At 37.1% G+C, this 461,373-nt stretch carries 448 protein-coding genes, 4 tRNA genes, 3 rRNA genes, 1 other RNA gene, 14 pseudogenes and 2 riboswitches (2 of these 472 only partly in view); of the genes and pseudogenes, 82 read left to right on the top strand and 388 right to left on the bottom strand.

The genetic code is table 11. The annotated features are described in order from the left end of the window. From murB to STRPS_RS08425, 8 genes are all read right to left on the bottom strand, one after another. Positions 1-272 carry the start of a UDP-N-acetylmuramate dehydrogenase gene (gene murB, locus STRPS_RS08460; RefSeq protein ID WP_007891275.1) on the bottom strand. The gene continues 619 nt to the left of window position 1, outside the view, so only the first 272 of its 891 coding nucleotides appear in the window; its start codon is at positions 270-272; its stop codon lies beyond the left edge, outside the window. A 105-nt stretch (positions 273-377) separates the two neighbouring features. After that, entirely contained in the window at positions 378-869 is a 492-nt protein-coding gene (gene folK, locus STRPS_RS08455) for a 2-amino-4-hydroxy-6-hydroxymethyldihydropteridine diphosphokinase (RefSeq protein ID WP_007891466.1), read from the bottom strand. Next, positions 866-1,225: a dihydroneopterin aldolase gene (gene folB / locus STRPS_RS08450; RefSeq protein WP_007891480.1), complete on the bottom strand. Its 360-nt coding sequence runs from the start codon at positions 1,223-1,225 to the stop codon at positions 866-868. The genes folK and folB overlap by 4 nt, the downstream gene beginning before the upstream one ends. Before the next feature lie 8 nt (positions 1,226-1,233). Next, on the bottom strand, positions 1,234-2,034 hold the full coding sequence (folP, locus tag STRPS_RS08445; RefSeq protein WP_007891290.1) for a dihydropteroate synthase: 801 nt from the start codon (positions 2,032-2,034) through the stop codon (positions 1,234-1,236). A gap of 13 nt (positions 2,035-2,047) precedes the next feature. Then, positions 2,048-2,611: a GTP cyclohydrolase I FolE gene (gene folE, locus STRPS_RS08440; protein WP_007891423.1), complete on the bottom strand. Its 564-nt coding sequence runs from the start codon at positions 2,609-2,611 to the stop codon at positions 2,048-2,050. 27 nt (positions 2,612-2,638) lie between these two features. Further along, positions 2,639-3,889, bottom strand: a complete 1,251-nt coding sequence (locus STRPS_RS08435) for a bifunctional folylpolyglutamate synthase/dihydrofolate synthase (protein ID WP_037598945.1) — start codon at positions 3,887-3,889, stop codon at positions 2,639-2,641. A gap of 84 nt (positions 3,890-3,973) precedes the next feature. Further along, on the bottom strand, positions 3,974-4,837 hold the full coding sequence (gene thrB, locus STRPS_RS08430) for a homoserine kinase (RefSeq protein ID WP_007891362.1): 864 nt from the start codon (positions 4,835-4,837) through the stop codon (positions 3,974-3,976). After that, on the bottom strand, positions 4,827-6,125 hold the full coding sequence (locus STRPS_RS08425; RefSeq protein ID WP_007891518.1) for a homoserine dehydrogenase: 1,299 nt from the start codon (positions 6,123-6,125) through the stop codon (positions 4,827-4,829). Before STRPS_RS08425 ends, thrB begins: the two co-directional genes overlap by 11 nt. Before the next feature lie 185 nt (positions 6,126-6,310). Between STRPS_RS08425 and STRPS_RS08420 the strand changes: the two genes are divergently transcribed. After that, the gene (locus tag STRPS_RS08420) at positions 6,311-7,231 is read left to right on the top strand and encodes a polysaccharide deacetylase family protein (protein ID WP_007891338.1); all 921 of its coding nucleotides are present in this window, start codon (positions 6,311-6,313) and stop codon (positions 7,229-7,231) included. Positions 7,232-7,413: 182 nt separating this feature from the next. On the opposite strand, the gene STRPS_RS08415 is transcribed toward STRPS_RS08420, so the two are convergent. From STRPS_RS08415 to STRPS_RS08335, 17 genes are all read right to left on the bottom strand, one after another. Further along, positions 7,414-7,995, bottom strand: a complete 582-nt coding sequence (locus tag STRPS_RS08415) for a TetR/AcrR family transcriptional regulator (protein WP_007891153.1) — start codon at positions 7,993-7,995, stop codon at positions 7,414-7,416. A gap of 219 nt (positions 7,996-8,214) precedes the next feature. Continuing rightward, positions 8,215-9,933, bottom strand: coding sequence for an ABC transporter ATP-binding protein (locus STRPS_RS08410; protein WP_007891311.1), 1,719 nt, complete (start codon positions 9,931-9,933; stop codon positions 8,215-8,217). Between the two features lies 1 nt (position 9,934). Beyond that, a complete protein-coding gene (locus STRPS_RS08405) occupies positions 9,935-11,674 on the bottom strand; it encodes an ABC transporter ATP-binding protein (protein ID WP_007891409.1) in 1,740 nt (579 codons plus the stop codon). 1 nt (position 11,675) lies between these two features. Further along, a complete protein-coding gene (locus tag STRPS_RS08400) occupies positions 11,676-12,263 on the bottom strand; it encodes an MptD family putative ECF transporter S component (protein ID WP_081448476.1) in 588 nt (195 codons plus the stop codon). After that, positions 12,241-13,668 carry an ABC transporter ATP-binding protein gene (locus tag STRPS_RS08395; RefSeq protein WP_007891244.1) on the bottom strand — a complete coding sequence of 476 codons (1,428 nt, stop codon included), beginning with the start codon at positions 13,666-13,668 and terminating at the stop codon, positions 12,241-12,243. The genes STRPS_RS08400 and STRPS_RS08395 overlap by 23 nt, the downstream gene beginning before the upstream one ends. Beyond that, positions 13,665-14,372, bottom strand: coding sequence for an energy-coupling factor transporter transmembrane component T family protein (locus STRPS_RS08390; RefSeq protein ID WP_007891348.1), 708 nt, complete (start codon positions 14,370-14,372; stop codon positions 13,665-13,667). The genes STRPS_RS08395 and STRPS_RS08390 overlap by 4 nt, the downstream gene beginning before the upstream one ends. A 179-nt stretch (positions 14,373-14,551) precedes the next feature. Beyond that, positions 14,552-15,778, bottom strand: coding sequence for an MFS transporter (locus STRPS_RS08385; RefSeq protein ID WP_007891336.1), 1,227 nt, complete (start codon positions 15,776-15,778; stop codon positions 14,552-14,554). A gap of 160 nt (positions 15,779-15,938) precedes the next feature. Continuing rightward, positions 15,939-17,096 (bottom strand): nucleotide sugar dehydrogenase, encoded by a 1,158-nt coding sequence (locus tag STRPS_RS08380; RefSeq protein ID WP_007891202.1) that lies wholly within the window; start codon positions 17,094-17,096, stop codon positions 15,939-15,941. A 49-nt stretch (positions 17,097-17,145) separates the two neighbouring features. After that, positions 17,146-17,409: a hypothetical protein gene (locus STRPS_RS10815; protein WP_007896462.1), complete on the bottom strand. Its 264-nt coding sequence runs from the start codon at positions 17,407-17,409 to the stop codon at positions 17,146-17,148. Between the two features lie 42 nt (positions 17,410-17,451). Beyond that, positions 17,452-20,130 carry a non-ribosomal peptide synthetase gene (locus STRPS_RS08370; protein WP_007896181.1) on the bottom strand — a complete coding sequence of 893 codons (2,679 nt, stop codon included), beginning with the start codon at positions 20,128-20,130 and terminating at the stop codon, positions 17,452-17,454. Positions 20,131-20,338: 208 nt separating this feature from the next. Beyond that, a complete protein-coding gene (locus STRPS_RS08365; protein ID WP_007891168.1) occupies positions 20,339-21,430 on the bottom strand; it encodes a glycosyltransferase family 2 protein in 1,092 nt (363 codons plus the stop codon). Positions 21,431-21,473: 43 nt separating this feature from the next. Next, positions 21,474-22,427 (bottom strand): ATP-binding protein, encoded by a 954-nt coding sequence (locus STRPS_RS08360; RefSeq protein ID WP_007891324.1) that lies wholly within the window; start codon positions 22,425-22,427, stop codon positions 21,474-21,476. Next, a complete protein-coding gene (locus STRPS_RS08355; protein ID WP_007891484.1) occupies positions 22,417-23,616 on the bottom strand; it encodes a methionine adenosyltransferase in 1,200 nt (399 codons plus the stop codon). Before STRPS_RS08355 ends, STRPS_RS08360 begins: the two co-directional genes overlap by 11 nt. Positions 23,617-23,625: 9 nt before the next feature. Continuing rightward, positions 23,626-24,612, bottom strand: coding sequence for a Gfo/Idh/MocA family oxidoreductase (locus STRPS_RS08350; RefSeq protein ID WP_007891354.1), 987 nt, complete (start codon positions 24,610-24,612; stop codon positions 23,626-23,628). Beyond that, positions 24,605-25,339, bottom strand: a complete 735-nt coding sequence (locus STRPS_RS08345; protein WP_007891452.1) for a coenzyme F420-0:L-glutamate ligase — start codon at positions 25,337-25,339, stop codon at positions 24,605-24,607. The genes STRPS_RS08350 and STRPS_RS08345 overlap by 8 nt, the downstream gene beginning before the upstream one ends. Continuing rightward, the gene (locus STRPS_RS08340; RefSeq protein ID WP_007891468.1) at positions 25,336-26,178 is read right to left on the bottom strand and encodes a sugar phosphate isomerase/epimerase family protein; all 843 of its coding nucleotides are present in this window, start codon (positions 26,176-26,178) and stop codon (positions 25,336-25,338) included. Before STRPS_RS08340 ends, STRPS_RS08345 begins: the two co-directional genes overlap by 4 nt. After that, positions 26,175-27,041 (bottom strand): shikimate dehydrogenase, encoded by an 867-nt coding sequence (locus STRPS_RS08335; protein ID WP_007891228.1) that lies wholly within the window; start codon positions 27,039-27,041, stop codon positions 26,175-26,177. Before STRPS_RS08335 ends, STRPS_RS08340 begins: the two co-directional genes overlap by 4 nt. A 281-nt stretch (positions 27,042-27,322) precedes the next feature. Here STRPS_RS08335 and STRPS_RS08330 point away from each other — a divergent pair. Beyond that, positions 27,323-28,176, top strand: a pseudogene (locus STRPS_RS08330) (helix-turn-helix domain-containing protein). Positions 28,177-29,039: 863 nt separating this feature from the next. Here STRPS_RS08330 and STRPS_RS08325 read toward each other — a convergent pair. The 6 genes from STRPS_RS08325 to STRPS_RS08300 form a co-directional block, all read right to left on the bottom strand. Beyond that, positions 29,040-30,239: a tyrosine-type recombinase/integrase gene (locus tag STRPS_RS08325; protein WP_000201988.1), complete on the bottom strand. Its 1,200-nt coding sequence runs from the start codon at positions 30,237-30,239 to the stop codon at positions 29,040-29,042. 22 nt (positions 30,240-30,261) lie between these two features. Beyond that, complete coding sequence (locus STRPS_RS08320; RefSeq protein ID WP_001258319.1) at positions 30,262-30,489, bottom strand: DUF3173 domain-containing protein; 228 nt, start codon at positions 30,487-30,489, stop codon at positions 30,262-30,264. 278 nt (positions 30,490-30,767) lie between these two features. Beyond that, positions 30,768-30,992: a helix-turn-helix domain-containing protein gene (locus STRPS_RS08315; protein WP_000286254.1), complete on the bottom strand. Its 225-nt coding sequence runs from the start codon at positions 30,990-30,992 to the stop codon at positions 30,768-30,770. A gap of 180 nt (positions 30,993-31,172) precedes the next feature. Beyond that, complete coding sequence (locus STRPS_RS08310; protein WP_007896224.1) at positions 31,173-33,038, bottom strand: SAG1250 family conjugative relaxase; 1,866 nt, start codon at positions 33,036-33,038, stop codon at positions 31,173-31,175. Then, complete coding sequence (locus STRPS_RS08305) at positions 33,025-33,390, bottom strand: MobC family plasmid mobilization relaxosome protein (RefSeq protein WP_007891272.1); 366 nt, start codon at positions 33,388-33,390, stop codon at positions 33,025-33,027. The genes STRPS_RS08310 and STRPS_RS08305 overlap by 14 nt, the downstream gene beginning before the upstream one ends. A 6-nt stretch (positions 33,391-33,396) precedes the next feature. Next, entirely contained in the window at positions 33,397-33,759 is a 363-nt protein-coding gene (locus STRPS_RS08300; RefSeq protein ID WP_000527641.1) for an SAG1252 family conjugative relaxosome accessory protein, read from the bottom strand. Between the two features lie 717 nt (positions 33,760-34,476). On the opposite strand from STRPS_RS08300, the pseudogene STRPS_RS08295 reads away from it, so the two are divergent. Then, a pseudogene (locus STRPS_RS08295) lies at positions 34,477-34,914 on the top strand (IS3 family transposase); the annotation flags it as partial. A gap of 274 nt (positions 34,915-35,188) precedes the next feature. Here STRPS_RS08295 and STRPS_RS08290 read toward each other — a convergent pair. Then, positions 35,189-37,318: a heavy metal translocating P-type ATPase gene (locus STRPS_RS08290; protein ID WP_000086363.1), complete on the bottom strand. Its 2,130-nt coding sequence runs from the start codon at positions 37,316-37,318 to the stop codon at positions 35,189-35,191. Continuing rightward, positions 37,311-37,655 carry an ArsR/SmtB family transcription factor gene (locus STRPS_RS08285; protein WP_037598943.1) on the bottom strand — a complete coding sequence of 115 codons (345 nt, stop codon included), beginning with the start codon at positions 37,653-37,655 and terminating at the stop codon, positions 37,311-37,313. The genes STRPS_RS08290 and STRPS_RS08285 overlap by 8 nt, the downstream gene beginning before the upstream one ends. A gap of 225 nt (positions 37,656-37,880) precedes the next feature. On the opposite strand from STRPS_RS08285, the gene STRPS_RS08280 reads away from it, so the two are divergent. Beyond that, a complete protein-coding gene (locus STRPS_RS08280; protein ID WP_001072464.1) occupies positions 37,881-38,180 on the top strand; it encodes a DUF5960 family protein in 300 nt (99 codons plus the stop codon). A gap of 53 nt (positions 38,181-38,233) precedes the next feature. Here STRPS_RS08280 and STRPS_RS08275 read toward each other — a convergent pair whose 3' ends face one another. Further along, positions 38,234-39,022, bottom strand: coding sequence for a hypothetical protein (locus STRPS_RS08275; protein ID WP_000540327.1), 789 nt, complete (start codon positions 39,020-39,022; stop codon positions 38,234-38,236). An 8-nt stretch (positions 39,023-39,030) separates the two neighbouring features. On the opposite strand from STRPS_RS08275, the gene STRPS_RS08270 reads away from it, so the two are divergent. Then, complete coding sequence (locus STRPS_RS08270) at positions 39,031-39,627, top strand: TIGR01906 family membrane protein (protein WP_000934381.1); 597 nt, start codon at positions 39,031-39,033, stop codon at positions 39,625-39,627. A gap of 173 nt (positions 39,628-39,800) precedes the next feature. Here STRPS_RS08270 and STRPS_RS08265 read toward each other — a convergent pair whose 3' ends face one another. From STRPS_RS08265 to STRPS_RS08210, 12 genes and pseudogenes are all read right to left on the bottom strand, one after another. After that, positions 39,801-41,888 (bottom strand): heavy metal translocating P-type ATPase, encoded by a 2,088-nt coding sequence (locus STRPS_RS08265; RefSeq protein WP_001245437.1) that lies wholly within the window; start codon positions 41,886-41,888, stop codon positions 39,801-39,803. A gap of 138 nt (positions 41,889-42,026) precedes the next feature. After that, positions 42,027-42,233, bottom strand: a complete 207-nt coding sequence (gene tcrZ / locus STRPS_RS08260) for a copper chaperone TcrZ (RefSeq protein WP_000711500.1) — start codon at positions 42,231-42,233, stop codon at positions 42,027-42,029. A 79-nt stretch (positions 42,234-42,312) separates the two neighbouring features. Beyond that, positions 42,313-42,821: pseudogene (locus STRPS_RS08255) on the bottom strand (HAD-IC family P-type ATPase); the annotation flags it as partial. Between the two features lie 22 nt (positions 42,822-42,843). Continuing rightward, the gene (locus STRPS_RS08250) at positions 42,844-43,290 is read right to left on the bottom strand and encodes a CopY/TcrY family copper transport repressor (protein ID WP_000103845.1); all 447 of its coding nucleotides are present in this window, start codon (positions 43,288-43,290) and stop codon (positions 42,844-42,846) included. 424 nt (positions 43,291-43,714) lie between these two features. Further along, complete coding sequence (cadX, locus tag STRPS_RS08245; RefSeq protein ID WP_000711078.1) at positions 43,715-44,053, bottom strand: Cd(II)/Zn(II)-sensing metalloregulatory transcriptional regulator CadX; 339 nt, start codon at positions 44,051-44,053, stop codon at positions 43,715-43,717. A 12-nt stretch (positions 44,054-44,065) separates the two neighbouring features. Then, positions 44,066-44,680: a CadD family cadmium resistance transporter gene (locus tag STRPS_RS08240; RefSeq protein WP_000615743.1), complete on the bottom strand. Its 615-nt coding sequence runs from the start codon at positions 44,678-44,680 to the stop codon at positions 44,066-44,068. 73 nt (positions 44,681-44,753) lie between these two features. Beyond that, a complete protein-coding gene (locus tag STRPS_RS08235) occupies positions 44,754-46,316 on the bottom strand; it encodes a recombinase family protein (RefSeq protein WP_000756015.1) in 1,563 nt (520 codons plus the stop codon). Next, positions 46,316-47,149, bottom strand: coding sequence for a recombinase family protein (locus STRPS_RS08230; protein WP_000956790.1), 834 nt, complete (start codon positions 47,147-47,149; stop codon positions 46,316-46,318). The genes STRPS_RS08235 and STRPS_RS08230 overlap by 1 nt, the downstream gene beginning before the upstream one ends. 193 nt (positions 47,150-47,342) lie before the next feature. Beyond that, complete coding sequence (locus STRPS_RS10700; protein WP_000382663.1) at positions 47,343-47,504, bottom strand: SHOCT domain-containing protein; 162 nt, start codon at positions 47,502-47,504, stop codon at positions 47,343-47,345. Between the two features lie 108 nt (positions 47,505-47,612). Further along, a complete protein-coding gene (locus STRPS_RS08220) occupies positions 47,613-49,082 on the bottom strand; it encodes a LysM peptidoglycan-binding domain-containing protein (protein ID WP_000515884.1) in 1,470 nt (489 codons plus the stop codon). A 6-nt stretch (positions 49,083-49,088) separates the two neighbouring features. Then, the gene (locus STRPS_RS08215) at positions 49,089-49,484 is read right to left on the bottom strand and encodes a phage holin family protein (RefSeq protein WP_000661395.1); all 396 of its coding nucleotides are present in this window, start codon (positions 49,482-49,484) and stop codon (positions 49,089-49,091) included. Next, positions 49,462-49,668, bottom strand: coding sequence for a hypothetical protein (locus STRPS_RS08210; RefSeq protein ID WP_000922387.1), 207 nt, complete (start codon positions 49,666-49,668; stop codon positions 49,462-49,464). The genes STRPS_RS08215 and STRPS_RS08210 overlap by 23 nt, the downstream gene beginning before the upstream one ends. 636 nt (positions 49,669-50,304) lie before the next feature. On the opposite strand from STRPS_RS08210, the gene STRPS_RS08205 reads away from it, so the two are divergent. Together STRPS_RS08205 and STRPS_RS08200 are read left to right on the top strand one after the other, a co-directional pair. After that, on the top strand, positions 50,305-50,664 hold the full coding sequence (locus tag STRPS_RS08205; RefSeq protein ID WP_001058366.1) for an ArsR/SmtB family transcription factor: 360 nt from the start codon (positions 50,305-50,307) through the stop codon (positions 50,662-50,664). After that, positions 50,661-52,778, top strand: a complete 2,118-nt coding sequence (locus STRPS_RS08200; protein WP_001291323.1) for a heavy metal translocating P-type ATPase — start codon at positions 50,661-50,663, stop codon at positions 52,776-52,778. The genes STRPS_RS08205 and STRPS_RS08200 overlap by 4 nt, the downstream gene beginning before the upstream one ends. Before the next feature lie 584 nt (positions 52,779-53,362). Here STRPS_RS08200 and STRPS_RS10470 read toward each other — a convergent pair. After that, positions 53,363-53,473, bottom strand: a pseudogene (locus STRPS_RS10470) (helix-turn-helix domain-containing protein); the annotation flags it as partial. Between the two features lie 7 nt (positions 53,474-53,480). On the opposite strand from STRPS_RS10470, the gene STRPS_RS08190 reads away from it, so the two are divergent. Next, positions 53,481-53,711, top strand: coding sequence for a CHAP domain-containing protein (locus tag STRPS_RS08190; protein WP_001875682.1), 231 nt, complete (start codon positions 53,481-53,483; stop codon positions 53,709-53,711). A gap of 112 nt (positions 53,712-53,823) precedes the next feature. Here STRPS_RS08190 and STRPS_RS08185 read toward each other — a convergent pair whose 3' ends face one another. From STRPS_RS08185 to STRPS_RS08175, 3 genes and pseudogenes are all read right to left on the bottom strand, one after another. Further along, positions 53,824-54,594 carry an ABC transporter permease gene (locus STRPS_RS08185; protein ID WP_000490874.1) on the bottom strand — a complete coding sequence of 257 codons (771 nt, stop codon included), beginning with the start codon at positions 54,592-54,594 and terminating at the stop codon, positions 53,824-53,826. Continuing rightward, complete coding sequence (locus tag STRPS_RS08180) at positions 54,587-55,522, bottom strand: ABC transporter ATP-binding protein (protein WP_000119359.1); 936 nt, start codon at positions 55,520-55,522, stop codon at positions 54,587-54,589. The genes STRPS_RS08185 and STRPS_RS08180 overlap by 8 nt, the downstream gene beginning before the upstream one ends. Before the next feature lie 289 nt (positions 55,523-55,811). After that, positions 55,812-56,420: pseudogene (locus STRPS_RS08175) on the bottom strand (rhodanese-like domain-containing protein); the annotation flags it as partial. A 48-nt stretch (positions 56,421-56,468) separates the two neighbouring features. On the opposite strand from STRPS_RS08175, the gene STRPS_RS10460 reads away from it, so the two are divergent. After that, a protein-coding gene (locus STRPS_RS10460; protein WP_100068849.1) for an IS3 family transposase occupies positions 56,469-57,817 on the top strand; the annotation gives its coding sequence in 2 pieces (ribosomal slippage) (positions 56,469-56,910 and positions 56,910-57,817; 1,350 coding nt in all). Positions 57,818-57,851: 34 nt separating this feature from the next. Here the strand turns inward: STRPS_RS10460 and STRPS_RS08160 are convergent. Next, positions 57,852-58,604 carry a glycerophosphodiester phosphodiesterase gene (locus STRPS_RS08160; RefSeq protein WP_007892746.1) on the bottom strand — a complete coding sequence of 251 codons (753 nt, stop codon included), beginning with the start codon at positions 58,602-58,604 and terminating at the stop codon, positions 57,852-57,854. Between the two features lie 110 nt (positions 58,605-58,714). Between STRPS_RS08160 and STRPS_RS08155 the strand changes: the two genes are divergently transcribed. Further along, positions 58,715-59,104, top strand: coding sequence for a hypothetical protein (locus tag STRPS_RS08155; protein ID WP_007892720.1), 390 nt, complete (start codon positions 58,715-58,717; stop codon positions 59,102-59,104). 46 nt (positions 59,105-59,150) lie between these two features. Here STRPS_RS08155 and STRPS_RS08150 read toward each other — a convergent pair whose 3' ends face one another. Both STRPS_RS08150 and STRPS_RS08145 read right to left on the bottom strand, forming a co-directional pair. Next, a complete protein-coding gene (locus STRPS_RS08150) occupies positions 59,151-61,838 on the bottom strand; it encodes a cation-translocating P-type ATPase (RefSeq protein WP_007892767.1) in 2,688 nt (895 codons plus the stop codon). Positions 61,839-62,165: 327 nt separating this feature from the next. After that, complete coding sequence (locus STRPS_RS08145; RefSeq protein WP_007892741.1) at positions 62,166-62,552, bottom strand: YwiB family protein; 387 nt, start codon at positions 62,550-62,552, stop codon at positions 62,166-62,168. 79 nt (positions 62,553-62,631) lie between these two features. Here STRPS_RS08145 and STRPS_RS08140 point away from each other — a divergent pair, with 79 nt between their 5' ends. The 4 genes from STRPS_RS08140 to STRPS_RS08125 all read left to right on the top strand — a co-directional run bounded on the left by STRPS_RS08140 (position 62,632) and on the right by STRPS_RS08125 (position 67,368). Then, on the top strand, positions 62,632-63,933 hold the full coding sequence (locus tag STRPS_RS08140; protein WP_007892774.1) for an HD domain-containing protein: 1,302 nt from the start codon (positions 62,632-62,634) through the stop codon (positions 63,931-63,933). A gap of 170 nt (positions 63,934-64,103) precedes the next feature. Continuing rightward, positions 64,104-64,913: a sugar-phosphatase gene (gene yidA / locus STRPS_RS08135; protein WP_007892757.1), complete on the top strand. Its 810-nt coding sequence runs from the start codon at positions 64,104-64,106 to the stop codon at positions 64,911-64,913. Next, complete coding sequence (locus STRPS_RS08130; RefSeq protein WP_007892742.1) at positions 64,913-66,136, top strand: aminoacyltransferase; 1,224 nt, start codon at positions 64,913-64,915, stop codon at positions 66,134-66,136. The genes yidA and STRPS_RS08130 overlap by 1 nt, the downstream gene beginning before the upstream one ends. After that, positions 66,136-67,368 carry an aminoacyltransferase gene (locus STRPS_RS08125; RefSeq protein ID WP_007892750.1) on the top strand — a complete coding sequence of 411 codons (1,233 nt, stop codon included), beginning with the start codon at positions 66,136-66,138 and terminating at the stop codon, positions 67,366-67,368. Before STRPS_RS08130 ends, STRPS_RS08125 begins: the two co-directional genes overlap by 1 nt. A 91-nt stretch (positions 67,369-67,459) precedes the next feature. Here the strand turns inward: STRPS_RS08125 and tpiA are convergent, their stop codons facing one another. From tpiA to ppc, 4 genes are all read right to left on the bottom strand, one after another. Further along, positions 67,460-68,218, bottom strand: a complete 759-nt coding sequence (gene tpiA, locus STRPS_RS08120) for a triose-phosphate isomerase (protein WP_007892714.1) — start codon at positions 68,216-68,218, stop codon at positions 67,460-67,462. Between the two features lie 216 nt (positions 68,219-68,434). After that, on the bottom strand, positions 68,435-69,631 hold the full coding sequence (tuf, locus tag STRPS_RS08115; RefSeq protein ID WP_003083585.1) for an elongation factor Tu: 1,197 nt from the start codon (positions 69,629-69,631) through the stop codon (positions 68,435-68,437). A gap of 246 nt (positions 69,632-69,877) precedes the next feature. Beyond that, complete coding sequence (gene ftsW / locus STRPS_RS08110) at positions 69,878-71,152, bottom strand: cell division peptidoglycan polymerase FtsW (RefSeq protein WP_037598932.1); 1,275 nt, start codon at positions 71,150-71,152, stop codon at positions 69,878-69,880. Between the two features lie 186 nt (positions 71,153-71,338). After that, positions 71,339-74,044 (bottom strand): phosphoenolpyruvate carboxylase, encoded by a 2,706-nt coding sequence (ppc, locus tag STRPS_RS08105; RefSeq protein ID WP_007892716.1) that lies wholly within the window; start codon positions 74,042-74,044, stop codon positions 71,339-71,341. 191 nt (positions 74,045-74,235) lie between these two features. Here ppc and pepF point away from each other — a divergent pair, with 191 nt between their 5' ends. Then, complete coding sequence (pepF, locus tag STRPS_RS08100) at positions 74,236-76,032, top strand: oligoendopeptidase F (RefSeq protein WP_007896297.1); 1,797 nt, start codon at positions 74,236-74,238, stop codon at positions 76,030-76,032. 259 nt (positions 76,033-76,291) lie between these two features. Here the strand turns inward: pepF and STRPS_RS08095 are convergent, their stop codons facing one another. After that, positions 76,292-76,543, bottom strand: coding sequence for a hypothetical protein (locus tag STRPS_RS08095; protein ID WP_007892939.1), 252 nt, complete (start codon positions 76,541-76,543; stop codon positions 76,292-76,294). Continuing rightward, positions 76,527-77,030 carry an ECF transporter S component gene (locus tag STRPS_RS08090; RefSeq protein ID WP_007892911.1) on the bottom strand — a complete coding sequence of 168 codons (504 nt, stop codon included), beginning with the start codon at positions 77,028-77,030 and terminating at the stop codon, positions 76,527-76,529. Before STRPS_RS08090 ends, STRPS_RS08095 begins: the two co-directional genes overlap by 17 nt. Before the next feature lie 224 nt (positions 77,031-77,254). Between STRPS_RS08090 and STRPS_RS08085 the strand changes: the two genes are divergently transcribed. From STRPS_RS08085 to STRPS_RS08065, 5 genes are all read left to right on the top strand, one after another. Next, positions 77,255-78,100 carry a glycoside hydrolase family 25 protein gene (locus STRPS_RS08085; protein ID WP_007892922.1) on the top strand — a complete coding sequence of 282 codons (846 nt, stop codon included), beginning with the start codon at positions 77,255-77,257 and terminating at the stop codon, positions 78,098-78,100. A gap of 337 nt (positions 78,101-78,437) precedes the next feature. Further along, a riboswitch (TPP riboswitch) is annotated at positions 78,438-78,534 on the top strand. 45 nt (positions 78,535-78,579) lie between these two features. After that, positions 78,580-79,143: an energy-coupled thiamine transporter ThiT gene (thiT, locus tag STRPS_RS08080; protein WP_007892852.1), complete on the top strand. Its 564-nt coding sequence runs from the start codon at positions 78,580-78,582 to the stop codon at positions 79,141-79,143. A gap of 84 nt (positions 79,144-79,227) precedes the next feature. Next, positions 79,228-79,707, top strand: coding sequence for an aminoacyl-tRNA deacylase (locus STRPS_RS08075; protein ID WP_007892864.1), 480 nt, complete (start codon positions 79,228-79,230; stop codon positions 79,705-79,707). Continuing rightward, complete coding sequence (locus tag STRPS_RS08070; RefSeq protein ID WP_007892903.1) at positions 79,704-80,069, top strand: YccF domain-containing protein; 366 nt, start codon at positions 79,704-79,706, stop codon at positions 80,067-80,069. The genes STRPS_RS08075 and STRPS_RS08070 overlap by 4 nt, the downstream gene beginning before the upstream one ends. Positions 80,070-80,082: 13 nt before the next feature. Further along, a complete protein-coding gene (locus STRPS_RS08065; protein ID WP_007892887.1) occupies positions 80,083-80,700 on the top strand; it encodes a histidine phosphatase family protein in 618 nt (205 codons plus the stop codon). Between the two features lie 55 nt (positions 80,701-80,755). Here the strand turns inward: STRPS_RS08065 and STRPS_RS08060 are convergent, their stop codons facing one another. Continuing rightward, a complete protein-coding gene (locus STRPS_RS08060) occupies positions 80,756-81,658 on the bottom strand; it encodes an HAD family hydrolase (protein WP_007892814.1) in 903 nt (300 codons plus the stop codon). A gap of 174 nt (positions 81,659-81,832) precedes the next feature. Here STRPS_RS08060 and lysS point away from each other — a divergent pair, with 174 nt between their 5' ends. Then, on the top strand, positions 81,833-83,323 hold the full coding sequence (gene lysS, locus STRPS_RS08055) for a lysine--tRNA ligase (protein WP_007896365.1): 1,491 nt from the start codon (positions 81,833-81,835) through the stop codon (positions 83,321-83,323). 79 nt (positions 83,324-83,402) lie between these two features. Next, positions 83,403-86,456 carry a BTAD domain-containing putative transcriptional regulator gene (locus tag STRPS_RS08050; protein ID WP_007892877.1) on the top strand — a complete coding sequence of 1,018 codons (3,054 nt, stop codon included), beginning with the start codon at positions 83,403-83,405 and terminating at the stop codon, positions 86,454-86,456. Between the two features lie 26 nt (positions 86,457-86,482). On the opposite strand, the gene hutG is transcribed toward STRPS_RS08050, so the two are convergent. The 8 genes from hutG to STRPS_RS08010 all read right to left on the bottom strand — a co-directional run bounded on the left by hutG (position 86,483) and on the right by STRPS_RS08010 (position 96,965). Beyond that, positions 86,483-87,487 carry a formimidoylglutamase gene (hutG, locus tag STRPS_RS08045; protein ID WP_007892928.1) on the bottom strand — a complete coding sequence of 335 codons (1,005 nt, stop codon included), beginning with the start codon at positions 87,485-87,487 and terminating at the stop codon, positions 86,483-86,485. Between the two features lie 207 nt (positions 87,488-87,694). Then, positions 87,695-89,236: a histidine ammonia-lyase gene (gene hutH, locus STRPS_RS08040; protein ID WP_007892826.1), complete on the bottom strand. Its 1,542-nt coding sequence runs from the start codon at positions 89,234-89,236 to the stop codon at positions 87,695-87,697. A gap of 377 nt (positions 89,237-89,613) precedes the next feature. After that, complete coding sequence (locus STRPS_RS08035) at positions 89,614-90,933, bottom strand: APC family permease (RefSeq protein ID WP_007892838.1); 1,320 nt, start codon at positions 90,931-90,933, stop codon at positions 89,614-89,616. Between the two features lie 14 nt (positions 90,934-90,947). Continuing rightward, positions 90,948-91,571, bottom strand: coding sequence for a HutD family protein (locus STRPS_RS08030; RefSeq protein ID WP_007892880.1), 624 nt, complete (start codon positions 91,569-91,571; stop codon positions 90,948-90,950). An 11-nt stretch (positions 91,572-91,582) separates the two neighbouring features. Next, positions 91,583-93,256 carry a formate--tetrahydrofolate ligase gene (locus tag STRPS_RS08025; RefSeq protein WP_007892897.1) on the bottom strand — a complete coding sequence of 558 codons (1,674 nt, stop codon included), beginning with the start codon at positions 93,254-93,256 and terminating at the stop codon, positions 91,583-91,585. A 13-nt stretch (positions 93,257-93,269) separates the two neighbouring features. After that, a complete protein-coding gene (locus tag STRPS_RS08020) occupies positions 93,270-93,896 on the bottom strand; it encodes a cyclodeaminase/cyclohydrolase family protein (protein ID WP_007892920.1) in 627 nt (208 codons plus the stop codon). Between the two features lie 14 nt (positions 93,897-93,910). Further along, positions 93,911-94,810 (bottom strand): glutamate formimidoyltransferase, encoded by a 900-nt coding sequence (ftcD, locus tag STRPS_RS08015; protein ID WP_007892882.1) that lies wholly within the window; start codon positions 94,808-94,810, stop codon positions 93,911-93,913. Between the two features lie 121 nt (positions 94,811-94,931). Then, a complete protein-coding gene (locus tag STRPS_RS08010; RefSeq protein WP_007892932.1) occupies positions 94,932-96,965 on the bottom strand; it encodes a urocanate hydratase in 2,034 nt (677 codons plus the stop codon). A gap of 195 nt (positions 96,966-97,160) precedes the next feature. On the opposite strand from STRPS_RS08010, the gene hutI reads away from it, so the two are divergent. After that, positions 97,161-98,426, top strand: coding sequence for an imidazolonepropionase (gene hutI, locus STRPS_RS08005; protein WP_007892914.1), 1,266 nt, complete (start codon positions 97,161-97,163; stop codon positions 98,424-98,426). 112 nt (positions 98,427-98,538) lie between these two features. Here the strand turns inward: hutI and STRPS_RS08000 are convergent, their stop codons facing one another. Further along, entirely contained in the window at positions 98,539-99,570 is a 1,032-nt protein-coding gene (locus STRPS_RS08000) for an ammonium transporter family protein (RefSeq protein ID WP_007892842.1), read from the bottom strand. A gap of 98 nt (positions 99,571-99,668) precedes the next feature. Here STRPS_RS08000 and STRPS_RS07995 point away from each other — a divergent pair, with 98 nt between their 5' ends. Further along, complete coding sequence (locus STRPS_RS07995; protein WP_007892840.1) at positions 99,669-100,796, top strand: NAD(P)/FAD-dependent oxidoreductase; 1,128 nt, start codon at positions 99,669-99,671, stop codon at positions 100,794-100,796. Between the two features lie 61 nt (positions 100,797-100,857). Beyond that, positions 100,858-100,992, top strand: coding sequence for a hypothetical protein (locus tag STRPS_RS10890; RefSeq protein ID WP_007892832.1), 135 nt, complete (start codon positions 100,858-100,860; stop codon positions 100,990-100,992). A gap of 490 nt (positions 100,993-101,482) precedes the next feature. Here the strand turns inward: STRPS_RS10890 and STRPS_RS07985 are convergent, their stop codons facing one another. Further along, on the bottom strand, positions 101,483-101,698 hold the full coding sequence (locus STRPS_RS07985; protein WP_007892833.1) for a YdbC family protein: 216 nt from the start codon (positions 101,696-101,698) through the stop codon (positions 101,483-101,485). Between the two features lie 115 nt (positions 101,699-101,813). On the opposite strand from STRPS_RS07985, the gene STRPS_RS07980 reads away from it, so the two are divergent. After that, positions 101,814-102,125 (top strand): hypothetical protein, encoded by a 312-nt coding sequence (locus STRPS_RS07980; protein ID WP_007892810.1) that lies wholly within the window; start codon positions 101,814-101,816, stop codon positions 102,123-102,125. Between the two features lie 60 nt (positions 102,126-102,185). Here the strand turns inward: STRPS_RS07980 and STRPS_RS07975 are convergent, their stop codons facing one another. Beyond that, positions 102,186-103,472, bottom strand: coding sequence for a peptidase U32 family protein (locus STRPS_RS07975; RefSeq protein WP_172605002.1), 1,287 nt, complete (start codon positions 103,470-103,472; stop codon positions 102,186-102,188). A gap of 107 nt (positions 103,473-103,579) precedes the next feature. After that, positions 103,580-104,506 (bottom strand): peptidase U32 family protein, encoded by a 927-nt coding sequence (locus STRPS_RS07970; protein WP_007892937.1) that lies wholly within the window; start codon positions 104,504-104,506, stop codon positions 103,580-103,582. A 154-nt stretch (positions 104,507-104,660) separates the two neighbouring features. Here STRPS_RS07970 and STRPS_RS07965 point away from each other — a divergent pair, with 154 nt between their 5' ends. Further along, on the top strand, positions 104,661-104,945 hold the full coding sequence (locus tag STRPS_RS07965; protein WP_007892934.1) for a DUF3270 domain-containing protein: 285 nt from the start codon (positions 104,661-104,663) through the stop codon (positions 104,943-104,945). A 214-nt stretch (positions 104,946-105,159) separates the two neighbouring features. Here STRPS_RS07965 and STRPS_RS07960 read toward each other — a convergent pair whose 3' ends face one another. The 17 genes from STRPS_RS07960 to STRPS_RS10885 all read right to left on the bottom strand — a co-directional run bounded on the left by STRPS_RS07960 (position 105,160) and on the right by STRPS_RS10885 (position 118,971). Next, the gene (locus tag STRPS_RS07960) at positions 105,160-105,717 is read right to left on the bottom strand and encodes a YtxH domain-containing protein (RefSeq protein WP_007892941.1); all 558 of its coding nucleotides are present in this window, start codon (positions 105,715-105,717) and stop codon (positions 105,160-105,162) included. Then, the gene (locus STRPS_RS07955; RefSeq protein ID WP_007892823.1) at positions 105,714-106,118 is read right to left on the bottom strand and encodes a DUF948 domain-containing protein; all 405 of its coding nucleotides are present in this window, start codon (positions 106,116-106,118) and stop codon (positions 105,714-105,716) included. The genes STRPS_RS07960 and STRPS_RS07955 overlap by 4 nt, the downstream gene beginning before the upstream one ends. 19 nt (positions 106,119-106,137) lie before the next feature. Further along, positions 106,138-106,917 (bottom strand): prolipoprotein diacylglyceryl transferase, encoded by a 780-nt coding sequence (gene lgt, locus STRPS_RS07950; protein ID WP_007892802.1) that lies wholly within the window; start codon positions 106,915-106,917, stop codon positions 106,138-106,140. Between the two features lies 1 nt (position 106,918). Beyond that, positions 106,919-107,848, bottom strand: a complete 930-nt coding sequence (hprK, locus tag STRPS_RS07945; protein WP_007892908.1) for an HPr(Ser) kinase/phosphatase — start codon at positions 107,846-107,848, stop codon at positions 106,919-106,921. Between the two features lie 194 nt (positions 107,849-108,042). Continuing rightward, positions 108,043-108,318 carry a PspC domain-containing protein gene (locus tag STRPS_RS07940; protein WP_007892892.1) on the bottom strand — a complete coding sequence of 92 codons (276 nt, stop codon included), beginning with the start codon at positions 108,316-108,318 and terminating at the stop codon, positions 108,043-108,045. A 59-nt stretch (positions 108,319-108,377) separates the two neighbouring features. Then, the gene (locus STRPS_RS07935; protein ID WP_037598928.1) at positions 108,378-108,821 is read right to left on the bottom strand and encodes a SprT family protein; all 444 of its coding nucleotides are present in this window, start codon (positions 108,819-108,821) and stop codon (positions 108,378-108,380) included. After that, positions 108,808-110,940 (bottom strand): Tex family protein, encoded by a 2,133-nt coding sequence (locus STRPS_RS07930; RefSeq protein WP_037599018.1) that lies wholly within the window; start codon positions 110,938-110,940, stop codon positions 108,808-108,810. Before STRPS_RS07930 ends, STRPS_RS07935 begins: the two co-directional genes overlap by 14 nt. Positions 110,941-111,107: 167 nt before the next feature. After that, the gene (locus tag STRPS_RS07925; protein WP_007892924.1) at positions 111,108-111,446 is read right to left on the bottom strand and encodes a hypothetical protein; all 339 of its coding nucleotides are present in this window, start codon (positions 111,444-111,446) and stop codon (positions 111,108-111,110) included. Between the two features lie 533 nt (positions 111,447-111,979). Continuing rightward, complete coding sequence (gene phoU, locus STRPS_RS07920; protein WP_007892905.1) at positions 111,980-112,633, bottom strand: phosphate signaling complex protein PhoU; 654 nt, start codon at positions 112,631-112,633, stop codon at positions 111,980-111,982. A 14-nt stretch (positions 112,634-112,647) separates the two neighbouring features. Next, positions 112,648-113,400 carry a phosphate ABC transporter ATP-binding protein PstB gene (pstB, locus tag STRPS_RS07915; RefSeq protein WP_007892819.1) on the bottom strand — a complete coding sequence of 251 codons (753 nt, stop codon included), beginning with the start codon at positions 113,398-113,400 and terminating at the stop codon, positions 112,648-112,650. A gap of 2 nt (positions 113,401-113,402) precedes the next feature. After that, the gene (pstA, locus tag STRPS_RS07910; protein WP_007892930.1) at positions 113,403-114,218 is read right to left on the bottom strand and encodes a phosphate ABC transporter permease PstA; all 816 of its coding nucleotides are present in this window, start codon (positions 114,216-114,218) and stop codon (positions 113,403-113,405) included. Then, positions 114,211-115,074, bottom strand: a complete 864-nt coding sequence (gene pstC / locus STRPS_RS07905; protein ID WP_007892831.1) for a phosphate ABC transporter permease subunit PstC — start codon at positions 115,072-115,074, stop codon at positions 114,211-114,213. Before pstC ends, pstA begins: the two co-directional genes overlap by 8 nt. 63 nt (positions 115,075-115,137) lie before the next feature. Continuing rightward, positions 115,138-116,016 (bottom strand): substrate-binding domain-containing protein, encoded by an 879-nt coding sequence (locus STRPS_RS07900; protein WP_007892825.1) that lies wholly within the window; start codon positions 116,014-116,016, stop codon positions 115,138-115,140. A 159-nt stretch (positions 116,017-116,175) separates the two neighbouring features. Then, positions 116,176-117,510, bottom strand: coding sequence for a two-component system histidine kinase PnpS (gene pnpS / locus STRPS_RS07895; RefSeq protein WP_007892890.1), 1,335 nt, complete (start codon positions 117,508-117,510; stop codon positions 116,176-116,178). Next, complete coding sequence (locus STRPS_RS07890) at positions 117,494-118,222, bottom strand: response regulator transcription factor (protein WP_007892901.1); 729 nt, start codon at positions 118,220-118,222, stop codon at positions 117,494-117,496. The genes pnpS and STRPS_RS07890 overlap by 17 nt, the downstream gene beginning before the upstream one ends. A 79-nt stretch (positions 118,223-118,301) precedes the next feature. Further along, on the bottom strand, positions 118,302-118,784 hold the full coding sequence (locus tag STRPS_RS07885) for a cupin domain-containing protein (protein WP_007892817.1): 483 nt from the start codon (positions 118,782-118,784) through the stop codon (positions 118,302-118,304). Between the two features lie 58 nt (positions 118,785-118,842). Next, positions 118,843-118,971 carry a VOC family protein gene (locus STRPS_RS10885; protein WP_007892875.1) on the bottom strand — a complete coding sequence of 43 codons (129 nt, stop codon included), beginning with the start codon at positions 118,969-118,971 and terminating at the stop codon, positions 118,843-118,845. Between the two features lie 241 nt (positions 118,972-119,212). Between STRPS_RS10885 and STRPS_RS10695 the strand changes: the two genes are divergently transcribed. From STRPS_RS10695 to STRPS_RS07865, 4 genes are all read left to right on the top strand, one after another. Continuing rightward, positions 119,213-119,374 (top strand): SPJ_0845 family protein, encoded by a 162-nt coding sequence (locus STRPS_RS10695; protein ID WP_007892926.1) that lies wholly within the window; start codon positions 119,213-119,215, stop codon positions 119,372-119,374. A gap of 48 nt (positions 119,375-119,422) precedes the next feature. Continuing rightward, positions 119,423-120,331 (top strand): permease, encoded by a 909-nt coding sequence (locus STRPS_RS07875; RefSeq protein WP_007892830.1) that lies wholly within the window; start codon positions 119,423-119,425, stop codon positions 120,329-120,331. Further along, positions 120,328-121,143 carry a TIGR03943 family putative permease subunit gene (locus STRPS_RS07870; protein ID WP_007892848.1) on the top strand — a complete coding sequence of 272 codons (816 nt, stop codon included), beginning with the start codon at positions 120,328-120,330 and terminating at the stop codon, positions 121,141-121,143. The genes STRPS_RS07875 and STRPS_RS07870 overlap by 4 nt, the downstream gene beginning before the upstream one ends. Before the next feature lie 112 nt (positions 121,144-121,255). Beyond that, on the top strand, positions 121,256-122,620 hold the full coding sequence (locus tag STRPS_RS07865) for an MFS transporter (RefSeq protein ID WP_007892899.1): 1,365 nt from the start codon (positions 121,256-121,258) through the stop codon (positions 122,618-122,620). Positions 122,621-122,701: 81 nt separating this feature from the next. Here the strand turns inward: STRPS_RS07865 and STRPS_RS07860 are convergent, their stop codons facing one another. The 11 genes from STRPS_RS07860 to yycF all read right to left on the bottom strand — a co-directional run bounded on the left by STRPS_RS07860 (position 122,702) and on the right by yycF (position 136,388). Further along, positions 122,702-123,310: an SDR family oxidoreductase gene (locus STRPS_RS07860; RefSeq protein ID WP_007893540.1), complete on the bottom strand. Its 609-nt coding sequence runs from the start codon at positions 123,308-123,310 to the stop codon at positions 122,702-122,704. 403 nt (positions 123,311-123,713) lie between these two features. Further along, the gene (locus tag STRPS_RS07855; RefSeq protein ID WP_007893499.1) at positions 123,714-124,967 is read right to left on the bottom strand and encodes a hypothetical protein; all 1,254 of its coding nucleotides are present in this window, start codon (positions 124,965-124,967) and stop codon (positions 123,714-123,716) included. Between the two features lie 536 nt (positions 124,968-125,503). Further along, the gene (locus tag STRPS_RS07850) at positions 125,504-126,004 is read right to left on the bottom strand and encodes a YkgJ family cysteine cluster protein (protein WP_007893515.1); all 501 of its coding nucleotides are present in this window, start codon (positions 126,002-126,004) and stop codon (positions 125,504-125,506) included. 25 nt (positions 126,005-126,029) lie between these two features. After that, a complete protein-coding gene (gene ftsY, locus STRPS_RS07845; RefSeq protein WP_007893524.1) occupies positions 126,030-127,514 on the bottom strand; it encodes a signal recognition particle-docking protein FtsY in 1,485 nt (494 codons plus the stop codon). Continuing rightward, a complete protein-coding gene (locus tag STRPS_RS07840) occupies positions 127,514-128,338 on the bottom strand; it encodes a Cof-type HAD-IIB family hydrolase (RefSeq protein WP_007893521.1) in 825 nt (274 codons plus the stop codon). Before STRPS_RS07840 ends, ftsY begins: the two co-directional genes overlap by 1 nt. After that, positions 128,328-129,140, bottom strand: a complete 813-nt coding sequence (locus STRPS_RS07835; protein ID WP_007893536.1) for a Cof-type HAD-IIB family hydrolase — start codon at positions 129,138-129,140, stop codon at positions 128,328-128,330. Before STRPS_RS07835 ends, STRPS_RS07840 begins: the two co-directional genes overlap by 11 nt. A 29-nt stretch (positions 129,141-129,169) precedes the next feature. After that, positions 129,170-132,715, bottom strand: a complete 3,546-nt coding sequence (gene smc, locus STRPS_RS07830) for a chromosome segregation protein SMC (protein WP_007893528.1) — start codon at positions 132,713-132,715, stop codon at positions 129,170-129,172. Beyond that, a complete protein-coding gene (rnc, locus tag STRPS_RS07825; protein WP_007893497.1) occupies positions 132,716-133,408 on the bottom strand; it encodes a ribonuclease III in 693 nt (230 codons plus the stop codon). 105 nt (positions 133,409-133,513) lie between these two features. Next, entirely contained in the window at positions 133,514-134,326 is an 813-nt protein-coding gene (locus STRPS_RS07820; protein WP_007893495.1) for an MBL fold metallo-hydrolase, read from the bottom strand. Further along, entirely contained in the window at positions 134,327-135,685 is a 1,359-nt protein-coding gene (gene vicK, locus STRPS_RS07815) for a cell wall metabolism sensor histidine kinase VicK (protein ID WP_007893475.1), read from the bottom strand. It abuts the gene before it with no gap. Continuing rightward, positions 135,678-136,388 carry a response regulator YycF gene (gene yycF / locus STRPS_RS07810; RefSeq protein WP_007893534.1) on the bottom strand — a complete coding sequence of 237 codons (711 nt, stop codon included), beginning with the start codon at positions 136,386-136,388 and terminating at the stop codon, positions 135,678-135,680. Before yycF ends, vicK begins: the two co-directional genes overlap by 8 nt. 258 nt (positions 136,389-136,646) lie before the next feature. Here yycF and STRPS_RS07805 point away from each other — a divergent pair, with 258 nt between their 5' ends. The 4 genes from STRPS_RS07805 to STRPS_RS07790 are packed head-to-tail and all read left to right on the top strand — an operon-like array spanning position 136,647 to position 139,642. Continuing rightward, on the top strand, positions 136,647-137,426 hold the full coding sequence (locus STRPS_RS07805; protein ID WP_007893520.1) for an amino acid ABC transporter ATP-binding protein: 780 nt from the start codon (positions 136,647-136,649) through the stop codon (positions 137,424-137,426). A 12-nt stretch (positions 137,427-137,438) separates the two neighbouring features. Beyond that, positions 137,439-138,257, top strand: a complete 819-nt coding sequence (locus STRPS_RS07800; RefSeq protein WP_007893479.1) for a transporter substrate-binding domain-containing protein — start codon at positions 137,439-137,441, stop codon at positions 138,255-138,257. A 17-nt stretch (positions 138,258-138,274) separates the two neighbouring features. After that, positions 138,275-138,979 (top strand): amino acid ABC transporter permease, encoded by a 705-nt coding sequence (locus STRPS_RS07795; RefSeq protein ID WP_007893466.1) that lies wholly within the window; start codon positions 138,275-138,277, stop codon positions 138,977-138,979. A 15-nt stretch (positions 138,980-138,994) separates the two neighbouring features. Next, the gene (locus STRPS_RS07790) at positions 138,995-139,642 is read left to right on the top strand and encodes an amino acid ABC transporter permease (protein ID WP_007893505.1); all 648 of its coding nucleotides are present in this window, start codon (positions 138,995-138,997) and stop codon (positions 139,640-139,642) included. A gap of 319 nt (positions 139,643-139,961) precedes the next feature. On the opposite strand, the gene STRPS_RS07785 is transcribed toward STRPS_RS07790, so the two are convergent. From STRPS_RS07785 to dhaK, 5 genes are all read right to left on the bottom strand, one after another. Further along, positions 139,962-140,981: a DUF3114 domain-containing protein gene (locus STRPS_RS07785; RefSeq protein WP_007893509.1), complete on the bottom strand. Its 1,020-nt coding sequence runs from the start codon at positions 140,979-140,981 to the stop codon at positions 139,962-139,964. A gap of 119 nt (positions 140,982-141,100) precedes the next feature. Next, positions 141,101-141,811, bottom strand: coding sequence for an MIP/aquaporin family protein (locus tag STRPS_RS07780; protein WP_007893511.1), 711 nt, complete (start codon positions 141,809-141,811; stop codon positions 141,101-141,103). 10 nt (positions 141,812-141,821) lie between these two features. After that, positions 141,822-142,196 carry a dihydroxyacetone kinase phosphoryl donor subunit DhaM gene (gene dhaM, locus STRPS_RS07775; protein WP_007893503.1) on the bottom strand — a complete coding sequence of 125 codons (375 nt, stop codon included), beginning with the start codon at positions 142,194-142,196 and terminating at the stop codon, positions 141,822-141,824. Beyond that, positions 142,196-142,771: a dihydroxyacetone kinase subunit DhaL gene (gene dhaL / locus STRPS_RS07770; protein WP_007893491.1), complete on the bottom strand. Its 576-nt coding sequence runs from the start codon at positions 142,769-142,771 to the stop codon at positions 142,196-142,198. Before dhaL ends, dhaM begins: the two co-directional genes overlap by 1 nt. 11 nt (positions 142,772-142,782) lie before the next feature. Next, positions 142,783-143,772: a dihydroxyacetone kinase subunit DhaK gene (dhaK, locus tag STRPS_RS07765; protein WP_007893477.1), complete on the bottom strand. Its 990-nt coding sequence runs from the start codon at positions 143,770-143,772 to the stop codon at positions 142,783-142,785. Positions 143,773-143,932: 160 nt separating this feature from the next. Between dhaK and dhaS the strand changes: the two genes are divergently transcribed. Both dhaS and dhaQ read left to right on the top strand, forming a co-directional pair. Next, positions 143,933-144,472, top strand: coding sequence for a dihydroxyacetone kinase transcriptional activator DhaS (gene dhaS / locus STRPS_RS07760; RefSeq protein ID WP_007893519.1), 540 nt, complete (start codon positions 143,933-143,935; stop codon positions 144,470-144,472). 8 nt (positions 144,473-144,480) lie between these two features. Beyond that, on the top strand, positions 144,481-145,470 hold the full coding sequence (dhaQ, locus tag STRPS_RS07755; RefSeq protein ID WP_007893474.1) for a DhaKLM operon coactivator DhaQ: 990 nt from the start codon (positions 144,481-144,483) through the stop codon (positions 145,468-145,470). A gap of 211 nt (positions 145,471-145,681) precedes the next feature. Here the strand turns inward: dhaQ and STRPS_RS07750 are convergent, their stop codons facing one another. The 8 genes from STRPS_RS07750 to ccpA form a co-directional block, all read right to left on the bottom strand. Continuing rightward, positions 145,682-146,467: an ABC transporter permease gene (locus STRPS_RS07750; RefSeq protein WP_007893531.1), complete on the bottom strand. Its 786-nt coding sequence runs from the start codon at positions 146,465-146,467 to the stop codon at positions 145,682-145,684. Position 146,468: 1 nt separating this feature from the next. Then, positions 146,469-147,287 carry an ABC transporter permease gene (locus STRPS_RS07745; protein WP_007893526.1) on the bottom strand — a complete coding sequence of 273 codons (819 nt, stop codon included), beginning with the start codon at positions 147,285-147,287 and terminating at the stop codon, positions 146,469-146,471. Position 147,288: 1 nt separating this feature from the next. After that, positions 147,289-148,281 (bottom strand): ABC transporter ATP-binding protein, encoded by a 993-nt coding sequence (locus tag STRPS_RS07740; protein WP_007893532.1) that lies wholly within the window; start codon positions 148,279-148,281, stop codon positions 147,289-147,291. A 170-nt stretch (positions 148,282-148,451) separates the two neighbouring features. Beyond that, on the bottom strand, positions 148,452-150,398 hold the full coding sequence (gene thrS, locus STRPS_RS07735; RefSeq protein WP_007893530.1) for a threonine--tRNA ligase: 1,947 nt from the start codon (positions 150,396-150,398) through the stop codon (positions 148,452-148,454). 432 nt (positions 150,399-150,830) lie between these two features. Further along, complete coding sequence (locus STRPS_RS07730; RefSeq protein WP_007893529.1) at positions 150,831-152,165, bottom strand: glycosyltransferase family 4 protein; 1,335 nt, start codon at positions 152,163-152,165, stop codon at positions 150,831-150,833. 1 nt (position 152,166) lies between these two features. After that, positions 152,167-153,165, bottom strand: coding sequence for a glycosyltransferase family 4 protein (locus STRPS_RS07725; RefSeq protein ID WP_007893543.1), 999 nt, complete (start codon positions 153,163-153,165; stop codon positions 152,167-152,169). Between the two features lie 75 nt (positions 153,166-153,240). Then, positions 153,241-154,704 carry an alpha-amylase gene (locus tag STRPS_RS07720; RefSeq protein WP_007893470.1) on the bottom strand — a complete coding sequence of 488 codons (1,464 nt, stop codon included), beginning with the start codon at positions 154,702-154,704 and terminating at the stop codon, positions 153,241-153,243. Between the two features lie 45 nt (positions 154,705-154,749). Continuing rightward, the gene (gene ccpA / locus STRPS_RS07715; RefSeq protein WP_007893523.1) at positions 154,750-155,751 is read right to left on the bottom strand and encodes a catabolite control protein A; all 1,002 of its coding nucleotides are present in this window, start codon (positions 155,749-155,751) and stop codon (positions 154,750-154,752) included. 174 nt (positions 155,752-155,925) lie between these two features. Here ccpA and STRPS_RS07710 point away from each other — a divergent pair, with 174 nt between their 5' ends. Further along, on the top strand, positions 155,926-157,011 hold the full coding sequence (locus tag STRPS_RS07710) for an aminopeptidase P family protein (RefSeq protein ID WP_007893493.1): 1,086 nt from the start codon (positions 155,926-155,928) through the stop codon (positions 157,009-157,011). A gap of 56 nt (positions 157,012-157,067) precedes the next feature. On the opposite strand, the gene STRPS_RS07705 is transcribed toward STRPS_RS07710, so the two are convergent. The 7 genes from STRPS_RS07705 to STRPS_RS07675 all read right to left on the bottom strand — a co-directional run bounded on the left by STRPS_RS07705 (position 157,068) and on the right by STRPS_RS07675 (position 164,472). Continuing rightward, a complete protein-coding gene (locus STRPS_RS07705; protein WP_007893518.1) occupies positions 157,068-158,156 on the bottom strand; it encodes a DUF871 domain-containing protein in 1,089 nt (362 codons plus the stop codon). Positions 158,157-158,218: 62 nt separating this feature from the next. Further along, positions 158,219-159,556 (bottom strand): PTS cellobiose transporter subunit IIC, encoded by a 1,338-nt coding sequence (gene celB, locus STRPS_RS07700; RefSeq protein WP_007893472.1) that lies wholly within the window; start codon positions 159,554-159,556, stop codon positions 158,219-158,221. 26 nt (positions 159,557-159,582) lie between these two features. After that, positions 159,583-160,101, bottom strand: a complete 519-nt coding sequence (locus STRPS_RS07695) for a hypothetical protein (protein ID WP_007893522.1) — start codon at positions 160,099-160,101, stop codon at positions 159,583-159,585. 29 nt (positions 160,102-160,130) lie between these two features. Further along, entirely contained in the window at positions 160,131-160,445 is a 315-nt protein-coding gene (locus STRPS_RS07690; protein WP_007893468.1) for a PTS cellobiose transporter subunit IIA, read from the bottom strand. Between the two features lie 9 nt (positions 160,446-160,454). Further along, on the bottom strand, positions 160,455-162,422 hold the full coding sequence (locus STRPS_RS07685) for a BglG family transcription antiterminator (protein WP_007893517.1): 1,968 nt from the start codon (positions 162,420-162,422) through the stop codon (positions 160,455-160,457). A 61-nt stretch (positions 162,423-162,483) separates the two neighbouring features. Continuing rightward, positions 162,484-162,801, bottom strand: a complete 318-nt coding sequence (locus STRPS_RS07680; RefSeq protein WP_172605001.1) for a PTS cellobiose transporter subunit IIB — start codon at positions 162,799-162,801, stop codon at positions 162,484-162,486. A gap of 237 nt (positions 162,802-163,038) precedes the next feature. After that, the gene (locus STRPS_RS07675) at positions 163,039-164,472 is read right to left on the bottom strand and encodes a 6-phospho-beta-glucosidase (protein WP_007893513.1); all 1,434 of its coding nucleotides are present in this window, start codon (positions 164,470-164,472) and stop codon (positions 163,039-163,041) included. Positions 164,473-164,637: 165 nt separating this feature from the next. On the opposite strand from STRPS_RS07675, the gene STRPS_RS07670 reads away from it, so the two are divergent. Together STRPS_RS07670 and gloA are read left to right on the top strand one after the other, a co-directional pair. Continuing rightward, positions 164,638-165,303: an NAD(P)H-dependent oxidoreductase gene (locus STRPS_RS07670; RefSeq protein WP_007893507.1), complete on the top strand. Its 666-nt coding sequence runs from the start codon at positions 164,638-164,640 to the stop codon at positions 165,301-165,303. Between the two features lie 13 nt (positions 165,304-165,316). After that, positions 165,317-165,697, top strand: coding sequence for a lactoylglutathione lyase (gene gloA, locus STRPS_RS07665; RefSeq protein ID WP_007893538.1), 381 nt, complete (start codon positions 165,317-165,319; stop codon positions 165,695-165,697). 63 nt (positions 165,698-165,760) lie between these two features. On the opposite strand, the gene smpB is transcribed toward gloA, so the two are convergent. The 19 genes and pseudogenes from smpB to STRPS_RS07575 all read right to left on the bottom strand — a co-directional run bounded on the left by smpB (position 165,761) and on the right by STRPS_RS07575 (position 180,519). Further along, positions 165,761-166,228: an SsrA-binding protein SmpB gene (smpB, locus tag STRPS_RS07660; RefSeq protein WP_007895772.1), complete on the bottom strand. Its 468-nt coding sequence runs from the start codon at positions 166,226-166,228 to the stop codon at positions 165,761-165,763. Between the two features lie 2 nt (positions 166,229-166,230). Then, positions 166,231-168,582, bottom strand: a complete 2,352-nt coding sequence (rnr, locus tag STRPS_RS07655) for a ribonuclease R (protein WP_007895715.1) — start codon at positions 168,580-168,582, stop codon at positions 166,231-166,233. Between the two features lie 87 nt (positions 168,583-168,669). Next, positions 168,670-168,906: a preprotein translocase subunit SecG gene (gene secG, locus STRPS_RS07650; RefSeq protein WP_007895702.1), complete on the bottom strand. Its 237-nt coding sequence runs from the start codon at positions 168,904-168,906 to the stop codon at positions 168,670-168,672. A 45-nt stretch (positions 168,907-168,951) separates the two neighbouring features. Continuing rightward, positions 168,952-169,098, bottom strand: a complete 147-nt coding sequence (gene rpmG, locus STRPS_RS10455; RefSeq protein ID WP_077323081.1) for a 50S ribosomal protein L33 — start codon at positions 169,096-169,098, stop codon at positions 168,952-168,954. Continuing rightward, entirely contained in the window at positions 169,095-170,264 is a 1,170-nt protein-coding gene (locus STRPS_RS07645; RefSeq protein ID WP_303660000.1) for a multidrug efflux MFS transporter, read from the bottom strand. The genes rpmG and STRPS_RS07645 overlap by 4 nt, the downstream gene beginning before the upstream one ends. Before the next feature lie 131 nt (positions 170,265-170,395). Next, entirely contained in the window at positions 170,396-171,895 is a 1,500-nt protein-coding gene (locus tag STRPS_RS07640; protein WP_037599016.1) for a helicase HerA-like domain-containing protein, read from the bottom strand. Between the two features lie 304 nt (positions 171,896-172,199). Next, entirely contained in the window at positions 172,200-172,805 is a 606-nt protein-coding gene (gene coaE, locus STRPS_RS07635; RefSeq protein WP_007895875.1) for a dephospho-CoA kinase, read from the bottom strand. Continuing rightward, positions 172,802-173,623: a DNA-formamidopyrimidine glycosylase gene (mutM, locus tag STRPS_RS07630; protein ID WP_007895825.1), complete on the bottom strand. Its 822-nt coding sequence runs from the start codon at positions 173,621-173,623 to the stop codon at positions 172,802-172,804. Before mutM ends, coaE begins: the two co-directional genes overlap by 4 nt. Positions 173,624-173,832: 209 nt before the next feature. Further along, positions 173,833-174,132 (bottom strand): bacteriocin immunity protein, encoded by a 300-nt coding sequence (locus STRPS_RS07625; protein WP_007895724.1) that lies wholly within the window; start codon positions 174,130-174,132, stop codon positions 173,833-173,835. A gap of 494 nt (positions 174,133-174,626) precedes the next feature. Beyond that, positions 174,627-174,986, bottom strand: a complete 360-nt coding sequence (locus tag STRPS_RS07615; RefSeq protein WP_007895882.1) for a bacteriocin immunity protein — start codon at positions 174,984-174,986, stop codon at positions 174,627-174,629. Beyond that, entirely contained in the window at positions 174,931-175,089 is a 159-nt protein-coding gene (locus tag STRPS_RS10810) for a garvicin Q family class II bacteriocin (RefSeq protein WP_232010997.1), read from the bottom strand. The genes STRPS_RS07615 and STRPS_RS10810 overlap by 56 nt, the downstream gene beginning before the upstream one ends. After that, positions 175,026-175,175, bottom strand: coding sequence for a hypothetical protein (locus STRPS_RS10805; RefSeq protein WP_007895852.1), 150 nt, complete (start codon positions 175,173-175,175; stop codon positions 175,026-175,028). The genes STRPS_RS10810 and STRPS_RS10805 overlap by 64 nt, the downstream gene beginning before the upstream one ends. A gap of 134 nt (positions 175,176-175,309) precedes the next feature. Continuing rightward, on the bottom strand, positions 175,310-175,576 hold the full coding sequence (locus STRPS_RS07610) for a response regulator (RefSeq protein WP_007895773.1): 267 nt from the start codon (positions 175,574-175,576) through the stop codon (positions 175,310-175,312). 421 nt (positions 175,577-175,997) lie between these two features. Further along, complete coding sequence (locus STRPS_RS07605) at positions 175,998-176,627, bottom strand: ABC transporter ATP-binding protein (RefSeq protein WP_007895693.1); 630 nt, start codon at positions 176,625-176,627, stop codon at positions 175,998-176,000. Between the two features lie 602 nt (positions 176,628-177,229). After that, positions 177,230-178,021 (bottom strand): hypothetical protein, encoded by a 792-nt coding sequence (locus STRPS_RS07595; protein ID WP_007895895.1) that lies wholly within the window; start codon positions 178,019-178,021, stop codon positions 177,230-177,232. 54 nt (positions 178,022-178,075) lie between these two features. Next, positions 178,076-178,465 (bottom strand): hypothetical protein, encoded by a 390-nt coding sequence (locus STRPS_RS07590; RefSeq protein ID WP_007895781.1) that lies wholly within the window; start codon positions 178,463-178,465, stop codon positions 178,076-178,078. A 208-nt stretch (positions 178,466-178,673) separates the two neighbouring features. Then, positions 178,674-178,832, bottom strand: a pseudogene (locus STRPS_RS07585) (NUDIX domain-containing protein); the annotation flags it as partial. A 160-nt stretch (positions 178,833-178,992) separates the two neighbouring features. Beyond that, a pseudogene (locus STRPS_RS07580) lies at positions 178,993-179,836 on the bottom strand (IS982 family transposase). Positions 179,837-179,970: 134 nt separating this feature from the next. After that, positions 179,971-180,519 (bottom strand): TetR/AcrR family transcriptional regulator, encoded by a 549-nt coding sequence (locus tag STRPS_RS07575; RefSeq protein WP_007895849.1) that lies wholly within the window; start codon positions 180,517-180,519, stop codon positions 179,971-179,973. Positions 180,520-180,627: 108 nt separating this feature from the next. Here STRPS_RS07575 and STRPS_RS07570 point away from each other — a divergent pair, with 108 nt between their 5' ends. Both STRPS_RS07570 and STRPS_RS07565 read left to right on the top strand, forming a co-directional pair. Continuing rightward, positions 180,628-181,062, top strand: a complete 435-nt coding sequence (locus STRPS_RS07570) for a hypothetical protein (RefSeq protein WP_007895799.1) — start codon at positions 180,628-180,630, stop codon at positions 181,060-181,062. 207 nt (positions 181,063-181,269) lie between these two features. Beyond that, positions 181,270-181,923, top strand: a complete 654-nt coding sequence (locus tag STRPS_RS07565) for an HXXEE domain-containing protein (RefSeq protein WP_007895740.1) — start codon at positions 181,270-181,272, stop codon at positions 181,921-181,923. A 130-nt stretch (positions 181,924-182,053) separates the two neighbouring features. Here STRPS_RS07565 and STRPS_RS10920 read toward each other — a convergent pair. After that, a pseudogene (locus tag STRPS_RS10920) lies at positions 182,054-182,281 on the bottom strand (hypothetical protein); the annotation flags it as partial. A gap of 125 nt (positions 182,282-182,406) precedes the next feature. Here STRPS_RS10920 and STRPS_RS07560 point away from each other — a divergent pair. Beyond that, a pseudogene (locus tag STRPS_RS07560) lies at positions 182,407-183,177 on the top strand (IS982 family transposase). 35 nt (positions 183,178-183,212) lie between these two features. Here STRPS_RS07560 and era read toward each other — a convergent pair. The 5 genes from era to STRPS_RS07535 all read right to left on the bottom strand — a co-directional run bounded on the left by era (position 183,213) and on the right by STRPS_RS07535 (position 186,799). Further along, entirely contained in the window at positions 183,213-184,112 is a 900-nt protein-coding gene (gene era, locus STRPS_RS07555; RefSeq protein WP_007895827.1) for a GTPase Era, read from the bottom strand. Between the two features lie 21 nt (positions 184,113-184,133). Further along, positions 184,134-184,535 (bottom strand): diacylglycerol kinase family protein, encoded by a 402-nt coding sequence (locus STRPS_RS07550; RefSeq protein WP_007895844.1) that lies wholly within the window; start codon positions 184,533-184,535, stop codon positions 184,134-184,136. Beyond that, entirely contained in the window at positions 184,516-185,013 is a 498-nt protein-coding gene (gene ybeY, locus STRPS_RS07545) for an rRNA maturation RNase YbeY (protein WP_007895872.1), read from the bottom strand. Before ybeY ends, STRPS_RS07550 begins: the two co-directional genes overlap by 20 nt. A gap of 90 nt (positions 185,014-185,103) precedes the next feature. After that, on the bottom strand, positions 185,104-185,676 hold the full coding sequence (locus STRPS_RS07540; protein ID WP_037599014.1) for a uracil-DNA glycosylase family protein: 573 nt from the start codon (positions 185,674-185,676) through the stop codon (positions 185,104-185,106). 43 nt (positions 185,677-185,719) lie between these two features. Continuing rightward, entirely contained in the window at positions 185,720-186,799 is a 1,080-nt protein-coding gene (locus tag STRPS_RS07535) for a PhoH family protein (RefSeq protein WP_007895797.1), read from the bottom strand. 406 nt (positions 186,800-187,205) lie between these two features. On the opposite strand from STRPS_RS07535, the gene STRPS_RS07530 reads away from it, so the two are divergent. Beyond that, positions 187,206-188,540: an MFS transporter gene (locus STRPS_RS07530; protein ID WP_007895801.1), complete on the top strand. Its 1,335-nt coding sequence runs from the start codon at positions 187,206-187,208 to the stop codon at positions 188,538-188,540. 131 nt (positions 188,541-188,671) lie between these two features. On the opposite strand, the gene STRPS_RS07525 is transcribed toward STRPS_RS07530, so the two are convergent. From STRPS_RS07525 to STRPS_RS07485, 10 genes and pseudogenes are all read right to left on the bottom strand, one after another. Further along, entirely contained in the window at positions 188,672-190,444 is a 1,773-nt protein-coding gene (locus tag STRPS_RS07525) for an oleate hydratase (RefSeq protein WP_007895778.1), read from the bottom strand. A 166-nt stretch (positions 190,445-190,610) separates the two neighbouring features. Then, on the bottom strand, positions 190,611-190,826 hold the full coding sequence (locus STRPS_RS07520; RefSeq protein ID WP_007895706.1) for a YozE family protein: 216 nt from the start codon (positions 190,824-190,826) through the stop codon (positions 190,611-190,613). Beyond that, complete coding sequence (msrA, locus tag STRPS_RS07515) at positions 190,826-191,332, bottom strand: peptide-methionine (S)-S-oxide reductase MsrA (RefSeq protein ID WP_007895699.1); 507 nt, start codon at positions 191,330-191,332, stop codon at positions 190,826-190,828. Before msrA ends, STRPS_RS07520 begins: the two co-directional genes overlap by 1 nt. A gap of 80 nt (positions 191,333-191,412) precedes the next feature. Then, the gene (locus STRPS_RS07510; protein WP_007895730.1) at positions 191,413-192,267 is read right to left on the bottom strand and encodes a CvfB family protein; all 855 of its coding nucleotides are present in this window, start codon (positions 192,265-192,267) and stop codon (positions 191,413-191,415) included. A gap of 109 nt (positions 192,268-192,376) precedes the next feature. Further along, a complete protein-coding gene (frr, locus tag STRPS_RS07505; RefSeq protein ID WP_007895770.1) occupies positions 192,377-192,934 on the bottom strand; it encodes a ribosome recycling factor in 558 nt (185 codons plus the stop codon). A gap of 25 nt (positions 192,935-192,959) precedes the next feature. Then, complete coding sequence (gene pyrH / locus STRPS_RS07500) at positions 192,960-193,688, bottom strand: UMP kinase (protein ID WP_007895800.1); 729 nt, start codon at positions 193,686-193,688, stop codon at positions 192,960-192,962. Between the two features lie 476 nt (positions 193,689-194,164). After that, positions 194,165-194,854 (bottom strand): 50S ribosomal protein L1, encoded by a 690-nt coding sequence (rplA, locus tag STRPS_RS07495; protein ID WP_003082715.1) that lies wholly within the window; start codon positions 194,852-194,854, stop codon positions 194,165-194,167. A gap of 105 nt (positions 194,855-194,959) precedes the next feature. Beyond that, positions 194,960-195,385 carry a 50S ribosomal protein L11 gene (gene rplK / locus STRPS_RS07490; RefSeq protein ID WP_003085047.1) on the bottom strand — a complete coding sequence of 142 codons (426 nt, stop codon included), beginning with the start codon at positions 195,383-195,385 and terminating at the stop codon, positions 194,960-194,962. Positions 195,386-195,936: 551 nt separating this feature from the next. Then, a pseudogene (locus STRPS_RS10615) lies at positions 195,937-196,014 on the bottom strand (IS200/IS605 family transposase); the annotation flags it as partial. 190 nt (positions 196,015-196,204) lie between these two features. Continuing rightward, complete coding sequence (locus tag STRPS_RS07485; RefSeq protein WP_007895847.1) at positions 196,205-197,293, bottom strand: baeRF6 domain-containing protein; 1,089 nt, start codon at positions 197,291-197,293, stop codon at positions 196,205-196,207. A gap of 168 nt (positions 197,294-197,461) precedes the next feature. On the opposite strand from STRPS_RS07485, the gene STRPS_RS07480 reads away from it, so the two are divergent. Then, complete coding sequence (locus tag STRPS_RS07480) at positions 197,462-197,812, top strand: DUF3397 domain-containing protein (RefSeq protein WP_007895766.1); 351 nt, start codon at positions 197,462-197,464, stop codon at positions 197,810-197,812. A 27-nt stretch (positions 197,813-197,839) separates the two neighbouring features. Here the strand turns inward: STRPS_RS07480 and STRPS_RS10960 are convergent. Both STRPS_RS10960 and STRPS_RS10955 read right to left on the bottom strand, forming a co-directional pair. After that, a pseudogene (locus STRPS_RS10960) lies at positions 197,840-199,351 on the bottom strand (DNA translocase FtsK); the annotation flags it as partial. 251 nt (positions 199,352-199,602) lie between these two features. After that, positions 199,603-200,245: pseudogene (locus STRPS_RS10955) on the bottom strand (cell division protein FtsK); the annotation flags it as partial. A gap of 95 nt (positions 200,246-200,340) precedes the next feature. Here STRPS_RS10955 and STRPS_RS07470 point away from each other — a divergent pair. After that, entirely contained in the window at positions 200,341-201,153 is an 813-nt protein-coding gene (locus STRPS_RS07470; RefSeq protein WP_007895698.1) for a peptidylprolyl isomerase, read from the top strand. Positions 201,154-201,207: 54 nt separating this feature from the next. Here STRPS_RS07470 and STRPS_RS07465 read toward each other — a convergent pair whose 3' ends face one another. From STRPS_RS07465 to STRPS_RS07455, 3 genes are read right to left on the bottom strand one after another with little or no spacing between them, the layout of a single operon-like run. Next, the gene (locus tag STRPS_RS07465; protein ID WP_007895710.1) at positions 201,208-202,047 is read right to left on the bottom strand and encodes a metal ABC transporter permease; all 840 of its coding nucleotides are present in this window, start codon (positions 202,045-202,047) and stop codon (positions 201,208-201,210) included. Continuing rightward, positions 202,048-202,770, bottom strand: coding sequence for a metal ABC transporter ATP-binding protein (locus tag STRPS_RS07460; protein ID WP_007895695.1), 723 nt, complete (start codon positions 202,768-202,770; stop codon positions 202,048-202,050). 57 nt (positions 202,771-202,827) lie between these two features. Continuing rightward, positions 202,828-203,760 (bottom strand): metal ABC transporter substrate-binding protein, encoded by a 933-nt coding sequence (locus STRPS_RS07455; protein WP_007895721.1) that lies wholly within the window; start codon positions 203,758-203,760, stop codon positions 202,828-202,830. 144 nt (positions 203,761-203,904) lie between these two features. Here STRPS_RS07455 and STRPS_RS07450 point away from each other — a divergent pair, with 144 nt between their 5' ends. Continuing rightward, positions 203,905-204,552, top strand: coding sequence for a metal-dependent transcriptional regulator (locus tag STRPS_RS07450; protein ID WP_007895696.1), 648 nt, complete (start codon positions 203,905-203,907; stop codon positions 204,550-204,552). Between the two features lie 94 nt (positions 204,553-204,646). Here the strand turns inward: STRPS_RS07450 and STRPS_RS07445 are convergent, their stop codons facing one another. From STRPS_RS07445 to STRPS_RS07410, 8 genes are all read right to left on the bottom strand, one after another. Continuing rightward, positions 204,647-205,336: a 5'-methylthioadenosine/adenosylhomocysteine nucleosidase gene (locus STRPS_RS07445; RefSeq protein ID WP_007895729.1), complete on the bottom strand. Its 690-nt coding sequence runs from the start codon at positions 205,334-205,336 to the stop codon at positions 204,647-204,649. A 12-nt stretch (positions 205,337-205,348) separates the two neighbouring features. Then, positions 205,349-205,606 (bottom strand): cell wall synthase accessory phosphoprotein MacP, encoded by a 258-nt coding sequence (gene macP, locus STRPS_RS07440; protein ID WP_007895880.1) that lies wholly within the window; start codon positions 205,604-205,606, stop codon positions 205,349-205,351. A gap of 2 nt (positions 205,607-205,608) precedes the next feature. Then, entirely contained in the window at positions 205,609-206,160 is a 552-nt protein-coding gene (locus STRPS_RS07435) for an NUDIX domain-containing protein (protein WP_007895868.1), read from the bottom strand. Between the two features lie 23 nt (positions 206,161-206,183). Continuing rightward, the gene (gene glmU / locus STRPS_RS07430; protein ID WP_007895843.1) at positions 206,184-207,563 is read right to left on the bottom strand and encodes a bifunctional UDP-N-acetylglucosamine diphosphorylase/glucosamine-1-phosphate N-acetyltransferase GlmU; all 1,380 of its coding nucleotides are present in this window, start codon (positions 207,561-207,563) and stop codon (positions 206,184-206,186) included. Between the two features lie 97 nt (positions 207,564-207,660). Then, positions 207,661-208,626 carry a Gfo/Idh/MocA family protein gene (locus STRPS_RS07425; RefSeq protein WP_007895854.1) on the bottom strand — a complete coding sequence of 322 codons (966 nt, stop codon included), beginning with the start codon at positions 208,624-208,626 and terminating at the stop codon, positions 207,661-207,663. A 13-nt stretch (positions 208,627-208,639) separates the two neighbouring features. Continuing rightward, on the bottom strand, positions 208,640-209,209 hold the full coding sequence (locus STRPS_RS07420) for a GNAT family N-acetyltransferase (protein ID WP_007895793.1): 570 nt from the start codon (positions 209,207-209,209) through the stop codon (positions 208,640-208,642). Then, entirely contained in the window at positions 209,184-209,882 is a 699-nt protein-coding gene (locus STRPS_RS07415) for a 3-oxoacyl-ACP reductase (protein ID WP_007895717.1), read from the bottom strand. The genes STRPS_RS07420 and STRPS_RS07415 overlap by 26 nt, the downstream gene beginning before the upstream one ends. Beyond that, positions 209,875-210,111, bottom strand: a complete 237-nt coding sequence (locus STRPS_RS07410; protein WP_007895871.1) for a DUF2829 domain-containing protein — start codon at positions 210,109-210,111, stop codon at positions 209,875-209,877. Before STRPS_RS07410 ends, STRPS_RS07415 begins: the two co-directional genes overlap by 8 nt. 528 nt (positions 210,112-210,639) lie before the next feature. Here STRPS_RS07410 and STRPS_RS07405 point away from each other — a divergent pair. Beyond that, positions 210,640-211,410 carry a hypothetical protein gene (locus STRPS_RS07405; protein ID WP_007895802.1) on the top strand — a complete coding sequence of 257 codons (771 nt, stop codon included), beginning with the start codon at positions 210,640-210,642 and terminating at the stop codon, positions 211,408-211,410. 364 nt (positions 211,411-211,774) lie between these two features. Here STRPS_RS07405 and STRPS_RS07400 read toward each other — a convergent pair whose 3' ends face one another. The 9 genes from STRPS_RS07400 to STRPS_RS07360 form a co-directional block, all read right to left on the bottom strand. Beyond that, complete coding sequence (locus tag STRPS_RS07400) at positions 211,775-212,689, bottom strand: magnesium transporter CorA family protein (protein WP_007895694.1); 915 nt, start codon at positions 212,687-212,689, stop codon at positions 211,775-211,777. An 86-nt stretch (positions 212,690-212,775) separates the two neighbouring features. Next, positions 212,776-214,119 (bottom strand): branched-chain amino acid transport system II carrier protein, encoded by a 1,344-nt coding sequence (gene brnQ, locus STRPS_RS07395; RefSeq protein ID WP_007895869.1) that lies wholly within the window; start codon positions 214,117-214,119, stop codon positions 212,776-212,778. 220 nt (positions 214,120-214,339) lie between these two features. Beyond that, the gene (locus STRPS_RS07390) at positions 214,340-215,989 is read right to left on the bottom strand and encodes a phosphatidylglycerol lysyltransferase domain-containing protein (RefSeq protein ID WP_007895785.1); all 1,650 of its coding nucleotides are present in this window, start codon (positions 215,987-215,989) and stop codon (positions 214,340-214,342) included. Between the two features lie 113 nt (positions 215,990-216,102). Beyond that, positions 216,103-218,109, bottom strand: a complete 2,007-nt coding sequence (metG, locus tag STRPS_RS07385; protein WP_007895769.1) for a methionine--tRNA ligase — start codon at positions 218,107-218,109, stop codon at positions 216,103-216,105. A 125-nt stretch (positions 218,110-218,234) separates the two neighbouring features. After that, the gene (locus STRPS_RS07380; RefSeq protein ID WP_176602256.1) at positions 218,235-218,954 is read right to left on the bottom strand and encodes a YoaK family protein; all 720 of its coding nucleotides are present in this window, start codon (positions 218,952-218,954) and stop codon (positions 218,235-218,237) included. Positions 218,955-219,189: 235 nt separating this feature from the next. Continuing rightward, entirely contained in the window at positions 219,190-220,836 is a 1,647-nt protein-coding gene (locus STRPS_RS07375) for a hypothetical protein (protein WP_007895713.1), read from the bottom strand. 124 nt (positions 220,837-220,960) lie between these two features. Then, positions 220,961-225,916 (bottom strand): S8 family serine peptidase, encoded by a 4,956-nt coding sequence (locus STRPS_RS07370; RefSeq protein ID WP_007895796.1) that lies wholly within the window; start codon positions 225,914-225,916, stop codon positions 220,961-220,963. A 180-nt stretch (positions 225,917-226,096) separates the two neighbouring features. After that, the gene (gene lctO / locus STRPS_RS07365) at positions 226,097-227,266 is read right to left on the bottom strand and encodes an L-lactate oxidase (protein ID WP_007895885.1); all 1,170 of its coding nucleotides are present in this window, start codon (positions 227,264-227,266) and stop codon (positions 226,097-226,099) included. Between the two features lie 127 nt (positions 227,267-227,393). Continuing rightward, positions 227,394-228,914, bottom strand: a complete 1,521-nt coding sequence (locus STRPS_RS07360) for an L-lactate permease (protein ID WP_007895878.1) — start codon at positions 228,912-228,914, stop codon at positions 227,394-227,396. 518 nt (positions 228,915-229,432) lie between these two features. Between STRPS_RS07360 and STRPS_RS07355 the strand changes: the two genes are divergently transcribed. From STRPS_RS07355 to STRPS_RS07340, 4 genes are all read left to right on the top strand, one after another. Continuing rightward, positions 229,433-230,260 carry an exodeoxyribonuclease III gene (locus STRPS_RS07355; RefSeq protein ID WP_007895783.1) on the top strand — a complete coding sequence of 276 codons (828 nt, stop codon included), beginning with the start codon at positions 229,433-229,435 and terminating at the stop codon, positions 230,258-230,260. 1 nt (position 230,261) lies between these two features. Beyond that, positions 230,262-230,924, top strand: coding sequence for a DNA alkylation repair protein (locus STRPS_RS07350; protein WP_007895708.1), 663 nt, complete (start codon positions 230,262-230,264; stop codon positions 230,922-230,924). Positions 230,925-231,238: 314 nt separating this feature from the next. Then, complete coding sequence (locus tag STRPS_RS07345) at positions 231,239-231,622, top strand: glyoxalase/bleomycin resistance/extradiol dioxygenase family protein (RefSeq protein ID WP_007895860.1); 384 nt, start codon at positions 231,239-231,241, stop codon at positions 231,620-231,622. Between the two features lie 9 nt (positions 231,623-231,631). Then, positions 231,632-232,048, top strand: a complete 417-nt coding sequence (locus STRPS_RS07340) for a VOC family protein (protein WP_007895884.1) — start codon at positions 231,632-231,634, stop codon at positions 232,046-232,048. A gap of 78 nt (positions 232,049-232,126) precedes the next feature. Here the strand turns inward: STRPS_RS07340 and STRPS_RS07335 are convergent, their stop codons facing one another. The 5 genes from STRPS_RS07335 to serC all read right to left on the bottom strand — a co-directional run bounded on the left by STRPS_RS07335 (position 232,127) and on the right by serC (position 235,935). Beyond that, positions 232,127-232,480, bottom strand: coding sequence for an arsenate reductase family protein (locus tag STRPS_RS07335; RefSeq protein ID WP_007895892.1), 354 nt, complete (start codon positions 232,478-232,480; stop codon positions 232,127-232,129). A 12-nt stretch (positions 232,481-232,492) separates the two neighbouring features. Further along, complete coding sequence (locus STRPS_RS07330) at positions 232,493-232,972, bottom strand: methylated-DNA--[protein]-cysteine S-methyltransferase (RefSeq protein ID WP_037599010.1); 480 nt, start codon at positions 232,970-232,972, stop codon at positions 232,493-232,495. Between the two features lie 61 nt (positions 232,973-233,033). Further along, on the bottom strand, positions 233,034-234,212 hold the full coding sequence (locus STRPS_RS07325) for a phosphoglycerate dehydrogenase (protein WP_007895787.1): 1,179 nt from the start codon (positions 234,210-234,212) through the stop codon (positions 233,034-233,036). A 53-nt stretch (positions 234,213-234,265) separates the two neighbouring features. Next, positions 234,266-234,817: a GNAT family N-acetyltransferase gene (locus STRPS_RS07320; protein WP_007895774.1), complete on the bottom strand. Its 552-nt coding sequence runs from the start codon at positions 234,815-234,817 to the stop codon at positions 234,266-234,268. 23 nt (positions 234,818-234,840) lie between these two features. After that, positions 234,841-235,935, bottom strand: a complete 1,095-nt coding sequence (gene serC / locus STRPS_RS07315) for a 3-phosphoserine/phosphohydroxythreonine transaminase (RefSeq protein ID WP_007895737.1) — start codon at positions 235,933-235,935, stop codon at positions 234,841-234,843. Between the two features lie 124 nt (positions 235,936-236,059). On the opposite strand from serC, the gene STRPS_RS07310 reads away from it, so the two are divergent. Beyond that, entirely contained in the window at positions 236,060-236,692 is a 633-nt protein-coding gene (locus STRPS_RS07310) for a copper homeostasis protein CutC (RefSeq protein WP_007895764.1), read from the top strand. Positions 236,693-236,810: 118 nt separating this feature from the next. Here STRPS_RS07310 and STRPS_RS07305 read toward each other — a convergent pair whose 3' ends face one another. The 17 genes from STRPS_RS07305 to STRPS_RS07225 all read right to left on the bottom strand — a co-directional run bounded on the left by STRPS_RS07305 (position 236,811) and on the right by STRPS_RS07225 (position 250,627). Further along, the gene (locus STRPS_RS07305) at positions 236,811-237,206 is read right to left on the bottom strand and encodes a DUF5684 domain-containing protein (protein ID WP_007895870.1); all 396 of its coding nucleotides are present in this window, start codon (positions 237,204-237,206) and stop codon (positions 236,811-236,813) included. Positions 237,207-237,361: 155 nt separating this feature from the next. Next, positions 237,362-238,231 carry a 16S rRNA (cytidine(1402)-2'-O)-methyltransferase gene (gene rsmI / locus STRPS_RS07300; protein WP_007895727.1) on the bottom strand — a complete coding sequence of 290 codons (870 nt, stop codon included), beginning with the start codon at positions 238,229-238,231 and terminating at the stop codon, positions 237,362-237,364. A gap of 1 nt (position 238,232) precedes the next feature. Continuing rightward, entirely contained in the window at positions 238,233-238,508 is a 276-nt protein-coding gene (gene yabA / locus STRPS_RS07295) for a DNA replication initiation control protein YabA (RefSeq protein WP_050784979.1), read from the bottom strand. A gap of 43 nt (positions 238,509-238,551) precedes the next feature. After that, complete coding sequence (ricT, locus tag STRPS_RS07290) at positions 238,552-239,352, bottom strand: regulatory iron-sulfur-containing complex subunit RicT (RefSeq protein WP_007895887.1); 801 nt, start codon at positions 239,350-239,352, stop codon at positions 238,552-238,554. Beyond that, positions 239,349-240,224, bottom strand: coding sequence for a DNA polymerase III subunit delta' (locus STRPS_RS07285; RefSeq protein WP_007895794.1), 876 nt, complete (start codon positions 240,222-240,224; stop codon positions 239,349-239,351). The genes ricT and STRPS_RS07285 overlap by 4 nt, the downstream gene beginning before the upstream one ends. A gap of 20 nt (positions 240,225-240,244) precedes the next feature. Continuing rightward, positions 240,245-240,874: a dTMP kinase gene (gene tmk, locus STRPS_RS07280; protein ID WP_007895692.1), complete on the bottom strand. Its 630-nt coding sequence runs from the start codon at positions 240,872-240,874 to the stop codon at positions 240,245-240,247. 81 nt (positions 240,875-240,955) lie between these two features. Further along, the gene (locus tag STRPS_RS07275) at positions 240,956-241,618 is read right to left on the bottom strand and encodes a CBS domain-containing protein (RefSeq protein WP_007895845.1); all 663 of its coding nucleotides are present in this window, start codon (positions 241,616-241,618) and stop codon (positions 240,956-240,958) included. 59 nt (positions 241,619-241,677) lie between these two features. Next, positions 241,678-242,388 carry an ABC transporter ATP-binding protein gene (locus STRPS_RS07270; protein ID WP_007895789.1) on the bottom strand — a complete coding sequence of 237 codons (711 nt, stop codon included), beginning with the start codon at positions 242,386-242,388 and terminating at the stop codon, positions 241,678-241,680. After that, positions 242,388-243,152, bottom strand: a complete 765-nt coding sequence (locus STRPS_RS07265; protein WP_007895704.1) for an ABC transporter ATP-binding protein — start codon at positions 243,150-243,152, stop codon at positions 242,388-242,390. The genes STRPS_RS07270 and STRPS_RS07265 overlap by 1 nt, the downstream gene beginning before the upstream one ends. After that, the gene (locus tag STRPS_RS07260; RefSeq protein ID WP_007895798.1) at positions 243,153-244,106 is read right to left on the bottom strand and encodes a branched-chain amino acid ABC transporter permease; all 954 of its coding nucleotides are present in this window, start codon (positions 244,104-244,106) and stop codon (positions 243,153-243,155) included. It lies immediately after the preceding gene. Between the two features lie 2 nt (positions 244,107-244,108). Beyond that, positions 244,109-244,978 carry a branched-chain amino acid ABC transporter permease gene (locus STRPS_RS07255; protein WP_007895701.1) on the bottom strand — a complete coding sequence of 290 codons (870 nt, stop codon included), beginning with the start codon at positions 244,976-244,978 and terminating at the stop codon, positions 244,109-244,111. 43 nt (positions 244,979-245,021) lie between these two features. Continuing rightward, positions 245,022-246,194: an ABC transporter substrate-binding protein gene (locus STRPS_RS07250; protein WP_007895732.1), complete on the bottom strand. Its 1,173-nt coding sequence runs from the start codon at positions 246,192-246,194 to the stop codon at positions 245,022-245,024. Positions 246,195-246,348: 154 nt separating this feature from the next. Next, positions 246,349-246,597: a DUF2129 domain-containing protein gene (locus STRPS_RS07245; RefSeq protein ID WP_007895846.1), complete on the bottom strand. Its 249-nt coding sequence runs from the start codon at positions 246,595-246,597 to the stop codon at positions 246,349-246,351. Next, positions 246,567-247,043, bottom strand: a complete 477-nt coding sequence (locus tag STRPS_RS07240) for a YlbF family regulator (RefSeq protein ID WP_007895841.1) — start codon at positions 247,041-247,043, stop codon at positions 246,567-246,569. Before STRPS_RS07240 ends, STRPS_RS07245 begins: the two co-directional genes overlap by 31 nt. 289 nt (positions 247,044-247,332) lie before the next feature. Further along, a complete protein-coding gene (clpP, locus tag STRPS_RS07235) occupies positions 247,333-247,923 on the bottom strand; it encodes an ATP-dependent Clp protease proteolytic subunit ClpP (protein ID WP_003083781.1) in 591 nt (196 codons plus the stop codon). Positions 247,924-248,133: 210 nt separating this feature from the next. Beyond that, a complete protein-coding gene (upp, locus tag STRPS_RS07230; protein WP_007895697.1) occupies positions 248,134-248,763 on the bottom strand; it encodes a uracil phosphoribosyltransferase in 630 nt (209 codons plus the stop codon). Between the two features lie 229 nt (positions 248,764-248,992). Next, entirely contained in the window at positions 248,993-250,627 is a 1,635-nt protein-coding gene (locus tag STRPS_RS07225) for a putative polysaccharide biosynthesis protein (protein WP_007895894.1), read from the bottom strand. An 86-nt stretch (positions 250,628-250,713) separates the two neighbouring features. Here STRPS_RS07225 and STRPS_RS07220 point away from each other — a divergent pair, with 86 nt between their 5' ends. The 5 genes from STRPS_RS07220 (at position 250,714) to STRPS_RS07200 (ending at position 256,373) form a co-directional block, all read left to right on the top strand. After that, a complete protein-coding gene (locus tag STRPS_RS07220) occupies positions 250,714-252,171 on the top strand; it encodes a UDP-N-acetylmuramoyl-L-alanyl-D-glutamate--L-lysine ligase (protein ID WP_007896270.1) in 1,458 nt (485 codons plus the stop codon). Between the two features lie 432 nt (positions 252,172-252,603). Beyond that, positions 252,604-253,386, top strand: coding sequence for an ABC transporter ATP-binding protein (locus STRPS_RS07215; protein WP_007894890.1), 783 nt, complete (start codon positions 252,604-252,606; stop codon positions 253,384-253,386). Between the two features lie 25 nt (positions 253,387-253,411). Continuing rightward, entirely contained in the window at positions 253,412-254,341 is a 930-nt protein-coding gene (locus tag STRPS_RS07210; RefSeq protein WP_007894916.1) for an iron-hydroxamate ABC transporter substrate-binding protein, read from the top strand. A 14-nt stretch (positions 254,342-254,355) separates the two neighbouring features. Continuing rightward, on the top strand, positions 254,356-255,375 hold the full coding sequence (locus STRPS_RS07205) for a FecCD family ABC transporter permease (protein WP_007894862.1): 1,020 nt from the start codon (positions 254,356-254,358) through the stop codon (positions 255,373-255,375). Next, a complete protein-coding gene (locus STRPS_RS07200) occupies positions 255,372-256,373 on the top strand; it encodes a FecCD family ABC transporter permease (protein WP_007894854.1) in 1,002 nt (333 codons plus the stop codon). The genes STRPS_RS07205 and STRPS_RS07200 overlap by 4 nt, the downstream gene beginning before the upstream one ends. Before the next feature lie 208 nt (positions 256,374-256,581). Here STRPS_RS07200 and STRPS_RS07195 read toward each other — a convergent pair whose 3' ends face one another. The 16 genes from STRPS_RS07195 to STRPS_RS07120 form a co-directional block, all read right to left on the bottom strand. Beyond that, entirely contained in the window at positions 256,582-257,244 is a 663-nt protein-coding gene (locus tag STRPS_RS07195) for a DUF1803 domain-containing protein (protein ID WP_007894905.1), read from the bottom strand. 50 nt (positions 257,245-257,294) lie between these two features. Next, entirely contained in the window at positions 257,295-257,759 is a 465-nt protein-coding gene (locus STRPS_RS07190; RefSeq protein WP_007894915.1) for a hypothetical protein, read from the bottom strand. Continuing rightward, a complete protein-coding gene (locus tag STRPS_RS07185) occupies positions 257,759-258,694 on the bottom strand; it encodes a manganese-dependent inorganic pyrophosphatase (protein WP_007894868.1) in 936 nt (311 codons plus the stop codon). Before STRPS_RS07185 ends, STRPS_RS07190 begins: the two co-directional genes overlap by 1 nt. Before the next feature lie 116 nt (positions 258,695-258,810). Continuing rightward, on the bottom strand, positions 258,811-259,602 hold the full coding sequence (pflA, locus tag STRPS_RS07180) for a pyruvate formate-lyase-activating protein (RefSeq protein ID WP_007894947.1): 792 nt from the start codon (positions 259,600-259,602) through the stop codon (positions 258,811-258,813). A 76-nt stretch (positions 259,603-259,678) separates the two neighbouring features. Then, positions 259,679-261,013, bottom strand: a complete 1,335-nt coding sequence (locus STRPS_RS07175) for a hemolysin family protein (protein ID WP_007894954.1) — start codon at positions 261,011-261,013, stop codon at positions 259,679-259,681. A 154-nt stretch (positions 261,014-261,167) separates the two neighbouring features. Further along, positions 261,168-261,719, bottom strand: coding sequence for a tRNA (mnm(5)s(2)U34)-methyltransferase (locus STRPS_RS07170; protein ID WP_007894869.1), 552 nt, complete (start codon positions 261,717-261,719; stop codon positions 261,168-261,170). A 9-nt stretch (positions 261,720-261,728) separates the two neighbouring features. Continuing rightward, a complete protein-coding gene (locus tag STRPS_RS07165; RefSeq protein ID WP_007894861.1) occupies positions 261,729-262,514 on the bottom strand; it encodes an ABC transporter permease subunit in 786 nt (261 codons plus the stop codon). Continuing rightward, positions 262,511-263,347, bottom strand: coding sequence for an ABC transporter ATP-binding protein (locus tag STRPS_RS07160; protein ID WP_007894930.1), 837 nt, complete (start codon positions 263,345-263,347; stop codon positions 262,511-262,513). Before STRPS_RS07160 ends, STRPS_RS07165 begins: the two co-directional genes overlap by 4 nt. A gap of 22 nt (positions 263,348-263,369) precedes the next feature. Then, a complete protein-coding gene (locus STRPS_RS07155; protein ID WP_007894903.1) occupies positions 263,370-264,290 on the bottom strand; it encodes a TIGR01212 family radical SAM protein in 921 nt (306 codons plus the stop codon). Between the two features lie 57 nt (positions 264,291-264,347). Next, entirely contained in the window at positions 264,348-264,998 is a 651-nt protein-coding gene (locus STRPS_RS07150; RefSeq protein WP_007894887.1) for a phosphatase PAP2 family protein, read from the bottom strand. Continuing rightward, complete coding sequence (locus tag STRPS_RS07145; protein ID WP_007894892.1) at positions 264,988-265,566, bottom strand: ECF transporter S component; 579 nt, start codon at positions 265,564-265,566, stop codon at positions 264,988-264,990. Before STRPS_RS07145 ends, STRPS_RS07150 begins: the two co-directional genes overlap by 11 nt. 79 nt (positions 265,567-265,645) lie before the next feature. Then, a riboswitch (FMN riboswitch) is annotated at positions 265,646-265,770 on the bottom strand. Between the two features lie 57 nt (positions 265,771-265,827). Further along, positions 265,828-266,877: an aldose epimerase family protein gene (locus tag STRPS_RS07140; RefSeq protein WP_007894922.1), complete on the bottom strand. Its 1,050-nt coding sequence runs from the start codon at positions 266,875-266,877 to the stop codon at positions 265,828-265,830. Positions 266,878-266,953: 76 nt separating this feature from the next. Beyond that, a complete protein-coding gene (locus tag STRPS_RS07135) occupies positions 266,954-269,155 on the bottom strand; it encodes an alpha-galactosidase (protein WP_007894886.1) in 2,202 nt (733 codons plus the stop codon). Positions 269,156-269,164: 9 nt separating this feature from the next. Then, positions 269,165-269,995: a carbohydrate ABC transporter permease gene (locus STRPS_RS07130; protein WP_007894907.1), complete on the bottom strand. Its 831-nt coding sequence runs from the start codon at positions 269,993-269,995 to the stop codon at positions 269,165-269,167. Positions 269,996-270,007: 12 nt separating this feature from the next. Next, entirely contained in the window at positions 270,008-270,898 is an 891-nt protein-coding gene (locus STRPS_RS07125) for a carbohydrate ABC transporter permease (RefSeq protein ID WP_007894948.1), read from the bottom strand. A 63-nt stretch (positions 270,899-270,961) separates the two neighbouring features. After that, positions 270,962-272,230, bottom strand: coding sequence for a sugar ABC transporter substrate-binding protein (locus tag STRPS_RS07120; RefSeq protein ID WP_176602253.1), 1,269 nt, complete (start codon positions 272,228-272,230; stop codon positions 270,962-270,964). A 197-nt stretch (positions 272,231-272,427) separates the two neighbouring features. On the opposite strand from STRPS_RS07120, the gene STRPS_RS07115 reads away from it, so the two are divergent. Further along, positions 272,428-273,261 (top strand): AraC family transcriptional regulator, encoded by an 834-nt coding sequence (locus STRPS_RS07115; RefSeq protein WP_007894906.1) that lies wholly within the window; start codon positions 272,428-272,430, stop codon positions 273,259-273,261. A 626-nt stretch (positions 273,262-273,887) separates the two neighbouring features. Here STRPS_RS07115 and STRPS_RS07110 read toward each other — a convergent pair. The 14 genes from STRPS_RS07110 to STRPS_RS07045 all read right to left on the bottom strand — a co-directional run bounded on the left by STRPS_RS07110 (position 273,888) and on the right by STRPS_RS07045 (position 283,012). Next, on the bottom strand, positions 273,888-274,433 hold the full coding sequence (locus STRPS_RS07110) for a tRNA (cytidine(34)-2'-O)-methyltransferase (protein ID WP_037599006.1): 546 nt from the start codon (positions 274,431-274,433) through the stop codon (positions 273,888-273,890). Positions 274,434-274,617: 184 nt separating this feature from the next. Further along, entirely contained in the window at positions 274,618-274,860 is a 243-nt protein-coding gene (gene yidD, locus STRPS_RS07105; protein ID WP_007896438.1) for a membrane protein insertion efficiency factor YidD, read from the bottom strand. Then, on the bottom strand, positions 274,857-275,579 hold the full coding sequence (locus STRPS_RS07100; RefSeq protein ID WP_007894956.1) for a pseudouridine synthase: 723 nt from the start codon (positions 275,577-275,579) through the stop codon (positions 274,857-274,859). The genes yidD and STRPS_RS07100 overlap by 4 nt, the downstream gene beginning before the upstream one ends. A gap of 38 nt (positions 275,580-275,617) precedes the next feature. Next, positions 275,618-276,169 (bottom strand): SMC-Scp complex subunit ScpB, encoded by a 552-nt coding sequence (gene scpB / locus STRPS_RS07095; RefSeq protein WP_007894932.1) that lies wholly within the window; start codon positions 276,167-276,169, stop codon positions 275,618-275,620. Beyond that, positions 276,166-276,873, bottom strand: a complete 708-nt coding sequence (locus STRPS_RS07090; RefSeq protein WP_007894855.1) for a segregation/condensation protein A — start codon at positions 276,871-276,873, stop codon at positions 276,166-276,168. The genes scpB and STRPS_RS07090 overlap by 4 nt, the downstream gene beginning before the upstream one ends. After that, entirely contained in the window at positions 276,873-277,619 is a 747-nt protein-coding gene (gene xerD / locus STRPS_RS07085; protein ID WP_007894960.1) for a site-specific tyrosine recombinase XerD, read from the bottom strand. The genes STRPS_RS07090 and xerD overlap by 1 nt, the downstream gene beginning before the upstream one ends. Next, complete coding sequence (gene cbpB, locus STRPS_RS07080; protein ID WP_007894888.1) at positions 277,612-278,079, bottom strand: cyclic-di-AMP-binding protein CbpB; 468 nt, start codon at positions 278,077-278,079, stop codon at positions 277,612-277,614. Before cbpB ends, xerD begins: the two co-directional genes overlap by 8 nt. Then, positions 278,076-278,597, bottom strand: a complete 522-nt coding sequence (locus STRPS_RS07075) for a metallophosphoesterase (protein ID WP_007894863.1) — start codon at positions 278,595-278,597, stop codon at positions 278,076-278,078. Before STRPS_RS07075 ends, cbpB begins: the two co-directional genes overlap by 4 nt. Then, complete coding sequence (locus STRPS_RS07070; protein WP_007894959.1) at positions 278,582-279,562, bottom strand: nucleoside-triphosphate diphosphatase; 981 nt, start codon at positions 279,560-279,562, stop codon at positions 278,582-278,584. Before STRPS_RS07070 ends, STRPS_RS07075 begins: the two co-directional genes overlap by 16 nt. Next, positions 279,559-280,353: a glutamate racemase gene (gene racE / locus STRPS_RS07065; RefSeq protein ID WP_007894951.1), complete on the bottom strand. Its 795-nt coding sequence runs from the start codon at positions 280,351-280,353 to the stop codon at positions 279,559-279,561. The genes STRPS_RS07070 and racE overlap by 4 nt, the downstream gene beginning before the upstream one ends. Before the next feature lie 170 nt (positions 280,354-280,523). Then, positions 280,524-280,763, bottom strand: coding sequence for a YneF family protein (locus tag STRPS_RS07060; RefSeq protein ID WP_007894859.1), 240 nt, complete (start codon positions 280,761-280,763; stop codon positions 280,524-280,526). A 264-nt stretch (positions 280,764-281,027) separates the two neighbouring features. Further along, positions 281,028-281,717 carry a Bax inhibitor-1/YccA family protein gene (locus STRPS_RS07055; protein WP_007894962.1) on the bottom strand — a complete coding sequence of 230 codons (690 nt, stop codon included), beginning with the start codon at positions 281,715-281,717 and terminating at the stop codon, positions 281,028-281,030. 19 nt (positions 281,718-281,736) lie between these two features. Continuing rightward, positions 281,737-282,237: an HD domain-containing protein gene (locus STRPS_RS07050; protein WP_007894867.1), complete on the bottom strand. Its 501-nt coding sequence runs from the start codon at positions 282,235-282,237 to the stop codon at positions 281,737-281,739. A gap of 37 nt (positions 282,238-282,274) precedes the next feature. Further along, positions 282,275-283,012, bottom strand: a complete 738-nt coding sequence (locus tag STRPS_RS07045; protein ID WP_037598926.1) for a TrmH family RNA methyltransferase — start codon at positions 283,010-283,012, stop codon at positions 282,275-282,277. Between the two features lie 87 nt (positions 283,013-283,099). Here STRPS_RS07045 and STRPS_RS07040 point away from each other — a divergent pair, with 87 nt between their 5' ends. Continuing rightward, positions 283,100-283,378 carry an acylphosphatase gene (locus tag STRPS_RS07040; protein WP_007894895.1) on the top strand — a complete coding sequence of 93 codons (279 nt, stop codon included), beginning with the start codon at positions 283,100-283,102 and terminating at the stop codon, positions 283,376-283,378. A gap of 81 nt (positions 283,379-283,459) precedes the next feature. Further along, the gene (yidC, locus tag STRPS_RS07035) at positions 283,460-284,389 is read left to right on the top strand and encodes a membrane protein insertase YidC (protein ID WP_007894912.1); all 930 of its coding nucleotides are present in this window, start codon (positions 283,460-283,462) and stop codon (positions 284,387-284,389) included. Positions 284,390-284,516: 127 nt separating this feature from the next. Here the strand turns inward: yidC and greA are convergent, their stop codons facing one another. From greA to STRPS_RS06960, 15 genes are all read right to left on the bottom strand, one after another. Further along, a complete protein-coding gene (gene greA / locus STRPS_RS07030) occupies positions 284,517-284,999 on the bottom strand; it encodes a transcription elongation factor GreA (RefSeq protein WP_007894866.1) in 483 nt (160 codons plus the stop codon). Between the two features lie 70 nt (positions 285,000-285,069). Beyond that, positions 285,070-286,776: an endolytic transglycosylase MltG gene (mltG, locus tag STRPS_RS07025; protein WP_007894885.1), complete on the bottom strand. Its 1,707-nt coding sequence runs from the start codon at positions 286,774-286,776 to the stop codon at positions 285,070-285,072. Positions 286,777-286,885: 109 nt separating this feature from the next. Then, on the bottom strand, positions 286,886-287,368 hold the full coding sequence (locus STRPS_RS07020; RefSeq protein ID WP_176602252.1) for a GNAT family N-acetyltransferase: 483 nt from the start codon (positions 287,366-287,368) through the stop codon (positions 286,886-286,888). Positions 287,369-287,410: 42 nt separating this feature from the next. Then, complete coding sequence (gene murC / locus STRPS_RS07015; RefSeq protein WP_007894884.1) at positions 287,411-288,745, bottom strand: UDP-N-acetylmuramate--L-alanine ligase; 1,335 nt, start codon at positions 288,743-288,745, stop codon at positions 287,411-287,413. A gap of 40 nt (positions 288,746-288,785) precedes the next feature. Continuing rightward, positions 288,786-289,400 (bottom strand): hypothetical protein, encoded by a 615-nt coding sequence (locus tag STRPS_RS07010; protein ID WP_007894949.1) that lies wholly within the window; start codon positions 289,398-289,400, stop codon positions 288,786-288,788. A gap of 242 nt (positions 289,401-289,642) precedes the next feature. Next, positions 289,643-292,738, bottom strand: a complete 3,096-nt coding sequence (locus STRPS_RS07005; RefSeq protein ID WP_007894913.1) for a DEAD/DEAH box helicase — start codon at positions 292,736-292,738, stop codon at positions 289,643-289,645. 218 nt (positions 292,739-292,956) lie between these two features. Then, positions 292,957-294,267, bottom strand: coding sequence for a ribosome biogenesis GTPase Der (der, locus tag STRPS_RS07000; RefSeq protein ID WP_007894908.1), 1,311 nt, complete (start codon positions 294,265-294,267; stop codon positions 292,957-292,959). 64 nt (positions 294,268-294,331) lie between these two features. Further along, on the bottom strand, positions 294,332-295,234 hold the full coding sequence (gene dnaI, locus STRPS_RS06995; RefSeq protein WP_007894955.1) for a primosomal protein DnaI: 903 nt from the start codon (positions 295,232-295,234) through the stop codon (positions 294,332-294,334). Then, the gene (locus STRPS_RS06990) at positions 295,235-296,422 is read right to left on the bottom strand and encodes a DnaD domain protein (RefSeq protein ID WP_007896447.1); all 1,188 of its coding nucleotides are present in this window, start codon (positions 296,420-296,422) and stop codon (positions 295,235-295,237) included. Continuing rightward, positions 296,409-296,903, bottom strand: a complete 495-nt coding sequence (nrdR, locus tag STRPS_RS06985) for a transcriptional regulator NrdR (protein ID WP_007894853.1) — start codon at positions 296,901-296,903, stop codon at positions 296,409-296,411. The genes STRPS_RS06990 and nrdR overlap by 14 nt, the downstream gene beginning before the upstream one ends. Before the next feature lie 195 nt (positions 296,904-297,098). Next, positions 297,099-298,580: a HAMP domain-containing sensor histidine kinase gene (locus STRPS_RS06980; protein WP_007894935.1), complete on the bottom strand. Its 1,482-nt coding sequence runs from the start codon at positions 298,578-298,580 to the stop codon at positions 297,099-297,101. 9 nt (positions 298,581-298,589) lie between these two features. Then, complete coding sequence (gene covR / locus STRPS_RS06975; RefSeq protein ID WP_003082738.1) at positions 298,590-299,276, bottom strand: two-component system response regulator CovR/CsrR; 687 nt, start codon at positions 299,274-299,276, stop codon at positions 298,590-298,592. 218 nt (positions 299,277-299,494) lie between these two features. Continuing rightward, positions 299,495-300,028 (bottom strand): YceD family protein, encoded by a 534-nt coding sequence (locus STRPS_RS06970; protein WP_007894876.1) that lies wholly within the window; start codon positions 300,026-300,028, stop codon positions 299,495-299,497. A 195-nt stretch (positions 300,029-300,223) separates the two neighbouring features. Then, positions 300,224-301,120 (bottom strand): zinc metalloprotease HtpX, encoded by an 897-nt coding sequence (htpX, locus tag STRPS_RS06965; protein ID WP_007894957.1) that lies wholly within the window; start codon positions 301,118-301,120, stop codon positions 300,224-300,226. Between the two features lie 33 nt (positions 301,121-301,153). Further along, positions 301,154-301,708 (bottom strand): LemA family protein, encoded by a 555-nt coding sequence (locus tag STRPS_RS06960; protein WP_007894897.1) that lies wholly within the window; start codon positions 301,706-301,708, stop codon positions 301,154-301,156. Positions 301,709-301,856: 148 nt separating this feature from the next. On the opposite strand from STRPS_RS06960, the gene rsmG reads away from it, so the two are divergent. The 3 genes from rsmG to ktrA all read left to right on the top strand — a co-directional run bounded on the left by rsmG (position 301,857) and on the right by ktrA (position 304,717). Further along, positions 301,857-302,570, top strand: a complete 714-nt coding sequence (gene rsmG / locus STRPS_RS06955; RefSeq protein ID WP_007894900.1) for a 16S rRNA (guanine(527)-N(7))-methyltransferase RsmG — start codon at positions 301,857-301,859, stop codon at positions 302,568-302,570. Between the two features lie 84 nt (positions 302,571-302,654). Then, the gene (gene ktrB, locus STRPS_RS06950) at positions 302,655-304,031 is read left to right on the top strand and encodes a potassium uptake transporter channel subunit KtrB (RefSeq protein ID WP_007894878.1); all 1,377 of its coding nucleotides are present in this window, start codon (positions 302,655-302,657) and stop codon (positions 304,029-304,031) included. A 14-nt stretch (positions 304,032-304,045) separates the two neighbouring features. After that, complete coding sequence (gene ktrA / locus STRPS_RS06945) at positions 304,046-304,717, top strand: potassium uptake transporter gating subunit KtrA (protein ID WP_007894882.1); 672 nt, start codon at positions 304,046-304,048, stop codon at positions 304,715-304,717. A gap of 180 nt (positions 304,718-304,897) precedes the next feature. On the opposite strand, the gene STRPS_RS06940 is transcribed toward ktrA, so the two are convergent. The 28 genes and pseudogenes from STRPS_RS06940 to STRPS_RS06815 all read right to left on the bottom strand — a co-directional run bounded on the left by STRPS_RS06940 (position 304,898) and on the right by STRPS_RS06815 (position 327,627). Beyond that, positions 304,898-305,590 (bottom strand): methionine ABC transporter permease, encoded by a 693-nt coding sequence (locus tag STRPS_RS06940; RefSeq protein WP_007894870.1) that lies wholly within the window; start codon positions 305,588-305,590, stop codon positions 304,898-304,900. Continuing rightward, positions 305,591-306,655 (bottom strand): methionine ABC transporter ATP-binding protein, encoded by a 1,065-nt coding sequence (locus STRPS_RS06935; protein ID WP_007894860.1) that lies wholly within the window; start codon positions 306,653-306,655, stop codon positions 305,591-305,593. Further along, on the bottom strand, positions 306,648-308,021 hold the full coding sequence (locus STRPS_RS06930) for a M20/M25/M40 family metallo-hydrolase (protein ID WP_007894901.1): 1,374 nt from the start codon (positions 308,019-308,021) through the stop codon (positions 306,648-306,650). The genes STRPS_RS06935 and STRPS_RS06930 overlap by 8 nt, the downstream gene beginning before the upstream one ends. A gap of 100 nt (positions 308,022-308,121) precedes the next feature. Beyond that, positions 308,122-308,967: a MetQ/NlpA family ABC transporter substrate-binding protein gene (locus STRPS_RS06925; RefSeq protein WP_007894914.1), complete on the bottom strand. Its 846-nt coding sequence runs from the start codon at positions 308,965-308,967 to the stop codon at positions 308,122-308,124. A 249-nt stretch (positions 308,968-309,216) separates the two neighbouring features. Then, the gene (locus STRPS_RS06920; protein ID WP_007894909.1) at positions 309,217-310,044 is read right to left on the bottom strand and encodes an amino acid ABC transporter substrate-binding protein; all 828 of its coding nucleotides are present in this window, start codon (positions 310,042-310,044) and stop codon (positions 309,217-309,219) included. Positions 310,045-310,177: 133 nt separating this feature from the next. After that, the gene (locus tag STRPS_RS06915) at positions 310,178-310,894 is read right to left on the bottom strand and encodes a YebC/PmpR family DNA-binding transcriptional regulator (RefSeq protein WP_007894864.1); all 717 of its coding nucleotides are present in this window, start codon (positions 310,892-310,894) and stop codon (positions 310,178-310,180) included. Between the two features lie 180 nt (positions 310,895-311,074). Then, complete coding sequence (locus tag STRPS_RS06910; RefSeq protein ID WP_126476001.1) at positions 311,075-311,341, bottom strand: hypothetical protein; 267 nt, start codon at positions 311,339-311,341, stop codon at positions 311,075-311,077. Beyond that, positions 311,313-311,387 carry a MerR family transcriptional regulator gene (locus STRPS_RS10950; RefSeq protein WP_408646535.1) on the bottom strand — a complete coding sequence of 25 codons (75 nt, stop codon included), beginning with the start codon at positions 311,385-311,387 and terminating at the stop codon, positions 311,313-311,315. The genes STRPS_RS06910 and STRPS_RS10950 overlap by 29 nt, the downstream gene beginning before the upstream one ends. 158 nt (positions 311,388-311,545) lie before the next feature. Further along, positions 311,546-312,643 carry a nucleotidyltransferase gene (locus STRPS_RS06905; RefSeq protein ID WP_007894946.1) on the bottom strand — a complete coding sequence of 366 codons (1,098 nt, stop codon included), beginning with the start codon at positions 312,641-312,643 and terminating at the stop codon, positions 311,546-311,548. 13 nt (positions 312,644-312,656) lie between these two features. Continuing rightward, positions 312,657-313,283, bottom strand: a complete 627-nt coding sequence (locus STRPS_RS06900; protein WP_007894910.1) for a DJ-1/PfpI family protein — start codon at positions 313,281-313,283, stop codon at positions 312,657-312,659. Positions 313,284-313,304: 21 nt separating this feature from the next. Beyond that, positions 313,305-314,045 carry a class I SAM-dependent DNA methyltransferase gene (locus STRPS_RS06895; RefSeq protein WP_007894880.1) on the bottom strand — a complete coding sequence of 247 codons (741 nt, stop codon included), beginning with the start codon at positions 314,043-314,045 and terminating at the stop codon, positions 313,305-313,307. Between the two features lie 58 nt (positions 314,046-314,103). After that, on the bottom strand, positions 314,104-314,457 hold the full coding sequence (rsfS, locus tag STRPS_RS06890; protein ID WP_007894851.1) for a ribosome silencing factor: 354 nt from the start codon (positions 314,455-314,457) through the stop codon (positions 314,104-314,106). Positions 314,458-314,568: 111 nt separating this feature from the next. Continuing rightward, positions 314,569-314,730: pseudogene (locus STRPS_RS10945) on the bottom strand (hypothetical protein); the annotation flags it as partial. 258 nt (positions 314,731-314,988) lie between these two features. Next, on the bottom strand, positions 314,989-315,582 hold the full coding sequence (gene yqeK / locus STRPS_RS06885) for a bis(5'-nucleosyl)-tetraphosphatase (symmetrical) YqeK (RefSeq protein ID WP_007894937.1): 594 nt from the start codon (positions 315,580-315,582) through the stop codon (positions 314,989-314,991). Next, on the bottom strand, positions 315,579-316,211 hold the full coding sequence (locus STRPS_RS06880; protein ID WP_007894856.1) for a nicotinate-nucleotide adenylyltransferase: 633 nt from the start codon (positions 316,209-316,211) through the stop codon (positions 315,579-315,581). Before STRPS_RS06880 ends, yqeK begins: the two co-directional genes overlap by 4 nt. 67 nt (positions 316,212-316,278) lie before the next feature. Further along, on the bottom strand, positions 316,279-316,587 hold the full coding sequence (gene yhbY, locus STRPS_RS06875) for a ribosome assembly RNA-binding protein YhbY (protein WP_007894857.1): 309 nt from the start codon (positions 316,585-316,587) through the stop codon (positions 316,279-316,281). A 59-nt stretch (positions 316,588-316,646) separates the two neighbouring features. Further along, a complete protein-coding gene (gene yqeH, locus STRPS_RS06870; RefSeq protein WP_007894924.1) occupies positions 316,647-317,762 on the bottom strand; it encodes a ribosome biogenesis GTPase YqeH in 1,116 nt (371 codons plus the stop codon). Beyond that, a complete protein-coding gene (locus STRPS_RS06865; RefSeq protein WP_007894902.1) occupies positions 317,762-318,289 on the bottom strand; it encodes a YqeG family HAD IIIA-type phosphatase in 528 nt (175 codons plus the stop codon). Before STRPS_RS06865 ends, yqeH begins: the two co-directional genes overlap by 1 nt. A 104-nt stretch (positions 318,290-318,393) precedes the next feature. Continuing rightward, positions 318,394-318,936 carry a sigma-70 RNA polymerase sigma factor region 4 domain-containing protein gene (locus tag STRPS_RS06860; protein ID WP_007894963.1) on the bottom strand — a complete coding sequence of 181 codons (543 nt, stop codon included), beginning with the start codon at positions 318,934-318,936 and terminating at the stop codon, positions 318,394-318,396. Positions 318,937-319,243: 307 nt separating this feature from the next. Continuing rightward, positions 319,244-319,317: transfer RNA gene (locus tag STRPS_RS06855), tRNA-Arg, on the bottom strand. Between the two features lie 81 nt (positions 319,318-319,398). Further along, positions 319,399-319,472 (bottom strand) — tRNA-Asn (locus STRPS_RS06850). 5 nt (positions 319,473-319,477) lie between these two features. Then, positions 319,478-319,593 (bottom strand): 5S ribosomal RNA (gene rrf / locus STRPS_RS06845). Positions 319,594-319,783: 190 nt separating this feature from the next. Beyond that, positions 319,784-322,689 (bottom strand): 23S ribosomal RNA (locus tag STRPS_RS06840). 300 nt (positions 322,690-322,989) lie between these two features. After that, positions 322,990-323,062 (bottom strand) — tRNA-Ala (locus tag STRPS_RS06835). A 109-nt stretch (positions 323,063-323,171) separates the two neighbouring features. After that, a 16S ribosomal RNA gene (locus STRPS_RS06830) occupies positions 323,172-324,720 on the bottom strand. Together the 16S, 23S and 5S rRNA genes with 3 tRNA genes alongside form the textbook arrangement of a ribosomal RNA operon. Positions 324,721-325,032: 312 nt before the next feature. Continuing rightward, positions 325,033-325,581 carry a ribosome hibernation-promoting factor, HPF/YfiA family gene (gene hpf, locus STRPS_RS06825; RefSeq protein ID WP_007891529.1) on the bottom strand — a complete coding sequence of 183 codons (549 nt, stop codon included), beginning with the start codon at positions 325,579-325,581 and terminating at the stop codon, positions 325,033-325,035. 74 nt (positions 325,582-325,655) lie between these two features. Next, positions 325,656-326,336 (bottom strand): ComF family protein, encoded by a 681-nt coding sequence (locus STRPS_RS06820; RefSeq protein WP_007891533.1) that lies wholly within the window; start codon positions 326,334-326,336, stop codon positions 325,656-325,658. Then, complete coding sequence (locus STRPS_RS06815) at positions 326,326-327,627, bottom strand: DEAD/DEAH box helicase (RefSeq protein WP_007891532.1); 1,302 nt, start codon at positions 327,625-327,627, stop codon at positions 326,326-326,328. Before STRPS_RS06815 ends, STRPS_RS06820 begins: the two co-directional genes overlap by 11 nt. A 55-nt stretch (positions 327,628-327,682) precedes the next feature. Here STRPS_RS06815 and STRPS_RS06810 point away from each other — a divergent pair, with 55 nt between their 5' ends. Beyond that, positions 327,683-328,312: a YigZ family protein gene (locus STRPS_RS06810; protein WP_007891527.1), complete on the top strand. Its 630-nt coding sequence runs from the start codon at positions 327,683-327,685 to the stop codon at positions 328,310-328,312. A 112-nt stretch (positions 328,313-328,424) separates the two neighbouring features. Next, positions 328,425-329,390: a cysteine synthase A gene (cysK, locus tag STRPS_RS06805; protein WP_007891534.1), complete on the top strand. Its 966-nt coding sequence runs from the start codon at positions 328,425-328,427 to the stop codon at positions 329,388-329,390. A gap of 65 nt (positions 329,391-329,455) precedes the next feature. On the opposite strand, the gene tnpA (STRPS_RS06800) is transcribed toward cysK, so the two are convergent. From tnpA (STRPS_RS06800) to STRPS_RS06735, 14 genes are all read right to left on the bottom strand, one after another. After that, the gene (tnpA, locus tag STRPS_RS06800; protein WP_007896184.1) at positions 329,456-329,911 is read right to left on the bottom strand and encodes an IS200/IS605 family transposase; all 456 of its coding nucleotides are present in this window, start codon (positions 329,909-329,911) and stop codon (positions 329,456-329,458) included. 187 nt (positions 329,912-330,098) lie between these two features. After that, entirely contained in the window at positions 330,099-330,452 is a 354-nt protein-coding gene (locus STRPS_RS06795) for a S1 RNA-binding domain-containing protein (RefSeq protein WP_007892969.1), read from the bottom strand. Next, positions 330,452-331,852, bottom strand: coding sequence for a bifunctional Cof-type HAD-IIB family hydrolase/peptidylprolyl isomerase (locus tag STRPS_RS06790; RefSeq protein WP_007892964.1), 1,401 nt, complete (start codon positions 331,850-331,852; stop codon positions 330,452-330,454). The genes STRPS_RS06795 and STRPS_RS06790 overlap by 1 nt, the downstream gene beginning before the upstream one ends. A 33-nt stretch (positions 331,853-331,885) precedes the next feature. Continuing rightward, complete coding sequence (locus STRPS_RS06785; RefSeq protein ID WP_007892962.1) at positions 331,886-332,527, bottom strand: response regulator transcription factor; 642 nt, start codon at positions 332,525-332,527, stop codon at positions 331,886-331,888. Then, positions 332,520-333,524, bottom strand: coding sequence for an envelope stress sensor histidine kinase LiaS (locus tag STRPS_RS06780; RefSeq protein WP_007896177.1), 1,005 nt, complete (start codon positions 333,522-333,524; stop codon positions 332,520-332,522). Before STRPS_RS06780 ends, STRPS_RS06785 begins: the two co-directional genes overlap by 8 nt. Continuing rightward, the gene (gene liaF / locus STRPS_RS06775; protein WP_007892966.1) at positions 333,521-334,216 is read right to left on the bottom strand and encodes a cell wall-active antibiotics response protein LiaF; all 696 of its coding nucleotides are present in this window, start codon (positions 334,214-334,216) and stop codon (positions 333,521-333,523) included. The genes STRPS_RS06780 and liaF overlap by 4 nt, the downstream gene beginning before the upstream one ends. A 113-nt stretch (positions 334,217-334,329) precedes the next feature. Beyond that, positions 334,330-336,258 carry a Stk1 family PASTA domain-containing Ser/Thr kinase gene (pknB, locus tag STRPS_RS06770; protein WP_007892968.1) on the bottom strand — a complete coding sequence of 643 codons (1,929 nt, stop codon included), beginning with the start codon at positions 336,256-336,258 and terminating at the stop codon, positions 334,330-334,332. Beyond that, the gene (locus STRPS_RS06765) at positions 336,255-336,995 is read right to left on the bottom strand and encodes a Stp1/IreP family PP2C-type Ser/Thr phosphatase (RefSeq protein WP_007892963.1); all 741 of its coding nucleotides are present in this window, start codon (positions 336,993-336,995) and stop codon (positions 336,255-336,257) included. The genes pknB and STRPS_RS06765 overlap by 4 nt, the downstream gene beginning before the upstream one ends. Before the next feature lie 38 nt (positions 336,996-337,033). After that, positions 337,034-338,356, bottom strand: coding sequence for a 16S rRNA (cytosine(967)-C(5))-methyltransferase RsmB (gene rsmB / locus STRPS_RS06760; protein WP_007892980.1), 1,323 nt, complete (start codon positions 338,354-338,356; stop codon positions 337,034-337,036). Beyond that, positions 338,349-339,281, bottom strand: a complete 933-nt coding sequence (gene fmt / locus STRPS_RS06755; RefSeq protein WP_007892970.1) for a methionyl-tRNA formyltransferase — start codon at positions 339,279-339,281, stop codon at positions 338,349-338,351. The genes rsmB and fmt overlap by 8 nt, the downstream gene beginning before the upstream one ends. A 65-nt stretch (positions 339,282-339,346) precedes the next feature. Continuing rightward, complete coding sequence (locus STRPS_RS06750) at positions 339,347-341,731, bottom strand: primosomal protein N' (RefSeq protein ID WP_007892965.1); 2,385 nt, start codon at positions 341,729-341,731, stop codon at positions 339,347-339,349. A 63-nt stretch (positions 341,732-341,794) separates the two neighbouring features. After that, positions 341,795-342,112, bottom strand: coding sequence for a DNA-directed RNA polymerase subunit omega (rpoZ, locus tag STRPS_RS06745; RefSeq protein WP_007892975.1), 318 nt, complete (start codon positions 342,110-342,112; stop codon positions 341,795-341,797). Between the two features lie 23 nt (positions 342,113-342,135). Further along, a complete protein-coding gene (gene gmk, locus STRPS_RS06740) occupies positions 342,136-342,762 on the bottom strand; it encodes a guanylate kinase (RefSeq protein ID WP_007892971.1) in 627 nt (208 codons plus the stop codon). A 116-nt stretch (positions 342,763-342,878) separates the two neighbouring features. Next, positions 342,879-344,486 carry a ribonuclease Y gene (locus tag STRPS_RS06735; RefSeq protein ID WP_007892954.1) on the bottom strand — a complete coding sequence of 536 codons (1,608 nt, stop codon included), beginning with the start codon at positions 344,484-344,486 and terminating at the stop codon, positions 342,879-342,881. Positions 344,487-344,641: 155 nt separating this feature from the next. Here STRPS_RS06735 and STRPS_RS06730 point away from each other — a divergent pair, with 155 nt between their 5' ends. Then, positions 344,642-345,124 carry an S-ribosylhomocysteine lyase gene (locus tag STRPS_RS06730; protein ID WP_007892967.1) on the top strand — a complete coding sequence of 161 codons (483 nt, stop codon included), beginning with the start codon at positions 344,642-344,644 and terminating at the stop codon, positions 345,122-345,124. Positions 345,125-345,608: 484 nt separating this feature from the next. Here STRPS_RS06730 and STRPS_RS06725 read toward each other — a convergent pair whose 3' ends face one another. From STRPS_RS06725 to STRPS_RS06705, 5 genes are all read right to left on the bottom strand, one after another. Next, positions 345,609-347,108, bottom strand: coding sequence for a cell division site-positioning protein MapZ family protein (locus STRPS_RS06725; protein ID WP_007894535.1), 1,500 nt, complete (start codon positions 347,106-347,108; stop codon positions 345,609-345,611). A gap of 5 nt (positions 347,109-347,113) precedes the next feature. Then, on the bottom strand, positions 347,114-348,274 hold the full coding sequence (locus STRPS_RS06720; protein WP_007896537.1) for a THUMP domain-containing class I SAM-dependent RNA methyltransferase: 1,161 nt from the start codon (positions 348,272-348,274) through the stop codon (positions 347,114-347,116). 62 nt (positions 348,275-348,336) lie between these two features. Continuing rightward, positions 348,337-348,700: RNase P RNA component class B (rnpB, locus tag STRPS_RS10430), an RNA gene on the bottom strand. A gap of 14 nt (positions 348,701-348,714) precedes the next feature. Next, positions 348,715-349,038: a cell division regulator GpsB gene (gene gpsB, locus STRPS_RS06710; protein ID WP_007894532.1), complete on the bottom strand. Its 324-nt coding sequence runs from the start codon at positions 349,036-349,038 to the stop codon at positions 348,715-348,717. Positions 349,039-349,150: 112 nt separating this feature from the next. Beyond that, on the bottom strand, positions 349,151-349,675 hold the full coding sequence (locus tag STRPS_RS06705) for an SLOG family protein (RefSeq protein WP_007894550.1): 525 nt from the start codon (positions 349,673-349,675) through the stop codon (positions 349,151-349,153). A 77-nt stretch (positions 349,676-349,752) separates the two neighbouring features. Here STRPS_RS06705 and recU point away from each other — a divergent pair, with 77 nt between their 5' ends. Together recU and pbp1a are read left to right on the top strand one after the other, a co-directional pair. Further along, a complete protein-coding gene (gene recU / locus STRPS_RS06700; RefSeq protein WP_007894458.1) occupies positions 349,753-350,355 on the top strand; it encodes a Holliday junction resolvase RecU in 603 nt (200 codons plus the stop codon). Beyond that, positions 350,348-352,573, top strand: coding sequence for a penicillin-binding protein PBP1A (pbp1a, locus tag STRPS_RS06695; RefSeq protein ID WP_007894485.1), 2,226 nt, complete (start codon positions 350,348-350,350; stop codon positions 352,571-352,573). Before recU ends, pbp1a begins: the two co-directional genes overlap by 8 nt. 643 nt (positions 352,574-353,216) lie before the next feature. On the opposite strand, the gene pepC is transcribed toward pbp1a, so the two are convergent. The 34 genes from pepC to nagA all read right to left on the bottom strand — a co-directional run bounded on the left by pepC (position 353,217) and on the right by nagA (position 392,231). Further along, the gene (gene pepC / locus STRPS_RS06690; protein ID WP_037599002.1) at positions 353,217-354,551 is read right to left on the bottom strand and encodes an aminopeptidase C; all 1,335 of its coding nucleotides are present in this window, start codon (positions 354,549-354,551) and stop codon (positions 353,217-353,219) included. 131 nt (positions 354,552-354,682) lie between these two features. Further along, positions 354,683-355,507: an ammonia-dependent NAD(+) synthetase gene (gene nadE, locus STRPS_RS06685; protein WP_007894530.1), complete on the bottom strand. Its 825-nt coding sequence runs from the start codon at positions 355,505-355,507 to the stop codon at positions 354,683-354,685. After that, complete coding sequence (locus STRPS_RS06680; RefSeq protein ID WP_007894496.1) at positions 355,491-356,963, bottom strand: nicotinate phosphoribosyltransferase; 1,473 nt, start codon at positions 356,961-356,963, stop codon at positions 355,491-355,493. The genes nadE and STRPS_RS06680 overlap by 17 nt, the downstream gene beginning before the upstream one ends. A 139-nt stretch (positions 356,964-357,102) precedes the next feature. Then, positions 357,103-358,485, bottom strand: coding sequence for an amino acid permease (locus STRPS_RS06675; protein WP_007894483.1), 1,383 nt, complete (start codon positions 358,483-358,485; stop codon positions 357,103-357,105). A gap of 128 nt (positions 358,486-358,613) precedes the next feature. Next, positions 358,614-359,528 carry a thioredoxin-disulfide reductase gene (gene trxB, locus STRPS_RS06670; protein WP_007894481.1) on the bottom strand — a complete coding sequence of 305 codons (915 nt, stop codon included), beginning with the start codon at positions 359,526-359,528 and terminating at the stop codon, positions 358,614-358,616. Between the two features lie 61 nt (positions 359,529-359,589). Further along, complete coding sequence (locus STRPS_RS06665) at positions 359,590-359,814, bottom strand: DUF4059 family protein (RefSeq protein WP_007894493.1); 225 nt, start codon at positions 359,812-359,814, stop codon at positions 359,590-359,592. A 100-nt stretch (positions 359,815-359,914) separates the two neighbouring features. Beyond that, on the bottom strand, positions 359,915-360,658 hold the full coding sequence (locus tag STRPS_RS06660; protein ID WP_007894553.1) for an amino acid ABC transporter ATP-binding protein: 744 nt from the start codon (positions 360,656-360,658) through the stop codon (positions 359,915-359,917). Further along, positions 360,658-361,461: an amino acid ABC transporter permease gene (locus tag STRPS_RS06655; protein WP_408646534.1), complete on the bottom strand. Its 804-nt coding sequence runs from the start codon at positions 361,459-361,461 to the stop codon at positions 360,658-360,660. The genes STRPS_RS06660 and STRPS_RS06655 overlap by 1 nt, the downstream gene beginning before the upstream one ends. Before the next feature lie 132 nt (positions 361,462-361,593). After that, entirely contained in the window at positions 361,594-362,424 is an 831-nt protein-coding gene (locus STRPS_RS06650) for a transporter substrate-binding domain-containing protein (protein ID WP_007894519.1), read from the bottom strand. Positions 362,425-362,555: 131 nt separating this feature from the next. Then, positions 362,556-363,899: a DEAD/DEAH box helicase gene (locus STRPS_RS06645; protein ID WP_007894505.1), complete on the bottom strand. Its 1,344-nt coding sequence runs from the start codon at positions 363,897-363,899 to the stop codon at positions 362,556-362,558. Between the two features lie 81 nt (positions 363,900-363,980). Continuing rightward, complete coding sequence (mraY, locus tag STRPS_RS06640; protein WP_007894565.1) at positions 363,981-364,988, bottom strand: phospho-N-acetylmuramoyl-pentapeptide-transferase; 1,008 nt, start codon at positions 364,986-364,988, stop codon at positions 363,981-363,983. 1 nt (position 364,989) lies between these two features. Beyond that, complete coding sequence (gene pbp2x / locus STRPS_RS06635) at positions 364,990-367,242, bottom strand: penicillin-binding protein PBP2X (RefSeq protein WP_007894533.1); 2,253 nt, start codon at positions 367,240-367,242, stop codon at positions 364,990-364,992. 3 nt (positions 367,243-367,245) lie between these two features. Beyond that, positions 367,246-367,569 carry a cell division protein FtsL gene (ftsL, locus tag STRPS_RS06630; RefSeq protein WP_007894432.1) on the bottom strand — a complete coding sequence of 108 codons (324 nt, stop codon included), beginning with the start codon at positions 367,567-367,569 and terminating at the stop codon, positions 367,246-367,248. Between the two features lie 4 nt (positions 367,570-367,573). Further along, positions 367,574-368,524 carry a 16S rRNA (cytosine(1402)-N(4))-methyltransferase RsmH gene (rsmH, locus tag STRPS_RS06625; protein WP_007894489.1) on the bottom strand — a complete coding sequence of 317 codons (951 nt, stop codon included), beginning with the start codon at positions 368,522-368,524 and terminating at the stop codon, positions 367,574-367,576. Between the two features lie 81 nt (positions 368,525-368,605). After that, a complete protein-coding gene (locus tag STRPS_RS06620) occupies positions 368,606-369,856 on the bottom strand; it encodes a glutamate-5-semialdehyde dehydrogenase (RefSeq protein WP_007894557.1) in 1,251 nt (416 codons plus the stop codon). After that, complete coding sequence (gene proB / locus STRPS_RS06615) at positions 369,843-370,670, bottom strand: glutamate 5-kinase (RefSeq protein WP_007894562.1); 828 nt, start codon at positions 370,668-370,670, stop codon at positions 369,843-369,845. The genes STRPS_RS06620 and proB overlap by 14 nt, the downstream gene beginning before the upstream one ends. A gap of 59 nt (positions 370,671-370,729) precedes the next feature. After that, positions 370,730-372,370 carry a hypothetical protein gene (locus STRPS_RS06610; RefSeq protein ID WP_007894474.1) on the bottom strand — a complete coding sequence of 547 codons (1,641 nt, stop codon included), beginning with the start codon at positions 372,368-372,370 and terminating at the stop codon, positions 370,730-370,732. Next, the gene (locus STRPS_RS06605) at positions 372,371-373,108 is read right to left on the bottom strand and encodes an ABC transporter ATP-binding protein (protein ID WP_007894434.1); all 738 of its coding nucleotides are present in this window, start codon (positions 373,106-373,108) and stop codon (positions 372,371-372,373) included. It abuts the gene before it with no gap. A gap of 24 nt (positions 373,109-373,132) precedes the next feature. Further along, positions 373,133-373,384 (bottom strand): bacteriocin immunity protein, encoded by a 252-nt coding sequence (locus tag STRPS_RS06600; RefSeq protein ID WP_007894446.1) that lies wholly within the window; start codon positions 373,382-373,384, stop codon positions 373,133-373,135. A 161-nt stretch (positions 373,385-373,545) separates the two neighbouring features. Further along, positions 373,546-375,531 carry a transketolase gene (gene tkt / locus STRPS_RS06595; protein WP_007894529.1) on the bottom strand — a complete coding sequence of 662 codons (1,986 nt, stop codon included), beginning with the start codon at positions 375,529-375,531 and terminating at the stop codon, positions 373,546-373,548. Between the two features lie 158 nt (positions 375,532-375,689). Beyond that, positions 375,690-376,334, bottom strand: a complete 645-nt coding sequence (fsa, locus tag STRPS_RS06590) for a fructose-6-phosphate aldolase (protein WP_007894542.1) — start codon at positions 376,332-376,334, stop codon at positions 375,690-375,692. A 96-nt stretch (positions 376,335-376,430) separates the two neighbouring features. After that, complete coding sequence (locus STRPS_RS06585; RefSeq protein ID WP_007894469.1) at positions 376,431-377,930, bottom strand: helix-turn-helix domain-containing protein; 1,500 nt, start codon at positions 377,928-377,930, stop codon at positions 376,431-376,433. Continuing rightward, positions 377,927-379,261: an NAD(P)/FAD-dependent oxidoreductase gene (locus STRPS_RS06580; RefSeq protein WP_007894534.1), complete on the bottom strand. Its 1,335-nt coding sequence runs from the start codon at positions 379,259-379,261 to the stop codon at positions 377,927-377,929. Before STRPS_RS06580 ends, STRPS_RS06585 begins: the two co-directional genes overlap by 4 nt. A gap of 79 nt (positions 379,262-379,340) precedes the next feature. Further along, entirely contained in the window at positions 379,341-380,042 is a 702-nt protein-coding gene (locus tag STRPS_RS06575) for an MIP/aquaporin family protein (protein ID WP_007894478.1), read from the bottom strand. Further along, positions 380,042-381,883 (bottom strand): type 1 glycerol-3-phosphate oxidase, encoded by a 1,842-nt coding sequence (gene glpO, locus STRPS_RS06570; RefSeq protein ID WP_007894567.1) that lies wholly within the window; start codon positions 381,881-381,883, stop codon positions 380,042-380,044. The genes STRPS_RS06575 and glpO overlap by 1 nt, the downstream gene beginning before the upstream one ends. Before the next feature lie 14 nt (positions 381,884-381,897). Next, a complete protein-coding gene (glpK, locus tag STRPS_RS06565) occupies positions 381,898-383,409 on the bottom strand; it encodes a glycerol kinase GlpK (RefSeq protein WP_007894491.1) in 1,512 nt (503 codons plus the stop codon). Between the two features lie 331 nt (positions 383,410-383,740). Further along, positions 383,741-383,998, bottom strand: a complete 258-nt coding sequence (locus STRPS_RS06560; RefSeq protein ID WP_007894527.1) for a DUF896 family protein — start codon at positions 383,996-383,998, stop codon at positions 383,741-383,743. A 35-nt stretch (positions 383,999-384,033) separates the two neighbouring features. Then, entirely contained in the window at positions 384,034-386,073 is a 2,040-nt protein-coding gene (gene glyS / locus STRPS_RS06555; RefSeq protein ID WP_007894460.1) for a glycine--tRNA ligase subunit beta, read from the bottom strand. After that, positions 386,073-386,990 carry a glycine--tRNA ligase subunit alpha gene (gene glyQ / locus STRPS_RS06550; RefSeq protein WP_007894462.1) on the bottom strand — a complete coding sequence of 306 codons (918 nt, stop codon included), beginning with the start codon at positions 386,988-386,990 and terminating at the stop codon, positions 386,073-386,075. The genes glyS and glyQ overlap by 1 nt, the downstream gene beginning before the upstream one ends. A gap of 433 nt (positions 386,991-387,423) precedes the next feature. Beyond that, positions 387,424-387,951, bottom strand: a complete 528-nt coding sequence (locus tag STRPS_RS06545) for an isoprenylcysteine carboxyl methyltransferase family protein (RefSeq protein WP_007894547.1) — start codon at positions 387,949-387,951, stop codon at positions 387,424-387,426. 108 nt (positions 387,952-388,059) lie between these two features. After that, entirely contained in the window at positions 388,060-388,899 is an 840-nt protein-coding gene (locus STRPS_RS06540) for an aldo/keto reductase (protein WP_007894560.1), read from the bottom strand. Between the two features lie 35 nt (positions 388,900-388,934). Next, positions 388,935-389,756: an alpha/beta hydrolase gene (locus tag STRPS_RS06535; RefSeq protein ID WP_007894472.1), complete on the bottom strand. Its 822-nt coding sequence runs from the start codon at positions 389,754-389,756 to the stop codon at positions 388,935-388,937. Then, positions 389,749-390,951 (bottom strand): PTS sugar transporter subunit IIC, encoded by a 1,203-nt coding sequence (locus STRPS_RS06530; protein WP_232010995.1) that lies wholly within the window; start codon positions 390,949-390,951, stop codon positions 389,749-389,751. Before STRPS_RS06530 ends, STRPS_RS06535 begins: the two co-directional genes overlap by 8 nt. 131 nt (positions 390,952-391,082) lie before the next feature. Continuing rightward, positions 391,083-392,231, bottom strand: a complete 1,149-nt coding sequence (nagA, locus tag STRPS_RS06525; protein WP_007894525.1) for an N-acetylglucosamine-6-phosphate deacetylase — start codon at positions 392,229-392,231, stop codon at positions 391,083-391,085. 164 nt (positions 392,232-392,395) lie between these two features. On the opposite strand from nagA, the gene STRPS_RS06520 reads away from it, so the two are divergent. Next, positions 392,396-393,076, top strand: coding sequence for a hypothetical protein (locus tag STRPS_RS06520; RefSeq protein WP_007894531.1), 681 nt, complete (start codon positions 392,396-392,398; stop codon positions 393,074-393,076). A 48-nt stretch (positions 393,077-393,124) separates the two neighbouring features. Here the strand turns inward: STRPS_RS06520 and STRPS_RS06515 are convergent, their stop codons facing one another. Further along, positions 393,125-393,973 carry a DegV family protein gene (locus STRPS_RS06515; protein WP_007894545.1) on the bottom strand — a complete coding sequence of 283 codons (849 nt, stop codon included), beginning with the start codon at positions 393,971-393,973 and terminating at the stop codon, positions 393,125-393,127. Positions 393,974-394,107: 134 nt separating this feature from the next. Here STRPS_RS06515 and STRPS_RS06510 point away from each other — a divergent pair, with 134 nt between their 5' ends. Further along, positions 394,108-394,668 (top strand): TetR/AcrR family transcriptional regulator, encoded by a 561-nt coding sequence (locus STRPS_RS06510; protein WP_007894488.1) that lies wholly within the window; start codon positions 394,108-394,110, stop codon positions 394,666-394,668. A 76-nt stretch (positions 394,669-394,744) separates the two neighbouring features. On the opposite strand, the gene STRPS_RS06505 is transcribed toward STRPS_RS06510, so the two are convergent. From STRPS_RS06505 to STRPS_RS06470, 8 genes are all read right to left on the bottom strand, one after another. Then, positions 394,745-395,560, bottom strand: a complete 816-nt coding sequence (locus STRPS_RS06505) for a Cof-type HAD-IIB family hydrolase (protein WP_007894465.1) — start codon at positions 395,558-395,560, stop codon at positions 394,745-394,747. Between the two features lie 131 nt (positions 395,561-395,691). Then, the gene (gene lacD, locus STRPS_RS06500; RefSeq protein WP_007896441.1) at positions 395,692-396,669 is read right to left on the bottom strand and encodes a tagatose-bisphosphate aldolase; all 978 of its coding nucleotides are present in this window, start codon (positions 396,667-396,669) and stop codon (positions 395,692-395,694) included. A 1-nt stretch (position 396,670) separates the two neighbouring features. Next, positions 396,671-397,606 (bottom strand): tagatose-6-phosphate kinase, encoded by a 936-nt coding sequence (gene lacC / locus STRPS_RS06495; protein WP_007892135.1) that lies wholly within the window; start codon positions 397,604-397,606, stop codon positions 396,671-396,673. A gap of 8 nt (positions 397,607-397,614) precedes the next feature. Further along, a complete protein-coding gene (gene lacB, locus STRPS_RS06490) occupies positions 397,615-398,130 on the bottom strand; it encodes a galactose-6-phosphate isomerase subunit LacB (RefSeq protein ID WP_007892102.1) in 516 nt (171 codons plus the stop codon). Between the two features lie 16 nt (positions 398,131-398,146). After that, positions 398,147-398,572 carry a galactose-6-phosphate isomerase subunit LacA gene (lacA, locus tag STRPS_RS06485; protein WP_007892077.1) on the bottom strand — a complete coding sequence of 142 codons (426 nt, stop codon included), beginning with the start codon at positions 398,570-398,572 and terminating at the stop codon, positions 398,147-398,149. A gap of 118 nt (positions 398,573-398,690) precedes the next feature. Continuing rightward, positions 398,691-400,139: a PTS transporter subunit IIC gene (locus tag STRPS_RS06480; RefSeq protein ID WP_007892177.1), complete on the bottom strand. Its 1,449-nt coding sequence runs from the start codon at positions 400,137-400,139 to the stop codon at positions 398,691-398,693. A gap of 16 nt (positions 400,140-400,155) precedes the next feature. Further along, positions 400,156-400,461: a PTS sugar transporter subunit IIB gene (locus STRPS_RS06475; protein ID WP_007892131.1), complete on the bottom strand. Its 306-nt coding sequence runs from the start codon at positions 400,459-400,461 to the stop codon at positions 400,156-400,158. Further along, positions 400,454-400,927, bottom strand: a complete 474-nt coding sequence (locus STRPS_RS06470; RefSeq protein ID WP_007892129.1) for a PTS sugar transporter subunit IIA — start codon at positions 400,925-400,927, stop codon at positions 400,454-400,456. The genes STRPS_RS06475 and STRPS_RS06470 overlap by 8 nt, the downstream gene beginning before the upstream one ends. A gap of 219 nt (positions 400,928-401,146) precedes the next feature. Between STRPS_RS06470 and STRPS_RS06465 the strand changes: the two genes are divergently transcribed. Next, the gene (locus STRPS_RS06465) at positions 401,147-401,908 is read left to right on the top strand and encodes a DeoR/GlpR family DNA-binding transcription regulator (protein ID WP_007892136.1); all 762 of its coding nucleotides are present in this window, start codon (positions 401,147-401,149) and stop codon (positions 401,906-401,908) included. Positions 401,909-401,956: 48 nt separating this feature from the next. On the opposite strand, the gene STRPS_RS06460 is transcribed toward STRPS_RS06465, so the two are convergent. The 14 genes from STRPS_RS06460 to STRPS_RS06395 form a co-directional block, all read right to left on the bottom strand. Further along, positions 401,957-402,157: a heavy-metal-associated domain-containing protein gene (locus STRPS_RS06460; protein ID WP_007892174.1), complete on the bottom strand. Its 201-nt coding sequence runs from the start codon at positions 402,155-402,157 to the stop codon at positions 401,957-401,959. A gap of 18 nt (positions 402,158-402,175) precedes the next feature. Continuing rightward, positions 402,176-404,410, bottom strand: coding sequence for a heavy metal translocating P-type ATPase (locus STRPS_RS06455; protein WP_007892171.1), 2,235 nt, complete (start codon positions 404,408-404,410; stop codon positions 402,176-402,178). Beyond that, the gene (locus STRPS_RS06450) at positions 404,411-404,845 is read right to left on the bottom strand and encodes a CopY/TcrY family copper transport repressor (RefSeq protein WP_007892105.1); all 435 of its coding nucleotides are present in this window, start codon (positions 404,843-404,845) and stop codon (positions 404,411-404,413) included. A 196-nt stretch (positions 404,846-405,041) separates the two neighbouring features. Next, the gene (gene rbfA / locus STRPS_RS06445) at positions 405,042-405,398 is read right to left on the bottom strand and encodes a 30S ribosome-binding factor RbfA (RefSeq protein WP_007892087.1); all 357 of its coding nucleotides are present in this window, start codon (positions 405,396-405,398) and stop codon (positions 405,042-405,044) included. A gap of 86 nt (positions 405,399-405,484) precedes the next feature. Further along, positions 405,485-408,352, bottom strand: a complete 2,868-nt coding sequence (gene infB, locus STRPS_RS06440) for a translation initiation factor IF-2 (protein WP_007892120.1) — start codon at positions 408,350-408,352, stop codon at positions 405,485-405,487. Positions 408,353-408,371: 19 nt separating this feature from the next. Further along, positions 408,372-408,674, bottom strand: coding sequence for a YlxQ-related RNA-binding protein (locus tag STRPS_RS06435; RefSeq protein ID WP_007892116.1), 303 nt, complete (start codon positions 408,672-408,674; stop codon positions 408,372-408,374). Beyond that, on the bottom strand, positions 408,667-408,963 hold the full coding sequence (rnpM, locus tag STRPS_RS06430) for an RNase P modulator RnpM (RefSeq protein ID WP_007896233.1): 297 nt from the start codon (positions 408,961-408,963) through the stop codon (positions 408,667-408,669). The genes STRPS_RS06435 and rnpM overlap by 8 nt, the downstream gene beginning before the upstream one ends. Before the next feature lie 15 nt (positions 408,964-408,978). Next, positions 408,979-410,133, bottom strand: a complete 1,155-nt coding sequence (gene nusA / locus STRPS_RS06425) for a transcription termination factor NusA (protein WP_007892224.1) — start codon at positions 410,131-410,133, stop codon at positions 408,979-408,981. 61 nt (positions 410,134-410,194) lie between these two features. Next, positions 410,195-410,692, bottom strand: a complete 498-nt coding sequence (gene rimP, locus STRPS_RS06420; protein ID WP_050784973.1) for a ribosome maturation factor RimP — start codon at positions 410,690-410,692, stop codon at positions 410,195-410,197. 154 nt (positions 410,693-410,846) lie between these two features. After that, a tRNA-Ser gene (locus STRPS_RS06415) sits at positions 410,847-410,933 on the bottom strand. A 33-nt stretch (positions 410,934-410,966) separates the two neighbouring features. Then, positions 410,967-411,602 (bottom strand): tRNA (guanosine(46)-N7)-methyltransferase TrmB, encoded by a 636-nt coding sequence (gene trmB / locus STRPS_RS06410; protein ID WP_007892080.1) that lies wholly within the window; start codon positions 411,600-411,602, stop codon positions 410,967-410,969. Beyond that, a complete protein-coding gene (ccrZ, locus tag STRPS_RS06405; RefSeq protein ID WP_003084957.1) occupies positions 411,602-412,393 on the bottom strand; it encodes a cell cycle regulator CcrZ in 792 nt (263 codons plus the stop codon). The genes trmB and ccrZ overlap by 1 nt, the downstream gene beginning before the upstream one ends. A 60-nt stretch (positions 412,394-412,453) precedes the next feature. Further along, positions 412,454-413,488, bottom strand: coding sequence for an ABC transporter permease (locus STRPS_RS06400; RefSeq protein ID WP_007892152.1), 1,035 nt, complete (start codon positions 413,486-413,488; stop codon positions 412,454-412,456). 2 nt (positions 413,489-413,490) lie between these two features. Then, a complete protein-coding gene (locus STRPS_RS06395) occupies positions 413,491-414,216 on the bottom strand; it encodes an ABC transporter ATP-binding protein (protein ID WP_007892113.1) in 726 nt (241 codons plus the stop codon). Between the two features lie 438 nt (positions 414,217-414,654). Here STRPS_RS06395 and STRPS_RS06390 point away from each other — a divergent pair, with 438 nt between their 5' ends. Together STRPS_RS06390 and STRPS_RS06385 are read left to right on the top strand one after the other, a co-directional pair. Continuing rightward, the gene (locus STRPS_RS06390) at positions 414,655-415,074 is read left to right on the top strand and encodes an HIT family protein (RefSeq protein ID WP_007892132.1); all 420 of its coding nucleotides are present in this window, start codon (positions 414,655-414,657) and stop codon (positions 415,072-415,074) included. Continuing rightward, positions 415,071-415,355, top strand: coding sequence for a hypothetical protein (locus tag STRPS_RS06385; protein ID WP_007892161.1), 285 nt, complete (start codon positions 415,071-415,073; stop codon positions 415,353-415,355). Before STRPS_RS06390 ends, STRPS_RS06385 begins: the two co-directional genes overlap by 4 nt. A gap of 206 nt (positions 415,356-415,561) precedes the next feature. On the opposite strand, the pseudogene tnpA (STRPS_RS06380) reads toward STRPS_RS06385, so the two are convergent. The 5 genes and pseudogenes from tnpA (STRPS_RS06380) to STRPS_RS06360 all read right to left on the bottom strand — a co-directional run bounded on the left by tnpA (STRPS_RS06380) (position 415,562) and on the right by STRPS_RS06360 (position 420,097). Then, positions 415,562-416,010, bottom strand: a pseudogene (gene tnpA / locus STRPS_RS06380) (IS200/IS605 family transposase). A 250-nt stretch (positions 416,011-416,260) separates the two neighbouring features. Further along, positions 416,261-417,574 carry a glycopolymer--peptidoglycan transferase LytR gene (gene lytR, locus STRPS_RS06375; RefSeq protein WP_007892137.1) on the bottom strand — a complete coding sequence of 438 codons (1,314 nt, stop codon included), beginning with the start codon at positions 417,572-417,574 and terminating at the stop codon, positions 416,261-416,263. Positions 417,575-417,581: 7 nt separating this feature from the next. Next, entirely contained in the window at positions 417,582-418,106 is a 525-nt protein-coding gene (locus tag STRPS_RS06370; protein WP_007892158.1) for a GNAT family N-acetyltransferase, read from the bottom strand. Next, positions 418,099-418,542, bottom strand: coding sequence for a tRNA (adenosine(37)-N6)-threonylcarbamoyltransferase complex ATPase subunit type 1 TsaE (gene tsaE / locus STRPS_RS06365; RefSeq protein WP_007892138.1), 444 nt, complete (start codon positions 418,540-418,542; stop codon positions 418,099-418,101). Before tsaE ends, STRPS_RS06370 begins: the two co-directional genes overlap by 8 nt. 94 nt (positions 418,543-418,636) lie before the next feature. Then, positions 418,637-420,097, bottom strand: coding sequence for an NCS2 family permease (locus STRPS_RS06360; RefSeq protein WP_007892128.1), 1,461 nt, complete (start codon positions 420,095-420,097; stop codon positions 418,637-418,639). Between the two features lie 246 nt (positions 420,098-420,343). Between STRPS_RS06360 and STRPS_RS06355 the strand changes: the two genes are divergently transcribed. The 5 genes from STRPS_RS06355 (at position 420,344) to STRPS_RS06335 (ending at position 424,835) form a co-directional block, all read left to right on the top strand. After that, positions 420,344-421,156, top strand: a complete 813-nt coding sequence (locus STRPS_RS06355; RefSeq protein ID WP_007892106.1) for a Cof-type HAD-IIB family hydrolase — start codon at positions 420,344-420,346, stop codon at positions 421,154-421,156. 369 nt (positions 421,157-421,525) lie between these two features. Continuing rightward, complete coding sequence (locus STRPS_RS06350; RefSeq protein ID WP_007892154.1) at positions 421,526-422,515, top strand: mannose/fructose/sorbose PTS transporter subunit IIA; 990 nt, start codon at positions 421,526-421,528, stop codon at positions 422,513-422,515. A gap of 123 nt (positions 422,516-422,638) precedes the next feature. Further along, positions 422,639-423,451, top strand: a complete 813-nt coding sequence (locus tag STRPS_RS06345; RefSeq protein WP_007892103.1) for a PTS mannose/fructose/sorbose transporter subunit IIC — start codon at positions 422,639-422,641, stop codon at positions 423,449-423,451. Between the two features lie 13 nt (positions 423,452-423,464). After that, positions 423,465-424,376, top strand: a complete 912-nt coding sequence (locus tag STRPS_RS06340; RefSeq protein WP_007892140.1) for a PTS system mannose/fructose/sorbose family transporter subunit IID — start codon at positions 423,465-423,467, stop codon at positions 424,374-424,376. Positions 424,377-424,469: 93 nt separating this feature from the next. Beyond that, complete coding sequence (locus STRPS_RS06335) at positions 424,470-424,835, top strand: DUF956 family protein (RefSeq protein WP_007892156.1); 366 nt, start codon at positions 424,470-424,472, stop codon at positions 424,833-424,835. 22 nt (positions 424,836-424,857) lie between these two features. Here STRPS_RS06335 and STRPS_RS06330 read toward each other — a convergent pair whose 3' ends face one another. After that, a complete protein-coding gene (locus tag STRPS_RS06330) occupies positions 424,858-425,931 on the bottom strand; it encodes an acyltransferase (protein ID WP_007892130.1) in 1,074 nt (357 codons plus the stop codon). Positions 425,932-426,223: 292 nt separating this feature from the next. On the opposite strand from STRPS_RS06330, the gene serS reads away from it, so the two are divergent. After that, positions 426,224-427,501, top strand: coding sequence for a serine--tRNA ligase (gene serS, locus STRPS_RS06325; RefSeq protein WP_007892109.1), 1,278 nt, complete (start codon positions 426,224-426,226; stop codon positions 427,499-427,501). Positions 427,502-427,763: 262 nt separating this feature from the next. Here the strand turns inward: serS and STRPS_RS06320 are convergent, their stop codons facing one another. The 31 genes from STRPS_RS06320 to STRPS_RS06170 form a co-directional block, all read right to left on the bottom strand. After that, entirely contained in the window at positions 427,764-428,534 is a 771-nt protein-coding gene (locus STRPS_RS06320; RefSeq protein ID WP_007892108.1) for an acetyl-CoA carboxylase carboxyl transferase subunit alpha, read from the bottom strand. Continuing rightward, positions 428,531-429,397, bottom strand: coding sequence for an acetyl-CoA carboxylase, carboxyltransferase subunit beta (gene accD / locus STRPS_RS06315; RefSeq protein ID WP_007892118.1), 867 nt, complete (start codon positions 429,395-429,397; stop codon positions 428,531-428,533). Before accD ends, STRPS_RS06320 begins: the two co-directional genes overlap by 4 nt. A gap of 2 nt (positions 429,398-429,399) precedes the next feature. Continuing rightward, positions 429,400-430,773, bottom strand: coding sequence for an acetyl-CoA carboxylase biotin carboxylase subunit (locus STRPS_RS06310; protein WP_007892124.1), 1,374 nt, complete (start codon positions 430,771-430,773; stop codon positions 429,400-429,402). Between the two features lie 27 nt (positions 430,774-430,800). Continuing rightward, on the bottom strand, positions 430,801-431,223 hold the full coding sequence (gene fabZ / locus STRPS_RS06305) for a 3-hydroxyacyl-ACP dehydratase FabZ (protein ID WP_007892126.1): 423 nt from the start codon (positions 431,221-431,223) through the stop codon (positions 430,801-430,803). Beyond that, positions 431,220-431,678, bottom strand: coding sequence for an acetyl-CoA carboxylase biotin carboxyl carrier protein (locus tag STRPS_RS06300; protein ID WP_408646533.1), 459 nt, complete (start codon positions 431,676-431,678; stop codon positions 431,220-431,222). The genes fabZ and STRPS_RS06300 overlap by 4 nt, the downstream gene beginning before the upstream one ends. 28 nt (positions 431,679-431,706) lie before the next feature. Then, positions 431,707-432,939, bottom strand: a complete 1,233-nt coding sequence (gene fabF, locus STRPS_RS06295; RefSeq protein ID WP_007892162.1) for a beta-ketoacyl-ACP synthase II — start codon at positions 432,937-432,939, stop codon at positions 431,707-431,709. 16 nt (positions 432,940-432,955) lie between these two features. Beyond that, positions 432,956-433,690, bottom strand: a complete 735-nt coding sequence (gene fabG / locus STRPS_RS06290) for a 3-oxoacyl-[acyl-carrier-protein] reductase (RefSeq protein WP_007892127.1) — start codon at positions 433,688-433,690, stop codon at positions 432,956-432,958. Next, entirely contained in the window at positions 433,681-434,622 is a 942-nt protein-coding gene (gene fabD / locus STRPS_RS06285) for an ACP S-malonyltransferase (protein WP_007892227.1), read from the bottom strand. The genes fabG and fabD overlap by 10 nt, the downstream gene beginning before the upstream one ends. A gap of 28 nt (positions 434,623-434,650) precedes the next feature. Continuing rightward, positions 434,651-435,619: an enoyl-[acyl-carrier-protein] reductase FabK gene (gene fabK / locus STRPS_RS06280; RefSeq protein WP_007896152.1), complete on the bottom strand. Its 969-nt coding sequence runs from the start codon at positions 435,617-435,619 to the stop codon at positions 434,651-434,653. Between the two features lie 140 nt (positions 435,620-435,759). Then, the gene (locus STRPS_RS06275) at positions 435,760-435,984 is read right to left on the bottom strand and encodes an acyl carrier protein (RefSeq protein ID WP_003083638.1); all 225 of its coding nucleotides are present in this window, start codon (positions 435,982-435,984) and stop codon (positions 435,760-435,762) included. A gap of 60 nt (positions 435,985-436,044) precedes the next feature. Then, positions 436,045-437,019: a beta-ketoacyl-ACP synthase III gene (locus tag STRPS_RS06270; protein ID WP_007892165.1), complete on the bottom strand. Its 975-nt coding sequence runs from the start codon at positions 437,017-437,019 to the stop codon at positions 436,045-436,047. Further along, positions 437,019-437,453 carry a fatty acid biosynthesis transcriptional regulator FabT gene (fabT, locus tag STRPS_RS06265; protein WP_007892094.1) on the bottom strand — a complete coding sequence of 145 codons (435 nt, stop codon included), beginning with the start codon at positions 437,451-437,453 and terminating at the stop codon, positions 437,019-437,021. Before fabT ends, STRPS_RS06270 begins: the two co-directional genes overlap by 1 nt. 73 nt (positions 437,454-437,526) lie before the next feature. Then, positions 437,527-438,318: an enoyl-CoA hydratase gene (locus tag STRPS_RS06260; protein WP_007892100.1), complete on the bottom strand. Its 792-nt coding sequence runs from the start codon at positions 438,316-438,318 to the stop codon at positions 437,527-437,529. Between the two features lie 163 nt (positions 438,319-438,481). After that, entirely contained in the window at positions 438,482-439,621 is a 1,140-nt protein-coding gene (gene dnaJ / locus STRPS_RS06255) for a molecular chaperone DnaJ (RefSeq protein WP_007892090.1), read from the bottom strand. A gap of 417 nt (positions 439,622-440,038) precedes the next feature. Next, positions 440,039-441,865, bottom strand: a complete 1,827-nt coding sequence (dnaK, locus tag STRPS_RS06250; protein ID WP_007892229.1) for a molecular chaperone DnaK — start codon at positions 441,863-441,865, stop codon at positions 440,039-440,041. A gap of 84 nt (positions 441,866-441,949) precedes the next feature. Next, positions 441,950-442,489 (bottom strand): nucleotide exchange factor GrpE, encoded by a 540-nt coding sequence (grpE, locus tag STRPS_RS06245; RefSeq protein ID WP_007892164.1) that lies wholly within the window; start codon positions 442,487-442,489, stop codon positions 441,950-441,952. 42 nt (positions 442,490-442,531) lie between these two features. Next, the gene (hrcA, locus tag STRPS_RS06240; protein WP_007892096.1) at positions 442,532-443,566 is read right to left on the bottom strand and encodes a heat-inducible transcriptional repressor HrcA; all 1,035 of its coding nucleotides are present in this window, start codon (positions 443,564-443,566) and stop codon (positions 442,532-442,534) included. A 131-nt stretch (positions 443,567-443,697) separates the two neighbouring features. Further along, positions 443,698-444,285 carry a glucosaminidase domain-containing protein gene (locus tag STRPS_RS06235; protein WP_007892173.1) on the bottom strand — a complete coding sequence of 196 codons (588 nt, stop codon included), beginning with the start codon at positions 444,283-444,285 and terminating at the stop codon, positions 443,698-443,700. Then, positions 444,282-445,037, bottom strand: a complete 756-nt coding sequence (locus tag STRPS_RS06230) for a M15 family metallopeptidase (RefSeq protein ID WP_007892185.1) — start codon at positions 445,035-445,037, stop codon at positions 444,282-444,284. The genes STRPS_RS06235 and STRPS_RS06230 overlap by 4 nt, the downstream gene beginning before the upstream one ends. Continuing rightward, positions 445,027-445,734 (bottom strand): histidine phosphatase family protein, encoded by a 708-nt coding sequence (locus STRPS_RS06225; RefSeq protein WP_007892112.1) that lies wholly within the window; start codon positions 445,732-445,734, stop codon positions 445,027-445,029. The genes STRPS_RS06230 and STRPS_RS06225 overlap by 11 nt, the downstream gene beginning before the upstream one ends. 129 nt (positions 445,735-445,863) lie before the next feature. Beyond that, the gene (locus tag STRPS_RS06220; protein ID WP_007892114.1) at positions 445,864-446,013 is read right to left on the bottom strand and encodes a CsbD family protein; all 150 of its coding nucleotides are present in this window, start codon (positions 446,011-446,013) and stop codon (positions 445,864-445,866) included. Between the two features lie 90 nt (positions 446,014-446,103). Then, positions 446,104-447,441 (bottom strand): PFL family protein, encoded by a 1,338-nt coding sequence (locus STRPS_RS06215; RefSeq protein WP_007892085.1) that lies wholly within the window; start codon positions 447,439-447,441, stop codon positions 446,104-446,106. 14 nt (positions 447,442-447,455) lie between these two features. Continuing rightward, the gene (locus STRPS_RS06210) at positions 447,456-447,722 is read right to left on the bottom strand and encodes an ACT domain-containing protein (RefSeq protein WP_007892117.1); all 267 of its coding nucleotides are present in this window, start codon (positions 447,720-447,722) and stop codon (positions 447,456-447,458) included. Positions 447,723-448,075: 353 nt separating this feature from the next. Further along, on the bottom strand, positions 448,076-448,312 hold the full coding sequence (locus STRPS_RS06205) for a GlsB/YeaQ/YmgE family stress response membrane protein (RefSeq protein WP_003085174.1): 237 nt from the start codon (positions 448,310-448,312) through the stop codon (positions 448,076-448,078). Between the two features lie 64 nt (positions 448,313-448,376). Then, entirely contained in the window at positions 448,377-449,312 is a 936-nt protein-coding gene (locus tag STRPS_RS06200; RefSeq protein WP_007892123.1) for a DMT family transporter, read from the bottom strand. A 171-nt stretch (positions 449,313-449,483) separates the two neighbouring features. Further along, positions 449,484-450,923: an Asp-tRNA(Asn)/Glu-tRNA(Gln) amidotransferase subunit GatB gene (gene gatB, locus STRPS_RS06195; protein ID WP_007892144.1), complete on the bottom strand. Its 1,440-nt coding sequence runs from the start codon at positions 450,921-450,923 to the stop codon at positions 449,484-449,486. Continuing rightward, positions 450,923-452,389: an Asp-tRNA(Asn)/Glu-tRNA(Gln) amidotransferase subunit GatA gene (gatA, locus tag STRPS_RS06190; RefSeq protein ID WP_007892111.1), complete on the bottom strand. Its 1,467-nt coding sequence runs from the start codon at positions 452,387-452,389 to the stop codon at positions 450,923-450,925. Before gatA ends, gatB begins: the two co-directional genes overlap by 1 nt. Then, positions 452,389-452,691, bottom strand: a complete 303-nt coding sequence (gene gatC / locus STRPS_RS06185) for an Asp-tRNA(Asn)/Glu-tRNA(Gln) amidotransferase subunit GatC (protein ID WP_007892147.1) — start codon at positions 452,689-452,691, stop codon at positions 452,389-452,391. The genes gatA and gatC overlap by 1 nt, the downstream gene beginning before the upstream one ends. A gap of 195 nt (positions 452,692-452,886) precedes the next feature. After that, positions 452,887-455,532, bottom strand: a complete 2,646-nt coding sequence (gene ppdK / locus STRPS_RS06180; protein WP_007892082.1) for a pyruvate, phosphate dikinase — start codon at positions 455,530-455,532, stop codon at positions 452,887-452,889. A 22-nt stretch (positions 455,533-455,554) separates the two neighbouring features. Continuing rightward, entirely contained in the window at positions 455,555-456,361 is an 807-nt protein-coding gene (locus STRPS_RS06175) for a pyruvate, water dikinase regulatory protein (protein ID WP_007892076.1), read from the bottom strand. Between the two features lie 12 nt (positions 456,362-456,373). Next, positions 456,374-457,003, bottom strand: a complete 630-nt coding sequence (locus STRPS_RS06170) for a helix-turn-helix transcriptional regulator (RefSeq protein WP_007892104.1) — start codon at positions 457,001-457,003, stop codon at positions 456,374-456,376. Positions 457,004-457,183: 180 nt separating this feature from the next. On the opposite strand from STRPS_RS06170, the gene STRPS_RS06165 reads away from it, so the two are divergent. Both STRPS_RS06165 and STRPS_RS06160 read left to right on the top strand, forming a co-directional pair. Then, a complete protein-coding gene (locus tag STRPS_RS06165) occupies positions 457,184-458,146 on the top strand; it encodes a 3-hydroxyacyl-CoA dehydrogenase (RefSeq protein ID WP_007892160.1) in 963 nt (320 codons plus the stop codon). Positions 458,147-458,864: 718 nt separating this feature from the next. After that, positions 458,865-459,125, top strand: a complete 261-nt coding sequence (locus STRPS_RS06160; RefSeq protein ID WP_007892095.1) for a metal-sensitive transcriptional regulator — start codon at positions 458,865-458,867, stop codon at positions 459,123-459,125. Positions 459,126-459,159: 34 nt separating this feature from the next. Here STRPS_RS06160 and STRPS_RS06155 read toward each other — a convergent pair whose 3' ends face one another. The 3 genes from STRPS_RS06155 to STRPS_RS06145 form a co-directional block, all read right to left on the bottom strand. Further along, the gene (locus STRPS_RS06155) at positions 459,160-459,708 is read right to left on the bottom strand and encodes a cysteine hydrolase family protein (protein WP_007892122.1); all 549 of its coding nucleotides are present in this window, start codon (positions 459,706-459,708) and stop codon (positions 459,160-459,162) included. A 4-nt stretch (positions 459,709-459,712) separates the two neighbouring features. Continuing rightward, positions 459,713-460,495, bottom strand: coding sequence for a GTP-sensing pleiotropic transcriptional regulator CodY (gene codY, locus STRPS_RS06150; protein ID WP_007892088.1), 783 nt, complete (start codon positions 460,493-460,495; stop codon positions 459,713-459,715). 192 nt (positions 460,496-460,687) lie between these two features. Next, on the bottom strand, positions 460,688-461,373 hold the 3' portion of the coding sequence (locus STRPS_RS06145; RefSeq protein ID WP_007892125.1) for a pyridoxal phosphate-dependent aminotransferase. It continues 529 nt past the right edge of the window; the window shows 686 of its 1,215 coding nt (coding positions 530-1,215); its start codon lies off the right edge, out of view; it ends in the stop codon at positions 460,688-460,690.

The following is a 461,373-nucleotide window of genomic DNA, read 5'->3' as shown; positions in this document are numbered from 1 at the left end:
TCAATGGTATAACCGTCAACCGTTATTAAATTAAGTTTATCAAACATAATAACAAAGCCACGGATACCACCATCCCGGACGATTAGATTACTTGCATTGCCAAGAACCAACCATGGAATTTTATGTTGATTAGCATACTTAACTACCCGGGTTAACTCAATACGATTACGAGGAAACACTAGGTAATCAGCAGGTCCACCAACTTTGGTATAAGTGTATTTTTGTAAAGGTTCATTAATCCGGATATCAATTCCGGCAAGTTCTTCAATCATTATTATCTACTTTCCGAATCATTTCGTGTTACATTAAAAAATCGGCACAGAGCCGATTCCATTATATCAAAATTTGTTAAAAATAACGATAATTAATAAAAGATATTATGAGACTTTGACCACATTTTTGATATCATCCTGTGGTAATTCAGAAAGATAGCCTGATAAAGAACGATTTTCTCCCTGAAGTTTTAAATCAGGATTAATTTCCAAAAGTGGAATAAGCACAAAGGCTCGTTGTGTCATAAAGGGATGAGGAATAGTTAGGTCTTGAGTCTTACATATTACCTGTCCAAAAAGCAGAATATCAATATCTATAGTGCGTGGTCCCCATTTTTCATGTCGAACCCTACCAAGATTCTTTTCAATGATGTGAATGTGATTTAAAAAAGTGATCGGTTCTAATTCAGTCTCAAAACAAGCTGCTAAGTTTAAAAAATTATCTTGGTCCGTTTTCCCCCAAGCTACTGTTTCATAAATAGCAGAGACTTTATCTAAGTGTGTATGCGGTAACTGCTCTAATTGATGAATAGCTTCCTTGAGATAGGACTTGCGGTCTCCCATATTACTACCTAAACTAAGATATATTTTTGTCATCTTCTTCTCTCCAAAATAATACCAACTGAATCATAATGTCCTGCAATAGGTGGATTCTCTTTTCTGATAGAAATAGTAATCCCTTCAATCGTCGGAAATTCTTGAAACAGTTCCTCACAAATTGCGCCACCGAGTCTTTCAATTAAGGCAAAACGTTGACTTTCAACAATGGCTTTAACTCTTTCAAAAACATGTCCATAGTGAACCGTTTCTTCTAAATTGTCAGTTTTTGATGCTGATACCAGATCAACAGCCAGTTCCAAATCAATGACAAAAACCTGCCCTAAAACCTGTTCTTCAGCCAATGCTCCGTGATAACCGTAAAAACGGCAACCATTTAATCTTATTTTATCCATATATTTCCTCACATTAACTTCTCTAGTACCGTGATAATATCCTTGTTTTCAATAATATTATGGACGCGAACAATTTGGCATCCCTTAGTGATAGCATAGGCTGATAAAGCAGCCGTTCCCTTATCACGCTCTAATGCTTTGGTATTTCCTCCCAGTAAAGCGTCTACAACCCGTTTACGTGAAATACCAAATAAAACCGGATAACCCAGCTGACAAACCTTATCTAAGCCTTTTAACAAGTCTATATTTTGTTCAACATTTTTTGCAAAACCAAAACCCGGATCAATCCAGATATTATTTTTGGGAACGCCAGCTTGCAATGCATGATCTGCACGCTCTGTTAGAAAGGCGCAAACATCCGAGACAACATCCTCGTAGACTTCCTCTTTTTGGTTATGCATCAAAATAATAGGAACCTGCCATTTAGCAGCTAATGCAAACATTTTTCCATCATAAAGTCCTGCCCAAACATCATTTAAAATATCAGCACCAGCCTCTAAGGCGGCCTCAGCTGTTTGAGTTTTGTAAGTATCAATACTTACTAAAATATTGAAATTTTCTTTAATAGCTTTAATAATTGGAACAACACGCGCAATCTCTTCTTGGGCAGGCACAAAATCATAGCCTGGCCTAGTAGATTCCCCACCAACATCAATAATGGTCGCCCCCTGATTAATCATCAGTTCCACTTGTGCTAAAGCCTCTTCAATACTTGTATAGGAACCACCATCAGAAAAAGAATCCGGTGTTACATTTAGAATCCCCATAATAGTAGCATTCCCAGCAATTGAAAATTTACCAATTTTCATAACCTAGCTCCTCCTACTTATCTTTAATTAATTCTAAAATATACCTTTGGCTTTCGCGGTCTTCTATAAATGAGCCTCTGGCCATTTTGGTCACCGTCTTACTGCCAGGTTTCTTAATCCCCCGCATCGTCATACACATATGCTCTGCTTCAACTAGTACAAAAACCCCCTTTGGCTGTAGAGCTTCTTCTAAAGCAATTGCAATCTGACTAGTCAAACGTTCTTGTAATTGAGGTTTTTTACTAGCCACCTCGACAGCACGAGCTAATTTACTCAAACCAGTGACACGGCCACCACTAGGGATATAAGCAACATGAGCCTTGCCATAAAAAGGGACCAAATGATGTTCACACATGGAATAAAAAGGAATGTCTTTTACCAATACAAGATCATCATAAGTTTCTTCAGCAAAAACAGTTGTAAATTCATTTTTAGGATCCATCTCCAGTCCCGCAAACATCTCCCGATACATTTTTACAACACGTTTCGGAGTATCTCTTAAGCCTTCACGCTTAGGATCCTCTCCCAGTGCTTCTAATAACTGATAAATGGCTTCTTCTGCTTTTTTGCTATTCATTGCAAAAATCCTCTCTGTCTTCGCCTCTTATGTTTTTTTGAAAAATTGTCTAACTTCTGAAATAAAATATAAGGAACCTGTTATGACATAAAAGTCCTTACTGTCTTTAACCTGCATTTTAGCCAACCAGTCCTTAAAGCTTTTATTTCGCGAAAATTGCAAGGGATAATCATCAAGTTCAAATGCCTTCGGATAATTAAAAGTTGTGACTTCCAAATCCCCTACCTCTTGAAGAAGTTCCAACATCTGCTCAATTGGTTTAGTATTGATAGCAGCAACTAAAATATGAATGTGACGGTCCTTGTAATTTGTTTTTAAGACATCGACCAAGGCCTGAATACTTTCCTTATTATGGGCACCGTCAATCATCACATTAGGGAGCATCAATTCTGTCCGCCCTAACCAGTAGTTCTTCTCTAAGCCCTTACGAATAGCGTCATCGCTAGTGAGAGGAAATTTGTCTTTGAGCAATTGACACGCCTGTATGGCATGCGCAGCATTAGCCACCTGATGCTGCCCCGGCATGGCAAGTGTAATATCTGAAATGTTGCCCTGCTTCGATAAAAATTGGTAACCATTAGCCAGCTTTTGCATGCTATAATCTACTCCGTACTGATAGACTTGGCTACCGCTTGTTTGGCTCTTTTCGAGGAAAACCTGCTTAGCTTCTGCATTATCAATAGCAAAGAGAACCTTTTCTCCACCTTTTATGACACCAGCTTTTTGTTCTGCAATTTGTCCGTAAGTCTCACCCAAAATATCTTGATGATCTAGACCAATAGAGGGACAAATGACTGCAAAAGCTTTAAAGACATTTGTCGAATCATATCGTCCACCAAGGCCTGCTTCAATGATAGCAATATCAACAGGATGCAGTTTACCAAAATAGTAGAACATGATAATTGTGATAATTTCAAATTCCGTAATCGGACCTAAATCTGTTTCAAGAGGAATTCTTTCTGTCAATGGTTTAATCAAGTCACAGCATATGACTAAATCTGTTTTACTAATCATGTGACCATTAACACTGATACGTTCTCGGAAATCCATAATAAAAGGTGAGGTAAAGGTACCCACGTCATAACCAGAAGCAGTCAAAATACGCTGTAAATTATTAACCGTTGAACCTTTACCATTTGTTCCCACAATGTGAATCCCGAAAAGATTATTTTGAGGATTTCCTAATTTTTCCAAGACCCAGAAAATACGCTTCAAACCAGGTCTAATTCCAAATTTTGTTTGTCCGTGTATCCATTCTAGTGCTTCTTCATATAACATAACTTCCTCGCTTAATAAGAGAACTCCCCCCACTTTAATCTATCACCTAGATAGGATGTTAGTTCACTTTTCCCTAAATTTCTCCTACTTAAAAACTTGCAAGCCCTTTTTATCAATCTCTAAGGAAACTAACTCCCCATTTAAAGGCAAGTCCCCAAGATGCTCAAGCAGGGAGCCTACTTTCTCTTTGGGACATAATGTCATAACTGTAGGACCGGCTCCAGAAAGATAGGTTGCATATGCTCCTTCTGCCTTTGCTCTTGCTTTGATAGAATGAAACTCCTTGACTAACTTTTGGCGGTATACCTCATGGAAATGATCATTTTCAATAGCCCGTCCAGCTTTGACCATATCCCCTTTTAAAAGAGCAGCAATAGCCAAATTGGCTACAGATGAAGCAGAGACAGCTTGCTTATAGGACAATTGATTAGGCAGCACATTTCGAGAGTCAGATGTTTTTAATTCATAATGAGGGATAAAAGCTACTAAACCAACTGCTGGAAAAGGAGCTTGAATGTAGTCTAACTGGTTATCAAGTTGTGAAGCAATGACAAATTGTCCAAAAAGGGCTGGTGCAACATTATCTGGATGGCCCTCAAATTGGTTAGCTAATTCAAACTTACGATCCATACTCAATTGCAAATCTGCTAACTGATTCGCTAATTCTATACCTGCTATAATGACTGCCGAAGATGACCCTAGCCCACGTGCCAAAGGAATATCTGAACGCATGATAAGGTGACGAGGTTGGACATTCGGGGCAACTCGAAGAACCGTCTGGACTAATAAATTACGGTCATCATTAGGTAGGCCGTCAAGCGTATGTTCAATAAACCACTCTGTGGCTTCTTCTAGTACTTCTACTTCTAAATATTTAGAAACTGCAATCCCTATAGAATCAAAACCAGGTCCTATATTAGCTGAAGTTGCTGGTACCTTAATTATCATGGTCATCCCCCAATACTTTAAAGACATTCAACAAGTGCCAATCTGATTCTTGGCTAATCTGCTGTTTGATAGCTTCTAGTTGCAGTTGATTCATCAACCGTGTCATGATTACAAGGCGAGCGCGATTATCATCAAGCTCTTGTTCTAAAACTTGTTGGCAAGAGACACCCTGATCACTAAAAACAGAAACAAGACGGAGCAGCTGGCCATTTTGCTTTGGTGTATTGATGATCATGTAGTAACGGCTAATCTGATCAGTTTTTTCCGCTAACTGGACAGGGCGTTGAAAAGCGTTGAAAGGTTTACCAACAGTTCCTTCTTTTAGTCGTTGGGCAATACGAATAATATCTGCCATAACTGAAGTTGCAGTTGGTTTTTGACCAGCACCTGGTCCGTAAAACATTGACTGACCAATTCCAATAGACTCAACAAATACAGCATTCATAACATCATTTACATTAGCTAAGGGATGGGTTTCAGGTATGAAAGTTGGTGAAACATCAGCCCAAACACCGCTAGTTTTTTCTTCCAACCTTCCTACTAACTTAATGACGTAACCTAGTTGTTGAGCGACAGCCACATCTTCAGCTGTAATTGTTGAAATCCCTTGATGGCTAACATCTTTAAAATCCAAAAACATGCCAAAAGCAAACTGACTTAGGATAGCCACTTTATAGGCAGCATCTACACCTTCCACATCATTTGTTGGGTCACTTTCTGCATAACCTAAGGCTTGGGCTTTAGCTAAAGCTTCTTTGTAGGACCATCCATCTTCAACCATTTTGGTCATCATAAAGTTTGAAGTACCATTCAAAACACCCAGCACACCTTGTATTTTATCTGACGTGAAAGAATTAGCTAAAGTTCTTAAGATTGGAATACCCCCAGCAACTGCTGCTTCGTAATAAAAGGCAAGAGCCTTCCTTTCTGCCAGATCCCTCATTTCTTTTCCATGTAGAGCAATCAAATCCTTATTAGCAGTTACCACATGCTTACCAGCTTGCAAAGCTTTTAAAATATACGTTTTAGCAGGCTCAATCCGTCCAATAAGTTCAACAACAATCGAAATTTCACTATCTGACAAAATCTCATCAATAGAAGTGACAAATTGGTATTCATAACCCATTGCATTTAGGCGCGCTTTCTCAGCATCATTTCTAATTAAGATCTTAGAGATTTGGACTTGTTCACCAGCAGCACTTTTTATCTTATCACCATTTTCTTCTAACAGAAATGGTAAGCCACTGGCAACAGTGCCAAAGCCCAATAAAGCAATTTTTAAAGACATTATAAACCTCCTCGTTCTTGTCACTTTTTGAAATGATGTGATTATTAATATTTGGAATATTATACCAAATTCTAGGCTATTTTAATAGATTATGGAAGAAAGTTCTCACAAAAATATTTTGATAGTATTAAATTATTTTTTTAAAATGATATAATGACTATATCTAGATACAGGAGCAAATACTTATGAGACGAAAGAAATCTACAACAAAAAAACTAATAAGTCGTTTACTGGCCTTACTCATCATTGCCACACTAAGTTTATTTGGCCTAACCTATCGCCAAGAGATTAAGAACTTTGCCAAAGGTTTCCTACCAGTCGCAGTTCAAAAAAACAAGGCCAAAACGAGTCAGTCACAAAATACTAGCAAAGAGAAAAAAGCGACAGTTGATAAAGAAAAAACAACTTGGACTAAACAAACAGAGCAAGTTAAGATACCTATCCTCATGTATCATGCCATACATGTTATGGGACCTGAGGAGACTGCAAATGCTAACTTAATTATTGACCCTCACCTTTTTGAGGAACAAATTAAAGCTTTAAAAGAAGCAGGCTACTACTTCCTTAGCCCGCAAGAGGCTTACCGTGCCCTCAGTCAAAATGAATTACCAGCTTCAAAAGTCGTCTGGCTCACTTTTGACGATAGTATGGAAGATTTCTATACAACTGCCTTTCCCATCTTAAAAAAATATCAGGCTAAAGCTACCAATAACGTTATCACTGGTTTTACTGAAAACCAACGACCTGAGAATCTAACACTTGGGCAGATGAGAGAAATGAAACAATTTGGAATGTCATTCCAAGATCACACGGTAAATCATCCTGATCTCTCGTTGTCAGATCCACAGACACAAGAGCATGAAATGAAGGATTCAAAAAGTTTTCTTGACCAAAATTTAAGTCAAGAAACCATAGCAATTGCCTATCCTTCTGGTCGTTATAGTGAGATCACTCTTGATATTGCTAAAAAACTCCATTATAAATTAGGGGTAACCACTAATGAAGGGTTAGCTAGCGCCGCAAATGGTTTACTCTCACTAAACAGAGTACGAATGATGCCTAACACAACTCCCCAAGCCTTATTAACTTATATCAAGACAGACTAAGAATATGTCATTAAAGAAGTGTCCTTGAACCCCCATTTAAAAAATCTCCTCCAATTCTGTTTTGGAGGAGATTTTTAAGACAACAGTCATTTTTTTCTTTTGAGACGCTTAGTCATTTTTTTCGAAATCTTATCTCCTAAATACCCTGACAAGTAACAGGGATGCCCTAATTTTTTAACACCTTATTTATCAAAAAGTAACCGAAATAACCGTTCTAAAAGTACCCGATTAGCCCTAAAATTCTCCCTTGCACCAAGTACATTTGAGGCGAGTATCATTCCATTGATGACGTCAGTCAACATATCGTAAGACTCTTTTTTCTTCAAGACAGTTGGAACAATAGGCATTATCCTTTTCAAATCAACTAAAGATTGTTCTTTCAGAGACTCGAAGAGACTGTCAAGTTCTGGATTTCGTCTTTTCTCAATTAAAAATTCCACATAAAGTGGCATCAACTCATTATCATCTAAGACTTTATCTACTAGCTGCTTGACTATAAAATCAGTTTCACATCCAGCTTGACACTCATCAAAATGTTCTTGAATAATCTTATTTCTGTAGGCTAAACCTTCCAGCATGAGGTCTTTAAAAATGTCTAGTGTATTTTTATAATAATGATAAACTCCACCTTTTGACATAGTTGTACCAGCAATAACATCTTCCATGGTTGTATTTGAAAAACCTTTTGCAATAATTTGTTTTGAAGCAGATGCCATAATTTCCCGTTTTCGTTCTGCCTTACTTAATCGTTTACTTGTGACCATAGCAACCTTCCTTCTGAATGATTTTGTTATCACTGCTATCTATTGTATGTTAATTTGGCCCTATTAACAAGTCTTGAAAGGCGCTAAACATTGTTATTACTAAAATCAGCTAGCTTTTATTTGAGGACGAAAAAACAAAAGTTAGCTATTAGTTATTAGCTCCATCTTTCTAGGCTAACCATAAGATCGGCATCATTATCACCCACAGTTATCCTTTTCTTAATACGTATAGTTCTCTGCCAATTTAGATTTTTTGACCATCTCTTTATAGAGCTGGGAAGTTTGGATTAAGACATCATGCTTTCCGCAATTGTCAACGTGACCTTGATCCACAACAATAATCTGATCTGCTTTTTCAATTGATTTTAGACGATGGGAGACGGTAATAACTGTCTTATTTTTTATCAACTGATTGATGCTTTTTTGGATTTCCATCTCATTTTCCACGTCAATAGAAGCTGACATTTCATCTAAAAGAATAATGGGAGCATTTTTTAGAAAAGCTCTAGCAATTGAAATCCGTTGACGTTCACCACCTGATAACTTCGATCCATTTTCGCCAACAAGTGTCTGGTAACCATTGGGCAATTTCTCAACTATCTTATCTATATTGGCTAATTTAGCTACTGCTAGCACTTCATCGTCTGTTGCTGATTTTCTTCCTACTCTAATATTTTCTAAAATTGAAGTATTAAAGAGTTCAACCTCCTGAAAAACAATAGCAATATTAGCATACAAAGCACCAAGACTTATTTCCTTAATATCCCTACCACCAATGGTAATGCTTCCACCGTCATAATCATATAACCTTGCTATTAATTTCAAGATAGTTGACTTTCCACTCCCCGACGGTCCAACTAAAGCTGTAACTTGACCTTGCTTAGCCTGAAATGACATTCCTTTAATAATCTTATCTTTACCGTAGCCAAATACAATATCATTAAACTGAATATCAAAACAATCAAGCTTGGTCTCTTGCCCCCTTAGCACTGGCTCTGCATATAAATCGCGTATGCGTGAAAAACTATCTCTAAAATAAAGAAAGAGCAAGATGAACTCATTGATACCCGCATACTGACTTGACAGAGTCGTTGCAGCCATAAGATAAGCAAAATAGGATAAGAGTGATAAATGATCTGCTTTGAATTGGCTAACTCCAATAATTGCCGTTAAAACAGGTGCACAAAAAGGTAGAATGCCTATTAAAGAACTGACACAAGCCATAGTAAATTCAGCTTTTATATGAAGTCTCTCGGTATCATTTAGTTTTTCTAAAACATCAGCTTCAATCTTATCTTGTAATGAATAGCTTTTAATTTCTTGTTGTAACTCAAATGCCTCTTGAAATGCGCTTGCATTATCTAATAAGCGTTGATAGTATTTCGAAATCAGAGCCGTCTGCAAATCTTTGGAAAGGAACATAGCAGCTACTGTTAGCCAAATAGGTAAAGTAACACATAGTCCCAAGGTTGGATTTCCTGCTATCAACACTATCGTCATGAGAATAAAAAATCCCAAAAATCCAAGTCCCTGTCCTAAGGAATGAGAAATAACCATCTCAATATTATTAACATCCATCATGACTGTTTGGGACAGCTCGGCTAAATGATGAGTTGAAAAATAAGAGAGTGGTAATTCTTTTAATTTATTAGCAATATTAATTCTTAAATCAATACTTTCTTCGTAGGTGGCATCATATGTTTGGCTATATTCTTTTTCCAAAATCACATACATAACAAGCACAATAAGCACCAAAACTCCTACATAAAAAGTGATTGATTTCAATGTTTTGTTAAGAGCATCTTGTAAAAAAAGAAGTACCAATATTGGAGGAAACATAAAACTCATAAATTTAAACAATGATAAAAAGGCCGCTTTAAAAACATTATCAGCACCTTTTTTTGTCAATGAAAAATAGTCTTGTATTTTTTCTTTCACTTTATAACCTCCAATCATTAGCTTGAGCATACAAATCTTGAAATTGCTTATATTTACCACCTTGTTTAATTAAAGTCTCATGACTTCCGCGTTCAATTAATCTTCCATCTTCAATCACTAAGATTTCATCAACATTTCTAATGCTGGTCAAACGATGAGCAATCATTATAACAGTTTTATTAGCCATTAAGCTTGAAAAAGCTTTTTGAATGGCATATTCATTTTCAGGGTCACTGGCTGCACTCGCTTCATCTAAAATAATAATTGGAGCATCTTTTAAAATAGCTCTTGCAATAGCAATTCTCTGTACTTCACCACCAGATAAATGAACACCCTTAGCACCAATAATTGTCTGCTCTCTTGCTTCAAACTTGTCTAAAATGCTCTCACACATCGCCAGTTTCAAAGCTTTCATCACCTCTTCATCACTACTATCAGGATTTCCTAATTTAACATTTTCAAAAATACTTGTTTTGAAAAGCTTTGCCTGTTGAAATACAAAAGCAATATTTTTTTCAATAACCCGGCTTTTATAGTCTTTAATATCGTGGCCACCTATTTTTAATTGACCCGAGGTAATGGGATAAAATCCAGAAATTAATTTTGCAATTGTTGATTTTCCTGAACCCGAAGAACCAACGAGGGCATATTTATGATTAGCCTTAAGTTTCAAACTAAAATTTTTTAAAATAGGCCTGCCAGTCTCATACTCAAAGCTTACTTCTGAAAATTCAATGTCATTAGTTTCTAAATCCGTCACGTTTCCATAATCGAGCTTATTAGAGTCCATTTCAGTAAATAAAGTTTCTAACTTATCAATAGCATCTTTGGCGACAGAATAATCTTTGCTAAAAAACATCATTTTTATAAAAGCATTATATAGTAAACCTGAAAATGTCATGAAGAAAACAACTAAACTTAAGACCTGGCCCATGGTTTTTGACATTTGGAGCTGAGCAAATGCTATTATGATAATCAGAGCTCCAAAACTCATCATTCCACATTGAAATAAAACATACGGGATTTTAAACATTTGGCATTGTTTATTAATCATAAGGGAATAATTAATAATAGACTTATGTAATTTTTCAAACGATTCAACCATCATATCAAAAATTTTTATAACTTGGATACCACGTACATACTCAACTGTTTCTGAATTAATGTCCTCTAAAGCTCCCATATATTCTTTCATCATGTCAGCATCACTATACATAGATTTGAGACATATTAAGGAGAAACCGATGGCAACAACTACTAGGAGACCAACATAACTGTTAGCCCTAAAAGAAAGGACTACAAGACAGATAGGAAATAAAATAGCATTGATTGAGTCAGGTAAAATGTGTGCAATGATAGTGTGCGTATTAGAAGCATTATCATCAATAATTTTACGAGTTCTCCCTGATGAGTTTAAATCAAAAAAAGAAAAAGAGGCATCTAACAAGTGTTTAAGCCCTACTTTCCTCATATTGCTCTCTAATCTAAAAGCGAAAATATGGCTACATAATAATGATGCTAAGTAAGTCAATAAATATAATATGGTTGCTCCAAATGTTAATAGAGCAAATTTTTGAATGTGCTGCTTATCTGCATTTCCTGTCATCTCTTTTAGGATTTCCCAAAAATAATAATAAGGAATAAAAGAAAGGATAGTTGCTATAGCTGAAAACAGTAGAGAAAAAATCAAATACATTTTCTTCTCATTTGCATAATAAAATAGACGTTTCAAGGTGGCCATACTAATTCTCCTTAAAATGTTTTCTCAAAATGAAATGGCCAAAATAGACGCCCGCAACAGCCAGCAAAAAGACAAGCACTGTTGATATAAGCCCCCATATCCCAGTCGTAAACTTAGTGAGTTCCTCCATCTCTTTTACTGATTGCCCTCTTTGAATCCACTCTTCCTTATACTTTTCTACAAAAAACAATGATGGGATAATTGCTCCCCAAGCTTGCCCGACATGCATCAATCCCGAAGTAATTGCCAGTTTGATAAGACTTGTATTTTTAGAACTTGATGCTAGCAGATCCGCTAGAATAGCCATTGCAACTGAACTTATTAACCATGGAAGATAGCCACCACCTAACAAGGTAAAAATAGCCATAAGTAAGAATGTCATCAGCGTGAACTGCCACATTTTACCAACTTTTTTGGACATGAAATACAACACTGTTCCTGAGAACAAAGCACATATACCTGGACTAATAGCATGACCGAAAGGGCCCAAAGGTGTACTAATGAGCATTGTTGCAAAGTAAATAAGCATATAAAGTGCTGTTAATAAAGCGATTAATAAAAAATCTTTAATCTTCAATTGTTTTGTCATAAAATTGCTCCATTTCATTATAAATTGTATTTAGTCTTCTAATATGTTGAGCTTCTAGGTAAAAATCGTCTGCTATTTGATGTTTAGCAATGTAGATAATACGATCAGCAATCCCTCTGATGAATTCATAATCATGTGAAATGATGATGATGGTTTTTTCTTTTTTTAATAACTGCAACATAGCAATAATCTTTTCCATTGATGCCTTATCAAGCCCACTTGTAGGTTCATCTAAAATAATGACATCGGTTGAACTCACAAAAGCTATCGCAAGCTGTAAACGTTGCTTTTCTCCTCCACTCAATGAATGTGGATGTTTATCCTTTAAATCGTATAAATCCACTAATTGCAACGCCTTTTTATTTTTTTCATTATCGTGACAAGTTATTTCTAATTCTTTCAGACATGAGGAACTAAAGAGTTGAAATTCTGCCTCTTGCATTATATATAAAGGTTGACTCTCCACCTCAACACTTCCTTTACAAGGCTTAAGCAAGCGAGCAATGAGTTTAGCCAAGCTCGTTTTTCCCGCACCATTATTTCCAATAATCACCGCAACCTCATACCGATAAAAACTAAGAGTAACATCTTTTAATATTTGCTTGTAGGAGACTTGATTTATTTTGACGGTTTCAATCATTGTTTGGCTAATCTCACGAGGTGGGTAGACATGACTAAACAAATCAAAATCACGTTTCCCATAATAAGTCTGATAAAAATCTTCCTCAGAAAGGTAGGTTTTTAATGTCCTATCTTCAAGTAACAATACCCTGTCCATCATTCCTTGTAGGTAAAAACATCGATGGTCTGCAATAATAATGAGCTTCTTTTCTTTTTTTAATGCTCCTATTTGCTCTCGCAATCTCATAACGTTACCATAGTCTAAATTAGCAGAGGGTTCATCAAAAATAAGAATGTTAGGATTGATCATCAAAGCTGTTAACAGTGCCAAAAACTGTCGTTCACCAGAAGAAAGAGTCATGACATGACGGTCTAGAAGATCTTCAATCTTAAACTTGTTATTAATTGCTTTCAAACGTCTAACCATATCTTGATGAGACACACCGCAATTTTCCATCTCAAAAACCAATTCTGATGTCGTATTAGTCGTGAAAAACTGGCTTCTGAGGTTCTGAAAAACATTTCCTAGAAGTAAGTTGCGCTCATGAACTTTTAAATGATTTTGCCCATCAATCCATAAATCTCCAATTAATTGCCCTTCAATAACTTCTGGAATAATACCATTAATAATGTTGAGTAAGGTTGATTTACCTGAGCCACTCCTACCTGTTAGAAAAACAATTTGACCTAAATCTAGGTTAACATTGATATTATTCAAGGTACTCCTTTGATTGCCTTCATAGGTGAAGCCCAAATCTTGTACTAGCATAACTTCTTTAGTCATAAAACACCACCTACAATCATTCCATAGCCTAAACAAACTATTATAAAAATGAGAACATCATAGATTGACCATCTTGAAAGAAAATAACTTGTCCTCTTACAAGGTACTGTCAGTCCTTTAGTCAAACTAGCACTGGTTAAGTCATTGCTCAGAGTTAAACAGCGAAACAGTTGAGGAACCAACAAATATTCAAAAGTCCTCACTGGATGTTTGAAAGATAAGTCAACTCCTCTCACTTGCATAGCTTCCTTAATGAGTCGAAATTCTTTTCTAAAAAGCGAAATATACCTCAATGTTACCATTAGGCCTATCAAAAATAGTTTAGACAAGTGCAAGCCTTGAAGAGCTGATAATAATTCAGAAGAATTATACTCTGTACAAAGAAGCCATGCTAACAGAAAACAAGGTATAAATAATAAAGACATTCTAAAAAATGAAGCCAGGATTCCAATGTTAAAATAGATAGATGACAGCATATAAGAGCTATAGAATAATACTAGGAAACCAGTTGCTTTTAAAAGTTTTAAGTAATAACCCGCTAAAAAGATAACCAGTAAACTAACTAATTGTGAAAATATGATCCCTTTGTGGGATGGATACAAACTATTCACAAGCGGCAATAAAGCGTTAATCACAATAATCGTCAAAGCATTAATTTTTTTGGCTGGTATTTGAAACTTACTGTTCGAATCTATTAATAGCACTCTTGTTATCTCCTTTACCGATGGTATCGTCTATAACTTATCTTATTCTTTTTTAAAACAGAAGTCAAGTTGCTTAACAATAAAATTAAGACAACTTAACTAAATTGTTCCAATAAAGATGTCAAAAAGCCCCTAATTTCTATTTATGTTACTAAATAAAAACTCGGGGCTTTACACTTTTATAATTTATCAGTAAAAGACTGGTTATATTTTTTGAACAAACCACTAAATACTAGCGATAACAATGTAACAGATAGTCCAATTATAAAAAAATTATAGGTATTTTTAGGATTCAATATCATTGAAAAAATTCCTGTACCAATTGGCATAAAAAGAATTGCTACCGTAAAGATAATTCCAAATACCCTTCCCAAAAACTCATTATCAACCTCTCTTTGTACAATTGAGAAAAACTGAATATTAAAAATAGAAAGAAATAAACTAAATAGTGCTGGGGACAAAGCTAAAACAATTGTATTGTGACATATAAAATAGAGTGGAGGGGCTAACATTAACATTAATCCTGATAAAGCTAAAACCATCATCAGTCGCTGACTTGACAGTTGTCTATTCACCAAACCACTTAATAAAGCCCCAACAAAGCCACCAACCGCTTCTGCTGTCAGAAAGGTCCCATAAAGTCCAGATGACATATTTTCAAATATCTGACTACTGTAGGGTAACAAGAGATTATAAGCTGCTAGAAAGAAATTGACAAATGCTGATAGACCAATAACGATAAAAATTGTTTTATGGCTATAAATATACTTAAATCCTGTTTTTAAATCATCAAAGATTTCTCTTACTGTCATCTTCTCTTTGGATATCACTTCTTCGTTAATAGGGACAATAAAGTGGACCAACAAGGCAGCAAGTAGAAAAGATAGCCCATCCAGCACTAGTGCTCCGTGTATTCCAAGTCTATTATATAAGAAAATCGCTACCATTGGAATCGTTACTTTGATAACATTACTGCTTGTTTCCAAAAATGAATTCAATTGAGAAATAGTTTCCTGTCTTACAATTTCTTTAGTAAATGCTTTATATGATGGCCCAGAAAAAGCGCTCATCAAGGCCAATATAACATTGGTTCCTACAATTGCATAGACTAACCATAATGCTTGAGATATGAAGGAGAGAGCTAGACAAGCAAATCCGCAGAAGATATTGGTCCCCATAATAATTTTTTTTCGTTTAAAGTTGTCAGCGATTACACCACCAAATAAATTAAATAAAACGCCAATAATACTTTCTAAGGACTGGTAAATTGCAACTAAGGATAGAGAAGTTGGATTAAGACCAGCAAGAAATGTATGATTAGCAAAATTAAACATGATATTGCCTACTTGAGATATGCCTTTACTACTTATTAAATAACGAAAATTGATCTTCTCATCTGTTTTCATTGTATATTCCTTATCTTATATTTAGTGCAGTTAGCTACTGCCAAAGCTCCAGTGATTCACTTAGATTTAGCCACTGTGGGTAGACTCACTTCTCTTTAATCCAATTTCTCTTTAGTAAGGCTATTGAAATCCACTAGCCATTTGACATATCATCCTTTCATCAGTCTTTGTGAAAAGCATCGCGAGTATAGACTTTTTTTCTATATTTTTTTACCTGATCGTCCATTCTGTTAGCTACAATAAGATCTGAGCTAGTCGTAAATTTAGTAAAATCATTGATGACTGGACATCCCAAAATTGTCTGTTCTCTGATTAAAGGCTCAAATATGATAACCTCTCTTCCATTATTTTTTAATATGTCAATGATATTGATTATTGCAGAATCTCTATAATTATCTGAATCTGTTTTAGAATTAATTCTATAAATCCCAATAGTTGTCACATTTCTACTTAAAATCATTTTTGCTATGTGCACTTTTCGTGATAAATTTGAATTATTTATATTTGTCATCAGTGGGGCTGAAATATTTTTAAAATGAGATTCTAGTTGCTTAGAATCTTTGGGAAGGCAATATCCTCCAAATCCAAAGGAAGGATTATTGTGTGCGTTTCCTATCCTTGAATCGTAGCACAGCCCTTCAATAATTTTTTTAGAATTTAAATGATGTAATTCAGCAAATGTATCTAATTCATTAAAAAATGCAATTTTTTGAGCTAAGTAGGCATTCGAAAAAAGTTTTATGGCTTCTGCTTCAGAAGACCTTGTCAATAAGTAGGGTGGTTTTTTAGTAACTGCTACTTTTCTTAATAAATTTAAAAATAATTCAGAATGTTTAGATTCATTGCTAACAATAATTCTAGATGGATATAAATTATCGTGAACAGTGAGACCTTCACGAAGAAACTCCGGAGAGAAGATAATAGAGTGGTAAAAATATTTCTTTCTTAAATATTCCGTAAAGCCAATAGGAACAGTTGACTTAATAATAATTGTTGCTTCCCTATTAAAGGTTAAAATATCTTTAATAACTGCATCGATCGCAGAAGTATTTAAAGCATGATCTTCTAAATTAGTTGGTAATGCTAATATAATAAAAGTAGCTCCCTTATAAGCTAATTCTTTAGACGTAGTAGCCCTTATATTTTTGGCTCTCCGTAATAATTCTTTAATTGCAGCCTCTTCTAAAAAAGACTGTCTCTTATTGATCAACTCAATCTTCTTACTATCACTATCGAATAAGGTCACATCATTTTCTTTTGACAGTAATAATCCTAAGGATAAACCAACATATCCAACACCTACAACTGTAATCTTCATACTATCCCCTATCATTTAATTTTTAGACTAGACTTACTTTTTAAGATGTTCACAACTCCATATTTTTGTTAGATAAAATATAAATATCATTTTTATATCTAAAAGAAGTGATGTAAATTTTAGAATTCTTACTCAAGAAATCAGGAATTTCTGAAAAATTTTCTAAATAAAAGTTCTTCTTTTCTGTATCTAAGACGCCAATAAAATTTAAAGATATCAAGGAAATATTAGCAAGATCCTGCTTTAATTTAGAGCGCCATTCTGATATTTTGGGATAATATTCATTAAAAATAAATCCTGGTCTATAATACATGACACTATCATCAGCAAGGCTTAAAAATTCTATATTTCTTTTTTATAGTTCATTAAAATGATCACCTTCTTTGTAAATCAGGTATCTTGAGCTATGACAATCTCCTATCGAATGTTGAAGATTTAAGTTTTTTATCTCTCTATTATTAAAAATAGTAGAGAGAATTAAGGTACTATTTCCAGATTCTTTACTAAGCTTTTGTAAAACTAAGTATGATATATACAAAATACTGTAAGTATTCGAATAATCCGGAGCAGGTATTATAGATAAGGAACAATTACTATTTGGGAGGAGGGCTTTACTCTTCTTAATTTTTTTTGCTTCTTTTAAGAGTAAGTGATGATATGGATTATTTTCTAAAGAAAGCCTGTTATTAACTTCTTTTATTTTCTTACAATAATAACGGTAATTTTCTCCGTTATCGATTTTGCCGTCCTGGCTATTAATAAAATGTCCAATTTGTTTTTTTATCACATTAATGCTTGCCAAATCTGATATGGAGTGATCCATTTGAATAATAACCTTTCCATACCCCCCTTGCGAAATAATGATTGGCATCGCTAATTGCCCACCCTCATTTCGGGATTTAGGAATAAGCCTTTCTCCAACCTCCGCTAATAGTTTTTCTAAATACATTAATTCAGATGAATTCGAAACTTTTAAAATTGGAATTGAAAGGTTCGGCTTAATAATCTCAAAATTCAATATTTCTTCTTTGAAAGCCAGTCTAGAATGTAATAAATCATTCGAACAAATTAGCTGCTGTACAACCTGCTTAATTTTTTCCACAGAACAATTTTTATATTCAAAGGTTGATGTCACTATGCTCTTAAAGCCATCATAATAGTAAATCCTCTGAGAGTGAATTGTCTCAAAATTTGAAAGTACCTCGTTATCAACCATTAAGTAATCTGTGTATAAAATGTCTAAGTCTTTCTGTAAACCATTAGAAACACTTTTACTCTCCTCAACACAATTAATTCTTTTGATTCCTTGTACTTGCTTTTTTCTTACCTTTTCCAGTTCCTGTATTAAAGAATAAATACTTTTACCATAAACATCATCTATTGATAGTGAAACACCATAACTATCTTCAAACTCTATAATAAAGGTAAATAAGGTAAGTGAATCTCCACCATTTTCAAAAAAATCTTGTGAAAGGTCGATAGCTTTTATACTAAGTTTCAATTTATCTGCAATCAGATTTAAAATACGTTTACCATCAGTTCCTAACTGATTATAGTCTCTTATACCTACTGTATTATGTTTTTTCTTCTTGTTAAAGAGTTCTATTAAATCAGTCTTGCTTATTTTTCGACTACTAGTCAAAGGAAATTCCTCTACTTTAATAAATAAATTCGGTATCATATATGTCGGCATATTTTCTAGACAGTACGTTTTTAGACTATTAGATTGTATAGCACCTTTATAAAATGCAACAATTTGCTTTTCTATCTGTAATACTGTGACTTTAGAAAGGTTACTATTCTGCTCAATACTTCTTTCTATTTCCTCTAACTCTATCCGAATTCCATTTTTTTGAATTTGGTTATCTTTCCTTCCCACATAGTAAAACCGTCCCCTCTTACGAAACACAATATCACCAGTTGCATAGTACCGTTTACCATTAATTGTAGTGAAGGCCTCTTTCGTAAGTTCTGGTAGCGTATAACCTTTTGCTACTCCTTCTCCCCCAATATAAAGTTCTCCATAATTTTTCTTTTGATCATCTTTAATGATACAATCTGCCCCATCTAAAGGAACTCCAATGGAGATATCCTCATCTTCATTGCCAGAAAGTTCATATGCTGTAGCATATACTGTCGCTTCTGTCGGGCCATATGCATTAATTAAATTAAAATTTAACCCATTATTTTTCCAAATATGATAAATCAAGGGATTAAATTTTTCTCCAGCAATAACAACGTAATCAAGGGCTGCGTTTAACTTTTCTAAGTCAATGGCATTCAGTTTCTCTATAAAGACTAGGAATGCTGCCGGTGAAAAGGCCATATGACTTATGCCGTTTTGAATAATAATATCACTTAGCCTTTTATAGTTAGATCGAACTTTTAAATCTAGACAGTATACACTACCGCCACCAATAACCCAACCTAACATTTCTGTCATAGAAACATCAAAGGTATATGGAGTTGAAAATAAAAAACTAGAATTTTCTGTAACGGGGGTAAGTCTTCCTATATTCTTGAGGATATAATCTAAATTTGCGATTGAAACGACGACACCTTTTGGGGCTCCAGTAGTTCCTGAAGTATGCAAAATATAAGCATCTCGCGATTTCAAATAGATAAACGGATTAGATTCTATTTCTTTATCTAACTGTTTTAGCGAGAACTCTGTGATATCTAAATAGTCAATACCAGATAAACATGGAATTTCTCTATCTGACACATATACCACTGCTTTAGTAGATGAAAAAATTTGCTTTAGTTTATCTTCCTTAGTTTCGTAATCAATAGGTACGTAACAATTATTTGATTTAATAATCGCAATCAATATCAAAATTTGATTAATATCATGAGGTAATGCAACTACTACACGCTGGTTCTCTCCAACCTTTTCTACTAATTTATGAGCAATGGTATTAGTTAATTTTTCAACGTCATAGTAAGTAAGCACTCTATCTTGATCTTTTATCGCAATTTTATTAGGGCTTGTTTTACTTATTTTTTCTAATGTCTTCATGAATAGTTTTAGCATCAACATATTCCTTTCAAACTAATTATCTCCAAGATAATATTTTTATATATGCTTATTACCTTAAACAACTTGATAGTTATTCTTTACTAATATCAAGTTGAATAAGGTCATATTTTCTTCTATTCCTCAACAGAAATAGCACTTCCTAATTACTAATGTCTCCAATGATAACAGTCCATTAGTAATTGTTAAAATACTATAATCACATCTAATGTGAGTTATAAAGATCAAAGCATTTTTCTTTATTGCAATAGCATTTTTTTATATTTTGCGTCATCTCATTTAAGTCAGAAGACGCACTCCTAAAGTTATTAAATTTCAGATAATTATAGACCCTCAATAAATAGTAAGGTAATAAGTTTTTTGTAAGCTCTTTACTACTAAACTTAGGTAATTTTTTTAGTGACTCGGCTAATTTATTATGCCACACAGTAGCTTCAATCCCTTGAGGATACTTATCCTCTACTACATCTAGTAAGTGTAAAGCTCTGATTTTTAACTTTTCTATTTCGTCAATGGAAGGCTTATCATTCGAAGCGACAAACCTCTTAGTGTGACTTTCAAATACTAATTGATACTTGTCTCTGTTAATATAGGAAAAATTATCTGTCAGAGTTTCAAAAAAACTTTGTGAAACCTCTAAAAATATTTTTTCTATTTTTTCAAAACTTCTCTTATGGATTTTAGCTTCTAAATCAATTTCCTTGGTTTTGTAAGATTTCAGCAGTGCAGTTAATGTTAAAAAAATATCAATGCCATAGCCTTTGGAATACCTATGCCAGTTACAATTATGAATTAATTCTTGAACCAATTTTTTCGAAAACCCAAGATCACCAGAAATACACTGATAAGGTACGTCTTTTTCAAACAATTTTACCAATATAGGGTAAATAAAATGATTTGTCGCATTTCCTTCAAAAAATTTTCTAGCATAATTAGGAACTATCAGATCATTACCCTCTCTAATGGATAGATACATCTTTTGTAACCAGGTTTTATCTAAGGAAATGACATCACCATCTATTAAAACTACCCCTTCAAAATGTGAAAAATGATCTAAGCAATAGTCAAAAATATTCCTCACATTATAACCTTTTCCCCGATGAACTGAAGTAAGAGAAATTTTTGAATGGAATGTCTGGGTATTTAAAAAGATTTTTGACGTCTGATCATCACTGTTACTGTCAGAATTAATAATAACAATATTCTGACCTAGTTCCACTGAATATTTATCAATCTTTTCCACTAATTTACCTATATTATCAGCCTCATTTAAAGTTGGAATACCTACAATAATCATATTGAAATAGTTCCTTTCCATATCCACTCAATTACACTTATTATTAATTCATATCTTCCAAAATCTCTTCCACTATTTTTTCAGATGTGTTAGCAACAATTTTATATATATTGTATGTGTTCAAAATTGTTTTTACTATTTTTTCACGAACTAAGTTATTTTTCTTATAGTGAATTAAAGGCATTGCAGAAAAATACTCTCCCTCATCAGATTGAAAACAAGAAACTTGACCCGAGACATGCCTTCCTAATAGTTCGTTTAGGATAAGACTTGCTAAATTATCCTTCCATATTTGTTGAAATCTACCTGCTTGTTTGTGATCCGTTTTTATGTAATAAATTTTAGAAACTTTAACAGGAAAGTGATATTCTAGCACTCCTAGGCTTTTGGCAGACATCGACATTTTATCATCCCAACTCGCCTTATCTGATGGTGGAAAAACACTGAAATAGCCTCCAAATAATTGATATAGTAAGGCATCTGATAAAATAGCTGTTCTTCTAATGTTAACCTTAGTAGTTCCTGCATAGGTAATTAGGCCTCTATTAGATAAACCAAATATGATTTGATCATTGCCGATAAGACGGTAACCATGTTCAATGCAAAGTCTTAAGGCAACCGTTGTTTTCCCAGCTCCTTTTTCGCCAAATAATATAATTGACCTTTTTGTATCGGGATGATATAAGGCAGCAGCATGAACTAACAAAGAATGATTGGCTTCAATTAGAAGACATTCTGCTAAATATTCACCTATATAATAGAGGGAAATCCCTTTTTGAAAGTTCTTTATTTGTCCAAAAACAAAGATATTCCCCTTGCCATCATATTTCACAGATTGATGCTTGCTCTCTATTAATGTCAACTTGCCATGGACTTTTATCTCTATACCTTGAGCTTTAATACAATTATCCTGTTCTTTAATATTTTCAAAGATACTATCTGGCACTTCAAATGTCATTTCAACTAAGCCAAAGTACAAAATTGTCTTATTCTTCATATACAGTTGTCCTAGGTAAAAAGTGTTGGGTTTTTAAAATTATTTTTGTATTTTCTGCTCCTACAGATAAGTATTTGTTAGTAATTTCTAATACTTTATCATAGTCAACTTCATTTTGTGTTTGAATAAATAAGTGAGTTGGATTATACAAATTTGAACCAGTATTGGCTTGCATAATAACTTGACAGGGTGTTTTGAATGTTTCATAAATTTCTTTAGCAATTGTATCAGCTAGGTATCCCCACACCTTACCTACAAAATAAGTACAATTTTTACCTGCAGGGGCTTCCATAGTATTCGGCCTGAAACTTGATATAATGCCATGAGTTTTATTACCTCGACCAACTGCCCCTTCTTCACCAAAATCAATACAAGATCCTGAACTAGTCATATAATAATGATATGATAGGGTATAGAAAATATTTTTATACTTAGCTTCAATATATTTTTTTATATTTTTGACATGCTCTTTAGCATATGTTTGACATTCGACATCATCCATGAAATATTTACTGATTAATGGTAAGTTAATCTTAATAGAATATTTTGTAGCTTTCCTCACCACCATTACCTTAATATCTCCTCCCATCTGAGGAAATCTTGGCTTAGGTAATTGTTGAGGATTTAGTTTATAAAAATAACCTTCAATCATCAATGCTAATTCTTCAGAAATAGTTAAAGGCCAATAACTAATCATGGTAGCTGTATCGTTCGCTTTAGGTTCATCACTATACTCTGGTAAGTCTGACATAGAAGCTGGAGAGAACCAATTACGTTTTGTAGTGAAATTTGAGGTCAAAGACTCAAATTCTACATAGTTGTCGACATCTAAGTTTGGCAAAATTCTATTTAAATAGTTTGTTGCAGCGCGTTTTTGAATTTTAAATAGAGGAATAGGACTTCCAAAGCATTCTTTACTTGCTCTACCTAGAAAAATCACTTTAATGGGTTCAATAAAGTCACTTCCACCTAGAGCTTGAATAGAGTGTCCCCCTCGAATAATAATCTTGTCAAAATTATGATGTGGAATAACACCGAACTTATCTAAACAATAAAGAGAGTAATCAATTTCAATTTGTTCAGCTATTCCATCTGCTAAGGTATCAGGGTGACCTAATCCTTTACGCTCAACCACTTCGTATGATAAATGACTTGGGTCATGAAAGCCGTTTGTAATTTTTAAATCCATAGTTACACCTCATAAATAAATTTTGTTACATTCTGAATATAATGCCATTAATAATTTTGTCATCTCAATTGCATTATTGATATAGCAACCTTCAGGAATAGAATTTCCTTCTAACAAACTTATATACGTGTCCATCATATCATCGTGAATTTGAAAAGTATTTGTTCCAGTCACTAACTCACTCTTGTATCTTTCGAGTTGAGGATGTGGGTCAAATATTATTGTTTTGTCATCAATTGTAACTCTTCTTACTGTTCTTGCATCACCCCTTTCAATCTTTCCATCTCTTACTGCGAAACTTCCCAAATTACTGATAACTCCAATCACTGATTGATTAACAGATGATAAAATCTCTATGGAATAATCGTGTCTGTCTGGATCTTTTATATAAAGATTATTCACAAAAATACCTTTTTTGAACTTCTCTAATGAAATCCCCAAATAAGAAATTACAGCAATAATATGAGGAATTTCTATCCCATAGCCCAATAGCCCATTATCTAAAAATCTCCCATTCTCATTATCTTTAAGTCTATCTTTAGAAAAATTGATTGTTATTTTTCTGGCTTGATCGAAAGAGAAAGACTCCAGCTGTAACAATTTTTTTAAAATTTTGGAATAGAAATATTGTTCACTGACAAAAATGTTTTTGCATAAATGTGGTTGTTTTTTTAGTAATGCAACGATTTCTTCTAAATCTTCTAATCTATTACAAAGTGGCTTCTCAATGCTAATATAAGAATAGAGATACTTTTTTATTACAGTTTTTAATGCCCTAAGATGATTGTTTGTCGGAGTACAGATTTCAATCGTAAAATAATGTCGTGATAAGTCATCTAATACATCACTGTTGTTATTAAGAAGTTTCATGTTGGAAAATTTCAAATCTTTGACGTAAACATTGTATCCACGTGATAGCCACTTATTGGCCTTAATTTTCCCAATTTTACCAAATCCAATGATTAAAATATTTTTACAGTTATGATTACTAGCCATTTAATGCTTCCTTAATACTAGTGTTTTCAGACCATTCATAATCTAAGCCCCTGATAATAACCGCAGGGATGCCAGTACCTCTTTGCCCCATCAATAAACCAGCACTACTTGCTAGCATGTCACATAAAGTCTCTTCTTGAAGCTTACATTTCCCTGTAGCTATGTCTATCACTTTTGTTTTTCTTAACGGTTCAATCCCAAAAATTCCAATAGCTATCTGATTTGCACCTCTTTTATCTTCTCTGCCATCACTATCAGAAATGATAACTGCTACTTGCTTCTTAAATTTTAAGCTGAGATATTCCGAAATTTTTTTTGCTGATTTATCTGAATCTTTAGGTAGCATTACCACCTCATTATCTGATACTTTGTCTATTCCACCACTTGTCAGTTTTAAGCCATTTGCCAATCTACAGCCTATATAGTTATCTCTTATATCTAGTAAGGAGGGATCTCTGTTTGCCAATTCCAAAATTAATTCAATAACCCTAGGATCTTTTCGAGGAATTCTTTTGTTAATCTGTTTTGCTAAATGACTAGGTGTCACTTGATCAAGAGATAAGACACTATTTTCCGCAATTGACACTATTTTAGAAGCAATACAAATAATATCTCTATCTTCTATAGAAAGGTTTGCAGAAATTAGACTTTCCGCAATAACCTCTGCCACTCTATCCCCTACTTTAATTTCTGGGATATTTGCTATTTCAATTAAACTTAAAGTCATTTTTTATCTCCATTGATATATTTAGTTAAAGTCAAAAAAGAATTTTTTACAGAATCCTTTTTTTTAGAGGGTTCCCTTTCGTGGGTTTCAAGGCTAAAAATTAAATGTGTAAAGTTTTGACCAATCTTTTTAATAACTTTTTTAAAGTTAATAATGCCTTTTCCTAACTCTACATATCTTACCTTCTTATCATCAGGAAGGTAATTCTTACAATGAATATAGTAAATATATTCCTTAAATTGACAAAGGGCTTCTTCAACATTTTGATCAAGTCTATAATAATTAGCTATGTCAAACCAAATTTTGAGGTTCTTAACTGACTTGTCATCTATAAAACTTGCTATTTTTTGTAAATCCTCAGCCCTACTAACTGATGTTCCCAACTCGTTTTCAATTAAAAAAATGAGTGTTTCTTCTTTTAATAGATTTAAAAAAAGTTCATTTTTTAAAAACTCTTCTGTTGAACAACCTATCCCTCCAAAAATTCTGACATATTTAATCTCAAACAATTGCGCTATAAAAACTATTTTTCTAAGGTATAGCCATTGTTGGTCTATTGTGATAGTGGAAGATACACCATACAAATCTATGATATCTTCAGTATTATGAGTGCCTATCTGCCATTTAAATAGGGGACTTGCAATAGAAATTGGAGTAATATTATATCTCCTTAATGTCTCTTTTAAATGAATAAGCTCATCATCATTAAGTTGTATAAGATTCTTACCATTGATTACTCTTAGCTCACAACTGGTCACTGATAAGTCATTTAAAAATGTTAACGAATCTTCAAGATTATCCGAAATTTCATCCAGATTTATTGTAATTTTAAAAGTCATCTAGTCTTTAGTTTCCCTCCAATATACCTATGTAATCTCACTAACTCGTCTTTACTTAAGTTGTGCTCTTCATTCCTCTTATTAGTCCAAAGGGAATATGCAGCAATGCCTTGAAAGATCATAACCCATAGACCATCAATTGTTTTAGCACCTTTATGCTTAAAATACCTATACAATTTAGTATGTAATGGGTTAAAGACGACATCTAGAAAAGATTTATCACGAAAATTTATAGAATCTAACATTTCTAAACCAATTGGCAGTTGATCATCATTAGTGATCATTCCAACAGGCGTCGTATTTATGATTAAATCTATTTCAGTAAGTTGACTAGGCATCTCTTGATATGACACATAATGTAAATAGGGATAATCTTCCATTAAACATAGTGTATTTTCACTGAGTGGCTCTCTGTACACTATTACTGGCAAAACATTTAGTTGTTGTAGGGCGAAAATAGCAGCTCTACAAGTACCACCTGTCCCTAAAATGCAACATTTTTCCAATTTATTAATACCAAAGAAAACTAGGGTCTCATAGATTCCCTTCCAATCAGTATTTGTCCCCGTGGCACAACTTCCCCTTTTATAAATATTATTAACAGAGCCAATAACTTTGATTGATTTATCTAAATGGTTTACGTACTGCAGTACCTCTCTCTTATAGGGTAAGGTAATATTGACTCCGATACACTGGGGATCTTTTATCAGACTATTCATTTTATCTGCTAACGATGCTGACTCAACTAGAATTTTTTGATGTTTATAATCTTTCAAGCCTCCTATATTAGCATTAAGATATTCAAATAAATAGTCTGATATAGAGTGCTCAACGGGATTTCCAATTAAGGCAGAATATGTCATCCTGTCTTCCTCCTTTTTGAATTTTTAATAATATTAAATAACTCTCATAATGTACAAGCTACTATTATTTTTGACACGTCTTTCACTACCTTAAAAATTTGCTGAAGGTCTAAAGTTTTCAACCTCCAGCAATAATTATAATGTCTACGATCACTAGTAGAATTGGGGCGGATTTTAATACTTCTTTCATCTCACTTCTCCTTTTATGTTTTTTTAGTTGTGTATTTATTGTATACTAAATAAAAAGTATCAAAAATTTCGTTGGGAAAGTGGGAAAAATTATGTTATCTAAACTTGGTAAAACACTTAGAAAAGTCCGTAAAGGCAAACAAGTAAGTTTATCTTCTGTAGCAGATGAACATCTCTCTAAATCACAAATTTCGCGATTCGAACGAGGGGAGTCAGAAATATCTTGTATCCGACTTATCAATATTTTAGATAAATTGCATATTTCTTTAGATGAGTTTCTTATTCTTCGCGATAATGATTACCCTAAAACAGCCTCTTTGCTAACTTAGTGCAATATATTCGTAAGCAATATTCATCTCAAAATAAAGATAAGATTACAGCCTTACTTTCCAATACTTCACCTTATGAATTGAATCCGCTTGAAAGAACAATGATAAAATCAATTCTACATACATTGGATAACCGTGTTATGCCATCAGACGAAGAAATGCTTCAGTTAACGGATTACCTTTTTAAAATTGAAAAATGGGGTTATTACGAAATTATTCTATTAGCTAACTGTGTCAGAACGATTCATTATAATACTTGTTTTTTACTTACTAAAGAAATGTTGAAAAATTATATCTACTCCTCAATGAATAAAACAAACAAGAGACTCGTTACACAATTAGCAATAAATTGCTTAATCGTTAGTGTTGATAAAAGTGAATTTGATAATTGTACCTTTCTCATTAATGAAATAGAGAAACTGTTAGATAAAGAATTAAATTACTACGAACAAACCGTTTTTGTTTATGCCAGGGGATATTGGGAATTTAAGAATAATCATTTATCCAAAGGGATAGAAAAAATGGAAAAAGCCATGCAAATCTTTGAAATTCTCGGAGAATCCCAAATGAAATCACAGTATCTCGAACACTACAAAAAACATGTTAAGGCAAAGTAGATCTTCTCCTAACACCGTCTATAAGTCTATACATTTTTAGAATAGCTTCATCCATTACGGAAGCTATCTCTATCTCATTTAACTGACTTTTTCACAATGGCATATTCCGCTTTGGCAAATAGCATCTTTCCTCTTATAACCACCTAATACTTAATTGAGGTAATGATCAAATTTCTGCTAAATATTAAAGACCTTTCAGAAATTGCCTCAAGAAAAACTTAACTCTATCGGATGCCGTTTTAAAAAATCTATTCTTCTCTTGTAAAAACAGGGCAACCATTGATGTAACTTCAACGGTTGCCCTAATAGCATTATCTCTTCCATGGTCGCAACAACTTCTTTAATGCTACTTTTGGACGACACCATAAACAGCCTGCTCAAAGCAGACTATAACCTTCAAATCGCAACAGAGAACATTATTATAAAGTCTTCATCCTCCCCAATCCCCCGATACCACGACACTCTTTCCATTTCTTGCCACCTATCCTAAGGATAGGAAATATTGTTTTCATTATACTAACTATCGGAAAACCTAGACAGGATTTGAGGAGATTAACATCAGACCAAGATTACTATGGAGTTAATAATGATGCTCAGTAATTATTAATGGAACAGAAAAATCAATCAAAACAAAAAAAGCATAGAGTTATCATACGATGACTCTATGCTTTTTATAATCTAAAAAACTTTTATCCCAGCTTTATTTGTGGGAAAATCCAATTGAATTCTCCCTTTTTTAATCGCTTTAACATAATCGTAAAGACTTTAAAACTAGGCTTTCGCAATCAAATTGCGTCACTCTATTATTTAAGAGTAACAATTGCACAACCTGTTAAATGTGCAATATCAAGGGGTTTGAGTTCTTAATTTGAAGTTTGGCAGGAATTTTGGCATAAAATTGAATCCAATCCTGCACTTTTGATATTTTGTGTGATTTCTTCAGAAACTGTTTTATCTAAAGCATTAAACCAGTGACTGTAAGTATTCAAAGTTGTTGATTTATCGGCATGTCCCATACGTCTGGCTACATATAAAATATCTTTTTTCAAGACATTGATTAGATAGGATGCATGGCTATGTCTGAGACCTTTTCCTGTAATTACTGGAACTCCTACCTGTTGAGCTTTCCGTTTGATGATGCGACAAATGGTTGATTTGCAAAAAGGATCTCCAAATCTTGAAATGATAAAATCTGTATCTTGATTTGCAAACTGATTTTTTCGCCAAACTTGAAGTACTTCAATAGTAATATCATCCAATTCAATAAGTCGTTCACCTGCTGGAGTCTTTGTTTGGTCTTTACGATACCAATTACCATTTTCATCTTTCTCTAAGGTTGTATGTACCTTTAGAAATTTTTTATCAAAATCAATATCCTCCCAACATAAAGATAAACCTTCGCTCACTCGTACACCTGTCATATAATATAACCAGATGGCAGTAAATCGTTGCAATTCTTCATAATCATGTAAGTCAAATGATTTGATAAATGTCTGAAACTCCGCATAGGTCCAAAATGGAGTTTCTGGATGTTTACCTCTAGGATTATCTAATGCTTTACAAGGCATATTTGAAATATAGCCAAGTCTTTCTGCATAACCCATACAAGCTTTAAACCTTGACCATAAATTTTTCGCATAGTTTTCAGAATAATTCTCTATGATATGCAATCTAAAAGCTTCGCAATCTCTAGGAGTTATTGCTTTTAATGGCTTTAAACCAAAATATTGAATAAAAAGTTTATGATGAGGAAGAGCCGTCTTATATGTCACAGACTGAACCTTTTGCTTATATGCTCTTAAATAAATTTTGTTCATATAGTTTTCAAAAGTCATATTGTAATTTTCTAAACTGACTTTGTTGGCAAATTCATATTTTATACGAACTAATTCGTCATATGCTTCTTTCATTGTTTCAAAGGTTTTACCATATTGATTTTTTCTAGCTTTCTTTTGTACCCTTTTGCCAGTTACTGGGTCGATTCCAAGATCAATCTGATAAAATATCTTTCCCTTATTATCACAATAAACACCTTTGTATTTTTTACTACTTTTTGTTGCCATTTGGATTCTCACTTTCTAAATGTTATTTAGATAGTGGAATCCCTATTAATTGTTCCACAATTTCTGCTGGTGCGATACCTAGTCTTCGATTGTCAAAGGGCGATTTACTTAATTGTACCGCATTATGGTCAACTTTGCGAGCTTCTTCAAACTTTTTTACAGCAATTTTTTTAGCTTCACGAATAATGTCTCTAGAGGTATGTTCAGGAAATCCTAAGTTCATTAAATCTTTATATGTAGCAGTTCTCATACACTTTCCTCCTTCAAATCACTAAGTTATTTTACACGCTAGATGGGATTTGAATGGTTAGTTCAATCATGGGAATTTCACCCGCTGTCCTTTTTCGATGGCAGCCTGAACGGTCAGAAGTATCATTATCATTATTTGTGTTATGGCAGATAGGTCACCATCCTATTTTTGAATAAATGATTTTCGCTCATTTCCTGGCGCATTACATTCTATTGCTCAACAAATAAATAAAGTCCCACCTAGAATTATTCAATTGTCAATGAACAAATCAGGAGGGACTATTTTAAATTATTCTTTATTCGGTGGGGAAAGTCAGTTTGCCCCAACAAATAATCTGTACTAACGTTATATAGATTTGAAAGTTTTATTATTACATCTGCCGATAAAATACGTTCTCCTCTCTCAATTTTTGAATAAGCAGAGTGGGTAAACGAAAGCTTTTCGGCAACGTATTTTTGAGTGAAATCATTGTCTTCTCTCAAATCCCTTAAACGTCGGTACATCAATCTTTCTCCTAAGGAAAAGTATAGAGGATAACTAGGAGAAATTTGATATATTGTCCTAATTGGACAATAGAAATAAAACTCCCAAACCGTTTATTTCTTTACAAATTAGACGGTTTGAGAGTAGCTTTATTATACATTATACAAAAATAAACAAGAATATGTTGGAAATTTGAACATTTATTCAATATGAATGGAAAAATCGTCTGTCTTGTATTTATCCATATTTAAAACTCTTACATATTCATCCAACTTTCTAACCGCATTTTCGTATTCTTCGATTTTATTGTCTAGCTGATTCTGTATCATTTCAATCTCAGATTCAATCTGTCCAATTGTTACATTCTGCGATAAATTCATCTTGGAACATTCATACTTAGCTAATTGCTTGGTATCTTGATTATCACTTTGTAGGTTAACAACTACTTCTGCCATCTTGTTTAAGGTGGTGTTTTTGTCTTGAAGATTTGTCAATTCAATATCTAGCTGTGCGATGTCTCCAACCAATTCATCTTTTAATTCTAGAAAGGATTTATTTTGAATGTTTAATGTCATCAATAAATTGATTTCTTCAATTTTTTGTTGAAGACTGACCAGACTTATTCGTCTCTTATAAGGTAAAGACTTATTGTCAAACGTTAGTTGGCGAATCAAGTCCCTTCCTTTCATAAATCGATTCATTTCTGAGTCCTCTTTATGATAAATGAAATAAGAAGATGTTTCTCGAATAAACACCTGATACTGCTTCTTATTTTCTTGTTCTAAGATATTAAGTTGATGATTTGGAATGAAGATTAGTCCTTCTTGTCCAATACCCATCCAAACTTTAACAAATAGACCATCTAGCACAATTTTTTCAATTTGCTCCTCCGTGATCTCAACTTCAAACTCATGTACAGCATCTCTCTTAGTTTTATACGTTTCATAAGCTTCGGTTATTTCTTCTACAGTCAATATTTCTGAAAGCTGTTGTGTCTCAAACTTTTCAAATTCTATTTTTACTTCATTATTATGAAGCACTTCAAACACATCATGTTCCTTGAAATAACTATCAAAATACGTAGTATCATAAAGATTTTTCTTTCTTAATGACTTATTTGGTATGGAAATGCAGCTTTTTCCATCAGAAAGAACAAAATCTATCGTTTTTTTCTTGCTCTTCAATTCTAATCCCAGTAACCGAGCTTTCTCAACTAAATCATCAAATGAGTTGGATCTTAGCAATAAAAATTCTAAAATCAGTTCAATATTTTTCTTGGCAAAGTAACGTTGAAAATATTCTTTTGAATAGGGTTCTCTCTTATTCAGCTTATCTCCTTGGATGACTTGCTTCATATTTCTATCTGTCATAAAAAATCGGCTATGTTTCCTTGAGAAATCTATTTTGACATTTAGTTGCTCAGCTTTTTGCATAAAATCATTGAAATCAATTGAATGTTCCATGAGAAAAAATAACCGCTGCTTCAATTCGTATTTGTGATTAGAACGTCGATAGACCTCATAATCTCTATGAGAATAACGTTTAGGTGGAATGATTTTAGCACCCGCTACTTTAGAAATTCTATCCGAAATCATTTGTAAATTTCTTTCAAGAGCGTAGTCCCACTTCAACTTTTTTTGAGATTGGCTATTGATTGAGTTGATAATAATGTGATTATGACAATGGTCCTGATCAACATGAGTGGCAACAATGAATTTATATTGACCACCTATCAACTCTTTTATCGTTTCATAGCCAATACGATTGATTTCCTCTGGGCTTAATTTATCTTCAGGTGAGAAAGACTGAATAATATGATGAGCATGTATTTTCTGTTGCTTTTTCTCTTGTCTATCAAACCGTGAGTCGTAGAGTTGGTCATTTGAAAGAAAATTATTTTGATACATCTTCACCAGTTCCACATAGTCAGGAAAATCAAGATAATTACTCATCCCAAAATCTGAAATCAATGATAAATTCCTGGTTTTCTTAGGATCAAGAATATACTTAATCAATTGACGGCGGTATTTTTTCCCATGAACAGCATAATGCTTAGTGATGACCATAAAATTCTCTCAATCGCTGACACTTTATGTCAAAATCTTGTTGTAACTGTGTTTCTAACTCTGCTATACCGAGCTGCAATTCTTTGACTTGTTGAAGACTAAGTAGGTGGCTTTGATTTACCGAACGTGCAATCTGGTTTATATTATTTCCAATCCTACGAATTTCAAAAATCAGGTCTTGAAAACCTCTTGTATCGATTGTGATAAAATTCATACGAGGATTGAGTAAGGTTTTTCTGGCATAATGCGAAAAGTTTGGACACTGACTCTGAGCAAGATTTTTATTGAGGATAATTAATTCTTGATCACTCAAATACACCTTTTTCACATTGGTTCGATAACGATTTTCCATAATAACTTACCCCATGTACTTGTCTTTGAATGAATAGCTTAATGGAATAGTTACCTCAATTTCCTTCATCAAGTCTTTGATACAAGTCAGGATGATTTCAAGATGTTCCATAGTAACTGATTGAGACAACTTTGCCAGAACAAGTATTTCATGTACATCCCGGTAAATCTGTTCTACTTTTTGGTGCTGTAAATATTTTATCCATTCTTCAAGCTGCTGAGATGGTTGGTGGTCTATTTTCAATAATTTACCTCTAGCAAAAGGGGAAAATTGTTCATATCCCTCCTGTTCCATAAAATTTTGTATCTGTTGATACTCTTCTATTGAGAAATTGACTTCCTTACGTATCTCTCTAACTAGATTTCCCATCCTGTATCCTCCTCATTCTTTAATATCGGTATATCCCCGCCCTCGTATTAGACACGGCACTGCATAATATCTTCCTTTCAGGTCTTTGCGAGCTCAGATATTGTGTCCACAATATCCCAAAAATCATATCGCCAGCTGACCAAAACCTTCCAGTTTTGACAGCCAACGATAAGATAACTTGGTGGCTCCGCCCCCAAACCCCCAGTGAAAAATCAAGGATTGATTTTCTTAGGAATGGTATTAGGATAACAGGGATGATTTGGAAAAGGTATCACAAAATTGATATAATACTTTTATAGGAATATTTTCAAAGAGGTGCATTATGTCCAAATCATCTAAACAAATTGAAGAAGATGCTGTCGATTATTTAAAAATGGCGTTAAAAAAATCAAAACATATTAACAGAGAAATTTCTGAGGGAGATAAATAACCAATCTGGGATGGTCACATATACTTTTACAAAAATATAGAAAGACGAAATATTGATTTTTTGGAGCGAATTCCTGTTCAGTTTAAAGGTTGTGATGATTATTATAACGAAAATGTTGGATACCCTCTAAGCAGGATTAATTTGGAGCATTATCTAACTGAAGGTGGTGTGCTCTACTTTGTAGTGTACTCGAAAGACGTTAGTCCTACTGTCACTTATGCTTCACTAACACCAAAAGTCATTAAGAACGTATTGCCAGCTAGTGACAAGAAAAAAAGAATTAAGAAAAAAGAAGATATCTTTCTCCTGTTCTGGATGGCTATAATAGCGAAATTATTGATTTTACCTTATCCCGCTCTCCAAACCTCATACAAGTCAAGACCATGCTTGAGAAGGTCTTCCCTGAGGAAACTTACCCAAATACCATTCTCCATAGTGACCAAGGTTGGCAATACCAACATGAAGTCTATCACCGCTTTCTTGCAAGTAAAGGCATACATCCTTCCATGTCTCGCAAAGGGACCAGCACGGATAATGGTATGATGGAATCCTTCTTTGGTGTCTTGAAGAAAGAGATGTTTTATGGCTTTGAGAAGACTTTCAAGTCTCTGGATCAACTGGAGCAAGCTATCACCGAGTATATTTTTTACTACAACAATAAATGCATTAAAGAAAAACTAAAAGGACTTAGTCCTGTTCAGTATAGAATTAAATCCTTTCAATAATATTTTTTGTCTAACTTTTTGGGGTCAGTACAATGACTCATAAATATTTTTTTGCAAGTTCAAATACTCCATGAGATTAATAACTTTATTATTTTAGCCAACTTTACTAATCGTATAAACATTCTCCAAATTTCTCAACATCAATTGAGAAATTTGGCTTTTTCCGTTGCTCAGTTAAAGCGTCCTTTAGTTGTATATTTCCTGTTAATATCCCTTTTGAAGCATAACATTGTTTTCAATGATCGCATCCGATTGTTGACACCCATTTTAGAACCTATTCTTTGATTTTCAATAAGCGTAAACTGTTTAATGTTACAAGTAAAGTTGCTCCCATATCAGCAAATATCGCTATCCAAAGTGTTAACCAACCGGGCATGACCAAAAGTAATGCCACTAATTTAATCGCCAAAGAGAAGGTAATGTTTTGCTTGATGATTGCTAAAGCCTTACGGCTTAATTTTATTGTATATGGCAATTTACTCAAATCATCAGACATTAAGGCGATGTCAGCCGTTTCTAAAGCTGTATCAGTTCCAGCACCACCCATTGCTACACCAACGGTAGATGCCGCAAGGGCTGGAGCATCATTCACGCCATCTCCGACCATCCCCACACTTTGATGTTTTTCTCGAAGTTCTTTAATAAAATTAAGCTTATCTTCTGGAAGTAAGTCAGCTTTAATATCCGAAACACCAACTTGTTTTCCGATGGCTGTTGCCGTTCTTTGGTTATCGCCTGTTAGCATCACTGTTTCGATTCCCATATTGTTCAACTTGCCGATAACTTCTTTAGACGATTCCCTCATTTCATCGGCTACGGCAATAAACGAAAGAATTTCTTTTTCTGTTCCTAACACCATCACCGTTTTACCTTGAGTTTGCATATCGGCAATTTTTTCTTTTTTATCGCTTGAAATGCTTCCGTGTAATTCCTCAAAAAGATTTTGACTTCCCACATAATACATTTCATTATTTATTTTGGCTTTAACGCCTTTACCTGTAATGGATTGAAAATCCTCTACTGTTACTTCATTGAATTTTAATCCATTTTCTTCTGCTTTTCGCATAATCGCTGAAGCAAGAGGGTGCTGCGATCCTTTTTCAATGGCTGATGTTATGGTTATTAATTCATTTTCATTTCTACCATATGTCACAATGTCTGTTACAGCTGGAATCCCTTTGGTTAATGTTCCTGTTTTATCAAATGCTATCGCTTTTAAGTGTCCTGCTGCTTCTAAATGGATACCACCTTTAATTAATACACCATTTTTCGCTGCATTTCCTATTGCTGTAACCACAGCAACTGGAGTTGAGACTACTAAGGCACAAGGACAACCAACCACTAATACAGCTAATCCTTGATAAATCCATTGGCTCCAGTCTCCGCCAAATAATGGTGGAACTACTGCAATTAAAAGAGCTAGTATGACAATAGCTGGTGTATAGTATTTTGCAAATTTATCGACAAACGCTTGAGAGGGGGCCCGTTCTGCTTGGGCTTCTTCTACCAAGTGAATGATTTTTGAAAGAGTAGTATCTTCAACTCGTTTTGTTACTTTAACCTCAAGTAACCCTTCTTCATTCAAGGTTCCTGCAAATACTTCATCATTTGTGATTTTCGTTACTGGAACACTTTCACCTGTAATCGCAGCCTGATTTAATGTCGATGTACCTTTAACCACTATTCCATCCATTGCTAACTTTTGACCGGGCTTAACTATCATGATGTCTCCAACTTGAATCTCATCAACATGAATCATCATTTCTTCATTGCCTCGTCGAATTAACGCTTCTTTTGGGGCAATATCCATTAAAGATTCAATAGATTGACGTGCTTTATCCATTGAATAACGCTCTAATGCTTCACTAATCGCAAATAGGATAACAACGGTTGCCCCTTCACCCCATTCACCAATAATTGCAGCTCCTATAATGGCAATAGTCATAAGCGTATTCATATCGAAATTTAATCTTCTTAAATTTTTGAGACCTTTAATAAATAACGAATATCCACCGATTAAAATGGACGCTGCATAACCAATTGTCGGTAGAACATGCTCTTCACCATACTGCTCTCCTAAGAACCAGCTAACTACAAGTAAAAGAGCTGATATATATACCTTAATGTTTTCTTTCTGCTTCCAAAAAGGTTCTCCTCCTACCCTTTGTTCTTTTTCATCTCGAATTTTTAAATTTTCAAATGCTCCTGCTTTTTCTAATTCTTCAATGGTTGTCGTCCCTTTAACATAAACTTTAGATGCTCCGAAATTTACTTTCGCATCCTGAACACCGGGAAGTTCTTTAACATTATTTTCAAAAATGGCTGCACAGTTAGTACAAGTAAATCCTTGAACACGATAGGCTTTCATTTCTTTTTCAGACTGTTTTGCTTTCCCTCTAGACATTGATCTTCACCTCTTTCTTATGTGCCAATGCAATCATCATAATTTGTCTGATATACTCATCATCTAAGGAATAAAATGCAAGTTTTCCCTCTTTTCGAAACTTAACAATCCCTTGCTTATGGAGCGTTCGCAGGTGATGAGAGGTATTTGCAACCGTAACACCTATAATATTTGCAATATCACACACACACAGTTCGTCATCTTGACACAATGCATAGGTAATTTTTGCTCTATTTTTATCTGCAATAGCTTTTAACATTTGGGCAACACTAGAAATATCTACTGTCTGTAAATTACCTTGTATTCGATTGACCTTTTCTTCGTCATAACAATAAATTTCACAAGTATTTTTTTAATCATATTCTCACCTCAATATCATTCAAGTATTTGTTTGAATATAGTATAACCCTTTTCATTAATTAATTCAAGTGTTTTTTTGAATGAATAAAAAAATTCATAAAAAAAGACTTGGAGTACCCAATTCTAATAACAAAATAACCAAACTGCATAAGACTTTAAGTACATAACATTATTAGTATTGAACTTGTTGAGGAGGTGCTTTATGAATCAGCTTGAGTTTCAGCGTAATCACCTGCAAATGGACTATTACAGCGAGAGCTACCAAGATTTTGAACGTGACTTCTACCGCTACTCCAACATGAATATTCCATTGATCTTCCTGACCGATGATATCCTCAAAACAATGGCGACTTCACGTAAGAATTACTTTGTCCTGAATAAGGAAAAGTCCAAAGATAACCGCGATCACTTCTTCATATTTGAAGTAAGAACCTTAGAAGAGAATCCACTAATCTATCATTATACATATAAGAAAACAACTACATACTTAACACAAAAATAGGAACTGTTCAATTGACTGTTCCTATTTTTAATCTTCATAAAATCTAAGCTATTCTATTTTGAAAAATTTACCATCTTCGAATATTTTTCCAAAGGACCAGATGGTTTAAAACTAGGTCCCTGCCGACCAATTATTAATTTTCCTTCCCAGATTTCCTCAGGGATATTACTATCTGTTAGCTTAAACAAACTTTTTGAGTTTCCAAGTCGTTTAAAATATGCTCCAGAATAAATTGGCTCCTGATTACTGTCATTTGTGATAAAAGGGTCTTTATTCGAAATGTAAAAATCAAACTCGTTACGATCTCTCCCAAAATAAAAGATTGGTATCTCAAGCATATTATCAATTTTTCTATTATGAATATACTCACATAGATTTAAGTAGCCACTTTCTACAGTTTTAATCAAACCGAGATCTAGTTTATCTTGCTCCGATATTCTATACCCTCCTAGTACTAGATAAAAAATTAACAATGCATGGTTTCTAGTTTCTTCAATTGTTGTCCAATCATTTAAATTATGCTTATGAAAATAGCCATTTCTTAATCCTACAAAAGTTGACAATGACTCAACAATATAATAATACGTTTCGTCATCAATACCATCAGCAAGTAAATCCATATTACGTGGATAGAATTTCTGACTGTTAAAATCTCCAAAAAAACTTGTAATAGATTTAAGATTTATATTTTTAACTTTTGAACTATCATTAAGGAGTTTGTCAGAGAGTGTATCTAACGGTTTAGCTCCTGCAAATATTTTACGGTTTACAGAATCCTTTTCTATGGTATGTAAAGAGATATAGGAAAATAGAAATTGTTCAATAGATTTAAAATACCCCATGGCTATTGATGTTAAATCAATATTTTCTGCATTTTGAAGAGAGTAAAATAGTTACTCCCTTATATGCTTTCGACATTGATTATCTGAATATTCCTAAATATGTCGGTCTATCAAAGGAGCAGATTCTGGAAAACTACCGCATCCTCCTGACCTATTTGAATATCCCATGGTTTCTCGCATTGGATATGCCGGATTTCCCTAGTTCGGCTAGTGGGCTTTTCCACTTTTTCGAGGTCAAGAAGCTTTTTATGCTGGACTACCTGATCTTGATCTTTTCTGGAATGGGCACGCTATGGTTTGTACGACATCTAAATAGGAGACGAGAATCTTGGCGGCTCCTACCCTACTTCCGCCAGGGAACCCTTATTCCCCTTGCTATCCTTTTGGCTCTCCTGGTTAGCTTCGACACGCTGTTTGTGCTTTTCCATAAAGTTTTCTTTAACAATGACGCCTGGCTCTTCAATGCCACTACTGATCCTATTATCTTAGCTTTACCTGCCGAGTTCTTTATGCACAGTTTCCTCTTGGCCTTTGGATTAATCGAAGTCTTCCTAATCCTGGGGTACTTCACTACTAAATATCGAATCTCTGCCCCAAGCCGTTGATTAAAAAGGTTATGGTTCATAAGAAAAACAGGGCTCTCCATCGAAAGCATGGGAGCCCTGTTTTTATCGAAAATTTATCGATCTATGATTTTCCTTATACAGCATACTGGCTGGTCTGACCCGATTCTGGAAGGGGGTCAAACCAGCCAGTGTTTTTTCGTTCCTGCTTCGTTTTATTTCGGCTCTAATTTCAATGTCATAGCATTGATGGCAACAATAACGGTCGATAAGGACATGAGGACGGCGCCGAAGGCCGGACCCAAGGTAATGCCGATAGGAGCAAGGAGGCCAGCAGCAATTGGAATCGCGATAAAATTGTAGCCTGCTCCCCATACCAAGTTTTGTTTCATTTTACGTGTCGTCTTGTTTGCTAACTCGATAAAGGATTCAATATCCCCTGGATCAGACTGAGTAAGGATAATATCCGCAGAATCCAAAGCTACTTGCGTTCCAGCTCCGATTGCAATACCTACGTCTGCCAAGGCAAGGGAAGGTGCGTCATTGACCCCGTCTCCTACCATGATAACCGTCTTGTTTTGGTTTTTCATGGACTCGACCAGCTTGTACTTATCTTCCGGAGATTGATTGGCTTGGTATTGAATACCTAGAACTTCTGCAACTCCTTGTGCAGCTTCCTCGTTATCACCAGTAGCCATGAGTGGTTCAATTCCGTATTTTTTCAGCACCTCGATCAAGTTTCTGCTGGTTTCTTTCAGTTCATCTCCCAATGCGACAGCGCCGATTGCTTCATTATTTTCTACAAGGATACTTAAAGTAGCGCCTTTCGGAATATCCATACGCAATGCTTTTCCGTATGCCTTTTGGCTGATTAATTGATAGTGGTGGCCGTTCGCCTCCCCTTCTATTCCTGCTCCCGAAACGATTTCAATGGAGTCAAAGGAAACTGACTTAATGCCTTTCGCTTCAGCGTGGTTCACAATCGATTGGGCAATCGGGTGACTGGAGCCCGCCTCTATACCCGCCAACAAGCCTGTAATTTCTTCTTCAGAATATTTATCACTCAAAACAGTGACGTCCAAGACTTTAAATTCACCAGTTGTTAAAGTACCTGTTTTATCCAATACCATAACATCCGCTTTAGTAGTTAATTCCAAAGCTTCTCTATTTTTAACCAGTAATCCTCGGCTTGCACCCAAACTAGTACTACGTGATACTACCAAGGGAATAGCAAGACCCAAAGCATGTGGGCAGGCAATAACTAACGCAGTCACAGTAAAGATAACGGCTGTAGGTAAATCTGCAATGATCATCCAGGCTACTAGAGCGATTAAAGCTACTACAACGGCAATGTAGAACAACCAGCTAGCTACTTTGTGAGCCACATTCTCTGCTCGAGATGGTTGGCTTTGTGCTTGGCTGATTAATGTCTGAACCTGAGAAATGAAGGACTTATCGCCCGTCTGCTTTATTTCCACATAGAGGACTCCGCCACCATTGGTTGATCCACCGATGACCTCATCTCCGGGTTTTTTTTCAATTGGTTTCGATTCCCCAGTCACAAGCGCTTCGTTTACACGGGATTCTCCGCGGATAATGATACCATCAGCTGGAACATTTTCTCCTGCTTGAACACGGATAACATCTCCAATCTGAAGTTCAGACACAGGACGAGTCTCAATCGAATCGTCTTCTAAAACAACATGAGCATCTTTCGGCACCAACTCAGCCAATGCTTTTTGCGCGTCCCCTGCTTCACCCAATGCCTTCATTTCAATCCAGTGTCCTAATAACATGATTAAAATTAACGTTGTAAACTCAAAGAAGAAGTCCATGACATGTTCTCCGGTCACATATCGAGCGGCCACTGCGTAAAGACTATAGGCATAAGAAACCGTTATTCCCAAAGTAATCAAGGACATCATGCCTGGAGCTTTTGAATTAAACTCATCTTTCGCACCCATGTAGAATGGTTTTCCGCCATAAATGTATAGAATTGTTGCCAATACAGCTGCTACAACGTCTGCATAAGGAAAGATAATTTGGAAAGGCAACTGAATATCCATCATAGGCGTAATGAGTAAGATTGCAATTCCTAATGGGAGTGACTTCAAGAAAATCTCCTTAAAGCTACCGTGATGGTGGTGGGCATGCCCTCCCATTGCGCCATGATCCATTTCACTGTGATCCATATTGCTGTGATCCATCTGACTATGTTCCATTTCATTATGGTCGTGTTTTGAGTGATCCATGTCGCCGTGATTATGATGACTATGTGACGAATGTTTTTTGTTATTTCTCATTTTTAATTCCTCCTTATTATATTAGAGACTGATTTTAAAGTTTTAGAACTTTCTCATCTAACACTGCATATAATTCTCACGAAAAGGGTTCTATACTTTATCTCTAGCTACTATCTATGAATAAATGTTATTCGTACTTTATGCACTTAATACTGAATAGTTAGTTTCTGCTAAAGCAGCATTGAGCGTTTCGGTATCAATCTCTGTTTGACTTTCAAGTACTGCTTTTTTAGTCGCTAAATCAACCTCTACAGATTCAACCCCTTCAATAGCTGAAAATCTTTCTTGTACCGTGTTCGCACAACCTGCACATTTTACGCCATCTAATAAGATTTCTTTTTTCATTATTTTATTCCCCTTTTTTTATCTTCTCCTATTATATAGAATAGGTAGAAGTTTAAATCCCAGATAAGCTACGTGTTTTCTAAACAACTGCTGGTTTGAATCGTCTTAACCGTAAAGCATTGAGCAAGACCGATACGGAGCTGAAACTCACGGCGACTGCCCCGCCAACATTGGACTCATCAATGGTCCGCCAAAAATATACAAAAGACCCATCGCAACTGGAATACCTACAAGGTTGTAAGCAAAAGCCCAGAACAAGTTTTGTTTAATGTTTCGTAGCGTTGCATGACTTAAATCAATCATAGTCAATACAGCGGTTAAATCATTACGCATAAGGACAATATCAGCCGATTCAATCGCCACGTCTGTACCTGATCCAACTGCAATTCCGACATCTGCTTGAGCTAATGCGGGTGCATCGTTAATGCCGTCTCCAACCATCGCTACCTTCTTGCCTGCCTCTTGTAGTTTTTTGACTTCCTCTGCTTTATCTTCAAGTAATACTTCACTTAATACACTGTCTATACCCACTTGCTTAGCAATCGCTTTGGCTGTTCGTTTGTTATCTCCAGTAATCATGATTACTTCAACACCGCGTCTTCTAAGTTCTTTAACAGCCTTCATGGCAATCGCATTGCCCTTCTGTACACTGACAATCCACTTCTTCTACTGCGAAAGATTTTTTTATCTCTAATATTTTCTCTAGTCGATCTATATCATCGAAGCTTAAAACATGATCTTCAATGATGCTTCCTATTACATTTCCGACTTTCTTATTGCAAATACGGTTAAAAATATCTTCTGCATAATCCCTTACGGCTTCTGTCTCTTCAATATTGGCAGTGTAAATAAACTTTCTACCTTCATGCTCTGTATTTAGTACGCCTTTTCCAACTAATCGACCTAAGATCGTTTTGATAGTGGATTGTGTCCAGTCCATTTTTTCTTGCATTACGGAAATGACTTTTTTACTAGTTACTCGATCATTTGCCCAAACTACACGCATGACTTCCCATTCAGCATCTGTGATAGAAGTATTAAGTTCTATTGTGCTCATTTTCCTTTCCTCCTTGTTGTTTACGTATGTAAACGAAATATGTCAAGTCTTTTTATTAAATTCTCACTTTTTGGGGTCAGTCCCTTAAAACTGAAAGTTTTAAAATGAAATTAGCCATCTACCTATACTGTGAGATGAAGGCTACGACTCATTCTGATAACTCATCGATTTCATTTGATGACAGGTTTGGAGCTGTTAGGCAAATTTGCCAAGGCTAATCATAGCCTTGCTTTAGCCCAAAAAAGACATCCAAGAGATTTCTCTTGAATGTCTGTAAACGCTGATATAATCGTAGGTCGCTTTGCTTTAAATTATACTTTTTTCTTAAACATTTGATACGAGTAGGTATTTCTTGTGAGTAATTTTCATCAAAAATTTCATATATAATCTCCCTATAATCATGGAAAAGTAGTAAAAATAGTTGTTATCCTAGTTGATTAAAAAAATCTCTGATTTCCTCATCTTTTATAAAATAATATATAATTTTCCCCTCTCTTCTAGTGTCCAAGATGTTTTGATTGGCTAGTTTACGAAGATGGTGGGAGGCAGATGCCATACTGAGATTTAATAAACAGGCTATATCGCAGACACAGAGTTCTTCGACGGCAAGGAGATAAAAGATGATATTTATCTGTTTATTATCGGTAAATTTTGATAAAATGCGAAGTGATTTTTGGACTTTTTCCTTTTCAAGGTAGTTCGTTGCGGTTGTAACATTTTGTTGATTTATAACATCCACTTGACAGATACTATCTTTTTTCATAATTTTTTTCTCCTAGCCTAACACAGCCCATAGCATGTCAAAGCTGTTGTTTTCAATCAGGATATACATCCCCAATCCTAAATAGACAACGGCAATAAACCATCTGCTATATTTTTCCAAAGTTTCTCCAACAGAAGGGACTTGTGACAATTTTTGGGCAGAAAAAACCAAGAGATAAATCATGACTAGAAAGGTCAGTAAAGCCACTATCAAATTCGATAAATTTAAGGTAGTAAAATATGGGACAAAGACACCAATATTGTCAGCACCACAACTTGCAAAAGTAATCATAGCGACTAGAAAAATCAGGTTTTTATTATCTTTGCTCAAACCTTCTTTGGCAATAGCTTCTCCATCAGAATCTCCTAAAAGCAAAACTTTGAGGCCTAGGAAAATTGGAATCAAACCGAGCAAACCTAAAATCTCTTTACTAGGAATATAATCTAAGACAAATGCAAAAAGCAAACTTAGCAATATTAGGCTAACAGAGCCTAGAAATTGTCCTAAATAGATGTTAATGATGTCTTTTCTGCTTTTTCTTTTGGCAAAAAATAACATTAGGATAATAAGTAAGTCTACGGCTGTCCCAGAATACAGGATTATTGAAGTAACAACATTTTGAATCATAAAACACCTCATTAAAATATATTTTTGAATGAATTTTAACATTAAACTTTGTAGATGTCAAAGAGGTCATAGCCTAAATTGCTACAACCGCTCCATTTTTAAATTTAAATTTGGCTCCCTTATCCTCGTTAATCATGACACTCTCAACTAGTGATTCCCATAATAATTCATCAAAATCGGTTAATACTTTCCCCAGCTTTTCTAAAGTTCCGATAAAGTCTTGCAATTCCTTATTCCTTTTAGATTTTTGCATCCTCTGGAGTTCTAGTGATTCAATATCCTGTACTATACCTTCATACTTTGAAGTCAGTTGATTATACTTTTTGAGGTACTTGTCTTGGTCTTGCCTTATAATGGCATTTTCCGAAACTAGATTTGCAACTAACTGACTGACAACTTCTGCTTCAGTTTCAAGGACCTTTATCTGTTCGTCAATTACCTCAAGGTTTCCAATGGATAGTAATACATATAGATTGTCAATAACTTCAATCCTATTATCTAATACTTGATTTACCGCTGAGATGAACCACTGTATCACCTCCTCCTCAGTAACGTGAGGGGTAGAACATTTACTAATGCCTTTGTATTTTTCGTTACATTGATAAATCACCCTTCTGTATTTGGAGGTTGAATGCCATACCTTGCTACCAAAGAAATGACCACAATCTCCGCATACAAGTTTTGAACTAAAGATTGTTGTGCTCGACTTTCTACCTTTATTTTCGAGCACTTGTTGAACTGCATCAAAGGTCTCTCTATCTACTATTGCTTCATGGTTATTCTCCACATAATACTGAGGCAACTCACCTCTGTTGATGTTCTTCTTTTTGGTCAGAAAATCAGTTGTATATGTTTTCTGTAGCAAGGCATCCCCTTTATACTTCTCATTTCTAAGCATTCGCTTGATTGTGGTTGCGTTCCAATGAGATTTGCCGCTAGGAGAAGGTATAACTTGTTCAGTCAAATCCTTTGCGATATGATATGGTGATTTTCCAATAAGAGCTTGCTGAAAGATATACCTAACAGTTTTGGCTTCATCCTGATCAACTACAATTGCCCCATCTTCACCAGCCTTAAAGCCTAAAACATTGGTATAAGGAAAATGAACCTTCCCTTCTGCGAATTGTTTCCTTAAGCCCCAAGTCACGTTCTCTGAGATACTCCGACTTTCTTCTTGTGCCAAACTAGACATGATGGTTATGAGTAGCTCACCTTTTGAATCTAATGTCCAAATGTTTTCTTTCTCAAAGTAGATTTCTACACCTACCTCTTTCAACTGCCTAACCGTAGTCAGTGAGTCTACAGTATTCCTCGCAAATCGACTAACTGATTTTGTAATAATCAAATCGATTTTGCCATCAAGTGCATCTTCCACCATTGATTTGAAACCAGTTCTTAGTTTTGTATTTGTCCCACTGATACCTTCATCAGAGTACATTTTAACAAATTCCCAATCATCCCTCCCATTAATGTATTCAGAGTAGTATCGCATCTGTGATTCATAGCTTGTTGCTTGGACTTCATGGTCAGTTGATACCCTGGCATAGCCTGCAACTCTACGCTTTTTCAAAGAGAATTCATCTGAACTTGACCTAATAATACTTGGTGTTGCCTCAATAGTAATTACTTTCTTCACTAATATCGCCCCTCTCTAATTTCTATAGGATATTTCCTTCCTTTTACTGGTATAACCCAGATGATACGTTGACCAAAATCATAATCGATGTGTTTAATATTATTTTCAACCCACTCTTTATCAGGGATAATGTCTAACTTGCTTTTAAAAGATGCCAAAAGTCGCTTTTCTCCTAACGTCCTACATGAACATGATGATGCTCCGAATCGATTTCGTGTTCGACAATAATATCGTACAGTTTTATTAACTTGTTTTGAATCCACTTTAACAATCATCAAACATCCGCATTCTGAACATGAAATTTTGTCACGAAAGATACCTTTATTTAAGTGGCTTTCTTGACTCATTAACTGATATCTTCGCTCCTTCTCATGAAGTACTAAATCAAAATATTCTTTTGTAACAATTGGCTCGTGTGCATTTTCAATGATGTACTTATTGCGTTGCCCTTTATTCCTTTTCGGATTCCTAGAGAATGCCTCACGATAGGTCTTCTGTAGGACAAGGCGACCAAAGTATGCTTCTTGCTTGAAGAATTCTCTGATACTTGCTACGGTAAATGGATTACTAAGCCTTGTTAAGACTTGTTCCTGATTGAGTTTATCAACTATCTGCTGTACCGAATCTCCATCCAGATACCATTTAAAGACTTTTCTTATAACTTTTGCCTCATTAGGTTCAATCTGATATTGTTCTCCATCCCAACGGTATCCATACATATCCTGTGGAGTGTGCGGAATCCCTTTTTCAAACTTCTTTTGGATTCGCCATCTTATATTTTCACTCAGGTTTTGAGACTCCTCTTGAGCTACTGAGGCAAGGAGGGTTAACATCAATTCTCCTTCTGAGCTAAGACTATGTTGACAGAGAATGATGAAGACGACTATCGGAAACCCTTTCATAGGCCGCAACCTTAAATCTTGGCTTGCAGGGTGATTTTATGGGTTGTATTCTTCTAACTGTTCTCAAATTAATACACTCCTTTCGCTACTATATATCACTCTAATAGAAAAAAATATCCAGTTATTAGGTCGATAATTGACTTATAAACGGTTGATATTTTTCAAGCATCAACTGCCTAAATAGTTCAAATTCCTCAATAGTGATTGCTCCATTATTTAGAAGTACCTTTGCTTGTATCATTGTTAGTTGGTAGGTCATCTCATTATTAATTTTTTTAACGTCCATATTATCCTCCTACTTTACTAGGTAGGTTTGGGAGAGATTTTTCCGCACTTTTTGAAAAAAAAGGCAAAAAAAATAAAGCCTGATGTTCCCACCAGGCTTAAGACTTAATTATGATATTCTAAACCAACCAACAACTTTACCAAGTTTGACAGTTCCAGTCGCATCATAGAGTGAGCCATCTCCCATCCAGACACGTTTCACTCGGCGAGTAATACCGCCACCACCAATTTCCAGTTGGTCATTGATACCATTCTTGTTGTGGTCAGAGTAGCCATCGACATTTTGTTCCACCCCATCAATGCTTGTACCATCTGAATCGGTAATACAAATGCCAATATGACCATAAGGATGACCGTCCGTCTTAATAACATAGAAATCACCAGCTTTTGGATTTACTCCCCATGCATCTTTGATGACTGTAAAGCCATTGGATTTTGCTTTGGTTAAGCAATCAATGGCATTGGTGTAAGCCATGTCCTTGTCGGTCAACTCCTGTACAATCTTATCCACCAGACTGACGCATTGTCCTCCATAAGGGTTGGATGGAACAGCCACCTTTTGACCGACCTTGGACAATGCTGACGCAACCACTCGACTTGCAACACTGGTTGGAATAGCGGTTGTTGTCCTTGAAGCCGCATTGACCTTTAGAGTTTGTCCAACTTTTAAAATATCCGTCTTCTTCAAGCCATTTACCGCAAGAAGAGCATCAGCTGTTAAACCAAACTTCCGAGCGATTCCATAATAGGTATCGCCTTTCTGTGCTTGATAGGTCTGCTCACTATGGCCTTTGGTTGTTCCTTCTACATCCTGCTCAAGCACCCAAGACTTGATTCCATCAAGTAGATATGCTCTCTTACTGTTGGAATGGTGCACATTCTTCACTTGGAGGATTTTGTAGGTGCGCCCCTTGACCCAGTTGGCGATTTTCTGACCAGTCTGATAATGAGTCGCATGAGACAACACCCTAAGACTATCACCAACAAGATAGATTGGTTTTGAAGGAGTTCCTGAACTCCCAACGGTTGAACTGGGTGTCGAGGGAACTGTGGTCTTGACTTCAACTCCTGTTATAGCTGATATAAGAACTCTCGCAATATCCTCTTTCTTGTTCTCAAAAATCGCCATATCTTGTTCATTATCAATGAAGGCAATTTCCACCAAACGATAGGTGTATCCACGACTTGCTGCTTGGTTGGCATTATAGAGCCAATCTACCTTCTTAATGCCACGATTTTGGAAAAAACGTGAAAGAAGAGATAGGATTGCCATATCTTCCTTATCCGCTTCTAAGGAAGACTGAATCAAGACTTCTGTCCCTTTGGCACTACCATTAAAGGCATTGAAGTGCAATTCAGTAATTGAGTCGTATCCCTTTCCAATACTGGTAATACTCCGATAATCATAAACATTTTGTACGGTAATAAAATCAATCTGTTGTCCACCGTACTTAGACATTAAGTTGGCTAATTCTCGAACCTTTCCTGCTTCTGTGATACCTAGTTTGGCATTCACTGCTCCAGGATCATAGCCTGTTCGCCCTTGTCCATGACCACAAATGACTAGATGTTTTCCCATATCTTCTCACCTCTCATTGATTTGTTTTAAGATTGCTTGTAGTTTCTCAGATATTGGTAAACCAATTCGAACGGTATTTTCTAGAATACTTAACCCCTCATTACTGAGATAAAAGAAAATGACCATTGTTCGAATCGTTCCACCCTGCTTGATGATTGCAGTATCAATTAAATGACCTAGTGAAACTAAAAATAAAATGGCTATCTTTTTAAAGATGCCACGAAAACCGATACTACTTGACAATTGTTTCTCTACAACTGCCGCAAAAATTCCTGTTAGATAGTCAATAATAATGAAGACAAGTAGGGCATATAGGATACCATCCAACTCTCCAAATAGACTACCAATCAAGCCTCCAATCATGGAAAATAAAATCTTATTAAGAGTTAACAGTTCCTTCATCGGTCACCTCACTTTCTACTGAACCTTCCTGCACAATGGTAGGGTCTGACCAATCCGGTTGACCATTCTCATCAAACCGCATCAGATAAAAACATTCATAGGTATCTACTACTTCAAACTGTTCCATTACGATTTTAAATTTTAATATTGATAAACGTCCTGCGTGATTGATATATTTTAACACCCGTTTCCTCCTATTTATTTACGCTCTAGTCATTCAATATTTCATACTAATAGTCTGCCATATTTTTAAAATCAAAAAAATCACGGTTAAAAAACCGTGACCTTCTCTGAGATAATCGCAAAATTCTAGGTTTGCGTGTTTAGCGCACCCTTCGATTGCGCTAAACACGCTGGCATACTGCCCGAAAACACAAAACTCAATCGTTTTGATTTTCTCCTGGTCTCGCCACTTCGTGCCGGCGTCTGCGAACCGCGCAGACAAATGCTCGCCGAAACTCGCAAGTCAAAAAGTGATTCTTCGAACCATTTTTGACAGCCCCCTTCTATACTTATCTACTTATCGTCTTTTTTGTTTCGCAGAATAGATAATTTCAAATATCATTCCTTGGTTCTGTTGCAATTGTATGTGGAGTCGGAACTTACTACTATATCATGAGAAATGAAGATTAAAGTTGAAACAAAAAAACAGATTGTTTTAAAATGTAAATCTGTTTTTTTTGTTTGGTCTGATTTTATCACACCAATTATGTGATCAGAAAATGACCATTTTATGAACATTCAAACATTCACTTGAATATAGATGAATGTTCTGATATAATATATTCAAAAAAATATTTGAATGTAAAGGAATGATCGTATGAATAATGAAATTTGTGAAATAACTTGTATTCATGAAGACAAAGTTAATCGTGCTAAATCTAAACTAGCAAACTTTGATACTCCGTCAGTAAGTGGTTTCTTTAAAATATTGTCAGATGAAAATCGACTTAAAATTGTACATGCTTTAGTTCATGAAGATGAGCTATGTGTTTGTGATATTGCTAATATCATTGATGCTTCGGTCGCAACAACTTCACACTATCTGAACTCCTTAAAAAAATTGGGAGTAGTTGATAGTCACAAGGATGGTAAGTTAGTCTATTATTTTATTAAAAATATCAAAATCTTAAATCTTATGGAGCTTGGCGTAAATTTTAAAGAAGAGGTGCTAGCATGAGTGAGAAAATGACCGAAAAAACCTATCGAATAGAAGGATTAAGCTGTACAAATTGTGCAGGTAAATTTGAAAAAAATGTAAAGCAGTTGCCAGGAGTTACGAGTGCAACAGTAAACTTTGGTGCAAGTAAGATTTCAGTAGAAGGCCAAACAACAATTGAAGAACTCGAAGAAGCGGGAGCCTTCGAAAATCTTATCATTCGTGATGATCAAGAAAATGATGAACAAGTTAGATCAAAAGAGTCTTTTATTAAACGGAATATCGCTTTAATCATCTCTCTTGGTTTTATACTTGTTGCTGTGATTTCCCAACTATCATTGGGCGAAGATCATTTATTAACGAAAGCTCTTTATATATTGGCAATAATAATTGGTGGATTTGATTTATTTAAAGAAGGGTTCTCTGATTTGATCAAATTGGACTTCTCCATGGAATCTTTAATGACTATTGCAATTATTGGGGCCGCATTTATTGGAGAATGGGCCGAAGGTTCTATTGTAGTAATACTATTTGCTATTAGCGAAGCTTTGGAACGATTTTCAATGGATAAAGCAAGACAGTCGATTCGTTCTCTTATGGATATAGCTCCCAAAGAAGCTCTTATCAGGAGAAACAATGTAGAGCAATTAGTCAGTGTCGATAAAATCGATATCGACGATATTATGATCATTAAACCCGGACAAAAAATAGCCATGGATGGGCTTGTTATCAACGGTCATTCTTCAGTAAATCAAGCAGCAATAACAGGAGAATCGGTTCCTGTTGAAAAACAGTTAGATGATGAAGTGTTTGCAGGAACACTAAATGAAGAAGGTGTTCTTGAAGTCAAAGTAACAAAAAAAGTAACGGATACAACGATTGCCAAAATCATTCACTTAGTTGAAGAAGCGCAAGGAGAACGAGCTCCTGCACAAGCCTTTGTAGATAAATTTGCAAAATACTATACGCCATTCATAATTATTATGGCCCTTTTGATAGTGGTTGTTCCTCCGCTATTCTTTGGTGGTGACTGGAATAAATGGCTTTACCAAGGGTTATCCATTTTAGTTGTCGGATGTCCTTGTTCATTAGTGATCTCAACACCTGTTTCAATTGTTTCGGCTATTGGTAATGCAGCAAAAAATGGTGTTTTAGTAAAAGGCGGAGTCTATCTGGAAGAAATTGGTCATTTGAGAGCAATTGCTTTCGATAAGACTGGAACCTTAACAAAAGGAAAGCCTGTCGTAACGGATTTCATTGCAACCAGTTCTGAAACTGATATAAATTATCTATCGATTATTTCATCGTTGGAATCTCTTTCTCAACACCCATTAGCTTCTGCTATTTTAAACGAAGCGGATAAAACTAATGTGGATTACAAGTCAATACAAATCGAGGATTTCCAATCTATCACAGGTAAAGGACTTACAGGTATACATCAAAACATACGTTACTATATTGGAAGCCCTAAACTGTTTTCTGCATCAGTAATCGAAGAAACAGCGGTCAAAGTACAATACAGACAATTTCAAGAACAAGGGAAAACCGCCATGTATTTCGGTACTGACGAACAAATTTTAGGAGTAATTGCTGTCGCGGATGAAGTAAGAGATTCAAGTGCTGCCGTTATTTCTGAACTCCACAAGTTGTCAATTGAACACACTATTATGCTTACTGGTGATAATACTAAAACCGCTGAATCTATTGGTAAGCAATTAGGTGTGACTGAAATAAAAGGAGATCTAATGCCTCAAGAAAAATTAGATTCGATTAAAGCGTTGCGGACAACTTATAATAAAGTAGCAATGGTGGGCGACGGCATTAATGATGCACCAGCATTAGCTGCATCGACGGTTGGTATTGCAATGGGCGGTGCAGGAACAGATACGGCTCTCGAAACTGCTGATGTTGCTCTAATGGGCGACGATTTACAAAAATTACCATTCATTGTTAGACTTAGCCGTCAAACTCTAAAAGTAATTAAGCAAAATATCACCTTCTCATTAGGTATAAAACTATTAGCTCTACTACTAGTCATACCAGGTTGGCTAACACTATGGATTGCTATTGTAGCAGATATGGGAGCAACGCTTTTAGTAACATTAAACGGATTACGATTGATGAAAGTTAAATAACACAACAAATAAAAGAAGGCATGTTTATAAGCGTGCCTTCTTTTTATGATACATTTTTAGTTTTTTTGAACGCTAGTTATGAAGCAAACTATGCGTCATTTAAATATTAAAATGACAGTCTAACCTTATTAAGTAGGTGTTCCCATTAATACTTTGATTTCCTTAGATAATAAAAAGCTCCAGAGAAATAAAATAAGATCTTCAAATTATAAATTTCATCTCTTTAAAAATTATTATTTTGAATTTTTAAAGAGAGCTTTTATGAGCACCACCATTATAAAAGCTAAAAACAAAGCTACTACACCAACGACAATAAAAGAAGTATAATCAGCATAGCTACCATCACTAAACATTTGAAGAGTAAAAATGCTGCAATAAAGCTAATTAAAAATTGAAGCCATATCTGGTGGATATATTTTTGGAGGAGAAAAATATATCCATACATGCCTATTAAAAGTAAAGTAAAATCTATATTTTGAAGTATAGGATCTCCTTGGATGATATTTATAATTAGAGTGGTAAATGTGACTACTAAAACAATAAATATCATCCTAAAAACAGGTTTACGTGATTCAAAAAAGAAATCATACAATTAGTTGGTCGATTTCTTTTTTTATTCGGTAAATTGTTTGCCTAGTCACATTGTAGTCTGTTGCAATCTTTGAGATAGCGACCCTATTCTCAAGATCCTGAACGGTTCTGTTGCAAAGTTTTAAAGCTAAAAATCAGTGGTTGGGAAAAGGTAATTTGCCTAAAAGTGGTAATATCATCTTTTTTGACTGGGATGGTGATTCTGTTAGCGACCATGTAGGAATTGTTGAGAAAGTAGAAAATAACATTGTTTACACAATTGAAGGTAATTCAGGAGACAAAATTGCTAAACTAAGTTATGAAAAAAACAGTCCTTATATCATGGGATATGGGACACCATAATCAAATTCTTTGATACATTAAAGTACAATCTTCATGAAATAAAATAAAAAAGCTCTTATCTCCACAAATATGTTAGAGGTAAGAGCTAATTCTAATAACTGTCTTTTAATTATTAACTTCTTAATCCCTTTCCTTTATCTACTAAATAATAACAAATTGCATAAAGAACGATGATAAAAAGGATTAATATTGTAATTGAAACCATAATTGGTACATCTGTCGTTCCAAGAAATCCATAACGAAATCCTGAAATCATATAAACAATTGGATTAATTTTCGATACTGACTGCCAGAATGGCGGCAACATTGAAATGGCGTAAAATACACCACCTAAATAAGTTAATGGCTGTAAAACAAATGTTGGTACAATTGAAACATCATCATAAGATTGTGCAAAAACACCATTAATTAAGCCTGCTAATGAAAATAAAATTGCAGTCATCAATAATGTAATCACCACAATAAACCATGAATAAACATGAAGTGGAACAAAAAATAGAGAAATGACTGTAACCAATGTCCCAACTAAGATACTCCTACCCAGTCCACCAATAACAAATCCCCAAATAATAACATGTGTGGGTACAGGTGCAACTAATAGCTCTTCAATATTCTTTTGGAATTTTTGAGAAAAGAAAGATGAAGAAACATTTGCGTAAGAACTTGTGATTGCAGACATCATAATTAAACCTGGTACAATAAATTCCATATAGGAGAAGCCGCCCATATCACCAATACGACCACCAATCATTTTTCCAAAAATAACAAAATATAATGAGGTCGTAATAACAGGAGGCACTAAAGTTTGTACCCATATCCGTAGGTAACGGTTGGTTTCCTTAACTGCTAAGCTTTTAAGTGCTGTAAAGTAGAAACTAAACATTTTTCTCCTCCTTTTGATGTTTGTCTTCGGTAATTTTTAAGAACAACTCTTCCAATCTATTTGATTTATTGCGCATAGAAAGAACCTTGATATTTTGCTGATTGAGCTGCTCAAAAATATTATTAACTCCCTGATTTCGTTCAACTTCTATAGCAAGTGTTAGATCATCTTCAAAAAAGTGCTTATAACCTTTTATCACAGGCTTTTTGTCGTAGCTATCTAAATCAAAAATGAAAGTCTCATATTGTAGTTTTGATAGAAGTGCTTTCATACTTGTATTCTCAATTAGCTCACCTGATTGAATAATTCCAATGTTACGACAAAGCATCTCTGCTTCTTCTAAATAATGAGTTGTAAGAATGATTGTTGTGCCACTTTCATTTAACTCTTTTAAAAATGCCCACATTTCTCTTCTAAGCTCAATGTCCACTCCAGCAGTTGGTTCATCAAGAATTAGCAGACGTGGCTCGTGCATTAATGCTCGAGCTATCATAAGTCTTCGTTTCATCCCTCCAGATAACATACGGGCACGAACATTTCTTTTATCCCATAAATTGGACTGCTTCAAATACTTTTCACTACGTTTCAGTGCCTCTTTTCTTGAGACACCATAATATCCTGCTTGATTTACTACAATTTGTTGTACCGTTTCAAACGGATTAAAATTAAATTCCTGCGGCACAAGACCAATCTGTTGCTTTGCTCGCTCTAAATCATTATCAATATCATAATCAAAAACCTTCACTTGACCAGCAGTCTTATTAACAAGTGAGGTAATAATTCCAATTGTTGTTGATTTTCCAGCACCGTTTGGACCTAGCAGTGCGTAAAAATCTCCTTCTTCTACAGTTAAATCAATACCACGCAGCGCCTCAACACCGGTCGCATATACTTTTTTTAAGCCTTTTAAAACTAGTGCATAGCTCATTTACTCATTACCTCCTTACTTATATTTCTTTTGTCAAAAAACAAATGCAGTCAAGGTGCAACTGCATTTGCGACAAACTATTTTTTGTCTTCTTTAGCTTTAGATTCTCTTTTTTTAGCTAAAACATATAGAACCACAACAATTATAACAAAATTTACAAATATACAAATATACCAACATTTATTTGATAGTTTAATAGTTTGGCAGCGAGGAAAGCTCCCAAGATACCAGCAAGTCTTGCCAACGCTCTTTTTTCTTCTGTCATCTATTTAATCCCTTCATCATTAAATCAGTTAGAGGCGAGCATTTGGGCAATTATCTGGTAATTTTTATTTCCTCCAGATAAATTATAGACTTCTTTAAATCCTTCGTTTAACAGGATATTTTGAGCAGCATTTCCAGTTACGCCCTTATTACAATACGTGATTGTTGTTACATTTTTATCTAGCTCCGCCACTCTATCACGTATTTCTGCTAATGGAATATGGATAGCCCCTTTAACACAAGAAATTTCATATTGTTTTTTGGAACGAGTATCAATAATTTGCAGTTGTTCTCCACTTGCTTGTCGCTCAATCAATTCAGTTGGGGTCATTAAAGGTGTTCCATTGCTTATTGCATTATCTAACGCCATTCCAGTATAAAGAACGGGGTCTTTCGTTGTCGCAAATGGTGGTGCATAAGCAAGGTCTAAATGGAACAAATCTTCTGCTACTGCACCAAATGAAATTGCAGTGGCAATTACGTCAATTCGTTTATCTACACCTTGCTCTCCAATAATCTGAGCTCCAAGAATTCTCCCGCTACTTTTATCTGCTAAAGCTTTGATTGTCAGCTCTTTTCCACCTAAGTAGTCCGCATGATCTGGCTTAATATTATAAAGAATAGCTGTCTGAACTGCACCCCAAAAGTTAGACAACAAATCTAACTTTTGGGGTGTTTTTCTATGAAATTAAGTTATGAAGATAAAATTGAAATCTATCGCTTACGACAATCTGGTTGGACATGGCCTAAAATCAGTCAAACATTTAATATGAGTAAGTATAACCTTCAATACATGGTCCGCCTTATTGATATACACGGATTGGAAAGTGTTTGTAAAAGGAAAAGTAGGTATTATTCTCCTGAACTAAAGCAGGAAATCATAAACGAAGTTCTGATGAAAGGTAGGTCTCAGCTAGAGGTTTCTCTAGATTATGGATTACCAAATAAGGGAATGCTTCCTAATTGGATAGCGCAATACAAGAAAAACGGGTATACTATTCTTGAGAAATCAAGAGGGAGACCTGTAAAGATGGGACGCAAACCAAAGAAAAAACTTGAAGAAATGACTGAATTAGAGCGTCTTCAATATGAAAATGAGTACCTTAGAGCGGAGAAGGCCGTACTAAAAAAGTTGAGAGAACTCCGCTTGAGGGACGAAGCAAGGCTCAAAGAGCAACAGAAATCATTCAAGGACTAATCAATGTATTTGATTTAAGAATCCTACTTAATATTTTGAAGCTGTCTCGATCAACCTACTATTATCAGGTTAAACGTCTAACTCAGGGAGATAAAAACAAAGAATTAAAAGAAGCTATTCAAGATATTTATTCTGAGAACAAAGGGAGATATGGTTACCGTAGAATTCACCTCGAACTTAAAAATCGAGGCTATAAAGTTAACCATAAGAAAGTTCAACGTCTGATGACAGAACTTGGGTTGAAAGCTAGAATCCGTGCGAAACGTCGCTATAACTCTTATAAAGGTGAGGTGGGCAAGAAAGCTGATAATCTCATTAAGCGTCAATTTAAAGCTGCCCAACCACTTAAGAAGTGTTATACCGATGTCACAGAGTTTTCAATTCCTGCTAGTGATCAAAAATTGTATCTATCACCAGTTCTTGATGGCTTTAACAGTGAGATTATTGCATATCATTTATCTACCTCGCCAAACTTACAACAACTTAAAACGATGCTTTCCGAGGCTTTTCCTGAACAAACTTATCAGGGCACTATTTTACATAGTGACCAAGGATGGCAATATCAACACACTTACTACCATCATTTTCTTGAGGAGCATGGAATGAGACCGTCCATGTCGCGTAAAGGAAATAGCTTAGATAACGGCATGATGGAATCTTTTTTTGGAACATTGAAGACAGAAATGTTTTATGGGTTTGAGAAGGAATTTACTTCCCTCGAAACATTAAAAACAGCTATTTCAGAATATATCAACTACTACAACACTAAACGAATCAAACTTACATTAAAAGGACTAAGTCCTGTGCAATACAGAACTCAATCCTTAACTTAAAATATAATGTCCAACTTTTGGGGGTCACTTCAAACTAGCCTTCTTTTGCTTTTTCATTTATTATTCGGTCACGAACCGCAACAGCCAATTCTGGTTTATCTGTCATAAAGCCAGCAAGGTTAGAGCGAAAAGCATCTTCCATTTCTTTTTCCTTGTTCAAGGTCCAGGGTCTAACCCTTTTACGAAAATAGCCAAGTATCCTTTTGCTATTCATTACCCAAAATTTCTTAAGATGAAAGGCATTAATAAAAGTCTTTCTGCTACCAAACCAGATCTGAAACGGATTATTTCTTACTAAAATTGCTAACTCAATTGGAGGATCAGCAAGTTTCATCAGTTTGAGACTTCTAATATTAAAACTAGAATAAAGGTATTTAAAAGGCCACTCTCGGGCTCGCATCACCTTTGCGATATCCCATTCAATACCGGAATAATGATAGGTATTTGTCTTCATTTCAATATTTAAACTTCCTCGAAAGTTTTCTGCTACAAGGACCTCTAGAACTTCCTCTAAGGTTGGAACCTTTTCTCTAAAATAGAGGGGATTAAACCAAGAACCGGCATCTAGTTCTTTAATGTCTTTTAGAGATAAGTCCCGAATATAACCATAACCATTTGTGGTACGATCAACTGATTCATCATGAATGACAACTAAGTGACCATCTTTCGTCCGATGGACATCTAATTCTATGCCATCAGCTCCAACTCTTATAGCCTCTTTAAAAGCAGCAATAGTGTTTTCTGGACGATTTATGTTACTTCCACGATGGGCAAAAATAGTGGTCATAGTCTCTCCTAATCCTATCTTTCTCTTAGTTTACCATATCTTACCTTATAAATGACACTAATCCATTTTAGAAATGGTATACTATTTTAGTAAGTTTTTTGGAGGTAAACATGTCTATTACAATTAAAAGAATAAGTAGCAAGAAAAGTTTTTTGAAACATACTATTGCTATTCGCCTGAATAAAACATATGTTGCTGAAATTGCCAATAATGAAAGCATTGCGTTAGAAATACCCGCAGAAAACAGCTTATTAAGCTACAACATTTTTGATTATCCAAGAATCCGAGTTTCAAATGAAGAACTAATCCTTCTTAAACAGAATAAACTTACTGTAACTCTTCGGATTTTTTACTTGTGTTTTTATCTTTTATATCTCCTGCTCTTTCAAAAAATCCTACCTCTTACTTCTCCTATTAGTAACATTATCAACTTAGGTCTTATTCCAATTATTTTTCTTCCAACCTATCGTTTTGAAAAACAAACTAGAAGAAATAGCTAAGGTAATCTAAAAAACGATTCTGAAATTAGAATCGTTTTTTATTGACTTAAATAGCTTTATCATCCATCCCCATTGCACGCTGGATAGCTTTAACCAGTTCAACAAGAACAACCATAAGGAGACTACCAATGACAACAACCAACCACTGGCTAGCACTTAAGTGAGCAACGTGGAAAAATTTGTTAAATCCTGGCACTACTACTGTTACCATTAACATAACAAATGCTAGTGGAATTGAGTAGTTGAAGAGTTTGTTTTTGAATAGTCCTACTTTAAATATGGACTGGTAAACTGATTTAACATTATAAGCATGTACTAACTGAATTAAACCTAAAGTAACATAGGCCATGGTCAAGGCATCAGCATGAATTTCTTTATAAGTTGAATGTTCTGGGAACATTAAAGCAAAAGCATAAACACCTAGAACAAGCACTGTCTGGAAGGCCCCTTGGTAAAGAATAGCTTCTTTTACACCGCCATCAAAGAAACTTGATTTACGACCACGAGGTTTGTGTTTCATGACACCAGGTTCAGCAGGTTCTACACCTAAAGCAATAGCTGGAAGGGTATCCGTTACCAGGTTAATCCATAACAAATGAACCGGTTGTAAAACATCCCAACCAAACAAAGTAGCAAGGAAAATAGTCAGCACTTCAGCCATATTAGCAGAAAGTAGGTACTGGATTGTTTTTTGAATATTGGAGAAGACCTTACGTCCTTCTTCAACTGCTACAATAATCGTTGCAAAGTTATCATCGGCAAGAACCATGTCCGAAGCACCCTTAGATACTTCCGTACCTGTAATCCCCATACCGATACCAATGTCAGCAGTCTTAAGTGACGGCGCATCATTAACACCATCACCAGTCATGGCAACAACTTTTCCTTCATTTTGCCAAGCTTTGACAATACGAACCTTGTGTTCTGGTGATACACGTGCATAAACTGAGTATTGTTTGAAAACTTTTTGGAATTCTTCATCAGAAAGTTCGTTCAATTCTGCACCCGTGAAGACATGGTCTTCTGTATCATTTTCGTCAATAATTCCTAGACGTTTAGCAATAGCTTCCGCAGTGTCCTGGTGGTCACCAGTAATCATGATTGGGCGAATACCAGCTTCTTTAGCCACTTTAACGGCTTGCGCTGCTTCAGGACGCTCAGGGTCAATCATCCCAACTAAACCTGAGAAAATTAATTCGGACTCCACTGATTCTGTATTCAAAGTTGGAATGGTATCTACATGCTTATATGCCATCATCAAGACACGTAAAGCTTGTTTGGCTAAGGACTTATTCATGTCTAAAATGGCAGTTTTATCAGCTTCAGTGATTGGCCGAACACTACCATTGTCTTCAATTTGTGTCACACGTTTTAAAAGTTGATCAGGAGCACCTTTAACAGCTACAAAGTAAGGAGCATCCGCCACCCCTTTATGAATGGTAGCCATCAATTTTCGATCAGAATCAAAGGGTAACTCTGCTACACGGGGTTCTGAAGCAAGTACATCTCGAACATCAAAACCATGATCAAGACCATACTGAACCAAGGCTGTTTCAGTTGGATCACCAATTAGTTTACCAGATTGATCAATTTTTGTATCATTGGCAAAATTCATAATGCGCAAAGTACTATTATTAAAGTCAATATCAGAACCAGCAGTTTGCAGTAAACCATTTGTATAAAGCTTTTCAACTGTCATTTGGTTCATGGTCAGAGTACCAGTTTTATCAGAAGCAATAATTTCAGTCGAACCTAAAGTTTCGACAGCAGGTAACTTACGAATAATAGCATTACGCTTAGCTAAGACTTGTGTTCCTAAGGACAAGACAACTGTTACAATAGCTGGTAATCCTTCTGGAATTGCAGCAACAGCTAAGGCCACAGAAGTCATGAGCCCTTCCAATGGATGTTGTCCACGGACGAAGACACCTACTGCAAAAGTAATGGCAGCAATCACCAAAATAGCATACGTTAAAATTTTAGAAAGATTATCTAAATTTTGTTTTAATGGCGTGTCAGTTTCGTCAGCATTTGCTAACATACCAGCAATATGTCCTACTTCAGTGTACATTCCGGTATTAGTGACCACGCCTAGACCACGTCCATAAGTAACATTTGAATTTTGGTATCCCATATTGACACGGTCACCAATACCTGCATCTTCAGCAACTTGAGCTGTGATATCTTTTTCAACAGGCACTGATTCTCCAGTTAAGGCGGCCTCTTCTATCTTAAGAGAGTTAGCTTCCAACAAGCGCATATCCGCTGGGACAACATCACCCGCCTCAAGTAAGGCAATATCACCAGGCACTAATTCTTTTGAATCAACCTCAATGACATGACCGTCACGCCTAATACGTGCAAGTGGACTAGACATTGACTTTAAAGCTTCAATAGCGGCCTCTGCCTGCCCTTCTTGGTAGACACCAAATGCCGCATTAAGAACAACAACTGCTAAAATAATGATAGCGTCCGTTAATCCTTTTGAACCTTCTGTAATAACAGACAGCATGGCAGCCACGATTAAAATAATAATCATTAAATCCTTAAATTGATCAAGGAATTTCATAAAGAGACTTCGTTTCTCACCTTCATCAAGCTCATTACGACCAAATTGGTCTAAACGGCTTTTAGCCTCCTCGGATGAAAGCCCTTCTCTACTTGAATGCAATTGCTCAAGGATTGTCTCCTCGGACTGTGTATAATACACGTCTTTTCTTTGTTCTTTAGACAAGTATTTATCCTCCTCGGTCTTTTTTGTATAGAAAAAGACCTGTTTAATTTAGTTAAACAAGTCTCGCTGTTTCAGATTGCACCGGAAATCGAAATTCCGTAGTGACGATGCAATCACGGTTAAAAACCGTCGGCTACTCCCTTGATATAATAACCATTATAGTAAAAAAACATTAAAAAAACAAGATTTTTATACAAAAACCCTCAAAATATAATGGTTGATCTCATCTCTCTTAAATCTCTCTTTCAACCAGACGATGCCCTATCTGCAACTCCATAATAAGCTTGAAAAGACGGCAAACTAGGAGGTCGCTTTTCCTTTACATCATTAGTACCAGAGGATTTCTAGCTGATAATCTGCGAAAACAGCCAAGCTTTCTGCTTGAACTAATTGGTAGGAGATGGTTAGCTTTTGCTTCTTAAGATCAAACTGATAGTCAGCAGTATCAGTCATTAATTGCTGAACCCCAAGAGGTGTTGGAATATTAAAAGCATGTGTGGCCCCTTTTTCGAAAGTCATAGTGACGTGAGGGTTAGAAAACCGGTTAATCATCAAAGAACGATCGTTACACTTGATGACCACTTTCTCATCCTCAGCATTTTGATAGACAAAGTAAAGGTGCTTGCCTTTGTCATGTAATTGACAGTTTTGAACTTCCTTAATTTTTTCTACTTGATCGTCAATCAAAATAGTATTTCTAATCTCTATCTTCATAGCAATTCCATTCTATTAATTTACCGTGTCTATTCTACCAATTTCTCCCCATTTTAGCAATTTTTGCTATAATAGAAGCATGAATGAAAAAGTATTTCGTGATCCAGTCCACAACTATATCCACATTAGCGAAGATCTTATTTATGACTTAGTCAATTCTAAAGAATTTCAAAGACTAAGACGCATTAAACAAGTTCCGACGACCGCCTTTACCTTTCATGGGGCAGAGCATAGTCGCTTTTCACACTGCCTTGGAGTCTATGAGATTGCTAGACGTGTCACTGAAATTTTTGAAGAACGGTATTCCGATATATGGAATAAAGAAGAATCACTCTTAACGATGACAGCAGGCCTCTTACATGATATTGGTCATGGTGCCTATTCACATACTTTTGAAAAACTATTTGAAACAGACCATGAAGCCATCACCCAAGAAATCATCACCAGTCCCGAAACGGAAATCAATAGCATTCTCAGACGAGTTTCACCAGATTTTCCTGATCAGGTAGCCAGTGTTATTAACCATACTTATCCCAATAAACAGGTCGTTCAGCTCATTTCCAGCCAAATTGATTGCGATCGGATGGACTACCTTTTACGTGATTCTTATTTTTCAGCAGCAAATTATGGGCAGTTTGATCTCATGCGCATCCTACGCGTTATCCGTCCAGTTGAAAATGGTATTGTTTTTGAAAAGAATGGTATGCACGCAGTGGAAGATTATATCGTCAGTCGATTCCAAATGTATATGCAAGTTTATTTCCACCCAGCCAGTCGAGGAGTTGAGCTAACGTTACAAAATCTACTCAAAAGAGCCAAACGTATTTATCAAAAAGATCCAGCTTATATTATTAAAACAGCCCCAGGATTAATTCCTTTTTTGCAAAACAAGTTTACCTTAGCAGATTATTTAAAACTTGATGATGGTGTTTTAAATACTTACTTTCAAGAATGGATGACGAGCCAAGATGCCATTTTAGCAGATTTGGCTTGCCGCTTTATTAACCGTAAAATTCTAAAATCAGTGACCTTTGATCAAGCTTCTGAAAATAAATTGAATCACCTTCGTCAACTTGTCGAAGCTGTTGGTTTTAATCCTGAGTATTATACTGGTGTACATGTTAATTTTGACTTGCCCTATGATATTTACCGCCCCGAGATGAAAAATCCAAGAACGCAGATTGAAATGATCCATAAAGATGGCCGTAGATCTGAACTTTCACTCTTGTCACCTATTGTTAAGACGCTGACAGGTACAACTTATGGCGATCGTCGCTTTTACTTTCCAAAGGAAATGCTAGAAGCAGATGACCTCTTTGCCAAGGCTAAAGAAGAATTTATTTCCTACATTACTGACGAACATTTCCAATTTCCAAATTAGAGCAGCTACTGCTCTTTTTTAATTATTAGTATTTCTAATATATTAAGCGTTTTCCTTGTCATATCAAGCTATTATTCCGTTTCATTCCATGACAAATACTGTCTTTTTTAGTATGATAGAAGATAGATATTTTTAGTCTGAAAAGAATGATTAGAATCAAGGAGATTTCCATGTCTATCAAATTAGTTGCTGTCGATATTGATGGCACGCTTCTTACGGATGACCGTAAAATTACTAGTCAAGTATTCGAAGCCGTCCAAGATGCTAAGGCTCAAGGCGTTCAAGTCGTTATTGCCACCGGCCGTCCTATTGCTGGTGTTACTCACCTCCTCAATGAACTTAACTTAAATCATCAAGGGAACTATGTGATCACCTTCAATGGCGGTTTGGTCCAAGATGCTGAAACAGGACAGGAAATTGTCAAATCAACAATGTCCTATGAAGATTACCTCGAAATTGAATTTCTCAGTCGTAAAATTGGTCTTCACATGCATGCTATTACGAAAGAGGGAATCTATACTGCAAATAGAGATATTGGAAAATACACTGTTCATGAAGCAAGACTTGTTAACATGCCAATATTTTACAGAACACCCGAAGAAATGGCATCAAAAGAGATTGTCAAAATGATGATGATTGATGAACCTGATATTTTAGATGAGGCTATCAAAAACATCCCACCATCTTTCTATGATAACTATAATATTGTTAAATCAACCCCTTTTTACTTAGAATTTATGCTAAAATCTGTTTCAAAGGGCAATGCCATTATTCATTTAGCTGAGAAAATGGGACTTAATCAAAGCCAGACTATGGCCATCGGGGATGCAGAAAATGACCGGGCCATGCTGGAAGTAGTCGGTAACCCTGTTGTTATGGAAAATGGTAGTCCCGAATTAAAAATGATTGCCAAATATATCACCAAATCAAATAACGAAAGTGGCGTAGCCTATGCGCTACGTGAATGGGTTTTAAAATAATGTATTCTTATAAAGTTGATATTTCTGCAAAAGAACTTGATGCTTTTGTGCTGTCTCATCCTAAATGCAATATTTTACAAAGTTCCCAATGGGCAAGTGTCAAAGATAGCTGGAAACAAGAATTAATGGGTTTCTATGAAGACAATCAACTTGTGGCCACTGCTACTCTGCTTATTAGGGATCTCCCGCTAAATTATACGCTCATTTATATACCACGTGGTCCTATTATGGATTTTACCAATTTTGAACTGGTTGATTTTGTCATTCGTTCACTTAAAGAATATGGTAAACGTCAAAAAGCCTTCTTTATCAAATGGGATCCTAGTCTTTTTTTAAAAGAGTTTCCTGTATCAAAAGATATAACTGAGGTAGAGCCTAACGATTTAACTCTCTCAGCCATTAGCTTTTTAAAAAGTAGGGGACTGGAATGGAGTGGTTACACCCAAGATATAGGAGAAACCATTCAACCAAGATTCCAAGCTAATCTTTATGCTAAGGATTTTGAACTCTCACAATTACCAAAAAAGACGAAACAAGCTATTAGAACAGCGCAAAATAAAGGCGTTACCGTTACTATCGGTGGTCAAGAACTGCTTGAAGATTTTGCTAAGCTAATGAAAAAAACGGAGGCCCGCAAAGGCATTCATCTCCGTGGCCTTGATTATTACCAAAAACTAATGGAAACCTACTCAGGTAATTCCTACATTACACTGTCCAAAATTGATCTTAACCAGAGGCAATCACTCTTAGAAGACCAGCTAAAAAAATTACAAGTAGAACAAACAAAATTTACTGATAAAACTAAAGAGGGTAAAATTAAAGAAAATAAGGATGCTATGAACCGGATAAAAGCTGAATTAAACTTTATTGAAGAAGAAAAAACAAAAGGAAATAATCTTATCCCACTTGCTGGAACATTGACTCTCATCTTTGGTGAAACGTCAGAAAATCTTTACGCGGGAATGGATGACGATTATAAGTTTTACCAAGCTCCTCTTCTTACTTGGTTTGAAACAGCAAAGGAAGCCTTTAAACGTGGTTGTCAATGGCAAAATATGGGTGGTGTCGAAAATCAACTGGACGGAGGGCTCTATGCTTTCAAAGCTAAACTAAACCCACAAATCGAAGAGTTTGCTGGGGAATTTGATCTTCCAGTTAGTCCGCTTTACCGACCAGCAATGTTAGCTTATAAACTACGTAAAAAATTAAGGAGCAAACACTAATGCCTTTAGTCACACTTACAGAAGCAGCCTTTGAAGCCTTTGCTTCGACAGTAAAAGAACGTTACTTTGAACAGTCTACCAACATGAATACTTTACTTAAAAAGCGGGGCTATACAACTGAATTAAAAGGATTTGAAGATAAGCAAGGTAAATTACAAGTTGCAGCTCTTATTTTTAGCACACCAGTAGCTGGTGGGATTCATATGGAAATTCATTATGGACCACTATTTTTAGATGAATCCTATTTAGTACCCTTCTTAAAGGAACTTAAAAAGGATGCAAAAGCCAACAAAGTAATAGAATTTGTTGTTAAACCTTATGCACACTATCAAGTTTTTGATGATCACGGTAGTCCTCAAACTACTGTCGATCAAGATCATATTGATCTATTAACTCATATTGGTTTTGAGCATACAAAACCTAAAGTTGGCTATACCAGTCATGATTGGCACTATGTGAAGGACCTGACTGGTATCACTGAAAAAACCTTGATTAATTCCTTTAGTAAAAAAGGAAAACCATTAGTCAAAAAAGCTAAAACTTTTGGAATCAAAGTCAAAGCCTTAACAAAAGATGAACTACCTTTATTTAAGGCTGTCACTTCTTCAACATCCGATCGCCGTGAATATGACGACAAGCCCTTAGAATACTATGAATATTTCTACGACAGTTTCAAAGATAAGGCGCAATTTCTTGTCGCTACTTTAAATTTCAAGGATTATTATGCTAATTTGGAAAAAGACCAAGCTACATTAAGGGCTAAACTAGATAAATTAGAAAATGACCTGATTAAGAATCCCAAATCTGAGAAAAAACAGAATCAACACAGAGAGTTTTCAAGTCAATTCCAAACTTTCGAAGTCCGAAAAGCCGAAGCTCAAGAATTAATTACTAAATACGGCGATCAAGATGTTATCTTGGCTGGAGCCTTATTTGTCTTTACACAACAAGAAGTAACTTATTTCTTTAGTGGTTCCTATTCCGAGTTCAACAAGTTTTATGCCCCAACAATTCTTCAAGAGTATGTTATGCTAGAAGCTATAAAACGTGGTATTAAACGCTATAACCTATTAGGAATTTCTGGATATTTTGATGGTTCTGATGGTGTACTAGGATTCAAACAAAACTTCAAAGGACATGTAGAATGTACCGTTGGAACTTTTACCTATTACCCAAACCCCGTAAAACATAAGCTAATCAAAAGCATTAAAAAACTTTTAAAACGATACTAAAAGACAGTTTAGCCTGTCTTTTTTTAGTTGTTTTGTCTCATTTTAATATGAAAAAACCTTCAACAAAACGTGTTGAAGGTCTTAATTCAAACTATTTTACAAAATCAAGTAAAGCTAAGAAGCTCTCAGCTTCGAGTGATGCTCCACCAACCAAGGCACCGTCAACGTCTGGGCATGCCATGTATGAAGCAACATTTTCAGGTTTTACAGAACCACCATATTGGACACGAACTTTGTCTGCAACAGTTTGACCAAAATCAGCAGCAACAACATCACGAACTGCTTTACACATGTTTTGAGCATCATCTTGAGTGGCAGATTTACCAGTTCCGATAGCCCAGATTGGTTCATAAGCGATGACAAGTGATGATACTTGCTCTTTTGTAAGTCCAGCAAGGGCTGCCGATACTTGTGCACCTACAAAATCGACTGCTTTACCAGCTTCATAAGTTTCTAAACTTTCACCACAACAGATAATTGGTGTCAAACCATTAGCAAAAATAGCCTTAGCCTTTTTGTTAATGTCTTCATCAGTTTCATGGAAATAGTCACGGCGTTCTGAGTGTCCAATAACAACGTAGTCAGTTCCCATCTCAGCTAATACTTTCGGGCTATTTTCACCAGTAAAAGCACCATTATCTTCAAAATAAGCATTTTGAGCTGCAATTTTAAGATCTGAACCTTTTGCTGCTTCAAGAACAGTATAAAGGTCAAGAGCTGGAGCTGCAATTCCTGCTTCAACAAGATCAGCTGAAGGTAATTTTGATGCTACTGCTTCAATAAAAGCTTTAGCTTCTTCAGGATTTTTATTCATTTTCCAGTTTCCGGCAATAAACGGTTTACGTGACATTTCACATACCTCTTCTTTTTTTATTTACATTTATTATTTTAACACAATTTAAGAGCTAATAAAAGAATATGGTGAGTTTTTAGGAATTTTTTCACAAGGAAAATGTTTCTTTCAAACTTATTTCCTGAAAATGCAAGATAAAAAAGAGCCCTTCATAGGACTCTTTACAATCTGAGTTGTCTGACTCTAATTGTTATTCTGGGAACTTAATTAAAATTAAGCTTCAATTTCTGAAACGATACCTGAACCAACAGTACGTCCACCTTCACGGATAGAGAAAGTAGTACCTTGTTCTACGGCGATTGGGTGGATCAACTCAACGTCGATAGTCACGTTATCACCAGGCATAACCATTTCTGTACCTGCTGGAAGTTCGATTGAACCTGTTACGTCAGTTGTACGGAAGTAGAATTGTGGACGGTAGTTGTTGAAGAATGGTGTATGACGTCCACCTTCTTCTTTAGAAAGGATGTATACTTCACCTTTAAATTTAGTGTGTGGGTTGATTGAACCTGGTTTAGCAATAACTTGTCCACGTTCGATTTCGTCACGTTGAACACCACGAAGAAGGATACCTACGTTATCTCCTGCAAGACCTTCGTCAAGTTGTTTACGGAACATTTCAACACCAGTAACAACTGCTTTTTTAGTATCTTCTTTGATACCAACGATTTCGATTTCGTCGTTGACACGAACAGTACCACGGTCGATACGTCCAGAAGCTACTGTACCACGTCCAGTGATAGAGAATACATCTTCGACTGGAAGAAGTAATGGTTTGTCAGTGTCACGTTCTGGTTCTGGGATATACTCATCAACAGTTTTCATTAATTCCATGATAATGTCTTCATGAGCTGAATCACCTTCAAGAGCTTTAAGAGCTGAACCTTGGATAACTGGAAGGTCATCACCTGGGAAATCGTATTCTGAAAGAAGATCACGAATTTCCATTTCAACTAATTCAAGTAATTCTTCATCATCAACAAGGTCAACTTTGTTCATGAAAACGATAAGGTGTTTAACACCAACTTGACGTGAAAGAAGGATGTGCTCACGAGTTTGTGGCATTGGTCCATCAGTAGAGGCAACAACAAGGATAGCTCCGTCCATTTGGGCAGCACCAGTGATCATGTTTTTAACATAGTCCGCGTGTCCTGGGGCATCGATGTGGGCATAGTGACGTGATTCAGTTTCATACTCAACGTGTGCAGTGTTGATTGTGATTCCGCGTTCGCGCTCTTCAGGAGCAGCATCGATAGAAGCATAATCTTTAGGTTGGTTAACTGAACTTGGTAAACGACGTGCAAGAACAGTTGTAATTGCGGCTGTTAATGTAGTTTTACCATGGTCAACGTGTCCGATTGTACCAATGTTAACGTGGGGTTTACTACGATCGTATTTTTCTTTTGCCATTTTGGGAAAAGCCTCCAATAAAATATATTTTATAGATAGACAGTAGGCATTACAGTCTAACTTTACCTTACTATTGTAGCAAATTATAAGGAAAAAGCAAGTATTTTATGCTTTTTGCCTTTTCTTTCTTTGTTAAGGGAGCTTAAAAAAATAAGCTTTCCTCTATCCTCCTTACTTTCTAATTTCACATAGTCTTCAGTGAAAAAAAGACTAGCAAACAGCTAATCTTTAAAGTCTCGTTTATCTTTATTTAAAATGACGAATGTCAATGACTTTACCGTTTTCATCATGGACTGTTTTTCTATAAGAAAGTTCTGCTTCTTTGAGGATTTCTTCTTTCTTTTCATTGGCATCAATGTTTAAGACAAAACCGATAGCCACCGACAAAACCAGCAAGCTGTTTCCCCCTTGAGAAAGGAAGGGAAAAGTTACCCCAGTCGATGGGATAATTCCAGAAATACCGCCTATATTGACAAATACCTGCGTCAAAATCATGCCTCCAACCCCCAGAGCCATCATCGCATTAAATGGTTTCTTAGCTTTTATACCGACATTTAAAATGCGTAAAATTAAAAAGAAAACTAAGGCCAATATTAGACCCGCACCAATCAAGCCTAGTTCTTCAATGACAACTGAAAAAACAAAGTCTGTCTGCGCTTCCGGTAAATACCCGCGCTTTTCAATGGAATTTCCCAAGCCAACGCCGAACCATCCTCCATTACTCATGGCATAGTAAGAATGAGCCAACTGATGGCCTGAGTCAGTCAAATCTTTAAATGGGTTAAAGTAAGCACTAAACCGTTTAGCAACATAGCCAAAAATAGGTATTTTAGACACTCGTTCAACTCCAATTACTTTGATGCTACCAAGGAATGTTACTGATAATACTGTAATGAGTGTTAAAATCCCAGAAAACCAACGGTAAGCGATACCGCTAATAGTAAACATCAGGATTCCAGTTAAAACAATAATAGCTGCATTTCCTAAGTCGGGCTGTGCAGCAACCAAAAGCACTAAAAAGAGTGAGTAAACACGCCAGTCTTTTAAATCACTGGACTGTCTAGGCCACCACCGTCGCTTAGTCAAAGCCTGATAGTCATATCTTGCTATTTCCTCTTGTTTCTTGGAAAAGGTATGTGCAAGATACCAGACAATAATAATTTTTAAATATTCTGCAGGCTGGAAACTAATTGGTCCAAGTATAATCCATCCATGTGCTCCGTTTACTTCTTGAGTAAAAAAACGCGCTATTAAGAGTAAGAAGGCCTCAAACAACATCACTAATATCATAAGGCTATGATTATTTAGAAAATTTAGCTTTAATTTGTAAATAAACGTAATGGCGATTAAACTGATTACCCAAAAGATTCCTTGGCTCAGGACGGTCTTAAATGGATTAGCATGATATTGGATTAAGGTTGCACTTGTCGTTGAGTAGACTACTATCAAACCAATGACCGACAGGATGAGATAAGGCAAGAGTATAGAATAATTAAGTAAATGCCTCTTATCAATTTTCATAATTTCCCCTATTCTCAGATAATCTTTAAGCATTATACCATCTTTCTTAAGCAAAAAAAAGAAAAAAGGAAAAGCTACAACTTCTCCTCCTAAACTAGAATATGGTTGCTTTTGCTCTCTTTAGAAAATAATTTGGTTCTGATTACAGAGAAATCTAGACAGTAACTTTTGAAACTCTGGCTTCTGTCAGCCGGAATTACGTAAACCTGTTGCAATACCATTAATCGTAATATGAATAAGCTTCTCATAATCTTCATCAAGCTGGTTGTGACGAAGGCGTTTAATCAGCTCAATTTGGATATAATTTAATACATTGAAACATGGCAAGCGAAATTCTAAACTCTTCTTTAATGATTCGTTATCTTCTAACAGGTCATCATGCTGCTCAATAGCTAAAATCATATTTTTCGTGAGTTGCCATTCATCTAAAATACTATAAAAGACTGCTCTGACTTCATCATTTTGAGCTAATTGAGCATACTGGAAGGCAATGTTCATATTTGATTTTGACAAAACCATGTCTACATTTGACAAGAGAGAATGAAAGAATGGCCATTTTTTATACATGTATTGTAATTTTGCCATGTTTCCTTCTTCTTGATCAATGAACTGTTTAAAAGCTGAACCAACCCCATACCAGCCTGGTAACATGACTCTGTTTTGTGACCAAGAAAATACCCATGGAATGGCTCTCAACCCCCTAATATCAGTTATGGTTTTGCGAGCTGCCGGACGTGACCCTATATTAAGGCTTGAAATTTCTTTTATGGGACTGGCTTCAAAGAAATAGTCATAAAAATGTGGATTTCCAAAAACAAGGTCTCGGTAAACGTTATTGCTATAAGCTACAATATTTTCCATGTTATCTCTAAAGCCATCAATCTCATTTGGATCGGTCAACATTCGTGTTACCATCCGATTAATTGAGGCAGAAATTAACATCTCAAGGTTATAATAAGCAACGTCTTTGTTGCCATATTTATTCTCAATAATTTCGCCTTGCTCAGTTAATCGAATCCGGTCTTTAATTGTCCCAAAAGGCTGAGAAGTAATCGCATCGTAAGAAGGACCTCCACCTCGACCAACCGTTCCACCGCGGCCATGGAAAAAGGTGATTTTAATTCCATTTTTTTGACCAATACTAGTTAAGTCATTTTGAGCTTTGTATAGCGTCCAACCAGATGATAAATAGCCACCATCTTTATTACTGTCTGAATAACCAAGCATAATTTCTTGATAATTAGCGTTTGATGCTACCCATTTTTTAACGATATCATAGCTTAAATAAGCCGTCATGATTTGTTTAGAATGGTCTAAATCCTCAATCGTCTCAAAAAGGGGAACAATCTGAACACGGGCCCAATCTTTAGCAACTAACCCAACCTCTTTTAACATGATTGCCAGTTCAAACATATCAGAGACACTCTCAGTATGTGAAATGATATGTTGTTTAATAACATCTTCCCCAAGTTTATCCTTTAGGTAGCGCGCCACCTTATAAATAGCTAATTCTTTCTCCAGCAGCTCAGATTTTTCAACAGTCGTTGACGATAAAATTCTCGGATCCTCAGCAAGCTCTTTATATAAAATGCGACACTTGTCTTCTTCACTTAAAGCGCTGTAATCTTCAACGATATTAGCAGCCCTTAGTAGTTCTGCCACGCAAGTTTCATGCACGCTGGAATCCTGTCTCATATCAATACTTGCAAGAAAGAATCCAAAAATGTCAACTGCTTGAATCAGTTCTGTCAGGTCACCTGCTGCTAAAGAACCATCTCCATTATCCACCAAAGAAGTCCTAATTATTTCTAAATCACTTTTAAACTCTTGAGCATTAGAATAAGAAGGAGTTTGGGAGGGACTATCAGATTTTTGGCTTATTTGAACAAGTGTCTCCTGTAGGCGTGATTGGATATAATGAAAAGCCTTCCGGTAAGGTTCGTTTTCACGATAAATGGACCTATCATGCGAAAGTTGGGCAAGCTCTTCTACTTCCTTGCTAGTCGTAATTAGTGTTGATGACATTGAGAAGTTACGGTAGAGAATAGCTAACTTTTCTAGGTAATAATCGAGGATAACTTGGCTTTGGAGCATAGCAGATGTTTCTAATGTTTCTGAGGTGACGAAGGGATTTCCATCACGATCTCCACCGATCCACATTCCCATGGTGATTGGCTGAGCTTTGTCCAAGACTATTCCTTTTTCTTTGGCTAATTCTTTATAGCCTCGCGTTAATTTCGTAATTGCAGGAATTAAAGAACTCTTGTAATATTGCAAAACATTGGTAATTTCATTTTTAACTTTAAGCTTTTTCTCACGAATAATATCTGTCTGCATAATAATGTTAATATAGAGACGCAGCTCTTCCAGCCACTTTTCTTGATTAACAATACCCTTTTTAACATCACGATATTTACGGAGCAAGTCATGAATATGATTTGTCAATTCTAAAACTGTTTTCCGTTGGACTTGTGTTGGGTGAGCTGTTAAAACAGGTACTACATTGACCTTCTCCAAAATGGCTTTTGCATCGTCTTTTAAAGCAACCTCTGAAATAGTGTTTGATAGCTTACCTAGATAGTCTTTACTTGTGTTATTTTGATAATTGATTTCATAAGCTAAGTCAACATCTTCAGAAATATTGATAAGTAAAGGTAAGATTGAAAAATAACGAGCAATTATTACCATCTCATCATTAGACAACTCTTTGATCATTTTTTCTAGTTTAATTGAATCTTTTTGCTCAGATAAAGCTAGTATGGTTTCAATTTTTTCATAGACCTGATCACCAGCCATTGATCGTGTAACTTCTTCAAGTAGCATTTGTAAAATAGCAACTTCTTCTGTAATCATTTTGTGATGGTTACTACTCTCCAACTTTTTCACAGACAAATCATTCACTCCTTTAAACTTTACTTAAATCAATAATACCACTTTTTAACTAAATTGTAAGACCTTTTGAAAATAAGCCTTGTTTTTACAAAACTTTTCTCTGAGCAGTCATCTAAGTTTTTTTCTTCTTTTTACACTCGTTTAAGTTCTTTTTTGCTATACTGGACTTATTACGACTAAAGGAGAATACCATGGAACTCAAAAAACGCTCTAGTTTTCCTGAAAAGGAACTTTGGGATTTAACAGCACTTTACAAGGACCGACAAGATTTTTTATTAGCCATTGAAAAAGCACTTGAAGATGTAAAGACTTTTAAAAAAAACTATGAAGGACACTTACAGACAAAAGAGGATTTTGAACAGGCCCTTTATGAACTTGAGCACATTTACATCCAAGTAAGTCACATTGGAACCTATTCCTTTATGCCCCAAACAACAGATTTCTCAAATGAAGAGTTTGCTGCTATCGCGCAAGCTGGTGAAGACTTTGTCACAAAGGCTAGCGTTGCATTAAGTTTCTTTGATTCTAGCTTGGCTCAAGCTGATTCTACTATTCTAGACGCCTTGGAAGAGATTGACTATTTCAGAGCAGTGATTCGTCAAGCTAAATTGCAAAAAGCACATCTCTTAAGCCCAGAAGTCGAAAAAGCTCTGACAAACCTACGCGAAGTCTTAAATGCCCCTTATGATATTTATACAAAAATGCGTGCTGGCGATTTTGAAATGGAAGACTTTGAAGTTAATGGCAAAAATTACAAGAATAGCTTTGTTTCATATGAAAACTTTTATCAAAATCATGAAAATCAGGAAATACGTGAAAAAGCTTTCCGTTCCTTCTCAGCTGGGCTTCGTAAGCATCAAAACACAGCTGCAGCAGCCTATCTCGCCAAAGTCAAATCAGAAAAATTAATGGCCGATATGCGCGGTTATGATACTGTCTTCGACTATCTTCTGGCCGAACAAGAGGTCGACCGCTCTATGTTTGATCGACAAATCGACCTTATAATGACTGAATTTGGTCCCGTCGCCCAAAAATACCTTAAACATGTCGCACAAGTTAACGGTCTTGAAAAAATGACCTTCGCCGACTGGAAGTTAGATATTGACAATAACTTAAATCCAGAAGTGTCCATTGACGACGCTTATGACCTGGTCATGAAATCCATTCAACCACTTGGTGAAGAATATAGCCAAGAAATTGCTCGTTATCAAAAAGAACGCTGGGTTGATTTCGCAGCAAATGAGAATAAAGATTCTGGAGGGTATGCTGCCGATCCTTATAAGGTTCACCCATACATCTTGATGAGTTGGACAGGTCGTATGTCCGATGTTTATACTCTTATTCATGAAATTGGTCACTCAGGACAATTTATTTTCTCAGACAACCACCAATCATACTTTAATACCCATATGTCAACTTATTATGTTGAGGCTCCTTCAACCTTTAATGAGCTCCTCCTCTCTGATTATTTGGAAAATCAATTGCCAGATGTTCGCCAAAAACGTTTTGCCCTAGCTCATCGCCTTACTGATACCTACTTCCATAATTTCATCACACACTTGTTAGAAGCTGCCTTCCAGCGAAAGGTCTACCAGCTCATCGAAGATGGTGGCACATTTGGTGCAGAAAAATTAAACGAGCTCATGAAAGCTGTGCTAAAAGAATTTTGGGGAGATGCTATTGAAATTGATAATGACGCAGCCTTAACCTGGATGCGCCAGTCTCACTACTATATGGGATTATATAGTTACACTTATTCAGCTGGCTTAGTTATCTCGACAGCAGGCTATCTCAACTTGAAACATTCTGAGACAGGTGCCAAGGAATGGCTCGAATTCCTCAAATCCGGAGGAAGTAGAACACCTCAAGAAACTGCAATGCTCATTAATGCAGACATTTCAACTGAAAAGCCATTAAAGGATACTATTCAATTCCTTAGCACAACAGTTGATCAAATTATTGCTTACTCAGATCAAATAAGCAGCTAAGATATCACTGGCTACTGCTGCTAGTCCTACCTCATTGCTAACTATAAAAAGATATTAATTTTTGAGATTCCCTGCCATTAATTTTTCCAATTGATAAATGAAACCCAAAAAGCGAACAAAACTCATTTTCTGATACTCAGAATACTGTTTTGTTCGCTTTTTATATTTGAGCTTAGACTTTTGTCCCAGCCTCTTTTAGGTTCTAGCTTGTTGGTTTTATTTGACTTTATCCAAATAAAAATAAATGTTATCTCCCTTTTTAACCTTCAAGATATTCGCAGCCTTTGTCGCCATCTTTTTCTTTGACCTTATAGTTAGCCTTTAGAACATCCATGACTGTGTCTCCCTCTTGAAAGGCGACCTTTTCATCAACTTCATTAGTATCTTCTTTAACAGTAAGATGGACATAGGCCTCTTTTTTAGCTTGTGATATGTTTTGACCTTGGCGACCACATGCCACAAAAAGAAGACCACTTAGGCAGATTAGGATAAGTTTAGACCATTTTTTCATTGAATAACCTCCGAAATAGCATTAATAGAATAGGGTAAAAAATGAAGGTGGATAAGGCATGTAAGAGATTAAACGTCAGCCCTGACAAAACATAAGTCCACCAAGGCATACTATAAAGATAAGCAAAACAAGAATCAATTACAAACCCGTACAGTAAAGCAAGGAAAGCTGCTGAGAAGGATTGCATCAGCACTCGGTAGGACTTAATTTTTCGACTAAGAGGATAAAGAAGAAAGCGCCAAGTAGCCATGATAAGGGTATAGGTCGTTATTTGCCAAAATACCCAAGGACCAAAACCTAATAAAATCGACGTTAATAAAATACTGATAAACATGACTAAAAAGGCTTCATAGTAGCTAAGGCTAATTGTTGCAATAAAAAATAGAGCAGTAACCGGCTGAATATTTGGCAAATGACTGAAAGCCATTCGTAAAACAAATGCTAAAGCCGATAAGATTGCAATTCGAGCAATTTTTTTGGATGACATAAACTTACTTTCTTTTGTTTTACTCTATTATGACAGAATTAGAAAAACTTTTCTAGTTTTTAACCTGACAAAAAGTCTAAATCAAGATAATTCCCCTAGTTGACCAAAAAGAAATCAGGGAAAATCTTTAACGTTTTTCCTGATTCTGCTTAAAATGTATGATAATATAAGAATATAGTGAGGATATTTTGATTTTTTCAACCTTTTAAGGTACAATATCAATAATGAGAAGAAGAATAAAACCTATTGTAGTGCTTGTTTTCTTTCTTTTGTTTGCATTATTATTAATAATTGGTAAGACACATTCAGACCAAGTAAAGGAAAAAGAGCTTCAGCTCGCCAAATCAAGTGTCCCAGTTGTTTCCAGTAAAGAAAAGACAAAAAGCTCCAGCACTGCTGACACCGAAGAATTTATCTTAAATCCCATTGTCGATGTCTCAGGTTGGCAGCTTCCTAGTGAAATTGATTACGATACCTTAAGTAAAAATATTTCTGGAGCAATAGTGCGTGTTTTTGGTGGATCACAAATCACTTCAAAAAATAATGCTGCCTACACCACTGGAATTGACAAATCTTTCAAAACACATATTAGAGAATTCCAAAAAAGAAAAGTACCTGTTGCCGTGTATAGCTATGCCTTGGGCTCTAGTACTAAGGAAATGCGTGCCGAAGCACAAGCTTTTTACAAAAACGCCTCTCCCTTTAATCCAACCTATTATTGGATTGATGTGGAAGAAGCAACCATGAAAGATATGAATAAAGGCGTTAAAGCTTTTCGAGAAGAACTGAAACGATTAGGAGCTGAAAACGTTGGTCTTTATATTGGAACTTATTTCATGGCTGAACAAAACATTTCCACGGAAGGTTTTGATGCTGTTTGGATTCCAACATATGGTAGCGATTCAGGCTACTATGAGGCCGCTCCTAACACAAAATTAAACTATGATTTACATCAATATACTTCACAAGGCTACCTATCTGGTTTTTCTAAACCATTGGATTTAAACCAGATTGCGGTTAACAAGGACACCAAAAAAACATATGAAAAACTTTTCGGAAAAGTTAAATAAGGCAGAGGCTGGGACAAAAGTCTAAGCTCAAATATAAAAAGCGAACAAGACAGTATTCTGAGTATCAGAAAATGAGTTTTGTTCGCTTTTTGGGTTTCATTTATCAATTGGAAAAATTAATGGCAGGGAATCTCAAAAATTAATATCTTTTTGTCCCAGCCTCTTTTTCTTTGCCAAGAATAAAAGGCTCAGAAAAGCTACTATTCAAAGCTACCATTTTTCTTTTGTCACTTAATTATAAAGGTTATGCTAGACTCTAAAACAGAAGAGTTCTCTTAAGTTAGCCAAGCTTGACAAGGATTTATCAAAAAGATTATAATAGTCTCAAATATTAAAAAATGTCACAGAGGAGTGCTTTGGCTGAGATCGCATGTGCGAAATCCTAACAACCTGATCTTGTTAATACAAGCGTAGGGATTGTGAACTTGAATTCTATCTCATGATTTCAGGCTCTTTTTGTGAAGAAAAGGAGTTTTTTTATGTCTCAAAATCTGAATATTAAGTATTTGGTTGAAGCTGCTATATTTGCTGCACTAGCTATGGTACTTTCATTTATTCCTGATTTCTTTAGTTGGTTTAGTCCTTCATTTGGAGCCATTCCACTAATTCTTTTTGCACTACGTCGTGGTTTGAAATATGGACTTCTATCTGGGCTTATTTGGGGATTACTCCATTTTGTTCTGGGAAAAGTCTATTATCTGAGCATGTCACAAGTTTTTATTGAGTATCTTTTAGCCTTCGCTTCAATGGGCTTAGCAGGACTCTTTTCAGGTCGTTTGCATCAAGCTCTTACAGATCAACATACCACAAAGGCAACCAACATTGCCCTCTTCGGTGCTTTTATTGCTACTGCGACACGTTACCTTTGGCACTTTTTGGCCGGAATCCTTTTCTGGGGATCATATGCACCAAAAGGGGTCTCTCCAGTCTGGTATTCATTTACTGTAAACGGCACCGCAGGGGCTTTCACTTTGATTCTTGTAGCAATAGCCATCCTTATCTTAATCCGAACGCAAAGGCAATTTTTTGCACCCCAGGACTAATGAAAAGGTAGCCTTACCGAACTTTTCAAAAAATGGTATAATATATTATTATACCGTTTTTATTTTGCTCTAAAGGAAGGATCTATGGCAAAGAAGAAAAAACTTAAAAAAACACTAGTTGAGCAAATACTAGATAAAGCCCATATTGAGTACGATAGTTTAAGCTTAAATGCTTTTAAGGAAGAATTGCCAGAAGGTATTGAAAAAGCAGATATTTATAAAACATTAGCGCTTATCGGCGATAAAACTGGCCCGCTAATTGGGATAATCCCAATTACTGAACACTTATCAGAAAAGAAATTAGCCCAAATTTCAGGTAATAAAAAGGTCAGCATGATTCCCCAAAAGAAGCTACAGCAAACAACGGGTTACATACATGGGGCTAACAATCCTATCGGTATTCATCAAAAACATCAGTTTCCCATCTTTATCGACTTCATCGCTAAAGAAAAAGGCAACTTGATTGTCTCAGCCGGAGAAATCGGCCGTTCCATTCGTATTAATAGTCAAGAGCTTGCTGATTTTGTCAAAGCTCAATTTGCAGATATAAAGGAGGAATTATGAAATTTTTAGGAAATATTATTTGGTTCATTTGTTCGGGTTTTTGGGCTTGGCTCAGTTGGTCCATTGTAGGACTCCTTCTTTGTATCACTGTCCTTGGTTTACCCCTTGGATTACAGTGCTTTAAGATTGCAAATTTTGGTCTTTTCCCCTTTGGGAAAGAGATTATCATTGACCAGTCTGCAACTAGCATCGTATTTAATATTATTTGGATAATCTTAGTTGGTTGGTCACTGGCAGTCTTGCATCTGACTTCTGCCTTCTTACTTTGTATCTCCATTATTGGTATTCCTTTTGCTATTCAGTCTCTCAAATTAGCTAGAATTAGCCTTTTCCCCTTCGGAGCTAAAATCGTACATATTTAGGAGATAAGGCCTTATGAAATTTTATTTTGTTAGACATGGCAAAACTGAGTGGAACTTGGAAGGCCGCTTCCAAGGTGGATCTGGCGATTCACCTCTCTTAGAAGAATCTTATCAAGAAATCAAAGCATTAGGGCATTACCTTCAAGCTGTGCCTTTTGACGCTATTTACTCTAGTGATTTAAGAAGGACCCAAAAAACAGCTCAATTGCTGGCTGAAGCGGCTAATCTTAATTTAACCATTCATTACAATGAAGCCCTTAGAGAATGGCATTTGGGAAAATTAGAAGGGGCCAAAATAGCTACTATGAGTGCTATCTACCCCAGTCAGATGGCAGCTTTTAGACACAACTTAGCAAAATTTAATAATCGTCAATTTGAGGCTGAATCTATTCATCAGACCACAAATCGTGTTAAAGAATTCATTACGGATTTTAAAGATAAAGGTTACCAAAACGTCTTGATTGTTGGCCATGGCGCTAATTTAACAGCTTCTATCAGGTCTCTGCTTGGCTATGAACCTGCACTTTTAAGGGCTTTGGGAGGTCTGGATAATCTAAGCTTAACAGTCCTAGAAACAGATGATTTTGAAACTTTTAATTGCTTAACCTGGAATGATAAGTCCTACTTATAAGTTACTAAATGAGGAATAATAAAAGGAGTTGCTATGAGAGCAGCTCCTTTTGATCTTATTTAGAATATTTCATTCGTAATACTTTTTCTTGATTTTTAGTCAATCTCAGAAGTGTAACCACTCTATCAATACTGATATTACTTTCTAAAAGCCGTTCTGCAGCCATCATCAAACCATTATTTAAGCCCATTTCAAGAATAGGATTTTTCTTATCATTCATATCAAAGATAACTTTGTTATCTGGTAAATCAAAGAGAACTTTGACAGCACCAAAAAGTTGTTCAAAATTGTCAATTGCTACATCGTAAACCGGCTTAATGCCAGGCTTCAAACGTCTTCCTCGATGATTAAACCACATGGAGTGCCATCCGCCATTAAAAGCCCCCATGACATCATTATCATAAGAATCACCAACATACAGTGTCGTTTGAGGATTCATGCCAAATTGCTCTGCCGCGAGATTAAAAATTTCTTTTTCTGGCTTTTGAAAACCTGTTGCTTGGCTAACAATAACACATTTTGGGTCAACATAGTCATAAAGTCCCAACTTTTTAACTTTTTTCAATTGATGTTCTGTAGGTCCATTGGTGATAATCCCCATGGGCACACCTTTAGACTTGAGAAAATCCAAAGTCATCCGCATTTCATCCAGCATCGTAATGTTTTCAAGTTCATGTTCATAAACTTCTTGAAAATAAGCTCCTTCTGCTTGCTCAATCTCTGAATAACCAAATTCTAGCAGGGTTTCACGACAACGCCAGAATCTAAAATATGCAGTTGTCCATTCACCTGCCATAACACGCGGAAAACCAATATCAGAGTAATGGCGAAAACGGATGTATGCTTGATTTATGGCAGACATATCAAAGTCTGGAAAACATTTTTCCATAGCTTTTCTATAGGGTGCTTGTTGGTCATAGATTGTATCATCAACGTCAAAAACAATAGCTGTAATCATAGATCTCTTTTCTTTCTGGGTGATATCTGTCACATTATACTATTTTCTACAAGGGTTTTCAATGATAGAATCAAATTCCATCAACCTTTCTAATACACGATTTATAGGGAAATTGGGCTGTATTATCAAGTCTTTTTATGTTACAATATAGTGGAAAACTTATTGGAGGAACTCATGTCAAATCAACATACTGAAGAATTAAATGACCAGGAGATTGTCCGTCGTGAAAAAATGATGGCACTGGCTGAAAAAGGCATTGATCCGTTTGGAAAACGTTTCGAACGTACTGCTAATTCTGGTCAATTAAAAGCAAAATATGCAGAAAAAACAAAAGAAGACTTACATGACCTTAACGAGAAAGCGGTTATTGCTGGGCGTTTAATGACTAAACGTGGTAAAGGTAAAGTCGGCTTTGCACATATCCAAGATCGGGAAGGACAGATTCAAATCTATGTTCGTAAAGATGCTGTCGGTGATGAAAATTATGATATCTTCAAAAAGGCCGATTTAGGTGATTTTCTTGGTGTTGAAGGTGAGATTATGCGTACTGATATGGGAGAACTATCCATTAAAGCAACGCATCTCACCCATTTATCAAAATCACTGCGTCCTCTTCCCGAGAAATTCCACGGCTTAACTGATATTGAAACTATTTACCGTAAGCGTCATTTGGATTTAATTTCAAATCGTGAGAGTTTTAACCGCTTTGTTACTCGTTCAAGAATCATCTCTGAAATCCGTCGTTACTTAGATAGCAAAGACTTCTTAGAAGTTGAAACGCCTGTTCTACATAATGAAGCTGGCGGAGCTGCGGCGCGACCATTTATCACACATCATAATGCTCAAAATATTGATATGGTGCTTCGTATTGCCACAGAGTTGCACTTAAAGCGTCTCATTGTCGGCGGTATGGAACGTGTTTATGAAATTGGCCGTATCTTCCGTAATGAAGGTATGGACGCTACCCACAACCCCGAATTTACTTCAATTGAAGTTTATGAAGCTTATGCTGATTTCCAAGATATCATGAACCTTACTGAAGGAATTATCCAACACGCTGCAAAAGCAGTTACTGGTGAGGGGCCTATTGATTATCAAGGGCAATTGATTCACATTAATGAACCTTTTAAACGACTTCATATGGTTGATGCTATTAAAGAGGTTACTGGTATTGATTTCTGGAAAGAAATGTCCTTTGAAGAAGCTCGCGCCTTAGCCCAAGAGAAACATGTGCCTCTTGAAGCACACTTCACCACCGTTGGCCATATTATCAATGCCTTCTTCGAAGAATTTGTTGAAGAAACATTGATTCAACCAACATTTGTTTATGGTCACCCTGTTGAAGTTTCACCATTAGCTAAAAAGAATGCGGAGGATGCACGTTTTACTGACCGCTTTGAATTATTTATCATGACCAAGGAATATGCTAACGCCTTTACCGAATTAAACGATCCTATTGACCAATTATCACGTTTTGAAGCGCAGGCAAAAGCTAAAGAATTGGGCGACGATGAAGCAACTGGCATTGACTACGATTATGTTGAGGCCTTAGAATATGGAATGCCTCCAACAGGTGGACTTGGGATCGGTATTGATAGGCTGTGTATGCTTCTTACTAATACCACTTCAATCCGCGATGTCCTCCTTTTCCCAACTATGAAATAAGCAGTATTTATCAAGTGTAAGCTTGATAAATACTTTTTTTTGGTTTATAGTGGAACTATGAACATGGAGGCGCTTTCAAATGAAAACTTTACGCTTTACCTTATTGGGAAATCCTTCTATCCACCTAGACAACCATGAAATCTTCTTTGCATTTGCTAAAATTAATGCCTTACTCTATTATCTGGTCATCAATGAAACTGCTAATCGTGACGAAATAGCAGGTATTTTATGGGAAGATAAGGATAATAAGACAGCCAAAAAAAATCTTCGTAATACTATTTATCAAGTCAATAAAATGTTAGGCGATAATTATATTATTAGTCCCAACAGGACACTTTTAATCTTTAATCCTGATTTGAAGGTAACAAGTGATGTCAGTGATTTTTTACAAAATCCATTAAACAATTTAGAACTTTATAAAGGTGATTTTTTACAGAATTTCTACTTGAAAGCCAATGAAACTTTTGATTTGTGGCTAACAAAAATGAGGACTAATTTAGAGCAAATTTACATTAAATCGTGCTATCAGCAGATTGACGCATTAATGACACAAGATAAGATAGAAGAAATTGAAGAGAGACTTCAAGGACTCATTACCATTGATGAATTTGAAGAGAAAAATTATCAATTATTGATGAAAGTCTATCAGAAGCATCATCGCTATGGAAAAGTTATCGAAACCTATTATAAATTAGCTAACCTTCTTGATAGTGAGCTTGGCATTACGCCAAATGATGCAACCCAAGCTATTTACGAAGAGGTCATTGCTAAAGATCGCAATCAACAGAAAATCAAAAATTTTCTTAAAACGACTAACGATTTTATTGGACGACTTGACGTGATTAAAGAGTTAGAAACTTTTTTTAACTTAGTTTATAAAGAAAAAAAGTCGCACACTCTGATTTTAATAGGGGGAACTGGCATTGGCAAGCGGACGGTAACACGACAAGTGCTATCAAACCAAATCACTCATTATCAAATTGTTACTTCTGAATGCTTCCAAGGTGAAGCTAGACAGTCCTTACAGATCTTAAAAGATATCTTTGAGAGTTTGAAGGACCTTATCTTACAATATCAGTTAATGTCACTTAGTCAGTGGAAAAGGGCCTATGAAACCTTTTTTCCAAATTATTTTCTCAAAGAGCCACATTTAAGTACTCCTGTTTTTCCAGCGGACCTTTTTACAAGCTTTATGGTTGACATATTAAAGAAAATATCTCGTCAAAAAGCGACTGTTCTTCTTATTGAAGACATCCATTGGATTACGCCCGATGCTCTTACACTATTACAAACACTTGTAAATCATCTTGAAGATGACCCTATTGCCTTTATTTTTACCAAAAATCTCAACTCAAATCCCCACCTGGACCAATTTTTTAATCACTTAATCAATCGGAAAAAACTTGATCTTATCAAAATTAAGGAACTTTCTGAAAAAGAAAGTTTAACCTATCTAGAACAAAAATTAGCAGACCTAAATCCTCCTTATAAGGACTACCAGCGTATCTATCAATGGAGTGAAGGAAACCCTTTCTTTTTATCTGAATATGTTAACCAATATCTAAAAGGTCAAAAGTTTTCTATTTTAACACCTGCTATAGAAGCAAAACTTTCCTTAAAATTAAAACAAGTCAACAGCCATGAAGAAGAATTACTCTGTTACCTTTCTTGTTTCCGACAGGCTGCTAGTCTTTTAACACTCTCAGAAGTTATGAATCTCCCCTTAGCATTGACTATTTCCCTTATTGAAACGCTTTGTGACAAGCAAGTGATTAAAGAAATCATTACCGGCGATGAAGTTAGCCTAATTTTTAGACAAAAGCTAATGGCTCATTACTGTTATCAGCAAATGTCAGTGGCTAAAAGACGACTCTTGCACGCTCAAATTGCAAAACAACTTGAAAACACGATGAAAAAAACACGATTTAGTGCTGAACAGTACCAAGAAATCGCCTTCCATTTTCAGGAAGCTAAAGAACCATTGCAAGCTTTACAGCATCAATTGAATCAGTTAGAGGCCATTCTCCAATTTCAGCATGAACTCTTCCCAATCTATTCACAAAACCCACTGGAAGCGGACTGTATTGATGGAAAGCGACACCTTCTTATTCAAACACAGTTTAATACAATTCAGCAAGCCATCCAAGAATTAAGTCCCAAATTTGAGCCGGTTAAATCATTTCAGGAATCACTGATACGATTCTTGTATATAGAGGGGTGTTATCTTATTCGTATTGGGCAATACCAAAAAGGAATTGCTAATATACAAAAAGTGATTTCAGCTGCTACAGAATGGCATCACATAGACTATCTCTTAGAAAGTTATCGGCAAATTATCCACTACTGTATTCAAGTAGAGAATATTTCAGAAATGAAATACTATACCGAACTTGCTTTAGATGCTGCTGTCAACGCTAATAATTATGAAGCAATAGCTATCCAATTGCGACTCAGCGGGCTATACTTTTTAATGATAGGCAAGATTCAAAAGGCAAGCCAGTACTTTGACCAATCAATTAGTTTCTTTAGTTTAACAAGTGCCTTACAGTCCAAATATGCTATTCAAATAGCTGCAGCTTATGACTATTTGGCTGAAATTGAGCAAATCAAAGGAAACCTCGTAAAAGCTATTGCATTTCAAAATAAAGCTATTCAACTCAGTCAGAACAAACGAAGTCGAACATCAATCATTTCATTTTATATAGGTTTAGGGATTTCCTACTATCAATTGGGAGAAATTGATAAATCTGAATCTATTTTAACAGATGCTAAAAAAGACTTACAATCACTCAGATTCCCATGGAAGGAAGTTCAATTGGAAGTTTACTTAGCCCTTATCAATTGTGAAAAAGGCAACTATAAACCACTGATTGATCTCATTAATAAAAAAGAAGAATTAATGGCACGCTACTCTAATCCTAGAGATAAGGGAATGATTTATTATGTCATGGCCTTGACTAAAGTAAAAATCAACTCAGGCACACTGAACTGTCAAGAACTCACTAATCTCCTAAAGGGAGAAGTCACCTATTACTTAGAACTTTCTAAACATCATTTAAATCCTTGCCGTGATCGCCAGAATATTAAAGAGTTAGAAAGTTTAGAAAAAACGATAAGTCACAAAAACATCTAGACTCTGAAATTCTAGATGTTTTTTAGTTACTTCAAGGCCATCAAGGCATTTTGCGCTAAAATTTGTGTAATATAGAAGATAAAGGTTGCTGCTAAATGTGCCGTATGATTATCAATATCATGTGGTGGGGAGACTTCAACAATGTCAAAACCAATCACTTTACCACTTGCTGCAATATGCTGTAAGAGAATTAAGGCCAACTTAGGATCCATTCCTAATGATTGAATGGCACTAACCCCTGGAGCATGTGCTGAGGAGAAACAATCCATATCAATTGTCAGATATAAGTATTCTTGGTCTGCTAAAAAGGAATCAATCTGGAGACAAACCTCTTCATAGCCCATTTGATAAATATCTTGACCTGTTAGAAATGATATTCCTTTTGACTTAGCCACAAAATCAAATAGAAAAAGATTATTACTATGCTCTTGTATTCCTAATACCAAATAGGGAAAGATCTGGTTAAGAGTTAAGGCATAGTCAAACATTTGTCGAAAGCCCGTACCTGAGTTAGGCCCAGTCTGATCGTAGGGTCTCAAATCAAAATGTGCATCAATATTAATGACAGCAAGTTGCTCTTTGGGGGCAATTGACGATTGCAGGCCAAGATAGTGACCATAGGCCGTTCCGTGACCACCGCCTAAAACAATGGGGAATATATTGAGTGCTTTCATACGCTTAATAGCTTTTGCTAAACTTTCCTGCATTTGTTCTAATGAACGATTGGGAGCATCAATATCCCCAACATCATAGAGTTGAACATTCTGTCCAAAATGCCAAGGTAATTTAGCCAGTTGTTGCCTAATAGCGTTTGGTCCTTCAACTGCTCCTACACGGCCATGATTAATATAAACCCCTTTATCACTTTTAAAACCAATGATGCCAAAATGCACTCCCTCAAAAGGCTTCAATGAACAATCATTTAAATCTAAAAATTGAATTAACATTCCCCACTTAGCATTATAAAGATTATCATCATCTATACTTCTATGATAATAGCTATGAATCAATGGAAAATAATCAGTTAGCATAACTACTCCTCTCTTGTGCTTATTTTAATGAAATAGAAGCTAAACGTCCTTCTTTTCATTTACTCTTATCTATTAAGTCTATTAAGCCTGCTTTAAGCAAATAGTTATCCAAATCTAAAAAAGTAAGAGTTTAAAAAACTAAACGTGATTAAACTCTTAACTTTATTGACAGGGATAGTGTTCTAACCTATCATAGTCCCTATCCTCTTAGTATTGAATTGATAGTTCCACTTCTGCTTCAATGGCTTCTAAGAATTTTTTATCTTCAATAATTGCGCTTGCTTTATTTAATTCATCGTAAATTTCAATCTCTTTATCGTGTTCAATAAAGTTGACTTCTTTACGGAAAAGATCATAAGCAAGCTGAGTGCCTTTGCCAAGCTCATGATTTTCAGCTTTGAGATCAAGGGCTTGACAAGCTGCCATGATTTCAGTAGCCACGATACGACGTGAATTTTTAAGGATTTCGCCAGCTTTACGAGCCGCAGTTGTTCCCATGCTGACAAAGTCTTCTTGATTTTCACAAGATGGGATAGAATCCACACTAGCTGGGTGCGCTAAGACCTTGTTCTCAGAAGCAAGGGAGGCACAGGCATACTGAGTAATCATAAAGCCTGAGTTGAGACCAGGATGTTTCACAAGGAAGGACGGTAATTTACTAAGTTGGTTGTTAACCAAACGTTCCACACGCCGTTCAGAAACATTTCCTATTTCAGAAATAGCAATACCTAAGAAATCAAATGGTTGTGCCATTGGTTCTCCGTGGAAGTTCCCTCCTGAAATAACGTGGCCATCTTTACAAATAATTGGATTGTCGGTAACAGAATTAATTTCAATATCTACCTTTGATTTGACATAGGCAATACTGTCTTTGCTGGCACCATGAATTTGTGGAATACAGCGTAGTGTGTAAGGGTCTTGCACACGTGATTGGGTGGCCACCGTTGTATTTTGACTACCTTCTAGGAGATTTCGGATATTGCGAGCTGTTGCCAACTGGCCGCTTTGTGGGCGGATGGTGTGTAAGTTTTCTTCAAATGGACTAGTGATGCCCCTATGCACTTCAAGAGAAAGAGCACCAGCTAGGTCTGACAACTTCAATAATTGAATGGCATCATAGGTTGCAAGGGCACCAATACCAGTCAGAACGGTTGTCCCGTTGATAAGGGCCAATCCTTCTTTGGCAGCTAAAGAAATCTTATCGATACCAGCTTTATCAAGGGCTGCTTGACCAGAAAGGAGTTCCCCTTTATAGTAAGCTTTACCCAGACCAAGCATTGGCAGTACCATATGGGCAAGTGGTGCCAAATCTCCTGAAGCACCTAGAGAACCTTTTTCAGGGATATAAGGGTGAACCCCTTTGTTTAGCAACTCCACTAATTTTTCAATGGTCGATAAGCGAATACCCGAATACCCTTTGACGAGTGAATTGATACGGATAAGCATGATAGCTCGAACGGCGTCTTCTGGTAGCGGGTCCCCAAACCCACTAGCATGGGTCCGAATCAAATTTTCTTGGAGTTGGATTGTATCTTCTGGTGAGATGCTAACATTACAGAGAGACCCAAAACCAGTTGTGATGCCATAAACCACTCGTTTTTCACTGACAATGTCATCAACAATTTTACGAGAGGCATTTACGGCTTCAACAGCACTATCATCAATGCGACAGGCTACTCTTTGGCGAGCAATCGCAACCACGTCTTCTAGGGTAAGGCTTTCGCCATCTAAATTAATCACTCTTGTCATCGTTTTTTCTCCTATTAATACAATAAAATGGCTATTAAAATGAATGATTCATCAGTTAAAAATATTTGTGAATTTAAGGAAGGCATTCTATTAGAGCTGCAGATTCCTTTAGGAGCTTCGTTGGCAGCAATTGCACAACTTACCAGATTATAACTGCTTTTATAATCCTCTTTTATCAAGTGAGATCTAAGATCCCGCAAATATTCTGTATATGGGCTGTTACAATAAGTAGCTGCGCTTGCTTTTCTAGAACTTACTATAGTTATATCAAATACAGCAATAACTAATATAATGGTTTTGTAATGGTGTTTATTCCATCATTAGTTTTCCTTATTCAAACTTCCCTATAATCTTTCTTTTATTGCCAAGTTTTACTATCAAGCAAATTTTTTATTTAGTACTTTCATAATAAAATAAACAGTAGTAGAAATGATCACCCCAATAAGACCATATACAAAATACATTGGGTTCTCTCCCCATATCATTAATAGACTGATGATAACGGCAATTATTGGAATAAGAGGACCAAAAGGAACTCGAAAAGCTACTTGGGTATTTGGTTCAAGTTTCCGCATTTTAATTACTGCTAAAGCTGTTGGAATGTATTGGAAAAATCTAAAAATAACACTTAATTCCGCTAATTTTTCAAATGATCCAGTGAGCAGGAGTACAATGGCAATTGCACTTGAAATCAAGATGGCAACGAGTGGCGCGCCATTTTTATTTTGTTTAGCAATAACAGCTGGTAAGAGCCCTTCATCAGCAATCGCAGCACCATAACGTGGCACCATGATGGATTCTCCCATGTTAAGACCTGTAATAGAAATCAAGGCACCGATTGAGACCATCCAAGCACCAGCAGGACCAATCATTTTAACAAAGGCATCTTGAACAGGTGCGTTGGTCATCATGATTTGAGAACCAAGCATGGCAATGGTTCCACCAATAATAAGCATGTATAAAACAGAGACCACACTGATTGATCCTAGGATTGCCCGAGGTACATTTTTTTCAGGGTCGCGCATTTCCCCAGCAACAATTGAGAGGGTTTCAAAACCAATAAACCCATAGAAGATATAAACAGCAGTATTGGAGATGGCCCCTAAGAGATTAGTACCTGGTTCCAATTGAACAAAGGGGGTAAAGTTAGGAAGTCCATTTTTGATGAAGAAAAGAGCACAGGCAGAGAAAGCAACGATTGGAATTAATTTAGCAATGGTTGCTGTGATGGTGAAAATTTTAGACGTTTTCAAGCCAGCGATATTCATCAAGGATAATAAGATAATCAACCCAACACTAAGGGGAATGTGCCAACCTTCAAAGGCAGGAAAAGTAATAATAAACATTCTAGAAAAGCCAGCTGCCATAGCAGCCCAAGCAAAAATAGTAACAGCCCAGCCTAGAAAACCAACGTTAAAACCAATAAAGTCACCAAAAGCTCGCTTGGAATATTGGAAAGCTCCGCCATTTTTCCCAAAATAGCCAGCGACTTCCGCAAAACAAACCGCCAGCATGATGGTCAAAATGGCTGTCCCAAACATAACGGCGATTGATGCAGGACCAAGGCCCTTATAAATAGCCCTAGGCAAGAGGAAAATACCAGAGCCGATAACAGCATTAATACCATACAAGGTTGCACCGCTTAAACTAAATTTAGCCTCTTCTCTTTCTTCTTTCGTCATTTTATTTGAATCCATAATAATGCTCCTCCTTAAGAGCCTTTAATCATGTAACCCGAATCCTTTTTACAAGATAAACCTGCCCAAATGGCTATAACTTTTGGACACGGTTTTAAAGGTAATAATTCTAGCTTGCTAGGAGTTGATAGAGAGCTATTTTGAATAACTAGCAGGTGATTAGCCTTCAGCAAATAGGCTCCTTGCCCATCAACGGTACAAGTCATATCACATAAAGTATAAACCATTTGAATAGACATACTACTACAAATAGACCTATTTGTTTTATGAACAGCCTCCATCTGTCCCAAATAGTTATCATTATAAATTAAATTAACATCTGTGCATTGTCCAATACTCTTGATCCGGTCGCTTCCTTCAAAAGAAAATGTTTCAAATGGATCAAGCTCCTTTAATTCATGAGTAGCTAAATTAAGGAGAGTCATTGACCTATCAACCGTCATAATAAGCCTGTGGTAGCCCCTTAAGTCAGAAAAGATGCTTTCTGATAGCGACACAGTTGCCGAGGACAAGCGAAAATCAAAATTTCTTTCTAGATATAGGCTAGTTTTGGGGGAAATATATAATTCTTTTGTTTTTCCCCCAGACCAATGAGAGGTAGAATAAGATTCCGGTTTTATAATACTGATAGCTGTCATATTCTCTATTTTTAAAATAAACCAGTGATATTACCGTGATGATCAATATCAATCTTCTCACTAGCCGGTTCTTTTGGTAGACCAGGCATGGTCATCACAGCTCCGGTTAAGGCTACAATAAAACCTGCACCTGCTGACACTTTAAGGTTTGAAATTGTGATTGTAAAATCTTTAGGTGCACCAAGCTGTTTAGCATTATCCGAGAAGGAATACTGCGTTTTAGCCATACAAATAGGATAAGACCCAAAGCCTAGACGTTCTAATTCTGCCAGTTCACGTTTGGCTGCTGGGCTCAAGGTAATGCCTTTACCACCGTAAACCTTAGTAACAATTTTAGTTAGTTTGGTTTCGATACTATCGTCTGCATCGTAAACAAAACGGAACTGATTGTCTTGATCTGCCAATGCCACTACTTTTTCAGCCAGTTCTTTACCGCCAGCACCGCCATTTGCCCAAACATCAGAAATCACAACCTCAACGCCTCGTTTGTTGCAGGCATCATAGACAGCTTGTAATTCTGCATCAGTATCAAGTGGAAACTTATTAATAGCAACAAGAACAGGTAGCCCATAAACTTCTTGGATATTTTCTAAATGCTTGTCTAAGTTTGGTAACCCTTTAAGAACCGCTTCAACATTTTCAGTCCCTAAGTCTGCTTTTTGAACACCACCCTGCATCTTCAATGCCCTAATTGTTGCTACAAGTACAACAGCTGAAGGTCGGATACCTGATAGACGGCATTTAATATCAATAAATTTTTCGGCACCAAGATCAGCACCAAAGCCCGCTTCAGTTACCGTGTAATCAGCATACTTCATAGCTAGCTTAGTGGCAAGGACACTATTGCAGCCATGGGCAATGTTGGCAAAAGGTCCACCATGTATTAGGGCTGGCGTATGCTCTAAGGTCTGTACAATATTGGGATGAATGGCCTCTTTTAGTAAGGCAGCCATAGCCCCAGCTGCTTTTAAATGCCCTGCTGTAACCGGTTCTCCCTTATAGTTATAACCGATAATAATTTTTTCAAGCCGCGCCTTCAAATCTGAGATAGATTCAGATAAGCAAAGAATAGCCATAATTTCAGAGGCAACAGTAATATCATAACCATCTTCACGAGGAACACCATTAACCCTTCCTTGTAAGCCATCAACAATATGTCGTAACTGTCGATCATTCATATCAACAACACGCTTCCAGGTAATACGACGAGAGTCAATCTCTAAACTATTCCCATGGTGAATATGATTGTCAATTAAAGCTGCTAACAAATTATTTGCAGCACCAATAGCATGGAAGTCTCCCGTGAAATGTAAATTAATGTCTTCCATTGGTACAACTTGGGCGTGACCACCTCCAGCTGCGCCACCTTTAATCCCAAACACTGGGCCTAATGAGGGTTCACGCAAAGCAATAACTGCTTTTTTGCCAATCTGAGAAAGAGCATCAACAAGACCAACGGAAGTTGTTGTCTTGCCTTCACCAGCTGGCGTTGGTGAAATAGCTGTTACCAAAATCAGTTTCCCATCTTTCTTATCCTTTAAAGTTTGCAATTGATGCGCATTAACTTTTGCCTTGTACTTACCATAAAGGGTAATATCATTTTCATCAATCCCTAAACTTTTAGCAACGTCAACAATGGGTTTCATTTCAACTGAACTAGTAATGTCTATATCTGAAAGAACCATAGTATCTCCTTTACTATAATGATTTCAACACATCTGAATAAATAGCATCTGCCAATTGACAACCTCTTTCCAAAAGTTCTTGACCATTATGACGGTATTCTCTAACAAATACCTCATCTTTAATCCCTGCTATATTAATCAAAACGTTTAACCAAGCTCCTTGTAAAGCAGCTTTTAAAGCTAATGCTGCAACACCCAAATCACTAGCAGCATTCCTATTAGAATTTCCGACTGCTTTTTTAGTGATTTCAAGCGCTTCAAAAATTTCTTGCATCATTGCAAAGGGAGATTTTGTGGCCTCTTTTAAAGCCTTTTGCATAGCATCACGTCTCTTAAGTTTGTCATCATCTGTTTCTTTAGGTAAAGCAAAAACAGCAGAAACGAGGTTAAAGGCTTCAGTATCTTTATCAACAGCATCTAACAAGCTTTTTTGTAGGCGGCTTGCTTCTTGATGAAGTTCTTTCATAAGATCTTGATGCTTCTCATATTTTTTCTTGCCAATGGTTAACTTACATACCATCTTTGTCAGAGAAATTCCATTAACTGCTGATAAAGCCGCGGCAGAACCTCCTCCAGGGGCAGGTTTATCCGACCCTAAGACTTGAGCAAACTCAGTCAATGTTAAATCAACTAATTTCATTGTTCATATCCTTTCTAACCCAATAAATGATTTTCTAAAACTTGTTTGCTATAATCAAAATCTTCTACTTGGAGATAGTACTCTGCAACGTCGATGAGTGCTTTAGCAGGAGCAAGGCCTATAATCTCTGAACCAATAATATTGACCCCATATCGTCTTGCTTCAAATTTAATCGTCTCAAATGTCCTATAGAGTGAACATTTCTCAAAGTTGACCATATTCATAGAAACTTGAGCAATATGGCGCTCTTCTAACATAACTCCAATAGCTTTACAGTATTTATAGCCTCCTCCAGAACCACGGATAATTTTAGCAATTTTGCTCGCAATCTCAAGGTTATCTGTGTCTAAGTTAACATTAAAAGCAACAAGAGGCATCCGCGCTCCTACGGCTGTTACTCCTGCAGTCGGATGGATCTTTCTATCTCCAAAATCAGGAGCCCAATTCTCTTCTAAAAGTTTCTCTGGCATGCCTTCAAATTGCCCTTTACGAACCTTTGCTAAATTTGTTCTTTCTGGACAGGTAGCTGATGCCTCATACAAAAAGATAGGGATTTGTAACTCCTTATTAATTCTTTCAGCAACTTTTTTTGAAATGTCTACACATTCTTCTGTGCTAATATCCTTAATAGGAACAAAGGGTAAAACATCGGTTGCTCCCATTCGCGGATGTTCCCCGTGATGTTTTGTCATATCAATATGTTCACTAGCATATTTTACAAGACGAAAGGCAACTTCTTGAATGACAACTTCATCGCCAACTAATGTAAAAACACTGCGATTATGACTAGCATCAGAAGAATAGTCTAATAAGGTAACGCCAGGGACGCTCTTTGCTGTTGCAACAAGGCCATCAATAGTGGCTTGATTTTGACCTTCTGAAAAATTAGGGATACATTCAACAATTTTTGACATTTTCTTCTCCTTTAGATTTATAATTGACAACACAAGATATGTTTCCGCTTACATTTTAATATAACAAGGAAAAGCGAGGAATAAACTGAACCGTTACTGTCGTTAACTCCCCGCAAAGACATCAGCCTTTAAACAATTGAGATACTGACTCTTTGACTAATTCGTCATCCGCTAAGTAAGGAATAGTAATGTGGTCTGTTCCTTCATTTAGTTTGTTATATTCAATAGATGTTTCGATGGCATGTTCATTTCGTGCCCAACTACGTCTTGCGACACCACCCATGGTATCCCAAGCAATAGCTGATTTAATAATAGCATCAATTCTTTCACTACCATCAAGCACTAATCCAAAACCACCATTAATAGCTTTGCCAATACCAGTTCCACCTCCATTATGCAGTGCTACCAAACTCATCCCTCTAGCAGCATTTCCAGCATAGCATTGAACTGCCATATCGGCACAAATATTGGAACCATCTTTAATGTTTGATGTTTCACGAAAAGGTGAATCTGTTCCTGACACATCGTGGTGATCGCGACCAATCATGACAGGGCCAATTTTTCCATCGCGAATTAGCTGATTAAACTTGAGAGCAATATTGACACGACCCATACAGTCTTGATATAAAATCCGAGCTTGAGTTCCCACAACCAATTGATTTTTTTCAGCGTCTCTAATCCAGTTATAGTTATCACGGTCTTGATAGCGTCTCTCAGGATTGATAACCTCCATTGCAGCATGGTCAGTTGCTACTAAGTCTTCATGCTTACCACTTAGGCAACACCAGCGGAATGGTCCATAGCCATAGTCAAATAGCATGGGGCCCATAATATCTTCAACATATGATGGCCAAATAAAACCGTCCTTATCATCAATGCCGTTTTTAGAAATTTCAGAGATGCCTGAATCATAAACAGATTTCATAAAGGCATTTCCGTAATCAAAGAAATAGGTTCCTTTTGAAGTTAAAGCTTTAATGGCATTGAAATGACGCTTGAGCGTTTTATCAACTAAGTGATGAAACTTATCTTTATCATTGGCTAATAGTCTCGTACGTTCATCAAATGTCATACCAACTGGACAATAACCACCATCATATACATTATGACAGGAAGTTTGATCTGAGAGAAGATCAACTCGAATATTATTTTCATTGACATATTCTAATAGGTCAACAATATTACCATGATATGCAATTGATGTTGACATTTTAGCTTTTTGGGCTTGTTGAGCTAAAGCGACTGCTTCTTCAGTTGTTTCGGCGACTTGGCTGATCCATCCTTGAGAATGACGTGTTTCAATGCGCGAAGCATCAACTTCTGCAATGATAGCAACAGCCTTGGCAATTTCAGCGGCTTTTCCTTGTGCACCACTCATACCACCTAGTCCTGAAGAGATAAACAATTTGCCTTCCAAATTGCCATCATCAGCAATGCCAAGTTTTAAACGACCAGCATTTAATAAAGTGTTGAAGGTACCATGAACAATGCCTTGCGGACCAATATACATCCAGCCGCCCGCTGTCATTTGACCATAGTTGGTCACACCCATCTCTTCAGCAATCTCCCAGTCCTTCATATTATCATATTCCCCAACCAATAAACCATTGGTAATGATGACACGTGGCGCTTCTGGCTTTGACTTGAAAAGTCCTAGTGGGTGACCGGATTCAACGACTAAGGTTTGTTCTTCTGTCATTATTTCTAGGTACTTCTTAATCATGTTATACTGCATCCAGTTAGCACAAACTGATCCTGTCTCACCATAGGTTACCAATTCATAGGGATATAAGGCAATTTCAAAACTTAAGTTATTGTCAATCATGACCTGCATCGCCTTAGCAGCAGTACAATTTCCTTTGTAATCATCAATAGGTTTACCATAAATTCTTTCTTTTGGACGCCAACGATAACCATAAATACGTCCCCTGGTTTTTAATTCCTCTAAAAACTCTGGAATAATCTCTTTGTGAAATTTTGGTGGAACATAGCGTAAGGCGTTTTTTAGTGCAATTTCGGTTTGTTTTTGGCTCAATCGAAATCCTCGATTTGGTGCCCGTCTGATTCCTTCTTGAAAAACCGTTTTCTCAGGTAAAACATCGTCCAATTTTACCGTCATAGCTGCGGCAATGTCAGCTTCACTATAAAAAGTCATCGTAAACCTCCTTATATCTTTTGACTATTGTTTATTTTCACACTTAGTTTAAAGAAGAGACGTCGATTTTTAGTCTAGTTTTTTTAAAATCGCCTATATTTTTTTTAGAAAGAATAAAAACCTATTTTTTGACCAAAATTTGACGTTTTTGAACTATGATTTAGATGAATCTATTAATGAAAAGGAGAAATGATTATGATTGCTGACGCCATATTAACCCATTTTAACCAAGTATTCTGTCCAATTGATCTTGGTCACCCCCTTTCGGGACAAGAGATGAAAAAAGCAAGCATTATTGAAGACGCCTATATTGCTATTAAAGATGGCAAAATTTTAGCAATCGGAAAAGGGCAACCTGAGCAACATTTAATAGGAAAAAATACCTCAATCCAATCCTATGAAGGAAAGATTGCTACACCAGGTCTCATTGATTGTCATACTCATCTTGTCTATGGAGGTAGTCGGGAACACGAATTTGCCCAAAAATTAAATGGTGTTCCTTATCTTGATATCCTAGCTCAAGGAGGAGGGATCCTTAGTACAGTCACTTCGACACGTAAGGCTTCATTTGAAGAACTTTATAATAAATCAAAAAGGCTTTTAGATTATATGTTACTCCATGGCGTGACCTCCCTTGAAGCTAAGAGTGGCTACGGATTAGAATGGGAAACTGAAAAACGGCAATTAGAAGTTGTTAAGGCTCTGAATAAGCAGCACCAAATTGATTTAGTGTCAACTTTTATGGCTGCACATGCAATCCCAAAGGAATATAAAAATCGTTCCAACGACTATCTCAAGCTGATTGTAGAAACAATGCTTCCCATTGTCAAAGCAGATAACCTTGCAGAATTCTGTGATATCTTTTGTGAAAAAGGAGTTTTTACAGCTGAGGAGTCCGCTTACCTTCTCTCTAAAGCCAAAGCATTAGGTTTCCAATTACGTATTCATGCTGACGAAATCGCAGCTATTGGAGGTGTTGATGTCGCTGCTGACCTAAATGCGACTAGTGCAGAACATCTCATGATGATTACTGATGCGGGCATTGAAAAGTTAGCAAAAGCAAATGTTATTGGTAATTTACTCCCAGCTACCACGTTTAGTTTAATGGAGGACACTTATGCCCCAGCTCGTAAAATGATTGACAAAGGAATGGCAATTACCCTATCTACTGATAGCAATCCTGGATCTTGCCCTACAGCTAATATGCAGTTTATCATGCAGCTTGGATGTTTTATGATGCGACTAACCCCCATTGAAGTATTGAATGCTGTTACAATTAACGCTGCCTATGCCATTAGAAGACATGAGAAGGTTGGTTCATTTGAAAAGGGTAAGACAGCTGACATTGCCATATTTGATGCACCAAATATAGATTATCTGTGCTACTTTTTTGCAACTAACCTTATCTATCAGGTCTACAAAAATGGTCGTTGTGTTGTCCAGCATGGTCATATTCTATAAACTACACACCAGCCCTGATCCTACTCAGCATGTATTGGTATAGTTGGACATAATGAAAAAGCCAGAGCTTACAATAATAACTCTGGCTTTTTTAATGATTCAAGTCATATCACTATAACTTATTACTAGAATGACATAACTTTACAATAAGGTAAGTTCCTACTACCGACAGTAAAATAGTAATAATTAGTGACAACAATTGAGCAAGTAGGACGCTAGGATCAAAACAAATAACCCCTAAACTTCCTAAAAATCCTCCTATTCCATTCATTGCAAAAGAGTCTACCACATCATCAACATCAAGATATTTTGCAATAAAAAAAGAGAGGGCATAGGTTCCAAAAGAGGCAAAAAAACAAATGAAAACCATCTGTAAAGGCGAAACAAACCCTACACCTGCGGTACTCGTCACCAAACCTACCACTGTACCGTTTAATAAAACTGGTAAGGTATGTTTTCGCTCCAAGACATATTCTGCAATACTGAAGGAAATGCCACCAGAAATAATAGCTAGAAAGCTGTTGAGTAGAGCTATAGCTGCTAGTTGATTAAAATCTCCTGCAGGACCTGCGTTGAATCCAAACCAACCAAAAGTAACCAGTAAAACACCTAGAAATTGCCATTTTACTTGGATTTCTTGAGGGTGTTGATGTGGTGTCTTACCAACTTGCTTTGCAAGAATCAGACTCGAAAGACCAGCTGATAGATGAACAACCATCCCTCCTGAAAAGTCTCTAACCCCTATACTAGCTAAAAAACCATGAGGATTCCAGATTAAAAAAGCTAAGGGACAGTAAACCAAAAGCATCCATAAAATAGTAACCTTCAGTAATAAGGAAGTCGGCATCCGATCAATAACTGAACCAATTAACATAACAATAGCATACAAACAAAAGCAAAGCTGAAATAAGAGCTCCAAAATACTATTAAGATTTACGGGATGAGAAAAAAATGGAGACCATAATGTCCCCTTAAACGTTAGGCCGAATGCAAATAAAATCCACACAAGTGATGAAACTAAGATAATAAGTTGAAACCGATACATAATCGGAGAACTCAATTCTGGTTTCAAACTTGACACATATAACAGTGCTACACCAAAAATCATCAACCACATCACTAATATGCAAACGAATAAAAACATGTCATCACTTCCTTTACAAAGAAAATAGAATTTGTTACACTATTTTAGTTAACTGGTTAAGTATAATACTTCAGCCCTAAGCTTGTCAAGGAGGAAAAATGAAAAACTATCGTATCATAATTATTGGAGCTGGTGCTGCCGGAATTGGTTTTGGAGCCTGCCTTAAAAATGTCGGCATTGATGATTTTCTGATTTTAGAAAAAGGTGTCATTGGAGACAGTTTTTTAAAATGGCCAACAACAACACATTTTATTACACCCTCTTTTACCACTAATGGTTTTGGCTTCCCTGATTTAAATGCCGTTGTCCCTGACACATCACCAGCATTTTCATTTGAAAAAGAACACCTTTCTGGAAAAGAGTATGCTCATTACCTACAACTAGTTGCAGCTCACTATCACTTGCCTATCAAACTTCAAAGCCATGTTCAAAACATTGAAAAATCACAGGGAGTTTTTATTGTTGAAACTCAAAAAGAAAAATTGACGGCTAACTATTTAATCATTGCTACTGGGGAGTTTCAAAATCCTAATAAAAGTGCTATCAAAGGGGCAGAGCTAGGGATGCATTATGGGGAGATTGAGAATTTCCATGTGACTTCTGAAGAACCTTTTATCATAATTGGAGGTAATGAAAGTGCCTGTGATGCCTTAACACACCTAGCATATCGAGGTAACCAAGTTCATCTCTTTACCGATAGCTTGGGGCAAAAGGAAGACAATCCTGATCCTAGTATTTCATTGTCTCCAATTACTAAGGAGAGATTAAAGCATGTTCAGTCAAATCCCCAATATAAGATTAAGATAGAAGAAAAGAAGAAGGCTGTCGCAATTAAGCAAGTCGACGGTTATTACCATATTAGCTTTTCAGACGGTTCTTATGCCAAAAGTAAACATAAACCTATATTAGCAACTGGTTTTCTCAATGCTTGTCATCACATTAAGGGCCAACAACTTTTTAACTATGATGAGCACCAACTCCCCAAGGTAACAGAAAAAGATGAATCAACAATACTAACAAACTGTTTTTTGATAGGACCAAGTTTACGCCAAAGAGACACGATTTTTTGTTACATTTACAAATTTCGTCAACGCTTTTTACCGCTGATCTGTGAGATAGCTAAACGAGAAAAAATCGATTTAGATAATGATGCGCTTTCCTTATATAAAGAAAATCAAATGTTTTTAACTGATTTGGACTGTTGCGAGGTTAACTGTGATTGTTAAGGACACCTTAAAACAATTGTGTTACAATAAGGTGGTATTGTAATTGTCATAAGGAGAAAACATGAAGAAAGCCTACATTTCATATCTATCTGCAGCAATCTTTATCCTTTATGGGTACTTCTATCATAAATGGGCGTTTTTAGGAGTTGGTATGGTCATTTTCCTTATTGGATTGGCAGACCATTTTAAAAAATAAGGCCATTTAGCCTTATGTAGAATATAGATAAAGTAAATCTTTAGTAACTACCCACTACCTTTATCCTAGACTAGCGTCACTCTTACTTCACTCCTCTAGCAAAGCTTAGGAGTAAAAGGAGCACAAACCAATAGCTTACAATCTCGAAAAAATGAGTCTGGGACAAAAAGATATTAATTTTTGAGATTCCCTGCCATTAATTTTTCCAATTGATAAATGAAACCCAAAAAGCGAACAAAACTCATTTTCTGATACTCAGAATACTGTCTTGTTCGCTTTTTATATTTGAGCTTAGACTTTTGTCCCAGACTCATTTGAAAGTCTCTAGACCTTATACTTAAGAGTTAAGTATAGAGTTCTAAAGTCATTCACTATTGTCCGAGATCCCTAAGTAACCTATCATAAAGAGAAAATCTTTTTATGACATCGGACTTTGTCTTCAATCTAACATAAGGCTATTAGGCCTTATGTTAGATTAGAAAGGCAGTCACTAGGATTCCTTAAAAGCTTTTACTAATTGGTTAAACTCTTCATTGCTAAGTGTAATCCCTTTACCCATCTTAGTATGATCCGGACTCCAAGAGCGAATATCCCACTTAGGCTCTGCACCATTAAAAGAAACTCGATTTAATTCCTTAGTCCAACCTTTTTCTGTTTCAGATAGGGTTAGTAAATGTTCTTCTATTTTAAATGTAAATTCTGCCATTTTTATGCCTCCTATTTATTATTCGAAAAAAACTGAAATGTATTTTCTTTTAAATTTTCCCTATTTAAGGTAAAATACTATAAAATCATTTTATCAATAAAAAAGGAATTTAGCTATGAAATCATTTTTAACAGTTCTTAAATCTATTCTCATCGATTTTATAGATAATAAACCACAGCATAAACAATCTATTTCGTTACACTCTAACCACCTGATTACCACTATCAACAATGCACTTCAAGAACAAACACCTATTCATATTATTAGCCACAAAAAAAGTATCACTGGGACTTTAATGAAATATGATAAATTGGAAGGTCAAGTTATCCTTAATGATAGCCAGAATAATCTAACTTCCATCCTTCCCTTAAATGAGATTGAAAAAGTAACCCTCTTACCTAAGACTTCAACCAACAATAAACAGTAAAAAGACAAAGTCTTCTTTAAAAACGGTAGTTTTAGTTTTTAAAGAAGACCTTTTATTTTTTTATGCTCTTACAGTTTGGCTCCTACCGTCTTTCTGGTAAAGATTGACTAGGCCTTCCTTACACGCTCTTATCATATCACCAGCTTTAACAGGCTGGGGTAAACTAATCGTTAAAAGTGCCATTGGATTAGGAGCACGATCTATTTTCTGACCTTCTTCATCATGTAAATCTTTAACAATCGTTTCAAAATGGCGGAAACCTGGACCATAAAACTCGATCTTATCCCCCTCATGAATAACATTTCGTTGACGTATGGTCGCTGTCATACTTGTCTCGTCAAATGAAACCACTTCACCAACAAATTTGTATTGTGGGATTTTACGACGCGCTCCAAATAATTGCTCATTTTCAGTTGGTGTTCCATAATAAAAACCAGTTGCTAATTCTCTCTGGGCAACCTTCCACAGTTCATCAACTAGGTCATCTTTGATAGCATAAAATGCTTCAGGACTTTCCATATAGGCATCTACCGCAGCTTTATAGCAGTTTGTTACTGTTGACACGTAATGGATAGATTTCATTCTTCCCTCGATCTTAAGGCTATCAACACCGTTTTCGATCAAATCTGGTATATGGTCAATCATACACATGTCCACAGAGGACATGGAGTACTCCTCAGGAATTTCACCCTTTAAAGAACGCCGCTCAGAACCAAAAGGCATCTCATAGAGGTCATATTTCCAACGACAGGATTGTGAGCACCCGCCGCGATTAGCATCACGGTGACTCATGTGATTGGAAAGGACACAACGTCCAGAATAAGAAATACACATAGCCCCATGAACAAAAGCTTCTATTTCTACTTTGGTTCTTTTACGAATTTCAGCTAATTCAGCCATATTAACTTCACGGGCTAAAACCACTCGTGTTAAGCCCATCTCTTTCCAAAATTCAAAAGTCTCATAGTTGGTTGATGATGCTTGGGTGGATAAATGAATTTCTAATCCTGGAGCTTCTGTTGAACAAATAATGATAAGAGCGGGATCAGAAATAATGACAGCATCCAAGCCCATATCACGAAGCTGTCGGAACCATTCTCCAGCACCTTTTTCATTTCCTTCGTGCGTTACCATATTAGCAGCAACATAGACCTTAGCATTACGAGCATGTGCGTAATCAATACCTTCTTGTAATTCTTCCATGGAGAAATTACCTGCCCGACTGCGTAAGCCATAAGCCTGCCCTCCAACAAAAACGGCATCTGCACCGTAATCAATAGCAACTTTTAATTTTTCAAGTGTCCCAGCAGGCGACAAAACCTCTGGTCTTTTCTTCAATTGTGTCATCATTTATTCTTTCTATTTTCAAGATAGTTAGATAAAATCTAAAAGGAATCAAGCATCATCTCTTCAAGCCCTGAAATAGTAAACTCACTCTTGAAGAAATGAGGCAATCATTTGACCAACTTAGGATCAAAATCGTAAAAACCAGTATCTAGGCCACGCCCTTTTGGATGTAAGGCTTTCACCTTTTGATCCAATAGCTCTGCTTTTTCAAGGCTCCATTGGTTAGTCTCCAGCAAGTTTTTGGCTTCGATAAATAAGCGACAAATAGCGACAAATTCTGAACCAGGACAATAAATACCATCTAATTTCCAGTGGCTTAAGCGGTGCTCGTAAAGCTGGCCAAGCTTGGTCATCATATCGATATCATTGTCCATAAAAATATGCGTCCCGTGTTTATCCTGATAAATGGAATAATGGCTATCCTGATCACTAGGCTCAGCAAGAAATAAGCCACGTTGTCTTGTAACCTCATCATCAATATGTGTGAAATGATAATAGTTTTCTAAAAGTGGACGTTTCGAATGGTGAATGACAGATGCGCCATAAACTAATACTTCGGCAGGATATTCAAGATTATCTGCTAAGGTAAAGAGTTCCTCAGATGGGATTTCACGAGCCAAGACTGTCTCTACGGCACCATGTTCACCCCAAAAATTAACTTGTCGACTTGAAGTCACAAATACTGATGTATCATAAATCAATTTAAAATTGTAGCCATCTCGTTTGTTGACATAGAAAAGTCCAGCATCTCCTACAACAAGGTAATCGACTTGGATTTCCTTCATTAAGTCTAAAAACGGCTTGATATGATCCATCATATCTTGATGCATCAAAGCATTACAAGCGACTGTTAATTCTTTGCCGGCCTCGTGGACTATTTGTGCAATGTGTCGCATTTGAGCTTCTGAAAAATTATAAGGTAAGCGTAGACCATAATTTTCCTCACCAATATAAATCCGATCCACACCAATTTCTAGAAGTTCTTTAACTTGTTCAATACTCTCAGCTGTTGCTGTAATGATTATTTTTTCCATAGGAATTAATTATACCAAATTTAGAGAAAATTGGAGCATATTTCTTGTCTAAAATGAGATATTGTGCTTAATTTTGCAAATTTTTTAAATTTTAGTGACAAAAATCTTTTTTTATGTTAAAATGACTTAGTATCTCAGAGGAAAGGAGAGGACTATGCCATCACCATTAAAAAAGCAAGATGAATTTGATTACCTCAATCAAACAATTGATTCCGAGCCCAAATTTCAAGATTTTCAAGACCTTAGTAGTCAGAAATCAAAGTTAGAAGAACTACTATTTTTTGCTCGTATTGCATTTTTTAGTATGGTTACTGTTTTATTTGCATTTGTCCTACTCGCTATGCACCTAGCTCCTTTATGGGCTTTCTTATTCTCTAGCTTACTAAGCTACGGAACTACCCTAGCAATTTCAAAAATAATACAATCATTTCTACCCTAAAAAGTCCTATTGGACAAAACTGACTAACACATAAGGCAAAGGCCCTAGTTCCGTATAACACTGAACTAAGGCCTTTTTCATAACGTCAGTGTAGTAACCAGGCAAGGCTTTCCCTTAGCTAGAGCAAATGTAAACTTGTCTGAATAATATCATTTGATACAAAAAAGCACTCCAAGCACTGCTGCTGGGGCGCTTTTTTATATCAAATCTTTGTTTATAACTCTGATGATTTGTGGGTTTCTGAATAAGATTCTGATGACATTGGCCCCTCTATATCTACTGTGCCAAGAGTACTTCCTTCTAAATCACTGGTTTTTTTCTTATCCAAATCTTCATCAACGGCGTTAGTTTTTACCGACTCTGTAGCCGATAAATGATTTTCGATGTCAGCATAGTTAATGATAACATCCTCTTCTGATAATGTGACATCTGCTTCCGAAGAGGAATCACTGGCTTGTTCAGCAAAATATTGACTAGCTTTTTGTATGAATTGATTGGTTGTTTCCTTAACAGTTTCCAAAACTTGCTCAGGTGTTAACTCACCATTTTCAAATTTATGTTTATAGGTATTAAAGGTATCCTTAGCTAAACTGCTATATTCAGAACCTTTTTCTTTGACCATTTGATGGTAGTCATCTGGATTTTCTTTATAAGCTTCAAAAGCTTTTTCTGCACGCGCTTTGAGTGCCTTACCTTTTTCACTACTAAGAAAATAAGCTGTGGCAACACCTGTTGCTGTACCAATAACTAAAGATTTCAAAAATTTACTCATGCTTTTTCTCCTTTTTTATTAAATAGTTTACTGGCCACTTTACCAACAATAGCTGCTTTACTCATAGTTGAGGCTTTACTTGTCGCTGAACTTGCCTTGTGACCGAAATTTCTTGCTTGGACATTAAGATCTGAAACACTTTCAGAAAGATCCGCAATAGCAACAAAGAGAGGATCGATAGTTGCTACTTTACCGTTGACATCTTCAACTAATACATTAGCTTTAGCCAAGATTTCATTGGTTTGATAAAGTGTTACATTCACATCACTGGTTAAGACAGTAATTGTTTTTTTCGTTTCATCAATCGTTTCAGAAACTTTTTTCAGAACCAGAATCAAAAAAATAACTAAGGCAACAAATGCTAAAGCAATAATAATAAGTGCAATTCCAACTAAATCCATGTTTTTCTCCTTTTTTTCCTTAAGCTTGATAATAAGGAATTTCCTTTTTTTGACGTCTAATAACGATAAAGACTAAACCAATAATCATTAAAACAATTGACACTAATTGTGATACCCTAAAACCGAGAAACATCAAACTGTCTGTTCTCATCCCTTCAATGACCAATCTCCCAATCCCATACCAAATGAGATAAAAAGCCATAACCTCACCTTCTTTTAAAAAAGCGGGTTTACGTCGCAAGACCATGATTACGGCAAAGCCAAGAAAGTTCCAAAGTGACTCATATAAGAATGTCGGTGTCCGGTAATGACCATCAATAAACATCTGTTTTTGAATAAAACGGGGTAAATAATGTAGGTTATCAACAGCTCTTCCATACGCTTCTTGGTTTATAAAGTTACCCCACCGCCCAATAGCTTGTGCAATCATGACACCAGGTACTGAAATATCTAAAAAGGTAATAGGATTAATCACCTTATAATAAGAATAGACTAATAAGACCAATACCCCTGTGATTAAACCACCATAAATAGCAATTCCACCATTCCAAACTGCTAAGATTTCATTAAGGTGTTGTGAATAATATGACCACTCAAAAATAACATAATAAATTCTTGCACCTATAATAGACAAAGGAAAGGCAATTAAAATAAAATCGATGATATCATCACTGCTTAAGTTTTTTCGTGGGGCCTCTTTAGTTGTCAGGTAAACTGCTAGAAGTAAGCCCGTCATAATACATACAGCATACCAGTGAATAGCAAGCGGACCAATTTGAAACGCTATAGGATCAATCATATCACATGTCCTCATTCTTACTAATTAATTGAGTGAGCCGATCTTCAAAGGTTTTGGTGGCATCAAAGCCCATCTGTCGGGCCCTATGATTCATAGCAGCCGATTCAATAACAACCGAAACGTTGCGACCAGTTTTAACTGGTATTCTAATCCGAGGAATCTTGACTCCTGAGAATTCAATTTCTTCATTTCCATTTCCCAGTCGGTCAAAAACTTTACCTGCCTCAAAATTTTCCAAGTAAATAGCTAGCTGCACCTGAGAAGAATCCTTCACCGCACTCGCCCCATACAAAGACATAACATCAATAATACCCACACCTCGAATTTCAAGTAGGTGGCGTAATATTTCGGCGGGCTCTCCCCACAGGGTTTCTTCATCTTTAGCATAGACATCTACCCGATCATCAGCAACAAGGCGATGACCACGTTTAACTAACTCTAAACCTGTTTCGCTTTTACCTATACCAGAATCACCCTGAATCAGAACACCCATACCATAAATATCCATTAGCACACCGTGAACACTAGTTCTTTCAGCTAACAAGGAATCTAAATAGTAAGAGATACTTCCAGAAAGACGACTGGTCGACACCTTGCTTCTTAGTAACACGATACCTTCTTCTTCTGCCGCTTGAACCATTTCTTCAGGGACAGATAAATCTCGAGCAATAATGACTGCAGGAGTGTCATTTTTAAACATTTCCTTCAAAACAGAATAACGATTATGTGCGGTCATCTTAGTCAAATATGACCATTCCTTCATCCCAAAAAGCTGAATTCGTTCTGGGGAATAATAATCAAAATAGCCTGTCATTTCAAGTCCTGGTCTTGAAATATCTGAGGTTGTGATTTCCTTGGTCAGAAGGTCATCAGTACTGTATATCTTTTCTAAGCGAAGCCTATCAACAAGCATTTTTACTGTTACAGTCATAAATTCTCCTTTTTTACATTATAACATAAGATAAAACCTTAACTCTAGCAAAGACTTGTAAAATTAGGATTTTCCTAAGACAACTATAAGTAAAAAGCCTTTATTAAACTAATAAAGACTCTAGCAGATATTCATAGCTTCATTAAAAATCATAAATCTATCCTGTTTATTTGATCTATGTTTATGCCTTATTCTTACCAAAACCAGCCATCGTCATTATCATTGGCTGGATCAGCATTTTTACGTTTACGCGGACCATTAGCCCCGTCATTCCTACCAATTAAATCTTCTTTATAAGGAAGGAAGATAGCTAGTAAGATATAAATGACTAGTCCAAAACCTGAAAAATACATTAAAAGGGCCGCTAAGACACGGGCAATGGCTAAGTCCCAGCCATATTTGTCAGCCAAGCCTGCTACAACACCTGCAATTAAACTGTTTTTCCTTTGTTTATAGAATTTGCTTTCCATGATAAAACTCCTTTTATCTTCGATAATAGTATTATAATCCTTACCAGGAGAAAAATAAATCAGCCTTTTGACTGATTTATTTCAAGTAGTCGGCCACGACAGCGACCACAAAAATAGATTTTAGTATTGATTCGTCGCTTCCGTTGATAAATCTGTAGACAATTCTGACATTGATAACACTTGTAAGTCACTTTTTGCTGGCTCTTGGGTGCAAACCTTAAGCCGTCAACTTTTCTTAAGAGCTCCTTGAAATCTTTATCTTGATGTCGGTATCCTTTTTTCTCAAAGTAAAGATGATAGTGACAAAGCTCATGACGGACAATTTGGCGAAAGATGGGTTCACCGAACTCTTGATAGAGTTGGGGATTAAAATCAAGATGACCATCTCGCGGAAAGAAACGTCCTCCAGTCGAGCGTAAGCGCCTATTCCATACCGCTTGATGTCGAAATGGTTTGCCAAAATCTTCTAATGAAACGACTTGAACATACTTAGTGAGATTCATTTGGCGCAATTAAGGAAAGATTTACCTTGTGACGATCTAAATCAATTTTTGAAACCCAAACGGTGACCACATCACCGACTGAAAGAACTTGGCTAGGATGATTAACAAAAGTTTGACTCATCTCAGAAATATGGATAAGACCATCTTCGTGCACACCAATATCTACAAAAGCTCCGAAATCAACAACATTACGCACAGTGCCTTCCAGTTTTTGCCCGATGATTAAATCTTTTAAGTCCAAGACATCTTGACGTAGGACAGGAGTTTGAAAATCATCTCGTAAGTCTCTTCCGGGTTTCAATAAATCATTAATAATGTCTGTCAAGGTTTCAAGACCAATCCCCAAATCTTGCGACATTGTCTTCATATCAATACTTTTCAGCTTAGCGCGTGCCTGATCATCCAAATCACTAATGGCTAACCGTTTAAAAAGTTCTTTCACAGCTGGATAAGATTCTGGGTGAACACCAGTATTGTCCAATATATTTTCAGCGTTAGGTATCCTTAAAAAGCCCGCGGCCTGTTCAAAAGCTTTTGCACCGAGACGGGGAACTTTCTTGATTTCAGCACGTGATTTAATACGACCATTTTCTTCTCGATATTTGACGATATTTTCAGAAATGGTTTTATTTAAACCAGAAACATGAGACAAGAGTACTGAACTCGCTGTATTCAAGTTAACGCCAACTTGGTTAACCACTGTATCCACAACGAAGTCTAAATTATCAGAAAGTTTTTTCTGGCTCACATCGTGTTGATACTGTCCTACACCAATGGATTTGGGGTCAATTTTGACTAATTCTGCCAAAGGATCCTGAAGCCTTCTTGCAATGGAAATAGCCGAGCGTTTTTCAAGGCTTAAGTCCGGAAATTCATGCCTTGCCAATTCAGAAGCAGAGTAAACAGAAGCACCGCTTTCATTAACAATAACATATGAACAATTTGGGAAATCTTTCAATACGTCTGCTACAAAGGCTTCGCTTTCGCGACTAGCTGTTCCATTACCAATGGCGATGATTTCAATTTTATAATCCGAGATGAGAGCTGCTAAATCTTTTTTAGCTTGAGCAATCTTGGCTTGACTGGCAGGAGCCACCGGGTAAATGACCTGTGTTGTCATTAATTTACCAGTCTGGTCGACAACGGCTAATTTAGCCCCTGTTCGAAAGGCTGGGTCAAACCCTAAAACCATTTTCCCTTTAAGTGGCGACACCAGTAAAAGGTGACGAAGGTTTTCTGAAAATAGGGTAATTGCCCCATCTTCTGCTGCTTCTGTCAACTCGGTTCGGATTCGTCTTTCCATTGCAGGTACAATTTTTTTCTTTATTGTTTGCTGAATAACATCTTCAATATAACCATTTTTTTCTTTGAAACGAACACTAAAAAAGCGGATCATCTTATCAAAATGATGCTCAAAGCCAACCTTTAGAATCCCTAGTTTTTCCCCACGGTTAAGTGCTAACGTTCGATAACCTTGCATTTTTGAAACTTTATCTGCAAAGTCATAATAAATCTGAAAAACCTGTTTGTCATCTAATGTTTTATCTTTAACTTGGGACGTAATTGATGAATAAGTCCAAATTTCATTGTATACCCAAGAACGAAGTTTGACATCTTCTGACATGGCTTCAACAAGAATATCAATAGCGCCAGACAAGACTGATTCAAGGTTTGGAAAGGTATCGCACACAAATCCTTCTGCTTCTTTTTCTAAGTTATTAGCATTTTGAAGAATAAGCCGCGCCAGCGGAAAGAGTCCAGCTTCTCTTGCAATAGTGGCCTTTGTGCGACGTTTTTCTTTATAAGGAAGATAGAGTTCTTCCACATCAGCTAATTTTTCAGCAGCTAGAATACTAGCTTTTAAGCTATCTGTCAATTTGCCCTGCTCTTGAATTTTAGCTAGAACTGTTTCTTTTCGTTCCTGTAAATTCCTTAGGGATTTTTCTTGATCAATGATGGCTTTTATCATGACCTCATCAAGATTCCCTGTTACTTCCTTACGGTAACGTGCAATAAAAGGAATGGTATTCCCTTCAGCTGTCAAAGCTAAGACGGATTCAATTTGTTTTTGTGACAATTGTAAATCATTTGAAATGTATTCAATAATATTTTTTTCCATAGTAGTCATATTATACCACAACTTATTTTGGGAAAGGCTTAAAGACTAGAACTCTCTCCTTTTTAGTTAACAACAGAGCTATTTTTAGCCATACCATTTAAAAAATGGGAATTAAAAAACCTAGTAAAAACTAGGCTAATAGTTAAACAACATTAAGGGGCAGAAAATTATTCTGAAAGGTATGTTTCGTATTCACTTTTGGCTTGGTCATAAAGGTTGTTTACTTCCTCTACAGTATTAGCTCTCTTAATCTGATTAATATATCCTGTCACAATTTCATAAATATACTTATCAGTATCATGTGATACCATTGCCTCAAGACTTATTATTCTTTTTGCTCCTTCTGATTTTGCACGTTTTCTTTTGGCATTTTTTTCCCTAATATGTGATTGAACAGGTGTCCAATCAGAGTTATCATATATATTCGCCTCTACTGTCCCTACTGTTCCTAATACTACTGTTCCCATCGTAAGCGCTGCTGCACTTACTAAAATGACTTTTTTCACTCTTATTCCCTTTCTTTAGAGGTTTTATTTTTTTAGCGTCGTCCATTATTTGATACCTTTTACTATAACATTCTTATTTGCTGATTTCAATGTAATTTATTTAATATAAATTAACTATTAGAACTAAATTAACATTTCCTTGCTTTACATCATTAAAATTGTTTTTGTGAAAGATAAAAAGAGTCTTTTAGTATCTCAAAAGTAGACAAAGTAGATTTTTAGTAAGTAGCAACGACTTTTACCATACACTAGTGTCAGACGTCATCCTGTCTTCTAGCAAGACTTGCCCGCAAAAGGTAAGCAAACCAATACTTTACGGGCTAGCAAAATGCCCCAAACTTATCCTTTCTGGCATTGAAAAATCTTTAGACCTTAGGCTTAAGCTTTAGGTATGGCGTTCCTTTAGATGCCCAAACAGTTATTTCTCTGACTGTTTGATCTCCCGTCCCAGCTACCTAATTATGCTTTCACCAAAAAAACCTGTTAATGAAATCAGGCTTTTCTTCAATCTAAGACACCTTCAGCGTCCCTTATTAGTTTAATTCAACAAGCTCTCCTGTTTCAAGGTAGACGAGACGTTCACAAATATTAGAAATATAGTCCGAAAAACGTTCCACATGCCCAATCATATAGAGGTATTGCGCTCCATTTCGAATGGAAGTTTCTTGTTCTTTCATGACCGTCAGTATTTCTCGTGAGATGGCGTAGTACAAGTTGTCAATAGCCTGGTCTTGATTAGCAATGGCAACGGCCTTATCTGCATCATGACTGGGAAAGACTATTAGTAAATCTGACATCATCTTAAGAGCTTTCTGGCCAGCTTCATGGATGCGCTCTTCTATCACAGCTAAGGCATCTGATTCTTTTAAGTTCAAAACTGCTTTAGCGATTCCTGCCATATGGTCACCCATTCGTTCTAAGTCAGAGCAAGCTGACATAATCGTTAAGACAAACCGTAAATCTGTCACTTGTGGTTGTTGCAGAGCTAAGAGGCGAGCACAAGCTAATTCTATCTTCAACTGTGCTTGGTTAATCAACTTGTCTTCTTTTATAATCAGCTCCGCCATGGTTGTATCTTTAGCAGCTAATGCAAGTAAGGCTTTTGAAGCTGACTCTAGGACGGCTGTTCCCATTTCCAAAAAAAGTTGCTCTAGCTCTTGTAATTCTAACTCAAATTGATCTCTCATGGTATGTCCTTTCTCTATCCAAAGCGTCCAGAAATGTAGTCTTCTGTTCGTTTATCTTGAGGATTAGTGAAAATATCAAGGGTATCTCCAAATTCACAAACTTCTCCTGTTAAGAAAAATGCTGTTTTATCGGAGATACGAGAAGCTTGTTGCATATTATGGGTCACAATAATGATGGTGTAATCCTTTTTCAAATTTTGAACCAAATCTTCGATTTTTAGGGTTGAAATGGGATCTAATGCTGAAGTAGGTTCATCCATAAGGAGGACGTCCGGTTCTACAGCTAATGCTCTTGCAATACAAATCCGTTGTTGTTGTCCGCCAGAAAGTGACATGGCATTCTTCTTTAAGTCATCTTTAACTTCATCCCAGATAGCAGCTCCTTTTAATGATTTTTCAACGAGGGCATCTAGGCTCGCTTTATCTTTGATACCATGGGTTCTGGGACCATAGGCTACATTATCATAAATGGACATCGCAAAGGGATTTGGCTGTTGAAAAACCATACCAACACGTTTTCGAAGGGTGTTGAGGTTCATATCTTTGTCATAAATATCTTTTCCGTCAAGAGTAACTTGACCTTCAATATGGCAACCTGCTACTAAATCATTCATCCGATTCAATGTTTTTAAGAAGGTTGATTTGCCACAGCCAGAAGGTCCTATTAAGGCAGTGATTTCTCCTTGAGGAAGCTCAATCGAAATATTTTTAAGGGCTTTAAAACCCCCATAGTATAAATCTAAATTTTTTACGGAAAAAGTTCCCATACTTAGGATGCTCCTTTCACAAGATAACGAGACAATAAACTCGAAATAGTATTAATTATTAAGACAATGATAATTAAGATAACCCCTGTAGCATAAGCTTCTTTCACATGTAAGCCCTCACTTGACAGCATATACATGTGCAGGGCTAATGAACGACCAGAAGCCATAAGACTAGTCGGTGTGTTAGTAGAAGTCCCTAAGGTATACATAAGGGCTGCTGTTTCTCCCACAATACGACCAATTGCTAGAATAACCCCCGCAAGAATTCCTGGCATGGCCACAGGAAGGACGATTTTAAATACTGTTCGTAATTTACCTGCACCGAGGCCATAACTTGCTTGGCGCATACTATCATTAACTGCTAGTAGGGCTTCCTCTGTTGCCCGAATAATTACTGGTAAAACCATGATAACAGAAGTCAAAATACCAGATAGCAGTGAATATTGGAAACCGAGAAAGATTACAAAGAAAAGCATGCCAAAGAGTCCAAATACAATTGACGGAATTCCTGAAAGTGTGTCAGCGGCAATCCGAATAATGTTAACCCAAATAGATCCTTTTTTTGCATATTCAACTAGATAAAATCCAGCAAAAACACCAATTGGCAAGGCAACTAAAAGGGAACCAAAAACTAAAACAAGTGTTGACACAATAGCTGGCATTAAGGAAACATTATCAGATGTATAGGTCCATTCAAATAATTTAGGTGTAATACTTGGTAAACCGTTTAGTAAAATAAAGCCAATAATCAGAAAGAGTGAGCCAAAAGTGAGGATGGTAAAAAGATAAACCAATCCTTTTAAAAGATATTTACTCATGAATTGATTTTCCTTTCACGTATGCGAAACAGGCATTAATAAGTAAAATAAAGATAAAGAGCACTGCCGAGGTGGCAATTAAGGCTTCTCTATGTTGACCAGAAGCATAGGCCATTTCTAAAACAATATTTGTGGTCATTGTTCTTGTTCCTTCAAAAATCCCACTTGGAATAATCGGTTGATTACCTGCAACAAGAATAACTGCCATTGTCTCCCCAATAGCGCGACCTATTCCTAAAATAATTGCTGAGAGAATCCCTGATTTTGCTGCTGGCAAGATTACCCTAAAAATAGTTCTTTCATGACTTGCACCAAGTGCCAGACTTCCAGAATAGTAAGTAACTGGCACAGTACGAATAGCTGATTCTGACAAACTAATAATAGTTGGTAAGATCATTATCCCTAATAGAATAGAAGCTGTTAAAACACTCATCCCATTGCCAGCGAAAGTTCTAATCCAAGGAACTAATAATTGTAAGCCAAAAAAGCCATAAACAATGGAAGGAATAGCTGCCATTAAGTTAACTGAGGACTTTAAAAAGGTATACAACTGGTTAGGGCAATAATATACCATAAAAATAGAGGTTAAAATTCCCGTCGGAACACCAATAATAATGGCACCAATAGTAATGAAGAAAGACCCCAAAATCATGGGCAAAATCCCAAAACTTGCAGGACTATTAGAGGGAGACCACTCTTTACCAAATAAAAAATTGCTAGCTCCGTATTTCCCAATAAATGGGAAGCCATTCATGAAAATGAAAACACAGATAAGCAAGATAGCAATAACTGCAGTTGCTGCACTTAGGAAGAATAAGATTCTAAAAAATTCTTCTTTAAAAGCTTGTTTTGTCACATGCTTTCCTTTCTAAACAATGAAAGTAAGGGAGATCCAAGCCCCCCTTACAAAACAATCGACTTATTTGACTTTATCCCAACTAGTCACTTTACCAGTAAAGATATCGGTGATTGTCTTCATGCTGATGTCTTTTGCTTTATTGTCTTTGTGAACAACTAAGGCAATACCATCGAGTGCAATCGCGTCATGTTTAAGTTTTTTACCTTCTTCGGGTGTTAACTCACGAGATACCATACCTATATCAGCCGTCTTTTCAGTAGCAGCTGTGATCCCTGCAGATGAGCCATTTGAGGTAATGTCGATTGTGACTTCCGGATTTTCTTTTTTATAGGCTTCAGCTAGTTTTTCCATTAATGGAGCAACTGATGTTGAACCGACCACTGACAATTTACCAGACATTTTTTGCGAGGTATATTCTTTTGTTTCCGTTTTTGCTTCAACAAATTTATGATTAGTAACAACTTTTTGACCTTGTTTCGAGTGAATAAATGTGATGAAATCTTTTCCAAGACTTGAAAGGCTATCATTAAAAACAATATTGAATGGTCGCTGTAATGGATAATCTCCATCTAAGACTGTTTTTGCACTTGCCTCAACACCATCAACTTTTAGGGCTTTAACACTTTTATTAAGTGACCCTAGTGAAATATAACCAATGGCGTTAGCATTTCCAGAAACTGCCGAAATAACACCTTCTGTACTATTTTGAACCACGGCAGACTTGGAGGTATTATCTACTTCTTTACCACTATTTTTTTTCAATATTCCAGTAATTTCAGTAAATGCTCCACGTGTTCCTGATCCATTTTCACGTGTGATAACTTCAATCTTACTACCATTCTTAGAAGAAGCTGAGTTAGCTGCATTATTACCACAAGCTGCAAGTCCTAAACCTGATAAACCAAGAACTGCTAAGGTAAGCATTTTTTTCATTTTCATAATCATCACCTTTTTATATTTGATAAAGTTTTTCTGTAGATTTCCTACACTTATAGTCTAGCAAGTATTTGTAAAGATTTCGTAGTGATTAGTGTAAAGATTTCGTAAAACTTATACCAAAGAACATTAAAAAAAAGAGTTTCAATAAACTCTTCTTCATTACTCGACTTCTTCGATTAAATAATATGGCAAACTTATGGTAAACTGACTTCCCTCTCCAAGCTGGCTTCTTACAGTAACTGTTCCTCCTAAAAGCTGGATCAGTTCTTTGACAATTGAAAGCCCTAGGCCAGTCCCTCCACTCTGACGACTTCTTCCTTTATTAACGCGATAAAAACGTTCAAAAATACGTTCCAGCTCCATTTGTCTGATACCAATACCAGTATCACTGACACTTATTTTAAGCTTTTGCTCATCAAAAACTGTGGATAAGGTAATTTTCCCACCTTCATCTGTATAGCGAATAGCATTGGATAACAAATTAAGGAGAACTTGTGATAAGAGGTACTTATCAGTCTCAACCGCGAAATCTTGAGTTAATTCAAAAGCTAAACTTTGCTTTTTTTGATCCAGTTGATGTTTCATACTATTACCAATATCATGTAAAAAGTCATTAATTGAAAATTGTGTTTTTTGTAACTGGGTATTTTTAACCTTTGATAAGGCTAACATATGTTCCACGATATGTTCTAAGCGAAGACTTTCTTTGTAGATAATGTCTAAAAATTCCTCTTTTAATTCGATGTCATCTTCAGACATTTGCTTGATAGTTTCAGCGAAACCTCTGATAGAAGTAACGGGAGTTCGCAACTCATGAGAAGCATTAGAGACGAAGTCCATATTTAATTTTTCGTAAGAACGGATAGTTGTTAGATCATATAATAAAACTAAGACTTGAACAATATCACCCTCTTGATTTGCAATGGGGACTGCAGTGACTTCTAGAATTAAATCACCATCGTGAAAACCGCTTAACTCTTTCTTAATTGTTTGTTTAGTATCAAAAGCCTCTGCTATGGTCGCTTTAATATCTGTCCTTGCAATATCTTCAATACGCTCAAAGCTTACTTTGGTATCAGGAAAGAAATGTGGTAAAGAGTTACTATGCAAAACAATTGCTTTTTCTTTCGTAACCAATAACATTCCCATTGTTAGATGTGAAGTGAGTGCTTCTAAATTTCCAGACAAGCGTGTATTTTCATCCTTATAAGCCTGCAATTGGTTCTGTATCTTTTGATAGCTAAGAAAGACAGCCTTCAAATCTGCTTGGCTTTCAGGAAAAAAACTGTCTGGAGTAACCAATTGTCCTGTTTCCAGTATTTGGAATTGCTTTTCCCAATCAATTAGCGCCTTTACTGGAAGAAAACAGAAAAGTAATAAGCAAGCACTCACTAGCTGCAATCCTAACTGCCCCTTACTAGTAAAGAGAGAAAGAAAAAGACAGAATAAGCTTAGGCCTAGTATGACCTTTAGGCATTTAAGATTTTTCTTCATCCTGCTTCTCCTTAAATTGATAGCCATAACCACGAATGGTTTTGATACATTTTGGATTTTTGGGATCATCTTCTATCTTTTCTCGTAATTTACCGATATGCACATCTACTAGCCGCGTCTCTTGACCAAAATCGTAACCCCAAATACGTTCCAATAATCTTTCTCGCGTTAAAGTCATGTTTGGGTGCTTTACCAGATAAAGGAGCAATTCAAATTCTTTAGGTGTCAAATTTAAAAGAATCTTATCTTTATAGACTTCATGACGTTCAGGATAAATAAGGAAATCGTTAATTATCCACGACTCTTCTGCAAATCTCTCCCTATCATTTTGACGATTGTCTTCCTTATCCGTTCGACGTAAGATAGCTTTCACACGGGCCATAAGCTCCCTTGGACTAAACGGCTTGGTCATATAATCATCAGCACCCAACTCTAGAGCAAGCACCTTATCAAATTCGTCACTCTTAGCTGAGACCATCATAATTGGTGTCTCAATCCCTTTAGCTCTGATTCGCTTACAAACTTCAATACCGTCTAACTGGGGTAACATGATATCAAGTAATATAAAATCATAATGTTCTGACACCGCTAGTTTTAAAGCTGTGCGGCCATCCTCAGCTAATTCTGTTTCATAGCCTTCTTTGTGTAAATGGTAATCTAATAGCCGTAAAATATGTTCTTCATCATCAACTAATAATACTTGCTTTTTCATCGCATACTCCTATAAAAGCCATTATAACACAATTTAAAGAAATAACTTTTCAAAGAGCCGTCCGACTTCACGAATCAATTTACTTACTCAAGGTTAACCTTTTAATGATCTCCTCTTGTTCTGGATAGTCCTTTAATAGGCTATCTTGGCTCAAAAGTTCAAAATCAGAAAATTCAAATCCTGGAGCAACCATACAGGAAACCAAGGCGTAATCTTGTTCAACTGTTGAGCCAAATATGATGCCTTTCGGAACTCGAAATTGTAAGCACTGACCCTTTTTGAGGTCAGGGCCAAGAACCACCTTTTTATAGAGCCCATCAGGGTATAAAAGATGGATCGTTAATGGCTGTCCTAGATGAAAATACCACATTTCATCTGAGGTAAGACGGTGAAAACGCGAAGGATTTCCCTTTTCTAATAAAAAATAAATGCTAGTATAGAGAGATTTACACTTACCCTCCATTAAAAAATGATTGGAGGATTTTTCCATTTGCCTAAAATAACCTCCTTCTGGGTGAGCTTTTAATCCTAATGAATGAATAATTTCTTCGCTTGTAGTCATAATAATTCCTTTATTCAGTTACTCTCTCTTTATTCTAAGAAAAATAAACAGCTTTCAATTATGAGATAAGATCACACCAAATGGTCAGTTCAATGATATTGCCTTCTAAATCATGACTAACAGCTTCATAGGGGTCATGATCTGTAATTCGAAGACCCTTTAGAATTGAAAAAACTTGATTCTCCATGTAGTATAGACACTCATCAACTGCATCTTTAGAACCTAATGAAAAGGCTCAGTGAGCAAATCCTATTTTTTATTTACTATAAGTATACTCTATCTGCGATCATTTAACTTATAAAAAGTTGCTTTTTCTCTACTATCCTATGATTTTTTAGTTTCATTCGAAAGGACTTTTGGTTAATTCTTTTCATTTCTTATTAAATGATAGTATAATAGAGGTATCTTGAAAGAAAGTTGGTGACCTTATGGCAATTACCCATAAAAGAAATGATGACCTTGAGAAAATGATGGCTGGATTTGCCTCCATACCTAGTTTTGATAAACCAATTGACCTTGATGCTGAAGGCAAACTGATTGAGCCACTAGCTAAAGATGAGTCGACTGAAAAGGACAAAAAGAATGATTAGGTTGCTTCAACTTGATCACTTTTACTGGCAGCTTGACGGAGGGATATCATGTTAAACCTATTTTCTAACTTACCTCCAAGTATGCTCCAATGGTTTGCTATCTTTTTATCTATTATTATTGAAGCTTTACCATTTGTCCTACTAGGGACCATCCTTTCTGGCTGTATTGAAGTTTTTGTCACACCTGATATCGTTCAGAAATACTTACCCAAATCTAAATTTCCCCGGATTCTTTTTGGGACTTTCATTGGTTTTGTCTTTCCTTCCTGCGAATGTGGTATTATCCCTATTATTAATAGATTCTTACAGAAGAAGGTACCAAGCTACACTGCGGTTCCCTTTTTAGCGACAGCTCCGATTATTAACCCGATTGTTCTATTTGCAACTTATTCGGCTTTTGGGAATTCCTTGCGGTTTTTAGCCTTACGCTTACTAGGAGCAATTATCGTTGCTGTTGCATTGGGTATTATGTTGGCATTTGTAGTTGATGATGATATCCTAAAAGGTACTGAAAACGATATTCATATCCATAATTATAGGGGTGAAAAGTGGCCTAGAAGAATTTATTTAGCCTTGGTTCATGCGATTGATGAATTTTTTGATACGGGACGTTATTTAGTTTTTGGGACACTGACTGCCTCTGCCATGCAAATATATGTGCCCACTAAAATACTGACAAGTGTCGGCCATAATCCCTTAACAGCCATTTTAGTGATGATGGTATTAGCCTTTATCTTGTCCTTATGTTCAGAAGCTGATGCCTTTATAGGAGCTAGTTTATTATCAACTTTTGGCCTAGCTCCAGTGCTTGCCTTCCTATTAATTGGACCAATGGTGGATATTAAAAATTTAATGATGATGATAAAAGCTTTTAAGGGGAAATTTATTGTTCAATTTATTAGCGTCTCAGTCGCTGTCATTGCGCTTTATTGCTTACTTGTGGGGGTGATTGGATGATTCGTTTTTTAATCTTGGTTGCTTACTTTGAATTGACCATGTACTTGGAGCTTTCTGGCAAGCTTGATCAATACATTAATACTCACTACTCCTATCTCGCCTATATTTCAATGGCTTTATCCTTTTTGTTAGCTCTGGTTCAACTCTATACTTGGATGAAAAACATTAAAACAGAAAGTCATTTAAAAGGAAGACTAGCTATCCTCACAAGCCCGATAATCTTACTGATTCCTGTGCTGGTTGGTTTACTGATTCCGACGGTCAGTCTAGATTCTACAACGGTTTCTGCTAAGGGGTACACATTTCCTCTCGCAGCTGGCGCCAGTAAAACTGGAGTCAGTGAGGACGGCACCACTATTCAATATTTAAAACCTGATACGAGTCTTTATTTCACAAAATCAGCCTACCAAAGAGAAATGCGTAGAGAACTGAAAAAATATCAGGGTGATAAAGCTCTGACTATTACAACTGAGAACTATATGGAAGTGATGGAGCTGATTTACCTTTACCCTGATGAATTCACCAATCGTGATATCCAGTATACAGGATTTGTTTATAATGAACCTGGACATGATAACTCTCAATTTCTGTTTCGTTTTGGCATTATCCACTGTATTGCTGACTCTGGCGTCTACGGTTTATTAACCACTGGTAATCAGGTTTCCTATCCAAACAATACCTGGTTAACAGTTAAGGGACGGATTAAGACAGAATATAATAAAGATTTAGAACAAACCTTACCGGTTTTACATATCCAAGATATTAAGGAAAGCAGTAAACCAGATAATCCTTATGTCTACCGTGTTTTTTAAGCTATTCTTATAAAAAGTGGAAAGTCTCTCTAAGTTACATTTTTAGACACTTTCCCTTTTTTACTTTGTTCTTATACCCATAAAACAACAATCATTTATAAAAGGAGGAAAAATGCAAAATAACAAGGAAAAAACGGTTAGTAAAGATACGCTAATGGCCATTGTTGCCATTGCTATGATTGGCTTCTCAGGCATTTTATCTGAGACCAGTATGAACGTTACTTTCCCAAAAATGATGACTATCTATCATCAACCTTTAAGTAACTTACAATGGATAACAACTATCTATCTTTTATCAGTTGCTATTATGACAACGGCTTCCGCGGCTCTAAAACGTCATTTCGGTGAACGACAGATCTTTTTTTCAGCGGCAAGTTTAATGATTTTTGGTACGACCCTGGCTACTTTAACCTCTTCTTTTTGGATCATGCTCCTAGCACGTGTGATTCAGGGAGTGGCAACTGGCATCATCATGCCACAGATGTTTAATATTATTTTAGAACGCGTTCCTGAAAAGAAAATTGGAACCTATATGGGACTGGGAGGCTTAATTATCAGTCTAGCTCCTGCCTTTGGGCCAACATATGGTGGTTTTATGATTAGTCATTTTGCCTGGCAGTGGATTTTTATTTGTATACTCCCCTTCCCCATCATTGCCAGCCTTATTGCTTATCGCCATTTGATTGATTCTCCCAGAGGAAAGGCCGAAAGATTTGACTATTTGGGCTTTATGGCCTTATCAGTCAGTTTGACCATGGCCTTGTTAATCATCTCAAGCTTGCAGGATGGTGGCATCAATTGGATTTATGGCCTTATCTTTTTCTTAAGCTTTGCCATCTTCCTTTACCAAAGTCTCAACCGCCAAGACCCTTTTCTTGATATTCGTATTTTAAAACGCCCTTCTGTCAGCTTTGGATTAATTCCTTTTTTTACCTTTCAATTAATTAATTTAGGGATTAATTTTATCACCCCAAATTTCATCGTCTTACAAAAGATTGCTAGCAGTTCAACCGCTGGAATGGTCTTATTACCTGGTACCTTGCTCGGTGCTATATGCGCTCCTCTTCTTGGAAAATTCTATGATGAAAAAGGAGCCAAGTTATCCCTTTATATTGGCAATAGCCTCTTCTTCCTTTCCTTATTAATCATTACAATAATGCTATCTCACTTTATGATTCTTCCTTTCACTCTCCTCTATATCATTTTCACTATTGGCCGTAACATGACCTTCAACAATACCCTGGCTACTGCTATTCAAAATTTACCTGTTTCCAAAAATGCTGATGCGACAGCTATTTTCCAAATGATGCAGCAATTTGCCGGTGCTCTCGGAACAGCTTTAGCCGCCATTATGGCAAATAGCAGCCCTTCTCTGACGATTGGTATCACTAACGTTTACCTTTTATTTGCTTTTTTTGCAGCATGTAATTACCTACTCTACTTAGGTATGTTTGCCGCCTTAAAGAGAGGGAAATAGTTTTTCTAAATCGCTTTTATCTCACTAAAAAATCCTTAAGAAAACTTAAGGATTTTTTAGTGATTTGACAAGACTTCCACTTCAGCTGTGACTCCAGGTAAGAATCTTTTTGCTTGGATTGTTTTCAAGCGTCTGGAGAATGGTTTCTGCAACTTCCCTGACAGCATGAGGTTGACGCTTTTTAAAGAAAGAAGCAAAAAAGGGTAGGTATGCGAAAAAGAATAGACATTTTGCCTGAAGCAGTGATAAAGGGCGTTCTTTTCCAAAAAGTAGGTTAGGTCTTACTAGCAAATAATCTAAGCCACTTTTTTTGATTAATTGCTCAGCTTCTCGTTTACTTTTCAGATATGCTGGATAACCGCTATTAGCTGATATATAGACTATCTTGGGGATATGTTTATTTTTACAGAGTTTAATTGCTCCTTTTGTTGCTTGAACATTTAAGCTCCTTAGTTGATTTGGCTTAATAGCCCCTACACAATCAATGAGAAGGTCAAAGGATTGAATAGGAAAAGGCGCTGTGGTCGAATCCAATAAATCGCCCTTTATAAAATGAAGGTTTGAAGACTCAAAAACAGAGCCTTTCCCTCTCCGTCTCGAAAGATAGGTAACCTGATGACCATATTGTAAAGCAACTTCAATAAGCTGACTTCCAAGAAAACCACTCCCACCAGCAATCACTATATTCATTAATACCACTCCTTTTGTCATAAAGAAGCCTAAACGTTGGTGTAGATGAGGCCAATAGCCTTCTTGACATCTCCTTTAGACTTAAGTTAGCTTTTCTCCAGTACGCACAATCAAAATCTATAACAAAACATAGGAATCACCTTATTGGCCTCTTTGCTTAGAATCAAAAGAGAAAAGAGTTCTATTGACAGGCTGTCATCACTATTTTGATGGCTACTAGTATAACTCATTTTTCCTTAATTGGAAAGCTAACCGCCTATCGTCTAGATAAAAAGGAGAGAAACATTAAAAAACAAACCTCTAAAAAGAAGTTTGTTTATAAGTTCAAGCATATTTCTCTACTGGGTAAACAAGTCCCCCTTTCATTCAGCTCCTTATTGTACCAGTAGAGTTTTTCACTCTTTTATTTAGGTTTAATTATCAATGGTTCAAACTTAGCATCTTCATGCTGAGGTACTCCTAGTTCACGCAGGTAACTATATTCTAAAGCCTCTGTGTGAGAGGCGCCATTATCGTAACCTGCATGATCAAACGGTCTAAGGCTGGGATCCCTCTTAACCATGTAAACATTAACTCGTTTTGAACCATCTACAGTCACTTGGTCAACTCTTCCTGTAAGGGTGTAGCCTGAAACACCATCATCATCAAGACTAGCCCTAAGAATTTTATGACGTGATTGGTAATCATAAGGATTACTAAAGTCTATGCGATGCTTCTCGTAAGGCATCAACCTATAGGTCTGTTTCAATAACAAGTGATTGTTTGAGGCGTCAATGTAATGAACATCAATAAGATCATATTTGAGATTTCCTTTGTCATCTAAGTAATCTTTTCTGATAATAGTATAGGTTTCCTTAATGGTGTCCTGGTTTCCACTTAGTAACTCATCATCTCCTGGATCAAACGGTTTATGCTCTCTGGCTTTGACAGTATAAGAAGATTCTGGATTATTTGCATCATCAATCGTCGTAAAGGTACGGTCGTCATGCTTTACTGATATGTCATCTACTTCAAGAATAGTATAAGCTGGATCCAATTTGTTAAGCACTTCTTCTGCTGATTGTTTCAAATTAGCGACTGTAAGTACAGAATTAACCTCTTTCACATCAGGGATAGCTAATTCTGACTCAAGCATTTTTCCATCACTGTTGAGTGGTTTAAAAGTGAAATGTCTTCGGACTAAGACGCGATCCACTGGGTTCTTAATCGGAAGGCTAGGTGTCTTACCAACAGTAACATGACCAGAAAGCCTATAGTGGAGGTTAGCATTTTTGGGAAGCATTACGGAGCCATCCGATTGAGCTTCAAGGACTTTACCGTCTTGACCTGTAAGCTTTGCATCTGTTTGGAAATCTAAAACAAGGGTTTGATTGTCCATTCGTGAGTGGAGGTATTTACTGTTGATAGCATCCAACAACTCTTTTTTTGTAACTTTATAAGAAGTGACTTCAAAGTCTAAGCCTTGAATATAAAACTCTCTTTTTGTATCTTTATCAACTCCCACCACCGAAATGGAAATTAAGGGATGCGAACGAGGACGAAGCAAGTCTGCTAATTCGTCTAAATATTCTGACGCAGAAGCATGTACTGTATGTGCCTGCATAAAAAGCGCTGCGCATATCAGAATTCCCCCTAATAGTGCACTGTATTTTTTCATCATAATCTCCTTATTTATAGCCTTCGTTTCCACCAGAGACGAAATGATATACTTCCTAAAGTCACAATAGATGACTGCCTACTAACCGCTGAACAAATTGTGAAGCACTCTATCATGACAAAGCATGTCATTCTAATGGCTAAGGTATGAATAGTCTATCTTGTGTTCGGCATTAAAAAGATCTAAAATTTTTTACAAGAACTCATGCTTTTTGTAACCTTTCCTTACCCTTTTCCAATCAAGCACGATGAAGTGCGTCCCTATGGACTAGGAACGCACTTTCTTCATATTTTTCACATGATTAAACTCAATAATAGAACTTTAGGAGGGGGTCTAAAATTTCACCGCTATTTTCAATAAAGGGCTATTCTTCTACAATGAGTTTAATCGTCTCTAGCAAAAACGTTATTAAAAATTATTGTGATATAAGCTTTTCTACATTTTCTTCAACTTATATCTATTTCATTATATCAGCTCCACATTTGGCTCTCAAACCAAGTTTTCATGCTAATTGTCACAGATTGACCCGTTTCAATTTATAGTCTGTTTTGAAGTTTTTCAACAAAGAGATAGGCCGCAGGGCAGGTTAAGGTATTTTTCAAGGTTAAATGGTTAATTTGGTAGATTTTCTTACGGTCTGTGTGGGGGAATTCACGACAGGCTTTAGGACGAACATCATAAATACTACATAACTTATCTTCACCCAAGAAGGGACAAGGCATTGATTTAAAAACTTTATCCCCATCTTCATCTACTTCAAGGTAAAGGTCTTCAAAAGCTGCCATCTTCATTCGAAAATGTTTAGAAATACGCTTGATATCCGTTTCTGTGAATAATGGTCCTAATGTTTGACAACAGTTAGCACAAGCCTTACAGTCAATTTCTTGAAAAACATCATAGTGCACTTCTTGAACGATTTTATCTAAATTTTTGGGCGGTTTCCTTTTTAATTGAGCCAAAAATTTCCGGTGCTGTGACTGCTTTTGCAGAGCTAAATCTTTGTAGTAGTCAATAGCTATTGCCGTCTTCTTTTTCATAGATGTATCTTTCTAGGAGCAGTGGTTAAATCATATCTCCTAGCAATCCTTTCATGAATTCTTCTGAATCAAATTCTCCGATATCATCAATTTTTTCACCAAAGCCAATGAATTTAACGGGAATATCCAATTCTTGACGAATGGCCAAGACGACACCTCCCTTAGCTGTCCCATCAATCTTAGTCAAAATCAAACCTGTCAGAGGCATTATTTTAGAAAACTCTTTCGCTTGGCTAAGGGCATTCTGGCCAGTTGAAGCATCCAAAGCTAACAAAGTTTCGTGTGGTGCGTCCGGAATAACCCTCTTAATAATACGTCCCATTTTTTCTAGCTCAGCCATGAGATTTTCTTTATTTTGCAAACGTCCAGCCGTATCAATCAAGAGGATATCAACCTCTTGTGCCACTGCTTTTTCAACCCCGTCAAATACAACAGAGGCAGGGTCTGCTTTTTCAGAGCCAGTCACCACCGGCACATCAACGCGGCGTCCCCATTCAACGAGTTGCGCTACAGCACCGGCGCGGAAAGTATCCGCAGCCACTAACATAACTTTTTTACCTTCACTTTTATAGCGATAGGCCAATTTTCCTATTGAAGTGGTCTTACCAACACCATTAACACCTACAAAAAGCATAACCGTCAGCTTATTCTGATAATTAATATTTTCACCATAGATGCCATCTTTTTCATAAATAGCGACTAATTTTTCGATGATAACCCGTCTTAGGACCTCAGGTTTTTTAGCATTTTCTAATTTTGCTTCTTGGCGCAGCTGATCAGTTAGAGTCGTTGCAACGGTTACTCCCACATCTGAAAGAATTAGCATCTCCTCTAACTCTTCAAAGAATTCTTCATCAACTCTTCTGAAGTTAGCAAAGAAAGCATTCAAACGACTAGCAAAGCCTGATCTCGTTTTTTTCAGACTGCGATCATACTTTTCTTGATCACTTTCTTCTATCAATGCCTGATCTTCTGCTACTTGTGAAGAGCCCTGTTTATCTTCTATAGGCATATCCTCAGAACTTGAAAGCTTCTCTTGACGCGCTTGCTCCTCCAATGACGCCTTATCTCGGTAGTAGTCGTCCACCTTAGAATAGCTCGTGCTTTTTTCTTCACTTGCTTGATGGTCATCATTCTCTTTTGGCTCAGATTGATAGTTTAATGCACCCCCTTCTTGTGATTGTAAATTCCCCATTTCTGGATCAATTATGTCTTGATGATGTGAGGAAACGTCACTTTCAACATCAGCTTTTGAATAGGTAGAGGCCCGCGCCGACGCTGCTTCTATTTCATTTTCACCTTCTGATGGTTCAAGGCTAATGGACTCATCTTGGCTTTGACCTCTTGTTGGTAATGGTTTTTCTGTTTGGTCACTAGTCACACTAGAACCGTCTTTAACAGTATCTTCAGCTAAATTGGTAGGCTCCGCCTCTTTAATTTCTGTCACATCTGGAAAATCAATTTTTTCTTTTGCTTTTTTTGACCCAAATAATTTATCAAAAAGTCCCATTAGTTCTCCTCACTTAATATATATTTTTGCACCGCTTCAGCTACACCAGACTGATCATTAGTCAAACTTGTCACGACATTAGCCACTTGTTTAACATCTGAGGTCCCATTTGCCATGGCCACTCCCAAACCAGCCCATTCCAGCATAGTAATATCATTAGCCTCATCACCAACCGCCATGACCTCCTTAGCAGCAATACCCAGGTGCTGACAAAGAAGCTGGAGACCAAATGCCTTGTGCACCCCTTTAGGCATGACCTCAAAAATAATGTCACGTGATTTAAAGGATTCGAAGTTGGCAAATGTTTCCTCTTTGACCCGATTCAATTGAGCATCTAAAAAGTCTGCATCCGTTACCGTTACAATTTTGTTAAAGATAATATCTCTTGGTAGAGCCTCTAAAGAATCCAGTTCAACAAATTCTAATAAGGGATTAGCTAAATGGTATTGTGACTTGCGCCCATCTTGACTTGGAAGGCTATAAACAATTCCTTCACTTAAAATATCCGTTGGCAAGCCTAAAGCCTTCAACTCTTGATAAACAAAAGCAATTTGATCAAAGGTTAAGGCACTTTTATCTAAAACCTGACCAGTATTTTTTTGAACTAAACCACCATTAAAAGTGATGCTGTAATCGTCGTCACTGATCAAATCCAGTTCCTCTAATAAGCTACCAATAGCCGCTAAAGGACGACCAGTTGTAATTACAATTTTAACCCCTAATTCTTTAGCACTAGCTAAAGCAGCTCTATTAGCATCACTAACAATTTTTTCACTATTAAAAAGTGTTCCATCAAGGTCCAATGCTAAAATCTTATAAGTCATCTTCTGACACCAACCCTTCTAAATAAGTTAAAACAGACTGCTCATTGCAATGGCCAATAACTTGGTCAGCCAGAGCAATGATTTCTGGTCTAGCATTAGCTGTTGCGACTGCATGACCAACATACTCTAACATTTGATAATCATTTAGATTATCTCCAAAGGCAACAACTTCCTCGGCTTTAATATCAAGGGCTTGACATAAATGAGCCATACCAAAACCTTTATTGACTTCTGCTAAAATAACATCTATCGACTCAAAGCCAGTGGTCACAGCTGAAATGTAAGGAATTTGCTGATCTAACCAAGCACTACCATCCAGGACTGTCTCACCTGTAAATGTTGTGGTAATTTTAAAAATTGAATCATTATCCATGGCATCAAAATCACTGATTATTTTAATATTTTCATAGAATAAATGCATCCGATTAATGTAATCTTGGCTGGCACCCTCTAGAATATAGGAAGCTTTCTGACCAGAAAAGAGCATGCCCGTTTCAACATAATAAGGATTTTCCAAAATCCTTTTAGCAACCTCAATATATTGTTTTTTAGTCATAAAATCAGCAAAAATAACCTGATTCTGGTACTGGACCAAGGAACCATTTTCCGCAATAAGGGCAATATCGCTCAAAAAATCGGCAAACAATTGCTCAATTGCTAAAAGGGAACGGCCACTGGAAACAGCAAAAGTAATCCCTTTAGCTTTCAACTTGGGAAGCAGTGCTGCTAGTCGTTCCTTATCATAGGTATGATTTTCAGTTAAAAAGGTGCCATCCATATCTGTAGCAACTAATTTTATCATCTTGTCCACTTTCTTCTTAGCACCTAGCTTTAATTTAAAAAACTAAGTTTTTCTGAATCTTTCAACTTAACAGAAACTACTTTTGAAACTCCCGATTCTTGCATCGTAATCCCATAAATACTATCTGCTGCTGCCATCGTTCCCTTCCGATGGGTAACCACAATAAACTGACTATCCTTGTCAAAACGATTCAAGTAGTCACCAAAACGTTTGACGTTAGCCTCATCAAGTGCTGCTTCAACTTCATCAAGAATAACAAAAGGTATTGTTTTTACACGAATGATTGCAAAAAGCAGAGCTAGGGCTGAGAGGGCCTTTTCCCCACCAGACATCAAGTTGAGAGACTGGATTTTTTTCCCAGGAGGTTGCACGGAAATATCAATACCAGCAGTTAGCATATCTCCATCAGTAAGAATAAGATCTGCACTACCTCCACCGAACATTTGCTTAAAGGTTTCTTGGAAACTATTTCTAATGGCTTCAAAAGTGACTTTAAAGCGAGCTTTTACTTCTGAATCCATTTGGTGAATCGTATCAAGAAGCATATTTTTTGCCTTGTTAAGGTCTTCTTTTTGACCTAGTAAGAAGGTTAAGCGTTCTGAAACTTCTTCGTACTGCGCAATAGCATCAGTGTTAACTGGTCCGAGAGCTTTAATTTGTCTGCGAAGTTTAGCAAGCTTATCTTTTGCTTGAGCCAAATCATCGACCTGATGGCTCTTGTCTTGAGCCTCTTCAAAACTAAGTTGAAAATCTTCTGCTAAAACCTTGGCATGGGTACGCAGACGTGCTGAAACTTGTTCTTGTTCAGCTTCTAATTTGCTTTGCTGACGGATAAACATTTCACTTTTAGACTGTTCTTGTTGAAGCTTAACTTCTAATTCTTCCAGCTGTGCTTGATAGTCTTCTGTTTCAAAGCGCAGACCTACCAATTTTTGTTCAACCTGGGTCTTACGCTCTGCAATTTCCAATAAACCTTCTTCTAAAGAAGGGAGACGATCAATATCTTCTTCTGAAATATGGCTTGACAATAAGTCTTTTAGTTGAGTCACTTTTTCTTCTTTTGTCTGCCGCTCTTTTTCTAGTCGATTAAGATCAGTCTCTTCAAAACGCTTTTCATTAGCCAGATCTCTTTGACTTAACCGAGCTTGGGCAAGTTCTTCTGTTAAGGCAGCTTTTTTCTGGTTAATAGTATCTTTATTGCTCTTAATACTCTCAATTTCCTGACTTAAGGCTTCTTTCCTTTGGTTAATCACTTCAAGTTCTTGCTCCAAGTCATTTTTCTCAGTTTGGAAATCACGTTCTCTATTTTGAGACTGCATCTTTGTCATATTTGCTAAGATTTCTTGCGAATCAGCTAGCCGTTCTTGCAACTGATCTGCCTTAAAGGATAATTCTTGTTCCTCTAGACGAGTTTTTTCCCCTAAGTCTTTAAGTTTTAAGAGCTGATTTTCCGCTTCTTGTAAGCTTGTTTGAAGCTGTGCTACTGCTTTTTCTTGCTGAAGAAGCGTCTGGTTCAAGTCCATTAAATTAGCTTGAAGGCTGTCTATTTCAGGCTTAATAAAAGTGGTATTCGTTTGGCGACTAGCTCCTCCTGCGAACGAGCCACCCGGCCTCAACTCGGTTCCATCAAGGGTAACGATGCGAACCTTGTATTGCAAAAGCTTAGCTGCTTTATTGGCATTGTCAATAGAATCAAAAATAAGGGTTGTATTCAACAAATTTTTAAAAATAACAGCTAAGTGACTGTCATAAGACACTAATGACTCTGCACTACCAAGGAAACCTTGACTAGATTGCACTTGTCGTTCTTGGCTTTCAGACAAGTAACGCGGTTTTAGTGTCGTAAGCGGCAAAAAGGTTGCTCGTCCTTGTTTTGTCCGTTTCAAAAAAGCAATAGCTTCTTTAGCTGCGGCTTCATTTTCCACAATAATATTTTGACTACTTGCACCTAAAGCAATTTCTAGGGCCGTTTGGTATTTCCTATCAAAAGTCAAATGTTCACTGACAGCACCTAGGATGCCTGACAAATGATTGCTTGCTTGTAAAACTGCACGAACGCCTGCATAAAATTGACTGTGATTTTTTTGGATAGCTTCCAAACTGTTCAATCGAGCTTCTTTAGCTTTTTTTTGATCCAATAAGTCAAAAAGCTTTCCTTGTTGGTCTTGATAACTTGCCTTTTGAACTTGTAGCTGATTTCTTTTAGTTTGGTAGTCTTGCAATAGTTCTTGAAGCCTTTGGGAACACTCATTATAAGCTACTAACAACTCCTGGTGCTCTTTTTCTAACATAACAACATGTTTTTCTTGTTCAGAAAAAGCCTTGAGCTGATGCTCTTGTTCCTGATTGTCTTTTTCAATTTCAGAAGTCAACAAGGTTAGTTGATTGGATAAGCTTGCTTCCTTTTGCATCAGGGCTAAATAATCTTCTCTTAGCTTTTCAATCAATTGGTCAGGATCGCCTGAAAAACGCTGCAAGTTCTCTTGAAGCTCTTCCAAAGCCTTTGCATTCTCACGACTACTAACTGCTAACTGTTCTAAAAGTTCTACTTTTTGCTTCTCAGCTATTCTTAATGTGCTTATCTCAGTTTCTAGCTCGGCGATTTGGCTGCTTGCTTCTGCTTTTTTCTCATTTTTTTGACTTGTTTCTAGCTTGATGAGATCAATCTGTTTTTCAAGGTCAGCCAAGGCTCGTGTTAATTCTAATAGTTCTGCCTGCTTACTTTCGGTTTCGCGGTTCAGAGCTTGTCGTTTTTCTTTGAGTTTTTGGTTTTGAGCTTCCAGCAATTCCCGATGGTGATGATACTCTGCCAACCCTTCTTGCAGTTCTTCCAAAGAGGTTTGAAGCTGGCTTAGTTGCTGTTTATCTTTTCTGACGTCTGCCACTAAAATCGATAGGTGTAAGTTTTGACGCTCTCCCTCAAGTTGCTTATACTCTCGTGCTACTTTTGCCTGCTTTTCTAAGGGGCCTACTTGAGTGTCTAATTCATAAATAATATCATCCAAACGGTCTAAATTATCCTGAGTTTGCGTCAGTTTACTTTGCGTTTCTTTTTTTCGTGTTTTATACTTGAGTACTCCGGCTGCTTCTTCAAAGATTGTCCGTCTTTCTTCTGGCTTACTGTTAAAAATTTCTTCAACTCGTCCTTGTGAAATAATTGAAAAAGAGTCTCTCCCTAAACCCGTATCCATAAATAAATCATGAATGTCTCGTAAGCGAACTTTTTTACCATCAATCAGATAATCACTATCTCCATTTCGATAAATGTGTCGTTCGACTCGGATTTCTTTTCCTGCATCTTTAATAAACTCGTCTGAGTTGTCTAAAACAATAGCTACTTCTGCAAAATTAAGAGCATTACGACTCTCAGTTCCAGCAAAAATAATATCGGGCATCTTACCACCACGCAAGCTTTTAGCACTAGACTCACCTAAGGCCCAGCGTAAACTTTCAGTGATATTTGACTTACCAGATCCATTGGGACCAACAACTGCAGTAACACCTTTTTCAAATTCGATTTTGGTTTTATCTGCAAAAGACTTGAAGCCCTGCATTTCAATTTTTTTTAAAAACATTTATTCCTCACTTAAGTGTTCAAGGGCTTTTTTTGCAGCATTTTGTTCAGCAATCTTTTTTGATTTACCGATTCCCCTGCTGATAATTTCTTGATTAACCAAAATAGCGACCTCGAATTGTTTAGCGTGAGCTGGGCCACTTTCTTTAACCACTTGGTAGTCAATCTGGACATCACCCTTTGCCTGCAAAACTTCCTGCAGACTTGTCTTATAATCTTTAACTTTTTCAAAATTACCTTTTTCAACCTGTGGAATCATAACTTGATTGAGAAAAAGTCGGACATCTTCAATTCCCTTATCTAATAGCAGTGCACCTAAAAAAGCTTCAAACAGGTCACCTAGAATAGTATCACGATTACGACCTCCTGATTTTTCTTCACCTTTTCCTAACTTAATATAGGTATCAAAAGAACAAAAGCGAGAAAAACCTGCTAAACTTTCTTCACGAACAATCATTGATCGTAACTTTGAAAGGTCACCTTCAGGCTTACTTGGGTACTTTTTAAATAAATATTCTGAAATAATCAGTTGCAGAACGGCGTCTCCTAAAAATTCCAAACGTTCATTATGTGAAATGTTTAGGAGACGATGCTCATTTGCATAGGAAGTATGGGTAAAGGCTGTTTCAAGTAAGTCCTGATCATTAAATACAATATTAAAGGTTTCCTTGAGTAAGGCTTTAAGTTTTTTCATGATTTCTCCTTTTTAGTTAACTGCGCAAAGAACACTCCTATTATAACAAAAAAAGCTGTGGGATGCTTGTCCCACCAGCCTTTTTTCATCTTTAAGTCATTTTGTTTAAATATCTGTTAAGGAACAAGCAGTATCTGGTGATGTGTCATATACTTTAAAATCCGTTCCTACTGCTAAATCTGCCATCGCTAGTTGGTTTTCCATTGTCATGTGAGCTAATTCTTTGATATTATTTTCCTTACTCAGGTGTCCAAGGAAAATTTTCTTAGTCTTATTGCCGATGCTACGAATCATAGCGCCAGCACCATCTTCATTTGACAAGTGGCCCTTATCAGATAAAATCCTTTGTTTTAAACTCCATGGATAAGATCCCGATCTTAAGATCTCAATATCATGATTTGATTCAATCAAATAAGCATCTGCATTACTAATAATGCCAGACATACGATCACTCACATATCCAGTATCTGTTAACATAACGAATGATTTATTATCTTTCATAAAACGATAAAATTGAGGGTCTGCCGCATCGTGACTGACGCCAAAACTTTCAATATCAAGATCCCCAAAGGTCATGACCTTATCACGGTCAAAAATATATTTTTGAGTCGTATCAATTTTTCCAATCATATTTCTATCATCAATAATCTGCCACGTTTTTTGATTAGCATAAATATCAAGATGATACTTACGAGCAAGAACACCGACTCCTTTTATATGATCAGAATGTTCATGTGTAATTAATATGGCATCTAAATCTTCTGGCTTCCGATCTATTTCTGCTAAGAGACTGATTATTTTTTTACCAGTCAATCCTGCATCAACAAGGATACGTTTTTGAGGCGTTTCTAAATAGAAACTGTTACCAGTAGACCCCGATGCTAAAATACTATATTTAAATCCTTCTTGCTCTAGCATTTAATCAATATCGTCCTCCCATTCATCAACATCATCTGACATTACATCTTTGTCATAAGGAAGAACAATTGTAAAGGTCGAACCTTTACCATAATCACTTTTAGCCCAAATAAAGCCCTTATGTTGTTTAACAATCTCTTTTGCAATAGCTAATCCCAGCCCTGTTCCACCCTGTGCCCGACTGCGTGCTTTATCAACACGATAAAAACGGTCGAAGATTAAAGGGAGATCTTTTTTAGGAATCCCCAAACCTTGGTCGGAAATGGAAATAATTAGCTGACTCTCCGTAGTCTTCATTTTAACTCGGATTTTACCACCATCAGGGGAGTATTTAATAGCATTATTTAGGATATTTTCAATAACCTGGGTCATCTTATCATTATCAATTTCTAACCAAATTGACTTTATGGGATAATCACGAATGATTTCATAAGTTTTGCCAGCAACCGTATTTTGATTACGAACCAAATCAAAACGATTTAAGATTGACGTCATAAAAGCTGTAAAATTAGTCATTTCAACAGCTAAGGCTGTCACTTGGTTGTCAATTCGTGATAAATTCAAAAGATCAGAAATCATCCGCATCATACGGTTGGTTTCATCAAGCGACACTTTGATAAAACTTGGAGCAATATCTTCTTTTAAAGCTCCTTCATCAAGCGCTTCTAGATAAGATTTAACAGAAGTCAAAGGGGTTCTTAGCTCATGGCTAACGTTGGAAACGAAGAGACGGCGCTCCCTTTCTTCTTTTTCTTGTTCAGTGGTGTCGTGCAATACGACAACCAAGCCTGAAATAAAGCCACTTTCACGTCGATTCAAAGCAAAGCGTAAGCGAAGTGTGATAAATTCACCTGTCTCATCACGACGGTTTAGGGTAACAATTGGTGTTTGGGACACTAATTCTCTATAAGTATAAGGAGAGTCACTCCCCAAGAGATCGGTGATATTTTTTTTAAGAGCTTCCTCACGACTGATGTTCATCTGTTTTTGTGCTGTTTCATTAATCATCATAATCTGACCAGTCCGGTCAGTCGCTAAAACACCATCACTCATATAAGCCAAAATACTAGCCAGACGATTCTTCTCCTGCGCTAAATTCTCATGAGTGAGACGAAAAACATCTGACAAATCATTAAGTTGTTCTGATAAGTCAATCAGTTCAATATCTGCTTTGCTATTAATATCATCAGTATAACGACCGTTAATCAAATCACGAATCTTGTGACTCATCTGTCTGATAATTTTAGCATTACGATAGTCGCGAACAGCTAAATAAATAAAATAGATAGCAACAAATACCAATAAGAAGAGTATTGCTAATTCAAATAAAGATAAATTTCCAACGATGTCTCTAGTCATGCTGTTTCATATAATAGCCAACGCCACGTCTTGTCAAAATATATTCAGGACGGCTTGGTGTATCTTCAATTTTTTCTCTCAAACGTCGTACGGTAACATCAACAGTTCTCACATCACCAAAATAATCATAGCCCCAGACCGTTTCTAATAAATGTTCACGGGTCATGACTTGCCCGATATGATTAGCTAAATGGTGTAATAATTCAAATTCGCGATGTGTCAATTCAACTTCCTTACCATATTTTTTAGCCAAGAAAGCATCTGGCAGAATCTGGAGATTACCGATAGTTAATTCTTGGTTTCCTGAGGAAGCATTTTCTTCAGCAACAGCTGTTTCAATCGTTTCGGTGCGTCGCAAATGGGCTTTAACACGCGCTAGGAGCTCACGATTTGAAAAAGGTTTTGTTACATAATCGTCCGCACCAATCTCTAAACCAATGACCTTATCAAATTCACTATCTTTGGCAGAAAGCATAATTATAGGGATATGACTGGTTTTTCGAATTTCTTTTGCAACTTCAAGACCATCCATCTCTGGTAACATCAAATCCAAAATAACCAAATCAGGTTTACCTTCTTCAAAGGCTGCGATGGCTTCTCGACCATCAAAAGCTGTCATGATATCATAACCTTCTTTGGTCAAATTAAACTTTATAATGTCTGAAATAGGTTTTTCATCGTCTACAATGAGGATTTTTTTCATTAATTTATGTTCTCCTATTTATCTTTTAGTAATAAGGGTAAGACCTCAAAAAATAATTGTGTACACTCTTCCTATATTAATGTCTTTATGATTATACCAAATTTTAGTGACAAAAGACAATGCAAGCTATTATTTGAGTGATTTTCTTCACGATACTCTAAATATTCTGAAAATATTGACAAATAAGTTTTCCTATGATAAAATAATTCCACTGTTCATATGTTAGATTTTCTAACATTTATTATAAAGGAGAATCTTATGGCACTCATTGAATTTAAAAACGTTAATAAGCATTATGGGAGTTTCCACGCTTTAAAAAATATTAATTTAACGATTGACAAAGGACAAGTCGTTGTTTTATTAGGCCCATCTGGCTCTGGAAAATCTACCCTCATTCGTACCATTAACGGCTTGGAAAAGATCGAAAATGGCAGCTTGATTGTTAACGGCCACCAAATTGCTAATAGCTCTGCCAAAGATTTGGTCACCCTTCGTAAAGAAGTGGGAATGGTATTTCAGCACTTTAATCTTTACCCTCATAAAACTGTGTTAGAAAATGTTACCTTAGCTCCTATCAAAGTTTTAGGACAATCTAAAGCTGAAGCTGAAAAAATAGCTGAAAAATACCTCACCTTTGTTAATATGTGGGACCGCAAAGATTCTTATCCTTCTATGTTGTCAGGTGGACAAAAGCAACGAATTGCTATTGCACGCGGACTGGCTATGCAACCTGAATTGCTACTATTTGATGAACCTACTTCTGCTCTTGATCCCGAAACAATTGGTGACGTTTTAGCAGTTATGCAAAACCTTGCTGCCGATGGCACTAATATGGTCGTCGTTACTCACGAAATGGGATTCGCACGGGAAGTTGCTGATAGGATTATCTTTATGGCGGACGGTGAAGTCTTAGAAGATACGACAGATGTTGCAGGTTTCTTTGATAATCCTAAAGAGCCCCGTGCTAAACAATTTCTAAGTAAAATCATTAACCATACCAGTGAAAAAGTCCAAGCAAAGAAAAAATCTCGCCCATAAGGAGGAACCTAGATGACATCTCTAAGAAAATGGATTCTTTTAAGCCTTTTGGCTTTTTTCTGTCTTTCTCAATTAACCTTGCCAAGTGTCAAAGCTACTGAGAACAAGTGGGTAAACAGCTCTGCTATTAAAAAAATTAAAAAATCAGGTATTTTGAGAATAGGGGTTAAGCAAGACGTGCCAAATTTTGGTTACTATAGCCCTAATAGTGGGCAATATGAAGGTATGGAAGTTGATATAGCTAAAAAAATTGCTAAATCACTAAAGGTTAAGCCTGTCTTTACTGCTGTAACCGCTCAGACACGTGAGGCTCTTTTAGATAATGGGCAGTTGGATATTATCATTGCGACCTATACTATTACTCCTGAACGACAAGCAAACTACTCCTTCTCTAAACCTTATTACCGCGATGAAATTGGCTTTCTCGTTAATACTTCTCAAAAAATAGCATCAATCAAAGATTTAAATCACGCAACTATTGGTGTTGCACAAGGTTCGACTACTAAAGCTGCCATTGAGGAATATGCTAGAAACAAAAAGCTAACATTTAAATTTGTTCAACTAGGATCTTACCCTGAATTAGCCATTTCTCTTTACGCCAAACGGATTAAGGCATTTTCTGTTGACAAATCTATTCTAACAGGCTATGTCAGTAAACAGTCACAGATTTTATCAGATGGTTTTAACCAGCAATCTTACGGTATTGCTAGTTCAAAAGCAAATCAAAACTTGACAAACTACATCAATGAATTGATTACTAAGTGGTCAAAGGACGGTAGTTTAAAAAAAATCTATGGTAAATACCATTTGACACCTGCTAAAGCTGAATAAGACCAAAGGAGCTAATTATGACCTATTTACTAACAGTTGAAAGTCCATTTGCTCTTTCAAAATGGCAAGCTTTTTTCGCAAATTTCCCTCTCTTTGCAAAAGCTTTTTTATACACTCTTGGCATGTCGATCGGGGCCTTAATTTTAGCATTAATTCTGGGAATCCTTTTTGGAGCCTTAGCAACTTCTAAGAAAAAAGGCCACCGGATTTTCGCCCGAATCTATGTTGAACTCTATCAAAACACCCCGCTCTTAGTACAACTCGTTTTTGTCTATTATGGCTTAGCAATCATAAGCAGGGGGCATATTATGTTTTCAAGCTTCTTTACTGCAATTCTTTGTGTCGGTGTTTACCATGGTGCCTACATTGCTGAGGTTATCCGTTCAGGTATTGAAGCTGTTCCTAAGGGGCAAATTGAAGCCTCTCTTTCACAAGGTTTTACCTATGAACAGACGATGAGCTTAATTGTACTACCTCAGGCGGTGCGGACAATCCTACCACCGATGACTAACCAAGTTGTTAACCTTATCAAAAACACCTCCATTGTAGCCATTATTTCGGGGGCAGATATCATGTTCACCGCCAAAGCATGGGCCTATGAAAGCACCAATTATGTTCCAGCGTTCGCCGGAGCAGCTATCTTATACTTCATTATGTGCTTCCCACTTGCCAACTGGGCACGTCGGAAAGAAGAAGCTAACAAAAAAACCTATTCAGTCTAACAAGGAGGAAAGTTCATGTCTCAATTATTTACAGCTGCAAACCTTTCCTTTATTTTTCAAGGCTTAGGTCTTACCTTGTACATTTCATTTATTTCCATCATTTTATCCACCATTTTTGGCACTTTATTAGCCATTATGCGTAATGGAAAAAACAAGTTCGTCAAACTTCTAGCCAGCTTTTATATCGAATTTGTCCGAAACGTTCCCAACCTTCTGTGGATATTTATTATTTTCTTAGTATTTCAAGTGAAGGCAACACCCGCTGGTATCACTGCTTTTACTGTATTTACTTCAGCAGCGCTAGCAGAAATCATTCGTGGAGGTTTAAATGGTGTCGACAATGGCCAAACCGAGGCAGGTCTCGCCCAAGGCCTAAGACCTAGTCAGGTCTTTTTACTGATCGTTTTCCCACAAGCTTACCGGAAAATGTTACCTGCCATTATTTCTCAGTTTGTCACAGTCATCAAGGACACTTCCTTACTCTATTCCGTTATTGCTATTCAAGAACTTTTTGGAAAGAGTCAAATATTAATGGGAAACTACTTTCAAGCCAACCAAGTTTTTGCCCTTTATGCCTTGATTACCCTAATTTATTTTATCATTAACTTTACCATTTCAAGTCTATCAAGACGTCTCGCAAAAAAATGGGCACAGGCTAATTAGACTGCTGAAAGGCCTTATCAGACTATTTAAAAAAACAATCCTAAGCAATCGTCAAAGCCAAAAGCCTAGGAATTATTGTACATATAAAACCCCTTAGAAATGCTACTAATTCAACATTTCTAAGGGGTTTTCCTTTTTTTTTTAAATGAAGCGAGCACAAACCGATAGGTTACGAGTTAGCAAAAATACCAGAAGCGATAAGTTTCTGACATCAAGAAATCTTTAGCTCTCGGACTTAAGATTTAGGTATAAACTTCCTTTGGAGACCTCAATCTTTTATGACATGGGACTTTTTCTTCAATCTGAGAGAAACTGATAATCAATTTCTCTTTTTACAAAAGAGAAGGTTGAACCATTTGAAAAGACGTACTTGCCAGCAAAAGACAAAACGTCTTCGTTTAACATGTCCATAACTAGATAACCCCTTTCTAGCAAAGACTCCCCTACGATTAAAATAGGATAAATCATAATCGTCGATCTGCCGTTGTGACCATTTTTTCGTGATATTTTTTGGTGAACGATAGCCTTTCAAGACCTTTCGTCTAAATAAGGGATCGTGCTTGCTGACGGGATCAACATCTAAGTCCCAGTGGCGTTGACCAGCTGTTCCATAATTAAAACTAGCCCCATTAACAATCCCGTTTTCTGTTATGACTTCTGCATCAAGTTCATTTAGAAAATGGCCCCTACTAGATAAGATAAATTCCGTATGGAAACCCATTAGTATTTTGATATTGTGAGAAACTTCTTGATCAGGAAAAATAACCTGTTTATCCATAAGTTTCAACTTATTATGTAAGCGTGACGACTCAGACAATGAATAGTCGGGCCTCCTTCGCCAAAAAGCAGGACCCCTTTTATCTCTTAAATAGTTTGCTAGGGCCTGGCCATCTGTTTGCTGATATTGTCGATAGTGATGACGAATATACTGCGCTTGCTGACTGGAAATGACATAACGAAATTGGTGAAGCCTTCTTTCTAGTTTTCCCTCTTGGCTAAGTTTATTATTAGGGAAAGTCTTATCAACCAGGCTAGCCAAACTTGACCAAAAACCATCATCCGGTCTCAAAGAGGGATAAAAGCAACTTAATAAACCTCTTATTTCATCAGGTTCTCCACTCAACTCATCTGGCATACCGACCATGTCTAGTAAGAGTTTTAATAAAACCTTGCCTTCTAGAGTCTCACTACTGTAAGCCCAAAAACGTCTAAAAAGAGGGGAGCCTATCCGATAGTCTATATCGCCCTGTAAAGCGACTTGTTTTAAGATTTCTAATGGCCAGCCCAAGTGGTATAGCTGTTTGATTGTCACATATTTTTTGTGAAGGTCTACCTCCATTTGCCCCTCCTTTTAAAAACTTCTTGTCACTATTATATCTTAAATGACTAAATTTCTCTTTTGGCGACCTTCAAAAAAAGATTAGGCCACTAAGCGACCTAATCCTGAACTTAAACAATTTACATGCTAGTTAGAAGGATCTGATATAAAGCTGCCCCTAAAGCCCCACCTAAAATAGGAGCAAGGACTGGAATCCATGCATAAGACCAATCTGATCCACCCTTGTTTGGAATTGGTAAAAGAGCATGTATTAAGCGTGGACCTAGGTCACGAGCTGGATTTATAGCATAACCAGTTGTGCCACCAAGTCCAAAACCAACAGCCATAACCACTAAACCAACTATTAGTGGACCAAAACCAGAGGATAATTTATTAGGGCCTAAAGACATAACTGTCATAACAAGTACTGCTGTTCCAATAGCTTCACCTAAAAAGTTAGACCATGTGTGACGAATGGCCGGCGCAGTTGAGAAACAGCCTAGAATCGTTGCTGAATCTTTAGTTTCTTGCCAATGAGGATAATAGTGTAAGTAAACTAGGGTTGCTCCAAGCATCGCTCCTAACATCTGCGCTACAATATAAGGAAGTACTTGTCCCCATGGGAAGGCACCTGTTAAAGCTAGTGCGATAGTCACTGCTGGATTAAGGTGAGCTCCACTTAAAAAGCCAACCATATAAACTGGAACAGCAACGGCTAGTCCCCAACCCAGAGTAATGGCAATCCAGCCGCTTCCTTCTGCTTTAGTCTTTTTTAAACAAACAGCCGCAACAACACCATCACCTAATAATACGAGGACTAAGGTCCCTAATAATTCACCAATAAATGACATTCTTTAACCCTCATTTCTTTATTTCTAATTCTGATAATTGTTGCAAAATAACTTCTTTATCAACACCAGCCTGGATTAAAGCTGCTGCTGTATAAGCTCCCTCAACAATAGGTACCTGCATAATGGACAACTCTTTATCTGTGAAATCAGCTACCATTTCCAAGTTCATACGGGCTGATCCTAGATCAAAAAAGGCTAATAAGTGACTCTTAGGATTTTGATCAACTACCATCTGAACCTGATCAAAACTGGTACCAATCCCACCATCTTCATGTCCGCCAACACTTGTAATAGCGACATCTTTTGCGACTTCTGCTAGTAAGTCCCTAATTCCTGAGGCAATACCTTTTGAATGTGAAACAATAACAATACCTAAATCTGACATTATATCACCTCTGCTTCTAACATAGCTTCAAATAACAGACCAGATGAATAAGAACCAGGATCAATATGACCAATGGAACGTTCGCCCACGTAAGACGCCCTACCCTTAGTCGCGATAATATCTTTGGTTGCTTCTACTGCGGACCAAATGACATCATTAGTCAATTGATCCTTCTTAAGAGCTTCGATGACTGCAATCCAAACATCTACCATTGTTTTCTCACCTTTTTCAGCTTTGCCACGTTTTTGAATCATAGCCAGTCCTTCTGTTAATAGGTCAACAACCGACACGTCTTCTGCCTGCTTAGCCATTCCCATAAAAGCTGACCCGTAAAGAGGTCCTGAAGCTCCTCCTACTTTGCTAACCAGTTGCATGGCAACAATCTTATAAACATCAGAAGCCTTTTCAAAGTCTTTACCATCAAGATTTTCCATAACAGCTGCCATCCCACGCGCCATATTACCGCCGTGATCACCATCTCCAATAGGCGTATCTAACTCACTAAGATAATCTTTTTTAGCCTTTATTTTTTCATTGAATAGACGCATCCATTCTAAAACTTTTTGATAATCCATAAAACCTCCTTTTACCAAGCTGGTGTCGTCACTTCAGCAGTTAAAGCTTCTAACCATTGGTCTGATTCCAGTTTAATTAGAGTCAATGATAAACCAGCCATGTCCAAGCTCGTCATATAATCACCCAACTTCTTATAAGCCACCTTAATACCATATTCGGTCATTAATTTAGCTACATCATTGGCAAATACATATTGTTCCATAAGGGGTGTACTGCCCAAGCCATTAATAAGAAGACCGTAGTTTTGGCCTGATTCTAGTTGAAACGCATCTGCTAACTTGGCAACTAGCTCTTTAGCTAATTCGGAAGAAGTTTTCATTTTTTCCTTCTTGTAACCAGGTTCACCATGGATACCAACCCCATATTCAAACTCATCATCTTCTAGTACAAATCCTGGCTTGCCAACTTCTGGTACTGTCGCTCCTGACAATGCTAAACCAATTGTTTTGATATTTGGCACTAATGCATCAGCTAATTGTTTGATATCCTCCAAAGATTTTCCTTGATGCGCAGCATGTCCCAAAATTTTATGCACTAAGATGGTTCCTGCTACACCACGTCGGCCTTGTGTGTAGAGACTATTTTCAACTGCAATATCATCATCAACAACAACACTAGCTACCGAAATCCCTTCCATTTCAGCCATTTCTTGCGCCATCTCAAAATTCATAATATCGCCAGAATAGTTTTTTATCACCATAAAGACGCCAGCTCCTTCATCAGCAGCTTTAATTGCTTCCAAAATTTGGTCAGGTGTTGGCGATGTGAATACGGCACCACAAATGGCAGCTGAAAGCATCCCTTCTCCAACAAAGCCAGCATGGGAAGGTTCATGGCCAGATCCACCACCAGAGATAATAGCAACTTTACCAGTCTTTTCAGCTTTACGGACAATAACATCAAAGCCATCCACTCGTTCCACTAAATCAGAATGGATAAAGGCAAAACCATCAAGCATATCTTGCACAATCGCTTCTGGTTGGTTCATAATTTTTTTCATTCGGGTTTCCTCCCATAAAGTATATTTTGTTTACGCTTTCATTCTATCTAAAAATAAGATCTTATGTAAGGGACAAAATCAAGAATTTGTCCTTATACTTTCTTCATTTCTTTTGATAAAGTATAATGAGATTAAGTTATTCTGTTTAAGGAGGTTAAAGGTGGCAACTTCACTCATTACAAAAAAGAAAATCGCCAAAGCTTTTAAAAAAGAACTAGCTCGTAAACCTTTTGATAAAATTTCTGTCGTTGACATCATGGACCAAGCTAGCATTCGTAGACAGACCTTCTATAACCATTTCCTTGATAAATATGAACTCCTCGATTGGATTTTTGAAACCGAACTGCAAGAACAGGTTACTAATAACCTCAATTACATTACTGGTTTTCAACTATTAGACGAGTTACTCTTTTACTTTAGCAATAATAAAACATTTTATGCGCAACTTTTTGCGATTAAAGATCAGAATGATTTTTATAGTTATTTTGGCGATTATTGCCTAGTTTTATTAGAAAAAATTATTGCTGAACAAGAACTTAAAACAAAACTTAATCTGGAAACCAATTATCGCTCTTTTCTCAAAACCTATCATTCAAGAGCATTGGCAGATATGATTAGAGCATTTGTAACAGATAAACAACTGCAACCACAGACAGATTTGATTAAAAAAACAATTCTCGCTAGTATGACGGAAGGGTAGGAAAGAAGATGGTTACGATTTCAAATCATAAGCATATGATGATTGATCACTATATTAAAGGAATGCTTTTAGCACACCCTCATCTGGCTAAAGTTCCTAAAAAACCGATTATCTACAATAGGGAACACCATTCAGACCTCATTCCCATTCTGTCTGGAGGAGGCTCGGGGCATGAACCAGCACATATCGGCTTTATTGGCGACGGCATGTTAACAGCAGCTGTCTATGGTGATCTTTTCACTCCTCCCGGTTCTGAGCAAATCTTAGAAGCTCTGCGATTCCTCAACAAGGGAAAGGGAGTTTTTGTCATCATCAAAAATTTCGAAGCTGACATTCGAGAATTTAGCAAGGCTATTCACCAAGCACGGCTTGAAGGTATCCCCGTCAGATACATTGTTTCTCATGATGATATCTCCGTTGAGCCTAAGAAAAATTTTCAGATGCGCCACCGAGGACTAGCAGGAACGATTCTATTACATAAAATTTTGGGACAAGCTGCGCTTCAAGGAGCAGGGCTCGAAGAGTTGGAGCAAATAGGATTTCGTCTCGCCACTGAAATAGCGACTATTGGCTTTGCTACCAAATCAGCTAGCTTCCCAAACGCTGCACTACCACTTTTTGATTTGCCTGAAGAGAATATCTCGTTTGGTATTGGCATTCACGGGGAAGAAGGCTACCGAACTGTGCCTTTTATTTCCTCTGAACATTTGGCTGTCGAAATTGTCAATAAATTACAGATAAAATTCCATTGGCAAGAAAACGAGACATTTATCTTGTTAGCTAATAACTTAGGAACAACAACAGAATTAGAACAAGGGATATTCCTAAACGATTTAGGACAATTACTAGAACTTGAAGGACTAGACATTGCTTATATCAAAAATGGTAAATACATGACCAGCCTTGATATGGCTGGAATCTCAGTGACCCTAGCCCGTCTAAAAGATCCCATTTGGTTAGACTACCTTAAAGCACCGACCAACGCCTTTGCTTGGTAAACTTTATATTAATTTGCCACAATCTGATCATTTTCAATACAAAATATAAAATGCCTGCTCCCGTATTCCAAAATCAAGACAGACAAAAAACACTTCTGTTGATCTCTAGTAAACTAGACTCAGAAGTGTTTTATGTGTAGTTAAAAAGTATGCTCAGTCAAAATAAAATTAACTTGTAGTGAAATGAAAAAGGCTCATCAAGCAGCAGTCGCTAAGAACCTGCACTTTCATAAGCATCTAGTCCTAGGTTCCAAAGCTTTATTGAGAGTGCAAAAACAAGTAGGGCTATTAACACCACTCCTCCTACATTAAATAAGGCATTTTTTCCGCTTAGAAAATAGGAAGCAGGATAATAGGCAGTGAAAGCAAAGGGAATGATAAAGCTAATCACCCATTTCAGAAAGGAATGGTAAATTGACAGTGGGTATTTGGCAAAATCGTTGAACATATAAAAAATATAAGTAATAGCGCCAGACTGCTTCGTCCAAAAAGAAATGCTTGCCGTCGCTATTTTTAATGATGTGTAAATCAATGTCGCAAAGGGAATAATCAACATAAAAAGTATCACTTTGGGAAAGGACCATGAAATTGTGCCTAAACTCGTTACTAATAAAAATACTCCTACTAGTAATTCCCCCAAGGCATCTACCTGAAATGTTTCAACCATAACATGAAAGAGAGGGCTAATAGGTCTAGTCAGGTATTTATCAAATTCTCCCTTAAGGACAAGTCTCTGACCTAAAGCCCAAAGATTATCGAAAAAGAGGTGGTCAATCCCTTTTGGAATTAGCGAAAAGCCATAGATAAAGGCAATCTGCTCAAAAGTCCAACCTGCTAAGGAAGGAATATGTTGAAAAAGAACATTTAAAAAGAGTAAATTAAGCCCTTGGGTTAGAAAGACCCCCAGCACACCCACAACAAAATCAACCTTATATTCTAGAATTTGCTTGAGGTATTGTTTGATAAAAATAATATGCATCCGTCCTAATTTTTGCATCCTAACCCCCTTGAATTGTTAAATGATATTGCACTTTGTTCCATATTAATTGAGATAGGCTCACCATCACAATTAACCAAAAAACTTGTAAAAGTATTGCTCCCACTGTCTGATTAACTGTGTATTTCCCGAGCAGAATCATCACCGGCGTATAAACTAAAGATGAAAAAGGTAGATAGCTAAGAATATCAGCTATTAATTTTGGAAAGAAGGCCAGAGGTATAAGGCTCCCTGATAAAAAAGCAAGAATAGAATTCTTCAGTAAATTAGAGCCCCATAGATTTTTGAAGACAAATGCTGAAAAGCCAAAGCATATATTAAAATAAAAATTAATCAAAAAAGCTAATAAAATACTGAGCACGTAGCTAAAAATGGTATAAAACAGGTATAGGTAGGGGATACCGGCCATTACTTTAACTACTAAAATTAAGGCTAAAAATGGGATACCGACACTAATAAAAATAAGCCAGCGAGCGCCAATCTCCATAAACAAATAGGATGTCGCAAAATGCACAGGCCGAAGCAGGCGCATGATAATAGAGCCATCTTTAACTTCTTCACCAATCATGAAGGAACTGTCAGATTTTGTCAGCAAGGCCGTCACAAAACTCATAATGACATATAAAGTCATATCTGTTAGTGTGAAACCATTAATTAAAGTCTGCTGTGAAGACCTAAAAACAGCCTGCCAGAGATAAAAAGCGACAAAGGCTCCTATAACATCGCCTATCCGATATAAAAAGAAATTGACACGATAAGTAATTAACTGTTGGATTCCTGAACTTACAAAGGGTTTATAACGTCTCCAAAAACTGAGCATGTCAAAGCTCCTTTCGATAAAATCGTCGAACGATTTCCTCAATATCAACATCTGTCATTTTCAAATCTCTCACTTTAAAATCTGACATAACTTTTCTTATAATCTCAGCCGTCTGGTAAAGAGAGCTATCGTAGTGGACATCTAAAATAAGATCATGATAGGCCACTTCCCACTTATAGAGATTTGCCAACTGCTTTACTAAGGCATCTTGACCAGACTCTAACTCAAAAGAAAGGCTCTTCATCTTCCCAAACGTTTGTTTTAACTGATTAACTGAACCGTCAAAAATTTCTTGTCCCTTATCAATCATAATGATACGATCACAAAGTTGTTCAATGTCGCTTAAATCATGTGTGGTTAATAAAATCGTTGTTTCTTCTTCTTGATTAATCTGAGAAATAGCTTTTCGAATATTATCTTTTACTGAAACATCTAACCCAATCGTAGGTTCATCTAAAAATAGAACCTTAGGATTGTGTAATAGCGATGCAGCAATATCTGCCCTCATTCGTTGTCCAAGCGACAGCGTTCGAACAGGATCTTTAATAAAATCATTGAGTTCAAGAACCTCGTTTAAGAAGGCCATACGCTTGCGAAAGAGATAATCTGGAACGTCATAGATTTCTTTTAGAACCGTGTAAGTTTCTTGCAATGCTAAGTCCCACCAAAGCTGGGTTCGTTGTCCAAAAACGACACCAATATCTCTCACATAGTCTTGTCGATTCTCTTGAGGGATTTTTCCATTAATACGACAAAATCCAGAAGTGGGCTTCAAAATCCCTGTCAACATTTTTATTGTTGTTGATTTACCAGCTCCATTAGCTCCAATAAAGCCCATAATTTGCCCTTTAGGAACTTCAAAAGATAAATCTTTAACAGCCTCAAACCTTTCTAACTGAGGATGAACAAAAGATTTTAAGGCTCCTTTTAAACCTGGTTCCTTAACGGTTTTAATAAAATTTTTTTGAAGGTGTGATACTTCAATCATTGCCATCTATCAAGCCCCACTTTTTATTTTTTACTAAGCTAATAAGTAATTTATTATATCATCCTAACTTGCTTCCTGCAACCGCTTCCCATAATTAGCTTATATCATTATAAAAAACCCCAAAGGTGAGATGGTTTCTCTCACTTTTGAGGTATTCCTGTTTAAACTGGCTTAGTCTATCCTACTTCTGGCCGTGATTTTCGGGAAATATCAGCTAGAATTGTATCCACAAATTCTGAGATAGCTACAGTTTGTGTGACTTTACTTCCGTAACGACGAACGTTAACTGATTTTTCATCCATTTCCTTATCTCCCACGATTAATTGGTAGGGAATTTTACCTGTTTGTGATGCCCGAATCTTGTATTGCATTTTCTCATTACGGTCATCAACATCAACACGAACCCCTTTATCACGTAAAAGCTTAGCTACTTCCCAAGCATAGTCCACATGAGCTTCATTAGAAATTGGGATAACTGTTACTTGATGTGGTGCCAACCATGTCGGGAAAGCGCCTTTATAGGTTTCAATTAGGATAGCTGTGAAGCGTTCCATTGTCGAAATGACCCCACGGTGAATCATGACAGGACGGTGCTCTTCACCATCAGCACCAATGTATTTAAGGTCGAAACGCTCTGGAAGTAAGAAGTCTAACTGGATAGTTGATAAGGTCTCTTCGTTACCAAGTGCTGTTTTTACTTGAATATCTAATTTAGGACCATAGAAGGCTGCTTCTCCCTCTGCTTCAAAGTAGTCAACTCCCATTTCATCTAGTGCTGCTTTTAGCATACTTTGCGCTTTTTCCCACATTTCATCATTATCAAAATATTTCTCTTTATCATTAGGATCACGATAAGAAAGTCGGAAACGATAGTCTGTCAGATTGAAGTCTTTATAAACATCAATAATCAACTGGAGAGCTCTTTGGAATTCTTCCTGGATTTGATCTGGTGTTACAAAGAGATGCCCGTCATTTAGAGTCATCTCACGGACCCGTTGAAGTCCAGATAGGGCACCTGATTTCTCATAGCGGTGCATCATACCAAGCTCAGCAATTCGAATAGGTAGCTCGCGGTAAGAATGCACATGGTGCTTATAGACCTCAATATGGTGTGGGCAGTTCATTGGACGAAGAACAAATTCTTCACCATCACCCATATCCATAGTTGGGAACATGTCCTCACGGTAATGGTCCCAGTGTCCAGACGTCTTATAAAAGTCTACTGAAGCCATCGGTGGTGTGTAAACATGTTGATAACCAGAAGCTAATTCTTTATCAGTGATATAGCGTTCGAGAGTACGACGGATAGTTGCACCATTTGGTAACCAAAATGGTAGCCCTTGTCCAACTTCTGGATTGACCATAAAGAGATCTAATTCTTTACCAAGTTTACGATGATCGCGCTCTTTAGCCTCCTCTAATCGTGTCAAATAAGCTTTAAGATCCTTCTTATCAAACCAAGCTGTACCATAAACACGTTGCATCATAGGATTATCACTATTCCCGCGCCAATAAGCACCAGCAACATTCAAAAGATGAAAAACTTGGATCCTTCCTGTAGATGGCACATGAGGTCCCCGACACAAATCCACAAACTCACCTTGACGATAAATCGTCAAGCCAGCAGCATCGTCTGAATGTTCATTAATTAATTCTATTTTATATGGATCATCTTTAAAGATTTCTAAGGCTTCTTCTTTAGAAACTTCTTGACGAATACAGGGATGGTTTTCCTTAACAATTTTTTTCATTTCTTCTTCAATACGAGGAAGATCTTCATTCGAAATTTGTCCCGCTTGATTATCGGTATCATAATAGAAACCATCAGCAATGGCTGGGCCTACACCTAGATGAATATCTGGGAAAAGACGCTTTGCTGCTTGCGCAAATAAATGAGCAGCGGAATGACGTAAAATGTCAAAGGCATCTTCATGGTCTGGTGTAACAATTTCAATGTTCCCATCTTCGACAAGTGGACGATTCGTATCCACTAATTGATCATTAAATTTTCCGGCCAAAGCTTTTTTAGCCAAGGAATTACTAATGGATTGGGCTACTTCAAATGTTGTGATGCCAGATTCATACTCACGAACTGCACCGTCTGGAAAAGTAATCTTAATCATTTTTCTCTCCTTTATTCTTTCTTCCACGCTTCTGAAAACAAAAAAGCGCCATCCTAAAAAGGACGTCGCAACGTGGTTCCACCTTCATTTGTGTATGGCAAAAAGCCAGACACCTCTGATTGGTTATAAGGGAACCACCCTTTTATGTTTGCATAAAATCATTGGAAGGAGTATCAGCTTAGGCATCATGTGCTCTTCTCACCAACCAGCACTCGCTTAGATAGATGTTGCTAAACCAACTTGTCTTCTTTGTTATTATAACAATAATTTCTAAAATTTCAAGAGTGATTCCAAAAATACCTGAACAATGAAGGATAAAGTAAAAAGTTTTCCCCTTTTAGCCAACTAACATGTCATAAATCACTTGCCCCTTCAAGAAGTTTTACCACCTTCTTCTTCTCTCCAGATAAAGCTCAGCTAGCAATTCTATGACTATTCTAAGAAATCACGAATAGCATTAACCATCTTAAGAGGAGCTTTAACTACTTTCGCAGATGTAACTGCTGTAGCTTTAAAAGCCCTTGTCGGTAGCTGGCGCGCTGATTGGACAAGCTTAATTGATTCTCTTTTGCTAGAACTCGTAATTCTTAAACTAAGTTTCTGTTTGTCACGTTCACTTTTGTTAATTAAGGTATCTAGATAAAAAGTATAGACAGATTGGCCAAAATGTTCAGAAGAAATCTCATAACGTTTTTGTTCAAGTAAATCTTGTGACATTTTTGGTGTCTCAAGAATTGCGTCCAATACAGCATCTGCCAAATCAGACTCATGGTAGTATAAGGTCCCAAACATTTTGTCAGAAACGAGTTCATCTAAATAGGCATTGCCATGAGCAATAATTGGCTTACCACAGGCCAAACTTTCAATATAGGTTAACCCCTGAGTCTCACTGGTTGAAGCACTGATAAAGAAGTCACAGGCCTTATAATAATGACTAACCTTATCATGTGGTATCATACCAGTGAAAATAACATTAGCATCAACACCTAAAGCAGTCGCCATATCTTTTAACTCCTCTAAATAAGGCCCGTCACCAACGATAAGAAGTTTTACTTTTGGATTAGCCGCTAAAATATCAGGCATCTGTTTAACAATAGCTTGAATATTTTTTTCAGAAGAGATTCGAGATAGACTTAAAAGGATAGTTTCATCTTCTCGAACCTGTAACTGTTTTTTCAAATCACTGATATCATCATCTGAAATATCATTGCATATATATTTTTTTAACTCAATCCCAGTAGGAATGACCCGTTTAGGGATAGCAATTTGGTAATCATCAATAAGGTTTGAAACAATGGGACTAGGGCAAATTAAGCCATCCACTTCTTTCAAAAAGCTCTTCAATATAGGTTTAACCATACTTGGTCGAATCAGTTTACCATTTGCAATATAAGTCACATAATCCTCGTACTGAGTATGATAGGTATGAACAATTGGAATTCTTAAAGCCTTGGCAACCATTTTACCAAGCAATCCCAAACTGAACTCCGTCTGGGTGTGAATGATATCCAAATCATACTGCTTGGCTATTTTATAAGAGGAAATAAGGCCACGGTATACTACTCGACGGTCCGTAAAGGACACAAAAGGAACGCTTGGTAGCCTAATAATTGTAGGATCTTCGAATCGCTTAACATTACGATCAGTTGTAGTAAAGACATACACTTCATGCCCTTCTTTTTCCAGCTCATCTTTTAAAGTTCTAATACTCGTAGCTACACCTGAAACTTGTGGGAAATAGGTATCTGTAAATAGACCAATTCGCATCTTATGACTCCATTACTTTTTGATAAGTGTCTACTAACTCAGCAGCAATTTTTTCCAAACTCCGGCTTTCTGCAACCCGATAGCCAGCTTCAACTTTATGGGATTCACCAGAGAATATACGTCTCAAGGCTGCTTCAAAACCTGACACATCACTAGCTAATTCAGCACTCTCTTGGTTGACCCAACCCGAATAAACTGGAATATCACGCAAAACAATATTCTGACGGCTCGCTAAGGCTTCTAAAACCACAATCCCTTCAGTTTCCTCACGACTCGGGAAGAAAAAGGCATCAGCACCAGTCATAGCTCCCTCATAGACTGGCCCTTTTATATAGCCAGGAAAAATGACATTAGCTGGATGTTCCTTTTCAATAATCCGTCGCATTTCAGCAGGAATGACCCATTTATTAGTTTCACCAAACCAAATAAATTGAACATCAGGCATAGCTTTAGCAACTTCAACAAAATCATCAATTCCTTTGCGTTTGAAAAAGAGCCCTGCACCCATAACGACTTTCTGTCCAGATTTTAGATGAAAATAATCCCGAAAAATACGTTCTTTTTGCGGATCTGCACCATACTGCTCTAAATTAATACCGTTTGAAATAACATAAATTGGTTTTCGAATACCATAGTTTTCAATCAAAGATTTAGAGTAAATAGTCGGAGTGATAATGGCATCAGCTTTCCGATAAAATAAGCAAAGGTAGCGTCTAAATAAAGGCGATACTAAGTTGGAAAAAATAAAGGAATTACGGAAATCTTCCTCGGTTGAGTGACCATGCATAATCACTTTTTTCCCTTTTTTTTGTGCATTTACCATTAATAGCCAACTAGCTAGTCCATAAGTATTAATATGAACCAAATCATAATCATCTTTTGGATTAGTCGTAAAGGCTTGACCAATTAAAGTTAATGCTTTTATTTGGTGCTTAATAGCACGGCCAATGCCAGATTTTTTTAAGTAATTTTCAGCTTCTAAGTAGAGTAAGACTTTCATAGTCTCTATTATAGCTTATTTTAAAGGATTTTTCACTAGATAGCAAAAAAATCAGCCAGAGGCTAATTTTTTTAGTTAGATGCTCGCATTTTTGGGAATCCAAGCTGCAATGGAACCTGGCTCAACTATAAAATCAGCCCAGCCATCTTCTCCAATAATAATTTCCTCAGAGCAGTTCCCTAGATAATCAACAAAAGTTTGTCCAGCATAGAGTTTCCCAACTTCCATGTGTTTCCAACCACGATCCCCATTTGTCATAAGAACTGCTAAACAAGCATTCGTCTCATCATTACCAAGTTCTGTCCACCCTATACAATTAGCATGATCAAAATAGTCTACTTGTTGACCATAGACTAGTTTTTTTCGCAACTGAGCTAGTTTGCTAATAGTGTCTTTAAAGGCCATTTGCCCATGTTCCCCTTGATAACCATAATAATCTCTATAAAAGACACATGGTGTCCCTTCTTGACGTAACATGATAAAGCCATAAGCTAGAGGTTTAAACCAATCTTCAACCTGAGATTCTAATGCTTGCCCGCTTTGAGTATCATGATTATCAACAAAAGTAATCGCAAATTCTGGATTTGCTTGCATCATGGTATTTTCTAAAAGTGTTGCCATATTGAATTGGTTCCCGCTTTTGCTCGCTTGGAAGAAATTCATATGTAAAGCAACATCAACCAGATTAAACTGCATGTCAACTTCTTCTAAGTAATGATTAGTTGCATCGGCACTATCTTTCCAGTATTCACCAAAAACAAATAGCTCTGGAGCGACATTTTCACGCACGTAACGAATGAAATGATTCATAAAAGTAGCGTCAATATGTTTGATAGCATCTAAACGAAATCCTCTAACGTCGCTTGTTTCAAGAAACCATTTCACCCATTCTCTTAAATGTTCCTGAACTTCTGGGTGCTTGAAATCAATATCACAGAACATGAGATAATCAAAATTACCTTTTTCATTGTCCACGACTTCTTGGCTCGCCCAACCTTTATTATCACCAGTAATCATGTAGATGCCAGTTTCATTGTGACGAGCATCATAATCAATACCTGTAAAATGATACCAATGCCATTTAAACTCATTATACTTATCTTTTCGACCCGGGAAATTAAAACCGGTCCAACCTTCTATTTCATAGGGTTCTGAAAGGGATTGTTGACGATTTTCAGGATCCATCTTTAGCACATAAAAGGTTTCCTTTTGATCGCCATTGGCTTTATGGTTTAAGACAATATCAGCAATCGGCATAATATCAGCTTCATTTAAGGAATTAATAAGATTGAGGTAGTCCTCTTTTGTTCCATATTTTGTGGGAATTGTTCCGTTCTGATCAAATTCACCAAGGTCAAATAAATCATAAATGCCATAACCAACATCGTTACTACCTGTCCCTTTAAAGGCAGGGGGTAACCACATTTTACTAATCCCTAATTCTTGCATTTCTGGAATGGAGGCCTTGAGCCTTTTCCAATGATAGTGATCATCTGGCAAATACCATTCAAAGGCCTGAAACAATAATTCATTTGTCATCGGTTCTCCCTCTTATAAAAAAACTGCCAGCAAGTGGCAGTATCTTTATTTCGTTGTGCCACGACGTTTAATGCCATGATTTAACAAAATTTCTTTTTCTTCTAACTCTTCTTTATTCATGATTTTAGTTAACATACGCATGCTTACGGCACCCAAATCATATACAGGTTGACTAATTGAACTTAGATTTGGACGGGTATATTCTACGACTGGGGAATCATTACTTGTAATAATTTCAAAGTCTTCTGGAACACTCTTGCCTGCTGCAAAGAGACCGTTTAATAAGCCTGCTGCTAGTTCATCCTCCCCTACATAGGCAGCTGTTGCCCCAGAGTTGATAACCCTTTGTGCTAACTCAAAGCCGTCTTTATAAGAGTAGTTAGCTTCAAAAACAAGGCCTTCTTTATAGTCCAATTTATTTTGCTTCAAGCCTTCTTTATAGCCAGAGAGTCTTACCTTACCATTGATTTCATCAATTAATGGCCCTGATACAAAAGCAATGTTTTGATGTTTTTCTGCTAAAATATCAACTACCTCAGAAACAGCTGCTTTATAATCAATATTGACACTTGGCAACTGATGCTCTAAATCGACAGTTCCAGCTAATACAATTGGGGTTCTAGACCGTGAAAATTCTGCACGAATTTTTTCAGTTAAATGATGTCCCATAAAAATAATGCCATCAACTTGCTTAGCAAATAAGGTATTAACAACATTAACTTCTTTATCATCGTCTTCATCACTTGAAGCTAAAACGATGTTATATTTATACATGGCTGCAATGTCGTCAATTCCCTTAGCAAGGATTGAAAAGTAGGCGTTAGCAATATTAGGAATAACTACTCCAACTGTTGTTGTTTTTTTACTTGCAAGACCACGAGCAACTGCATTAGGGCGATAATCCAAACGATCGATAACTTCTAATACTTTCTTACGTGTATTTTCTTTAACATTTTTATTTCCATTTACAACACGGCTAACAGTTGCCATTGAAACACCAGCTTCACGAGCAACATCGTAAATCGTGATAGTATCATCTGTGTTCATTCTTTATCTTCCTTTCTAATTGTGAAAATGACGCTTCCAAAGTCATTTTAGCACGAATTGAAACCACTTTCAAGTCTTAACTGCTCATTTTTGAAAACTTTTTCAATACTTAAAAGAAAACTTGCTTTTTTAACATTTTTTTGGAAAAATAGTAGCAGAAAGAAGGTATGGTTCATGACAAAAATTACTCAAATACAAGATTTTTTAACCTCAAAAGAAGCGCAATTAGCCATTTTTTCTGACCCTGTTACAGTCAATTATTTAACAGGTTTTGCTTGTGACCCTCATGAGCGACAAATGTTTCTCTTTATCTATGATCAAATAGCTCCGGTTCTCTTTGTTCCAGCTCTAGAAGTTGCTAGGGCTCAAAAGCTAGTGACTTTCCCAGTTTTTGGTTACATTGATTCTGAAAATCCCTGGGAAAAAATCAAGGCGGTGCTACCAAATACAAGCCCTAAACGCCTCTATGCCGAATTTGATCATCTCAATGTCAGTAAATTCCAAGGTTTACAAGGGATATTTAGCGGACATTTTGAAAATTTAACCCCTTTTATCCAAAATATGCGTCTGCTCAAATCTGCTGATGAAATTGATAAGATGATGATTGCCGGAGAATTTGCTGATAAGGCTGTACAAATTGGTTTTGAGAATATCTCTTTAGAAGCAACCGAAACAGACATTATTGCCCAAATTGAATTTGAAATGAAGAAACAGGGTATCAGTAAAATGAGTTTTGAAACCATGGTCTTAACTGGTCATAATGCAGCAAATCCACATGGTATTCCTGGTACCAATAAAATTGAAAACAATGCCTTACTGCTCTTTGATTTAGGGGTTGAAACACTTGGTTACACGAGTGATATGACACGAACTGTTGCCGTTGGAAAACCAGATCAATTCAAGATTGATATCTACAACCTTTGCTTAGAAGCTCAACTTACAGCACAAGAATTTGTTAAGCCTGGAGTGACTGCTGCCGAAGTTGATGCTGCTGCTCGTTCTGTTATTGAAAAAGCTGGCTATGGAGAATACTTCAATCATCGTTTAGGACACGGGCTAGGAATGGATGTCCATGAATTTCCATCTATTATGGCAGGAAACAACCTGGAAATACAAGAAGGCATGTGCTTCTCTATTGAACCTGGTATCTATATTCCTGGAAAAGTCGGTGTGCGGATTGAAGATTGCGGACATGTTACCAAAGAAGGCTTCCAAGCCTTTACCAAAACAAGAAAAGAATTGCAATATTTTGACTGCTAATACTAGCATGAGCATTAAGGCTCAAGCAAAAGAGAAGACAGGTTGGTCTTCTCTTTTTATTCTTCAATAAATATGAAACTTTGCCAGAGCTTTAAGAGCTCAAGCAAAATATCATTTTCTGGTGAAAGCTGTGCGACCACATTTTGACGACCATTATTGGGCCTATCTTGCAGAGCAATCTGCAATTCACCTTTATATTGACCTGCATTATTGTTCCCAATGGTGATCATCCCACGTTTAATGGGGATAGTATTAAAGGGTTCGATAGATCTATCTTTGTATGTGACACGAGCTTGACTGGAACGAATCATGTAATCAGATTTATCTCCTCGATAAAGGTGTTGATTTTCCAGCAGAATCTCTTTTTCTAGAGCTGATAATTCTTCCTGAACTGTAACTGGAAAGGTCGGCAAGGACTCTTTATAGGCGTCAGCTACTGTTTTGATGTCCTTTTCAGATAATAAACTTGAGGATAGTATCATATCGTCTATCTGGCCACACATTTTCAAAAGCGAAACCTGGGCTTTTAATGACATACCTCTTTGAATTTCTGTGGAAACCATACGGTCTGAGAGAGGCCACGGCCCTATTTTACCATCTGGGCTATCAATGAAAGCTGCAGTTTTCAAATTGTAGGCCTTATACTGCTTGGCTGTTTTGAGGAAATAGTCAAAAGACAGTCCTGTAAATGCTTGTGGATAAAAATTGTGTGATCCTGTTAACTGAGTTGGGTTTGGACCAAAGTCCATAACCATATCAATATAATGTTGCCCGCGTGACATGTTTAATTCAATTGTGATGCCTAGATTATTATGTGTCAGCATGGCTTCTTCGTAACCTGTGAAAGCTTCATCTAACCTAAGGCTAGCAATCCCCATTTGCGCAAAAATATCCAACTGATTGTATGAAATGCCTAAAGCTTTAAAAAGCTTGGGATTAACATCTAGAGATGTTTGAAGTCCTTTTTCATTACCATACTGGATAATTTCTGTAAAAATAGCTACAGTCGCCTGTGCATTATCAGCCACTTCTAACATGGATGTAAAGAGTCGTTGATAACCATATTTCACTGCTAAATCAATATAGGCTTTCATTTCAACCATTGTCGATTTAGACGGATAAATGGATATTCCTAATGTTCCCATAACTAGCTGCCTCCATTAATAAAATACCTTAATTCACTAAGCGAGTTAAGGTATTTAGTGAATTATAGATTGGCTGATTCGGCTACTACAGCTCTTTCTTCAGCTAAAAGTTTATTATCGTAATATTTAATGAATGGGAACCAAATCAAGAATGCAAGTACTACACAGACAATAGCTAAAATAGCTGCTTTAATGTCACCTGAACCAAGGTAAGCCCCTAAACCACCTGGGGTTGGCCATGGTGTTTGGATAATAGCTTTCTTAACAATGTTTAAATCCACAACAATAAAAGCTACAAGGGCAGTCACTACTGGGGATAGTAAAAATGGAATAGCAAGGAAAGGATTATAAACGATTGGAAGTCCAAAAATAAGTGGTTCATTAATGTTAAAGAGTGATGAACCGATTGAAGCACGACCTAACATTTTTAATTGCTCTGACTTAGCAAATAGGGCCATAAAAATACATACCCCTAAAGTTGCACCTGAACCACCAATAGTAACATAAGCATTTGTAAATTCACCAGCAAAGGCAAAGTGGGCACCATTAACATTTTCTGCCATATTTGCTAATAGAATAGGGTTAACAAGTCCCATAACAATGTTAGCACCATGAATACCAACCAGCCATAATGCATGAATCAAAAAGTAAATAACGATAATCCCACCAATGGAATTGGTAATATTTTTAACAAAGCCAAATGGAATAGCGATGACTTTATAAATATCCGTCCCAAACAGGATAAAGATCCCACTGATAAAAATTACCGTTACAGCTACAACAAATGCAGGTATCAAAGCCGTAAATGAGCGAGATACACCTTCTGGTACTGCATCTGGCATTTTAACTACCCAATTTTTAACCACACAAAGTCTATATAATTGCACAGTTAGTACTGCCATCAATATCCCTGTAAAAAGACCTGAGGTTGAAAGACGTGCTAAACTATCTCCACCTACTGACCATCCGTTAATCGTTGTTTCATTAGCTACTAATGCCATAGCCCCTTTAGAGAAAGTAATTTCTGGAATTGTCATAAAGAATGCAAAGACTGAAAGCAGACCCCCATTTATCGGATCAAGATTCAACCCGTCTTCTTCTGCATAAATTTTGGTGTATTCAAATCCAATAACAAAAGCGAAGTAAAGGGTTAAAATTCCCATAGAACACTTATAAGCAATCAGTGTCAGTGCAGCAATTTTATCGAATGAATTTGCCCATAAATCTTGGACAAATGGGAATGGAAAAGCTGTAGGAATAATTCCTAAAACCAAGAATGCTGAACCAACGATTGTAAGGGGAATACTGGCCATCCCTGCGGCCACAATCGCACGCACAGGACGCCATGTGGATACCACTCCCATGGGGCCCATGAGGTACTTCTCTAAAAATTCAAACATTAAACTTACCTCCTCATTTATTGACATTAATAATGTTTGCTAGGTTTAAGTGACGCTAAATAACGATTAATACGAGCATATTGACTATCTTTATTGGCATTAATGCGGTTAATTTTGACTAACATCCAAAATGATAACAAGATGCCTACAGCTAAAAGTGAGCTTATCACCATTCTGCTTGCAAAGCTAGTGTTTAAAAATGGGTATAGAATATAGGATTGTCCTGCAAGAGTCATAACCAGTAAGCAACTATTCACCGCAATAGTTGTTTTAAAGAAAGTTTTAGTAACAGTGGCTTTTTTCTGGTCAGTGCTATACATCTTAAATTGCTCCCATATAGCCAAAAAAGCAAAGATTCCTAATAAGACTGGAATAAAAATGATAGCTGAAGTTTTCGATAGATAAAGCATAATAACCCAATAAAGGTTTGCAAAAAAGAAAAAGGTGACTACATAACGAATCATAAAATACCGAGTATAATACATTGTTTTAAGGGCACTTGTTTGACGTAGGGATTCCATTTTCTCTTTTTCTACTGTCTTCATCTCAAAACTTCCTTTCATCTCATGTAAGACTATTGCATCTTTTTATAGAGTGCTAACATTTCAATAGCAACTTCACGTAATGTCATTGTCGTCATTAAATGATCTTGGGCATGAACCATAATAATTTCAATCTTAATTTCCCTACCCCCAGCATATTCCTGTAAAAGCTTAGTTTGCGCCTTATGAGCTTGTAAAAGATCTTCATTAGCGACGTCTAACAGTTCAGAGGCCTTATCATAGTTCCCTTCTCGCATTTCTGCAAATGCTTCATGAACTACTGTTCTTGAATTCCCGCTATTCAAGATAATTTCAAAAGCAGCCATTTGCAATTCGTCATTTGTCATTATGTTCTCCTATTTTGTATCCAATATTATCTGTTTAAAGCTTTCAAAATCTTGACAGGCAATCAATTTCTCCCTAGTTTGAGTAGATTCTGTTAAACCTACAAGCAATTGAGTCATTTCAGCTAAACCGTCATTTTGATAGATGGACGGTGAAACCAGAAAGACTAATTTTACAGCTTCAAATTCTTCCTCCCAATAAATACCAGTCGGAATAATAGCAACTCCAATTTTTCCCTGTTTGTCAATCGCTTTGATAGGATGTGGTACAGCAATATCTTGGTCAAAGATAACCGTACTCATGGACTCTCGTCTGGCTATCATTTTTTTCATTGACTGGCGATACTGATCATCTCTTTCTGTATCTAATAACGTAATCAACTGCGTTAAGACACTTTCTTTGTCACCTTTTTGACAAACCATAAAATAGTCTTTGGAAAAGTAATTGTCGAAAATCTTGGCATCTGTCATGATTTCCGTATTTTGAGAGCCACGATGGTGTTTACAATCAATTTCAGCTAGCTGATTTTTAATCATTTGAACTTCATCGCTCTTTAAGAAAACACTAACCGTGATAACAGGTACTGGAAAAACCAAATGTGATAAATCAATGGTTGATATCATTAAATCAATTCCCTCTAATCTTTCATCGGTAAGATCATAATAACCAACCAACTTAACAATATTCAAATGTCTCCCTAGTTCATTTTCCAAACGCATGCGAAGCATTTGAGCACTGCCATAACCAGTGGCACAGATAACTAATGTGTTCAATTTATGATATTGGTAAAAACGCTCAATGCTTGCTAACAAGTGCAAGGTCACGTAGGCAATTTCATCATCTGATAACTCAAAATCTTTAAAATAATTCATTTTGCTCATTAAACGACGTGAGCTTAAAAATGTTTCCTTATATTGTCTTTGGATATCATCTAAGAGAGGATTATCCAATCGAACCTTATGACGTAGGCGTTCAAGTAAGACCTCTAAATGCTTTAAAAGCCCTTCAATAAATGTAAAATCTTGACTAAAGCGATAACCATAACGATGATCAAGCTCAGTTGTCGCATCAAGCAAATCTTGCCTCAAACTGATATGATCCAAACTGTCTAAATTTTCAGTATGAAGACTTTCAGATATTAAATGCAAGGCAATATAATTAATCTCTTCATCTGGAAAATCAATTCCTGTTACCTGTTCAAGCCGTCTCAAAATAGTTGTTGCTACTAAAATCTCAATTTTAAATTTCTTCTGATCAATCTTAAGTTGTGAAATCTTAAAGCCATCATTAACCCGTTTAATTGCTAAAGCAATATGAACAATCAAGTTTTGGATTACAAAATCAGATAATTTTAAATAACGACTTCTGCATTCATCTAAAACGATGATGGTCAGCTCCTCAAAGCTTATTGGAAGTTTGAAAAAATCATCACCAATATATTGATGAATATTCTTAAAAAAATAGCCGCTGAAGAAGTAATCCATAATAAAGTGGCGCTTATCGTGCTCAGCACCACTCACATAAACTCCTTTATTGGCGCGACTTTCAATTTTTAAATCGTAATGTGCCAATTCATGACGAATTTTTTTGAAATCCGAAGACAAAGTAGAACGACTAACGTATAATTGATCCATCAAATCTTCAAATAATATTTCCTTTTGCTCAAAAATCAATTTATTTATGATGAAATGATGACGGTCATTAATATCAATATTTTCCGTCCCAACTTGAATGTGATTTTCAGCAACAATATTTAAATAATCAGCTTCATTTTCTAAATCTAACTGATAACCATGTCCTTGTTTCGAGACAATATGCAGTCCTTTTTCTTGTTCGGTAAATGTAATAAGTGATTTAATGTAAGTTCTAACTGTTCGATCAGAACAAGCTAAGTGCTCAGCTAATGTTTTACTGGTAACAAAAGTGCCACGATTTTGATAAAGGTATTGTAAGATAAGTTTTTCTTTCTGGCCCAACATACTGTCTCCTTTTGGAAAATCTCCTATCTTAATTATACAGAATGTTTAATCCGAAAAATAATTAGATGTTTTCTTTAACTAATGCAGCCATTTTTTCAATTCCCATAGGAATAGGAATATAAGCTTGAGGTGGAATTTGGACAATTGCTTTGCCAACCTTCTTTGCTGCCTCAGAAAATTGTTTAAAATGCATTTTTGTTTGAGGACTTACTAAGTATAAGTCGTATTCTGCCGCCGCAATCCTTTTTGCTCCTTCTGGGACACCTACAGCATTCATTTCCACTTCAATTCCCTGTTCAGCAAGCAAGCTTTGAGTTTTTCTAGCAATCAGTGATGATGACATACCTCCGGCACAAATAATTAATGCTTTAGTCATAATATCTGCCTCCTACTTAATATCTTTATGTATAATCCAATTGTATTTGTATACGCTTACAATGACAAGGTCTTCTCTTTCCGTATCAATACGGAAAGAAATAGTCACATCTTTTATACTTTCCATACATAGTCCACAAAAAGCCAAAGTGGATTCTTTTTTTAAGCACTCAACAACTTTCTAAAAGTCGTTGACACTGTAATAAAAAACAACGCTCATCATTATCAAAATAGCTCACTTTTATAATGACTCTCCATTTGAAGCAATAACTTCCCTATACCAGTTAAAGGAGAGTTTTGGTGAACGTTGATAAGTCCCATTTCCCTCATCATCCTTATCAACATAGATAAAGCCATAGCGTTTACGCATTTCACCTGTTCCTGCAGAGACTAAGTCAATACAACCCCAGGGAGTGTAACCCATCAATTCAACGCCATCCTCATCAACTGCTTTAATCATTTCTTTGATATGGGCACCCAGGTATTCAATTCGGTAATCATCATGAACCATGCCATCTTCTTCAAGCTGGTCAATCGCGCCAAAACCATTCTCTACGATAAAGAGTGGTAAATGATACCTATCGGTAAACCAGTTTAGGGAATAACGAAGACCTTCAGGATCAATCTGCCAACCCCACTCCGAAGCTTTGACATAATCGTTTTTTATTAAATCTTCAGTTTCCAAGTAATCATAATGAGGATTGTTTGGTCGATGAGAATCAATAGCAAAGGACATATAGTAAGAAAAGCCTATGTAATCAACTCTGCCTTCACCTAAGTCCTTAGTATCTTCTTCTGTGATGTCAATCTTAATTCCCTTACGGTCCCAATACTTAAGAATATGATTTGGATAATAGCCATGGACGTGAACATCCGTAAAATAATAACGCTTTTGCATAGCTTTTTGTGCCATTAGAATATCTGAAGGCTTACAAGTCGCAGGGTAAATAGGACACATAGCAATCATACAGCCAATTTGGAAATTCGGATTAATCTCATGGCCAATTTTAGTCGCACGTGCACTTGCTACAAGCTCGTAATGCGCTGCTTGGTACATAATGGCTTCACGATCGTCACCCTCTTTATACACAATACCAGAGTTCGTGAATGGGGCAAAATCTTCCATAAAATTCGCTTGATTATTGATTTCATTAAATGTCATCCAATAGTTCACTTTATCTTTATAACGCCTGAAAACCGTTTCTGCAAAACGAACAAAGAAATCAATGACTTTTCGATTAGTAAAACCACCGTACTCTGTTACCAAATGATAGGGCATTTCAAAATGTGACAAGGTAATAACAGGTTCAATACCATATTTCAAACATTCATCAAATAAATCATCGTAGAATTGTAATCCCTCTTCATTTGGTTCTACTTCGTCACCATTTGGAAAAATCCGAGTCCAAGCAATAGAAGTTCTAAAACACTTAAATCCCATTTCAGCAAAAAGTGCAATGTCTTCCTTATAGTGATGATAAAAATCGATAGCTTCATGATTAGGATAGTATTTACCCTCAACAATGCCATCGGTAATTTCACGCGCAATCCCATGCCGGCCTGCTGTCATGACATCTGCAACACTTATGCCCTTTCCTCCTTCTTTCCAAGCACCTTCAAGTTGATGTGCCGCAACAGCACCACCCCATAAAAATAAATCTGGTAATTTTGTCATCAGACGTCCTCCTCTCAGTTCTTATGACCATTCTAGCAAGCGGTTACAAAAATGGGAATGCATTCTTTTTCCTTTATTCAACGGCAAAGCTTATGACATATCAGATTTTTGTTTTCAGAAAGCCATTATGCTATCATTAAGAGTGTAGAAGTTTGGAGGTGGAAAATGGCAGAGGACATCAAAAAAGCCATTAGAGACAATTACACTTTTCGCACAGCGGTACGCGTCTATAATAATCGGAAAATCCCCCAGGAAGATTTAGATCTTATCCTAGATGCTGCTTGGCTAAGCCCTTCCTCAGTTGGTTTAGAAGGCTGGCGTTTTGTTGTTTTGACTAATGAAACCGTTAAAGCTGAGATTAAAGAAGTTGCTTGGGGCGCCCAATACCAACTAGAAACGGCTAGCCACTTTATCTTATTACTAGCAGAACGTAATGCTCGCTACGACAGCGAATCAATGCGCCAGAGTCTGGTGAGAAGAGGCATTACAGAAGAGGAAGCTATCTTAAAACGTTTAAAAACCTATGAAGACTTTCAAAAACGTGATATGAAAATGGCTGATAATCCACGAGCTCTCTTTGATTGGACTGCTAAACAAACCTATATTGCCTTAGGCAACATGATGACAAATGCTGCACTAATAGGAATTGATTCCTGCCCTATTGAAGGTTTTGATTATGACAAGGTTAATAGCATCTTAGCCAAACATGGCATCATCAAGCCTGAACAAGAAGGCATTGCTAGCATGCTATCACTAGGTTATCGCTTACGAGACCCTAAACACCCTCAAAGTCGCAAACCGCGTGAAGAAGTTATTACTTATTTTGACTAAAAAGGAGATTATTATGAAAGCTTTACATACTTGTATTCGTGTCAAAAATCTAGAAGACTCTATCACCTTCTATACTAAGGCCTTCCCTTTTAAGGAAACAAGGCGCAGAGATTTTCCTGATAAACACTTCACACTGGTTTACCTTGCCTTAGAGGGCGAAGACTACGAATTAGAGTTAACCTACAACTATGATCACGAGGCCTATGATTTAGGAAATGGCTATGGTCATATTGCAATTGGATCTGACCAATTCGAAGCTGATTATGAAAAACATGTTCAAGCAGGTTATCCCGTCACAGATATTAAGGGACTAACAGCAACATCAGCACCTTACTATTTCATCCAAGACCCAGATGGTTATAAAATAGAAGTCATTGATATCAATCACAAGTAGGGTCATTAAGCCCCTTTTAACATATAATACAAGATAATAAGAGCTCCCAAATGGGAGCTCTTATTATCTTGTATTAATACTTTTCATAACCCGCCTAATATCACGGTCTTGCTCTTTTCGTTTCAAACTTTCACGTTTATCGTAATCATGTTTCCCTTTAGCAAGGCCAAGTAAAACTTTAGCAAAACCATCTTTCAGGTAAACCTTTAAGGGGATCAATGTCATACCGCTACCTTTTAGTTCATTTCCCAAATGTTGGATTTCCCTTTTTTTAAGTAATAGCTTACGCGTCCTATCTGGATCCTGATTCCAAATATTGCCCTGTTCAAAAGGAGCAATGTGAACATTAACTAGCCAAGCTTCGTTATGCTTGATCTGGGCAAAACCATCCTTTAATTGAATCCGAGCTGCACGAACACTTTTAATTTCTGTACCAGTTAAGACAATTCCTGCTTCAATCGTTTCTACGATGGTATAATCGTGCCTTGCTTTTTTATTTTGTGCTAGCAGATTTCCTTCACCTTTTGCCATAACTAACCTTTCCTTTTTACTTTTTTCTTTGCTACCTTTTTGTAGAAGGGCTTATGAGTTGACGAAGACTTTGCCTGACCTTTTCTAACAGATGAGGTTTTCTTTTTCTTAGCATCTGTTTGGGCTAAAGCTCTGCCTCCTTTTTTACGACGACCAGCTGATGAGGACTGACCTTCTCTTTGATTTCTCTTCTTTGGCTTAGTCAATTTTTCAATAATATCAAAATCACTTGCTTGATATTCAAAATCAATATCACCAGTTTCTTTATCAGCTTTGACTAATTTAACCTGAATCGCTTGACCAACCTTAAATACTTTGCCTGATTTTTCACCTTGTAAAGTCATTGTGCGTTCATTGTAATTATAATACTCTGGCAAGCTCGTCACATGAACCAAACCTTCAATTGTATTTGGTAACTCCACAAAGAGTCCAAATTTAACGACACTAGAGACAATCCCATCAAAGGTTTCACCAATATGTTCTTCCATGTATTCTGCTTTTTTCATTGCTTCTACAATACGTTCTGCATCAATTGCTCGACGTTCTAAACGTGATGATGAAGACGCTAACTCTGGGATAATCATGGCAAAATGATCACGCTTATCTTCAGTTGCTTGGCTGTATTCCCTAATCATCCGATGGACTAATAGGTCAGGATAACGACGAATCGGACTTGTAAAATGCGTATAGTAATCAGCAGCTAATCCATAGTGACCATGATTGGTCTCAGAATAACGCGCTTGTTGCATAGATCTAAGGAGCATCATATTAAGGACCTCAGCTCCAGGTTTACCATCAACTTTAGCCATGAAATCTTGTAAAGCTTCTTGACTAATTTTTGCTGCTGTTCCTTTAATCTGAATTCCAAAAACACTAGCATAATCAATAAATTTTTGTAATTTTTCCGATTTTGGTTCTTCATGAACACGGTAAATAAAGGGATAGTGCCCACGCGCAAAATGCTCAGCTACACACTCATTTGCCACTAGCATAAAGGACTCAATCATTCGCTCAGCTATTCCTCGAGTGCGAACAACAATATCCACAGGCATGCCTTTTTCGTTGACAAGAATCCTCGCTTCCGAAGTATCAAAATTCAGAGCTCCACGCTTAAGGCGCATCGTTTCTAAAATCTTATGAAGTTTGGCCATATGCTCAACGGACTCAGAAATTGCACCATATTCTTGCAAGGTCTCCTCATCACCAGCCAACATGTCATTAACAGCACTGTAAGTCATTCGGAAAGTCGTATTGATGACCGACTGGCAAATATAATGGTTTAAAACCTTACCATTAGAATCAATCTCCATAATGGCTGATTGAGTCAACCGATCTACATTTGGATTTAAAGAGCAAATGCCGTTTGACAAACACTCTGGCAACATTGGGACAACACGATCAGTAACGTATACAGAAGTTCCACGTGCAATAGCTTCTTGGTCTAAAGCAGAGCCTTCAGTCACATAATAGGAGACATCAGCAATGTGAACTCCTAGTTCATAATTACCATTAGCCAAAGGCTTAATATGAATAGCATCATCCAAATCCTTAGCATCGGCGCCGTCAATAGTAAAGGTAATTTCCTTACGTAAATCAACACGGCCTATCAAATCTTTAGCACTCGGTGCCTCGGAAATAGCATTTGCTTCTGCAATAACCGTTTCTGGAAATTCTGAAACAATATCCATTGATTCTAAAACTTCCAAAACATCTATCCCAACATCTCCTTGATGGCCAACAATATCTCGGACATTCGCAATGAAATAATCATGACCCCTAGTTGGATATTTTTCAATATCAACCTTGATGATTTCAGTCCCATCAAGGACGACCGGCTCTTTTTTAATATAAATTTTTTGTTGAACTTTTTGATTTTTTGATTTTATATAGCCTGCATACTTGGGTTTTTCATCATCTAAGATGAATTTACCAACTACTGTTCTTAAGGCACGTTCAATAATGCCAACGACTTTAGCTTCCGCAGCTGTGCCTTTTAGGCGATCTGCTGGTTTTTTAACAACTACTTCTACAAGGTCCCCATCAATAGCATAACCAACATCGTTTTTTCCGATAAACATGTCATCTTCTGTATCGGTCACCTGTAAAAAACCAAATCCTGCTTTATTAGCTCTAAAGATACCCTGAATAGTCATTTCCTTTTTCTTGTCACCTTGTCTACGTAAGGTGATACAACCATCATCAGAAAATCGTAAAAGTCGCTTACTTTCCATCTTAGATATTTCTTTGATAAGGCTAGGAAATTTTTTAGCTCCCGCCATTCCTAAAGAAGCTGCAATATCATTAATATTTGATTTGCCGTGCTCCTTTAAATACATCATAATTTTTTCTTTCATACTACCAAATTTCTATTTTTATATCCCTATTTTCACGGCTTAGTCTCATAAAAAAATGAGCTAGACCAACTCTGTCAAGCTCACTCTCTATTTACTTGATAAAACAGCAAGCACAAGTGCGATAGCTAGCCAGAAAAAGACTAGTACTGCTGTAAAGCGTTGCATAAATGCTTCGAAGCCACGAGCCTTTGTCCGCTCAAACAAAGCTTCTGAACCACTGCTATCAAAAACATTACTGCTTGGGTTTTTCTGAGGTTGCATAAAAATTGCGATTATTAATACAACAGATAAAATAAGCAATACTGTGAGTAGTAAGTTGTACATGTTCATTCCTCCACTATAGTCTCACCCATTCTAACACAATTCATACTAAGTTTCAATATGTAAGGTTACTTTTCTCTCCTTGGGACAATATTTTGGAACCTTAATTTTTTCAGGATGGTTAGTCTTGTTCTTACTGGTCAAATAGTTCTTACTTCCACACTCACTACACTTTAAATTAATTTTAACTCTCACACAATATCCTTAACATATATATATTTTCTAAAGTTGATGGTACACCAAATCAGGTTAATCAAAACAATCATACTAGTTACATAGAAAACAGAACGGTAACCCAATAAAATCGCAACATTAGACCCAATAAAGGGGCCAATAACTTGTCCAATATTCATAAACATTTGGTTAAAAGAGAAGATCCGCGAAATCCCTTCCTTAGGAGTCATACGAGTCAACAAGGCATTAATACTTGGCATCAGAGCTCCCACACCAAAACCATAGGCAAACCGCAGCAAGCCTAGTTGCAAGCTTGTGCTAGCTAAAGCTGTTAAAAAATACATGATGAAACTATAGAGCAAGGCTAACAATAGCATACGATGATTCCCAATTGCATCACCCACTTTTCCCAATATTGAACTGCTAAGTAAACTAGATACCCCCATGGACGACACGATTAAGCCCGAAACAAACATGAGATTTTCAGCTTGCCCAAGATGTCTAATATAAAGCGCTAAAATGGGGGCAACAGACTGAGCTGAGATTTGGATAATCATACTAGTTACAAAGAGGCTAACCATCATTTTAGGATGCTTGATCCGTTTCAAAATAATACCTGTTGGCACCACTTGTGCTTTCTTAACCGGTTCAAAATCTTCCTTAACAAATAAAATGGTCATCATAGTACAGATTAACAAAATAATACCGACCAGTAAGAAGACCAAACGAATCCCAACCATTTCAGCCAAGACACCACCAATTAAGGGACCAATAAGAGTACCAGCCGTAACTCCTGTTGCTAAGGTTCCTAAGGCATAACCTGATTTTTCCCTAGGGACTTGACTAGCAATCAATGCTGTAGAGTTCGGAACATAACCAGCAAAGATACCATTAAGTAACCGCAGCAATATTAACCATTGGACATTTGGAATAAAGGCTAAGCCTCCCATAGTAAAGGTCATCATCAAACTAGCTCGAACCATCATCGGCTTTCGTCCATAGCGGTCCGCTAAACGCCCCCATAGCGGAGCAAAAACAGCCGAAGCCAAGGCAGAAATAGCAACAGCAAGGCCGGCGTACCATTCTACCTGATTTTTGGCCACACCAAGATCTTCAACAAAAAGCGCCATAAAAGGCATGACAAGCGAAAAGCTTGCCCCAGTAAAGAAGGTACCGAGCCAAGCCACTTTCAAATTCTGCTTCCAATTAACAGTTTCTATTACTTTCTCATCAATAAAGCATCACTTCTTTCCCAAATCTACTTGGACCATTATAACATAATTTAAAATAGAAAGAAAAATTTGCTGAGAGGAATCCATTATTTTCTGAGAGAACCCAATAGTCCTCTCACTAATTCCCGACCAATAGTCCTCACAGTAGTACTAATAAAAGCATCTGTAGCCTTTTCTACCACTGACTTACGCGGTCGGCCGACAGGTCGCCGTGCAGCACGATCAGCTGCAGCCTGCTCTTTAGCAGCTTCTTTTGCAACTCTTTCTCGCTCCTTTACTAACTCTGCTTCTTTTGCAGCTGCTTCTTCACCTAAAACCTTTTCTGCCAGTTTTTCATAAGCAGACTCTCGATCAATGCTTCGAGCATACTTACTCTGATAGGGAGAAGCCTGAACTAAGCTCAGCAATTCACCATCTGACATCAGTTCAAAACTACTTTTTGGAGCTATAATATAAGCACGTTCTACAATATTAGGTTGCCCTTTTTCATTAAGAGCTGAAATGAGTGCTTCCCCAACTTCAAGCTCTGTAATCACAGTTGCAACATCTAATTCCGGATTTTGCCTAAAAGTATCGGCAGCAACTCGAACGGCTTTTTGTTCTTTTGGTGTATAGGCACGAAGCGCATGCTGAATGCGGTTCCCTAGTTGAGCTAACACTGTCTCTGGCAAGTCCAAAGGATTTTGTGTCACAAAGAAAATCCCAACACCTTTTGAACGAATAAGACGCACAATTTGTTCTACTTTATCTAAAAAGACCTTTGGTGCATCCTTGAACAGCAAATGCGCCTCATCAAAGAAAAAGACTATTTTGGGTTTTTCAAGGTCGCCTACTTCAGGAAGTAATTCATAAAGTTCAGAAAGCATCCATAGTAAAAAAGTAGTGTAAAGAGTTGGAGAATTAAAAAGTTTAGTGGCGTTAAGAATATTAATAGCCCCTTGACCACTTGCTACATCTAACTGAATAAAATCAGCCAAATCAAGAGCAGGCTCACCAAAGAAAAGATTTGCTCCTTCCTGCTCCAAAGTCACTAACTGCCGTTGAATAGCACCAACTGATTGTTTAGCTATATTACCATATTTTCCTGAATAATCACTCGCATGATCCGCTACTTCTTTTAAAATAGCTTGTAAATCTTTTAAATCAATCAATAACCACCCGCAGTCATCAGCAATTTTAAAGATAATAGTTAATACACCTGTCTGTGTATCATTCAAATTCATAAGACGAGCTAACATCAAAGGTCCCATCTCAGAAATGGTTGTTCGAACGGGTAATCCCTTCTCACCAAAAACATCCCAAAGACGTACTGGAAAAGCTTGCGGCTGATAGTCCCCAATCTCAAGTTTATCTAGTCTTTTTTGTAATTGATCATTGACTTGACCAGCTTTAGCTAAATTGCTTAAATCACCTTTAATGTCAGCAAGAAAAACCGGCACCCCTGCCAAACTTAATTGTTCCGCTAAAACTTTTAAAGTAACCGTTTTCCCTGTACCAGTTGCGCCAGCAATCAAACCGTGTCGATTTAACATATTTAATTGCAATTCAATAGGCCTTTTCCCCTTTGCAATTGTTAGTGTTGCCATGTCCACCTCTTTCTCCCCTTCAAACCAATTAAGGACCATAGTGACTTCTTATTATTCCAATTATAACATAAAATCATGTTAATCTATCTTAGCCACTTCCTAACAAATACCTTAAAAATAAACTGGTGACGGCATAAAATAATAATAGTGACTAGAAAAACAATATACCTTAGACTAATTAGTGCACTTAAATCCAATAGTGCAAGCAGCAAAACTAACAGCATAACATTAGTCATTAATCAAACACTCTGTAACTAAACCAAAGTACAAAACCAATACCACTCCCTAGTCAAAAGATGGCTGGTCAAAGAACTTTTGGCTGAGCCAAGTCTTTAAGAGCATCTGAAAGCTGTATTTTCAGGTCATCAAGGGACCCACTATTATCAAAAACCCTATCTGCAAATGCTCTCTTCTCTTCTAAAGGCATTTGACTGGCTAGACGTTGAAGAGCCTCTTCTTCAGAATACTGGTTTCGAGCCATTAATCGTGTTAATTGAATATCCTTAGGGACATAGACCAACCAAATAGCATCAAACCAATCTTGATAGTCCAATTCAATAAGAAGAGGAATGTCCATAAAGAAAATATTTTCTGTCTTCATTAATTGCTGGCGCAGCCTTGCCAATTCCTCATGAATAATCGGGTTTTGAATCTTAGCCGAAAGTTCCTTATTTTCTTGACTGGAGAAAATTATCTCAGATAACTTAGGACGATCCAACTGACCATCTACATTAAGAATGTCAACACCAAAAGTCGCCACCAGAGCATCATACAATAGTCCCCCCTTTTTTTGCAAGGTATGGACCACCTGGTCAGCATCAACCACTTGATAGCCAGCTTCACGAATACCATTAACCAGAGTGGACTTACCCGAGGCAATCCCACCTGTAATACCAATAATATAGGTCATAATTTCTGACACTTAGGACAATAATGTGTCCCCCTTCCACCCACTTTTAGTTTCAAGATAGCCGACCCACACCTTGGACAAGGTTTACCAGTTTGGCCATAGACCTGCAAATAGTCTTGCATAGAACCATCCATACCTAACGTATTTTGATAAGTTCGAATGGTTGACCCACCTTTATCTATAGCAAAAGCCAAAATAGCAACGGTCTGGTCGTGGATTCTCTTAATTTCAGCCTTTTTCAAATCTGCTGCAAGCCGTAAAGGATGAACCTTAGCCGCCCAAAGAACCTCGTCCACATAAATATTGCCTAAACCTGCCACCACCTTTTGCTCCAAGAGTAAAGGTTTTATCGACTTCTTGGATAATCGCAGAGCAGTCTCAAATATCTTCAGTTTAAACTCATTTTTTGTCGGCTCAGGACCAAGCTTCCTCTGACTGAAGTACAAATCAAGCCCATCTCGAGCAATCAGTTCAAGGGTGCCGAATTTACGCACATCCTGATAAACCAATGTTGACCCATCCCTAAAATGGAAAAAGACATGGAAATGTTTATTTTCAGGAACAGCGCCCTCAAAAAGCAAGTATTTCCCCTCCATACGTAAATGAGAAATCATCAGTAAATCACTGAAACGGAAAATCAGGTACTTGCCACGCCGACCAATTGAAAGAATTTCTTGACCCGCCAAATCACCGGCAAAAGTTTCAGGATTGGAAACAATCATCTTAGGCACTTTTACAGTAACTGACTCAATACACTTACCAACAACTAACTTTTCTAAACCGCGACGAACCGTTTCAACCTCTGGTAATTCAGGCATGATTCCTCCTTAATCAAGTCATTATTTTTTTGATCCAAAATTTGAATAACAAACTTTGTTTCTTTATACATTAATTTCAATCATTATAGGATTACCCTGAATGATATCACTATATTTATTATAACACGACAAAAGGAGAGCTGAAAAATGAAAAAAAGCAAGCCCCATTTAGTGATGACTTGCCTGATTTTTGTGAAATAAAATATCTATTAATAACCATAGCGGATATTGGAAACAGCTCGTAATTGCTTCAAATAGTCAGATTCTTGTGGAGTTACGGTTATCTTACCTTCTTTGAGAACAGAAGCAAGTTCAACATTTATCCGACTGATAATTAATGGTACCGAAGTCCCATTTGATTGAAGTTCATCTTGGTATTGATGAAGAACTTTAATAAAATGCTGACTTTGATTATATCCTTGAGCATGCGAAGCTATCAACAAATCAAGAATTCTCACTGCTTCTTTTTTTCTATTTTTACCACCTGAAAACCATTTTAAAGCTGACAAAAGCTACTCCTTTTTTTACTTTTTTTTTTAAGATATAGAAGTCATTTCCCAAAATCTTTTTTTCATAAATCGATTAATCACTATTCTATTAATTAGACAAAATCCACCACAAGCATTTTTTACTCTTTCATCTGAATATTATTCATACTTAAGATGAATCCTATGGAATAAAAAACAAAAATGATAGGAATATAGAATAATAAATTTAAGGCACTAGACCCCTTCCAAATTTTATAAATCAAAAAAATAATGTAGAAAACTGAGAAATATTTTGTTTGTCTAATAAAGGTTGAAAACTTGTTTAGACTTGCCATAAATGAAAGATGTCTATGATCTTTAGGTCTGGATAATAGAAAGCAGACTAATTCAAAAGTGACAGCACTAATAATTAATTTCCTAATTGTCCAAGAATCTATTTTTAATACATGTCCAAAGATAACTGTTATGATTGTTGTCAAACAAATTGGAAGTAAAACTTTTAGTTTCACAATTTTCTACCTGATAATGCCATATGACCCTAAGCCACGCGCAATATTTTTTTGTAATTCATTATAGGAACATATTTTTTTATAAAACTCATTGACGGGTATACTCATTACTTCTTTTGAAGATAAATTTTTGACAGCTAATTGTCTTAGGTCGTTGGATAAATTCATCACATTATTTTCTATATGCTGAGACTTTTCAATATTATTTTTATATGTTATTAAAAGTTGTCTTTCTTCTTCTTTAACAGCTGGATTAAGAATTAAATTTGTTACTTCAATCAACAAATCATTTTTTGTTATTTTCATAAAATTAGCCTCTATATTTGGGATTAAAATATCCTCCACCGAGTGGCGAAATCCAGCCATTAACGACCACATCCTTTGTTGCTTCAAAATTACTTTTTGTTACAATATATCCCCACTCACCATTAGGATATCTACAGGCATACCCATTCGATCCGGGATACACATATTTACAAGTTCCTTTAGCCCTCGAATCAAAGACAAATATTCATTTGAAATTTGAGAAGCCTGTTCTAATAGTTGTTTAGTCATTTGGTTCACCTCCATTATATTTTTTATCACGAGACAAATACAATATAACATTAGTCATTTGTTATTCTATTTATTTTTCTTTAAAAGTCAACATATTGCTTAAACGGTATAATTAGACCGCTTGAAAATTTTATTTAGGTAATATGATGTGACTCTGATGAAGTTTCAATAAATAAAATTTTTTCAAATGGAATTTGTAGGATATCATTTTGACCTAATTCAATATCTAGAAAAAATAATTGATGATTTCCTTTTTCTTTCACAGTATTTATTAAATCTTCTGGTTGTTCAAAAGATTTAACGTTATCATTTTGCCGATTTTTTTGTGAAAGTATTTGTTTTATCAATTTCTCAAGGTAGACTTGTTGACTTAAATCGTCTTCCAGTATATAAATATTCACCTAATAGTCCAATGCTTATATTATTTTCAATAATAACAGATGGTATTACTCAGTTCTTGAAAGTTATTATTATCAATTATATATTTTAAGTTAATCTCAATCAATTTATTGTCATTTTTTAATTTATTACAAAATTTGTATTTATCATATTTTGTTGAATCTAGTCAAAATTCACTCTTTCGTTTATTTTTAGTTTACAAAAAGCACAAGCTTCTTGCTGTACGTCTCCTTATCTTTACTCTCCTAATTTAAAAGTATCGTCAAAATATACCTTCAACTGCACTCTGTGTTTCTACGATAAGTTTTCTAGAGAATCAATATTATTTGTTGAAAAGATTTTTAATTTTAGAGCCTCTTTATTACTAAAACCGGTAAGAAAGAGGCTTAAAATTTCTCCTAGCATTTTTTCACGCATCAAAGATTAATCTCTATTAAGTATTTTTCCTTCCTGAACATGTATGATGGTGTCACATAAATCATCAATATCATTTTTATAATGAGAGGTCATAATCACAAAACCTTTTTCTCTTTGTCTCCTTATGAGCTCCTTTGTTATTTCGACACTTCTGATATCTAGTGCATTCATTGGTTCATCTAGAATTAATATTCTAGGATAATCCATAAAAGCTTGTATTAAAAGCATTTTCTTGCGTGTTCCTAAGGAAAGATGTTTATAAAGGGTCTTCTTAAATTTTTCAATTTCATAAAGGTTTATCCAGTAATCTAAATCAATTCTCTGTCTGTTACAACAAATTTTTTTTATCACATTTAAATTTTCTTCGAGTGTTAAATGGTTGAGAAAATCTTGGTTACCAAGTACAATTCCTGCATTAACTATTGTCGAATGACTTTGCCCTATTTTAATTCCATCTTGAATAACAGTTCCTCTGTCTAAGCTTGTAAAACCAGATAATACTCGCAATAACATAGTCTTTCCAGATCCATTTATACCAACTAATCCATAGACATGATGCTGGTCAAACTTCAAAGAAATATTAGTTAAGAGTTCAGTATTCCCCTTATATTTATAGCCATTTATTATCTCTAGCACTAGTTAGCCTCCTCAGATATAAAGTAAGTAAGTATAATAAAACAAGAAATCCAATGACATAAAATAGATGATTAATAAAATAATATCTGAATAGAATTGCTAAACAACTTAAAAAAATGGAAAGTAGCTCCTCAGATACGAAATATAAAATCAAAAAATAAGATATTATGTCAGCAATAAACCAAGCAATCAGGAAAAAAAGAAATTCCCAATTGAAAAATTGACATTTCAGTAGCAATAAGACGTAAACAATTCCTGAAAAAAGTAGTAAATATTCTTTACAATAGGTAATAGTTAATAATTTTATTAAAGAAAGTCGATAGTCTAATTTAGATTTTGAATGAATCTCTAGAATTTGCTTAAATCCTTTACAAATTTCAGGAATTAAAGAATAACTATCCAAGAAACTTATTAAGGACAAGCCAAGCACCATGATAATTCTCATAAAACTAAGCGACTGCCCTTTTATAATGATAAAGGGATTCAACAATTGACTCTCTACCATTTGAGTTGTACTTTGAATGGACAAATCATTATAATGCGTCAGTAGCAAAAAAATAATCCACCAGTTGACAATTGTTTTGCAAAATAAGTAAATATAGTTATAATATTTCATTTGGATTTTTATATTTTAAAAACAGTAAGCAACAAATACATGGTAAATAGGAAGCAATTAATTGCCAGAGATTTATATTCCCATAAGAAGTTATCATTAAATGAGACATTGGAACCAAATAAAAGGGGAGAATACTGTATAAAATAGGTGCGGTAGCCCATAAAAATAATAAGAAGGCCAATGTAGCTTTTAAGAAATGATTATAACTATCAATCATCTTAAATAACAGATAGGTTTCTGAATAAATTGCTAAGCATTTTACCATTGCATAATAGAAAAGATAATGCCAAGTACTATTTGAGAAGAATTGTAAGAGTGATCCTCTTTGGAAATAATAGACTAAACTGTGGGAACCAAAACGCCCCACGGCTCCAGCAATCACACTAATAAGAATCAAAATTAACAAAAATAATAGACAATTAATTAATGAGAGCTGTTTTTTCAATTTATTGATAGCATCATAATAATCTGTGCTCCTACCTAGATAAAAACGACAATAATTAGATTTTGTCTTATCATAAATGGAACCTAGGATGACAATTTGCAAAGGTAAGATAAAAGATTGAAAAAAATTATATTCGAAAAGACTGTTATTTAATGATAATAACCCATAAAATAATTTTAGTTTGACTGATTCTCCTTGAATTTGAGCAATATCAGCAGCACTATCATCAAAAAATACCATATGAGAAATCGCTTGATGATAAATTAAGATGACAAATAGTAAGCAAAGTAAAATATAGCCTTTTTTAGAGGGTAATAATTTTAACGGAAGCATTTTTTCTCCTTCAATTGTGGGAATAACAAACAAATATTTTTTCTTTAAGCGATTTTATTTTGAATCTGGAGACCAACTACCATCAATAAAGAATCCTTTATCCCAAAAGTTTTCTCTAGCTAAGTTCATGTTATAAATATAATTTCTTTTGGCATTATTGGTATAGAATCCTCTTTGACCGGTCCAAGTCATATCAATATCACTTCTTCTCACACCTTGAGAATTTGCAAGGTAATGTTTTACTCTAATTTGGGGATTTTTCGATGCTAAATTGACGACATAGTAGCTATCATTCATTTTTTGCAAATAACCTGTTCCTGTAAAACTGGGCGTAATTCGAAAATGTGATAGGTTACCAATCTGTCTTGCACCTGCAAAGACATTTGTTGTTGAAATAAAAATGCTAACTAATAATATAAACATACTTGTTTTTCGTTTACTCATTCTCAACCTCATTTCTGTTATTTTTGTTGTTCCCTATCTATATATTCGATATTTTTTTAATTAAATTAGCACTTTATCATTTAAATGAGTAAACACTATTCTACCATGAATCCATAGTTTTGCCTATAAGTCAATAATTGCCTAATTTTAACCAAAACAAAAGAAAACACAGCTCATTAGCTGTGCGTCTTTGTATCTTTCCACCTAGTATACCCCTCTCTTCAAAAAATTCTCTTAGATACGTGTCAACCGAACTCTCTTCCAACTCCATAGCACCACCTGCGATTGCCCAAGTCTTTTTGTCTCTTCTCAGTTGGAGTAATATGTCCCCCTTGTCATTTGCAAGGATACCACCAGAAAAAGTCATGATCACTTTGTCATAGCCGACTTTTGAGTGCAGATAGGGTATATAATCTTTTTTTCATTTTTGCTCCTAAATTAAAAATACCTCTAAGCAAACTTTACTTAGAGATAAATTCTTTTTTCCATTAGACATTTAATGCTATATCCTATTACTACCCGTGGTGCTAGTTAATAAAACTTAGATTATAGGCCAAAATGCTTTGTTCTAACCACAATTCAATTCCTTTTAAACTCCTCGCCAACGGTCTTTCGATATCAAAGTGCGCGCAAAGGACAGAAAATCTTGTTTCAATGGTTCGTCGTTGAGGCATCAACTTCCAATGATTGTGGTGGTATGTACCATCCATATTCTGTCGCAATGGGGTCCAAAAACAATAGCCTTTCTGAGCTAGTTTCTGTTTTAATGGCTTACTTAAGTAACCTAGGTCTTCTAAAATATAAGGGAATGAACTGCCCTCTATCAATTCTTCTGCCACTTGACTGTCGTGAACCGAAGCAGAAGTGACAACATAATTGATAATAAAGCTGGACAGAGTGACTAACAGGTGTACTTTAAATCCATAAAACCACATTTTCTTAGAAGGATTATAGGAAATATCGGCTTGTCCTTGTAATACCTTTGCCTTTCCATTTCTAGCTGGTAGATAAAGTGGAAGCGGAAAACTGTCTATAATAGCTATGTCATCATTGAGAAACTGCTGATTCATCCACTGTTGAATCATTTTTAGCAGAGGAATGAGGTAGCGGGCTCTACGATAAAAGCGAGTTCGTCCCAGACCAGTATCCCCAATAAACAGTTGACACATCCGATAGAATCTTCGCTGCGACTTAATCCAGGACTAGAAGAGTCAAAACTGACAGGTCTGAAACCTTACAAGATTTAATATTTCGACATTTGAGAAGAACAGTTGGAGCACATTCATGATAACACTGAGAGCAGATTTGCTTTAATTGTTTCATGCTATATTGCAAGTAATGTGGCTTAGAGTTATAGTGTAAGTGGTTCATTTGGTTGATTCCTGTCAGTTTGGTCACTTACAGTATAAACCATTTGAACTTTTTTGTTAGTGATTAGCAACTAGCACCACGGGTATTAAGTTATAAAAACAAGAGGTGAGCTCCTCTAGTCTTTAACAAGAGACTCACTCTTTCACTTCATGCAAACCTTTTATAATTTGGCGTGTAATGTGGCGCATCTGACCAGGACTATCTTTGCACCCTTTTTCAACCCAAGCTTGTAATAAATGAAACATGCCCCCCATGACATAGGCTTGCTGGTAACTATTTTTAAACTGACGCTTTTGCACCAAAGGAGAGCCTGTAATATGATTGGCCCAAGAGCTGTAAACCAAGGAGAAAAGCTGGTTACGCCACAATATCTGTAAAAAGCGCTTTTCTTTCTCCCAAAAAGTAAAAAAATGTTCTACAAAATCACCAAAACTGGGATTATCTAAACCCGCTAAAGAAGTAAATAAATAAAGTGCCAACTGCTCTGCTTCTTCTCTTAAAATATCTTCTGGCCCTAAATAATGACGGTAAAAAGTACGTCTAGCATAGCCTGCCTTTTCAGATAAATGACTGACTCTAATCTGATCTAGCGTCTGCTTCTCTAGTAATTGAAATAAGGCCTGTCTAAAACTATCCTTAGTTTCTCTAATTTGATGCTTCCTTCTACCTTCTCTATCTGTCACAATTTTTCTCCTTTGTGCCTTTTAGTTCATCTACTATTGCGATATTTATTACTTTAGTATATCATAATCTTCGTTAAAATATGTCACACATCATAAATGGAGAACATCATGAAAAATTTTTTGATTCGACAATGGTATAACATTTCTGTTTATGTTGCTGGCTTTTTGGGCTTGGTCCTAGCAGTCGGTAACTGGTCGCTGGAGGGTAAATTGATTCTGGCTTCAACCATTTTCATCTTCCTGCATTTTTTCGAAGAGTTTGGTTTTCCGGGTGGCTTTCCTTGGGTAGCCATCAAGGTGGAGCTCAAGCTGGAAGAAGATGACGCGACAAAGTGGGAACTCAACAGCCTGTCCTCTTGGTTTGGTAACTGGTGGTTTGCCCTAGCGGTTTACATCCTGGCCCTCTTGCTTCCAGGTGTCAAATTCTTGACCTTGGCGGTCTTCCTTTTTGCTTTTGCAGAATTGCTCATGCACGGGATTTTCTTCCCAGTCTCTCTCAAAAAATCTACAACCCTGGTCTTGCAACGACTGTTATTGGTCTAGTACCTCTGTCCCTTGTCTTTTTCAGCCAGACCAGTCTCAGCTTTACTTGGCTAGACTTTCTCTTAGCTATCGTCTGGATTGGCTTTAACTACTGGTTCGCCTTTCAGTCCCCAATCTATAAGGCCTTGGGCAAACAATCTGACCGCTATGCTTTTTCCAAAGAAGAAGTCTACCGCGCTAAACCCTATATGAAATAAGGAGAAAACCATGAACTTTATGCGAAATTATTGGCAATATGTCACTCTTACTATGCTGATTGGCTTGGGCATCTATATGTTGATGTCTGGAAATGCCGACTTGACTTTCCTGCAAGCCTTTATGGTTTATAACTTTATGGCCCTTTTGGCCCACCAGTGTGAAGAGTATATCTTCCCTGGCGGTGCGGGCGTAGTTATCAACCGCGGGACCTATAAGGAAGTGGATAATTTTAGACGCTATCCAGGTAACACCCAGTCTTCTTTGATTGTCAACTACTCAGCCTATATCGCCTACATCCTTGGGATTTTCAATCCAAACTGGATTTGGCTGGGTATCGGGCTCATGTTCTTTAACCTCATGCAGTTCCCAGGTCACGTTATCGCCAACAACAAGGCCCTCAATAGCTGGTACAATGCTGGTATGGCCACAACTCTGGTCCTCTTTACACCGATGAGCCTCTATTATTTCTACTATATTGTCAACCAAGAGATGGTCAGTGGTTGGGATTGGCTCTTTGGTCTTCTAGCTTTCATCGCTATGGTAGCCTTAACCGTCATTCTCCCTGTTCAAAAATTGAAAAATCCAGAATCTCCTTATGTCTGGCCTGAAATCCAAGTCCAACGCTTTGATAGGACTATGAAATGGGCTGGAAGAAAGTCATAACCACCCGTGAAAACGGGTGGTTTGTACACCGGCTGGAAGCCGTTTCCCTCCAGCGACGCCTAAAGGCGTTCGCTGAAGACGTTTAGGTTAGTGCTTTTATTACTTGACTAATGCCCGTAACAACGGGCTTTTATCGTATTCTGAATCCGCCATCTGAAAATGGGTCTTCATATTCTTTTACACTCAAGAATCGAGTACAATGTCATCTTTCCTACTCGCTTTCTAAATTCAAAGCTCGTGAATAAATCATCCACTGGATAATTTATTTGCTCTCGAATATAGACGCAACAGTTTTTTCGTTTAATCCGACTGTACTGACGGAATAACCCCTTGCCCAAAACTTTCGATTTCCATACTTAACCCCTGGTGCTAGTTAATTTCAAACTACAATAAAAAGCCCAAATGGACTATACTGTAAGTGACGAAACATACAGGGGGTTAGTCCACATGAGCCACTTACAGTAGACTGCTAAATCTCATCATTTGCAATGGAATTTACGCCAATTATCTCAAATTTGCCATCACTTCTACCAAAATTATTGCCCAGATTCCTTCAAACATCGGCGTAATGTTGGCTTAGTCAAAGTTTCAGATGAATCGCTCCTTGTCTTGCTTTTGTTACAAGCTGAACTAGGTATGACATCACAACGCCATTTCTACACCATCAGCCACCCCTTTCCTTGTGGTCGGTTACTAGAAAGAAGTCGTTTCAATCGTCGGTCTAGATAATTGATTTGGCTAGTCCAATTAATCCGAAAGGCTATGAGTGACATGCTTCCATCTGATAGAGTTGCCATTTTTAAAGGATTAGCCGATATTGGCTACAACGCCTCTAAACTTCTTTGGTTCTACGGTTTCAAGGTTCATATGCTGGTGACCTTATCTGGTTACATTCTGAACTATGTTGTCACACCAGCCTCTGTCCATGATATCAAGGTGGCTCATGAACTATTAGAAGGGTGTAAGCAATCAATTATCCTAGGTAATTTAGGCTACCTAAGCAGTGAACTTAAAAAGAACCTAGAACAGGAAGGTTACCATCTGTGGACGCCATTGCGACGAAACATGGCAGGGGCTAAAGAACATAACAATTGGAAAGTGATGGCCATGAGACGAACTATCGAAACACGTTTTTCTGAGCTATGTGGTCTCTTTGACATCGAACATACATTAGCTAGAGGGCTAAATGGACTACAGTTACGAATGGAACAAATTGTTCTGGCTCATAATTTACGATATTTTGAAATTAACTAGCACCAGGGGTTATTACTGTATTTCTAGTCTCATTCTCAGTACTCCTTCTGATTATAACCAAAGTCGGCTAGGTCAAGTTTTTTGTCACGCCAATTCTTTTTGACCTTAACCCAAGTTTCTAAGTAGACTTTATCTCCTAACATGAGTTCGATGTCACGGCGGGCCATTTTACCGATTTTCTTGAGCATAGCTCCTTGTTTACCGATGATAATCCCTTTTTGGCTATCACGTTCAACCATGATAGTTGCTCGAATATGAACTTTGTCGCTATCCTCGTCACGTTTCATGGATTCTATCACTACTGCAACGGAATGAGGAATCTCCTGTTGTGTTAAGTGTAACACTTTTTCACGAATCATTTCTGAGACCAAGAATCGTTCTGGGTGGTCTGTGATTTGATCAGCTGGGAAATATTGGAAGCCCTCTTCTAAATTATCTGTCAATAATGACATGAGGGTTGGAATGTTGTTTCCTTCCAAAGCTGATATCGGTACAATTTCCTTGAAATCCATTTGACTTCTAAAGTCGTCAATTTGTTCTAAGAGTTGATCTGGATGGACTTTGTCAATTTTATTAATAACAAGAATAACTGGGATCTTAGCATTTCGAAGGCGTTCCATAATCATGTCATCACCCTTACCACGCTTTTCATCTGCTGGAACCATGAAAAGAACAGTATCTACTTCTCTTAAGGTACTATATGCTGACTCAACCATGAAATCGCCTAAAGCTGTTTTAGGTTTATGAATTCCTGGGGTGTCAATGAAAACAATCTGTTCTTGCTCGGTTGTATAGATACCCATAATTTTATTACGGGTTGTTTGCGCCTTATCACTCATGATGGCGATTTTCTGGCCCATAACATGGTTTAAAAAGGTTGATTTACCGACATTTGGTCGGCCTAATATGGCTACGAAGCCTGATTTGAATGACATATATTCTCCGTTTTCTGATAATTAAAAGATGAGTTCCCAGATTTTAGGTGCGAAAATGATAATTCCTGTAACGACAGCATATAATGACATCACTAAAACAGCTCCTGCTGCCATATCTTTTGCTTTCTTAGCCAACATAGAAAAGTGATACTCACTCGCTAAATCCACTACGTTTTCCACAGCAGAGTTAACAATTTCCAATGCAATGACTAAGAAGATAGCTAGAAAAAGAAATAACCATTCAATAGCTGAAATCCTTAGTAAGATACCAGCAATTATTGCTGCGATAGCAGATAGCAGATGACTTTTTAAATTACGTTCTTCTTTAATGGCTGTCACTATCCCTGTTAAAGCAAACTCTAAGCTAGAGGTGACAGTTCTATTTTTCCATTTACGTTGGGATTTATTGTCGTGTAAGGCCATAAGCAGTCAAAATCTCTTCCTGTAGTGTGAACATTTCTTTTTCTTCTTCTGGCGTGTAATGGTCGTAACCATTAATATGTAAGAATCCATGAACAGCAAGAAAACCCATTTCTCTTTCAAAGGAATGACCATATTCTTGCGCTTGTTCTCTAGCCTTATCTACCGAAATGAAAAGTTCTCCGATGTAGGCGTCAAATTCTGCCAGCATCTCTGCCAAGTCTGGATTGTTTTCTAGGTCACTTTCTTCGAAAAGAATAGGCCTTTCAGGTTTATATTCTAAGGAAATCACGTCTGTGGGACGATCTGTATCGCGGTACTCCAAATTGAGCTCATGGCTTCGTTCAGTAGTGACAAAGGTTACAGACATTTCTTTTTCAGATTTACCCGTTTTTTTAGCGGCGAAGTTAAGCAAATCTTTTGTTTGCTCCATAATCTCTTGCGAAACAAGGCCTGTCTCGTCAATCATCTCGATATACATAGGTTCTTCTTTCAATTGCTTTTATCAGTTCATTATACCATAAGAAAAAAGAAATGGGGAGTATTGCTACTATTAAGGATTCTGAGAATTTTATTTAAGAAGTTTAGCTACTCTCGCTTGGAGGGCTGGTATGACTTCTTCTTCAAACCAAGGGTTCTTCTTTAACCAAAGCTGGTTTCGTGGCGAAGGATGAACTAAAGGGAAAAATCTAGGCAGATAATCTTGATAAGCTTTGACCGTTTCTGTCAGAGTTTTCTTTTTTGCCTTTCCTAAATAGTAGGCCTGGGCATATTGTCCTACTAAAATGATGAGTTCAACAGTTGGTAAAAGATCAAGTAAGGGCTGGTGCCACTTGTCTGCAAAGCCCTTACGAGGAGGCAAATCACCGCCTTTGCCTTTACCGGGATAATAAAAATCCATGGGTAAAATAGCAAACTTACCAGAATGATAAAAGGTGTCGCTATCTACATCCAACCACTGCCTAAGCTTTACACCACTACGGTCATTCCAAAAAAGTTTGGTCTTTTGAGCAATTATTCCCGGTGCTTGACCAACAATAACTATTTTAGCTGATGATGGGGCGTCATAGAGGGGTTCGATTCCTTCTTCTGTAAACTTCTGGTTATCTGCATCTGCCATTATAGCTTCAAATATCTTATCCATAACTTTTCCTTTCACAAAAAGCCCTTCCAAAGAAGAGCCTCTTTTAGTTGTCAATATCCTGATCAGACAATTCTCCAATCACCTGGTAACGAGTCAAACCTGATGTTTGCTCCATCTCTACCTGACTTTCCTTTTGAGAATTGCTAGCGCTAGCTGGGAGTTCAACACTAGCTTCGCTTTCATAGGCTTTGATAATATCCGCAACAACTGGATGACGCACCACATCAGTAGCTGAAAAATACACAAAATCAATAGCTTTGATCTGTGTTAACTTGTGACAAGCATCAATTAAACCAGACTTAACATTTTTAGGTAAATCAATTTGACTCCTATCACCATTAACAATCATTTTAGAATTAAAACCTAATCGGGTTAGGAACATTTTCATCTGCATAACTGTGGTATTTTGTGCTTCATCCAAAATAACAAAAGCGTCATCTAGGGTTCGTCCACGCATATAGGCAAGGGGAGCAATCTCAATAATCTCCCTTTCCATCATTCGACCTGTCTGTTCTTTTCCTAAAATCTGGTAGAGGGCGTCATAGACTGGTCTCAAATAAGGGTCTACTTTTTCTTTCAAGTCACCCGGTAAAAAACCTAGACTCTCTCCTGCCTCAACTGCTGGACGAGTTAGAATAATGCGCTTGACCTGTCCACGTTTCAAAGCATTCACAGCAAGTGTAACAGCCAAGAAGGTTTTCCCCGTACCAGCCGGACCAATCCCAAAAACAACATCATGCTTTTTAACACTTTCTACATAGCATTTTTGACCAAGTGTTTTGACACGAATTGGTTTGCCACTGTTGTCCTTAATGATTTCTTCCTCATATAAAGCAACAAATTTGTCAATAGTTCCTTTTTCAGCCATTGATAAAGCCGTCACAACATCAGAAGTATTAACGATCATTCCTCTGTTAACGAGAACTAGCAACGCTTGAATGGTTAAACGGGCTAATTCAACCGCCCCTTGATCATCACCAACTATCTGGACACGTTCTGTTCGCGCATGAATAATAACTTCTAAATGATTTTCAATTAATTTTAAATGGCGCTCATTACTGCCAAAAAGTGATAAAACGTCATCAGGGTGATTTAAAGCAATCTCAACTGAATATTCTTGCAAAGGTGTCTTCCTTTTCTTACATGTTATAGTCTCATTATAACAAAAAATAGATTCAAAAGGGAAACTAGACTGCTAAGAAGCCTATAAAAAAGAAAAGGGCTAAGACCTCTTTGCAACGATAAATTTATTCGTTTCTAATAAAACACTTACCTTATCTGGAAAAACTCCCATATTTTTTACTTTAAATACTTAATAAGATAAGGAGAAAACCGGATTAACTCCACGTTTCTACTAAAAAGATGAGTTTAACCAATGAACTGACTTCTTAATATATAAAATGAAAAAATATAACATTTTAATAATTATTGACAAAATTTTAATTTTATGATAAAGTATATAATTGTTATAACAGAAAAGTTAGACTATCGGTGGTTTTTAAACTATATTAAAATTTCGGAGAACTATTATGAATATCTACGAAAAAGAAAATGCAGAAAAATTTTCCCACTTTCTTAAACGTCAAAAAGTTGTTTTTTTAATTGCATTTTTTGGATATGTATGTGCCTACCTGGTTCGTAATAATTTCAAATTAATGTCTCATTCTATTATGATTTCTAACGGTTGGGATAAAGCACAAATTGCAACACTATTATCTTGCTTAACAGTCTCATATGGCTTAGCAAAATTTTACATGGGAGCTTTAGGTGACCGTGTCAGCTTACGAAAGCTCTTTGCTACGAGCCTTGCTGCAAGCGCTATCATATGTATTATTATTGGATTTTTCCATAAATCTATGCTACTCCTAGGGATTCTTTTATTCTTGTGTGGAGTTGTTCAAGGAGCTTTAGCTCCTGCCTCTCAAGCTATGATTGCCAACTTTTTCCCTAATAAAACGAGAGGAGGGGCTATCGCTGGCTGGAATATTTCTCAAAATGCCGGGTCTGCCCTACTTCCGTTAACCATTGCTTTCTTTACGAGTGCCGGTTTGGTTGTCCCAGCTAAGGGAAATATTCTTTTGGCCTTCTTAATTCCTGGACTTTTTGTTTTAGGATTTGCAGCTATTTGTTGGAAATATGGAGGGGATAATCCTGAATCAGAAGGATTAGACTCTTTGAGAACAATGTTTGGTGAAGGTGGAGAGTCTAATGTTGCCACAGAAGAAGAGAAAAATACTCTAAGCTACTGGCAATTAATCTGGAAGTATGTCTTCTGCAATCCGGCCCTATTACTTGTAGCAGCTGTTAATGTTGCACTTTATTTTGTGCGGTTTGGGATCGAAGATTGGATGCCAATTTACTTAAGTGAAGTTGCTCAGTTGCCAGAGGCTAAAATCCATTTAGCTATTTCCATTTTAGAATGGGTGGCAATACCAGGCTCACTATTATTTGCTTGGCTAGCCGTCAAATATCCTAATAAAATGGCTAAAATTGGAGCTATCGGCCTACTGGCAATGTCTGCTTTTGTCTTCCTCTATGAGCATATGACTGCTAGTGGTCATCCAAATTACCTCTTTTTACTTATTATTTCCGGTATACTGGGCTCCCTCATTTACGGACCACAATTAATTGTCAATATTTTAACCATAAACTTTGTTCCTCTAAATGTTGCGGGTACTGCAATTGGTTTTGTTGGTGTAACAGCCTACTTAATTGGAAATATGGGAGCTAATTGGCTAATGCCTATCTTTGCAGATAAATTTGGCTGGTTCTGGTCCTATTTAGTCGTTGCAGCTTTATCTGCTTTTTCAGCTATCGGCTATCTGATTCTTTCAAAACGTGAAGAAGAATTAATTAAAGAATAGTTGCCTTTGAACCAGATGATAAAAATCATAGTTTAAAGCAATCAAAAAACCATTGAAAAATATTTTTCAATGGTTTTTTTGAGACCTTAAGCCTCTTTAAAATTCTTTTATACTTTCATCTAACCGTTTCTTTATAACAAATGTGCTTCTTCCAATAACTCTTCAAGGAAAGTACCTTTAATCTTCTTCAGTCCCACTTTTCGAATCATTTGTGGAATAGGTAAATCCATAGCTTCTATAGCTTTTTTGTCATTGAGATAATACATAGCTTTCAATAATTCTCGAATATCGTAAGTTGAATTGAAAACTTCTGGGACACCTCGCTCAATATTTAAAAACATGTAAACAGCTTCCATTGCTGTGCGGATTGAATATTCCGTTGTGAAGACAGTATCACGACTTGGAGATTCCGCAAAATTACCAATAAAAGCTAAATTGACAGAACCATCGGGGATAACCTTAGGCCGATCACCTTTCACGCGTGGCATGAAATAACTTGTAATATAAGGCATATAAACCGGTATAGTATTAACACTCTCTTGATTTGCTAAGTCATGAATTTTATTTTCAGGAACTCCTAGATGGTATAAGAGCTCCTCAGTGATTTCTTGCCCAGTACACTCTTCAATAGGTTTTTGGATATAGTTTCCTTTTATATTTGAATAGAGGCCATAAATCCATACTGCTGTTTCGTTCTCTTTTTGTTCTTTGAAATGAGGTTGCCGATGAATAGCAAAGCTCATCAACCAGTTAGAGTCAGTAATGGTAATAATACCACCAGAATTAATTTTGCCATCATGTAAATCTCTGTGTGTCAAGCGCTCAATATACGGCTCAAGAGCAGGATTTTTAATAGTTGCTGTCGCTGATACAAACCAAGATTCAGCAGGTAGGTCTTTATAAAAGACTTTTGGATGACCGAAATCATCAGATTGGGCTGCTAAATTTTCCCACAAATTCCAAGAACCACCTAAATCTGTATTAGGTTTTGCCACTGTATGATGGCTTCCATAGTTAGTACTTTCTGTAATAGAACCATTGGTTACAAAGACAAAATCATCCTCAGTTAAGCTAATCTTTTTAGTTTGTCCAGAAACACTCAATAAGAGCTCCTTAGCTACTTTCTTATCAGATTTGATATCAACTCTAACATTATTAACTTTAGTATCAAATTGAATATCAACACCATGTGATTCTAAGTAGGCAATAATAGGTTTTACCATTGACTCATATTGATTGTATTTATTAAATTTTAAGGATGTAAAATCTGGTAAACCATCTATATGGTGAATAAAACGCATCGCATAACGTCGCATTTCCACTGCAGAATGCCATTTTTCAAAAGCAAACATGGTTGCCCAATATACCCAGAAATTACTCTTAAAGAACTCTTCTGAGAAAACATCTTCAATGGTTTTTGTTCCCAAGTCCTCCTCTTTTGTCATTACTAAAGTAATCAGTTCTTTAGAATGTTTACCTAAAGTGTATTGACCATCATCGGGAACACGATTTCCCCTTTTATGAATCAAACGACAATTAGATGAATTAGGATCATCTTTATCTAACCAATAAAATTCATCTAAGTAGGAAGCATCTGGGATTTCTAAGGAAGGAATTGAACGATACATATCCCACATACATTCAAAATGGTTTTCCATCTCACGTCCACCACGTGTTACAAAGCCGATATCAGGACGTTTAATACCATCTAGCGAACCACCAGAGAGTGGAAGTTCCTCTAAGATATGGATACGATCACCAGCCATCTGGCCATCACGTATGAGAAAAACTGCTGCTGCTAATCCAGCTAAACCTGAGCCAATGATATAAGCCGACTTCTTGTCTACCTCTTTTGGTTTTCGCGGTCTTGCAAAGGCTTCAAAATTTCCGCTACTGTAATACATATAGAATCCTCCTCAATAATTTTATTCATTTAAACACCTTCATTTTACTCTTAAATCGTCGGTTCTGCCAACGAAAACCGTTAAAAAAGCTTGACTTTAAACAGTTTTAGACAAAGTGTACAAAAAGAGCTCTACCCACGGTAAAGCTCAAATTTCTGATTCTTTCTTAATGTGCTAAATAATCTTCCCAAATTTGGTCAAAATAACCTAAATTAAAGGAGAATACTGCTTGATCTTCCAAGTAACGACTAATTACGTCAAAATCATCGCTATGCTTTGGAAAAGTTGTATCCTCAAATGCCAAGTCTGCTAAAACTGCTACTGGATCATCTGACTTAGAATCCCGCTGGGTCATCAACCAAGTGTAAAATGATTTTCTCACTACCAGTTCTCCTTTAAAAATTCATGTCTTTGTCTACTGCTTTGGGCATAACGTGCTGGATTCTTTCTGTAGAAAGCCTGGTGATAGTCCTCTGCTGGGTAAAAAGGCTGCGCCTTCTCTATCGTGGTCACGATAGGCTGCGTGAAATGGCTAGAAGCTTGTAATCGTGCTTTGGACTGCTCTGCTATTTCCCTTTGCCTAGAATCAAAATAGTAAATAACTGGGCGATAATTATCCCCCCGATCTTCAAACTGACCAAATGCGTCTGTTGGATCTGTTTGTTGCCAATAAAGTTCCACTAATTCTGAATAACTGATTTGTTCAGGGTCAAAAATAATTTCAACGGCCTCTGTATGACCCGTTTTTCCACGACAAACCTCTTCATAAGTTGGATTAAGGGTATGGCCTCCAGTATAGCCACTGAGAACTGATATAACTCCTGGGTGTTCTTCAAAAGGCTCTACCATACACCAAAAACACCCACCTGCAAAAATAGCTCTTTCCATCACTGCACTCCTATCACAAATTTAGTGGTCTCATTGTAGCAAAAAACTTTACCTCTGGCAAAGTTTTTATAACTCTTATGTTAAAGCAAATCCGTCCCACTAGTATCCTGTTTAATACGCTTTGCTTTCATCAGTGTTCCCAGGGCTTTTTTAAACTGACCTTTTGAGATGCCAAAGGTAGCTTTGATATCCTCAGGCGATGATTTATCGTTGAGCGTCATGAAACCACCATTAGACTCTAAATAGGTCAGAATCATTTGTGCATCATTCTCCAACATTTCAAATGATCTTGGTTTGATAGAGAGGTTTAGACTTCTATCAATCTCTCTAAAACCGATAACACGCGCGTCTAAGACCTGGCCTAAGCGAGGTTCATTGTAACGCTCACTAGGGTGGATATAACCTAACATGTTATTTTCTGGCAAATAAACAAAGGTGCCAGACAATTTTAGGCGATAAACAATAGCTGGCCAATTTTGGTTTTGCATATTATTGTAAGCAGGGTCAGCCATTTTTTGAAACACTTCTGGTTCAGCAGGTATCCCCCAGATACGATCCTTTTTATCAACCTCTAGCTTAATATAGAGACGATCTCCCTTTTTAGGCCACAATTCCTTCAATTCGGGAAGAAGATCCAAGGAAACCACAATCTCCTTATCTGGAATGCCAGTATCAACAAAAACACCTAAATCACGGCGTACGTCAACAACCTCACCCCAACCGTAGTGATGACGTGTTGACTTGATATCTTTAGTGGTTAGGCGAAGTTTCTGTTTTTGATCAAGGTAGGCAAAACCAGTAACCATATCACCAATAGTATGAGATCCTTCTTCCTTAGATAAATTGAAAATAAAGCCGTCCTTTTGAACAAAGTAAGACTGGTCATTTTCTTCGCGAATTAAACCTGTTAGTTGAGTTGCTAATAATTCATTCATTTTTATTTTCTTTCTTAAAAGGGTAGGCAGACCTTCAAAACAGAGTTTCTAAAATCTTTACCTACCCCTTTGCTTGTTTTACTTCCCGATGAAAGAAGCCTGAAGCTCCTTAAACAGATAAGAGTTCCTTTTCCTTTTCGGCAGTCATAGCATCAATGTGCTTGATTGCGTCATCGGTTACTTTCTGAATATCTTTTTCTAATGTTTTTAGTTCATCTTCAGAAATTTCTTTATCTTTTTCTTGTTTTTTAGCCTCGTCCATAGCATCACGACGGATGTTACGAATCGCAACTTTTTGATTTTCACCAACTTTTTTAACTTCTTTAGCAAGATTTTTACGTGTTTCTTCCGTTAAAGCTGGGATCACTAAACGGATAACAGAGCCATCATTGGCAGGGGTAATCCCTAAATCAGAAGCATTGATGGCACGTTCAATATCTTTGATAGAATTTTTATCAAATGGAGAAATCAATAACACGCGTGCTTCTGGCACTGTAATAGATGATAATTGGTTTAGTGGTGTTGGTGCCCCATAATAATCTACTTGAATTCGGTCTAACAAACTTGCATTCGCACGACCAGCACGAATACTTGCGTATTCACGTGATAAAGATTGAAATGATTGTTCAAATCGTTGTTTTGCTTTGTCAATAATAGCATTTGCCATGTCTTCTTCCTCTTTCTATGCTTCTTTAATCAATAATTTTATTTGATACCGTTGTTCCGATGTGTTCACCAAACACAACGCGTTTGATGTTACCAGCTTCGTTCATATTAAAGACAACTAAGTCAATGTCATTGTCCATTGATAGGGTTGATGCCGTAGCATCCATAATTTTAAGGCCGCGCTTGATAACTTCACCATGAGTTAATTCATCAAATTTAACCGCGTTGGCATCTTTTTTAGGATCTGCATTGTAAACACCATCAACACCATTTTTTGCCATCAAAATGGCATCTGCCTCAATCTCAGCGGCACGAAGAGCTGCTGTTGTATCTGTTGAAAAATAAGGTGACCCAATTCCTGCACCAAAGACAACAATACGTCCTTTTTCAAGATGGCGTAGTGCGCGACCTCGGATATAGGATTCAGCAACGTTTTGCATTGGAATAGCCGTTTGAACTCGAGTATCTACCCCATAATGTTGCAGGCTATCTGCCATTACTAAGGCATTCATAACAGTTCCTAACATACCCGTGTAGTCAGCTTGCACACGGTCCATCCCTGCTTCAGCTGCAGGTTCACCTCGCCATAAATTACCACCACCGATGACGAGTGCAATTTGTACGCCAGAAGCATGCACTTCTGAAATTTCTTTGGCAATTTCTTGTACGGTAGGAATATCTATCCCGACACCTTTATTTCCTGCTAAGGCTTCGCCAGATAATTTTATTAAAATACGTTGATATTTAGGTTTCACAATGATTATCTCCTTATTTTGTCCTTTATTATTCTACCATAAAACCGTTTAATTTGATAGTTGAATGCCAAAATGACTGGAGAAAAAATCATCGAAATTATCGATTGGCTTAACTATTTTTTCCTATAGTTTACTGAGTCCAAGGCAAAACATCCTATAGTTTTTCTATAAGTCTAAGAGATATTGATACAGGTCTATTAATGCTTTGGGACTATCTTTTCCTAGTGCTCTTATTGCTATAGTCACAAAGCGCAGCAAGTAGTCAGCTAAAATATAGAGATTTTCTTTTTTATCTAGGTCTCTAGCTGCTCCAAAGAGAATCTTTTTCAATTGATCTGAGATTGGAGCATTTTCTATGTTATAAACGGCTACTATTTACTAATAAAAGTCGTCTTCATTTGCTTTTTGATACATTAATCCCCCTCTAAAAATTTAATTTTTTAATGAAAAAAAGCTATCCGCAGATAGCTCTTTTATTACATTGTTGATGGATCAACTTTAATACCAACACCTTGTGTTGATGTGATTGACACATTTGTCATGTAAGTCCCTTTAGCTGTTGATGGTTTAGCTTTTACCATAACATCATTAAATGCTTTGAAGTTCTCAACTAATTTATCAGCATCAAATGATACTTTACCAATGATTGCTTGTACGTTACCAGCCTTATCAGCACGGTAAGTAATCTTACCACCTTTAGACTCTTCAACTGCTTTAGTAACATCCATAGTTACAGTACCAGTTTTAGGGTTTGGCATCAAGTTACGAGGTCCAAGGACACGTCCAAGACGACCTACGATAGCCATCATGTCTGGTGTTGCAATAACAACATCAAAATCAAGCCATCCACCGTTAATTTTAGCTACTAAGTCATCTTCACCAACGAAGTCTGCTCCAGCAGCTTTTGCTTCTTCAGCTTTAGCCCCACGCGCAAATACAAGTACACGTTGTGTTTTACCAGTTCCGTTTGGCAATACCATTGCACCACGGATTTGTTGGTCTGCTTTACGAACGTCAATGTTTAAGTTATATGCAACTTCAACTGATGCGTCAAATTTTGCAAAGTTAGTTTCTTTGATTAATGCTACAGCTTCTTCTACACTGTATGCTTTTGTGCTGTCAACTTTTTCAAGTGCTGCACGCATTTGTTTGCTTTTTTTAGCCATTTTAAAATTCTCCTTGTAATGTGGTCATATCGATTTGATTTAAAATCTCCCACGTCACTCATCAAATTATGATGAAGTCTTGCGGGTAATAGGGTTCAAAACTGATTAGTCAGTGATAGTGAATCCCATTGAACGAGCAGTACCTTCGATCATACGCATTGCTGACTCAACGTTTGCTGCGTTTAAATCTGGCATTTTAGTTTCAGCAATTTCTTGCACTTGTGCACGAGTAACTGTTGCAACTTTTGTTTTGTTAGGTGTGCCTGATCCTTTTTCAACACCGGCAGCTTTTTTCAAAAGAACTGCAGCTGGTGGTGTTTTAGTAATAAAATCAAATGATTTGTCTTCATAAACTGAGATAACAACTGGGATGATCATGCCAGCTTGGTCAGCTGTACGAGCGTTAAATTCTTTTGTGAATCCCATGATGTTGATACCTGCTTGACCTAATGCTGGTCCAACTGGTGGAGCTGGTGTAGCTTTACCAGCAGGGATTTGAAGTTTTACAAGTTTTTCGACTTTTTTAGCCATTTTTAAAATCCTCCTGTTGTGGTTTTGGCGGTAACTAAGATTTTTACCTCCCACAGTTATGCATATAGCATACCTTTCTATTATACAATGTTTTAAAAAAAAAGCAACCTAAATCTCTATAAAAATCATAACCAGCCGTCTAACAGGGGGTTGAGCAAGGGCTATAAGCCCAGACAACTAGCCAGCACCCAAAGTCGCCGGCTTTCACTTTGTTCAAGCCTTATTACTCTTGATTCGTCACTTGCCTCTTAAAAAGACATTCGTATTACTTGCCGCTATCCCTAAGAGGTTGATCGTTCACATACTGGGGTTGTAAAGTTATATTTTGATGCTGCTTATCAGCGTAAAAAGCGAATTATCGTAGAAAAAGGCGATTCTGAAATTTGTGAAATTATTAGGGTTTGATAAATAAAAAACTATCTGACGGCTTTTTGTTAGCTCGCCATCTTTCTTTTGTAGCGGTAGGCTGTCTGCCAAGACCCTTCGGAGAACACATATTTACGAAGTAAAGTACGTTATACTTTACTTGATTGATTATAGATTATTTTTCATCTATAGTTAGGGGTGAACATAATGTGATACCTACACATCCACTTTGTGTGTGATAAGCTAGGTGCCTTCTGTACCATACTTTAACTCCTTTCGCTATACAATTGGCCTGAACACCTATATTGTAGCGCGTTTGGAGTTTTTTTGTAGTATAACTTTGGCCGCGCACCCGCATAGCGGGTGGTTCTTGTTTCACTCCGAAGGTGTGAAACGGACTGAAAGTCACATAATAAAAGAGTGAGAGGCGAATTCACCTCTCACTCTTCTTCGCTAATAGCGGAGACGAGCACTAATGCTAAAGTCTCCTTCTAATTGTTCTGAATCCAGAATATAAACTTTTCCTTTAGCTTGGTAGGTTGCTAAGACAATATCTTTTATAGTAGAACGTTTGTCCCTGTCACTCTCCGCTGAAAGAACTTTATCCTCAACGATGATTAATTCATCAATTCGGTTTTCGTGTGCCAGAGTTTTAATTTCTTCCAATTGGTCGTTGACACGATATTCTGGCTTGGTTTCAACAAACCGTTTGCTTAATGAGGTTAGCATTTGACTGCGGTAGCCAGCGATAAACTGGCAAGCCCGCTCTGCAATTTCCTCTGTAGAAACTTTAGCACCCGATAGTTCAATTCCTGTATCCATTAATGGTAAATACTTACTGATTGAGCGGAATCTTGCCTGGTTCTCTGGTAAACTATACAGAATCAATGGGCGTGATTCTTGACCAAAGGTCTCTATTAGATGGTTATCAACAGCTCGGAAAAAGTTATCTCGGTCAATCTCTTTTTCAGCGCTCGTTTCATTATGGCCATGGAAGCCTGGCTGACCGGGGCCACCTTTGGCAGCTGAGCCAGAATGACTTAATTGTCCTCCATCTTTTTCATGACCTAAAACCTCAGTCAGTTGAAGGGGCCAGCCATCTTCTTTTATGTCTCGAAAAGAATCTTGGCTTACTTCAAAAACGTGGGCACTGTCTTGGTTTAAAACTAAAAGATGGTAATCATTATTAAATTGGTAATGTTTGATGAGAGGAGCTATATTGGGCCCATCTCCAAAAAGCATTTGATCACTAACTGGGATATTAAGATGGTAATAAAAAACGTGACCCTCATTTGTATATAAAAGAAGACTTTTTGTAGCAGTTAAAAGTTCCCTTTCAGCTTTACGCACAGCTTCGATTTGGTTTAGCCATGAAGGGCCTAAATCTTGGACTGCGGTCTCTGCTTCCTTGAGATAGTTTTCAAGTTTGAGACTATCCTTTTCGGAATAAGCAGAATAGTCATCTAAAGCAAAGCTGATGGAAATAAAAGGTTGAGTCTCTGTAAGCAGTTCTGGAACTGGGAATGTATGTAACTGTTTCATAATAAACTTCCTTTCTTCTTTCTATACCTCTAATGTACCATATTTTAGGGTTAATTCCTAATAAAAACCCTTAGTGACCACTTGTTTTATTTTTTGAATGGCCATTTCTGTTCGGAAATTTTAAGAACATTTATTTACAAGTTATCGTTTAAAGGTTAAAATAATGCTATGATGACATACAAATTAATTGCATTGCTCTTTATTATTTTAACTCCCCTTGTTTCACAGATTTTAGTCACTTTTTTTAAACTTGGCCGGTACGGTTTAAAGTTTCCTGATTTAGCCTTCCTATTTTTTGCTTTAGAAATTGCTATTGTTTCGGGAAAATTCTTTGACAATAATTTTTTGCCCTATTATCTGATTATATTATCACTACTAGCGATTATTATCACATTAACATTGGTTATTAGAAGTCAGCGCTTTACCTATTCCCGTTTCATCAAACTCTTTTGGCGAATTGGCTTTCTCATGACTTTCTTTGGTTATCTAATCCTTGTCATAGTGATTTTTACAAAATAAAAGGCTTTGTTAATGAGACAAAGCTTTTTATTGTGTTTGCAAAACTTTTCTTGGTTTGGTCCCTTCTGCTGGGCCAATAACGCCGGCTTCTTCTAGTTCATCCATCAAGCGAGTCGCTCGATTAAAACCAACTGATAGACGACGTTGAATCATCGAAGCAGAGGCTTTTTGAGTTTCGAGAACTAAGGCTTTTGCTTCCTCAAAGAGTGGATCCCCTTCACTAGAATCACCAGACCCACTGGCCATATCAGCTTCAGTAACCTCACCTGGGTCAAAGGAGTCATCATAATCAGCCTCGGCTTGTTCCTTAATAAATGAGACGATACCTTCAACATCATCATCTGAAATGAAGGATCCTTGCAATCGAACTGGATGGTTCTCATCAATCGGCTTGAAGAGCATATCACCTCGTCCCAGAAGTTTTTCAGCCCCATTTTCATCTAAAATCGTTCGACTATCTGTTCCAGACGAGACAGCAAATGCAATCCGTGATGGAACATTAGCTTTAATTAAACCAGAAATAACATCAACAGATGGCCGTTGCGTTGCTAAGATCATATGAATACCAGCAGCACGTGCTTTTTGACCCAAGCGAATAATAGCGTCTTCTACTTCTTTGCTGGCAACCATCATCAAGTCAGCTAACTCATCAACGATGACCACAATCAAAGGCAAGGGAACTTGTTTTTCTTCAGATTTACTGTTAAAGGCTTCAACCTTGGCATTGTAACCTGCTATATTTCGAACACCCACCTTACTGAAGAGTTCATAACGGTTTTCCATCTCATCAACCACCTTCTGGAGAGCTTTACTTGCCTTACGAGGATTAGTTACAACTGGAATAAGGAGATGAGGAATATCATTATAAACAGATAATTCAACCATCTTAGGGTCAACCATTAAGAATTTAACCTGATCAGGTCTGGCCTTCATCAAAATACTAGAAATAATACCATTAACAGCAACAGATTTACCAGACCCTGTCGAACCGGCCACTAATAAGTGAGGCATCCTAGTTAAATCAAAAGTACGTGCCAGACCATTAACAGCTTTTCCGAGTGGAATTTCCAAGAGTTTTTCAGCTGAGCTATTAGATTGTTCCCAGAGCTCACGAAAAGAAACAGTAGCAATTTCAGAATTCGGCACTTCAATACCAACTAAAGATTTCCCTGGAATGGGTGCCTCTATTCTGACATCCTTAGCTGCTAAGGCTAAAGCTAAATCGTCTGCCAAGTTAGAGATGCGATTGACACGCACTCCAACAGCTGGTTTAATTTCATACTTGGTTACCGAAGGTCCAATCTCCGCTCGTTCAACCTTAACATCAATACCAAAGCTGCGGAAGGTATCCTCTAAGACCCTAATATTTTTACGAACTAAGTTCTTTTCTTTCGATTGGTCTTTAGGTCTATCTGGCTCAAACAAATCAATTGTCGGCAGCTTATAAAGTAAATTACTCTTAGGTGTGAAGTCTACTTCAACAGGCTCATCATCTAGTCTATCTGCTTCTAGCTCTGAAGCTTGTATAGCTGACCTTGAATGTTCTCCTTGAAGGTAATCATCCTCTAACTCCTCAAGCGGAAAATCAATAACCTCTTCATTATGATGCGGTTGATAGGCTACGATTTCCGGCTCAGCTTGTCTGAGGTTTGAAAAATCACCCGCTCCCAGCACCATTTCTGAACTTGTTCCTTTCAAAATTTCTCCTGTCTCTGAATCAACAGTTTGATTTTGGGACAGTTGAGCTTCTAAGGCTTCTTGTTCTAATTGTGCCTGTGCAGCTAATGCTTTAGCCTCTTCGCGTTTGACAAAGCGTTCTTCCCGTCGACGTTTTTGCTGATCAGCAAAGCTTTGCCAAAGAGTTTTAGCATAGTGACTGACATCGTAAACATCCCATGGTGTCATTAGGAAGATTCCTAGCAGAATAATTAAGGCGCCTATAAAGAAAGACCCTATATTAGAAAAAAGAAAGGATACGGGTTTATAAATCAAAGCACCAAGCATACCTCCACCAAGGAAGTTCTGCACTTTAAAGCCTAAAAGATCTTGAGTAATCAATCGAGTCGTGTAGGTGAAAACCTCATGGTTTTTAAGTTCAGGAGAGGTAAATAAATAAGCATGCCATTCAATGAGTAACCCCATGAAAAGAATGAGAAACCCAGCAATCAAACCCTCTTGTTTTCGTAACCATTTAAAGAAAAATAGATAGCAAAAAACAGCAAGAATAAAAAGGTAAGCCAAACTACCTACCATAAAACGAATAACATTATATGCTGTAATCCCAAAAACTCCAAGTCGAATTGCAGCAAAAATCAAAACAAGAGCTAGTAAGAATGAGAAAATCATCCGTTTGATGGCTCTTTGTTTTTCAATTTCTGCCTTTGTGGGACGTCTCTTTTTCGTCCCCTTTTTATGTTGATTTCTTATAGCCATAAATTTATTATACCATTTTTTAAAGAGAAAGAAATAGACTTATCAAGGAGCAAACTTTATGATAAAATAAAGGAAAATCAATCTAAGGAGAAACCATGAAGAAAGTTCTGACCATATTCCTTCTTGCCTTAAGCCTAGTGAGCCTTACTGCATGTGAGTCAATTGATCGTCTGATCAAAGGTGATAAATATGTTGACGATAAAATTGCCAAAGAAGAATCTTCGGCAGCAACTAAAGCTTATGAGGCTCAAATCGAGAAAGCCTTAAATGCTGATAAACATCAGTTCCCACAATTATCAAAAGAAGTTGCTAAGGATGAAGCTAAAGTATTAATTAAAACTAGTGAGGGTGATATTACTTTAAAACTTTTTCCTAAATATGCTCCCTTGGCTGTAGAAAATTTTCTGACCCATGCTAAAGAAGGTTATTATAATAATCTAACTTTTCACCGTGTTATTACCAATTTCATGATTCAATCTGGTGATCCCAAAGGTGATGGGACAGGTGGTGAGTCCATTTGGAATGGAAAAAACACAAAAATTGATGCTGGAAATGGCTTTGCAAACGAAATTAGTCCTTACCTCTACAATATCCGTGGCGCATTAGCTATGGCTAATGCAGGAGCAGATACCAATGGTAGCCAATTCTTTATCAATCAAAATCCTGGAAATCAGGCTAAAAAATTATCTGAAACTCATTATCCAAAACCAATCATTGATGCCTATAAAGAAGGAGGCAATCCTAGCTTAGATGGCGCCTATACTGTCTTTGGCCAAGTCATTGATGGCATGGATATAGTAGATAAAATTGCCAAATCTCCCGTTGATAGCAATGATAAACCTACCCAGGATATTACTATTCTCACAGTGACTATTCAAAAGGATATGCCAGCAAAAAACAAGAAATAAGCAAACTAATTATAAAAACAGTTCCAATGTCCTTAGACAGTTGGAACTGTTTTTTTATGCTTGTCTTTTCTTCAGCTTTCTAGCTTGCTTTGGTGATAAAAAGAAGCTAATCGCAAAAATGATAGAGGAGGTTAAAACAATGCTGGAGCCTGCTGCAATATTGAAAGTATAACCCAAAAATAGACCTAAAATTGATGTCAGAGCTCCTAGGGTAGAAGACATGATTAACATTGTTTTTAGACTATTAGCGTAGAGATATGCAGTTGCCGCTGGGGTTATCAACATAGCTACAATTAAGATAGTCCCTACACTTTGCATCGCCGTTACTGAAACAAGCGTCAGTAAAACCATTAATAAATAATGATAAAAAGAGACATTTATTCCCATTGTTTTAGCTAAAATAGGATCAAAAGAGGTGAGGAGTAACTCTTTGAAAAATAAAATAATTAAAGCTAATACCAGTACAGAAACAAAAATGGTTATCCACTTATCACTATCTTGTACAGCTAGAATATTACCAAAAAGGATATGAAATAAGTCTGTGGAACTATTAGCAACACCAATTAGAATAACCCCTAGTGCTAAAAATGAACTGAAGGTAATACCAATAGCGGTATCGCCTTTAATGACACTGTTTTCTTTGATAAAAGTAATTAGTATGGATGCCAACAAACCAAAAACGATGGCACCAATGAAAAAATTCAGCCCTAAAATAAAAGAGAGAGCCACCCCCGGCAGTACAGCATGAGAAATCGCATCTCCCATCAATGACATGGACCGTAGGATAATAAAACACCCTACAGCACCTGAAACAATACCAATAACCACTGCCGTAACGAGGGCATTTTGAAGGAAATGATATGACAAGAAGCCATTTATAAACTTATCAAACATTTAGGCCTCTCCTCCTTTCACGATTAACTCATTACCATAGGTCTTAGAAAGGTTGTCAATTGTAAAGACATCAGACACGGAACCAAAAGCAATAACCTTGCCATTTATTAATAAAACGTGATCAAAATAATCTTCAACCTTGCTTAAATCATGATGAACAATTAATATTGTTCGTCCCTGATTTTTAAGTTTTTTGAGTAAATCAACAATGATGGTTTCACTAAGAGAATCAATACCAACAAAAGGTTCATCAAGAAACAGATATTCTTGATCCTGTATCAAACAACGAGCTAAAAGCATACGCTGAAATTGACCGCCAGATAAAGCCTTGATTGGTTTTTTGGCATAATCAGTTAGTCCAACATCTTCCAGAACTTTCTGTGCCATTTCCTTTTCTTTACTCTTTACATTTTTAAATAAACCTAACTTTCCATATGTCCCTAACAAAACACATTCTTCAACCGTAATAGGGAAATTAAAATCAATTTGACTCCGTTGTTCAACATAAGCAATGGCTTTATCAGCTGAAGATAAATCATGGTTGATCGTTATTTTACCATCATAATTAACTAAGCCTAAAATTGCCTTCATTAGCGTTGACTTTCCAGCCCCATTAGGTCCTATAATTCCGATAATCCCAGGTTCACTAATTTGTAAATCAACATTACTCAAGACTGTTTTGTTACCATCATAGCTAACCTTTAGGTCTTTTATCTCTATCATTTCTCCTCCTAAAATAAAAGAAAGCACACAACCAGCTTGACCATGTGCCTTCAGCTATTATTTTGCTAATCCTTCAGAAATTTTATCAAGATTCCACTTCATCATAGCGTAGTAACTATCGCCGTCTTGACCTTTTTTAGCAATAGAATCTGTAAAAATTTCAGAATAAATTGGAATGCCACTATCTTTAGAAACAGATTTCATCGGACGACTGTCCACACTTGATTCAACAAAGAGAGCCGATGGTTTTTTAGCCTTTAATTTTTCAATCAAGCTTGAAATTTGATCCGGTGTTCCTTCTTCTTCTGTGTTAATTTCCCAAATATAAGCAGATGGTACTTTATATGCTTTTGAGAAGTATTTAAAACAACCTTCACTTGTCACGATGACTTTCTTGTTTTCTGGAATTTTATCAAATTTAGATTTAGCTTCTTTATCTAATTTTTCTAGCTTAGCCAAATACTTGTCTAAGTTTTCTTGATAATAGTCTTCATTTTTAGGATCTTTTTGGCTTAAACGCTTAGCAATATTTTTAGAATAAATCATTCCATTTTCTAAATTTAACCAAGCATGAGGATCTTCTTTGCCTTTTTCAGATTGACCTTCTAAGTAAATGACATCAACCCCATCTGAAACTGCAAAGTAATCTTTATTTTTCTTTTTATTTGCATTCTTAACCAATTTAGTAAACCAAGCATGGCCACCATCTTCTAAGTTAATACCATTGTAAAGAATCAAGTCAGCAGAGCTGGTTTTTTCGACATCTGCTGGTAATGGCTCATACTCATGTGGATCTTTACCAATCGGTACAATACTGTGAAGATTAATTTTATCTCCAGCTATATTCTTAGTCATATCAGCAATAATAGAGTTAGTAACAACCACATTCAGTTTTTCATTTTTAGCAGTTTTAGAACCTGCTCCCGAACAAGCTGTTAAGACGATAATGGATAGAAAAGCTGTCACAATTAGACTTAGCTTCTTAAACATAAGACTCTCCTTAAATTAGTTTATTTAATTAATTAGGTGTAGTTAATTATATTATTAATGTACATTACAAAGTATCTTTTGTCAAGATTTTTCTGAAATATTTTGTTATAATAATCGTTATAAATAACAGAAAGGCATAGCCCTATGACGCCTAATAAAGAAGATTACCTTAAATGTATCCACGAGCTGGGACAAATTCAACTTAAAATTTCTAATAAAATGATAGCGGAGAAAATGCAAGTTTCTCCCCCTGCTGTATCCGAGATGCTCAAAAAAATGATTAACCAAGAATGGATTCAAAAAGATGTCAAGAAAGGTTATTTATTAACAGAAAAAGGAAGTGACCTGGTTGCCAATCTATACCGCAAACACCGACTTATTGAAGTCTTTTTGATTAATCAATTAGGATATAGTCCTCAAGAAGTTCATCAAGAGGCAGAAATTTTAGAGCACACTGTTTCTAATACTTTTATTGATCGGCTTGATGAGAATTTGGGATTCCCTACTTTTTGTCCTCATGGTGGAACGATTCCGCGTAAAAACGAGCCCCTCAAGGAGATTAACCATCAAACATTGAACCAATTGTCCTCACCAGGGACCTATAAGTTAGCTCGAATCCATGATCATATTGAACTAATCAACTATTTGGAACAGCATGACTTAAGATTAAATACCCTGATTGAACTACAACAGATTGATAACTTTGCTAAAACCTATACCATAAGTTACAATAACAAAACATTAACCATTCCGGAAATGATTGCAGAACAACTTTACATTTCAGAGGCATGAAAAAACAATTAGAATCCTATAAAAAGAACCACTTATAAGAACAGTAGCTACCTTTTGCACTGTCCATTATAAGTGGTTCTTTTTTCCAATTTTTTTACAAGGCTTCTAAAAACGCTAGTAAGATTTGAGCAGATTTGCGACCAGCCTCTACGATAAATTGATCAAAGGTAATATTGGCATCATGTGCTGCAGTATCACTCATAGCCCGGACGACAATGAAAGGTTTACCACAGGCATATGCTGCTTGAGCAATTGCCGCACCTTCCATCTCCACAGCTAGAACATCGGGAAAATGGTTTTTAATCACATTGAGCTTCTCTGCTCCTGCAATAAAGGAATCACCAGTAGCAATAAGACCAATAGCACTATGACACTCTTCTTGATCTAACACTGTTTTAAAGATAGTCACAAAATCAGGATGACTCTCAAAATAAAGTGGCTGCATGGACATTTGCCCATAATCGTAACCAAATGCCCTTAAATCGACATCATGATAAACCAATTGGTTTGCAACCACCACATCCCCGATCTGCAGATGTGGCGCAACTGCACCTGCAGAACCTGTATTAATCAAGGCATCAACCTTAAAGTTTTCAACTAAAATAGCCACTGTCATTGCAGACATCACTTTACCAACGCCCGATTGAACCAAGACGAGGTCTTGTCCAGCAATCTTACCTATATAATAGGTATTAGCTAAAATATCATGACTTTCTTTTTCAGCTAATTGCTCCACTAACAAGCGCAATTCTTCTTCCATTGCGGCAATTATTCCGATTTTCATTTGTTATCCTTTTTATAAATTAAATATGGCATAAATAAGAAAAGCAATTAAGAGAACCAAGGCAATCAATAACATATTTAGCTTTGATTGAAAGTGATGGCGTTTGGCATTTTCTATGCGTCGACTTTTATAAATCCGGTCAGAATTGTCTTCCTTGTCCTCTGAAAAAGTCACAACCTTTGTTTCAGAATCTACCTCAAAATCATCTTCGATATACTCACCGCGATTAGCTTTTTCGATGATTTCATCAGTTAATAAGGATTTACCCATGATTAGCTACCTCCTAGATATAGGCCAAAGTAATTGATAGCAATTATGGTTTTGGCATCTACAATTTGTCCTGTAGCAATCAGATTTAAACACTCTTGGTAAGACAACTCATACACTTCAAGCACTTCATCGTCATCTTGTGGTCGGGGATTCTCAACCTTTTGTAAATCTCTTGCAAGGTACAATCTTATTTTTTCATTTGAAAAACCGATTGCCGTATAAAACTCATAGATTTGTTCTAATTGTCCTCTATAACCAGTTTCTTCTTCTAGTTCACGACTAGCGGCTTCTCGTTCAGCGCCAGCTTCGCCAACTTCTAATTTTCCTGCTGGTATCTCATAAGAAACAGCCTCAATAGCCTTACGGTACTGTTTCACAATAAGAATCTTATTTTCTGGAGTGATTGCTAGGACAGAAACGGCACCACGATGGAGAACTAATTCTCGCTTAGCTTGCCCCAAACCATTGGGAAGTTCTACATCATCAACAACAACATCGAAAATAGCTCCTTTGTAAATCGTTTGCCGACCAATTGTTTTTTCTTCAAAATCCATGCTTCTCCTCCTTTGTATCCATTTTATTTATTGTTAGGGTGATGTGGTAGACGTTTGGCGTAACCTTCTTTTGTTACTTGACGACTTCTACCAATAGCAATACTATCAGCTGCGACATTTTTTGAAATGGTAGACCCTGCAGCAGTTAAAGCATTGTCACCAATTTCAAGTGGTGCAATTAAGGTTGAATGACTACCGACAAAGACATTATTACCTATCATCGTCTTGAATTTATGCTGACCGTCATAGTTAACTGTGATGGTACCCGCACCAATGTTAACATCTGAGCCAACTTCTGCATTACCTATGTATGTTAAGTGTCCCGCTTTAGTATTTTGCCCAAGTGATGAACCTTTAACCTCAACAAAGTTTCCAACATGAACCTTTTCAGCTAAGATTGACCCCGGTCTGATATGGGCATAAGGTCCAACTGTAACCCCATCAGCTAAAGTTGATTCTTCAATAGTGGAACTTGTAATGACAACATGTTGACCTAGCTGAGCATCTACAAGGCAGGTCCCATTAGTCAGAATGGAGCCTGCACCTATTTTTGTCTTACCTTTTAAGGTAACATTTGCTTCCAATAATACATCGGGGTCAATGATAACATCACTTTCAATATAGGTAGCCTCTGGATTTTGGAAGGTCACACCATTAATCATATGCTTTTTATTGATGCGTCGTCTCATGACGGATTCAGCAGTAGCAAGCGCCACACGGTCGTTAACTCCTAAGCTCTCGTTGAAATCACGTAGGACGTAAGCTCCAACTTTTTCACGATTTTCCCTAAAAATAGAAATAACATCTGTTAAATAATATTCACCTTGTGCATTGTTTGTAGTGATGTTTTTTAGAGCTTCGAAAAGACGTTTATTGTCAAAAACATAGGTACCTGTGTTAATCTCGGTGACTTTTTGCTCGTACTCATTAGCATCTTTTTGCTCAACAATCTTTGTCACTTCCCCATCATTGTTGCGGATAATACGTCCATAGCCAAAGGGATCTTCAGCTTTGGCAGTTAGAATAGTTGCAACATTTTTATGGTTGACATGATAATCAATCAAATTTCTAAGACTATCTCCAGTAATGAGTGGGGTATCGCCTGCAATAACCAAAGTGTTTCCTTCTAAACCAGCCAATTCTGTTTCAGCCATCATGACAGCATGCCCAGTTCCCAACTGTTCGGTTTGCAAGACAAATCCTGATTGCCCAGCTAAGACTTCTTTTACTGATTCAGCTTTATGGCCTACAACCGTTACGTTTTTTTCTGGCGCAATCGCAGCGACACTTCTAAAAACATGTTCTAGCATCGTCAAACCTGATACTTTATGAAGAACTTTGGGTAAATCCGATTTCATACGAGTACCCTTACCTGCAGCTAAAATGATCGCATAATTTGTCATATCTTTTCCTTTTTCCTAAATTCAATATCACTTCATTATAGCATATTTACAAGTGAAGTATAGCAAAAAAGAGATTGACATAGTCAATCTCAATCGTTTATGACAGGCTTTCGCTAGCTTTTTCAAGGACTTTCATAACAGATAGACTATGATTTAAAGCAGCTTGAGCACGTGCGTAATCCTTGAGAGCAATGATTTCTTGAAAGACTTGGAATTCCGCAACCATGCGGTGATTTCCTTGATTAGCATTAAATACTTGTGGCTTTTCACCATTCTTTGTCACTTGGATTTCCGGCAGAGTGTTTGTAGCGCCAAGAATTGCAATGGAGCCTTTATTCCCCTGGATTGTTGATTTGATTTCGGCACTGCAATCTTTAGCACCTATACAAACCACTTTGAACTTAGCATAATCCAAAAGCAAAACCCCCGATGTATCAACACCTCTCTCCATATTCGGTAAGTAAGCGACATGCTCAGGTTCTCCAAATAGACCTACCACCAAATGGATATTGTAAATATTTAGATCCCTTAAAGCGCCCCCTCCTTTTTCAGGGTCAAAAGCTGGCGCAATCACACCATCTTTAAAAGCATCGTAGCGCGACGAATATTGAGAATAATTACAGTCTACAACTTTAATGTCACCAAGTTCAGGCAATTGCTCTTTAATAAGGCTAAAATTCTCTAAATACTGATTGGTAATAGCCTCTAAAAGCATTAACTGCTTCTGTTTAGCCAATTCTGCCAGCTCCTGTGCTTGTGCCAGCTCCAAAGTAAATGGCTTTTCACAGATAACGTGTTTCCCCGCCAAGATAGCAGCCTTTGCCATCTCATAATGTAAATGGTTAGGCGTGGCAATATAGACCGTATCACTGTTAGCATCTTCCAAAGCCTCTTCTAACTGGTCATAAAAGTGGGGAATCTCATATAATTGTGAAAGTGCTTTAGCTTTATCAAAGCTTCTTTTAGTCGAAACGATAGCCTTGAGTTCTATCCCCTTGGTTTCTGATAAAACGGGTAACGCTTCCTCAACAATCTTACCTGTCCCAATAACTGTTAATTTCATTCGCTTCTTCTCCTTAATCTATTCCAAATTCTTTAGCAAAGCTGACTTGACCTAAATAATGACCATTACCACATAAGGATAAAGCCATAAAATTCTCTGAAGGGAAACCTTGCGGTAAGCTAATGCCAAAAAGCTCCGCTGGCTGATAGCCAAATTGAGAGTAATAGCCTTTGCTACCCAATACTAAAATGAGGTCATAACCAAGATTTTTTGCAACTTGATGACCTCTATCAATCAAAGCTCTGCCGTAACCCTGTTTTTGATAGCAAGGAGCAATACTCAAAGGTGCTAAAACCAAGGCCTCATGCTGACCGACTTTCGCTTTTGTAAACATGATATGGCCTCGTAATTGCTTATCAACCTCTAAAACCAAGGACAGTTCTGCTATATAAGAATCGCCCTCACGCAAAGCTTCAACCAAGTCCTGCTCAGTACCATCACTATGTTCTGCCCAAGCGAAGGCTTCTGTCACCAACTGGTAGATAGCCCTAAAATCCTCTTTTTCTTCTTGTCTAATAATCATTTCTATTTCCGATTTCTTTTTGGTAATGGCAGAGCTATTTAAGGGTCCACCCGCCGTCAATTTTAACAATTTCTCCTTGCATGGAAGCAGCTTTACCAGAGGCTAAAAAATAAGTTAGGTCTGCTATCTCTTCAGCCTGAGTCCACCTGCCAATTGGGGTTTCTTGCGCTACCCAATTAGCCATACCACCTTCTTCAAAGTCACCAGCGGTCATAGCTGTTTGAACGGCACCTGGTGCTATACCAAAGACTTGGATCCCTGCTCTAGCATAATCCAGAGCTAATTGTCGAGTGAAGCCAGCAAGAGCGTGTTTACTGCTTGTATAAGCAGCACCGCCTCCGCCAGCTTGAAAACTAGCAATGGAGCACATATTGATGATCATCCCCTTTTGCTGCGCCAGCATTTTTTCCAAATAAAAGCGTGTCACCTTTACCATTGAAAAAAAGTTAGTAGCAAAAACCTTTTCGAAATCTGACATAGTCGTTTCTAAAAGAGGTTTATAGGCATCTAATATGCCCGCTGTATTGAGGAGAATATCGACCGAAGGCAACCATCGAAAAAGGGGAGTTAAATCTGATGAAAGGTCTATTTGCAAAAAATGAAAGTTCCCAGCCAAGTCTGGCTTAGCGCTGATGTCAACACCATAGACCTGGTAACCTTTCCTTAAAAACAATTCTGCTTGAGCCTTACCGATTCCTGAGGCTACACCCGTAACGAGAACCTTTTTAGTCATTGACTTCAATCCAATCGGTAGCCAAAACATCACATGGGGTTGGCGACCACATTGAAAAACCTTCCCCGTCACCCGAAACATTGATTAAAAAATAGGGTGTTACTTCTAAAGCTTGGCCGTTCTGTTCAAGACTATCAAAAAGTTGTACATAATTTTCGGCACCACCCCAGCCAGTCCGCACATATTTTTTCTTAGCCTTTAAGCCTGGTAAAATGTCTTCAAATGTCATATTTTTCTCCTTTAGCGTCTGTAATAGTTGATAGTGATAAATCTGTTTTTCTTATAAAATCGCAATTTTTGTTTCTCTCTTGTTCACAAAGCCTAGAAAACAACACTTAGTACTTGCTTTTAATAGGCTTATCGTTGCTATACTGAGCAAAAATAGGTGACTAGCATTTAGTGAGTCATCTAGGGGCTAAAAATGGGCGGCCGATTTCAGAGGGCCACTATCCAAGCTCTCTGCTATCCATTTAATACTTGTTATATTGATTTAGTATGAAAAATCAACAAGTACCCTCCTTTGGCATAGCAAAAGAAATAAACCTTACTTTGTACAGTATACTATCACACTTTATACAAAGCCTCAATAATTAAGTTAGTCCTTTCCTATAGCACGAGCCTATCTATTAAAATACTAACCAAAGAAAAAGTTAGTTTTGGTCATTCTTTACAATTTATCTAAAAAAATGCCCTATATCTCTCTGATTGAAAGCGTTATAATCAAATTAGATTTTGATTATAGAAATGGAGATATAAAGTGAAAAAGGTATTAATGTTAGCCATCGTACTACTTACTGTTGGTCTAGCACCAAGTGCGAAGGCGGAGGAAGGAGATACAGAGCAAACGAATCAAGTAAGTTCGCAGGAGACTTTAAAATGGGAGTTAGACCCAGATCAACAAAAAGTTACTGATAACAATGGGAACGCAATACCTGTTACTATTGATACAGATAATAAAATAACAATTACATTACCAGTGGGTTGGTCTTTTTGGTTAAAAAAAGATAGGGAAAACTATAATCCAATATCAATAAATAATAAAATAAAAGAAGAGTATCTTAAAAATAACGAAAATTCCACTGACAATCAAACAAATGATAATTACAGAATACCTAAAGCAGCAAATACTAGCCCTAAAATAGTAACATACAAAGACAAAAACCAAAATATGCAATTAGGTGCTGTGTATAACGACAATCAAGGCTCTTCGGGGTTACTAGTAAATGTAAAAGTAGATTGTCCTTCCAAGGAAAATCAGCGATTAACAATAGTGTTAAAGTCAGATGAGGGGATACACGCAGGTAGTATTTTCTTAAGAGATTCACAAACTATAAGAAAAGAGAAAGAAAAAATCGCGAAAGAAAGACATAAACAAAAAGAAGAAGAGCAAAAGCTTGCTGAAGAAAAACGTGCTGAAGAAACTTATCAAAACTATATTGACTACGATAATCAACAACCTTGGTACAAGCGCTGGGGAGATAGTATCCAAGGTCAATGGGCAGACTTCACAGGCTGGTTGAAAGGCTGATTCTTGATTTCTGATTTTCTTAAACATATATTCACCCTATCCTACTCTTTTAGGTTATCAGATATTGATTTGATGACCTTTTTTAGTGCAAAAATTTGTAGCCTTTAGAAGACTAGTTAAAACTATCCTCTATAACCCTTGTTAGACCAGTAGTAAAGCGTCTAAGAATAAGCAACCTTCAACATTTCTTCAAATGATATAGTTCTTTTCTTTATAATCAATTGTTTACAGTAACCTTATTTGAGTCTCTAGGTAAATCTCCTGTTTTTTCAACAGAATAAGCACTTCCCCGTAGTTATCACCATTAATAAAAGCTAACCATAAACCATTAGGGAACAGCGTGTGAGTAGTGCCATCAATAGCTTTATTTACGTTGGTAATTCATCATCACTTTTAAGATAAATGCCATGACAAACCAAAGAATGACTGAAATCCCTATTACCATTAACCATCCCAAAGGGTGTTGAGTTAGAAGCGGTGGCAAGGGTACATTAATCCCAAAAAATCCTGTCACAATACTTGGAATAGTTAAAAGAATAGATAGTAAGGTCAAAATTTTCATAGTGTCATTAAGCTCATTATTTAAGACATTATTATAGGTGCCTTCTAACTGTGATAAAACTTGCGCTGACAATTGCGCCATTTCCATTAACTGCCGCGCCTCAATCAAGGCATCATCTAATTGTTCTTCTTCAAGATCATTAAGATCAAGATACAAGAGGTGACTTTTTAACTGCTCAATTAAGAGAACATTTTGTTTACTAGCGGAGACTATATAGACTAAGCCCGTTTCTAAGTCTGACAATTGCAAAAGTTCTCTCTTACTCGTTCTTTCCCGCAAGAGATTATTTAAGCGATTCCGTTCTGAATTAAGGCTGTCCACTGTGGGAAAATAATTTTTGGAAATGAGATAAAGGACAATAAACAAGAATTTGTAAAGTGATAAGGACTTGTTTTTCTCTAATAAATCCTCCATTTGTTTGACAATATAACTGCTTTTATCCTTATAGATGGTAATAAGATGATTTCCATAAACAAAAAAAGTAATAGGGACAGTCTGATAATGATAATCCTGCTTGGAAATATCTAAAACATTGTAAATCAGCAATAAGGTTTTTTCGTCACGATCATACTCTAAATGGGACAACTCATTCTTATCTGCGGCATAAGTTAAAATCTCAGAATCAATATTCAACTCATGCTTCAGATAGACAAGGTCTTTTGAATTGTCAGCATTTGCCATATATAACTTAAATTTTTCTTGACTAATCTCTTTCAAAACCTCTACTCCTTCAGACTATATTATCTGTCAGTATATCAAAAAAAGAGCCAATTGGCTCTCACTAAGATTGTCACTCATTTCTTTTAAGCTTCCTTTTCAAATTGCTTCAAATCGAAAACCTCTCCTCTGACTCTATCAGGTAATAACATGGCAATGACAAGGCCAATCACCGTTGGTAATAACCAGCCCATTGACATAGCATGAAGTGGCAAGTAATCCACAAAAGTAGCAACAATTGTTTTGGGCAATAAACCAGCTAGCACTTCCAAAAAGGACATTATACTCACTATAGCTATGGTCAGCGACATCCCTCTTTTAGATAAGGGCATCACCTTATTAAGCAAGATAATAACCACTAACACAATAACAATTGGATAAAGTAAGGAAAGTACTGGCAGTGAAAAAGCAATAACGGCATTCAGCCCCAAATTAGCAATTAAAAAGCCAATAAGGGTAAAGATACTGAGGTAGAATTTGTAGGATAATTTGGTGAAATGTTTAGCAAAAAATTCAGATACTGCAACGATCAAACCGACTGTCGTGGTGAAGCAGGTTAAAATGACCATCACACTAAGGAAGTAGCGTCCAAAAGAACCAAATAACTGATAAGAAGCCTGCGCTAGAACATAAGCACCTTTATTGATTGAAGGGTCAGCCAGTACATTTTCTGGAACAGCAAATTTGTTACCTAAGTAACCTAACCCAATATAGAGAATGCTAAAAGCTAGGCTTGTAACTACTCCGACTACCCATATCGTTGATAAATACTCTCTTTTATTAGCAAAGCCAAATTGTTTTAGGGTCTCAGTTGCTACTAGGCAAAAAGCCACCGCAGCTAGGGCATCTACTGTATTATAACCCGCTAAGATGCCTCCACCAAATGCATTAGCCAGATAGTCAGCGCTAGCTGTGCCACTGCCTGATTGACCATATTTAACTGCTCCTACAATCACTAATGAAAGAATAAGCAAAGCAAATAAAGGTGTCAAAACCTTACCTACACTGGCCATTATATTAGTCGGATGACTAGCAAGCAGATAAGCAGCCAAGAAAAAGAAAAAAGAGAAAATCATCAAAGCCACCTGACTGTTACCAACAAGCGGTGATAGGCCAACCTCAAAGGAAACCGTGGCCGTTCTTGGAATAGCAAAAAGGGGTCCAATAGTTAAATACAAAATAACCAAAAAGCTGAGCGAGAACCAAGGGCTAAACTTAAGGTCCATTTCATGTTTAAAACCTCCATTGGTCAGGGTTCCAACTAGCAAGGTGATGATGGCTAAGCCAACGCCGGACAGACAGAATCCTAAAATAGCTGGCCAAAAATGATTACCAGAAGCTACACCTAAGGCCGGTGGGAAAATGAGATTTCCAGCACCAAAAAAAACACCAAATAATAGCAAACCTGTCAAAAATCCTTTTTTTACCATACAACACCTCTATGTAAACGTAAGTTTACACCTTTCCTCTATTTTTTTGAAAGGGCCGACTATATATTAATGCTTGCCCATAAATAATCGCTTTCTATTATAACAAAAAAGCTTGATTATACTATCCCTTTTTCAAAATTTTCTAACTATTTATATAAAAATAAGACCTAACAGTCTTATTTTTATATCTATGTGGTTCCTACTTTAAAGAGATTAATCGCTACTTTTGTCTATAGGATACCTGAACTAAGGCAAGTATCACAAATAGAAATAGACACTGTTTAGGATAGGCGATATAGTAGGGAACCCATTTATGGGCGAATTTTTGCTTGTAATGCCTTAGACCATCAAAAGAATAAATTTGAGAACCGTACTGGTAGAGCAAATAACCCATTTTTTCATTAAAAAAACTAAAACGATTTTTGCCGACATTAGATAAAGGACACATCCCCATATTAAAAAAGTCAAATCCTTCCAATTTAGCATGGTTTATTAATCTTATAAAGAGAGCATCCATGACACCTTTTGGAGCTTTATTCAAATAACGCATCAAGTCGACTGAGAGCATCTTTTCTGTATCAGATTTTTCAATAGTCGCAAAAGCGACAATCTCACCTTCTCTTGATCTTAAGATAGCAATATCACTATGACTCAAGTAAAAATCATCAAAGAAACCAAGTGAAAAGCCCATTTCTTTTCGGCCTGCTAACCATTCATCCGAAATCACTTTTAATGATGTTATCAAGTCCTTAGAGTAGGGGGGCTTAAGAACTGAAAAAACATAGCCAGCCTTTTCAACTTGGTTAGATACTGACCTTAAATTTTGCTTTTTCTTACCTGATAGTGAAAATTGAGTAGAGGCAACAATACCTTCCTCTCCTAATTTAATAAAATCAAAGCCATGATCATGAATCGCCATAACTTCTTGTTCAGACACTTCATAAAATACAGGATGATAATTATATAAATCGGCTTCACTCATAAAGGCTTCTAATGCTTCATCAAAGTAATTACGATCGCCAAAAAAATCTCCCATAACAAGAAGTTTATCCCCTTGAGCTCTGAATTGTAATGCTATCTGGTCCTGCCCCTGAACCTGATAATACCAAATCCGCTTATCTTGAAGGTAAGCGAGCCCAGTGTAATGATGGTCTCCTTTTTTGATAATCTGTTCAAAGCGCTCTTTATCAAAGGGCTGACCAATCTCGACTCTGCGGTGTTTTAAGAATAGTATTAAAACGGTTGAACTAATGGCGATCAAAACTAAAGTCAATAAGCCCATCAACCACCAATGGAAACTAGGGACAGAAAAATGTTCATCTAAGGAAATACGCGATTGATGATGTGAGTCCACCAAATTAGTATAGCCTAAAATAAAATAGGAAAGGCTCAAAAAGGACCAGATAAGACCATCAAGGAAACCATCTTCATGACTAATAATAAGCTGTCGCCGATAAAGATTTGGTCGACTAAGCCAGAGTAATATGACCAAAAGAATCAGAACTACCGTTGGCGCAAAACTTCTGTAGAAAAAAATTGTATATAAAACAGCTGCACTCAGAAAAATCAGAGTAGGAAAGAAAGCTTTAGCACTCCTATTTCCGATTGCGCGTCCACAAACAAGTAGCGCGAAACCCAAGAGTAAGCTAGGTACCTGACGGATAAGAGCCATACTCGCTAAACCATAAAAACGATCTTTGATAATTGGTAGATTGATAATGGCGTCATGACTGGTTACCATTAAGATCAAGATAATGCCAGATAGATAGAAAAGTCCAACCATACTGTAAAAGAAAAAGGCTCTAATGACTTCCAAAACAAGATAATTATTTTTATTCTTAAAGAACTGAAACTTATGAAAAATAGGCATACTCGCTCCCTATAGTTTTTGATTAGTCTAGCGGTTTAAGGTTAGAAGAAAATAGTTAAGAAAAACTATTTCCAACTCTCTAACAGTTGAAAATAGCCTTTTGACCTACAAACTTAACCAATTACCGATCCGTTTGGAACTGCTGGATCAACTGTCAAAACAGTCAAACGATCACCATGTTCAGCCGATAAAATCATCCCTTGACTAACATATTTTTTCATCATTTTGCGAGGTTTTAAATTAGCAACGATTTGCAATTTTTTCCCCACTAATTCTTGCTCATTTGGATAAAATTTTGCGATACCAGACAAGATTTGACGATCTTCTCCATCTCCCGCATCAAGACGGAAGCGCAGCAATTTATCGGAACCTTCGACCTTAGCCACTTCCTTAACTTCAGCCACACGAATCTCAACAGCATCAAAGGTTTCAAATCTGATTTCCTCTTTTTCCGATTTGAGTTCAACTTCTTCAGGAACCCATTCTTTTTCCTGAGAAATAGCTGAGCCAGCCTCCATTTCTGCTTTGATATAGGCAATTTCTTCTTCCATATCAAGACGTGGGAAAATGGGTTGCCCTTTAGAGATAACAGTTGTTTGAGGCGGAATACCAGCTAATGAAAGATTTTCCAAGTCAGCTACCGCTTCTAGACCAAGTTGTGTCATGATAGCATTAGAGGTTTCCATCATGAATGGTTGGAGCAAATGTGCGACCACGCGCAGGCTTGCTGCCAAATGAGCCATTACTGATGCTAAATCTTCTTTATTACCATCTTCTTTTGCTAATAACCAAGGAGCTGTTTCATCAATGTATTTATTAGCACGAGAAATAATGGTCCAAACAGCTTCTAATGCACGAGGATAGTCAACAGCTTCCATTTGCACATGATATTCCGCAATTTGTGCAGCTACGACTGCTTCTAAATCAGCATCAAAATGCGTTACACCTGCTTGATAGTCTGGAATTTGACCGTCAAAGTATTTATTAATCATAGCAATGGTACGGTTGAGCAAGTTACCCAAGTCATTAGCAAGCTCATAGTTAATCCGTCCAATATAATCCTCAGGCGTGAACATCCCGTCAGAACCCACTGGTAGACTACGCATGAGGTAATAACGTAAAGCATCTAGGCCATAACGTTCAACCAACATTTCTGGGTAAACAACATTACCTTTAGACTTAGACATTTTGCCATCTTTCATGACAAACCAACCATGGGCAATCAAACGCTCAGGCAATTTCATCTCTAACATCATAAGGAGGATTGGCCAATAAATAGAATGGAAACGAAGGATATCCTTCCCAACCATATGAAAGACTCTTCCTTGATTCCAGAACTTTTCAAAATTATGAGAGTCCTTTTGACCATAACCTAAAGCTGTCGCATAGTTAAGAAGCGCATCAATCCAGACATAAACCACATGTTTAGGATTTGAAGGAACTTTAACCCCCCAAGTAAAGGTTGTCCGGCTGACAGCTAAATCTTCTAAGCCAGGTTCAATAAAGTTCTTAAGCATCTCATTCAAACGGCCATTAGGTTGAATAAATTGAGGGTTTTCTTTATAAAAAGCAAGCAGACGGTCAGCATATTTTCCTAAACGAAGGAAATAAGACTCTTCTGAAACCCATTCAACTTTATGACCCGAAGGGGCAGTACCACCAATTACCTTACCATTTTCATCGTGGAAAACTTCTTCTAATTGACTTTCAGTAAAGAATTCTTCATCTGATACAGAATACCATCCTGAATACTCTCCTAAATAAATATCGTCTTGGGCTAATAATTTCTCAAAAACTTGAGCTACTACTTCTTCATGATAAGTATCTGTGGTACGAATAAACTTATCATAAGAAATATCAAGTAAAGCCCAAAGTTTCTTCACATCACTGGCCATGCCGTCAACATAGGTTTGAGGGGTAATCCCTGCTTCCTCAGCTTTGGTTTGAATTTTTTGGCCATGCTCATCAAGTCCTGTTAGGTAAAAGACCTCATGGTTCATCAAGCGTTTGTAACGTGCTAAAACGTCACAAGCAATGGTTGTATATGCAGAACCAATGTGTAATTTCCCTGATGGGTAGTAAATCGGAGTTGTAATGTAAAATGGTTTTTTATCAGTCATTTGATTTCCTTTCAAGGCTAATGAAACCTTTTCAATTTCTTCTCTAACCGGTTTTAGTGACCTTCTAAAGAGATATTAATTTATTATAGCATATTCTAATTGGCAAAAAAACTAAGGATAGAAACTTACCCACCTACAATTGGTTTTATTTTTCGTTGAATGTAAAGATACTCCACTAAAAGTAAATAATTGACATAACCTAATGGGAGTAGCATAGCCATAAGTGCCATCTCACCAAAGCGATAGGATAAAAAGCTTGAACAAATGACACCTAAAATAAACGTCATAATAATAATCAAAGTATTACGACCGATAAGAATAAGCTCTTTATTTTTTTCATATAGTCCCTTGGTTAAAATATAAGCTGCATTTTTAATATTGCCTGTCATCATGACATTCGCATAATTGGCGCCTCGTAAAGATTTAAAGGTATCCACTTGGATTGATGCAAAAAAAGCCAAGGCAGATACGGTTATAAATTGACTTGTAAATGGCGTTACCAAACTAGTCACCAAGGCTATGGCAGTAAGCAGCACACTAGCTAGTAAATGCCAAGGCAGATGATGCTTATTAACCCATCTATGAGCAAAATAAGCAAAGCTTTGCCCCAGCATAAAGAAAAAAATAGGCAATAAAAAATCCAAGGCTTGAAGATAGTTTTTTTCAGCAATTCGAATAGCCAAATACATGACATTTCCCGTTTGAACTCCTGCAAATCGTCTCCCCTGAGTCATAAATGTAAAAGTATTAACATAGCCACTGATAAAGGTCAAAGCCGAAGCGCAGCGGATTCCCTCATAGACTTGATGTCTTTTTCGTTTATTCTTTCGTGATTGATTTGACATTTTTCCTTCCATTTCACAAATAACAAAATAAAAATACTGTTAACCAGTATTTTTACAAGATTTGACTATAAGACTGTGTTTAGCCCAAATAGCTTTCATAATTCTCTTTTTAGATCAAAGCCTAAAAGCTTTATAAAACTAGATTTAGTATAGCACAGCTAGTTTTTGAAAACAATTAGCTTGAGGATAACTGTTCAGTCAAAGTGGACGAAAAATTCGCCCACTTTGACTCATGTTATTTTTCGGTAATTTTAAAGTTTTGCAAGAAGTTCTCTTCTCCCAATTCTGCTTTAAAGCGGTCTCCAACTTTAAGAAATGGAAGTTGGTCTGAACTTTCCCTACTTGCTTTTACTTTATAAATTTTACCATCAGAAATCAAATAGTAAACACTTGTTCCCGAGACAATTTGACTTGCCACTTCTTGGACTTGTCCTTGAATTACTTTTGCTTTCTTAGTCGCACTCCCTAGGGAAGTTAGCCCACTTGTATCTCGATCTGTAAATTGGGCAATTAAACTCGAAATATCATTATTAACAGTCACTTGCTGATAATCTTCTGCATCTACTAAGGCATAAGACTTGACCAGACTAGCATCATCTTTCAATGGAATAAGATAAAAGGCTTTATTATTCAATTTAACAAGTGTTGGGGCAGTAGCCTTATAGTTTTTTTCTTGAACTTCACCTTCTGCTGACTTCATAGCAGACGTCTCCGTAGCCGATGCTAATTTGTAATTAGTGATTTGCCGCGTTCTCATATTGACTAGGATAAAGCCAAGATTTGAGGAATCGGCCGTTGCAGAAGTAATTCCTGTATACAAATAGATATCCGATCCTATTGTAATATAGTTATAGCTATCAGTCGTTTTCTTAACACCTGACTGGCTAAAAATGGTATTCCAATAACCATTTTGATAGGTATAATAATCGTTTACCCGTTTGATAACATTTTCAGCAGAATAAACACGATCAACCCATTTGGGAATTTCTTTTAGACTATAATAGCGTGATTTTCCTGTCACTGCATCAAGAATGATAGCCCCATTTGGATCCATTGATGATAAGCCAAATTTTGGAGCGTAAGTGGTCGCAATGTAGAAAGGATTTCCATCATCATCTACTTCAAAAGAGGGGTCAGAAAAAATTGTGAAGGGGTGATTAAAACGTAAATGGCGCATCGTATCACGGAACATAAATTCAGAATTTGAATATTTCATTGGTTTTGCTAATTTTACTAACTCGGCCTTACCCGTTGTTTGATTGACCTTGACATAGTAACGAATCCCCTCTTGACGATTGGTTACCCATTTCCAAAAACTTTTATATTCTAATGGAGATACTCGGAAAGGTTGTTTTCCAATGGTGATTTGACGGTATTCATCTGAAATACCAAATTGTGAAACTTTATCAATAGTCCCTAAATAGGTATCCCCAATTTTTTCCGCTGACTCCCTATCTAAGAGTGCTAAGGTTGAGATATCACTTTCTGGAAAATCTGTTTTGAAATCAGCATCTTTTACCTTAATCACCTTAGCATAACTCTTAGCCCGCAAAACCCTTGAGTTCATAACCGATAGCAAGGCTAGACCCATGGAGATAGCTAAGATAATAAGGATAATCCACCGCACCGCACCTGAAAAGACATTAAAATATTGAGTAACATCTTTAGCCTGGTTTTGGTACCGTTTTCTCTGAAATAGCCCTACCAAACCTTTGGTGAGTGATATGACGAAAATATTAATAGCAAAAAGAAACAGGAGGAAAATAAGAAAAATCCAAAAATCACCACTCAAGGGATTAATTGGGGGTAGATTTACCCAGTAGTAAACTATAACGATCAGTAGTGAGAGCAACCCCGTTAAAGATTGAACCTGTTTTTTCATCTCATTCTCCTAAGTATTTTTTAATGGTAAATTATCCTGACTCTTATTATAGCATATTTACCCAAACTTTACTGGCTTAAACAGCATAAAAGACTGGCCATATGCCAGCCTTTCATAGGTTATTTTAGTTAGACTTGTTTATGCTATCTTTCCTCTTTTTAGGAAAATTTAACTTAGCCCACCAAAGGAGGATCATCCCCATCAATACAGCCGGAAAAGATTGTTTATCGCCTGTTGCAGGTAACTGCCGATCTGGCCCATTTCCTGATACTAAAGCTTGTGAAGTTTTCTCCATATCTTGATCTGCTTCTACACTAATTTGGTGAGTCGTCTGAGACATTTCATTTGGACGTTCAAAACTCGTTCCACCAGTTACAGGAGGTCTCTTAGACAAGATTTGTAGATGCGTCTCAACAAGATCATTTTGAAGCGCCTTAAGACTTGTAGACCCACCTATTTGGTAACCTTCTGGCAAAGTCACAACAATGCTGTAATGACCGTCCCGAACTGAAGCTCCATAAGCATTTGGTACATACAATGACTGGTCTAGCCTTATCAGTTGACCATTTTCTGATTGTAAGGAAACACTGCTTCCTTTCGGTAACACTTTATCAAAGATGACTCTAACCATGGCAGGCTCAGATTTCCTTGTGATAAAGGCTTGGTGAACAAAATCAGTCTTTTGACTTAATTCAAACTTGAAGACCTTTGGAGAAATCAGTTCTGCGACATTTTGATCGTAGGTTAATAATTCCAAACTATATTTGCCAAAAGGTAATATCAGCACTTGAGAGCGATCATCATAATAAACTAGTTTATCAAGAGCCTGACCATTTTCATCTCTTACCAGATAGGTAATAGGAATTTTTGGTCTATCAACACTGTTATTATAAACCAAAGAAATATCTAGAATTCCATGGCCATCACCAACGCTTCTCATTGGTGATAAACTTGAATAAACAATATGACCAGCCTTATCCTCAACTAAATAGTAGAAATCGGCTGCGGCCACACCCTCAATTTTAGGAATAGTATAGCTACCATCTTCATTTCTAGGAATAAGGACACGACGATCACTAATAGACACACTATCGTTACTTGTATCAATATCATATTTACGACCATCTTTTTCTAACACATAGAAAACCTCTTCTCTAGCTATACCAACCTTATTAGGATCAAAGACTTTTCCTGGTTTAAAGAACTCCTTATCACCGTCCTTACGGAAAATAGCCTTAGTTATAATAGGTTCCTCATGACTAACGAGCAGGTCATAGGCTTGCTCTTTGAGTTGACCTGCAGCATCACGATAGGTAATAACATAACGATAGGCACCCGATAAAACTTTCTCACCTAACTGCGTTTGACCACTCCAACTTGTTGTGCTTAAATCATCAATTGAAGCATTTTGAGGTGCTGTCCAAATAGCAGAGCTCTTTAACTTATCACCTGCTGCGTAGACACTTACACTTAGGTCACGATAAACCTTACCTGGTAGTCCTCTAAAGGCGATAAAGTCTCTATTACCTTTACCATTAGGCGACAGAATAATCTGAGACTGGTTAACTTTAGCTAAGCGACTAAGCGGACGATTACGATTAGTCATCATGATATCTGACCGATTAGTGATTAAGCCAGAATCACCATCAACCATCACCACATTATCTTCAAAACTTTGGTCTTGTTGATAATTACCGTCCTTTAAGGGAATGGTGATTATATCTTCATCAAGCTGATCTGGTAAGTGTTGACCCAGCTTAGCAATGGCAATATTACCTGCAAAATCTTCTACCATATAATAAAAATCAGCCAATTTTGCCTTATCAAGCGGTAAAATAAAAGCACCATTTTTTGATTTCTCAACAAAGACTTTGTTATCCGCTACAGATACGTACTTAAAACCTTGATTGATTGAAATAGTATAAGGTTTACCTTCTTTTTCTTCTAAATAGAAAACACTGTCTCTAAGTATGCCTGATTGACCACGATCGGTAACATCAAGCACCTTGAATTCCTTTGTTTTTGGATTAAAACTACCAGATTTCAATAAAGGCTTTTCACGGTCAATAATGATATCAAAAACTATTTCTTGACGTTTTGCTCCGATGATATCTGGATAGTAAGAAACAACATATTGGTATTTACCATCAGGTAAATCCTCACCATTTAAGGCTTTACCTGAAAAATCAGTTGACAATAAGGTTGTCGATTTAGGAAAACGAATATCACTGTGATAATTCTTATCACCATTATGAGGTTGACTTATCCACAATAGATTCTGGCGTAGTTGATCATCAGCACGATAAACACTGGCTTTCAGTCCCTTATATTTTCTTAAAAAGACGCCTTTAAAGGCAAGGAAATCTTGATTTTTATCACTATTTGGTGAAATTGCAAGAACAACTTTTCCTGATTGATTTTTTGCTAAGATAAACTTGCCATCTTTATTTCGATAGGTACCAAGAGTATGAAGTCCATTGTCAGAAATTGTTTTTGTTGAGACATTAGCATCTGCACCAATGGTTACTAAACCTGTATAATGCTGTCCAACATATATCTCATCCGGAGTTTCAGATTCTTCGAAATAAAAACCTTTTTCTCCCTTAGCTTTTAGGTTATAAATAGTGTCCTCCACAACTGCTAAATTTTGGAAGTCTCCTTTAAAGCCAACAAATGGAATACTTATCTTATCTTTTACTTGATTTTCAGCATTCTCAAAACGCACAAAGCCTTCTAGGAAGTAACCATTAGGCATCTGTTCAGTGAGTGCTTTCGTAAATTCAGAAGCATCTATGGAAATAGTGACAGACTGTTTCCCCTTAGCAGGAACTTCAATAACATGACCTTGGTATGATTTTAAAAGTACTGAATTTAAGTCAAAACGCCCATCAACAATCTTATCTGTCATTAAATCCGTTGCATAGCGGAGCTTCTTAGTCTGATTGGAGATATTATGAACAGTTACTGTAAAGCTTATTTTCTCTCCAACATTTCCTAAAGAAACACTACCATAATGATCCTGACTGGTGATATAAAGTCCACTCGTTATAGCAGCATTGACATTCAAAAGACCTGCACCTTGACGACGTGGGGAAGTTACCAGCTTTGTTTTAGGATCCTTATGAATACTTGCATTACTCATTAGCAAGTTTTTAATCAGGTCTGATAGGTTTTCTGTTTTAATATCTGGATGTTCTTGTTCAAGGTATTGCTTGACTAGTAAGCTTGCCCCTGCAATGTAAGGCGATGCCATACTTGTTCCACTTTGACTGCCATAGTGATTATCATTATAAGTAGAATAAATATCTCCACCAGGCGCCGTAATATCTGGTTTTAAGTAGCCATCTGACGTCAAGCCCCAGCTAGAGTAATAGTTCATTTGATTGCCTTTTTGATTACTTGCTTTTGATAGTTTGCTTTCAAAGCGTAACCGGCCAGTTCCATTCCCATTAAGCTGTGACATAGCTTTACCAAACTCATGTGAAATAAAGGCTGATGGGAGAACTTGACCTTCACTACTTAGCCGCATTTTACGATTAGATTGACCAGGAATATGGTTGAAAATAAGAATACCAGCCGCTCCATGCTTTTTAGCCTGTGTTATTAATTCCACATAAGGATGTTTGGGGTTACGCTCAATAAGAACAATCTTACCTGTAACATTTTTTCCCTTATAAGCTTGATCATTTGGTCGGTTAATATAAACAAAGTCATAATCCTTATCAAAAGAAAGTTCTTCTTGAATTTTTTGATAATCTGTAGACTCTGTGTAGAGAGCTTTTCCGTGATCTAAGTCCCTACGATTCTCTAACCCTTCAACCTTCATTAAACGTTCAATGACAATTTTGTTATCAATAGCAGCAACAGAGGTTGGAATTTTTCCTGTTGAAGGTGAATTTACGATACCATAGTCGGGATTGCTGGCAAAAGGATCTGCATGGTCAGAACCAAATAAGCGTTCGTTACCTGCAGCAACGATAACTGAAACACCTGCTTTTTTAGCTTTTTCAATAGCAGCCATTAAAGCAGCATTTCCTCCTAAGAAGGAACCATTAGGCCCCCCTAGACTGAGGTTAATCGTATCAGCACCTAAAGCTACAGCATCTTCAATAGCTTTAATATAAAGTGCCTCTCCGGTCCCCATTAAATCATTGGCAAAAACACGCATAAAGATAATTTGTGCTTCTGGCGCCACTCCTAAGAAACGTTCTCCTGTCGGTGATGCTTCAAGGGGATTACCAGCTGCGATGCCTGTAACATGCATTCCATGTGATTCATACTGGCTATCATCCTCTTCGCTTGGCCAGTCAATAAACTGGCTAAAATCGTCTGGGTTAATTTGAATAACTGTTTCTTTGGGTTTATTATTAGTTGAACTCGGATAAACACGGCGTCTTCTTTGGTCTACGCTTTGAATAAGGGTACTCTTAATAGAATCTAAGAAGGAAGCGTCATCTAAGTCAAAGTCAAATTTGATTTCCTTAACCTTATCATTATTCTCAACATAGTTGTGTGCAAAAATAACTTTTTGATTAAGCCATTTTCCATAGTGAATATTTGCCTTAGCTTTTTGGTCCCTCATTGATGCTTCATCTTTGAACTTTGCTCGGCTAATATCGCTAATTCTCATAGCTTGGTGATTGGCATCTATTCCAGTATCGATAACTGCAATCACTTTCCCTTGCCCTTTATAGCCTTTTTCCCAGGCACCTGTCACTTGCGTCCAATCATGGGTATCCCTGTTAATTGGAGCCTCTTCAACAGAAGCAGGCAACTCTTGTTCCCTGCTCTCTACAGGTATTTCCCTTCTTTCTGGATTGAGCTCCTGGGAAGCCGAAACTTCTGTTTCACTATCTGCTATAACCTTAAGTTTATCTCCTTCACCAGCTTCTTCACTAGGAAGCTCACCTGGGTTAGCTAACTCCTTTGCAACCAAAGACTGTGGCATTTCCTCTGTCGTCATTTTTGCAGTTTCCTCTGCAGAAACGTATCTTGTCCCTACAAAAAAGACTGTTCCAACTAAGACAGACACAGTCCCTGATTTATATTTTCTTAACGAAAATCGTTCTTTCTTTTCCACTTATAATCAAACTCCTAAATTAATATTTTTCTATCATTTTTCCAATAGAATATTAATGTTTATTTAATCACATTTTTTAGGGAAATGCAATCGATTTCGGAGAATAGTTGCAAAAGCTATAGGGCATTTTTTAAAATTGAGTTTAAAAAAATGCCCCGTTCAAAAGGGGCAGGTTCATTTTTAATCTAATTTTAAGGCATTTTGGCTGAATGGAATAGAAGAGTCGTAAGGATTATGTCTCAATTTGAAATGTTTAACATCATCAATTGTCTTCGTACCAGCCAGTTGCATCACCATTTTCAACTCATCATTTAAGTGTTCAAAGACTTGCTTAGTTCCGACACTACCGCCCATTGCTAAGCCATAAATAACTGGACGGCCAAGAGCAACAAGATCTGCTCCAGAAGCTAAGGCTTTAAAGATATGCTGACCACGTCTGACTCCTGAATCAAATACAATTGGCACTCTACGATCAACTGCTTCTGCAACTTCTTGTAATGAATCAAAGGCTGCTGGACCGCCATCCAATTGCCGTCCACCATGATTGGTTACCCAGATACCTGAGGCACCTGCTTCTAGTGCACGAAAGGCATCTTCTGCACACTGTGGACCCTTAACATAAACAGGTAGGCCTGAATATTGGGCAATATACTCAACGTCTTTTGGTGATAAAGCCTGCTTAGCTGATTTATAAACATAATCCATTGTTTTACCCGCACCATCTGGCAGGTATTCCTGGACAATTGGCATTCCCACAGGGAAAACGAAGCCATTACGTTTATCTACTTCACGATTTCCTCCAACAGTAGCATCAACTGTCAAAACAATTGATTTAACACCTTCAGCTTTCAAGCGATCCATAATGTGTCTATTGATACCATCATCTTTACTGTAGTAGAATTGGAACCAATGTGGTGAATCTCCTAGTGCTTGCGAAATTTCAGGTAAATCAGTAGTTGAATAAGAACTTGTGGTATAGATTGTACCAAATTCTTTAACCCCTTTTGCACTGGCAACTTCCCCTTGTTCATTAGCTAATTTATGAGCTGCTACAGGTGCCATGATTATTGGGGAAGTTAAGGTATCTCCGTCAAATGTTACTTCTGTACTAGGATTTTCAAAACCTTTTAATCCATGAGGAACAATGAGTTTATGGTTAAAGGATCTGATATTTTCATGCAAGGTAAACGTATCACCAGCTCCACTTGCGATGTAGCCAAAAGCCCCTTTAGGAATTACTTTTTGTGCCATCTTTTCAAGATCAAAGACATTCACAAAATCAACATTTCCTTCAGCACTACTTGTCTTAAATTCAATACCTGCATTTGCCATTTCAATATTATCTGTCATTAATGTTCTCCTTTTTAATTAGTGATAACGCTTACAAATTATAATTAAATTATATTAAAACAATTTTTTAATGTCAAAATATATGCTCGCTTATTTTTGCTTAGGAAGAGATAACTCTCCTATTTGGTTATAAGTAGCCTAATAATTTTCCAATTGCAAAAACAACTAAGCAGGTCAATATAATATAGAGCGCACAATAGTTAATAACCTCTTTTAAAAGTTTTCCTTCTTGACCTTCTACCCCAATAGCCACTGCTGCTACCGCAATACTTTGAGGTGATATCATCTTACCAGCTGTAGCACCTGTCATATTGGCTGCAGCCATCCAATAAGGGTTCATATTGAGATTATTAGCAGCTTTCACCTGTAACTCACCAAAGAGAACATTAGCAGAGGTATCACTACCAGTAATGAAGGTTCCAAGTGTCCCTATAACTGGAGCAATAAAAGGATAGAAACCTCCTGTTACAGCCACTAAGCTTACAGCGATTGTATTAATCATCCCACTGTAGCTCATTACTTTAGATAAAGCTACGATTGAGGCTACCGTCACCATGGTCTTGGTTAACTGTTTGATGCTTTTCCCTAGAATTCTTAGAATTTCTCCAAATGACATACCTTGTAATAACCCTGCTAAGAAGGTAGCCAGAATTATCATGGTTCCTGGTGAAGTCAGCCATTTGATAGTATAAGGTTTTGCATGTTCCCCAGTATAAATAGACAGCGTAGTTGAAACTTTAGCTAGTACATTATTAATAGCTGGAAAGAGTGAGGAGGTTAGCATAATAAATACAAAAACCAAAATAAATGGTAAGGAGGCTTTGAAACCTTCTTTTAAGGCAACTGGTTCATCTATGGCCTTGACCTGGTTTCCTCTCTCTCTGTATTTCACCATCACAATAGTAACTAAAATACAAAATAGAGAACCGATAATTGAAGGTAGTTCCGCCCCTAAATAATGGGAAACTAAAATTTGAGGAAGAGCGAAGGCTAAGCCAGATGCTAAGGTTAAACTAAATACCCCCTTTATAGGTGCTTTACCCTCTCCAGTCAATGCCACAAGCACAAAAGGAATAGCTACAATCAGAATAAAGAGTTGTAAGGAAACAATGACTGATAGTTGCTTAACCTCTAATCCAGTGACTTGAGCTAAAGTTGTCACTGGTAAGCCAATAGCTCCAAATGCTGTGGGAGTGGTATTGGCAATTAAACAAATCAATGCAGCCCGTAAAGGTTTCATTCCTAATGCTACTAATATACTTGCTGGAATAGCTACCGCCGTTCCAAATCCTGCAATAGCTTCAAGAAATCCTCCAAAGCCCCAAGCTAAAATAAGTACCAAAACGCGTTTATCTTCTGTAATAGTCATTAATAAACGTTTGATAACAGACATTCCACCTGAAGCCGTGGTCAAATTATAGGTAAATACAGCGGCTACAATGATATAGATAATAGGCCAAAAGCCCATCACCGCGCCTTCTAAAGCTGCGGTTAAACTATCCTTAACGCTAAACTGAAAACCTAAAATACTGGTTAGAAGTGTGATGATTAGTCCTATCAGACAGGCCAGATCCCCTCGGATCCGGAAAACTGCTAAAGATAGAATCAACCATAAAATAGGAATAATGGCTAATGTTGCTTGAAACATATAGTCTAAAACCTTTCTTTTTACAAGATAAAATCATTATAATTTGTTAGCGCTTTCAAGTTATGGTAATATTATATAAATATTAGACCTAACTGTCAAGAAAATCCTCCTTATTTTTTCACAAACTTTTTGTTTTTATAATAAAAAAACCATATAAAAGCTGTTTTAACAGCATTTATTTAATATGTTAGAAAAAAACTTTGTGAATTTTTTATATATCATTGACTATTTAAATAAGAAATTAAGAAAATCTTTCTCTTCCTTGTAGGTGCTAGCTTAGTCAATCTTTTCAGATAAGCTTCAAAGTAAATAGCACAGGATAAGAATGAAGCTTTGAGAGTCCATTTTTGCACACATCTCTAGCTTTTATCACGTCTAAAAGTCTCCGATTCTTATCCACACTTTGATTTCTAAATCCTATCTAATCTAATTGAAACCGTTTTGAGATTGAAAAAATAGCTTGCTAGTCTATTTTTTGTTAAAATAGACTTAACTTAATTACAGAAAAGAGATATTATATGAAACTCATCTCATGGAATATTGATTCCTTAAATGCTGCCTTAACCGGAGAATCACCACGCGCACTACTATCACGCGCTGTTATTGATCGTCTGGTCAGTGAAGATGCTGACATTATTGCAATTCAGGAAACAAAACTATCAGCTACTGGCCCTACCAAAAAACATTTAGAAACTATTTTAAGCTATTTCCCAAACTACTTACATGTCTGGCGTTCTTCTGTTGAACCAGCACGTAAGGGATATGCAGGCACCATGTTTCTTTACAAACAAACACTAAATCCAGTGGTTACTTTCCCAGAAATCGGAGCACCAACAACCATGGACTCTGAAGGGCGTATTATTACCTTAGAATTCGAAGACTTCTTTGTGACCCAAGTTTACACACCAAATGCCGGTGATGGCTTAAGGCGTCTAGCTGACCGCCAAGAATGGGATATCAAGTATGCTGACTATTTGACGCAATTAGATGCTCAAAAACCTGTCCTCGCTACAGGTGACTATAATGTCGCTCATAAAGAAATTGACTTAGCCAATCCATCAAGTAACCGTCGCTCAGCAGGTTTCACTGACGAAGAAAGAGCGGGCTTTACCGCGCTTTTAGAAAAAGGCTTCACAGATACTTTCCGCCATCTTCACGGAGATCTTCCTAATGTTTACACTTGGTGGGCACAACGAAGTAAGACTAGTAAAATGAACAACACTGGCTGGAGAATTGACTACTGGCTAACCTCAAATAGAATAGCTGATAAGGTTCTGAAATCCGAAATGATTGACTCTGGAGCCCGCCAAGACCATACACCAATTCTCCTTGAAATCGACCTCTAAAATGACCGCAAAAGAAAGATTTATAGACTTACAAGAAGGCATGCAAGCCTTAGCCAACCCTGAACAAGCTCAGAAAATGGCAGCCTATATGAAAAATCACTTCGTATTTTACGGTATTCCTGCTAACTCACGTCGTCTCATTTATAAAGAGATCATTAAAGAGGATAAAAAAGCGCAAATCATTGATTGGCAACTCCTGGATTTAGCTTGGGCAAGCCCTAAACGGGAAATGCATTATTTTGTCTGTGATTATCTTAAGGCTATGCAAAAATGGCTAAGCTTTGACCATGTGCCTAAATTGCTAGCTTATGCATCCAGTAATGAGTGGTGGGATACCATAGACCATTTTGATCATGTTTTTGGCAGCATTGCTGATTCCAGGCTGGATGAATTGATGCTCACTTTCTCGCAATCTGACGATTTCTGGATCAGACGCATGGCCATTGATCATCAATTAGGGAAAAAAGAAAAAACCAACCCGGACCTCTTGTCAGCCATCATTTTGAATAATCTAGGGACAACAGAATTCTTCATTAACAAGGCTATCGGTTGGAGCCTCAGAGACTATTCAAAAACTAATCCAAAGTGGGTCAGAGCCTTTCTTAGACAACATCAGGAAAAACTGGCTCCGCTTTCAATACGAGAAGCCAGTAAATATCTTTAAAAAGAAGACACCATCTTCTTTTTTAGTTGAGCTTGATGAGAAATGAGTTCCATACATGATAGTTAAAAATAAGCTTATGATTAACAAAAAAGCCAGTCATCATCAGTCAAAAGGCCCAAAGTTCTAATAACTCTTAAGCCTTCCTACTATTGATAACCACAGTTTCCAGCTCGGCTATTAAACATAAGGTCATAAAGTCAGAATTTCTAGAAAAAGATTGCTAAAATGCTAGATTGTCAAGTCGAATTTTTTGTTAATTTACCAAAGTAAGGCTATAATAACCTAAAACTATATATTATTAATGGAGAGAAAACATGATTGCTAAATCAACAACAATGCTTTATGTTACCGACACTGAGGCTGCAATGACTTTTTGGACGGAAAAGATGGGCTTTGTTATAACTGACCAAACAGAGGTTGAAGGTATTAAATCTTATGAAGTAGCCCCTTCACATGATGCTGCTACTAAATTTGGCATCCACAATAAGGATTTAGTAGCACAAGCAAATCCTGGAATGAATCTTGAATTTCCTTCACTCTTGATGGAAACTGATGATTTAGAAGCTGAATACCAAACCCTGACAGAAAACGGGGTCACTACAAACCCAATTATGGACTATCAAGGTATGGTTCACTTTACTTTTACTGATAACGAAGGTCACTACATCGCTATTCGTCAAACAAGCTCATTGCATTAAGGAGAAAAAATGATTACTGCATTAAATGTTTATTTAATTACAAATGGTAACGGAAAAGAAGCTCTTGAATTTTACAAAAATGCCTTTAAGGCTGAAATCACTCAGTTAAGCTTTTGGAAAGATGGTGTACCAGATTGTCCAAAAGACCGTGAAAACCTCGTGATGAATGCGCAGATGGAGTTCAACGGTATCCGTCTTCAACTATCTGATGAAAATCCCGACTTTGAGTACAAAACAGGTGGTAATATGTCTGCTGCTATTATTGTTGATAGCATCGAAGAAGCTCAAGACCTCTATGCCAAATTATCTGTCAATGCCCAAGAAATCGTTATAGAACTCCAAGAAATGTTCTGGAGTCCAGCCTATGCTAACTTTATCGACCAATTCGGTATCATGTGGCAAATCAACACTGAATTGCCAAGCTAATGACCAAAAAAAGACCAAGTCCTACACTGGATTTGGTCTTTTTTATGTTAATCTAAGAGCTGCTTTTCTCTCAAACTCTTATTTAAAAAAACGCTCATAAGATTGCCTTGCGCCAATTTGAAGAACTGTATCACCCTTGACCAGGATTGGTCGCTTTATTAACATACCATCTTGTGATAGAAGCTGGGCTGCTTCTTCCAAACTCAAATGATCTATTTTATCTTTTAGACCGAGTTCTCTATAGGAGTGACCACTGGTATTGAAAAAATTCTTCATGGTAAAGCCTGAATTCTCCATCCACTGTTTTAAAAGCTCAGCCTTAGGAGGATTAGACTTGATGTCTACCGTCTCAAAATCAGACAGATACTCTTTCAAATCAGCTTTTGCTTTACGACAAGTGGAACATTTGGGGTATTCATAAAAAGTGTACATCATAAGTCCTTTCTAAAAACCTTGTTCATGTTCTAATAGCCAGATTTTTTTATCTAGGCCCCCAGCATAGCCGGTTAACTGCCCATCTGACCCTACTACACGATGACAAGGAATAAAAATACTAAGGGGGTTATGGCCAACCGCGCCACCAACAGCCTGTGCTGAAGCACAGTTAATTATCTTTGCAATTTCCTTATAGCTTCTTGTCTCTCCATAAGGAATTTCTTGTAGACAAGTCCAAACCTTCTGACGAAAGTTAGAACCCTTTATAGAAAGAAAGTCAGCTTTAGCAGGTGGAGTCTGATAGAAATAAGTATCTAACCACTGACATGCCTCCTTTAACACGACGGTCTCTTGTAGTTGTGGCATTTCACAGATACCAGCTTCAAAATACTTTTGACCTTGAAACCAAGCACCAATTAAACCTGCTTCAGTTGCTATTAAGGATATCTCTCCAATGGGAGATTGGTAAATCATTTTTGATAGAGTCATCACTTTTCCAACCATTTCTTGCTTCAACTTCCCCTTTAAGATCAATAATCAAGATACTATCTTAAAGCCTCTTAATCAGTCGCACACGAATAATATTCTCACTAACTTTAAAGTCTTCTACTAATTGCTTAACCTTCTTTAAATCACATTTATCTAAATCAATTAAAGTATAAGCATAATCACCTTTTGAACGGTTAATGATGTTATCAATATTAATATCCAAAGCTGACACTGCTGTTGAAATAGTAGCAACAATGTTAGGGACATTTTTATTGATTAAGGTAATTCGATAAGGAGCAGTTAGGGCTTGGTGAACATTGGGAAAGTTAACGGAGTTGGTAATTTCACCCGTTTCCATAAAACGTCGAATGGTTTGACTTGCCATGATCGCACAATTTAGTTCGGCTTCCTCGGTTGAGCCACCAACATGGGGGAAAACAGTAATTTTGTCCTTGTTTAAAAGTTCTGGACTGGCAAAATCCGTCATATAACGTTTAACGACCCCTGTCTCAATAGCATCAAACAAAGCTTGATGATCAACTAACTCTGCACGCGCAAAATTAATAATCGTTGTTCCTTTAGCCATCAAAGCAAAACTCTCAGCATTAAAGGTTGCTTGGGTCTCTTGGGTCAGCGGAACATGAATCGTTATATAATCAGATTTTGCAAAGATTTCTTTGAGGTCCTTGACCCTTTGCACATGACTTGAAATACTCCAAGCAGTCTCAATAGAAACATAAGGATCATAACCCAAAACGTTCATTCCTAAACGATAGGCATCATTAGCAATTCTTCCACCAATTGCCCCCAGACCAATAACCCCTAGAGTTTTGCCACTAATCTCTGACCCAGCAAACTGTTTCTTGCCACTTTCAACTTGTTTACCAAGATCGGCACCTTGTAACCGATTGGTCCAGTGATTAGCAGAAATATAATCTCGAGCAGCCATTAAAATAGCCGCCAAAACTGCTTCTTTTACTGCATTTGCATTTGCTCCTGGTGTGTTAAAAACAACAATCCCTTCTGAGCTAGCTTTATCAACTGGAATATTATTGGTTCCTGCTCCAGCTCTGGCAATTGCTTTTAGGTTGCTTGGAAAAAACTGCTCGTGTAACTGCTCGCTTCTTAAAATATAAGCGTCCGGATTATCCGCTAAATCGCCGTCAATTTGAAATTGGTTTCCAAGCTCTTTTAAACCAATTGGGTTAATATTATTAAATGTTTTTACACTATAAACCATATCTATTTTACTGGGAAGGCTTGCTTCTCCAGTACTCCTTCCTGATTATGCTTCTAAAAGTCGTAGCGACTATCTTCATCAATTTCTTGATATTTTACTGCTTTTCCATCTTCTTTTTTGAGTTTCTGATAAGCCAAGCGAACGCCAGACAAAGGAACCTTCCCACAAAGCTGAAAGCCTAATTTGGACAGAATAGCTTGCATGGCTAAATTCTTCTCGTGAGTATCACAACGAAAATCTTCATAATCAAAGCCCTCAATCAAGCCTTCTACAAAAGTTTGTGCGATACCTTGTCCTTGGATATTTTTAGTAACTGCAATACGATGAAACGTAAGGTAATCTCTGTTATCTGTTAGCCATTGCCCATCGTAGATAGCATTGTAGGCTTCTTCATTGCCATAAATTGCTGCCGCGTAAGCAATAACCTTACCATCTTCTAAGGCCACATAGCCAACCCCATCAATAATATCTTCTATAATAACGTCCTCAGTTGGATAGCCGTCCTGCCATTGGTCACTTCCATAAGCTGCCAGCACTTCCTTAGCATCTTCAATAATTGCCATAATCACATCAACTTCATTAGGAAAGGCTAATCTAATATCCATATTTCTTCTCTTTTCCTCCCGCCTTACTTGCTATTTTGAGCTTCAAACTGAGTCATAAAGTTGACTAAAGCAATAACACCCTCTCTAGGAAAGGCATTATAAATACTTGCCCGCATGCCCCCAACACTGCGATGACCTTTAATATTTTTAAAACCTGCTTTTTCAGCTTCTTTGATAAACTGACTATCTAAAGCTTCTGAAGGGGTTGTAAAAGGTACATTTGATAGTGAGCGGTCCTTGGGATTTTTTACTGGATTATTATAAAAGGTTGATTGTTCAATAAAAGTATAGAGTAAACCAGATTTTTCACGATTAATAAGTTCCATCTGATCTAAGCCTCCTAGCTCTTTGATCCACTCAAAGACCATTTTAGCAATATATATGCTATATACAGGAGGTGTATTATATAAAGAGTGAGCCTGCACATGTACTTTATAATCCAACATGCTTGATAAGATCGGCTCTTGATCCAATAAATCCTCACGGATAATCACAACTGTGACACCAGCTGGACCAATATTTTTCTGTGCACCAGCATAGATCATTCCAAATTCTTCAACCTGGTACCTAACAGCCAAGATATTTGAAGACATATCAGCAACAATAGGTACACCATTCGTATCTGGTAAATCATAAATAGCTGTCCCTTCAATAGTATTGTTTGTTGTGATGTGGACATAGGCGGCTTCAGGGTCAATTACTGCCTTATCATATAAGGGAATCTTATTAAAGTGGTCTTTTTCTGAAGAAGCTAGTAATAAAGGTTCAAAAGGAATTATTTGAGCTAATTTCAGTGCTTCTGTGTAGGCCTTTTTACCCCATGATCCAGCTACGTGGTAGTAAGCCTTCTTGCCTTTAGCTAGGTTCATAGGAATCATTGAAAATTGTGTCGAAGCTCCTCCTTGCAAAAAAAGAACTTTATAATGATCAGGAATCGCCATTAGTTCTCTGAGCAAGTTTTCTGCTTCTTTAATGATTGTCTCAAATTCTTGGGAGCGGTGTGACAATTCCAAAACACTCATACCACTGGATTGGTAATCAAGCATTTCAGCTTGTGCTCTTTCCAGCACTGGTTTTGGCAAGACTGCTGGTCCTGCAGAGAAATTATAAATTGTCATAAAACACCTCCGAATCGAATAATAATACAGAGTATAGCATAATTTTCAGAATTTTACAAAGACTTTTCCAGCTTATTTCTTACTCCTAAAAATGATATAATTGGGAGAGATAGAGGAGGAAGTTATGCTAATAAAAGAATTTTGTTCAGAAAATCTAACTGGGTTAAACCACTTACAGGAGCTAGAGGTTAACCGTGTTGAACTTTGTGATAACTTGGCTGTTGGTGGAACAACACCTTCTTTTGGCATTATTAAAGAAGCCTGTAACCTACTTCATGATCAGTCTATTTCAGTTGCAACCATGATTAGACCGAGAGGCGGGAATTTCGTTTATAACGATATTGAACTTAGAGCTATGGAAGAAGATATTATAAAGGCTGTTGAAGCTGGTTCAGATGCCTTGGTTTTAGGCTTACTAACCGAGCAGGGACAAATTGATAAGGACGCTATTGAACAACTCTTACCTGCAACACAGGGCTTGCCCTTGGTTTTTCATATGGCCTTTGACCATATTCCTGAAAAAGATCAATTTGATGCTATAGATCAGCTGATTGATTATGGTTTTGTCAGAATTTTGACACATGGTTCTATGGAAGCTAATGACATCTATGATAATATAGATCACTTAAAGAAAATCGTTTCTTATGCCGCTTCTCAAATTGAAATTATGATTGGTGGTGGTGTTACAGCTCAGAATGCTCTTGATCTCAGCCAAAAAATAGGAACTGTTGTTGTTCATGGAACAAAAATTGCTTAAGAGACTGCCCACCTCATTACTCATTAACAGTTCTTTTAACACTCAGATAAGGGGCATTATAAAAAGCTAGCGGTATGGTACCAAATAGGAGGTAGCCCACTGCTAGCTTTTTTAGTCATTATTTTAAAAAATGTAAAATCGGTTGATAGGTAGTGTTTCGATAGGCTTTATCGAAAGCAAGTATTAACGTTGTTATTCCTGGAAAAAATAAACTTAAAACAGCTAGCCCTTTTGAACCTCCAAAAGCCCTAACAAAGCAAAAGCGAGTATAATAAAAATAAATAGAAATAACCCAACCTATAAAATAGAGCCATTTATTATCCTCACCAAATGTAATCTTATGTTTCGTAAAACCAGCTAATATCGGGATAATGGCAAACCAAGCGGGTTGATTTGCTTTTTGAAACAAGCGCCAATTCCCAATTGCAGACATTATAAATGATATTATTAGCAGAATAAAAATAAACCCGTAAATTCCTAAAATTAGGAGTCCTACTGTCTCATCTTGAGTCATCCTAGATCACCTCGTTTTCTAAGCTATTTTATACTGTATAACTCTATAAAGCCATTATAACAAAAACAGAACTTCCTAGAAATACCATAAAGTCTTTAAAGTTAGTAGTCTAAAATCAAGTGCTACTATTAACAACTGGATCTCATTAAGAAGGGTTATCTTCGAATTTGATGGAAAGTCTGGTAAAGTTCCTGACGATTCAGTTGATATTGTTTAGCAATTTTTTTTATTGCTAAATTTGGCTTATAGCCGTGATTAATCTCCTCTTGAACTAAAGCTACATAATCAACTTCTTTTTCTTGATATGCTTCCTGGTTAACATCATGGCCTGAAACTATAAGGAGACATTCTCCCTTCAAAGGCTTTTGCTTGATAGCTTCTAGCAGTTGAGATACCAATCCCCTTTGATACTCCTCGTAAACTTTGGTAAGTTCTCTGACCAAGGTAACATGACGATCACCATAAACCTCTAAGAGATGAGAAAGGGTATCAGCAACACGATAAGGAGATTCATAAAAAATCTGGGTCTCTGGGTAATTTTTTTTCTCTTCAAGAAAGGCTTTTTGCTGCCCTGCTTTTCGTGGTAAAAAACCATAAAAAATATGAGGTTGAGGGGCGATACCACTAGCTATCAGCCCCGTTATCCCAGCTGAAGCTCCTGGTAAGGCAACAACAGTGAGGTCATGAGCAATAGCCTCTTTGACTAAATCATGGCCAGGATCTGAAATCGAAGGCATTCCTGCATCAGATACTTGGGCCAAAGAATAACCGTTTTTTAGTAATTCTATTAGTTGTGGGATTTTCTCAAAAGCGTTATGTTCGTGAAAAGAAATTTGTTTTGTCGTTATTTCAAAATGTTTGAGAAGAATACCCGTGTTACGCGTGTCCTCAGCACAAATGAAATTGACTGTCTTTAAGGTCTCAACAGCTCGAAAAGTCATATCTTGCAGATTTCCTATTGGTGTAGGTACTAGGTACAAGCAACCTGAAGTTTTTGAATCTTTAAAACTTTTTTGAATCTGCATATTACAACTTTCTATCTAACAATTCACGGCAAAACATGCACTCTTCATCATTTTCACGCCTCTGGCCATAAAAGAAATTACAGATGTGGAAACCTTCGTCATAAATACCTTCTAAGTGCTCATTTCCTTGTTTAGAGGGGGCTTTAGCAAGGGTTTCATATTCTAGCTGACTGAGGCGTTCCCTTAATTTAGTATTTTCAAGACGTAAGACTGTATTCTCCTCAACTAAGCCTTGAACTTGTTTTTTCATAGCTTCAATATCAGCTAGGGTGATCATTAAGTTTTGAGAAAATCCATCAAATGCATCAAATAGTTCTCTTTTATTTACCAATGGTTACCTCCTCTAATGGATAGGTTAAAATAGTTTGTTTATCCTCTAAAATGACTTTTAAACTCTCATCAAAAATGTTGATTGATAGGACACGGGCTGGACCCTTATCTGTCATGACTATACTACCAAAGTCTGGAAATTTCTTTTTACTTTCACTATAAAAGTCATCTTCATATTGCAAACAACATAAAAGCCTACCGCAATAACCTAAGTTTTTTCCGGAGTTCAATGACAAACTTTGATTTTTTAGCATCTTAATCGACACTGTCGGAAATTCCCCTAAAAAACTGGAACAACATAGTGGACGACCACAAGGTCCAATGCCCCCAAAGACCTTGGCTTCTTCTCGACTATTTAACTGCTTTAACTCAATACGTGTCTTAAATAGTATCGCTAGGTCTTTTAAGAGTTGACGAAAATCCACACGCTCTTCCGCCGAAAATGTAATCAGAACATAACTCCGATCAAGTGGAAAAACGATATCAATCAGCTTCATATTTAAGTGATTTTGGGCAATTAAAGCACGCACTTGGGGCTTTGAACTTTCGGCCAGACCTTTATTAGCGACAAAAGCCTTTATATCTATTTGATTTGCTTGACGCAAAACACGAGGTAGCTCTTTGGGTAATTGGGTATCTTTAAATTCTTTTAACCGACGAGTAACTTGACCCAGTTGATTCCCCTTACCACTTTGAATCACAAGCCAAGTTTCAAGCGGAAAATCTTTTTCAGATATCACATACCTTGTTGCAGGCCAATCTATCAATTTAACACCTATTGTACTTGTCATGATAACACCATATACTCTAAGGCATTTTGAAAGGAGACATTGCTCTCCCACATCTGTCTTGCTAAATAGAGTCCTTCCAAGTAATGGATTGCCTTTGCTTGACTATAATCATTGGCTAAGTGATAGGTAATAAGCTTCAAGACCATATCTTGTTCTTTTTTGTCTAGAGCTGAAGTTGCTAAACGACTTACTTCTAAATATGCTTTTTCTCGATTACTTAGTAGGTATGTTGTCAATTTTTGACTTGCATTGATAAAATCTAAAACCTTAGAGTCCTTAATAAGTTTTTCTAAGTCATCAGGACTTTTAGCTAATTTTGCTATTAAATCAGCTTGGTTTTTCAGTAATCCTGCTTTTTGGGCTTGCCTAGATAAGTAGTCTTCACTTTTAGGAAAATGGAATATCTGGGTTCGACTTTTGATGGTGGGTAAAACTTGGTTATCGTCATTAGTCAGCAAAAAGATATATGAGGCACTTTGTGGTTCTTCAATATGCTTTAAGAGGGCATTAGCAGCATTAATATGCATTTTCTCACAGTCTTTAATAATAAAAACCTGTTGCTCTCCTTCATAACCAGTCCGAGAAAAATCTTTGAGCATCTCTCTTATCGTTTCCGTTTTAATCACTTGTCCACTTGGTTCCAAAACCGTAAGGTCTTGGAATTCATTTTTTGCAATCAGTTGACAAGAACGACAACGTCCACAAGGAAGCTTGTCTTTTAAATCCTGACAAAAGATAGCTTGTGTTAAATACAAGGCCATTTCAAAATTAGCAAAATCACCGGCAAATAAATAAGCATGATTTAGACGCTCTTTTGCTAATATCGTTTGAAAAGACCTATAAGCTTTAGGAGCCAGTTCCTCAATAGACATCTAATCACCCTTCCCTATCTTTAGACATTTTCTTTGATGATTTCAAAGGCTTGTGCGACAACCTCATCTAACGACTTGGTCGCATCAACTGTTACGATTCTATCAGGGAATTCTTTAGCAAGCTCTAAATACCCGTTTCGTACTTGCTGATGCATTTCAATTTTTTCCATATCAAGACGATTTATCTCACGCTTTTTGTTTTTTGCAATCCGCGCTAAGCCAATTTCTGGGCTAAGATCAAAATAGAGGGTTAAATCAGGTGTGACCCCATCTGTTGCAAAATCATTTAGCCACTGAATAGCCTTTTTTGAGAGCCCCCTACCTGCTCCCTGATAGGCAACAGAGCTGTCAATAAAACGGTCTATCAGAACCATTTGTCCTTGTTCTAAAGCAGGCAGTACCTTTTCAACCAAATGTTGTCTTCTGGCAGCAATATAGAGTAAAAGTTCTGTTTTAGGGTCCATAGCCGTATTTCGGACATCTAAAATAACCTCTCTGATGCTCTCAGCGATTGATACGCCTCCTGGTTCCCTCGTTACTACTATTTCAGTCTGATTTAAATTCTCTAATAGAGGGACTAGTCCTTCTATAACACTCGTCTTTCCGGCACCATCTGGTCCTTCAAATGTAATTAATCTACCTTTTGACATATCCGTTCCTTTTTCATTTCTGTTACTATTTTACCAAAATTTAAGCAAAAAAACACTGCCTTTCGTCAAGGCAGTAAATGATTAATCTAAGTTTGCTTTAAGATGGGTTGCCTCTACTGAAATAACCCTTACACCTGTGGCTTGTAAATTTTCAGTTAAAAGAGCTTGGTCCATATTACCATCAATTTGGAGTTCAACGACCGTTTTACCCGTAGCACGTGTATCCGCCACAATGCGACCAATATTAAGATTTACTTTGGAAATAGCTTCTGCTACTTTAGCTAAGATTCCGACAACATTATCAGCCTCTAAAACAACGCGCATTCCTTCAGTTCCATAACCAGAAACATGAAGAAAGGCTTTAAAAACATCTCGATCTGTAATAATCCCACAAAGGTGATTATCATCAAGTACTGGTAAAACACCAATTTTATGTTCTAACATTAAATAAATGGCATCTTCGAGACTAGCATCTGGTGTAATGGTTATCACTTTTTTTAACATGATATCCTTAATTTTTGTTTTATTAAGGAGATAATTCATTTCGTAGATAGATAGACTCGTCGCTTTTGATGGGGTTGCTTCAGCCATAGTTCCTGCAGTGACAAGGCCAACTAACCTATCCTCTTCCATGACAGGAAGTCTTCGAATATCTTGATCTCGCATAATATCAGCAGCCTGAGCCACACCAGTGTTAGGTGTAATAGTGACGACCTCTTTTGTCATATAATCTTTAACAGCCATAACAATTCCTCATAATCTCTTTTTTTATTTAGATAATATAGTTTAGGTGATTTTGCATTTTAACCACCCAGATAAGCTTTTTTAACCTGATCAGATTCTAATAAGTCTGCACCCGAACCCGTCAGGACCACTTTTCCAGTTTCCAAAACATAGGCACGATCAGCAATTGATAAGGCCTTATTAGCATTTTGTTCAATCAACAAGACCGTCATGCCTTGCTTTTGAATGTCTTGGATAATATCAAAAATTTCATTAATAAAAATAGGTGCTAATCCCATAGAAGGCTCATCCAAAAGTAATAATTTGGGCTTACTCATCAAAGCTCTTCCCATTGCAAGCATCTGTTGCTCCCCACCAGATAGAGTAGCGGCATCCTGATTTTTACGTTCTTCTAGGCGCGGAAAACGGTCAAAAATCATTTTTAAGGTTCTTTGATTCTCTGTCTTATCCCTTATCAGAAAAGCTCCCATCTCTAAGTTTTCCATGACCGTTAAGCCGGCGAAAACATGCCGACCTTCTGGTACTTGAGACAAACCTTGAGCCACAATTTTTCGTGCTGGTAACTTCTGAATGGCTTGACCTAAAAAAGAGATATCACCCTTGCTAGGCTTGACTAAACCAGAGATTGTACGTAAGATAGAGGTTTTTCCTGCTCCATTTGCACCGATCAGAGTGACAACTTCACCTTCTTCAACGGTAAAAGAAACGTCCTTAACAGCCTCAATTGCACCGTAATTTATTGATAAGTCTTCAACTGATAACATAGGCATTACAGTTCTCCTCCTAAATAGGCTTCGATAACCCGTTTATTGTTTTTGATTTCTTGTGGTGTACCATGTGCAATCAAACGGCCATACTCCAAAACGTAAATTCTTTCAGTTACTTCCATTACTAAGCTCATGTCGTGTTCAATTAAGATGATTGTCATACCAAAGTCGCTTTTGATTTGACGAATTAATGCTGTTAATTCTGCCGTTTCCTGAGGATTCATTCCAGCCGCTGGCTCATCTAAAAATAAGATTTTAGGCTTAGTCGCTAATGCCCGCACAATCTCAAGGCGTCGCTGTTGTCCATAAGGAAGGTTTTTAGCTAGGGTATCAGCTTCTTGATCTAATTTGAAGATTGCTAAGAGTTTAAGAGCTTTTTCTTTTAGCTCAGCCTCTTTCTTATAATAACTTGGTAAGCGTAAAATACTTGCTAAAAGATTATCCTTTTCCTGATTGGCTAAGCCAATTAAAACATTTTCAAGTACTGACATGTCTTTAAAAAGACGGATATTTTGGAAGGTGCGTGATAAGCCAAGGGAAGCAATTTTATAGGGAGCCTTTTCATTAAGTAAGGTACCATCTAAGGTTACCGTCCCTTCACTAGGAAGGTAAACTCCCGTCAGAAGGTTGAATAGGGTCGTTTTTCCTGCCCCGTTTGGACCAATTAAACCAACTAGTTCTCCTTGGTTTAATTCCATCGTGACATCACCAACAGCTGTCAAACCACCAAAATTTTTGGTTAAATGTTTAACTTCAAGAAGTGCCATTTATTTGCCCTCCTTCTTCTTGTTAAAAAGCAAGTCTGATAAAACAAGTTCCTTAGTACCCATAAGGCCTCCAGGTTTAAAAACCATTACCAAGATTAAGGCTATGGAATAAATAATCATCCGGATATCGGAGAAACTTTGTAAATACATATTGAGCACTCCCAAGACAATCGCAGCAAGGATTGTTCCTGTCATAGATCCCAGTCCTCCTAGTACCGCAATTATCAAGTAGTCAATGGATCGCATAATAGTAAAATCCTTAGGAACAACCGTTCCAATATAAGCAACATACAAGGAGCCTGCAATACTTGCTGTCATAGCAGCAAAAGTGAAGGTTAAAACTTTTATTTTCGTAGTATTCACACCCATTGATTCCGCTGCAATTTCATTCTCACGAACCGAGATCACTTGACGACCAATTGATGAACGTAAAAAATTGAGCATTGCAACTGCAATAAGGACTACAAAGATAAAAACAACTGGCCACGTACTATAGCGTAAGATTCCTGTTAATCCAGCCGCACCATTTGTAATATCTCCTCCATTAACTATTACCATTCGAATAATTTCAGCAACACCCAAGGTAGCAATAGCCAGATAATCCCCTTTGAGTCGTAAAGTTGGAAAACCGACAATAATTGCAAGTAAGCCTGCTATTAAAACGCCTAGTAACATGGAAATATAAAATCCAAGATAAGTTGGCATATAGTTGGTGAAAATGGCTGTAGCATAGGCTCCTATTGCCATAAAGCCCGCTTGCCCTAGAGGAAACTGACCAGAAAAGCCAAGAACTAAATTAGTTCCCATAGCCATAATAATTGAAATACCAATTCCCATCAGAATTTGCACATGGTAAGGACCAAGTATCCCCCCATTAATTAAAAAATTAAGAGTAAAGAAAAGACAGGCAATGGTCATCAGCCAAGTTCCAAGGGATTTTTTATTTTTTCTCATCCTTACACCTTTTCCTTTACATTTTTTCCTAATAGCCCAGCTGGTCTTATTAATAAAATCTGAATTAAGACAGCGTAAACCATAGCATCACGATAACTTGAGAAGCCAATCGAAACTGAAATAGTTTCAATAAGACCTATCATGAAACCACCCAAGGCAGCGCCTGGAATAATCCCAATTCCACCCAAAACCGCTGCAACGAAAGCTTTAATACCTGGGGTCATACCCATCAAAGGATTAATTGAATTATAATACAAACCAATCAAAACTCCTGCCGCTCCAGCTAATGCAGAGCCTAGGGCAAAAGTAAAACTAATAGTGGAGTTCACATTAATTCCCATTAATTGAGCAGCATCACTGTCAACAGATACCGCACGCATTGCTTTGCCCATTTTAGTCTGCTTAACAACAAACTGTAAACCAATCATTAACAGGATTGAAACTAGTAAAATAATCATTTGGACGTTGCTAATGCTTACCGGCCCCAGTGAATATTTAACCGTTTTTAAAGCTTGAGGGAAGGCTCTAGCCTCTGCTCCGACTAAGTAAACCATGCCATACTCCAAGAGGAAAGATACCCCAATGGCAGTAATTAGCGCTGCAATTCGCGTAGAATGGCGCAAAGGGCGATAAGCTAAAAACTCAATCAACATACCTAAACAAGCTGTAAATACCATGGTTAGTAAAAGGGCAACAAAGAGATTGAGATGAAAAACATTAATTAAATAATAACCTATAAAAGCGCCCATCATGAATAAATCTCCATGTGCGAAGTTTATTAATTTGATAATACCATAAACCATGGTGTAACCCAAGGCCAAAAGGGCATAGACACTACCCAAAATCAGGCCATTAACAAGTTGTTGAAGCATTTATTTACCAATCTTTCTAATTTAATTAAAGAGTCTATCATTCTCATTTCGCTGCAATAACGGTTGCTGAGCTTTCTTTCCCCTTAGTTAACCCAATAACCGTCACCGATTTGATAGGGTTATGTTTGTAATCAATAGTCATGGTCCCTGTAACACCTTCAAATTCCTTTAACGTCGCAATCCCTTTAGAGATATCTTTTGAGGTCTTTGCTCCTTTTGCAGCCTCTGCTACCATGTAAACAGAATCGTAGGCTAAGGCCGCAAACATTGATGGCTCTTGACTATATTTCTTTTTATAATGTTTGGCAAAAGTTGCCGCTTTTTTAGATATAGATGCAGAATATCCAGAAAGATAATAAACATCTGTCACATTATCCTTTCCTCCAAGTTCAACCAACTTAGCATCTGCAAAGCCATCAGGACCGACAATAGGTACTTTTATCCCCATTTCACGGGCCTGCTTAATAATAGTTCCAGTTTCTTGATAATAACCTGGCATAATGACAGCATCATAATTTTGATTTTTTATTTTTGTCAATGCTGATTGGAAATCCGTATCTCCTGATTGATAGGTTGATTCAGAAACAATTTTCCCCTTGTAAACACTTTTAAAGCGTTTTGCAATACCCTTAGCGTAGTCACTAGAGTTATCATAAAAAAGAGCCACCTTTTTAGCTTTTAAATGATCACTAGCAAATCTTGACAAAACGTCCCCTTGATAAGAATCAATAAAAGTTGTTCGGTAGATGTAATTATAGGTTTTTCCATCTTTTGCAATCGTTAAGTCATCCTGAGTTCCAGAAGGTGTAATCAGTGGCACAGCCGACTGCGTAGCGTTGGGAGACGCTGCTGCTGCTGTCCCTGAGGTGGAGGAGCCGACGATGACATTAACATTATTTTGGGTTGCCAAGCTAGTCGTGACAGTAGCAGACTCAGCATTTTCTGATTTGTTATCTTTTGAAATGACTTCTATTTTTTTACCATTAATGCCACCAGCTTTATTGATTTCAGCGACAGCCATCATTGCTCCGACTTTTTCTGCACTGCCATAAGCAGAAACTGGTCCTGTCAACTCCAAGTTTAGCCCAATTTTTACTGTTTTCCCAATCTTAGTTCCATCAGCATTTGATGTACTACTGGGGGGAGCCGCATCGCAAGCTACTAATGAAAATAAAGCGAGTCCCATACCTATTGTGGCAAAAATTTTCTTTTGCATAAATCATTTCCTCATCTAGTCTAAAGTAATATGTATCTAAGAATACAGAATTATCAGAAAATTGTCAATAGTTTAAACTAGTTTTTAATCTGAAAAAAGCTAGGAAGTCATTTCCTAGCCTCTTTGAGAGTCTTGTGCTCTTTATTAAATTGTCTTAACGGTACAGATTTCCAACGAAATCACGATCAATAGAATCCAGCTCAGACATTTTTACTTCTTTAACAAATTTCAATTTGCTAATATCTTTAACTTTGTCAGCAAGTTCTTCCTTATTAACATATAGAATAATATAGCGTGACTTCCTTGAATGGTAATGGAAATCACCAAATTTTTGAATCTTACGTGCATCACGGTTGTAATAAAGGTAGACGACTACTCCAACTCTATTTTGTCTTTCAAACATGCGCTATTTCCTTCTTTTATATTTCGATAAATTCCTTTTGTAATTCTTTCTCGTCGTTCAGCTAATGGTAACCCTGTATCAATAAAGATAGTCGAAGACACAGTTTCAGCGATACTTTCTGCAATCTCTGCTAAAATCGTTTGTAAATCAACCTCTGCAATTCGCAATGCAACCACTTTAGGGTGTAAATCAAGCTCTCTCTTTTGACGTAGGATTTCCTTATTGAGGGATTTACTATCAGGACGATACCTTAAGTAGTCTTTTTGATCCGATAAAGCAGTCAGTGACCTCTGAAACTGTTCAATGTCGTATTGCAGTTGCTGGTCTTGTTCAAACTCATTATAGACCTTTAGATAAGTTTTAAATTCCTCTGTTTTCTTAATATCTTCTATTAAATAATCAATAGCATCTTCAATAGCAAAGAGATCTTCGTTAATGACTAACATAAGATGATTATATCATAAACCAGCGCTAATACCATGTTTTTCTGAACTAAAATCATCATCAACTTACACAATGATATGTTAAAAAAAGACTTTATCTTTTCATAATAGCTTCTCTCCCTACACTTTATCCACCATAATCTAAATAGAACTAGCCTAGTAATTAGAACTTAGGCTTCAACTCGTTTATATGCTAGATAAGAGAATAATAGGAACACTTATTGATTGCTAGCAAAAATCACTTTACCTTAATAAAAGAACCGAAAATACTTAATTCGGTCCTTTTATTGGTTTATTTTAATTCATTATTTTCCATGATTTCATCAATGAAGCCATATTCCAATGTTTCTTTGGCATCCATCCAGTAGTCACGTTCTGCATCTTTGTGAATTTGTTTAATAGTCTTACCAGAATTATCAGCAAGGATTTTTTCAAGGCGTTTCCGTGTTTTTAACAATTGTTCAGCAACAATTGCCATATCTGTTTGTTGCGTACCACTACCAGCGCCCCCCATCGGTTGATGAATTAAGTATTCAGCATTTGGTAGCATGAATCGTTTACCTTTGGCACCTGATGATGCAATGATCGTTCCCATTGAGGCAGCCATCCCCATAACAATCGTTTGAACATCTGATTTAATAAAGTTCATCGTATCAACAATTGCTAACCCAGCTGAAACCGATCCTCCGGGTGTATTTACATAGAGGTAAATATCTTTAGTATTATCTTGCGCGTCCAAAAATAGTAACTGTGCAATAATAGAATTTGCCATATTATCTTCAACTGGTCCAGTTAGCATAATAATACGATCTTTTAGGAGACGTGAATAGATATCATAAGAACGTTCTCCGCGACTTGTTTGTTCAATAACTACAGGAATCATAATATTCTCCAATCTAAATAAAATATCTATTAATATATAAGTCTCAATAGATTTATCTTTTAATAACTGTCCTCATTATAATCTATTGGTCAAATTAGGTCAAATAATAACTTTCTTTTTGAAAAAACTTTCCAGTCCTTACTAGAAAGCCTTCTATCCTATTAGAAAATTAACCTTAAGCAGGTATTGAGGTCAGAGCACTTGAAACTTTTATTTTGTACCAAACAATCTATCTCCAGCGTCACCAAGTCCTGGCACAATGTAGCCGTGCTCATTTAATCTTTCGTCCAAGGCTGCAGTATAAATGTCCACATCTGGATGAGCTTCTTGTAATTTTTTCACACCTTCTGGTGCTGCTACAAGGCAGACAAACTTAATATTAGCTGCACCACGCTTTTTCAAGGAATCCACTGCTAAAATAGCTGACCCTCCTGTCGCAAGCATTGGATCTACAACGAAGATTTGGCGTTGGTCGATATCTTCAGGAAGTTTAACAAGGTATTCAACAGGTTCAAACGTTTCTTCATCGCGGTACATTCCGATATGGCCAACCTTTGCAGCTGGAACTAAACTTAAGAAGCCATCAACCATTCCGATACCAGCTCTGAGAATTGGGACAATAGCCAGTTTTTTCCCTGTGAGTTGCTTTTGTACTGTCTTTGCCACTGGTGTTTGAATTTCTACATCCTCAAGCGGAAGATCACGTGATACTTCATAACCCATCAACATCGCAATCTCATTGACTAATTCCCGAAAATTCTTTGTTGATGTGTCTTCTCTACGTAAAATTGATAGTTTATGCTGAATAAGTGGATGTGAAATAACTTGACATTTTCCCATGATAACATACTTCCTTCTAAAATTTTTTTACCTTCCACATTATACCAAAAATCATTAGTCTTTGCTGGAAATTTTTCATATTTAAGGCATTCTTAAAAAAATAAAATCAGCTTTTTTTAAAGACGCTTCATTTGGAGCATAGCTGCAAAGATACATTCTTCAGGAAAATAAAAAAAGAACAGCTAGGAGTCGCTCTAAAGCACTAGCCTGTCCTTTACATTTTGTAGTCTCAGGGCATTTTTAACCTAGCTCTAAGTTTTTCAGCCTTATGACCAATTAGCTTATCTAATTGATGTGTCGCAAGGGTTAAATAGCCATATACAATAATCCCAATTAAACCAATAATCAAGAGATAAAAGAGACTAGATAGCCGTCCAGTTGGAACAAAAAGAAATCCCAAAATCCAATTAGCAAAGGCTACCACAATTCCCATAATAGCGGTTAGTATAGTGATTAAAGTCAGCTGTTTAAGTAGTAATTTTCGATTAAATTTAGTGACCTGATGAAGACGTTTATACATCAGGTAAACAGGAACCAATAAGCCCAGTGAAGTAGCAAGGATTGGACCATAGGCATGGAAAAAATAAATTAATGGGACTTGTAAAACAAGTTTAGTCAAAATACCATAAGCAAAATAATAGAGGGCTTTACGATTCTCAAATAAAGCTTGCAACATTGGAGCTAATAAGGTATAAAGAGCTAACAGAATGGTTTGAAAAAGAACAGCCCTAAACAAGTTAATTGCCTCCACGTCACTAAAACCATAAAAAACTGAATAGAGGGGGCGTGCTAAGATAATAGCACCTAGTAGAGCCGGTAAAAGAAATATCATTAGCATAACCACATTGTTTATAATCAATTTAGCCGACGCTCGACTATCTTTTTTGATATGGTTCTCTGTCAAAAGTGCAATCCCAACACCACCAATGGAAGCTGCTACAGCAATCAAAATCATGGTGATTTTAGCGGGGTTAGCATTAAAATAACCAAATTGGATTAAAAGTTGTTCCTTAGTGTAATGGGTAAAAAGGAGCATTGTATTGGAGTAGGTCCACTGGTCAATCAGTTGAAAAGCTTGGATAGCACTCCCTATCACAATAAAAGGTATTGACTCTTTCAAGGTCTCTAGTAACAATCCCTTAGCATCGATAGGAACATCTTGCTTAGGTTTGGCAAAAATAGCCTTTAAGAGCCCCTCTTTGGCTAAGTAGAAAACTAGGACAGCCATACTTGCAATCATTCCAATAAAAGCAGCTAAGGTTGATTGAGTTACTGCGTGCAAGTAGTCTCCAGACCCTATCTTCATAATCATAAAAGTAGCTGTTAGCATCCAAATAACCCTGATAATCTGCTCTGCTATTTGACTAAGAGCATAGGGTTTTATGTTATTGTGGCCTTGAAAAATACCACGGATAACACTCATGACTGGGAATATAAAGACAGCTAGAGAGAGGCTGTGCATAACCGGAATCAACTGACCGTCCGACCCTGATAAGGTCGAAAAGAAAGGTGACGTGAGATACATCGTAACCGAAAAAATCAGACCAAGAATAACCATTAATTTCAAGGTTGTTCTGATTAGTTGGTAACTATGCTCTTTTTGATTAAGAGAATTATACTTAGCAACTTGTTTTGCAATAGCAACATTCAAGCCCGTTGTTGAGATCAATAAAAAATAGGCATATACATTATAGCCCATATTAAAAAGTGCATTGGCCTGAGTAGCATGTTGACCCATCCAAATTAACCAGGGAATAATGTAAATGACGCCAAGTAAGCGGCTGATAAAGTTGCTCGCTGTGGACCAAACTGTCCCCTGCAACATTAATTCTTCTTGTGTCAGATTCTTTTTCTTTTTATCCATAACTAGTCTTTCTTCATATAATAGATATATTATAAACTTTTGCTAGTTACTTGTAAATCTGAAACATAAAAGATAAAATAAGAATTATGATAAGAATTGAAACAATTATTGATTTATTAAAGGCTGACAAAAACTTTCGTGAAGTCATTGCAGACGACAGCTATTACTATCACTACACTGGTTTAAACTTCGCAAAGCTCAGTTATGATAGTCGTGACGTTGATGATCAGACCTTATTTTTTGTAAAGGGAGCTAATTTTAAGGCGGAATACCTACAATCAGCACTAGAGCAAGGTTTGCCTGCTTATATTTCTGAAGTTGACTATGAAGTCGATATTCCAGCCATTATTGTTAATGACATCAAACATGCCATGTCTATTATTGCAATGGCTTTTTATGATAATCCACAAGATAACCTTAAACTACTAGCATTTACAGGGACAAAAGGTAAGACAACTTCAGCTTATTTTGCCTACCATATTTTAAAACAATCTCATAAGACAGCTATGCTATCCACAATGAATACTACATTGGATGGGCAGACTTTTTTCAAATCACAATTAACAACACCCGAAAGCTTAGATCTCTTTAAAATGATGGCTGAATGTGTCTCTAATGGCATGACCCATTTGATTATGGAAGTTTCTAGTCAGGCCTACCTAGTTGGTCGCGTTTATGGGCTAACTTTTGATGTTGGGGTTTTCCTAAATATCAGTCCCGATCATATTGGACCAATTGAACACCCTACTTTTGAAGACTATTTTTACCATAAGCGTCTTTTGATGGAAAATAGCCGTGCTGTTATCATTAATAGTGATATGGATTATTTTAAAATACTAAAGGAGCAGGTAAAGAATCAGGAACATGACTTTTATGGTCAGGCATCTGACAATCATATTCTTGATAGCCAGGCTTTTACCTTTAAGGTTACTGGTAAACTAGCAGGTAGCTATAAGACACTCTTAATTGGACGATTTAATCAGGATAATGCTCTTGCTGCTGGTTTAGCCTGTTTGCGTTTAGGAGCAAGCTCTGATGATATTCGAAAGGGAATCGCAGAAACAACTGTTCCTGGCAGGATGGAAGTTCTCAGCCACCCCTGTGGTGCAAAAGTTTTTGTTGACTATGCCCACAATGGAGATAGCTTAGAAAAACTTGTTTCTGTGGTTGAAGAACATCAAAAAGGACAGATTATCTTAATAATTGGTTCTACTGGTAATAAAGGGGAAAGTCGACGGGCCGATTTTGCCAAAGTGATTAATAATCATCCGAACTTATCAGTTATTTTAACAGCTGATGATCCGAACTTTGAAGATCCTCAAACTATTTCAGAAGAAATTGCCAGCTATGTTTCTCGCCAACTCACTATTGAAGTAGACCGAGAACAGGCTATCAAACTGGGATTACAATTATGTCAGAAAGAAGGGGACGCTCTTATCATCGCTGGTAAAGGCGCTGATGCCTATCAAATTATTAATGGCAAAAAAAGAGACTATGCTGGTGATTATACAATTGCCAAAGCATTTATGGAAACTTCAAACTAACATTAACGAGTCTGGGACAAAAATATATTAATTTTTGAGATTCCCTGCCATTAATTTTTCCAATTGATAAATGAAACCCAAAAAGCGAACAAAACTCATTTTCTGATACTCAGAATACTGTCTTGTTCGCTTTTTATATTTGAGCTTAGACTTTTGTCCCAGACTCGTCTTTCATTATCAAAGCTTTTTCCAAAGCTAAACTGATATCCTACAATAGTAATTAGTAACCTCTTAACTTTGTATTATTTTCAGGTAATATCATTTAAATGTTGGTAAATTAGAATGGTTATTACTACTATTTTTAATCATTCTAAACAATTATATTTCTTAGAATAAAAAGAGGTTTTCCTCTAAAAAAGCCTTTGTTAAGCCATTCTTCTATGCTATAATGAGAGAGCTTTCGGCAAAAATAACAAAAGTAAGGAGGTCACGATGTCAACCATTCAAGCAAAAAATATAAGTGTTCAATGTGATCATAAAACAATTATCAAAGACTTATCATTAAACTTAATCACTCAAAAAATGACAACGATTATTGGTGCTAATGGTTGTGGTAAATCAACTTTGCTTAAAGCTCTTACAAGGATTCTTCCTCATGCATCTGGTAGTGTTTTGATTGACGGCCAAGACATTCGTTCGCTTCCAACCAAAGAGGTTGCTAAAAAACTGGCCTTATTGCCTCAATCTCAAGAAGCTTCTCCAGGTATAACTGTCTATGAACTTGTGTCCTATGGTCGCTACCCACATCTCAATCATATGGGTTACCTTAGCCAAGAAGACCATCGCATTATTAACTGGGCCTTGTCACTGACTAAATTAACAGACTTGGCTGATCACTGCGTTGATGCTCTATCTGGTGGCCAGAAACAACGTGTTTGGATTGCTATGGCCTTGGCCCAAGATACCGATACTATTTTTTTGGATGAACCGACTACCTATTTAGATTTAAATCATCAGTTAGAGGTTTTAGACTTACTAAAAGAACTACAAATAACGTCACACAAAACCATAATAATGGTTTTACATGATTTAAATTTATCAGCACGGTATTCAGACCATTTAATTGCTATGAAGGATGGAAAGATTATGAACCAAGGTAGCGTTTCAGAAATAATGACACCAAATACTATTGAAAATATATTCGCTATCAAGGCTCAAATTGTGGAAGATCCTATCCATCACTGTCCTATTATGTTGACCTATCAACTCATATAAATTTTGTACTAGGAGAATAGTATTTATGAAAAAAATCTTTAGGTTCTTACCTCTCTTACTTGCTTGCTTCATTATGGTGGCTTGCTCAACACAAACCGAAAAAGCTAAGCAAGATAAGCTAAAAATCTCACAGATGCCAAAAATCTCTGGCTTTACCTATAAAGGTCAGGTTCCTGAAAATCCTAAGCGAGTCGTGAGTCTGGCTTCCACTTACACAGGTTACTTAGCTAAGTTAAATATTAACCTTGTCGGGGTTACTTCTTACGATCAAAAAAATCCTGTATTGAAAAAATACATTAAGGGGGCTAAAGTTGTTTCTCCTACCGATTTAGAAGCAATCACTGCTTTAAAACCTGATCTCATCATTGTCGGATCAAATGAAGAAAAGCAGGATCAACTGGCTCAAATTGCACCTTTAATTTCAGTGGAATACCGTAAACATGATTATCTCCAAGTCTTTTCAGATTTTGGTAAAGTTTTTAATAAAAGTAAAGAAACCGATAAATGGTTAACAGATTGGACTAACAAAACAAAAGGCCTGGCTAAAGAAGTCAAAACTGTAACAGGTAAAGAAGCTACCTTTACCGTGATGGGACTGTTTGAAAAAGACGTTTACCTTTTCGGAAAAGACTGGGGACGGGGTGGTGAAATTATTCATCAGGCCTTCGGATATAAAGCACCAGCTAAAGTTGAAAAAGATGTTTTTCCAAAAGGTTACCTATCCATCTCACAAGAAGTTTTACCTGATTATATTGGAGATTATGTCGTAGTAGCGGCTGAAGATAAAAAAACGGGTTCTGCTCTTTATGAGAGTGAGATGTGGAAAAATCTTCCTGCGGTCAAAGCAAAACATGTTATTAAAGTTAATGCTAACACCTTCTACTTCACTGACCCTCTATCTCTAGAATATGAGTTAGAAACCCTCAAAAAAGCAATCCTTGAAAACAAAAACTAAAAGGAAATTGAGCAATGGCCTTAAAAAATGCACGCATGTCTCAACAAAAAAGAGACTTTTTCCTCCTTTTTACCCTTATCAGTTTCACTTTCTTGGGGATCCTTTATTTAAGTTTGCGTTTTGGAGCTAAATCAATGACCCATCAAGAATTGATGCAAGTTTTACTCCATCAATCTTCTCATCAGAGACAAGTGGCTGTCTTGTGGGATATGAGGCTGCCAAGAATTTTTGCGGCCATACTTGTCGGTGCAGCCTTGGCTATATCAGGAGCCTTAATGCAAGCTCTTACTCGTAATCCCATTGCTGATCCTGGTTTACTGGGGATTAATAGCGGAGCTGGACTAGCACTTGTCATCGCTTACGCATTCTTTCACCATCTCCATTACTCCATCATTATCTTAGTCTGTTTGTTAGGATCCATCCTTGCTAGCCTCATTATCTTCAGCCTCTCTTATAGGGTAGGAAAAGGTTACCAGCAATTAAGATTAATACTGGCTGGCGCTATGGTATCTACTCTCTTGTCAGCACTAGGCCGAGCAATCACTAATTATTTTCATTTAGCTAATGCCATTATCGGTTGGCAAGCAGGAGGGTTGGTCGGAACTAATTGGCAAATGTTAGCCTACATTGCACCAATCATCCTTATTTCTTTGATGACGGTTCAAGTCTTAGCTTACCAGTTATCTGTATTAAGTCTAAGCCAAATGCAATCAAAAGCACTTGGGCAATCAACAACTAAGCTCACTATTATTTTTTTAGGTCTGGTATTACTCTTAGCATCAGCTTCGGTAGCTATCGCAGGAAATATCGCTTTTGTTGGTTTGATTATCCCACATCTCATCAAAAACTACTTGCCTCAAAATTACCAACTAAGTTTGCCCCTAATTGCTTTTGCAGGTGCAACCTTCCTCTTAGCTGTGGATTTGATCTGTCGGACCATGAATCCTCCTTTTGAAACGCCACTTACTGCTATTATTAGCTTCTTAGGTTTCCCAGCATTTTTATGGTTAGTTAGAAAAGGAGGTAGAGCATGACAGATCATAAGAAGCTTCAATTGATTCTGCTTTTAGCCTTTCTTCTAATCACCCTTAGCGTCCTTGCTCTTACAATCGGTGATTCTAGTTTCTCACTTAAAGCCATTGGCCATTTAATTTTCGGCAAAGCCGATTCGACAACGGTATTTATTCTGACAAAGATCAGATTACCCCGACTATTAGCAGCACTCTTTGGAGGAGCATCTCTAGCACTATCTGGTAATATCCTCCAGACACTAACCAAGAACCCTTTAGCTGATTCTGGTATCCTAGGAATTAATGCTGGGGCTGGTATTGTAATTGCTATTTTTACCGCCTTTGGCTTTTTAGAGACACCAGCATCTCTTTATTCCTTACCTTTTTTTGCTATGATTGGCTCAGGCCTTTCTGTGGCACTGGTCTATCGCATGTCACATATCAAAAACAGACCTCTAAACCCAGTCACTCTCATTATTACAGGAGTGGGCCTTTCGATGATGCTCTCTAGTCTTATGATTGCTTTAGTTGGAAATGTTAATCATTATAAAACGGACTATATCGTTACATGGTTAAGTGGAAATATCACCGGAGACGATTGGCCAACCCTTACAGTTATCATGCCTCTCCTCATTATATTATGGTTAAGCAGTTACTGGCAGGCTTACCAATTGAATCTGATGACCTTATCTGATGACATGTCAGTTACTTTAGGATTTCAATTAAAAAAAGAGCGTCTCTTATCACTAATTTTATCAAGTAGCTTGGCTGCCCTGAGTGTCGTTTTAGTTGGAAATATTGCCTTTGTTGGTTTAATGGCTGGTCACCTGAGTCGTCGACTAGCTGGCGAGGATCATCGTTTCAATTTACCAACAAGCCTTTTGCTCGGAATGCTTCTTATGCTTGTTGCTGACACTATCACAAGAGTATTTCTTGTTGGTTCTAATATTCCTACAGGTATCTTAGTTTCCATCATCGGCGCCCCTTATTTTCTCTATTTGATGATGCAAACAAGAAATTAAAAGAGGTTGAGACAAAAGTCTAAGCTCAAATATAAAAAGCGAACAAGACAGTATTCTGAGTATCAGAAAATGAGTTTTGTTCGCTTTTTGGGTTTTATTTATCAATTGGAAGAATTGTGGCAAGGAATCTCAAAAATTAATATCTTTTTGTCCCAGCCTCTTTTCTTTAGCTTAGTTTCCCTTTTAATACGGAGTTCTTTACGTATAGTCAAATTTCCTTTGGTGCCACATAGTGAAGGGATACTTGATCTAATTTGCCATTTAACTGGTATTTATGCTCCTCTTTTTTCTGCAAATAATGGAGTTCTACAAGAGTTTGACAGAAAATATCAGGTCTTTTTTGTAAGACCAAATCTTTGCGAATGAACTTCATTAAAAACGTACTTAGATACTTTAAGGCGTATTCTGGATTAACATCTCCTATGATCTGATACAGTTTGTTTTGTTCTGCTGATAAGGAATAGCTCTTCTCTAATTTATAAAAATAATTACATAAGGTTAATCTATCTCTAGCAAAGTCCGTTTTCTCTATAATAAGGAGATCATTAGTTCTATTAGCCAGGCTAGTTTCAAAAACGAGCTCTTGAAGTTCTTGATAAACAGGTGTTTCATTATCTACAAAGACCATACTATCTAACTCCAACTCTTCTACACCCTTAAGGATTGGAATATTTAAATAATAGCGGCGCTCATTCCTTAAAATGTAAGCTTCCTCAATATAAAGGTCTAGGTAACGGTCTAAATGTTTGACATCAGGAAAAACTTTTTTTAGCTGCCGCAAAGTGACAGTGGTATGTTGATATAGATAATTGATAAGGTCTTTGAAGAAAGCCTGTCTGGTTGTCTTATTAGGATTAATTACAATTAACATCTGTTGAGAGCTCTCCTTCTACCTATGAAAAAAAGTGGATAAGTCCACTTTTACAAATAGTCACCTTTAATAACAAAAAAGCTACCTCGAATTTCGCCGGCTAGTTTAGAGCGCTGTCTTGCGAATTTAAACTTACCTTCAAATTCTTTTGGAATCTCAATCCCATTTGATAGTTTAAAACCAACTGCACGTTTCCCACCTTCTTCTAAGGTGTAAAGAACATTTACTGCTAAGCCATTATCATAATAAACATGTGACCATAAAATACCATCAACTTCCATTTGTGAAACGCAAAGGGCTTTATAGGGAAAAGTCATCTCTCGCGCTTCTAACACTCTTTCAATAAATGGCAAAATATCAGGTCTTTCCTCAGTTGTAAATACCTCATAGGCTATTTTATATTTGTTCCAGAAATAGCGAGCTTCATTAGCTCTTAGACCTGCTAAGACTTCTTTAACTGGGCTTTCTTCTAATAAATGAGTTTCAACTTCTTTAAAATTAACAATATAGGACATTAGTTTCCAAAGCTTTCTGTTAATTGGGGAACCACTTGTTTTTTACGTGATACAGCTCCTGCTAGAAAAGCATGGTTATTTTCTAGTGTAAAGTTAAAAGCAGCCTCAACTTTATCCATGTTACTACCGATTGCTAAAATTTCTGAATTTGAGTTAACAATGTCGGTAATCATTAAGACAAAATCAGAATACCCTTCTTTTGCAATAGCTTCCATAATTGCTGCTTCAATTGCTTCTTGACGTTCTAAGACTTCGGCAATATCAACTGTGTTAACTTGAGCAACACGTACAGGATTTCCATTTAATTCAAACGTTTTAGCATCAATGTCAATAAGCTCTGCTTCAGATTTACTTGTTAGGTTAGTACCTGCTTTGAGAAGGCTCATACCATATTCTTCCAAATTCACTTGAGCTAGTGCTGCTAATTCTTCCGCGACTTTATGGTCAGTTACATGTGTTGTCGGTGATTTTAAAAGGAGAGTATCTGAAATTAGTCCTGACAAGAGCAAACCTGCAATTTCTTTTGGAACTTCTAGGTTATTTTCTTTGTACATGCGATAAACGATAGATGATGCTGATCCTACTGGTTCAACACGCATGAATAAGGGATTTGCTGTTTCAAAATTAGCTACACGGTGATGGTCCACAACACCAAAAATAGTCACATCTGCAATATCAGAAATAGATTGTTGAAATTCATTATGATCTGTCAGAATAACTGTATCAACGCCTTCTGCTAGAGCTGACGTAATAACACGAGGTGCTTCAACACCAAAACTTTTAAGTGCAAAACTGGTTTCTTCATTAGGTGTTCCAAGAGCGACCACTTCGGCATCCATTTTATAAGCTTTTTTTGCTAAATAGGCAAAAGCATAAGATGATGCGATGGCATCTGTGTCTGGATTTTGGTGACCAAAAACAAAAACTTTAGACATTTTTCTACCTCATTCTCTTTATTCACCTTATTGTAGCAGAAATAGAATCTAAAATCAAAGTATCTCAATGATTTATTGTTAAAAAAATAAGACCGAAAGTCACCTCCAGCCTCATTTTATACTTTATGGACGCGATTCATATACTCCGTGTAGGATTCCGTCTTCATAATGGCTTTTGCATTTTGAACTCTTTCTTTAGTTGGAGGCTTCACCCCTTCTAGTGGATAAGGAATTCCCAACTCGCGCCATTTGAATTCCCCCATAGTATGGTAGGGAAGAATTTCAAATTTATCCACATTCTTTAAATTTGCTACAAAAGCTCCTAAGCGTTCCAAATGCTCATCTATATCAGTTAATCCTGGCACCAAGACATGACGAATCCATACCGGAATACCTTTATCTGAAAGGTATTGTGCAAATAGCAGGATATTTTTATTAGACTGTTTAGTTACGATCTTGTGCTGCTCTGCATCAATTTCTTTTATATCCAATAAGACCAAATCTGTAACAGCTAGTAGTTTTTCTAACTTAGCATGATATTCTGGAGTTGCTCGATAAGTAAAACCGCAGGTGTCAAGAGTTGTATGGACACCATGTTTTTTAGCTTGGATAAAGAGCGCTGTGATAAAATCAATCTGCAGCATGGCCTCCCCACCAGAAACTGTAATCCCTCCGGTTTTACCCCAAAAATGTTTATAATTCAGGGCTTCTTTTAAAACATCATTAACAGTCCGTTCTTTAGAATTATTGGTCTCCATTTCCCAAGTATCAGGATTATGACAGTATTGGCAACGCATTTTACAACCTTGCATAAAAATGATAAAACGAATCCCTGGACCATCAACTGAACCGAAGCTTTCAGTTGAGTGAATCATCCCAGTAACTTGGCCATAATCTATTTCAGTCATCGCATCTCCTTATACTTTGTAAACGTTTTTAACACTTTCATTATAACATTTTTCACAAAAAAGACTAGGTATGATCCTAGTCTTCATTAATTATCTGTTCTATATTAGAAACAATAACTTTTAGCTTCGTAATTCGTCCATCTTTTACTTTGTCGTTAGTCAAAATTAAATGTTTCCCATTACTATAACATTCAAAGCTCTCTTTTTCTTCTTGGCTTGGGATAGTTCCAGTACCTGTTATATAAAAACCTGCAATAGTGTCAACATCATCACTCTCAAGCTCAGTTTCAAAGTACTCATTAAACTCATTAAGTGTCATTGTTCCTACCACAATATAGGTATCTTCACCAATTACATGCACAAATTGTTCTGCTTTGTCAGTTTCGTCATCAATTTCACCAACAATTTCTTCAAGTAAATCTTCCAAGGTGACCAGTCCAGCTACTCCTCCATACTCATCTAAAAGAATTGCCATTTGGTTCTGAGTAATTCGAAGTTGGCGCAATAAATCATCTACATAAATTGTTTCTGGAACAAATAAAGGCTCTTGTAAGATTCGTCGGATATTGATGTTTTCAAAACCTTCTTTAAACCCAGCATCTAACAAACGTTTGGTATGGACCAAGCCAATGACCTTATCTTTATCAACATCATAAACGGGGATGCGTGAAAAGCTTTGCTTCAAGATTTCTTGAATATTCTCTAAAGCATCATCGTTGATGTCAATCATAAAAGCGTCTGTACGCGGTACCATGACCTCCCGTGCCATTAATTCGTCCAAGGAGAATATCCCTTGTAACATTTCAATTTCGTCAGCATCTAATGAGGCTTCGCTGTTTGACAACATGTATTCGATTTCGTCACGTGTCATTTGCTCATCAGCATCATCAAATGTCATAGGGGTTATGCGACTCAGTAAGTTAGTTGAAGCTGATAAGAGCCATACAAAAGGACTAACAACCTTCCCTAAAATAATAATCACTGGTGCTGAAATAATAGCCAAACGATCTTTTAAGTTCATGGCAATCCGTTTAGGATATAATTCTCCTAAAACAATGGAAATATAAGTTAAAAAGATTAACGAGATAATCGTTCCAGCCGAGCGAGCTGTTGCTGAATTTCCTAACCAGCTTGAGATAACCTTCCCAAGGGAGGCTGATAAACTAGCTCCTTGTAAGAGGCCGATAAAGGTAATACCAACTTGGATAGTTGAAAGAAAGTGGTTAGGTTGATTTAAGACTCTTAATAAGCGGATATAACTTTTATCGCCATCCGCTGCTTTTTGTTGAACTCGGGAGCGACTTAAAGAAACAAGTGCCATCTCACTGGCAGAGAAAAAAGCGTTTAATAAAGTCAAGAAAATCAGCAGTAATACTTGAAGGTATAAGGGCTGATTGACAGGGTCTTCCATTAATAAATACTCCTAAAAAAAGTTTATAGTATAGTCATTATATCACAGATTTTCAAGAAAAGGACTCAATTTGTTATTAAGCCCTTAAATTCAATTGCTTGTCCTAAAAAACTTTCTATCACAAAGCATTGTTTTTTAGGCAACTTACCTACTTTTAATCATCAGCTAATTTTTCTAGCATCAGTAAAAATGGTGGGCAATTTTTCTGGTTCAAAGCTTGGTAACTCATTACGGCCACTTTTTCTTGTGGCAACTGGCTCAAATAAGCAAGGAGAGCATCTTTTTCCTTCCGTCCTCCTTCATGGCCGTAATAAACCATAATAGCAATCCTACCACCCACACGCAAAATTCTCAGTAATTTCCTAAGGGCTTCGATGGTTGTTTCTGCCCTTGTAATGACTGACTTATCAGCATTTGGTAAATAACCCAAATTAAAGATTGCTGCATCTGCATGGTCAAGGTAAGTATCAACTTTTTCATGCCCATCTTGTATCAGTTGAACATTCTCAAGCTGTGCTTTTTGCAATTTCTCTCCTGTTACCTGCAAAGCTTTTTTTTGAACGTCAAAGGCATATAAGCTTTTAACTTTTGGTGCAAAATATAAGGTGTCATTGCCATTCCCCATCGTTGCATCAACCAGAATACTATTGGCATCGAGAATGGTATCCAAGAATTGGTGAGACATATCAAGTGGTCTTTGCATCATTGTTTACTCCTAACTCGCTAAATCACGACGACTAAAGATAAAAAGCCCAATCAAGTAAGAGACTATAATCATAGTGGTCGCAATGACTAACATCACAGCATCAAGCTCTATACCAGCAAATCTATCAGTAGCATTTGCATAATAATATGGTGTTATATACTTAAGACTATCTACTTTATCAATTAAGCGGCATATAAGGTCCATAAAATAGCCAAATAAAGCGAGCCCCATTCCTAAACCAACTAGCTTTTTCTTAGCAAAAGCAGAAATCATAAAGCAAATACTTGCGATTTCTATCTGCATGATTAGTACTAAAGAATGATATTGCGCGAAAGCTCCATAATCAAAGGTCATTCCTACTTTATAAAGTGCCAAGTACTCAAGAGCAATAGCTATTATGTTGAATAATATCAGCAAAATTAAAATACTAAGAAATTTCTTCCTAAAAACCTTTTGGCGACTTATTGGTAGGCTAAAGAGAAACTCTGCTGTATGCGCTTCTTCTTCCTTAGATAGCATTGATATTCCTAACATAGCTGAAAACATAGCTGCGCCAATCGAATAAATCAAAGCAATTTCTGACGAATAGTAGCCATTCAAAGTTGCTATGGAGACTTTGTCCATTCCCAAAGCCTTTGAAACACCTCCCATATTTTGATAGAGGTAAGCGATATCTTTAACACTATCAGCAATATTCTCATAGAGTAGAATGCATAAAGCGCTACTAATACCTACAGAGAATGCCCAAATCAGAAGACTTTTTTTGTTTTCTTGCAACTCATGCTTAATAATCATCTTATTTCCTCCTCATAGTAGTGCATAAAGAGGTCCTCTAAGGAGGGTTCTTCAATTAAAATATCATCAAGTTCCATTTGACTCAATTCTCTGAGTAAATCACTGGCTTTCCCTTCAAATGTACGCGTGCTTGATTGGCCATTTTTCCACATTGTAACTAGTTTTTTCTGACCTTGCATGAGATTTTCAACTCGATCAATGGTCACCAACCTTCCTTTTTTTAGAATAGCAACACGATCACAATATGCTTTAACCTCTGATAAAACATGAGAGGATAAAAAACACGTCTTACCAGTTGCTTTCGCTTCTAACAAGAGTTGAAAGAAACGCTCTTGCATGAGGGGGTCTAACCCTGATGTTGGCTCATCTAAAATCAATAAATCGGGCTGATGCTGCATGGCACAAACAATACTGACTTTTTTACGGTTTCCTAAGGATAAATCCTTAATTTTCTTGGTTAGTGGTACTTCTAGGAGTTGACAAATCCGGTCTGCTTCTCTACTACAGTCTGTCTTAGCATGAGCTTTAGCGGCAAAGTCAATGATCTCCTTAGCAGTCATATTAGGATAAAACATGGCTTCTGAAGGCATATACCCAATATGGGCCAAGGTTTTTGATAAGTTTTGGTAACGATTGTTAAACAGACTAACCTGTCCACTACTACAAGTGATTAATCCTAATAAACATCGGATAGTAGTTGATTTTCCAGCACCATTAGCCCCAAGAAAGCCAAATATTTCTCCCTCTTCAACTGTCAAGGTCAATTGATCAAGTGCGACTTGGCAGCCATAAGATTTTGATAAGTTTTGAATAGCAATGATTGTTTTTGTCATCATAGACTCCTTTTGGCATATCCTAGATTAGTCGACAGCCCTGATAAGCATCCCTGGCTTCCATTTCTTTATCAATGGCATTTAATACCTCCCACTTATTTAAGCTCCACATGGGACCTATTAGCATCTCCCTTGGCGCATCTCCTGTAATACGATGAATGATGATCTCTTTGGGAATGATTTCCAACTGATCACAAATAATGTTAACATACTCTTTTTGGCTCAGTAATTGCAAACGTCCTTCATGGTAATCACGCTGCATGCGCGTATTTGTCATCAAATGTAAAAGATGGAGCTTAATACCTTGAATGTCATTATCTGTGACACATCTTCTCACATTTTCAATCATCATCTGGTGTGTTTCTCCGGGTAAGCCATTGATAAGATGAGCAACAACTTCAATTTTAGGGTATTTTCGAAGACGCTTTACCGTTTCCTGGTACAATTCATAGGAATGAGCACGATTAATCAGCCGTGATGTTTCCTCGTAAGTTGTCTGTAGGCCAAGTTCTACAGTGACATGCATTTTTTCTGCTAGCTCTGCCAGGTAAGCAATAACTTCATCAGGCAAACAATCTGGCCTGGTACCAATATTGATACCAATGACACCAGGTTCAAAAATAGCTTGTTCATAGCGTTCTTTAATGACTTCTAAAGAGGCATGCGTATTCGTGAAATTTTGGAAATAAACCAAATAATGACTAACCTCTGGCCACTTCCTATGCATAAAATCAATCTCTTTGTAAAATTGCTCTCTAATGGGTGCGTCTGGCGCTACGATAGCATCTCCTGAACCAGAAACAGTACAGAAGGTACAGCCTCCATGTGCTACTGTTCCATCACGATTTGGGCAATCAAAACCTGCATCAATAGGGACTTTAAATATTTTTTCACCAAATAGTTTACGATAGTAATCATTCAGTGTTTGGTAACGTTTTTTCATATTCCCATTTTAGCACAATTTAACCTAAAAAAAACAACCCTTTCGAGTTGTTAACCATTATTTCTGCTTTGATTGAAAGCGCCATTCAAAACGCTTGTCTTTATAATAAGGATATAATAGATTCAATATGCCATAACCCAGAACGAAACCACCGATAACATCTGTAGGGTAATGCACACCCAGATAGATACGAGACAAGCCAATCAACAAAATTAGTGTCGAAAATGTAAGTATTACTAGTATTTTTGTGCTTTTCTTCTGAAAGCGTCCCAGTAAAATCACCATAAGTGCTCCATAAATCATCATGGCCCCCATAGCATGTCCACTAGGAAAAGAATAACCACCTGCATATACGATATGCTCTAAACTAGGACGTGCCCGTTGATACACAAATTTAAAACCTGTGACCAATAAGCCTGCTAAAAGGCCATTCGTTAATTGAAATAAAGCCTCTGTCTTCCATTTTTTGATCAGGAAAAGTATTGTTAATAGTGCAACTACAAGGACTTGCGTTGAGACATTCCCCATATAGGTGATAGCCCTAAAGACGCTTGTTAGCTGATCTGGCAAGGAACCTCTGATAGCATTTTGAACCCTATCGTCAAATACCACAAGTGAATAGGGATAAAACTGGACAGTATATCCCAACATCACAAAAATTAAAAATGCAAATGATGACCTTAATAGATAAGTTTGTTTAGTTTTCATATGGTAAATTGATGTATCTTTCTAAAACTGGTTTACTAGCAATATAAACAAAATAAAATGAAATTGCAAATATTATTCCCTCCGCCAAATTAAATGGCAATACCATTGTAACTAAGTATTTAGCTACACCAATAAAGGCTCCTATATCAAAATTAGCAAACTTTGCATATAAGGGAATAGCATAAAAATAGTTCAGTATCAGCATCACAAGCGTTAACATAACTGTCCCAATTAAGGCAGCCCCAATAAACTGTTTGCGTGTCTTCTTCGGATTCCAAAACATTGCAAATGCCGTTACAAATAAGCCTAAGGCCAAGATATTCATAGGTAGGCCGATAAAATCATTGACACCGCTATTGTTAAGAATTAATTTCAGCAAGCTTCGTAATAATAAGACGGTATAAGCACTTTTAAGATCTAGTAGAACTAACGCTAACATAACAGGTATTATCGAAAATTCGATTTTCAAAAAATGTGCTCCCGGAATAATTGCAAAACCGACAAACATTAATAAAAAAGAAATGGTTGACAAGGTTGCAATCATTACAAGCCGATGTGTTTGTGACATAAAAAAGTTCCTCCAATTTTTTCAAATTGAAAGAAGTTCCTTCGTAATTGCCTACACTCAAAAAAGCATACACAAAAAACCCGGTCTTCTCTCATCCAGACTTTACTGTCGGTTGTGGATTTGCACCACATCAGCTTGCGCTCGCGGACTTCTATGTCACTAGTCACCGCCGGTCGGGAATTACACCCTGCCCTGAAGACACTTATAGAATAGCAAATTTATTACTACTTAGCAAGAAATTATATTTATTTTTTACTTTCCCTAAAACTTTGATTTCATTGAGGGAAAATGAAACTGATATCTAATAGAATATGCTTTTTTCTGTCCTTTTGACAGTCTGATATCCCCTAAATGCTTATGGTTAATGGCATCTGGTAAAGTCTGAGCCTCTAGTGCCAAACCTTCATGCTTAACATTCTTGCGTTGCCAGCTCCTTTCAAAACTGACGCCTTCTTCTGGATAGTTGAAACTATAGGCAACCAATCCATTCCTATCTGAAAAAAGGGAAACCTGATCCTGACTCTCTAAATCTGTTAAAATGGCAATGGGCTGAGTGATATCATCTTTAACGACAAAAGCATCATCCAGACCTGTCGTCTGTTTAAGAGGAATGTCCAAGCGAGTTGGAATGGAAAAATCATAAGGGGAATCCTTTATAGGTAGGATTTGCCCAGATGGGATCCGTTCATTATTGGTTTCTAACATTTGTTGGGAGGCAATAAACAAGGAATGGTTTTCAATGGTTTCTTGAGAACTCAAATTAAAGTAAACATGGCAAGTTGGATTAAAAAGTGTTTCTTGAGTCACTTGATCAACTACATAACTTACTGATAAGCTGTTATCTTTTGCCAAACGGTAAGTAGCGGTCACTCGCATATCTCCTGGAAAACCATCACGTTCCGCTCGAGCTTGATAGGAAAAAATAACTTCCGCATAGCTGTCACACACATTTGTATGATAGGACCAGTTTTGTTTGTGAAATCCCTGAGGACCTCCATGAATACAATTGGTATAACTATTTTGAGGAAGCTGATAAAGCCCATCCGTTAGGACAATACGGCCACTTGAAATCCTTCCCGCCACACGACCAATAGATTGCCCAGCACAGATACCATTTGCCAAATAATCACTTGGTTTTTTATGCCCTAAAACAATATTCTTATAACTGCCATCTGTTTGAGGAACTAGGTAGGCTTGCCATGTAGCCCCCAAGGTTAAAAAATGTGCTCTGATGCCATTTTCATTTATTAACTGAATTTGAAAGACTTCCATCTCGTCAACTATTTCAATAAGAGAAGTTTTAAGTTCCATATCAAATCCTCCTTTGATTAAATTCTTTAAAAAGATAAGAAAAGTAAACCTTTTACTTAGCTTACCTTTCTTTTCATTATTGTTTTTCAATTGAAATGAGCAATGATGTAAAGTCCCTTAGGCCTTCCACAAAAGCTTCCTTATCAATAACCAGTCCAGCATTCATTAAGGTTGCACCAGAATAGTTTTTACTATGATTAATTTTATAAATAGCTTCTGGCTGAAGATTCTGTAACATCAAACGCTGTCTGCCTTCATTTGAGGTCACCATCGTGCGATAAAAAGCTACAAACCCTTGATTGCCATCTTCAGACATAACCTGCCATGCTGTCACTTTACTTTCAAAAGGACTTATTAAACGTGTAAATTCCCCCCTTTGAAAAACATGACGATAGTTTTTATAGAATGCTATCTGATTGGTAATTGCTTTCTTTTCATCGTTACTTAATGTGGACAAATCAAGTTCATAGCCAAAACTACCAAAATAAGCAACATTTGCCCGCGTTGATAGAGGTGTTATTCGTTGAACTTGCTGATTTGGTACTTCTGACACGTGACATCCCATACTTGAAAGAGGATAAACCATTGATGTCCCATATTGAATTTTAAGTCGTTCTATAGCATCTGAATTATCACTTGTCCAAGTTTGCGGAGCATAATAAAGCATCGCAGGATCAAAACGCCCGCCTCCGCTTGAGCAAGATTCAAATAAGACATTTGGGAATTCACTAGTTAAGGCATCATATAGCCGATAAAGATTTAAAATATAACGATGAGATAGCTCTCCCTGCTGTTGAGAAGAATGTAGAGGACTGAAAACTTCACTCATATAACGATTCATGTCCCACTTTATATAATCAATCTCATGATTAGCTAACAAGTGATGCAGTTGCTGATAAATATTCTGATAGACTGCTTCATTAGCAAGATTGAGCGTATATTGAAATCTCCCATGCGATGTATTACGCTCTGGGTGATGGAAAATCCAGTCAGGGTGTTCCCTATATAAATCACTGTCTTTATTAACCATTTCAGGTTCTATCCACAAACCAAAGGACATGCCCATTTCATGGATAGATTCTATCAGACCAGTAAGCCCATGTGGCAGCTTTTCGTGATTAACAGTCCAATCACCCAATCCAGAACGGTCGCTATTTCTCTTTCCAAACCATCCATCATCCATCACAAAAAGTTCTATCCCTACAGAGGCAGCTTCTTTAGCTAAAGTTAGAATTCGTTTTTCATCAAAGTCAAAAGTCATTGCCTCCCAGTTATTAAGCAGAACAGGTCTCAGTCTATCACGCCACTTTCCTCTTACCAGTCTTTGCCGAAATAGACTGTGAAAAGTCTGACTCATTCCATTTAATCCACAATCACTATAAACCATGACAACTTCTGGTGTCATAAAGGAATCCCCTTTTGATAAAAGCCATTCAAAATTTTCTGGATGAATGCCGAAATTAATGCGTGCTTCATCATAAGGGCTTACATCAATCTGTCCAATAAAATTACCACTATATACTAACGAAAACCCAAATACTTCCCCAAAGTTTTCATTAGCAGATCCTCTCAATAAAGCTAGAAAAGGATTATGCTCTGCACTGCTAGCTCCTTTTAGACTATAAATTGAATGACAGCCTTGCTTTAAAGGAAGGACATTAACATGCCTTTCGCGCCCCCAAGCGCCATCTAGGTGCAAACACTTAAAATCCGAATCTAATAAGTCCAAACTCATAGATAGAGCCTTTTCAAGTACAATGACTTCATCGCCAAGTTGTTCAAAGCGAGCATGGCGTGTTATCACTGGCCGATTTTCATAGATTGTATAAGTCAATTCTAAGAGCGTCTGAGAGTAATCGTCTCGTAACTGAATTGTCAGAGTTTCTGCTTCCTCATCACTATCAACATAGGTCGAGGGCAGTCCCTCTAAAGTGGGCTTACCTTTTTGAATTTTGAAATCATAAAACTTAAAATCTGATAAGCGGCTGCCATCTTTTGTTTTTATCATAAAGGCAGCATCTGCATAATCTCCTGTTCCAAAAGAAGGGTATTCTTGACGAGTGTGCTGTAATGAAAACGTTGAGTTTTCTTCTGAGACAAAAGAAGTCAATGAACGGTATTCACCTTCTATAAATTGTAAGTAGGATTCATCAGGATTAATTCGTTTACCATAATAGAGATGGCCCAGTTGGCCATTTGATAAGACACAAAAAATATAACTGACTTCTTGATTATAGAGATGAAACTCTTTGGTTTTAGGCTTAAATTTAATTGACATATTTTACTCCTATAATTTTCCTCCAGAGGAAGCAACACCCTGAATAAATTGTTTTTGAAAAATAAGATAAATAATAACCATTGGCCAAATTGCCAAAACACTCGCAGCCATTAATTGTGGATAATTAGTTGCATATGCCCCTTGGATTTTGGATAAGGCACTGGATAAGGTTGCTGATTCTGCTTCTGAATTGATAATTAACGGCCATAACAAATCTTTAAATGCAAATAAAGCTGTAAAGATGGCTAAAGCTATTAAACCGGATTTAGCAAGTGGTAGCATAATCTTGAAAAATGTCTGTCCGATATTGCAACCGTCTAGTTCTGCAGCTTCTTCTAATTCTTTTGGGAGACTGACAAAAAATTGTCTTAATAAGAATGTGCCAAAAGCTGATACTAAGCCTGGAAACACGAGAGCAAAGATAGTATTTCGCATACCTAAACTATTAATCATAAGATATTGCGGAATAACAAATAGTTGTGGCGGAACCATCATTTGGAAAAGTACTAGGCCAAATAAGACATTTCTACCAGGAAAGCGTAAGCGAGCAAAAGCATAGGCAGCCATTGCACTAAATAAAACTGAACTAATAATTCGCCATAACATCATTAAAATGGTATTGAGGTATAAAATAAGAAAATTATTTTGTCGAATCACTTCTGAATAATTGCTAAACTGCCAAATATGCGGAAAAATTTTGAATGGATTCATTTGAGTAGATTCCGATACTGTTTTAAAGGAAGTTAAAATCATCCAGATAAATGGTACTACCATTCCTAAAGCAATAAAAATAAGAAAGAGATGTAGCCCGAGTTTTGAAAAATATTTTTTTGACGTCATGTCCGTTCCTTTCTAGTGATAGTGAACCCATTTTTTTTGGACCTTCATCTGGATCCCAGTAATAACCATAATGATGATGAGTAGGAGCATCACAATCGTCGCACCATAGCCTCTGTCAGCATATTTAAAGGACTGATTATAAAAAAGATAAACTAAAGAAACCGTGTTTTGATATGCTGGACTAGTTACACTTTGAACCATATAAATAGAATCAAAAACCTGCATCGATGAAATGATATTGGTTACAATGACAAAAAATAATGTAGGCGAAACTAGAGGTAATGTGATATGGAAGAACTGCTTTATCGGACTTGCACCGTCTATGACTGCAACTTCATAATAATCCCTTGGAATCTCTTGGAGCCCAGCTAAAATCAATATCATGCCGTAGCCTACTGAACTCCAGATACCAATAATAGCAATTGAGTACATCGCTATTTTAGGATCCTTCAACCAATCAATAGCACCAATTCCTACTTTAGACAGCATAAAGTTGATTAAGCCAAAATCCTCATTATAAAGCCATTTCCAAACCATGGTAACTGCTGCGGGAGCTGCAACCATCGGTAAAAAATAAATCGTTCTATAGAGATGTTTACCTTTGATATTCGCATTCAAAATACTTGCTAATATGAGAGCTAGAATAACCATAATAGGAACGACCAATAATGTATATAGAATTGTATTCCAGGTTGCCTGCCAGACTTGTTGATCTGCTAGTAGTCGTTTATAATTTGCTAGTCCAATAAATATGTCTCCTCTCCCAAAATCCCCACTTTTAAAAAAACTCATCTTTAGGGTCTGTAGGATAGGGATAATATTCAGGATAAGTAAACCAATTATAGTCGGGGCTACAAATAGCAAGCCCCAAAATGTTTGTTTTCGTTTTTTGTTATTTTTCATTGCCTCATCTCCTATCAAAAACTGGAGAAGATTTTTCAATTTTCTCCAGTTTTAAATAAATGGCTATTTTTCTGACTCTAATTCTTCATTCATCATTTTAGCTGTTTTCTGGGCTGCTTTTTCAACAGATTCTTTCCCAAGATAAGCTGGTTTCAGGGTTTCATATGCTTTGTCTTCCCACTTGGTCGTTGCATTTGAGTAGGGACGAATTTGGGCATAGTCCAGCATGTCAATAAAATGTTTTATTTTAAAATGCTTATTGGAATCTACCCAAGTATCTGATGTCCCTTTATAAGCAGAGATAGCAACACCAAGTTTGGCTTGCATAACTTGTCCTTCTTTTGAACTTAAGTATTCTACCCATTTCCATGATTCTTTAGGATGTTTCGTATTAGCTGAAATTGCGTTTCCTAAACCATTAAATATACTTGCTCGCTTTTCGCCTTTCGGTAGAACAGCAACATCAACGTTTGCCTTAATGTAATCATTTTGACTAAAGGAACTTAAGTTCCATGAGCCAAAGTAACCCATCGCGACTTGCCCATTCTCAAGGGCCTCCACGCTGGCCTTATCATCAGTAACCTTAGGTGATAGGCCTTCATCTACAAAGCTATTATAGAACTTGAGAGCTTCCACAGTTTTAGGGTCATCATATCCTGATTTTTTATCTTTAGTGATGATTGTTCCACCATTTTGATAAACAAAATTATAATATCCTGATTGATTCTGTAAAGGGGCAAGGAAACCATATTGATGTTTGTCTGCATTTGTCAGACGCTTAGCATTATCTTTCAATGTCTGCCAATTCCAAGTTTCATCCGGATATTTAATACCAGCTTCATCAAACATTTTTTTATTGTACCAAAGCCCTATTGTGTCAAAATCTTTAGGAATGGCGTATTGATGACCCTTAATAGCATAAATAGAAGTTAAGTCTTTAGGAAAATGACTCAATGATACTATCTTGCTAGACTTAATATAATCATCAAGATTTAGCAACATTTGGTTAGCACCATAACGGTAGATTTCATTTGAATGCATCCAGAAAGTATCTGGTAATGATCCTCCAGTTGCACCAGCCTCCAGCATCGTCCAGTAAGTATCCCAAGAAACAACTTGGATATCAACTTTAATTTTTGGATTCTTTTCTTCAAATTTATCAGCTATCTTACGAATTCCAGGTTCTTGGCCTGAATCCCAAATGGCATATGAAATGGTCGTTTGCCCACCTTTTGTTGTGGAACTCTCTGTTTGTTTTTTATCCTTACCTGAACAAGCAGTTAAAGATAAGACAAAACTAAAGAGCAAAATACCTAAGCCTAACTTTCTCATTTTCATTTTCGTCTTCCTCCTGAAAATCGAATATATTTAAATTATCTTCATTATAGAATGTAACCGCTTCCTTTTGAATCTCTTGTTTTGACTTCCTTTATATTAAGTTGCGTTTTTTTTAGATTTCTTCAAATAAAATGTCACAAATACAAATATTTTTGGTAAAATGAGGTTACTATTCACGAAAGAGGATACATATGTCAACTCCAAAATTTTTCTTATTCAATAACACATCATATATGGATTTTTACCCCATACAGTTTGGATACGAAGACTGTGATCCCTTTCATTCCTTTGGCCCATCTGTCAGGAAACATTATATTTTTCATTACATTACTGAAGGGAAGGGAACATTATATATTAGCGAAGCCAATAAACAGTATGTTCTTAAAGCAGGACAAGGCTTTTTAATTCCACCTCACCTTATTTCAAGTTATGAAGCAGATGCCGATAACCCTTGGTCATATATGTGGATTGAGTTTAGCGGTATTAAAGCTTATCATTATATCCAACAAGCAGGACTTGATAAGGGACATTACGTTTTTGAGCAGGCAAAATCTCCAAAAGAAAGTTTAGTATACACTTATTTAAAAGAGTTAATTGATGGTCATGATAAACGATCTTCATACATCATTGCTAAATCATATCTATTTATTGATGCATTAATTGAAGAATCTCATTCACAAACTGTTACATCTCATGATGATATTAAAGAATTCTATATCAGAGAAGCTCTGAATTTTATAGAACGCAATTACGAAAATAATATTTCAGTTGAAGGTATTGCCAATCACTGTAATCTTAACAGACATTATTTCAGTAGGCTTTTCAAAGAAAAGATGAATATTTCACCCCAAACCTTTTTAATTTCATATCGTCTAAGCAAGTCCTGCGAGCTATTAAGACATACAAACATGTCTTTACAAGAAATTGCTGAAGCAGTCGGGTATTCCAATCAGTTCAATTTTTCAACAGCTTTCAAACGTCATTATCAGTTATCTCCACTCCATTGGCGAAAGCATCATAGGTAATATCTCCTCTTCTCTTAGCTATAAATTCCTCCTATTTTTTACCAGCAGTATAGCTATTGAAATCAGCATTCTTAGTATATTTTCTAAGAATGCTTATTTTTGCTTACAAAAGTTATACAGAATAAACTGTGTCCTACAAATCCTAACGCTAATCTATACAGTTAATAAGTTTCTAACTGACAATTATTAGTTCTGAAAGTATCGTCTATACCTTCTTTAGTTCTTTTCAGGACCAGAAAATCAAAAAACAAGGCAGGTCGCTCACAACCTCCTTGTCTCTAAATATACGTGTATACATGCTTGTCTATTCGAAAAATTAACGTCACAGCTTTCAACCATTCTGCAACATGCTAAGCAGTCATCTTTCTCAAGGAAGCTCACCTACCTTGAAACAGAATCGAGAAAAGTCTTGTAAACAAATGTAAGAGCAACTAACTCATTATAAGTAATATTCTTCTCAAGAAAACAAAAAAAATATGACGAATAAGAACTCGAATAATAGATAAAAAAACTATTTCATTTTTTGATGCAGCTAGTAACCGGTAGTTTACAATTCTAAAATAGGGTTAGATATATAAGTCTAAAAGAAAATAAAATAGAAAAGCCGACTTATGACATCTTGCCTCTTATTTTAATTTATCATGTTCATAAATATGGTCTAATTCTAGTCCCTCAAATGCTTGTTGCCTGAGAGCTTCGTAAACAACCATGCAAACCGTATTCGAAAGGTTTAAACTCCTAACATGTTGGTCATTCATTGGTATGCGTAGCGCTTTTTCAGGATATTTTCTCATAAATGCTTCAGGCAACCCCTTGTCTTCACGACCAAACAAAAAATAATGTCTTTGACCATCATCAAAATGTTCATCAGAATAGACCTTACTCGCAAATTTACTAATCAGATGCAATTGACCGTTACACTTATCTAAAAAATCTTCGAGATTATCATAGAAACGAACATCCAATTTTTCCCAATAATCAAGTCCTGCACGTCTCATCTTACGATCATCAATAGGGAAACCCATAGGTTTAATAATATGTAAGGGTGCGTTTGTCGCAGCACACGTTCTAGCAATATTCCCAGTATTTTGAGGAATTTGGGGTTCAAAAAGCACGATATGATTCTTAGAATCTACTTCCCGGTATTGGCTATGTTCAATATCAACTATCATCATCTTCCCTCTTTTACTCATCAAAAAACCACACTGCCCGGAGTTAAACTCAGCAGACAATGTGGTTGGTGGTGATTCATTAACTTAAATCATAACAGGTTTGATTTAAACCAACGAATGCTTACTCCCTATTATAGCACTTTAACAAACCTTGTCAATGCTTTTATTTGAAAAACAAGTGTTTTTAATGCTTGCGATTGCGTTTTAGACTAAAATAGTCAGGAACAGGGTCATCTCCACCTTCCACAAAGGGATGGCATCGACAAATACGGGCCAATCCCATCAATACCCCCTTTATACCATGTTTTTCAATAGCCTGAATCATATAAGTGGAACATGTTGGTCTATAGCGACATGATGGTGGAAAAAGAGGTGAGATAAGCCCTTGATACAAGCGAACCAAATAAATCAGAAAAGCTTTGATCATTTATTCGTTACCGCTGCATTGTGTAGTTGGCTAACTTCTTTTTTATTAAGCCGTCTGGCTTCTCCAGGACGTAAACCAGTTAAATCAAGTGTTCCAAAACGAGTTCGTGATAACTTATCTACTAAAAGTCCAACTGACTCAAACATTTTTTTAACTTGGTGATGACGTCCCTCGTGAATAGTCAATTCAACAATAGAGCGATTCTTATCAGCTTCTACTCGGATAATATTGTAGCGTGCAGGCTTTGTTTTCTTGCCATCAATGACCACACCACGTGTCAAAGGGCGGAGATTTTCCTTAGTAGCAATACCTTTGACCCGGGCCAAATAAACTTTATCAATTTCATTACGAGGGTGGATCATTTTATCTGTAAAATCACCGTCATTTGTCAAAATTAAAAGACCAGAAGTATCCCAATCCAGACGTCCAACGGGGTAAATGCGCTCCTTGACTTGCGGTAATAAATCAATAACCGTTTTTCGTCCCTTATCATCGGAGACACTTGAGATGACACCACGTGGTTTATTAAGCAAATAATAGACTTTCTCTTCATTATAGATAGGACTACCTTCTACTTCAACCACATCACTTGACTTAACAAGCGTTGCCAAATCAGTAATAACCTGACCATTTAAAGTTACCAACCCTTGCTTAATCAACTCTTCTGCTTTTCTGCGACTGGCAACACCAGCATGGGCAATATATTTATTTATTCTCATTTTTTCTCTTTTCTTTTGAAAATTCCACAGGGTTACAGCTAATCATTATTTTGAAAGAGAGCAACTTCTTGATTTTCAATTTCTAAACTAGACACGTCTATTAAATCATCCAAATGGTTAATACCCATATAATCCAAGAAATAATCAGTTGTGGCATACAAATTTGGTCGTCCAATTACTTCCTTTTTACCAGCCTCTTTCACCAACTCAAAGGCCAGCAACTTACTCAAGGCACCACTTGAATTGACACCTCTAATATCATCAATTTCTAAACGTGTTATGGGCTGCTTATAAGCAATAATAGATAAAACTTCTAGACTTGCTCGTGATAAACTCTGATTAATCGGTGCTTTCGCAAAACTTCTTAATAATTCAGCATAGGCATCCTTAGTAACCAATTTGTAGGTTTGGGCTGTTTCCATTAAACAAAGAGCTGAGTCTGCATCCTCTTCATATTTTTCAGCTAATTTTTCCATTTGTTGTTGCAGTGCTGTAGGTGATAGGTCAATTAAGTTTGCTAACTGCCGCAAACTCAAACCCTCTTCTCCGGAAACAAAGAGCAATGCTTCAATTTGTGATAAATGAGTCATGACACGTCCTTTATTAAAATGATATCTGCAAAATTATCTGCTTGCTGAACCTTAGCTACTTGAACCTTGATTAATTCTAACGTCGCTAAAAATAAGGTAATAACCTCATTGAGACTGGTACATTCTTTAAAGACATCCGTGAGAAGAAGCTGTCTTTGCTGATTTAATTTGCTTTCCAAATGCTCCATCATATCTTCAATAAGGAAGTCTTCACGTTCAATAATTGTATGATTCTGTTTGAATTCTTCTTGTTTGACAGCCATTATTTTTGAAAAGGCCAAAAAGAGATCTGTTATGGTTTTATCTTCTCGTAAGACAGTGTCTTCAAAAATCAATTCTTGCTTAGGTTTCGAATAATACAGGGCTCTGTGATTATGCTGCTCTCCCAAAACTTGGCTCAACTCTTTAAAGCGACTATACTCCTCAATTTTGCTCAACAGTGCTAATTCTGGATTATTATCTTCTGGCTCAGCTTCGACAATTTTAGGCAAAAGGCGACGGCTTTTAATCAACATAAGCTGACTAGCCATCAACATGTACTCTCCTGCTAATTCTAACTTCATAGCTTGAAGCGTCTCAATGTAACTTAAATATTGTTCAATGACTTCTACAATAGGAACCTCGTAAATATCAACTTGATATTTGGAGACTAAGTGAAGCAGTAAGTCTAAGGGACCCTCAAAATCTTTTAATTTTATATCCATTACATCTTGTAGTACTTTTCTAGTGTGATAGGACTTTTCAGTCCTAGGAGTTGACTCAGTTCCAACAGCGACTTCCCATTTGCTTTTTCTTTAAGTATATAGTGATGACGTAGGTCTTGAGCATTTAAATGTGAATAACCAATAGTAGTTAGGAAGGCCTTTAACTGTGTAAAAAACCATTGGCGCGAAAAAGCTTGACCATTATGGTCAAAGAGAAAAATAGCATCGCTAGCAAGCATAGGTTCTAAAAAAGGCAATAGTACTTTTGGCAGTTGTAGCACACGAACATTCCCTTGATGGTAAATCCGTAAACTCTGAAAAGTTAAAGAACAATCTACTACTTTTATCATGGCAATTTCACTTGGTAAAAGGCCTAGTTCCAAAATCAACAAGGCAATGGTCTGACCAATCCTTTCTGTTGACGCCTGATAGAAAAGCTCCCTATCCAAATTTGGTTTCTCAATCTGCCCTGTATCATGCTGGCTAATCTTTTCATCAATACGAAGGTAGACATTACAATTTCCAGTTTGATAAAGGAAGAGGAGAAACTGATTGACTGTCGAAAATTTTCGACGTTTAGCCGACTTACTCAAGTGAGCAATTTGCTGCTGATACAAGGTTAGCCGTTCTTGATTTAGTTTTTCTGAAATCATATTAACAAATTGCAATAAATCATAGCGATAGGCTAATTTAGTATTGTCAGATAAGTCTTTTTGCTCTAGGAATGCTTCTACAAGGTTAATCATCTTTTTTTACAATCCTAAAATCATCTGTAAAGTCATGCAATAAGCTATTCAAAGCTTTAAGAATCGACTTACGCGTAATAATTCCCACAAAAATATCTTGATCGTTAACGACTGGTAAAAATGGGTAATCTACTAATTTGTGCATAATCAGGGTCAAACTAGCTGTATTGCGGATTGCTTCAATCTTAGTATTGACCATTTCTCCAATATCAGTCTGGTTTAACTCCCAATCTGTTAGCTGTTTCTTAACTTGGTAGCTTAGAATATCTGAAATACTAATAGTTCCCTTAAAATGGCGATCTTTTGTCAAAACAGGAACTCTTGAAAAACCATTATTAACTAATAATAGCATGACATGATCAGAATTATGACTATCAATGAAAATGGCTAAATCATCTGCTGGTATTAGATAACTATCTAAATGTTGTAAAATAAAATCTTCAAATTCTTTTGCGATCATCGTTTAAATTCCTTAGACAGTAACGGGTAAAGCTCATGATCTCGAGTCAAATAATCAACTTTAATAGTATCATCAGTTAATTCGATACGAGCATACAATTTTTGGTCAACCTCCCCACGAGGTTGTGACACGGATCCTGGATTAACAAAGAGGGTTTTTCCAAGTTTCCAAGCTGCTGGACGATGCAGGTGTCCATATAGACAGAGATCTGCATCAACTTCTTGAGCAAAATAATCAAGCTTATCCCAAGTAAAATTGATATGATACAGGTGTCCATGTGTCTGAGCAATGGTAAAGTGATCTAGCTTTGTCACTAAACGATCTGGATAGCCAGGGTCATTATCACAATTTCCACCGACCACATAAATCCCATCCCAAATAGAATCTGAGCTTCTCAATTCAGAATCTCCATTATGAAAAATGGCATCCACTTGACCAAGGTATTTGTCTTTAATAGCTTGAACTATATCTCGATCTCCATGGGAATCACTCATTACTATAATTATTTTGTTTGCCACGATGGAAAGACCTCCATTAATTTTCGAACAGCTTGACCTCTATGCGATAATTGATTTTTTTCTTCAGCATCAAGTTCAGCTGCATGACGGCTAGTCTCTCCTACAATAAAGATAGGATCGTAGCCAAAACCATGGTCCCCTTTCGGTTGAAAGGCAATATAACCTGGCCAATCCGCCTCAACAACAAGACTTTCTTTATCCGGCGCAGCTACTACTAAGGTCGAATGAAATTGTGCTGAACGGTCTTTTTGATCAAAAACCATGGCTAATTCATGCAATAACTTAGCATTATTGCGGTCATCGGTAGCATCAGGGCCAGAAAAACGAGCTGACCAAACGCCTGGAAGTCCTCCCAAAGCATCTACTTTCAAACCTGAATCATCTGCCAAGACCATTTTTCCTGTTATACGTGAAATGGTTTCTGCTTTCAAGCGAGCATTTTCTTCAAAGGTTACACCAGTTTCTGCAACCTCTGGCAAATCAGGATAATCATTAAGATTTTCTACACGATAGCCAAGATCAGCAAACAAGTGACGGAATTCTTTAGTTTTTCCTTCATTTCGTGTTGCAATCAAGATTGTTTCTCCAATTCCCTCTCTATTATCAGGGAAAAAGGCAGCCATTGACACACCACCATCTGGGAGATAGACAGCAAGTAACTTTTCCTCTTCTCTTAATAAGACAGCTCCCGCATGGTGCTCCACCTTGATGTCGCGCTCAGTTTCTTGATTTATCATATCAACAATAAAAGAAAGGAGTAAAAAGGGTGACTGGTAGCGAAGCACTGAAACATCATAACCTTTAGGTTTTTCCCAATCTAGTTCAGCAGAAATACCATCAAAAAGGTCATCTATCTTTTTGATGATTGCCTGGTCTACTCCCCAACCAGAGACCATATTATGACCAGTCATTTTTCCGATAAACCAATTATCCTCATCTTTATATTCGTAAATTTTTTCACTCATAAGGTCACATGCTCCACATTTATTTTTTGTTTTAACCATACTGAGGCAATCTCTTGAAAGATTTCAGGACTTGCTGTTGTGTAAAAATAGTGTCTCACTTTTTCTTGATAACGACTACTGTTAATCTCAAAGTAGTTTAAGAGAACAGAGATATCTCGCACACACTCTGCTCCACTATCAATCAATTTGACGGAAGGTCCCATAACATTTTGAATAATAGGACGAAGCAAAGGATAATGAGTACAGCCTAAAACCAAAGTATCTACCTTTCCAACCAAAGGCGCTAACGTTTCATAGACAACTTTTTTAGCCACACTAGACTGTATTTCATTGGACTCGACAATGGGTACAAATTTAGGACAGGCTAAGCTGATTACCTCCACAGCTGGCGCTAGTAATTGAATTTTTTGGCGATAAATATCTGATGTTACGGTCATCGGCGTACCAATCACACCAACATGTCCTTTGGTTGTCGACTTAATTGCTGCACTTGAACCGGGTAAAATAACGCCTAAAACAGGGATATCTAATGCTTCTTTGACTTCTTCCCATGCAACAGCTGTCGCTGTATTACAAGCAAAAACAATCATCTTAACATTTTTCGTCACTAAAAAATTAACAAGTTCCCAAGTATATTCTCTAATTTGTTCTGCTGGCCTTGGGCCATATGGTGCTCTTGCAGAGTCACCGACATATACGATGTTCTCATAGGGGAGTTGCCGCATTAACTCTCGAACAACTGTTAAGCCTCCCACTCCAGAATCTAGAAAACCAATCGGTCTATTATCCATTTAAACTACTTCCTAATTGACATGAAAAAAACTCAGCTGCCTAGCCAACTGAGTTTTTTTCAACTCTGAACAGTTGACATAGCCTCTCGAAAATATAAATTAAGAAGTTTTTCATATCAATGACTGTTCACATCACCATGACGAATTGATCTAGTTATTCTTTATGGTGATTATTTCCCTTTAGCTGTAGCAGCCTTAGATTGTTTCACAATATTACGGTAGGTTTGTTGAATTTTAGCTTCACTTGGTTTTTGACCCATCTGGCTCATCATTTCCCGAATAGCTTCTGGGGTCAAACGGGGATGTTCTCCTAGTTCTTTTTCAATTTGCTTACGGGCAATAAACATTCCACCAAATAAACCAGCTGTAAGAGCAAGAATGATTAATAAAATCCAAATTGTTGTAGACATTTTCTTTGATTTCTCCTAGTTCTTTATTCCACTCATTATATCAAAACTTTATCTTATTTACAAATGTCAAAGATAGAAGACCTCTCTTTTTCAAAGAAAAAATTAAACTCTCTGATACTAATCGAATAAGTGGTCCAATGCCGTAACTTTCTTAAAGTTATCTACTACTACCAGTGTTGTCATACTCAAAAAAAGTCAATTAAGCTAACCTATTAATTAATGGCATTAAAAAAACTAGCCTTCAAAGAGGCTAGTTTGGCAAAATTAGTCATTACGACCAAAAATACGAAGCAAGCTAATAAATAAGTTAATAAAATCTAAATAGAGACTTAAGGCCATAGCAATTGCCCAGCCATCTCCAACCTGCCCATTGGTAGCCTGATAAACAGCTTTAATACGATTGTTATCAACTGCAATTAGACCTGAGAAGATTAATACTGAAACAATACTAATAATAAAGTTCAAATCACCACTGCCAATAAATAAGTTAACGATACTTGCCACAATAATTCCAATCAAAGCAGCCATCAAAGCTTTAGTAAAACCTGATAAATCCTTTTTAGTGAATAGTCCAATCATTGACATTGTAAAGAAAACTGCCGCAGATGAAATAAAGGCTTGAAGAACAGTTGTTTGTGTATAAACAGCAATAATAAAGCTCAATGTAAAACCATTTAAAGCTGAGTAGAAGAGGAAAAGGGGCAAGGCCATAGGCGTGTTGCGCTGTGCAGCTCCACTAGCCACAAACACCAAAATCAATTCTAATATAATAGCCCCATAATAAACAAATGGGTGGTTTGCAATAATAGCAACTAGATTATCTCTAAAAGGGTAAAGCATCAAGTAGGATACAAAGGCAGATAACCCCACACCTGCTCCTACCAATCCGTATATCTTAGCAAAAAATTGGCTAAGACCAGAATCTGTTTCCGAATACATAATATGATGATTCATAATTTTCTCCTTTAAATAATTATCGATTATGACTGTTTAACGTTTTCCGCTTGAAAAAACGACGATTAGCCCACCGGTTACGCATGGGGGTTGCTGCTTCTTTAATCGCCCAATACTTATCAACCATCGTCACAATATAACTTTCACGATAGCGAGGAAAAGCTACTGTAGCTCCCCACATATGTTTTAAGATAATATCTTCTTCTCGTTTATTGATATCTGTTAATTTTTTGGCATTACGTAGGGCAATTCTTGGGTGAACCCAAGCATGACTTTTATTGAATTTTGTGACACGCCAATCATAGTAAAAGAAATCGTGTAAGAGTCCCCCACGGGCTGTGCTTTTGGCGTCCCAACCAAATCGTTTAGCAAGTTTATAACTAGTGTATGCGACGTTGATAGAATGTTCCAAACGGGTTGAGTGATGATGTTGGACAATTGATTCTAGTTTTTGAAATCTTGGATGATTAATTAAGTGGCCAACGTGTTCCATAAATTCTTGATCATTAGTATAATCCATTAGTTATCACCTCGTGTAGGTATTATACCATATTCCTTTAAATCAAGCTGAAAATAAGAATTCCGGCAGCTACAGCCACATTTAAACTTTCTGCCTGTCCAGGCATCGAGATATGCACCAACTGACTAGAGAGCTCTGCCATTTTGGGACTAATCCCCTGCCCTTCATTACCCATAACCAGTATAAAATCTGTTAAAGTCCCCACTTGTTTGTAATCAATAGATTGATCTGACAAGGTAGTCGCTAAAATGGGCATCTCTTTAGTTTTCATGGTTCGACAAAAAGCATAGACATCTGTGCGCCAAACTGGTATATGGTAATGGCTTCCTTGCATAGAGCGTAGGGTTTTTTGGTTAAAGACATCAGCTGACTTTTCTGAGAGAAGAACACCATCAAAACCTGCGGCATCAGCTGTACGAATCATCGTGCCTAAATTTCCAGGATCCTGAACATCCTCCAACAAAAGATATTTTCCTTTGCCTATACTTGGTAGATCTGGTTTTTCTTGTTTAACCTCTGCCACTATCCCTTGAGGTGTTGGAGAGTCTGTCAGTTCCTTTAGAACTTCTGGTGTTACGACAATAACCTTATCATCAGTAGCAACTCTGTCGACACAGTCTTCAACTACAAAGATATGTAAAAAGCTGGCTTGAGCTTTTTTGGCCTCTTCAAACAAATGCCAACCTTCAATAAGATAGGAATCTGTCCGGTATTTCTTTTGCAAGAGTTTTTTACTTTGTTTGATCATTGGATTTGCTTTAGAACTTATTTTCATACCTCTATTATAGCATACCTTTTTAACCAATTTAAGACCTTAGAAAAGTCTACTTATGTTATAATATGAAAAAGGGGGAGCTCTAAAATGAAAAAAGTTCGTTTGATTGTTTCAGGCAAAGTTCAAGGTGTAGGTTTTCGATATAGCACTTATACTTTAGCCCTACAAATTGGGGATATCTACGGTCGTGTTTGGAATAATGAAGATGGTACCGTAGAAATTTTGGCACAAGCAGCCGATTCTCAAAAAATAGCTCATTTTATTCAAGAAATCCGCAAAGGCCCTTCAAAATGGTCCAAAGTCACTTATCTAGATGTCAAAATGGCAAATTTTGAAGACTATCATGATTTTAAAATCTCCAATTAAAATCAGCCTAGGGAAGTATTGTTAAATTTCCCAAAAAAAAGTAAAATAGATAGGTATATTAAAATTTAAAGGAAAAATACATTGAAACTTAAATTAAATCGCATATTATTTTCTACCATGGCACTGTCGATTCTCTTTACCCTAACAGGTTGTGTCGGTAGAGATAAACAAGGTAATCCTACAGGTATTGTCTGGGATGTCCTTGGAAAACCAATGTCCCACTTTATTGAGTACTTTGCTAATCATATGGGGTTGGGATTCGGACTTGCTATTATTATTGTCACCATTATCGTTCGAACTATTATTTTACCTTTAGGACTTTACCAAGCAAAGAAAGCTAGCTATCAGTCTGAAAAAATGGCTTACTTAAAACCTGTTTTTGAGCCAATCAATCAACGCATGAAAAATGCTACTAGTCAAGAAGAAAAATTTGCTGCCCAGTCTGAGTTAATGGCTGCGCAAAAAGAAAACGGGATTAATATGCTCGGTGGCATGGGATGTCTACCCTTACTTATTCAAATGCCTTTCTTCTCTGCTATGTATTTTGCAGCCTTACACACCAAAGGTATTTCAACGAGTCACTTCTTAGGTATTGATCTTGGAAGCAAAAGCCTTATCCTAACGGCTATCATTGCTATCTTATACTTCTTCCAATCTTGGTTATCTATGCAGGCTGTTGCTGAAGAACAACGTGCACAAATGAAAACTATGATGTATACCATGCCAATCATGATGATTTTCATGACCATGACTTTACCAGCAGGTGTTGGGCTTTATTGGTTAGTTGGTGGTTTCTTCAGTATTATTCAGCAGTTAATAACCACTTACTTTATTAAACCAAAACTCCGTCAGCAAATTGAAGAAGAATTTAAAAATAATCCACCTAAAGTTGGAAAAGCAAGCAATGTTCGTAAAGACGTTACACCATCTAAGGACAAAACTAGCAAAAATATTTCTAAAAATTTGTCTGCACCAAAAAACCGCAATGCGGGTAAACAAAAAAGACGTTAATGATATGAAGTAAACCACAAAGCCATCACTTGCACGAGTGATGGCTTTTTGACTGAGATAGCAGTTCCAATCACTAATTATTCATGTTCTAGACAAAATAAAAAGCGCTGCATCAACAGCAACCTTCTTATTTTGTTTTTTCAACACTCACAATTTCAACTTCATAAGTTGTTGCAGGTGATACGATTTGAGCCTTATCACCTTTCTTTTTACCTATTAACGCTTGAGCAATTGGACTTTCATTTGAAATTTTACCAGAAAAAATATCTGCACCTGCGGAACCAACAATATGATAGGTATCTTTATCGTTTGTTCCGACTTCTTGGACAACTACTGTTTTACCAATAGCAACTTCATCTTTTGCAACCGCATCACTGTCTATAATTTCAGCAAAGCGAATTTTAGTTTCTAAGGTTGAAATTTGTCCTTCAACAAAAGCCTGTTCATCTTTTGCAGCATCGTATTCTGAGTTTTCCGATAGATCACCATACGATCTTGCAATTTTAATGCGTTCAACAACTTCTGGACGACGAACTAATTTTAACTCTTCTAGTTCTTTTTCAAGTTGTTCTTTTTCAAGTTCAGTCATTGGATAAGTTTTTTCAGCCATTTTGTTTCTCTTTTCTTTTTTAGGATTTCGTAAAATACAAACATGATGCTTAAAGCATCATGTTTGTATTTTACTGAATTTGCTTGTTAACATATTTTTCAACATTTGCTGAATGTTGTTCATAGGTTTTTGCATAAAAAACTTCACCTGTTTTAACATTAGCAACAAAGTATAAATAATCAGTATTAGCAGGTTTGACTGTTGCGTCAATTGCAGAAAGCCCCGGGCTATCTACAGGACCTGGCATAAGACCAGTATTGGTATAAACATTATAAGGGGATTTAATCGTTGTGTCAATTCCGGCATCTTCAGCAAGGGTCGTTTTATCTCCCAGCTTGTTCATAGCATAAAGAACAGCAATATTTGATTGCAAAGCCATACCATTTTGCAGACGGTTATAGAAAACACTTGCTATATCACGACGATCTTCATCAGTTGAACCTTCTTTTTCAACTAGCGAAGCAAGCGTCAGAACTTCATTTACCGTCTTACCACTTGACTCTATACCACTATAATAAGGGGCCATTGTGGCATCTGTTGTGGCCAACATATCTTCAATTAAAGCTTTTATATCCGTCTCTTTATAATAATCATAAGTAGCCGGGAACAAATAACCTTCTAATTGATAGACCGCATCAGATTTTTTAGGAAGGCTAGATAACAATCTTGGGTATTTTTTAACCATTGCTTTGATAAAACTGTCATCTTGAATAGTATCTAAAAATTCTTGTGACTTAAAGGGGGTTTTGTCTTTCTTTGATTTGGTATTGACATTGTCAGTTATTGCTTTACTGATTTGTTTGATGGTATAACCTTCTGGAATAAGTATCTTACCCAAAGCTGGTTTAGTAGGTTTATCTGTCCCACCCTTTTGCAATGATTTAGCAATCTCATCTAAAGACATACTCTTTTGAAGGTTGTAATAACCACTTTGAAAATTTGAAAAGTTTTTAAATTTAGTATAAAAGTTAAAAACTGTTCCACTTTTAATTAAACCTTTTGCTTCCAAGACTTGCCCAATTAGTTTATTCCCTGACCCTGCTGGAATTTCAACTTGAACATACTTAGTATCATTTTTATCAACTGGATTAATAGCATTATAGATAAAAACAGAACCTATCAAGGCTACTAAGGCGATAATCAAAACAATTGACGAAATGACAACTAACGATATCTTTTTGGCAACACGATCTCTATGTTGGCGTTTGTTAGTGCTTCTTCTCACAGAACCTCCTTCTTTAGAAGTTTCGACTTGATTTGCTTCAAAACTACTTTTAGATTGATTAGCTTCTAAAGGAGTGTGATTAGTCTCAGTCGTTTTTTCAGTTTCCAAATCCTTAACATCTTGATCAGAAGAGCCTACTATTGTATTATCCGGCCCTGTTTCAATCTCTGATTGATCAAAGATAGTAATAGGCGTAAAAGGAACAGTTTCTGAGAAATCATTACTCTGACTATTAGGCACTTTTTCAGAGTCTTTATAAAGACGTTCCGATGCTCGATTTTGACTTAAAGATTCATAACTCCCAGTTTCTGATGGAGTTGATGTCCTTGCCATTTCATCTTGGTAATCCTTGTAGAGTGCAACCGTTTTTTGCCTTGCTTCAGCGACTTCTCTCTCTTTTTCTTTTATGTCTTCTGCTTTTAAGTCTTGATGAAGAAGTTCTTCTTCTTTTTCTTTGCGAATTTGATTGGCTTTTTCTAACTCAGCTAAAATATGCTCTTTAAAGCTCTTTTCTTTCTGAGATTGTTGCCCATCATCTTTAATATCGGTCAAAGCAAGTCCTCCTAAACGTAATCAACCGCAATTATAACCCAAAAAGGCCATAAAAGCAATTATTTCCCATAATTGTTACTCATTTTTAACACTTTTTGCCTTTTTTAGTTCAGATGCTCCAAACCATCTGATACCAAATACCTCCACCGTGCTTTGAATCCGATAAACCTGTATTTTTGAAGCCGTTCAGCTCATAGTAAGGGATCAAGTAATCATGACAAGTTAAAACAATCCCCTCACGCTTTTGCGCTACCGCCAAATCTTTAAGAGCAGCAATCAAAGCCGTTCCTACCCCTTGCTTTTGGTATTTAGGTGCTACAGAGAGGCTAGTAACAGCAATATAGCCACCTGTTTCAGGATTTTTTTGGCTACCATGGAATAGATGGTCTTCTAACTGAGCTTTTGCAACGACCGGTCCTTCAATATAACCCACAATTTGATGATCAAGCAGAGCTACCAAAAAAGTATCAGGGTTTACCTGCGTTCTAGCTATAATCACCTCTGGAGAGGCTGCTTCTTCAGGTGAAAAATTGGCACTTTCTATTGCATGAATAAATGGCCAGTCTTTTTCCGTAACATGTCTAATTATCATTGTGTCCCTTTCTAGCAGAAAACCTGCCATAGGCAGGATTTTCTATTGATTATTATGAGTAAGGTTTGCTAATAGCTCCTCAAAAGAACGTTCATAGAGTTGAATATCGCCAGCCCCCATAAAGACGTAAACAGCATTATCATGGTCTAGTAATGGTGACACATTTTCCACGGTTACAACTTGGGCAGGCTTGATAATTCTAGCCGCTAAATCTTCAACTTTAACTTCGCCTTTATCAACTTCACGCGCTGAGCCATAGATCTGAGCTAGATAAACACTATCAGCTTCATTTAAGGCTTGAGCAAACTCGTCTAGCAAAGCAATTGTCCGTGTAAACGTATGAGGCTGAAAAATGGCTACAATCTCTTTACTTGGGTACTTTTGTCGAGCTGCATCAATGGTCGCAACAATTTCAGTTGGATGGTGGGCAAAATCATCAATAATAATGGTATCGTTAATAATTTTTTCCGTAAAACGACGCTTAACCCCAGAAAAAGTTACCATATGTTTTGCCACTAGCTCCATATCGACTCCCGCAATATAGAGGTTTGCAATAACTGCCGTAGCATTCAAGATATTATGACGACCATAAGCTGGAACATGAAACTGACCAATTATCTGATCGTCATGTTTTACTTTAAAGTCCGAACCATTTGTTGTCCGGGTAATGTCAAATGCTATAAAATCATTATTTTCTTCAAATCCATAGTAATATATAGGCGCAGAAGATGTGATTTTTTTCAATTCCTCATCTTCACCGTACACAAAGAGAGCTTTTTGAACATGTTTTGCATAATCATTAAAGGCTGAAAAGACATCTTCTATTCCAGTAAAGTAATCTGGGTGATCAAAATCAATATTAGTAATGATTGAATATTCAGGATAATATGGCATAAAATGACGCTCATATTCATCTGATTCGAAAACAAAGTATTGCGCATTGGCAGAGCCTCGACCAGTTCCGTCACCAATCAAATATGAAGTATTGGTAATATTTTTCAAAACATGAGCGAGAAGGCCAGTTGTTGACGTTTTCCCATGCGCTCCCGCCACCCCAAAACTAATGAATTGCTTCATAAATTCACCCAAGAACTCATGGTAACGTTTGAAAGGAATATTTTGGGCAATCGCATAAGCTAGTTCTTCATTGTTATCTTCACGGAAAGCATTGCCTGCGATAATTTCCATTCCCTCTGAAATATTATCTTTGCTGAATGGTTTGATTTCAATCCCAGCTTTCTCTAAACCACGTTGAGTAAAATAATATTTTTCAACATCACTTCCTTGAACCTCATGTCCCATTTGATGTAACATGAGAGCTAAGGCACTCATACCTGATCCTTTGATACCAATAAAATAATAGCTTTTTGACGACATTATAACTCCTTTAATTTTTTAAAACGCACAAACAGTTGCCTTAATGAAACTCATCAAATCGGGTTAAGTTTAGTTCTTGAGCGATTGTTCTTTCTTTTTGAAGGCGGTTTTCTTTATTATTATAAATCTGACTTCGTTTTAAGAAATCATAATTATTTTTCTTACCAGTATGTAAGTTACTTTGATGAGGCTCCTTATACTGCTTTGGTATTTCTGCCAAGATATAAGTCTCTTGTTCCAATTTTTCAGTCAAATGACTCCACTTACTCTCTGAGCGTCTAGCCATGGGCTTGGTTTGCACCTTAGGTTTATCACTCAAAGACCTATGGTAATTAGATTTACCAGCGTTACTGTAAGACATTTCTTTAGCCAAATAGGCTTGACGCTTTTCCTTAAGATCTTTTCGGGCACGTTTACGAGCTTCTTCTGCATAATGACGCCCCTCATCAATCGTTTGAGAACGACTTAAGGGTGTCATTTCTGGTTTTGAAGGGTTTGCAAAATCAAAATCGCGCGTAACATCATCGTAATCTTTATCTTGATAATAACCACGAATATTTGTAATCAAATCTTCATTCTCATACAAATGCATGTGATGACTTTCTTCGATGATTGGTTCCCCATCAGCAACCAATGGAAATTGACGTTTCATCATTGACATTCCCTTCCTTCCTATAGCTTCCCCTATTATAAACTAATTATAACCATTTTTCAAAAGATTCTTCTAATAGAAGGTCGAAAAAGAGAGATTTTATGGTATTTTTCTATTTTTTTAATTATTTTGAAAAAGAGACCCGAAAACTTAATGTTTTCAGGTCCCCTCTCTTGATTATAAAATACTAGTGACTAATCTATCCTCAAGGCTGGTCTATCATTCACAACTATGCTTTGAACCCCTTATCGTCTATTCAAACCGAGAATTTCTTTTATCTCCTCAACAGTCATGCTAGCTCTGCTTTCATTGCCATCAAGAACAGTCGTTACTAAATTTTTTTTGTTTTCTTGTAAGGTTAGGATTTTTTCCTCAATTGTTCCACGTGTAATAAGACGGTAAACTTCTACATTGTCTTTTTGGCCAATCCGATGAGCTCTGCTAATAGCTTGCATCTCTACTGCTGGGTTCCACCATAAATCAATAAGAACAACTGTATCGGCGCCAGTTAAATTAAGGCCTACACCACCAGCTTTAAGAGAAATCAAAAAGGCATCTTTAGAGCCATTATTAAAAGCACGCGTCATTTCTTGCCTTTCATCAGCAGGTGTTGAACCTGTGATTTTATAGGAGCCTAACCCAAGTGAAGAAAGTTCTTGCTCCACAATCTCCAGCATGCCACGAAATTGAGAGAAAATCAAAGCTCGATGCCCATTTTCTTTGACTTGTAAGAGGAGTGTTCTAAGGCTCTCTAATTTACCACTCTCTCCTTGATATTCCATAAAGAGACTGGGAGTATCACAAATTTGACGTAAACGTGTAATTCCAGACAGAATTTCAATTTTTTGTCGATTAATATCAGAATCGGAAGCATTTTGGATACGTTCCTGCATTTGACGTAATTGAGCTAAATAAATAGCCTTCTGCTTATCTGACATTTCATTTGAGTAGGTTATTTCAATCAAGTCTGGTAATTCAGGTAAGACATCTTCTTTTTTACGCCTTAAAACAAAGGGTTGAATATGACGTGAAATTTCTTGTGCTTCCATTTTAAGAAAGGCTTTTTTAGAAGGCAATAATCCCGGAAGAACAATTTGGAAAATAGACCAAATTTCCAAAAGTTTATTTTCAATTGGTGTTCCGGAAAGAGCAAAACAATTAGTCACATTAAAAGTTCGTAACTTCTGAGCAATTTTAGTTTGAGCATTTTTAATCACTTGTGCTTCATCTAAAATTAAATAATCATAATGTCTATCTTGATAGAGCTCAAAATCTTGCCTAAAGGAGGAATAAGAAGTAATCGTAACCTGATGTTCCTCTAAGATGGTCTGATCTCTTTTTGCTTTCAAGCCGTAAGAAACCACTGCATCAATATGAGGGGCAAATTTTTCAAACTCATCTTGCCAATTATATAAAAGACTAGATGGAGAAAGAATTAAAATTTTAGTGTCCTTCGTTAATTTTGTGCTTAAAAAAGCAATCGTCTGAAGGGTTTTTCCCAAACCCATGTCATCAGCTAAAATCCCACCAAAACCATATTTATCTAACGTGGATAACCATTTAATACCCAATAACTGATAATCTCGTACAGCCGCATTTATCTTGAGTTCAGGAAGGCGATACCTTTCTGGGTCATTTAAATCTGCTACCAACTCTTCTAATTCCTGTGAAAAATGAACATTATCCATTTCAGAAAAAGCTTGGGATAATTGTAGAGCTGATATTCCTTCTACTTGAAGGTACCCATCTGCTACCTGCTTAGCTCTTAATTCTTGTAAGGACTGACTAATTTTTTGGGTTTCCTCGTCAAAAATCACCAGCTTCCCTTGGTCACTAATAAAATAAGAATCATTATTAAAAAGTGCCCTAAGTGCGTCATCAATATCTTCTTCAAAAACTTGAGAAAAATCAAAAGAGATATCTAATAACCCACCATTTCTTGTAATGTTAACTTGTGGTGTCTCAGAAAATTTTAAAGCTTGGACTTCATCCGATAAAATCACTTTACCTAATTTCTGAAAATAAGGCAATGCCTCAGAAAAAAAGATATAAAGATCATGCGGATTACGAATCGTTTTTTGGGAAAGGACTTGTCCTTCAAAACCATAGTGGTTTAAAGCACGGTAGAGTTTTTCTTCTTTTTTGTAATTACTAGCAAAGGGAAGTTGATCACGTTCTTGCTTACTAGTCACTTGTAAGTTTCCAAAATCAAACGTAAGACGAGAAAGAATCTTATTATCACCTAACAACTCAAAATTAAAGATAGCCTGGAAATCCCTAATCTGAAAACTTTTTGGTGCCTTGACCTGACCAACTTCTTGAAAATCTAAGAGACTAGCAGCTAACTTAGCTTGATCATCTAAATCAAATTGAATGTGTTTAGCTAAATCTGATTGTATCGGTAGACTGCGAATAGCTCCGACTATTTTCCGCTGTTTTAAGTCTAAGTGATAAAATGTGTCTTGGTATAAAATGTACTCATTATCAAATAAAAAGTGCATATTTTTCTCTTTAATTTGGAGAGAAATAAATTTACGATGAACCTCGACGAGAAATTGAAATAGGCCCGCATCTGCATCTAAAGGTTTGACATACACATGATTATAGACTTGCTGGGGCCCTTCAAAAGTAAAGTCATACAAGCCAGTCATTAAGTATAAACCTTCTTCAAAAAGACCACTTGGTAAAAAAAGGTGCCGTGCATGGTTAGGAAAGATTTGAGCATTTTCACTCTTGTCCCAACTTGGGGCTAATCGCCATAAAAATTGAATTAACTCCTGACTAGCTTGATCAAATTGAATTAGCGATAAAGGTTCATAGTAATTTTTTCCAATCTGATAAAAGCCTTCTCGCTGAATCAATCCTAAAAAAGCTTTAATATCACGAATCACGTAGGACCTGTCATCAGGCAGACGATTAATTTTTAATGACCACCAATAATCCGATGAAAAAGGGCTGGGACTAGCCGAAGCAGAAAGTCTAAACTTAAGGCTATCGTCCTCATTCATTTTTAAATTATCTAAAAAAAGACTACCAAAAGAGGTCATTTTCTGTCTTTTTTCCTTAGACTCCGTCTGATGATGCCATTTTTCAGAAAGAATTTTTCCTTGCTCACTATTTTTCAAGTAATATTCTAAAGCAGCCAAATGCTGACAATATTTTTTTGATTGAAAAAAAGAACATGTACAAGAAACCGAAGAGTCATCAATACCATAAGTAACTTTTTCCCCATCTACAGAAGCCTCTATCATGCTCTCTTCTTCATGATTAATACTTACTAGTCCTTGATCATAAAGGTCAATTCCTTGATTACGAACCCGACCCGGAATTAGTCTTACCATAATTTTCCCACCTTTTTGATTATCCCTTTATTATACCAAATTCCCAGCTATATGACTTGCATTTTTCTTTATTCTTCTCTCATTGGGAAATAGCAGAGCAAAAAAAGATTAGGCACTCAGCCTAACCCCAAAATTTAGAATTATAAAATCACTTGTAAGAGGAACTGATAACAGCCCCCATCTAAAAAGTTACTGACTACGGTAAGAAACAACTGGCCTCATTTACGCTTACGCGCAATCAGATGAATCGGCGTTCCCTCAAAGGTAAACGCTGCTCGAATTTGATTTTCTAAGAAACGTAGGTAAGAAAAATGCATCAACTCTTCCTCATTAACAAAAATGACGAAAGTTGGAGGTTTGACAGAAACCTGAGTTGCATAGAATATTTTAAGGCGTTTCCCCTTATCTGTAGGTGTTGGATTAATTGCGATAGCATCCATAACAACATCATTGAGAACCGCTGAAGGAATCCGACGACTCTGGGAATCACTGATACGTTTAATTAATTCTGGTAGTTTATTTAAACGTTGCTTAGTCAAAGCAGAAACAAAGATAATTGGAGCGTAACTCAAAAATTGGAATTGATCACGAATATCCTCTTCCCATTTTGAAACAGTATGGTTATCTTTTGAAATAGTATCCCACTTATTCACCACAATAATCATACCCTTACCAGCTTCATGAGCAAAACCAGCAATTCGTTTATCATACTCACGGATACCCTCTTCAGCATTGATAACCATTAAAACAACATCAGAACGATCAATAGCACGCATTGCACGCATAACTGAATACTTTTCCGTATTTTCATATACTTTACCAGATTTGCGCATACCTGCAGTATCTATCATAGTAAATTCTTGTCCATCGCTATCTGTAAAGCTAGTGTCAATAGCATCTCTGGTTGTACCAGCTACCGGACTTGCAATAACACGATCTTCCCCCAAAATAGCATTAATTAAACTTGATTTCCCCACATTGGGGCGTCCAATCAAACTAAAACGGATGATATTTTCGTTATCTTCGACTTCTTCAACAGGTAAATTCTCTACAATCGCATCTAAGACGTCTCCAGTCCCAATACCATGAACAGATGAGAGCGGATAGGGATCCCCTAAACCAAGTGAATAGAAATCATAAATGTCGTTACGCATCTCTGGATTATCCACTTTATTAATGGCTAGAATAACAGGTTTATGAGTACGATAGAGCATTTTAGCAACATACTCATCTGCATCCGTCACGCCTTCTTTCCCAGAGACTACAAAAACAATAACATCCGCTTCGTCCATGGCAATTTGAGCCTGATGTTTAATCTGCTCCATAAAGGGAGCATCGACATCGTCAATCCCACCAGTATCAATCAATGAGAATTTACGGTTCAACCATTCTCCGGTTGTATAAATACGATCTCGTGTCACGCCTTCAACATCTTCAACGATGGAAATACGTTCCCCTGCAATTCGGTTAAATAATGTGGACTTGCCAACATTCGGTCGTCCAACAATGGCAACTGTAGGTAAAGCCATGATTCTCCTTTATACTTGTAATGTTTCCATTACCAATTTCTCTTTAATTAGTTTCCTGTAACAATTAACGGCGATTAGCCCCTTCAAGATGGAATTCTTGCGCTAAGTAGCGAACTCTCTCCATCACACGTTTAGCCTGCCAAGTTTCATCATTTCCCTTGATATTCGCCCATTTTCGCTCTAAATCACTCAGACTATAATTAGAAGTGAAAAAAGTTGGCAAGTCCTCTAACATACGGTATTGTAAGATAACTTGTAGCACTTCATCACGGACCCAAGAGGTGGCTTGTTCTGCCCCGATATCATCTAGAATCAGCACTGGAACGCTTTTCACAGCATCGATTTCATCTTTTACAGAACCTGACGAGATAGCATTTTTGACGTCAATGGTAAAAGTTGGAAAATGAAGCAAAGTTGTTGAGACGCCTTTACGCTCTGATAATTCTCTGGCCATAGCTGCCATAAAATAGGACTTTCCAATGCCCATATCACCATATAAGTATAAACCTTTTTGGTCAGCATTAGGATATTGCTCAACAAAATCAAGAATTTTAGAGAGGGCTTGCATACGACTAGCATTATTGACGTCAACATCCGTCATGTTAATATTACGATATGACTTAGGTAAATTGACCAAATTAATGCGATCTGAGATAGCAGCCTTTTTCTTAGCTTCAACTAATTCTTTTGTTTCTTGATAAGAAACATCTGCGTAACCTTCATTCATCACTAATATTGGCGCATAGCCTTTAGCAACGTAGGAAAGGTCTCCTGTTTGGTACTTTTGACGCTCAAGTAAAAATTGATTAAACTTGGATAAACTGAGAGTGATTTCATCTTGATTAAGACCTTGAGTAGTGATAAAAGCTGCAACTTCTGGATCTGCCAAAATCGTCTGAATTAATTGGTTAGAATCTACACGATTAAGATTTCCTAATTTTTCCATAGTGTTTCCAATTTTTTCCATCTAGTCACCACCTTTTTTCAATTTTTCTAAGCGTTTCAAGGCTTCGGCTTTAAATTTATCAAGTTTTTCTTGTTCCTCAGCACTTGTCTTTTCTTGATAATCTGGATTGCTCCACTGGGGAACATTTGTTTTAGAAGCTTTTACTTTGGTACTAGTCGGTTTGCCTTTTCGATCTTCAAATGAACGCATTTTTAAAATGGCCTCTTCAGCATTCCCAACACCTTGATAGGAAAAATCATTGGCAATCTTCAGTAAATAGTTTTTCTGAAGATTAGCTGAATTTGTTTTATTAAAGGTATATAAAACCATGATATTAATAACTTCATCTAAAAAATCCATTTGAGCCAATTTTATGAGAAGATTTTTTTCATCTTGGGTCACCGTTGCTCTTTTGGTTTTTTTTATTTTTTCTAAAAATAGCTGAGCTTTATCTTTTTTTGCTTCACGAATAATAACAAGTTCTGCCTGAGTAAAATCGTCTGATTTTGAAAACTGGGTTAGCATTTGTTTTTTCTGAGCAATAATCCGATTCGGTGCAATTTTCCCATTTACAGCTGTTGCTTTTGCTAGCTGATAAGTATCAAACCAGGTCATTTTATATTCTTCGGCAATACTATAAAGCCTTACGACATCTTCTTTTTCATTAGCAAACTGTAAACCATCACGAGACATCAATTGTTGAAAACTATCTAAATCAAATGTTAGTCTATTTTTCTTAGGTTTCAGAGTTACTTCGAGATCTGCTGGTGCTTTTCCAAAAACATCTGAAAATTTTTTTGAGATATCCCTAGCCTGATTTGGAATGGTAACTTCTAACTCAGATAGGGCTAGCTCTCCAATTTTTTGCTCCAATAAGCGTTTGTAAATGGGATTGACTAAAAAATCTTCTAATTCTAACGCTGGTTGCAATTTAATAAGGTAATGGTTGACCTCTTGGTACAAAACTACCAAATCAAGTGCTGTTAGAACAACCAAGGCCTCTTCTAATCGTGACATTCCAAATTGCAAATGATTGAGGATTTCACTATATTTATGTTCACGTTTCCCATCATCAAAAAAATGGGTTAAATACTGATAAACCACTAAAGCATCACTGCCCATAATAGGATAATAAAGCTGAATTAAACTGTTAGCATTATAAGAAACCTTATTACGCTTCAGATAATAATAAGTATCAATAGGTTTCATCTGTCACATTACTCTTTTTCTTCCCACGAACACGAGATGTGATTTGTTGCAGTAGTGCTTCAATCTCATCAACATCTTTAAAGCTTTTATAGACACTGGCAAAGCGAACATAAGTAATCTCATCTAGTTCAGCTAATTCTTCCATTACCAAATTACCAATGGAGGTACTGGACACTTCGTTCTCATAATCAGCTCTAACTTTTTGCTCAACTCGAGAAATCAAGTTTTCAATATCAGTACTTGAAACTGGGCGCTTTTGAGCACTTTGAACCACACCATTTAGGATTTTGTCGCGAGAAAATTGCTCTCTTGTCCCGTCTTTTTTGATGACTAAAAGTGGGAGTTCTTCTAGGCGCTCAAAAGTTGTAAAACGTGTATGACATTTTTCACACTCTCTTCGACGTCTAATCGTATTACCGTCTTCAGCTTGTCGACTATCAATAACACTGGATTTATTATAATTACACTTTGGACAACGCACGCAAACACCCCTATTCTATCAAATTAATCTAGTACCCTATTCTATCATAAATTATAAGATAACAAAAGTATCTATCCTGCTATTATAGGGCCTTTAAAAAGAGCAATTGTAAAACGAGCTACCTTAACGATAGCTCGCTTATAACGCTTTCTTAGTGATTTCACAACCACCTCTTACACTTGTCAACAAATGGGTTTAGTCTGCTAATGGTATATAAATAATAAAGGTGGAGCCTTTATTTAATTCACTCTTAACTTCCATCTTCAAATTGTAACCTTCTACAATTTGTTCTAGAATGGATAGACCAATGCCTAAGCCAGCTTGGGTACTGGTACGATTTCGAGATTTATCACTACGATAAAAACGTTCAAAAATATGCTTAATATCTTCATTGGAGATGCCTTCCCCTCGGTCAGAAACTTTTACAATTGCTTGTTTACCATCTGTCTCTAAATCAAGAGAAATCTGTTTTTCAATTCGAGAATACTTAATGGCATTATCGATAAGAATCATAAGAGCCTGTTCAAAATGGTTTTTATAGATACAAGCAAGGGTCTCTTTTGATCTCGGTTCCCAATTGAAAACAAAATCTTCCCTTAGAACACGAAAATTACCAATAACGGTTTCAATTGAAGCCTCTAAAACCGTTGTATCATTTTGATGACCTTCAAAGCTTCCTTGAACGCGTATCATATCTAACATATCATTAATCATAATTGCCATACGATCTGCTTCATGTGCCGTCGCTGAAAGACTCTCCTCTAAAATCTCTTCGTCTTCCTTCCCCCAACGTTGCAGAAGTCCAATATGGCCTTTAATGATAGCAACAGGAGTGCGCAGTTCATGGCTTACATCACTGATGAACCGAGACTGTAGTTTAGTATAACTTTCAACTTTATCTAACATGGTATCAAAGATTCCTGATAATTCTTCAATTTCATCTCCAGATCTAATCCGTGATCTTAGATTTAGATTATTTGGATTTTCAGAAATATTCCGCATGACATCGTGGAGATTATTTAAAGGCTCAAGAAATTTCCGCGTTGACGTATAAATAATGATATAGGCCAGACTAGTGCCAAATAATTCCACAAAGATCAACCATAAAAGCAGCCGAGCCCTAATAACATAGTAATCTTCTAAATCTTGATAAATTTGAACGTAACCGACTAGCTTACCACTACGATTTGAGTAAACCTTTTTGATAAGAGAGAACCCTCGATACTCTCCTTCAACTTCATCTTTAAAAACTTTATTTAGCGGACCGACTAGGTCATAGGAAAATTCAGATTCATCAGTCGTAAAAATCATTTTTTTGTCTGTATTATAGATATAAATTTCTTGTTTGGTATCTAAAATATTTGTCAAATCACGACGACTCCGAATTAGTTCAAGTCCTTTTTCAGATGCAATCTTTAAATTTGCTTTATGATTTGTATAGAGTACATTTGCTAAATTATCAAATGAAAAATTAGAGTTCACCTTTGACAGACGAACTCTAACTAAATCACTGGTATGAGTGATTGCTTGTGTTTCTTTTTTTACTAAAAAATAGTCAGTAGAATAGTAAGCAATCATTGTAAATGCAGAAAAAATACAGAAAAATAAAACAAAGAATAGGCTAGATAAGCGTTTAGGTAATGTCCTTTTATATTTTCTTACTTTCCGATTTTTCATAAGCTATAACTATTTTTCACGGATAACATAACCCATGCCACGAACAGTCTGAATATAGGATTCACGACCAGGCATGTCAATTTTGCCACGAAGATAACGAATGTAGACATCAACAACATTTGTTTCAACGGCTTCATCGTATTTCCAAACATTAGAAAGCAACTCTTCGCGGGTCATTACACGATTCATATTTGTCATAAGGATATTCAAGAGATCATACTCACGCTTTGTTAATGAAATTTCATCATCACCACGGTTCACAGATCTGTTTTGAGGGTTCAAAACAAGGTCGCGATAAACACCTTGATTAGGCGCTTTCTTTTCAGTTTCAATGTCTTGACGACGGAAAATCGCCCGAATACGCGCTAATAACTCTTCAATAGCAAATGGTTTGACAATATAATCATCTGCACCACGATCAAGACCTGCTACAACGTCCATAATAGAATCACGTGCAGTCATCATCATGATATAGGTAGTTTTCTCAGTTTGAAGACGACGAGTGACTTCAAAACCGTCCATTTCAGGGAGCATTAAATCTAGTAAAATTAAATCAAAATCTTTTTCTAATGCTGTTTCTAGGCCTTCACGCCCGTTTACTTCTACTGTCACCTCGTACCCTTCATGTTGAAGTTCAAGTGAAACAAACCGTGCGAGATTTTTTTCATCTTCGACAATTAGAATTTTCTTTGTCATATGTTTTTCCTTTTCCCTTCTATCTTATAAACAAGCTTTAATAGTCGGTTTTCCTTTTTTAATTGAGAGTTTCGTAATCTACTAGATTCCACAAAGTATTTCAGAATTTTAAAGAGTTACAAGAAACCCTCTTTTTGACTAATCAGATACTGTATAGAGTATATCAAAGTCAGCTTTATTTAGCAACAAAAAATTACAATTTCCTTAAATAGTCAGTTTTATTCATCAAACAAGCTATCTAAACCTGCAAAAGGATTATTTCCTTTTTTCTTTTCAGCTTGTAAGGTACGAAACTGATCTTCTGTCAGGACTTCCCAATCATTGCCTGAGGGCATTTCATCTGACTCTAATTCTTTGTCTGTTAAAATTTGTAGTGGAATTGCTAATAATATATTATCAATAGCACTCACTTCCAAATCAATACGATCGTCTTCTAAAATCAATACTAGGTTTTCATCAATCTTATCTCCCATATCTTTAACAGCTCCTTCTTCTACGAAAAATTCCTGTATAGATTGGTTTTCTAGTCTTTCAACTGGTTCCATGGAACGACTAGAAGGTAATGTTAATGAATAACTTAATTGATAGTTTAAATGGTAAAGACCATCATCATAACTTACTGTACCAATAACATGAACATCCTTGATGTCAATAATTGATGGATCACGTTCCAAGAGACTTTTTTTTATCTCTAAATAATGATCAAATGAAATGGGCTCTTTCTTTTTCTTGATTTCTGAAATGCTTAACATTGGGTCTCCTAATAATACTCTCATTTATTTTTACTATTATTTTAACATTTTGTCAATGTATTTCTGTAAAAAAGTCCTTTTTTACCCCTTTAGAGGACAGGGATATTTTTTATCTACACCTATTTATAATAATATAAACAGAAAACTTAATGCTATCTTAGTATAAAAAGAAGAGCTTAAGGTTTCCTTAAACTCTCACATGTGACGCAATCGCTCAATTCGATCTTCGATAGGAGGATGTGTACTAAATAGCTTCGAAACATCTTCTTTCTTGCGTGGTTCATTAATGTAGAGGGCCGCACTCGCACTATCTATAGGACTAGATAATGGCTGAGAATTCTGGAGTTTTTGCAAAGCTTTAATCATACCTTCAGGATTACGTGTTAATTCAACTGAACTTGCATCAGCTAAGTATTCTCTTTGTCTAGAAATAGCTAATTGAACAAGCGAAGCTACTATAGGTGCCAATAGCAGTGACAAAAAGGAAAATAGTAACAGAAATATCCCTAAAGCACTATCATCACGGTCGTCATCACGACTTCTACTACCACCTCCATACCACATCATATGACTGCCAATACTAGAGATGAGCGTAATTGCACTCGCTAAAGCAACTGCAATAGTTGAAATTCGAATATCGTAATTACGGATATGACTAATTTCATGACCAATAACTCCCTCTAATTCTTCGCGATTCATAACTTGTAATAAGCCACTTGTTGCAGCTACAGCTGCATTTTGCGGACTTGATCCTGTAGCAAAAGCGTTTAAGGAAGGATCATCAATAATGTAAACTTTTGGCATCGGTATCTGGGCAACCATTGCCATATCCTCAACAATATGGAAAAAGTCAGGAGCCTCATCAACCGTAATTTCTCTTGCATTATTCATACTCATAACTACGGCTGTTGATTGAAAAATCATACTGAAAGCATAAATAGAACCAACAATTAGCGCAATAGCTATGCCTAACTGATATGATCTAGTCAATAAATAGCCTGCCGCAGCTCCTATTACTGTTAATAGGAAGAAAAAGGCGATAATGAGGATGACTGTACGTCGCTTATTATGCGAAATTTGTTGATAGAGCATCTTCTCCCCTTCTAAAAACAGATTTTAGATACCTTAGAAATTAAATTCCACTTTTGGAACGGCTTTTTCTTCTTCAGGTGTTTGTAAAAATTCACTTGGTTTGAAACCAAACATTTTTGCTACGATATTACTTGGAAATGTCTCTAACTTCATGTTGTAATTAGATGTGGTTGTGTTAAACAATTGGCGTGAATAAGAAATTTTATTTTCAGTATTAGTCAATTCATCTTGCAACTTCAAGAAATTAGTATTAGCCTTTAAATCTGGATAGTTTTCTGCTACTGCTATCAAGCTTGCTACTTGTTTTGTGAGTTCATTTGAAGCTTCCATAGTTGCTGCTGGCGTTGAAGCATGGGCAACTTGTGAACGAAGTTCTGTGATTTTCTGGAAGGTTTTTTCTTCATAAGCAGCGTAGCCTTTCACTGTTTCAATCAAGTTAGGAATTAAATCGTTCCTTCTTTTTAACTGAACATCAATTTGGCTCCAAGCTTCCTTAGTATGCATCCTGCTTTTAACAAGGCTATTGTAGCTAGACATTAACCAGATAGCTAAAAGTGCTATGAGGACTAAAATGATTACGAGTGTCATATTATTTTCTCCTTTTTATCTATTGACTTAATTATAGCAATTTTCAGCTGAATAGCAACTATCAATCTTATAAAGACTTTTTTCTCAGGCATTTGTTTATCACTATAATTATGTTAGAATAGAAAAAAATCAAAATTGAAGGAAAACAATGACCCCAGAAGAATTTTACCAAGCTTTAGCAACGTCTGGATATGAGCTAAAGCAAAAACAAAAAGATCAGTTTGATACTTACTTCAAAGTCCTAATTGAGTGGAACCAAAAGATTAATTTAACAGCAATTACCGAAAAAAATGATGTCTATCTAAAGCATTTCTACGATTCTATTGCTCCTATTTTGCAAGGCTATATTCCTAACCAGCCCATTCAACTTCTAGATATCGGTGCAGGAGCAGGATTTCCAAGCCTTCCAATGAAAATTATTTTCCCACAACTGCAAGTAACCATTATTGATTCATTGAACAAGCGGATCACCTTCTTAGCTCACTTAACCCAGGAACTAGACCTAGATGGAGTGACTTTTTATCATGGCAGAGCAGAAGATTTTGGTCAAGATAAAGGCTTCCGCTCTAAATATGACTTAGTTACAGCACGCGCTGTCGCCAGAATGCAAATTCTGTCAGAATTAACAATTCCTTTTCTAAAAGTTGGAGGCCGACTCATCGCCCTCAAAGCACAAGCCGCTGATCAAGAGTTAGAGCAAGCCCGCAAAGCACTTCACCTTCTCTTTTCACAAGTAGTTAGCAACCACCATTATCAATTACCAAATGGTGACGAGCGATACATGACTATTGTTGAAAAGAAAAAAGAAACACCTAATAAATACCCACGTAAAGCTGGAATACCAAATAAAAAGCCACTTTAAAAAGAATAAAGCTAAATTATTTTTAAGGTTTGGCTTTTTTGATTAATTTTTGATAAGATGGAAGGGATACTTTAAGGAGGACTTATGAGACTACCACCTATCAGAACTTGGACGGTTACACAAAAATTGACCCTAAGTTTTGCGTCTGTTATTTTAATCGGCAGTACCCTGCTGTCTTCACCCTTGACACACTCCCCAAGTGCTCATCAAGCTACATTTTTAGATCACCTATTCAATGTTGTATCTATGGTCTGTGTAACAGGCTTGTCAGTCATACCTGTTTCTGAAGCTTATAACACCCTAGGTCAGACTATCGTTATTTGTCTCATGCAAATTGGAGGGCTTGGACTAGTAAGTTTTATTGCTTTTAGTACCTTTGCTTTAAAGCGTAAAATGGACTTATCTGGCCATACCCTACTACAGTCTGCCTTAAATCGAAAAGACAGTAAAAACTTAAAAGATTTTCTTTTCTTTGCTTATAAGATGACCTTTATCATCGAAATCCTCGCATGTGCCATTATCGCAATAGAGTTCGTTCCTCGTTTCGGTTGGAAAAATGGATTATTCAATAGTTTGTTTTTAGCCGTTTCTGCTTTCTGCAATGCTGGTTTTGATAATTTTGGTAGCTCCAGCTTAAAAGATTTTGTGCTCAATCCAACCATTAATGTCGTTGTCTCTGCCTTAATCATCTTTGGAGGAATTGGTTTTGCTGTTTGGCATGATGTCATGGAGAACCTGAAACGCTATTTCGTCGAAAAGCCAAAATGTCACGGTCTCTTTTACCGAAAGCTATCCAATCAAACGAGACTAGTGCTCCAAACCACTGGCCTTATCTTAGTCTTAGGAACCTTATTAACCTGGTTTTTAGAAAAAGATAATCCTAAAACAATTGCCAATTACACCTTCATAGAGCAAATGATGGTTAGTTTTTTCCAAACCGTCACTATGCGAACTGCTGGCTTTGCTACTTTATCCTACTTAGACACGCTGGCACCAACAAATTTCCTTTATATGATTCAAATGGTTATCGGAGGGGCTCCTGGAGGTACAGCTGGAGGTATTAAAGTAACAACTGTAGCCATTACCATTTTACTTTTAAAAGCAGAGCTTGCTGGGCAATCCCAAGTAACATTTCAAAATCGGATTATCACCAGTCGAACGGTTAAACAAACCATGTCGGTTTTAATCTTCTTTATGTCAGTATTTATCATTGGCTATACTCTTTTACTCAGCGTAGAACCTACTTTAGACCCCGTTGCCCTACTTTTTGAAGCAGTTTCAGCAATTGACACTGTTGGTGTAACAATGGATACTACTCCAAAATTATCTACACCAGGTAGGGTAATCATTATGTTCCTAATGTTTATTGGACGTGTGGGGCCAATTACCTTCTTACTGAGCTTAATTCAAAGAAAAGAAAAAACAATTCGATATGCAACAACAGATATTTTAGTGGGATAAGATAGGAGAATAAGATGAAACGTAAAACTGTAGGTGTATTAGGCTTAGGTATTTTTGGGAGAACAGTTGCTAGACAGCTGAGCCAGTTTGACCAAGACGTGATTGCTATTGATAAAAGTGAGGCTAATGTTAACGAAATTGGTAATCTCGTCACAAAAGCCGCTGTTGGTGACATGACCGATAACGATTTTTTATTGGCAGTTGGCATTGATCAATGTGATACTGTCGTGATTGCAACAGGAAATAACCTTGAAGCGTCAGTTCTAGCTATTATGCATTGTAAAAAACTTCAAGTTCCTGCTATTATTGCTAAAGCCAAAAATAAAATCCATGAAGAGGTCCTCTATGGAATCGGTGCAACTAATGTCATTACTCCTGAGCGAGACTCTGGTAAAAGAGTAGCTTCAAATATTCTAAAATGTCATATTGAAAGCATCATCTATCTTGAACACGGCATTTCAATGATTAATTTTGCTATTCCTGAATCATGGGTGGGAAAAACTTTAACGGAGTTAGACGTTAGACAAAAGTACGAATTGAACATTATTGGTACGAGACACGAAAAAGAAAGTTCCCTAGATCCAAATGTTAATCCTACCGCTCCACTTGAACCAAATACTATCCTCGTTGCGATTGCCAATAATCACACTTTCGAAAAATTTGATTACCTTGGCTACTTAAAATAAGTATTTTTTAGAAATAAAAGAGTCTGGGACAAAAAGATATTAATTTTTGAGATTCCCTGCCATTAATTTTTCCAATTGATAAATGAAACCCAAAAAGCGAACAAAACTCATTTTCTGATACTCAGAATACTGTCTTGTTCGCTTTTCATATTTGAGCTTAGACTTTTGTCCCAGACTCTTTTACTTATGACTAAAATATCTCGTCAGACGATCACCGATAAATTGGATACTAAAAATAAGAAATAGTATCAGTAAAGTCGCTACCCAAGTCACATCATTATTGAATCTATTATAACCATAAGAAATAGCAACATTTCCCAGACCACCAGCACCAATAGCTCCCGCCATTGCTGTCTCACCCACCAGTGAAATTAAGGTAACCGTCGAAACACGAATCAAGTCCGGCAATCCCTCACTAAGATAAACGCGGACAATATCCCAAAAAGTCGCTCCGGAAGCCTGTGCTGCTTCAATAACACCCTTATCAAGTTCTGAAAAGACAACTTGAACTTGACGAGCAAAAAATGGAAATGTCGCAAAAGTTAAAGGAACAAGTGCTGCGTTGGCACCAAGAATCGTCCCCATCACCAAATAAGTGAAGCTTGCTAAGATTGCAATTAATATAATAAAAGGAATCGCTCGGAAGATAGATGTGACTTTATCTAATATCCAGGAAACCACCTTATTTTCAATCACACCATCAGGTCCCATTAAAACCAAAAGGAGTCCTAAAAAGAGCCCAATACTCCCTCCAACAATGAAGGGGACGATAGTCATGTAAATGGTATTCCAAATGGCTAATCCCCAACCAGCATCACCAGACCAGCCTAGTTGATAAACATTTGGTAAATAAGTTTGAATGATACTTGACATCTAGTTTCCTCTCTTTAATATCGTTACGTCGACACCAGCTTTAGCTAAGGCATCTTCTGCTAATGCAAGATTTTTAGCATCGCCCTCTAAAACTAAAATCATTTCGCCAACAGGAGTCTGATCTAAAATTTCGATATTACCATATAAGATATTAGCAGTTACTTCATAATCTCTGTAAATTTGGTTCAATATTGGTTCATCAGTTGACGTTCCAGCGTATTTAAGTTGTGCCAACAATGCCCCCTTGGGTAATTCTTTAACAATTTCTTGTTGGTTGATTTTTCCTAAAGCTTCATCAATCCCAGTGGCTGTCCGGATAAATTCTTGTGTTAAGGCATGTTTAGGATTTGAAAAAATATCTAAAACCGAGCCCTCTTCAATCAAAGAACCATTCTGCATGACTGCAACGCGATTACAGATATCTTTAACAATTTGCATCTCATGAGTAATCATCACAATAGTGAGACCCAATCTTTTATTTAGATCTTGTAAGAGGGCCAGTATTTGTTTAGTCGTTTTAGGGTCTAATGCCGAAGTAGCCTCATCAGATATCAAAATTTTGGGATCATTTGCTAATGCACGGGCAATAGCTACCCGCTGTTTTTGTCCACCAGATAATTGCGAAGGGTAATTATCAGCACGGTCACTCAGCCCTACCATCTCCAACAAATGAATAACTTTTTTTTCAACTTCTCTTTTACTCAAGCCAGAATGACGTAAAGCAAAAGCTACATTTTCTTTAGCGGTTTTTTGAGCCATCAAATTAAAATGCTGAAAAATCATTCCTATTTCACGACGCTTTTCTCGCAAATTCTTACTAGATAAGATAACTCGGCCGTCTTTATAGGTTAAATCTCCATCAATATGAATCTGACCAGCTGAAGGAATTTGTAACAAATTAATAACACGAACTAGAGTTGACTTCCCTGCACCGGAGTAACCAACAATTCCGTAAATATCTCCCTCATTAATAGTCACCGATACATCCCTGACAGCCTCAATTTGCTTCTTACCCTGTTGGAAAGTAATAGCAATATGCTCCAGCTCTACCACTGCTTTATTCATAACTTTTAACAAACTCCTCAATTAATATAATATGGCGTAAATAATCTGAAATTAGAACATTTTCATCACCTGAATGATCAGAACTATTAGCATTCCCGAGCCCCAAAGAAATCATAGGAGCTCCTAAAACTTCAAAAACGGTATGCATAGGGCCTGTTCCTGCCGATGTTGGAAGTAGACAGACACCATGAGGATAATTACTTTCAACTGTTCTGATTAATCTAAGGATCTCTGGATTAGTCAAGTCACTTCGATAACTCTTTTCTCCAAGCGTATAGGTTAAATCAACATTTGGAAATCCTAGCCTTTGCAACTGTTTCTTAATCATTTCAAAAACATAGTGTGGATCTAAACCTGGAACCAAACGAACTTCCATCTTAGCACTAGCATAAGCTGGAATAATCGTCTTTACACCCCTACCTAAATAACCAGAAGAAATCCCTTGAATAGTGACAGAAGGTTGAAAATAATAGCGCATCAAAAATGCTTCTTGTTCAGATTGCAAAAGAGGTAAACTCAAGCCGTAAAGTTTCTGCAACGTGTCTCCATTTTCTGTTGAATAGTGAACAACTAAATCAAGTTCTCTTTGAGTCACAGGAAGAATATGTTCAGAAATACCATCTACTAAAAGGGTGCCCTCCTTGTCGCGCAAGCTCGAAATAGCCTCAAGCAAATACCAAGTGGCAGAATCAACAACTCCACCAAACTTCGAGTGGATATCCCTTACTGCACTAGTAACCGACATATCGAAGGTCAAAATGCCTTTATTACCTCCAGTTAATTCTAACTGATTAGACTGGTTCCGAATTCCTTGTTCCCAGATTAAGAGATCAGCATCTGCTAACTTATCTTTGTGCTTTGCTAAATAGTTTTCCAAATCAACAGACGCCGATTCTTCTGCACCTTCAATAATGAAAGTTATATTCAGTGGTAATGCTGAATGCTCTCTTAAATATCTACTGACAGCTGTCAGCCGGGCTAAAATATGCCCCTTATCATCATCAACACCGCGTCCATACATCATATCATCTCTAATATCCAATGTAAAGGGATCAGCCGTCCACTTTTGATCACTATCTGCTGGCACAGTATCATAATGATTATAAAAAATAAGCGTTTTTGCTTCAGGAAAGGGACTTTTAAATTCAGCAATAACAAAGGGAGCTTTATAGCTTTGATCAATAGTAACATGAGCTCCTGCCTTTTCAAAAATTTTTCCTAAATAGGTAGCCGCATCCCTTAAGCCAATATTTTGAGCATAGATGGATTTAATAGCTATTAGCTGTCTTAGTTCCTCAAGATGGGTTTGAATAGTTGTATCATGCCATAAGTCTTTATCAAAACTTGTAATATCTTTATTATGCATTTGTCACCCAACCTTCTAACATAGCTTATTGTACACTTTATTTTATTTTAAAAATAGGATAGAGGCTAAGGATAATCGTCCCAGCCTCATCTTATAACCATTACCAAACAGGAACATCAACTCCCTTGGATGTTTTGTCGACAACCTTCTTCAACTCGTCAGTATGATATGCTTTAACTAACTTTTTAATCGCCGCTGCTTTATTTGATGATTTCCAATCTTTTTTACCTGCTAAGATATTAATCCATTGTTTAGAATTTTTATCAATTTTCTCTTTATATAAAGACGTTTTAAAATCAATTTTTGCTGGTACTGCGTAACTATTGTTGACAATTGCTGCATCAGCTGATGAAAGAGCTCGCGCAGTCTGACTTGCATCCAGTTCCTTGATATCTAAGTCCTTTTTATTTTCAGTAATATTAGCAATTGTTGCCAATTGATCACCAGAAACATCTAGCTTGATTAAACCTGCTGCTTGTAAAACATAGAGGGCACGACTCTCATTTGTCGCATCATTTGGCACTACAATTTGTCCTCTGTTTGGAAGTTCATTAACCGATTTGTATTTTGCCTTTCCATTTGGACTTGTTCCTGAGAAGAGATGAATAGGACTGATATAAGTCTCAGCAATGGCTACTAAATTTTCTTTGTTTTCCTTATTCCAATTAGTTAAAAAATTGTAGTGTTGAAAAGCATTGATATCAACTTCACCATTAGCCACAGCCTTATTAGGCTGTGAATAATCTGTAAACTCTTTATATTTTAATTTAATCCCATCTTTTTTAAGTAAATCTTCGATTTCCTTCCACCTAGCATCGTCCGAACTTGTTTTAGTCATAACTCCTACAGTAATAGTATTTTTATCTGTCTTAGCATTTCCACATGCAACTAATAGTATTGACGTTAATAGAATTCCTACAAAAGAGATTATTTTTTGATGTGACATGAATTATTCCCCATTTCAAATTAGTAATATAGTTATTCTAAACAATTGAGATATAGTTTGCAAATTGATATATTTTAACTATATCCATAGTCTAAAACTATACCTGCTTGATCTTCACTGAAAATAGTATTTTATAGATAGCTATTATCAAAGGATAGCCTCAAAACAGAGCTTTATAGACACAAAAAGCAACTACTGAGAAACAGTAATTGCTTAGCTTGTATGAGAAACTACTTTAAAGTTACTTTATTATTTGGGAAGATTAAGTTGTTTAACTTTAGGTGCGTAGTCACCGCCCAGGTGAGCCTTAGCCAACTTCGTCAAAGTACCATCTTTTTCTAATGCTTTAAGTCGTCTGTTTACAAAACTTTGTAAATCCTTTTGATCTTGACTAAAAATAAAGTAAATGTAAGGTTGTTCTTTGCTTTCTAAAGGAATCGTTTTTAGATTATCAAGACCTTGATTTTTTATAATCGCATTAACCGTTGGGGCGTCAAAAATTTTAAAATCAGCTTTACCCTCACTTAAATTTGATAACATTTGAGTGATATTTTCGTTAGTATATTTCAACTTAACTTGAGCCGAACTGTTCTTTTTATTGAAATCTTCCAATTGGGCTGCAGTCGTTGTCCCTTGAACAACTTGCGTTGAATGGTTTTTAATATCTGCATAAGATTTAATATCACTGTCTTTTGGAACGACTAAAACAGATGGTGTTGTTCCAGTTGGGTAAGAAAAGAGATATTTTGAAGCTCTTTCCTTTGTATAACTAATGTTATTTCCAGCCATTTGGTATTTACTTGAATCTAATCCTGTAAAAATAGAAGACCACTCTGTTTTCTTAAAATTAACCTGATATTTATCAGAACCTTTAAAAATTGCTTTAGCAACCTCTACATCATAACCTGTTAAATGGCCTGATTTTTCATAAGAAAAGGGAGCTGTTGTTCCAACAGTTGCAAAAGTAATCGTTTCTTTACCATTGGTCCCTGTCGTTTTATTATGACCACAAGCCACTAAAACTAGTGCAACAAGTGCTGTTATGCTTAAAAAAGCAACTTTTTTACCTTTAATCATTCGTTTACTCCTTTAGTATTATTTCATATTCTATCACCTTTGCCCTTTTCCTACCAATATTTATTCTTTATCACTATGATAAAAAAAGAGTATCGAAAAAAGAGCTCAAAGGCTCTTTTGATTATGGTATAACTTAGAAGTCAGCAACGTTATGGTATACTTTTTGAACATCGTCGTCAGCTTCTAAAGCATCCACTAATTTTTCAAATTTCTCAAGGTCTTCACCTTCAAGAGTAACTTCACTTTGTGGAATCATCTCTAATTCAGTCACTTGGAATTCTGAGATACCTGAATCACGGAGGGCTTGGATGCCTTTATGCAAATCAGTTGGAGCTGTATAGACCGTGACGGTACCGTCCTCTGCTTCAACATCGTCAACTTCAACGTCTGCTTCTAACAGTAGCTCAAAGATCGCATCAGCATCATCTCCAGCAAAAACGATAACGCCTTTTTTATCAAACATATAAGAAACCGAACCTGAGGCACCCATGTTCCCACCATTTTTGCCATAGGCAGTACGAACATTTGCAGCAGTCCGATTAACATTTGAGGTCAAAGTATCAACGATAATCATTGAACCATTTGGCCCAAAACCTTCATAACGACCTTCAACGAAAGTCTCATCAGTGTTACCTTTAGCTTTATCGATGGCTTTATCAATAACATGTTTTGGCACTTGTGCTTGTTTAGCGCGGTCGATAACGAATTTAAGCGCTGAGTTTGATTCTGGATCGGGATCCCCTTGTTTAGCAGCAACGTAGATTTCTACCCCAAACTTAGCATAAACTTTTGAAGTAGCACCATCTTTAGCAGTTTTTTTGGCAACAATATTGGCCCATTTACGTCCCATTAGTTTCTCCTCGTGGTAAGTATTATTTTTCAAAGCTCTTTTTAAAATAGCCGAGCTGTCTCGTTAACTCTATTATTATAGCACTTTGAGGTGATTTGGTAAAATGGAAATTAACTGGCCCAAGGCTAAAAATTCATTCCCTTTTTTCTCCAATGACTTCCTTAATCATTTTTAGAATGTCTAGACTAAGCTTTTTTCAAATAGTCTACCAAGGAAGTTGCCGGTCTGCTCAAATCTTTCAAATGTCATTGCTACTTCTCCTTTTGCCAATTGTTTAGTAAAGACCAATCCTTTTTTAGATTTGTTTCTTACTATTCCGGTAATGTAGTATTCCTTTAGGGACTTCCCAACTGTTATAAGACTGATGATTAATGATTCTATCAATAGCCTTAAGAAAATCTCTAAAAAGTAACATCTCTTATAGTCTTTGTAAATTATCATCATCATAACGGTACCCATTTTCCCTAATCACAGCAGGTTTTAGGAGATCGATTTTATTATAGTGATGCAGGGTCCTGATTGTAAGACCATGACTTCTTTAAGAGTCTTCATTCTTATTTCCAGCCTTTAAATAAGCTAGCTTACCTATAGTATAAACCATTACCTATGGATAGGGTTAAGCCAAAAAGAAAAAAACTTGGCCTAACCAAGTTAATCTTTTGAAATTCTAATGGGGCTTCGCCCGAAAGTTTGTTCTGGCAGGTCCGGATGGCCCAGTTGATAGACTAAATCAGCCTGCTGTGTTGGGCTATCCCAAGGATCGGCACCGATTTTACTGATTAAACTAACTGATTTTTTTAATCTTTTTAAATGGGCTTGGCCTTTTTCGGTAAAAGCTAAGAGATGGATAGCTTCCGGCAACGAAGCTTCCTGAGCATTGACCAAGATATAAGTTAATAAGCGACGGACCCGTGCTTTTGTGTAGCGCTTTGTAGCCACCTGCTCCACTAATTCCTCCAAGCTCGCTGCGCTCGCAATAGCCGAGCTGATACGACTAGCCATTTCCTGGTTAACCTGCGGAATCTGCCTTAAATCAGGGTGCGTAAGAATCTGGTACCTTAAAAGAGGGTAAAAATTGTTCCAAGACAAGTGCGGTGCGGTTAGAATCAACTCCGCGCTAGGAGTTGCCTGCTCTAAAAATGCTCGGTCTGAAATGTGTTTGCGGATGGCTGTTGCGGAGGCCATGAGCTGATTTTTCTCTTGGGAATGGTAGGCGGCGCCCTGCCTTCTGATGGGCTGCAGTCGCAAATTCTTGCCCGCGCTAGCCTTTGCGTAGGCCAAAGCCAAAATATGGTTTGGTGTATTTCCCGAAAAATCAATCCCGGTAAAAGTCTCCCACATTTGCTGGGTCTTCTGAGGATAAGAAAGCGAATCGTCTAGCGTTTCCATAAAGACTGTCATCTGCTCAGCTTTTTCCTCATAAAGCTTTGCAATTTTTTCATAATCTAAATCCTCTTCAGTACCAAAAGCTAAAGTATCAATGCCCATTTTAGCAAGGATATCAACGGCCCCCTGAGCAAAATAATCTGCCGACTGAACAGCCACTTGAAAAGGCAACTCAACCACGATGTCAGCTCCATTTTCTAGCGCCATTTGGGCTCTAGTCCATTTATCCACAATTGCCGGTTCCCCTCGTTGGACAAAATTACCAGACATGGCTACGATTTTCAGGCCTTCTGCCTGCTCAAGCAGGTACTTATGTCCATAATGAAAAGGATTAAATTCAGCGATAATGCCAGTAATAGCCATAGAAGCTCCTTAGTTAACGAATATTTGGATATAAGTTCAATACTTCTTCTATCATTGACTCATAATCCTTTTGATCTAATGTAAATAAAACTTCTTCATTTGATAGCTCAGGAAAATCACTAATAAAATGACATTTAGCTAACACTGAATCAGTAAATAATGGAACAGCCTTAGAACTACCAATGGCAGTTATCAGATTCCTATCAATCATACAAAGTCTTGGTACATAGTTACTTGCCTTTAACCAGGAAAAACTATTAAAGTAATTGCGATAAATACCACCAGTATACAGATGATTATTTAATAATCCTGCCTTTGCAAGTAGGATTGGCGATGATGAAATTGATGCAACAAGAGTATTTTCTAGACTGACTTTTGATAAAGCCTTGATTAAATTGAGATCATTTACAGCAACAAAAGGATCCAGCGTTCCAGTAAGTAGAATTAGTTCATATCTTGCTAAGTCTATCTCCTCTAATGCATAATGAGGCATAACTTGGAAACCATCTTCACTTTGATACAATATTTTTTTGCTAGCAATAATATCAACTTTTTGCTGGTATTGAAGTGTCAATTTTGCAGTTAAAGGTGTCATTTCATACAAGGAAAATTCTGGATAAATTAATAAAGCAATCTTCATCGAACCCCCTCATTCACATTTTTATTTCTGTGCCACGAAGAACCAACGCTGACTTTTTTCATTTGGTTTCTGATCCTCAAAGTCAGCATAAACTTTGAAAGACTTGAAGCCTGCTTGTTCTAAGAGGATATCGTAGGTTAAAATATCATAAGTTCTTTCCTCATGAACTTCATCATGTCGTGAAAAAGACCCGTCTGATTCTTTTAAAAAAAAGGTCAATTCGTGAACCACTGAATGCGGTGCCTCGTCTTCATAGCTATCCCAGACCATGGCAAAATCGTCCGCATTTTCATGGTAGGAGTAGCCAGGAAAGACCTCATCTGTTTGGTATGTTGAATGAACATCGAAAATAAAAACGCCATCAGGATTTAAGCAATCATAAACTTCCTTAAAAACATCACCAACTTCGACTTCATCCTGCATATAACAAATAGAATCCGAGTAGCAAGTGACAAAATCGTATTTGCCAGCCTTGGACAAATCTAGCATATTGCCTTGCAAGAAACTAATGTCCTTTTTAGCTCCCTGAGCTCTTTTTTGAGCAATATTAAGCATCTCTTGACTCAAATCAAGGCCTGTCACCTCAAAGCCAGCATCCGCAAAGCGTAAGGACTGAATCCCCGTACCACATGCAAGTTCTAACAACTTCTTTTTCTTATTGTCTTTGGGTAAATGGCGGAGCGAAAAGTCCGTCCAGAGATCGTATAAAGAATCGTCCATTATGGCATCATAAACGGATGCAAACGTTTCATAAGTTGTCATGATAAATCTAACCTCAATTTTTAAAAAACAGTCCACAACAGACTGTTTGTTTTTTATCTTAAAGCAATTGACGTGATACATCCACAAGAGGTGCATCATGCCATAATTTCTCTAAATTATAGTGGTAACGTTGCTCTTCAGAGAAGATGTGTACAACGACATCGTTAAGGTCTAAAAGAACCCACCCCGTTGTACTGTCGCCTTCAATGTGACTGGCATCACCACCAACTTCTTTAACTTTTTCACGAATATTTTCCGCGATAGCTTCTAATTGACGACTGTTCGTTGCGCTTGTGATAACAAAATAATCAGTTAGACTGGTTAAACCTTCTAAATCAAGTACTAAAATATCTTCGGCCCGTTTTTCATCAGCTGCTTTGACAACGACGTTTAACAGTTCTTCTTTTTTCATATAAATGGTTTCTTTCCTTATTTCATTATTTCATTAATTCTTCGAGTGGGAGGATCTGACCATAGCGGCCATCCTACATAGCTTGGTAAAAAGCAATAGTTGCTTGAGCAGTCATCCGTTGATTGTCAGTGGTCGTATGAAGCCCATTTGGAATCTTGATTTTGAATTTTTTTCAAAGCCAATTTTTATAGTCGCATCAACACAATACTCTGTTTGTCTTCCAACTACAATTAAATCTTCAATAGCCTTACCGTTAAGATAATGAGCAAGGTCAGTTGCTTTAAAGAAGAGTTATATTTTTTATCAAAAATTTTTTCCTCTTTTTCCGGCTGAACTTTTTGAATAATTTACCAAACATCCGTTCCGGTCATAAGCAAGTCATCCTGGTGACGCACAGAGACGACTTCTATTTGTGTTTATCTTGCCCAATCACTGATTTATTCCAAGCTTTCCCAAAAAACTCCTATATTGATAGGATTTCTCACTAATTGATGCTTCTTGAACATCAGTAACAAGTCACGCTTCCTTCATTTAATCCTCTTTCAAGTAGTGGCAAAAAGCATTATAGGTCTCAATTGTTTGAGGGTAGATTGGCACTGCATTTCTTGCTAAATAGGCTACTGTATTAACCGTTTCAAAGGCCACTGCCTTATTTAAATTATCTTGAGCAATTTTTCTCGCTTCTGTAACAAGTGGAAAATCTCGGCCCTCTTCTATATAATCAGCTACATAAAGAATTTTGTCAAGTAAAGACATGTCTTTTGCTCCGACAGTATGAATGGCAATTGCTTTCAAGATATCGGGGTCCGATATTTGTAAATCTTCTTGAATTTTATAGATACCAACCAAACCATGCCAAACATTATTGTTCCATTGTAATAAATCTTGGTCTAAATCATATTTCTGAATTAAATCTTTAAAAATTTGATCTGGACATTCCTTGGCGTAATCATGTAGCAGCGCAGCTAACCCTGCTTTTTCAGGATCATACTGATTCTTTTCAGCTAGTTTTACTGCCGCCTTTTCGACACCTAGTACATGTTTAAACCTTTTTTCGCTCATTTGCGCAGCAATTTTTTCCAAAAGTTGCTCACGTGTATAAGGAAGATAATCTTGATAACTCATTGATAGAGTCCTTCTTTTTGAATGTAATTAAATACTGATTGAGGCATCAAATAATTTGGTTGACGGCCTTTTTTGATAAAATCCCGAATCATACTGGACGAAATATCCATTAAAGGGACATCTACCCAAATAACTGGATAAGAAGTGCCAGCTTTGTACTTAGGCCTTTGTACCCCAACAAATTGAACCATTTGGACCAATTCATCAATTCGATGCCATTTAGGGAGATAATCAACCATATCAGCTCCGATTATGAAATAATAATCAACCTCAGGATTCTTCTCCTTGAGAAGCGCCATCGTATCATAAGTATATGAAATGCCTTTGCGCTCCAACTCAATTGGTTCAATCGCTAAGCCCTCAGCTGAATTAATAGCTAGTTTAAGCATTTCTAAACGATACTTTTCATCAATTGTCTCTTTCAAATCAACATGGGGCGGTTTAAATTCAGGCATTAGTAAAACCTGATCTAATCCTAGCTGTTGACGTACTTGGTCTGCGACCACTAGATGTGCATTATGAATCGGGTTGAAGTTACCACCAAGTATTCCAACTTGTTTTCTAGTAATATCTTTTTTTTCAGTTTCTAATTCAACCTTTGTAAAAGGTGTTACGAGTTCTAAAGCCATTATTTCTCCAAAATGTTAACCTTGTGAATAATTCAAACAAAATAGGTGATATGTTATGTTAGGTTTCTTAAATGTCTTTTACTTTCGGTGAGAGTTTTCGATTTTCTTTTTTTGCAGATACCTTATAAAGAATTAAAATCCGGCCAATTTTTAGAACCGTTTCACAACCAATCTCATCTTCTAAAGTTTCTGCAACGTCGTGGATATTCTCATCCGTATTTTGTAAAAGAGTTACTTTGATTAACTCCCTTGCATCTAAGGCATGCCTCACACTCGTCTTAATCTGATTATTTAAGCCATTCTTACCAATTTGAACAATTGGTTTTAAGTGATGTGCTTCTGCTTTCAAAAAAGCTCTTTGTTTACTTGTTAACATCTTATTTCCTTTTATTTTGTGTCAATTTTATTAGTCATAATAGTAAATGCCATCACTTTTTAAATAATGGCTTTACGCGTCACGACGGCCACACCTTTAGGAGCCCAGCCTGCAATTTTTACGGGATTTTCCTTACTCCCATTAATACAGATCCATCCCAAGCCAGAAAACACCAAGTCCATTTTGCTATCAATAAAGAATTCATAACTTATCAATTCTGGAAAATCTCTATTTTCATTATCAGGTGGCGTTAATAGACTACCTCTGTGTTTATGATAAAAAGCATCTGCTCCTTCAAGTTTGGTTCTATGTAATGTCAAATTATTATCAAAATAAGCTGTGAAGCCCTGCTTTAGCCCTGAAATAAAATCAAAACGACCAAGGCCAGCTAAGAATAAAGTTTGTCCTGGATTCAATTGATAAGTTTTTGGTTTGATTTCTTTTTTAGGACTAATATATTTTAAGTTTTTAGCAGAAAGATAATGTGCCATCTGATGACGATGAATGATACCTGGTGTATCAAAGATATAGGTGCCATCTTCTAATGGAATTTCTATCTTATCAAGCGTAGTCCCTGGAAAACGCGATGTCGTAATGATATTTTTGTTACCACTGATTTCTTGAATGATAGCGTTAATCAAGGTTGATTTACCAACATTTGTTACTCCAACAACATAGACATCACGACCCCTGCGAAGCTTGTCAATTGAGGCAATTAAATCTTTTATAGCGTAGTTGTTCTGTGCACTAGTTAACATAACATCAATTGGTCTCAGGCCTTCTTCATGTGCTCTCTCCAACAACCATTGGTTAACCTTACTGTCTTTTGTGGACTTAGGTAAGATATCTTTTTTATTTCCCACTAAAAGAACGTCATTCCCAGCAACAAAACGGGACAAACCAGGTATAACTGAACCATTGAAATCAAAAATATCAACTACGTTGACCACTAGGGCATCACTCTCTCCAACTTCATGTAACAACTTCAGAAAGTCATCATCTGACATTTGCACATCTGAAATTTCATTATAGTGACGTAAGCGGAAACATCTCTGGCAATAAAGCTCCCCGGTTTCCAACCCCTTTGTTACAGCAGCTTGAGGAGTAAACCCAATCTCCTCTTTATTTTCGGTTTGAATCTTAACTCCACAACCTATACAAAATAATTCTTCCATCAAATCCCTTTTTGGTATGTTAATTTACCATATTTCTTTTCCAATTTTGCAAAAACCCGTTTTTCTCGAAAACGATTTATTTTCGTATTCCATGCGTCAGATGCTACCAAGGGCTTTACAAGCACCGAACGGATACCAGCCCTATGACTTGCTCGAATATCAGTCATTAGCTGGTCACCAACCATAATCACTTCATCTGGATTGAAACCGTATCGTTCCATCGCCATCTTTATACCTCGCGAAAAAGGTTTCATTGCACGGCTAATAAAATCCACCCCAAAGCGAGCAACTGCTCTTTCCACACGCCGATGATTATTATTGGAAACCACCACCACTGAAATATTTGCGATAGTCATTTCATCTAACCAAGCTCTCACTTCTGCCGTTCCGTCAGGATTATCCCAAGCAATAAGGGTATTATCTAAATCTACTAAGACTGCTGAAATTCCTTCTCTTAGCAAGTCATTCGCTCTTAAATCATATACTGCTTCTACCATGTAGGTCGGCCTATAATCGTCAATACTCATTTTATCTCCAAAATAGTTATTACTATTCATTATACCATAATAGAAGGTAAAAGTATGTATTTCCATCATGCAAAAATAGGAGATCATACAGCTATTTTATTAACCTATTGAAAGTCTATAAAGAAAGGCTTTAACTTGCGCAATAAAGATTTTCGCCCAGAAAAGCGCTCTCCTCTTAGCAATGCTTTAAACTGATTTTGTTCTTTCATGGTCAAATATGGCTTCAATTCCTCAATAATTGACTGATAAGCAACAAAATCATCAAGGATGAGTCCCTTTTCCGGTATCCGATGAGAAACTTCACTAATTTCTTGATATGGTAAGCGATTTAATTTTCGTTTGAAAGATTCTTGATGACGAATAGTGTCTTTTATATGGGACGAAAATTTAGTTTTAAAATATACCAGTAACTTTTTTTGATTAGTTAGTAATTCAGGATTACTTTCGATCAGACTATATAGAACTAAACGTCCTTCTTGTAGCCAATCATCAGTTTCCCATAATTGAATAAAATAGGTCCGCATTAGCTTAAAAACAATTGGCTTTACTTGGCTAAATAGTTGATTTAATTCATACATAGGCTTTTTAATAACACCTTCTTTCAAAATGATAGTCATATTGTAAAAGAAAGTTACAAAAAAGAACATGACATCAATGTCATGTTAGACTCAAGACAAAGAAGATTTTTATTACCTACGGACTACCTTTATCATACAATAGTATCATTTCTATTCTCTAGCAAAGCTTGCAAGTGAAAAAATCACAAACCCATACTCTACGCCGTGGCAAAAATGAGTCTGGGGCAAAAATAAATACTTTACTTATGTATAGGTGTTAATATAACAATTTAATTTATCAAAAAATAACTAATAAAGTACTGAACTAAAACACATAATAAAAAGAACATGGGTATCATAGAAAAGCACCCATGTTCTTTTGTTTTTTATTTCATAATGCACCCTAGAGGAGTCGAACCTCTAACCGCCTGATTCGTAGTCAGGTACTCTATCCAGTTGAGCTAAGGGTGCTATACTTTACCTCTTAAAAACAGTATCCACTTTTTTGATAACTTTAAACCAAAAAAGATAGGAATTTCCTATCTCTAAAGACTCCGCCAGTAGGACTCGAACCTACGACATCATGATTAACAGTCATGCGCTACTACCAACTGAGCTATGGCGGATCAAGGCTAAGCGACTTCCTTATCTAACAGGGGGCAACCCCCAACTACTTCAGGCGTTCTAGGGCTTAACTGCTGTGTTCGGCATGGGTACAGGTGTATCTCCTAGGCTATCGTCACTTAACTTATGAATGAATTGTAGTCGAACTAAAATCTTAGTCAAAAAGATAAACTTCCTTGTGCAAGCACACAGCGTCACTTTCCTATTTTCATACAGATTTTTTTACGTTCTCATTACTTCATTTAGTCCACTCAAAATTGAATAACTATATCTTACCAAGAACTCTACCTCATTGTCAATAAACTTTTTATCTTTGGATAAGTCCTCGAGCTATTAGTATTAGTCCGCTTCATAGCTCACACTACTTCCACTTCTAACCTATCTACCTGATCATCTCTCAGGGCTCTTACTGATATCTAATCATGGGAAATCTCATCTTGAGGGGGGCTTCGCACTTAGATGCTTTCAGCGCTTATCCCTTCCCTACATAGCTACCCAGCGATGCCTTTGGCAAGACAACTGGTACACCAGCGGTAAGTCCACTCTGGTCCTCTCGTACTAGGAGCAGATCCTCTCAAATTTCCTACGCCCGCGACGGATAGGGACCGAACTGTCTCACGACGTTCTGAACCCAGCTCGCGTGCCGCTTTAATGGGCGAACAGCCCAACCCTTGGGACCGACTACAGCCCCAGGATGCGACGAGCCGACATCGAGGTGCCAAACCTCCCCGTCGATGTGAACTCTTGGGGGAGATAAGCCTGTTATCCCCAGGGTAGCTTTTATCCGTTGAGCGATGGCCCTTCCATGCGGAACCACCGGATCACTAAGCCCGACTTTCGTCCCTGCTCGAGTTGTTGCTCTCGCAGTCAAGCTCCCTTATACCTTTACACTCTGCGATTGATTTCCAACCAATCTGAGGGAACCTTTGGGCGCCTCCGTTACCTTTTAGGAGGCGACCGCCCCAGTCAAACTGCCCGTCAGACACTGTCTCCGATAGGGATTTCCTATCTGGGTTAGAGTAGCCATAACACAAGGGTAGTATCCCAACAGCGCCTCTAACGAAACTGGCGTCCCGTTCTCTATGGCTCCTACCTATCCTGTACATGTGGTACAGATACTCAATATCAAACTGCAGTAAAGCTCCATGGGGTCTTTCCGTCCTGTCGCGGGTAACCTGCATCTTCACAGGTACTAAAATTTCACCGAGTCTCTCGTTGAGACAGTGCCCAAATCATTACGCCTTTCGTGCGGGTCGGAACTTACCCGACAAGGAATTTCGCTACCTTAGGACCGTTATAGTTACGGCCGCCGTTTACTGGGGCTTCAATTCAGATCTTCGCTTGCGCTAAACCCTCCTCTTAACCTTCCAGCACCGGGCAGGCGTCACCCCCTATACATCATCTTACGATTTAGCAGAGAGCTGTGTTTTTGATAAACAGTTGCTTGGGCCTATTCACTGCGGCTGTCATCGCTGACAGCACCCCTTCTCCCTAAGTTACGGGGTCATTTTGCCGAGTTCCTTAACGAGAGTTCTCTCGATCACCTGAGGCTACTCGCCTCGACTACCTGTGTCGGTTTGCGGTACGGGTAGAGTATGATACTACGCTAGAAGATTTTCTTGGCAGTGTGACATCACTAACTTCGCTACTAAACTTCGCTCCCCATCACAGCTCAATGTTAGAGATATAAGCATTTGACTCATATCACACCTCACTGCTTAGACGGGCTCTTCCAATCGCCCGCTTTAGTTAGCCTACTGCGTCCCTCCATCACTTCATACTCTAGTACAGGAATATCAACCTGTTGCCCATCGAATACACCTTTCGGTCTCTCCTTAGGTCCCGACTAACCCAGGGCGGACGAGCCTTCCCCTGGAAACCTTAGTCTTACGGTGGACAGGATTCTCACCTGTCTTGCGCTACTCATACCGGCATTCTCACTTCTATGCGTTCCAGCACTCCTCACGGTATACCTTCTTCACACATAGAACGCTCTCCTACCATTACTATTACTAGTAATCCACAGCTTCGGTAAATTGTTTTAGCCCCGGTACATTTTCGGCGCAGGGTCACTCGACTAGTGAGCTATTACGCACTCTTTGAATGAATAGCTGCTTCTAAGCTAACATCCTAGTTGTCTGTGCAACCCCACATCCTTTTCCACTTAACAATTATTTGGGGACCTTAGCTGGTGGTCTGGGCTGTTTCCCTTTCGACTACGGATCTTAGCACTCGCAGTCTGACTGCCGATTATATCTACTTGGCATTCGGAGTTTATCTGAGATTGGTAATCCGGGATGGACCCCTCACCCAAACAGTGCTCTACCTCCAAGAGACTTAACATCGACGCTAGCCCTAAAGCTATTTCGGAGAGAACCAGCTATCTCCAAGTTCGTTTGGAATTTCTCCGCTACCCACAAGTCATCCAAGCACTTTTCAACGTGCCCTGGTTCGGTCCTCCAGTGCGTTTTACCGCACCTTCAACCTGCTCATGGGTAGGTCACATGGTTTCGGGTCTACATCATGATACTAAAGCGCCCTTTTAAGACTCGGTTTCCCTACGGCTCCGTCTCTTCAACTTAACCTCGCATCATAACGTAACTCGCCGGTTCATTCTACAAAAGGCACGCTCTCACCCATTAACGGGCTCGAACTTGTTGTAGGCACACGGTTTCAGGTTCTATTTCACTCCCCTCCCGGGGTGCTTTTCACCTTTCCCTCACGGTACTGGTTCACTATCGGTCACTAGAGAGTATTTAGGGTTGGGAGATGGTCCTCCCAGATTCCGACGAGATTTCGCGTGTCTCGCCGTACTCAGGATTCTGCTAGGGCTTAATTCAATTTTAAATACGAGGCTGTTACTCTCTTTGGCTTACCTTCCCAGGTAATTCTTCTATTAAATTTAAGTCCCACATCGCAGTCCTACAACCCCCGAGGAGTAAACTCCTCGGTTTGCCCTCCTGCCGTTTCGCTCGCCGCTACTAAGGCAATCGCGTTTGCTTTCTCTTCCTGCAGCTACTTAGATGTTTCAGTTCACTGCGTCTTCCTTCTCACAACCTTTACAGTCATGGATACTAACCATTAGTTAGTGGGTTCCCCCATTCGGACATCTCTGGATCAGCGCTTACTTACAGCTCCCCAAAGCATTTCGTCGTTAGTCACGTCCTTCTTCGGCTTCTAGTGCCAAGGCATCCACCGTGCGCCCTTATTAACTTAACCTTATTTCCAGTCTTGCGACCTTCTTGATTTTTTTTAATATGTTCGCGTTTATCTTTTTTTCGGTTTATTTCTTGTTACTTTTCTACAATCATTTTCATGATCGTGGAATTTGATATAGTTATTCAATTTTCAATGGACTATACTAGGATACAAAGCAACGGTCGCTTTAGCGAAACTTCTGTAGAAAATTAGGAATCTGACACAGTGTGCTTGCACACAAGGAAGATTATCTATTTTCCTAGGAAGTTAGTTGCGTGTTCAACTTCACTTATTATTAAGTTTAGGTGGACTTATATCCTATGGAGCCTAGCGGGATCGAACCGCTGACCTCCTGCGTGCAAAGCAGGCGCTCTCCCAGCTGAGCTAAGGCCCCGACTAATAAACTGGTTTTGCATTATTAGTGGTGTGCTATCTTATCATGAAGCTTATATAAGACCTCTCAAAACTAAATAAGACAAGACAAACGTCTTCCATTTCCTTAGAAAGGAGGTGATCCAGCCGCACCTTCCGATACGGCTACCTTGTTACGACTTCACCCCAATCATCTATCCCACCTTAGGCGGCTGGCTCCTAAAAGGTTACCTCACCGACTTCGGGTGTTACAAACTCTCGTGGTGTGACGGGCGGTGTGTACAAGGCCCGGGAACGTATTCACCGCGGCGTGCTGATCCGCGATTACTAGCGATTCCGACTTCATGTAGGCGAGTTGCAGCCTACAATCCGAACTGAGATTGGCTTTAAGAGATTAGCTTGCCGTCACCGGCTTGCGACTCGTTGTACCAACCATTGTAGCACGTGTGTAGCCCAGGTCATAAGGGGCATGATGATTTGACGTCATCCCCACCTTCCTCCGGTTTATTACCGGCAGTCTCGCTAGAGTGCCCAACTTAATGATGGCAACTAACAATAGGGGTTGCGCTCGTTGCGGGACTTAACCCAACATCTCACGACACGAGCTGACGACAACCATGCACCACCTGTCTCTTCTGCTCCTAAGAGAAAGCCTATCTCTAGGCCGGTCAGAAGGATGTCAAGACCTGGTAAGGTTCTTCGCGTTGCTTCGAATTAAACCACATGCTCCACCGCTTGTGCGGGCCCCCGTCAATTCCTTTGAGTTTCAACCTTGCGGTCGTACTCCCCAGGCGGAGTGCTTAATGCGTTAGCTCCGGCACTAAGCCCCGGAAAGGGCCTAACACCTAGCACTCATCGTTTACGGCGTGGACTACCAGGGTATCTAATCCTGTTTGCTCCCCACGCTTTCGAGCCTCAGCGTCAGTTACAGACCAGAGAGCCGCTTTCGCCACCGGTGTTCCTCCATATATCTACGCATTTCACCGCTACACATGGAATTCCACTCTCCCCTTCTGCACTCAAGTTTGACAGTTTCCAAAGCATACTATGGTTAAGCCACAGCCTTTAACTTCAGACTTATCAAACCGCCTGCGCTCGCTTTACGCCCAATAAATCCGGACAACGCTCGGGACCTACGTATTACCGCGGCTGCTGGCACGTAGTTAGCCGTCCCTTTCTGGTTAGTTACCGTCACATAATGGATTTTCCACTCCCATTACCGTTCTTCTCTAACAACAGAGCTTTACGATCCGAAAACCTTCTTCACTCACGCGGCGTTGCTCGGTCAGGGTTCCCCCCATTGCCGAAGATTCCCTACTGCTGCCTCCCGTAGGAGTCTGGGCCGTGTCTCAGTCCCAGTGTGGCCGATCACCCTCTCAGGTCGGCTATGTATCGTCGCCTTGGTGAGCCTTTACCTCACCAACTAGCTAATACAACGCAGGTCCATCTCATAGTGAAGCTTTTGCTCCTTTTAACTCGGGTTCATGTGAACCCCAGTCTCATGCGGTATTAGCTATCGTTTCCAATAGTTATCCCCCGCTATGAGGTAGGTTACCTACGCGTTACTCACCCGTTCGCAACTCCTTGGTCTAGTGCAAGCACCAGACCTCAGCGTTCTACTTGCATGTATTAGGCACGCCGCCAGCGTTCGTCCTGAGCCAGGATCAAACTCTCTTTTTAGTTGAACTCACTCGTTCTTTTCTGTCGCTGACAGTATTTATTGTCTTTTGCTTTGACGGGTAATATGCGCTAAACATATCACCCTCACGTTTGGTTATTCTTGTCTTATTCAGTTCTCAAAGGTCTTTGTCTCTTACGAGACAACTATTTCATTCTACCAACTATTTCTGCCTTTGTCAATAACTTTTTTCTTTTTATTTTCAATTAGGTTTTTACAGCTCTTGGCTTACCTCTGCTGACTCAGTAAGCCACTAAAAGTCCCTTACTTTTCTGACAAAAAAATAGCAGGAAAATTTCCTGCTATTCTTCTTTTTATTTTGCCTCAATAAGACCTAGATCTCCATCTTCACGTCGGTAAAGGATATTTGTTGCACCATCTTCAGAATCTGTATAAATAAAGAAGTCATGGCCTAAAAGTTCCATTTGTAAACGCGCTTCCTCAATATCCATTGGTTTAAGAGTAACATTTTTTGTACGAACAACTTTGACAACAGGACCTTCTTCAACTTCTTCTGATTCAAATTCACTTGTGAAAACTTGACCAGTTGGAATTTTTTCACGATGTTTTTTAGCAATTTTAGTTTTGTTTTTACGAATTTGACGCTCAATCTTATCAACCACTAAATCAATTGAACCATACATGTCCTGAGAGACATCTTCTGCGCGAAGAGTCATTGAACCTAGTAAAATTGTTACTTCAACTTTAGCAGTCTTTTCACGATAAACTTTCAGATTGACACGAGTATCTATTTCATTCTCTTCAACAAAATATTTTTCAATTTTAGCAAGCTTAGATTCAACGTAGTCGCGAATTGCATCTGTTACTTCAATATTTTCTCCACGAATACTAAATTTAATCATAAGATACCTCTTTCCTAACGCATGAAGCGCTTTCTTTAATACTATTATACCGTTTTCATGAAAATTTGCAAGTTTTAGCGTGCAATACTGAAACTTTTTATATTCGTAAAGCCTTCTGCAATAAGGACGTCTCTAACATGTTTTATCGTCGTTCCAGTAGTATAAATATCATCAATAATTAATAATTTTTGATTTTTTTGAACTTTTTTAGTCAGTTCATTAGCATAGAAGCTATTAGCACTTTCTAAACGTTGTACCTTATTCCTGTGTGATTGATGCTCGTTTTCCACTTTACTAATCATTGGTAAAAATTGACAGCCTGCCACTTCCAGGATTGCTGTTACTTGATTAAATCCTCTTATTTCTGTCCTTTCTGGACTGACAGGGATCGGTACTAGCACATATTCCTTATAATCTTTTCTTACTGCTTTTAGTAATGGTTTTACAAAAACTTTTCTAAGTAAATAGTCCCCTTGAAATTTGTAAGTTGAAAAATACGCTTTCATATAATCGTTATATTTGAACATAGCAGAATGTTTAACCTCATATCCTTTTTTGTTCCACTCAATACAATCATAACATAGTTTAGCTGACCCAGATTTGAAACAAGCTGGGCAATGTTTCTGATCCACTCGTTTAAACTTCTTTTGACAAGGTTGACATATTATCAGTTCCTCTTTCATTAAAAAAATAATTTCTAAAAGAGAATAACTGTCTTCAATACGATTTCCACATAAAAGGCAATTATGATCCATAAGCTTCCTTATTTAAAGCTATTATTTCTTTTCTAGCTTTATACATAGCAGAGCTCACTCCCTCATGGAAAAATATTACCTTACCATTTGGTCTATCAATGGATCTCCCAACACGCCCTGCTATTTGAATGAGACTTGAAGACGTAAAAAGGTGATGATGCGCTAATACAACAAAGACATCTACCCCAGGAAAAGTAACACCTCTTTCTAGTATAGTAGTCGTAACAAGAATTGACAGACTCCCTTGACGAAAGTCCTCAATCAATTCTTTACGTTTAGCCGTTTGACTACTTACATAGCCTATTTGGTGATTAGGAAATGATTTTACTAAACTATCATAGAACATTTGACCTTTCTCTATGACAGGATAAAAAATCAAAAGAGGATATGGCAAAGAAGTCTGCTTTTGGATGGCAGAGTATAGTTTGGTAGGTAGTTTACCTTTATCTAAATAGTTTTGAAAGTTTAAAATCAATTGAAATTTAGGCACTATTAATGGATTATTATGAAATCGTCTTGGAAGTGTTAATTTGATCAGTTTCCCTTTGGTCACCTCACTTTCTAAAAACTTCGTGGATGTGGCTGTCAAATAGATTAACTGACCTTCCTCTTTCAATGCTGACATAACAGCACGATTTAGGAGGGGATTATCAACAAAGGGAAAAGAATCAACCTCATCAATAATAATCAAATGAAATGCCTTATAAAACTTCAATAACTGGTGGGTTGTGGCAATAACAAGCGGAGCTCTATGATAACTTTCTGACCCCGCATGCATCAAAATAGTCTGACATGAGAAATCACGGCTTAAGCGTTTATAGACTTCAATACAGACATCAACTCTCGGACTGACTAAAGCAACCCATTTCCCACTATTGACTACTTCTTTGATAATGCTATAAATCATCTCCGTTTTACCTGCCCCTGTAACAGCATAAACCAGACTCCATTTTCCTAAATAATAATTTTCAACTAATTGTTTAGAAATACTCTCTTGATAAGGAGTTAAGCTTCCTTTCCACTTGAGATAATTTCCTTTTAAAAATGGCGGAGCAGGAAAATAATAGAGTTTATCATGACTTTGCACTCGTCCAAAAACTAAACATTGTCTACAATAATAATGCCCATTAGGCAGTAAGTGATCTTTACCAGCTTTACTGAGACAACGTCCGCAATAATAAGCCTTACCATCACCCTCAAAACTATCTTTCGTTCTTGCGACCTTTTGTGCTTCGTCACTAATTTGCTTAGCTGTGAATATGCGACCATATAAATTCTCTAAATCTTCCATATCTATTTATTCGAGAATTTTTGCCAAAATTTTGATTTTACTGTAAACTTTTCTTATGAAACCTTATAAAACAATACAAACAGATGGCATTTTCGAAGAGATAATTAAAAAATCACGTTTTATTGGTCAAGCTTTTCGCATTTCAAACGAAGAAGAGGGTAAGACAATTTTAGCAAAGATAAAAAAAGAGCACTACAAGGCTAACCATTCTTGTTCTGCTATGATTATTGGAGAGAATGCACAAATAAAGCGTTCCAGTGATGATGGTGAACCATCTGGCACTGCCGGGATACCCATTCTTTCTATCCTTGAAAAACAAGAGTTAACCAATATTTTAGTGGTTGTCACGCGCTATTTTGGTGGAATCAAATTAGGAACTGGTGGGCTTATAAGGGCCTATTCTTCAGTGACTACTGCAACATTAGATAGCTTACAACAAATCATGGTGAAGGAACAGGTTGGCCTGCGTGTTCACTTAAGCTATTCCCAGTACCAAGTTTTTGCTATTTTTTTAGAAAACTATGGGTTAGTAGAACATCATACTGTTTTTACTGATCAGGTCTCAACAACACTCTTTTGTGATACCGATTTTCAAGCTCAGCTGATTCAAGAACTAACAGAATTTTATCAAGGCAAGGTTTCTTTTGAAGCGGTGGACTCTCAAATTGTTGAAGTTCCTATTTAGAGTCTCTGATAAATTTCCTCTATCATGGCAATAAAATAATTCTATTTTACATCACACGATCTAGAACATATACTATGTTTAGAATTAGTATAAATTTAAGGTGGAAAATAATATGTCTAAACTGTACAACAATATCACAGAGTTGGTTGGTCAAACTCCAATTATTAAATTACAACATCTAGCCGACAAAGACTCAGCTGATGTCTATGTTAAACTCGAATCTTTTAACCCAGGGTCTAGTGTTAAAGACCGCATTGCTCTTGCCATGATCGAATCGGCTGAACAAGAAGGGATCATTAAACCGGGTGATACTATTATTGAACCAACTAGCGGAAATACTGGCATTGGTTTAGCCTGGGTCGGAGCTGCAAAAGGGTACAACGTTATTATTGTTATGCCTGAAACTATGAGCCTTGAACGCCGTCAGTTGATTCAAGCTTATGGCGCTAAATTGGTTCTTACGCCAGGTTCTGAAGGAATGAAAGGAGCCATTGCTAAAGCTCAAACCTTAGCAAATGAAATTGGAGGCTGGCTTCCATCACAATTTACTAATCCAGCCAATCCTAAAATCCACGAAGAAACAACTGGTCAAGAAATCTTTGAGGTTTTTAAAGAAATTGGCCTAGATGCCTTTGTCGCAGGGGTTGGTACTGGTGGAACCATCACAGGAGTTTCCCATGCACTGAAAAAAGTTATGCCTGGACTTAAAACCTATGCTGTTGAAGCTGACGAATCAGCTGTCTTGTCTGGTCAAGAACCTGCTCCACATAAAATCCAAGGAATATCAGCTGGTTTTATCCCTGAAATCTTAGACACCAACTCATATGATGATATTATTCGAGTAAGTTCTGATAATGCCCTAAAAACAGGTCGTTTGGTTGGAGCTAACGAAGGATTCTTGGTGGGAATTTCATCTGGTGCTGCTATCTATGCTGCTTTATCCTTAGCCAAAGAGTTGGGTAAAGGCAAAAAGGTACTCGCCTTACTTCCAGATAACGGAGAACGTTATCTTTCCACTGGGCTTTACCAATTCAATCATAACCACCCGTCTAACGGGTGGTTTGGACAGGGGCTATAAGCCCACATCATCAGCCAGTGCCTAAAGACGCTGGCCTCTTAAAGAGGCATTGGCATTACTTGCCATTATCCCCTAAAGGGATCTTCATATTCTTTCACACTTAACTTATCAAATGCTACGTCATGTTTTTCTTGTTCTTGTATATATTTCTTAATTGTGGCTTCATTAAGTCCAACTGTACTCACGTAATAGCCCTCTGCCCAAAAATGGCGATTGCCAAATTTGTATTTGAGATTAGCGTGCTTATCGAACATCATAAGAGCACTCTTACCCTTTAAATAGCCCATAAAACTTGATATGCTTATTCTTGGTGGAATACTGACTAACATATGGACATGGTCTGGCATCAGATGTCCTTCGATGATTTCGACACCTTTGTAACTACATAATCGACGAAAGATTTCGCCTAAACTGCTTCGATATTGATTATAGATAATTTTTCGTCTATACTTAGGTGTAAACACAATGTGATATTTACACATCCACTTTGTGTGTGATAAACTATGTGCCTTTTGTGCCATATTTTTCTCCTTTCGCTTTACAATAGGCTTGAACACCTTTATTGTATCGCGTTTGGAGTTTTTTTTGGTATAACCTTCGTTGCGCACCCGCATAGCGGGTGGTTTATTTGTCTCGCACCTTACGGAGCGAGACGGACTAAAAGTCACATAATTAAAAAAATAGGTGCCTTTGTCAAGGTACCTATTTTTAATGCTTAAAATGTTCTAAGCCTTCTTTTATCCAAGTATCCAAGTTAGCAGCTAATGGTTTAAAGCCTATTTTTAACCGACTATTTGAGAAACGATGGCGATGTGATAATTGGTGTTTTTCTTCCTCCAATGTTCTTATGGAAAGGCTAACTTTTTGATTAAATTCATCATAATCAACGACTTGTACATCAACCCTATCACCCACTGCTAGTATGTCATGAATATTGTCAATATAGCCTGTTTTAATTTCTGAAATATGGATGAGACCTGTTGTCCCATTATCTAGGGCAACAAAAGCACCATAGGGTTTGATTCCTGTAATAGTCCCATGAAATTTGTCGCCTATTTTCATTAATCTAAAACCTCAATTGTCTCAATAACCACATCTTCTTTAGGTTTATCATGTAAACCGGTTTCAACAGCCGCTATGATATCCAATACGTCGTATGAAGCTTGATCAACCAATTGACCAAAGACAGTATGTCGTCTATCTAGATGAGGGGTTCCTCCATTTTCAGCATAAGAAGCTGCAATAGGCGCCGGCCAACCACCCCGTTCTAATTCTTTTTGAGCATATGGAATTTTCTTGTTTTGAACAATAAAGAATTGACTGCCATTAGTATTTGGACCAGCATTTGCCATCGAAAGAGCACCACGAAGATTATAAAGCTCATCTGAAAATTCATCTTCAAAGCTATCTCCATAGATAGACTGCCCTCCCATTCCTGTTCCCGTTGGGTCTCCACCTTGAATCATAAAGTCGGGAATAATACGGTGGAAAATAACACCATCATAATAACCTTCTTTTGCAAGACCGATAAAATTAGCCACTGTTTTAGGAGCGTGTTCAGGAAAGAGTTGTACCTGCAAATCACCGTGATTCGTTTTAATAATAGCTTTTGGTCCTTGGACAGTATCTAAACTTATTTGTGGAAAATGTAATTCTTTTTCAATCAAACCTAATTCCTCCAAAGCATATAAAATGCCGTTTTCTTCTACTTTTTTTGTAACAAAATCAGCTTTTTCTTGCAATAAAGGATGGGATATCCCCATCGCAATACTGATTCCAGCATAATCAAATAATTCTAAATCGTTTAACTCATCCCCAAAAACTAGAATATTTTCAGGCTTCAAACCGAGATGATCAACTACTTTTGAAACACCTAATGCTTTTGATGTTCCCTTTAATACCACATCTGATGAGTTATCATGCCATCTAACCAACCGTAGATATTGAGCTAAATCCTCAGGTAATTGCAAAGCATCTCCTTGGTCTTCAAAGGTCCACATTTGGTAGATATCATGTTTTTCATTAAAATCGGGACAAACGTCTAAATCGGCATAGACAGGATCAATGGCCTTACTGACTAAGTCATTTCTTTCTGATAATACAGCTTGATGGCGACCGGCCATTCCATAGTTGATTCCTACAGCGTTAGCCCATTCTTTAAATCTCATGACTACTTCATCAGGAATGGGTGCCTGAAAGATAATATTTTTCTGATCATCTTTAGCATAAGCCCCATTTAACTTAACACAATAATCAGCATGTAAATCTTGAACTTCTTGAGGAACACCGTATCGTGCACGACCTGAGGCAATGCCAGTAAGAATTCCCTTTGCTTTTAGCTCTTTAAAGATTTTTTGAATCGTTTCTGGCATATAGCCAGTATCTTTTATTCTTAGGGTATCATCAATATCAAAGAAAACCATTTTAATTTTCTTTGCTTTATATTTCGTTTTTGCGTCCATCTTTTCCCTCCGTTAACAGATACCATTATACCACTAATTGTCGTCTTGTGGCACTAAGTGGTGTCGGAAAGCGTAGACTACTGCTTGCGTCCGATCATCAACTTCAAGCTTAGATAAAATATTGGACACATGGGTCTTAACTGTCTTCAAGGATATGAAGAGTTCATCTGCAATGGTTTGATTGTCATAACCCTTAGCTAAAAGGTATAAGATATCGTATTCACGTGCTGTCAATTCCTCATGTAAGTCAGGATGTTGATTATGAGCTTTAATCTTTTTATCAACTTCTGTTTCAATTGCCAACTGTCCTTTAGCCACTTTACGAATGGCATTGAGTATTTCAGCAGCACTTGAAGTCTTTAGCATGTAACCTTTTGCTCCTGCTTCAATAACAGGATAGATTTTTTCATTATCTAAATAAGATGTCAGTACCAAAATCTTAGCTTCTGACCATTTCTGTAAAATTTCAAGTGTAGCTTCCACTCCGTCTAATTCTGGCATGACAAGGTCCATCACCACCACATCAGGTTGTATCTCAAGTGCCAGCTTAACCCCTTGTCGTCCATTTGAAGCTTCGGCAACCACAGTGATGTCTTTTTGCATATTTAAAAAACTTTTTAATCCTAAACGCACCATTTCATGATCATCAACTAAAATTACCTTAATATTATCCATTTTTTCCCTCCGTCACCAATGGTAGTCGTATATCCATTGAGACACCTTTACCACGTTCACTAATGACATTAAGTGATCCTGCAAAGTCATCAATCCGATCTTCTATATTTTTTAAGCCATAACTTAGATTACGAACTTCATCCATATCAAAGCCCACACCATTATCAACCATTTTCAATTGTACTTCGTTTTTACTTTGATTGAGATATAATTCAATGCGACTAGCTTTAGCGTGTTTTAGAGTATTACTTATAAATTCTTGTGCAATTCTAAAGAGATTATCCTCCATAGCTTTTGGTAGTGATGTTATATTTTCTTTATAAACAATTTCGATATCACTCTTATCTGTCAGCTCTTTAAGAATCATCTGGATTCCTTCGGTTAAGGTACGATTTGCTAATTCCGTAGGACGTAAATGCAATAACAAGACCCTTAAATCTTTTTGAGCATTTTGCAACATTGCTTCAACTGTTTGTATTTGTGTATTTAATTCTTCTTTTTCCAAGTCATCTATACTCATAGATATTCCCGAAAGGATCATAGAGGATGCAAATAATTCTTGACTTACAGTATCATGCAAATCACGCGCAATCCGTTTACGTTCACGATGTACAATATTTTGACTATCTAAAATATAAGTACTTTCTTTTTTTTGTAAACTATTGGTCATGTGGAACATTTTTTTTGAAAGTCGGATTAGGTTTGTATTTGTTTCTGATGTTTCTTCTAGTTTCAGTTGCTTGTTATCTATAATACGACGCAAATTCTGATTAATGCTTCTCTTACTAAGATCATCTAATGTAATCCAAAGAAGCAATAACAGTAGTGTCACTGATACGATGAGTAATAAAACCGAGAAAAAAAGTTTTTCTGCCCGCCAGATATTTAAACGCAAGTAGTTCAAATCTAAGCCCAAATTATCCATGACGACAAAAACAATGGCTAAGATGGTAATAGTTGAATAGAGCCAAATAAGTAGATAATAGCGTTTTTTCATCGTCTACTCACCTCCACATTACCTGCAATGGTATTGACAATAATCTTAACTTTTTTAAGACTATCTGCGTTTTTATCACAGCCTAACTTTATGGATTCATTACGCAAATCATATTCATGAGTCTTTAAAAAAGAAATGGTTGCATAAATGGAAGCTACTTCTAAGGTCACTGCAACATCTATTGGAACTAAAATTTTTGTATTACCAAAGACTTTTCGAATCATGATTACATTATCTTGACCAGTTACAATAACATTCGTCAAATCAATTGTATCATTGCCACTAACACGTATGATGTTGACATCATCAAAGGCATAGTAATCACTCTCGTAAGCCGCTGAACCAATCCATTGATGTTTGGTTTGCTTAACATCGATACCATCTTCACTAAAACGGATTAAGGCATAACGATTTTTCTTTTTGACTTGTGAAAAATGGTTAATAAAAATATAAATAATGCCAAATAAAACCGCAAGAATAATATAGGGATTTAACATAAAAATCAAGAAAAGTAGTAGCAGACTCACTGTTAACAAAAAATTATTGCGACTATCTTGATTATAAAACCGTAATGCTAATAAAATAATAACTAAGATAAAAATAAAACTAGTTACATTATTTGCCAAAATGGTCATAATTCCCATGGCTAAAAGCATACACTCAACTAATAAAAAGAATTGAAATTTTTTCATTGAACTCCTTCCACTTCTTTGACATTTTATCAAAAAAACGGGAGAATTTCACTTTTTGTCATATAGGCAACCAAAAAACACCTGACACTATTGCATCAGATGCTTTTTTCTATCTACTGAACTGTATTTGAACTCGTTGTGGATGTCGAGGTACTCGTTGAAGTACTAGTTGAGCTAGATCCAGAACTTGACTCCGAAGAGGAGTTTGAACTAGAAGAACTTGAACTAGTGCTAGACTCAGAGCTAGTCTCTGTACTTGATGAACTTGAACTACTTGACGAAGGAACATGTTTGCTGTCACTATTAATATAGAGACTAATTTCTCCTGTATCCGTCAGTGAAACCTGCCCATTAAGGAGAGGATTTTGATAAGCTATTAAGGTATCAGAGTTTGGTTCAACCGGGGTCGTAGTACCATCCGGATTCATCTGGTAAACTTTAACACGATTTAAATCAATCCCTTTCTCTTCAAGCAAGAGTTTAGCATCTTTGTAAGTCATCCCAATAAGTTGCGGCATCCCAATTATTTCTGTAGTTGCAACCGTTAAAGTGAACTTTGTTTTCCCATTTGGGTTAAAGTAGCCCTTATTTGGAGTCTGGCTCAAGACAATGTCTTGCTTATTATAGTCATCTTTTATGACGCGTTTGATACTTATTTGTTTACGTTTTAAACCGTAGGTAGTCATTAAATCTTCCATAGCTTTTTGGTAATCATCACCTACATAATCCTTGACTTTAAAGCCGCTGCTTCCTTTGGAAACTAAAATATCTACTTTAGACCCTTCACGCTTTGTTGTTCCTGCGATCGGATTCGTTTCAATAACTTTCCCTTCTGGAACGTCCTCGCTTGGTGCCTGCTCAACATTGCCAACTTTTAAACCTAGGGCTTGTAAATCTGCTTTAGCAGTCTGTAAATCTCTACCACTTAGGTTAGGAACTTTAACATTAGAAGGTTTGGTTAAAATTAAGAAAGTAAAGATAGCTACACCAACCACAAATAAAGCAAATAAAATTTTGAAAAGAGTTCCTAAGAAACGTCCTCGTTTTTTCTCTTTTTTCGGCTTTTTAAGCTGTTCTGAAGCTTGCGGTGCTTTAGTAGAAGCTATTGGTTCCTTAGAGCTTGTTTTAGGGTTGGTATTAGGCGTAGGCGTCACTTTGGGTAAAGGTCTTGTGTTCTCACCGTCATCAAAAATCAACTTCTTTTCACGACTACGGTTATAACTCAAGGCTGTCATTAAATCTCTGCTCATCTCAAAAGTCGTTGCATAACGGTCACTCAATTTTTTAGCAGTAGCTTTAATAACAACATTTTCTAAAGCTTGTGGCACACTGGGATTCTCATCCACAATGGAAGGGAGTGGCTTTTGGAAATGTTGTAAAGCAATCGTTACCGCACTATCCCCATCGTAGGGAATGTGACCAGTTAACATTTCATATAGCATGATTCCCATTGCATAGATATCACTTTGGATGGTTGCTTTTGAGCCACGTGCCTGCTCAGGCGATAAATAATGAACACTTCCTAACATGGAATTAGTCTGTGTTAAGCTGGTTTCGGCAAAAGCAACAGCAATACCAAAGTCTGTGACTTTGACAACACCTTCTTTAGTTAAAAGAATGTTCTGCGGCTTTAAATCCCTATGGACAATTCCTTTTTGATGGGCTAAAGTCATTGCTGACAAGACCTCTTCCATAATCCGAACGACTTGATTATTAGTCAAAGGTGCATTGTCTTGAATGAACTTCTTAAGATCAGCACCATCAACATATTCCATTACTAAAAATTGCTGCCCGTCTTCTTCGCCTATATCTCTAATAGCTACGATATTAGGATGATTCAGCTCAGCCATCGCTCTTGCTTCCCTTTGGAAACGTGCGACAGCAACTTGATCCGTTTGATAATTAGTACGCAATACCTTTATTGCCACGTCTTCATTATCTAGAATTAAGTCATTAGCTAAATAAACATCTGCCATGCCTCCACGGCCAATAGATTTTAATATGCGATATCGACCAGCAAATAATTTGCCAATCTGTATCATTCCTTATCCTCACTTTCGTTATGCACCAAAGCGATTGTGATATTGTCTAAGCCTCCACGAAGGTTGGCTAAGGAGACAAGTTCTTGATTTTTTGCTTCAAGGCTGATATCTTTAGAAATTATTTCCACAATCTCAGCATTGCTAACCATATTAGTTAGACCATCTGAATTGATAACTAGATAATCATCTTTCTCTAATACTTTAACTCCCAAATCTGTCTCAACTGGCGAAGCTTGTCCAATAGATTGAGTGATGATATTTTTCTGGGGATGGCCAGTTGCTTCTTCTTCGGTGATTTGACCGGCCTTAACCAATTCATTGACTAATGAATGATCACTAGTTAATAAATGATATTCTCCGTTTTTTACTAAACCAATCCGCGAATCTCCAACATGCGCAAAGATAGCAGTATTATCTACAAGAACAACTGCTTCTACAGTCGTTCCCATACCTTTATAATCTTCATTTTGTCCCATGTCATAGATACGTTTGTTTTCAGATTCAATAGTGGTTAACAACCAATCTCTAATCTGACTTAGTTCCGTCAATTCAGTTTGAACCCACTCTTTTCCAAGATCTGTTACAGTCATTTCACTTGCAATATTTCCAGCTCTATGACCGCCCATACCATCAGCTAAAACAACTAAGGTAATTCCCTTTTTATTATCAAATTTATTGATGAAATCTTGATTATTTGAGCGTTTTTGCCCAATATCTGTTATTAATGAAATCTTCATATATGTCTCTTCTGACTAAGTCAGTCTCCTCCTAAATACTACAAGATTCTTCGGACTTGGCTGATAAAGAAACCGTCCGTTTGATACTGTTCAGGAGTGACAAGAATACACCCATCTTTCACAATATCAGCTTGTGTATGCTTAAGTTTTACTTGTTCAAAATTAGAATGACTTTCAAGAAATTTTTCAATAACTTGAAAATTTTCCTCATCAAAAATAGTGCAAGTGCTATAGGTTATTATACCACCTTTTCGTATTGTTTGACAAACACTAGACAATATCTCCAATTGCAGGTTTTGTAAAGCTGTCAAATCTTGACCATCTTTATTGTATTTTATATCCGGTTTACGTCTAATCAAACCAATACCTGAGCAAGGAGCATCCACTAGAATCTTATCAAAAGAGTCGTTTGCAAATACCTCGTGAACCTTACGAGCATCTAGAGCTCTCGTTTCAATTTTATCCAAAACGCCTAAACGCTCAGCATTTTGCCTTACCAAGGTAAGCTTGTGCTCATGAATATCTAAGGCTGTGATTTTACCAGTTGTTAAATAAGAAGCCAGGTGACAAGTTTTCCCACCAGGCGCACTGCAGGCATCAAGGACATTTTCGTCTCCTTTAATAGCTAGAGTTGGTGCTACTAATTGACTAGTTTCATCTTGAATAGTGATAAGTCCCTCTTGAAAGTAAGCATGACTAGCAAAATGGCCAGTTGTTTTAGTTAAAGCTGTCGGCGCTAATGCTGATGTCTGTGCTTCTAGATAATCTCTAACTTCATCAAAACGTTGTGAATTAGTCACACGGATACTGGCTTTGCTATGAAAAGAGAGACTTTCCATAATAGCAATTGCCCTATCGTCACCAAATTGCTCACATAACTTTTTCACTAACCATATTGGTACAGAATATGCAATTGAATAACGCTTGTTTTTGCGTTTAATACTATCTAATGAAGGAAGATTCCCTACAGATACCTGTCTTAAAATAGCATTAATATATTTTTCTGCTCCTCGTTTATAACCACGATTCTTAGCAATATCTACCGCGTCGTTGACAATGGCATGACTAGGTATTTTTTCAAGATAAAGCATTTGATAGAGACTGAGCATGAGCAAATAGTATACCCACTTGTCTAATTTTTCTCGATCCTCCACATAATGAGACAAGTACCATTCAAGCGTAATCTTTTTGGCAATAGTACCATACACAATTTCTGTAATTAAGCCCTTATCTTTGTCCTGGACAGAGTGATTAGAGAGCTGATTGTTGAGTGCTATGTTTGAATAAGCACCATTATCAAAAATATCTTCAATTGCTAGCAGGGCTTTTCCACGTGCCTTTGTTTTCCAATTATTAGCCAAAATAATCACCCACTTTTAAGTCTCGACCAACGCCATTTAAAAAGTCGGTAATCGCCATTTTAGGTTTTCCTGCTGGTTGCACTGTCTGTAAAGAAAGGGCTCCATCGCCAGTCGCAATAACCAAGGTTTTTTTAGTTTTTTCAATAATTTGACCTGGTTGGCCCTGTCCTTCTACAAGAGATGCTTCATAAATTTTAAAGCGCTGGCCCTTAAGAATGGTGTGCGCCACCGGCCACGGATTCATACCACGTACTTGGTTAAAAATTTGCCGAGCAGGTTGGCTAAGATTAAGTTTTTCCTGCTCAGCAGTAATGTTAGGGGAGAAGGTTGCTTGACTGTGATCCTGTGGAATAGGTTTTAAATTGCCTGAAAGGTATTGGGGTAAACTTTTCAAAAGCAGATCTCGGCCAATAACAGCTAGTTTTTCAAAAAGTGTTCCCACATTATCAGTGTCTAAAATTGGGATGCTCGCCTTTGCAACCATATCGCCTGCATCCATTTCTTTAACCATTTCCATAATGGTTACGCCTGCTTCTTTTTCACCATTCATAATAGCATAGTGGATAGGAGCGCCTCCACGGTATTTGGGCAAGAGAGAAGCATGGACATTCAGAGCAAAATCAACGGCATTTAAGAGTTTACTCGGTAAGAATTGACCAAAGGCTGCAGTAATGATCCCGTCCGCCCCTAGTGCTATTATTTCTTCTAGTTCTTGTGACCCTGATAATTTTTCAGGCTGAATAAGTGACAGGTTATATCTCAAAGCAAGCTCTTTAACAGGTGTCATTCGGATTTCTTTTTTACGTCCTACCGCACGATCAGGTTGAGTTACAACAGCTAATACCTCATAAGAACCTTCTGAAAGAATACCCTCCAATACAGTTGCTGAAAATTGAGGGGTACCCATAAATATTATTTTTGTCATTCTTTTCCTCACTTTGTCTTTCCCACCATTATATCATAATTGGTAAGACACTTCTCAATACTGGTCTACATAAAGTTTTGCGGTTCATGATCAATAACGACTTTTAATTCTCGCTGTTCTTTGAGCTGTGTCCAGTCCAGGATATGATTTAAAGTGTCTCCCAGATTCTCCTCGAAGCGATATTTCAGGATAATTTGATAATGGAAGAGATTGTGGGTCCTTGCAATGGGCTTAGGGGTCGGTCCTAAAATTTTTACATTGGAAGTTAGCCCTTCTTTTAACATCGTCATAACTTGATAAGCTTTCTTGATTACTTCTTGTTCATCTTGGTGAGATATGACTAGGCCGACTGTAAAATAATAGGGGGGGTAAGCCATTTTCTGTCTCATTTTCATCTCATAAGCATAAAAGGCCTCGTAATCTTGTGATTTAGCTAATTGAATAGCATAATGGTTAGGATTATAGGTTTGAATCAGAACCTCACCTGCTTTTTCAGCACGTCCAGCACGTCCAGATACTTGTGTCAGCAATTGAAAAGTTCTTTCCGAGGAACGAAAATCAGGCAAATTAAGGGACGTGTCAGCATTGAGCACACCAACAAGTGTTACATTAGGAAAATCAAGACCCTTAGCAATCATCTGGGTTCCCAATAAGATATCAGCCTCTTGCCGACCAAAAGCTGAGAGTAATTTTTCGTGACTCCCTTTTTTGCGAGTCGTATCAACATCCATTCTTAAGATGCGTGCTTCTGGTAAGACTTGCAATAACTCATCGTAGGCTTTTTGTGTCCCCGTTCCGTAGTAACGAATACTTGAACTCTGACAATTTGGACAAGTCTTAGGAATAGCTTTTTGAAATCCACAATAGTGGCAGTTCATGGATTTGGTATCCATGTGTAACGTTAGAGAAATATCACAGTTTGGGCAAGTATCTACGTAACCACAGTCACGACACATGATAAAGCTGGAATAACCCCGACGATTTAACATGAGAACAACTTGTTCTTTTTTAGCCAAACGATCTTTGATTTTTTCAATTAAATAGGGTGTAAAGTTACTTACTGCTTGTTTGCCAATATAGTCTCGAAAATCAACTACTTGTACTTGAGGGATTTGTGCATAAGGATTTGCCCTTTGAGTCAGTTCCATGAAGTGATAGACACCTTTACTTGCACGCGCACGACTTTCAATACTAGGTGTCGCAGAACCTAGTACCAAGACAGCTTGATGTTTTTGCGCACGTAACAAAGCCACATCGCGAGCGTGATAGCGTGGGTTAGACTCCTGTTTATAAGAAGATTCATGTTCTTCATCAATAATGATAGCACCGATATTTTCTAGCGGGGCAAAAATAGCAGACCTTGCTCCTACGACTACTTTAGCCTGTCCATTTTTTATTTTTTGCCACTCATCAAATTTTTCACCATCAGATAAACCCGAGTGCATTATAGCTACCAACTTACCAAACCGCGAAATAAATCGACTTGTCATTTGAGGAGTTAACGAAATTTCTGGCACCAAGACGATTGCTGTTTTTCCTAACTTTAAAACATGATCAATCAGATGCAAGTAAACTTCTGTCTTACCAGACCCGGTTATCCCTTCCAATAAAAAAGGCTTATTTTCTTGACCAATAGCTGCACTTATTTCTGACACTGCGCGTGCTTGTTGACTATTAAGCTTTAGAAATTGGCTACCCTCTACTGCTTCAAAATAAACATCACTTCGATTAATTTGAACCTCATAGATTTTTAATAACTGATGCTCGACAAAATAGGTGACACTATCCCGAGAAAAGGAGTTTTGTAACTCTGCAAGTTTACCATTTTCTGGATGCTCTATTAAAAAAGCTTGAAGAGCTTGACGCTTTTTAGCTCTGTTAGAAATAACGTGTTTTTGCAAAGCCTCTAAGTCGGTCTGATACCACTTCTCCTTCTTGATTTTCTTACGGTCTTGGGCTAGATAAGTCAGCTTGATTTTCCCTAATTTTATCAGAGATAAACTCATTTTCTCCTGTTCTTGGCTAAGTTGCGAAGCCAGTACCTTAGACTTCTCTGCAAAAATAAAAGCGCGCTCTTTTTCTGAAATTGTCTCTGTCGGAACTAATTCCTTATCATAATGGGAATTTAAAAGATTGGGAATCATGGCCTTTAGGAGGCTAACCTTATATGAAAAAACTGTCTCACGCATAGCATCTGCTAAAGCCAGCTGTTCCGAGTTCAAAACCGGCTCAGCATCTAGCAGGGAGACAATACTTTTTAAATCTGCTTTTTCTTTTTGTGTGAAGCCGACAACAAACCCTTGCACCAATCGACTGCCACGACCAAAGGGAACATGAACCCTTGAGCCAAGAGCGACTAGTCCTTGCAACTCTGCGGGAATCCTATAGGTAAATGGCTTATCCGTTTGCATTAAAGGGATATCAACAATAATTTGAGCCAACTTTTGCATTCCTAGTGCCTTTCCATTGTCATCATACGATATAAAATATGAAAAAATCTAAGATTTTTAACCTTAGATTCTTTCGCCTTCTTCTTCTTTTTCTTTTGCAATCTGCTCTTTAATTTTACGTTCTTCTTCTTCTCTAGCAAGGCGATCAGCTTCAATTTTAGCTCTCACAGCCGCTCTTTTCGCTGATGGATCTGGGTGGATAACAACATTTCCAGATTCGATTTCTTCTAATGCCCGTAAGGTTGATTTGACCGATTTGAAAGATTGAGTAGCTTTTGCACCTGCTTCTAGTTCATGTGCTCTTTTAGCTTGTAAAATAACGAGGGAATATTTTGATGGTACTTTGTCTAGTAAAGTATCAATCGAAGGTTTTAACATCATGCTTATCATCTCTTTTCTATATCTTAACGGATAACATTTGTTTCTGCTATCATTTTGTCGTATTGCCCAATAACTCGCTCTACACGAAAATGTTCAGTTTCGATAATGCGCTTCACTCGTTCAGCTGCCAGCGGAACATAATCATTAACAACAGCATAATCGTATTCACGCATTAATGAGATTTCTTCTTTAGCCTTCTCAATCCTCTGCGCAATCACTTCTTGACTATCTGTTCCTCGACCAACCAAACGATCCTGTAATTCAGCTAAGTCAGGTGGCGTTAAGAAAATAAAAACACCATCTGGCACTTTTGTTTTCACTTGTAAAGCTCCTTGAACTTCGATTTCAAGGAAAACATCAATTCCTTTGTCCAAAGTTTCATTAACGTAAGTTAAGGGAGTTCCATAGTAGTTACCAACATACTCAGCATATTCTAGCATTTGGCCGTTTTTTATGAGCTCTTCAAATTCTTCACGTGTACGGAAGAAATAATCAACGCCATCAACTTCACCTGGTCTCTGTGGACGAGTTGTCATTGAAACCGAATATTCAAACTTATGATCCGGTGTCGAGAAAATCTCCTGTCTAACCGTCCCTTTACCTACTCCAGATGGTCCTGAAAAGACGATCAACAAACCACGTTCAGACATTCTATTCTCCTTAAATATTGCTTTTTAATAGTTTAACAAAATAGCCTTCTTTTTTCAAGACAATTAGCATGATATATCTTTTTTAAAATAATAAAAAGAGGAAAATCCTCTTTTTATTATTTAGCATAATCAATAGCTCGCATTTCACGAATAACTGTAACTTTAATGTTACCTGGGTAGTCTAAGTTATTTTCAATTTTCTCACGAACTTTATGAGACAAAATAACCACTTGATCGTCTGAAACTTTTTCAGGTTGAACCATAATGCGAATTTCTCGGCCAGCTTGTAAAGCAAAACTATTTTGAACACCTTCAAAGCTAGTAGCAATTTCTTCTAAATCTCGCAAGCGTTTGATGTAATTTTCCATTGACTCATTACGAGCACCCGGACGGGCAGAACTTAAGGCATCTGCAGCAGCAACAATGACTGCAATAACAGATTCCGGCTCAACATCACCATGGTGACTGGCAATAGTATTAACAACAACTGGATGCTCTTTGTATTTGCGAGCAAATTCCATTCCAATCTCAACATGGCTACCTTCCACCTCACGATCAATGGCTTTACCCATATCGTGTAAAAATCCTGCTCTACGTGCCAACGCAACATTTTCACCAAGTTCGCCAGCTAAAATACCAGCTAGTTTACCAACCTCCACTGAATGGCGTAAAACATTTTGACCATAAGAGGTTCTAAATTGTAAACGTCCCATAATTTTAATTAAATCTGGATGAAGGTTTGGAGCACCAATTTCATAAGCTGCTGCTTCACCATACTCACGGATACGATTATCCATTTCCAGGCGATTCTTTTCAACGAGCTCTTCAATGCGTGCTGGATGAATACGGCCATCAGCAATCAAGGATTCCAGAGTCATCCGAGCGATTTCTCGACGGATTGGATCAAAGCCAGAAAGGACAACAACTTCAGGAGTATCATCAATAATGACATCAATACCCGTTAAACTTTCAAGTGTTCGAATATTCCGCCCCTCACGACCAATGATACGCCCCTTCATATTGTCGTCTGGTAAATGAACGCTTGTGATTGTTTGTTCTGTTACATACTCACCTGCCATACGTTGCATGGCCTGCGCTAATAAATCTTTTGCTGTTTTATCGGTTTTATCTTTAATTTCACGCTCTGCTTCACGAATTCGAGTTGCAATTTCATGAGACAAATTATTCTCTGTCTCCATCAAGATAACTTCGCGCGCTTCAGCAATTGTCATTGCTCCAACACGTTGTAATTCAGCTTTTTTCTCTTCCTCTAATTTTTCTACTTCTGCTTGGCGCTCATCAATATGTTTAGATTTATCGGTCAGACTTTGTTCTTTACTATCAAGAACCTTTTCTTTACTTGATAAATTGTCATCTTTTCGGTCAAGAGAAAAGGCACGCTCAGTAAGTCGTGTTTCTAGCTGTTTTAACTCTTGTCTTTCAGATTTAAATTCTTGTTCAATTTCTTCACGATATTTTCTTGCCTCTTCTTTTGCTTCTAAAAGTAATTCCTTACGATTAGCCTTACTTTCACGCTCTGCTGATTTTCGAATATGATCGGCATCGGCTTCAGCCTTACCTCTAATATTTACGGCGTCTTGCTCAGCATTCAAAAGAGTCAAATCCGCATTTTCTTTCGCTGCTTTTAATTTCAATGAAATTAATGCGTAACCTATTATCAAACCAATGAGGGCACAAACAATTAATAAAACAATATTAATCATCTTTATACCTCAATTTTTATTAGTTTTCATTTATAGAAAGCCATAATTAATTTTATCATAAAAAGTACTTTTATACAATTTAAATTAGTCTGAAAACTTTATAAAGATAAAAGATTTTATGGTATTATAGTAATAAAAATACAGAGGAGAATTTTATGGTAAAAGACGTTATTGTCGAAAGTTTCGAGTTAGATCACACTATTGTTAAAGCACCTTACGTTCGTTTAATTTCTGAAGAGTCAGGACCTAAAGGAGATATCATTACCAATTTTGACGTTCGTCTCGTACAACCAAACCACAATTCTATTGAAACAGCCGGACTTCATACCATTGAACATTTATTAGCTAAACTGATTCGTCAACGGATAGATGGCATGATTGATTGTTCTCCATTTGGCTGTCGTACAGGTTTTCACTTAATTATGTGGGGCCAACCCACCGCCAACGACATCGCTTTAGTGATTAAGTCCTCTTTAGAAGAAATCGCTCAAGGGATTACTTGGGAGGATGTTCCTGGTACCACAATCGAATCTTGTGGCAATTATAAAGACCATAGCTTATTCGCTGCTAAAGAATGGGCAAAAGTCATTTTAGATCAAGGTATTTCTGACGATGCCTTTGAGCGTCACCTTGTTTAAGACTCCAAAAAAGAGTCTGGGACAAAAAGATATTAATTTTTGAGATTCCCTGCCATTAATTTTTCCAATTGATAAATGAAACCCAAAAAGCGAACAAAACTCATTTTCTGATACTCAGAATACTGTCTTGTTCGCTTTTTATATTTGAGCTTAGACTTTTGTCCCAGCCTCTTTTTTCATGGACAAATAGTCGCAAAAGTTAGCATCTCAGTTATCCTTTTTACCTATTATTAGAAATTTTTCATACTCTAACCGCTACACGCTAGTGACCCATCGGCTGCACAGTATCTGCTAAATCACTTTTTGATTCTCCAAATGTCCTATTTATTTGAGACTAACTGATGCCAGTCTTTTTTAAACGATAAATTTCCAGTCTCTCTTCTTAGCTTAATGTCATCCAAAAAGCGCCCCAATCGTTAGATTTGTGTCTAACTTTTGGGGCGCAGCTCATAAGGCAAGTTTTTCTTCCCAATATTAAAGGTTATTAGTAATCTAAAGCGTCCGCATGACCACTGGCATTACCAACAAAATAACCTGTTTTACAATTGATGGAGAACAAGTAAGTGCCATCTGATTTGAACATATTGTAGTAGCCGTTACCGTTAATGATGTTGACTGGTTCTATATAGTAATTATTACCAGAAAAATAACCACGCGCTTGAGAAGTAGCAATTATTTTTTCTAACACACCTGGGGTAAAAGCCCAAGATGGATTACTACTGTCAGCTATTGCTGCATTATTGTAAGGGACACGTGAACGATCTCTCTGAAGGCCAGAAACATGAGTTAGAGGTGAACCAGAATAAATAACAGCAGGAGCTTGTGTTGATAGATTTGGTGCAGAGCCAGCCACTGCACCAGCATCTGCTTGACCATTATTTTCCCTACCAGCTACCTGTCCCGAACTGTTACCCGCGGAAGCTTTGGCTTCAGCTTCTTTAGCTGCTTTTTCTTTTTCAGCTGCAGCTTTCTCCTCAACCTGCTTACGTCCGTCGGCAATCGCTGACTGTAATAATTTATCTAAAGAGGCATTGCCTGTTTTCAAAATATCGCCTTTGATGTCATCAAAGTTAGCACCTGTTTTAATGGTAGCTGAAACTTTTTCACCATCTTTAATGACTTCTGTTGAAAACTTAGCATTAACTGCCTGAATAGCATCTATTTGTTTTTTCAGTAAATCAAACTTACCTTTTGCCTCTTCATAATATGCAGTATCTTTTAGTTTTTCTAACTTTTTTGCCAAGTCATCAATTTTTGAAAATTGATTATTTTTGAGCTTGGTCATTTCGGCATCCATATAAAAAGCTTTCAGCTCACTGTTAAAATCCTTGCTATTGGCTTTTGCTTTTTGGGCAGCTGATTCTTCAGTGCCGGATTGCTGACTGGTTGAATGACCTGAGGTTTGGGATGATTTTTGTCCTTTAAACAGATTGAGACCAAAGATCAGTCCTGCTACTACAAGAAGCAAAGCTAACAGAATCCATATCAGTTTCTTTTTAGAAGCTTTTTGTTGACTGGTTTTGTCATTAAAATGTTGAGGCTCTTCAAACTCTCTTGGCGCAATAATGTTTTCAGTTGGACCAGGAACAATAAGAGGAGTCGGCTCAAGACGATCAATCCTATCCTCTTTTTCTGTAACCTCATTTTCCTCTGGCATAACTTGTTTATGAGTGTTCTCATTAGCCTCATCTAGATCAATTAAACCTGATTGTGCTAATTCCTCTCTTTGCTTTTTAATGAAATTATCTAAAGTTTCAGTATCTAAATCATCCAATTCTGATAGTTTTGTATCAAATTTTTGGGATGCAACTTCTTCACGATGTTGTTTGATATATTTATCTAAAACACTGTCTTCGTCAGTGATGCCAGCTTTTATTTCGGAATCTTTACGCACCGCTTCACCGACAGTCATATTTTTGGCTTGGTCAATATCTAAAGTTTGACCATCTTTTTCGATATCCTTAGTATGCTTTTCGTCTGACAACTTTTTTACCTCACGATTTGACTTCTTTTCACACGTTCACCAAAAAATTGATAGAGTTCAACTTTCATGGTACCATTATAAAGTTTTCTTTTTTTATCTGCTTGCTGGCCATATTTCTTTTCAAACCCCTCATCACTTGTCAGAATAAATTTACTCCAAGTTTTGAGAGCTTGGAAGGTTTGACCCATTTCATTATACAAAATGTCTACTGCTTTGTCATCAAGCAACCGTTCACCATAAGGAGGGTTAGAAATAATAACCCCATTGAGTTTAGCTGTTCTAAAATCTTGTAATCGCATTTGTTTAAAAGTAATAATATCAGCTAAACCAGCTTCTTCCGCATTCTTTTTAGCAATTTCAATCATGCGACCATCAATGTCGAAGCCCGAGATATCTAACTTAACATCATAATTAGCGCAGGCCTCTGCTTGATTTCGTACACCTTCTACAATATCTCGATTTACCCAGCTCCACTCTTCAAAAGCAAAGGAGCGGTTAAATCCTGGGGCAATATTCATACCAATCAAGGCAGCCTCAATACAAAACGTTCCCGAACCACAAGTTGGATCAACCAATGGTTTGTCAGGATACCAATTGCTTAGCTCTAATATCGCTGCGGCCATATTTTCTTTAATTGGTGCTCCACCTTTACCAACACGGTAACCCCGCTTGAAAAGACTAGTCCCACTTGTATCAATCATTATAGTTGCTATATCTTTTAGAATGGCTACTTCAATTTTGAACTCAGAACCAATTTCTTGAAGTGGGACTCCCTCAGGACGATGATAGTGTTTTTGCAATTTCTTAACAATAGCTTTTTTAGTAATGGCTTGAACACTTGGCTCATTATGTAATTTTGACTTGACGCATTTTGCTTTTGCAATTGGAAACTTTGCTCCTAAAGGTAGATAATTTTCCCAGTCTAAAGCATTAACCCCCTGAAATAATTCTTCAAAAGTTCTTGCAGGAAATTGGCCCACGATAATTTTAATCCGATCAGCTGCTCGTAACCAAAGATTGGTTTTAGCAATAGCTTCTATGTCCCCTTCAAAATAAACTTTACCGTTATCAATTTGACAATCAAAACCTAAGGACTTGACTTCTTTTCCAACAACAGACTCAAATCCTGCTGCCACTGTTGCCACTAATTTAAAATGTTCTTTCATATCAATCTTTCTTTTTAATTAAATAAAAGCTAGCGAGTGCTAGCTTAACCTATTATGCAATTTTCTATAAGCCATGTTTTGTTCCAGAAATAACTAGGTATTACTTCCTTCGATAATCATCTGTCTACTGTAAACAGTCAGAATAGAAGGTTCGTTTCCCGTCTATCCCATGCCCCGACCAAAGTTTGGGTTGCTAGCTTGAGGGGTTTACCGCGTTCCATTTCCTACGTTTCCATAGAAACTGCGTCACTGTGGCACTTTCAGAAATACTCAGGCATATCATCAGACGTAGCCTTTTTTTTCGCCGTAATGTCAAAGACATTCCTAGGCTTATTTTTTCGCCTAGCACAAACACTACTGGCATCACAGCCAGTGCTAGCATGGACTTTCCTCATAACCTAAAAAGCTACGCGATTATCCAAAAATTGCATATTCATCAATTATTCACTGATTTGTTTGCCGAAAACTTCCTTTTCTAAACGACTAATTCTCTTTAAAATATCAAAATTAGTTGCTGTTTGGGTCACGCGCGTTGGTTGTCCCATCGTATGGCGCTCCTCTGCAAATGCAGTCCCCCTATGCGCACTTTCTTTTTTTAGTCGCTCTATTTCAGCTTTCAACTTTTCAATTTCAGCTATATAAGTCTCGTAATCCTTAATCACATTATCTAGAAATTCGTCAACTTCTTTTTTATCAAAACCACGCATACTGGTTTTGAATTCTTGTTCAAAAATATCCTTTGGACTATAAATAATACTTGTCATTCTTTTATCTCCGACCGGTAGTTCTATATTGATACCTCTTTTCCGATATCATAATTTATGATACAGAAAAAAAAGATAAAAAGCAAGCATTAAAAATAGTTACAATATTAACTTAACCTTGTTCTTCTTCCATTATTTCATTTAAACGATCAAATGTTAAAAAATGTAAACTATAATGTGGATTTTCTTTTAATTGCGTTACAAAATACTTAAGATTTGTTTCATTTTCACTGTCATAAAAAAGATAGGCCTCATCAGTATTATCTATTAAAAATTGATTGTACTGTTTGAATTGGGCAGGGGATTGGTAGTCTGGAAAGCAATATTTGACAAAGTCAACCTCTTTAAAAATAGTGAGCTTCTCTTGGTTTTGTTCGTTCCAATGGCATCCATGGGTTTCAAAATCAAAGAGAGTAGCTATTTTGATAGGATAGGCTCTCTTCAAGTCTTTTAAAACCTCTAAAGCCCATAGTTCAAAGCCTAAACTGCCCGTTAAAATAAACCAGTCCGCCCCATCTTCAATAAGACGAGTGAGGTCTTTTTTTATAGCTTTTTTAATAATAGTGATCCGCTCATCCTTATCCTTAAAAATTCCCAGCTCAAAACTCTTGTAACCAGTTACGAGAATCGCAGTCATATTGTGTTTTCCTTTCAAAAAATATGTTATAATAAAAATGCTTAAATTTTTCATTAAGTAAATGTCTTAGGAGAACAATGGTTAATTATCCTCATCAACTTAAAGGAAAACGAAGAGACCCTGTCCAATTAAAAACGAATAAATCAAAGGTAGACTTCGCTAACCGCGGAATGTCATTTGAGGCTACTATTAACGCTACCAATGACTTCTATCTTTCGCGCCATATTGCAGTCATCCATAAAAAACCGACACCTATTCAAATCGTCAAAGTCGATTATCCTCAAAGAAGTCGAGCCAAAATTGTTGAAGCTTATTTTCGACAAGCCTCAACAACAGATTACTGCGGGGTGTATAAAGGTTATTACCTTGATTTCGAAGCCAAAGAGACACGCCAAAAAACTGCTATGCCTATGAAAAATTTTCATTCGCACCAGATTGAGCATATGGCTTCCGTTTTAGAACAAAAGGGTATTTGTTTTGTCCTTTTACACTTTAGTACTTTGAAAGAAACCTATTATCTACCAGCAAAGGCATTGATTGATTTTTATCAAATTGATAAAGGCAGCAAATCAATGCCACTTGATTATATCAGAAAAAATGGCTACGAGATAATAATAGGAGCATTTCCCCAAGTACCTTATTTAGATATTATAGAACAAAATTTTTTAGGCGGTGATTAGTATCAAAAATCCACAAATTCAAAAAATACTAAAATATGCTCTAGCAGCTATTCTTAGTCTTATAATTTTTATAATCGTCATTGGCGGGCTACTCTTTGCTTTTTACATCTCAACTGCTCCAAAACTTTCCGAGACAGCCCTTAAATCAACCAATTCTAGTCTTGTTTATGATGGTCATAACAAACTCATCGCCGATTTAGGTTCTGAAAAAAGAGAGAATGTAACCGCAGATAGCATTCCCCTTAACTTAGTAAATGCAATTACATCCATTGAAGATAAACGATTCTTTAATCACCGTGGTGTTGACTTGTACCGTATCATCGGAGCTGCCTTCCATAATTTAACAAGTGCTAGTACGCAGGGGGGATCAACACTTGATCAGCAGCTGATTAAACTAGCTTATTTCTCAACAGATGAGAAAGATCAAACCCTAAAACGTAAAGCTCAAGAAGTATGGCTTGCCTTGCAGATGGAACGCAAATATACCAAACAAGAAATCTTGACTTTTTACATTAATAAGGTTTATATGGGTAATGGAAACTATGGGATGCTCACTGCTTCTAAAGCTTATTATGAAAAAGATTTAAAAGACTTATCCTTTGCACAATTAGCCTTATTAGCTGGAATCCCACAAGCTCCGACGCAATATGATCCATATATCAACCCTGACGCAGCAACACACCGTCGTAACATTGTACTCCAGCAGATGCTTTCTGAAAAGAACCTTTCTAAAGCTGAATATGACAAAGCTATTGCAACACCTATTACAGATGGTCTGAAACCATTGAAGAAGACTTCAAGTTATCCTAAATACATGGATAACTACCTTAAGGAAGTCATTAGTCAAGTTAAGTCAGAAACTAACAAAGATATCTTTACCTCTGGATTAAAAGTTTATACTAATCTTCTGCCAAATGCTCAAAAACGGCTTTACGATATCTACAATTCACCTGATTACATCAATTATCCCGATGAAAACTTTCAAGTTGCATCAACTATTGTTGATGTCACGAACGGTCATGTTGTAGCGCAACTCGGAGGCCGTAATCAAAATGAAAATGTTTCTTTTGGTACAAACCAAGCTGTTCTAACTGATCGCGACTGGGGCTCAACCATGAAACCCATATCAGCCTATGCACCTGCCATTGAAAGTGGAGCTTATAATTCAACTGCTCAATCAACTAATGACTCCGTCTATTACTGGCCTGGTACAAATACCCAACTTTATGATTGGGATCGTAGGTATAATGGCTGGATGACCATTCAAACTGCTATTATGCAGTCTCGAAATGTTCCTGCTGTCAGAGCCTTAGAAGCAGCCGGCCTGACTTATGCTAAAAACTTCTTAACAAACCTTGGTATTAACTATCCAGAAATGAACTATTCAAACGCCATTTCAAGTAATAATAGCAGTTCTGATAGCCGATATGGAGCAAGTAGTGAAAAAATGGCTGCTGCCTATGCTGCTTTTGCCAATGGTGGTGAGTATTACAAACCACAATATGTTAATAAAATTGTATTTAGTGATGGAACCTCAAAGGTTATTGAAAATAAAGGTAAGCGGGCTATGAAGGAAACCACTGCTTACATGATGACTGATATGTTGAAAACCGTTTTAACCTATGGTACAGGTACTGATGCTCAAATTCCAGGAGTTATTCAAGCAGGAAAAACAGGTACTTCTAATTACACCGATGAAGAATTAGCAAAAATTTCTGCTGAGTCTGGTCTCTATCCTGAGTATGTAGGAACGATGGCGCCTGATGAAAACTTTGTCGGTTTTACCAACAAATACGCTATGGCTGTTTGGACGGGTTACCGTAGTCGTTTAACTCCAGTATATGGCGATGCTCTATCAATAGCCTCGCGTGTTTACCGTAGTATGATGTCCTATCTAACAGACGGTTATAGCGAGGATTGGGTTATGCCAAGTGGCTTATATCGTAGTGGTGGTATGCTTTATCTGTCTGGTGGAACTTATACTAGTGGTAATACCACTAGTTCCGTCTATAATAATATTTACAGTGGCTCTAGTTCATCAAGTAGTAGTACAAGTGATACGAATAATAGCGCAAGCCAAGCGAACGATAGTAAAAGCTCAACAACCAATGATCAAGCCTCTAGCTCTAGCTCTTCTTCTACCTCTACTTCCACTGAATCAGGAAACGGGAACAGTAATCGCAGCGGAAACGGGAATAATCATTCCCCCAATAATTAACTAGTATTAAAATAGTCAAAAATGCTTCAATTATTTTAAATCAAGGGTCAGCTTCAGTTATGAAGTTGGTCTTTTTTAGACTCCTTTTCTATGTATTTATGACTGATAATTTCATCCTTTCAAAAATATCACTATTTCAAATAAAATTCTGGGCGAATGTTAATAAATACTTGAAACGACTAGAGCATTGTACAATAATGATTCTGTCAATTCTTAACTGTCTCCCTCAAGGCATTTGGAGCTATAGCTTAGAAGAAGGGCTTCTATGGAAAGAAAAAAATCCTTACCACTTATCATGTTATTTTTAGGGCTTATGGTCTTAGGGGCATGTCAGTCCTATACAAATAGTAAATAATCCAACAGCCACGCTTTTTAGAGACTTACCTGTTTACAACCTCTTGTAGTCAATGAATAAGAAAAGACAAACCTCAAAAATGAGGTTTGTCTTCGGTCTGACAATAGTAATATAATACTATTATTTTTTAGATTTCTTAAAGAATTTTAAACCATAAACGGTTATTAAGACTGGTGAATACAATCCCGTATTTAAAGAACTCTTATCACAACCTCTTTAGCAACTATTATGGCGAACACAACTTCTAATATTATTGTCATTCCAAACAGTCCCTAAAGCTAAAACTTTTTAATTTGCAAGAGCCCCCATTGGGTCCCAAGGCGCTAATACTTCTGGCTCTGCTTGGTAAGCTTTCAATTCCTCTTCACTCAGTAAACTTTTCTTAACTACAATTTGATAGGTGTATTGATCCATCCAAGCATCCGAAGCTACAAAATAGCCCTTATTTCCTACATCTTCGCCCCAAGAATTTTCTACTTTCCATTTAAGAGGGCTACCATTAGGATCTAAATCAACACCAGTCAAAACCATGGCATGAGTCATAAGGCTTTCACTATAATCCAAGCGACCCGCTTTATTTTGTTTCAAGACAAGATCCATACTAGCTTCAAAGTCATAGGTATTTGTCGCTAAAATACCTTTTTTACGATCTGACATCTGACCAACATCTGAACCAAACCAGACAGTTTCACCCGCCTGCATTTGTTTAATAGCTAATTCTTTCAAACGATTCATGTCCACATTAAGATAACGAACATCACGACTACCAACTACATTTCCAAGCATCTCTACTGTATAAGCCTTACCAAAAGGTTTATCAGCTGTAGGAGCATTGATAATAGAAACATAATCAGACAAATTTAAGCCGACATATTTTTGGTAAAATTCCAAAGGTGTGATATCTTTCTCAGAGTGATATTGATTGTCTTTATCACGATAGGCAAAATCGAAAGTTTTTGGGGGTAGCCCTAAGTTCATCGCCAGAAAATTAAATATCTCCTGCAACAATGCTTCTTTCTTAGCTTGAATTGCCTGAGCGTCCAATCCTGAACTGATGCATTCACGCAAAATTTGGGCATCTTGACGCAATAATTTGTTGAGGATCTCATTCAACTCCTTACTATTGCTTGAAGAAACAGATTCTGGATAAACAGTCTTTGGCACCACACCATATTTTTCAAAGAGAGCCACAACCATGTCCCACTGTCCACCATCTTGTTGAGGAACATCTAAAAGGAATTTAACTTTTCGACTGGATAATTCTTGATCTGCTGTTGCAATGACCTGTTCCATAAACCAGTTAGCTTTTTCATACTTATCCCAGAAAAAGGTGTGCGCTTGTGATAACTCAAAATTTTCTAATTTGAAATCACTTATTAATTGATGACGAAAAGTGTTTAAAGCAGCAAACATCCAGCAACGGCCAGAAGCTTTTTGATTTGAAACAAGATCTTTAGTTAGGTCAATTGAAAAAACAAAATCATTTTCAACCTCACTTTGTCGAGTCTTGAGTGATTTTAAGAGTCCATTGTTGGTAACAGCATTTTCAATTGCTCTGTACTTAGGATTATTGAGATAGTTTTTATAAACTTCTTCAGTAAATGATTCAGAAATTCTTGACATAATATCCTCCATTTTTTATTATCTTCTATTATAAACTTATTTTTCTTTTCTTCAACAAAAAAGTTAGGCGAGCCTAACTTTTTTGTTTTATCAATTTAGCGTAATGTGATCTTCCTAAAAAAAGAAGGTCATTATTTCCAAAAATCATCGAATACAGTAATTGGGAGATGACGTTTGTGGAGCCCTTTGTACCACCAATTTTCAATTTTTTCTTTTGCTTGATCTGATATTTCTTTACCTTCTAGGTAATCATCAATATCCTTGTAAGTGACACCCAAAGCCACCTCATCTGCTATTCCTGGTTTGTTTTCTTCTAAATCAGCCGTTGGAATCTTTTCATAAAGACTAGCACTTGCCCCTAATTCTCTTAACAGGGCCCTCCCTTGTCTTTTATTAAGTCGGAATAAGGGGAGGATATCTGCTCCACCATCACCAAATTTTGTAAAGAATCCTGTGATATTCTCAGCAGCATGGTCCGTACCAATAACAGCTCCATTCAGTTGGCCTGCCACCGCATATTGGCTAATCATGCGCTGACGCGCCTTAATATTACCTTTATTAAAGTCAGAAATTTTAATTCCTGCAGCTTCCAAAGCCAAAACTTGGCTATCTACAGCTTCTTTAATGTTTATGGTCAAGGTTTGATCTGGCCTAATAAAAGCTAGAGCCTTTTGAGCATCAGCTTCATCAGCCTGCACACCATAGGGAAGTCTGATAGCGATGAATTGATAGTCTTTTCGACCGGTCTCCTCTCGCAATTCCTCAATCGCCAGCTGTGCTAAACGACCAGCTAAAGTAGAATCTTGTCCCCCAGAAATGCCCAATACTAACGTTTTTAAAAAGCTATGCTTAGTAAGGTAGCTTTTCAGAAAATCAATTGAGCAACGAATCTCTTCTTTGGCATCAATCTCTGGCTTCACGCCCAATTCATTGATAATATTATTTTGCAATGTCATAAGATTCTCCTTCACCTAGGGTTTCTTGTCTAATCTTTGAAATAACAGCCATCTTATTTTCCCATACATCTTTAGCCAAATCAACAGGATAATCTTGTGGATTCAAAACACGTTTATACTCATCCCATAATTTATCAAATTCTTGACGAGCATAAGCTTGAATCGTTTGGAGATCTGGTAAATCATAGACGCGCTTGCCTTGGTCAAAAATATCAACCAATAATGGAACTGCTTCGAAATTTTTGACTGTCTTCTTAATATAAGTATAAGTTGGGTGAAACATTTCAATGTAATCTAACTGATTAACATCCACATCTGTGAACGTAATATAGTCTCCTTCAGACTTACCTTTTTCTAAACTTGTTATGCGCCATACTTGTTTTTTACCTGGAGTGGATACTTTTTCTGCATTATTAGATAATTTGATAGTATCTTCCATCTTCCCGGCATCATTTTCAATCGAAACCATCTTATAAACCGCACCTAAGGCTGGTTGATCATATGCCGTAATCAATTTAGTTCCGACACCCCAAACATCAATTTTTGCCTTTTGCATTTTTAAATTTAGAATAGTATTTTCATCTAGGTCATTTGACGCATAAATCTTTGCATCTGGAAATCCCGCTTCATCTAGTTGCTGACGAACCTTTTTCGACAAATAAGCCAAGTCCCCTGAATCTAAACGAACACCCAGAAAATTTATAGAATCTCCCAATTCTTTAGCTACTCTAATTGCATTCGGGACACCTATTTTAAGAGTATCGTAGGTATCAACAAGAAATACACAGTCTTTATGCGTTTTTGCGTAAGCTTTAAAGGCATCATAATCATTACCATAAGCTTGTACTAAAGCATGCGCATGTGTGCCAGAAACAGGGATACCAAACACTTTTCCTGCTCTGACATTACTAGTTGCATTAGCTCCGCCTATAACAGCTGCACGCGTTCCCCAGAAGGCAGCATCTAACTCTTGGGCACGACGAGTACCAAACTCCAATAAAGGCTCATCTTCAATAACGGAACGAATACGAGCTGCTTTGGTAGCAATAAGAGTTTGAAAATTGACAATATTTAACAAGGCCGTTTCCACAAGCTGACACTGTCCTAGAGGTCCTTCTACCTGAACAATAGGTTCATTAGCAAAAACTAAATCACCCTCCTTAGCAGAACGGACAGTTAGTTCTAATTTTAGGTTTTTTAAATAATCAAGGAATTCTCCATTATAGCCTAAGTCGGAAAGATAAGCTAAATCACTTTCAGAAAAAGCTAAACTTTCAAAGTACTCAACTAGCCTTTGTAAACCTGCAAATATGGCATAACCGTTTTCAAAAGGGTTCTTCCGAAAATAAACTTCAAAAACGGCTTTTTTATTATGGATTCCTTGATCAAAATAGACTTGCATCATATTGATCTGGTATAAATCCGTATGTAATATTAAACTGTCATCTTTATACATGTCACTGTCCTTTTTAAATTGTTGTTAATATTATAACACACTTTTGATTTTGTCTATTTATCCGGAAACTGAAAACAAAAAGAGACAGAAAATCCTGTCCCTCAGAGAGCATCTCATTTTAAAGAAATGAGCTACTAGCTTATTTTGTTTTGAATTTAAAATTACAGTAAAAACCAAAGAAAATGATCCAAATACTTGCCCCCACTGCTCCAATAAAAGTTGACTCTTGGAGGAACAATGACATAAACACACAGGCAAAGAAAGCTAAAGTAATTGGTGTTGCTACTTTATACATTGGCATTAGGAAACCATCTGGCATAAAATCAGAAGACTGACGATATTTCCAGTGAGCAATCATTGTCAAAGCATAAATGGCGATGTAGACACCAGATGACGAAGCTGCAATCAAAGCAAAGGCATCAGATATTCCTGGTAAGACACTAATAATGGCAGATACACCCACAACTGCTGCTGAACCAATGATTGCACGACTAGGAACGCCCTGCCTTGAAAGACGATTAAACTTCAAGGCGTTGGTGAATGGATTGGCATTTTCACAAGCCAACTGATATAAGTGACGACCAGATGAGTACAATACTGAATTTAATGCAGATGCAGATGATGTTAAAACCACAAAATTAATTAATGCGGCTGCCCACTTAATGCCCACCAGCTGAAATACCATGACAAAAGGTGACTTGTCAACTGGTAAATCCTTCCAAGGTAGGATAGCCATGATTGAAATCAAGGAACCAACATAAAAAATAATAATTCTAACAGGAATTTCTTGAATAGCTTTCGGTAATACTTTACGAGGATTTTCTGTTTCAGAAGTCGTAACGCCGACAAATTCAATAGCTTGATAGGCAAAGAAAACCATCTGGAATCCCATAAAGAATTTTAATGTTCCACGTGGGAATAAAGAAAAATGGTTAGTAATATTCGTAAAACTAGCTTGACCATGTGGTGTTTGGAAACCAGTAGCAATCATAAAACCAGCAGTCGCAATTAAAGCAATAATAGCCACAATTTTAATCATTGCAAACCAAAATTCTGTCTCACCAAAAATTTTAACAGCTATCAAATTGACGGAAGCCAAAATAACTAAAGCCACGAGCTGGATTAACCAAGAATGCCAATTGGGGAACCAATATTGAACGTAAGAACCTAAGGCTGTAATATCAGCCATCCCAATAAAGATTAATGATAGCCAATAAGAAAGTCCTGAAAAATAACCCCAACCAGGTCCAATATATTTAGTAATAAAATTAATAAATGTATGTTGGTCAGGATCATAATAGAGCATTTCTCCAATCGCCCTCATCATCATAAACATAAAGGCTCCTGTTATTAAGTAAACTAGAACAATTGAGGGCCCCGTTAATGAAATAGCACGACCTGATCCCATAAATAAGCCAGTACCAATTGTCCCAGCAATTGCAATCAATTGAACATGGCGATTTTGCAATCCCCTGACCATTCCATTTTTAACTTCTTTGTCTTCTTTTGACAATTGTGACATCATACACTCCATTCTTTAAAAAATATAATTATTATACCCTATTTTCAGAATATTTACAACATTGTCTATTCATAAATAGAATAGTCATAAAAAAACCGGTCTTCTTAGTTGACCAGTTTTTCATCTGATTATTTCAAACTTTCAAGATAATGATAGACACCTTGGCCCGCTGTTGCGCCTTCACCGACAGCAGTAGTGATTTGACGAAGATCCTTTTGTCGCACATCTCCAATAGCAAAAATTCCAGGTAAACTTGTTCTCATGTGATCATCAGTTACTACCCAACCTTCTTGGTCACAAATACCAAGTCCTTCAACCATACTTGTTACAGGAAGCATTCCAACATAGATGAAGACTCCTCCGAAAGCATGGTTGCTTATCTCATTTGTTTTTAAGTTCTTGATTAAAACATTTGAAACCTTAATATTATCACCCTGAATCTCTTCAACAACAGAATCCCAAATAAATGACACCTTATCATTAGCAAAAGCACGTTCTTGAAGAATTTTTTGTGCTCTTAATTGGTCACGTCGATGCACAATGGTCACACTTTTAGCAAATTGCGTTAAATAAATAGCTTCCTCAACAGCAGAATCTCCTCCACCAACGACTAAGAGGTCCTGATTTCGAAAAAACGCCCCATCACAAACTGCACAATAGGATACTCCTCGGCTAGTAAAGGTCTCTTCTCCCTTAACATTTAAGAGACGGTACTTAGCTCCAGTTGCTAAAATAATAGCTTTAGCATCAAAATAGGCGTCCTCAGTACTAACACGTTTGAAGTCACCCATGTCTTCTACCTTCTGAACAATACCATAAATGTGTTCAACATCAAATTTTTCTAATGGTTCAAACATTTTCATGGATAATTCTGGTCCAGAAATATTATCGTAACCTGGATAATTTTCAATTTCAGATGTATTATTCATTTGGCCACCTGGAGCACCTTGTTCAATAATTCCAACTTTCAGATTACTTCTGGCTGCATACAAAGCTGCTGTCATGCCAGCAGGGCCTGATCCAATAATGAGTGTATCGTACATCTTTCTCTCCTTTGTTTATTCCTAGTAACATCTTAACAAGCAGTCGCTATTTTGGCAATTATTACGATTTTAAGGCCAGCAAGATACTCATAACTGCAAACGATAAAATAGGTACCAAGAGTATTGCTATCATTAAGATATCATAAAGAAAAGCCTGTCTCTCAACAACAGTTTTGTCTTTTCTAGATCGGGCTCGTAAGAAAATCCATAATAAACAAATGACCAATACTAGGATCAAAGCAATCACCAAACCTTGCAAATAAAGACTAAACAATTCTAATAACATTATATTATCCATTCATATCTATCAATTTTTCTAACATATCATTTGCACAAGAAAAGCCCAGATTATCCCTGGACCTCTCTATTATAACAAAAGTCTAAAGTTATATATAGGTTTTGGAGAATTTGTTGAAAAATTCTTTAGTTCTAGCTTCTTTAGGATGGTTAAATAATTCTTCTGGGCTTCCTGATTCTAAAATCTTACCATTATCTAAAAAGAGGACCTTGTCTGCTACTTGTGATACAAAATCCATATCATGACTGACTAACACCATCGTTTGTCCCGACCTAGCTGCCTGAGCAATTGACTTCTCAACCTCCCCTACCAACTCTGGATCCAAGGCTGAAGTTGGCTCATCCAAAAGCAATACATCTGGCTTCATGGCGAGAGCCCGTGCTATAGCAACCCGTTGCTTTTGACCACCTGATAAATGTCTTGGGTAATGATTCTCACGATTAGTTAAACCTACTTTTTTCAATTCTTCTCTGGCTATAGCTGTCGCTTCTTTATCTGAGAGTTTTTTGACAACAATAAGACCTTCCTTGACATTCTCTAAAGCTGTGCGGCGCTCAAAAAGATTAAATTGTTGGAAAACCATAGCTAGTTTGCGTCTAAGAATAAGCACTTCCTCGTTTGTGATTGTTTCAAAATTAACCTTAAAATCATCAATCTGAATCATTCCCTTATCTGGTTTTTCCAAATAATTCATGCTCCGCAAAAAAGTTGATTTTCCAGCTCCAGACGCTCCTACAAGTGCAATAACTTGCCCTTTCTCAATGTCCAAACTTAAATCATCTAAAACTTTTTGACCAGAAAAATATTTACTTAAATGACTTATTTTTATCATTAGCGCAAGTCCCCCATTTCCTTTTCTGGTACTCTAATTGGTTCTACAATTGTCATTGATTTCTCAATCAAATTACCGAGCTGTTCAATGAGAAAACTGATAAACCAGTAGACTAATGCAACCGAAATATACCTTTCAAAATAGCGGTAATCTGCCCCACCTAAAATTTGAGCCTGGGCAAACATTTCAACGATTCCAGCATTGAATGCTAGAGATGTTCCTTTAGTCAAACCAATCAAACCATTTATCAGCGTTGGCGTCGCTACAACTGCCGCATTTGGAATAATGACACGTTTATAAACCTGTATGGGAGTCATACCTAAGCTTCGTGCCGCTTCAATTTCTCCACTGTCTACAGATTGAATAGCAGCACGAATCGTTTCACTAGCATAGGCTGCCTCATTAAAGGCAAATGCTGTAATAGCAAAGATAGAGGCCGGAATAGCGTTAATGTTCCAATGCAAGCCATACTTCACATTAAGGAATTTTAAAAAGAGTGGAATCCCATAATAGGTTAGCATCAATTGAACCAGAATAGGCGTTCCTCTTAAGAAACTTACAAATACCGCTTGGATAGGATATAACATTTTTGTTCGATTAAGTTTAACCAATGCAAAAAGTAAGGCTAAGAACAGTCCAAATATTGCCCCAGCTACTGTCAATCCTATCGTCAAAGGTAAACGTTCAATAATATCTGGCAAGGCATCAAAAACAGCTCGCCAACTAAAAAGTTTGCCTTCTGGAATATATTTGATGAACTGGTCAAACCACGACCAACTACTTGCTAAGATGAACCCCATTATTTCCCCTTTTTTCCTATCGATATCTTATAAGTTTAGCACGCTAGGTAAGTACTGTAAAATAGAAAGTCTTAATAAAGGCAATAGTGAAAGTCTATCACTCTCGTAATAGACCCTTAATTATTATATTCAACATTATTTGAGTGAAGAAACAAAGTCACCTTCAAAGAATTTTTGACTCAATTGTTTCAACTGACCTGATTTTTTTAGTTTTCCTAGTCCTTTATTGACATAGCTCTGCAATTCTTTTCCCTTAGCATCATCAGAAAAAATAAAATATTCTAAACCATCTTTTTTATCTCCAACTTTTTCTGTCAACTTAGTGATTTTGAGGTCATAGCCTTGTTCCTTGATAGCTGTTTTTAAAGAAATAGCATCATAGAATAAGAAATCTAGCTGACCACTTTCAAGCATTTGGAGTCTTTGCGTAAATGGAGTAGATCCTGATGCATAAGTGATATCAATTGGTTCTTTCTTGGGATGCTTTTTGTTCCATTTTTCTAGAACCTGCATGTAGTTGGCGCCTGACATTCCTTGGGTTTTCTTTCCAGATAAGTCAGCTAATTCTTTATAACTTTTATCACCTTTTGTTGCCAAGGCGTAGTTGGATTTGGAAATAGCCTTTGAAAAGAGGTATTTTTCTGCTCTTTCTGCACTATAACCATAATCATTTGCTGCGATCTGATAGCGACCTGCATCAATTCCTGATAAAATTGAAGGAAAGGCAACTGTCTCAAATTTTAAGTCATACCGCTTGGAATTCTTAAAAATAGCTTTTAGCACCTGAATATCGTAACCTGTCAAGGTTTTCCCATCTTTATAGGTAAAAGGTTTTGTAGCAGCATCTGTCGCAACGGTAATAACTTCTTTATCTTTTGCTAAAACCTCAGTTGTTAGCCCTAAAGTCGTGAAGACTAGACTAACAATAAAGAGTAAGCTGATAAGTGGATTATTTTTCTTTGCCATCTTTTTATCTCCCCATTCATGATACTCTTAGTCTAACAAAAGTCTTTCCATTTGAAAAATAGTAATATCCTATCAAGCCATTAGGATTTTTATATAATAAAAAATACCAGATTTGAACTGGTATTTTCTCTTTAGAAACTTTGTTTCTTAGCTTTCCGTTCTGCGCGACCGCGTGCTTTACTCTCAGCTCGGCGTTCTTTACGGCGTTTTTCGTCAACAACCCATTGGATTTTTTTCTTATAGCCAGGTTTAACTTTTTTCTTCTTCTTTTTAACAAGGCCAATCATCTCGGTATCTAACTTTTGGTAGGATTTCTCACGATTATAACGACGATCACGATCATATGTATCTCTAAACTCACCATTTTTCAGCATTTTAGGGACAAAGCTGATGCCCATTTTTTCTAGTTCTCTAATATCTGAGTCATCACTTGGCTGGTATAGGGTAATCGCTGTGCCCGAAAGACCATTACGTCCTGTCCTACCCACACGATGTATAAAGAAAGACAAGTCTTGTGGGATAGCATCATTGATGACATGACTGACACCCTCAATATCAATACCGCGTGCCGCTAAATCTGTCGCAACGATGTATTCAAACTCTAATTTTTTAACCTGGTTCATGATTCGTTTACGTTCTCGTGGGGGAACGCCACCATGAATCTTAGCAACCTTTAAGCCATTGGCAACTAAAAAACTATGTAGTTCATCTGCTCTTTCTTTTGTATTAACAAAAATCATTGCTAGGTATGGTTGTATATTTGTTAAGATTTCTAAAATATGAGCATTTTTATCTCGCCCTTTAGTTGACACTAACCAGTTGTCAATGTTATCAGCAATGACAGTCTCTGTCCTAATTTGCTCAATTAAGGGATTTCTCAAATATTTCTTTAAGAACGGTTGCAATTTTTGCGGAATGGTTGCTGAAAAAACCAAGATTTGGACATTCTTAGCTAGAGATGCTGCAATCTTATCAACGGTATCTAAAAAGCCCATATCCATGGTCATATCTGCTTCATCAACCACAAAGGTACTTGCTTTATGAATGGCTAAATCGCCAGATTTAACCAAATCATAAATACGGCCCGGTGTCCCAACGACAATGTGCGGTTGCGACCCTTTTAACTTTTCAATTTGACGTAATTTGTCTGTTCCACCAACATAATTAACTAGTCGAATTTCTTTTTGGCTGTGACTAGCAATCTGTTTTGCAGCTTCAAATATCTGAGTTGCTAATTCTCGACTTGGCGCTGTGATAAGAACTTGAACATCTCTACTATCTTCGTCTAGCTTTTCAAAAATTGGCAACAAAAATGTATGCGTCTTACCCGAGCCTGTTTTTGATTCACCTACCAAGTCTCTACCAGAATTGACGACTGGTATGAGCTTTTTTTGTACTTCAGTCGGCTCCCTGAAGTTAATTTCCTCAAGCGCTTTCTGAATGTAATCTTTAAAATTATAATCTTTAAATGACATAGTTACCCCTTTTTCCCCTCATATTATAACATGATTAGTCTAGACAAGCAAAATGCAGTGCAAGGCACTGCATCATGACTTTTATAGATATAGCATTATTAGGACAAGGAGACTAGCTAAAAGGCCAATAAGCCATAAGAAAGCATCTACTTTCCATTCAGACCAGTGCTCTCCTTTTCCCGTTAAGCCACCCAATTCAAGGTGGTGGTGGAAGGGGGTCATTCTAAAGATGCGACGACCCTCTCCATATTTTTTTTTGGTGTATTTAAAATAGGACACTTGCAATATAACAGAACTTGTTTCAAAAACGTAGACAATGCCAATAATAAGTAAGGTCCATTCTTGTCGTAAAGCTATTGAAATTGCTGCTAACATAGCACCTAAAGCAAGACTCCCAACATCACCCATAAAAACCTTAGCAGGCTTATGATTATAGATAAAGAAGCCAAACAAGGCGCCAACCATAATCACAATTAATAGAAGAACATCAAATTGGTGTTGGACAAAAGCAATAAGACCATAAGTCACTAAACTTATAACTACGGAAATCGAGGCTAATCCATCAATTCCGTCAGTTAAATTGACAGCATTGGAAAAACCAACAATCCAAAACAAGACAAAAAGTAAATACACAATTCCTAAGTGGATATGGTAGCCTAGAACATTGATAGAGTCAATACCACTTGGTGCGACATGAAGAAAATAAAAGATTAAACCACCAATGATTTGGAGCGCCATTTTTTGCCTAGCAGTTAGACCCTCATTCATTTGCTTAAAGATCTTCAAAAAGTCATCAAGAAAGCCTATGAAACCATAGATTAAAATAACAGCTAAAATGCCTGAAATCAAACCGAGGTGCGTCCACTCTTTAAAGAGAAAGAAACCAAAAACTAGAGACATTAGACTTGCTACTAGCAGAAAAACTGTTCCTCCCATGGTGGGAGTCCCCGCTTTGGCTAAATGTTGTTTAACATCTTCATGCATTTGTTGCCCACCAATTTTTTTCATTTGATAGAATTTTATAAAAAATGGCATGGTGAGAGCAGTTAATATCAAAGATATTATTCCTGCTGTAATTGTTAAAAGCATGTTAATCTCCTAGTTTAATATCAATTTTTTTAATTTTCTTGAGTGATTTTCCCACGTTAACATTTTGACTAACCACTCGACCTTTTTTCGAACCTTTATATTGTACCTCAATACCTGTCCATTTTGCAAACTTTTCAACATTGTCTTCTGTCCAGCCATACATATCAGGTAATGTCTCAAAATTATTTGTCAAAAGTAAAATTTGCTGATTATTAGTCAGATTGGTTTCTTTAGCCTTAGACATTTTCACAATCTTATCACCGTTTCCAAGAACAATTGGTTGAACCAGGTTACGACGAAGTTCATCTGAAGTGTTACCAGGCTTTTCACCGATAAAATCAGGTAGCTTATAAGGAGTTGTTTTACTTTCTGATTCAGGATTTGGTTTTACTAAAGTATCCTTCATTAAGTAAGCTTCTTCCAACACTGGATTAATGACATCTGCCCAGAACATGCCGCTCCAATGTTCCGGCTGTTGGATGGTTACATACATAATAAAGTCTGGATTATCAGATGGCACCATGGCTACCACTGAGAAGACATAGTTCGTTTTCCCACCTTCGATATAACCACTTCCGTCATCCTTGGCAATCTGAGCAGTCCCTGATTTAACAGCCACAGACATGTTACCAACTTTTACAATCGGACCTGTTGATGCCGAATAAAGTGTCCCAAAAACAGGATCCGTACCAACATTTACCATATAGTCTCTCGTTTCACTAGCAGCTTTTTTAGAAACAGGCTTGCCGATAACTTCTTTCTCAGCCGTTCTATATGTTCCAGTATTGGGATCATAAATCTGATTAATGAATTGCGGTTCCAACATGGCACCATTATTTGCAATAGCTGAAAATGCTCGTAGCATTTGGATCTGGGTAACACTGATCCCTTGTCCAAAGGCACTCATTGCTTGTGTAACGATATTATCTGAGGGAAAGATACCGGCTTCTTCATCACCAATTCCAAATCGCGTTGGAAAACCAAATTTAAATTTACTTAAATAATCAAGCCAAGTTTTATTTCCCATTTTCTGCTCTAGTTTTGTCATACCAACGTTACTTGAATACGCAAAACCTTGGGCATAAGTCATATATTGACCCGTTGAAATCCCTTCGTTAATGGACCAGTCTTGAATAGTTGCATCTGCGATTTTTAACCCGTTAGCATTACTATAAACTTCATTTGGCTTAAATACACCCTCGTCAATAGCGGCAGCTAAAGTCATTACCTTCATGGTTGACCCTGGTTCGAAGTTATTTTGATAAAGGGCACTTTTCCAGTTGTATTTCTTATTGTTTAAGCCTTCAAGAGTATCTGCATTGTAAGAGGGTCTTTGAGAAGTGGCAAGAATCTCTCCTGTTTTAGCATTTACTAAGGTTGCACTTGCCAAAACGCCTTTGGCTTCATTTTGAAAAACATCCATCTTTGTTTCAAGGAATGTTTGAATAGGTTCAGATAAAGTTGTGTAAACATCCTTTCCATCTATTGCTTTCTTAACAGTCTTGCCCGTACCTAGAAGGGTATTCCCATTTTTATCTTTCTCATAGATAATCGTACCATCTTTACCTGATAAAATTTTATTTAGAGATGCTTCAAGTCCTGTTTTACCGACTAAACTCTTACTACCGTCTTTATTTTCAGTTAAAGCGGCCAGACCAATTAACTCGGAAGCAAATGTTCCATTTGGATACATGCGCCCAGGGCTTGTGGAAAAGGCTATACCTTTAACACCAGCTTTTTCCATCTCTTTTCGGATTGTGGTCATCTTGCTAAATGAGATTCCAGACCCCGATGTACCGAAAGACACTTGAAATAGACCTTTTTGTTTCAGTTGACTGATAACAGTTTTTTTCTTCATGTCTAATTCTTTGTTTAAAATTTCAGCAACTGTGTCAAATTGAGAAGGCTGAACATAAAGCTTTTCTCCGGTCGCCGATACAAATGATTTGTCGAGAACGGCGTAAATGCTATAAGTCGTTGAATCGACAGCAATAGCAACACCATTACGATCATAGATTGTGCCTCGTTTAGCCTGAACAGTTACTGTTTCTTGGTAGACTTGTTTGGCTTCTTGGCTTAAATTAACACCAAATTTATGATCAGTCCCGATAATAATAACGAAATTGATGATAAAGACGAAAAATAAAAAAATACTCAGAATCATCATATTTTGACCAACATGTTCTCGGTTTTTAACTGGTGTTTTTCGCCCTTGAATGACATAATCTAAAAAGAATTTTTGAAATTTTTTCATAGATTACTCAACTTTCTTAATATTATCGTTGCGATTGGAGAGACCAGCTTTTTTAGCAATATCAACAATGCGGTCACGGCGTGATAGTTCATTAACCTCTTGCTTAGCATTATTAAGATCAGTCCGTTTATCACTAATTTGGCTATTTAAATTAGAAATATCTTGCTGTAATTGGAGTCTACGACTCTGAAGATAAATGATGCTTACAGCCATTGTAATAGCCGTAACAATCATGGCACTATAAAAAGCTTTCTCTATTCTGGAGAAAGTTCTTATTCGTCTTTGTAAGGCAGTTGTGACTGCTTGTCTTCTTTTTTCATTGTTCATACTTTCACATCCGAATTTTTTTGGCCACACGTAATTTAGCCGAATGAGCACGATTGTTTTCTGCTAACTCTTCTTTACTAGGTAAAATTGGTTTTCGTGAAACAAGTTCAAATTTAGGTTGCATTTCCTCTGGAATAAACGGGAGTCCTTTTGGAACATCAACAACACTTGCCTCTTTAAATAATTGCTTGGTTAGGCGATCTTCCAAAGAATGGAAGGTAATAACTGAGATACGCCCTTCTAAGGCTAACACATCCATAGCCTGCTGTAGAGATTCTTCTGCAGCCCCTAATTCATCATTAACTTCAATCCGAATTGCTTGAAAAATCTGTTTTGCGGGGTGTCCTTTTTTCTTTAATTCTTTGGCTGGCTTTGCAGACTTGATTAATTCTGCTAGCTCTGCCGTTGTTTCAATAGGTTTTATAGCCCGAGCTTGTTCAATTTTCCGAGCAACCTGTTTTGAAAATCGATCTTCACCATACCTAAAAAAGATACGAACAAGATCATTAAAACTATAATCATTGACCACTTGATAGGCTGTTAAGGAGGCATCTGAATCCATTCGCATATCTAGGGGCGCATCTTGACGGTAAGAAAATCCTCGTTCTCTTTCATCAAGTTGAGGGCTTGAAACACCGAGATCATAAAGAATACCATCAATAAAATCTACTCCATGAGCCTGCATTTGAGACTTTAAATGGCGAAAATTATCTTTGATAAAGGTTACCATTCCCTTTTCAATAAAAGGTGCTAAAAAAACTTGGGCATTATCAATAGCTTTTTGATCTTGATCAAAGCAATACAGATGCCCATGTTCGTTTAGTTGTGATAGAAGATATGCAGAATGTCCTGCGCCACCTAGTGTAGCATCAACATAAATGCCATCTGGTTTTACTTGGAGCATATCAACTGTTTCGTGGAGAAGAACGGTAATATGATGAAATTCTTTTGTCATACCTTTAATTTTAACACATTTTGAACATTAAGAAAACAAAAAGGAAGACGGCCGGCTACTATCTAGACCGGAACTTCCTCCTTAGTTACGAATTTGCCCATTCCCATTAATATAAAATTTGCTACTTGTTAAAGCTTCTAACCCCATTGGTCCCCTTGCATGGATTTTTTGAGTTGAAATCCCAATTTCAGCGCCTAGGCCAAATACAAAACCATCTGTGAAACGCGTTGAAGCATTGACATACACCGCTGCCGCATCAATTTGTTCTTGAAACCTTTCAGCTGCTGCTAGGCTTTGCGTGATAATAGCTTCAGAATGATGACTGCTATAGGTGTTAATCCAAGAGATAGCCTGATCAAGTGAAGACACCATTTTTACGGACATGATATAGTCTAAGTATTCCATTCCATAATCTTCTTGACTAGCTAAAGTGGCCTCTTTAAAGAGGTTGATAACTACTGGATCTGCTCGAAAAGCAACAGGATGCACTGCAGAAATAGCCTCTTCTAACTGTGGAATAAAGCGCTCTGCGACTGCTTCATGAATAACCAAACTTTCGGCAGCATTACAGACACTTGGACGTTGTGTTTTAGCATTAATGACAATCTGGGTAGCCATATCAAGATCAGCTGTTTCATCAATATAAATATGGACATTCCCTATACCAGTTTCGATAACAGGCACCTTAGCTTTTTCCTTAACTGTCTGAATTAGTTTGGCACCTCCACGAGGAATCAAGACATCTATATAATCAGTTGCAGACATTAACTCTTCTGCTAAAGCATGTGAAGGATCTTCAAGTAACTGAATAGCATCTTCAGTAATCCCAGAACTTTTCAAGCTTGCTCTGACAACCTTTACTAAAGCTTTGTTGGTATTCAAAGCATCTTTGCCGCCTCTAAGGATAATTGCATTATTAGTTTTGAAGGCAAGACTAAAAGCATCAATAGTAACATTGGGCCGACTTTCAAAAATCATTGCAATAACGCCTAATGGAACTCTCTTTTGAACAATCTTTAATCCGTCTAAATTAGTATACCCTTTAATCACCTGACCAATCGGATCTTCCAAATCAGCTACTTTTTTGACACCTTCAACAATTGCTCTGATACGTTCTTTGGTTAGTAGCAAACGGTCTAACATGATCTTTGAGATATCATGATTTTTTGCTTGAGCCATATCTTTTTCATTTTCTTGCATAATAACATCGCTATTGCTAAGAAGATCGTCAGCTAATTGCAGCAAAAAATTATTTTTTTCGAGTGTTGACAAACTAAGTAAATCAAAACTCGCTTCCTTGGCTTGATGACCAAGCTGCTTAATTATGCTCATTTTCTTTTCCCTTCTCTTTCACAAACCAGGTACCAATCTCTTTACCATCAAGTAAGCGCAATATATCTCGAGGATTTTTTCCATTCATTAAAACCATTTGGCTATTGTTTTCAAAAATCATCTGAGCAGATTGTACCTTACTTAACATGCCACCAGTTCCAAATTTGCTACCAGCTCCGCCTGCAGATAAGATAATATCCTCTGTAATTGCAGTGACCAAATGACGGAGTTTAGCATCCTCATAAATTGTTGGATTTTTATCAAATAAACCATCAATATCTGACAGCATAATTAATAAATCTGCTTGCGTTATCTTAGCGACTACAGCTGAGAGTCGGTCATTGTCTCCAAACTTCGTGGCATGGTCCATTTCATCAACACTGACGGCATCATTTTCATTAACAATGGGTAGAATTCCAAGTTTTAAAAGGCTCTCAAATGCGTTAGTAACGTTGGAAAGGCTTTCTGGAAAAATAACAACATCACGTGTCAATAAAATTTGGGAAACATTTTTCTGATAATGAGAAAAAATTTGGGAATAAAGACTCATCATAGCTACCTGTCCCACACTTGAGACTGCCTGTTGTTTAGCTAATTCACTAGGACGTTTTACCATCTTTAACATATCGAGGCCAAATCCCATAGCTCCTGAAGATACTAAGATAACTTCTTTTCCTTTATTCATGAGACTAGCGATAACAAAAGCTAATTGATCAATCTTTTCAAGGTTAATCTTACCATCCACTTGCACTAGTGAACTAGTTCCGATTTTGATAACAATCCGTTTAACAGCTTCGAAATTTCTTTTCATCATGAGAAAATTATAGCATAAAAACAGCCCTACTGGACTGTTCATAAGTTATAAGGTTGATTTTAGGAAGCAAGAAGTGACTCTATTCTGTCCCAAAAACGCTTTGTAAGAATAAATTGACTAACTGCTAGTAAAATAATTAGTCCAAAGAACAAAAGACTGTTTATTAACAAAGCTTCCTTTGTTGCCAAAGACAAGAAAATAACCAAAATGATTAAGCCTGAACCTACTATTAAAGAGCCAAATATCAAGGAAACTGTCAACCACCGGCTACCGCCCCTCGTAAAGAGCTGTGTCAAGTTTTGCCAGTCCAAAGTGAGGTATTTGATATCTCTCATATACATGTATTGTCCTTGAATAAAGGAAACGAGAATGAAACCTAAGGCCATTGTTAAAATCATTAGGTAGTGGAAGCCTAGTAGTGCACCAATAACAATATATAAAATAAGGGGAACACTAATTTGCAATAATAGTAAGAAATAAAATTTTTCTCTTACAAAAGCTTTGAGAGGGATTGGTAGGCTCTTTATATAAGTGAAATTATCTCTTTCTAAGGATAAACCGACACCAATGAAGGTGCTTGAATTGGTCGCCATGGCTGCGATAATTCCCCCTACCAAAAAGGAAACCCCAAAATAGTCATAGCCTAAAAAATCTGTCAGTGAATTTTTCATATTCATCATTGGTGCCATAAAACTAACAACAAAAATCAAAGGCATTAAATAAGTTTGAATCAACAGGTTGGAGTCTTGCAAGGTCGATAAATGATGTTTAAGCATTAACCTTTTTAAGGATTTTGCTTGAGAAGTCTCTTTTGTTTTTCCTTTTTTATTGACTTTGCCCTTTTTCCTAGATTCACCAGTATAGAGCGCCTCTTTGTAATACTTAGGCATGATTCCTGTCACAATGCCATAGGCCATTAAAAAGAGTATGGCGAGTGGTAACCAGAAATGAATGAAGGCATTCGCCCCAAAAGGTTGCACCATGACATCATAAAATCCTCTAAAATAAGGAACAAGCGCCCGATCAACGAGATCTGCTCCTTGCATCATCTTACTATTATTAGTCACATTTAAGAAAAATATCAGTCCAACTGCTCCAATAGTAGAAACAAACAAAAGGAGTGTGGAAATTAACTTACGTCTTGGAGACCTAACAATTATTTTTCCAACCCAGGCATTAAGATAAATAGCAATTACATTAGAGCTAAAAAAGGTAAGCAGAAACATTATCATAGCCATCGGAATGGCTATGATAATGCCTTTCATTTGCCAATAAGCAATGAAATAAAGGGAAAGCAAGGGCATCAAGAAGAGCGAACCCATACCTATTGATGAAAAAAGTTTCGCTAGATAAAGTTCACTCGCTCTAATAGGAAGATGAACATATAGTTTAACGTCATTACTTTCATAAAAAATAGTATATAGCGCTGTAAACGCCGTTATCGTTGACATCACAAAAAATAAAGCGATATAAAAAGAGAAATATCCTGGATAACGACTAAAATTTATCCCTAAAAACATGAAAACATAAATAAATAGGAATATGATAGACATCATGATTTGATTTTTCAGCATGGACTTATAGGCGCTAAAATTAGCCTTAGGTTTTTTTGCCTGCTTTTTCTTTAAAGCCGTTAAGGCTTGGGGATTGGAATATAGAATATTAATCTTTACCAATTCCCAAACAGTTGTCCAATTCATCTAGATCACCTCTTCCTTTGAGTGTCGTCCTGCTAACTCGAGGTAGATTGTTTCCAAGTCTTTTTCTGGATAACGTTCTCTTAGCTGATCAATAGTTCCTACAAAAATTAATTTCCCTTGTTTTAAAATACCAATACGATCACATAGTTGCTCTGCTACAGAAAGGACATGAGTAGAGAACAAGACAATATTACCAGAATTAGCATGGTCTCGCATCATTTCTTTCAAATCAAAGGAAGCTTGAGGATCCAATCCAGTGAGGGGTTCGTCTAGAATCCAAATAGCTGGATTTGAAATCAAAGCTCCGATGACAATTGCTTTCTGACGCATCCCGTGTGAAAAACTACCAACAGTGTTATCCAATTCATCTTGCATGTCAAAAAGGTGACTAAGCTCTTGGATCCGGTGATTATAGTCCTCATCACTAACATCATAGATTTTCGCCAAAAACTGCCAATATTCTCTAGCTGTTAGATTTAAAAATAAATCTGGTGAGTCTGGAACATAACCGATTTTCTTTTTGATAAGATCGCGATTGACAGTTATCTCTTGCCCGTCCACCAAGAGTTCTCCATAACTAGCCTCGATAATGGAAGTTAAAATACTAATAGTCGTTGTTTTTCCAGCTCCATTATGGCCAATAAGTCCAAATATTTCCCCATCTTTAATCGTTAAGTTTAAATCACTTAATGCTTCTTTTTCTCCGTATAGTTTAGAAATATGTTTAAATTCAATCATAATAACCCCCTGCTAATATCCTCATTACATTTCAATAAAATTTTTTAAAGCATCCTTCAAGATGACTAGAGATTTGGGCAAATGCTCATTATCTTGAATAAAATAAGTATCCATCTGATTATTTAACTCTCTAGCTATTAATATAGGGTTCTGATTTTTAATCAATTGATTTGATGCCGTTAAAAGACACTGAGCCAATTCACGATTTTCCCTGTTTTCTGGATAATCATAAGCCCGTTTTATCTGATCATATAACTCTTGACAACGTTTTTCCATTTCATCCCCTTTTTTGTACTTTTTAATTAATACAATATATTTTGATCTTACAGAAATAGTAGCTCTTTGTCAAGATAAATCATTCATTGTCGTTTCGTTCTGTTAAAAACACGAACAATTTAAAATAACGAGTTGTTATCCCAACAACTCGTTATTCTTCTTTATAATGATTTATAAAGACTTACAGCATTTTCAGTTGTAAAGCCATATTCTTCAAAAATCCGATTACCTGGTGCTGACGCTCCCCAAGTATCAATTGTTAAGGTTTTACCTGCTAAGCCGACATATTTTGCCCAACCAAAGCTTGATGCAGCTTCAATCGCAAGACGTTTAGTTACTGCTGCCGGTAAAATACTTTCCTTGTAGTCAGCATCTTGCTCATCAAAGATATTTTGTGATGGCATTGAGACCACACGCACCTGAATTCCTTCTTCTGCTAGCGCAGCCTGTGTATCGATAGCAAGTTTCACTTCAGAACCTGTGGCAATGATAATCCCATCAAGATCACCTTTGGCATCTGAAAGAATATAGGCACCTTTGTTAATTCCCTCTTCAGCTAAGTCCGCTGTTCCTTCAAGAACCGGTAAGTTTTGACGCGTAAGCACCAACATTGTTGGTTTATCAGTTTCAGCCAAAGCATGTTTCCAAGCAGCGTTGGTTTCATTACCATCAGCCGGACGGATAACGTTTAAGTTTGGCATTGACCGAACACTTGCCAATTGTTCAATTGGTTCGTGAGTTGGTCCATCCTCACCAACAGCAATAGAATCGTGTGTCATGACATACATAGTCGGTAAATTTTGAAGAGCTGCCATCCGAACGGCTGGTAAAAGGTAGTTTGAGAAGACAAAGAAGGTTCCACCGTACACACGTGTTCCACCATGAAGAGCGATACCATTCATAGCTGCCGCCATGGCAAACTCACGGACACCAAACCAAATATTCCGACCTTCATATTGACCAGGTTGGAAATCTTTTTCAACTTTAACCATGGTATTATTTGAAGCTGAAAGGTCTGCTGAGCCGCCCCAGAATGAAGCAACTTGTTCTGAGATTTGTTGGATAGCTTCTTGACTTGATACTCGACTTGCTTTAGAAGTACCCACTTCATGTGCTTTTAAGTCTACTGAGATAGCTTCATTGGCAAAAGCATCTAAGTAATCTTTGGCTAATTCTGGGTACTCTGCTTGGTATTTAGCAAAAAGTTCATTCCAAGCATTTTCAGCTTTTTCACCACGTGTTTGAAGTTCTTCTTCAAAGCGTTTTGTAACTTCGGCTGGTACTTCAAAATCTGCTGCAGTCCATTGATACGTTCTTTTAGCAAAGGCAATTCCTTCTGCTCCCAGTGGAGCCCCATGTACTGCTGAGGTTCCTTGTTTTTCCGCACCAAAACCAATGATTGTTTTAACTTCGATGATGGTTGGTTTTTCAGTTTCAGCTTTGGCTGCTTCAATGGCTTTAGCAATTGCTTCTAAATCGTTGCCATCTTTAACAAGAATATGTTGCCAGCCATAGGCTTCAAAACGTCCTTTGACAGATTCTGTGAAAGCCATTGATGTTGGTCCATCTAATGAAATATCATTAGAATCATAAAACAGGATGAGTTTGCCAAGTTTTAAATGTCCAGCTAGACTAGCTGCTTCTTGACTGACACCTTCCATCAAATCGCCATCACCGTTTAGAGCGTAAGTATAATGATCAACAATGTTAAAATCAGGTTTATTATATTTTGCTGCAAGATGAGCTTCTGCCATAGCCATACCTACTGCATTAGCAATTCCTTGGCCAAGTGGACCAGTTGTTGCTTCAACGCCATCTGTATGGTTAACTTCTGGATGTCCTGGAGTTTTAGAGCCCCATTGACGGAAGTTTTTAAGATCTTCATTGGTCACATTATAACCTGCTAAATGTAGCAAGCTATAAAGCATTGCGGAACCATGCCCAGCAGACAAGACAAATCTGTCACGGTTTGTCCAGTTACGGCCTGTTTTAGGATTGATATTCATGACTTTATTCCATAAAACATAAGCCATTGGAGCTGCTCCCATTGGAAGACCTGGATGCCCTGAATTTGCGGCTTGAATTGCATCCATTGAAAGTGTACGGACAGTGTTTACTGCCAACTGGTCAACTGCATCAAATGTCATAAGTTAAAAACCTTTCTGTGTATCACTACTAAATGTAAAACGTTTTCCGTTCTCTATTGTATCATATTTCGTGACTAAATTTTAGCGAAATTCTGAATTCCTTAAAAGAGCCCACAAAGAAACCTAGTAGCTCATGTGTTACTAGGTCTCCTAACTGTCTATTTTTTAAAGGAAGCCCAATCTTTCATAAATTGATCAATCCCATTATCTGTCAGTGGATGCTTAACCATCTTCCCAAAGACTGCGTCAGGAATCGTTGCAATATCTGAGCCCAGCTTAGCAACAGCTTCTACATGGGCAGCATTTCGGATGCTGGCAGAAATAATTTCAGTCTTATAACCAAAGATATCAATAATTTCTCTTAGATCTTCAATTAATTGATAAGGGTCTGAGCCAATATCTTCTAAACGACCAATGAATGGACTGATATAAGTTGCTCCTGCTTTCATGGCCATTAAGCCTTGTGAAACTGTAAAGACTAAGGTTACATTCGTTTTGATGCCTTCTTTTGAAAGAATGTTAGTTGCTTTTAGTCCTTCCATAGTCATAGGAATCTTAATGACGATATTTTGATGCCATTTAGCAATCTCACGCGCTTCCTTGACCATCTCATCAGTGCTTAGCCCTGTAACTTCGGCTGATACCGGGCCATCAACAATATCACAAATTTCTTTAATAACAGTTTCAAAATCACGGCCCTCTTTTGAAATAATGGTTGGGTTTGTTGTTACTCCGTCTACAAGTCCAAGCTCGTTGATTGCTTTAATAGCTTCAACATTTGCAGTATCTAGAAAAAATTTCATCTTTTTACCTCCAATATGTATTAAAATTTACTTTGAATCCGATATAACTATTATAAAAAGCTCAACAATGATTATAAAGACCAACTATTACACAAGTTAGTGTTCAAAATTAGACCTCCTCTTCTCCCTTTGATAGTTTTCCTTTGCGAAACTATTTTTATCTTTTAACTTATTCTCTAAAAATAACTGTAAGTTGTTCAACTCAAGAGGAGACATATAAGATTTTAAATGAAAATGCGGATAGTTGGTTTGACTATGGTAGTTACCGTAAGAAAGAACACAGTCATAGTGATGTAGCGGATTGTAAGCTTCAAAATGATAATTTCTGTTATTGTCTAAATATCTTCCGATACTTAACTCTACGATAGCTTTTTTTACGGATTGTGAACCAAAATCCAAGGCAATAAGTAATGGGTTATGCTGTCTCTCAATTGAAAAAATCAATAATTCTAACAAGTCTATCTTTAAGCTTGTCGAGAAATCTGAATTTAGTATCTTTTTATTGCCAATCAATATAAAGAGATGCCTTACAACAAGCTCCATTTTATCCCTCTCATCGCTTGGAAGCAACTGGTATAAAGCATCTACAGACTGAACCTTACCCAGAATCGCTCCTTTAAAGAAAAAAGCTTTAGAAAAATAAAGGCTTAAACCATAAATAATCTCTTCCTTTGCTTTATTCGAAATAATATTTGCTTTTCGTAAAAGCCATATTGCCTCCGAAATGTTATCTGCTATTGGCCCTCCAAAACCAAGGATAAATTCCATTGAATGAATGGGCAAAATCGGATGAGAATGTAAAAAGATAAATAAGCTTTTTGATTCAAAACGATTAAATTCAATAGCATACCTACTAAGATAATGAAGCATGAGACGGTCAAGTCGCTTATAAAAAATATTATTGTTAATATAGTCAAATTTGAAATGACTTGGAAGGTCCTTTTCTTTTTGAAAATGGAAACGCTTTTGAGAAATCGTCAGCCATAGAGCCAATTGCTCTAGTTGATCTCTTGCAATTTCTGAACCAATAAACCTTTCAATCAAGCGATTCAACTGTTCAAAATCAAGGTCTTTAGTCATCTCATCTTGCTCTTGCTTAGTGAGCGTTAACTGAAATAGCTCATAGTAAAAATACCGCCACTGAAGCTCACTCCCTGTTTGTTTCCCCTGATAAATTGAAATATCAAACTCTTCAAGACAAGCGTTGATATGTGCTAGGTAACGATTGAAAGTGGGTTCACTTATTAGGAACTTTTGTGCCAAAAAGGTTACATTAAAGTCCTCGTTAGTAAAAAAGTACCTCAATAGTTTATATGGGATAGAATCTTTTAACAATACCATGATAATTTGTTGCCAAGTGAATTGATTATCATCAATGATTATCACACCTTCATTTTCAAAGCTAATGTAAAAGGATAGGTGCTCTAACCTAAATAAATTGTTTATATTATCTAAATATTTTAATAAGGTAACCTTTGATAACTTGCTTACCTCCAACAATTCTCTTTGAGGCACCTTCTCTGAACGTTTATAAAGATAAGATAGAATCTGATACTGAGCCTTTCTTTCCTTATCCATAAGCTGCTCTATTTTCATAGGGAAATCCTCTTTTCAAAAAGATTTACGGCAGCCTCATGCAAATGATAAGCTAACTCCCCTTCCCCTTTTAAAAAAATAAAATCTTGAAAAGCGAGATCAGAATCTTTCTGCTTTAACGTAATTGCCTGGGAGACATAATTAGCCAGCAATAAATTATTGCACTCTGATATCATTTGACAGCCTACAAGTTGACCATTTTCCTGCTTTGCAATCAATTTAATCCAAATCAGAGAACCGTCTTTACTTGATTCTGCTTTGTAGCAATAACTAATCAACGGATGATATAAGGAACCTTCCTCTTCAGTTAGACCAGCACTTGATTGGTAATAGTCAAAGTTAAAACTTCCTGATAGCTTGGTCATTTTAAGCCCAGCTAAGCTAATTCCTGCAAGATGATAGGCTAAATATTGCCCAGTTCTGATAGCATGACTAATTAAAGGGCTGTAATAAGGAAAATTAATCACCGAATGCTTCAATGCAATCAAATCGCCAATCGCATAAATATTAGGATCTGAGGTTCTCATAACAGAATCAACCTTAATCGTTCTATCCAAATGACAGTCAACGATATTTTCTAAGAGTAAACTATTAGGTCTGAAATTGACAGCCAGCACCACTATATCTCCTGTATAAGATTGCCCACAATCTGTAAAAATCGACAGACTTCCATCTTGGTTGTCCCTAATTTCCGTTACACGAGCATGAGTTACTAAGGAGATCCCTTTTTGAGCAATTTTCATACGGACAGGAGCAATCATATCAGTGTCAAACTGGTGAAAGTTGATATCATTTGCAGCCTCAACAAGAGTAACTTCCTTCCCTTTTTGAGCTAAACTATAAGCAAAATCTAATCCAATAACACCTGCTCCAACCACTAGGATTTTTTGACTTTCTTCAATTTTTGTTAGAGCTTCTCGACTATCACGATATGATTTTGTTGTTATAACACCATCTCTATCACTACCTTTAATAAAGTTTGACTTTGCCTCAGAGCCCATTGCACAAACTAATAATTGATAGGGTTCAAAAAGAAGAGCCTGGTCATCCTTTTTTAAAATAAGCTCTTTCTTCTCAGGATCAATCGTAACAACTTCAGCATACAATCGAACAATATTTTTTACTTTTGAAGGTGTTGAACCCTGCCACATAGCTTGAGACAAGTGGGTGATGTTCCCTCGAAGATAGTCATTCAATCCATTAGGAATATAATCAGATGATTGGTCTTTATCAATCAGGATTATTTGAGTATCTGGTAATAACTGTGCTAATTTTTCAGCACAAGCCAATCCTGAAAAAGAAGCCCCGATAATATGTATTTTGTTAGTCATAATGTCATTATATCAATTCTAATGTTTAATTCCACTTCAAGCAGTAAAAAGCCCAATCTTCTGATTGAGCTTTCTTTTATTATTTCATTATTTGAAACAATAAGACAGCTAAGCTAGCACCCACAATTGGGCCTATAATCGGAATCCAAGAGTATGACCAATCAGATTCTCCTTTATGTTTTATAGGTAAGATGGCGTGAATAATCCGCGGGCCTAAATCCCGTGCTGGGTTAATGGCATAACCAGTTGTCCCACCTAAGGACAAACCAATACCAATAATTAAAGTTCCTACACATAAGGTTCCTAAGCCAACTGGCATATGATATAAACCAAAAGACAAGATTCCTAACATTAATACAAATGTTCCAAAAATTTCACTCAAGAGATTAGAAAGTGTATCCTTGATAGCAGGACCAGTTGCAAATGTCCCCAAGATATCTGCTGGATTTTCTGCAACCTGATAATGTGGTCTGTATTGTAAAAAGACAAGGATTGAACCTAGCATAGCCCCTAGCATCTGCGCTACAATATACATCAAAGCGGTTCCCCAAGTAATAGTTTTATTGAGTGCGAAAGCTATGCTGACTGCAGGATTTAAATGGGCTGGTGCTAACTTCCCCGAAACAAATGCCGCAACTGCTACAGCTATTCCCCAACCCATTGCAATAACAATCCAGCCTGAATTGTTATTTTTTGTTTTAGGAAGAACTACCCCAGCGACTACTCCATTCCCTAATAAAATCAATAAAATTGTTCCCAAAAATTCCCCAAATACATCCATTAGTCCTGACTCCTATCTCTTTTTAATATCTCTAAATCATTATCTTTAATGGTTTGTCTTAGTTCTTTCTCATAAGTTTGTTTTTGTTCTTCACTCCACTTGAGATGCTTAGCCATCTCTAATAAGACGGGGTCAATTAATTCTTCCAAGTGATCTCTATTAAAAAGCATGTGATTTGTTCTTCTCAAGAAATAGTCGGTTGGTCTCAAGGTCATCTCATAATCCATTGCATAATGAAGAGACAATGTTTCAGCTAAGGTCAGGTCTTTAGCCGCCTTAATTTTACGAGTCAACGCAAACACTTTTGGAGCATTTGAACCATATAAGTTTGCTAAGTACCTTGCATCTTCCATTGATAGACCACTTAAGGTCCCCAATTGAGCATAGGTTTCTAATTCTGATTCAACTTTAGCAGGATTGATTTCTCCACCAGAGACAGGATAAGTTTTTGAATTGATTAATTTAAAGCTTTTACCAAAATCTTTGGTCAAAACGTCAATAATAGCTTTCAATGCCCCCTCTGCCATCTTACGGTAGTCAGTAATCTTACCACCAGCAAGGGTGAATAGACCATTTTCATCACGCTCCAAGCTAGAGCCACGAGAAACTGCTGAAGGGTCCAATTGTTTTTCAGAGGTGCTTGACTCAACAGAGCCAATTGCTTTTTCTAAAGTGCTACGGTCAACTTTTTTATCCACATAGTCTTGGAAGGTGGCGAGAAGGTGGTTAAAGCTGTCCTCAGTAAGTTTGCCACTATTTCCACCATTATAGTCTGATGCACTATTTCCTGACAATAAAGGACGTAGACCAGCCCAAGAACTTTCAATATCCATAATACTTAAATGGGCATCAGGAAAACGTCTGTTGATAATATCTAAGAGGTAATCAACATCTTCTTGTGTAACAGTAGGGTGTTCAAGATCTCCAGTGTAATCTGTATCTGTTGTTCCAAAATAGGTTTTTTCTTCACGTGGTAAGACAAACACCATACGGCCATCATTTAGGCCAGTATCAACATAAATAGGTTGGTCAACATTTAACTTGCGACGATCTACAACAAGGTGAACCCCCTTAGTAGGACGCATTTGTTTTATCTCTTTCCCTTTATTTGAAGAATTACGAACAGTATCACTCCAAGGTCCCGTCGTGTTAATGATAACCTTAGCCTTGATACGAATTTCTTCGTTGGTCAGTAAATCTCGAGCCACTAAGCCCGTCACTTTACCAGAATCGTCAAAAATGAAATCTTCTGCCTTTACATGACTGGCAATCAGGGCCCCATCTCGATTGGCTCTTTTAATATTTTCAATGACTAGCCGTGAATCATTATTCCTAAAATCGAGATAGACACCTCCACCTAGAAGATTTTCGGTTTGAAGATTGGGCTGTCTTTCTAGAACTTGCTCTTTTGTTAACACTTTATTAGCGGCAGCTGTATTCGTCACGCCAGCTAATAAATCATACAAGTCCATAGCTACTTTTAGCCTAAACATATTAAAGGTGCTACCTGGCTCATCATAAACTGGTAAGAGCATTGGATCTGGTTTAGGAATGTGCGGCGCAATTTGTTGAACAACAGCACGCTCTGTAACAGTATCAGCCACAACCTCTACATCAAATTGTTTCAAATAGCGTAGACCACCATGAACTAATTTAGTGGAGCGACTAGAGGTTCCTTGAGCAAAATCTTGCATTTCAATCAAACCTATATCTAGACCACTAGCAGCCGCTTGGAGGGCAACGCCGGCACCTGTAATTCCTCCTCCAATGACAAGTAAATCCAAATGCCGTTCTTGCATTTTTTGGATAGCTAATCGCCTTGTTTCACTTGAAAATTCCATTATTTCCTCCTTTATCAGTCTTCTTGATTGTCAGCAAAAATCTGAGTAGCTCTAACAGCTTTTTTCCAACCCTTATACAGTTTTTCTTTACGTGACTCATTCATACTTGCCTTAAATAATTGACCGGTTGCATTCAACTCTTTTAGCGAATCGAGATCTTCCCAATAGCCTACAGCTAAACCAGCGAGAAAAGCCGCACCTAAGGCAGTCGTTTCTAAATTTTTTGCACGCGCAATATCTTTCCCTAGAATATCAGCTTGGAACTGCATTAATAGATTATTCATAGCAGCTCCGCCATCAACCCGCAGTTGTTGGATATCAATTCCAGAATCAATTTGCATAGTATCAATAACATCTCTAACCTGATAGGCTATTGATTGTAAGGTTGCCTTTACAAAATCTTCTTTGGTAGAGCCTCTTGTCAAACCAAAAACAGATCCACGCGCATTGGAATTCCAATAAGGTGCCCCTAGACCGGTGAAGGCTGGAACTACATAGATTTCATCATCACTAGTTGAAGCCATTGCTAATTCTTCAGATTCAGGAGAAGTCTCAATCATTCTTAATCCATCACGTAACCATTGAATAGCACTTCCCGCAATAAAAATAGACCCTTCTAAAGCATAGTAGACCTTACCATTAATACCATATCCAATAGTGGTCAGAAGGTTATTTTCTGATAATTGCATATCTTCACCAGTGTTCATGATGATAAATGATCCCGTACCATAAGTATTTTTTACCATTCCCGGTTCAAATGCTAACTGTCCAAACAAGGCAGCTTGTTGGTCACCCGCCATACCGGAAATAGGAACTTCTCCTCCATAAAAATGAAAACCTGCTGTCTTACCATAAATTTCTGAATTGGACTTAACTTCAGGGAGAATGGCTTTGGGAATATCTAAGATAGATAGAATCTCCTCATCCCACTTTAACTCTTTAATATTGTACAGCATGGTTCTCGCTGCATTTGAATAATCCGTCACATGGGCTGCACCATCAGTCAGTTTCCAAACTAACCAAGTATCAATTGTTCCAAAAAGAAGCTCCCCTCGTTCTGCTCTTTCTTGGGCACCTGGAACATGGTCAAGAATCCATCTTATTTTCGTAGCAGAAAAATAGGCATCAATAACCAATCCTGTTTTTTCGTGAATCATATCAGTATAGCCATCCGCTTTCAATTGATCCGCGATAGGAGCAGTTTGACGTGACTGCCAGACAATAGCATTATAAATTGGCACACCGGTTTTTTTGTCCCAAATTACAGTAGTTTCCCTTTGATTTGTAATACCAATTGCTTCAATTTGACTTGGTTTAATACTAGATTCAATAAAAGCTCCAGCAATAACTGACTGAACTGAATTCCAAATCTGATTGGCGTTATGTTCTACCCAGCCTGCCTGAGGGAAAATCTGCGGAAACTCTTTTTGACTACTGGCAATCTTTTCACCTTTTTTGTTAAAGATAATTGCTCGGGAACTCGTTGTCCCTTGGTCAATAGCCATTATGTACTTTTCTTCTGGCATGTGTCTTCCTCCTTGAGTAAGCGTTTTCTTTTTTAATAATACTATTATAACCAATTTATTTTAAAGTGTATTATCATAAATTTCAATTACCCAAGAAATTTGTGATAAAAAATAAAAGCCGCAGAGAATTCTCTAACTTCCGGAGGTCAATAAACCTGTAAAAAGTTAAGTTTTTGGACATTTTATAAGCCTCAAGACTCATAATAACTTTTAGAAGCACTATAACATTGGCAGCCGTAGACATTTTCAGTGCCGAGTCCAACAAAAAAGATTGAAGAAAATAGTCTAAATTGGACTTTTTCTTCAATCTGGTTAGAAAATTCTCTAACTTTTATGATTCTGGATCGTCAAGGGAACGGCCGTGTAAGCCTTTTTCTCGTTGAATTTGTCTCAACTTTTCTGGGGTCACATCATTTCCCTCTTCATCAACCACTTTAATTCCCTCAATGTGATGACGGACTGAGCGACGATAACCTTCAATATACTCTTGTCGTAATTCAGCTTGTTCGACTTTTTCTGCTCCGGTCAAACCAACTGTTTTCTTTTTTCTTGCTAGTTCATTTATCCGTTCAATTTTTTTAGGATCCATCACTGACCTCTCTTTTCTTTCACTCTAAAAGTTTCTTATTTGGTATTTAGAAGATTAAATTGGGCAACAGTTTCTGCTTTCTCTACCAATTCAGTTAATAGGGCTAGACGGTTATTTCTGATTTCCCTATCTTCTGCCATAACCATTGTATGGTCAAAGAAAGCAGCAATTTTGTCGGTCAAGGCGAAAAGTTGTTCTAATTTATGAGCTGCATGACCTTCTAACTGCAAGTCTACTATTGCCTGATAAAGTTCTTTTTCTTCTTGGTTTTCAAATATATTTGGATTAATAGTCACTTCTGTATCAACCTTAGCTGCAAGGTTAAAGACCCGAGAGAGATTTTCGACAGCCACTTTATAGTGACTTGTTTTAGAAGCAGCTACTAGGGCCTGAGCCGTTGCTAACATTTCTGGAACTTGATAATGAGTGCTTGCCAAAACAGCCTCTCTAATGTCCTTAGGAATGCTACTTCCCATCATTTTTTCAATACGAGCAGCAATAAAAGTCATAACTTCTTCTTGATGGGTATAAGAGAAGTCTGCAAATGACAACTGGTAACAATTTGCAATTAATTGATCCATTGGGATATCCCAACCAAAGGCTTCAAAAATTCTAACAATGCCTTGAGTAGCACGACGAAGGGCGTATGGATCATTCGAACCACTAGGAATGAGACCGACTGAGAAGAAAGATAATAGGGTATCAAGTTTGTCAGCTAATGCTAGTATAGCACCAACTTTTGTTTCTGGTAATGTACCATCTGCTGAGCTGGGTAAATAGTGTTCTCTAATGGCTGTAGCAACCGACGGGTCTTCACCAGCTAAGAGGGCATATTTTTCCCCCATTACCCCTTGTAGCTCATCAAATTCACCAACCATACCCGTTAATAAATCAAACTTATAAATTTGACTAGCTCGTTCAACAGCTTTACTTTCCTCTGCGCTTAGATTTGCTTTTTCTGCTAAGTAGTTAGCAATAACGCCTGTTCTTTCCATATGCTGAGCTAATGAACCAATTTTTTCATGGAAAGTGACATCTTCTAATTTAGCAACAAGGTCTTCGATTTTTAGCTTTTGGTCCTCGCGCCAGAAAAATTCACCATCTTCCAAACGTGCAATCAAGACCTTCTCATTACCTTTAATAACATTCTCTATATATTGGGCATTCCCATTACGAACAGAGATAAAGTTTGGCAATAACTTGCCTGATTGGTCACGAACAACAAAATAACGCTGATGATTTTTCATTGAGGTTACCAATACTTCTTCTGGAACACTAAGGTATTTGGTATCAAAAGTACCAAGGAAAGCCGTTGGGTATTCAACTAAATTGAGTACCTCATTTAAAAGATCAGCATCAATATCAACCTGGATGTGATGCTCTTTTTCCAACTCTTTTATTTGATTAAGAATCATTTGTTGCCGTTCAAGAGGATCAACAATAACAGACTGAGTTCTTAAATCTGCTTCGTAAGATAAAGCATTTTGGATAGCAATTTCTTTTCCTAAGAAACGATGACCTCGTGAGTAACGGGCTGAGCTAATATCAAGGAAGGGCATCTCAAGTAAGTGATCGTCTAATAAAACAGTTAGGGTATGAACGGGACGGATATACTCAAAACTATTACTTGCCCAGTGCATCGAGACTGGAAAAGTAAGACTTGCTAGGAGATCAGGAATTCCCATAAGAACTTCTTGAGCGGCTTTGCCCTTCTCATTCTTAGTCACATATACATATTCTTCCCCTTTTATTTTGCGGAATTCAATATCATCAGTGGTTAAACCTTTTCCTCGCACAAAGCCTTGTGCTGCCTTGGTGAAATTTCCTTGAGCATCCAGAGCAATTTTTTTAGAAGGTCCTTTGAAATCTTCTACAAGGTCTTCTTGTTGGTCTGTCAAACCGTGTACCCGAACTGCTAATCGACGGGGTGTTGAAAAGGTTTGTATCCTCTCATAAGACAAACGGTTAGCTTCCAAAAAGGTTGCCATTTTTTGTCCTAATTGTTTTTCACTAGCTGTTACAACGTATGCTGGTAACTCTTCAAGTCCTAGTTCAACTAATAAGTTTTTTGTCATTATTCTGCCTCCTCTTTTAGTAATTCTGCGCGACGTGCATCGTCAAGGAGTGGGTAACCAAGTTTACGACGTTCTGCAACAAATGTTTTAGCGACCACACGTGCTAAGTTTCTAATACGAGCGATGTAGCCCGCCCGCTCGGTCACTGAAACTGCTCCTCTGGCATCAAGGAGATTAAAAGTATGAGAACATTTTAGGACATAATCATAAGCTGGGTGAACTAATCCTTCCTCTAATGCACGCGCAGCTTCTTTTTCAAATTTCTCAAAATTCTCAAGTAACATGTCTTGATCTGAAATTTCAAATGAATATTTGGAATGTTCATACTCTGGCTGCAAGAAAATCTCACCATATTTGACGCCTGGAGCCCATTCAATATCATAGACAGAATCAACTTCTTGGATATATGAAGCAAGGCGTTCCAAACCATAGGTAACCTCAGAGGTAACCGGACTCGTTGCAAGGCCACCGACTTGTTGAAAATAGGTAAATTGGGTAATTTCCATTCCGTCTAACCATACTTCCCAGCCTAGTCCAGCTGATCCCGTCGAAGGATTTTCCCAGTTATCTTCAACAAAACGAATATCATGTTCTAAGGGGTTAATTCCTAATTTCTCAAGCGACTCCAAGTAAAGTTCTTGAATATTAGTTGGAGACGGCTTCATAACAACTTGGAATTGGTGGTGTTGATAAAGACGATTCGGATTTTCACCATAACGGCCGTCAGCCGGTCGTCGAGATGGCTCAACATAGGCAGCATTCCAAGGCTCAGGACCAATTGCCCTTAAAAATGTGTAAGGGCTCATAGTGCCGGCACCTTTTTCATTATCATAAGCCTGCATTAACATGCAACCTTTATCATTCCAGTATTGTTGTAACGTTAAAATAATCTCCTGAAAAGTAAGTTTTCTAGACATGTGATTCCTCCATTATTAAAAATTGTGTCCTTGTAGATTGTGAACTATGTTCCCACAGATATAACCTTAAGTCAGTCAAATAATCCCTACAAGCAAGTAAAAGTCTAGACCAATTCTAAGAATAAAATTATAGCACCTAGACTGTGTATGAATTGTGGATACAAAAAGAACCACATTTAAACACCCTTATGTCAAAGACATAGGGGCGTCGAAACGCGGTTCCACCCTAATTTATTACTTCATTATTGATGACGATGAAGACCTTGCCCTTAGACATCAGTCTCTGAAAGTGCCAACTTACTAACAGTCTTGCCTAGCTTTCACTACCCTAGAACTCGCTTTGTTTCATGCTATTAAGCCTTCTTCCATAGCCCATATTCTACCACATCTCCAGGACTTTGTCCAGATTAACCGTTATAAAGTAAGGGCTAGACTATCTTTCTACCTTGCCATTTGGAATAATGACTTCTCTTATAAGGCGGTTTTCCTCATGGATTCTGATGCTAAGAGATAGAAGGTAGAAGGGGAATAAGATAGCTGCCGTAATTTTGGCATGACAAAGCAGAACTATCCCAATTAATTCTGGGCAGATATTGAGATAGTAGTTAGGGTGCTTTACATAACGGAAAAGCCAGTGATCCACATACTGATGATCTTGAGTTATCATCAATTTGACAGTCCAGATACCTTCAAGCAATTGAGTTACCTTATAAAGAACAACTAATGAGAAAACCATTAAAGATAGACCAAGTAAACTCCAGCCGTCAAATTCAGTCTTTCTCAAATAAGCTTCTAAGGAAGCAAAAGCATAAATCATAATATGAAGAAGGGTTAAGAATTGGGAATTTAACTTGCCAAATTCTCTACCTCCATTTGCTCGGATTGTTTTTTCATTAGCAATAGATAGTTTTAAGAAAACTAGGCGTATGATAAACATAGCCAGCATAAACATTAAAATCATTTTTAACCTCTTTATTTATTTATAATTTAAATATAAAAAAATTATATATAAATGATAAAAGCTTGTCAATATAAAAAAGCTCAGTTATAAACCAAGCTTTTTAATAAATTAGTAATCTTTGGTGTCTGGATCTGGCACTGGTGTTAATCCTTTAATGTTTTTAATTCTTTCAGCATCTTCTGCACTTAACTTAATATCAAAGAAATCTAAATTTGCTTTGATGCGATCTTCATGTACAGATTTTGGTAGTGGTAAAAAGCCATTGTAAACTGACCAAGCAAGTGCCATTTGAGCCACGGTTCTATTATATTTAGCAGCTAATTCTAACATGGTTTCATTTTCAAAAATATCTCCCTGTCCTAGTGGGCTCCATGCTTCGATAACAATATTATGCTTTTGACAATAGTCAATCACTTCCTTTTGATAGCAGCCAGGAGCTAAACGAATCTGATTAACAGCTGGTTTAATGTTAGCAGTTTTTGCCAAAGCCTCTAAATGGTGAACCATAAAGTTGCTGACACCAATTGTTTTAATCAACCCTTCTTCGACTGCCTCTTCCATATAGCGCCACGCTTGTGCATTAGCCTCTTCCCAACAATCACGCACGGCCTTAGGATTAGGCCAATGAATCAAGTAAAGATCCACATAATCTAAGCCTAAGCGTTTTAAGGACGCAGATAAAGCTTTCTTTGCCCCCTCATAGCTGTGAGCATCATTCCATAATTTAGTCGTTACAAATAACTCTTCTCTTGCAAGGCCTGAGTCTTTAATTGCGCGCCCAACACTCTCTTCATTTTTGTAAATAGCTGCTGTGTCAATATGACGATAACCTGCTTTAATAGCTGCTAAAGTTGATTGATAAGCTTCTTCTCCATCAGCTGCTTTAAATGTTCCAAATCCAACTGCTGGAATTACTAAACCATTGTTCATTGTTAAGTCTTTATGCATTGTCATATCTCCTTCTTTTACGGTAATTTTCTAACCTAAGGCTTAGGTTTTAATAGTTTTTCAGCAAGATATTGAATAACTTCTGGGTTAGTTGGTAAATCAGAATGTGTCGCATCATCTCCAGTCACGGTAACCTGAGTATAATGCTTTGCCACTTTTTGAAAGATAAACTTACCAGCTTCAACACTTTCGTAGGGCACAATCTTATCACCTTCAAAAGTATTTGTACCTGCCAAATTATAGACCAATAAATTTGACGTAATCACGTTTCGTTCATTAATCAAATCTTTCAACATTTGTGTTTTGTTAGAGAAGTTACTTTCTTCAAAATTGTAAGGTGTTCCAATAGTTAAGAGTTTTTCCATCTGGAACTGTTCTGATGAATAATATTTTTCAAGAAAAATTGTCCAATTCAAGCCACCATTTGAATGCCCAACTGCATTAAAGCGTTGAAATTTATATCGTAATTGCAAATTATGCATGGCCGTATCTAACCACTTAGCCTGTTGTTTGATATTATCATAGCCATCAAGATTATTTTCAAAACCAACAACTATAAAAGGATGTTCATCGTTACTACTAATACCACCTGAATAAGTTAATTGATTATCTTTTGAAACTTCAACTTTTAAAATACTGTGCTTACGATGCGTCTTGTTGAGCTCTGAAATCATGTCGTCAAACCGGTTATTTGTTGCACCAGACCCTGGAACAAAGACAGTTGGAACCATGCGAGAGCGATAAATAGCCTTTTGTTGACTAGTCGTTTTATTGATATATGTTTTGCCTAAAATAATCAAGATAAAATATATAACAATTGTAACAAAAAGAACTAAAAAATATCTTTTCTTAATCATATAAGGCCTCCTTGCGGAATACCCACTTAATAAAAGGGAGATAAATCAGTATGGATACCATAAGAATAAAAGTAACAACAATAAAATACCTCCAGTCGCCATTACTTGCTAAAAAAGCAAATATGAGGTTTGGGGTTCCTTCAGGCACAATAAATACAGCTGGATGTACCCACTTCAAAGCTAATACAATAGCTCCTATAAGCTCTGAGAAAATGGTGACGGTCAGCATTGGTAATAGTATTAGTGGCTCCAAAATGATAGGCAAACCCACTAAAAAGGCCAAGGGCTGGTCAAAAAGAACAGGTAAGAAACATAATATACTTAAATGAAAATGGTAAGGCTTGTTAAGTTTCTTACTTTCAATGAGAACAGCTAACAACAAGGGAAGAACCATTCCAAGGCCTCCAAACATAGCAAAGCTGTCACGCAAAGTATATAGGGAAAATAAATGTGGAATATTAGTAAGATGTCCCGATAAAGCTGCATTAACGTTCTCACTTGTCAAAACCAAATCATTAGCAGGCGTTTGTAAAACATAAGGCACTAGTAGACCTGCACCTTGCATAAGAACGGCAATACTAGACCAAAATACCACTGAAAACACGTGACTTGGTCCAGCTCCCAACAGAGAAAGACTAGCCATCTGTAAAAGAAGGTCCGGACTAGAACTCATATGTCTACCTAAATATTTACTCAAACTATAGGTCGAAAATATTGAAATAACAAAAATAACAACCCTTTGATTGAGAGAAAGCATCTTTAGCTTCCTAGCAATAAAAGCTAATCCAAAAGCTATAAGGCCTAATAACAGCCAAAAAGGAACCTGAGCATAGTAATTGTTAAAATTATTACTAGCAGTATAAAGAATCCAAGTTATCAGAAATAATACCCAAGGTAGCTTGGAAGTCTCTCTTCCTTCTTCAGGTATTAAAGATAAAACCATATTTGCAAGAAAATAAGCAACCATAATAATCATAAGTATTTTAGATAACTCAGTTGCTTGATCAGATACCCATATCAACCATTTTTCTGAATAAACTGCTGCATTACTTGTCTCAGCAATAAATGAATAAGGGGACAGGCAAAGGGACTGAATTAACTCCACCCAGGAATAGACGAGCGCTAAAGGCACAAGTTTTCGCAAATTTTCCCTTACAGTGGATATAAATAACTTAACTGTAAAATGAATCAGCACATCCACCCCCTTTCCTATTCAGGTAGCCATTTACTAGGTGATTAGTTTTCTTACTCTCTATTTTATCATAATCAGATATAATGACAGATAAAAAAGATTAAGAATTTTGACATCTTAATCTCTGATAACTTTTAAGCTTGGAATGCTTTCTTACCATCAAGATAAGTAGCATAGAGTTCAAGGCTCTGATCAAGCACAATAAAATCGGCAGCATAGCCTTCTTTGATTTGACCACAGAGGTGGTCAATCCCGACCGATGTGGCAGCAACTAAGGTGGCCATGCGGATCGCTTCTTGCGGACTAGCAATCCCCCAAGAAACAACATTTTTAATTGCATCTATAAGTTTCAAAATAGAGCCTGCCAAATTTCCACTTGATTTTAACCTTGCGGTACCATTTTCGACGATAACAGGAAACTCACCTAACATATAATCACCATCGGGAGAGCCACCTGCTCGCATACAATCTGTAATCATAGCGACATGGTCATGGCCTTTTTGTCTCATCAAAATCTCACATGCTACCGGCGAAACATGATGACCATCACAGATTAACTCTGCATAGGTATTTGGAATATTGTAAACAGCTCCGACCATTCCTGGTTCTCGATGCGTCAGCCCACGCATACCATTGTAGGCATGAACCCATACACTTGCTCCTGCGTCAACGATTTCTTTGGCTTCCTGATAGGTTCCATTAGAATGTCCAAGCGCCACTGTCACACCCTTTTTGGTAACAGTTGAAACAAAGTCTGCAACACCTGCACGTTCTGGTGCCAGGGCAATTTTTTTGATGAGTCCATTTGCTGCTTTTTGCCAAGCTTCAAACTCATCTAAGCGAGGATTTTTCATATAAATAGGATTTTGTGCCCCCTTATATTCTTCTGTAAAGTAGGGCCCTTCAAAATATATTCCTTGAATTTTAGCACCTGTAACCTTATCAGCAACAGCAGCAATTGTAGCGGAAACTTTTTCTAAATGCTCAAAAGTCGAGGTCAAAGTCGTTGGTAAAAATGAGGTTACTCCTGTAGATAAAAGACCCTCACTCATTTTATGAAGTCCTTCTGCTGAATTATCCATGACATCAGCTCCCGCAAAACCATGAATGTGAGTATCAACTAAGCCAGGTGCAATTTGATAGCCACTGTAATCGATAATATCAGCATCAGCGGGGGCTGAACTTACCCACTTGCCAAATTTACCATCATTTAATTCTAAGTAACCACTTTCTTTTACATGATCTGGGTAATAAAAGCAATCTGCTTTGATATAACGTGTCATCGTTTTCCTCCCTATGTCTACCTTTTATTATACGACTAATCTTTTTATTTGTAAATGGTATATACCATTCCTTTCCATTTTTAATGCTTAGAAATCTTTAATTTTTTCCCCATAAAGTGTATAATGGTTTTTGAAGCATTTTAAATGAGATAAAAGGAGAATAAATGAAGCAAGCAAAAACGGAGAGGCTTTTTCTAATTTTAAGTCTTTTAACCTTGATTATCGGAGCAACAATTTATATTGCTTTTGCTCATAATTATGGCAGTAAGCCTCTGAATAGTAGTAAGCAAAATACCGGAAAGGTTGTCAAAAAAGCTAATTATTTAAGCAAAGCTATAGAAGCAGTTAACTTAGCTGAATCTAGCCCCTCTATGGCAAATATTGAAACTGCCCAGAAGCTCGTCGATAAACTCAAAAAATCAGAGACCAAATCAGGTCTCCAGGAAAAATTGGACCGCTTAAAAAAAATAGTTTCTAGTGAAGAAAAGGCCTCCAAAGCGGTGGAAGAAGCTGAAAAAAATCCAACACTCGAGACCGTTGAAACTGCCCAAACAGCTATTAACCAGGTGAGCAATAAATCGAAAAAAGCTGAATTACAAAATCGACTTGACACTATCACTACTACCAATCAAATAAGAAGTGGGAGCGAGTCGACAATGACCCCTGGTGTTAGTCCAAGTAACCAGGAAACTAATTCAGCTTATCTGGGACAAAACCCGGCTGAAAGCTATGTTCCCCAAGCCCCCCTAAATGATCAAACAACATCTCCTCAAGCAAATACCTCTCCAAATCCAAATTCTGCTACAGCAACTGATAATAATAGCTCTAGCACGTCAACACATTAAACGAAAAAGAATTATTTCCTCACGGAGATAATTCTTTTTCGTTAGTTTTTAAGCTTTTTCAAACCCTAATAAGATACCTTCTTCTTCTGCATAGAAACTACAGAGGCCAGAGGTCGGATAAGTTATAATTGACGCGCCTGGATAAAGCGCTTGAACTTTTTCAGTAATTTGTTGACAAATTTTAGCATTATTACGTTGTGCAATAATAATTTTACCACCTTTATAGCCAGCTTTTTGTAATTCTTCAACTAAGGCAGAAACAGCTTTCTTTTGGCCTCTTGCTTTTTGCAGTAGTTCAAGTTTTCCGTCACTACTTGCGCAGCCAACCATTCGAATATTAAGAAGACCTACAACAGCTCCAACAAGCTTATTCAATCGACCATTTTTAACTAAATTATCAACTTTCGCTAAGGCAAATAGCAAGCCTGTTTGATTAGCGTAAGTTTTTATAGCTTCTACAACTTCTTCAAATGCTAATCCTTGGTTGATAAGACGTTCCAACTCTAAAACTATTAAATCCATTTCGCCACCGGCTGATAATGAATCAATAACATGGATATTAAGGCGAGGATTCTCCTCCAAAAGCATTTCTTTTGCTAAACGAGCACTGTTATGGCTACCAGATAAAGTTCCTGTAATGGTGATAACAATAAGGTTTTCAGCTCCATGGTAAGCTTGCAAAAAGGCATCTGGACTTGGACATGATGACGTTGTTGCTTGCGCAGATTGGTTCATCGCAGCCATCATATCATCAATATTTAACTCACTGTTATCTATAAAGACTTCTTTACCAACACAAAGTGTGAGGGGCACTCGTTCAAAAGCAATCGTTTCTGGATTTGTTTCCAAGGCTATTAAATCACATCCCGAGTCTACCACAATTTTCCACTTCTTCATTTGTCTCTCCTTCATTCTTTATTGCTTGTTGTTTATATTGACAAATATCATTAATTCCCATAAAATTATATCATCAAAAGCTTTTATGAAGCTATAAAAACGGCGTCGGATGTAACATTTGGAAGGAATTTGTGATGACTGATAAATTGATTTCGAAAAAGTCACTTCAAAATTTAACACAATTTAATAAGGAAAATCAAAATCTTTCTCGAGAATCAATGGAGATTGCTCTTTTAGATCTCTTAGAGAAAAAGCAGTTAAGCCATATCTCTATTTCTGAACTTGTTACCAAGGCAGGTGTTTCTCGAAATGCCTTTTATCGTAATTATAAATCAAAAGAAGAAATCCTGTTGTGTCGCTTAAATACTGTTATTCGAAGAATTTTCCAAGGTTTAAAACTATTTGATCTTAATACCCAAGCTAACCAGGCTTGGTATTATCTCTTTACTGAAGCCAAAAAGGAAGAAAAGTTACTCCGGCTCATGTTTAAGAATCAATTACAAACTTTAATTACACAAATTGTCACAAAACGTTTGAAAGCCTATCAGCGTTGGAAATTGCATAAACAATCCCATTATACCAGGCTCTTTTGGAGCAATGCCATCGTATCAGTTTTGGTCGATTGGATAAAGGATGGAATGACTACTCCAGCAGAAGAAATGGCATGCATTGGTTTGCCACTACTACCATACTAAAAAAACTCTTGACGACTCACTTGCTTTAGTAGAACTGAATAGCTACTAAATTCCTGAGCACCTTCAAGAGTTTTTACTATTTTGTTAAGGCAAGTGTACGAATGGCATGTGCAACCCCTGCCTGATCACAAGGTAAGGTGACACGATCAGCTAAAACCTTAATAGCTTCGCTAGCATTACCCATAGCAACCCCTAATCCTGCATAGGCTAACATCTCACTATCATTAGCAGCATCGCCAATGGCCATTACTTCTTCAGGTTTGATATTCAAATCTTCTGCTAATTCTTGTAAAGCGCGAGCCTTAGTGACACCTTTTGGCATAGCCTCAAGCAGGTAGGTTTGACTTCTAACTAAACTAAAATGTTCACTTAAGTCTGGGCGGAAAGCTTCTTCAAAACGATCAATAGCAGCTTCTTCACCCATGTACATTCCTTGTAAAATAAGCTCCCTTTTCCCTTTAAGGTCAGCCATAGTGATTGGTTTGACTTGTGTGAAAACTAAATCACCATCAGCTTGAACAAGATCAGGTACAAAGTCATTTAAGACATAATAGTCATTTTCAGCTGTTAAGGTCAGGTAAACATCTGGGTAATTTTCTACTTTCTTAAATAGCTCTTCAATTTCAGTTATCGTCAAACTGTGGGCATGCAACATACACCAATCCTTACTGGCGTGCAAACTACAGCCATTATTTAAAATAAGGAATTCGTCCTTAGTGAGGTTCAGTTCCTCAAAATAAGGCTGCGTACCTCTGCGGGGGCGACCAGTACAAAGAACAATTTTAATCCCTGCCTCGGTGGCTTCTTTTATAGCTTTAATATTTTCATCTGGAATCTTTTTCTGATGATTTAACAAGGTCCCGTCTAGATCAATAGCAATTAGTTTTATCATTTTAAATCCTCTCCTTTCACGCTACATTCCTATTATTAGTGTAGCATTTTTTTCAATAAAGGTGAATTTAAAGCCTTTATCTCACAAAAAGCACTCCTCTCATGAGAAGTGCCCTATCTGAAACCATCTTCTTATATTTTTTCTGTCCAAGGCCTTGCTGTTTTAGCTAACACGTCATTAAGTGCTTCAATATTCCTTACCCCTTCTTGCCTTAGCCATTGACGGGCTGCTGCTTCACCTTCCTTGATATAGACTGGAACAGCACCTGCCCAGGTGGCACGGCCACAAAGAACCCCATTAAATTGTGCTCCTGCTTGCGCCGCAAAGCTTAAGGTTTCTTGGAATAGCTGAGCTGATACTCCTGCACTAAGGTAGATGTAAGGCAAGTGACTGGCTGCTGCTTGCTCTTTAAAAACTTGCGCCGCTTCTGCTTGGCTATAAAGAATTGGTCCTTCTGTAAAGCCTTCAACATAAGCCATATTAAGAGGAACTTCCACTTTCAAAACATCAATCCCATACCGCTCAGCTGAGAAGACTTTCATGGCTTCATTAACTTTATGGGCTTTTACCTTGGCAAAGTCAATACTGCTATTATCACTCATTTTTTCATCATAGGTCAAAATTTCTAAGAAGAAGGGGAGGTCTTCTGCTTGACACTCTGAGCCGATGCGTTCAATGTAGGCTTTCTTTTGGCGGTTAACAGCCTCATTGCCATCAACATCATAATAGAGAAGAAACTTGATAGCATCTGCACCAGCTGCCTTAAGCCCCTTTACCGACCAGTCTTCTAAACAGTCTGGCAGGCGACTACTTGTTTTGGCATCATAGCCTGTTTTTTCGTAAGCCAGTAACAAGCCTGCTTTTTGATCTTTAACTGCAATGGCTGGCAAGCCATACTCTGGGTCTAGGAGAATTGAAGAAGCATAGGGGGTTAATTCTTCAGAAACCAAGCGCTTTAAGGTCACTATGTGATCAACTGTTGGCTCATTATCTTGATGGCTGGCCATCATTCGTTTTAGAGCACCGCGTTGATCAAAAGCCAATGCAGAAATTATCCCATCACGGCTTACTTTTTCCAAGTAGGCCTTTTTATTTGATGTCACTATCATTTTATACCTCTTCTACTATGATTTGATTAAAAATATCAGAATAATGTCTCATGTCAACATGTCCTGTCAATGCTTCTTGCGCATTTAGGACGCCTAGCGTGTTTGCTTTTTTTAATAAATTTATGGCATCGTCCTCTTCTGCTAAGGCCCACGCTATTCCCGCTACAGCCGCATCTCCAGAGCCCACCGGATTAATGACTGAAACTTTAGGAATAGTAACCCGATAAAATTTGTCATGATGTTTTGCAAATGCTCCTTGTCCCCCAAGTGATACAATGACCCATTCTATTCCCTTAAAAAGTTCATTTTTAAGGGCTTCTTTCAAAAAGGTGTCCCTGACTTCCATTTTTCTACCTAATAAAAGCGCTAGTTCTTCAATATTAGGTTTAATGACAGTTGGCTTTTCCGCCGATCTTAAAATAGCCTCTAAGGGAGCTCCAGAACAATCCAAAACAACTTTTTTCCGGAACGTATTTGCCATCGAAATAAGCCGATGGTAATAGGTCTTATCTAATCCTTGTGGCAACGAACCTGAGATGGTCATCACTTGACATTGAGGACAAATAATCTGCATATGATAGATGAAGCCATCTGCTTCATCTAGGTCAATATAAGGCCCTCTTTCAAGAATTTCTGTCTGTAGACCATCATGTAAAATAGCAATACAGTTACGGGTTTCATTCTTAATGTGGAAAAACCGGCTGTCTATGTTTTGTTTTTCAAGCTGTTCTAAAAGATACTGACCTTGCAGGCCCCCGATAAAACCTGTTGCAATAATCTCTTGTCCTGCCTCTGCTAAAACACGGCTGACATTTAAGCCTTTACCACCAGCTGTTTTTCGAGTAATACTAGCACGATTGATTGTGTCTAACTTAAAAGAGCTTGCTAGCGGATAAGAGATGTCTATCGAAGGATTCAGAGTTACCGTTAAAATCATTTTGCCTCCTAGTCGTGATAGTCGCCACGATTCCATTTTTCTAAAAATGCTGTAAAAAATTCTGGATCTTCTTGGTTAGTAGCAGGGTGCTCTAGACTGGCAATTTTAGCAATTAGTTTTTTATTCTCTTCTGTTTCTTTATATTCTGCATTGATGAAGGCATCAATAATGTCACACATCAACAACTCGCCAGTAATTTTACCTCCAAAACCGATAACATTGGCATTTAATTCTTCTTTTGCATAAAGAGCCGTTGTCATATCACGAACTAATGCAGATCGAACCCCAGCAACCTTATTAGCAGCATTGTTGATACCAACACCAGTACCACAAAGGCAAACACCTAAGTCCGCTTGTCCCTTAACCACTGCCTCACCGACCTTTTTACCAAAAATCGGATAATGTGTTCTCGTATGGTCATAAGTCCCCAAATCTAGAACCTCATGACCTTTTTGCTTCAAGAAATCTGCTACTGCTATCTTTTCATTTGTAACAATATGGTCACAGCCAATTGCGATTTTCATCTGTTCATTCTCCTTTTTAAGCCATTTTATTTAGCATATCAACACGAATTTGGTGACGTCCACCGTCATATTGAGCTGATACAAAAGCCTTGACAATATTCTCTGCCAGTTTTTGACCAACAATTTCAGAACCTATGGTGATGACCCGAGCATTATTATGTTGACGTGTCATGTAAGCAGACCTCTCATCTGATACTTCTGCAGCTATCATTCCTTTAATTTTAGTTGCAACCATGAAAGAGCCAGCTCCATAGGCATCAATCATGATACCTAGATTTTCCCTTGCTTCATTAACAGCCTTGACAACAGCTAGAGTATTATCAACAAAGTCTTTATCTAATTCTGAAACATCTTTAATGTCGTAACCTTCTTTGATTAAAAATGCCTTAATATGGTTTTTCAGCGTATGTCCTTGTGCATCCGCACCTATTATAATCGTCATCTTCTCTCCTTATCTAATGAATGTGTAAAATCTATGTTCTTATTTAAGAAACTTTATGACAGTTTAATGAGTAACACCAATAGTTTTCCTATTGGTGTTATGATTTAACTGTCAATCTCTAATCTTTAGCCAACTTGTAGGCTTCATTGCGTTTTTTCATCTCTTTTGCATACCAAGCAAAGAGTCCAAGGTAAATCCCTAGAAAGATCACTAAGGTCATGAGAGCAGAGATCTGCCCTGTAGTCGCACGACCAATAACATAACCAAAGATTTTCTCCATAGGACCTTCAAGCGTTGAATGGGTGATTAATGATTCTGCTGGTGCGCCTTTAGGGAATGCACCTACTTTTTTAGCCAGTTCAGTAGCAAATGGTGCAATCATTGTTCCAGATAATAAAAATAAAGGTAGTAGAAGAGAACCAAAAAGAATCATCCTAATCAATCTTCCCCGTGTCACAACAAGAAGCGCTGGTGTCACTCCCATAGCAATAATGCCTGCAAGTGGTAAAATACCATTTCCAACTTTTGATAGTAATAAGGCCTCAACTAACATGATAGGTGCTAAAATATTGGCACAAGCCCAAATTTCTGCACGTCCCGCAATAAAGGGCCAATCTAAACCGATATTGAAGCGACGGCCTCCCATTTTTGCATTAGCAAAGTTGGTAATACCTTGGGAAAGAGGCTCTACTGCCGCTATAAACCAAGAACCAATCAGTGAGAAAAGTTCTAAACAAGCTCCTGCTGTAAAACCTAACTCAAACCAATGTTTGACCGAAAGAATTTTGAAATGAGGATCCCCCATGATACCAATCACAAATCCAAGAATCATCCCGATAAAAAATTTAGACCCCCAGAATCCAATTTTCTTGTTTAATTTTGCAGCATCAAAATCGTACTGGTCTAATCCAGGGAACACCTTATCAAATATTTTGTCTAATACCATAATAATGGGATTCATCATATAATTCATATGGGTAGACGTCATGGGAGAGTTGGGACCCGTTGCTAACAAATCATCAAATGTAGGCTTCATTAAATCAGAATTGATAATTTTTAATACGCCAACTAAGACAACCGCAAGAGTCGCTATAAGAACTGATAGCAGAAGCGGAAGATGGTTCTTCGTAGCATACCACATTATTAACAAACCAGTGATAGAGAGATGCCAGATATCAAAGATATCTACATCTAGAGTATCTGTTTTATTCATTACTATCATAAGGATATTAACAATTAACATGATTAGGAGGAAATACAGTGTATATGGAGAACCCCATGTTATCGTCGCTAATGGAGCCCAGCCGACATCAATGATATTTAAACTAATACCTGTATTTTTCACAAAAGCCTGTAAAGATTCTGAGAAGGCTCCTGTTAAAATACCAATAATAGCACCAATACCTGTTAAAGCAATAGCTAGTTTAATCCCGCCTTCCAAGGCCTTAGTGAATTTCACACCAAAGGCCATGGCAAGACCCGTCATAACAGCTAACATGACAACTCCAGACCCCAGCTTAATAAGGGGAGTAAAAATATGATTAATGACCTCTAAGAATGGTTGCATATCATCTTCTCCTTACTTAGTTTAATCCCTTATCTTTGATGACCTGTTCCAATTTCACAAAGACCGGCTCACTCATGGCAGGAATCCGATAGAGAATGGGACCAGCTTCAACAGTTGGTATCGGCATATCAAATCCCAAGTCTGTTTTTGCAATTGGTGTAAAAATATCATATTTTGAAACCATTTCTTCAGTGATATCTTTGACCATGACAGCATCACAGTGAACACTATAGCCTCTTTCTGCCATTTGCGCTTCAATAGCCTCTTTGATTTGATGGCTTGAGTTAACCCCTGCACCACAAGCAGCTAAAATTTTAATCATTTGTAAGTACTCCTTCTTTTACTAAATAGTTTTTGATAACTTTAGGGTTATTTCCACATTGGTCTAATTTCTCCATATTGCCTTTTTCGATAAAAAAGCTAATTAAATGTGACAAAATTTTAGTTTGCCCATCATTTTTTGAATTAATAATAAAGAAGAAATGACGGACCAAACAGTCCTCACTAGGGTCAATCATGTGTTTAAAGACAAGAGGACTCTCATTTTTGACATAGACTACCTTATTCTTTAAGCAATATTTTGTTTCAGTATGAGGTATGGCAGCATAAAGGACATCACTACCGTCTCTATAGTCTATTTTTAAGCCAGTCGGAAACTCTTTCTCTCTACTTTTTAATGCCTCTTTATAATCACTCGTGACATAATGTAATTTCTCAAGGTGTGAAGCTACCACATCAAATAATTGAGCTTGAGATCTTACATTGGTAAGAACAATGTCTGCAGACATCTGATACCACCTTTCTAGAATTTCTCACTATTTCGCTACCAATTTTATCGAAAATAGTTTAGTAACCGTTTACACAAATCATTATAATATAGCAACAAACAAAAATCAACATATTTTTGTTTGTTTTTGTTTTATTGTTGTTTGATTTTGTTAATTATTGTAAAACCAACAGCTTTATGCTATGATTAGAAAAAGAAATGCAGGGAAAAGGAGACCAGTGTGTTAAAAAAAGAAAGACTCCTAAACATTATGGATATGGTAAACACCAAAGGGATTATTACCGTCAATGAAATCATTGAAAGTCTAAAAATTTCTGACATGACTGCTCGTCGTGATTTAGATGAATTAGAAAATTCCGGTAAATTAGTCCGTATCCACGGAGGGGCACAAAGCATTGCCTATCCAAGAAAAGGCGAAAAGTCTAATGCTGAAAAATTATCCGTACAAATAAAAGAAAAAAAAGAGATTGCAAAAACTGCTAGCAGATTGGTCAAAGATGGCGAGACTATCTTTATCGGCCCAGGTACAACACTTGAATTTTTCGCTGAGCAATTAGTTCAAAAGCAACTCCGCATTATCACTAATAGTCTTCCTGTTTTTACCATCTTAAAAAATAGCCCTAAGATTGATTTAATTCTTATTGGGGGTGAATATAGAGAAATTACAGGAGCTTTTGTTGGTTCACTAACTAATCAGAGTATTTCATCTCTCAAATTTTCTAAAACCTTTATTAGTTGTAATGGTATTTATGGCAATGACATTGCAACCTATAACGAAGCTGAAGGAGAAATTCAAAAATTAGCACTAGATAATTCCTTTGACAAATTTGTTTTAGTCGATAGTCAGAAATTTAACACCTATGACTTCTCCGTTTTTTACCAATTAGATCAGATTAACCACCTGATAACAGATGCTACTATTTCTAAAGAGACCCTGGCAAACTATCAAACATTTACCGACATTATCATTGCACAAAAATAAGGACTTCGACATCTGAAGTCCTTTTCTAGTTTCTAGGGTGATCGTTGACTATGCCTTATCAATCGTAAATGGGGTTCCTTTTAAAGCACGCTTAAGTGACAGAAGAAAGGGAGTTCCTGTAATGACAGCCTTTCCTTCTGCCAGGCTAATATTAACATCGTGAACCCCTCGCACCGATTCTAGTTTTTCAGTCACAGTTTTCACACACCCCTCACACTTCATACCAGTTAGTTTATAAGTTTTTTCCATCAGTTTCTCCTTTATCGTTTATAGTTTAATGCTTTTCAATCGCAGAGCGTTTAGAACAACAGAAATCGAACTTAAACTCATAGCCATAGCAGCAAACATAGGATTAAGCAGCGGCCCACCAAATAAATGGAGGGCTCCCATAGCAATTGGGATCATCAAAATATTGTAAATAAAAGCCCAAAATAAATTTTCTTTAACAATTCGAATGGTTTGATGACTTAAAGCTATAGCTTTAATCAAATCGGTCAGTTGCGCGTGCATTAAAATAATATCTGCCGATTCAATAGCAATATCTGTCCCTGAACCAATAGCAATTCCCAAGTCAGCTACTGCTAAGGCTGGAGCATCATTTATACCATCTCCGACCATAGCCACTAATTCTTTATTAGCCTGTAAAGATTGAATAATAGCTGCTTTTTGAGTGGGTAAAACCTCACTATAAACCTGATCGATACCTACTTTTTGGGCAATTGCCTCAGCCGTCGCCTTTTGGTCTCCTGTCAATAAAGCTAATCTAATTCCTGCTGCTTTTAGAGCACTCATAGTGACTTGACTGTCTGCCTTTATCTGATCTTCAATTAAGATTAGAGCTTTCAGATGATAATCTTTTGCCACATAAACAAGGGTTGCTTGACTTGGTAAGGCCTTAAGCTTTTCCTCTATCGACTGATCAAAGGTAACACCATTTTCAGTCATTAACCTTCTATTACCAACCTGTAGGGAATGATTCTTAATCTCTCCTTTAAGACCCTGACCAGAAATCACTTTAAAGTCTTGGACCGGTAATAAAGCTAGTTTTTCTGCAGCTGCTTTTGCTAAAATAGCCCGACCTAAAGGATGTTCAGACCAGGACTCCAATGAAGCAACTTCTTGCAAGATAGTCTTTTCTGTTTGGTCTAAGCTTACTATTCGACTGACTTGTGGTTGTCCCTGAGTGATGGTGCCTGTTTTGTCAAATACCAAGGTTTTTATTTGAGCTAAGTTCTCTAAGTGTGCTCCCTCTTTAAAGAAAATCCCATTCTCGGCTGCGCGACCAGAACCCACCATGATAGCTGTTGGTGTTGCTAGTCCCAAAGCACATGGACAGGCTATAATCAATACAGCTATGGCAGTTGTCAAAGAGAAACTGATGTCTTCTTTCATGATAAAGGCCCAAAATAGACCCGTTAATATGGCTAAAAGGATAACAATAGGTACAAAGACACCTGATACCTGATCGGCAATTTTGGCAATTGGTGCCTTGCTCCCCTGTGCAGTTTCAACTAGACTAATAATTTGCGCTAAAAAGCTTTCGTCCTCTCGCTTTGCAACTTCTACAATCAGATTTCCCTGTCCATTGATGGTTCCGGTGTAGACTAGACTATCCTTTTGTTTGACCTTTGCAATACTCTCCCCTGTCAACATAGCCTCATCAACATAGGATTGGCCTGAAATGACACGTCCATCAACAGGAATTTTTTCACCTGGTTTAATCATGACACGATCACCGAGTTTCACTTGTGCAAGGGGAACTAATTCTTGCTTTTCACCCTTGACTAACCGCACCTCATTTGGTTTTAAAGAGAGCAGTTTCTGAATAGCTTGAGACGTCCTACTTTTAGATTTATTTTCAAAAAAGTTACCTAAGGTAATCAAGGTCAAAATAACAAGCACGGATTCAAAGTAAAGACTATGGCGGTAGTGTACTTCCCCTCTAAAAATTTGAAAAGTCGCAAATAAGCTATAACCAAAAGCAAAACTGGTTGCTAAGGCAACTAAGGTATCCATGTTTGGATGGCCTTTAAATAAGGAGGTAAAACCATTTTTATAGTAGTCTCTAGATAGGTAAAGGACTGGTAAGGTAAAAAGTAATTGCAGCAGGGCAAAATTTTCAGGTTGCCAGTTTGGATTAAAGATATGAGGAAGCCAGGCTCCTAACATTGAACCCATTGCGAGATAAAGGACGGGCAGTGTTAGGAGAGCTGACCATAAAAAACGCTTCCAAAGATGATTACTTTGTCTTTCTTGTCTTTGACTAAGACTTTCATTTTGGTTAGCTTGATATAGGCTGGCCTGATAGCCTACATTAGCTATTGCCTGGGTAATATCCTCCGCTTTCATAGCTTGGTCTTGATAGGTAATGGTCAACTTTTCTGTTGCTAAATTGACTGTTGCTTTTTCAGTGGCTGGTAATTTTTGAACAGCCTTCTCAACTGTTAGCGCACAAGAGGCACAAGTCATTCCATCAATAAGATAAACTTCTTCTTTTATCATCTAATCACCTACTTTCTGGTGGCATTTACATTGACCAAGGGGACAATTACAGGGAATAGCATCAACAAGTTTCCCTGCTTTTTCTTCTAAAAGTGTTTTAAAGGCTTGCAAAACTTCCTCAGTCATGGGCATGTCGGCAAGTAACTCTAATAATAAATCTGGGTGTTCTTTTTGACAAATTCTGCTAAAATCATCTGCTAGCATTTTCTTTTGGTAAGTCATTTGCTGAATATTTGCTTGATAAATAAATGCACGGCCCTCTCTTTGTGCTTTAACCAAACCTTTGTCAATTAATCTTCCTAGGAGTGTCTTGATTGTTGACTGAGACCAATGACTATTATCTTTAAGAATAGCTATAATCTCTGAACTCTTTATAGCCTTATTAGCCCAAATAATACGCATAACTTGCCATTCAGCAGCTGAAATTTTAAGCATCTTGATCTCCTTTGTTTTAGCCCGAATTTTGTTTACATCTGTAAATATATTATAAACCTTATGTTTACACTTGTAAACATATAATAGCAAGTTTTTCCAAAACAAAAAAAGAACCTCATTTTGAAGTGACCCCAAAAAGTTAGATTTTTTGTCTAACTTTTGGGGTGCAGTTCATTTGAAGTTCCTTTTCTTTCCTCTAATCCTTAGTTTTAGCATCTAAATCTCTGAGGAGTTGATCAATTTTATTACCATAAGCAATGGAATTATCTTTTTCAAAAATGAGATCTGGAATTTTATACATAGTTAAGTTACGCCCTAACTCACGTTTAATAGTTCCAGTGGCTTTTTCAAGTCCAATTTGAGCTTTTTGGTTATCGGAAGCTAAATCACTCATTACAGTATAGTAGACTTTTGCTGCCGATAAATCGCCAAGCATTTGTACTTCTGTAATCGTCACTCCCTCTACTCGAGGATCTCGAACTTTTTTCTGTAAAATCTCGTTAACTTCACGTTTAATTTCCATGCCTACACGGTCAATACGATGATTTGCCATAAACTATCCTTTCTAAGAGTTAAGGGAAATAGTATATTATTTCCCTTAACTCTAGTAATCAAGACATTCATCATTCTTAAGTTCTTTTATTTTCTAACAATTTCTTCCATAATATATGCTTCAAGGGTGTCATCAACTTGGAGATCATTATAATTTTCAATCATTAAACCACCTTCTTGAGCATTGCCAACTTCTTTAACATCATCTTTATAATGTTTCAAGCTAGCAATTTTACCATCGAAGACAACCACGCTATCACGGATAACACGAACACTAGAGTCACGTGTTATTTTACCATTAGTAACCATGAACCCACCAATTGTTCCAACTTTAGATACCTTAAAGGTTTCACGAACAATAGCTTCTCCAAGAATTTTTTCTTTGAAGACTGGATCCAATTTACCTTTCATAGCTTCTTCTACTTCTTCAATAACTTTGTAGATAATACTATGAAGACGAATTTCAACTTCATCAGATTCCGCTTGTTGACGTGCTTGTGGAGTAGGGCGAACATTAAAACCAATAATAACAGCGTTTGAAGCTTCAGCTAAAGTGACGTCTGATTCATTAATTGCACCAACAGCTGAGTGAACAACGTTAACACGAACACCTTCAACCTCAATTTTGAGGAGTGATGATGCCAAGGCTTCTACTGAACCTTGCACATCAGCCTTAATAATGACGTTAACTGTTTTAATTTCACCTGCTTTAAGGGTATCAAACAAATTGTCAAGACTGACACGTTGCGTATTTTGGCGCTGTTTAAGAAGAGCACGTTTAGCACGTTCTTCACCTGCTGCCCGAGCTGCTTTTTCATCTTCATAGACAGCAAAGTGATCCCCAGCCATAGGTGTTTCGTTTAAACCTGTAATAGAAACTGGCGTTGATGGTAAGGCTGATTTTACACGCCGTCCCAGATCATTTGCCATAGCGCGGACACGACCAAAAGTATTACCGATGACGATTGGGTCTTGAACGTGTAGTGTCCCTTGTTGTACAAGAAGGGTTGCTACAGCACCTTTTCCTTTATCAAGTCTTGCTTCAATAACGGTACCAATAGCTCTTACTGTTGGATCTGCCTTTAGCTCTTCTACTTCAGCAACTAAAAGAATGGTTTCTAATAAAACATCAATATTCTTATTGAATTTAGCTGAAATCTCAACAAATTCACAGTCACCACCCCAAGCTGTGGAAATAATACCATATTCAGCCAGCTCAGCAATCACGCGCTCTGGGTTAGCACCTGGTTTATCAATTTTGTTGATAGCAACAATAATCGGAACTTGTGCAGCTTTAGAGTGGTTAATCGCTTCAACTGTCTGTGGCATAACGCCATCATCTGCAGCAACAATTAAGATAGTGATATCAGTAACTGATGCCCCACGTGCACGCATACTGGTAAAGGCAGCATGCCCTGGTGTATCCAAGAAGGTAATTTTCTTACCAGCTTCTTCGATTTGATAAGCTCCTATATGTTGGGTAATGCCTCCTGCTTCCCCAGTAGCTACTCTTGAATTACGCAAGGTGTCCAATAAGGTTGTTTTACCATGGTCGACGTGACCCATAATGGTTACAACTGGTGCACGTTCAACAAGGTTCTCAGGATTAAGGTAAGACTCGTCCTCAAAGAAACGTTCAATATCAGCATCATCAATTTCTACTTTTGCTTTTGCCTCAATACCATAATCAACCATCAATAATTCAATGGTATCTCCATCCAATGATTGATTTTGTGTTGCCATTACACCCATCATAAATAGTTTTTTAACAATTTCTGCTGGTTCACGTTTGATGCGTTTTGCTATGTCGGCAACTGTCATACCTTCGGTATATTCAAACTCTTTTGGTAATTCATGGAATTTACGCTCAGTTACTGGTTTTGGAGCGACATTATTATTCCTATTATTTTTGCCTTTTTTAGGTTTTTTGTTCCAGTTACTATTTCTTTGATTTCTCACTTGGTTCTGATTATTCCAACTCTTCTTATTTTGTTTTGGTCCCTTATCATGACCTTGATTAGCGTCACTGACTTTCTCAAGACGACCCTTTTTACGGCGTTTATCAACAGGCTTAGGAGCAACTGTGATCTCAGGTCTTACTGGCTCAACTGTTTCTACCTTAGCTTGCTCAGCTGCTTTTTTTGCAAGGGCTTCAGCTTCTTTTTCAGCTGCACGACGCGCTTCTTCTTGCGCAATTCGAGCTTGCCGTTTGGCTTCTTCTTGGGCACGAAATTGATTCTCACGCTGTTTAGTATATTCGGCATTTTGCTCTGCCTTCAGAGCAGCTGCACGCGCTTTAAAATCAATTTTAGGGGCTGGCGCCTGTTGCTGAATCCGATTTTGTTGCTGCCTGCTATCTTTCAAACGATCATTGGAGCGATTGGCTGCTGTTGTCGGACGGTTATTGTCACGGTTGCCAAATTGACGGTTATCTTGTTGATTTCCAGCTTGATTTGGTTTACCTTCAAATCGACGATCTCTGTTCTGGTGTTGACCTTTATTAGCAAACCGGTCATTTTGTTGTCCATTATTACGATGGTTAGAACGACGATCATTAGAACGATTTTGTTTTCCTTCATGTTGACGCGCAGCTTGTTCTTTTGCCCTAGCTTCACGCTCAGCCTTAAAGTTACGGCTTTTCGGCCTTACATGAGCAGGATTAACCGAGCCGCCTGATTGGGCTTCTTGGCTCTTAGAGGTCCTAGCGACGGCTTTCTCTTCAGCTTTTTGTGCTTGATCCGGCCTTGTGTCTGTTTTCACTTCTTCTTTAGTTACTGATTTTGTAACTGTTTGGGACCTTCCTGCAAAACTTGAAGCAATTTTACTTGCTGTTGATTCATCAACGCTAGAAGCATGGCTTTTGACATCTAAGCCAAGTTCCTTTGCTTTTTCAACAACTTCTTTACTTGTTTTACCAATCTCTTTGGCAATTTCATGTAATCTTTTCTTTGACAATTTGTGTCCTCCTATTCGTCTATTCCATAAGAGTCCTCATTTTCTTTGAAAATCCAGCATCCGCTATGGCAACCACTTTTCGCGCTTTACCAAGAGCAGAACTTAATTCCAGTGCATTCAACACTGTGGAGACTTCTACATTATAATACTTACTTTTATCTGTAATCTTTTTACTTACATTTGGTCCTGCATCGTTTGCGAGAAAAACAAGCTGAACGCTTTGGTTTTGAATCGCTTTAACAACCAATTCTTCGCCAGAAATAACTTTTCCAGCTCGTTGTGCTAGACCAATGAGATTAGCCAATCTTTCTAAATTATTCAAGGCCTAACTCTCTTCTTTTAACTTTGTGGTCCACATAAGCTATCAGTTCATCATAAAAACTTTCAGGAATATCAATGGCAAAACTACGATTAAAAACACGTTTCTTTTTGGCCATGATTGCTTCTTGATTATCAAGTTTGATATAAGCTCCGCGACCATTTTTCTTGCCTGTTGGATCAATAAAAAGGTCACCTTCCTTGGTCTTTACAATGCGAAGCAAATCTCTTTTATCGATAATTTCACCTGAAACTATTGACTTACGTAAAGGTATTTTTTTTACTTTAGGCATAAAACACCTCTTTTCTTATTCTTCCTCAGTTACTGGTAAACCTTGGTCGACTTCTTCTGAAGTATTTACCTCTTCTTGCTCAGCTTCTAATGCTTCATAGTCACTAGCTGATTTAATATCAATGCGATAACCTGTTAGATGCGCTGCCAAACGAACATTTTGACCACGACGTCCAATTGCAAGAGATAATTTACTGTCAGGTACAACAACTGTTGCACGTTTGGTATCTGTATCATCAAAAAGAACCATGTCAACTTCAGCCGGAGCAATTGCATTATAGATGAATTCCGCTGGATCATCTACCCATTGAATCACATCAATGTTTTCTTCCACTGGAATTTCAATTCCTGTCTTAGCATCATAACGTTTTGGATGAAACTTGCTAATAACTTTTTTGATATTACTTCCACCACGACCTACAATGGTTCCGATTGCATCTACGTTTGGATTGTGGCTTCGTACAGCTACCTTAGTCCGATCACCAGCTTCACGTGAGACACTCATGATTTCAACAGTGCCATCAAATACTTCTGGAATTTCTTGTTCCATGATGCGTTTGATAAATTCTGGGTGGCTCCTACTTACAAAAACATTAACACCTTTCGGATTGTTTTCAACTTTATAGACATAGACTTCAATACGGTCATGTGATTTAAAGGTTTCTCCTGGAATTTGATCTTGGTGTGACAGCTGTGCTTCAAGCGACCCTAAATTCACATAAATGAAACGTTGATCAAAACGTTCAACTGTCCCTGTCATGATCTCACCTTCATGCTCTTTATATTCATTATAGGTAACTTCTCGCATCTGACGGCGCATTTTTTCCATAATCGTTTGTTTAGCAGATTGTGCCGCAACACGGCCAAATTCAGCTACTGATTCTTCAAAACGAATTTTATCTCCCAATTCATATGCAGAACTGATAGCTAAGGCATCACTTAAACTAATTTCTAAACGACTATCAAAAACCTCTTCGACAACTTCACGGACTGAAAACACCTGAAAATCGCCTGTTTTTTCATTAAACTCAATCACACAAGACTCTGATTGGCCATAACGCCTCTTATAAGCAGATTTTAAAGATTCCGTAACGGCTTCAATAATATCTTCCTTGTTGATGTGTTTTTCTTCTTCCAAAATACGGAAGGCTTCTAGCATTTCTTTGCTCATAATCTGTGATGCTCCGCAATTCCTTGCAAAAGCAAAATTCCTTTCTTACTTTTAAAATCAGTTAGAGTTTAACTGCTAAACGTGCTTTAGCGACGGTCTGATATGGGATAGCTACTACTTTATGACGAGTCTTATCTAAATAGTCAATCATTAAGGTTTCCCCATCAAAAGATATTAAATCCCCTTGAAAAACCTTAACCTTATCAATAGCCTTATAGAGGCTGACATTCACATAGGAGCCAACAGCTTTTTCGATAGCTTCCTTGGTTTTAAGTGGTCTCTCCAATCCCGGACTAGATACCTCTAACATATACTGGTCTGGAAATGGATCTGGAGAAATTTGGTCTAAGAGTGGACTAATAATCTCGGTCAACTCAGTAGTATCTTCAACTGTAATACCACCTTCTCTGTCAACTAGAATACTTAAAAGATAGTCACTTCCCATTTTTTCATACTCCACATCAACAAGTTCAAATGGTGGCCTGATGACTGGGGATACTGTTTCCATCACAGTATCAATAATATGTTGATTAGCGATAACAATGCCCTCCTTTACTATAATGGCATAAAGGAAAATTCCTTTATAGGACAAAATGTCAATACAAAAGTGGCGAGATATTTCTCACCACCTTTCTATATTCGTTACCTCTATTATACCACAATCCTTAGACATGGCAAGCCTAAAGCCTAAACTTTCTCAAAAGGCGGCTCAAAGGAGAGGAGGGGATTCGAACCCCCGAGCCCCGTTAAGGACTACACGCTTTCCAAGCGTGCGCACTCGGCCACTATGCGACCTCTCCATAAAAGAAGTTGTTATCAACTTCCAAAATATATCAAAATTGAGCTTCCACTCGGTATATCACTTGGCCTTTTTGAGCAAATTTAGCCTCATACTCAGTCATGACATTTCCTTCATAATTACTAGCATGTAAATCTAACCAAACCTGGTTTAGAGTCATCCCATATTGAGAAAAACTAGCTAAGCTATATTCAAACAAGCCACGATTATCTGTTTTAAAATGAAGTTGTCCGTGAGGAGGAAGAATTGCTTGATAAGTCTTAAGGAAATCCTTATAAGTGAGACGACGTTTCTCATGTCTGGATTTTGGCCAAGGATCTGAAAAGTTAAGATAGAGTAGACTAATCTCTCCATCGGTAAAGTAGTTCGTCAAACTAGAACCATCTACTCGCAATAAACGTACATTTGGGAGATCTGCCTCTAATACTTTATCTAAAGCATAGCTTAAAACCGACAATTGGATATCAATTCCAATATAGTTGATATCTGGATTTTGTTTAGCCATACCAGTGATAAAGCCACCTTTTCCTGATCCAACTTCAATATGGATAGGGTTGGTGTTGCCAAATACTTCTTGCCACCGACCTTTAGCATCTTCAGGTTCTAATATAACATATTGGGGGTGATTTTCCAAGTGCTCCTCAGCACCTTTTCGTTTTCGAACTCGCATTATAACTTTCTAAAACTTTCTTTAAATTTACGGAGGGCGTAAATTTCTTGATTCACATGTTCCATATCACGTTTGTCAAAGCATCTTAAAATCTGAGTCAAATAAGAAAGTTGACCATACCAGAAGATTTTGCTCATCACTTTTTCGTTATTTTTATAGCCGTAATAAGATAACCATTCTGACCACCGTGATCTTGGAATATAATGACTCAGTAAATAAGCCACATCATACATCCGATCTGTCAAACGCACTGAATCCCAATCACACAAGTAAATCATACCACTTGTTGTGATGACCCAGTTGCTGTGCTTGATATCACCATGGACAATAGTAGCTATATCAGCTCTAAATTCTGGTAAACTTCTTTTAAGTTCTTTGACTACACCTTGCAAGTAAGAATTTTGTTGAATTTGCAAGGGAGCATTTCGCTCAAAATCAGCTACTAAATCATAGGGATTTTCAATTTTGTAGTTAAGCTGTAAGAGTTGATTGACCAGTTGTTTTGACTTATGTAACCTCAATAAGATATGAATAATCTGCTTACTATTCATATCTTGGCGCGAAAGGATACGGCCATCTAGCCATTCTTGCGCACTCATCATATCCCCATTTCCCATGCGTTTTGCCCAAAGTAATTGTGGTGCAATTTGTTCTTTAGATAAAGCCGGTAAAATGGGAGTTGTGTTCAACTTAATAAAAACACTATCACCATTGGGGTAGGTTCCTTTATAAGCTTTCCCACTTTTTCCACGTAAGGGCGTCAAAGTTAAATCATCTTCCGTTATTGTCATACTATCGCCCTCCTTTTCTATTTCAAATCAGTTATCCCTATTTTACTTGTTTTGGATAACTTAGTCAATTATGTTCTTCATCTTATAAGGGAGATAAACAAAACTTAAAAAGAGCATTATAATAGTTACTCCTCCTAAAATGATTAGTTCATGACAAAAAATAGCTTGGAACAGAAAGGCCAAAACTGATAGGTATCTTAAAAAGAGTAATAAATTCTTTTTTTTCAAATGCTTGGTCTTAGGATAAAGCTGAGCCATAAAATAGTAATTATAATGATGATATAAGGCCAGTACCTGGAAAAATAATAGGTAGTTCCATACAAGAGCTAGAGTCAAAGCGAGATAAGGATTTTTTATTAAACTTAGACTCAGACAGCTTAAAACAGTTAGTCTAAAAAAGAGACCTAAATAATCTGAACTTCTCAAAAAAGCTCTAGCATAGAGGTGTAACCAGAGATTGTTACTCTTCTTAGGAAAGATAGCCAGCAAGAAATTGAGGTATCTTCTATTTTTAAACTTACTAGAAAGTCCTTTGACACTTGTGAAAAGAGCATAAAATTTTAAGACGCCTTGCTGACGTTCTAATTCATAAGCAATAGCTTTGTCCCAATCCAAATGTCCTTCCGCCAACAATGTGTCAACCTTATATTTTTGGATAATCCACTTCAGGCTGACAAATAAAGCTAAAACACCTAAGAAGGTCACTATTCCAAATCCCAACTTAAGAAATAAAGGGTATAAGAGCAGTAAAAGAAGACCACCTAATCCCGACCAGATATAAAAGGAACGTCTTCCACTTTCTTTAAGATGCTTGATGACATATCTTTCTTGACAAAGCAAAAAATGCTGATCTGCCGGTTCAAGATAGGTAGCTGGCTTTCCTAAACCTAGTAGAAAGAGAAATAAAACCATTATGACCAGTATGATTGGAAAACGATTCTCAGGAAGATGATTGAGTAATTGGCTATATTGATAAAGAAGATAACCTAACAGAAAAACTAAAACTAGAACAAAGTGATCATTTAAAACATAGGGGAGGTACTTACGGTGCAAGGCTAGAAAAGTCAACCGACGTTGTTTAAATAGTTGTCTCATCTTTATACCTCTGTTGTTAACGCTAGATAGATATCATTCAAGCTGGCTTTTGGATTTCCAAAAGTTGCTCGTAAATCAGATAGGGTCCCTTGAGCTCTTATCTCTCCCTGATGTAGAATTACAAAAGCATCACACATTTTTTCTGCTGAATCAAGGACATGAGTACTCATTAAAATGGACTTCCCTTTTTCTTTCTCAACTTCTAAATAAGCAATTAAATCCGAGATAGCTAAAGGATCAAGGCCCAAGAAGGGTTCATCTAGAATGAAGAGACTAGGATCAATAATAAAAGCACAAATAATCATCACCTTTTGTTTCATTCCTTTTGAGAACTGGCTTGGATACCAATCTAAACGATCTAACAAACGATAGGTCTTGAGTAAAGGCTGTGCACGTTCAAGAGCTTCTGACACCTCTATATCATAAGCCATAGCTATGGTTTCAATATGTTCTGCTAAAGTCAATTCTTCATATAAACTTGGTGTTTCTGGAATAAATCCAATTTTCTTACGATAAGCAGCCGGATCTTCTTCCAAACTTACCCCATCAATTTTTATTGAGCCCTTATAAGGTCGTAAGAGTCCGATAATTTCATTAATAGTAGTCGATTTTCCAGCACCATTTAAGCCAATTAAACCTACCAACTGCCCATTATCAACTGAGAAAGTGATATCTTTTAGAACAGGAATATTAATATATCCCCCTGTTAAATTTTCAATTTTTAGCATGTTAACTCTTTCTAAATAATAGCTTTTAATGACTCCTATTATAACAAATTATAGGGAGGAAAGTGAAGCAAATCAAGTAAATGCTTATATAGAACCATCATAAATCTAATACCAACCAGTATCATGGCTAGTATCTTCCTAAAAAATAAAGATTCTGACAATTTTGAAGTTTATCATATTTTATAAGAATCCATATCTGATTATTCTCCCCTTCTTATTTTGATTGAAGTACTTTTAAAAAAAGGGTAAAATGTAATGAGGAGGATTAACAATGTTTAAATGGTTCAAAGTTTCAATTATTTGTTTACTTGCTTTTTGGACTGGACTTATAGGTAAGTCATGTAAAACGGTTCAGTAAGTTTTCATTTAAAGTATTTATCCCCAAAACCAAAGGTAGATTAGAGATAGTTACAGAATATAAAGAAGGGTCGTAATCATATGGATGATTGTATTTTTTGTAAAATAATAAATGGAGATATTCCCTCGTCAAAAGTTTATGAAGATGACGATGTATTAGCCTTTTTAGATATTTCACAAACCACCCCTGGGCATACCCTCCTCATTCCTAAAGAACATGTACGCAATATCCTTAACATGAGCGCGGAAACTGCCAGCAAAACCTTCGCTCGTTTACCAAAACTTGCAAGAGCTGTTCAAAAAGCCACCAATGCTACCGCAATGAATATTGTTAATAACAATGAGGAATTAGCAGGACAAACGGTTTTTCATGCACACATTCATTTAGTCCCCCGTTACAGCAAAAATGATGGTATTTCTATTAAATACACTGTGCACGATCCTGACTTCGAACACTTAGCACAGCTTGCTGATAACATAAAGAAGGAGGTTAGCGAATGAAAATCAAAGCCTTTCTGATTGGAGGATTAGCTTCCTATCTTGCTTTTATAGCCTATCAGAATAAAGATAAAATTATCTCTAACTTAAGTGAAGCAAAAGAGACCAAAGACCAGATTCAGTTAGATTTAAATAAAATCAAAGCAAACCTGGCCCTTATTCAATCTGAGGTTGAAAAAATTCAAACAATTAGTGACGATTTGGCTTATAAGTTAAGAGTCTTTAACAAAGAGACGCAACCCAAAATCAATCAAATCAAAGAACGTATGGAAAAATATCAATAACTTCTAACATCGTTACTAAAAAAGCAAGACCACTTTGACAAGTATGTGTGATACCCTATTGTAGGAATAACATTGAAAAATGCTTCAAAAAATTCTGAAGTATTCTATTAAAACATAAGTAGCCAGCGCCCAAAGTCGCTGGCTTTCACTTTGTTCAAGCCTTATTGCTTTTGACTCGTCACCGGCCTCTTAAAGAGGCATTTGTATTACTTACTATTATCCCTAAAGGGATTCTCATATTCTTTAACACTCAGTTTATCTAGTGCTATGTCATGTTTTTTTATTGTGGCTTCATTAAGGCCAACTGGACTTATGTAATAGCCTTCAGCCCAAAAATGTCGATTACCAAATTTGTATTTCAGATTGGCGTGTTTGTCGAACATCATAAGTGCACTCTTACCTTTTAAATAGCCCATAAAACTTGAAACACTTATTCTGGGGGAATGCTTCCTAACATGTGTACGTGATCTGGCATCAGATGTCCTTCTATTATTTCCACTCCTTTATATTTACAGCTACATAATCTTTGAAAAATTTCTCCCAAACTGCCTCGATAGTGATTATAGATTACTTTTCGTCTATACTTAGGGGTGAACACAATGTGATATTTACACATCCACTTTGTGTGTGATAAACTATGTGCCTTTTGCGCCATATTTTTACTCCTTTCGCTTTACAATTGGCCTGAACACCTATATTGTAGCCCGTTTGGAGTTTTTTTGTAGTATAACTTTCGACGCGCACCCGCATAGCGGGTGGTTGTTTGTTTCGCACCTACGGAGCGAAACGGACTGAAAGTCACATAATACAAAAAAACACGGTCAAAACCGTGTTTTAAATACCTATCTGTACTTTTCTAAAATCACACTGAGACGAGAGCCTACCAATAGTAGGGCTTGCCTTTTTTATTGTGTGGGCGTGTTACTAGCTCCCCCACTCGGTGCAGGAGAAACTGGGCTTACTGGTACAGTAGTTGTCCCTGTATTAGCAGAAGAACCACCTGAATATGTAGCTCCCCCTGTTACTGAGCTATCTGTAGAACCCGGAACGGTTGAAGGAATGCTTTCTGAAGGAACACCCGTATTAAAATGATTTGGCGTTGAATAGTAAGAACTATTATTATCTACTTGGCCTGAATATTGACTATCAGACTGTGTATTCATTCCAGAGCTAACTTCTGTTTTAAGTTTGGAACTTCCTTCAAGTCCATATAACTCTTCGTAAGTCACCGCGCTAGTTTTTAGTTCCGTAATCTCACTTAAGCCTAATTGACGACGAATCCGATTTTGAATACCCAATAAGTGGTCTGCCTTAACAATTTGATAAGAACCGCCATCTGCTAATGTGGCATCCTCACCTTTCAACTGATAGGAATTGATTTCTTTTAGGGCATCGGCATAGCCAAGTAAAGACGGAATTGTTTGTGATGAAATTTCGATGTTAGTTTGCATGTTATTGCTAACCGCGTGTAAAATTTTTCGGTAAGAACTGATGCTATTTAAGGCTAGAATCTTCTTAATAACCTTTTGAATAACCAATCGTTGACGTTTTTGTCGGCCGTAATCCCCTTCAGGATCATCATAACGCATCCGAGCATAGACAAGGGCTTGTTCCCCATTTACCTTATGCGTTCCTGGCTGAACTTTTGCCTGATATTCCGGTTCATTCTCAGAAATTGAAATCGGAAAATCAAATTCATTTGTAACCGTAATACCACCGACAGCGTCAACCAAATCAATAAGCCCTTGCATGTTTATTTGAACATATTTATCAATCTTAATGTTCAATAAATCTTGAACTGTCATGATAGCCATCTCTGCTCCTCCAGAAGCGTAGGCGGCATTTAGTTTGGCCTCAGCACCATTCATATCATTTGAGTTTGGACCAGATAGTTTTATTAAAATATCTCTCTCCAAACTGGTCATAGTTGTTTTTTTAGTTTCAGGATTTATAGTCACCAAAATCATTGAGTCACTATTACCAGACCACTTAGACTTGCGTTCAGATGACCCAGTGTCAACCCCCATTAATAAAATAGAAAAAGGTTTGGTCTGCTTGATAACGTCATTTTTCTTGTCAGAGGTATTGAAATCTTTAAAGGTTTTTGCCAATTCACCGGTAGAAAAATTATAAGCACTAGTTGCATAAACACCTATTGCTATAAGGGTCGTAAAGATGATTGCTAACATCATCAAAAATATTTTTTTTCCAATTTTCATTTATTTTTTAATCTTCCAGAATTTTTCCCATAAAGTAGGTATCCAGAAATTCTCCATCTTTCGTTTTAACAGCTAATTTTCTTTTCCCTTCAATCCTAAAACCAAACTTTTCATAAACATGGATGGCCTTTTGATTTCGAACTTGAACCTGGAGTTCAAGTTTTTTAAGCAATCCCATTTCTCTTATCCAGTTTAGAGCAAGTTCTATTAGATCTTGCCCCAAACCATAACCTTGATAGGCTTCACTGACAACAACAAACAGTTCACCAAGATGAGCTCTTTCCTTTAGCTTACTATTAGAAATATTCAAGAGACCTACAAGTTCTTGATCAACTTTTAGGACCAGACACAATTCTAGTGCACTCTCCGTTTGACTCGCCAAAAGAAATTGTAATTGCTCTAGGGAGACCTTTTTAAAGACTTCTACGTCTGAAATAAAGGACGTTTCTTGAGCGACCTGATCCAGTAAATTAATAATAGCTTCAGCGTCCTCAGCTCTAGCTTCTTCAATGAGCACATTACCATTAGCCATTTTGCAATTCCTCAAGAAGTTGTTGAGACCGTCGTCCTTGCGCATGAAGCTTCAACTGGCGGCCACTGGCAATTTTTTCAATGGTAATGACTAAATAATCTTCAAAGTCAGCTAAGTTTAACAGGTCCCCCCATTCAATAACTGTCACGCCATTACCATAAACAAAATCATCTAAATCAATAGAATCAGGATCGTCACCGATCCGGTAGACATCTAAATGAAAAAGAGGTAACCGACCTTCATATTCTCGGACTATAGTATAAGTAGGGCTTTTAATCATTTGGGCAACGCCTAGGCCTTGGGCAATTCCCTTGGTCAAAGTCGTTTTGCCAGCACCCAAGTCCCCTGATAAAATTAACAAATCATTTTCTTCTAGTTTTTGGCCAAGTGCACGACCAAAAGTAATGAGCTCAGCTTCATCTTTACTATAAAACATAAAGTCATTATATCAGAAAAGCATTTTACTTCCAAGTCCCATCCTATCTATTCTATTCGAAAATAAAAAGCAGTCGCAGTTGCAACTACCCTCTTTAAAGAATCGCTAAGATAACAAAGTTAAGTATAAATAGGAAGCTGGCTCCCCATAAGATTGGGTGAACCTCGCTAGCTTTACCTTTAGTCACTTTGACTAAACAGTAGAAGATAAATGCACCAGCTATCCCATAGGAAATGGAATAACATAAAGCCATAAAAAAGGCGGCAAAAAAAGCAGGTAAAGCATCTTCAAAATTGCTCCAATCAACATCTAAAAATGATGAAACCATCATAACCCCAACAATAATGAGAGCTGGAGCAGTTGCCGCAGCAGGAACAATGCCAATTAATGGCAACAAAAGAATCGATAAAAGGAAACATGTTGCTGTAGAAACAGCCGTCAAACCGGTTCTCCCTCCTTCTGCAATACCTGCTGCAGACTCTACATAAGTTGTTGTATTGGATGTTCCAAATAAAGCACCAATTGATGTTCCAATAGCGTCAGCAAATAAGGCACGATCCATCTTAGATGAAAAACCAGTACTATTTTCTAGAGCTGCTTCATCTTCTGCCGAAAAAATCCCTGTACGACGTCCCGTACCAATAAAGGTTCCAATCGTATCAAAGGTATCTGATAAGGAGAATGCAAAAATTGTCATAAGAACAAGTGGTAAACGGTTAGCATCCTTAAATAAGCTTACCATTCCCCCAAATGCTGCTAAGAAGGTGGTTCCTAACTCATTAAAGGCTTGTCCAAGAGGGTTTGCGCCAAAAGTGATCCTTGATAAATCAACAACACCTAAAGGAATTCCTATCAATGTCGTTGCAATAATGCCCAGCAAAATAGCCCCACGAACATTCTTAATCACCAGAACAGTCATTAAAAATAAGCCAAAGATAGCTAAAAGAACACTTGGTTCTGTAAAGGTAGAGATAAGAGGAACCACACCACCATTCGCATTTACAGACAAGATACCTTGTGCAAATGTTTTAGCACTTGTTTTAGCAGGTTCTACCCCGTTAACAGCAACAATATTTTGAGCAGACAAGGAAAAATTAATGATATTAGCATTTTTAAATCCTAGATAGGCCACAAAGACTCCTATTCCTCCACCAATAGCGTGCTGTAAGCTGAGCGGAATAGCTTTGATAATACCCTTACGCACTTTAGTTACTGTAATGAAAATGTTAAATAAACCACAGATAAACACCATTGCTAAAGCCTCTTGCCAAGAAAAGCCAAGCCCAAAAACAACAGTATAAGTAAAAAAAGCATTTAAGCCCATACCAGGCGCCAAAGCATACGGTACGTTCGCAAACAAGCCCATAATTAAAGTAGAAGTTACTGCTGCAAGAATTGTCGCAAGAAAAACAGCTTTGCTTGGCATACCCGCTGCCCCTAAAATACTAGGGTTGACAAACAAGATATAAGACATTGCAAAAAAAGTTGTTATCCCTGCAATAATCTCAGTAGAAACGCTTGTTGCATTCTCTTTTAATTTAAAAAATGGATCCATGATCGGATTCTCCTTATTTTTCCAAGTGAGATAAAAAAACCAAAAAAGGCTGCATCATCAGTGACTGCCTTATTTAATTGATTCTTTTTCTTTTAAAATGATAAGATAATGGTAACATGGATTTCTTTAAAACTCAAACATTTTATTAAAAAAATAGTTAAAGGTTCGTTTTTTATAAAATAAATAGAGATTCTCAACTTTCCCATTACACTATGGTTTTTTTGCTTTTTTTGATATACTTTTAGCATGACTAAAAAAATAATTGCCCTTGATTTAGATGGAACCTTACTCCATCATGATAATACTATTTCAGACTATACAAAAAAAGTCCTTCAAAAAGTAGAAAAAAAAGGTCACCAAGTTGTCATCTCTACTGGACGTCCTTATCGAATGGCCTTAGACTATTACCTTCAATTACAGCTCCAAACCCCTATGATTACATTCAATGGATCACTAACCCATATACCTGAACAAAAATGGAAATATGAACACAATGTTACTCTGGATCGAAAATACCTCCTTGATATCTTAAAACTCCAGACTGATTTTCAAATGGACTTTATTGCTAGTGAATACCGTAAAAACTTCTATATTACCTTGAATAATAGGGACAAGATTGATCCTCAATTATTTGGAGTAGAGGCAATTACCGATGACATGCAGCTTATTAAAAACAAGATTACACGGAATCCAAATGCACTGTTAATGCAGACACATCATCAAGATAAGAATGCTTTAGCTAAAAATATGCGAGCCTTTTTCAAAGATGAAATTGAAATTAACACTTGGGGTGGTCCCTTGAATATTCTTGAAATTTCCCCTAAAAATATTAACAAGGCATATGCTCTCAAATACCTTCTTAATCTCTTTAATAAGGAAAGAAAAGACTTAATTGCTTTTGGAGATGAACAAAACGATACGCAGATGCTTGCTTACGCAGGCAAGGGCTATGCTATGAAAAATGCTAACGATCTACTACTTCCTTATGCCGATGAACAAATAAAATGGTCTAATGAGGAAGATGGTGTTGCAAAACAATTAGAAGCGCTTTTCTTATAATAAAAAACGAAACCACTTTTTATCAGAAAGGTGGGTTTTTTCTTGGTATTTTCTCAGTTATTGTCCCTTGTTTTCATATTTCCACATCGCTTCCAAAGCTTTTCTTTTAACTATCATCTCCTTGAGCTTAAGATACTAGCAATGCTTCAAAGAAGGCTATTCTATCCTATTATTTACCTTATTTTTCCTATATTTATAATTAATTTGGAAAAAGTATTGCTTTTTCATTGAAAACGTTTTAAAATAGAGACGTTCTTGAATTTCGTTTAAAGGGAAAAGAATTGCCAAATACCCCACAAGAGGGCCGTTGGAAGGAGATTATTCTTTTTCATTTCAGCGAAAAAATTTTTAAAAGGAGGAAGAACAAGAATGGGTATCGGTATTATTATTGCCAGCCACGGTAAATTTGCTGAAGGTATTCATCAATCTGGTTCTATGATTTTTGGCGAACAAGAGAAAGTTCAAGTTGTTACTTTCATGCCAAATGAAGGACCTGATGATCTATATGCACACTTCAACAATGCTATCGCTCAATTTGATACTGATGATGAAGTCCTTGTACTAGCTGACCTTTGGAGTGGATCTCCATTTAACCAAGCTAGTCGCGTTATGGGAGAAAATCCTGAACGTAAAATGGCTATCATCACAGGTCTTAACTTGCCAATGCTTATTCAAGCCTATACTGAGCGTATGATGGACGCTAATGCAGGTGTTGAACAAGTTGCCGCTAATATTATTAAAGAGTCTAAAGAAGGAGTTAAAGCTCTACCAGAAGAACTCAATCCAGTTGAGCTTGTTGCTAGTCCAGCAGCTGCTCCAGTTATGAAAGGTTCAATTCCAGAAGGTACTGTCATCGGAGATGGTAAACTTAAAATTAACCTTGCTCGTATCGATACTCGCTTATTACATGGTCAAGTTGCGACAGCTTGGACTCCAGCTTCTAAGGCAAATCGTATCATTGTTGCATCAGATACTGTTGCTAAAGACGAACTTCGTAAACAATTAATTAAACAAGCTGCACCAGGTGGCATCAAGGCGAATGTTGTTCCTATTAAAAAATTAACAGAAGTTGCAAAAGACCCACGCTTTGGTAATACCCAAGCTTTAATCCTATTCGAAACTGTTCAAGACGCACTACGTGCCGTTGAAGGTGGCGTAGAGATTAAAGAATTGAACGTTGGTTCAATGGCTCATTCAACAGGTAAGACAATGGTTAACAACGTTCTTTCAATGGATAAAGATGATGTTGCTGCTTTTGAAAAACTTCAAGAATTAGGCGTACAGTTTGATGTCCGTAAAGTTCCAAATGATTCTAAAAAGAATCTATTTGAACTTATTAAAAAAGCAAATGTTAAATAACATCGTTTAGGATAATCACGTCTAACCTAACTAATATTACTATATTGAATTGATGGATTCTGTCTTTTACTTTAATTTAATATTAAGACAGTCTCTCTATTTACACTTCGAAAGGATAAGAAAATGTCAGATATTTCAATTATTTCTGCTATCTTGGTCGTTGTGGTTGCCTTCTTCGCAGGTATGGAAGGTATCCTTGACCAATTTCAATTCCATCAACCACTTGTCGCTTGTACACTTATTGGTCTCGTTACTGGTAACTTAGAGGCAGGCGTTATGCTTGGTGGATCATTACAAATGATTGCTCTTGGTTGGGCAAACATTGGTGCCGCAGTTGCTCCGGATGCTGCACTTGCGTCTGTAGCTGCTGCTATTATCATGGTTAAGGGTGGTAATTTCACCACTCAAGGTATCGCAGTTGCAACCGCAACAGCTATTCCTTTAGCCGTTGCAGGTTTATTCCTTACTATGATTGTTCGTACGCTTTCAGTGGCGCTTGTTCACACAGCAGATAATGCCGCTAAAGATGGTAACATTGCTGCTGTAGAACGTGCTCACTTTATCGCCTTATTAATGCAAGGTCTTCGTATTGCTATTCCTGCAGCACTTCTTATCGCTATTCCTGCACATGCCGTAAAAGATGCCCTTAATTTGATGCCAGATTGGTTAAATGGTGGTATGGCTGTTGGTGGTGGTATGGTTGTTGCCGTAGGTTATGCTATGGTTATCAACATGATGGCTACCCGTGAAGTATGGCCATTCTTCGCTCTTGGTTTCGCTTTTGCCGCTATTAGCAATTTAACTCTTATCGCTCTTGGTACTATCGGTGTTGCCATGGCCTTCATCTACCTAAACCTTTCAAAACAAGGTGGTAACGGCGGGTCAGGTAACGGTGGATCAAATGATCCAATCGGCGATATCCTTGAAGACTACTAGAAAGGGGCCAACAATGACTGAACAAATTAAATTATCAAAATCCGATCGTCAGAAAGTTTGGTGGCGTTCACAATTCTTGCAAGGTTCTTGGAACTACGAACGGATGCAAAACTTAGGCTGGGCTTATGCCTTAATCCCTGCTATTAAAAAATTATACACAACAAAAGAAGACCAATCAGCTGCTCTTGCACGACACTTGGAATTCTTTAACACCCACCCATATGTTGCAGCTCCAATCATGGGGGTTACACTTGCTCTTGAAGAAGAAAAAGCAAATGGTACTGATATTGATGATGCTGCTATTCAAGGGGTTAAAATTGGTATGATGGGGCCTTTGGCTGGTATCGGTGATCCAGTCTTCTGGTTTACAGTTCGCCCAATTTTAGGTGCACTCGGTGCTTCTCTTGCATCATCTGGTAATATTGTTGGACCTCTATTGTTCTTCTTTGGATGGAATATCATTCGTATGGCTTTCTTATGGTACACTCAAGAATTTGGCTATAAAGCTGGTTCTGAAATTACCAAAGACATGTCAGGTGGGATTCTTCAGGACATCACAAAAGGCGCTTCAATCCTAGGGATGTTTATTCTTGCAGTATTGGTTGAACGTTGGGTTTCCATTAAATTCACAGTTGCATTGCCATCAAAACTTCTATCAAAAGGTGCCTACGTTGAATTCCCTAAAGGCAATATTAACGGAGCAGAACTAAAAGGAATCCTTGGCCAAGCAATCAATGGGATGAGCCTTGATAAATATCAAGCACAATCGCTTCAAGGTCAGCTTGATTCATTAATTCCTGGTTTAATGGGCCTTGTTCTTACCTTCCTATGTATGTGGTTACTGAAGAAAAAAGTTTCACCAATCACAATCATCATTGCTTTGTTTGTTGTTGGTATCCTTGCTCGTTTACTAGGTATCATGTAATAACGACAAAACCTGGGATTTTTATCTCAGGTTTTTATCTTTACTATTAATATATGCTATAATAACTATAGTTTTTTGGAAGGGGATAGATCAATGGCTAAATCCATGAATAGTTCAGTCGTCTTACAGACTAAAGCTGTCTCATACCTCGGTATGGGAGGCAAAGTTGGCAAAATTTTAATTGGTGATAAGGCTTTTGAATTTTATAATGATAAAAATGTAGAAGACTATATTCAAATTCCTTGGACCTCCATAAATCAAATTGGAGCTAATGTTTCAGGAAAAAAAGTTAGTCGCCACTTTGAGATTTTCACGGACAAAGGTAAGTTTTTGTTTGCTTCTAAAGATTCAGGAAAAATTTTAAAAGCTGCTAGAGAGAAAATCGGAAATGAAAAGGTTGTTCGATTACCAACACTCCTTCAAACGATTATCACTAGATGGTTTAGACGAAAAAAATAAACTGACTTGTTTCAGTTTATTTTTAATTATCAAAAGGAAATTTACAATCAATCCATCGCAAGAATTGATTCACTTTTAAGCATTTAAAAAGGTAAATCCGACTCTTCTCAATGAAAAAAGCAAAAATATAAATAAGAACACTTGCCCCTAATATTAAAAAGGGATAAATAAAGATAGGTGCGTTAATAAATGGCTCTGCAAAATCACGAATGACAAACTTTACTAGTAAAGGGTGCAAATGCGCTAGGTAAACACCCAGAGTAGTTGGAGCTACTAATACGATAAAAGTATGAAGTTTATGCCTCTCAGATATAGACATCTTTGCGAAAATTATAAATAAACAAATAGCTCCTAAACTTAGACTTGGAGATACATACCAGTACCAAATATCCCCAACAATAAACTTCATAACATAAGTAACCACCATTGATATGGCATAAATAAGTAGCAATTTATGAATACTAAATCGTTTGAGGTCTAAACGACGTAAGTAGGCACCTACGATATAAAGAATAACCAACCAGGTCATCTCAAAGCCCTTACTTAATGAAAACTCAGCAACACGATTATTCATCATAGCAGGTAAAATAGAAAATACTACAGCAATCAAAACGACCAGGTTTCTCAACTGTTTATCAGACAAAACTTTGAGGCCACCATTAATCAGCGGCATAAAAATAAGCAAACCAAAATAAGCAGACATATACCAATATTGACCACTAACAATTGGGAAAAAAGCTTGACGCCAATTTAATAAGGTCACTGGGAATCCAGCCAAGAAAAATAACAAAGTAATTGTAAAGGTATAGAAGAAAACCTGCAACCAAATATTGGCTAATTTTGAATACCGATATCTTGAGTTTGATCCTACGTAACCACTAATCAAAGCATAACAATTAACTGCTCCATAGACTAGAACCTGAATAACCCATGTAACTATAAAGTAAGAGTCTGCTTGTCCATTAACTTCCGATCTAAGGCCACCTTTACCTAATACATGAGTCACAACAATCATAAACATGGAAATGATTCGTAACAAATCCAAACCATAGTGATGTGTGCGACTTTCTTTTTTCATTTTTGTAATCATAGGCATATTTTATCATAAGTTTGTAGGGAATGCAGGAGTTGGCGTCCGCTCTAAAAGCATTTTTCTTATTTACATTTTAAGAAGATTTGATATAATAGACCTATCGGATAAGTAATATGCTTAACTTTTCAGAGAGTCTGTGCTTGCTGCGAACAGATAGGTTACCCATGTGAAATTCTACCGATTCAATCAATTCAATACTAATTAAGTGCACAGAATGTGAAGCTGGATGGAACCGCGCAAAAGCGCTCCAGCAGTTCATATTCTGTGTTTTTTTATAAAAAAAGGAGAGTTTATCATGTTAGATTTAAAACGTATCAGAACTGATTTTGATAGTGTTGCCGCGAAACTGAAAACGCGTGGTGTCTCTGAAGAAACGCTTAGTCATTTAAAAGAATTAGACCAAGAGCGTCGACAATTACTTATCAAATCTGAAGAATTGAAAGCTGAACGCAATATTGCCTCTGCTGCCATCGCCCAAGCAAAACGCCAAAAAGATGATGCCCAACAACAGATAGCTGACATGCAAAAGGTTTCAGCAGCTATTAAAACAATTGATAATGAATTAGCTGAAATTGATGAAAAAGTGACTGAAATCATTACCACCTTACCTAATACACCCCATGATTCTGTTCCTCTTGGTGCTGATGAAGAAGAAAATGTCGAAGTTCGTCGTTGGGGAACACCACGTCAGTTTGACTTTGAAATCAAAGCCCATTGGGATCTGGGAGAAGCTTTAGACATTCTTGATTGGGAACGTGGGGCTAAAGTTACTGGTGCGCGCTTCTTATTCTATAAAAATTTAGGTGCTCGACTTGAACGAGCTCTCTACAACTTCATGTTAGATGAACATGCCAAAGAAGGCTATCAAGAAATTATCCCGCCTTATATGGTCAACCACGATTCTATGTTTGGTACTGGTCAATATCCAAAATTCAAAGAAGATACCTTTGAATTAGCTGATACCAATTTCGTGCTGATTCCAACAGCGGAAGTCCCCCTAACTAATTATTATCGTGGCGAGATCCTTGACGGCAAAGAATTACCAATCTACTTTACCGCTATGAGTCCATCATTCCGCTCAGAAGCAGGTTCAGCTGGTCGTGATACACGTGGTCTTATCCGATTACATCAATTCCACAAAGTAGAGATGGTCAAATTCGCAAAACCTGAAGAGTCTTATGATGAACTTGAAAAAATGACCACTAATGCTGAAAATATTCTCCAAAAACTTGAGCTTCCTTACCGAGTTATAGCATTATGTACTGGTGATATGGGCTTTTCTGCCGCTAAAACGTATGATGTGGAAGTTTGGATTCCTGCCCAAAACACCTATCGCGAAATTTCAAGCTGTTCTAATACTGAAGATTTCCAAGCCCGTCGTGCACAAATTCGCTACCGCGATGAAGCAGATGGAAAAGTGAAATTACTGCATACCCTTAACGGCTCTGGTCTCGCTGTAGGACGTACGGTTGCTGCTATTTTAGAAAATTATCAAAATGAAGATGGCTCAGTAACAATACCTGAAGTTCTTCGTCCTTATATGGGTGGTGTTGATACCATTTCACCAAAATAGAAAAATCATAAATATAATAAAAGACAAAGAGGATTCTAGCCCAATTTGTCTTAAAACTGAAAGGATAGATATTTTCTATCCTTTTTCTTATTTCTTATAAGCTTTTCGGATTTAAGATCCAGCCCTGGTCAATAGAGGAATTACTCTCTTTCTATGATAAATCCTGACTAACAGTTCGCACCAAGGTAAAGGACAATGCTATTATCAGCATTTTATTGTCCTGCTCTTTCTCCTTTTGCAAAAAAAATCCTAATCAGGATTTTTAATATTTTCTAAATCTATTGTATCGATTCTCTAATAATTCTTCTAGCGGTAATCCACGTAGGTTTTCAATTTCAGTCATTAAATGCTTTTTTAACTTAGCGATAATTTCACTTGAAAAATAACCACGTTCGGGAATAATCCGATCCACAACCTTCATTTGCAACAAATCTCTAGCTGTTATTTTCATCAGGTCGGCTGCTTCTGTAGCCCTAGCTCCATCTTTCCACAAAATGGAAGCAAATCCTTCTGGACTGAGAACGGCATAAATAGAATTTTCAAGCATCCAAACTTGGTCAGCTAATGCTAGTGCCAATGCTCCACCAGAACCACCTTCACCTATTATAATTGCAATAATAGGGACTTTCAGATCGCTCATCTCTAGAAGATTACGGGCAATCGCTTCTCCCTGACCTCTTTCTTCTGCACCTACTCCAGGGTAGGCACCAGCAGTGTTAATAAAAGTAATGATTGGACGGCCAAATTTCTCAGCCTGTTTCATTAAACGCAAAGCTTTCCGATAACCCTCAGGGTGAGGTTGACCAAAATTACGATGTAGATTATCTTGTAGATTAGAACCTTTTTGGATACCAATAACCGTAACTGCAAGACCATTTAAATAACCTAACCCTCCAACAACAGCTCCATCATCAGCAAATAGACGATCTCCATGAAGTTCCATAAAATCGTCAAACAATTGATAGGCATAGTCAAGCGTTGTCATCCGGCCCTGATCCCGAGCTTCCTTTAGAATCCGTGCTACATCTGTCATCTAACACCTCCATGAAAGCCAACTAAATACGCAATAGTATCGCGAAGTTCTGTCCTTTTAATAATAGCATCCACAAAACCATGCTCTAGAAGGAACTCTGCTTTTTGGAAATCCTCAGGAAGATTCTCTCGAACTGTCGTTTCAATGACGCGACGTCCCGCAAAACCTACGAGCGATTGAGGTTCAGCAAGAATAATATCACCTAGCATAGCAAAACTTGCGGTGACACCTCCCGTTGTCGGATCTGTCAAAATAGTCAGGTAGAAAAGACCAGCCTTAGAATGCCTTTTAACAGCAGCAGATACTTTGGCCATTTGCATCAAACTCATTATCCCTTCTTGCATCCGCGCTCCGCCAGAAGCTGTAAAAACAACTAGTGGTAAATTTTCTGTGGTGGCATATTCGAAAAGTCGGGTTAATTTTTCTCCAACAACAGTTCCCATACTAGCCATGATAAAGTGAGAATCCATAATCGCTAAAGCAATCTTAAAACCTTTTACCTTAGCTAAACCAGTTAAAACAGCTTCGTGTAACCCTGTATTTTCTCTGGCTTTAGTCAATTTTTCCTTATACTGTGGAAAATTCAAAGGATCCTCAGTTTCAACATCAGTAAAAAGCTCTTGAAAACTCCCTTCATCAATCGTCAGAGCCAGACGTTCCTGAGCAGATATCCGAAAATTATAGGAGCATTCTGGGCATATTTTAGCTGGTCCTAAGTCTTTTTGGTAAATAGAGTGTTTACAGGCCGGACATTTAGCGAAGAGTTCATCGGGTACTTCTGGGACAAGCTGACTAACAGCACTTTTTTGGGTGATATGAGGGGTAATACGAATGTACTTATCTTTTTTACTAAATAGAGCCATAATTACTCCTCTTCTTTGTTAGAATAAACTGGTAAAAAGCTTTCCATCAAAAAAGCTGTATCGTAATCACCAGCAATGACATGTTGATCTGCAATCAAGTCCAGTTGAAAGTCGATATTAGTCGAAATTCCCTCAATTTCTAACTCGTAGAGAGCCCTTTGCATCTTCATTAAAGCATCGAAACGATTTTCCCCATGAACAATAACTTTAGCAATCATGCTGTCATAATATGGGGGAATAGTGTAACCGCTATAGACTGCTGAATCTACTCGCAGACCAACACCTCCACTAGGTAAGTATAAGTCAGTAATTTTCCCAGGGCTCGGTGCAAAATTAAATTTAGGATTTTCAGCATTGATACGGCATTCAATAGCGTGACCAGAAATACTGATATCGTCTTGCGTGATTTCCAGCTCCATACCAGCTGCTATCTTAATTTGTTCCTTAACAAGATCAATACCAGTTACAAATTCCGTTACCGGATGCTCAACTTGAATACGGGTATTCATCTCCATAAAGTAAAATTGGCCACTTTTCTCATCTAATAAGAATTCGATCGTCCCAGCATTTTCGTAACCAACTGCTTGCGCAGCTTTAACAGCAGCATCTCCCATCTCTTTACGAAGTGTTTCACCAATAGCAATAGAGGGGCTCTCTTCTAGAACTTTTTGGTTGTTACGCTGTAGCGAGCAATCTCTTTCACCTAAATGAATCACATGTCCGTAGGAATCTGCTAAAATCTGCATTTCAATATGTCTAGCTGGATAAATGACCTTTTCAACATACATTGCACCATTACCAAAGGCACTAAGTGCTTCTTGAGAAGCAGATTCAAATGCTTCTCTTAACTCACTAGCAGTTGTGACTTTGCGAATTCCTTTACCACCTCCACCAGCGGAGGCCTTTAGCATAACGGGATAACCTACTTTATCTGCAACCTCTTGTGCTTCTTGAGCTGAGAAAACCTCCCCCTCAGAACCTGGAATAACAGGTACACCCGCTTTCTTCATTTCTGAACGTGCGTTTATTTTATCTCCCATCTTATCCATAATGATTGCAGCTGGGCCGATAAATTTAATATTCATTTCTTCACACATCGTTGCGAATTTAGAATTTTCACTTAGAAAGCCAAAGCCCGGGTGAATAGCTTGTGCACCTGTTACAATAGCAGCAGATAAGACTGATTTCATATTTAAATAAGAATCAGTGGAACGGGCAGGACCTATACAAATCGCTTGATCAGCAAGCATGGTATGAAGAGCTGTTTTATCAGCTTCAGAATAAACGGCTACTGTGGAAATCCCTAATTCTCGAGCTGCGCGGATAATCCTAACAGCAATTTCGCCACGATTGGCGATTAAGATTTTTTTAAACATTATTTTCCTCCACAGAATCTGTAGTTCTTAGTTACCAAGAGCAAAAGTTAGAATACCACTAGCAGCTAACTGCCCATCAACTTCTGCTTTTGCCTCTACGACAGCAATAGTCCCTCGTCTTTTAAGGAAGGTAACCGTCATAATGAGTTGATCTCCAGGGACAACTTGTTTTTTGAACTTAACCTTATCCATACCGGCATAAAAGACAATTTTACCTTTGTTTTCTGGTTTTGATAACTCTAGTACACCAGCCGTTTGAGCTAAAGCTTCCATAATTAAAACACCCGGCATTACAGGATAATCAGGAAAATGGCCTTCAAAAAAAGGTTCGTTAATAGTCACATTTTTTAATGCAATAATTTTATCGTCTGCAACTTCTAGAACTCTGTCAACCAGTAACATAGGATAGCGGTGGGGCAAAGCTTCTTGAATCTTCTTTATATCTATCATTTTAGTCTAACCAATCCACTTCCGAATTCGACAACTTCTTCATTAGAAACAAGAATTTCTGTTATGACACCATCGTGAGGAGCCGGAATTTCATTCATAACTTTCATAGCTTCAATAATTAATAAGGTTTGGCCCTTCTTCACTTGACTACCAATAGTTACGTAGTTATCTTTACCCGGACCAGGGGAGAGATAGGCAACCCCAACTAGAGGACTTTCAACCAATTCTCCTTCAGCTTCCTCGTTCAATAAGGGCTCTGTGGTCGCTAAGCTTTGATTAATAGAGTCAGTGACAGTGGCTTTATTTGCAGGTAAAGATGATTCTGCTTCCAACTCTTTATTCTCTAAAGTTGCTGTTAACAGAGCGCTATTCATTTCATTTTTACTAAATGTCAAAAGTTCATCTTGTGATTTAAATGAAAATTCTCGTAGGCTTGATTGATCAAATTGTGTCATCAAATCCTTGATTTCTTGAATATTCAACTTATTCCTCCCAGTTTTTGAAAGCTAATACTGCATTATGTCCACCAAAACCAAAAGTGTTTGAAATGGCATAATGGATTTCTTTTTCTTGTCCTTGTCCAAATATCACATTCGCTTCAATATCATCAGATAGTTCTTGTGTTCCAGCTGTCATCGGAACATAACTGTTGCGCATAGCTTCAATGGTCGCAATAGCTTCAATCGCACCAGCTGCACCTAAAAGGTGACCTGTGAATGATTTAGTTGATGACACAGGAACCTCCTTGCCAAGAACAGCTACAATGGCTTGACTTTCTCCCTTCTCATTTGCAGGAGTTGAAGTTCCATGAGCATTGACATAATCAATAAGATCAGCAGAAATCGCAGCTTCCTCTAATGCAAGTTTAATAGCTTTACGAGCACCTAGACCTTCAGGATGAGGTGACGTCATATGATAAGAGTCGCAAGTATTTCCGTAACCAACAATCTCTGCAAGGATAGTTGCACCACGCTTTTGAGCATGTTCGAGACTTTCTAAGACTAACATACCCGAACCTTCTCCCATAACAAAGCCATTTCGATCTTTATCAAAAGGAATTGACGCACGTTTAGGATCTTCTGTAGTGGATAAAGCAGTTAAACTTTGGAAACCAGCAATAGCAAATTTAGATATAGCCGCCTCTGCCCCACCTGTTATCATAATATCTTGTAACCCAAATTTGATAAGATGGAAAGCATCACCAATAGCATCATTTGAGGATGCGCAGGCCGTATTGATTGATTTACAAATACCATGGGCTCCTACTCGCATCGCAACATTTCCTGCTGCCATATTTGGTAAGGCTTTTGGTAAGGTCATTGGTTTAACACGGCGCGGGCCTTTTTCATGGAGGCGAATAACCTGCTCTTCAATTTCTTGAATACCACCGATACCTGTCGCCACGATAACACCAAAACGATCCGAATCAATTGTTTCTAAATCTAACTTAGCATTGTTTACCGCTTCATTAGCCGCATACAATGCATAAAGAGAATAAGTATCAAATCGATTCAAATCTTTTTTTACAAAATACTTATCAAATGGAAAATCATTTACTTCAGCAGCATTTTTTACTGCAAAATCACTGGTATCAAATTTTGTAATTGGACCAATACCAATTTTACCATTTTTCAAGCTTGACCAAAAGTCTTTAGGAGTATTCCCAATAGGAGATGTCATACCGTATCCTGTTATTACTACTCGTTTAAATGTCATTTCTATTACCTCAATCTTATTGCATGGTCATTCCGCCATCAATGGCGATAACTTGACCTGTGATATAACTTTGACCTGCTAGATAACTTGCCAATTTAGCAACTTCTTCAGCCTTTCCAATCCGTTTCATAGGGATTTGGCTAAGAATAGATTCTTTTGTCTTTTCTGATAGCACATCAGTCATATCTGATTCAATAAATCCTGGAGCAATAGCATTGACAGTGATTCCGCGTCCTGCTACCTCTCTAGCAACTGATTTTGTAAAACCAATCAGTCCTGCTTTTGAAGCAGCATAATTGGCTTGACCAATATTTCCAGTTAAGCCAACCACGCTAGACAAATTGATGATAGCACCTTGCCGTGCTTTTGACATCGGCTTTAAGACTGATTTTGTCATGTTAAATGCGCCGGTTAAATTAATCCTTAGCACAGTTTCAAAATCTTCCTGAGTCATTTTCAATAAAAGTTTATCGTAGGTAATTCCTGCATTATTAATGAGAATATCTACTGAGCCAAACGTTTCAATAGCTTGATTAATCATTCGCTCAGCATCTTTCTGATCCGAAACATCTCCAGAAATAAAGGAGACCTGACCTTCAAATCCTTCAAAAGAAGACAAAACTTCTGGTGTCACAGATGATCTCCCATTTAAAATAATATTAGCTCCTAATTGAGCAAATTCTTTTGCAATGGCTAAGCCAATCCCCCGAGTTGATCCAGTAATAAAAATATTTTTACCTTTTACATCCATTTCTTTTCTTTCCTACCTTCCAAATAGTGTCGCAATGAAGCTATATCTTCAATACTAGTTGTTTCTAAGCTTTTATCAATTTTTTTGATAAAGCCACTTAAAATACTTCCAGGACCAATCTCAATCACTTGGTCGCAACCTCTCTCCTGAAGTTTTTTGATGCTCTCGTAGAATCTAACTGGCTCCATAACTTGGCGAGCTAGTAATTGAGGAATTTCCTCTCGAGTCATAACATCTGCTTCTGTGTTCCCAATTAAAGGACACTCGAAATCTTTAAAGTCTATTTTCCCCAATTCTTGACTCAGTTTAACGCTAGCTGATTCTAATAAAGCGGTGTGAAATGGTCCCGAAACGTTAAGAGGAATCAAACGTTTAACACCTTTTTCCTTTAAAAGTTCGACCGCTTCATTAACTGCCTCAACTTGACCTCCTATTACAATCTGCCCAGGTGTGTTATAGTTGGCTGGTGAAACAACCCCTTTATGTGCTGCCAATTGACATACCTTTTCAATCAGCTCAGCAGGGGTATTCAATACAGCTACCATTTTTCCTGAACCTGCTGGAGCAGCTTCTTCCATAAATTGACCACGTTTAGCAACCAATTGTAAAGCCTCCTCAAAAGAGATAGCTCCTGAGGCCACTAAAGCTGAGTATTCCCCAAGAGAAAGCCCTGCTACCATATCCGGTTTGATGTCAAAACTTGTTAATACTCGGTAAATAGCGATTGAAGTTGTCAAAATTGCCGGCTGAGTGTAGCGCGTTTGGTTTAATTTTTCAGAATCTGTATCAATTAATTGTCTTAAATCATAACCTAGTAAGGTTTGAGCTTGTTCGAAGGTTGCCTTAGCAATAGGATAGGTCTCATAAAAGTCGTGACCCATACCTAATTTCTGAGCTCCTTGTCCTGCAAATAAAAAAGCAATTTTTGTCATTTATCATCCTCGTCCATGTCAAAATGATTTAGTTTATCTTAATAGTTTCCCAACGTTTAGCTTCCTGCTGAATAACAGTTGCTGCACCATAGAAGATGTCTTCGATGATAGCTTGGCAGCTTTCTTCTTTTTGAATTAAGCCAGCAATTTGACCAGCCATTACAGATCCGGTAATAACGTCTCCGTCAACAACAGCCTTGCGCAAAGCTCCAGCTCCCATTTCTTCAATATCTTGAGCTGTCCGTCTATCCGCTAAAAACTCTTTTTCAGCTTTTGCGTAAGCCGATGTCAATTTATTCTTTAAGGCGCGTACTGGGTGACCAACAACTTGGGCTGATACAATGGTGTCAATATCTTTTGCTTTTAAAATTTTATCCTTGAAATTCTGATGAGCGTTCGACTCTTTTGCAACTACAAAACGCGTTCCAACTTGCACAGCCTCTGCTCCTAGCATAAAAGCCGCAGCAGCTCCCTTTCCATCAGCAATTCCTCCAGCCGCAACAACCGGTATAGAAATACTGTCCACCACTTGACGCACCAATGTCATAGTGGTCAATTTTCCAATATGACCACCAGCTTCCATTCCTTCAGTAATGACTGCATCAACTCCTAACTTTTCCATACGTTTTGCTAGTGCAACACTTGGAACTACCGGAATAACAATGATTCCTGCTTGATGCAACCTCTCCATGTATTTACCGGGATTTCCCGCACCGGTCGTTACCACCTTAACACCTTCTTCGATCACTAAGTCAACTATATCATCCGCAAAGGGTGACAATAGCATGATATTGACACCAAATGGCTTATCAGTAATTGATTTAACGCGGTCAATATTAGCCTTAACGACTTCCTTAGGTGCATTCCCGCCACCAATAATGCCTAAGCCACCAGCATTGGAAACTGCTCCTGCAAGGTCGCCATCTGCAACCCAAGCCATTCCTCCTTGAAAAATAGGATATTCAATATCTAGTAATTCTGTAATACGTGTTTTCATAGTGTCCTTCTCTTGCCGTAAAATAATTTGATAATCAAACTATATAGAAATAAAGAAAGAGTGAGTTAGATCCTTTTGACAGGGGGCTAATCTCACCCTCAATGATATGATGTCTTGTCATATACTTAAAAAGCTAAGTCTTATTTTGTTTTTTCTTCAACATAGGCAACTAAATCACCTACAGTATTCAAACCTTCTTCAGTTTCAATTTGAATATCAAAAGCGTCTTCAATTTCTGAAATGACTTGGAAGACATCGAGTGAATCAGCGTCTAAGTCATCAAAAGTTGTTTCCATTTTAATCTCATCTGCTTCTTTACCAAGCTCTTCAACGATAATTTCTTGTACTTTCTCAAATACTGACATTACATTTCTCCTTAAATGTTCTTTATTTATTTTTATAATGTGCAAAAGCACACGATATAACTAGATTTTAACAATTAGACTTCCCCATGTCAAACCTCCACCAAAACCAGAAAGTAAGACAATTTGGCTACCATCTAATAAAATATGACCATCTTGAACTGCCTCTGATAAGAGGATTGGGATACTAGCTGCGCTAGTATTACCATAGTCCATCATATTTTCTAAGAATTTCTCACGCGGACAAGCAATCTTCCTAGCCATTTTATCTAAAATGCGCTGGTTGGCTTGATGAAGTAAGAAATAATCAATATTTTCTTTTGATAATGAGGAATCTTCTATCAACTGTTTGATATTCTTGGAAACATCCCTGATAGCAAAGTCAAAGATCGCTCTTCCATCCATTCTGATAAAAGGAAAATTGTCCCTTTTATCAGAAAAAGGTGAATTCAATCCGCTCTGTCCAGATCTTAAACTGGACCCTCTTTTACCGTCAGTATTCAAGGACTCTGCTAAAAAATGGCAGGTCTCAGATGACTCTAATAAAACACCCCCAGCACCATCACCAAAAAGAACAGCGGTCGAACGATCCGACCAATCTAAGCTCTTAGAAAGAGTTTCAGCGCCAATAACAATACCTTTTTGATAGGAGCCTGAACGAATTAACTTATCGGCCATTGCTAAGGCAAAGACAAAGCCACTACAAGCAGCAGTCATATCAAAAGCGAAAGCCTTTGTTGCTCCGATATAAGCCTGAACCTTAGCTGCCACTGAGGGCATAATGGTATCAGCAGAAATTGTAGCAACGATGATGAAATCAATATCAGCTGCCTGATAACCTGATTTTTCTAGCAATTGTAGAGCAACTTGACTAGCTAAATCACTGGTCGTTTCTGACTTTGATATGCGTCGTTTTCTAATGCCAGTCCGTGAAGAAATCCATTCATCATTTGTATCTAAAATACTGGCCAAGTCCTCGTTACTAACCACTTGATTGGGTAAATAATGAGCCGCCTGACTAATTTTTGAATAAGGCATTAAACCAAGTCCTCCAGAAACTGATGTAGATTTTCTAAGCCTCTCAGTAGTGCTTTCATAGCTTCTTCATCCATGTCTGCAACAACATGTCCAACCATATTTTTATGAAATTGAGCATGCAAACGATCCAAGAGTCTTCCTTTTTTCGTCAAATTTAAATAGACAACTCGACGGTCTGAATTGGAGCGTCTTCGCTCAATATAGCCTTTGGCTTCGAGTTTGTTGAGACTAGTAGTTACAGTTCCTAAAGTCACCATAAGCTCTCTAGCAATATCACTTGGAGTAACGTTTTCAAACTTTCCAATAATTTCAATAGTGTGCATTTCCTTTATCGAAACATCTTTGAACTGGCTAGTTTTCAAACTCATCTCTTCAATGACCAAAATACGATTGAACACATCAACTAAATAGTCATTTATTTTTGTATATTCCAAGTTGTCACCTCCCAACAATAAACTTTGACTATCAAATTGTATCAGACACCAAAGTATTTTGCAAGATTTTACCTTATTTTCCTTGAAATTTAGGTAATCGTCTTTCTGAGAATGCTTTAACGCCTTCCTTGAAATCCTCTTTGAAAGCTAGTTGTTCTTGGAGTTCCAGCTCTAGGTGGGCATAATTAGTCCATTCCTTAAAGAAACTTTCCCAGACAAGTTTTTTCATAGCAGCATAGGAATTCGACGAGCCTCGTCTTAATCTTTTTAAGAGTTGGTTTAATGTTTTTTCAAGCTCTGGGCTTTCGACCGCTTTATAAACAAAACCATATTCCTGAGCTTTTTCAGCTGTTACGCCTTCTCCTGTCATAACGAGATGAGTTGCCCGATTAAGTCCTACCGCCCTTGTTAAAAGGAAAAGCCCACCAGCGTCTGGTGCTAAGGCAACATTGACAAAAGCTTGAATAAATTTTGTTTTTAGACTGGAAATACAAAAATCAACTGCTAGGGCCATATTTGCCGCTGCTCCAGCAACTGCCCCATCAGTACACATAATTACTGGCTTAGCTAATTGCTTGATTGCAAAGGAGATTTCCTGAACTAATTTAGCAATATCTACAAGTGACTGGACATTATCATTAGCTACCGCTTTCTCCATTTCAACCAAATCCCCACCTACCGAGAAAACTGAACCCTTAGCTTTAATAATCAAAAAGCGTATGGTATCATCACTCGCAACGGTTTTAATGGCATGGAGCATCTCCTGACACATGGGAATGTTGAAACCATTTGATACTTCCGGTCTGTTGAGAGTCAAAACAGCTAAGTCATTTTCCCTTTCAAACATAATATTTTGGAATGTCATATTGACCTACTTTCTTATTTTATTTGATTATGAAATGATTTTTTTATAAAGTTATTTGATAATCAAATTAAATACTTTTAATATTCTACACTAGGTATTTAAAATATGCAAGTTTTTTTCCAAAAAAAAATAACTTAGAAGACGACCTTCTAAGTTATGGTTTTTAAATATCTTCTAAAGCATCTTTCATTTTGTCAAAGAAACCTTTTTTCTTTGGTGTGCTAATTTCTTGACCACTTGCTTGCGCAAAAGCTTGAAGAGCTTCTTTTTGCTTATCATTGAGTTTGGTTGGCGTCACGATATTAATTGTGACATGCTGATCGCCTTGTCCTGCACCTCGAAGTTTAGGGGCACCTTTCCCCTTTAATCTGAAGACTTTCCCCGTTTGTGTACCTGCAGGAATTGCCATTTCAACGTCTCCATGTACTGTAGGGATATCAACGACATCACCCAAAGCAGCTTGGACAAAGCTAATATTCATCGTATAGTAGATCGTTGAGCCATTCCGTTCGAATTTTTTACTTGGAAGAACATTTAGGACAACGAACAAGTCTCCATAAGGGCCGCCATTAAAGCCAGCCTCACCTTGACCTTGCAAACGGATTTGTTGACCTGTTTCTACTCCTGCTGGAATTTTAACAGAAACTTTGTGAGTCTCTTTTTCATGACCTGTTCCATGACAAGTTTGGCATGGTTCTTTAATTTCTTGTCCTGTTCCATGGCAAACATCACAGGTTACCTGACGACGCATCATTCCAAGCGGCGTTTGAGTGTCTACATTAATAACACCCGAACCATGACAGCGGCCACATGTTACAGGACTAGTTCCAGGTTTAGCACCTGAGCCAGCACAGGTATGACAGGTAGCTTCACGATGGTAAGAAACTTCTTTTTCTGCTCCAAAAATAGCCTCTTCAAAGGATAAGTTCACACGGTACTGTAAATCATCACCTTGTCTTGGAGCGTTGGGATTACGCATCCCTCCGCCCCCTCCAAAGAAACTGGAAAAAATATCTTCAAAGCCACCGAAGCCGGAACCATCAAAACCACCGAAACCACCAGCACCGCCACCAAAACCACCTTGTGCACCTGCTGCACCATATTGGTCATAAGCAGATCGTTTCTGAGAGTCACTTAAAGTTTCATACGCTTCCTGAATGTCTTTATATTTCTGCTCAGCTCCAGCTTCTTTGTTGATGTCTGGATGGTATTTCTTTGACATCCTCCGGTACGCTTTTTTAATTTCATCTTGCGAGGCATCCTTTGATACCCCCAAGCGGTCATAAAATTCTGTATTATTCATAGTATTAAGATATAAAGTCGTTAATGGCTCCACAAAGAAAATAAAAACAAAAGCGAAAACATCCGCAACTAGAAACCATTCTTTTATATGGAGTTACAGGCCCCTTCAATTAATTGCCCGCCTATCTATCAACGACTGTGTTCAACTTTTGAACACCACGATTCCTTTCTGTATGATTACAAGGTAAACCTAATCAATTAGCCAAAAACAGAGGTCTGGTAAAACCTCTGACTTTGGATATTTTACCGGCTATAGGCTGAGACAATACAAGGCTCCACCTAACTGCCGATTATCTTTTGTTAGACAGCAGAGAAATAATCAGCTCGTTTTGAAGTGATTACCTCTCTTTTTCCTAGCTTCAAAACTCAAAAGATGTAAGAAACTAACTTAGATTAGTTTTGTCTAATGGAAATAAGCTTATTTTTCAGTAAACTCACCATCAACAACATCATCACCTTTATTTGAATCTGTTGATTGTGCTTCTTCTGCTCCTTGAGTAGCTTGTTGTGCTGCTGCCGCTTGTTCATACATTTTAACTGCAAGTCCTTGTGCTTTTTCGTTAAGTGCTTCAAGTTTTGCTTTCATATCTTCAAGGTTGCCAGATTCTTGCGCTTTCTTCAAGTCATCAAGAGCTGATTGTGCAGCATCACGTTCTGTATCAAAGCCTTTACCTTCTGTTTCTTTAATTGTTTTCTCAGTTGCAAAGATAGCTTGATCAACTTCGTTTTTAAGGTCTACTTCTTCTTTACGTTTAGCATCTGCTTCTGCATTCGCTTCTGCGTCCTTCATCATACGATCAATTTCTTCTTCTGAAAGACCATCATTTGACTTAATAACAATGTGTTGCTCTTTTTGTGTACCAAGGTCTTTTGCTTTTACAGAAACAATACCATTTTTGTCAATGTCAAAGGTTACTTCGATTTGAGGGATACCACGAGGCGCTGCAGGAATATCTGTCAATTGGAAACGTCCTAGAGTCTTGTTATCTGCTGCCATTGGGCGTTCCCCTTGGAGAACATGAATGTCAACAGCAGGTTGATTATCAGCAGCAGTTGAGAAGACTTGTGATTTAGATGTTGGGATAGTGGTATTACGATCAATCAATTTAGTGAAGACACCACCCATAGTTTCGATACCAAGTGACAATGGAGTAACATCAAGAAGGACAACATCTTTAACATCACCAGTAATCACACCACCTTGAATAGCAGCACCCATAGCAACAACTTCATCAGGGTTTACTGATTTATTAGGTTCTTTACCTGTTTCAGCTTTGACAGCTTCAACAACAGCTGGGATACGAGTTGAACCACCAACTAAGATAACTTCATCAATTTCTGATAAGGATAAGCCTGCATCTGAAAGTGCTTGACGGACTGGAGTCTTAGTGCGTTCAACAAGATCACGTGTTAAATCATCAAATTTAGCACGAGACAAGCTCATTTCCAAGTGAAGCGGTCCAGAAGCACCAGCAGTGATAAATGGTAATGAAATTTGTGTTTGGGTCACACCTGAAAGATCTTTCTTAGCTTTTTCAGCGGCATCTTTCAAACGTTGTAAGGCCATTTTATCTTGAGATAAATCAATACCATTTTCTTTTTTGAATTCTTCTACTAAGAAATCAATAATCTTTTGGTCAAAGTCATCTCCACCAAGTTTATTGTCCCCAGCAGTAGCAAGTACATCGAAGACACCATCTCCTAGTTCAAGAATTGAAACGTCAAAGGTACCACCACCAAGGTCAAAGACCAAGATTTTTTCTTCTTTATCTGTCTTATCAAGACCATAAGCAAGAGCTGCTGCAGTTGGTTCGTTGACGATACGTTCTACTTCAAGACCTGCAATTTTACCTGCATCCTTTGTTGCTTGACGTTGAGCATCGTTAAAGTAGGCTGGAACTGTGATGACAGCTTTTGTTACTTTTTCACCAAGGTAATCTTCAGCATAACCTTTAAGATATTGAAGAATCATTGCAGAAATTTCTTGTGGTGTGTATTCTTTTCCATTAGCTGAAACTTTCTCTGAAGTTCCCATTTTAGATTTAATCGAAATAATAGTTTCAGGATTTGTTACTGCTTGACGTTTAGCAGCATCACCGACAATAATTTCTCCATTCTTAAATGATACAACTGAAGGAGTTGTACGATTTCCTTCTGGGTTAGCAATAATTTTGCTTTCAGCACCTTCAAGAACTGCGACTGCTGAGTTTGTTGTTCCTAAGTCAATACCAATAATTTTAGACATCTTATATACCTCTTTATTTTTCTTATACTAGGCTAGTTTAACGACTTGGCGGTCGAAACTAATGATCTGTTAAATAAACGATAATTAATTATAAACAAGAACCATTGCTGGTCTGAGTAATCTTTCATGAAGCTTATAGCCTTTTTGGAAAACTTCTGCAATGCTATCTACTGGATGATCATCATCAGCTGGTAATGTTTGCACTGCCATATGTAAATGATGATCAAAGCTTTCTGTTGCTACTTCTTCAATTCCTTCTTCTTTCAGTGCTTGAACCAAACTGTCTTGGACCATTTCTAGACCTTTTTTAACATCGTCGGTTAAGCCTTCAACGGCAAGGGCACGTTCAAGATTGTCCAAGCTCGGTAAGATTTTTTTAGCTAAATCTTGTGAACGATAACGTTGAAGACTCTGCCGCTCTTCATTAGCTCGGCGTTGAATATTTTGCATTTCTGCATGAGCACGAAGGTACTTGTTTTCAAAGTCTTCTGCTTTCTCAAGAGCTAGTTCTAACTCTGTTTTTTCAATGGGTGCCTCAGTCTCCTCAACCTTGTTTTGCTCAGGCTCTTGGGTCACATTTTCAATTTCTTCTTTTTGAATATCTTCTTTATCTTTCTTTGACAATTGAAAGTCCTCTTTCTTTGTTTTCTTACCTAAGGTTATCGGCTAATGAACCTCGTAATGATTACTGTTTAAATAGCGATAGTAATCTCTTAATTTTACTGCTAAGATACGTCCCACCACATTAATTAAACTAACATTTCGTCGATAATTCATATCAATGGGGCCTATTAAGCTAAGTAAACCAAATCCTCGATAAGGGATTAGGAATTTATAAGTCAAAAGACTTAAATCTGCTAAAGCTGGTTCACTACTATCAGCAACTTGAACGGTAGCCATTTCGTTTTCTGCCATACTTTGACGTATCGTTAAAGCTAAACTTTGTTCATTGTCTAAATACTGATAGGTTTGTAAACCTGCATAATCAAGAGCATGAACCTTACCATCTACAAAAATACTTTCTTGGAATAATCCCTTAAAAATATAATCAAACAAATCTAAAACATTATCCGTTACTGTGAAATACTTCTGAAGAACTTGAGGAATCTCTGTTCTTAATTTGTAGTGAACATCCATCAATTCCCTTCCTAGCAAACGTTCATCTACGATTTCCTTTAAAATAAGCAAATCCCGTTTTAGAAAGTTTTTAGGAATGGCAAACTGGACTGTGATTGGCTTAGATTCGTCCAGATTAAGGACTGCTAAAGCATCATGATTGGAAAGTTGAACAATTTCAAAACCTGTTAACTTTTGCCTTGCTGGCTCTACATCCAAAATGGCAACGGTATAACCTGTGATTGCAGCTAAGACATGACTGGCTTTTGCCAGGATATCCTCTAACTTAAAAGCTTCAAAATCAAAAGCTTTTACAAGCTGGTAGACATCCCTTTCATCAATACTGTCAAGATTCAAAGAGTGCTCGACGAAGTATTTAAATCCTGCCGCACTTGGCATTCGTCCACTGGAAGTATGAGCTTTTTCTAACAAACCCAACTTCTCAAGTTTAGCCATTTCGTTACGGATGGTAGCGCTACTAGTCTCGATACTTGCTTGCAGAGCTTTTGATCCGACTGGTTCATGAGTTTGCGTGAACAAGTCAACAATCAAATTGAGAATTTCATTCTGACGCTCTGTGATCACTAACAATCACCCCTTTCGGAATTAGCACTCTACCAACAAGACTGCTAACTTATAGTTCTATTATACTCCTAATATCCTAGCTGTCAAGAAAAAAACTTAAAAAATTAGCACTCTTTTTTTAGAGTGCTAATTTATTGATCAAATTGAGTCAAATCGTTGTCTTCAATAACCTTTATCAGTTTATTAGAATAATCTTTATCGTAAGAATAGATGTAATCTTCAAGAGCCTGGGCGGGAGCCTTATAGCCTTCTTGTGTGGCTAATTCCCGATAAAGGTGTTTATCCCAAACTTGTCCTTTACGTAGAGTTGAGAAATAATCAGCAATTGAGTTCTGCCAATCAGGGTAACGAGCGAAACGAACGAAGCTATCTTTTGATTGAGAAGCCACGGTTTTTGAAACATATAAGTTTGCAAATGCTTGGCCAGACCTAGTTTCCATACCGAATAAATTATGATAACGTGAAGCTAAAAGGGTTTGACCATTCTGACTTTCCAACAAAATTTGACCAATGATAATCGATGATCGGATACCATAAACTTTGGCATAAGGGATAACTTCCTTGCTTATTTTATGTATGAATTCCTTTTGCGTATAAGGAACGTTTACCCTTTTATAAGCTTGATTAGCATGACTATTAATAATTAGCGGAAAAACACAAATCAGTAGAAAGAAGGCAAGTATTGTTAAAAATACAGGTAATTTCAATCGCGCTCTCATTGTTTCTCCTTCAAAACCTTAATATATTCTTCTAAAGAAAGGTTATGCTTTGTCATATATGCTGCCGATTCCTTACCTACATAGCGATAATGCCAATCTTCATACCCAACACCAGTACTTTCTTTTTTGTCCTCTTTAAACCGCAGCACAAACCCATACTTGGGCGCTAAATCAACAATTTGTTTAACAACTGCTGGATCGCTTTGATTTAACTGGTCAACCGTACTCATGTCAATAGCCAGACCAGTCTGATGTTCACTAGAACCAGCTGGTTGAGAGTAGGTTTGAACCAGTTTTTCCGCTGCTTCTTGTGTTAGATTGGGATCCTTTGCCATTTCCTGAGCAAGGTAGGTTTGGTAAAGCTGCGCCTGATACTCAACACTTCTATAACCAGAAATGAGATGTTCCTGAGGATTAACAGCCTGAGCTGCCGCTAAAAAATCAGCTGTAGCCTCCGCAATCCTTTTATCCACATAGACCCCATTAATCTCCGCGAGTTCCGGATTCATTTCTTCTTTTGTATGGTCCCGATTCACTAAAACCAACTCCCAATCTTTAACTGAAACCTTGGGTAAGTCACTATTAGTCTTCGAACTACTCTTTGTATTTTCCTGCGTGATAGTCTGACTCTCTTGAGCCTTTTTAGGGTTTAAAAGAGTAGAATCTCCCTTAATAAAGATATACAAGCAAAAAGCAAACAAAAGCAGGGCTAGGACCTGCATCAAAAAAAGTAATAACTTATTATTTTTCATTTGATATTTTTTCTATAATTTCTTGACCACGATAACGATAGCTCATATCACCAATGGCTTTAATGTAGAATTGGCCATCTTCAAAGTCAACAATAGTGACACTGCCATTATCAATAAATTGTTTTTCACGGTTAGGATCAATCAACCACATAAAGGTTCCAATTGTCATCCCATGACTAACTACGATGGCATTGCCACCTCCAGAATTTTCGATGGACAAGGCAATAGCCTCAAAACCTTCATAAATACGTTTCTTCAAAACATCCCATGGCTCAGCCCAATTAGCAGTATCGACCTCAACGATACTTTCAGCCAATTCAGAATATGGGACCTCACGCATATCTTTCTTACCTTCAAAGGCTTTAGTTCTTGGTAAAACACCCATGAATAGCTCTGCATCATAAGCTCCATCTAGGCTACCAAAACACCATTCCCGAATTCTTTTGTCTCTAGTATAGGGGAGGAATTCATTTTCAGATTCCTTAAGTATAATCTCCATAGTCTGCATTGTTCTTCCAGAATCGCTGGAGAAAGCTGCTTTAAAAGGAATAGCTGCATCTTTTAAACCAAGACCTAGTTCTCGGATTCCTTCTTCACCTTTTTTAGTTAAGGGGGTATCACTCCAACCTTGAGCACGTCCGATTGTATTAAACATGGTTTTCCCATGACGGGCAATATATAATCTCGTTTTCGACATCTTAAACCTCCCAGATTCTATACATAATAAGATTATAGCATGATTTTGCTTCTACAGGCAATCAAATCAATACTTAAGATTATTTGCCATTAATGAAAAGGCATCACTTAAGTAATGCCTTTCATAGGTTTATTTTTCAAATTTTTGCTTGATTTTCTCAATTTCCTTTTCAACCAAGCCTTCAACTTCTAACTTTTTATCACCGAGGACTTTTCCAGCAACTTCTTTAGCACGGCCTTTAACTTCTTCAAATTTAGAATCTACTTTTTCTTCTGTCATTGTACAATCCTCCTTTTATTTCTTAAAATCTTATCATTTAAAAGGAAGATTTTCAAGGAAAAACAATCCCAACAGGTTAACTGGTCTACATTAATTTTTAAAACTATGAATTGGGGCAGGGATCTGTCCACCACGTGCAATAAAATCTGCTGAGGAATTTTTATTGACAGACATGACCGGTGCCATTCCCAGTAAGCCACCAAACTCAATCAAATCACCCACTTGACCTTTAGGGATAATCCGAACCGCAGTGGTCTTCTGATTTATCACACCAATTGCCGCTTCATCAGCAATCATTGCTGCAATAGTCTGATAAGGTGTATCCTCTGGAATAGCAATCATATCTAAACCAACTGAGCAAATAGCCGTCATTGCTTCAAGTTTCTCAAGATTTAGCGCACCATTTTGGACAGCTGCAATCATTCCCTCATCCTCTGATACTGGAATAAAGGCACCTGATAGACCACCTACTTGATTACAGGCCATGACACCACCTTTTTTAACAGCATCATTGAGCAAAGCTAAGGCTGCAGTAGTTCCGTGCGTCCCCACTGTTTCTAAGCCCATTTCCTCTAAAACACGGGCAACAGAATCTCCTACTGCTGGCGTTGGCGCTAAAGACAAGTCAACAATACCAAATTTAACGCCTAAACGTTGGCTAGCCATTTGCCCTACCAACTGACCAATACGAGTAATTTTAAAAGCCGTTTTCTTAACTGTTTCAGCTAAAACATCAAAACTTTCCCCACGAACTTTTTCCAAAGCACGCTTAACAACACCAGGACCAGACACCCCAACATTGATGACTACATCAGCCTCCCCAACACCGTGGAAAGCACCTGCCATAAAAGGATTATCTTCGACAGCGTTAGCAAAAACAACTAATTTAGCGGCTCCTAAGTCTGATTTTTGGGCAGTTTCTTTAATAATACGGCCCATATCAGCGACTGCGCTCATATTAATTCCCGACTTAGTCGAACCAATATTGACAGAAGCACAGACTTTTGACGTTTCTGCTAAGGCTTGAGGAATCGAATTAATCAAAATATCATCACCTTTTTGGTAGCCTTTTTGCACCAAAGCAGAAAAACCACCAATGAAATCAACACCAATTTCATGTGCAGCTTTATCCAATGCTTTTGCTAGGGGTAAATAGCTAGTAGCATCTGTTGCAGCCCCAATCAAAGCAATAGGTGTAACAGATACCCTTTTATTAACGATAGGTATCCCCAGTTCAGCAGCAATCTCATCTCCAACTGCTACTAGATTTGAAGCTTTCTTCGTAATTTTTTGGTATATTTTCTCTGCTGCACGATCAATATCGGGATCAATACAATCTAAAAGGGAAATTCCCATGGTAATGGTTCGAATGTCAAAGTGTTGCTCCTCAATCATTTCGATGGTTTCACGGACTTGTCTAATATCCATTGGTCAATATCTCCTTATAGATTATGCATAGCATCAAAAATAGCTGTACTTTGGATATTAATCTTCACCTGAAGGCTCTCCCCAAAAGCATCAAACTCTTTGCGTAACTGAGAAAAATCTTCCTTACTGTCACTTGATACAAGAGCCATCATTGTAAAATAATCATTTAATACAGTTTGTGAAATATCGTCAATATTTAATCCTAGATCAGCAATCTTTCCAGAAACCCCGGCGACAATACCTCTATTATCCTTTCCGATAACTGTAATAATAGCTTTCATGAAGCACCTCCTTATATTTGTTACATTTTACCACAAAAAAAATCATTATTCTAGACTACTTAGCCTCTTGTGCACCTTGATTACATCTTGATGTCAAATATCACAAATTTGGCAAATTTTGTTACCAAATTGATAGGTCATTTCAATATTACTTTTCTATAATGATGCTTGGGCAACCAATTAAAAAGATAAGACAATTTAAAAGTTGCTGATCACAGCACCCCTTCTCTAACTAGGGGTGCCTTTTTTAGCTTAGGTCAATCTTTTTTCAGCAACTCCTAAAAATGATTTATAGGTAGCTGCTAAAATAGGGCTATCGGTAAATTGAGAAAAAGCCCACTTCCTGTGGACTTTTACTTTTTACCTATTAAATATGATACCAACACAACAATAATGGCTGCACCAATGATAGAGGGGAAAAGTGCCATACCTGCTAAATGAGGGCCCCAATTCCCAAAAAGACGTTGCCCCACGTATGAACCTGCAAGACCTGCTACTATGTTAGCTAAACAACCCATCTGTCCGCCTTTTTCTGTAATTTTTCCAGCAATCATTCCGATGATAGCGCCGACGATTAAAGATCCAATCATAACTTTCTCCTTTTATATTTTCCATATTATAACATAATCTAACTTTATGAGTAGAAAACCAAACTCAGATAGGTAAATTATCATCTTCATTCATTTTTCTAAGGCTACGCATGATAAGCCAATCTCGATACGAAATCAAAAGAACTGAAATCAAAATCAACAGCATTCCTAGAAGGTCAATCGGATAAAAAACTTCTTTTAAAAGAAGAATCGCAAAGCCAACAGAGACAACTGGTTCAACAGAGGCTAACAGACTACCATTAACAGGCCCGACCAAAGCTGTGCCTTTCAAAAAAACAGTATAAGCAAAGATAGTCCCTATACCTATTAATCCAAACAAAGCTAAAAGATTATCCCCACTTAATGATAGTGGATATTGCCAGGCTTGTGTAACAAGTGGGAAAAAGAGTCCTGAAAAAAGCATCCCTAAGCCAATCACGACCAAGCTTCCCCATTTTTCAATCAGCCGGATCGGAATAATAATATATAGAGCTGCGGTTATTGCTGCCAGCAAGCCCCAAGCTAAGCCCTTTGGGGTGATAGCTAATTGCGACAAATGAGCATGAGTAGCAATAATCAATGTCCCTAGGATTGCCAGAACCATTGAAAAACATTCACTTAACGACGGCCATCTTTTTTCTACAAGCGAAACATAAATCAAAATAAAAATCGGCGATAAATATTGAAGAACCGTTGCCGTTCCCGCATTAGTGTATTGAATAGCGTTTAAATAAGCATATTGGTTCATTAACAAACCAAAAATAGCAAATAAAGAAATAGCAATTAGCAGTTTAGGGGTAGTGAGTATTTTCTTAACATTGCTTTTCTGTGTGACTAAAGCTAAACCACATAAAAAAAGTCCCGACACTAATAAACGTAATGACGTTAATAGATTAACATGGATGCCATGGCTCATCAAATATTGTCCTGAAACGCCGGAGATACCCCAGGCTATTCCAGCAGACAAAACCATGATACTTCCACTCCACTTTTTGGACATAACTGCTCCTTCTCTTAAGTAACTAATCCTAGTGTAACACAGTTGCTTTGTCTTTGAAAGGGCTCTATTTTGTCAATACTGCTCTGTCGCTCACTAATAATATAAGCTCAGCCCACAATAAAAAGGAAGCAAAACTTCCTTTTTATTGTCAATCTACTTTCACATTTGTCATTAATCTAATAGTTTTTGTAATTCTTGTGCTAACAACTGTTGAGCAACCTGTGGATTAGCTTGACCTTTAGTTGCTTTCATAAGGAAGCCAGTGAAAGCTTTATCTGCATTACGTTTGCCAGATTTAAAGTCAGCAACCGCTACTTCATTAGCTGCAAAAACCTGATGAATAATTGGAATTAAGACGTCTGGATCTGAGATTTGCACTAAGCCTGCTTCTTGGACATATTGACGAGCAGACCCACCGTTTTTAGCTAAGTGAACAAAGACTTTTTTAGCTATTTTAGATGAAATCGTACCATCTGAAATCAACTGAATCATTTCCACCAAATTATCTGGCGTTAGTTGAATCGTATCAATTGTTTGGTCCTGAGAATTAAGGTATTGTGCAACTTCGCCTTGTAACCAATTAGAAACTTGCTTAGCATCTCCACCAACAGCAACTGCTTGTTCGAAGAAATCAGACAAAGCTTTGCTTGCTGTTAATTGGTTTGCATCATAGTCAGAAAGACCTAGTTTTGTGACATAGTTGGTACGACGCTGAGCTGGAAACTCTGGTAATTCTGACCGCATCTCTTCAATCCAAGCATCATCAATTTCATACAAGGGTAGATCTGGTTCTGGGAAGTAACGGTAGTCCGCAGCACCTTCTTTAACCCGCATTAAAATTGTTCCTTTATTAGCTTCATCATAACGACGTGTCTCTTGTCGAATAATCCCACCTGAACGCAAGATTTTAGCCTGTCGTTCAACTTCGTACTCCAAACCCTTACGGACATTAGAGAAAGAATTGAGGTTTTTCAACTCAGTCTTAGTGCCAAATTCCTCTTGACCATATGGACGAAGTGAGATGTTAGCATCTACGCGCATTGAGCCTTCTTCCATTTTCACATCAGAAATTCCGGTATACTGAATGATTTCTTTAAGGGCTGTGAGGTAGGCGTAGGCTTCCTCAGGTGAGCGCATGTCTGCTTCTGAGACAATTTCAATTAAGGGAACACCCTGGCGATTGAGGTCAACATAGGAGTAGCCATCTGTTCCGTGGGTATTTTTCCCTGCATCTTCTTCTAGGTGAGCTCTTTCAATTCTAATTTTTTTCTCAGTTCCATCTTCTAGCCTGATATCAATCCAACCATTATAGCCAATAGGTTCGTCAAACTGAGAAATTTGATAAGCTTTGGGGTTATCAGGATAAAAATAATTCTTGCGGTCAAAGTGCATGTTTTTATGAATAGCCATATTAAGAGCCAGCGAAGCTTTGATTCCCGCATCAATAACACCCTTGTTCATAACTGGTAAAACACCTGGGAAAGACCAGTCAATGACATTGGTGTTTGCGTTAGCTTCTTGCCCAAAATGCGCCGAAGAAGGTGAGAATATTTTAGAATTGGTATTCAATTCGACGTGAACTTCTAGTCCAATAATTGTTTCAAAATTCATTACTTGTCACCTCCAAAAATAAGTGGCTGTTGCTTATGGTAATCTGTACTGGCCTCAAAAGCTGCTGCTGCTTGATAAATTGTTTCTTCACTGTATTTTGGTCCAATTAACTGTAAGCCAACTGGTAAGCCATCGGCAAATCCTGAAGGAATTGATATCCCTGGCAAGCCAGCTAGATTGACTGGGATCGTCAATAAGTCAGCTAAGTACATCGAAACAGGATCATGATTGAGGGTATCAAGCCCAAAAGCAACTGAAGGTGTCGTTGGTCCAAGGATAAGGTCGTAGTTGGCAAACACTTTGGCAAAATCCTCAATAATCAAGGTACGAACTTGACCAGCTTTTTTGAAGTAAGCATCATAGTAACCAGAAGATAGGCTAAAAGTACCTAACATGATTCGACGTTTCACTTCATCACCAAAGCCTTGGCTACGCGTTTGTACATAGATGTCATCTAAAGATTTTGCATTCTCAGCCCGGAACCCATATCGAATCCCATCAAAACGTTGTAAATTCGATGATGCTTCTGAGGAAGCAATAATATAATAGACCGCTACTCCGTACTTACTATGAGGAAGACTAACTTCTTCAACAAGAGCTCCTAATTTTTCAAACTGTTTAGCAGCTTCTAGAATGTTTTCTTTGATTTGAGGATCAATGCCTTCTCCCAGATATTCTTTTGGAAGGGCAATCTTCATTCCTTTTATATCTTGACCAATCTTGCTAGTATAGTCAGCTACCCTGACAGGCGCCGAAGTCGAATCTTTTTCATCTGGACCAGCAATGGCATTCAGCAGGTAAGCATTTTCACTAACCGTTTGCGAAATAGGCCCAATTTGATCCAAGGAAGAGCCAAAGGCAATTAAGCCATAACGGGAAACCGTTCCGTAAGTTGGTTTCATTCCCACAACACCATTAAAAGCTGCTGGTTGACGAATAGAGCCACCTGTATCCGAACCTAGAGAGAGACGAACTTGTCCTGAAGCAACTGCTGTCGCAGAACCACCTGACGATCCTCCAGGAACTCTAGTCTGATCCCAAGCGTTCTTAGTCTTCTTAAAATAGGAAGTTTCCGTTGAGCCCCCCATGGCAAATTCATCCATGTTGGTTTTCCCTATAACAATCATATCTTTAGCAAGAGCATTATCAATGGCTGTCGCGTTAAAAATCGGCTCATAATTGTAAAGCATTTTTGAGGCAGCTGTTGTCAGGATACCTTTGGTCGAAATATTATCTTTTACAGCAAAGGGGATTCCCGACAAAAGATTATCAGCATCAATACCTTTATCATCTATTGCTTGTGCTTGAACTAGTGCTGAATCTTCACTAATTGTAATAAATGAGCTAATGCTATCTTCACGTTTTTTAATATCTTCAATTGTAGCAACTGTTAATTCTTTGGCAGAAATTTCTTTTTTTACTAATAAGTCATGTAATTCTGCTAAATTTTTAGTGTTCAAGGACATTAGGCATCTCCTCCATCTTCTAAAATGGCAGGTACTTTGATAAAGTTATTTTCTTTTTCTGGTACATTTTTAAATAAGAGTTGACGATCTGTGCCAGTTTGAGCTATATCTTGTCGCATCACATTTTTTCGGTCAGCCATAGTCGTCGTAATAGCAACACCTTCTGTGTCAACTTCATTTAATAATTCAATCATATCAACAATTTTCGTTAGGCTAGTAGCAAATGCACTAGTCTCTTGATCAGAAAATGTTAATTTTGATAAAGTGGCTACGTGGCGCACTTCTTCTTCAGAAATTTTCATCATTTCTCCTTAGTTCTATTTTTACATAGTCCTATTCATTATATCACAATTGCCACCTATTCAGCTAGGGTACTAATCTTCATTTCTTAACAAAAAAGTAAGTCTAGAAAAAGACGGGTGTCTTTTTCTAGACTTACGCAATAGCCTTTTACAAATCTCATCTATCTTGACCTAATAATGCCTACTTAAGAAGGTTTATTGATTACGACTAGAACTATTTCCCACCTGGCTAATCTTAGCCTGAGCCGCTGCTAATTTAGCAATTGGTATTCGAAACGGCGAGCAAGACACATAGTTTAAACCTTGTTGATAACAGAAGCTTACTGTCGCTGCTTCACCGCCATGCTCTCCACAAATCCCCATTTTCAAATCGTGCTTAGTTTGACGGCCAAGTTTAACAGCCATTTCTAGTAAACGACCGATACCTTTTTGATCTAAGACTTGGAAAGGATCTTTATCAAGAATTCCCTTTTCGCTATATTCACCTAAAAACTTACCAGCATCATCACGAGAAAAGCCAAATCCCATTTGCGTTAGGTCATTAGTCCCAAAACTGAAGAAATCTGCTTCTTGTGCAATCTCATCAGCAGTTACACAAGCGCGCGGAATTTCAATCATCGTACCTATCCTATATGTCATGCTTATCCCTGCTTCTTCCAATTCTTGATCCACCGTTTCAGTAATTAATTGACGAAGAATACGTAATTCATCAACAACACTGACTAAGGGGACCATAATTTCTGGAGCTACGTGATAGCCTTCTTGGATAGCCTGGATAGCTCCTTTAGCAATGGCACGAGCCTGCATCTTATAGATTTCTGGATAGGTAATCGCCAAGCGGCAACCCCGATGTCCCAACATCGGATTAAATTCTGATAAGTCGCAGATACGCTTTTCAAGGAGGTGGGTACCCAAGCCAAGCTGATGAGCTAGTTTAGTAATAGAGGGAGTGTCTTGCGGTAAAAATTCATGTAAAGGTGGATCCAGTAAACGAATAGTACATGATTTGCCATCTAGTGCTTTAAAGAGTTCATAGAAATCCCCCTGTTGATGAGGTAATAATTTTGCTAAAGCTTTTTCACGAGTTTCAAGCTTGTCAGCCACAATCATTTCACGAACAAGTTGGATGCGCTCTTCATCAAAGAACATGTGCTCAGTCCGACATAAGCCGATTCCTTCTGCACCAAATTCCAAAGCTTTGCGAGCATCACGCGCATTATCAGCATTAGACCGTACCTTCATGTCACCTTCCTCGTCAACCCAAGACATGAAGGTTCGAAAATCACTGTCAAGATTTGTTGCCGCCATCGGGACTGAACCAATATAAACAGCCCCTGTTCCGCCGTCAATTGATAAGAACTCCCCTTCTTTAATAGTCGCTTGATCTATTCTTATTTCTTTGCGCACTTCGTCAACCAAGAGCTGACTACAACCTGCAACACAGGGTTTCCCCATCCCTCGTGCAACTACTGCTGCATGTGATGTCATACCACCTCTAGCTGTGATAATTCCCTTGGCAGATACCATACCCTCAATATCTTCTGGAGATGTTTCTTGTCTAACAAGAATAACTTCCTTACCTGCTTTAGCTTCTCTAACAGCATCAGCAGCATGGAAATAGACTTGTCCAGAAGCTGCTCCAGGAGATGCTGGAAGTCCAGTTGTGAGGCACTCAGCTCTTTGCACGTCATCAGGAGCAAAAGTAGGATGTAAAACTTGTTCAAGTTGACTAGGTTTGATACGCATAATGGCATCTTTTTTACTAATTAAACCTTCTCTAACCTGATCAACAGCAATCTTAATAGCAGCCTTTGCTGTACGCTTACCATTCCGAGTTTGTAACATGAAGAGCTTTCCTTTTTCGATTGTGAATTCAACATCTTGCATGTCGTGATAATGCTTTTCCAGTAATTGAGTAGTCTTTAAGAGTTCTTGATAAATATTAGGCATATCTGCTTTAAGCCGTTCAATACTTTGAGGGGTCCGAATGCCAGCTACAACATCTTCTCCTTGGGCATTAATCAGGTATTCTCCAAATAGCTTATTTTCTCCAGTTGAAGGGTTACGCGTGAAAGCAACTCCTGTTCCGCTGTTTTCGCCCATATTACCAAAGACCATCGCTTGAATATTAACGGCCGTTCCCAAAGTTTGCGAAATATCATTTAATCGCCGATAGACCTTAGCCCGGGGATTATTCCAAGATTTAAAGACCGCTTCAATAGCTAATACCAATTGTTCTTTGGGATTTTGTGGGAATACTTCTCCAGTTTCTTCTAAGTAAATATTTTTGTATGCGGTTACAATTTCTTGTAAATCCTGACTACTTAGTTCCGTATCTTCTTTGATGCCTTTTGCTTCTTTCGCCTTCTCTAAGACGGCATCAAATTTATCTTTTGAAATACCAATAGCAACATCCGCAAACATTTGGATAAAACGACGATAAGAATCGTAAGCAAAACGATCATTCTGCGTTACCGCAATTAAACCTTGTACACTCTTGTCATTAAGCCCTAGGTTAAGGATCGTGTCCATCATTCCTGGCATAGAAAAGACAGCACCCGAGCGAACAGATACCAAAAGGGGATCCTGGTCACTTCCAAGGCATTTTCCTTGCTCTTTTTCTAAAAAGATTAAAGCTTGATCAATCTCTTGTAAGATTTCTGGACGGATTAATTCTCCATTATCATAATAATCATTACAGGCTTCTGTTGTAATGGTAAAGCCCTGAGGCACTGGTAGACCAATAGCTGTCATTTCAGCTAAATTAGCCCCTTTACCACCTAGCAAAGATTTCATATCTTTATGACCTTCTGAAAAAGGATATACAAACTTTCCTCTCATGTTTTCCTCCAATTTAAAACTATTATCTTTCCAATATCTCCAAAATGATAGTTGCTGTTTCTTCAATGGCTTTATCAGAAACGTCAATAATCGGACATTTTAACTGTCGCATAAGTTCTTCTGCATAGTTAGTTTCTTCATAAATACGGTCAGCATTGGCGTAAGAAATTGAACTAGAAATTCCCATTGATTTCAGTCGCTCCTTTCGAACTTGGCTCAGTCGCTCTACTGAATTGGTCAAACCAATAATTTTTTTAGGATCAATCTCATAAATTTCCTTTGGTAGTGGCACTTCTGGAATTAAGGGGATATTAACAACTTTGATATGTTTGTCGGCAAGGAACATGCTTAAAGGTGTTTTTGATGTCCGAGAAATTCCTAAAAGGACTAAATCTGCTAGTAGAATACCTCGGGGATCTTTACCATCATCATATTTCACAGCGAACTCAATAGCTTCAACACGTCTAAAATAATCTCTATCCAGTTTCCTTAAAAGTCCTGGTTGACCTAGAGGTGACAAGCCAGAAATTTTTGACATAGCCTTAATAACGTTGGATAAGAGGTCAACATAGACAAAATTTTCCTCTTCTGAACGTTCCTGAGCATAGTTAGCAAGCTGATCATCCACCAAACTAAACATCAGGCAAACATTTTTGGTTTTAGCTTTTTCAAACACATCATCTAAAAGTTCTTTCGTGTTTATGTAGGAAAAACGTTCAAACTGCCAATTGTCATGTTGAGGAAATTGTTGCATACAAGCATTAGCAATAACTCTAGCCGTTTCTCCTAAGGAGTCAGAAATAATATAGAGTGATAATTGATCGTCCATAGCGCCTCCTTCTTACTCTTTTAGCTCTAAAAAGAGTTTTGTAATGATCGTCTTAGAGAATTTTCCGACCACACGGGCTTTCCCATTCTCTGCTAAACGAATAACTGGCAAACTGTCAACTTGTCGTTGAACGAGTTTTTCGGTGGCTTCAAAAACGACGTCAGATTCCAGAACAGTTGCGATATTTGGCACGCGAGTCATTATCATACCTATCGGAATTTTGGATAAATCGCCACCACCAATACTAGCTTTGAGTAAATCTTTGCGTGAAACTACACCACAAAGGAAACCATCGTCATCTAGAATAAAAGCACAACCTGCATCCTCCATAAAAATTTTGACAATCACCTCATATACTGATTCCCCCTGATGTGACGTCAAAGGTATCCCCATAATATCTGATACTCTCATATCTTTAAAATGGTAATATTCGTTTCTTTGATTTTCCAGTCCTATGTAAAAGTATCCGACTTTTGGTTTAGCATCTAAAAGCCCTAGCATGGTTAAAACAACTAAGTCCGATCGAAGAGCTGCACGCGTTACGTGTAACAAATCAGCAATTTTTTCACCTGTAATCGGTTGATTTTCCTGGACAATTCGACTAATCTCTTCTTGTCTTTTAGTTAATTGAATAATACTCACCACCTTCTTTAATGTGCTATACTATTTATTATATAGTGTATTATAATATATCATTTTTTAAAATTCAAGCTTAAAATTGAAAAATAGACGTAGTAGTGTCTGCTATTTGCTTGTTATTTTAACTTTTATCTGATAGAATGCACCTGTAAACGTTTACAAATATATTTGGAGGTGTTTTTTATGACAATTAAACGAGTTACAGTCGCTGGTAGCGGGGTCTTAGGTAGCCAAATCGCTTTCCAAACAGCTTATAAAGGCTTTGACGTGACCATCTATGATATTGATGAACAGGCTATAGAGCATGGTAAATCGAAGATTAAACACCTAGCTTCTCTCTATAGAGATGAAATACTGGTAGCTAAAAACAATTATAGTGAAAAAGTCCAAACTCTCTCCTATAATAAAAATTTACTCCCTAAATTGGATAATGTCTTCTTGGAAAAAGTAAACCAATCACTTGAATTGGTTAAAGAGCTCCCTCATAAGATTCACTTCTCAACAGATTTAGCAAAGGCTGTCAAAGAGGCTGATCTCGTCATCGAAGCCGTTCCTGAACAAGTTGGGATTAAAAAAGACTTTTATCAAAAACTAAGTCACCTTGCTCCTAAAGAAACTATTTTTGCAACTAACTCTTCCACACTGCTACCAAGTGAATTTGCACAAGCCACCGGTCGTCCCGAACAGTTCATTGCTCTTCATTTTGCTAATAATATCTGGCAAAATAACATTGTTGAAATTATGGGGCATGATCATACAAGTTCAGAAACTCATCAAACTGTCTTGGATTTTGCCCAACAAATTGGCATGGTCCCCCTAGAACTCAAGCATGAACAACCAGGTTACGTTCTAAACTCAATACTTGTGCCATTTTTAGAGTCTGCTTTAACACTTTACTACAAGAAAGTTGCCGACTCAAAAACTATTGACCAAGCTTGGAAGTTAGGCACTGGAGCTCCTTACGGACCGTTAGAAATTTTGGATATCATAGGTATTGAAACAGCCTATAATATTCTCAAAAATTATGCTGATACTACTGAAAATCCAGACAGTTTACATGCGCATTTAGCAAAAATGTTAAAAGAAGAATTCATTGATAAAGGTTACCTTGGTAAGGTCGCAGGCCATGGCTTTTATTCCTATTAGTTAAACATCAGCAGTATCTTCGCAAAAAGCAAGTCCATATTCCCACATTGTCAGGTCAACAAATTAAAAAGCTGTCTATTTCAAATAAAATAGACAGCTTTTAATTTTCTAGTAGCCATAGGCAATCAGCCATCCTACCTTCACTAACAAGGCCACAAAAAACTCACAAACACGTTGAGAGCGACCACCAGACTTAACAAATAATATAGACAATCTTATCTTTTGCAAGAGACTGATTATAATGATCCAATTGACTTAAGAGAGACTGACAGCACTTGGGATATTGCCTAAAGCAATTTCTTTCTTCTTTCTAGCATTACTCACTTCAATCAATCTCACCGCTAATTAGTCTGCTAAGGCCTTAATACTCTCGGTTTTCATCATCACTCCTTTTTTAGTCATAACTTCCCTAAAGAGCGTAGCCTTTATTCAACTTAAGAATAGTAAAATCCAATTGCTTGATAATAGGTTAAGAAATAGCTCCAATCTCAAAGCACTAGTGCAGACAATGGTCTTTATAAGGCGATTACATAAAAGATTAGCCCTCCCTAAACTTGGTAAAACGATAATACCCAGTACCAGTAGCTCTTTTATATACCATGCATGGTATATAAATAATAATAGCCATCCCTTGATTGAGCAACCAAAGCCAATGCACTTAGAAAGGATTGACAAAGACTATTTGACCACGTATAATGACTAGAGAAATGAGGTGTATATGAGGTCGGAGAGAAAAGACATTATTAATAGATTGAAACGTACAGAGGGACAGATTCGAGGCGTCCAAAAAATGATTGAAGATGAGAAATCGTGTTTCGAAATTATTACCCAGTTAACTGCTATCAGATCTAGTATCAATAGTACCATGGGAGTTATTATCGGGAATAGAATCACGCAAGTTATCGAAAACCCAGCAGATGATCCTGAACTTCAAGAAGAACGCATTAACCAAGCAATCAATTTGATTATCAAAAAATAAAGACATGATTATCATCACGTCTTTTTTTAGTCTTCTATATTATCTTAGCTCCTAGGACTTGTTCAAAATGTTCCAGTGCCCAGACTTTACTTTCCTCTGTCAGGCTAGCCACAGCCAATGATGGAACCACAAGCTGATAACCTAAATTATAGGCATCAATGGCAGTATGTAAGACACAAGTGTCTGCTAGAACTCCAGTTAGAATTAATGTATCTACCTTCCGTTCTCGTAGACGAATATCCAAATCTGTACCAGAAAATGCAGAATAATGTCTCTTATCTAACCAAAATACTTTTGAATCAGCCTTAATTTCTTGATAATAGGACCCCAACAAACCATAGAGGTTACGTCCCTTTGTCCCCTTAAGATTATGCGGCGGAAAGAGCCTATTTTCAGGATGAAAAGGGTCAACTGCGTCATGGCAATCGATAGCGAAGAAAACATAGTCCCCCTCTTCAAAAGCCCTCTTAGTGACCTGAAAAATTCTTTCTGAAATAGCTTGTGCAGCCTTTCCCGCGGTTAACTTACCGTCATTAGCTACAAAATCGTAAGTGTAATCAATTGAAATTAAAGCCTTTGTCATTTTATTAGATTTCCTTTAGTTTTTCGAAGATACCTTCGTTGATAACTTTAAGATAAGTACCTTTCATTCCTAAAGAACGGCTTTCAATAATACCCGCGCTCTCCAATTTACGCAGTGCATTAACAATTACTGAACGGGTAATGCCGATACGATCAGCAATAACTGAAGCAGTTAAACGGCCTTCATTTCCATCTAGTTCTCCTAAAATAGCCGCTACAGCTTTCATTTCTGAGTATGACAAAGTATTCATTGCCATATTAACGGCTGTCTGTTTACGAATTGTCTCCTCCAAATTCTCAGTTTGGAGATTCAACAATTGAATACCTACTACGGTACTCGAAATTTCAATCAGAATCAAATCATCATCATTAAATTTCTTATCATTACGCCAAATGATTAATGATCCTAGGCGCATACCACCTCCGTAAATCGGGGCAATAGTTGTTAAACCTTCTGGATAGGTCTCCTTGGATTCAATAGGGAAGATGGTTAATTCATTATCGATTGGCAAGTTAGCCTCAGTATCATAAACTCGGCTAGCCGCTTTAACGTAGGATTCTGGGAATTGCTGAGCTTCAAAAAACTCCTCAACGCGGTCATTGTTGGTTTTGTACTTCATAGCATACCCCAAAAGGGTACCACCACCATTTATGATACAGGCATTACAGTCAATGATATCCGCTAATCGGGAAGCCATAATATTGTATGGTAATTCAGCATCAAGACTGTCTACGGAACGTTGAAGGATTGAGGTAATTTTACGAGTTTTTTCTAATAAGTTGGGCATAAGTCACCTATTTCTTTTGATATATTTCGTCTCAATTATACCAAAGGGTCTTTGTTTTAGCAAGAAATTATCAGAAAATTTTTTATTATTTCTACAATTCTTGTACTGACGTACTTCCAACTGATTTTACCCATTGATTAGATCTTAAAGTAATTGGTCATTAACGATAATTAATCCAATATGAGAATTGAATTAGCGTTTGTACTGTTGCAGAACCCGCGTAATTTTAGCTTGAACGTCTGCTAACTCTTCCACTCTAGGAAGATAAACGATACGAAAATGATCAGGTTCCTTCCAGTTAAACCCACGACCATGTACCAACATGACTTTCTCTTGTTTTAGTAAATCCAACACAAATTGTTCATCATCATCAATCCGATACATGTGACGATCAATTTTAGGGAAAATATAAAGTCCCGCTTTTGGTTTGACAGCTGAAAGTCCTGGAATACTATTTATGGCTTCATATATGAAATTACGTTGCTCATAAATACGACCTCCAGGCAATAATAATTCATCTACTGATTGATGACCACCTAGAGAAGTTTGAACCACTTGTTGAGCTAAAACATTTGAACAAAGACGCATGTTGGCTAACATAGTGATTCCTTCAATATAGCCTCGCACATGTTCTTTAGGGCCTGAAAGCACCATCCAACCAACGCGGAAGCCTGCAATTCGGTGAGACTTGGACAAGCCATTCATAGAAACACAGAAAACATCCGGAGCCAAGCTAGCGATGGCAACATGTTCTCCTCCATCCATGACTAATCGATCATAAATCTCATCGGCGAAAATAATCAATTGGTGTTCACGCGCGATAGCCACAATGTCTTCCAATAATTCTTTAGGATAGAGTGATCCGGTCGGATTATTAG

Origin of the sequence: Streptococcus pseudoporcinus LQ 940-04 (assembly GCF_000188035.1) — a bacterium.
Taxonomy (GTDB): domain Bacteria; phylum Bacillota; class Bacilli; order Lactobacillales; family Streptococcaceae; genus Streptococcus; species Streptococcus pseudoporcinus.
Note: the sequence above shows the minus strand (reverse complement) of the source record. Positions and strands in the feature narration are given on the sequence as shown.

Excerpts from the sequence above, each read along its gene's own strand:
- folK (WP_007891466.1), bottom strand. The coding sequence starts at position 869 with ATGACAAAAATATATCTTAGTTTAGGTAGTAATATGGGAGACCGCAAG.
- folB (WP_007891480.1), bottom strand. The coding sequence starts at position 1,225 with ATGGATAAAATAAGATTAAATGGTTGCCGTTTTTACGGTTATCACGGA.
- folP (WP_007891290.1), bottom strand. The coding sequence starts at position 2,034 with ATGAAAATTGGTAAATTTTCAATTGCTGGGAATGCTACTATTATGGGG.
- folE (WP_007891423.1), bottom strand. The coding sequence starts at position 2,611 with ATGAATAGCAAAAAAGCAGAAGAAGCCATTTATCAGTTATTAGAAGCA.
- STRPS_RS08435 (WP_037598945.1), bottom strand. The coding sequence starts at position 3,889 with ATGTTATATGAAGAAGCACTAGAATGGATACACGGACAAACAAAATTT.
- thrB (WP_007891362.1), bottom strand. The coding sequence starts at position 4,837 with ATGATAATTAAGGTACCAGCAACTTCAGCTAATATAGGACCTGGTTTT.
- STRPS_RS08425 (WP_007891518.1), bottom strand. The coding sequence starts at position 6,125 with ATGTCTTTAAAAATTGCTTTATTGGGCTTTGGCACTGTTGCCAGTGGC.
- STRPS_RS08420 (WP_007891338.1), top strand. The coding sequence starts at position 6,311 with ATGAGACGAAAGAAATCTACAACAAAAAAACTAATAAGTCGTTTACTG.
- STRPS_RS08415 (WP_007891153.1), bottom strand. The coding sequence starts at position 7,995 with ATGGTCACAAGTAAACGATTAAGTAAGGCAGAACGAAAACGGGAAATT.
- STRPS_RS08405 (WP_007891409.1), bottom strand. The coding sequence starts at position 11,674 with ATGGCCACCTTGAAACGTCTATTTTATTATGCAAATGAGAAGAAAATG.
- STRPS_RS08400 (WP_081448476.1), bottom strand. The coding sequence starts at position 12,263 with ATGACAAAACAATTGAAGATTAAAGATTTTTTATTAATCGCTTTATTA.
- STRPS_RS08395 (WP_007891244.1), bottom strand. The coding sequence starts at position 13,668 with ATGACTAAAGAAGTTATGCTAGTACAAGATTTGGGCTTCACCTATGAA.
- STRPS_RS08385 (WP_007891336.1), bottom strand. The coding sequence starts at position 15,778 with ATGAAAACAGATGAGAAGATCAATTTTCGTTATTTAATAAGTAGTAAA.
- STRPS_RS08380 (WP_007891202.1), bottom strand. The coding sequence starts at position 17,096 with ATGAAGATTACAGTTGTAGGTGTTGGATATGTTGGTTTATCCTTAGGA.
- STRPS_RS10815 (WP_007896462.1), bottom strand. The coding sequence starts at position 17,409 with ATGTATTATAGACCAGGATTTATTTTTAATGAATATTATCCCAAAATA.
- STRPS_RS08370 (WP_007896181.1), bottom strand. The coding sequence starts at position 20,130 with ATGCTAAAACTATTCATGAAGACATTAGAAAAAATAAGTAAAACAAGC.
- STRPS_RS08365 (WP_007891168.1), bottom strand. The coding sequence starts at position 21,430 with ATGATTATTGTAGGTATTCCAACTTTAAATGAGGCTGATAATATAGGT.
- STRPS_RS08360 (WP_007891324.1), bottom strand. The coding sequence starts at position 22,427 with ATGAAGAATAAGACAATTTTGTACTTTGGCTTAGTTGAAATGACATTT.
- STRPS_RS08355 (WP_007891484.1), bottom strand. The coding sequence starts at position 23,616 with ATGGATTTAAAAATTACAAACGGCTTTCATGACCCAAGTCATTTATCA.
- STRPS_RS08350 (WP_007891354.1), bottom strand. The coding sequence starts at position 24,612 with ATGGCTAGTAATCATAACTGTAAAAATATTTTAATCATTGGATTTGGT.
- STRPS_RS08345 (WP_007891452.1), bottom strand. The coding sequence starts at position 25,339 with ATGACTTTAAGTTTAATTGAAATAGCAAATATCCCAGAAATTAAAGTA.
- STRPS_RS08340 (WP_007891468.1), bottom strand. The coding sequence starts at position 26,178 with ATGACTTTTAAAATTACAATAAATCTGGATGAAATTTCGGATAATCTT.
- STRPS_RS08335 (WP_007891228.1), bottom strand. The coding sequence starts at position 27,041 with ATGACATATTCTGCCTTAATTGGAAATCCCGTTGAGCACTCTATATCA.
- STRPS_RS08325 (WP_000201988.1), bottom strand. The coding sequence starts at position 30,239 with ATGGCAACAAAAAGTAGTAAAAAATACAAAGGTGTTTATTGTGATAAT.
- STRPS_RS08320 (WP_001258319.1), bottom strand. The coding sequence starts at position 30,489 with ATGAGAACTGCTACATATAAAGATTTAATGAACTTAGGATTTCCTGAA.
- STRPS_RS08315 (WP_000286254.1), bottom strand. The coding sequence starts at position 30,992 with ATGTACCGACGTTTAAGGGATTTGAGAGAAGACAATGATTTCACTCAA.
- STRPS_RS08310 (WP_007896224.1), bottom strand. The coding sequence starts at position 33,038 with ATGGTCATCACTAAGCATTATGCTGTTCATGGGAAAAAATACCGCCGT.
- STRPS_RS08305 (WP_007891272.1), bottom strand. The coding sequence starts at position 33,390 with ATGGAAAATCGTTATCGAACCAATGTGAAAAAGGTGTATTTGAGTGAT.
- STRPS_RS08300 (WP_000527641.1), bottom strand. The coding sequence starts at position 33,759 with ATGGGAAATCTAGTTAGAGAGATACGTAAGGAAGTCAATTTCTCAATA.
- STRPS_RS08290 (WP_000086363.1), bottom strand. The coding sequence starts at position 37,318 with ATGTCTAGAGGGAAAGCAAAACAGTCTGAAAAAGAAATGAAAGCCTAT.
- STRPS_RS08280 (WP_001072464.1), top strand. The coding sequence starts at position 37,881 with ATGAATCAGCTTGAGTTTCAGCGTAATCACCTGCAAATGGACTATTAC.
- STRPS_RS08275 (WP_000540327.1), bottom strand. The coding sequence starts at position 39,022 with ATGGGGTATTTTAAATCTATTGAACAATTTCTATTTTCCTATATCTCT.
- STRPS_RS08270 (WP_000934381.1), top strand. The coding sequence starts at position 39,031 with ATGTTAAATCAATATTTTCTGCATTTTGAAGAGAGTAAAATAGTTACT.
- STRPS_RS08265 (WP_001245437.1), bottom strand. The coding sequence starts at position 41,888 with ATGAGAAATAACAAAAAACATTCGTCACATAGTCATCATAATCACGGC.
- tcrZ (WP_000711500.1), bottom strand. The coding sequence starts at position 42,233 with ATGAAAAAAGAAATCTTATTAGATGGCGTAAAATGTGCAGGTTGTGCG.
- STRPS_RS08250 (WP_000103845.1), bottom strand. The coding sequence starts at position 43,290 with ATGAGCACAATAGAACTTAATACTTCTATCACAGATGCTGAATGGGAA.
- cadX (WP_000711078.1), bottom strand. The coding sequence starts at position 44,053 with ATGAAAAAAGATAGTATCTGTCAAGTGGATGTTATAAATCAACAAAAT.
- STRPS_RS08240 (WP_000615743.1), bottom strand. The coding sequence starts at position 44,680 with ATGATTCAAAATGTTGTTACTTCAATAATCCTGTATTCTGGGACAGCC.
- STRPS_RS08230 (WP_000956790.1), bottom strand. The coding sequence starts at position 47,149 with ATGTTAACCCTCCTTGCCTCAGTAGCTCAAGAGGAGTCTCAAAACCTG.
- STRPS_RS10700 (WP_000382663.1), bottom strand. The coding sequence starts at position 47,504 with ATGGACGTTAAAAAAATTAATAATGAGATGACCTACCAACTAACAATG.
- STRPS_RS08220 (WP_000515884.1), bottom strand. The coding sequence starts at position 49,082 with ATGGGAAAACATCTAGTCATTTGTGGTCATGGACAAGGGCGAACAGGC.
- STRPS_RS08215 (WP_000661395.1), bottom strand. The coding sequence starts at position 49,484 with ATGAAGGAACTGTTAACTCTTAATAAGATTTTATTTTCCATGATTGGA.
- STRPS_RS08205 (WP_001058366.1), top strand. The coding sequence starts at position 50,305 with ATGAATAATGAAATTTGTGAAATAACTTGTATTCATGAAGACAAAGTT.
- STRPS_RS08200 (WP_001291323.1), top strand. The coding sequence starts at position 50,661 with ATGAGTGAGAAAATGACCGAAAAAACCTATCGAATAGAAGGATTAAGC.
- STRPS_RS08185 (WP_000490874.1), bottom strand. The coding sequence starts at position 54,594 with ATGTTTAGTTTCTACTTTACAGCACTTAAAAGCTTAGCAGTTAAGGAA.
- STRPS_RS08180 (WP_000119359.1), bottom strand. The coding sequence starts at position 55,522 with ATGAGCTATGCACTAGTTTTAAAAGGCTTAAAAAAAGTATATGCGACC.
- STRPS_RS08160 (WP_007892746.1), bottom strand. The coding sequence starts at position 58,604 with ATGACCACTATTTTTGCCCATCGTGGAAGTAACATAAATCGTCCAGAA.
- STRPS_RS08155 (WP_007892720.1), top strand. The coding sequence starts at position 58,715 with ATGTCTATTACAATTAAAAGAATAAGTAGCAAGAAAAGTTTTTTGAAA.
- STRPS_RS08145 (WP_007892741.1), bottom strand. The coding sequence starts at position 62,552 with ATGAAGATAGAGATTAGAAATACTATTTTGATTGACGATCAAGTAGAA.
- STRPS_RS08140 (WP_007892774.1), top strand. The coding sequence starts at position 62,632 with ATGAATGAAAAAGTATTTCGTGATCCAGTCCACAACTATATCCACATT.
- yidA (WP_007892757.1), top strand. The coding sequence starts at position 64,104 with ATGTCTATCAAATTAGTTGCTGTCGATATTGATGGCACGCTTCTTACG.
- STRPS_RS08130 (WP_007892742.1), top strand. The coding sequence starts at position 64,913 with ATGTATTCTTATAAAGTTGATATTTCTGCAAAAGAACTTGATGCTTTT.
- STRPS_RS08125 (WP_007892750.1), top strand. The coding sequence starts at position 66,136 with ATGCCTTTAGTCACACTTACAGAAGCAGCCTTTGAAGCCTTTGCTTCG.
- tpiA (WP_007892714.1), bottom strand. The coding sequence starts at position 68,218 with ATGTCACGTAAACCGTTTATTGCCGGAAACTGGAAAATGAATAAAAAT.
- tuf (WP_003083585.1), bottom strand. The coding sequence starts at position 69,631 with ATGGCAAAAGAAAAATACGATCGTAGTAAACCCCACGTTAACATTGGT.
- ftsW (WP_037598932.1), bottom strand. The coding sequence starts at position 71,152 with ATGAAAATTGATAAGAGGCATTTACTTAATTATTCTATACTCTTGCCT.
- pepF (WP_007896297.1), top strand. The coding sequence starts at position 74,236 with ATGGAACTCAAAAAACGCTCTAGTTTTCCTGAAAAGGAACTTTGGGAT.
- STRPS_RS08095 (WP_007892939.1), bottom strand. The coding sequence starts at position 76,543 with ATGAAAAAATGGTCTAAACTTATCCTAATCTGCCTAAGTGGTCTTCTT.
- STRPS_RS08090 (WP_007892911.1), bottom strand. The coding sequence starts at position 77,030 with ATGTCATCCAAAAAAATTGCTCGAATTGCAATCTTATCGGCTTTAGCA.
- STRPS_RS08085 (WP_007892922.1), top strand. The coding sequence starts at position 77,255 with ATGAGAAGAAGAATAAAACCTATTGTAGTGCTTGTTTTCTTTCTTTTG.
- thiT (WP_007892852.1), top strand. The coding sequence starts at position 78,580 with ATGTCTCAAAATCTGAATATTAAGTATTTGGTTGAAGCTGCTATATTT.
- STRPS_RS08075 (WP_007892864.1), top strand. The coding sequence starts at position 79,228 with ATGGCAAAGAAGAAAAAACTTAAAAAAACACTAGTTGAGCAAATACTA.
- STRPS_RS08070 (WP_007892903.1), top strand. The coding sequence starts at position 79,704 with ATGAAATTTTTAGGAAATATTATTTGGTTCATTTGTTCGGGTTTTTGG.
- STRPS_RS08065 (WP_007892887.1), top strand. The coding sequence starts at position 80,083 with ATGAAATTTTATTTTGTTAGACATGGCAAAACTGAGTGGAACTTGGAA.
- STRPS_RS08060 (WP_007892814.1), bottom strand. The coding sequence starts at position 81,658 with ATGATTACAGCTATTGTTTTTGACGTTGATGATACAATCTATGACCAA.
- lysS (WP_007896365.1), top strand. The coding sequence starts at position 81,833 with ATGTCAAATCAACATACTGAAGAATTAAATGACCAGGAGATTGTCCGT.
- STRPS_RS08050 (WP_007892877.1), top strand. The coding sequence starts at position 83,403 with ATGAAAACTTTACGCTTTACCTTATTGGGAAATCCTTCTATCCACCTA.
- hutG (WP_007892928.1), bottom strand. The coding sequence starts at position 87,487 with ATGCTAACTGATTATTTTCCATTGATTCATAGCTATTATCATAGAAGT.
- hutH (WP_007892826.1), bottom strand. The coding sequence starts at position 89,236 with ATGACAAGAGTGATTAATTTAGATGGCGAAAGCCTTACCCTAGAAGAC.
- STRPS_RS08035 (WP_007892838.1), bottom strand. The coding sequence starts at position 90,933 with ATGGATTCAAATAAAATGACGAAAGAAGAAAGAGAAGAGGCTAAATTT.
- STRPS_RS08030 (WP_007892880.1), bottom strand. The coding sequence starts at position 91,571 with ATGACAGCTATCAGTATTATAAAACCGGAATCTTATTCTACCTCTCAT.
- STRPS_RS08025 (WP_007892897.1), bottom strand. The coding sequence starts at position 93,256 with ATGGTTCTTTCAGATATAGACATTACTAGTTCAGTTGAAATGAAACCC.
- STRPS_RS08020 (WP_007892920.1), bottom strand. The coding sequence starts at position 93,896 with ATGAAATTAGTTGATTTAACATTGACTGAGTTTGCTCAAGTCTTAGGG.
- ftcD (WP_007892882.1), bottom strand. The coding sequence starts at position 94,810 with ATGTCAAAAATTGTTGAATGTATCCCTAATTTTTCAGAAGGTCAAAAT.
- STRPS_RS08010 (WP_007892932.1), bottom strand. The coding sequence starts at position 96,965 with ATGACTTTTTATAGTGAAGCTGACATTGCCGCAGCTATGACGGTAAAA.
- hutI (WP_007892914.1), top strand. The coding sequence starts at position 97,161 with ATGATTGCTGACGCCATATTAACCCATTTTAACCAAGTATTCTGTCCA.
- STRPS_RS08000 (WP_007892842.1), bottom strand. The coding sequence starts at position 99,570 with ATGTTTTTATTCGTTTGCATATTAGTGATGTGGTTGATGATTTTTGGT.
- STRPS_RS07995 (WP_007892840.1), top strand. The coding sequence starts at position 99,669 with ATGAAAAACTATCGTATCATAATTATTGGAGCTGGTGCTGCCGGAATT.
- STRPS_RS10890 (WP_007892832.1), top strand. The coding sequence starts at position 100,858 with ATGAAGAAAGCCTACATTTCATATCTATCTGCAGCAATCTTTATCCTT.
- STRPS_RS07985 (WP_007892833.1), bottom strand. The coding sequence starts at position 101,698 with ATGGCAGAATTTACATTTAAAATAGAAGAACATTTACTAACCCTATCT.
- STRPS_RS07980 (WP_007892810.1), top strand. The coding sequence starts at position 101,814 with ATGAAATCATTTTTAACAGTTCTTAAATCTATTCTCATCGATTTTATA.
- STRPS_RS07975 (WP_172605002.1), bottom strand. The coding sequence starts at position 103,472 with ATGACACAATTGAAGAAAAGACCAGAGGTTTTGTCGCCTGCTGGGACA.
- STRPS_RS07970 (WP_007892937.1), bottom strand. The coding sequence starts at position 104,506 with ATGGAAAAAATAATCATTACAGCAACAGCTGAGAGTATTGAACAAGTT.
- STRPS_RS07965 (WP_007892934.1), top strand. The coding sequence starts at position 104,661 with ATGCCATCACCATTAAAAAAGCAAGATGAATTTGATTACCTCAATCAA.
- STRPS_RS07960 (WP_007892941.1), bottom strand. The coding sequence starts at position 105,717 with ATGAGTAAATTTTTGAAATCTTTAGTTATTGGTACAGCAACAGGTGTT.
- STRPS_RS07955 (WP_007892823.1), bottom strand. The coding sequence starts at position 106,118 with ATGGATTTAGTTGGAATTGCACTTATTATTATTGCTTTAGCATTTGTT.
- lgt (WP_007892802.1), bottom strand. The coding sequence starts at position 106,917 with ATGATTGATCCTATAGCGTTTCAAATTGGTCCGCTTGCTATTCACTGG.
- hprK (WP_007892908.1), bottom strand. The coding sequence starts at position 107,848 with ATGACTGTAACAGTAAAAATGCTTGTTGATAGGCTTCGCTTAGAAAAG.
- STRPS_RS07940 (WP_007892892.1), bottom strand. The coding sequence starts at position 108,318 with ATGGAAAGCAAATTCTATAAACAAAGGAAAAACAGTTTAATTGCAGGT.
- STRPS_RS07935 (WP_037598928.1), bottom strand. The coding sequence starts at position 108,821 with ATGAATCTCACTAAGTATGTTCAAGTCGTTTCATTAGAAGATTTTGGC.
- STRPS_RS07930 (WP_037599018.1), bottom strand. The coding sequence starts at position 110,940 with ATGGAAAAAAATATTATTGAATACATTTCAAATGATTTACAATTGTCA.
- phoU (WP_007892905.1), bottom strand. The coding sequence starts at position 112,633 with ATGAGAGATCAATTTGAGTTAGAATTACAAGAGCTAGAGCAACTTTTT.
- pstB (WP_007892819.1), bottom strand. The coding sequence starts at position 113,400 with ATGGGAACTTTTTCCGTAAAAAATTTAGATTTATACTATGGGGGTTTT.
- pstA (WP_007892930.1), bottom strand. The coding sequence starts at position 114,218 with ATGAGTAAATATCTTTTAAAAGGATTGGTTTATCTTTTTACCATCCTC.
- STRPS_RS07900 (WP_007892825.1), bottom strand. The coding sequence starts at position 116,016 with ATGAAAATGAAAAAAATGCTTACCTTAGCAGTTCTTGGTTTATCAGGT.
- pnpS (WP_007892890.1), bottom strand. The coding sequence starts at position 117,510 with ATGAAGAAAAATCTTAAATGCCTAAAGGTCATACTAGGCCTAAGCTTA.
- STRPS_RS07890 (WP_007892901.1), bottom strand. The coding sequence starts at position 118,222 with ATGAAAAAGCAAGTATTATTAGTTGATGATGAAGAACATATTTTACGG.
- STRPS_RS07885 (WP_007892817.1), bottom strand. The coding sequence starts at position 118,784 with ATGACTACAAGCGAAGAAATTATTCATTCATTAGGATTAAAAGCTCAC.
- STRPS_RS10885 (WP_007892875.1), bottom strand. The coding sequence starts at position 118,971 with ATGGAGAATCAAGTTTTTTCAATTCTAAAGGGTCTTCGAATTACAGAT.
- STRPS_RS10695 (WP_007892926.1), top strand. The coding sequence starts at position 119,213 with ATGGCAATTACCCATAAAAGAAATGATGACCTTGAGAAAATGATGGCT.
- STRPS_RS07875 (WP_007892830.1), top strand. The coding sequence starts at position 119,423 with ATGTTAAACCTATTTTCTAACTTACCTCCAAGTATGCTCCAATGGTTT.
- STRPS_RS07870 (WP_007892848.1), top strand. The coding sequence starts at position 120,328 with ATGATTCGTTTTTTAATCTTGGTTGCTTACTTTGAATTGACCATGTAC.
- STRPS_RS07865 (WP_007892899.1), top strand. The coding sequence starts at position 121,256 with ATGCAAAATAACAAGGAAAAAACGGTTAGTAAAGATACGCTAATGGCC.
- STRPS_RS07860 (WP_007893540.1), bottom strand. The coding sequence starts at position 123,310 with ATGAATATAGTGATTGCTGGTGGGAGTGGTTTTCTTGGAAGTCAGCTT.
- STRPS_RS07855 (WP_007893499.1), bottom strand. The coding sequence starts at position 124,967 with ATGAAAAAATACAGTGCACTATTAGGGGGAATTCTGATATGCGCAGCG.
- STRPS_RS07850 (WP_007893515.1), bottom strand. The coding sequence starts at position 126,004 with ATGAAAAAGAAGACGGCAATAGCTATTGACTACTACAAAGATTTAGCT.
- ftsY (WP_007893524.1), bottom strand. The coding sequence starts at position 127,514 with ATGGGACTTTTTGATAAATTATTTGGGTCAAAAAAAGCAAAAGAAAAA.
- STRPS_RS07840 (WP_007893521.1), bottom strand. The coding sequence starts at position 128,338 with ATGACTTATAAGATTTTAGCATTGGACCTTGATGGAACACTTTTTAAT.
- STRPS_RS07835 (WP_007893536.1), bottom strand. The coding sequence starts at position 129,140 with ATGATAAAATTAGTTGCTACAGATATGGATGGCACCTTTTTAACTGAA.
- smc (WP_007893528.1), bottom strand. The coding sequence starts at position 132,715 with ATGTTTTTAAAAAAAATTGAAATGCAGGGCTTCAAGTCTTTTGCAGAT.
- rnc (WP_007893497.1), bottom strand. The coding sequence starts at position 133,408 with ATGAAAAAACTTAAAGCCTTACTCAAGGAAACCTTTAATATTGTATTT.
- STRPS_RS07820 (WP_007893495.1), bottom strand. The coding sequence starts at position 134,326 with ATGCTAGAGCAAGAAGGATTTAAATATAGTATTTTAGCATCGGGGTCT.
- vicK (WP_007893475.1), bottom strand. The coding sequence starts at position 135,685 with ATGACTAGAGACATCGTTGGAAATTTATCTTTATTTGAATTAGCAATA.
- yycF (WP_007893534.1), bottom strand. The coding sequence starts at position 136,388 with ATGAAAAAAATCCTCATTGTAGACGATGAAAAACCTATTTCAGACATT.
- STRPS_RS07805 (WP_007893520.1), top strand. The coding sequence starts at position 136,647 with ATGGCACTCATTGAATTTAAAAACGTTAATAAGCATTATGGGAGTTTC.
- STRPS_RS07800 (WP_007893479.1), top strand. The coding sequence starts at position 137,439 with ATGACATCTCTAAGAAAATGGATTCTTTTAAGCCTTTTGGCTTTTTTC.
- STRPS_RS07795 (WP_007893466.1), top strand. The coding sequence starts at position 138,275 with ATGACCTATTTACTAACAGTTGAAAGTCCATTTGCTCTTTCAAAATGG.
- STRPS_RS07790 (WP_007893505.1), top strand. The coding sequence starts at position 138,995 with ATGTCTCAATTATTTACAGCTGCAAACCTTTCCTTTATTTTTCAAGGC.
- STRPS_RS07785 (WP_007893509.1), bottom strand. The coding sequence starts at position 140,981 with ATGGAGGTAGACCTTCACAAAAAATATGTGACAATCAAACAGCTATAC.
- STRPS_RS07780 (WP_007893511.1), bottom strand. The coding sequence starts at position 141,811 with ATGTCATTTATTGGTGAATTATTAGGGACCTTAGTCCTCGTATTATTA.
- dhaM (WP_007893503.1), bottom strand. The coding sequence starts at position 142,196 with ATGTCAGATTTAGGTATTGTTATTGTTTCACATTCAAAAGGTATTGCC.
- dhaL (WP_007893491.1), bottom strand. The coding sequence starts at position 142,771 with ATGGATTATCAAAAAGTTTTAGAATGGATGCGTCTATTCAATGAAAAA.
- dhaK (WP_007893477.1), bottom strand. The coding sequence starts at position 143,772 with ATGAAAAAAATTATGAACCAACCAGAAGCGATTGTGCAAGATATGCTT.
- dhaQ (WP_007893474.1), top strand. The coding sequence starts at position 144,481 with ATGGTTACGATTTCAAATCATAAGCATATGATGATTGATCACTATATT.
- STRPS_RS07750 (WP_007893531.1), bottom strand. The coding sequence starts at position 146,467 with ATGCAAAAATTAGGACGGATGCATATTATTTTTATCAAACAATACCTC.
- STRPS_RS07745 (WP_007893526.1), bottom strand. The coding sequence starts at position 147,287 with ATGCTCAGTTTTTGGAGACGTTATAAACCCTTTGTAAGTTCAGGAATC.
- STRPS_RS07740 (WP_007893532.1), bottom strand. The coding sequence starts at position 148,281 with ATGGCAATGATTGAAGTATCACACCTTCAAAAAAATTTTATTAAAACC.
- thrS (WP_007893530.1), bottom strand. The coding sequence starts at position 150,398 with ATGATTAAGATTACTTTTCCAGACGGTGCAGTTCGTGAGTATGAATCT.
- STRPS_RS07730 (WP_007893529.1), bottom strand. The coding sequence starts at position 152,165 with ATGCGAATTGGTCTATTTACAGATACCTATTTCCCACAAGTTTCAGGT.
- STRPS_RS07725 (WP_007893543.1), bottom strand. The coding sequence starts at position 153,165 with ATGAAAGTCTTACTCTACTTAGAAGCTGAAAATTACTTAAAAAAATCT.
- STRPS_RS07720 (WP_007893470.1), bottom strand. The coding sequence starts at position 154,704 with ATGACAAATGAATTATTGTTTCAGGCCTTTGAATGGTATTTGCCAGAT.
- ccpA (WP_007893523.1), bottom strand. The coding sequence starts at position 155,751 with ATGAACACAGATGATACTATCACGATTTACGATGTTGCTCGTGAAGCT.
- STRPS_RS07710 (WP_007893493.1), top strand. The coding sequence starts at position 155,926 with ATGACAAAAATTACTCAAATACAAGATTTTTTAACCTCAAAAGAAGCG.
- STRPS_RS07705 (WP_007893518.1), bottom strand. The coding sequence starts at position 158,156 with ATGGGAACATTAGGAATATCCATTTATCCGTCTAAATCGACAATGGTT.
- celB (WP_007893472.1), bottom strand. The coding sequence starts at position 159,556 with ATGTTTGAATTTTTAGAGAAGTACCTCATGGGCCCCATGGGAGTGGTA.
- STRPS_RS07695 (WP_007893522.1), bottom strand. The coding sequence starts at position 160,101 with ATGAAGACAGTAGAAAAAGAGAAAATGGAATCCCTACGTCAAACAAGT.
- STRPS_RS07690 (WP_007893468.1), bottom strand. The coding sequence starts at position 160,445 with ATGACAAATGACGAATTGCAAATGGCTGCTTTTGAAATTATCTTGAAT.
- STRPS_RS07685 (WP_007893517.1), bottom strand. The coding sequence starts at position 162,422 with ATGTTGGGCCAGAAAGAAAAACTTATCTTACAATACCTTTATCAAAAT.
- STRPS_RS07675 (WP_007893513.1), bottom strand. The coding sequence starts at position 164,472 with ATGACAAAATTACCAGATTTATTTTTATGGGGTGGTGCTGTTGCGGCA.
- STRPS_RS07670 (WP_007893507.1), top strand. The coding sequence starts at position 164,638 with ATGGCAGAGGACATCAAAAAAGCCATTAGAGACAATTACACTTTTCGC.
- gloA (WP_007893538.1), top strand. The coding sequence starts at position 165,317 with ATGAAAGCTTTACATACTTGTATTCGTGTCAAAAATCTAGAAGACTCT.
- smpB (WP_007895772.1), bottom strand. The coding sequence starts at position 166,228 with ATGGCAAAAGGTGAAGGAAATCTGCTAGCACAAAATAAAAAAGCAAGG.
- rnr (WP_007895715.1), bottom strand. The coding sequence starts at position 168,582 with ATGAAAGAAAAAATTATGATGTATTTAAAGGAGCACGGCAAATCAAAT.
- secG (WP_007895702.1), bottom strand. The coding sequence starts at position 168,906 with ATGTACAACTTACTACTCACAGTATTGCTTATTTTATCTGTTGTATTA.
- STRPS_RS07640 (WP_037599016.1), bottom strand. The coding sequence starts at position 171,895 with ATGGCAACACTAACAATTGCAAAGGGGAAAAGGCCTATTGAATTGCAA.
- coaE (WP_007895875.1), bottom strand. The coding sequence starts at position 172,805 with ATGACCTATATTATTGGTATTACAGGTGGGATTGCCTCGGGTAAGTCC.
- mutM (WP_007895825.1), bottom strand. The coding sequence starts at position 173,623 with ATGCCTGAATTACCAGAGGTTGAAACGGTTCGTCGCGGTTTAGAAAAG.
- STRPS_RS07615 (WP_007895882.1), bottom strand. The coding sequence starts at position 174,986 with ATGGCTGGATTTCGCCACTCGGTGGAGGATATTTTAATCCCAAATATA.
- STRPS_RS10805 (WP_007895852.1), bottom strand. The coding sequence starts at position 175,175 with ATGACTAAACAACTATTAGAACAGGCTTCTCAAATTTCAAATGAATAT.
- STRPS_RS07595 (WP_007895895.1), bottom strand. The coding sequence starts at position 178,021 with ATGCTTCCGTTAAAATTATTACCCTCTAAAAAAGGCTATATTTTACTT.
- STRPS_RS07590 (WP_007895781.1), bottom strand. The coding sequence starts at position 178,465 with ATGAGTAAACGAAAAACAAGTATGTTTATATTATTAGTTAGCATTTTT.
- STRPS_RS07570 (WP_007895799.1), top strand. The coding sequence starts at position 180,628 with ATGAAAAATTTTTTGATTCGACAATGGTATAACATTTCTGTTTATGTT.
- STRPS_RS07565 (WP_007895740.1), top strand. The coding sequence starts at position 181,270 with ATGAACTTTATGCGAAATTATTGGCAATATGTCACTCTTACTATGCTG.
- era (WP_007895827.1), bottom strand. The coding sequence starts at position 184,112 with ATGTCATTCAAATCAGGCTTCGTAGCCATATTAGGCCGACCAAATGTC.
- STRPS_RS07550 (WP_007895844.1), bottom strand. The coding sequence starts at position 184,535 with ATGGCCTTACACGACAATAAATCCCAACGTAAATGGAAAAATAGAACT.
- ybeY (WP_007895872.1), bottom strand. The coding sequence starts at position 185,013 with ATGTATATCGAGATGATTGACGAGACAGGCCTTGTTTCGCAAGAGATT.
- STRPS_RS07540 (WP_037599014.1), bottom strand. The coding sequence starts at position 185,676 with ATGGATAAGATATTTGAAGCTATAATGGCAGATGCAGATAACCAGAAG.
- STRPS_RS07530 (WP_007895801.1), top strand. The coding sequence starts at position 187,206 with ATGAATATCTACGAAAAAGAAAATGCAGAAAAATTTTCCCACTTTCTT.
- STRPS_RS07525 (WP_007895778.1), bottom strand. The coding sequence starts at position 190,444 with ATGTATTACAGTAGCGGAAATTTTGAAGCCTTTGCAAGACCGCGAAAA.
- msrA (WP_007895699.1), bottom strand. The coding sequence starts at position 191,332 with ATGGAAAGAGCTATTTTTGCAGGTGGGTGTTTTTGGTGTATGGTAGAG.
- STRPS_RS07510 (WP_007895730.1), bottom strand. The coding sequence starts at position 192,267 with ATGAATGAATTATTAGCAACTCAACTAACAGGTTTAATTCGCGAAGAA.
- frr (WP_007895770.1), bottom strand. The coding sequence starts at position 192,934 with ATGGCAAATGCTATTATTGACAAAGCAAAACAACGATTTGAACAATCA.
- rplA (WP_003082715.1), bottom strand. The coding sequence starts at position 194,854 with ATGGCTAAAAAAAGCAAACAAATGCGTGCAGCACTTGAAAAAGTTGAC.
- rplK (WP_003085047.1), bottom strand. The coding sequence starts at position 195,385 with ATGGCTAAAAAAGTCGAAAAACTTGTAAAACTTCAAATCCCTGCTGGT.
- STRPS_RS07485 (WP_007895847.1), bottom strand. The coding sequence starts at position 197,293 with ATGAAACAGTTACATACATTCCCAGTTCCAGAACTGCTTACAGAGACT.
- STRPS_RS07480 (WP_007895766.1), top strand. The coding sequence starts at position 197,462 with ATGATGACATACAAATTAATTGCATTGCTCTTTATTATTTTAACTCCC.
- STRPS_RS07470 (WP_007895698.1), top strand. The coding sequence starts at position 200,341 with ATGAAGAAAGTTCTGACCATATTCCTTCTTGCCTTAAGCCTAGTGAGC.
- STRPS_RS07465 (WP_007895710.1), bottom strand. The coding sequence starts at position 202,047 with ATGTTTGATAAGTTTATAAATGGCTTCTTGTCATATCATTTCCTTCAA.
- STRPS_RS07460 (WP_007895695.1), bottom strand. The coding sequence starts at position 202,770 with ATGATAGAGATAAAAGACCTAAAGGTTAGCTATGATGGTAACAAAACA.
- STRPS_RS07455 (WP_007895721.1), bottom strand. The coding sequence starts at position 203,760 with ATGTTTAAGAAGCTAAGTCTAATTGTGACAGCTTTTCTATCCATTATC.
- STRPS_RS07450 (WP_007895696.1), top strand. The coding sequence starts at position 203,905 with ATGACGCCTAATAAAGAAGATTACCTTAAATGTATCCACGAGCTGGGA.
- STRPS_RS07445 (WP_007895729.1), bottom strand. The coding sequence starts at position 205,336 with ATGAAAATCGGAATAATTGCCGCAATGGAAGAAGAATTGCGCTTGTTA.
- macP (WP_007895880.1), bottom strand. The coding sequence starts at position 205,606 with ATGGGTAAATCCTTATTAACTGATGAAATCATCGAAAAAGCTAATCGC.
- STRPS_RS07435 (WP_007895868.1), bottom strand. The coding sequence starts at position 206,160 with ATGGATTTTGAAGAAAAAACAATTGGTCGGCAAACGATTTACAAAGGA.
- glmU (WP_007895843.1), bottom strand. The coding sequence starts at position 207,563 with ATGACAAATTATGCGATCATTTTAGCTGCAGGTAAGGGTACTCGTATG.
- STRPS_RS07425 (WP_007895854.1), bottom strand. The coding sequence starts at position 208,626 with ATGAAATTAACAGTTATTGGGACAGGTAAGATTGTTGAGGAAGCGTTA.
- STRPS_RS07415 (WP_007895717.1), bottom strand. The coding sequence starts at position 209,882 with ATGACTAAAAAGGTTCTCGTTACGGGTGTAGCCTCAGGAATCGGTAAG.
- STRPS_RS07410 (WP_007895871.1), bottom strand. The coding sequence starts at position 210,111 with ATGACATTTGAAGACATTTTACCAGGCTTAAAGGCTAAGAAAAAATAT.
- brnQ (WP_007895869.1), bottom strand. The coding sequence starts at position 214,119 with ATGGTAAAAAAAGGATTTTTGACAGGTTTGCTATTATTTGGTGTTTTT.
- STRPS_RS07390 (WP_007895785.1), bottom strand. The coding sequence starts at position 215,989 with ATGCCTATTTTTCATAAGTTTCAGTTCTTTAAGAATAAAAATAATTAT.
- metG (WP_007895769.1), bottom strand. The coding sequence starts at position 218,109 with ATGACTGATAAAAAACCATTTTACATTACAACTCCGATTTACTACCCA.
- STRPS_RS07380 (WP_176602256.1), bottom strand. The coding sequence starts at position 218,954 with ATGTCAAATCAATCACGAAAGAATAAACGAAAAAGACATCAAGTCTAT.
- STRPS_RS07375 (WP_007895713.1), bottom strand. The coding sequence starts at position 220,836 with ATGAAAAAACAGGTTCAATCTTTAACGGGGTTGCTCTCACTACTGATC.
- lctO (WP_007895885.1), bottom strand. The coding sequence starts at position 227,266 with ATGACAGATAATATTGAAATGGCAAATGCAGGTATTGAATTTAAGACA.
- STRPS_RS07360 (WP_007895878.1), bottom strand. The coding sequence starts at position 228,914 with ATGTTTCAAGCAACATTAGCCATTATTCCTATTTTATGGTTGATTCTA.
- STRPS_RS07355 (WP_007895783.1), top strand. The coding sequence starts at position 229,433 with ATGAAACTCATCTCATGGAATATTGATTCCTTAAATGCTGCCTTAACC.
- STRPS_RS07350 (WP_007895708.1), top strand. The coding sequence starts at position 230,262 with ATGACCGCAAAAGAAAGATTTATAGACTTACAAGAAGGCATGCAAGCC.
- STRPS_RS07345 (WP_007895860.1), top strand. The coding sequence starts at position 231,239 with ATGATTGCTAAATCAACAACAATGCTTTATGTTACCGACACTGAGGCT.
- STRPS_RS07340 (WP_007895884.1), top strand. The coding sequence starts at position 231,632 with ATGATTACTGCATTAAATGTTTATTTAATTACAAATGGTAACGGAAAA.
- STRPS_RS07335 (WP_007895892.1), bottom strand. The coding sequence starts at position 232,480 with ATGTACACTTTTTATGAATACCCCAAATGTTCCACTTGTCGTAAAGCA.
- STRPS_RS07330 (WP_037599010.1), bottom strand. The coding sequence starts at position 232,972 with ATGACTCTATCAAAAATGATTTACCAATCTCCCATTGGAGAGATATCC.
- STRPS_RS07325 (WP_007895787.1), bottom strand. The coding sequence starts at position 234,212 with ATGGTTTATAGTGTAAAAACATTTAATAATATTAACCCAATTGGTTTA.
- STRPS_RS07320 (WP_007895774.1), bottom strand. The coding sequence starts at position 234,817 with ATGGATATTAGATTAGCCTTTCCTAATGAAGTTGATGTGATTATGGCA.
- serC (WP_007895737.1), bottom strand. The coding sequence starts at position 235,935 with ATGACAATTTATAATTTCTCTGCAGGACCAGCAGTCTTGCCAAAACCA.
- STRPS_RS07310 (WP_007895764.1), top strand. The coding sequence starts at position 236,060 with ATGCTAATAAAAGAATTTTGTTCAGAAAATCTAACTGGGTTAAACCAC.
- STRPS_RS07305 (WP_007895870.1), bottom strand. The coding sequence starts at position 237,206 with ATGACTCAAGATGAGACAGTAGGACTCCTAATTTTAGGAATTTACGGG.
- rsmI (WP_007895727.1), bottom strand. The coding sequence starts at position 238,231 with ATGCAGATTCAAAAAAGTTTTAAAGATTCAAAAACTTCAGGTTGCTTG.
- yabA (WP_050784979.1), bottom strand. The coding sequence starts at position 238,508 with ATGATCACCCTAGCTGATATTGAAGCTATGAAAAAACAAGTTCAAGGC.
- ricT (WP_007895887.1), bottom strand. The coding sequence starts at position 239,352 with ATGACAAGTACAATAGGTGTTAAATTGATAGATTGGCCTGCAACAAGG.
- STRPS_RS07285 (WP_007895794.1), bottom strand. The coding sequence starts at position 240,224 with ATGTCTATTGAGGAACTGGCTCCTAAAGCTTATAGGTCTTTTCAAACG.
- tmk (WP_007895692.1), bottom strand. The coding sequence starts at position 240,874 with ATGTCAAAAGGTAGATTAATTACATTTGAAGGACCAGATGGTGCCGGA.
- STRPS_RS07275 (WP_007895845.1), bottom strand. The coding sequence starts at position 241,618 with ATGGCTGTTAAAGATTATATGACAAAAGAGGTCGTCACTATTACACCT.
- STRPS_RS07270 (WP_007895789.1), bottom strand. The coding sequence starts at position 242,388 with ATGCCTATGTTATCAGTTGAAGACTTATCAATAAATTACGGTGCAATT.
- STRPS_RS07265 (WP_007895704.1), bottom strand. The coding sequence starts at position 243,152 with ATGGCACTTCTTGAAGTTAAACATTTAACCAAAAATTTTGGTGGTTTG.
- STRPS_RS07260 (WP_007895798.1), bottom strand. The coding sequence starts at position 244,106 with ATGAGAAAAAATAAAAAATCCCTTGGAACTTGGCTGATGACCATTGCC.
- STRPS_RS07255 (WP_007895701.1), bottom strand. The coding sequence starts at position 244,978 with ATGCTTCAACAACTTGTTAATGGCCTGATTTTGGGTAGTGTCTATGCC.
- STRPS_RS07250 (WP_007895732.1), bottom strand. The coding sequence starts at position 246,194 with ATGCAAAAGAAAATTTTTGCCACAATAGGTATGGGACTCGCTTTATTT.
- STRPS_RS07245 (WP_007895846.1), bottom strand. The coding sequence starts at position 246,597 with ATGTTTGAAAGACAAAATAGAGTTGGAGTAGTCGTCTACCTTTATTAC.
- STRPS_RS07240 (WP_007895841.1), bottom strand. The coding sequence starts at position 247,043 with ATGTTAGTCATTAACGAAGATCTCTTTGCTATTGAAGATGCTATTGAT.
- clpP (WP_003083781.1), bottom strand. The coding sequence starts at position 247,923 with ATGATTCCTGTAGTTATTGAACAAACAAGTCGCGGAGAACGTTCTTAT.
- upp (WP_007895697.1), bottom strand. The coding sequence starts at position 248,763 with ATGGGAAAATGTCAAGTTATTTCACATCCACTTATTCAGCATAAACTA.
- STRPS_RS07225 (WP_007895894.1), bottom strand. The coding sequence starts at position 250,627 with ATGGATAAAAAGAAAAAGAATCTGACACAAGAAGAATTAATGTTGCAG.
- STRPS_RS07220 (WP_007896270.1), top strand. The coding sequence starts at position 250,714 with ATGATAAGAATTGAAACAATTATTGATTTATTAAAGGCTGACAAAAAC.
- STRPS_RS07215 (WP_007894890.1), top strand. The coding sequence starts at position 252,604 with ATGTCAACCATTCAAGCAAAAAATATAAGTGTTCAATGTGATCATAAA.
- STRPS_RS07210 (WP_007894916.1), top strand. The coding sequence starts at position 253,412 with ATGAAAAAAATCTTTAGGTTCTTACCTCTCTTACTTGCTTGCTTCATT.
- STRPS_RS07205 (WP_007894862.1), top strand. The coding sequence starts at position 254,356 with ATGGCCTTAAAAAATGCACGCATGTCTCAACAAAAAAGAGACTTTTTC.
- STRPS_RS07200 (WP_007894854.1), top strand. The coding sequence starts at position 255,372 with ATGACAGATCATAAGAAGCTTCAATTGATTCTGCTTTTAGCCTTTCTT.
- STRPS_RS07195 (WP_007894905.1), bottom strand. The coding sequence starts at position 257,244 with ATGTTAATTGTAATTAATCCTAATAAGACAACCAGACAGGCTTTCTTC.
- STRPS_RS07190 (WP_007894915.1), bottom strand. The coding sequence starts at position 257,759 with ATGTCCTATATTGTTAATTTTAAAGAAGTTGAAACTCATTTATTAGAA.
- STRPS_RS07185 (WP_007894868.1), bottom strand. The coding sequence starts at position 258,694 with ATGTCTAAAGTTTTTGTTTTTGGTCACCAAAATCCAGACACAGATGCC.
- pflA (WP_007894947.1), bottom strand. The coding sequence starts at position 259,602 with ATGACTGAAATAGATTATGGCCAAGTTACTGGGATGATTCACTCAACT.
- STRPS_RS07175 (WP_007894954.1), bottom strand. The coding sequence starts at position 261,013 with ATGGAAGACCCTGTCAATCAGCCCTTATACCTTCAAGTATTACTGCTG.
- STRPS_RS07170 (WP_007894869.1), bottom strand. The coding sequence starts at position 261,719 with ATGATGCAAAGACCACTTGATATGTCTCACCAATTCTTGGATACCATT.
- STRPS_RS07165 (WP_007894861.1), bottom strand. The coding sequence starts at position 262,514 with ATGATTATTAAGCATGAGTTGCAAGAAAACAAAAAAAGTCTTCTGATT.
- STRPS_RS07160 (WP_007894930.1), bottom strand. The coding sequence starts at position 263,347 with ATGACAAAAACAATCATTGCTATTCAAAACTTATCAAAATCTTATGGC.
- STRPS_RS07155 (WP_007894903.1), bottom strand. The coding sequence starts at position 264,290 with ATGAAAAAACGTTACCAAACACTGAATGATTACTATCGTAAACTATTT.
- STRPS_RS07150 (WP_007894887.1), bottom strand. The coding sequence starts at position 264,998 with ATGAAAACTAAACAAACTTATCTATTAAGGTCATCATTTGCATTTTTA.
- STRPS_RS07145 (WP_007894892.1), bottom strand. The coding sequence starts at position 265,566 with ATGTCACAAACACATCGGCTTGTAATGATTGCAACCTTGTCAACCATT.
- STRPS_RS07140 (WP_007894922.1), bottom strand. The coding sequence starts at position 266,877 with ATGGAACTTAAAACTTCTCTTATTGAAATAGTTGACGAGATGGAAGTC.
- STRPS_RS07135 (WP_007894886.1), bottom strand. The coding sequence starts at position 269,155 with ATGTCAATTAAATTTAAGCCTAAAACCAAAGAGTTTCATCTCTATAAT.
- STRPS_RS07130 (WP_007894907.1), bottom strand. The coding sequence starts at position 269,995 with ATGACGTCAAAAAAATATTTTTCAAAACTCGGGCTACATCTCTTTCTT.
- STRPS_RS07125 (WP_007894948.1), bottom strand. The coding sequence starts at position 270,898 with ATGAAAAATAACAAAAAACGAAAACAAACATTTTGGGGCTTGCTATTT.
- STRPS_RS07120 (WP_176602253.1), bottom strand. The coding sequence starts at position 272,230 with ATGAGAAAGTTAGGCTTAGGTATTTTGCTCTTTAGTTTTGTCTTATCT.
- STRPS_RS07115 (WP_007894906.1), top strand. The coding sequence starts at position 272,428 with ATGTCAACTCCAAAATTTTTCTTATTCAATAACACATCATATATGGAT.
- STRPS_RS07110 (WP_037599006.1), bottom strand. The coding sequence starts at position 274,433 with ATGATAGTTGATATTGAACATAGCCAATACCGGGAAGTAGATTCTAAG.
- yidD (WP_007896438.1), bottom strand. The coding sequence starts at position 274,860 with ATGATCAAAGCTTTTCTGATTTATTTGGTTCGCTTGTATCAAGGGCTT.
- STRPS_RS07100 (WP_007894956.1), bottom strand. The coding sequence starts at position 275,579 with ATGAGAATAAATAAATATATTGCCCATGCTGGTGTTGCCAGTCGCAGA.
- scpB (WP_007894932.1), bottom strand. The coding sequence starts at position 276,169 with ATGACTCATTTATCACAAATTGAAGCATTGCTCTTTGTTTCCGGAGAA.
- STRPS_RS07090 (WP_007894855.1), bottom strand. The coding sequence starts at position 276,873 with ATGGATATAAAATTAAAAGATTTTGAGGGTCCCTTAGACTTACTGCTT.
- xerD (WP_007894960.1), bottom strand. The coding sequence starts at position 277,619 with ATGATTAACCTTGTAGAAGCATTCCTAGAGCAAAAAGACTTATCTGAC.
- cbpB (WP_007894888.1), bottom strand. The coding sequence starts at position 278,079 with ATGATCGCAAAAGAATTTGAAGATTTTATTTTACAACATTTAGATAGT.
- STRPS_RS07070 (WP_007894959.1), bottom strand. The coding sequence starts at position 279,562 with ATGAGTGAAAAAATTTACGAATATAAAGATGAGGATAATTGGTTTATC.
- racE (WP_007894951.1), bottom strand. The coding sequence starts at position 280,353 with ATGGATAATAGACCGATTGGTTTTCTAGATTCTGGAGTGGGAGGCTTA.
- STRPS_RS07060 (WP_007894859.1), bottom strand. The coding sequence starts at position 280,763 with ATGTCTACAACAATTTGGATTTTATTAATCATTCTTGCTCTTACAGCT.
- STRPS_RS07055 (WP_007894962.1), bottom strand. The coding sequence starts at position 281,717 with ATGAATCATCATATTATGTATTCGGAAACAGATTCTGGTCTTAGCCAA.
- STRPS_RS07050 (WP_007894867.1), bottom strand. The coding sequence starts at position 282,237 with ATGGATTATACTAATGATCAAGAATTTATGGAACACGTTGGCCACTTA.
- STRPS_RS07045 (WP_037598926.1), bottom strand. The coding sequence starts at position 283,012 with ATGAAAATAAGTTCTAAAGCAAATCCAATGATCAAACAAAGTAAAAAA.
- STRPS_RS07040 (WP_007894895.1), top strand. The coding sequence starts at position 283,100 with ATGAAAAAAGTTCGTTTGATTGTTTCAGGCAAAGTTCAAGGTGTAGGT.
- greA (WP_007894866.1), bottom strand. The coding sequence starts at position 284,999 with ATGGCTGAAAAAACTTATCCAATGACTGAACTTGAAAAAGAACAACTT.
- STRPS_RS07020 (WP_176602252.1), bottom strand. The coding sequence starts at position 287,368 with ATGATAATTAGACATGTTACGGAAAAAGACTGGCCATTTATTCATGCA.
- murC (WP_007894884.1), bottom strand. The coding sequence starts at position 288,745 with ATGTCGTCAAAAAGCTATTATTTTATTGGTATCAAAGGATCAGGTATG.
- STRPS_RS07010 (WP_007894949.1), bottom strand. The coding sequence starts at position 289,400 with ATGATGAAACGTCAATTTCCATTGGTTGCTGATGGGGAACCAATCATC.
- STRPS_RS07005 (WP_007894913.1), bottom strand. The coding sequence starts at position 292,738 with ATGGTAAGACTAATTCCGGGTCGGGTTCGTAATCAAGGAATTGACCTT.
- der (WP_007894908.1), bottom strand. The coding sequence starts at position 294,267 with ATGGCTTTACCTACAGTTGCCATTGTTGGACGACCGAATGTTGGCAAG.
- dnaI (WP_007894955.1), bottom strand. The coding sequence starts at position 295,234 with ATGGAAAAAATTGGAAACACTATGGAAAAATTAGGAAATCTTAATCGT.
- STRPS_RS06990 (WP_007896447.1), bottom strand. The coding sequence starts at position 296,422 with ATGAAACCTATTGATACTTATTATTATCTGAAGCGTAATAAGGTTTCT.
- STRPS_RS06980 (WP_007894935.1), bottom strand. The coding sequence starts at position 298,580 with ATGAAAAATCGGAAAGTAAGAAAATATAAAAGGACATTACCTAAACGC.
- covR (WP_003082738.1), bottom strand. The coding sequence starts at position 299,276 with ATGACAAAGAAAATTCTAATTGTCGAAGATGAAAAAAATCTCGCACGG.
- STRPS_RS06970 (WP_007894876.1), bottom strand. The coding sequence starts at position 300,028 with ATGTTAAGCATTTCAGAAATCAAGAAAAAGAAAGAGCCCATTTCATTT.
- htpX (WP_007894957.1), bottom strand. The coding sequence starts at position 301,120 with ATGCTCTATCAACAAATTTCGCATAATAAGCGACGTACAGTCATCCTC.
- STRPS_RS06960 (WP_007894897.1), bottom strand. The coding sequence starts at position 301,708 with ATGACACTCGTAATCATTTTAGTCCTCATAGCACTTTTAGCTATCTGG.
- rsmG (WP_007894900.1), top strand. The coding sequence starts at position 301,857 with ATGACCCCAGAAGAATTTTACCAAGCTTTAGCAACGTCTGGATATGAG.
- ktrB (WP_007894878.1), top strand. The coding sequence starts at position 302,655 with ATGAGACTACCACCTATCAGAACTTGGACGGTTACACAAAAATTGACC.
- ktrA (WP_007894882.1), top strand. The coding sequence starts at position 304,046 with ATGAAACGTAAAACTGTAGGTGTATTAGGCTTAGGTATTTTTGGGAGA.
- STRPS_RS06940 (WP_007894870.1), bottom strand. The coding sequence starts at position 305,590 with ATGTCAAGTATCATTCAAACTTATTTACCAAATGTTTATCAACTAGGC.
- STRPS_RS06935 (WP_007894860.1), bottom strand. The coding sequence starts at position 306,655 with ATGAATAAAGCAGTGGTAGAGCTGGAGCATATTGCTATTACTTTCCAA.
- STRPS_RS06930 (WP_007894901.1), bottom strand. The coding sequence starts at position 308,021 with ATGCATAATAAAGATATTACAAGTTTTGATAAAGACTTATGGCATGAT.
- STRPS_RS06925 (WP_007894914.1), bottom strand. The coding sequence starts at position 308,967 with ATGTCACATCAAAAAATAATCTCTTTTGTAGGAATTCTATTAACGTCA.
- STRPS_RS06920 (WP_007894909.1), bottom strand. The coding sequence starts at position 310,044 with ATGATTAAAGGTAAAAAAGTTGCTTTTTTAAGCATAACAGCACTTGTT.
- STRPS_RS06915 (WP_007894864.1), bottom strand. The coding sequence starts at position 310,894 with ATGGGACGTAAATGGGCCAATATTGTTGCCAAAAAAACTGCTAAAGAT.
- STRPS_RS06910 (WP_126476001.1), bottom strand. The coding sequence starts at position 311,341 with ATGATGATGATAATTTACAAAGACTATAAGAGATGTTACTTTTTAGAG.
- STRPS_RS06905 (WP_007894946.1), bottom strand. The coding sequence starts at position 312,643 with ATGGCTATTACTGGCATTATCGCTGAATTTAATCCTTTTCATTATGGA.
- STRPS_RS06900 (WP_007894910.1), bottom strand. The coding sequence starts at position 313,283 with ATGAAGATTGCTTTATTAATTTATCCAGAATTTTCCTTGTATGAAATG.
- STRPS_RS06895 (WP_007894880.1), bottom strand. The coding sequence starts at position 314,045 with ATGACAACTTATGAAACGTTTGCATCCGTTTATGATGCCATAATGGAC.
- rsfS (WP_007894851.1), bottom strand. The coding sequence starts at position 314,457 with ATGAAAAAAGAAGAACTGTTAAACGTCGTTGTCAAAGCAGCTGATGAA.
- yqeK (WP_007894937.1), bottom strand. The coding sequence starts at position 315,582 with ATGAGTTATCAAGATTATCTTCCTTATACACGTGAGCAACTTTTGGAA.
- STRPS_RS06880 (WP_007894856.1), bottom strand. The coding sequence starts at position 316,211 with ATGGCTTTAGAACTCGTAACACCTTTTACAAAGGTTGAATTAGAAACT.
- yhbY (WP_007894857.1), bottom strand. The coding sequence starts at position 316,587 with ATGTTAACAAGTAAACAAAGAGCTTTTTTGAAAGCAGAAGCACATCAC.
- yqeH (WP_007894924.1), bottom strand. The coding sequence starts at position 317,762 with ATGGAAGAATTATTTTGTATAGGTTGTGGAGTTAAGATTCAAACCGAA.
- STRPS_RS06865 (WP_007894902.1), bottom strand. The coding sequence starts at position 318,289 with ATGAGTATTGACGATTATAGGCCGACCTACATGGTAGAAGCAGTATAT.
- STRPS_RS06860 (WP_007894963.1), bottom strand. The coding sequence starts at position 318,936 with ATGTTCTTTTTTGTAACTTTCTTTTACAATATGACTATCATTTTGAAA.
- hpf (WP_007891529.1), bottom strand. The coding sequence starts at position 325,581 with ATGATTAAATTTAGTATTCGTGGAGAAAATATTGAAGTAACAGATGCA.
- STRPS_RS06820 (WP_007891533.1), bottom strand. The coding sequence starts at position 326,336 with ATGGATCATAATTGCCTTTTATGTGGAAATCGTATTGAAGACAGTTAT.
- STRPS_RS06815 (WP_007891532.1), bottom strand. The coding sequence starts at position 327,627 with ATGGAAGATTTAGAGAATTTATATGGTCGCATATTCACAGCTAAGCAA.
- STRPS_RS06810 (WP_007891527.1), top strand. The coding sequence starts at position 327,683 with ATGAAACCTTATAAAACAATACAAACAGATGGCATTTTCGAAGAGATA.
- cysK (WP_007891534.1), top strand. The coding sequence starts at position 328,425 with ATGTCTAAACTGTACAACAATATCACAGAGTTGGTTGGTCAAACTCCA.
- tnpA (WP_007896184.1), bottom strand. The coding sequence starts at position 329,911 with ATGGCACAAAAGGCACATAGTTTATCACACACAAAGTGGATGTGTAAA.
- STRPS_RS06795 (WP_007892969.1), bottom strand. The coding sequence starts at position 330,452 with ATGAAAATAGGCGACAAATTTCATGGGACTATTACAGGAATCAAACCC.
- STRPS_RS06790 (WP_007892964.1), bottom strand. The coding sequence starts at position 331,852 with ATGGACGCAAAAACGAAATATAAAGCAAAGAAAATTAAAATGGTTTTC.
- STRPS_RS06785 (WP_007892962.1), bottom strand. The coding sequence starts at position 332,527 with ATGGATAATATTAAGGTAATTTTAGTTGATGATCATGAAATGGTGCGT.
- STRPS_RS06780 (WP_007896177.1), bottom strand. The coding sequence starts at position 333,524 with ATGAAAAAACGCTATTATCTACTTATTTGGCTCTATTCAACTATTACC.
- liaF (WP_007892966.1), bottom strand. The coding sequence starts at position 334,216 with ATGAAAAAATTTCAATTCTTTTTATTAGTTGAGTGTATGCTTTTAGCC.
- pknB (WP_007892968.1), bottom strand. The coding sequence starts at position 336,258 with ATGATACAGATTGGCAAATTATTTGCTGGTCGATATCGCATATTAAAA.
- STRPS_RS06765 (WP_007892963.1), bottom strand. The coding sequence starts at position 336,995 with ATGAAGATTTCATTAATAACAGATATTGGGCAAAAACGCTCAAATAAT.
- fmt (WP_007892970.1), bottom strand. The coding sequence starts at position 339,281 with ATGACAAAAATAATATTTATGGGTACCCCTCAATTTTCAGCAACTGTA.
- STRPS_RS06750 (WP_007892965.1), bottom strand. The coding sequence starts at position 341,731 with ATGCAAAAGTTGGCTCAAATTATTGTTGATATCCCTTTAATGCAAACG.
- rpoZ (WP_007892975.1), bottom strand. The coding sequence starts at position 342,112 with ATGATGTTAAAACCTTCGATTGATACTTTACTAGACAAAGTACCATCA.
- gmk (WP_007892971.1), bottom strand. The coding sequence starts at position 342,762 with ATGTCTGAACGTGGTTTGTTGATCGTCTTTTCAGGACCATCTGGAGTA.
- STRPS_RS06735 (WP_007892954.1), bottom strand. The coding sequence starts at position 344,486 with ATGATTAATATTGTTTTATTAATTGTTTGTGCCCTCATTGGTTTGATA.
- STRPS_RS06730 (WP_007892967.1), top strand. The coding sequence starts at position 344,642 with ATGGTAAAAGACGTTATTGTCGAAAGTTTCGAGTTAGATCACACTATT.
- STRPS_RS06720 (WP_007896537.1), bottom strand. The coding sequence starts at position 348,274 with ATGAAAGAACATTTTAAATTAGTGGCAACAGTGGCAGCAGGATTTGAG.
- gpsB (WP_007894532.1), bottom strand. The coding sequence starts at position 349,038 with ATGACAAGTATTATTTATAGTCCAAAGGATATTTTTGAACAAGAATTC.
- STRPS_RS06705 (WP_007894550.1), bottom strand. The coding sequence starts at position 349,675 with ATGACTGCGATTCTCGTAACTGGTTACAAGAGTTTTGAGCTGGGAATT.
- recU (WP_007894458.1), top strand. The coding sequence starts at position 349,753 with ATGGTTAATTATCCTCATCAACTTAAAGGAAAACGAAGAGACCCTGTC.
- pepC (WP_037599002.1), bottom strand. The coding sequence starts at position 354,551 with ATGTCAAGAATTTCTGAATCATTTACTGAAGAAGTTTATAAAAACTAT.
- nadE (WP_007894530.1), bottom strand. The coding sequence starts at position 355,507 with ATGACATTGCAAAATAATATTATCAATGAATTGGGCGTGAAGCCAGAG.
- STRPS_RS06680 (WP_007894496.1), bottom strand. The coding sequence starts at position 356,963 with ATGTATAAAGATGACAGTTTAATATTACATACGGATTTATACCAGATC.
- STRPS_RS06675 (WP_007894483.1), bottom strand. The coding sequence starts at position 358,485 with ATGTCACAATTGTCAAAAGAAGACAAAGAAGTTAAAAATGGAATGGTC.
- trxB (WP_007894481.1), bottom strand. The coding sequence starts at position 359,528 with ATGTACGATACACTCATTATTGGATCAGGCCCTGCTGGCATGACAGCA.
- STRPS_RS06665 (WP_007894493.1), bottom strand. The coding sequence starts at position 359,814 with ATGTTATTAGAATTGTTTAGTCTTTATTTGCAAGGTTTGGTGATTGCT.
- STRPS_RS06660 (WP_007894553.1), bottom strand. The coding sequence starts at position 360,658 with ATGATAAAAATAAGTCATTTAAGTAAATATTTTTCTGGTCAAAAAGTT.
- STRPS_RS06650 (WP_007894519.1), bottom strand. The coding sequence starts at position 362,424 with ATGGCAAAGAAAAATAATCCACTTATCAGCTTACTCTTTATTGTTAGT.
- STRPS_RS06645 (WP_007894505.1), bottom strand. The coding sequence starts at position 363,899 with ATGTCATTTAAAGATTATAATTTTAAAGATTACATTCAGAAAGCGCTT.
- mraY (WP_007894565.1), bottom strand. The coding sequence starts at position 364,988 with ATGCTTTTAACAATTACAGCAGGAATAATATCTTTGATATTAACTGCT.
- pbp2x (WP_007894533.1), bottom strand. The coding sequence starts at position 367,242 with ATGAAAAAATTTCAAAAATTCTTTTTAGATTATGTCATTCAAGGGCGA.
- ftsL (WP_007894432.1), bottom strand. The coding sequence starts at position 367,569 with ATGAACAATGAAAAAAGAAGACAAGCAGTCACAACTGCCTTACAAAGA.
- rsmH (WP_007894489.1), bottom strand. The coding sequence starts at position 368,524 with ATGACAAAAGAATTTCATCATATTACCGTTCTTCTCCACGAAACAGTT.
- STRPS_RS06620 (WP_007894557.1), bottom strand. The coding sequence starts at position 369,856 with ATGAGCATAATTAAGCAGCTTGGTCATCAAGCCAAGGAAGCGAGTTTT.
- proB (WP_007894562.1), bottom strand. The coding sequence starts at position 370,670 with ATGATGAAAAGAAATTTCGAAGCTGTTAAACGGATTGTTATCAAAATC.
- STRPS_RS06610 (WP_007894474.1), bottom strand. The coding sequence starts at position 372,370 with ATGAATTGGACAACTGTTTGGGAATTGGTAAAGATTAATATTCTATAT.
- STRPS_RS06605 (WP_007894434.1), bottom strand. The coding sequence starts at position 373,108 with ATGATTGAATTTAAACATATTTCTAAACTATACGGAGAAAAAGAAGCA.
- STRPS_RS06600 (WP_007894446.1), bottom strand. The coding sequence starts at position 373,384 with ATGGAAAAACGTTGTCAAGAGTTATATGATCAGATAAAACGGGCTTAT.
- tkt (WP_007894529.1), bottom strand. The coding sequence starts at position 375,531 with ATGACATTTGATGCAGTTGACCAGTTGGCAGTAAACACTGTCCGTACA.
- fsa (WP_007894542.1), bottom strand. The coding sequence starts at position 376,334 with ATGAAATTTTTTCTAGATACTGCAAATGTTGAAGCTATTAAAGCAATC.
- STRPS_RS06585 (WP_007894469.1), bottom strand. The coding sequence starts at position 377,930 with ATGAAAATAGAGCAGCTTATGGATAAGGAAAGAAAGGCTCAGTATCAG.
- STRPS_RS06580 (WP_007894534.1), bottom strand. The coding sequence starts at position 379,261 with ATGACTAACAAAATACATATTATCGGGGCTTCTTTTTCAGGATTGGCT.
- STRPS_RS06575 (WP_007894478.1), bottom strand. The coding sequence starts at position 380,042 with ATGGATGTATTTGGGGAATTTTTGGGAACAATTTTATTGATTTTATTA.
- glpO (WP_007894567.1), bottom strand. The coding sequence starts at position 381,883 with ATGGAATTTTCAAGTGAAACAAGGCGATTAGCTATCCAAAAAATGCAA.
- glpK (WP_007894491.1), bottom strand. The coding sequence starts at position 383,409 with ATGCCAGAAGAAAAGTACATAATGGCTATTGACCAAGGGACAACGAGT.
- STRPS_RS06560 (WP_007894527.1), bottom strand. The coding sequence starts at position 383,998 with ATGGATCCTAAAAAAATTGAACGGATAAATGAACTAGCAAGAAAAAAG.
- glyS (WP_007894460.1), bottom strand. The coding sequence starts at position 386,073 with ATGACAAAAAACTTATTAGTTGAACTAGGACTTGAAGAGTTACCAGCA.
- glyQ (WP_007894462.1), bottom strand. The coding sequence starts at position 386,990 with ATGTCTAGAAAACTTACTTTTCAGGAGATTATTTTAACGTTACAACAA.
- STRPS_RS06545 (WP_007894547.1), bottom strand. The coding sequence starts at position 387,951 with ATGATTTTAATGTTTATGCTGGCTATGTTTATCATACGCCTAGTTTTC.
- STRPS_RS06540 (WP_007894560.1), bottom strand. The coding sequence starts at position 388,899 with ATGCATAAAGACTTAACAATGAACAATGGTTTAGTAATTCCAGCAGTT.
- STRPS_RS06535 (WP_007894472.1), bottom strand. The coding sequence starts at position 389,756 with ATGATTAAGAAAAGATATTTTTTAGTTCTTTTTGTTACAATTGTTATA.
- nagA (WP_007894525.1), bottom strand. The coding sequence starts at position 392,231 with ATGACACGTTATATCAAAGCAGATTGCTTTTATTACCCAGATCATGTA.
- STRPS_RS06520 (WP_007894531.1), top strand. The coding sequence starts at position 392,396 with ATGAAGCAAGCAAAAACGGAGAGGCTTTTTCTAATTTTAAGTCTTTTA.
- STRPS_RS06515 (WP_007894545.1), bottom strand. The coding sequence starts at position 393,973 with ATGAAGAAGTGGAAAATTGTGGTAGACTCGGGATGTGATTTAATAGCC.
- STRPS_RS06510 (WP_007894488.1), top strand. The coding sequence starts at position 394,108 with ATGACTGATAAATTGATTTCGAAAAAGTCACTTCAAAATTTAACACAA.
- STRPS_RS06505 (WP_007894465.1), bottom strand. The coding sequence starts at position 395,560 with ATGATAAAACTAATTGCTATTGATCTAGACGGGACCTTGTTAAATCAT.
- lacD (WP_007896441.1), bottom strand. The coding sequence starts at position 396,669 with ATGATAGTGACATCAAATAAAAAGGCCTACTTGGAAAAAGTAAGCCGT.
- lacC (WP_007892135.1), bottom strand. The coding sequence starts at position 397,606 with ATGATTTTAACGGTAACTCTGAATCCTTCGATAGACATCTCTTATCCG.
- lacB (WP_007892102.1), bottom strand. The coding sequence starts at position 398,130 with ATGAAAATCGCAATTGGCTGTGACCATATTGTTACAAATGAAAAGATA.
- lacA (WP_007892077.1), bottom strand. The coding sequence starts at position 398,572 with ATGACGATTATAATAGGTGCGGATGCACAAGGACATACGCTGAAAAAC.
- STRPS_RS06480 (WP_007892177.1), bottom strand. The coding sequence starts at position 400,139 with ATGCAACCATTCTTAGAGGTCATTAATCATATTTTTACTCCCCTTATT.
- STRPS_RS06475 (WP_007892131.1), bottom strand. The coding sequence starts at position 400,461 with ATGATTAAAATTTTAGCTGCTTGTGGTGCAGGGGTTAACTCAAGCCAT.
- STRPS_RS06470 (WP_007892129.1), bottom strand. The coding sequence starts at position 400,927 with ATGTCTGCAGACATTGTTCTTACCAATGTAAGATCTCAAGCTCAATTA.
- STRPS_RS06460 (WP_007892174.1), bottom strand. The coding sequence starts at position 402,157 with ATGGAAAAAACTTATAAACTAACTGGTATGAAGTGTGAGGGGTGTGTG.
- STRPS_RS06455 (WP_007892171.1), bottom strand. The coding sequence starts at position 404,410 with ATGATAAAAGAAGAAGTTTATCTTATTGATGGAATGACTTGTGCCTCT.
- STRPS_RS06450 (WP_007892105.1), bottom strand. The coding sequence starts at position 404,845 with ATGCTTAAAATTTCAGCTGCTGAATGGCAAGTTATGCGTATTATTTGG.
- rbfA (WP_007892087.1), bottom strand. The coding sequence starts at position 405,398 with ATGGCAAATCATCGTATTGACCGTGTAGGCATGGAAATTAAACGTGAA.
- rnpM (WP_007896233.1), bottom strand. The coding sequence starts at position 408,963 with ATGCCTAAAGTAAAAAAAATACCTTTACGTAAGTCAATAGTTTCAGGT.
- nusA (WP_007892224.1), bottom strand. The coding sequence starts at position 410,133 with ATGAGCAAAGAAATGCTAGAAGCCTTCCGTATTTTGGAAGAAGAAAAA.
- trmB (WP_007892080.1), bottom strand. The coding sequence starts at position 411,602 with ATGCGAGTTCGAAAACGAAAAGGTGCTGAGGAGCACTTGGAAAATCAC.
- ccrZ (WP_003084957.1), bottom strand. The coding sequence starts at position 412,393 with ATGACAATAACGGAAGATGATTTAACTTTGACGCCCTTACGTGGAAAA.
- STRPS_RS06400 (WP_007892152.1), bottom strand. The coding sequence starts at position 413,488 with ATGAGACAACTATTTAAACAACGTCGGTTGACTTTTCTAGCCTTGCAC.
- STRPS_RS06395 (WP_007892113.1), bottom strand. The coding sequence starts at position 414,216 with ATGCTAAAAATTGAAAATTTAACAGGGGGATATATTAATATTCCTGTT.
- STRPS_RS06390 (WP_007892132.1), top strand. The coding sequence starts at position 414,655 with ATGGATGATTGTATTTTTTGTAAAATAATAAATGGAGATATTCCCTCG.
- STRPS_RS06385 (WP_007892161.1), top strand. The coding sequence starts at position 415,071 with ATGAAAATCAAAGCCTTTCTGATTGGAGGATTAGCTTCCTATCTTGCT.
- lytR (WP_007892137.1), bottom strand. The coding sequence starts at position 417,574 with ATGAAAATTGGAAAAAAAATATTTTTGATGATGTTAGCAATCATCTTT.
- STRPS_RS06370 (WP_007892158.1), bottom strand. The coding sequence starts at position 418,106 with ATGGCTAATGGTAATGTGCTCATTGAAGAAGCTAGAGCTGAGGACGCT.
- tsaE (WP_007892138.1), bottom strand. The coding sequence starts at position 418,542 with ATGTTTTATAGTAAAGATGAAGCTGAGCTCATTACTTTTGGTCGTGCA.
- STRPS_RS06360 (WP_007892128.1), bottom strand. The coding sequence starts at position 420,097 with ATGGATCCATTTTTTAAATTAAAAGAGAATGCAACAAGCGTTTCTACT.
- STRPS_RS06355 (WP_007892106.1), top strand. The coding sequence starts at position 420,344 with ATGACTAAAAAAATAATTGCCCTTGATTTAGATGGAACCTTACTCCAT.
- STRPS_RS06350 (WP_007892154.1), top strand. The coding sequence starts at position 421,526 with ATGGGTATCGGTATTATTATTGCCAGCCACGGTAAATTTGCTGAAGGT.
- STRPS_RS06345 (WP_007892103.1), top strand. The coding sequence starts at position 422,639 with ATGTCAGATATTTCAATTATTTCTGCTATCTTGGTCGTTGTGGTTGCC.
- STRPS_RS06340 (WP_007892140.1), top strand. The coding sequence starts at position 423,465 with ATGACTGAACAAATTAAATTATCAAAATCCGATCGTCAGAAAGTTTGG.
- STRPS_RS06335 (WP_007892156.1), top strand. The coding sequence starts at position 424,470 with ATGGCTAAATCCATGAATAGTTCAGTCGTCTTACAGACTAAAGCTGTC.
- STRPS_RS06330 (WP_007892130.1), bottom strand. The coding sequence starts at position 425,931 with ATGCCTATGATTACAAAAATGAAAAAAGAAAGTCGCACACATCACTAT.
- serS (WP_007892109.1), top strand. The coding sequence starts at position 426,224 with ATGTTAGATTTAAAACGTATCAGAACTGATTTTGATAGTGTTGCCGCG.
- STRPS_RS06320 (WP_007892108.1), bottom strand. The coding sequence starts at position 428,534 with ATGACAGATGTAGCACGGATTCTAAAGGAAGCTCGGGATCAGGGCCGG.
- accD (WP_007892118.1), bottom strand. The coding sequence starts at position 429,397 with ATGGCTCTATTTAGTAAAAAAGATAAGTACATTCGTATTACCCCTCAT.
- STRPS_RS06310 (WP_007892124.1), bottom strand. The coding sequence starts at position 430,773 with ATGTTTAAAAAAATCTTAATCGCCAATCGTGGCGAAATTGCTGTTAGG.
- fabZ (WP_007892126.1), bottom strand. The coding sequence starts at position 431,223 with ATGATAGATATAAAGAAGATTCAAGAAGCTTTGCCCCACCGCTATCCT.
- STRPS_RS06300 (WP_408646533.1), bottom strand. The coding sequence starts at position 431,678 with ATGACACAATTTGATCAATCAAGCCTACGAGAATTTTCATTTAAATCA.
- fabF (WP_007892162.1), bottom strand. The coding sequence starts at position 432,939 with ATGACATTTAAACGAGTAGTAATAACAGGATACGGTATGACATCTCCT.
- fabG (WP_007892127.1), bottom strand. The coding sequence starts at position 433,690 with ATGGATGTAAAAGGTAAAAATATTTTTATTACTGGATCAACTCGGGGG.
- fabD (WP_007892227.1), bottom strand. The coding sequence starts at position 434,622 with ATGACAAAAATTGCTTTTTTATTTGCAGGACAAGGAGCTCAGAAATTA.
- fabK (WP_007896152.1), bottom strand. The coding sequence starts at position 435,619 with ATGAAAACACGTATTACAGAATTACTAGATATTGAATATCCTATTTTT.
- STRPS_RS06275 (WP_003083638.1), bottom strand. The coding sequence starts at position 435,984 with ATGTCAGTATTTGAGAAAGTACAAGAAATTATCGTTGAAGAGCTTGGT.
- STRPS_RS06270 (WP_007892165.1), bottom strand. The coding sequence starts at position 437,019 with ATGCCTTATTCAAAAATTAGTCAGGCGGCTCATTATTTACCCAATCAA.
- STRPS_RS06260 (WP_007892100.1), bottom strand. The coding sequence starts at position 438,318 with ATGACATTCCAAAATATTATGTTTGAAAGGGAAAATGACTTAGCTGTT.
- dnaJ (WP_007892090.1), bottom strand. The coding sequence starts at position 439,621 with ATGAATAATACAGAATTTTATGACCGCTTGGGGGTATCAAAGGATGCC.
- dnaK (WP_007892229.1), bottom strand. The coding sequence starts at position 441,865 with ATGTCTAAAATTATTGGTATTGACTTAGGAACAACAAACTCAGCAGTC.
- STRPS_RS06235 (WP_007892173.1), bottom strand. The coding sequence starts at position 444,285 with ATGAGAGCGCGATTGAAATTACCTGTATTTTTAACAATACTTGCCTTC.
- STRPS_RS06230 (WP_007892185.1), bottom strand. The coding sequence starts at position 445,037 with ATGAAAAATAATAAGTTATTACTTTTTTTGATGCAGGTCCTAGCCCTG.
- STRPS_RS06225 (WP_007892112.1), bottom strand. The coding sequence starts at position 445,734 with ATGTCGAAAACGAGATTATATATTGCCCGTCATGGGAAAACCATGTTT.
- STRPS_RS06220 (WP_007892114.1), bottom strand. The coding sequence starts at position 446,013 with ATGACAGAAGAAAAAGTAGATTCTAAATTTGAAGAAGTTAAAGGCCGT.
- STRPS_RS06215 (WP_007892085.1), bottom strand. The coding sequence starts at position 447,441 with ATGGATATTAGACAAGTCCGTGAAACCATCGAAATGATTGAGGAGCAA.
- STRPS_RS06210 (WP_007892117.1), bottom strand. The coding sequence starts at position 447,722 with ATGAAAGCTATTATTACAGTTATCGGAAAGGATAATAGAGGTATTGTC.
- STRPS_RS06205 (WP_003085174.1), bottom strand. The coding sequence starts at position 448,312 with ATGATTGGATCTTTAATCGTCGGCGCTATCATCGGAATGATTGCTGGA.
- STRPS_RS06200 (WP_007892123.1), bottom strand. The coding sequence starts at position 449,312 with ATGTCCAAAAAGTGGAGTGGAAGTATCATGGTTTTGTCTGCTGGAATA.
- gatB (WP_007892144.1), bottom strand. The coding sequence starts at position 450,923 with ATGAATTTTGAAACAATTATTGGACTAGAAGTTCACGTCGAATTGAAT.
- gatA (WP_007892111.1), bottom strand. The coding sequence starts at position 452,389 with ATGTCCTTGAACACTAAAAATTTAGCAGAATTACATGACTTATTAGTA.
- gatC (WP_007892147.1), bottom strand. The coding sequence starts at position 452,691 with ATGAAAATTTCTGAAGAAGAAGTGCGCCACGTAGCCACTTTATCAAAA.
- ppdK (WP_007892082.1), bottom strand. The coding sequence starts at position 455,532 with ATGAGAGGAAAGTTTGTATATCCTTTTTCAGAAGGTCATAAAGATATG.
- STRPS_RS06175 (WP_007892076.1), bottom strand. The coding sequence starts at position 456,361 with ATGGACGATCAATTATCACTCTATATTATTTCTGACTCCTTAGGAGAA.
- STRPS_RS06165 (WP_007892160.1), top strand. The coding sequence starts at position 457,184 with ATGACAATTAAACGAGTTACAGTCGCTGGTAGCGGGGTCTTAGGTAGC.
- STRPS_RS06160 (WP_007892095.1), top strand. The coding sequence starts at position 458,865 with ATGAGGTCGGAGAGAAAAGACATTATTAATAGATTGAAACGTACAGAG.
- STRPS_RS06155 (WP_007892122.1), bottom strand. The coding sequence starts at position 459,708 with ATGACAAAGGCTTTAATTTCAATTGATTACACTTACGATTTTGTAGCT.
- codY (WP_007892088.1), bottom strand. The coding sequence starts at position 460,495 with ATGCCCAACTTATTAGAAAAAACTCGTAAAATTACCTCAATCCTTCAA.